Genomic DNA, 461,373 nt, shown 5'->3' with positions numbered 1-461,373 from the left:
CCCCGGCGACGCGGACGCCGTGAGCGACCCGAGCGCCGACGCCGTGGAACTGTTCCTGAGGTCGGAACCGGACGTCCGCCGCAAGGTCGCCGGGATCTGCGCCCTGCCCCGGTGGCTCGACGCGGACGTTTTCCGGGTCCTGGTCGTCGACCGCCCGGACGACGAACTGGACGCGCTGTACGAGTGGTTGACCGGGCTGCCGTTCGTCGGCGAACGCGGCGAGCGGGTGCAGTACCACGACGTCGTACGGGCACCGATGCTGCGCAGGGAGCGACGCAGGTCCCCGCGCGAGTGGGCCGGGCGGCACCGGCGGCTGGCGGAGGCGTTCGCCCGGTGGGGCAACGACGTCGGGGCCGGCCGGGAGCCCGAGGACCTGTGGGAGGACGAGGAGTGGCGCGGGCTGCGCCTGGAGGAGACGTACCACCTGCTCTGCGCCCGGCCGCCCACGGCTCTCGGTGAGGCACTGCGGTCGCTGGTCCTGACCTGCCGTGAGGACGCGGTCGCCGGCCGTCGCTGGGCGCGGATGCTGGCGGAGGCGGGCGACGCGACGGACAACGCGGCCCTGCGGGAGTGGGGCCGGGAGCTGGGCGAGGCGCTCGCGGACGACGAGACCGGGGTGGCGGGAGCGATGGCCCTGCTCCTGGCCCGGCCGGGACTGGACACCGGCGGCCGGGCGGCGGCGCACACACTGCGGGGCAGGGAGCTGCGCCACGGCGGGGAGTACGGGCGGGCACTGGAGGAGTACGCCCGGGCACTCGAACTCGATCCGGAGCTGGCCTGGGCCCACTACGGCCGCGGCTTCACCCACCGGCTGATGAACGACCTCCCGGCCGCGCTGGCCGCCTTCGACCGGGCGGACGAACTGGCCCCCGACACCGGGTGGATCATCTCCGAGCGCGCCGAGACCTATCGGCTCTCGGCCCGTTTCGAGGAGGCCGTCGCGGATTTCGACCGTGCCGTCGCCCTCGACCCGACCAATGACGAGGCCCTGACCGGGCGAGCTGTGTGCCGACAGGTTCTCGGGCGGTACGACGAGGCGCTCGCCGACTTCGACCGTGCGCTGAGCATCGACGGGGAGTACGTGTGGGCGCTGGTGCGGAGGGCTCGGCTGCGCCGGGACAGAGGGGAGCCGGACGAGGCGTTCGCCGACTTCGACCGCGCGGTCGCGCTCGCGCCCGACGAGGCATGGGTCGCGTCCGAGCGGGGTGACGCCTACCGGCACGTCGACCGGTACGAGGAGGCCGTCACCGAGCTCGGCCGGGCCGTCTCCCTCGAACCGGACTACGCCTCGGCCCTGGCCAGTCGCGGTCAGGCCCTCCACGAACTGGGCAGGTACGAGGAGGCGTTGGCCGACCTGGACAGGGCGGTCGAGTTGGAGCCCGACTACTCCTGGGCGCTGGTCATGCGGTCCCGCACGAAGGACGAACTGGGCGACCGGGCAGGCATGTTCGAGGACCTGCGGCGAGCCGTGGACACGGATCCCGACGTCGACTGGATCAGTCACGAACTGGGCGTGGAGTACCGCAACGCGGGCAGGCACGAGGAGGCGGTCACCGTCTTCCACCGCATACTCGAACGCAGCCCGGACGACCACGTCACACTGGCCGGTCTCGGCGGGACCTACCGCGTCATGAAGGACTACCCGGAGGCCCTCCGCCACCTGGACCGCGCCCTGGAGCTGAACCCGGACCACGGATGGGCCTGCGCCTCACGCGCCCGGGTCGGCCTGGCGACCGGCCGGACCGAGCGGGCGCTGGCCGACCTGGACCGGTGCGTCGAACTGGGGACGGAGGAGAACTGGGCACGCCGTGAGGCCGTGGAGCTGCTGATGCTGTGCGACCGCTGGGACGAGGTGAGGGCCCGCCTGGCCGACGCCGACCGGGCGCCGACGCCCGACGACGACCTGGACGACCTCCGCGTCGAGGCACACCGGCACGCGGGGCGGTGGACCGAGGCCCGGCAACTGGCCGAGCGGATGCGGGAGGCGGAGCCGGTTCCAGGCGTCTTCCAACTGGCCGTGACCGTCAGCAGATCCGAAGGACTGCCGGCCGCGGAAGCCCTCTGGCTGGAGCTGGCCCGGATGATCGAGGAGGGCGGCGGCCTGGACGAGCCGGAGCGCGCCCAGGGCCGCTGTTTCGTCGCCTGCGCCCTCGCGGACTGGCCCGCCGCCGACCGAGGACTGACCGACTTCCTGGCCATGACCCCCGGCTGGAACGATCTGGCGAACCTGGCCGCCATCCTCACCGACGTACTGGAGAGCCCCGGCTCGGACCGAGACCGCCTCACCGCCCTACTGGCAGAGGTCACAACGGCCCGCGACGAGATCCGAACCCGCCACGCCCAATGACGGACGACGGAGCCGCGCCCCGTCAGGGGCGCGGGGAACCGCGCGACCAGCCCCCACCGGCCCGCAGCCATCGAACAACGCCCCCCGCCACCCACCCCGTCCGCGGAGCGGAACTAGCCCTCGGCACCCGAGCCGGACGAACCCCCGGCCCGCTCCACCGGCAGGTGAATCACCACCAGCACGACCCCGCTCAACAAAAAGACCCGCATCGCCGCATCGAGCCCGTTCCAGTCCTCCGACTGCCACATCGCGAACCACTCGCCACCGATGGCGAGAAACCCGGCCCCGAAGAGCAGCATCAGCATCAGCAGCCCGAGCGTGGACGTCCGCCGCGCCCGGAGATGATCGTGGCGAAGCCACTGGAACGTGCCCAGGATCAGGACGAGCGCCGCGATCGTCTCCCAGACGATGATCGCTATGTACGCGGCGTCCTGGAGCCCCTTGGACTCGACGGCCCGCCACATCAGGTCGTCGTCCTTGAAGGTGGTGTCCATGGCCAGGACGTGCTGGACGAACTGCTGGTTGGTGCCGAAGTCGGTGATGTTCCCGAACGCCACGAGCGTGATGTAGAGCGCGACCGTGCCGGTGAGCAGGGTCGCGGTGAGCGGAAGCGCGCGTGCTGCGGCCATTCTTCAAGTCCCCTTTCGCGTAGGTGTGTTGGTCAACCGCGAGGGACCTGTGTGTATGCCGCGCGGCGGGTCACCGCAAGCGGTCGACGTACCGGTCCGTACCCGGCACCGTCGGAATGAAGGGCGCCACCAACTCGACGCGCCCCAGCCCTGTTTCGGCCACGGGATCGTCCAGCCCCGTGAAGTACGGATCCCAGCACTCCCGCGGATCCGCCTCCAGGAACCACAGCAGCGTCAGCCGCGTATCGACGCCCTCGACCTGTTTCACGTACGTCATGCGGTCGCCGGGGAGCGGGGTCGGGCGGAAGACCGTGACCATGGCGGCGGGGGAGCCGGCGAGGCGTTCGGGCAGGTGGCGGGAGCGCAGCCACTCCAGCAACTCGGCCCGCCGGTCGGGTGATTCGGCGTCGACGACCTCCACCACCAGGCCCGCGTACGGGTGGTCCAGCGCGTGGAAGTCGCGCGGTCCGGCGGCCCCGTCCCGGTACACCGTCGCCTCGTGGTCCTGGAACGCGGTGAAGACGTGTGTGCGGTCCTGGTAGACCCGGCCGTCCCGGTTCAGCCGTTTGTTGATGCCGACGGTCCACTTCATGTGGTCGTCGTAGCGGCCGTCGGTGACCCAGTACGTCGAGATGTAGCAGCCGGCGGTGACCGGCTGGGCGACCGCCGACTTCTCGGGGTAGCGCAGGAGTTGGAGGTCGCGGGTGGCCACCCAGCGACGGCCCGTGTACATCCAGGGCATCGCCATCGCGCCCGCGTAGTAGTGGTCGTCCTCGTACCAGCGGTTGTACGCGTACTCGTGCCCCGGATGCGGCTCCACCATCGTGATCAGGGCGTGGCCGGGGTGGACGCCGTACGGGCCGACGGCGGCCAGTTCCGCGTACACCTCGCTACGGGTGTCGTTCGGCGTGTCATCGAGCATGGCACTCCCCTTCCTTCCTCGTCCGGCCTTCCTTCCTCCTCCGGACGGACCTACTCTGACGGACCGTCAGATCAACCGCCAGAGCCGGGAGGCCTGCAATGTCACTGCTCCAGGGCAAGACCGTCGTCGTCTCGGGGGTCGGGGCCGGGCTCGGTCACCAGGTCGCGGCGGCCGTCGTGCGGGACGGCGGGAACGCCGTGCTCGGTGCCCGCACCGAGGCCAATCTCGCCAAGTCCGCCGCCGAACTCGACCCGGACGGCGCGCACACGGCGTACCGGGCCACCGACATCACCGACGAGGGCCAGTGCGAGGCGCTCGCCGCGCTCGCGAAGGAGCGGTTCGGGCGGGTCGACGCCGTCGTCCATGTGGCCGCCTGGGACAGCTACTTCGGCGGTCTGGAGGACGCCGACTTCGCCACCTGGCAGTCCGTCCTCGACGTGAACCTGCTCGGCACCCTGCGGATGACCCGCGCCTGTCTGCCCGCGCTGAAGGAGCGCGGCGGATCGGTGGTCGTCATCGGCACGCAGTCGTCCGTCGCCGCCCCGTCCCAGGTGCGGCAGGCCGCGTACGCGGCCTCGAAGGGCGCGCTGACCAGCGCGATGTACTCCATGGCCCGGGAGCTGGGCCCGCACCGGATCCGGGTGAACACCGTGCTGCCGGGCTGGATGTGGGGGCCGCCCGTGGAGGCGTACGTGCAGTTCACCGCGCATACCGAGGGCGTGCCGGAGGCTGAAGTACTGGAGCGGCTCACCTCGCGGATGGCGCTGCCGGAGCTGGCCACGGACTCGGACGTGGCGGACGCGGCGGCGTTCCTGGCGTCGGACCGGGCGCGCGCGATCACCGGGCAGTCGTTGCTGGTCAATGCGGGAGAACTGATGCGGTAGCCCCATCCGACCTCGTTCATGGACATGAACCGAGGTCAGTGAGCAGAACTATTTTACCTCCTCTTGGCGGTACGGGCTGTTGTCGGAGTCATGCCATCGAACCCACGATGAGCGGGCGTCACACGACCCTGGGAGGGGGCATATGAACGGTCTCGACTGGGCCGTGCTCATCGGCTACTTCGGTGTGATGGTCGCGATCGGTGTCTGGTCCCACAAACGGGTCGACAACGTCAGCGACTTCTTCACGGCCGGCGGCAAGATGCCGTGGTGGCTGTCGGGCATCTCCCACCACATGTCCGGCTACAGCGCGGTGATGTTCACCGGCTACGCCGCCATCGCCTACACGTACGGCGTCACGTCCTATGTCACCTGGTCCTTCCCCATCGCCATCGGCATCGCGATCGGCGCGAAGCTGTTCGCGCCCCGGCTCAACCGGGTGCGCTCACGGCTGCACGTGGCCTCGCCGCTGGAGTACCTGAAGAACCGCTACAACCTGCCCACCCAGCAGGCGCTCGCCTGGTCCGGTGTGCTGCTGAAGATCGTGGACGTGGGCGCCAAGTGGGCCGCCATCGCGACCCTGTTGTCCGTCTTCACCGGTGTCTCGCTCAACATGGGCATCCTGATCACCGGTGCCGTCACGGCCGTCTACTGCACGGTCGGCGGGCTCTGGGCCGACGCGCTCACCGAACTGGGCCAGTTCATCATCCAGTTCATCGCCGGTATCGCGATGCTCGTCGCCGTCATGGCCGAGCTCAACGGCTTCAGCACGCTGTGGAGCGTCTGGGACGAGCCCGCGCTCGACGGCCACACCAAGCCGCTGGCCGGCCCGTACATGATGGTCTTCCTGATCGCCTATCTCTTCATCAAGACCTTCGAGTACAACGGCGGTATGTGGAACCAGGCCCAGCGCTACATGGCCACGGACTCCGCGAAGTCCGCGACGCGGTCGGCCACCCTGTCCGCCGTCCTGTGGCTGGTCTGGCCGCTCGTGCTGTTCTTCCCCATGTGGGTCGCACCGCTGATCATCAAGACGGACGTGCCGGCCGACTCGTACGCGCTCATGGCCGAACAGCTGCTGCCGCACGGGCTGTTGGGGCTGGTCATCGTCGGGTTCTTCTCCCACACGATGGCGATGTGCTCGTCCGACGCCAACGCGATCGCGGCCGTCGTCACGCGCGACATCATGCCCGCCGTCTCGCACAAGGTGCGCGAGTGGGACACCCGGATGGGGCTGCTGGCCGCGCGCTGGGCCACGCTGCTCTTCCTCGGCCTCTCGATGGCCATCGCGACGCAGGTCAACTCCGGCTTCTTCGACGACATCATCACCGTCGTCATCAAGTGGGTCGCCGGTCTGATGGGCCCGATCGCGATCCCGCTGATGCTGGGCCTGCTGCCGTGGTTCCGCAAGAGCGGTCCGACGGCCGCGCTGATCAGCTGGGGGCTCGGCCTGTTCACCTTCTGGCTGGTCAACTACCCGATCAGCTGGAACGTCGACGGCGGCGTACCCCTGCAGTACCAGGTGTCGATCCCGCTCGCGGTCTCGCTCGTCCTCTACATCCTCATCGGATACGTGAAACCGGAGGACACCCCGGAACGCGACGCCCTCATCGCGAAGATCAACAACGACGACGACGGCTCGACGTCCGCGTCGGTCCCGGCTCCCGCGGGGGCGACCGGCAGGGAGTGAGTGCCGCACGACAGGGCCGAAGTGTGCATGAGACAAGGGGCGACCGCTCCGACAGGAGCGGTCGCCCTTCGCACTGACTGACCGTCAACTCCCCGGCGTCTCACCGATCCTGTCGACGACTCCGGTGGCGAGCAGCGCGCTCCGGTCGGAGCCGAGGTAGGTGAGGGACTCCTCGTCGAAGACCCAGACGTGGCGCTCGCCGCGCTCCTCGAAGCTCAGACCGATGCCGGACCGGCCGGCGTGGTCCTCGGCGTTCTCGACCACCGAGACGCCCGGGATCCGCGCAGCGGCGCGGTACAGCGCGGCGCCCGCCTCGGGGAGGAGCGTCGCCTGGTCGAGCATCCCGCCGATCCTCTCCAGCGCCTGGCCCGGCCGGTCCCCGCCGCCCGCGTCGGCGTAGATCTTCCTGAGCAGCGCGTCGGGATCGGTGGGCAGCGCCTCCACCTCGCGGAGCGTGATGACGTTCGGGTCGACGCCGAGCCTCATGTCCCTCGTGCCCCTGGTCATCCCCTGGAGCGGGTCGCGCGGGCCCTTCTTCACACCGTTCAGGAAGGTGATCCTGGCAAGTCCCTCGCGCTTGCCGTCGACAGCGGTCCAGCGCTTCTCGCGGAAGTGCCGGACGTCCTTGTCCGTGATCCTCACGGAGCCCTGGGTGCGTACGTAGACGTACTGGTCGTCGCGGGCTGCCACGGGCTCCCGCGCGGCGGCGACGGTGGCAATGCGGTTGAGGAGGTCGACGGCCTCCTGGTCGGTGGAGGGGGTTCCGGATCCTCCGAACCCGAGAACGACGGCGGCCACCACGACGGCCGTGGCGACGGGTACGGCGATCAGCGCGAACCGGCGACGGGCGGCGCGTTTCGGCCGCTCGTCGGCCGTCGCGACGTCCGGGGCGAGCTCCTGCCCGTCCGGGGCGAGCTTCAGCACGTCCGTGGTGAGTTCCAGCATCAGATGGTCCTTCATCAGGTCATGGCGGTCGCTCGGCAGGACCGGCTCACCCGGGCTCGGCAGCAGCCTCGCCAGTTCCTCGCGTTCTTCGGGCCTCATCGGTGCTTCTCCTGTCTCGACCGGGCCGCTTGGGGGCGGCCGATGGGGACCTGTCCGGTACGGGGAGGGCGTCCCGGATTCTCTTCCGGGTCTCCGCCCGGCTCCGGCCGGAGACCGTCGCCGACCGGCCCCGGCGGGTCCCCCTTCGGCTCCGGCAGGTCCGTCCTCGGCGCCGGTCCGCGGGCCAGCTCCGCCTCCGCCAGGCGCCGCAGCCGCTGCCGGGCCCGGGAGAGCCGCGACCGTACGGTGCTGGCCGGCACCCCGAGGGCCTCACCGGCGGCCGCGTAGGTCAGCCCCGACCAGACGCACAGCGCGAACACCTCGCGCTCGGATCTGCGCAGCTGTTTGAGCGCGGCCCGTGCGGCCGCGACCCGCTCGGCGTCCTCCATGCGCACGACGAGTTCGTCCGCGAAGTCCGGCACGCTCTCGCGGTCCGCCGTGAGCCCGTGGAGGCGGCCGAGCGCCGCGCTGTGCCGCCGGGCGGTCCGTCGAGTGTTGCGCAGCACGTTGGTGGCGATGCCGTAGAGCCAGGGCCGCAGCCCGTCGCCCCCGGGGGGATCGGGATCGGCCGGCGCGTCCTCCTCCGGGGGCCCCGCGTCGGGTCTGAGCCTCTCCCGCAGGCGCCACGCCTCCAGGAAGGTCAGCGAGACCACGTCCTCCGCGGTGGTCCGGTCCGCGGTCAGGCGGGCGGTGTGGCTGTAGACGGCCCGGGCGTGTGCGGTGAACAGTTCGGTGAACGCCTGCGGGTCACCGGCCCGTATGCGGGCGCGTAGGGAAAGTTCCACGACCAGGCCTGTCCGCCCGGCATTCGTCGTCTCTATGACGCCGGTCACATGGGTGTCGGTGGGCGGTGGTCAGCCCGCCGGGACCGGAGTTGCGCCCGCCAGTGCCGCGTAGCCGCGTGGGTAGCGGGCCAGCCAGCCCGGTGAGGAGCCCGCCGGGCCGTGCAGGGCCGGGCCCTGGGTCATCTCCATCGCGAAGTCGTCGGCGAGGACGAGCATGGTCGGGCGGCCCTCCAGCTCGGCCAGCCAGGACGGCGGCAGGGCCGTCTCGCCGTGGAGCGAGCCGAGCAGGGCGCCCGTGAGCGCGCCGGCGGCCGCCGAGTCGCCGCCGTGGTTCACCGACAGGCAGAGACCGTGGCGGGTGTCCTCGCCCACCAGGGCGCAGTAGACGGCGACCGAGAGCAGCCCCTCCGCCGAACCGCCCCCGGCCAGGTCCTCGACCCGGGCCGGAGTGGGCATGCCCTGCCGTACGGCCCCCAGGGCCTGTTGCAGCGCGTCCGAGACGGGCTGGTGTCCCGGGCGCGCGGCCAGCAGCTGCAAGGCCCGCTGGACGGCCGCGTCGAGGCTCTCACCGCGCGCCAGACCGTGCACGACGACGGCGTACGCCCCCGCCGACAGGTAGGCCGTCGGATGCCCGTGGGTCTGTGCCGCGCACTCCACCGCGAGCTGCATCACCAGCTGCGGCTCCCACCCGACGAGCAGGCCGAAGGGCGCGGAGCGTACCGCTGCCTCGGGGCCCCGCTCCTCGGGGTTCTTGGGGGCGTCCAGCGTCCCCATCATCTCGTCGCCCAGCCCCACCAGACAGGCGCGCGCGGGCTCACGCCGGGCGTACAGCCACTCCTCGCGGGCCAGCCAGCCGTCCTCCTTGCGCCGCTCGTCCGGACCCCAGTCGCGCTGTGTGGCGGCCCAGCGCAGATATGCCCGGTGCAGGTCCGTCGGCGGGTGCCAGGCTCCCGTGTCCCGGCGCACCTGGGCCCGTATCAGGCCGTCCATGGAGAACAGTGTCAGCTGGGTGAGGTGGGAGACCGCCCCGCGTCTGCCGTGGCCGAAGGCCAGATCGGTGAGCCCCTGAGCCCCGTGCGCCTCGCGGATCCCCTCCATCGAGCGATCCGCGACGGGCGAGCCCAGCGCGTCTCCGACGGCCGCGCCGAGGAGCGTGCCACGCACCCGGCTGCGGAAGTCCTGCTGTTCGGCACGGCCCCAGACGGCACCGGCTGTCGCACCCACCGAGGCCTCCTACAGATCCCGATCCGATCCCGTGCCGATTCCGTCGGTACGGCCGACAGTCCAGCACTGTAATCGAACGGGAACGGTCGGTTGAAGGTCGGAGCGGTTTGCGAACAGTGGGGGAGCTGATCACCTTTGGAGGTCTTGAAAGACGGGAAGTCCGGAAAAGGGCCGAGCCCCCTCGGCCAGGACGGCGGGCCGGACGAGAGGGCTCTTTCGTGGTGCTTGTGCAGTTGTTGATGCAGTTGTTCGGAACAGTTGTTGATCCACTACTTGTCGGTGCTCTTGCCGCGTTGGTGCTCGTGCCGCGCGAGGCATCCGGTGGTGGGGTCAGACGGTGCCCCGGCTCACCTCTGCCACGAAGGCGTTCCACGAGCCGGCCGCGAAGGCCAGCGTCGGGCCCTCGTGGACCTTGGAGTCGCGGACGGCCAGCGCCGTCAGGACGGGGGACTTGACCTCGACGCACGCGCCGTTGCCCTGGGAGTACGAGGACTTCGTCCACGTATCCGTGGCGCCTTGCTTGATTGCCATTTTCGCTCCGGTAGCCAGTTGCTGAGTTGCTGTCACCGCACTGCGGGTTCGTTCCGGAACCCACGGTTCGGATTGCGCCAAGGTTGTTGCTTCTTGGCGTGATCGACGCTACTCGCCAACATCGGCGTACGAAGCGACTATTCACTCGACCGGGTGGCATATACCAGTGGAGTCTTCCGCTGAGATACCGCGAGGGTGTATTGTCCGGCGCCCTCTCGCCGGGGGTGGTGGAAATCGACCCAACACCGCCTCGCGCGCCGCCCGGTGACGACCTGTCCCACCCGGTGACGCGCTGTCTCAGGACACCGCCTCGGTGGCGTAGTCCTTGGCGACGTCCGCGATGAACTCCCGGGACTGGTCGGCGTTCAGGGCCTGCGCCCGCAGGTGCTCGTACATGACGCTGTACTTCTGGACGTCGTTCGCCTTCTCCAGGTACAGGTCGCTGGTGACGCCCTCGATGTAGACCACGCTGGAGTCGGCCGCGTCCGGGAACTCCAGGATCGCGTACTGCCCGCTGACCCCGGGATGGGCGCCCATGGTGAACGGGATGACCTGGACCGTCACATGCGGCACGTGGGACATCTCGACGAGATGCTCCAACTGCTCGATCATCACCTGCTTGTTGCCCACGGTCCGGCGCAGCGCGGCCTCGTCGAGCACGGCCCACAGCCGCAGCGGGTTCTCCAGGTCGGAGATACGTTCCTGTCGCCGCAGCCGTACCTGTACGCGCTTCTCGATGTCGCCGGGAGCCGCCTCCGGGAGCGCGCCCTGGATCAGGGACTCGGCGTACGGACGGGTCTGCAGCAGGCCCGGGACGACCAGCGGGTCGTACACGCGCAGGCTCGCCGCGTCCGTCTCCAGACCGATGTAGACGCTGTACGGGATGTCGCCGAAGGAGTGCCACCAGCCCTGCTGGCGCGAGTCCTTGGCCATCTGCATCAGCGAATCGACGATCCGGACGTCCTCGACCTCGTACACCCCGCACAGATCGCGGACGTCGCGCTGGCTGATGCTGCGCCGCCCGTTCTCCAGGCGGCTGATCTTCGACTGCGAGACAAGCAGCCGCTCGGCCACTTCTTCTGCCGTCATGCCCTTGAGCTCGCGGAGCCGGCGCAGCTCCTGGCCCAACCGGCGTCGCCTCACAGTGGGATTGACATTGGACGCCACGGGACGTGCACCTCCGGCTGCGTACTGTCTGTACTTTGCGTATCTGCTGTTGAGCAGATTGCCACCAAGGTGCTTGCTACCGCTGGGAAACAGCGGATATGCCGTGCGTACACGCCACTTGTCGCCACCTCACGCCACCTTGCGTGGAAGAGTGGTGAGAAGTGTGATGAGACGCGCGGTCGTACGTGGAGATACGGGACGTTGCGATACATGCGACTTGGTGGCACAAGGGATGACATGAGGACGACATGCGGACGCGCGGGGCGGCGGGCCGTGTCGTCGTCCGGACGTACGGCCCACCGCCCCGCGCGTCCCAGCGGCTCCCGGACCGGGTCTTGGGGACGTCGGTGCGGCGCTGACGTGCGTGACACGCGAGGCGTGCCGCGTGCTGCACGGCGGGTACTGCGGTTGTCGGGTCCTGCTGGTCCTACGGGTACTGCTGTGTCGCGGTCGTGCCGGCGGGTGCCGTGGGACTGCGGCTCAGTGAGCCACGGCACGCGCCATCGAACCGCGGCGCGGTTGCATCGGGACGCCCCTGGCGGGCTCCGGTGCGGGCCTGGCTCCGGGGGCGGCCTGACGGCCGGCCGGTGCCGGGCTGCGGCGTGGCTGAGCTGCCACACCGTTCTGGACGTCCATCACGGCGTGCGCCACGAGACCGCCCATAGGGTCGTGCCTGATCAGATCCCGGAGGCGGGAGCGCGACGAACGCCCTTCGTTCCCCGGGTAGAGGTGCTTGCCCAGGCCGACGGCGTGCGCCAGCGCGGCCAGCGCGGCGGTCCGCGGGTCCGGCGGTACGCCGGTGCGGATCGCGCTGTCCAGCCGGGCCCTGATCTCCCGGCTGATCTCCGTGTCCGTCGCCTGATAGCGAGTCGTCGGAAGCACCCCGCACATCTGTCCCGCCACGGCATGCACCATGCCGCACCGCTCCAGATGCGAGAGATAGGTCTGGCGCAGCCCCAGTCGGGGTCCGCCGATCCAGTTCACAGCGCGTACTGGAGCACCCCGCCTGCGGAGTAGTTCCAGCGCACAGTCCAAGGTCGGATCTCCGGTCGGCCGTGGTGCCACCACGGCGATACGATCCCCGTCTGGGGCTATCCGTCCGGCCAGCGCCAGCTCCACTAGCTGCGCTCCGGCCAGACCTAGGTCGAGCGACTGCGGCTGTGCGGTGGTACCCGTGGTCGGGTCCAGCGCCAGCAGCAGAAGCTCCTCCGGAAGTGTTCTGCGGCTCCTGCCCATCCATGCCTCCCCGCGTGGATGAATGACAGGGTGACCCCTCTCACATTGGTCTGTCGAGAGTGCGTGACCGGAATGTAGTGGAACCGATAGGTATGTCGTTCTCGTCTACCACGGGGGTTAAGCCCGCACACAGGACACTGGTACATGGTTCGGACACGGGATGTCCGGGCGTGTGTGCACTGCTTGGCGGGTTCATGGTTCGGTTGGCCGCACGGAGTTGTGGCACATGGAGGAGGCACCGGTGGCGGGCGAGTCCCCCGACAGGTCGAAGCAGCACGAGTCGTCGGCAGAACCGACGTCGGGGAGCAAGGCTCCGGTTCCGGATCCGCGGCTGGCGGTCGCCAGAGAGGCCGTGACGGCGGCTGCCCGGGTGGACACGGCCACGGCGGTGTTCTCGACGAAGCGCTCCGCGGGTTCGGCGGGGTCGGAGGGGTCCGCCGCCGGGAGTTCTCAGGGGAGTGACGGTTCTGCGGACCGTGAGTCCGCCGGGAAGGGCCCCGCCAAGGGCGCCGAGGGCGGTGACGCGCGTCTGCGGGACGTGGTGGCCGCGTGGGTCGCCACAGCGGACGACGAGGCGCCTGAGGGCGCCTCTGGCGCCGATGGCTCCGGTGACGCCGAAGTTTCCGGTGACGCCGACGGGGCCGACGGTCCGGAATCGGACACATCCGGTTCGGACGGTTCGGTGGGTTCGGCCGGGGGCGACGCGGAGGTTCCGGGCGGCGCCGAGGGTGCCGCCGGTGGCGGTGACTCGGATGACGAGGGTGAGTCCGGGGCGGGGAGCGGGTCGGCTGAGGCCGAGCCCGACGACTCGGAGACGGACGAAGACGCCGAGCCTGAGGGTGCCGCTGCCGAGGAGGCCCCGGCTGCGGATGACGCTCCCGCCGATGCCGACTCCGCCGCCGAGACCGACGGTGACGACGTCGGGTCCAACGAGGCGAAGGACCAGCCGGAAGCCGGTGCCGACGCGAAGGCGGACGCGGCGCCCGAGGCGGTCGGGTCCGACGAGTCCGAGGGCGAAGGTTCCGCCGACGGTGACGTCGACGCGAAGGCCGACGCCGTGCCTGAGGCTGACGCTGCCTCCGGCGTGGACGAACCCGCTGACGAAGTCTCCGGTGAGACCAAGGCTGACGCCGTGCCGGAGGCTGACGCTGTCTCCGGTGCGGGCGAATCCGCCGACGAGGTCCCCGGTGGGGCGAAGGCTGATGCCGTGCCCGCGGCCGATGCTGTCGCCCGTGCGGGCGAACCCGCCGACGAAGCCCTCGGTGAGGGCGGCGCCGATGCTGACGCGAAGGCTGCCTCCGGCTCCGACACGGACCAGTCCGACGCGGTAGCCGTCGGTGACGGTGACGCCGGATCGGATGCGGGCTCCGACGACGACCCCAAGCCCCCCGTCGACCAGCCCACCGCCATCTTCAAGATGCCGAAGCGTGCCGTGGATCAGCCCACCACCATGCTCAAGTGGGGCGGCGCCAAGCCGGGTGCCGCCGAGGCCGACGAGAAGCCCGGGACCGAAGCGGATTCCGGAGCCGATTCCGGGACGGACAAGGGCACGGCGACCGACCCCGGCAAGGGTGCCGAGCCCGGTAAGAGTGCTGAGCCCGGCAAGGGTGCCGACCGTGCCGCCGAGGGCAAGCCCGCTCCGGCCTGGGCCGCCAAGTCCTCCGCGCCCTCCGCCGAGCCGGAGTCCGAGCGCACCAGCAAATTCGTGGCCCTCAAGCCGCTCGACGAGCCCGCGCCGCCGAAAGCGAGGCCCCTCGCGCCGCCGTCGGTTCCGCCGGCCGCCGAGACGGCCGCAATCCCGCAGGTCGGCCCCGAGCGGACGACCCAGCAACCCCTGCCGCCGAAGCCCCCGTTGGACCTGCTGGCGGAGCTGACGAACACGCCGGCGCCCCGGCAGACCCCGGTGCGGACGATCGTGCGGCGGGTCAAGATCTGGACGCCGCTGGTGCTGCTGCTGGCCGTGGTGTTTGCAGTCGTACAGGCCGTACGCCCGCTGCCCACGCCCACGCTCGCGCTGACGGCCGACGAGTCGTACGCCTTCGAGGGGAACAAGGTCTCCCTCCCGTGGCCCGGCGAGGGCCAGGGCTGGATGGACGTGAACGGCATCGGCACGGTCGACAAGTTCGGCGAGCAGAAGCCGGTCGCCATCGGCTCGGTCGCCAAGGCCATGACGGCGTACGTGATCCTCAAGGAGCACCCGCTGAAGCCCGGCGAGGACGGCGCGAAGATCCCCGTCGACGCGAAGGCGGAGACGGAGGGCGGCTACGACGCGCAGAACGAGTCGACGCTCAACACCGTCAAGGAGGGTGACGTCCTCACCGAGAAGGACGCCCTCGCGGCCATCATGATCCCCTCCGCGAACAACATCGCGCGGCTGCTGGCCCGTTGGGACACGGGCGGTTCCGAGGAGGAGTTCGTCGAGAAGATGAACGCCGCAGCCAAGGACCTCGGGATGACCAACACGACGTACACCGACCCCTCGGGGCTGAAGGAGACCACCGTCTCCACCGCCGAGGACCAGGTGAAGCTCGGCAACCAGCTGGTGCGGATCCAGGCGCTGGTGGACATCACCAAGCTGCCGACCTGGGTGGACCCGTCGGGCAAGAAGTGGGACAACTACAACCGCCTCGTGCCGTACAACAACGCCATCGGCATCAAGACCGGCTCCACCACCAAGGCCGGCGGCAACCTGCTGTTCGCCGCCACCCAGGAGGTCGGCGGTGAGAACGTCATCGTCGTCGGCGCGGTCCTCGGCCAGCACAAGCCGCCGATCATCGACACGGTGAACGCGGTCAGCAAGGAGGCGATGATCGCCGCCCAGGAGGCGCTGACCTCGCGGAAGATCCTGAAGAAGGGTGACGTCGTGGGGTACGTGGACGACGGGCTCGGCGGTCGCACGCCGGTCGTCGCCACGAAGGACGTCTCCGCGGTGGGCTGGGCCGGACAGACCGTCAAGCTGAAGCTGGGCGAGGACGGCACGGCCATCCCGCACGAGGCCAAGGCGGGAACCAAGGTCGGCTCCCTGAGCGTCGGTGACGGCACGAGCGGCAACGCGGTCGAGGTGCCGGTCGCGCTCCAGTCGGACCTCGTCGAACCGGGCTACGGGTCCAAGCTCACCAGGGTGAGCTGACGGGACGTACGCAACCGCGGCGGCTTGGGGGCGTAATGCCCCCAAGCCGTGCCGAAACGGTTGCACCCCGCCGACGGAGTACCGCCCCGGCGCTCTGGGCCGGGGCGCGTGCTAGCGTCGCGAGAAGGGCAAGGTCGCCCGCCGCGGGGCTCGGCCGAGCAGTGAAACAACGGGACACGGGAGTGCCTTCACGTGGCGACAGCGGAGCCGACGCACGCCGACGACGCCGAGCCGGGCCAAGAAGCCGGCCAGCGAATACGCCTGCGTACGCGGAACGCTGAACGCCCCGGATCGGACGACGTCTCTGACGCCTCTGACGCTTCTGAGGCCTCCCACTCCTCCGACTTCTCCGAGTCGGCCGAGGTTGTTCCGGAGACCTCCGGGTCCGCCGAACTCCCCGACGCCTCCGACTCCGAGGACGGCGAGGACGGCGAGCACCGCGCGGACCCCGACGGCGTTCACGAGACCACTCGTCTCCACCGCTTCCTTCGGCACCCCGCGACCCTCGCCACCGCACTCTCCGGCGTCCTCCACGTCATCTGGTTCTTCACGTTCGCGAACAGCGGGGGCGACCTCGCGGCGCAGGACGCGTGGGCCGAGTTCGTCGGGCGGAACCCGGGTTCGGCGTACAACCTGGCCTGGTACGGCGGGATGCACCCGGTGTCGTACAGCGTGGTGTCGCCGTATCTGATGGCCGTGCTCGGCGTGCGTACGACGCTGATGATCGCGGGGACGATCTCCGCCGGGCTGCTCACGCTGATCCTGATGCGCACCAGGGCCGTACGGAACCCGGTGTGGCCGTCGCTCGCCGGAGTGTTCGCGCTGCTGTGCAACGCGGCCTCGGGACGCGTGACCTTCGGCCTCGGCATGGTGTTCGCGCTCGGCGCGACCGCCGTCGTCTTCTGCTGGCCGTACCGCTGGCGCTACAAACGCTGGGCCAAGGCCCTGTGCGCGGCCCCCCTCGCCGCGCTCGCGACCGCCGCGTCACCCGTGGCCGGACTGTTCGTGGGCTTCGTCGCGGTGGCGCTCTTCCTGCAGAAGCGCCGCCCGGGCGCGTACGCGCTCGGCCTCGCGCCCGCCGCCGTCGTCGGCGTCTCCGCGTGGCTGTTCCCCTTCTCCGGTACGCAGCCGATGCTGTGGGCGTCGGTCCTGCTGCCGTTCTCGTACTCGGTGTTCGTCTTCCTCCTCGTCCCCAAGGAGTGGAAGACCGTCCGGATCACGGCGGCCGTGTACGGCCTCTCCGTCCTCCTCGTCTGGCTGATCAGCTCGCAGATCGGCTCCAACATCAGCCGCCTGCCCATGCTCCTGGCGGGGGTCGTGCTGATCGCCGCGCTGCCCTTCACGGTGCCGCGCTCGCGCAAGTGGTACGCGATCGTCGTCACCTTCGTGGGCATGAACGCCTGGATCGGCTTCAAGGCCGTCGACGACATAGTGCATACGACGCCGGCGGCGTCCTGGGCCCGCGAACTGGCCCCGCTCGTCAACCAGCTCCAGGTCGCCGGTGCCGAGAAGGGCCGCGTCGAGGTCGTACCGGCCCGCTCCCACCGGGAGGCGTCCGCCCTCGCCCCGTACGTCAACCTCGCCCGCGGCTGGAACCGTCAGGCGGACATGGAGCGCAACCCCCTCTTCTACGACGACACCCTCAACTCCGCGAACTACCACGAGTGGCTGCGGCGCTGGGCCGTCCACTTCGTCGTCGTCCCCAAGGGCGAGCCCGACGGCGACGGCGGTGAGCGCGAGCGGGAGCTCGTGCAGCGCGGGATGCCGTATCTGAAGCAGGTCTGGGGCGACGCCAACTGGCAGCTCTTCCAGGTCACCGACCCCACCCCGATGGCCGACCCGCCCGCCGTCGTCGACCGGGCCGAGCAGGGTGAGCTGACCATCGAGGTGAAGCGGGCGGGGCGGGTGCTCATCCGGATCCCGTACTCGCCGTGGCTCGGGCTCGTCGACGCGGAGGGAAAGAGCGTCAAGCCGCCCCAGGAGACCGAGGAGTCGAAGCGGCTGCGGGAGGACGACGACGAGATGCCGAAGGCGTACGAGAACGTCAACGGGTGTCTGATGGAGACGGAGAAGGATGTCAACGGGGACAAGTGGACGGAGCTGCTCGCTCCGCGGGCCGGCACGTATCGGTTGGCTGCGCCTTATCAGTTGCCCCGGGGGACGGGGTGTCCTGAGGAGATGAGGGAGGCCGTCCGCGGGAGCAGTGGGTAACGCTTCCGCGGGTTCGATGTCGGGTGCGGGTTCGTTGTGGCTGGTCGCGCAGTTCCCCGCGCCCCTAAAGGGGCGCCCTCGTCAGCCTGGGTGGATTGGGAAGGCGATGTCGCACACCTCGTCCTCCGGGCCCGAGTCGTCCCAGTCGGTGAAGTAGATCTCTCGGCAGGGGCCTGCGCAGGTGTGGCCTTGTTCGGTCAGCCAGGATTCCACTGCCTCGTAGGCGGCGTGGATCTGGGGGTTTGCCACCTGGGCCTTGGTTATGCGGGTGTAGGCGAGGCGGTGGGCGGGTTCCAGGCGGGCCGTTGTGTTCCAGGCTCGGGCGTGCCGGCCGGCCCAGGTGCGGGCGGCCTCCGGGTCGGCCACGGGGACGCAGGACTCTACGGGGCCGTCGCTCTCCTGGGAGACCTCGGAGTGGTAGACGACGAAGGGCGCGCCCGTCGTGCCGCCGCACTCCTTCGCCGCCGCCTCCAGCCGGCCCAGCGACGCCGGGATCCAGACGGGCAGCTCCTCCACGAGGGTGTGCCGCTTCTCGGTGATGACCCACTGCTCCGGTACGTCCACGGTGTGGACCTCGAATGTCGCGTACAACTCGGAACTCCTTCCGGAAAGCCGTCCACGGAGGTAGTGCGCGAGTGTCCGCTGCCCGGCGAGGCGCTCCTCGACGTCCGCCCAGTAGGCGGTCACGAGGTCCGCGGCCGCCTGCCCGTCGGTCTCCTGGCGCTCCACGACCTCGGCGATCCGGGCGAGCGGCATGTCGAGTCCGCGCAGCAGGAAGACCAGGCGGGCGCGTTCGACCTGGGCGGCGCGGTAGTAGCGGTAGCCGGTCGTGTCGTCGACGTGCGCGGGGCGCAGCAGGCCCAGCCGGTCGTACAGCCGCAGTGCCTTCGGCGAGAGCCGCGCACGGGCGGCGAACGCGCCGATCGTGAGCAGGCCCTCGGCCGGGGGCAACGCGTCGGTCGTGCTGGTCACGGGTTCCACGGGCCCATCCTCCGTCACCGGGCGACTGCCGCCCGGCGGGGAGGACGGTGCTCCTTGCCCCAGGGGCAAGGTCAACCGACGGGAGCAGCCGGGTCGGGCGACGGCAACCGGTGGGAGCCGCCGCGTCAGGCGACCAGTGCCTCCACGGCCGCCACGACCTCGGCCGACTCCGGCTCGGTCTGCGGCGAGAAGCGGGCGACCACCGTGCCGTCCCGGCCGATCAGGAACTTCTCGAAGTTCCAGCGGATGTCGCCGCTGTGCCCCTCGCCGTCCGCGAAACCGGTGAGCCGCTCGTAGAGCGCGTGCCGTGCTTCCCCGTTCACGTCGACCTTCTCGGTCATCGGGAAGGTCACGCCGTACGTCGCCGAGCAGAACTCCGCGATCTCCTCGGACGTGCCGGGCTCCTGGCCCATGAACTGGTTGCAGGGCACGCCGAGCACGGTGAAGCCCTGTGCCGCGTACCGCTCCTGCAGTCGCTCCAGGCCCCCGTACTGGGGGGTGAGCCCGCACTTGGAGGCCACGTTGACGATGAGTACGGCCTGGCCCTTGTACTGGCCGAGGTCCGCGGAACCGCCCTGCAGGGCATCGATGTCGACGTCGAGAACTGAGTCAGTAGTCATAAGCGGATGCTAACTCCGGTCCGACGGGGCACGGGCGGCGCCCCGGTCATCCTGGACCCCGACGAGAACCTCGCCCGCGGGGGTGCGGTAGTAGAGGACCGACCGCCCGGAGCGCCGCCGCTCGACGAGCCGGGCGTCGAGCAGGACCTTGAGATGGCGGCCGACCGAGCCGAGCCCCTGGCCGGTGACGGCCACCACCTGGCTCGTGCTCATGGGGGAGTCGAGCAGGACGAGGACGCCCGCCCGCGCTGCCCCGAGCAACCGGCTGAGGCTCTCGGGGGCGCCCGCGGCCGTCGGCCCGGTGTCCGCGAGCGCGCCCGAGCACGGGTACACCACCGCGTACCGGTCCGGCTCCTCCCACGACACCCAGCCCTGCCGCTGCGGTGTCACGGGTACGAAGATGAGCTCGGCGCCGGAGATCTCGCGGGGCGGGTACTCGTGGAGGTTGATCTGCAGCCGGTTCTCGCCGAGCCAGCGCATGCCCGGCCGCATCGCGTCGAGGGCCGCCGCCCAGCCGCCCTGGCTCAACTGGGCGGTGCGGGCGACGACATCGGCTTCGAGCACGCGACGGCGACGGGGCCAGTAGGGGCGTACGGCCTCGGTCCAGACGTGGGTGAGCAGGTCGGCGGCGCGGCCGGGGAGGTCGTCGCGGTCCTGGAGGATGCGGGGGAGCGGGCCGCGCAGGGCCACGGAGAGGTGGGCACGGGCGGCCTCGGGAGACGTTCCGCGCACTCGGGCGACCTCGGTGTCGAAGTCCTCCTCGCCGCGTGGGGTGGGCGTGAGGAAGTCGGCGATCCACTCAGGACCGAGCCCGGCCCGGACGAGGGCGGCGGTGACGGGATCGGCGGCCAGCTGTCGGTTGTGGTCCGGCAGGTGGGCCTCCAGCCAGGCCCGCTCGCCCGGGTGCGCGGCCGTCCCCGCCCGCAGCGCCTTCAGACAGGCGAAGGTCTCGGCGAGCGGCGAGAGCACGAACCGGCTGCCCGCGAGGGTGTCGGCGTTGACCTGCCACCAGCCCATGTCGGCGGCCTCCCCGGTGTCTGTCCGCTTGTCCGGTGCGCTGTCTGTTTCGCGCAGGCGCGAAACTCTACCGGCCGTTCCGGAGCCGGTCCGAGACTCCGGGCATGCCCATGACGTCGTACCGGTCCCTCTTCCGCACCCCGGAGTTCACCCCCCTCTTCCTGGCCTCCTCGGCACAGGTGGCCGCCCAGACGATGAGCGGCCTCGCGCTCGGCACGCTGGTCTACCGGGCCACGGACTCGCCCCTGCTGTCGGCCCTGAGCATGTTCGGTCCGTCACTGGCCCAGGTGCTGGGCGCGACCACGCTCCTGTCGGCGGCCGACCGGCTGCCGCCGCGAGCCACGCTGACGGGCACCGCGCTGGCGTTCGCGGCGGGTACGGCGGCACTCGCGGCCCCGCCGCCCCTGTGGGGGATCTTCGCCCTGATCCTCGTACTGGGCCTGGTGGCGTCCCTGGGCGGCGGGGTCCGCTGGGGCCTGCTGAACGAGATCCTGCGGGAGGACGGCTACATCCTCGGCCGCTCGGCCTTCAACATGACGAACGGGATCACCCAGGTCGCGGGGTTCGCGACCGGAGGCGTACTCATCGCGTTCCTGTCCCCGCGCGGCACGCTCCTCACGGCGGCTGCCCTGTACGCGACGGCCGCCGTGGTGTCCCGCCTCGCCCTGACCCCCCGCTCGCCGAGAGCCACGGGCCGCCCGTCGGTGCGCGAGACCCGGCGCACGAACGCGGCCCTGCTCGCCTCCCGCCCCCGCCGCCACCTGTTCCTGGCGCTGTGGATCCCCAACGGCCTGATCGTCGGCTGCGAGTCCCTCTATGTCTCGTACGCCCCCGACCACGCGGGCCTGCTCTTCGCCTGCGCGGCCCTGGGCATGCTGGCCGGCGACGTGGCGGTGGCCCGCTTCGTGTCGCCTCGCCTGCGCCCGCGACTGGGCGTACCGCTGCTTCTGCTGCTGGCGGCCCCGTACGTGCTGTTCGTCCTGCGCCCGGGGCCCTTCCTGGCGGCCGCCCTCGCCACCCTGGCCTCGGCCGGCTTCGCGGCGAGCCTTCTGCAGCAGGAGCGCCTCATGGCCGTGACCCCGCCCGAACTGTCCGGCCACGCACTGGGGTTGCACTCGTCCGGAATGCTGACGATGCAGGGGGTGGGAGCGGCCCTGGCGGGCGCGACGGCCCAACTGACGTCACCGGGCACGGCGATGACGGTGATCGCGCTGGCGTCGATCGCCGTGACGGTGAGCCTGGCACCGGGACTGCGCCCCGCACCCCGCGCGGCTAGCGCGCCACGAACTGCGTGAGGATCGCCTGCACTTCGTAGATGTCCACGCCCTTGGTGAAGGTCTTCTCGATCGGCGCCGGGGTGCCGGAGATCCAGATCTTCAGCTCGGCGTCGAGGTCGAAGTGGCCCGCGGTCTCGACGGAGAAGTGGGTGATGCTGCGGTAGGGGACGGAGTGGTACTCCGTCTTCTTGCCGGTGATGCCCTGCTTGTCGACCAGGATGAGACGGCGGTCGGTGAAGAGGATGGTGTCGCGTATCAGCAGGTACGCCGCGTACACCTGCTCGTCCTGCCCGAGCAGCCGCGCGTAGTCGTGCTGGGCCTTCGCCGGATCGATGGTGTGCGCGTTTCCGAACAGCGCCATGGTGTGCCCCCGTTGGATGTGTGGAACCGGATGTGCGGAACCGGTCACGTGCGGACCGGATCGTGATGTCACAAGATCCTCTCACTGTAGGGCAATCAGGGCATCGATTCACCTGAGGCGGGTGGTGGCCGGCGGCGGCTCGTCCCGGGTGCGGACCGGGTGCGGACGGGGCAGTCCGATCCGTGACGCTTCCATTACTCACACCACCCTTGACAGCGTGCGTACTGTTTCGCGACGTTTGAGCCCCGCCGAACAGTTCGAGGCGGGGGGAGGACGCGGAGAGCGCGTCATGGGGGAATGGGGGGCGCCCGTGCGGTCCATGAGCACCATCACGATCCACAGACCCGAGGAACTGAGCATCCCACTGCGCCGGGCCTGGCACCGCGCGATGGACGAGTCACCGGACTACGCGAACCCCTTCCTGGCACCGGAGTTCGCGGCGGGGATCGGCCGGCACCGCGGCGGGGCGCGGGTGGCGGTCCTGCACGAGCGCGAAGAAGCCGTCGGCTTCCTCCCGTACGAGCGCAACGCCTTAGGGGTCGGCCGGGCCATCGGGCTCGGTCTCTCCGACGCCCAGGCCCTCGTGCACCGGCCCGGCGTCACCTGGGACACCCGGGAACTGCTGCGGGCCTGCGGTCTCTCGGTCTTCGAGTTCGACCACCTCGTCGAGGAGCAGAAGCCCTTCGGGGCGTACGTCACGGGGACGTTCGCCTCACCGGCCATCGACCTGAAGGACGGCGACGACGCGGGCTACGCGGAGTGGCTGCGCGGCGCGTACCCGGGGCTGGCCAAGACGACGCTGAAGAAGGAACGCAGGCTGGCGCGCGACCTGGGCGAGATGCGGTTCGTCTTCGACGAGCGCGATCCGGGGGCGCTGCGCACGCTCATGCGATGGAAGTCCGCCCAGTACCGCAGGACGGGACGGATGGACCGGTTCGCGCGGCCGTGGATCGTGGAGCTCGTGGACCAGCTGTTCCAGGTCCGCGAGGAGCACTTCACCGGTGTGCTGTCCGTGGTGTACGCGGGGGACCGGCCGGTGGCCGCGCACTTCGGGCCGAGGTCGCGCACGGTGTTCGCGCCGTGGTTCACCGCGTACGACCCCGACCTCCACTACTACTCGCCCGGCCTGATCATGCACCTCCGCATGGCCGAGGCCGCCGGCCGGGACGGCGTGCGGCTCATGGACCTGGGGCGCGGCGACAAGGAGTGGAAGGACTGGCTCAAGACCCGCGAACTGCGCGTCGGCGAGGGCTTCGCGGTCCGCCCCCACCCGGTGGCCACGGCCCACCGGCTGTGGCGCAGGCCGGTGCGCGGGCTGCGGAACACGGTCCTGGCCCACCCGCGGCTGCGGGAACCGGCCGACCGGCTGCTGAAGACGGTCGGCACGCTGCGTACGACGGGCCGTATGGGATCCGGCACGGGCACGGGCTCCGGCACTGCCCCGCGACGGAACGCGGACCGGCGGGGCACCGCGAACCCGCAGGGCACTGCCGTCCAACAGCGGAACGCGAACGCGCAGGGCCCCGCGGCCCCGCGGCGGGAGAGGTGACGATGCCGTACGGATCGCGGCTCGCCGCGACGATGGCACGCCGGCTCGGACGGGAGTGCGTGTACACGCCCTCGGCACGCCTGGCCCTGTACCTGGCACTGCGGCGCTGGTGCCGGCCGGGCGCGCGGGTACTGATGTCACCGGTGAACGACGACGTGATCCTCTTCGTGGTCCTCGCGGCCGGACTGCGCCCGGTGCTGGCCCCCGTGTCGGTCTGGGACGGCAACATCGACCCGGCCGCGGTACCGGAGTCGACGTGGCGCAGTGTGGACGCCGTCCTCACCACGAACCTGTACGGCATGCCGGACCGGGTCGTCGAACTGCGCCTGCGCTGCGAGGAGTTGGGGATACCCCTGATCGAGGACGCCGCGCACGCGATCGGCACGCACCTGGACGGCCGGCCGATCGGGACGTTCGGAACGGCGGCGGCCTTCAGCCTCTCCAAGCACGTGGCGGCGATGGCGGGCGGCTTCCTGGCCGTGGAGGACGCGCGCACCCGCCGGGAACTGGAGCTGCTGCGCGACGACCTCCTGGTTCCGGGCCGCCTGGCCGGAGACCTGGCCACGGCCCTGCGCCCACTGGCGCGTTCGGCCGTCCGCACCCTGCACCTGGTGCGCCCGGCCTGGCGGACGATGCAACGCCTCGGCCTCCTCGAACGCGACGACTTCCGCATGGCCCTGCACGCGCCCCGGCTCGCCGTCAGTGCACTTCAGGCGCCGAGCCTGACCGCGTACGAGCCATGGATACGCGTCGACCTCCACGACTTCCGGACCCGCCACGGAACCCTGGTACGTGGACAGTTGAAGCTCCGGATGGCGCTGCTCGACGAGAACCTCACCCGCCGGCGAGCGGGCGTCAGCGTCCTCTCGGGCACGGCCTGGGCCTCACCGGCACTCCGCGACCGCGCGGCACGGGGTGGCCCGCTCCCGCTCTTCCGGGTCCCGCTCCTGGTCCACGACCGCGACTCCCTCGTGCAGCGCCTGGTGAGGCACGGAGTGGTCGCTGGCTACATCTACGATCCGCCGCTCGACGACTACGCGGGCGCGGAGTTCGTCGAACCGTCCCCCGACCCCTCGTCCGCCCGTTGGTTCGCCTCCCACGTCCTCCCGGCCGATCCCCTCCTGGCCCGTACCATCACGGCCGCCCTCACGAAAGAACGGACGAAAACCGCGCACCCACCGGCCCCGACCGCCGCCGTCCCGGACGCCACACCACCGGCGCCGCTCGGCCAGTGAACGGCCGGTGAACGGCTCTCAGTCGCCCGAGCGGCACCGGAATCAGTCGCCCGAGTGGCCCCAGAAATAGATCTCCTCGGGCTTTCCCCGGTCGTTGTGCAGCACCGCGCAACGGCCTACCCACCGCGACCGGGGGAAGGCGCCGAAGTCCTTGACGTGCGCACGGGTCGGCCGGTCCGTCCCCAGCAACTCGCGTGCCTCCTCGGCCGTCACGGGTTCCACGGTGTCGTAGTCCGGGGTGTCGTCAGGCCCCACCACCTGGAAGACGTCCAGGTTCGAGTGAGTGCCGGTCTCCCGGACCAGCTCGTCCGCCCACAGCTCCTCCAACGTCCGTGGACGCGGCTCCCGTTCGCGTTGACCCAGTAGTACTTCCCTGCCTCGAACACGTCCCGCCGCAGCTGTTGCAGCGCCGCGTCCAGATCCTCCTGGTAGGGCACGTAGTAGTCCCACGCCGAAGCCCCCATCGGAGCCCTCCCGTTCCGGTTCCGCACACTGGGTCTCAGGGACGCGAGGTCTCAGGGGCGCTCCGTGTCGTACGCCGTCTGGTTCCGCTCGATGTCGGGGTTGTTGTCGACGGCCCACTCGGCCAGGGCCACGGCGGGCTCGATCAACGTCCGGCCCATCGCGGTGAGTTCGTACTCGACGCGTGGCGGGACCTCCGCGAACGCCGTGCGGGACACGAGGCCGTCGCGCTCCAGATGCCGGACCGTGCGGGTCAGCATGCGCTGCGAGATGCCGGGGATGCGCTGCTGGAGCTCGGTGAAGCGCATGCGTTCGCCGTCGAGGGTGGCCACCACCAGCAGCGTCCACTTGTCGCCGATGCGGTCCAGGATGCCCCGGATCGCACGGCCGCCGTCGCCCCGGATGAGACAGCTCCTGCGGTACTTCGACATCGGCGTCCCCTGTTCGCAACGCACACCGGTGTGCCTTTTGTAAGGGTCTCGATAGTCACCGACCATGTGCCTACTTACAAGTGGTAACCATGACGGAGGACGCAGAACATGGAGATCGCCTACTGGATCGTCGCCGGACTCCTCGCCGCCTTCCACCTGTACGCGGGTGGCAAGAAGGTCGCGCAGAGCAAGGAGCGACTGGCGCCCATGATGGGCTGGGTGGACACGGTTCCGATGGGCGCGGTCCGGGGCATCGGAACCATCGAGATCCTCGGCGCCGCCGGCCTCGTACTGCCGCCGCTCACGGGGACGGCCCCCGCCCTCGCGATATTCGCCGCACTCGGCTTCCTCGTACTCCAGATCCTGGCGACCGCCCTGCATCTGTCCCGGGGAGAGGTGAAGGAGACCGGCCTCAACGTCGGCCTCATCGCCCTCGCGGGGGTGGCCGCGTGGCTGGCCACGACGTGGTGAGTCCGTGATCGGTGCGGGCTCAGTCCAGAGCGCCCGACATGAGGCGGTGGATCACCGCGGTCAGCAGGTCGGTGCCCGCGGTGATGTCCTGGTCCCGTTCGTGGACTCGCCCAGCGTGTATCCGCCGATGGTGTCCGGGTCCCCTGCACGCAACACCATCCGCATTCCCTGCCCGACACCAGATGCGAAATCACTTCAGTGGCAGGCCCTGGGCGAGGTCGTTTGCGGTTGTCCGGAACCCGGACCGTAATCTTTCCGTCTTCCCCCGTCGGGCGGCTGTTCTCCATCAGGGAGGGAGCGGCCACGACTGGAAGGCGGCGAGCGAAACCCACTTCGACCTTTGACCAAAATCTATTAAATCGGCTGAAACTTGAGATACATAACATCGCGGGACTTCTCGCGAATAAGACGCGGAATTACGTTCTCCGCGCGGCGCCGGTCACGGGCGGGACTCTGGGTCGTGGCGGCTGTCGTGGGCGTCGGATTCCTGGTCGCGCTGGAGATCGCCGCACGGCATTACGGCGCGCCGGGGCCGATCACCAATCAGGCGCGAGAGGCGATATTCGCCCCCAAATCCGGCTTTCTGCTGTACGCCGGTATGGCGTTGATGATGGTGGTACTCACCTGGCGGCAACGGTTCATCGCCGCCGGCGCCGCGATCGGTGTCGACATCGTCTTCTCGGCGGTCCGGTGGGCGGCGGACGCCAGGGTGACCGACGGCCACCCCTTCGGAAACGGCGCGTTGTGGGTGATCCTGGGCGGCGCGGTCGTCGCCGTCACCCGCCGTACCGGCCCGGAACGCGTCCTGCTGCTGAAGGGCGTCGGGATGGGCCTGCTGCTGGTGGCCGGCCGCAAGACCGGCGACACCTGGCTGCTCATCACCTCCAGGACCCGCCCAGGGGTGCTCGACCAGTACGTGGCGACCGCCGATCACGCACTGGGCGACCCGTCGTGGCTGGTGGGCCGGATGGTCGCGGCCACCGGCCCGATCGGCTCGAATCTCCTCAACATCGTCTACGGCCAGCTCGCGGTGGCCGCGGTCGTCGTCGCGCTGTACCAACTGCGCAACGTGGCGGTCGAGCGCCGCTTCCCGCGCCACCATCTGGTGCGTACGTTCCTGTTGATCGGCCTCCTCGGGCCCTCCGTCTACATGATCTTCCCGGTGGTCGGACCGGTCTTCGCCTACGGCACGGGCGTCGAGCACTGGTCGTCGGTCGGCCTGTGGCCGGAAGCGCCGCCCAGCGGGCAATGGGCGGTGGCCGACCTGTGGCCGCAGACGCTGCCGCCGATCAGCACCCCGCACCCCATGCCGTTCGACGAGATCACCCCACGCAACTGCATGCCCAGCCTGCACACGGCTTGGGCCACCGCGATCTTCATCCACTCCCGGAAGGGCCCGCGGTTCCTGCGATTCGCAGGAACGTTCTGGCTGGTGGCCACGCTCGGCGCCACGCTCGGCTTCGGCTACCACTACGGCGTGGACCTCATCGCAGGCGTGGTGTTCACCCTCACGATCGAGGCAGCCCTCCGCTCATCCGACCGCGGCTGGGACCGACCGGGACTCCAACTGGTCGCCTACGGCACCACCGTCTTCGCCGCACTCCTGACGTCCTACCGCTACCTGCCGCTGGAGATGGCCCGGCACCCGTGGCTGTACGGACCACTTCTCGTCCTGGCGATGACGTCGGTGATCTACGGCTACGCGAGGACCACCGCACAGTGGGAGCCGAGCACCACCCCGTCACGACAACCGGAACGGCAACCTGAACTGGTCTGAGCTGTGTCGCACTTGGTTGTGGGGTGCGGGCGGAGGCGGGCGATACCAGCCGATAGCGGCTGATGACGGCTCGGCGGGTCAGCCCTTCAGCGGGTCGGTCGCCCTGTCGCCCCGTCGCCGACCGGTCGCGCCGGGGATCCCTGCGACGAGGTGACGGGCGTAGGCGGCGTCGAGCCCGTCGGGGCGGAAGAGGATGCGGTACATCAGGGGGGAGACGACGCGGTCGATGACGGTCTCGACGTCGGGAACCGCTTCCTCACGATCATCCACCTGGGCCTGGGCCGCGCGGCCACGGAGCCCGTGACGGTGGGCGGCGTGACGATCCCCGCCGGCGTCGGCGTCATCTGCATGCTCTCCACCGCCAACCGCGACGAGAACCTGTTCACGACCGACAACGGCACCGCCCCAACAGCCCTCGACGTCACCCGCGACGCCCGCCGCCACGTCGCCTTCGGCTACGGAACCCACCAGTGCCTGGGCCAGACCCTGGCCCGAGTAGGACTCCAAACCATCCTCACGACCCTGCTCCACCGCCTGCCCACACTTCGGCTCGCGGTGCCCTCGGCCCAACTCACGTACAACGAGAACAACATCGTTTATGGGCTTCGGGCTCTTCCGGTGGCTTGGTAGGCCCCTGGGCGACGAATGCGGCTGGGCTGCGGTCGTGCCTGCCGACTCGTCAGCCATCGGCTGAGGCTCGACATGGTCGGCTGGGGGCTGAGGCCGTATGCGCGCAGGCTGGAGGTTCGTCGTGCGGGACACGCGGCGCGGAGCCACTGGCCACATGGGCCGGCTGTTCCAGAGGCGCTGGTTGTGAGTGACCGCGCTCGTTGATGTGAGAAGCGGATGTCAGAGGCCCAGGACCGTGATCGGTCCGGGGCCGCCTTTTGCCCGGTGCCCCGGGCAGGATCCGAACCTGAGACATCCGCGTGTGAGCTGATGTGCGCTGACCTGGAGCGGAGCGGCGGTCGGGCCTGGCTGTGATGGTTGCTGCCTCCGCCTGCTCCGTCCCACAGCTCAGCGCGGTCGCTCTGCCTGGTCGTACTCGGTTGCCTTGAGGCTGGGCCGAAACGTGATCTGCACGGTCGGAACTCCTTGCGCTTGAAGGTAGTGAGACTGGAGGATCACTACGGATCTTGACCAGGTTCTTTAAAGGGGGGGCATGTACGACAGATACCGCGCCGCGTTTGTGGCGTCAGGCGCCGTCGCGCTCGTGTTCACACTCGGTGCGCTCTCTGGCGCCGCCTACGCGGTCGGCCAGGGGCACGAAGCCCGGGCTGAAGAGACGTCGCTGAGTCGGGAGGGCTACTGGCCCTTGGAGGAGGCGCCCGGCGGAATCGCTCCCAATGTGGAGCCCGAGGGTCTGCCGCTGACGTTGAACGGCGATGCGTGGATCTACCACAACGAGGACATCTTCGGAGATCCCGCACTGGTTGACCAGGGCGATCTCAGGCTTGACGGCGACGGTGACTGGGTGGCGACATCCGCGGCACCGGTCGGCGGGGACGGGAGCTTCACTCTCGCTGCCCGCGCTCGCTTGATCGCAGCCGACGACAGGACACAGACCGCCCTGTCACTCCCGGGCTCCGACGCCGACCGCATCGCGATCCGGTACCAGGCGGCAAGCGGAAAATGGGAAGTCGTGGTGTCCACCAAGGACAAGGCGAATGCTCCGCAGGTGGTCATCACCGAGGAGCAGGCTCTGCCCGATGACCATCCTCAGGGCGTGGGCGACCACTTGGCCGTCGTATTCGACGCCCCTGCTCATGAGCTCCGTTTTTATGTGAACGGGCAGCTGGCCAACACGTCGACTGCCGTGGACACGACCTCGTGGACGGCCTCGGGCGGTCTTCAGGTGGGCCGCTCGGCGATCCACGGTGAGTACTTCCAGGGCACCGTGGACGAGGTGCGCGCCTACTCCGGCGCCGCGAACCCGACGATGATCAGCCAGATGGCCTCCCTGACGGGACTCCCTGACCTCTGAGTTCCAGATGGGCCGGCCGGATCCATAGGTCGTGAAGATCACCCGAAATGCCCGGGTTCTACACGGGGCTGGTGAGTCGAGTTTCCCCTGTCCAGAAGCGGCAGCCCGTGCGGCTGATGGTCGCCATTGGCTGCCGCCGACCGCTGTGGCTCGCTGATGCCAAAGGCCCCGGACCATGATCGGTCCGGGGCCTTTGACCGTTGTGCCCCCGGCAGGATTCGAACCTGCGACACCAGCTTTAGGAGTTCGATCGAGCGGCTCTCATACGGCCCTCGCGGTCCAACCGATATGGCGTGTGCGATCGCTCAAGGCTGCCTGCGTCCACGGTCGTTGATGTCAGCTGGTGATGTCAGGTTGATGGTGCGATGGAGCGTATTGAGGCCGAGCTGTTCACATCTGTTGGCAACGACGCCGTGGTTCGCATGCCCGGCAGACGGTTCCCCGGGGTCCTGATGCAGGGTGACTCCCTTCACATCCTCCGGAGCGACGTGGCCGAGGTGGTGGAGGCATGCGAGCGAGGCGACTTGGCTGAAGTTCGGGACTGCGCCGACCTTCTTCTGGCGAACCTGGATGCTCTGCTGGCACGGCACGAGGCTGCGTTGGGAGAGCACGAGATTCCGCGGCCGTACTGAGCTGTCGGGCCATCAGCTTGGGATGCTGTGATCATTTGCGGCCCCCTTCAGGCGGTGAGCTGGGCGAACGGCCGACGTCGTGACCTCTGGTTCCCAAGTAGCGAGAAACGTACGCTGTATCCATGGAGTTGGGGACTCTCGCGGTTGCAGCCATCGGAGCGGTCTTCGGCGTCGGGACGACTCTCGTCGCCGACCTCGTGCGGTCGCGCAGAGAACAAGACCGGTACTGGAATGAGACGAAACGCGTTGTGTATGCGCGCTTCTTGACATCTCTGGCACAGACGCATAGTCGCATGATAATGGCTGCATTCCGCGAGCAGTCAGATGATGTCCGGCGGCAAGGGGTTCACGATGCCTTCCACAGTGACCCTCAAAATAGTGACTCGAAAGCTGTGCTGCGGGAGTTGGCTATTGTTTCTCCCGATCACATATATCAAGCCGCTTTGCCAGTTTATCGAAATCTCCGCTCCATTCGGGAACTCCTCGCCGCGCAGCCTCTTCGGCCGGAATCTGAAGAATACGAAGCAGTAAGGCAACCGTTCTTCCAGGAGTTGGAAACTCTACAAAAGGTCATGCGAGATGACCTGCAACCGAGAACCTCCCACCGGTCTTAGACGCTCTACTGCGTCAGGAAGATTCTTCTTGCCCTGGGTCATTTCAGGGATCTTGGTGAGCTGAGTTTTTGCTGGTCAGGGGCGGTGGGCTCGTGCGCCTGGTGGTCGTCATTGGCCACTGTTGGGCGGCTTCGGACGGCCCAGGGACGGCCCAGCTCTGCCGTACTCGGCTGACGACTGGCCTCCTCGATGCGTCCCGTCTGAACCTCGGCCGATGACAGTTAGCCACGACGGCGGGTGCAAGGGGGCGCACGGTCCGCGTCCGGGATGCGGTACCAGTCCATAGAGGTCACGTCGCGCGTCCTGATGCTGGCAGCACGGAGGTTGGCATCAGTGCCGTAGAGGACCCGTTGGGTGCGGATCAACTGGCCGTTGATGAGTTCGCGGTGCTGCTCCATACGGGGACCTTACTGAAGACAACTACCTTCATGGACCTACTCGGCGATAAGTACCCTGATCCAACCCGACGGAGAGAAACACCCCATCTTGCCCGACGGCAACCCCTGGGGGGAAACCCGTATGGCCGAGGGTCCGTGACCTGGACGTTTACCGACCGCGCCGGTAGCTGACCTGTCACTGGTTGTCGCTGTCGGTCGCTGCTGCGCGGCCTCGCACGGCCCAGGGACGGCCTGAGCGAGCGCCCCCGTGAGCCGATGCGACACACGTCACGCCCGCCCCGAGCCGTCACTCAAGCGGCTGGGGAGCAACCGGGAGCTGTTCGCTGTAGAGCCAGGTGAAGGTTCGGTCCGGTTCGAGATGCGCGTCTCCCCAGTGGATGGCATGGATGCCGTTCTCCGGGTCGGCCGTGAAGAACAGACAGACGAGCCTGGTGGAGGCTCCGAGCGCCTCGAACGTCTCGTGCAGCTCCTCGTACTCCTCTGTCGTCAGGTCGTCATCGAGGGGAAAGAGGCCTTCTGGGAGCTTCGGCCCGTGCCCCAAGAGCATCCGGCGGCGTGTAGGGGAAGCGTCGGAAGCCAACCGTGCACGATCAAGAGGCTTCGGACGGTCGGCGTACTTGAAGGGGAAGAGCGCGTGGTCGTTGATGACGGCGTACTCATACCCACGTACGTCCCGCACAGCTTCCTCCAGCTCCCGCGCCGCATCCGCCAGGTTCTCGCGCACGGCCTCCGCCAGGGTGGCGCCGTAGGGGCTTCGCTTTTTCAGCCGGGCTGTGAGGTGCACGGCGTGAGCCCGCGTGTGGGCTCTGGCCAGTTGCACCGGAACCGCCGCTGCGAGCCTGCCGGCATGTTGCCCGAACCGCTCCCCCGCCCAATCCGAAGGCACAACCCGATCGTCACCAGACATCCAGCGTCCCCCTCCCCCGGTCACCCCGCCTCTCAACTGTTTGACACGTACACGAAGTGCCCACAAGGGAGCGATCCGGCCAGAGGGGCGAATGACACTCCACGAGAGGCCTACAGGACCAGTGGCATTCGCCTTGTAAGCCTGGCGGTTCGGATGGACTAGAGCACACAGGTCGCTCCAGGTACCGAGAGCCACTAGGTCAGCGGTACATCTCGACTGCCACGCGCCGTGGTTGACCGCACGATGTGGCACAGCTGTGGCACGGGTCGACAGCCGCACTTGGAGACCAGGGCCGAGCACCGTCCTCATCCTGATCAGACCTGGAGAGTGTGGGCGGGGTAGATGGGCGGTACCAACAGCCCATGGGCTGGGGAGAAGTCGTGACCGCTGTGATCGGCGTGCTCGTCGGCGTGCTGGCCACCGAAGGAGCTCACTACTGGCGGGGCCGCCTGGAGAATCCGGCGATCAGGCTAACGGTGAGATCTGGCGACGCTCGGGGCGAGTTCACGTTGAGCAACCTTGGTTACATGAGCGGATACCGTGTTGGGGTGTCTGTTGGGTGGGCAACGCCACGGGGGCACTTCCGGCCGTCGCACCACATCCGGCAGTGGAGCGAGATTCCTCCCGGTGCCGAGCTGCGTTTCTCTGTTCCAGCGGTCCAAATGGATGCACGTGAAGCCGTGATGGTCGTTGCCTGGCGTGAGGGCAGGGATCCAACAAGTCGCCGCCGCATGCAGCTGTGGCCGCTGACGTGAACTGGAACCGCAGCCGCGACCAGTAGGGTCGCTCCTGGGAAACCAGCGGCGGATCGTGAGCGAGCGGCTCTGCAGGGCCCTTCGGTCCGATGCGTCGCAACTGGTCAGCCCGCCGCAGCGGACCGATGCCCCGTGACCTGTCCACGAATAGTCCACAGCTGCGGAGGTCGTTGGTGATCTGGGCTAGTGGAACGTTCTCGTGATCACTGCAGCGTTCCGGGGAGGGATGAAGTGCAATGGTCGATATTATCGCTCTTGCATGCACTCTCATACTTGGGGCGATAGGGATCTATTACGCGAGAGAGGCAATCCTCCCGCTAAAGCGTCAAATTTCCTACCGAATACTGAGCCGCGTCCCGCTTATAAACCAAGGCTCCATTTCTTCTGGTCGGATTGTCGTCACTCATAATTGCGTCGTCCTGCAGAACCCGCACGTACTGGTTGTATCCCTGACGAACACGGGCCGACATGAAGTGGCTAGTGACTACTTTGATCAGGGGAAGCCGCTCACGTTCGAGCTGAGCACTCCCGTGATCGATCTAACATCGATGACGGGTCGGACGCTCAAAATTATCCGTCCCCAGGGAACCGTCATCCCCTTTGGGCCAGAGTTGATGAAAAGGCGACAGGTGGTGACCTTTACCGCACTCCCGGAAGGAGAGCCCCACCTCGCGGTTCATGATTACATCATTGACACGAAGGTAATTGATGGATCCACGAGGACAGTTCAGCGCCGCAGAGTCCTTATGGGCCTCATCGGGGCAGCATTTCTCATAGCTGCAACTGCAGTAACTATCGGCGTATTCTTTTTGCGGTGAGGTTGCTATCGCGATCCGGGCCGCGGCGTGCCTCCTACGGCCCTTTCCCAGCTTGACCGCCTCGTACTCAACGGCGTCGGCTACCCCTATCGCCGTCCAGGGCGCCTCGTGCTTGAGTGATGAATTTCGCCAAACTCTCGGAAGTTCTTTACTGGAAGCTCTGGCGTCGCGTTCAAGGAACTTCCTATTGCCTCACCCTTTTTGGAACCCGCAGTCAGCCGCGCGGTCGGTACGGTCCCATGATCGAGTCAAGTCGTCGACCGGACCAGTGTGCCCCTCGATGCGAACTACGGGCGGGGAGGTCGCTGAGGTCTTCCGGCCTGGTCACGGGGGTGGCAATGGTTCGTGCCGGTCGCCTGCGGTCGCCACGGTTGCTGTAGTTCTCTGCTGTACCGCAGATCAACTGCCGATGATCCGCACGATCGGCTCCTGAGACGCGACCTCGATCGCTCCCCAGTCGCCTTCGAGTTGGTAGACAGTCCCGAGTTGTCGCAGCGCATCGATCCCGCCCCAGTCCTGCTCACCGATGGCATCCACTGCCGGCCTGATGCTGCTCTGGCGGGTCCAGGTAAGTTCCTGAACCGCGGGAAACTCGATCACGGCCTTACGGAAGCAGGCAACCTCACCTTCGAGTGGGTCCCGGTATGACGGATGGGCCCACCCGATCATGAGGTCCAGCGTGATGTTCAGTCGGCCTGGTGTTGCCTGGATCTCCAGGACGAAGCTGTCCTCCAGGCTGGTGCCGTCGAAGCCAGGGAAGCTCGTGTAGTGAATCGGTTCTGCCATGAGTTCCTCCCGGACAGGAGCCCATCGGGGCGCCGTCCATAGGTCGAGGACGGTGCCCTCGGTTGGGCACAGGATTTGACCAGGTGGCCTCATCCTTATCAGGTCGATCAGTGGGAGTCGGCGACGTCGGTCAACCCGGTCTGTGCCTCGGTGGGTTGTCCGCTGGTATTCATGGTCGACCGCCGCTGTTGGTGTCAGCCGGTGATGTCAGACATCAGTGGCCTACTTGACCGATCCTGTGATTAGGAGTACGGCCCCAGCACGGGTGCGCCCGGACGAGAATCAGCAGGATGATCACTGTGACCAACTGAGTCGCCGAGTCGAGTACACCAGTGACGGACTCGGTGCCGATCACACAGCCGACGACAGTCATGATCGACAACCATCGGGCGTTGTCGGTGGGTCGTGGGACAGTGTGAGTAGCGCCATCGCTGCCATGCAGGAGCAGGGTGCTAGGGATCAGAGAGGGCACGTTGTGTTTCTCCTTGGTTCTCTTCAGGGGGCGCACCCGTCTCTCGCCAAAGTGCTCGGGTGCGTCCCTACTGCTGTCGGGTCAAGCCCAGGATGACGCACCACACTGACAAATGAGATGCCCAACTCCGTTCCATCTCACGGAAGTTGGACATGCAGTGCTGTTTCATGTGAAACGCGCACTTGGTGCATCGACCCCACCTTGATGGACGTTCCGCGATCACTCCAAATCCACGTGAGAAAAAACCCGGTTGCCGACCGCATTCTTTACTCTCTACTCACGCCCGGTCACTGCACTACGGATCAACGGAGCGCATCCCCGCCACCCAGCCTCCGCCCCTCAACCCACCACCCTCCCCCGCTTCCATCCCGTCCGCCGTCGACCCACACACCGTGGAGCGGGCGTGGTTCAGGGCGTCAAGGTGGAGCGCGCCACTGTACGAACGACCTTGACGCCCTGGGCCACGGCTGCTCGGCTCTGCCTGGGTTGGCGGTGGACGGGATGGAAGCTCCGCGCGCACGCCACACTCGGCTGGCACTCGCGAATGGCGCCCCCTCCATCCCGGAGTCGGAGCGCCCCCGCCGGAGGCATCTCTGTGACCGCGGCTGCGTTCGTGCGGTGATCGCCACTCATCAGACCGGCCTATCTACCCGTGGGCGCGTCGGCGCAGCGCCCGCAGCGCGGGCCGAAGGCAGGAGCGCGGGCGCAGCCAGAGCCGGGAAGCGCGCCCGGCGGAGCGGAGCGCAGCCGGGGCTTGATGAAGTAGGGAAAGTTCTATCCCGCTGGGATGAGGCGCTTGTTGTCCGGTCCCGGTAGATGCTTGACACTTCGATCCCAGCTGATGGTTGACGGTGGCCGTGATCGGCTTTGCTGTGCGCGTTGTTTCGGCGCGTGGCGGGAGCAGGGCTTGATCAAGTTCCGTAGGTGTCCGGATCGTTGGTGATGCCCAGGATGGGGAGTGCTCGTTGGGGTTCGTCGCGGATCGCCCGGGTGGTCTTGGCGATGTTGTCGGCTCCGAGGGTTTTCAGCACGCCGATGGCGAGGTTGCGGAGGGTCGCCATGGCCCGTGGTGCGGTTCCGGCGTGGACGGTGGAGGCGTCCTCGGCGAAGGTGACATCCCTGATGTGGTGCGAGGAGTTCTCCACTCCCCAGTGCCCGCGAATCGCGGTGGCCAGTTCGGAGGGGCGGGCTTGGTGGGCGTCGAGGCTGGTGACGGCGTAGACACTCTCACGGGTCTCGCGCTTGCCGGTCTGCTTGCGGCGGCGGTGGACGCGGATGGCCAGGCGGGCGTGGGGAAAGGCGATCCCGCCGAGTTCGTCCGCGACGGCGCAGGTCTTGATCGAGCGGGACTCGCGCCTGCCGTGCCCGGAGGCGGAGGCGGTGTGCTGGACGGCGATGTCCCGCCACGGCAGGGCCGCGAGCTGGCTGTGGGCGGTCGGCTGGTTGGTCTTGATCACGGCGATGTAGTGGGCCTTCTTGGCCTCGACCAGCCAGGAGATGTTCGTCTTGACCGAGTGCAGGGCGTCGAAGGTGACGACGGTGCCGGCCAGGTCCAGCGGTGCCAGGAGCGGTTGGAAGTGTGTGGTTTCGTTCGTCTTCGCGCCGACCTCCACCTGGGCGAGGGTCACGACGGTGCCGTGAGTGACCGCGGAGAGCAGATGCCGGCGCGTCGCGGTGAGACGGGCTGATCCCTTGAGTGCTTTGCCGTCGACAGCGATCACGCGCGGCCGCCCGGACGCGGACGGCGACGGCGCCTGGTCGGGCTCGGTGGCAGCGCGATGCCGGTCGGCCAGGTAGGCGCCCACCGCCCGGTCCAGGGCGTCACCGTCAACAGCCCCCAGCACACGGCCGATCGTGGCCGGCGACGGAGTGCGCCGCCATCTGAGCAGGTGGCGCCGGATCCCGATGACTGTCAGCAGTGCGTTCGAAGCACGCTGGCCCCACTCGGCGAGTTCGTCGATGCTCCTCGCTCCCGAGACGACCGCGCAGGCACACACCAGCAGGATCGATGTCAGCGAGTACCACCGGCCCCGCCGGGAGCGCGGGTCGGGCACCGAGTCGAAGTAGAGGCGCAGGTCAGCGACCCGACCGGCATCCAACGGACCCAGCTTCACCAACACGGCGGGAATGGGAGAAGATACAGCGGCAGGCACGGGCCACCTCATGATCATCGGGCTTAGACACCACAATGATCACGAAGCCCGTGCCTGCCCTGTTATGCACCCCAACCGGTCACAGCCCGACCAGCCGCACGCCCCCGGAACTTGCAACCGCCCTGTGGCGGGAGGCCGGGATTGGCTCTGGTGGAGTTGTCGGTTGTCGAGCAGAGATACCGGGCTGTGCTTGCGGTGCTGGCGGGTGCGACGGTGACGGAGATCGCCGCTCAGCTGGGTGTTTCGCGGCAGACGGTGAGCGGGTGGAGGTCGCGCTATGAGGCCTCGGGCCTTGGCGGGTTTGGCGGACCGGTCGCGTAGGCCGGCCTCGTGTCCGCATCAGGCTTCTGCGGAGGTGGAGTCGGCGGTGTGTGAGCTGCGGCGTGAGCATCCTCGGTGGGGTCCGCGGCGGATCGCTCATGTGCTGGAGCGTTCCGGGGCGGTGAGTCCGGTGCCGTCGAGGATGACGGTGTATCGGATCCTGGTGCGGCATGGGCTGGTGGAGCCGGGGGTGCGGCGCCGGAAGCGGTCGGATTACAAGCGCTGGCAGCGGGATGGGCCGATGCAGTTGTGGCAGATGGACATTGTCGGCGGGGTGATGCTGGTCGACCCGCTGACCGGGGAGTTGTCCGAGGCGAAGGTCGTGACCGGTGTGGATGATCACTCCCGGTGCTGCGTGATCGCGTCGGTGGTCGAGCGGGCGACCGGGCGGGCGGTGTGTGCGGCGTTCGCGCGGGCCTTGCGGGCGTTCGGGGTGCACCGACAACGGCAAGCAGTTCACCGACCGGTTCGGGCAGGGGGTGAGGTGTTGTTCGACCGGATCTGTCGGGAGAACGGGATCGCGCACCGGCTGACGCAGCCGGCGTCGCCGACCACGACGGGCAAGGTCGAGCGGTTCCATCAGACGCTGCGGCGCGAACTCCTCGACGACTGCGGTGCGTTCGAGAGCCTTGGGGCGGCTCAGACGGCGCTGGACGCGTGGGTGCGGGAGTACAACTGTGTGCGTCCGCACCAGGCGTTGGACATGCAGTCGCCGGCGGACCGGTTCACGCCTGTTCCCGAGCAGGAGCGGGGCGTGCTGGGGGTGCGGGTGCCTGGCGTGCTGGCGCTGGTGCCGCAGCAGCGGACGGCTCCTGCTGTGGTGTCGGGTCCGGCCGAAGCGGAGCTTGCTCCCGTCCGGCCTGAGGCGGTGCCGGTGGAGAGCGGTGGGCCGGTGGAGTTCGAGCGGGTGGTGCCTGCGAGCGGGAATCTGCAGGTCGCGGGTAAACAGTTCTGGCTCGGTCCGGCCCGTTCAGGGCTGACAGTGACGTTCTGGGCCGACACCTCGGTGATCCATCTGCTGGTCGCCGGGACGCGGATCAAGACCGTGCGTTCGCATCTGTCCGTCTCTGATCTTGCGGTGCTGGCGGCCCGGGGCGGACGTGCGGCCGGGTCGTCTCCGCTGCCGGCCGGTGATGCGGCCGCGTTCGAGGTGGAGCGGGTGGTGAACAACAGCGGGCTGGTAGGCCTGGGCGGGCATCAGGTGCTGGCGGCGGAGATCCTGGGCGGCCGCCAGGTGGGCATCCGGATCGATGACGAGACGCTGTCGTTCTTCGATCCGTCCTCCCGGGAGCTGCTGCGGGTGCGGCCCAGCCCGCTCAGCCCCGACGAAGTTCAGCGTCTGCGCGGTCTGAGGCCCGCGGGACCACCGCCAAGGCCGAGCGTGGAGCCGGTCCGCGTGCAGCGGCGGGTGAGTGCGACGGGCACGGTCATGATCTGCCGGCAGGTCGTCTCCCTCGGCCGGACGTATACCGGCCAGACCGCGACCGTGCATGTCGCGGAGTCGACGATCACCGTCGAGCTGGACGGGCAGGTCCGCGTCATCCAGCGCACCACCGACGTCCCGGTCCGCAACGTGAAAGCGAACAAACCCTACGAAGGTTCCGATGTTGTCTAGGCCCACCGTCAAGCATCAGCTGGGACCAGAACGTCGGGCATCAACTGGGACTAGACATGCTGACTTTGCGTCGCCATTCGCGCATCTGAGCGTCCCAGTAGATGACGACTTTGCCACCGTCCGGGTCTGCGGCGGCCAGTCCGAGAAGGTCAGCAGTAGCCAGAGCTTGCAACGCGTCGTTGGGCAGGTGGTCGGGCATGACGAAGCTGACGCCGCTCTCTGTATCTTGCACAGTGATCTTGTGAGAGCTGTGCCATCTGGCCTGATCCACGGCGCTGCCAACCGAGATGCGATGGCGGATGTAGCGCTCTCGGTAAGCCCTTGCCACCTCGAACATCCGCGCTCCAGCCTGAGTGGCCAGTGATTGCATGAATGGCAGCACAGTGGCAGTGACCGTGACGGTCGCTGCCGTCCCCAGCCATTCCGGCATGTGCTGGTCAAGAGTAGTTATGTCTCTGCGGAAGATCTCGTGCTGTGCCACCTGCTTCCAAGCAGGTCCTCTTTGCTTGAGGTGGCTCTGGAGTTCGTTCAGCATGGTCTCGCGCTTGTGACCATTGGGTTCACTAACCCGCGAAGCTTGGTTGAGCCACTCCGTCACATCGGATGGCTCGGGAGATCCGCTCACCAACCTCAGACAGATAGACAGCAGAACGCCTTGCTCTGCAACTTCTGAAACGGTCCGAGCGGGTTGCCGGTACCGACGCACAACTGGATCCTCAGGGTAGCTATCCGGCCACTGAAGGTCGTCCGGCAGTGTCGTTTCGTCATCACTCATGCCCCAATGCATCTCCCGAGTCTGCCGTTTCGACGGACATCGAGTACGCAACTTCGGAGACTGACAGCAGCAACTTGGGCAGAGTCCATACCGATCAAGCCTTGAGGGTCACCGAGCGCCATAACCTCTGCTGAGATTCGACGCTTGGTCTCCGATGTGCCACAGCGGCGCGCTGTACTGCTCCGGGCGGGAACTGATCAGCAGTTGGCGCAGGTCCTCGCGCTGGGAGCCGTTGAGGTTGAGGGCCTCGGTGAGGTGGCGGAATGTTGTGTGGGTGACTCCGCGGCGCCGGGCTTCGCCCTCGAACTGGTCGAGTTGGGCCAACACGGTCTGCGGGACCAGATCTGCGGGTGGCTGGTCCTTGAGCCATGCGGCCTTGTTGCGCTCGTAGTCGATTTCTGAGTATCCGCAGACTTCGCGGCTGTGGGCTTCGACCTCGTCGAGGGTCTCGGTCGTCATGATGGTGCGTGCCAGTTGGTTGCGGGTGACGGCGTCGTCCAGGTCGACCTTGTGGACGGTCGGGCCTCCATCCGTGAGCGCGACGGGTAGGCCGGCGTCCCGGACTTCGCAGGTGCCGCGTACGCCTCGGGCGGTGGCGGCGAGCATGCCGGTGGCCTCGGACGGATGCCACTCCAGGACAGCGCTGACCGGCTCGACGTCCTTCGCCGTGAAGGTGTGGACGAGGGGGCCGAGCATGCCGCGCAGGTCGTCGAGGGGTAGTTCCCCGTCGAGGCCGGGGCCTGCGACCAACAGCCGGATCGAAGCGTTCACCTGGCAGCACGCGGCAAGCGTGAGGGCGTCCGCGAGCGGGCTCTTGAGCGTCGGCTCATCGCCCCGCGCGAGGATGTCGCCCCCCACGTCGAGCAGATCGATCGACTCCGGTGACAAGTGGCTGATCAGCTCTTCGAGTTGGCGCGTGATGCCCTCGGCGCCGTGGTGAGGATAGATCAGGGCGAAGGTGTGCGGGAGCTCTGCTGCGAGACGGGGGAGTGTGGAGCCGGCTGGAGCGATTGGGCGGGCGTCCGCCGGCACTGTCCAGACTGCGGGGGTGAGCTGTTCGAGGCCGGTGAAGTTGTCCGGTCCTCGTGGGCCCGGTACCGGGTCGATGAGGAGGCGGTCCCACGCGTACGTGAGGATCACCGCCTGGTCCTCGTCGCCGTAGAGGGCAGCGTCAAGCATGGCGGCGGCGACTGCGTCGCCCCCTCCTCCTGCTGCGACGATCAACCGCTTCATGCGGCAAGCGTACGGGGGCGAGGGTTGACCACTCACTCTATAGTGGCTAGAGGCCATAGCCACTTGGACGAGGAGGGTGAATGCCTCAGATCGAGGAGGCTCAGCCGAAGTATCTCCAGATCGCGCACTTCATCCGCGATCAGATCCTTCGGGGAGACCTGCGGCCGGGGGACGAGGTGCCCTCGGAGCGGCAGTTGGCGGCGGACTGGAAGGTGTCCCGGCCCACGGCCGCACGGTCGTTGGAAGCGCTGAGCCATCAGGGGCTCGTCGAGAAGCGCCAGGGATCGGGCACGTACGTGCGCAGCCTGGAGGTCAACCGGCGGGCGCGTGAGCTGTACGGCCGGGCCCGGCAGACCGGGAAGATCTACACGCCCGGCGAGTACGCGGTGATCACGTCGGCCGGTTGGCTGGATGCGCCGGATCACGTTGCCGAAGCCTTGGGGCTGGTCAAGGATCGTCGGGCCGTGCACCGGCGACGAGTGACCAACAACCATGACGGGCCGATCACCCTGTCTACCTCGTGGTTCGCTCCTGACGTCGGCCAGCGTGCGCCGAAGCTCCTGGAGCCTGAGCGGATCCAGGAGGGGACGCTCATGTACGTCGAGAACATGACGGGGCGCCAGGGCAGCTATGCCGAGGACCGTATGTGCGCTCGGAGTGCCACCGACGAAGAGGCGTCGGACCTTCAACTGGAGGCCGGTTCAGCCGTTCTGATCGTTCACCACGTCGTCTTCGACCTTCAGGACCGGCCGTTGGAGTTCGCCGAAGCCACCTATCCCCCGCACCGCTGGGCCTTCGAACAGGGCTACCCGCTCACCTGACAACCCGGCAGTTGCGCCGAACCGCTTGCACCCTCCAAGTGGCTAATGCCACTATCCACAAAGTGGCTAAGGCCACTTGGACTGGGAGGGGGCACGGCGTGACGAGTCAGCGGCCGGACAAGGGCGCGCGGTTAGTTTGCCGGGGATGCCGCGGGCGCGGTTGGAAACGCGTCGGCTCCCGTACCGCTCTGGCGCTCTCCACGGCCAACGACCGCGTTCGTGCCACATCGAAACGGCGCTGCCTCGACTGCGATGGCAGCGGCAGGGAGCGAGCGCGGATGGATGACACCACCGATGGCCGCGACGGTTTCGGTACCGCACGACTCGGGGCGATGATCCTGCACCCGGCGCCGGAGTCCGTACCTCGGGCCCGGCACTGGTTCCGGAAGTTCATCGCCGCGTACAACCCGGCCTGCTCGATCGACGACTGCACGCTGATGGTCTCGGAGCTGGTCACCAACGCGATTCTCTACGGACGGGCGGATGAACCCTGGCTGGTGCGCGTCGAGTGGTACCGCGTGGAAACGTCACTTCGGATCGAGGTGCACAACCCGGGGTTCCCGGCGAACGTGCGACTGCGGTGCCCAGAGGCCAACGACGCACACGGACGCGGCCTGTTCCTGGTCGACGCCATCGCCGACTCGTGGCACTCGGGACCCAGCCGATTCGGCGGGACCGTGGTCTCCGCCGTGGTGGCCGATGCCTGGCCGTCGAACGAAGGATTCGGCCCCCTTCTACTGTGAGTGTGCAAGTTTCGGTGGTCTGGTTGATCCGTTGGCTTGGTCAATTTCGCCTGATCCTGCTGCATGACGCTCGCCATGGCACGGTCGCCCTGCTCACAGCAGCCGGAGTCGCGCCCGCGTTGATGTTGATATGGAGATCTTGGGCACTCCCAGATCGGCATCGCCGTGCATGTCAAAGGCCCCACCTCCGAAATTTCGGAGGTGGGGCCTTTGGCCGTTGTGCCCCCGGCAGGATTCGAACCTGCGACACCCGCCAGGAGTCTTCCCTGTGCAGGGCTGTGACCTGCGAAACTATGGACTACCGGGTCTGGCCTGGGGAAACACTCCTCCGTAGTTCTCACGTCTTCGCGGTGCTTCCCGTTCCCGTGTGTGCTGCATACGTGCCGGTGGATGCTGTCCGACGAGGGCACGGATTGTTCAGGGGGCGGCGAGTGGCCGGAGTGAGGTACAGGCGGCGTCTCGTCAGACCTTCTCGACTCGCACGGGGTGTCCCGCGAGGAGTTGATTCATGTCGTCGGTGTCGGAGGTGAAGACGGTTGCCTGAGCTCCCTGCACGGCTTCTCGCCCGGCCACAGCCGCCAGAATGGCGTCGATGGCGTACTTGTGCCCATGCAGGCCGGCTGCCTTCAGCATGTCGCGCGCCATGGCGATCACCTGGTCGTCCGTGTGCACGATGCGGATCCGGGACAGCATCCAGTTCCACAGTGCCTGCCTCGACGTTTCGCGAGGGTCCCACGCCTCCAAGGTCGTGAGTGCCGAGGTGACGATCGGGATGTCCAGCCGTGGAGCCGTCTTGATCAGCGCAGCCATCTCCCGATCGCCCTGAACCGCCTTGGAGAGAGCCTCGGAGTCGAACACGAAGACGCGCTGTCGCGGCCGGTGCAGTTTCGCTCGGGCGGTGCGGCTCACGCGGCCTCGTCCGAGTGTGATCGCTGCTCGTCATGCCAGCCGTCAATCGCGGCGATGCGGTCCAGCGCTGCTTGCTGCTCGTCGTCCATCACGGCGCCGTGCTCTTCTTCGAGACGTTCGGCCAACTCGCGCAGTCGATCCATGGCGTCCTGATGAGCGGCGGCGGCCGCGATGTAGCCAGATACCCCGCGCGCGTCGACACGCTCCTTGATCGATTCCACCAGCTCTTCCGGCACGGTGATGGTGATCTTCCTAGTTGCCATACTTCAAGTATGCCAGGTCTCGTCCGGTGCGGCTGGCCTCCTGGGGATCCTCGCCTGCCCGGGCCGCCCTCCCGACGGATACCGCGCAGGTCTGCGAGAGGCGCGTCTGGGGCTCGCATGGGGATGTGGACTCTTCGTGGACTCCAGACGTGAGGAAGACCCCCCGTTCGAATGGAACGAGGGGCCGGGATCTCTCTTACCTGCGGTGCAGGTGGTGCCCCCGGCAGGATTCGAACCTGCGACACCCGCTTGAGGAGTGGGATCGAATCCTTGCCGGGTGGTGCCCTGTGCTGCTTCGGGGTGCTGTTTGACCTGATCAGTCCCTCTGTGGCGGCGTACGCACGACCCCTCGTTGATGTGCTGTGTCGGACCATCCGCTCACGCATCGCGCACGCACGGAGCTCCGTGTGATGTGTCGGCAAGGTCGCAGTGCAGCGAGCGTCGGCTGATCGGCGCTGATCAGCCGACGAAGGCGGGGGCGTTGTCGCGTGCCCAGTCGGCGAAGGTGAGCGCGGGCCGGCCCAGCAGGGCTTCCACCCTGCTGGTGGTGGGGCCCGGCCGGTTGGCGTAGTCGGCGAGGGAGCCGAGCAGCCGGGCGGGGACCTCCTCGGGCAGCCCTTGGGCGAGCATGCCCTGCCGCACCTGCTCGGGCGAGAGTTCCTGGAAGGACAGCGTCCGGCCCGTGGCGGCGCCGATGAGCCGTACCTTCTCGATCTGGTCCAGTGACTGCGGCCCGGTCAGTGTGTGGATCGCCTCCGTGCGAAGGCCGCCCCGTAGAGCGCGTACGGCGACCGCCGCGATGTCGGCTTCGTGGACGGGAGAGGTGGCGGCCCGGCCGTACGCGCCGCGCACCACGTCACCGGCCCTGATCTGGGGTACCCAGGCCAGTGCGTTGGCGGCGAAGTCGGCCAGGCGAAGGATCGTCCAGTCCAGTCCCGCACTCATGACGAGTTCCTCGGCGTGCTTGAACTGGGCGGCGAAACGGGCCTCCCCCGCCGGGTGCTCCACGGTGGTGGCCGACAGCAACACCGCACGCCGTACGCCTTGCTTGGCGGCGAGCCTCAGCAGTTCGTCGAGGCCGGGCCCGGTGGCGCGCGGGCTGATCTGCAGTGCTTCGACTCCGTCCAGCGCGGGCTCGATCCACTCGGGGTGGAACAGGTCTCCGCGGACGGCTGCCACGCCGTAGGGGAGCCGGGCCTCGCCGGTTCCGCGCGTGACCGCGGTGACGGCCGTGTCCTCCTGCACCAGTTGGTTCAGCACCTGACGTCCTACGACGCCATTGGCTCCGGTGATCAGGATCATGATGGTTGCTCCTTCACTCGATGCGGGATGTGATGGGGTGAGGTTCGGTCACCACGTGACGGGGCCGAGGCAGTCGACGAAGATCCCCGCCGGGCCGTCCGCGTCGAGCGTCGCGAGTCCGACGATCGACCCGGTGCCATCGGCGACCGTCGGCCGGCCGGTGTGCTTGTCCGTGTCGATGGCGGCGAATGAGGGCCGACCTGGATGGTCAGCCCGTGAAGGACTCAGGGGCCGACCCCGGTGGTCAGCCGGTGAAGGACTCGGGGCCGAAGCGGCCCCACGCCAGGAAGAGGGCCAGGGCGAGGTAGAGCAGGTCGCCCGCGATCGTCACTCTCTCGCCACGGCGGAGGCGCATGGTCAGCGCGCAGGCGAACAGCAGCACCAGCCCGGTGGCGGTCAGCGGCACCAGAACCGGCGCGATGCCAAGCGCGGCGGGCAGTATCAAGCCCACCGCGGCCAAGAACTCGACGGCGCCGATGGCCTTGAGGGCACCGGGGCTGAAGTCCTCGACCCATCGGCTGGCGGAGCCGCCCACGGCGGCCAGCTTCTCCCTGGGCACGAACATCTTGGAGCTGCCGGTCAGGCAGATGACGGCCATCAGTCCGGCGACGATCCAGAGTGCGAGGTTCATCATCAGCTCCTTGATCGAGGATTCGCCTGCTTCCCCTGGGACGAGACAGCGCCCCCGCCTGTGACATCTCCGAACATCCGAGTCCAGTGAGACGTGGGTCACACGCGTACGTGTCACAGGGCATCGGGCTGCCTCGTCCCAGGGGGTGCAGCCACCGACGAGCACGGAGGAGAACGCGATGGACGCGCGACTGAACTACTTCGCCAGCCCCACCGCCACGAAGGCACTCAAGCACCTCATGGCGGCGGGCAGGACGCTCAAGGAGTCGCCGCTGCCGGCCGCGACACAGGAGCTCGTGGCCCTGCGCGTGAGCCAGATCAACGGCTGTGCCGTCTGCGTCGACATGCACACCAAGGAGGCCGCCGCGGCCGGCGAGACCTCCGTGCGGCTGAACCTGGTGACGGCGTGGCGGGAGGCCACGGTCTTCACCGAGGCCGAGCGTGCCGCGCTGGAGCTGGCCGAGCAGGGAACCCGTGTCGCGGACGCGGCCGACGGGGTCGGCGACGAGGTCTGGGCACGTGCCGCGAAGCACTACGACGAGGAGCAGCTCACCGCCCTGGTGGTCCTGGTCTCCTTCATGAACACGGCGAACCGGCTGAACATCATCACCCGGCAGCCGGCCGGCGACTACGAGGTCGGGCAGTTCCACTGAATGGCCCTGGACGACCGTGCCCGGGACACTGTCGCAGGCCCCGGGCACGGGGGCGTTGCACGGCCCCACCGACGAACGCAAGATCATGAGAACGTGACCGCGCCACGACAAACGGCCGAGTGGAACGACATCAAGGGGGATGCGGCGTGAACAAGGTTGAGGAGTTCGAGGAACTGCGGCCCCTGCTGTTCTCGATCGCCTACCGGATCCTGGGCAGCGTGAGCGAGGCCGAGGACGCGGTGCAGGAGACGTGGCTGCGCTTCGACGGCTCGACGACCCTTCCCACCTCGGTCAAGGCGTTTCTGTCCGCCACGGTGACGCGGCTCTCGATCGACGTGCTGCGCTCCGCGCGGATGCGGCGGGAGCAGTACGTCGGGCCGTGGCTCCCCGAGCCACTGCTGAGCGATCCGTATCAGGATCCGGCGCGCTCGGCCGAGCTGGCCGACTCGGTGTCGATGGCGGCGCTGCTGCTTCTGGAACGGCTCAGCCCGCTGGAGCGGTCGGTGTTCGTGCTGCGGGAGGTGTTCGGTTTCGGGTTCGACGACATCGCCTCGGCGGTGGGGCGTTCGGAGGCGGCGTGCCGACAGCTTCTGGTACGGGCACGGCGGCACATGGAGGCCGGGCGGCCGCGGTTCGAAGCGGACCGTCAGGAGCGGCAGGAGCTGGCGACGCGGTTCTTCGAAGCCCTCCACGAGGGCGATGTCGCCGGCCTGCGGGATCTGCTGGCCGCCGACGTGCAGTTGGTCGGGGACGGTGGCGGCAAGGCCCCGCAGCTGGCCAGGGCCATCGCCGGCGCCGACAACGTGGCCCGGCTGCTGGCCTCCGTTTTCCCGCTGCTGGCCAGGATCGACGTGACGTGCGAACCGCACGAGGTCAACGGCCAACCCGGCGCCGTCTTCCGCGACCGGGACGGCAAGGTCCTGAACACCCTGGCCCTCGACGTGCTCGACGGGCAGATCCAGACCATCCGTTCGGTGATCAACCCCGACAAGCTCGGCCACCTCGGACCGGTTGCCGACGCCTGGGCCATCGACGGCGAGGTGAAACAGACCCGCCGTCAGATGAAGTGACCCTGGGACCGGTGTTCGTGCTGGGCTACATGCTCCACCGACACCGAGCACGACAACCGCGAAATCCTGCTGCTGTCGCTGCTGGTCGCGGCGCTGGTCGTGGCGATCGCGCTGGTCCGTGAGCGGACCGGCTCCGGTTCCGGTTCCGGCGCACGGAAGGAGCAGCGGGACGACTCTGCCGTACGGCTGTAGCGCAGGCGGCACGGCTGGGGAAACGGAAGAGCTCAGGGCCGCCCCGTCGGCGCGGCAACGCCGGCCTATGCGGCCGGATGCTCGCCACTCCTCGATCACCATCACGGCTGACACCTACACGAGCCTGCTCCCCGAAGCGGACCTGGCGATCGCCGAGGCCGCGGCCCGGCTCGTACCGCGCGCCCGCGCCACCTCCGAGAACACCGCTCCCGAAGCGGAGCCCGAGCCCGACGGCTAGGAGCATCCCAGTCCGGAGTCCGTGCCGGATGATGCTGATCCGTTGGGCGGTATTCGGGAGATCAACTCTCCGTCCACTCACGCACCGCTCACGTGTGAGCGTTCATGCAATTGGTTCAGGCCGCGATTCCGTGAATCCCCAGGTCGGCGTACGACTGCGGGAACGTTTCTCGTGGGGATTGCCCTGGTATGGGGGCTGCTGCGGTCGAGGATGTGCTGTTTCCCGGGATCGATGTGCGTGTCACGGCGGTGCACGCCACAGAGGAGAGAGTCGCTGTGGAGGCGTCGTCGTGTGGGCAGCCGCCGGCCTGTCCGGACTGCGGCTGGCCGGGACGTCGCGTGCACTCCCGGTATGTGCGCCGTGTGGCCGAACGCCCCTTGGTGGGGCGGGCGTTGGTGATCCGGCTCAGTGTGCGCCGCTTCTTTTGCGAGCGGGCGTCTTGCCGTCGGCGGACGTTCGTCGAGCAGGTCCCGGATCTGAGTGAGCGGTATCGCCGTCACAGCGTTGGGCTGCGGCGATGGATGCAGGCCGTCGCTACGTTCCTGGGCGGTCGTCCCGGTGAACGCCTATGCCGGGTCCTGCAGTTACCCACGGGCCGTACCCATCTGCTGGGCCTGCTCACGGCCCCGGTAGTGCCCGAGCGTGCGCCGCGGGTGCTGGGTGTCGACGAGTTCGCCTTCCGCAAGGGCTGGCGCTACGGAACCGTCCTGGTCGACATCGAAGCGGCCCGCGTGGTCGATGTCCTGCCCGACCGGGACGCGGCCTCCTTCGCCACCTGGCTGCGCGAACATCCCGGCGCGGAGATCATCTGCCGGGACCGGGCCAGTGCCTATTCCAGTGCTGTCCGTGAAGCCGTTCCAGATGCCCAGGAGGTCGCCGATCGCTGGCATTTGCTCCACAACCTCTCCTCCGCGGTCGAGAAGACGTGCCATCAACACCGCTCCTGCCTGCGCAAACAGGCCGAAGCCGATCGCGATGCGGAGCCCCGGCGGATCATCAATCCCCTGCCACCGCCGATGCTGCCGCCCACGAAGATCGCTGTCCGCACTGTCGACCGGTACTCCGACATCCATCGCCTGCTTGGGCAGGGGCACTCCGTCTCCGAGATTGCACGGCGACTGCACCTGGACCGCAAGACCGTCCGCCGCTTCCGCGACACCGACCTCGACGAGCTGCTTGCGTCCGCACGGCACGGGCGCCCCAAAGGGGTGCTGGAGCCGTTCACCGCCTATCTGACCGAGCGCTTCACCGACGGTGTGACCAGCCCGACCGACCTGTTCCACGAGATACACGAGCGCGGCTACCAGGGCAGCGACCTGCCTGTGCGCCGCTACGTGGCCGGGCTCAGGACCGGCACTGTCGAACCTGCCCGCGGCGCTATCCCGAGCCCACGCAAGATCACCACCTGGATCATGCTGCCCCGTGGCACTGTGAAGCTCCGCGAGGAGGAACAGCTCCTCAATGTGCGGCTGACATGCCCCGACATCGCCCGGGCGTGCGACCTCGCCTGAACCTTCCACGACCTGCTCCAACAACGGCGCGGCCACCAGCTGTTGACGCGGATACGCGAAGCCGAGCGCGACGCGCCGGCGCCCATCTTGTCCTTCGCGCAGGGCCTGTGCCTCGACCTCGATGCCGTCACCGCCGGCCTCACCCTTCCATGGAGTTCGGGCATCGTCGAAGGCCATGTCAATCGCATCAAGACGATCAAGCGGGCCATGTACGGCCGAGCCTCATTCCGCCTCCTCCGCACCCGCATCCTGCCCCGATCATGAGCCCGGGATTCACGGAATCGCGGCCTGAACCAATTACGCGGCGTTCCACATCACGCAAACGGCCCCGGACGACGAGTCCGAGGCCGAATTGGGCGCCTCCCTGGGGAGGAAACCCCAGGTCAGCGGCGTAACGCGCTGTGCCCCCGGCAGGATTCGAACCTGCGACACCCGCTTTAGGAGTCTTCTTTGGGCGCGGCTGTGACCTGCGGAAACGTCGGCGTTGAGGTGCCTGAACTGGGAAAACGCCCCTCCGTAGTTCTCATGAGTTCACGGCGATTCCCGGCCTCATGTGTGCTGAATCCGTTCCGCGGGACGCGGGCTGGCGCACCCGTCCTCGAAGAGCGAATGCACGCGGATGGCGCCGCGGAGCCATCCGGCACTGCCGTGCCACAGGTGGTCAGGCCCTCATGTGGAGAACGGCCCATCGGGTGGTCCTCTCGGGGTGGAGGGATATCCCGCGTCGTGCGGAGAGGGCCGCGACGATATCGGTTCCACGACCGTTTTCCCTGTGTTCGGCAGGGTCGGGGCTGTCGTGCGACGGGCGCCGTCGAGGTGCCGGCCCCGAGTCGGTGACCTCGATGCGCACGGCGCGGCGGCCGCCGACCTCGGGCAGGGGCAACCGCAGCACTGCCGGCGGCAGTGCGTGGACGATCGCATTGGTGGTCAGCTCCGAGATCACCAGGAGGGCGTCGTCGGCTGTCGGGGCGGGCACACGCCATTGGGTGAGGACGGTGCGGGCCTGTCGGCGTACGACGGAGACGGCATCGGGGATGTGCGGCAGTGCGCAGACCAGCTCGGCCTGCGAGGGCTGGGCCATTTCTGCGTCAGACGTGTTCGTGGCGGGGATGCTCATCCTCGGCCACCTCCACTGGTACTTGCTTCTCATGTCGGAAGCGGAGGCTGGTTTCGTGCCGCTGGTGGCGGTCGGATCACTCGGCGGTGGCGAGGATTTGGGCCAGCGCCGTGACGGCCTGTTCGGCGTCGTGGCCTTCGGCACGGACGGTCACGGTGCTTCCGACGGTGGCGCCCAGGCCCATGACGGCGAGGACACCGGTCGGATTGACCGTCCGGTCGGCGTACTCCAGTTGTATGGCGCTGGTGAATGTCGCTGCGGCCCGGGCGAGTTGGCCCGCGGGGCGGGCGTGGAGGTTCGAGGGCAGGACGACGGTCATCTCGTGTTTGGGCGCGGCCGTGGTGCTCGTGGTGGGGTTAGAGCTTGTGGACATTGCGGGCCTCCTTGGCTGCGGTGCTGACGGTCTTCAGGTCGGCGCCGGATGCGGCGGTGACGACGGCTGCGACGGCTCCTTCGACGAAGGGCGCGTCGACGATCAGCACGTCGGGACGGGGATGGTCTTCCAGGACGGTGCGGGCGGTCAGCACGGCGCTGCCGAGGTCGGGCAGGACGACGACACCGGCTCCGCGGTCGACGCTGCGGATGGCGGCGAGGACGAGGTCGTAGCTGGTGCCGATCCGGCCGTCGTCGGTGCCTCCGGCGATGGCGAGGGGGACTGTGTCGGAGCCGATCTGCTCCACCAGCAGGCGAAGGCCCGAGGCGAGCTCGGCGCTGTGGGACACGAGTACGATGCCGACAGATGCGCTCATGAACAGTTACGGTAAATGTCGGAACACTGTTCAGCAATAGTGAACTGGAGAAAATTTCGATGGTGCAGGCGGTGCAGCGGGCGGTGCAGATCCTGCGGGAGCTTGCGTCCACTGGTCCCCGGCTCGGAGTGACCGAGCTGGCCGACCGTCTGGGCGTGGCCAAGCCGACCGTGCATGCGCTGCTGCGCACGCTGGAGGCCGAGGGGCTGGTCGTGCAGGACCGGGACAGTTCGAAGTACCAGCTCGGGCCTGATCTGGTGCAGCTGGGCAACGCCTACCTGGACACCCAGGAGCTGCGGACCCGCTCGCTGACCTGGGCGGACCAGCTCGCGAATCGGACGAACGAGGCGGTCTGGGTGGCCGTGCTCACCGGTGACCACGTCCTGGTGGTGCACCATGCGTTCCGGCCTGAGGGGGCTGTGCAGATCCTCGAGGTGGGCGCCAGCATCCCGTGGAGCACGTGTGCTCTGGGCAAGGCCGTCGTGGCCTTCGTTCCGGCTGACGAGCGCGAGCGGCTGCTCGCGCGTGAGCCGGCCGTACTCACCGGCGCCAGCGTCACCGACCCCGATGAGCTGGAGGGTCAGTTGAAGGAGGTCCTCAGGACGGGATATGCGATCGAGGATCAGGAGTCCGCCATCGGGGACGCAGGTATCGCCTCTCCCGTCTTCGACCGCTCCGGCGAGGTGGTCGGCGCTCTCGGCATCGTCGGCCCCGTCGAGCGGCTGCTGGACGAATCGGCACGTCAGGAGCTTGCGGTCGCCGTCCGGGAGACCGCCCGCAATCTCTCCCGCGACCTGGGCGCCCCCCGCGGGGCGGCCGCACGCAGCACGATGACCTGACCTGCCCCGCAAACCCGGTGGCGGTCGTCCGCTTCGCCCCCTCTGGTCCAGGCCCCTCGGCAGTTGCCGAGGGGCCTTCTTCGTGTCAACGGAACGCGAGGGTTGCCGAAGCTCTTGACAGGCCGGAAACGCGGCGTTAATTTCCGGAACAACGTTCATCCATAGTGAACGATCTGCAGTCGGAGACTTAAAGCTCCCCGGCTTCCCCTGAGCGGCCGCCAGGTTGCCCGACCCTGACCACCTGGCGGCCACCTCCCTTCACATCCCGCTCCACGCGGAGGAGGTGAGACGCCCAAGCCGCCGCTTGGCGCTGGGCGCCTTTCATGGAAGAAAACACTTACTCACAGAAGCTCGTGGCCGAAGTGCTGGGCACCGCGGTACTGGTGTTCATCGGCGTGGGTTCGGTCCCCGCGACGCTCATCGTCGGCGGCGATGCCCCGTTCACCATGGCGCAGCTGGGAATGATCTCGCTGGCCTTCGCCACCGCCGTCATCGCCATGGTCTACGCGATCGGCCACATATCCGGCTGCCAGATCAACCCGGCCATCACCCTGGCGCTGGCTGCGACGAAGAAGATGCCCTGGCGGGACGTCCCCGGCTACATCGCGGCCCAGGTGGCCGGGGCGGTGCTGGGAGCTCTTGCGATCGTCGGGGTGCTGGGGAAGAAGGCGGTCGACGTCGGCCTCGGCATCGCCGCCTACGGCACGGGAGTCGGCGCCGGCCAGGCGTTCTTCGCCGAAGCCGTAGGCACCTTCATCCTCGCCTTCATCGTCTTCGGTGCCATCGATCGCCGCGCGGCCGGCGGCTTCGCCGGTCTGGCCATCGGGCTCGGCGTGTTCGCGATCATCATCCCGGTGGCGCCGGCCACGGCGGCGTCGATCAACCCGGCCAGGACGCTGGGTCCGATGATCACCGGCGAGCTGTTCGACGGCACGGTCCACTGGAGCCAGCTGCCGGTCTACCTCGCCGCCGAAGTGCTCGGCGCGGTTGCCGCCGGCGTCCTCTACACCGCTCTCAACACCCGCCGCTCGGCTGCCGCCGCAGGTGCGGCCGAGAACCAGCTGGCCGAAACCGCCTCTGCCTGAGGGAGTCCTGTCATGAAGAAGTTCATCAACGCCCCTGAAACGGTGCTGGCCGAGGCGCTGTCCGGCATCGCCGCCGCCAACCCCGGCCTGAAGGTCGACGCGGGGAACAAGGTGATCGCCCGCGCCGCGGGGACCAAGCCGGGCAAGGTCGCCCTCATCTCCGGCGGCGGTTCCGGGCACGAGCCCCTGCACGGCGGCTTCGTGGGACACGGCATGCTCGACGCGGCCTGCCCCGGCGAGGTCTTCACCTCGCCCGTTCCAGGCCAGATGCTGGCCGCGGCCCAGGCCGTCGACGGCGGCGCGGGGGTGCTGTTCATCGTGAAGAACTACACCGGCGACGTCCTCAACTTCCAGATGGCCGCCGAACTGGCCGCTGAGGAAGGCATCACCGTGGAGACCGTCCTGGTCGACGACGATGTCGCTGTCCAGAACTCCACCTGGACCGCCGGGCGCCGGGGCACCGGAGCCACGGTCTTCGTCGAGAAGATCGCCGGAGCCCTCGCCGAGCAGGGCGGCAGCCTCACCGAGGTCGCCGACATCGGCAAGCGGGTCAACGCCGCGTCCCGGTCCTTCGCCGTGGCGCTGACCGCCTGCACCACCCCCGCCTCCGGCAAGCCCGGTTTCGACCTGCCCGAGGACGAGATGGAGGTCGGCGTCGGCATCCACGGCGAGCCCGGACGGAGCCGCGAGAAGCTTCGCCCCGCCAAGGAGATCGTGGCCACCGCGTTGGACGCCATCCTCGCCGACCAGCCCCTCGACGACGGTGACGAGACCATCGTCATGGTCAACGGCCTGGGCGGCACCCCTCTCATCGAGTTGTACCTGGTCTTCAACGAGATCGCCGCCGCACTCGCGGCCAAGGGCGTGGTCGTCGCCCGCAACCTGGTCGGCAACTACGTCACCAGCCTGGACATGGCGGGTGTTTCTCTCACCGTGTGCAAGGCCGATGCCGACATGCTGTCCCTGTGGGACGAGCCTGTGAACACCCCGGCCCTGCGCTGGGGCATCTGACCGAGCCGGGGGCGGGGCCACGCGCGACGCGAGGGCCGGGCCGGGTCCTTCCCGCTGTCCGCCAGCCCGGACCGCACCCCTCCCGTCTTCCCCCCGCCCCCGGCTCACCTCACCGTCAACCAGCCCCGTACCGACCATGAACGGAGACTCCGTGGACACCGACCTCGCCCGCACGTGGGTGCAGGCCATCGCAGCCGCCGTGGACAAGCACAAGGATCACCTCACCCAGCTCGACTCGGCCATCGGCGACGCCGACCACGGCACCAACATGCACCGCGGCTTCTCCGCCGCCGTAACGGCCCTGGCCGACTACGAGCCGGACACCGTCGGGGCCGTACTGGTCAAGACCGGCACCACCCTCATCTCCACCGTCGGCGGCGCCTCCGGACCGCTCTACGGCGGTGCCTTCCGCGCCATCGGCAAAGCCCTGGACACCCCCACCGCCGACACACAGCAGGTCGCCGCCGCGCTGGCCGCCGGCCTCGCGAGCATCCAGAAGCTCGGTGCGGCCGCACCCGGTGACAAGACCATGATCGACGCCTTCGCCCCCGCACTGGCCGCGTTCCAGCAACAGGCCGACGCAGGAGCTGACTTGGCCGCCGCGGCCGTGGCCGCCGCCGACGCCGCCGAAGAGGGCATGCGCGCCACCACCCCGCTGCAGGCCCGCAAGGGCCGCGCCTCCTACCTCGGCGCCCGCAGCATCGGCCATCAGGACCCGGGCGCCACCTCCACCGCCCTGGCCTTCCGCGCCCTCGCCGAGACGGTGGGGGACCGATGACCGACCGCCGCACCCACACCGGGCACGCCGCCGCACCCGGCATAGCCCTCGGCGTCGTACACCGCACCGACCGACTACCCACGAAAACGGCGCTGCCTCAGCGGGCCGGCGGCGACCCCACGCAGCAGATCACCGACGCCTTCGACGCCGTCGCCACCCGCCTGCTCGACCTGTCCACCTCGCTGCGCGAACAGGGCAAGGACGAACAGGCCGACATCATGGAGGTCAACAGCTACATCGCCCAGGACCAGGACCTGCGCGACCAGGCCGTCAAGCGGGCGAACGACGGCCGGCCGGTGCCCGTTGCCATTCGGCAGGCCATCGACACCTACGCCGGAGCCATCGCCGCCCTGGACGATCCCACCCTCGCCGAACGCGCCGCGGACGTACGGCAGGTCGGCCGCCGCGTCCTGGCCCACCTCCACGGCGACACGGGCCCGGCCCCGGACCAGCCCCTCGTCCTGGTCGCCCACGAGATCGGTGCAGCCGACCTGCTGGAACCGGGCCAGACGGTGACAGCGGCCATCTCCGTGACCGGCGGCCCGAATTCCCACGCGGCGATCGTCGCCCGCTCGATGGGCATCCCCTTCCTCCTGGGCGTCGACCCCCAGCTGCTCGAACTGCCGGACGGGCACGAGATCCTGCTCGACGCCGATCAGGCCAGCGCGGTCGCCCACCCCGACGACGAGGAACGCACCAGGGCCCTGCGAGCGATGGAGGCCGCACGAGCCCGCAGGCTCGCCCTCGCCGAAGAGCGTCACCTGCCCGCCGAGACACTCGACCGGCACCGCATCGTTCTGCGGGCCAACGTGGCCACCCCGGCCGAGGCCCGCGCGGCCCTGACCACGGGCGCCGAAGGTGTCGGCCTGCTCCGCACCGAGTTGCCCTTCCTCAACCATCCCGCCTGGCCCACCCGCGAACAGCACGCGGCCACTCTCCTCCCCGTCCTGCGCGCTCTCACCGGGCAGGTCGTCACGGCGCGCACGCTCGACTTCGCCGACGACAAACTGCCGCCGTTCCTCGCCGCAGGCCACGAGGGCCAACGGCTCGGGCGTGGCCTGCCCCTCATGCTGGCCCAACCGGACGCCTTCGCCGACCAGTTCCGCAGCCTGCTCAGCGCGGGAGCCGACACCGACCTGCGCATGATGATCCCGATGGTCGCGAGCGTCGACGAACTGCGCGCCTGCCGACGCCTTCTTGAGGCGGCAGCCGGCGAAGTCGGCGTACCGGTGCCACCCCTGGGCATCATGGTGGAACTCCCCGAGGCCGTCGCCGTGGCAGACGGCCTCGCCCGGGAAGCCTCCTTCTTCTCCATCGGCAGCAACGACCTGACCTGCCAGATCCTGGGCCTGGACCGGCGCGACCCCACCGCCACCCCGGCCATGGCGGCACACCCCGCGGTACTCGACGCCATTGCCCGTGTCGTCACCGCCGCTCACCGCCGCGATCGTCAGGTCTCCGTCTGCGGCGACGCCGCCGCACACCCCCTGGTGACCCCCCTCCTCATCGGCCTCGGATGCGACAGTCTCTCGGTCGGCCCCGCCGCCCTCGACGAGGTCCGCGCCCGCATCCGCCGGCTCCGTCATGACACGTGTGTCTCCCTGGCCGCCGTCGCCCTGACCCGTGAAACCCCCGAAGAGGTCTGGCGACTCGTCGAGCAGTGCGGCCGGCCCTCGCTGCCGTGAGAAGAAGGGTCCGGAAGCATGAAGAAGCTCATCAACTCGCCCGATCGCGTGCTCGACGACGCTCTCGTTGGTGTGGCCGCCGCGCACCCGTCGCTGACGGTCAACACCTTCGACCGCTACATCGCCCGCGCGGGCGGGCCGACCCCCGGGAAGGTCGGCCTGGTCTCAGGCGGCGGATCCGGGCACGAACCCCTGCACGGCGGCTTCGTCGGATTAGGGATGCTCGACGCGGCCTGTCCCGGTGAGGTGTTCACCTCTCCCGTGCCCGACCAGATCCTCGCCGCCACGCGGGCCGTGGACGTCGGGACGGGGGTCCTGCACATCGTGAAGAACTACACCGGCGACGTACTGAACTTCCAGCTGGCCGCCGAGCTGGCCGCCGACGACGGCGTGCGGGTGGAGGGCGTCGTGGTCAACGACGACGTCGCCGTGGAGAACAGCACGTGGACGGCGGGCCGACGGGGCACCGGGGCGACGGTGTTCGTGGAGAAGATCGCCGGTGCGGCCGCCGAACTCGGCGCGGACCTGGGCACGACCGCGGCTTTGGGCCGGGAGGTCAACGACCGGTCCCGTTCCTTCGGGGTGGCGCTCACGCCGTGCACGGTGCCCGCGTCGGGCAAACCCGGGTTCGAGCTGGGCGAGGACGAGGTCGAGCTGGGCGTGGGCATCCACGGCGAGCCAGGTCGCGCCCGCGGCAGGCTCACCTCCGCCAGGGAGCTCGTCGCTGTCGCATTGGACGCCATCCACACCGACATGCCGCTCTCGGGCGAAGTTCTCGTGATGGTCAACGGTCTGGGCGGTACCCCGCTGATCGAGCTGTACGTGGTGTATGCCGCGGTTGCCGAGTGGCTAGCCGGCCATGGCGTGGGGATCACCCGCAACCTGGTCGGCAACTACGTCACCAGCCTGGAGATGGCCGGTTGCACGATCACCGTGTGCCGGCTGACGCCACAGCTCACCCATCTGTGGGATGCCCCGGTCGTGACCCCCGCGCTGCGCTGGGGACGCTGAGCGGCCGAGGCCATCGATGCCGGATCGTGCGAGACCGTACAAGATCGTACGAGGGAGAGGGACGACGATGGACGCAAGCATGTTCCGGGCCTGGATCCACGAGGCCGCCCGATCGGTGACCGAGAACGCCGATCGTCTGACCCGCCTCGACTCCGCTGTCGGCGACGCCGATCACGGCATCAACATGCGCCGTGGCCTGCAGGCGGCGGCGGCGATGCTGGAAGAGACCAATCCGTCCACGCCCGGTGCGGTGCTCGCCATCGTCGGCCGGGCATTGATCAGCAAGACCGGCGGGGCCTCAGGACCGCTGTACGGCACCGGCTTCCGGCAGGCCGCGCGGACCCTGGGCCAGGAACCGGACGTCTCCACAGCACAACTCGGGGCCGCGTTGGCAGCCGCGCTCACCGGCATCCAACGGATCGGCGCGGCGCTGGAGGGAGACAAGACCATGATCGACGCCCTCAGCCCGGCCGTGACCGCCTACCAGGCCGTCATCGACACTGGCGGCGACCTGGCCAAGGCCACCCGCGCGGCGTCCGACGCCGCCGAGTGGGGCCTGAAGCAGACCGCCGGCATGCAGGCCCGCAAGGGCCGCGCGAGCTATCTCGGTGCCCGCACCATCGGCCACGAAGACCCCGGCGCGGCGTCGACCGTGCTCATCCTGTCCGCCCTCGCCCACGTCAGCTCTGCGGGCGAGCGGTGTGCGGGCGGTTATCAGTAATCCCTGCTCGTTCGGTTGGCCCACGGCGACGAGAGCGGCCTCGCAGCCGGCCCAGACACCGCTGACCTCGAAGTCGACGCCAGGCCCCACCCCGCCGGGCGCAGACTACGGACGGCCGAGACCCGGTACTGAGCGGATCGCCACCGCGGCCGCCGCCGAGGAAGTGGTCGAGGCCTCGAACAGCTCCGAGGCCGACGCGTAGTTCGCGTCCGCAGTCACCTGCCAGAGGACGCACGAGGCCATTGCCTCATTCATCGACATTCATCGACGTCACGACAAGCGCACTCGCGCGATGAGCGGAGCGTCCGCATGCGTGGACGCACCCCTGAATCGCGCACGTTCAAGGGCGGGGAGAAAGTGCGAGGGCAAGTGGTGCAAGGACAACGGGGCAGCAACCAGGGGCGGTTCGCCCCGGGCAACTGGAGCGTGCGGACCCAGCTGCTGGCCGTGGTGGTCATCCCGATCGTCACCGCGCTCGTACTGGGCGGTCTGCGGGTCGGATCCGCCGTGCAGAACGCACGGGACATCGACAATGCCCGCAGGCTCGTCCGTGTCGTCGACAAGGGCACGGAGCTGTTGCAGGAGATCGAGGACGAACGCGATCTCACCGCCCTCTACGCCGCCGCAGGCCCTAGGGGTAACACGAGCCGAATCGACACGCAGCGCTCGAAGACAGACGCGGCGCTGGCCCGGGTCCGTGGCGAAGCCGCTCATGTCCACCGCAAGACGAACTCCGCCCTGGCCACCCAGCTGGCGGTGCTGGACGCCTACGGCCGGAAGGTGGCGTCACTGCGCCACACGGTGGTCCATGCGACGATGCGATGGCCGGCCGTGGTCAGCGCGTACACGGCCTTGATCACCGAACTCACCGACGCCCTTGACCTTCTCGCGCCGGACATCGCCGGCCATGCCCTTGTCATGAGGGCCGGTGCACTTAAGACCTTCACCCAGGCCACGGAGAAAGCGTCTCAGCAACGCGCACTCCTCGGCGGCGTACTGGCCGAGGGACAGTTCGATGCGAACGAGGTCCAGAGCCTGACCCTCGCTGGCCGGCAGCAACAGGCATTGACCGACCAGTTCCTGTCCAGTGCGTCGGCCGACCAGCGTCAGTTCTACGAACGCACGGTCACCGGAAGGGACGTCGACAAGGCCGACACGCTCCAGAAGCAGGCACTCGCCCTGCGGAGCACCAGCCGCCCCGGCCTCGACGCCGACGTTTGGTTCGACACCATGACGAGCAAGCTGGACCTGATGCGACGGGTCGAGCAGCGGCTCATCGGATCGGTCGAGGACGAGAGCTCGCGGGAGCAGCGCCAGGCCGAGCGCTCACTGTTCATAAACTCACTCATCGAGCTGTTGATCCTCCTGCTCGTGATCGCTGTGACGCACGTCCTCGTGCAGTCGATCGTCGGCCCACTGCACACTCTGCGTGCCTCCGCCCTCGATATCGTGCACCACCGCCTGCCCGAGGTGGTCCGGTTGCTGCGGGAGTCCAGCGGCACGCAACTGAAGCCCATCGAGGTCGAGCCCACGGCCATCGACTCCACCGACGAGATCGGCGGTGTCGCCCGTGCATTCGACGACGTCCATCTCGACTCCGTACGGCTGGCACTCGAGCAGGCGCAACTGCGAGGCCGCATCAACACGATGTTCGTCAATCTCTCGCAGCGCAGCCAGAGCCTCATGGAACGACAACTGGAGCTGATCGACCGTCTGGAGAACGGCGAACAGGACCCAGACCTGCTCGCCAGCCTCTTCAAGGTCGACCACCTGGCCACCCGCATGCGCCGCAACGGAGAGAACCTCCTCGTCCTCGCGGGCGAGAAGGCGGGCCGCCGCTGGAGCGCCCCGGTCCGGCTCGTGGATGTCCTCCGAGCATCCATCAGTGAGATCGAGCAGTACCAGCGAGTGCAACTGCGCGGACTGGTCACCGCGGACGTCGACGGCCGGGCGGTGAACGACATCGTTCACCTCATCGCGGAGCTGCTGGAGAACGCGACCACGTTCTCATCGCCGGACACCGAGGTGATCGTCACGTGCCAGCTGCTGTCCGGCGGCGGCGCGAAGGTCGAAATCCAGGACAACGGCATCGGCATGTCCACCGAGAACCTTGCGGAGGCCAACGAGAGGCTCCTGAACCCCCCGGTCGTCGACGTCGCGGTGGCGCGGCGCATGGGTATGTTCGTCGTCGGCCGGCTCTCCGGTCGCCACGACATCCGCGTCCAGCTCCGCAGCTCATCGCCCCACGGCGTCACAGCAGTGGTCACGCTGCCCCAGAACCTGGTCCGGGAACACGAAGATCACATGGATCCTCCCGGACTGTCGGCCACGTACAACACGGGAGGATGCCTCACCGGCTGGCGCAACTACGACACGACCGAGCAAATCGACGAGAGCGCTCTGGCCAGACGTGCGCACCGGACACGCCGTCACGGCGCCCGCTCGAGCGGCACCATGCCCTGAACACGTCGGCCCCGATGCGGCGGCGGCTCGTAGCGCGGGGACTGGCATCCCGTCCGCTCACGCAAACGGCCTCGGACGGGGAGCCCGAGGCCGGTCAGAGCGCCACCCAGGGGGAGAAACCCCAGGTCAGAGCGCCAATGCGTTGTGCCCCCGGCAGGATTCGAACCTGCGACACCCGCTTTAGGAGAGCGGTGCTCTATCCCCTGAGCTACGAAGGCGGGGGCTTGTGGAAAACCTTGGAGAAAATCCAGGAAGTGAATCTTCGGCGAGGAGCGCAAGCCCGCTGGTCAGACATGGTGCGACGCTCTCCGCAGTGTCACCTGAGCAGACAACGCGACGTACCAACGTCCGACCAGGGACAGCGTAGCGGATGCGCGCCAGCGAGGGTTATCTGTATAGGGGCAGGTGAGCGGGACGGCAAGCCGGAGAGCCTCTGACCTGCCGCTTCTGCGGCTTGCAGCGAATGATTGGTGGACGTTGAGGGGACAAGGACCGAGGGCGGTTGAACCGTTCTGTTCCCTGCGTCAGCTTGTGGGAGCACTTGGCGCTGTCCCTCTGGGGCCTGGCATGACCAGCCGCCCCTTGTTTGGGGTGGTAGGGGTCCCTTGTGATGTCCGTTCGCACTGTGACGTGCCTGGGACAGTGCTCGATCGAAGGAGCGGGCTCCGTAGTGATCCGCGCCTCGGTGGCCGGGGCGCCACCCTCCCCGCCGACACGTTCCCCTTTGCCCTTCGCCCTGGCTGCCACCCGATCCCGGAGCCGCTTCGTCTGCCCCTGGCTACGACGCCGCGACCGGGAGGCGCTGGCCGGTTACCTGTACCGCAGCGAGCTGTGGCCGATCATCGAGCACCCACGCAGCTACGACACTGTCCATACCCGAAGGCAGCGGAGGCGGTCGCCTCTCCCCGCCGGGTTACACGGCCCTGTCGTTCACGCTGGTCGTTCAGGCTGCCGGGACTTGAACAAAGCGCCCCGTTACGTGCAGGTCGGCCTCTATGCGAGCGGCCGTGGCGCGCAGTTCCGGCAGGATGTTCTTGACGCACTCCGCAGCTGAGCGGCGGCTGCTGTGCATGTTGACGTTGATCGCCGCGACGAGGCAGCCGTTGCGGTCACGTACCGGAACGGCGATCGAGCGAAGGCCTGCTTCGAGTTCTTCGTCGACCAGGGCGTAGCCCTCCTCGCGCACCCGGTCGAGGATCACCGTCAGGTCGGTGGGCCGGGTGACTGTGCGGGGGGTCAGTGCTCCCATCCGCGCTTTGGACAGCCGAGCGGAACGCTCGGCTGCCGGGAGATCGGCCAGCAGGACCCGGCCCGTGGAGGTCGCGTAGGCGGGCACGCGTGCGCCCACGGCGATGTCGACGTCCATGATGCGGCCCGCGGCGACCGAGACCGCGCACTGCACGTCGCTGCCGGTGAGCACGGACAGGGACGTCGAGTCCTGCAGTTGTCGGGTGAGTTCGGCGAGGTGGGGGTGCGCGATACGGGTGAGCGTCGTCTTGGACAGCGGTGGGAAACCCAGGGCGAGAACCCGTGGAGTGAGCCGGAATGCCCGGCCCTGCCCCCTGACATGGCCGAGATGCTCCAGGGTTATCAGGGCGCGGCGAGCCGTCGCGCGAGGCAGGCCAGTGCGTTGGGCGACCTCGGAGAGTGTCAGTTCCGCGCGGCCCTCACCGAATGCGGTGACGACGGTCAGGCCTCGGGCCAGGGATGCGATGAACTCCCCGCCCAGTTCTTGTTTGGAGGCGCTCGTCCATGTGGCAAGGCCCGAGGGGGCGCTCGGTGGTTCGGGAGGCGGGGCGTCGGCCAGTTCCCGCTCCATGGCGGCCGCCGTGGTGCGGAGTCTGGGCAGAAGGCACTCGCGCAACGAATCCGCACTGTGCCTGCTGGTGTGGCTCACGACACTTGCTACACAGGCGGTCCGGCCGTTCGGGGCGCGAACTGGAACGGATGCCGCGACGAGACCCGGCTCGATCAGCTGGTCGTCCAGTGCCCAGCCCTGCGCCCGCGCCTCTTCCACTCTGTGTTCGAAATCCTTGGCGGCGACGCTGAGCGTTCGAGGGGGGATCGCCGGGAAGCCGAGGGCCTCGGGGTCGGTGATCTGACGTTCTCGCCACCGTGCCCAGTCCTGCGCGCTCCATTCGGTTGCCAGCAGCGGGCCGGGGGCGGTGCGTTCGGCGGGCAGCAGGTCGCCGATGCGGAAGCTCAGTGACAGAACGCGGCGGCGGATCGCCTGATGGATGAAGCGGATGCCGTCACCGTCCGGCACCGCGAGGGACACCGACTCGTCGAGTTCGTCGGCGAGGCCCTCGGCGTGCACGCTCAGCAGGTCGGGAAGGCGCAGAGCGGCCAGGTAGGCGTTGCCCAACTCCATCAGGCGGGGGGCAAGGACGGCGTTGCTGCCGTCCAGGCGCACGTACCCCATGCGCGCGAGTGTTCCGGTGACCCGGTCGATGGTGGAGCGGGCCAGCCCGGTGACCCGTCCCAGGTCGCTGAGGCCGACCGTCCCTCCGAGGTCGGTGAGCCCGTGCAGCACGGCGATACCGCGCATGAGGGGGGTCACTGCCTCCTCCGGCGGCGCGAGCGCCGAAACCGGGTCGGCGGACGGCACTGTGTGGGTCGATGTCATGGGCTCTCCGCGGCGGCTGTCTCGTCACTTGGGTGAATGATGCCTGGCGGGTGCGGGGTTCCGGCACGCCGTTGCGGCAACGGCGAGACCCGGAACGTTGCGGGAGCTGCGACCGCGCCGAGGGGACAGCGGTCACGAGGGCCCCGGCCGGGCCGCGGGGAGCCGCCGGGCGGGAGGAAGTTCCCAGCGGGCGGCTCCCTGACCCGGTGCCTTCCGTGTGCTCGGTGGTGAGCGTGGCCTCGGAGGTGATGGTGCGGGGCTCCGGCCTCCATGCCGGGCGGTGTGCTAGGACTCCGTGTGCTGCAGGACGAGGCCGTGACTGCTGTCGTCCGGCGGCGCCTCCGTATCGCCGTTGTGGTGTTTGGCCCGCTGGATCTGCTCGTAGACGTGTGCGCGCAGTTCGGCGAAGCGAGGGCTGGAGCGGGTGTGCAACTGGTCGCGCTCGTCGGGGAGGTCGATGGTGAGGTCCTCCTGCACGACGGTCGGGGACTTGGACAGGATGAGGGTGCGCTGGCCGAGGTAGACCGCCTCGTCGATGTCGTGGGTGACGAACAGGACGGTGACGCCGAGCTCGCGCCACAACTTCCGGATGAGGTCCTCCAGTTCGGCGCGGGTCTGCGCGTCGACCGCCGCGAAGGGCTCGTCCATGAGCAGCACCTTCGGCTCGTACGCGACGGCGCGGGCGATGGCGACGCGCTGCTGCATGCCTCCCGAGAGCTGCCAGGGGTATGCCTCGTGGGCGTCGGAGAGGCCGACCACCTCCAGGGCGTGGTCCACCAACTCCCGCTCGCGCGCCTTGCCGAGCTTCTTGCGGCGCAGCGGCAGGGCGACGTTGTCGCGCACGTTCATCCAGGCGAACAGCGAGCGGCCGTACTCCTGGAAGACGACCGCCATGCCGGGCGGCGGTCCGGCGACCGGACGGCCGTCGAGGCTTACCTCGCCGGTGGTGGGGGTGAGCAGCCCGGCCATGCATTTGAGCAGGGTGGTCTTGCCGCATCCCGACGGGCCCACCATGCAGACCAGTTCGCCGGCACCGATATGGAAAGTCAGGTTCCGCAGTGCTTCGACGTTGCGGTTTCGTCCGGTGTAGATCTTTTGCAGGTTGCGTACGTCAAGCATCGACGTCTCCTTGTCAGGGGTTGCGCTGGGCGCGGCGCAGGCCGTGGTACCAGGCCAGGAACCGGCTCTCCGCGAACCGGAAGAGCAGCGACATGGCGAATCCGAGCAGGCCGAGCAGCAGTACGCCGCTCCACATCTCGGGGATGGCGAAGGAGCGCTGGAACTGCACGATGGTGAAGCCCAGGCCGTTGCTGGCGGCGAACATCTCGCTGATGACCATGAGGATGATCCCTATCGACAGCGCCTGCCGCGCGCCCGTGACGATCTGCGGGCTGGCCGAGCGCAGCACCAGATGCCACAGCCGGGAAGGGCCGGTGATGCCGTAGGACCGGCAGGTGTCGCTCAGCACCTCGTCGACCGCGCGGACGCCCTCGACCGTGTTGAGCAGGATCGGCCACATGCAGCCGCTGACGATGACGAGCACCTTCATGGTGTCGCCGATGCCCGCGAACAGCATGATCACCGGGACGAGCACGGGCGGCGGAATGGCCCGGAAGAGTTCCAGGACCGGCTCCAGGACCTCCCGTACGACACGGCTCACACCGACCAGCAGGCCCAGCCCGACGCCGATGACGACGGCGAGGAGGTAACCCGCGGTGAGCCGGAGCAGGCTGGGCAGGACGTCGGACACCAGCCGCTCGCCCGTCCAGACCTCTCCGAACTTCTGCAGGATGGTGGACAGCGGCGGGAGGTAGAAATCGGTGCTGTCGGCGGTGGCGAACCACCACACGGCGAACAGGACCGCGGGCAGACCCGCGATCAGCAAGGCCCGGCGGGCCACGGCGAGGACCGTCGTGTGAGTCATCGGGCTATCCCTCCCTGCGCAGAGACTGGTGCCAGTGCAGCGCCCGCCGCTCGACCGCCCGCGCCACCAGGTTGACGGCGACGCCGAGCAGGCCGGTGACCAGCACCAGCGCGTAGACCCGCGGCACGGCACCGGAGGTCTGCGCGACGGCGATCTCGTGGCCCAGACCGGGCGAGCCGATGACGAGTTCCGCGGTGATCGCGAGGACCAGGGCCACGGTGGAGGCCAGCCGGACACCCGTCATGACGTACGGCAGTGCGGTGGGCCACAGGACGTACCGCACCCGCCCCCACCTGCCCAGTTGATAGCTGCGGGCGGTGTCGTCCGCAACCGGGTCGACGTCCTGCGTGCCGGCCAGCACCTGGACGAGCACCTGCCAGAACGAGGCATACACCACGAGGAGCAGCGTCGAGCGCAGTTCGGTGCCGTAGAGCAGTACCGCCACCGGGATCAGCGCCACGGACGGGATCGGCCGCAGGAACTCGATGGTGGAGGCGGTGACCGCCCGCAGCACGGGAACGGAGCCGATGACGATTCCGGCCGCCACCCCCGCCACGACGGCGATGGCGAGGCCCAGACTCCAGCCGGTGAGGGTGTCACCGAGTGCGGTCCAGAACGTGTCCTCGGCCAGCAGGTGCCACAGGGCCCTGGCCATCTCCGAAGCGGGCGGGAGGTAGTCGGCGGAGACCAGTCCGGTGTGCGGCAGCACTTCCAGGACCACTACCAGGCCGGCCAGTCCGGCCAGCCCGCGCAGCGGAGCGGTGGCGCCGCCCAGGCCGCGCGGGGCGCGGGCACCGCCGGGACCGGTGTCGGTCCCGGCGGGCGTCGTCTTCACAGAGGCGATTCCCGACGGTGTCATGAGAACAGCGCGTCCAGGTCCGGCTTCTTGTCGCCGAGGATGCCGTCCTCCTCGCCGAGCGCGGCCAGCTTCTCCAGGGAGGCCATGTCGACCGCTGCCGGCCAGCTGGGCAGCGTCAGCTTCTTGAGCACAGCACCGTCGATCTTGGTGTAGGTGGTGAGGATCTGGCGTGCCTCGTCAGGATGCTCGGAGGCGTACTTCAGCGACTCGGTCATCGCTTCGGTGAACTTCTTCACCAGGTCCGGGTTTTCCTTCGTCAGCTTCGTGGCGGCGAAGTAGGTCGCGGCGGTGAGCTTCGGGTCGGTCTCGGCGAACGGAGAGGCCACCACACGGGCGCCCTGGCCCTTGGCGATGGTCAGCGCGGGCTCGCCCATCCAGGCGGCGTCCACCTGCCCGCCGTCGAGTGCGGCGGGCATCTGGTCGAAGGGCATCTCCAGGAACTTGACCTTGGAGGGGTCGCCGCCGGCCTTGCGGACCGACTCACGGACCGTGGTGTCCCCGATGTTCTGCAGGGTGTTCACCGCCACCGTCTTGCCCGCGAGGTCCTTGGCCGACTTGATCGGGCTGTCCTTCTTGACGGCGACGCCGGTGACATCGGCTCCGATCTTGCCGTTGGTGGCCACCCCGTTGACCACGGACTTGATCGGCACACCCTTCGTCTGGGCGATCATCAGTGAAGTGACGTTGCTGAAGCCGAACTGGAACTGACCGCTCACGACGCCGGGGACGATCGCGGCGCCGCCCTGGGCGAGTTCCATCTTCAGATCGATTCCGCGCTCGGCGAAGAATCCCTTCTTCTGCCCCAGATACAGCGGTGCCACATCGACGATCGGGATGATCCCCACTGTGACCTGCGTGGTCTTGCTCCCACCCGAGGCCGGCGAATCGCCGCTCCCGGACGAGGAAGACCCACATCCGGCAGCGGCCGCGACCGTCACCACCGCCGCAACAAGCCCAAGAATGCGCCTTCGCATAGGGGCCCCTTCTGACGAGACATGTGCGTCACGCGCACAAATTTTCATATGCCGAACAAGCAGCCGGAGGTTACGACTCTGTCCGTGGCGGGGTCAATAGGTGGCGCGCGGCCAGTTCCCGAAGCCGCGATCCCGTCCCTCCTGCCCGACCGGGACCAGCGACCGTCCGCACCGGACGACCTGCCGGCGTGACGAATCGTCAAGGCACGGCCTGCACTCGGGCCGGTCTCGGCGACGATCCCGCCCGGCTCGGACGATCTCGACCGAGGGGCAGGAGCCCTGAAAATCTCTGCTCACAGCCGACTCCTCAAGCGACCGCTGCAGGCAGCCCGCCCGTACACGGATCAAGTCGGGTGACCGAACGGAATGCGGGGTCGGCCCCATTGACACTGGCCCATCGCCACCCGAGACTCATGGCCACCTCACAGTGAAACACGCTTCACCAGGCGAACAGCCGCCTGCTGTTCTGAGGCCCCGCATCTCCAAGGACGAAGGTGAACTCCTCCCCCACGTCCTGCGCCCCACACACCCCCCACTCGCCTCCACACAGCCCCGCACCCGCATCGAAGAGGAGTCAGCACCATGCTTCTGCGCACACGGCTGCACGAACGACAATCGCGCTCGGGGCGCGTTCCGCGGGCGCTGGCGGCGGCCGCCGCGGCTGTGGCTTTGTGCACGGCCGCCGGGGTCGCCGCCCCCGCACGAGCGCATACGAATGTGGCGATCACCAAGGACCTCGCCTACGCCCCCGCCCAGCCACCCGGCACCCAGGGCCATCTACTGGACCTGTACGTTCCCAGGTCGCAGCGGCCGATCCCGCTGGTGATCTTCTCCAGCGGCTCGGGCTGGCTGGCCGACAGTGGCCGCACGGGAGCCGACGAGGTCGCCCGGCAGCTCAACCCGCGCGGTTTCGCGGTCGCGGGCGTGGCAATCCGCTCCAGCTCACAGGCGCAGTTCCCAGCCCAGCTGCACGACATCAAGGGCGCCATCCGATGGCTGCGCGCGAACGCGAAGACCTACAACCTCGACCCGAACCGCTTCGCCATCATGGGTGATTCCTCCGGCGGCTGGACCACGGCGATGGCCGCCGTCACCGGGAACATCCCGGCACTCGAAGGCAACGTCGGCGTACGCGGCCCCTCCAGCGCGGTCCAGGCAGCCGTGCCGTTCTACCCGCCGACGGACTTCCTGCAGATGGACGCCCACATGCCGGACGACTGCAAGGTGTTCAACTCGGTGTTCGGGCTGACGGACTGCCACTCCGACCCGCGCTCACCCGAGTCGCTGATGCTCGGGTGCACCATCACGGACTGCCCCGGCAAGGTCGCCGCCGCGAACCCTCTCACCTACATCGGCGACCGGCGCACCCCGCCCTTCCTGATCTTCCACGGCGAACAGGACCCCTTCGTGCCGTACCACCAGGGCCGCTCGCTCTACGACAAGCTGGCCTCCGCGGGTGACGAGGCGCGCCTGATCTCCTTCCCGCGAGCCGGACACGGCCCATTGCAGGACATGCTCACCGACGACGAAACCCGTCAGGGTGCCTACGCGGAGTCCGCACACCACGGGCACGCCACGCCTCCCCATCCCGTGACCCCGACGTGGAAGACAGTCACCTCCTTCCTCGAACAGCGGCTCCGCCCCATCACCCACTGAACAACCGCCCGCTCCGGCCCCGGGTCCACCGCTGTTCGGCGGCCATTCGACGGACTTCCCCGGCCGCCGCGCAGCCTGGCTCGTCCGAGCGGTGCTCACGCCGCGGGCGAGGAGGCGGACTGAGGTTCCCCCGGGATGCGGAGGAAGTTGACAGCAGGTCAGATGGGACTCATGAGAGGACCTGTGACCATGGCTGCACCCCGGAAATACTCGCTTGAGTTGCGTGAGCGTGCGGTACGTATGTATCGCACCGCTGAGCCGAAGCCCCAGATCAAGAAGCTGGCCGTCGACCTCGGCGTGCACCCGGAGGCCCTGCGTGGCTGGATCCGCCAGGCCGAGGCGGACGCCGGCGAGCGCGACGACCGTCTCACCAGCGACGAACGCGCCGAACTCACGGCGACCTGGGCCGCGGTCGGCGGCTCGATCAGGTCCATGCACATCTGCCGCAGCAGCTCGGCGCGTACCTGTTCCTCGCGGCGTTCGTCGTGCCAGATCACGTCCACCAGCTGCGAGATGAGCTTGACCTGGTCGGTCAGGCTGCACTCGTGCCACCCGGTCAGATCCCGTAGTTCGCTGCGGTGCCGCTTCGCGGCGCGGGAGGTGAAGTCGTAGAACCCCAGCTCGGACGCGGCGACGCCCACCTGTTTGGCGACGTGCTCGACCGCGTCGGGCGGCAGTTCCAGGCGCATCTTGGGGAACCGGCCGCGCCAGGTCAAAACTTGAGCTGAACGGCGAAGCCCAGCCTCGTGGCCCCGGTCTTGTTCTGTAACCAGCCCGCCTCGTCGCCGGACAGGGTGAAGTGGTCCACCACCCCGTCCAGACCCAGATCCCGCCCCACTCGACAGCCCCTTCCGCACGCCCCCGTGATCAGCATGGGCTGGACGGTAGGGGCGCCGCTGTACAGCGCACGCGGATATCCGCGAAATAGTCCGGCCGGGCAGGCGGACCTGCTAGAAGTACCGGCTTCCGCCCACGTCGGGTCCAGGCGAGCGCATCAAGGAACGCTGCGCTAGTCGGTGCGGGTCAGCCGAGGGTCTTGTGGGGGCCGACGATGGCCTGGGCGTAGGCGCCTTCGAGGACCGCGCTGGCCTCTTCGGAGGTGGTGCCGTCGGCCGCGTTGAAGGTGGACTGCCAGGTAAGAAAGGAGCCGCCGGTGTCGGCGACGGTCTGGACCTGGAGGGTCGAGCGGTAGCCGCTGACTGGCAGCGGTGCGTCGACGATCTCGTAGGTCAGGGTCCGTCGGGCGTCGTCCAGGGCCACGAGGCGTTCCCGGTAGGTGTTGCCGTCCGTGCCGGTCAGGACGCGGATCGCGCCGGGCGTGAACTCGCTCTCGCCTTCGACGAGAGCACTGTCCTGGATGGCCGGGTGCCAGTCGGGCAGCCCGTTGAACCGTCGTACGACGGCCCATATGTCCTCTGCGGAGCTGGTGAAGGCCGAGCTCCAGTACGCCTGTGCCATGGCCGGTGGTCCTCTCGTTTCGGGGTGGCGGGCGACCGTGTGAGTGGCCGCCCGCCGTCTTCTCTGCTTGTCGTGCGGGAGTGGGGAGTTACCGTGTCACCAGTTCTGGCGGGCCGGGGAGATGATCAGGTCGTTGACGTTGACGTCGGCGGGCTGGTCGAGGGCGTAGACGACGGCGTCGGCCACGCTCTCGGGGGTGATCGCGACCTTGTTGAGTTCCTGGGCGGCCTGGCGTCCGATCGGGTCGGTGACCTTGTCGGCCCAGCCGGTGTCGATGACGCCGGGGCTGATCGTGGACGCCTTGATGCCTTCGCGGACGCTGAGCTCCCTGCGCATGGAATCGGTCATGGCCTGGACGAAGAACTTGGTGGAGCTGTAGACCCCGGCGCCGTCGCCGACCTGGTGACCGGCCACCGAGTCCATGTTCAGGATGTGACCGGACTTCTGGCGCAGCATCACCGGAAGAACGGCGTGGACGCCGTTGAGGTACCCGCGGATGTTCACGTCGATCATCCGGTTCCAGTCGTCTATCGCCCCGTCCTTCCAGAAGGAGAACAGCATCAGGCCCGCGTTGTTGACCAGGACGTCGATCCGCCCGAACCGCTCGACCGCAAAGTCGGCCAGCGCCTGGACGTCCTGCGCGTCGGCGACGTCGGTGAGCCTGGCGACGGCGGTGCCGCCGGCCTTCTCGATGTCGGCGACCAGCTGGTCGAGGGCTTCCTGGCCGCGGGCTGCGGCGACGATTTTGGCGCCGCGGGCGGCGAGTGCCTTGGCGCTGACGGCGCCGATGCCGGAGGAGGCGCCGGTGATGACGACGACCTTGCCTTCAAGGTGGTTCATGGGGATCTCCGTGTGAGGTGTCCGGCACGTCTTCCCTGGTAAGGACAGTGCGGCCGGTGGTGATGAAAGCGGCAGGGCGTCAGCGCTTGCGGCGCTTGACGACGTAGGCGTACTGGTCCGGCCAGTTCGGCTCGGCGCCCAGCGCGAGGGCGGCGTGCTGTGCCCAGTACGGGTTGCGTAGGAGTTCGCGGCCGAGGAAGACGGCGTCGGCCTGGCCGGAGGCGATGACGTCCTCGGCCTGCTGCGGCTCGGTGATGATGCCGACGGCGGCGGTAGGGATGCCGGCCTGGTCGCGGGCCTGGGCGGCGAAGGGGACCTGGTAGTTCGGACCGGCGACGATCTTCGCGTCGCGGACCATGCCGCCGGTGGACACGTCGAGCAGGTCCACGCCGTGGGCCTGGAGCTCCTTGGCGAGGCGGACGGTGTCCTCGGAGGTCCACCCCTCGCGCGTGTCCTCCGGGTTCTCGGTGAGCCAGTCGGTCGCGGAGGTGCGGAAGAAGACCGGCAGGTCGGCGGGCCACACGGCGCGGACGGCGTCGACGACTTCGAGGGCGAAGCGGATGCGGTTGGCGAAGCTGCCGCCGTAGGCGTCGGTGCGGTGGTTGGAGACCGGAGAGAGAAAGGAGTTGATCAGGTAGCCGTGGGCGCCGTGGACCTCGGCGACCTCGAAGCCGGCGGCCAGGGCGCGCTGGGCGGAGTCGGCGAAGTCGCGGACGAGCTGCTGGATCTCGGCGACGGTCAGCTCGTGGGGGACGGTCAGGCCGTCGTACGCGATCGGGCTCGGGGCGACGGGCTGCCAGCCGCCCTCGCTCTCGGGCAGGGCCCGGTCGGACAGCCAGGGCTTGTCGACGGACGCCTTGCGGCCGGCGTGCGCGAGCTGGATGGCCGGGACAGAGCCGTGGGCCTTGATGGCCTGGGTGATCCGCGCGAACGCCTCCTGCTGGTGGTCGTTCCACAGGCCCAGGTCCCACTGGCTGATCCGCCCGTCCGGGCGGACACCGGTGGCCTCGGCCATCACCAGGCCCGCGCCGCCGGCCGCGCGGGAGGCCAGGTGGGCGAGGTGGAAGTCTGTCGGCACACCGGTCTCCGGCCCGGTGGGGGCAGCGGAGTACATGCACATCGGGGACATCCAGACCCGGTTGGGTATCTGGAGGGATCGCAGCTTGAGGGGGGTGAACAGGGCACTCACGGCTGAGTCTTCTTTCATGGTGGTGTGCTGGTTGTCCCGGTCGGGCCGGGCCTCCGCCTTCGGTGGCTGACCTGGCCCTTCCTGGTGTCCGGAACGCGTTCAGGCGCCGGCGAGCGCGTCCAGGGCGTCCACGATCGGGGTGGGACCGCCGATGACCTCGACGGTCCGGCCGTCCAGCCGGGGGTCTTCGAGGAGGGCGAGCAGGACGGCGGCGACGTCGGCGCGGGGAATCGGGCCGGTGCCGATGCGGTCACCGAGGTCGACCCGTCCGATCCCCGGATTGTTGTTCAACAGGCCGGGGCGGACGATCGTCGCCCGGGGATTGCTCCGGGCGCGGATGGCGTCCTCGGCGGCGGCCTTGGCCCGCATGTAGATGCCGAACTCCTGCTCGAAGTCCGCCGGGTCGGCCCGCAGGTGGTCGCCCATGGCGGAGACGAGCAGGTAGCGGCCGACTCCGGCAGCCTCGGCGGCGTCCGCGAGGAGGACCGCCGCGTCGCGGTCGACGGTCTCCTTTCGGGCCGATCCGCTGCCCGCCCCGGCGCCGGCGGCGAAGACGACAGCGTTCGCCCCGGCCAGATGCTCGGTGAGCTCGCTCACCGTGGCCTTTTCCAGGTCGAGCACGATGGTCTCGGCGCCGGCCTCGGCAAGGTCATCGGCGTAGGCCGGGTTCCGTACGAGCCCTGCCACCGAGTGGCCGCGCTCGGTCAGGAGCTTCTCCAGGATGAGGGCGATCTTGCCGTGCCCTCCGGCGATCACGACCTTCATGATCAGGCCGGCAGGCGGGTGTCGAGGATGAAGTTGACCTCGATGAGCTGGCCCGGGAAGAACAGCGACGCGACGCCGATGGTGGAGCTGGTGGGGCGGTGATCACCGAAGTAGGCCAGGTTCGCCGCGGCCATCGCCATGTTGTACCGCGGCAGGTCCACGATGAACTGGGTCTCGGAGACGACCTGGTTGCGGGTGGCGCCGTAGTGGGCGAGCACCTTCTCGAAGTTGGCGTAGGACTGCTTCAGCTGGGCGTCGAAGTCGCCCGGGTAGAGGAAGTTGCCCTGCTCGTCGTGCGAGAGCTGCCCGGAGACGTAGATCGTGTCGCCGACCTTGATGGCCTGGGCGAACCCGAACTCCTTCTCGCCGGAGACGTCGTGGCTGTAGGAATCGATGGCGGTCATGGTGCTTCTCCTTGCTGATGGTGCTGTGGTTGAGGTGCGGGTGTGAGCTCAGGCGGCCGCGAGGCGGGTGACGGCGTCCGCGACGGGGGTGTCACCGGAGGTGAGCTCGACGATCACGCGGCTGAGGGCCGGCGCGTGCAGGGCGGCGTCGAGGAACGCGGCGACGTCGTCGCGGTGCACGTCGCCGTACTCGACGGCGGGACCGGCGGTGACCCGGCCGGTGCCGGGGGTGTCCAGAAGGGTTCCGGGACGGACGATCAGCCAGTCCAGATCGGAGCGCGTCAGATAGACGTCGGCGGTCTTCTTGACCTTGATGTAGTGCTCGAAGCCCTCACTACGTGTCCCGTCGCGCAGCGCGTCGGGGAACACCGAGACGAGGACGAACCGCGCCACCCCGGCCAGCGCGGCCGCGTCGGCGGCCTTTTGAAGGCCACGGCCGTCGATGAGGGTCGTCTTGTCCTGACCGGTGCCGTGTGCGCCGGCCGAGAAGACCACGGCGTCATGGCCGCGCATCTTGCCGGCCAGATCCTCGACCGAGTCGGCGATGAGATCACCGACCACCGGAGTCCCGCCGACCGCCCGCACCGTCTCGCCCTGAGCGGGCCCGCGGTGCATGCCGGTCACAAAGTCACCGCGTGCGGTGAGGAGTTGAGTAAGGCGGCGGCCGACTCCTCCGGCGGCGCCGATCTGGAACACCTTCATGAGCTCGTCCCGTCTTTCGCGTGTGGGGGTGGGCGGTGCCGGCCGCTGGTCAGGCGGCGAACACCTGCGAGTCGTCGGCGAACGCCTTGAACTCCAGCGCGTTGCCGGCCGGGTCGAGGAGGAACATCGTCCACTGCTCGCCCTTCTGGCCCGCGAAACGCACGTACGGCTCGATGACGAACTCGGTGCCCGCCGCCCGCAGCCGCTCGGCAAACTCCTGGAAGGCCTCGACCGTCAGAACCAGACCGAAGTGCGGCACGGGTACGTCGTGGCCGTCGACCGGATTGTGTATGCGCTGCGCGCGCTCCGGCGCGAGGTGCGTGACGAACTGATGGCCGTGCAGATTCCAGTCCACCCACGTGGCCGCACTGCGGCCCTGCTCCAGGCCCAGGACGTCGCCGTAGAAGCGGCGCGCGGCAGCCAGGTCGTCGACCGGCACGGCCAGGTGGAAGCGGGGGATCGGGGAGTCGAGAACGGTCATGGCACTGCCTTCCTGCCGGGGAGCGGAGCGGCCCGTGGGCGATCCTGCTCGACTTGTCCTAATGTTGACATCACGACAACGTCCGAATGTTAACATTAGGTCATTGGTGGAGGAGGTGCAATTCGGGCATGAGTGATCAGGGCAAGGTGGCCCCGGCTCGCCGCCGGGGTCTGGCCGACGAGGTCGCGGACCGCATCCGCGAGGCCATCTTCAACGGGGCCTACGCCCCGGGCGAGCAGTTGCGCGAGGTGGAGCTGTCCGGCGAGATGGATGTCAGCCGCGGCCCGGTGCGCGAGGCGCTGCGGCTGCTGGAGCGCGAGGGCCTGGTGCACTGTGCGTGGCACCGGGGCACGACGGTGACGACGCTGTCCACCGAGGACGTGGCTGAGCTCGACAGCCTGCGCGGCGCGTTGGAGGACCTCGCCGTACGGCAGGTGATCGCCCACGCCTCGGACGAGGACCTCGCGTCCATCGCGAAGACGGCCGACATGATGGAGCGGGCCGACGATGCGCACGAGATGGTGCGCCTGGACATCGCCTTCCACGACGCGGTGTTCGCCGCCGCAGGACACCAGCGCCTCGCCGACGCCTGGGACGGCATACGCTGCCAGGTCCACCTGTTCCTGCTGACCCGGATCAGCCGCAGCACCGCCGGCTACCTCGACTGCATCCCGCGCGAGCACCACGGACTCGTCACCGCACTGCGCGCCCGCGACACCAACACCGCCCTCAACCTCTTCGCAGCCCACCGCCGCCACGCCGTCGACGTGGTCGCCGGAACCACTGCCTGAGTGTTGGCAAACGCTCGTTTGACGACAGGTGTGGCGGGCGTCCAATGAACCCAGGTGTTCCGGGGGTCCGGGGCGGCTCGAATCCAATCAGATCCGATGGTGATTGATGACGGGGTTTGACGACAGATAGGGTCCATTCCTCCGCGCGGAAAGGGGCCCCGATGGCGAACCTGGTCTACAAGAGGGTCTCGACCGACCAGCAGTCGACCGACCAGCAGAACCTCGTCCTGGACGAGGCCGGGATCGAGAACCCGATTTCGTTCGAGGAGGAGGCCGGCACTTCCAGCCGCCTCCACCCGCTCCAGCGCCCGAAGTTCGGCGAGCTGCTGGCGTACGCGCGGCCGGGCGACACCGTGCACATCTCCGAGATGTTCCGCCTGGTGCGCGGCACCGGCCACATCCTCGACGTGCTCGACGTCCTGCACGCGGGCCGCCTCGCGCTGCGCATCCACGACGGCGCGTTCTCCGGCATGGACCTCACTGCCCGACACCCCCGCACCGGCGAGCTGCTGTCCACCGTGAAATTCATGGTGCAGACCCTCGCGGCCGCCGGCGAACTCCAACGCGACCTGCAGCGCGAGCTGACGTACGACGGGCTACGGGCCGCCGAGGCCAAGGGCAACAAGGGCGGACGCCGCCCCGCCCTCGCGGGCGAGACGATCGCCGACGTACGCACCGCCTACCTGGAGGGCCAGTCCATCGCCGCCCTCTCCCGCGAGCACGGCGTCAGCCGCGGCGCCATCCGCACCGCAGTCGCCGACCTCCTGCCCGAGCACACGCCCGCCGACCCGGGCGCCCCGGCTCCAGAAGTACCGGTCGCGCTGGACATGCCCGGCAAGGTCGCCGACTTCCTCCGCACCACCGAGCTGGAGCCCGCCGAGCGCGCCGCGCTCGACCACGGCCAGGCCGTACGACGCGGCACCGGCTACCTGCACGTCACCGCCGTACCGGCGATCCACCGCCAACTCCTCGACCGCTGCCAGCTCCTGAGCGGCGCTGGAGCGATCCCGGCGCAGCGCAAAGCCCGCCGCGAGTACGAAAACCGCGTCAGCACGCTCGGGCTCGAAGCGCCGTAGCGCCCCCTTTGGACTCCAAGATCATCCCGTGGCGGGTTTCTGGCGTATCTGGGAACCGCCGCGAATGCCGCCTTAGGTGCAGGGCTGAGCGTCCAGGAACCGGTGGAGGGATGCCGCCATGCTCGCCACGAATGCGTCGCGGGTCCGGTCGGAGACCAGTTCCAGGGACAGGTACGGGTTGAGGTCCTCCAGCTCTACGAGGAGTAGCTCGCCTTCCTGGGTGCGGCAGGCGTCCACGCGCTGGATGCCGTGGTCGAGGGTGTTCCAGTCGATGAAACGCCGGGCGAAGACCAGGTCGGCGTCGGTGGGCTCGTAGGGCTCAAGGACCCAGCGCCGCTCGGGATCGGGGGCGTGAAGGGCGTACTGGAAGGCGTCGTCGACGTAGTAGAAGGACACTTCGTAGCGGAAGTCGATGCGCGGCTGGACCAGGATGTCACCGTAGGCCAGGTCGCTCAGCTGCTCTCGGGGCAAGAAGGTCAGGCCGATGGAGTCCGCGCCCGCTTTCGGCTTGACCGCGTACTGGCCGGCCTCGGGCAGCAGGTGCAGGTCCTCGGGCCGGTCGATGGTGGGGATGACCGGGTATCCGGCGGCGGTCAGGTCCAGCAGGTACTGCTTGCCGGCCATGTCGCCCCGGCCGGACAGCGGGTTGTAGACCCGGATGCCACGGGCCACGGCCTGCTCCCGGAAGGCGTCGTACTCCTTCTGGTAGTGCAGCACGGGCCCGCTGTTGCGGACCACGGCCACATCGAAGGCGTCCATCAGCGCGGCGGCATCCAGCGGGTGGCACAGGGCGACGTCGAAGGCGTCACGCAGTCGGGAGGTCAGGAAGATGTCCTCGTCGCAGTAGCGCCGCCCCCGCGCCTGGTAGACGAGGTCGGTCACGAACAGAACTCTGCGGCGCTCGGGCATCGTGCATCTCCTTAGACGGTGCCCCAAACCTACCTATCCCGCGGAACGCAACCTGGGGCAGCCGCGTCGTCGTGGGCTGTCAGCGCGCTCACCCCCTGACGCCTCTCGATGTCATCTACCGCTCAAACTTCCCTACGTCACAGACTCGCGCCCGGTCAAGGTTCGGTTGCACACGCTCAAGATCCGATGTCACAGGACAATCGACAAGACTTTGAAACCGCCCTGCCCCCGGGGCCGACCCAAAACTACTGGCGGGTTACTTGTCACCTTGTTCGCCGCTCGTTAACGGCACCCCAACCTCGTAGCTGCTCGTCGGCGGCGGCGCGGCGCAGACTGCGAGAGGCGAACCACTCCACGCCGACTGACTCACCGCGATCGGTCACCAGGACACCGTGGGCGCGGTAGCGGTCGTCGCTGTCGGCTTCGGGTAGTCCGGCAGCTGCCAGAAGCGTCCGGATCTCCAGCCGCAACGGACCGCGAGCTGGAGGTTGGAGTCGATGCTGGGTGCTCGGCACGGGACCTGCTCCTTCGTCGGGAACGAGTGGTCATTCAACGAGAGTGATGTCGCCGTTGGGAATCCAGCCCTCGATGTATCCACGGAGAAAGGGGCCGAGCTCGCGTGGATATACATCAAAATCTTCGTCCTCGACATTCGGCAACGGATGCCAGAAGTAGTCGACATCCGTAACTGGGCGGGTGCAGGCATGAAGGCTGATGGACCTAATTCTGCTGCGCCGGACGACGAAGACGTGTGTCGATACGTTCGGGCCGCCCGGCTCCGGCAGCGGGTTGATTCTTCCGACTACCGGAGTGCGCGCAAGGAACCAGTGTGAGAAGAGCTGATCGAAAACGTGAATGACGGAAAATCTGGATGGCCGGGCAGGGATAATCGTTGCCTTGACCGGCCGCCAAGTGGAATCGCCGTGAACCCTGCATAGCAATACCCGATCCTGGCGGTCAATCACAGCCAGGACGGTGGACGACATTTTCCTTCGCGGAGCTCGCCTCATGCGTTGAGCGTCCATCAGGAATTATCCCCACGCCTCCGCTGAGTCGCAGGCGAATGAAAGCGAAATAAATCACCTGGTTCACTGAAGCGCCAAAGTTACTGCTGTCACCGGCGAGTGGTCCACATGTGCAAGATGTCTCCCATGGGTTCGTGAGTCCCATCAGAGTTCTCCTGGACGCCGGGGCCGACGTTGAAACGAAGCACGGGGCCTCGCTTCCTCAACTCAACCTTGTCGAGCGCCGCGTGCCGGTCTGGATGTCCGACGACGACGTGCTGGCAACTGTCCGCGATGTCTTGATTGCAGGTGCCCACTCGGCTGAGCTTGACCTCTTCCACAGAAGTGCCCTGACCAGGAATGAGCACGAGTTGCGCTGAGGGGCTGACCGGAAATCTGATCTCCTCCGCGTCTTTCAGCCCGAATCCACTGAAGGCGTCGCTCGCTGTGTGCGGGCGCCAGACTACGAGAGGCGCGTCGGAGGTGAGGAAGTTCGGTTTCCGGCTGGCCTCCAGTCGCCAGTGCCGAGCTCGGAATTCCGGGAGGCAGACCTGGACCGATTGCAACGGCAGAATCACCGCGTCGTTCTGGGTGGGATCGCCACCGGATTCCGCACGCAGGCCGTGGCAGAACGCCCAGGCACCCTCGGCCTCGGCCGGCCTCGGCGTGTAGCCGAGGTGCTTCTTCGTGAGGTACTCGGCTACGAGCTTCTTGTCGACTTCCCGGCCGTCCGCGTAGGCGGTGAGGTTGCCGGCGAAGAGCATCATGGTGCGCTTCCTCGGCGTTCTGGCCATTTGCACCGCCAGGTACAGGCAGAGAAGTTCCCTGTCGTCGCTGCCTGGGAGGGGAGGCATGTCCGTCTCGTCAATGCGGCGCAGGGCCGCCAGCCCTGTTCCCTCCAGCTCGCAGAGCTCTCGTTCAATGACTGTGGAGGGTGCGCCGTTCTCGTCCGTGATGGTGTAGAAGCCGGTCTCGGCTGCGATGTTCTTGACGTTGGCGAGGTGCGTCTTTGCGGGGAGTCGGCGCCTGACCCTGACCTGTTCACCGTGGCCGAACCGAGCCAAGTAGCTCTGAGGCACGTAGTGGTGGAGTTTCGGCGTAGACATGCCACCCAGAGTAGGAGGCTGGCTTCGAGCGATCAGGTGGGTTTCCCGGGAGGGAGCCTTGACCTGACTGTCAGTCTGGGCCCTCGTACGCGACCATCGTTCACCGCCCTCAGGCGAAGCGTTGAGTGTGCGAGGAAGCTTTCAAGCTGACGAGAACGTGGACTGCTTCATGTCGGTGCGCGTCACTTCCAGAAGGTCCACCGGCACGATCCGACAACGTGCCCTGACCTGACCCTATGAGGGCCGGGGCCCCAATCGGGCGGGCCCGGAGGACCATCGGCCCGGGATGCAGGCTTACGTCGGGATCGATGTGCACCGCCGGTCGCAGATCGCCGTCACGGATGAGGGCGGGAAGATCGCGGTGAACCGGAACGTGCCCAACGGCCGGGAGACGGTGCTGGGGGTGATCGGAGATCTGCCGGTGGGCACGCCGGTGGCGTTCGAGGCGGCGTTCGGCTGGGGCCGGCTGATCGAGCTGCTCCAGGATTACGGCTTCGAGGCACACATGGCGCACCCCTTGCAGTGCAAGGCGATCGCCTCGGCGCGGCTGAAGAACGACAAGGTCGACGCCGCGACCCTGGCCCATCTGCTGCGCGCGGACCTGCTGCCGGAGGCGTGGATCGCCCCGCTGCTGCTGCGTGAGCAGCGGGCCGTGCTGCGCCACCGCGCCCAACTCGTGCGGCTGCGCACGCTGCTGCGCAACCGGATCCACGCGGTCCTGGCCCACCACGGCTGCGACCGTGCGTCCAGCTGCTGGAGCGCACCGGGCCGGGCCTGGCTGGACGAGCTGCCGCTGCCGGAAACCTCCCGGCACGTGGTGGCCGACCTGCTGGAGATGATCGATGCACTCCAGCAGGTCATCGACCGGACCGACGCGGGCTTGGCCGCGACGGCCAGGACGGACCCGCGGGTGAAGGCGCTCACCGCGCTGCCCGGCGTCGGCCGGCTCACCGCCCAGATCATCGTGGCCGAGGTCGGCGACATCTCACGCTTCCCCTCCGCCCGCAAACTCGCCTCCTGGGCCGGCCTCACCCCCACCGTCCGCGGCTCGGACCGCACCGTGCTCTACGGGCACATCTCCAAACAGGGCGACCCCTGGCTCCGCTGGATCATGAACGAGGCGGCACAGACCGCCAAACGCTCCCCGCAGTTCGCGGCCCACTACGAGCAGATCGCGCACCGCCGCGGCAAGAAGATCGCCACCATCGCGATCGCCCGCAAACTCCTCACCCACGCCTACCACCTGCTGCGCGACGTCGAGGCGGCACGCCGGCCGAAGGAGCCCTGCACCTCAGCGTGACGACCACCTCCAAGGAGTGGGACACCAAGCCCCGGGCGAGCTCGCATCGCTGCATGAGCCGGCCACGCCGCGCTCGATGACCTGAATGAGCAGCCCGGCCCCCGAAGCAAGGTCATGATCCCGCCCGGTCGGCCGGGATCGAATGGGTGCGTGGAGGCTTCCCTCCGCAGGACCGCATGCCGGGGGACCACGGCCTGGGCATCCCCGCCCACCAGTCACAACAGCCCGGCGAACAGGGCCACAACCTCACCGGGACGGGAGCTCATGCGCCTTGACAACCCCGGCCCTCATGGGTGCGGCGATGGAGTTTTCTACAAGCCCCACGAAGGCGTGGTGCCGGTTCCTGGGCCCAGGTGGGGGTTGGGGGTGTCGTGCGTGTCCCCAGCCCTCCTCCTGGTGGCAGGGAGAGGTACCGGGAACAGCGTAGCGGACGAGCGTGGGGGCTGGGTGGGCAGTGGTCCGGGGTGGCCTGCGAACGGGCGCCGCACCCCGCTCAGCACCCGCACCCCGCTCAGCACCCGCACCCCGCTTACGACCCGCACGCCACTCACCACCCACACGGCAACCCCGCCTCGATCACCGTCGGCCCTCCGGTCGGGCTCGTCAGGCGTATGGTGCCGTCGAGGGCCGCGACCCGGCGGCGCATTCCGAGCAGGCTCGAGCCGGTTGTCTCGTCGGCGCCGCCGTGGCCCTCGTCGGACACGGTTACGGTCAATCCCGTTGCTGCGCACGTGAGTTGGACCGAGGCGCGATGCGAGCCGCTGTGTTTCGCGGCGTTGGTCAGGGCCTCGGCCACGGTGAAGTAGGCGGCCGCCTCGACGCCCGCCGGGGCCCGGGGGCCGGTCTCCAGGCCGCCCGTGTCGACGGTGACGTCCAGGCCGCTGCTCGCGGCGAGGGCCCGTACGGCACCCGCCAGTCCGCGGTCGGTGAGGATCGGCGGGTGGATTCCGCGGACGACGTGGCGGAGCTCCGTCAGGGCCTCTTCCGCCTGGTCCTGGGCGTCGTCCAGGAGTTTGCGGGCAGTGGCGGGGTCGTGTTCGTACGCGCGTTTCGCCAGGCCGAGGCGCATGGAGAGGGAGACCAGGCGGGCCTGGCTGCCGTCCTGCAAGTCCTGTTCCATGCGGCGCAGTTCGGCCTCGTGGGCGGCGACCACTCCCGCCCTCGTCGCGGTCAGTTCCTCGACCCGCTCGCTCAGACGTGCCCTGGGGGAGGGCTTCAGCAGGGCGGTGGACCACCTGGCCTCAAGGTCCGCCAGGCGGGTGATCAGGGGGAGGACGAGCGGGGCGCGGTTCAGGAGTCCGCAGCGGACTCCGTCCACCAGCAGCGCCGCCGGCCAGAGGGGAAGGACCAGGATCGGCAGCACGCTGCCGTAGCCGTACTGGGCGAACATCCAGCGCAGGTCCATGAGCGTGCCGGGGTCCTGGACCGCGGTGCGCAGGCGGGCGCGGAGCGGGCCGTCGTCCAGGGGGAGGTAGGCCTCCGGGATCCGTTCGCCCGTCCACTCGGCCACCTGGCGGCGCTTGGCCCCGGCGATCCGGCGTACCAGCGTCACCGTCTCGGGGAGCAGTCCCGCGCCCACCACCGCGAGGGTGGCCGTGGCCGTGATCAGCAGGACCGTGAGGAAGAGCATCGTGCCGAAGGTCAGGACCGCGGCCCTGGCCAGCTGGACCGTTGCCCCGGCCGCCTGCCGCGTCGTCTTCCTCATGCCGTTCAGGCTAGGAGCCGCGGGGTGCCCCGCGCGGGGGAGCGGGCCACCGTCCTGGTGGTGTAGCCCGCTACACCACGGTTCGGGAGCCCGCTCTCTCGTGACGGCGAGCCGCCACCGGGATCGTTGATCTCGGAAGTCGACGGCCCCCGGAGGGCGTTGACGGCCCCGGCGGAAGCCGGGCCACGGGCCAACCCTGGCCCCCTTTCAAACACCGACCCACCACCCGGGGCCCACCGTCCGAGGCCCATCGCTCGAAGCACCCCATGGCTCGAAGCACCCCTACCTGGCACTGCCCAATACCTCGCACCACCCAATACCTCGCACCGCCGCCGTACCCCCGCACGCCGCCCACACCCCTCGACGTACGCGACTCTTGGAGACCCCCGTGGCCACTTTCCTCTACCGACTCGGCCGGCTGGCCTTTCGAAGGCGCTGGTACGTCACCCTCCTGTGGGTGGCGGTCCTCGCCGCCGTCGGGTTCGGTGCCGCGAAGGCGCCCGCCGCCCCCGACGCGACGAACAGCATGCCGGGTATCGAGTCCCAGAAGGCCTTCGACCTGATGGAACAGCGCTTCCCCGGGACCGAGGCCGACGGCGCGACCGCCCGCATCGTGTTCGTCGCGCCGGACGGGCAGAAGATCACCGCCGCCGACCACCGGAAGGCCGTCGACGCGCTGGTCGAGCGCGCGGCCGACGGACCACAGGTCGCGAGTGCCGTGAACCCCTTCCAGGCCAAGGCCGTCAGCAAGGACGCGACGACCGCGTACGCCACCGTGACCTACAAGGCCGACGCCGACGACCTCACCGACGCCGCCAAGCACCGGCTGGAGAGCGCCATCGAGCAGGCCCGGGACACGGGCCTCACCGTCGAGGTCGGCGGGACCGCCCTGGAGACCCAGCCCTCGGCGGGCGGTTCGGCGGAGGCGATCGGTATCGCCATCGCCGCCTTCGTACTGCTGATCACCTTCGGGTCGCTCGCCGCCGCCGGGCTTCCGCTGCTCACCGCGATCCTCGGCGTCGGTGTCAGCATGGCGTCGATCATGGCGCTGGCCAGTGCGTTCGGTCTGTCGTCCACGACCGGCACCCTCGCCACCATGCTGGGCCTCGCCTGCGGCATCGACTACGCCGTGTTCATCGTCTCCCGCTACCGAGAGGAGCGCGCCAAGGGCCACTCCCCGAAGGAAGCGGCCGGGCTCGCCGCCGGTACCGCCGGATCCGCCGTCGTCTTCGCCGGGCTCACCGTCGTCATCGCGCTCGCCGGGCTCTCGGTGGTCGGCATCCCGATGCTCACCAAGATGGGCCTCGCCGCCGCCGGAGCGGTCGTCGTCGGGGTGCTCATCGCGCTGACCCTCGTCCCGGCCGTCCTCGGCTTCTGGCCCAACGCCGTTCTCTCGCGCAGGGCCCGCAGGAGCGGACGTATCAAGGAAGGCGGTGAGAACAACGGCGGCAGCCGCTGGGCCCGCTTCGTCCTGCGCCGCCCCGTCCCCGTCCTGATCGCCTCCGTCGTCGGACTCGGCGCCCTCGCGATACCCGTCATGGACCTCCAACTGGGCATGCCGGGAGCCGAGGCCAAGCCCACCTCCGCCACCGAACGCCGTGCCTACGACGACCTTGCCGATGGCTTCGGCCCCGGCTTCAACGGGCCCCTCACCGTCGTCGTGGACGCCAGGAACGCCGAGAACCCGAAGACCGCCGTCCGTACGATCGAGAAGAGGATCGGCGCCACCGACGGGATCGTGTCCGTCTCACCGGCCCGGTTCAACTCCGCCGGGGATACGGCCGTGTTCTCCGCGATCCCGTCCACGTCACCCACCAGCGAGCGGACCGTGGACCTGGTCAAGAGCATCAGGGCCGACCGCCCCGCGACCGAGGCCTCCACCGGCGCGGAGTTCGAGGTCACCGGCACCACCGCTTTGAACATCGACGTAGCCCAGAAGACCCAGGACGCGCTGATCCCGTACCTGATCCTGGTCGTGGGCCTGGCCATCCTGCTGCTGATGATCGTCTTCCGGTCCGTACTCGTCCCGGTCAAGGCGGCCCTCGGCTTCCTCCTCTCCGTGCTCGCGGCCCTCGGTTCCGTCGTCGCGGTCTTCCAGTGGGGCTGGGGCGCCGGACTCCTCGGGGTCGAGACGACCGGCCCGATCATGAGCATGATGCCGATCTTCCTGGTGGGCATCGTCTTCGGACTGGCCATGGACTACGAGGTGTTCCTGGTCGCCCGGATGCGGGAGGCGTACGTCCACGGGGACAGCCCGAGCCAGGCGATCCGGACCGGCTTCCGGTACAGCGCCCGGGTCGTGGTGGCCGCCGCGCTGATCATGATGGCGGTGTTCTCCGGGTTCATCGGGGCCGGTGAATCGATGATCAAGATGATCGGCTTCGGGCTCGCCATCGCCGTTCTCTTCGACGCCTTCGTGGTCCGCATGGCCCTCGTCCCGGCCGTCCTCGCCCTCCTCGGCAAGGCCGCCTGGTGGATGCCCCGTTGGCTGGACCGGATCCTGCCCCGCGTGGACGTGGAGGGCGAGGCCCTCAGCCACCGGGCCGCGGCTCCGCAGGCCACGAAGGACGAGGCCCCCAGCGAGGCTCGTACCGAAGGAGAGGAGACAAGGCCGGACCTCACAACCGTCTGACCGCCCCCCACCGAGGGCCGCCCGCCGACACAGGGGCGGTCCTCGGCCCGTACGCACCCGGTACTCAGCCCCGCACCGCACAGCCCCGCACCGCACCCGACAGGAACCCGCGATGACCACCAGCCGGCAGCGACTCGTACGCGGACTCGTACGCAACAGCCCCCGCGTCCGCGACATCTCGATCGCCCTGCTCCTGTTCGCCGTCTCCGTGCCCGGCGCGCTGTACGTCTCCACGGGCGCCGCATCCCCGCTCCCGTGGTGGGCCGTGCTGCTGCTCACGGGCAGCTCCTGCGGGGTCCTGCCGCTGCACCGCACGCATCCGTACGTCACCGTGGCCGTGACCACCGCCTGTGCCGTGACGGCGGCCGGTCTCGGCCAACTGCAGACCGTCCTGTCGCTGGGGCCGCTCATGACGGCGCTCTACTCGTTCGCCCTCCGGACCGACCGCGACGGCGTCCGCAGGTGCTGTGCCATCGGGATCGCGGCCCTGCTGATGACCACCGAACTGATCGCGGGCCCCGCCGACCGTCCGCTCGACCTCAAGGCGGTCGGCCCCGCGGCCTGGGTCCTGCTGCCGACCGCACTCGGCAGCTGGGTCCGGCTGCGACGGGCGTACGTGGACGCCGTGCGGGCCCGTGCCGAACACGCCGAGCGCACCCGTGACGAGGAGGCGCGGCGCCGGGTCGCGGAGGAGCGGATGCGCATCGCCCGCGAACTGCACGACGTCACGGCCCAGCATCTGGCGCTGGCCAACGCCCAGGCCGGCGCCATCACCCACCTCATGCGCACCGACCCCGACCGGGCCCATGGGATCCTCGCCGACTTCGCGGTCTCCACGTCCTCGGCGCTGCGTGAACTCAAGGCGACCGTCGGCCTGTTGAGACAGACGGACGACGACCCGGACGCGCCCGCGCTGCCCGCCGTCGGACTGGCGAGGCTGGCCGCGCTGACCGAGTCGTTCCGCCGCGCCGGACTCGCGGTCACCGTCACCAGCGAGGGCGCGCCGCAGCGGCTGTCACCGGGAGCGGATCACACGGCGTTCCGGATCGTGCAGGAAGCCCTCACCAACGTCACCAAGCACGCGGCCGCGCGCGAGGCACGGGTCCGGCGCGCCCACGCCGACGACCGGCTGACCATCACGGTCACCGACGACGGAGGCGGCCCGCCACCCTCCCGGAAGTCCGAGACCGGTGACACCGGGACCGGCAGCGGCTTCGGCCTCCTCGGCATGCGCGAACGGGCCCAGTCCGTAGGCGGCAGCCTCCTCGCCCGTCACCGCCCCGAGGGCGGCTTCGAAGTAGTGGCCGAACTGCCCCTGTTCCAGAAGGACCTCGGTCAGAGGGATCCCGGTCAGAAGGATCCCGGACAGGAAGGCAACGGCGGGTCAACGCCAGTCAGGAGCCCCTGACGCGGGCGGCAGAACACTCTCGATCTTCGTCCGGATCTCCCGCATGACCGCGACGACCCGGGCCTCGTGCTCCGCGTCGAGCCGGGCCACCGGCACCGAGCAGCTGATGGCGTCCGTGGCCGGTGAGTCGTACCGCAGGGCGAAGCCGAAGCCCGCGATGCCGGTCACCGTCTCCTCGCGGTCGATGGAGTGGCCGCGCTCGCGCACCTGCGCCAGGTCGGCGAGCAGGGTGGCGCGGTCGGTGTGGGTGTTCTCCGTGAGGGCGGCCAACGGCCCATCTGGGAGCGGGAGTTCGTCGTCGGGACGCTCGGCGAGGAGCGCCTTGCCGAGGGCGCCCGCGTGGGCCGGGATCCGGCGGCCGACCCGGCTGATGGTGCGCAGGTACTCGTGGGACTCACGGGTCGCGAGGTAGACGACGTTCGGGCCGTCCAGCCGGGCCAGGTGGATCGTCTCGCCGAGCGCGTCCGAGGCCGCGTCGAGATAGGGGCGGACCGTGCGGACGTGCGGGTCGCTGTCGAGGTAGCTCGTGCCGGTGTGCAGCGCGCTGATCCCGATTCCGTACAGGGAGCCGGTGGTGTCGGAGCGCACCCAGCCGCGGTCGACGAGGGTCTGCAGCAACTGGTACATGCTGCTGCGCGGCACGCCCAGCTCCTCGGCGAGCTCGTCCAGGCGGGCGGGCCGGTCGCCGCGCGCGGCGAGCAGTTCGAGCAGCGCGACGGTACGGGCCGCGGACTTCACCTCGCGGACGCCCGAGCCCCCTGTACGGACCCGGGCCCGCGCCAGGGGGCCTCCGCCCTGCACCTCTTCGCTCTCCGGCATGGGGCTCATCGTAAATCCGCGGTGTCGCACCCATTGACCCCGCGCGTTCACCGACTTAGCCTCCATCTTCATACGTAGACGGTATCTGCATATGGAGACAGAGTTCATGACAGGGATCAGCGCGGAGGCCGAGGGCACCGTCCAGCGGCTGCGTGACGGCATGGCGGGCGGGGTGCTGTCCTTCCCGCTCACGAGCTTCCACAGCGACGGCGGCCTCGACCTCGACTCGTACCGGACGTACCTGACCGGCCAGTTGGCGGCCTCTCCCGGCCCGGGCGCGGTCTTCCCCGCGTGCGGCACCGGTGAGTTCTTCTCGCTGGACGAGGACGAGTACCGCGAGGTCGTCCGGGCCACGGTGGAGGTCGCCGCCGGCCGCCTGCCGGTGGTGGCGGGCATCGGCTACGGCTGGGCGCAGGCCCGCCGGTTCGCCCGGATCGCCGAGGAGGCGGGCGCCGACGCCCTCCTCGTGCTCCCGCACTATCTGGTCGCCGCCCCGCAGGACGGACTCGTCGAGCAGTTGCGCCAGATCGCCGCCGGCACCTCGCTCCCGCTCATCGCGTACCAGCGCGGCCAGGTCGCCTTCACCGCCGAGGGCCTGCGCCGGATCGCCGAGATCCCGACCGTCATCGGCCTCAAGGACGGTCACAGCGACCTGGACCGGCTCCAGCGCCTCACCCTCGCCGCCCCGGACGGCTTCCTCTTCTTCAACGGCGCCTCCACCGCCGAGATCCAGGCCCGCGCGTACGCCACCGTCGGCGTCCCCGCCTACTCGTCGGCCGTGCACGCCTTCGCCCCCGAGATCGCGAACGCCTTCTTCACGGCCCTGCAAGCCGACGACCACACGACAACGACCAAGCTCCTGCGCGACTTCTACGTCCCCCTCGTGGAACTCCGAGACCGAGTCCCCGGCTACGCCGTCTCCCTGATCAAGGCAGCCGCCCGCCTGCGCAACCTCCCGGTGGGCCCGGTCCGCGCCCCCCTGACGGACCCGGCCCAGACCGACCTGGCAGCCCTGGAAAAGATCCTCGACACGGGCTTGGCCTTGGTCGGCGCACAACGCCAACGCTGACCGGCCCCTTTCTTTCAGGGGCGCGGGGAACTGCGCGCTCAGCCCACGAGGACTCGCACCGACGCACCGGCCTCAGCCACGCCTTTCAGGGGCGCGGGGAACTGCGCGACAAGCCCCACCCACCCGCACCCGGCACCAATCCGGCGGAGCCACCCGCACCCGGCCCCGAACCGGCGGAGCCACCCCGCCCAACAGTTCAAAGGGGAACTGCCATGCCTCTCCTCGTAGTAGGGATCAGCGTCCTGATCCTGCTGCTCCTGATGACCCGCCTGAAACTCAACGGCTTCGCCGCACTCCTCCTCGTGGCGATAGGCGTGGCCCTGGTCCGCGGAATACCCGTGGCCGACATCCCGGACGTCCTCTCCACCGGCATCGGCGACCAGATCGGCGACACGATGCTCACCATCGGCCTCGGCGCGATGGTCGGCCGGGTCATGGGCGACTCGGGCGCCGCCCAACGCATCGCGGGCAGGCTGCTGGACGCCTTCGGCCCCCGCTGGGTCCAGGTCGCCATGGTGGTCACGTCCATGCTCATCGGCGTGACCATGTTCTACGAGGTCGCCTTCATCATCATCGTGCCGATCGCGTTCACCCTGGTCAGGGTCACCGGGGCGAACCTGCTCTGGGTCGGCCTGCCGATGTCGATCGCGCTGTCCACGATGCACAGCTTCCTGCCGCCGCACCCGGGCCCCACCGCCGTGGCCGCGACTTTCCACGCGTCCGTCGGCCACACCCTCTTCTACGGCCTCTTCATCGCCGTACCCGCCGGTGCGTTCATCGCGCTCGCCTGGCCGCGGCTGCCGTTCATCAGGCGGATGAACCCCACCATCCCCAAGGGCCTGGTCAGCGAGCGGGAGTTCGCCGACGAGGAGATGCCCGGCATGGGCTGGTCGCTGTTCGTGGCCCTCTTCCCCGTGGTGCTGATCGCGGGCGCCGCCGTGACCGACATGGCCACGTCCGGCGAGAGCCCGTTCCTGAACTTCGTCGCGTTCATCGGCTCGGCGCCGATCGCGCTCATGCTGACCCTGCTGCTGGCGATCTGGGCGTTCGGACCGCGGATCGGCCGCAGCATGGAGGAGGTCAGCGCCTCCTGCACCTCGGCCGCCAAGGCGATGGCGATGATCCTGCTGGTCATCGGGGCGGGCGGCGCCTTCAAGAACGTCCTCGTCGAGGGCGGTATCTCCGACTACATCAAGGACGCCACCGACGGCTGGTCCATCTCGCCGATCATCCTGGCGTGGCTCATCGCGGTCATCCTCCGGGTGGCCCTCGGCTCGGCGACGGTCGCCGTCGTCACGGCCTCCGGCGTGGTCCTCCCGCTCCTCGCGGGCAGCGGCGTCCACCCCGAGATCATGGTGCTCGCCGTGTCGTGCGGGTCGATCGCCTTCTCCCACGTCAACGACCCGGGATTCTGGCTGTTCAAGGAGTACTTCAACCTCTCGGTCATCGAGGCGATCAAGGTCCGTACGACTTACACGACGGTGCTCGCGATCATCGGCCTGGGCGGCGTCCTGGCGCTGGAGTGGGCCCTGGACGTCCTCAGCCTGTGAAGTCCTCGACCACCGGCCCCGACCACCTTCACACACAAGGGACTTCGACCCGCATGAGCCAGCCGACCGTCACCCACTTCGCCGTCTATCCCGTCGCCGGCCGTGACTGCATGGAGCTGAACCTCTCCGGCGCCCACGGCCCCTACTTCACCCGCAACGTCGTCGTCCTCACCGACTCCGAGGGCCGTACGGGACTGGGGGAGGTGCCCGGCGGCGAGAAGATCACCCAGACCCTCCGCGACTCCGAGTCCCTGGTGGTCGGCGCGAAGGTGGGCGACTACAAGCGGGTCCTGCGCGAGATCGGCGCCCGCTTCGCCGACCGCGACTCGGGCGGGCGCGGCGCCCAGACCTTCGACCTGCGCACCACCGTCCACGCGGTCACGGCCGTCGAGTCGGCGCTCCTCGACCTCCTGGGGCAGCACCTCGACGTACCGGTCGCGGCCCTCCTGGGCGACGGCCAACAGCGGGACTCCGTACGCGTGTTGGGCTACCTCTTCTACGTCGGCGACCCCGACCGCACCGACCTGGAGTACGTCCGCGAGCCCGACTCGGACGTCGACTGGTACCGCGTCCGGCACGAGGAGGCCCTGACGCCGGAGGCGATCGTCCGCCAGGCCGAGGCGGCCTACGACCTCTACGGCTTCCGGGACTTCAAGCTCAAGGGCGGGGTCCTGGCGGGCACGGAGGAGGTCGACGCGGTACGCGCGCTCAAGGCCCGCTTCCCCGAGGCCCGCATCACCCTCGACCCGAACGGCGCGTGGTCACTGAGCGAGGCGATCGAGCTGTGTACGCCGCTGCTGGGCACCCTCGCCTACGCCGAGGACCCCTGCGGCGCGGAGGGCGGCTACTCGGGGCGCGAGATCCTGGCCGAGTTCCGCCGCGCCACCGGCCTGCCGACCGCGACGAACATGATCGCCACGGACTGGCGTCAGATGACCCACGCCCTCGCCCTCCAGTCGGTCTCCATCCCCCTGGCCGACCCGCACTTCTGGACCATGCAGGGGTCGGTGCGGGTGGCCCAGCTGTGCAACGCCATGGGGCTGACCTGGGGCTGTCACTCCAACAACCACTTCGACATCTCGCTCGCCATGGTCACCCACTGCGGGGCCGCGGCGCCCGGCGACTACAACGCCCTCGACACCCACTGGATCTGGCAGGAGGGCCTGGAACGTCTCACAGTCGCCCCGCCCCGCATCACCGACGGCGAGATCCGGGTCCCCGACGCTCCCGGCCTGGGCCTCGACCTGGACATGGACCGCCTCCTCGCCGCGCACGACCTCTACAAGGAGAAGGCCCTCGGTGCGCGGGACGACGCCACCGGTATGCAATACCTCATCCCCAACTGGCAGTTCGACCCAAAGCGACCTTGCCTGGTCCGGTAGGACCAAGGCGGCTCGTCGTATGTCTGCGGGCCCGCTGTGGCTGGTCGCGCAGTTCCCCGCGCCCCTAAAAACGTTGTGGCTGATCGCGCGACTTGGGGCGCCCCCAAAGACAGGGGCGCAGCCCCGTCTTTCAGGGGCGCGGGGAACTGCGCGACCAGCCCCCACTCACCCGCAGACTCACACCCGTACCGAAACCCCGGCCCCCACCTCCGCCTCCACCCAGTCGACCTCGCCCCCGTCCTCGTCCCCGCCCACCGACCCCCCACTCGCTATCGGAATGCCCGACAGCACCTCCGCGGGCAGATCGAACGCGTCCACCAGAGTCATGAGATGGGGAGCGAGCTCCCCGAGAACCGTGTCGACGGCCTTCGGAAGGGCCCGTACGTGATCCGGTGTCAGCCGCCCCTCGGCGAGCAGATCCCCCGTGTGCTCGCCGAGTTGCCGCAGCAGGAACAGCCGGCACAGGCTCCGCATCAGGAAGCCGGCCCGGGGGTCCTCCGCCCGGGCGGCCGCGGCGAGGAACGCGTCGGCGGCCTGGAGGCGGGCGTGCGCGGAGACCATCTCCAGGGCGGCGTCCGAGGTCGCGTTCCAGCGGCCGACCGGATCGCCCGAGGGGCCTTCGCGCAGGGCCGTGCGCGCCCGGTCCTGCCAGATGCGCTCGGCCTCGGCCAACAGGCCGCGCAGGAAGGGGAGTTCGGTGAGCTCCCGGCCCTCGGGATCGCCGGACTCGCCGACCAGTACGCCCTGGTGGCCGAAGACCATCTCGGAGGCGGCCTTCACCCAGATCACCAGGTTGTCGCCCTCGGCGGTGATGCCGCCCTCGATGTTGAGGGGGAGGTCGGCCAGGCCGTTGGCGGGGAACAGGCCCTGGGCGCCGCAGCGTTCGCGGCACTCGGTGGTGATCGCGCGGGCCTGCCAGGTGATCCAGCCCTTGGCCACGGCCACCTCGCGCTCCACCTCGGCCCGGTCCTCGTCCGCGTGCACGGCGAAACGGCTCACCAGCGAGCGGTGCAGGAACGTCATCGCGTACGCCGTCGCCAGCGCGTGCAGCAGCCGGCCGTGGTGGCTGCGGTGGGCGGCCAGCGGAATGCGCTCGCCCGCCTTCGGTCCGGCCAGGAAGCGGCTGTGGGCGTACCGCACCGCGATGGTCAGCGCGGCGCGCGACATGCCCAGCGTGCCGGCGCTCATGCACAGCTTGCCCATGGTGACGCGGTTGATGGAACGCAGCAGCCGCTTGCGCCTGTTGCCGAGGGTGCTGGCCAGCGTCCCGTCGGCGCCGAGCCGCCCGTGCTCGGCCTCCAGGAGCGCCTCGCGCGGCAGCCACACCCGGTCGAACGAGGTGAGGCAGTGGTCGACCGGGGTGCCGGTGCGCTGGGGGAGCGGCCGGACCCGTACTCCGGGGAGGTGGCCGTTCTCGTCGCTGAGCGGGGTCAGGAAGAGGAAGGTGCCCTGGTCCTCGCCGTCGACGACGAGGCGGGCGGCTACCACCGCCGTCTTGGGGCCCCCGGTCAGGCTGGTGTTGGGCATGAACTTCCGCGCGCCCGGCGTGGGGGTGGTGAGGTGGAAGCCGCCCGTCGTGCGGTCGAACACCGCGACCGTCTCCATCGACGCGACATCGTTCCCGTGCTCCAACTCCGTGCAGAGAAACGTTCCTGTACGCCGGAGCGAGGTGAACGCGGACAGGTCCCTGCCCCGGCCGCCGTCGTGGTCGAGGACGCTGCCGAGGAACAGGTTGTAGTGGATGCTCGCGAGTGTGGTCAGCCCGCCGTCCACCGGTCCCGTCCACTCGTGCAGCCCGGCGAGGCGGTACGGATCGGCCGCCAGCTCCACCGGATCACCGGCCGCGTCGTTGAGGAGCCGCAGCCGCTCGTACGAGAGGGCCGTCCGCTCCTCGGGCGGCAGCCCCGGGCGGTACGCGAACTCCTTGCCGGAGACGAGCCGACGCCAGGCCCCGTGCACGCGTTCGCGATCGGCGCCCTCGAAGAGCAGCTGGGCCAGTTCGTCGGCGACGGGGTGGGTCTTGGTGTGTGCGGGCACGGCCATCGAACTCCCCTGGGTGTGGGAACCGGTCAGGTACGAACCACTGCGCACCGAAGATACGTACCAACCGGTTTTGTTTTCAAGGGTGCTCAGGGAGGCGGAGGCGCTCACTGGGGGAGCCCGAGGGGGCGCTCGCGGCGCGGCCTGCACGTCGGTGCAGCTCATCGCGGGGACGCGACTTCCATGTGGGTGAATCCTTGAGAAACCGTTCGGCTGGTTTTATTCTGGGCCGCGAGGTCGCAGCTGCCCGGTACAGACCTCATGGTCTCTTTTCCCGATGTGCGGGATGGTACGGAGGTTGTTCGTGGCGCGGCAAGAGCGGGCCATTCGGACGCGGCGGGCGATTCTCGTCGCGGCGGCCGAGGTGTTCGACGAGGTCGGATACGAGGCGGCGACCATCTCGGACGTCCTCAAGAAATCGGGCATGACCAAGGGCGCCCTCTACTTCCACTTCACGTCCAAGGAGGAGCTCGCCCAGGCGGTCCTCGCGGCGCAGGTCGAGTCCCTGCCGCGCGTGCCCGAGCAGGAGCTGAAGCTCCAGCAGTCGCTGGACGAGGCACTGCTGCTCGCGTATCTGCTCAAGCGGGACACGGGTGATCCGATCGTCCAGGGCAGCGTCCGGCTGACCGTCGACCAGGGGTCGCCCAAGGACCACCTGAACCGCCGGGTGCCCATGCGGGCCTGGCAGGACCACACCCAGGCCCTCTTCCAGGAGGCCAAGGCCAAGGGCGAGGTCCTGCCGCACGCCGATGTGGACTCGCTCGCGAAGCTGTTCGTCGGGGCCTTCACCGGCGTACAGGTGCTGTCGCGGATCATGACCGGCCGCGCGGACCTGGCGGAGCGGGTGGCCGACCTCTACCGGCATCTGATGCCGTCGATCGCGGTGCCGGGCGTGCTCGTCCGGCTGGACTTCACACCGGAGCGGGCGGCGCGGATCCACCGCGAGGCCATGGAACTGCGCGAGGCGGAGGCGGCCGAGGCCGAGGGTGAGCTGGAGGACGGCCCGGAGGCGGACATCGCGGCCGGCCCGCAGGCCGGTGCCGGTGCCGGTGCTGAGGCGCCCGCGGGAGTCGCGACCGCCGCTCAGTGAAGCGCCCTCGCGTCGGGGGCGCGTCGACGACCGACCGAACGGAGTGCACGGATGGACATGCCTGCTTGCCCGTACGCGCTGGACGTGACGGGGCGCGATCTCGCCTCGGAGGCCGAGAAGCTGCGCTCACGAGGGCCGGTGGCAGAGGTGGAACTGCCGGGCGGAGTGGTCGCGTGGGCGGCCGTACGGCAGAAGTACGTCAAGCAACTCCTGCTGGATCCAAGGGTGTCGAAGGACGCCCGGCAGCACTGGCCCGCCTTCGTCGAGGGGCGGATAGGTCCCGAGTGGCCGCTGTACCCGTGGGTCGCCAACGAGAACATGCTGTTCGCCTACGGGGATCACCACTCCCGGCTGCGGCGGCTGGTCGCGGGCGCGTTCACCACGCGCCGGAGCGAGGCCCTGCGGCCGCGGATCGAGGAGATCACGGCCGGGCTGCTGGACGACCTGGCCGCGGTCCCGGACGGTGAACGGGTCGACCTGCGGGCCGACTTCGCCAGGCTGCTGCCGATGCGCGTCATCTGCGAACTGTTCGGGGTGGCGGAGGAGGCCCGCGAACCCCTGTGCGCCGCGCTGGAGTTGGTGTTCGGCACGGCCGTGTCCGCCGAGCGGATGGCCGCCGCGCAGATCGAGGTCTTCGGGATGCTCGCCCGGCTGGCCGCCGAGAAGCGCGCCGAACCCGGCGGCGATCTGACGTCCGCGCTGATCGAGGCCCGCGACCAGGACGAGGACGGCGGACTCACCGAGGAGGAACTCCTCGGCACCCTCTACCTCATGATCGCCGCAGGCCAGGAAACGACCTGCACGCTCATCACCAACGCCGTCGGGGCCCTGCTCGCCCACCCGGAACAACTCGCGCACGTCCGCGCCGGCCGGGCCACCTGGATGGACGTGGTGGACGAGACACTGCGCGTGCACAGCCCGGCGGCGTACTCCCCGATGCGGTTCGCGGTGGACGACATCGCGCTGGAGAACCCCGCACCGGCCGACGGTGAGTCCGGTGGCGAGTCCGACGGTGTGCTCATTCGCAAGGGCGACCCGATCCTGGTCTCCTTCGCCGCCGCGTCCGGGGACCCGGAGGCGTACGGGGACGACGTCGCCGTCTTCGACCTGCTGCGCCCGGGCCGCCGCGAGGACCTGGCCTTCGGGTTCGGGGTCCACCGGTGCCTGGGGGCGCCGCTCGCGCGGATCGAGGCGAGCGTGGCGCTGGCGGGGCTGTTCGACCGCTTCCCGGGGCTGTCCCTGGCGGCTCCGGTGGACGGCATCGAGCCGGTGGAGTCCTTCATCGTCAACGGCTACGGCTCGCTGCCCGTGCTCCGAGCCCAGGAGCGGTAGCGGGAGTAGTGGCCGTGGCGGCAGCAGGAGCCGTAGCAATAGCAAAAGCAATGGCACGGCAATAGAAACCGCACATGCGGTTTGTTATCGTGTAGGCGCCTCTCTGGCACGCCCCTCGCAGCAACGGAGCGCTCTGATGGCCCAGCAGGAACGCGCGGTACGTACGCGCAACGCGTTGATCGAGTCGGCGGCCGAGCTCTTCAGCAAGGACGGCTTCGACGTCGTGTCCCTGTCCACGATCAGCACGCGGGCCGGGGTCAGCAACGGCGCGCTGCACTTCCACTTCGCCAGCAAGGCGGCACTGGCCTCGGCCGTGTGGGAGGCGGCGGCGCAGCGGCTCCGGCGCATCACGCTGGAGGGCCGGGCGAGGAGCGAGGCCGCCGCGACCGCCGGAGGCAGTGGGGTCACCGGTTCCGGCGGGTCCTTGCAGGTGCTGGTCGACACCACGCACGCGCTGCTCCGGGGTCTGCGGCACGACGTGATCCTGCGGGCCGGGTTCGACCTGAGCGAGAGCCCGGTGCCGGTGGCGGCCGGGGCGGATCTGAGGCGGCGGTGGCAGACCTGGGTGGAGGGCGTACTGGCCGAGGCGGCCCGCGAGGGCGCGCTGGCCCGTGACGTGTCTCCGCAGGACGCGGCCCATGCCGTGGTCGCCGCCACCGTGGGCTTCGGGGCCCTGGGCAGCCGGAACGCGCAGTGGCTGTCGCAGTCCATGCTGACCCGCTTCTGGGCGCTGCTGCTGCCGCGGCTCGCCACGGAGGCGGCGCTCAAGGGGCTGGTGGCCTCTGGGCGGCGGGAGGGAACGGCGGGGGTCGACGGCGTACCCCCGCCGTTCCGCGTCACGGCCCGCTCGGGGGCGTGACGGCGCCCCTTTAGGGGCGCGGGGCGGCAACATTTGCGGCTCCGCCGCGGGGCGCGACCAGCCCCACGGGCCCGCAGCTGCCCACAACCCATCGCGCGAAGCGCCAGGGGCTGATGGGAGGCCGGTCGAACCGGTCTCCCACCAGCCCTCTTGGTTGTCGCGTGCCCCGCCGGCTAGGCGACCGGCACCCGGGCGAACCGCCCCGCCACCCGAAGGTCACCCTCGATCCGTCCGGCCGTCGCGGCCAACTCCGGCAGCACCTCACCCACACACTGCTCAACGGTCCGCCGAGAACTGTGCATCGCCACATTCACGGCCGCCACGACCCGCCCCGTACGATCCCGCACCGGAACCGCGATCGACCGCAGTCCCTCCTCCAACTCCCCGTCCACCAGGGCGTATCCGGCCTCCCGGACGCGATCGAGGGTGCCCGCGAGGGCATCCGGGTCCGTGACCGTGTGCGGGGTCAGCGCGTGCAGGCCGGTCAGGAGCGGGCCCCGCTGGGCCGCGGTGAGGCCGGCGAGCATGACCCGGCCCAGCGAGGTCGCGTAGGCGGGGAAGCGTGTGCCGACGGTGATGTTGACGCTCATGATGCGGCTGGTGGCGACGCGGGCCGTGTACTGGATCTCGTCGCCCGCGAGGACAGCGAGGGACGCCGAGTCGTGCAGCCGGTCGGCGAGTTCGGCGAGATGCGGGGCCGCGATCTGCGGAAGCGTCGTACGGGAGAGGGGCGGGAAGCCGAGGGCCAGGACGCGCGGCGTCAGCGTGAACGTCCGCCCGTGGGCGGTCACCTGGCCCAGGTGCTCCAGCGTGATCAGCGCACGCCGGGCCGTGGCCCGCGCGAGCCCGGTGGCCTGCGCGACCTCGGTGAGCGTCAGCTCGGCCCGGCCCTCGCCGAACGCCGTGATCACGGTCAGCCCGCGGGCCAGCGACTCGATGAACTCCCGGCCCAGTTCATTCTTCGAGGCTCCGGTCCAGGTGGCGAGTCCGGCGGGCGTGGCGCGCGCGGCGGGCTGCTGGGCGGGGGCGTCCCGCAGATCCCGTTCCATCGCGCGCACGCTCGCCCGCAGCCGGGGCAGCAGGGTGTCCCGCAGGGAGTCGGCGGTGTGCCTGCTGGTGTGGCTCACCACGCTCACCACACAGGCGATACGTCCACCGCGATCCCGTACGGGCACGGAGACCGCGACCAGGCCCGGTTCGATCAACTGGTCGTCGAGCGCCCAGCCGCGGGCCGCCGCCTCACGTGTCCGCTCCTCGAACTCGTCGTCCCCGGTGGGGTGTTCGCGGGGCGGCACGGCGGGAAAACCGTGGTCCTCGGGGTCGGCGGCCCGCCGTTCGCGCCAGCGCGTCCAGTCCTCGTCGGCCCACCCCGTGGCGAACAGCGGGCCCGGCGCGGTCCGTTCGGCCGGGAGCAGATCGCCGATGCGGAAGCTCAGCGACATCGCGCGGCGCCGGGTCGCCTGGTGGATGAAGCGGATGCCGTCCCGGTCGCCGACCGCCAGCGACACCGACTCGTCCAGTTCGTCGGCGAGCGCGTCGGCCCGCCCGTCCAGCAGCCGGGGGAGCCGCAGGGCGGCCAGGTAGGCGTTGCCCAGCTCCATCAGCCGCGGCGTGAGCACGGCGTCCCGGCCGTCGAGACGTACGTATCCCATGCGGGCCAGTGTTGCCGCGATGCGGTCCACCGTGGATCTGGCGAGGCCGGTGGCCTTCTCCAGGGCGCTGAGGCTCGACGTGCCGCCTGCCTCGGTGAGCCGTTGCAGCACGGTGATGCCCCGCATCAGTGGGGCGACTGCCTCGACGGGGGTGACTGCGTCGGGCTTGGCAGGGGTGAGGTGGGTCGGTGGCATGGGCTCCCCATTACGGTGTGCGGACCACGGTAATGAAATACGGGGGAGCGGTCGTGCCGAAGCTGCGGGCCGTCAGCGGCTGGTCGCGCAGTTCCCCGCGCCCCTGCAGGGGCGCGGCCGCCTGAAGGGGCGCCGCCTCTCCGCCCACAAGCCGCAGCTCACGATGCCGCTTGACGGTCGCGGGTCACGTACACCTGGTGTTTGCCCGTGGCGTCGGTGCCCGCGACGGTGATGCGGATGCCGGTTCTGAGGTCCTTGAAGTACTGGCCGGGGGAGAAGGCCGCGTCGGAGAGTTCGGCGTGGACGTTCGGGCTGCGGGTGCAGCCGCCGCTGTCCTTCGTGGAGTCGATCACCGTGATCGGGCCCCGGCCGGTGTCGACGTTCGCGTCGACCTTGTAGATGAGCACGCCCATCTTGCAGACCGCGTCGTCGTTGCCCGACCGGGTGCGCAGCTCGACCGCGTACCCCGTCTTCGAGTCGACCGGGACGAAGACCAGTTTGCCGCCGGTGCCGGGCTCGGCCAGCGGGGTCAGGACGTGCTCGGTGGTGCCGGCCGCGGACGCGCAGCCGACCTGGGCGTCGTCGAGCCAGCCGAGCTTCCACTTGTGCCAGCCCAGCAGGTCGTTGTCGGCCCCCCAGTCCTCGCTCATGATGTCCCAGTGCCCGACCGCGGCGCCCCCGTCCTGGGTGTAGAGGTCGGGCAGCCCGAAGACATGGCCGTTCTCGTGGGGGAGTACGCGGTAGCCGGTCTCGTCGTACGAGCCGGAGCCGTCGTCCTGGCGGGAGTAGACGAACGACGCGTTCGCGACGGGCACCCCGTCCGCGACCGGCGCCTCCGTGTTGCCCGCGAAGGTCACCGACAGGACCGTGTCCAGGGCGGAGGGGCCGGCGTTCGGGGTCATCAGGACGTTCAGCAGGTCGTACTCCCTGAAGTCCACCTTCGGATCGGCCGCGGCCACGAGGTCCTGGACCAGGTCGCGGTAACCGGGGTCGAAGGGGGCCCCGCGTTCTATCCCGTACTCCTCGAAGGACTTGGGCATCCGCAGCCAGCCGGGTATCGGGGCCTCGGGGCGGTAGTCGAGGCGGCCGTACGAACTGGTGCGGAACCAGTCGGTGGTCTGCGGGAAGAACTCGCCGAAGCGGTCGAGCGCGCTGCCCTCGCCGGTCGCGTCGGAGAAGTCGACCATCAGGTTCAGGGCGCGGACGGTCCCGGTGGAGCGCGAGTAGCCGGCCGGGGTGGGGATGCCCTCGGACATCTGCACGCCCATCGAGCCGCTGATCATGCAGGGACCGAGGGGGGAGGAGCGCGCCAGCGCGATGGGTCCCGCAGCCGTGGTGGAACCGGTCGTCAGATGTCCGGTCCCGGCCGAGGTGCTGACCGCCAGGGTGAGGACGGTGACCGAGGCGAAGGCTGCGGCGCGGCGGCGCGGGGATATCCGACGGCTGGTCGGCTGCATGCAGGGGCCTTTCGCTCCAGGCAGCCGGCCGGTGTGGCTGCACCCTGTTCGATCACCCTGTGCCGCCGGATGCGCGGGCGCGCGCTGGAGGAGCCCGATCGTGGGTTTCCTGCTCGGGGGACCTTTGAGGGGTGTGACGCGGGTCACATGAAATCTCTTCGGGGTTGGGAAATAACCGGGGATCGTTTCCCCGTTTAGCCATGTGTCCGAGCGAAACGGGGAAACGATCCCCGGATCGCACCCACCGGCTCAAGGAGTACGCCGTGGAGACCGCAGTCCGCGTACAGCACAAGGTGACCCGGCCGCGCGCCGACGCCCTGCGCAACCGGGAGCGGATCGTCACCGCCGCCCGCGAGATGTTCGTGGAGTTCGGCCCCGACGTGCCGCTCGACGAGGTCGCTCGCCGGGCCGGCGTCGGCAATGCCACGGTGTACCGCAACTTCCCGGACCGGGACGCACTGGTGCGGGAGGTCGTCTGCTCGGTGATGGACCGTACGTCGGAGGCGGCCGAACTCGCGCTCGCCGAGACGGGCGACGCGTTCGAGGCGCTCTCGCGCTTCGTGCACGCCTGTGCCGACGAGCGGCTCTCGGCCCTCTGCCCGATGATGTCCAGCACCTTCGACCAGCACCACCCGGACATGGAAGCGGCGCGTGAGCGGATCGAGGAACTGACCGAGCGGCTGATGGCGCGTGCCCGCGAGGCCGGACAGCTCCGACCCGACGTGGGCGTCGGCGACCTCATGATCGCCGTGGCCCAGCTCAGCAGGCCCCCGGCCGGCACCGCGGCCCTGTGCTTCGACCGGTTCGTCCACCGTCACCTGCAGCTGTTCCTGGACGGTCTGCGGGCTCCGGCCCGATCCGAACTGCCGGGCATGACCGCGACCATGGAGGACCTGCGCCAAGCCTGACCGATGACTTCCGCCCCTTGCGGCGGTCCCTACCAGCGATGACCCGACCAGCACGCGCGTAACCCCACTTACGCACCGAACTCACCGAACCTCCCGGCCGTCACCGACGACGTGCCGCGCCCTCTCACTGCCTTTTTCGATCCGAAGTCCCGAAGTGGGTACCTCCATGTCTGAAACAGCCCAGGCCACCGCCGCAAAGGCGCAGGCCCCCGATCCCAACCGCTGGAAAGCGCTGACCTTCATCGCGCTCGCCCAGCTCATGGTCGTGCTCGACGCGACCATCGTGAACATCGCGCTGCCCTCGGCCCAGCAGGACCTGGGCATCTCCGACGGCAACCGGCAGTGGGTCATCACGGCCTACGCCCTCGCCTTCGGCGGACTCCTCCTCTTCGGCGGCCGGATCGCCGACATCTGGGGCCGCAAGCGCACCTTCGTCACCGGCCTCATAGGCTTCGCCGGCGCCTCCGCCCTCGGCGGTGCCGCCACCAACGAGGCGATGCTTCTCGGCTCCCGTGCCCTTCAGGGTGCCTTCGGCGCGCTGCTCGCGCCCGCCGCTCTCTCGCTGCTCGCGGTGATGTTCACCGACTCCAAGGAGCGCGCCAAGGCGTTCGGCATCTACGGTGCGATCGCCGGTGGCGGTGGCGCCGTCGGCCTGATCCTCGGCGGCTTCCTCACCGAGTACCTGGACTGGCGCTGGACGTTCTTCGTGAACATCCCGTTCGCGGTCGTCGCCGCTGCCGGTGCGTACTTCGTCATCCGTGAGCCGGCCGGCCGCAACCGCTCGCCGCTCGACATCCCGGGTGTCGTCCTGTCGACCCTCGGTCTGGTCTCGCTCGTCTACGGCTTCACCCGCGCCGAGTCCGAGGGCTGGGGCGACTCCATGACGATCGGCCTGTTCGTCGCGTCGGCGGTGCTCCTCGCGGCGTTCGTCCTCGTCGAGTCCAAGGTCAAGGCCCCGCTGCTGCCCCTGCGTGTCATCACCGAGCGCAACCGTGGCGGTGTCTACCTCTCGCTCGGTCTCGCGATCATCGCGATGTTCGGCCTGTTCCTCTTCCTGACCTACTACCTGCAGATCGTGAAGGGCTACTCGCCGGTCAAGACCGGTTTCGCCTTCCTGCCGATGATCGCGGGCATGATCGCGGGCTCCACGCAGATCGGCGCCCGGCTGATGAACCGCCTCCCGGCGCGTCTGCTGATGGGCCCGGGCTTCCTGGTCGCCGCGGCCGGCATGCTGCTGCTGACCCAGATGGAGATCGGCTCCTCGTACGCGGCCCTGCTCCTGCCGGCGATGCTGCTGCTCGGCCTCGGTATGGGTACGGCGTTCATGCCGGCCATGTCCCTGGCCACGCTGGGCGTCGAGCCGCGTGACTCCGGTGTCGCCTCCGCGATGGTCAACACCTCGCAGCAGGTGGGCGGCGCGATCGGTACGGCTCTGCTGAACACGATCGCCGCGTCGGCCACCACGGCGTACGTCAAGGACCACATCGCCGGTGCCACCACCCAGCCCCAGCAGCAGCTCGTCCAGCTGCAGGCTCAGGTGCACGGCTACACCAACGCGATCTGGTTCGCCGTCGGCATCCTCGTCGTCGCCGCGGGAATCGCCTTCACCTTCATCAACGCCGGAAGCCCCGACTCCACGGCGGCCGCGGGTTCCGTCGAGGGCGCCGAGGACGACCTGAAGGTCCCGGTCATCGCCCACTAGGCGCTCCGCTGGGGGCGCGGTCATGAAACCGCGGGTCCGCTGTGGCTGGTCGCGCGGAGCCGCACATCGATGCAGCCGCGCGCCCCTGAGGGGCACGCCCCCAGCGAATCGCGTGGCGAGACCGGACCCGCATGGGGTCACCCACTGACCTCGTACGTGTGCAGGGGTGGGGACGCCTTCATACGTACGAACCGGGATCTGCCCCGGCTCCGAGAGCGGTGGAGCCGGGGCAGATCCATGCCCGGGGCCAGGACCTGTGCCGCGGGCGCGGGCCGCCCGTTGTGCCGGGGCGGCCGCGCGAGCGACCTTTTGTGATGGCCCGCGTGAGCGGCTTTCAAGGGGCGCGGGGAACTGCGCAGTCTTTAAGGGGCGCGGGGGGGAACTGCGCAGTCTTTAAGGGGCGCGGGGGGGAACTGCGCAGTCTTTAAGGGGCGCGGGGAACGGCGCGGCCAGCCACAACGAACCCGCACCCGAAAACGAACCCGGCGAACCCCTACCGAAGCCAGGGCAGGTCCGCACCTGCCCCCTCCGGCTGCAGCCCCTCCGCAATGAGCAGCATGGCCTCGCCGAGAGCCTTCTGCTGATCGACCGTGAGCCGGTCGAAGAACGCCTGCCGAACCGCCGCCACATGCCCGGGCGCACTCCGCATCAGAACCTCGTACCCCTCGTCCGTCAGCACGGCGAACTGCCCCCGCTTGTCCGAAGGGCAGTCCTCCCGCCGCACCCACCCGTTCTTCTCCAGCCGCGCGATGGCGTGCGAGAGCCGGGACCTGGTGATCTTCGCCTTCATCGCCAGCTCGGTCATCCGCAGCCGCCGACGCGGCGCCTCGGCGAGACCGACGAGCAGGCCGTAATAGATGTGAGGCATGCCCGCATCACGCTGCAGCTGGCGGTCGAGATGGTCGTCAAGAAGGGTGGTGGCATGAATGTACGCACGCCACGTGCGCTGTTCCTCGTCACTGAGCCAGCGCGGCTCGTCAGCGGATGCCGTGTTCATGCATCTACTGTACGAGACCCCTCCTTGAACGTTAAACAAATGGCGAGTATCCTCACTTTGTAGAGGTTGATACTTCAAGCAAGTGCCCTCGGCCGGGGCCGAACGGTATCGGTCGAGCCGGCCCAACGAGTCCCCGAGGGAGCCGCCGCCATGTCCGCCGCCACCGAGGAACGTGCCGTCGTGGAGCGCATGCCCGCCCTCTACCTCTCCCACGGCGCCCCGCCGCTGGCGGACGACCCGGTCTGGCCCGGCCAGCTCGCCGCCTGGTCCAAGGACCTGCCGCGCCCCAAGGCGATCCTCATGATCTCCGCCCACTGGGAGGAGGCCCCGCTCGCCCTCGGAGCCACCGAGACCATCCCCCTGGTCTACGACTTCTGGGGCTTCCCCGAGCACTACTACAAGGTGCGGTACGAGGCGCCCGGCGCACCCGAACTCGCCGAGTCCGTACGCAAGTTGCTGCGCGCCCCCGGCATGCCCGTCCAGGACGTCCCGGACCGCGGTCTCGACCACGGCGCGTACGTCCCGCTGGTGGAGATGTTCCCCGCGGCCGACATCCCGGTGCTCCAGGTCTCGATGCCCACGCTCGACCCCGTCCGCCTCATGGAGATCGGCCGCAAGCTGGCCCCCCTGCGCGACGAGGGCGTCCTCATCGTCGGCTCCGGCTTCTTCACCCACAACCTGGCGGCCCTGCGGCAGGGCGGGATCCCCGGCTGGTCGGCGGAGTTCGACGAGTGGGGCCACCGGGCCCTGGACTCGGGCGACGTCGACGGCCTCCTCGACTTCCTCCACAAGTCCCCGGCGGGACAGCTGGCCCACCCGCGCACCGAGCACTTCGCCCCGCTGTTCGTGACGATGGGCGCCGCGGACGCCGCCGGCGAGCTGGACGCCCAGCGCTCGGTGATCGACGGCTTCTGGCTGGGCCTGGCGAAGAGGTCGGTGCAGTTCGGCTGAGCCCGGCGGGCTCCGGGGCGATGACGGGCCCCCAGCCCCCAGGCCGCCGGCCCATGGTACGGAGCCCTCAGAGCTCCTTCTCGTACCAGGCCACATCCCAGTACCGCCCGAACTTCCGGCCCACCTCCCGGTACGTACCGACGTACCGGAACCCGAACCGCTCGTGCAGCCGCACGGACGCCTCGTTGGGCTGGGCGATCCCCGCGTAGGCCCGGTGCAGGTCCTCGTCCGCGAGAGCCCCGAACAGGGCCTTGTAGAGCAGCGTGCCGACGCCCCGGCCGCCGGCGTCCGGGGCGAGGTAGATCGTCACCTCCACGGACGTCTCGTACGCGGGCTTCGGCCGGAAAGCGCTGGATGTGGCGTAGCCCAGAATCTGCTGTGAGTCCCCGGCCGTGGCAACCATCAGCCGATGCGGGCCGTCTTCAGGGTGAGAGAGCAGCCAAGGGCGGCGCTCTACCGGAGTGAAGGTCGCTGTGTCGAACGTGATCGGCGTCTCACGCACGTAGTGGTTGTAGATGTCCGTGAGGGCGTCGAGGTCGCTCTCGACTCCCGGTCTGACCTGCACCTCTGTACGTTCCGACGACATCTGCCCTCCCTCGGTGGCCGGACAGGGTACTGCAAGATCAGAAAAATCGAGTAGCGCGTTGGGAATTCTGTCCGGATTCCAGTCGTTGTTTCCATCGGATGCAGGGCACCCGGGAAGGTGTCCGAGCCACCACCAGAACCACCAGGACCCGCAAGCCCACCATCGCAAGGGAGCACGCATGGCAACCCGTGCCGTCGCCCGTCGTAAGTCCGCCTCAGGCGGAAGCGACGCGGCACGCAGTGTTCGCGTCGTAGGCGGCGAGATCGCCGACCGCGACCTGGTCGGCATGTATCTCGACGAGATCGCGCGCACACCGCTGCTCGACGCCGCCAAGGAAGTGGACCTCTCCCAGACCATCGAGGCGGGCGTGTACGCCCAGCAGATCCTCGACGGCGAGGTCACCGACACAAAGGTGAAGGCCTCCCGCGAGGAGCTCGAAGCGCTGGTCGCCGACTCCGAGCGGGCCAAGGACATCTTCATCCGGTCGAACCTCCGTCTGGTCGTGGCGGTCGCCCGCCGCTACCCGCGCAGCGGCCTGCCGCTCCTGGACCTGATCCAGGAGGGGAACGCGGGCCTGGTCCGAGCCGTCGAGAAGTTCGACTACCGCAAGGGTTTCAAGTTCTCGACGTACGCGACCTGGTGGATCCGTCAGGCCATCACCCGTTCCATCGCCGACCAGTCCCGCACGATCCGCCTCCCCGTCCACCTGGTGGAGGAGCTGGGCCGGATCCGGCGTGTGCAGCGCGAGTTCAACCGCGAGCACGGCCGTGAGCCGGAGCCCTCGGAGATCGCCGCGGAGCTGGACACGAAGCCGGAGCGCGTGGTCGACGTGCTGGACTGGGCCCGTGACCCGGTCTCGCTGAACATGTCGGTGGACGACGACGGCGACACCCAGTTCGGTGACCTGCTGGAGGACACCTCGGCGGTTTCGCCCGAGCAGTCCGTGCTCACGCTGCTGCGCAGCGAGGAGCTGGACGACCTCATCGGCCGCCTCGACCAGCGCACGGCCTCGATCATCAAGATGCGGTACGGCATCGAGGACGGCCGGGAGCGCACGCTCACCGAGGTCGGCAAGGAGCACGGCCTCACGCGCGAGCGCATCCGCCAGATCGAGAAGCATGCGCTGCTGGAACTGAAGAAGCTGGCCCGCGACACGGGCTTCGACGCCGCCGCGTAGGCCGCCCCTGGCGGCCGGGTGCTCCGGCCGCCGGCGGTCCGCCCCGTGGTGGGTGGCCTCCGGCCGGGGGCGCGTATCGCGCGCCGGGCGGTTGTGACCCGTTTCGCGGGGGCGGGTGTGTACTGTCTGCCGGAAGCGGGCGGGACGCCTCCCGCGACGGCAGCGGGACCCGTCCCGGGCGGGCGGTCCCGGGCGGTGAAACTCACTGTCGTCGGGAGGATTGGCTTCGCTCCGCCGGGGCAGGCGGTCCTACCGGGCCATGTACGTCGGACCGGGGTCGACCGCGCCTTGCGGGGCGGGCGGGTCAGGTCTCGAACAGAGTCGTACGGAAGTCCGTTTACCGCCGCTTCAACACATCGGCCCCGGGGCACAAGACTCCAGGGCCCACAGAGCCGAGTCCCGACGCACACCCCCCCGGCGCCGGGACTCTCCCAGAGCCGAGCTCCGGCGCCTCCCCCCCCCTGGCGCCGGGGCTCGGCTCCATCTGTGAGGGCTGCGAGAGGGCCTGGGCATGGCTGCCCGGGCCACCCCGGACCTGAACCCCGGGGTGACCCGGGTGGCACATTGTGCCACGCGGGCAAACTCTGCCCTCACGGGCGGCGACAGACTCAGGGGCTCCGCCCCCGAACCCCCGCTCCTCAAACGCCGGAGGGGCTGAAAGACTGCGCAGTTCCCCGCGCCCCTAGGTTTTTAGGGGCGCGGGGAACTGCGCGGCCAGCCACAGCCAACCCGCACCCGAACACGCACCCACACTTCTCAGCCCGACGCAGTCGCCCGGCTCAGGCGGCCGCCCAACTGCCGTACATACTCCACGAGTTCAACCGGCTCATGCACAGTGAACTCGCAGTCCACCATCGCGAGCCGCACCGCCAGCCACTCCACGGCGTCCCCGGAGGAACTCCGCAGCCGACAGCTCCGGTCGTCGACCGGCTCGGGCACCCCGAGCCACCCCGGCAGCCGCGCCGCGATGAACTCCGCGGGGGCGGCGAACGTCACCGCGAACTCGTACGTCTCCTGCCGCCGCTGCATCGACTGCCGCAGATATTCGGCCGCGCTCCCCGTCGGCATCTCACGCGGCGTGAAACGGGCCCCGGTCGCGAACGGGTCGGCCACCCGGTCGACCCGGAACGTACGCCAGTCCTCGCGGTCGAGGTCGTACGCGACGAGATACCAGCGACGGCCGGTCGACACGAGCCGGTACGGCTCGGTCCGGCGCCGGCTCTCCGCCCCGTCCTTCGCCTGGTACGCGAACCGCAGCAACTCCCGCCCCGCGATCGTCGAGGCCATCACGGTCAGCGTCTCGGGCGCGATGCTCGCACCGTCGCCGCTGGTCAGGGGAGTGGTCGCGGCCTGGAGGGTGGAGACGCGATGCCTCAGACGGCTCGGCAGGACCTGTTCGAGCTTGGCCAGCGCCCGTACGGACGCCTCGTCCACGCCCTCGACGGCGTGCCCCGCACCGGCCCGCAGCCCGACCGCGATCGCCACCGCTTCCTCGTCGTCGAGGACCAGCGGCGGCATGGCCTTCCCGGCCACCAGCCGGTACCCGCCGTCCGCGCCCATCGTCGCCTGCACCGGATAGCCGAGCTCCCGCAGCCGGTCCACATCCCGCCGCACGGTCCGCCGCGAAACTCCCAGCCGCTCGGACAACTCCCCACCGGGCCACTCCCGCGGAGTCTGAAGAAGAGAGAGCAACTGAAGTAGCCGTGCAGGTGTGTCGGTACTCATGGGGGTCTCCCTCACATAGACGTGCCCGCAAGGGGCCGCGGGGAACGGCGCAGTCTTTTAGGGGCGCGAGGAACGGCGCGAGCAGCCACAACGCACCCGCACCCGCAAACGCGCCGCAGCCTTCTTCAACTCCTCCGAGGATGCCTCACCACTAGGACACGACCTGGCCTACATCCCCCCTACCTTCGAAACATGACCTCTTCCAGCAGCACTCTCCCGTCCCCCCGGCCGGAGGCCGACCGCCGGCGCTGGTTCGCGCTCGCCATCGTGATGACCGCGGCCTTCATGGACCTGGTCGACGTCACGATCGTCAACGTCGCGATCCCGTCGATCCAGCGGGACGAGGGCGCGTCCTTCAGCCACATCCAGTGGATAACGGCCGGCTACGCGCTGGCCTTCGCGGCCGGCCTGATCACCGGCGGCAGGCTCGGTGACATCCACGGCCGCAAGCGGCTGTTCCTCATCGGCATCGGCGGCTTCACGCTCGCGTCCGCGCTCTGCGGCTTCGCGGTGAACCCGGACATGCTCGTCGCCTCCCGCATCCTCCAGGGAGCCATGGCCGCGCTGATGGTGCCGCAGGTGCTGTCGATCGTGCACGCCACGTTCCCGGCGCACGAGCGCGGCAAGGTCTTCGGGATGTTCGGCGCGATCGTGGGACTCGGGGCGGTCTTGGGCCCGGTCCTGGGCGCGCTGCTCACGGAGTGGAACCTGTTCGGCCTGGAGTGGCGGCCGATCTTCCTCATCAACCTGCCGGTCGGCATCGCGGGCCTCATCCTCGGCCGGAAGTTCATCACCGAGTCCAAGGCCCCGCACGCCCTCAAGCTCGACCTCGTCGGCGTCGTGCTCGTCACCCTCGGTCTGCTGATGCTGCTCTACCCGCTGACCCGCGGCCGCGAGCTGGGCTGGCCGACGTGGGGGTACGTCGTGATGGCCGGCTCCCTCGTGGTCTTCGCGGCGCTGGTGGCGTACGAGAAGAGGAAGGCGGCGCGCGACGGCTCCCCGCTCGTCGAGCTCTCCCTCTTCAAGGTGAAGAGCTTCGCCGCGGGCATCGCCGTGCAGACGGTCTTCGGTGTCGGCCTCGGCATCTTCTTCCTGGTCTGGACGCTCTACATGCAGGTCGGCCTCGGATGGAGCGCGCTGCGCGCCGGTCTGACCGGCATCCCGTTCTCCATCGCGGTCTCGGTGGCGGCGGGCATGTCGGTGCAGAAGCTGGTGCCGCGGTTCGGGCGGAAGGTGCTCCAGGCGGGCGCGCTGACCATGGCGGCGGGCGTCCTGCTCTACATCTGGGAGGCCGAGCGGTACGGCATGTCCATCGCCTCCTGGCAGATGGCGCTTCCGCTGGTCGTCATGGGTGCCGGTATGGGCCTGATCGTGGCCCCGCTGACGGACGCGATCCTCTCCGAGGTGCCGCGTGAGCACTCCGGTTCGGCGTCCGGCCTGATCAACACGGTTCAGCAGATGGGCAACGCCCTCGGCCTCGGCCTGGTCTCCGTCGTCTTCTTCGGCTCGATGTCCGACCACCTGCCCGGACCCGAGGTGGGCCCCGCCTTCGTCGACGCCTTCCAGAACGCGCTGGTCTGGGTCGCCCTGGTGATGACGGCCATCTTCCTGCTGATGTTCGCCCTCCCGAAGCGGCCCGCCCAGCACGTGGAGGGAGCGGAGACCGCCGAGAGCCCGGGGATCACGCCGCTCGACAAGGCGCCCGAACTCGTCGGCTGACGACAGCGGCCGACGACAGCGGTCGACGACAGCGACCGACTGGATCCGGCATACGGCGAGGCCCGGCCCCTGGAATGCGTCCAGGGGGCCGGGCCTCGCCGTATGCCCGGCCGTGTCCGGCTCGATGTCCGTTCATGCCCACATCCATGCCCGAACCTGTTTACTTTGCGGAAATCTGGGCGTAGCCTCACGCTGAAACCACAGGTTCGGGCACTGAGCGGAGGCGAACGGACATGTACGCACCGGAGCGACAGCAGGAGATCCTCCGACTCGCACGTGACGGCGGCCGTGTGGATGTCGTGTCGCTGGCGGAGGAGTTCCAGGTCACGGCGGAGACGATCCGGCGGGACCTCAAGGCCCTCGACCGGGCGGGACTGCTGCGCCGGGTCCACGGCGGTGCCATCCCGGCCGGACGGCTCGACTTCGAGCCCGACCTCGCCGAGCGCGAGACCACCGCGGCCGACGAGAAGGACCGCATCGCCAAGGCCGCCCTGGCCGAGCTGCCGGACAAGGGCACGATGATCCTCGACGCGGGCACGACCGTCGCCCGCCTCGCCGGGGCCCTCCCACTGGAGGCGACGCTCACCGTCGTGACGCACAGCCTCCCCATCGCGGCCCGCCTCGCCGACCACCCCGGCATGCAGCTCCATCTCATCGGAGGCCGCGTCCGGCACCGTACGCGCGCGGCGGTCGACGCCTGGGCGCTGCGGGCGTACGGGGAGATCCGCGCGGACGTCGTCTTCCTCGCGGCGAACGGCTTCTCCGCCGAGCACGGACTGACCACCCCGGACCTCGCCGAGGCCGCCGTGAAGCGGGCAGCCCTCGCCGCCGCGCGCCGCGTGGTGCTGCTCGCCGACTCGGCCAAGCACGGCCAGGAACACTTCGCGCGCTTCGGCGACCTCAGTGAAGTGGACCTGTTGATCACCGACAGCGGGCTGAGCCCCGAAGACGCGACCGCCATCGAGCGCGGCGGCACGGAAGTAGTGCGCGCATGATCCTCACCGTCACCCCGAACCCGTCCCTGGACCGTACGTACGAGGTCCCCTCGTTCGATCGCGGCGAGGTCATACGGGCCACCGGCGAGCGTATGGACCCGGGCGGCAAGGGCGTCAACGTCTCGCGGGCCGTCGCCGCGGCCGGCCGGCGCACCGTCGCCGTGCTGCCGCTCGGGGGAGCGCCCGGCGCGCTCGTCGCCGACCTCCTCGACGCCCAGGGCATCGAGGTCGCACCGGTCCCGGTAGCCGGGGCGACCCGCTCGAACATCGCGCTCGCCGAGGCCGACGGCGTACTGACGAAGATCAACGCACCCGGGCCCGAACTCACCTCCGCCGAGGAGGAGTTGCTCCTGGAGACCGTGCGCGAGCAGTCCGGCGACGCCGACTGGATCGCCTGCTGCGGCAGCCTGCCGCGCGGCCTCGCCCCCTCCTGGTACGCCGAGATCGTCGCCCGCGCCCACCGGGCGGGCACCCGCATCGCCCTCGACACCTCAGGACCGGCGCTCCTCGCGGCCCTCCGCGAACGGCCCGACGTCGTCAAGCCCAACGCCGAGGAACTCGCCGGGGCCGTCGGCCGCCCCCTCGCCACGATCGGCGACGCGGTCAAGGCCGCCGAGGAACTGCGTGAGCTGGGCGCCCGTGCCGTGCTCGCCTCCCTCGGCGCCGACGGGCAGCTGCTCGTCAGCGAGGAGGGCGCGTGGTTCGCGGGCGCGCGCGTCGACGTCGTACGCAGCAATGTGGGCGCGGGCGACTCCTCGCTCGCCGGTTTCCTCATCGCCGGCGGCAGCGGTCCCGGCGCGCTCGCCTCCGCGGTGGCCCATGGCGCGGCCGCCGTCCAGCTTCCGGGCAGCGTGATGCCGAGCCCGGCGGACCTCGACCCGTCCGCGGTGACCGTCACTTCCGAGATCCCCGTGGACCGCGTACTGACGGAGCCGGTGTCATGACCGGCCGCCGACTCCCGCGCACCGGCCGCCGACTCCCGCACACGGGCTGTCCACTTCCGCGCACGGACTTCCGCGCAACCCACGAACCGGCCCTGATGCGGCGGGGACTCCCCTTACCCGCCGCAGCCGCCGCCACACGGAGGCGGGGCCTCCCCGGCCCCGGCAGCCTTCCCGGCCTCGGCCCCGTCTCAGCACACCCCGTAGTCCCCGTAACCGTCGCGGTTCTCGACCGCGGCACCCCCGTCCCCACCCTCGCCCACAACGTTCCCCGGGCGATACGCGTGCGAAGGAGCCCGCGATGAGCGAGATGATCACCGCGGACCTGGTCGATCTCGACCTGTCCGCCGATACGAAGGAAGCGGCGGCGCGCGCCCTCGCCGAGCGCATGGTGTCCCTGGGCCGGGTGACCGACCTGGACGGCTTCCTCGCCGACGTGGCCGCCCGCGAGGCCCAGATGCCGACCGGCCTCGACGGCGGCATCGGCATCCCGCACTGCCGCAGCGAGCACGTCACCGAGCCGACGCTGGCTTTCGGGCGCAGCGCGGCCGGGATCGACTTCGGCGCGCCGGACGGCCCCGCCGACCTGATCTTCCTGATCGCCGCCCCGGCCGGCGCGGACGACGCCCACCTCACGATCCTGTCGTCACTGGCCCGCCAGCTGATGAACGCCGAGTTCACCTCGGCGCTGCGCTCGGTGGGCGACGCGGCGGGGGCAGCCGCCCTGATCCGCGGCGACGAGCCCGCCGCTGCAGCCGCACCCGCCGCCGCGGCCGCAACTGCGGCTGCCGAGCCGGGTGCCGACGGCTCCGAGGGTTCCGGTGACTCCTCGGCCGACTCCGAGGCGGCGTCCGGGACTGCCCCGGCCGCTGCCCCCGAGGCTGCCCCGGCGCCCGCCGGTACGGATGACGAGGGTGCCGCCGAAGGCAAGGGCGGGCGACCGTTCCGTATCGTCGCTGTCACCTCCTGCCCCACCGGTATCGCGCACACCTACATGGCGGCCGAGTCGCTGGAGAACGCGGGCCGCGACGCCGGTGACGTCGAGGTCGTCGTCGAGACGCAGGGATCGGCCGGTTTCAGCCGGCTCGACCCGGCCGTCATCGCCGCGGCGGACGGCGTGATCTTCGCGCACGACATGCCCGTACGGGAGAAGGACCGGTTCGCCGGGAAGCCCACCGTGGACGTCGGCGTGAAGGCGGGCATCAACAAGCCCGCCGAGCTGATCGCCCAGGTGCGCGGCAAGGCGGAGCGCGGCGAGGTCACGGCGGCCGCCGGGCCCCGCGGCGGTACGCCGGTCGAGCGGGCCGGCGAGCCCGGTGAGGGCTACGGCACCAAGCTCCGCAAGTGGCTGATGTCCGGCGTGAGTTACATGGTCCCGTTCGTGGCCGCGGGCGGTCTGCTGATCGCGCTCGGGTTCGCGATCGGCGGCTACCAGATCAACGAGGCCAAGCCGGTCACCGAGGTCTTCAACTGGGGTCAGGTCGACAGCTGGGCCGCGCTGCTCTTCCAGATCGGCGGCGTCGCCTTCGGCTTCCTGATCCCCGTCCTCGCCGGTTACATCGCGTACGGCATGGCGGACCGGCCCGGTCTCGTGCCCGGCTTCGTCGGCGGCATGATCTCCGCCAACATCGCCGCGGGCTTCCTCGGCGGTCTGGCCGCGGGTCTGCTGGCCGGTGGTGTCGTCCTCGCCATCCAGCGGATCAAGATCCCGCCGGTGCTGCGCGGCATCATGCCGGTGGTCGTGATTCCACTGGTCTCCTCGATCGTCGTCGGCTTCCTGATGTTCATCGTCATCGGCAAGCCCATCGCCGAGGCGCAGAAGGCCATGACGGACTGGCTGTCCGGCCTCTCCGGCACCAACGCCGTCCTGCTCGGTGTGCTGCTCGGCCTGATGATGTGCTTCGACCTCGGCGGCCCGGTCAACAAGGTCGCGTACGCCTTCGCCACGGGCGGTATCGCCGTCCAGGACCCGACCGGGTCCGCGATGAAGATCATGGCGACGGTCATGGCGGCCGGCATGGTCCCGCCGCTGGGCATGGCCCTGGCCACCACGATCCGCAAGAAGCTGTTCACCACGGCTGAGCGGGAGAACGGCAAGGCCGCCTGGGTCCTCGGCGCGTCCTTCATCTCCGAGGGCGCGATCCCGTTCGCGGCGGCCGACCCACTGCGGGTCATCCCGGCCTCGATGGCGGGCGGCGCGGTCACCGGCGCCCTGACCATGGCCTTCGGCTCGACCCTGCGCGCCCCGCACGGCGGCATCTGGGTCACCTTCCTGATCGGCAAGCCGTTCCTCTACCTGCTCGCCATCGCGATCGGCACAGCAGTCACGGCAGGCCTGGTCATCGTCCTGAAGGGCATGCGCAAGACACCCCTGGACGGCAACGAGGACAAGACCCCCGAGGCCCCGACGCCCACCCAGAAGAAGGAACCGATAGCAGCCTGAACGCTCCGCCGAGGAGCGAGAACGACGGTGGGCCGGGACTTGTGAAGTCCCGGCCCACCTGTCGTGCCCCGTCACCGGGTCGCGGGGTGCCTTTTCAAGCAGGCGGGGCCCTTCCAGGGGTGCGGGGTGCTTCTTCAAGCGGGCAGGGCCGACAGCGGCTTTTTAGGGGCGCGGGGAACTGCGCGACCAGCCACAGCGAACCCGCAGACTACGAACCGGCCGGAATCCCTGCTAACCGCCGGAGGCCCGCCGCTCCATCGCCGACCGCGCATCCTCCTCGGACGGATACACCTCACACATGTGCCGCCCATCGGGCGTAGCCGTGTGCTCGACCTCCCACAGGGACAACTCCCGCCCGTCGTGGAGCAGAAACGCGTGCTCGTAGAGCGAGAAGCACATCCCCCGCTCACCGGCCCGGCACGGCCGCCCGAAGGCCTGGGTGATCTGGTGCGCGAACGCCATCCGCAGCAGATCGGCCATGTCCTCGCCCGGCCGGTCCGAGTTCTCCGCGCGCCGCAGCAGCCGCCGCCCGTGATCCGCGGAGTCGTCGGGAACGTACGCGTGCAGCGGCTCGGGGACGTGCGACACCCGCACCAGCACCGGCAGTTCGAAGTCCGGCGCGTCCGCCGGGAGCGGCAGCCGCCCCGTCGCGGTACGCAGCTCCTCCTCGTCCTCGTACACCTCGTGCTGCGTTTCGCGGCTCGGCGCGGTGTTGTGGACGAGCTCCCAGAGCGTGAGCGCGCTCCCATCGGCCAGCAGCCAGGTGTGCCGGTACGTCTCGCGGTGCAGCCCCGCGCTGTGGTGCGCGGAGTGCAGCGAACTGTCGTGGGCCAGCGCCCGGTCCAGCCGCCGTATCGTCTCGTCCGGCAGCTCGAAGGAGTTCAGGGCACGGCCGAGGAGCCGCGCGAGATGCTCCTCCGGAGACTCGGGCGACTCGGCTGGCTCGTACGCTGCCGTCTCGTACGGAACGCTCAAGGCTTCTCCCGGCGTTGCTGCATGTCACCTTGTGGGTGCATACCGTAGCCCCTCGGGCGGACATCATGTCCGGGAACCGAGAAAACGTACGCACGGAAAACGGCCGGGCCGTGCGGGATGTTCCCGCACGGCCCGTCGAATGCTCAAAACCCCTTGGTCAGAGGGCACTTCCCGCGGTCCAGGCACTCCATGCCATGTTCCAGCCGTTGAGACCGTTGTCCGGTGCGACCGTCTTGTCGGGGGAGTTCTTGACGGTCACGACGTCCCCTACGAGCGAGTTGTCGAAGAACCACTTGGCGACCGTGTCGCCGCCCGCGCCCCGTACGTCCGCCATCCCCACGCAGCCGTGGCTGGTGCCCTGCTTCCCGAAGGGCGGATTGCCCTTGTTGTACCAGTAGTTGCCGTGGATGAAGGTGCCCGAGGTCGTCAGCCGCATCGCGTTCGGCACGTCCGCGATGTCGTACTCGCCGCCGTAGCCGACCGTCGACCCGTTCATCCGCGTCTGCCGGAACTTCTCCGAGATCACCATCTGCCCGTTGTACGTGCTGTTGTCCGGGCTGCCCGCCGAGATCGGAATCGTCTTCACGGTCCTGCCGTCACGAACCACCGTCATGGTCTGCGTGTTGACGTCGACCGTGGACACCTGGGAGCGCCCGACCGTGAAGGTGACCGTCTTGTCCTGCACCCCGTAGACGCCGTTCGCGCCCTCGACGCCGTCCAGGTCGATCTTCATGGTGACCTTGGAGCCGGCCTTCCAGTACGCCTGGGGCCGGAAGTCCAGCCGCTGCGCGCCGAACCAGTGTCCGACCACCTTCTGCCCGCTGCTGGACGTGACGGTGATGTGCGACTGCACGTCCTTCCTGAACTTCCCGTCGCCGATCGCCTTGTCGAAGGTGAACGACACCGGCATCCCGACGCCGACCTTCGCGCCGCCGTCGGGCGTGTACGTCCCGATGAAGCTGTTGCTCGTGGACACCGTCGTGAAGATGGAGTTGGCCGCCGAGGGCTTCCCGTCGCCGTCCTTCGCGGTGGCCGATATCTGGTACTTGGTCCCGCGCTCCAACTGCTCCTTCGGCTTCCAGCTCTTCCCGTTCGCCGCGAGCGTCCCCGGTACGGCCGCCCCCGTGGCCGACTCCTTCATCGCCACCTCGGTCAGCCTGCCGTCGCTGACCTTCACCCCGGTCGAGTTGATCGACGCCGCCGTCGAACCGTCCTTGGCGGAGATGAGGATCTTCGCCGCCGAGGTCTTGGTGTCGCCGTTCTTGTCCTCGGACTTGTTGTCGGCATTGGCGTCGCCGCCGCACGCGGTGAGGGTCAGGGCGCCGACCATCAGGGCGGCACAGGCCACCAGCGCGCGCCTCGCTGTTGTGTCCGGCGTTGTCACGGTCTGCTCCAGTTCTCGCGGTTGTGGGTGATCCACTCCGTTCCGTGGAGAAAGATCGGATCCATGGAGAAGGAGGGGAACATCGCCCGCCCGGGTTCCCACAGCCCGCCATCAACACCATCACGTGACAGATTCGGGACAATCGCCTTATGCGGCGGGGGCGTCGGCGGGGGGCTTGTCGGCGATGCGCAGCGCCTCGACCAGATCGCGGTAGAGGGAGTCCGTGGCGAGCAGCTCGTCATGGGTGCCCCGGGCGCGAACGCCGCCCGCGTCCATCACCACGATCGTGTCCGCGTCGATCACCGTCGACAGCCGGTGCGCGATGGTCACCACCGCGTGCTCCCGCGCCCGCCGCCGGACACAGTGGTGGACCGCCGACTCCGTGAGCGCGTCGAGCTGTGCCGTCGCCTCGTCGAGCAGCAGTACGTCCGGCTCCCGCAGCAGCGCCCGCGCGAGAGCGATGCGCTGCCGCTCCCCGCCGGAGACGGCAGCGGTCGACAACTCCGTGTCCAGTCCCTCGTCCAGCGACTCCACCTTCTCCGTCAGCCGCACGTCAGCGAGCACCTGACGCAGCTCCTCCTTGCTTGCCTCCGGCCGGGAGATGAGCAGGTTGTCGCGGATGGTGCCGGGGACGACCGGGGTGTCCTGCTCCACATACGCCAGCCTGGAACGGATCGCCGCGTGGCTGTGCCGGTGGTACGGGACACCGTCCAGCAGCAGCGCGCCCTCCTGCGGCTCCAGGAAACGCAACAGCAGAGAGAAGACAGTGGTCTTGCCCGCCCCGGAGGGCCCGACGATCGCGGTGTGCCCGCGAGCCGGCACCACCAGGTCCACCCCGCGCACGGCAGGCTCCCGCCCGGGACCGTACGACGCCGTGACGTCCTTCAGCTCCAACACCGGGCTGCGCGTGTCGAACACAGGGCCGCGCGCGGAACCGTTCGTGTCCGGCACCGGGCCGTGCGCGTCCAGCATGGGACCGTTCGTGTCCGGCACGGGACCGCTCGTCCGGCGTCGGACCGACGGCTCCTCCCGCGTGTCCGTCGAGGGCGGCCCGTCCGTCTCCGCCTCCAACTCGTCCACGGCCCGGATGCGTTCCGCCGCGGCGATGCCGGACTGCAGTGCGGTGAGGTCCTGCGACAACTCCGTGATCGGCTCCATGAGCCCGAAGGCGTAGAGCAGGAAGGCGATCAGGCTGGACACCTCCAACTGCCCTTCCCCCACCCGCCAGGCGCCGACGCCGAGGATGAGGATCACCGCGAGCTGGATCCCGGTCCAGGCGATGGTCCACACGGTGGCCTCCAGCCGTACCGCGCGGATGCCGTACTCCGCCGAGGCCCGCGCGTCCGCCGCGATCCGCTCCGCCTGCCGGTCCTCGGCACCGCTCGCCTTGACCGTACGGATCGCCCGCAGCGTGCCCTCCAGGGTGCCGCCGACCCGGCCGACGTGCTCCTGCGCCCGCTCCTGCGCCTTCGCGATGCCGGGCATCAGCAGCGCGAACAGGACGATCACCACCAGCACGGCCGCCACCGTGGTGCCGAGCAGGACCAGGTCCAGAAAGCCCATCAGCACCAGCGTGCCGACCAGCATCACCACGCCGTTGATCAGCCCGACCACACTGGAGGAGGCCGCCTCGCGCAGCAGCACCGTGTCCGAGACCGCCCGCGAGACCAGCTCGCCCGGCGGCCGTGCGGTCACCGCGGGGATCGTCGCCCGGAAGTACCGGCGCACCATCGACTCCCGGGCCTCCAGCACCACCCGCTCACCGAGCGCGCCGAGCAGCACCCACTGCACGCGGTAGAGCACCGCGCCGATCACCAGCAGTACGAGCAGCGCGACCACCGGACCACGCAGCGAACTCCCGTCCGTGAGCGCGTCCAGCACCCACTTGGTCACCATCGGCGTGGCCAGACCCAACGCCGAAGCGGCCAGCGCCAGCAGCAGCCCGACCGCCAGGGTCCGCCGATGAGGCCGGGCGAACGAAGCAAGAACCCGCAGACTCTCCGGAGCAACCATGCTCACGAGTGGAACATCGATGTTCCAAAACTGTCAACTCTGTTTTATTGTGGAACGGCGCTACAGTGTGTGCCCATGGAGCCCATGGACACCGCTGTAAGCGACCGGAGCGGCGTGCGAGGCCGCACCAGGCGCGCCATCCTCGACGCCGCCGCCGTCGTACTGGCCAAGAACTCCGGGGCCTCCCTCGGCGACGTGGCCGCCGCGGCGGGTGTCGGCCGCACCACCGTCCACCGCTACTTCGCGGAGCGCTCCGACCTCCTGAAGGCCCTGGGCGCCGACGTCCTCGAAAAGGTCGCCGCCGCGACCGACCGCAGCCACCTGGAGGACGGCCCGGCACTCGCCGCCCTTGAACGGCTGTGCCAGGAACTCTTCGAACTCGGCGACGCGCTCACCCTCGTCTTCGACGAGTCACTGGTCGCCACCTGGAACTGGGAGGGCTGGGAGGAGGACACCGACGCCGACCGAGCTCTCTCCCACCTCATCGAACGAGGCCACGCCGAAGGCGCCTTCGACCCCGCCCTGGACGTCGACTGGATCGTCCAGACCCTGTGGTCCCTCCTGTACGTGGCCTGGCAACGCGGCCGCACCGGAGGAACCAAGCACGAGGCCCTGAGCTTGTGCCTACACACCCTCCGAAAGGCAGCCTCCCCGGCGCCCTAGTCGCCCTCGGCATACAACTCCCCGTACGCCGGCCACATCCCGCCCGGTCCCTCCACCGACCCGGCGGCACGTACCGCCCGGACGATGGCGCGCATGACGAGGTCCGCGCCGGCGGCGAGGATCTCGTTGAGGGCGAGCGGGTTCTCCTCCGCCAGCGGACGGGCCCCCGTGGCGAGCGCGAACACCGTGTCGCCGTCGTTGAGGAGATGCACCGGCCGGACGGCACGCGCGATGCCGTCGTGCGCCGTGCCCGCCAGCTTCTGGGCCTGTGCCTTCGACAGGTCGGCGTCGGTGGCGACCACCGCGAGGGTGGTGTTCAGCGGGGGCAGGCTGTTCTTCGCCGCGGCCTCGGCGAGCCGCGCCCTCGCAGCCTCGTGAACCTCCTCGGCCGGACGGCTCAAGAGCCCCTGGACCAACTCCCCGTACAACGCTCCGGTCTCCGGCTCCACCACCGATCCCGCCGCGTTGGCCACGACCAGCGCCGCCACCGTGACACCCGATTCGAGCACGGCACTCGCGGTGCCGACCCCTCCCTTCATCATTCCCACGGCCGCCCCTGTCCCGGCGCCCACGGACCCCTCCGGAACAGGTGCGCCCGGCTCGCTCGCCGCCGCGGCCTCCACCGCCTCGCGGCCGATCGCCGCGTCCGGCCTGGCCCGGAAGTCGCCACCCCGACCGAGGTCGAAGACACAGGCCGCCGGTACGACAGGCACCACGTGCAGCGGATCGGGCCCGACCCGCACCCCGCGCCCCCGCTCCTCCAGCCAGGCCATCACACCGGTCGCCGAGTCCAGCCCGAACGCGCTGCCACCGGTCAGTACGAGTGCCTCGACCTTCCGCACCACATTGCGCGGATCGAGCGCGTCGGTCTCCTTGGTGCCGGGCCCACCACCGCGTACGTCCACCGCGGCGACCGCGCCGCCTTCCGGGGCGAGGACAACCGTCGTACCGGTGAGCCAACCGTCACCGATCCTCGTGGCGTGCCCCACGCGCAGCCCGGCCACATCCGTCAGAGCGTCAACTGTCATACGCCCAGTGTCGACCCGCCCTACGCGGCAGGCGCGCCGGCCGCCTCCTCCTCCCGCTCCTCCCGCGCGGCCATCAGGGCAGTCAGCGTCACCCCCACCACCACCGCAAGAGCGGCCACCACACCCGCCGCGAGCACCGCCCAGTCACCCAGGAACGTGCACAGGGCCACCGCCAACGCCGTGACGGGCAGCACCAGTTGCTGCGCTGTGCCCACCTTGTAGTGGCGGGCGTGCAACACCCAGACGGTCAGGAGGAACAACGCCGTCGGAAGTGTCACCGCGGCCGACGCCGCCAGTGTGGAGATGTGCGCCTTGCCGACCGCCTGCTCCACCGCGACCTCCAGCCCGGCACCGATCGCCGCCGCCGACGCGAAGATCACATAGTGGCCGTACCCCCACAGGAACGCCTTCCTGCTGGAGCTGAGATGACCGTGGATCGGTACGACGAAGTAGATCCACCACGCGGCGAAGATGATCAGCAGCCCGCCCGAGGCGATCGGGAGGAGCTCGCCCAACGCGTCGTTCTCGTCCACCCCCACCTTCACCGCGATCGTGGCCGCGGCGATGGTCTCGCCGAGGACGATGATCGTGAAGAGCCCGTACCGCTCGGAGATGTGATGCGGATGCCAGACCGTGCTGAACTCCCTCTCCGCCAGCAGCGGGACGCACATCTCTGCGATCGCCATCACCAGGAACAGCCACGGCCGGCCGGACTCCGGCAGGAGCACCAGGCCCACCCAGCCGACCTGGCACACCAGGACCCCACCCGCGTACCGCAACGTCATCCGCCGCTCGGCGCCGTCCGCGTTCCGGGCCACGCGCAGCCACTGCACGGTCAGCGCCATCCGCATGATCACGTAGCCCAGCAGGACCAACAGGAAGTCGTGGTCCTCGAACGCCTGGGACACCCCGGCGGCGAGAACCAGCACACCGGCGATCTGGATCAGCGTGACGACCCGGTACAAGGCGTCGTCGTTGTCGTACGCCGACGCGAACCAGGTGAAGTTCATCCACGCCCACCAGATGGCGAAGAACACCATCGCGTAGTTCAGGACGCCCTCGGCCGCGTGCGCCTCCGCGACGGAGTGCACCAGCTGCACTCCCGCCTGGGCGATCGCCACGACGAAACACAGATCGAAGAACAGCTCCAGCGGCGACGCGACCCGGTGCGCCTCGTCCCGCCCGCGCGCGGTCATCCTGCGCAACGGCCGAGGTGAGGGGACGGTTCGGGAGCGGCGTGGACCGGATTCGGAAGAGGCATCGGGCGTCATGCGACCAAGCACAGCAGAAACCCCCCAAAAATCCAGAAGCACGCCGGACTCGCTCCGGCCTGCCGCGCAGCGTTCAGGAAGCGGGGTCGTACAGGAACGCACGCACCTCCTGCGAACAGCGGCACGCCACCGCGATCTTCGCCGCCCACTCGAGGGCTGCTTCGCGGGACGGCAGCTCAAGGATCGTGTAGCCGCCGTTCGGCACGCGCGTGTCGGGATAGGTGCCATCGGTGACGGTTCCGTCACCGGCCACCAGGACAGGCGCGACATCCTCGTCCAGTCCGCCGCCGAAGACGTAGACGCCCGCGTCCTTCGCCTCCTGGATCACCGCGTGCGATTCCTCGCTCACGGCGGCGAAGTCCTCTTCGGGAACCACCATCGCCTCGCTCGGAAACGAGATCAGGTACTTGGTCATCAGCAAGACTCCTTGTTCCGCCGGTCCGGCCCGCGCCCAGAACATTGCCCGAGCCCAGGCCCCGTACCCTGGACGCATGAGCACTACCCCCACCCCACCCGACGACGCCGAACCACGTGACCCCAAGGCCGCGCTGGTCTTCGACGACCCGCTGAGCCGGCCGTCCGCCGACGACACGGACCAAGGCTGGGGCGAGCGGCCCGCCGGCGACAGCGCGGCGGACCTGGCCCGCTTCCTGGACGAGAAGCCGCCCCACCACATCTGACCCCCCGCAAGCCGCAGCCGCGACGCGCCCCCGACCCACGGCTGCAAGCAAGGCACGGAAGGCTGCCGGCACAACCACCACCACTACGGCGGATACCGGCGCCAGTACCGCAATCGCGGTTACTGCTCGTTGTGCCCGGAGCCGCGCTGGGCCACCAGGGCGTCGCGGATCTCCTTCAGAACTTCCAGCTCGCTCACCTCGATCACCTCCTGCGTACCCTCCTTCGCCTTCTGGCGGGCCGCCTGCTTGGCGAGGTACTTGGACATCGGCAGCACCATCAGGAAGTACACGACGGCCGCGGTGATCAGGAAGGTCAGCGTCGCGCTGAGGACGCTGCCCCACATGATGGGGATACCGCTCGTCGCGGTCCCCGTCGCCTCGTCGAACCGGCAGGGGTCCTTCAGACACGAGCTGTACTGGTTGAGGTCCTTGGTGCCGAACGCGCCGACCAGCGGATTGATCACGCCCTTCACCACGGAGTTGACGATGTTGGTGAAGGCGGCGCCGATGACCACCGCGACAGCCAGATCGACGACGTTCCCGCGCATCAGGAAGGCCTTGAAGCCGTCCCAGACGCCCGGTTCCTTCTTCTTCTCGCTCACCAGGGAGCCCCTCTTCAGCCGCACAAACTGTGGAATCAACAGCTCCGCAACCTACGTCAGGGCCTGGCAGCGCTGTCCAATTCCGTAACTCCAACGAGGGACTTGACACCCTGACGGCAGCCATCCTGGCCATGGTCAGCACAGGGTCACCGCCAACCGTGAGGTCGCGCCGGCCCCGGCCAGCAAGTTGGCCGTCCGCCGAGGCACGGACAACACAACCAACGCCCCACCCTCCGAGACACTGTCGGGCGACTCGGGCACCTTCGTCACCCGCGCACCGCGCGCGACCACGCGAGCGTCACCGGGCCCCACCGCACCCTGCTCAGCCGCGACAACGTCGACCCGGTCCCCGGCCCTGAGCAACCGCACGGTCGCACCATCGGCAATCCGCACAGGCGCCGCAACCATCTCAACGGGCCGCTCCCGCACAGCATCGACCACCGGACGCCCCCGAGCCTCCGTACCTCTCTCCCCCTCCCTCTCCCTCGGCCCCGCCGCGACAAGCGCCACCGCGGTCACAGCGAGACCAACGGCCAAGGCCCGCCTCCGATGCCGAACGAGCCGCCGCACCTGATACCGCCCACCCCGCACCCGCACGGGAGCGAAATGCGGCACCTCACACGTGCTGGGCACATCCGTGCCCAACGGACGCGGAAAAGAGGAGAGCTGCGACACGAGTACCACCACCTGTGGTCGAAAGATCAGCTTGCGACCCCAGCCTGCGCCCTCCCGCAGAATCCCGCCGAGCCCAGTGGACAACCCCCCAGCTGTGGACAACCCCCTCACCCGAAGGAAACGTTCCGCACCCGCAGCCGAACACACGGAAACGGAGATGCACCCGCAGCCGACAACGCACGGGAGCGGGCCGTGCCGGTACGTCGAAAGCCCGCCGCACAGGGCTCCTCCAAAAAACGGAACCCTTAAAACCCACAGCCGTACACCCGGCACGCGGCGGGCTCGACGTACCGGCACGGCCCGCGCCCCAAAACAACGCGCCGCGTACCGAACGGCACCCGGCGCGCCACCTACGGCAACTCAACCCCCGGATCCATCCCACCCAACGCACTCACGCACAGACAATCCCGAGAAGCGTTCTCCGGCAGCCCCGCCACCGCATCGAACAAAACCCCTCGCAACCGATCCACATTCGCCGCGAACACCTTGAACACCTCCTCGTGCGAGACGCCCTCCCCACTCTCGGCACCCGCATCGAGATCAGTGACCAGCGTCAACGACGTATAACAAAGCTCCAGTTCACGAGCGAGCGCCGCCTCCGGATGCCCGGTCATCCCCACCACGGACCACCCCTGCGCCCGATACCAGAGCGACTCCGCACGGGTCGAGAACCGCGGCCCCTCGATAACCACCAGCGTCCCGCGGTCCACAGGCTCCCAGTCCCGCCCCCGCGCCGCCTCCAGAGCGACCCCCCGCCCGGTGGGGCAGTAGGGATCGGCAAGGGACACATGCACGACGTTCGGCACGTCACCCCCGGGCAACGGCAGCCCGTCGAAGTAGGACTGCGCCCGGGACTGCGTACGGTCCACGAACTGGTCCGGCACGAGCAGCGTCCCCGGCCCGTACTCGGGCCGCAGCCCGCCCACCGCACACGGACCGAGCACCTGACGCGCCCCGAGCGACCGCAGCGCCCACAGATTGGCCCGGTAGTTGATGCGGTGCGGCGGCAGATGATGGCCGCGCCCGTGACGGGGAAGGAAGGCGACCCGCCGCCCGGCGATCTCGCCGAGGAACAGAGAGTCGCTGGGCGCTCCGTACGGCGTGTCCACCTGTATCTCGGTCACGTCGTCGAGAAAGGAGTAGAAGCCCGACCCGCCGATGACGCCGATCTCGACGTTCTCCGTGTTCACCATGAACGGCACCCTAGCCGGGCCCGGAAACGCCGAAGACCCTGCCGTCGTACGACGACAGGGTTCGTAGGCGAAGAACCGTTGTGCGCGAGAGCGTTACGCGGCGTTGCTGCTGCCGGAGGACGAACTCGTGGACGACGACTTCGAGTCCGAGGACGACTTGGAGCCGGACGAGGACGAGGAGTCCGACGAGGTCGACGACTTCGAGTCGGACGATCCGCTGGACGACTTCGAGGCCGGCGCCGGGCTGCTGCTCGACGACGAACCGCGGCTGTCGTTGCGGTAGAAGCCGGAGCCCTTGAAGACGATGCCGACCGCGGAGAACACCTTCTTCAGGCGTCCGTCGCAGCTCGGGCACACGGTGAGGGCGTCATCGGTGAACTTCTGCACCGCCTCGAGGCCCTCGCCGCACTCGGTGCACTGGTACTGGTAGGTCGGCACTTGTCTTCCTCCTGGCACTCTCACTCAGTGAGTGCTAACGACGGTCCATAGTGACGTATTCCTCGGGATCAGTCCACTGCCACCGGCACTCGGTGACCCACGCCACGTGCGACGGTCCGGCTCACGACCCGGGGCGAGAGCCGTGAACGCAGGGTCACGAGGGTCGCCAGGGCCAGCAGAGTGCCGCCCATCGGGACGAGGAATCCGGCACCGTCCCACAGGCGGTCCTCCATCTGCCCGGCGACCGTGACGGCGGCCGCCTGCCCGAGCGCGACCGCTCCGGTGAGCCAGGTGAAGGCCTCGGTCCGGGCGCCGGCCGGCACGAGTCCGTCGACCAGGGTGTAGCCGGTGATCAGGGCGGGCGCGATGCAGACACCGACGAGGAGACCGATCCCCGCGAGGGCGACGACCGACTGGGCGGCCCACAGCCCGGAGGCGGCCAGGCCCAGGGCGGCGTACGCGACGACGAGGCGGCGGCGCGGGGCCACCTTCCAGGCGATCGCGCCGCAGACGACGCCGGAGAGCATGTTGCCCGCGGCGAAGGTCCCGTACAGGACACCGTTCAGCCCGGGCTCGCCGATGGATTCGCTGAACGCGGCGAGCGAGACCTGCATGCCGCCGAACACGGCGCCGATGCCGAGGAAGGCCACGATCAGCACACGCACTCCGGGGACCGACAACGCGGAAGCGTGCTTCACGCGCGCGTGCCCCTTGAAGCCCACGGCCGGCTGGGTGCCGCGCTGGGCGGCGAACAGCAGACCGCCGACCAGGGTGAGCGCGGCCTCCGTGAGCAGGCCGGCGGCCGGGTCGACGGCGGTGCACAGCGCGGTGGCGAGCAGCGGCCCGAACACGAAGGTGAGTTCGTCGGTGACGGACTCGAAGGCCGCGGCGGTGGTCATCAGGGGCGAGTCCTGGAGCTTGACGCCCCAGCGGGCCCGCACCATGGGCCCGATCTGCGGCACCGAGGCGCCTGTCGGCACGGCGGCGACGAAGAGGGCCCACAGAGGCGCGTCGGAGAGCGCCAGCGCAGTCAGGGCGAGCCCCGCCAGAGTGTGGAGGAGGACGCCGGGGAGCAGCACGGCCCGCTGGCCGTGACGGTCGGCGAGACGGCCGGTGAAGGGCGCGAACAGTGCCAGGGAGACACCGGTCACGGCTGCGACGGCACCGGCGGCCCCGTACGAGCCGGTGGTGTGCTGGACGAGCAGGACGATGGAGATGGTCAGCATCGCGAACGGCTGCCGCGCGGCGAAGCCGGGAAGCAGGAACGTCCACGCGCCGCGCGTACGCAGCAGCTGTCCGTATCCCGGGCGGGAGGAGACAGGAGTCCCGGGGGACTCCGAGGTGACCGTGGATGCCACGGCCCGTGCCTTTCTGCCGCCTGGTAGCGCGACCCCTTTACGGGGCTGGAGGCGCCGAGAGCTGTCCTCTTGCGCGGAACTGCGGTAGATGCCGGGCCGCCCGCCAGAGGGCGCCGCGGCCGCCATACGGTCGCGCCAGCTCTGCGTCAGGCAGAGTTGGTTAGATCAAGATGCGCCTTGATGATACAGGCCCACACGACTCTTACCCTGTGAAACCCAGCACTCTCCTGTTCGGAGCCTGCGAATGCTTGTGAGCCGCGAAGCCGAGAACCTGAGGAGCCGAGCCGCGAAGGCTCAATCCCCCGCCCCGTTCCCACCCGTCCCCAGCCACCCCGCCAGCTTGCCGCCCTGACCCACCGCGCGCAGCCGCTGCTCGGCGGCGTCCCGGACGGGATCCGTGGCCACGACGAGCAGCTCGTCACCGCGCCGAAGCACGGTCGTGGGAAGCGGAACGAACGATTCTCCACCGCGGACGACCAGCGTGACGGCGGCCCCCGCGGGCAGCCGCAGCTCGTTGATCTCGACGCCGTGCATCTTCGACCCCTCCGGGATCGCGACGGACAGCAGATGCCCGCGCAACCGCTCCAGGGGTGCCGACTCGATCCCCAGGTCGGCGGTCTCCGAGGGGGCCTTGGACACACCCAGCTTCCGGGCCACCCAGGGGAGCGTGGGCCCCTGGACGAGGGTGTAGACGACCACAAGGACGAACACGATGTTGAAGATGCGACGGCTTTCCTCGACGCCGCTCACCATCGGGATCGTCGCCAGGATGATGGGCACCGCACCGCGCAGCCCGGCCCAGGACATCAGGGCCTGCTCCTGCCAGCGCATGCGGAAGGGCGCCAGCGCCGCCACGACGCTCAGCGGCCGCGCCACCATGGTCAGCACCAGCCCGATGACGAGCGCGGGCCAGATGTCGTCGCCCATCTCGTGCGGCGTGACCAGCAGCCCGAGCAGCACGAACATGCCGATCTGGGCGATCCAGCCGAGCCCGTCGGCGAAGCCGCGCGTGGCGGGCCAGTGCGGCAGCTTCGCGTTGCCCAGCACCATCGACGCCAGGTACACCGCGAGGAAGCCGCTGCCGTGGGCCAGCGCCCCGGCCGCGTACGCCGTGACCGCGATCGCCATCACCGCGATCGGGTAGAGGCCGGAGGCGGGCAGCGCCACATGCCGCAGTCCGTACGCCCCCAGGAAGCCCACCGCGAGGCCGATGGCCGCTCCGATGGACAGCTCCAGAGCTATCTCGCCGAGCAGGTGGTACCAGTGCTCCACCGGGCCGGCCATGGAGAACGAGACGACGAGGATGACCACCGGGGCGTCGTTGAAGCCCGACTCGGCCTCCAGGATGCCCGTCACGCGCGAGGGGAGGGGCACTTTCCGCAGTACGGAGAAGACCGCCGCCGCGTCCGTCGAGGACACCACCGCGCCGATGATGAGCGCCTGCCGCCACTCCAGCCCGATCAGGTAGTGGGCCGCTGTCGCGGTGATGCCGACACTCACCGAGACACCGACCAGCGCCAGTGAGGAGGCAGCCGGCAGCCCGGGCTTGATCTCCTTCCACTTCGTACCGAGGCCGCCCTCGGCCAGGATCACGACCAGGGCCGCGTACCCGATGACCTGGGTCAGTTCGGCGTTGTCGAAGTGGATGTCGCCGATGCCGTCCTGGCCCATGGCGACGCCGATGCCCAGGTACACGAGCAGGCTGGGGAGCCCGCTGCGCGACGAGATCCGAACCGCTGCCACCGCGACGAGCAGAACGAGCGAGCATACGAGCAGGAGCTGGTTGAGGTGGTGGACAGTCAGCGGCTGTTCCCTTCTCGCCGTTCCGGGTGGATCACTTTGACCAGTTGGACCGCTTTGATCGGCTGGATCACCTTGTTCGGTGCAACCGTGGCCGGTTCAGCCGGCTCGATGGTTCAACTACTTCGTTACCTTACCTAACTCTTGACGCTTTCTTGACACTCGGCAAGGCAAGATCGAACTCCCGTCCGCCCGGGTTCCCGACTCCGCGTCAAGCCCGAGTTGGCCCTGCGCCTATGGTTGCTCCAGCGCTCAGTCAAATGGACAAGCCCGCCTGCCGCTCGCGTGAGGACAGCAAGGACAGCGATGCCCCCCAACACCACCGCATCTTCCGGTCAAAAGCCCGGCAAGTCCGGCAGGAAGAAGGGGCGCAGAGCCCGTCTGATCCTGATCGTCCTGGTTCTGGCCATCATCGGCGGCATCGCCTACGGGTCGTTCTGGAGCATCAGCACCGTCCGCGCCTCCTTCCCCCAGACCAAGGGTTCCATCACGCTCGACGGTCTGTCGGGCCCCGTGGATGTGAAGCGTGACGGTTACGGGATCCCGCAGATCTACGCCTCGACCGACGCGGACCTGTTCATGGCACAGGGCTACGTCCAGGCGCAGGACCGGTTCTACGAGATGGACGTACGCCGTCACATGACGGCCGGCAAGCTCTCCGAGATGTTCGGCGAGAGCCAGGTCGACGAGGACGAGTTCCTGCGCACGCTGGGCTGGGACCGGGTCGCGGAGAAGGAGTACGAGACCAAGCTCTCCGCGGAGACGAAGAAGTACCTGCAGGCATACGCCAAGGGGGTCAACGCGTACCTGAAGGGCAAGGACGGCGCGGACATCTCCCTGGAGTACGCGGCCCTCGGTTTCCGCAACGACTACAAGCCCAAGGAGTGGACCCCGGTCGACTCGGTGGCCTGGCTCAAGGCGATGGCCTGGGACCTGCGCGGCAACATGCAGGACGAGATCGACCGCTCCCTGATGACCAGCCGCCTGGGCCCGCAGCAGATCGCCGACCTGTACCCGCAGTACCCGTACGACCGGAACAAGCCGATCGTGCAGGAGGGCCAGTACGACAGCGTCACCGGGGAGTACCGGCAGGGCAGCGACACCAGTACCGGTACCGGCGGTACGCAGTCCTCGGCGGGCACCGGGCTCGCGAACAACACCGAGGCCCCCTCCGGGCTGCAGGGCCAGCTGTCGGGCCTCTACAAGGTGCTCGACGACGTCCCTGAGGCCGTCGGCGTGAACGGCAACGGCATCGGTTCGAACTCCTGGGTCGTCAAGGGCACCCACACCATCACCGGCAAGCCACTGCTCGCCAACGACCCGCACCTGTCGCCCTCGCTGCCGTCCGTCTGGTACCAGATGGGTCTGCACTGCAAGAGCGTCTCCGAGAAGTGCCAGTACGACGTCTCCGGGTACACCTTCGCGGGCATGCCGGGCGTGGTCATCGGCCACAACCAGAGCATCGCCTGGGGCATGACCAACTCCGGGGCCGACGTCACCGACCTGTACCTGGAGAAGCTCACCGGGAACGGCTACGAGTACGACGACAAGGTGAAGGCCTTCACCACCCGCGAGGAGAAGATCAACGTCGCGGGCGGCGACTCCAAGACCATCGTCGTCCGGGAGACCAACAACGGACCGCTGCTGTCCGACCGCAACGACGAGCTCGTGAAGGTCGGCAAGAAGGCCACCGTCGACAGCGCGGCACCCGACCGCGGCGACGGCTACGGCATCTCCCTGCGCTGGACCGCCCTGGACCCGGGCAACTCGATGGACGCAGTGTTCGCGATGAACAAGGCCACCGACTGGACGGAGTTCCGCAAGGCGGCCATGCTCTTCGACGTGCCCTCGCAGAACCTCACCTACGCGGACACCGACGACAACATCGGCTACCAGCTGCCCGGCAGGATCCCGATCCGCGGTGAGGGCGACGGCTCGCTCCCCTCGCCCGGCTGGGACTCCAAGTACCGCTGGACCGGGTACATCAAGCAGGCCGAGCTGCCCTACGAGTACAACCCGAAGCGCGGCTACATCGTGACCGCCAACCAGGCCGTCATCGACAAGGACAAGTACCCGTACACCCTCACCACGGACTGGGGCTACGGAACGCGCAGCCAGCGGATCGCCGACCTCATCGAGTCGAAGATCAAGGGTGGCGGCAAGATCTCGACCGATGACATGCGCCAGATGCAGCTCGACAACAGCAGCGAGATCGCCAAGCTCCTGGTGCCCAAGCTGCTCAAGATCGACGTGGCCGACAAGAACGTCCGTGAGGCGCAGAAGCTCCTGGAGGGCTGGAACTACACCCAGGACGCCGACTCGGCCGCGGCCGCGTACTTCAACGCGACCTGGCGCAACATCCTCAAGCTCGCCTTCGGCAACAAGCTGCCCAAGGAGCTGCGGGTCGACGACCAGTGCCTGAGCGTCGAGCCGGTGGACTCCACGGGTCCCGCCGACGAGGACAGGCGGGTGCGCGAGTGCGGTCAGCGCGAGGCCGACAGCGCGCAGCCGGACGGCGGCGACCGCTGGTTCGAGGTGGTCCGCAAGATCCTCGACGACGAGGACAACGACTGGTGGTCGGCGCCCGCGACGCGCACCGACCCGGCCGTCGACACCCGTGACGAGCTCTTCAAGCGGGCCCTCACGGACGCCCGATGGGAGCTGACCGCCAAGCTGGGCAAGGGCATCGACACCTGGAGCTGGGGCCGCCTGCACCGGCTCTACCTGAAGAACCAGACCCTGGGCCTCGAAGGTCCCGGATTCCTGAAGTACATGCTCAACCGCGGCCCGTACAACATGAGCGGCGGCGAGGCGGCGGTCAACGCCACCGGCTGGAACGCCGCGGGCGGCTACACCGTGGTCTGGGTGCCGTCGATGCGCATGGTGGTGAACCTGGAGGACTTCGACAAGTCGAAGTGGATCAACCTCACCGGTGCCTCCGGGCACGCCTACAGCGCCCACTACGTCGACCAGACGGGCAAGTGGATCGACGGCGAGCTGCTGCCCTGGGTGTCCACGGAGCGGGCGGTCGACGCGAAGACGTCGGACACGCTGGTCCTGAAGCCCTGAGCACCACGTGAGAACGGCCCTCCACGCGCGCGTGGAGGGCCGTTTCGCGCATCGGAGCCCCTGGGGGCGGCCGGCCGCTACGGAGAGGGCCGGCGGAAGCGGTGCACTCCCGACGGGGTCACCACCGCGTGCACCGGCCGGTCGTGCGGCTCCTCCGGGACGCGGTCGACCACTTCGGAGTCGTACAGCAGCACCACCAGGGCCGGATCCGCGCCCGCCCGGTCGAGCCGTGCCAGCACCCGGTCGTACGATCCGCCGCCGCGGCCGAGCCGCATCCCGCGCGCGTCCACGGCCAGGCCCGGCAGCAGCACGGCGTCGGCCGCGAGCACGGCGTCCGGGCCCAGACGCTCGCCCGCGGGCTCCAGGAGGGCCATCTTTCCCCGGTGTTGTACGGAGACGAGTGAGCCCTCTCCGGCGTACGCGCCCCAGTCCAGGTCGTTGTCCGCGAGCAGCGCCGGGAGCAGGACGCGCACCCCGCGCGCGTGGAGTGCGTCGAGGAGCGCACGCGTGCCCGGTTCGCTCCCCACGGACACGTAAGCTGCCACCGTGCGCGCGTGCGCCAGTTCGGGCAGCTCCAGGGCGCGGGCGGCGAGTGCGGCCCCGGTCTCCCGCACGTCATCGGCCGTATACCGGCTTCTCACCGTGAGGAACTCTCGCCGCAACACTCGCTTGCCAGACTCGGGTTCGGGTCCCAGGTGGCTCATAGGCTTGTTCCGTACCCTTCATAATGCGCTCATATGAGAGCGAATTAACCGGAGCCACAGATTCCATACAAAGGCACCGGATATGGTGTCGGGCATGACTCAGGCACACCCCAGGATCAGCAAGGCTGTCATCCCCGCAGCAGGCCTCGGCACCCGGTTCCTGCCGGCCACCAAAGCCACTCCCAAGGAGATGCTGCCGGTCGTCGACAAGCCGGCGATCCAGTACGTGGTCGAGGAGGCCGCGTCCGCGGGCCTCGATGACGTCCTCATGATCACGGGCCGCAACAAGCGCCCCCTCGAGGACCACTTCGACCGCAACTACGAGCTGGAATCGGCCCTTCAGAAGAAGGGCGACGCCGACCGGCTCGCCAAGGTGCAGGAGTCCAGCGACCTCGCCACCATGCACTACGTCCGCCAGGGCGACCCCAAGGGCCTCGGCCACGCCGTGCTCTGCGCCGCCCCGCACGTCGGCCACGAGCCCTTCGCGGTGCTCCTCGGCGACGACCTGATCGACCCGCGCGACCCGCTGCTCAAGCGCATGGTCGACGTCCAGGAGCAGTACGGCGGCAGCGTGATCGCCCTCATGGAGGTCGCCCCCGAGCAGATCCACCTCTACGGTTGCGCGGCCGTCGACGCCACCGACGACAGTGACGTCGTCAAGGTCCACGACCTGGTCGAGAAGCCGGCCGCCGCCGACGCCCCGAGCAACTACGCGATCATCGGCCGGTACGTCCTCGACCCGCACGTCTTCGACATACTGCGAAAGACCGAGCCGGGCCGCGGCGGCGAGATCCAGCTCACCGACGCCCTCCAGCAGCTCGCCGCCGACGAGAAGGTCGGCGGCCCGGTGCACGGCGTGATCTTCAAGGGCCGCCGCTATGACACCGGTGACCGGGGCGACTATCTGCGTGCCATTGTCCGACTCGCGTGCGAACGTGAAGACCTGGGCCCGGACTTCCGGACCTGGCTTCGCAGTTACGTCACCGAGGAGATGTAAGCAACTTGAGCAGCGCCGCGACCCGCGTCACCGGCCAGGACCACCTCTGGTCGGTGTCCGAGCACCTGGAGGACATCCTCGCGACCGTCCGCCCCCTCGAAGCCATCGAGCTGCAGCTCCTCGACGCCCAGGGCTGCGTCCTGGTCGAGGACGTCACGGTGCCGGTCTCCCTGCCGCCGTTCGACAACAGCTCGATGGACGGGTACGCGGTCCGGGTCGCCGATGTCGCGGGCGCGAGCGAGGAGTACCCGGCCGTGCTCACGGTCGTCGGTGACGTCGCGGCGGGCGAGTCCGAGCTGCTCCACGTGGGACCCGGCCAGGCCGCCCGCATCATGACGGGCGCCCCGCTGCCGCCCGGCGCCGAGGCCGTCGTCCCCGTGGAGTGGACCGACGGGGGCCTCGGCGAGGGGCCCGTCTCCGGGATGCGCGCCCGCAGCGCGTCCCCCGAGGGCGCCTCCGGCCAGGTCCACGTCCACCGCTCGGCACCGGCACGCGCGCACGTGCGCGCCAAGGGCAGCGACGTGAAGGCCGGCGAGCGTGCCCTCGCCGCGGGCACCGTGCTCGGCCCGCCGCAGATCGGCCTGCTCGCCGCGATCGGCCGGGGCACCGTCCGGGTGCGCCCGCGTCCGCGCGTGGTCGTCATGTCCACCGGCAGCGAACTGGTCCAGCCCGACGAGCAGTTGGGCCCCGGCCAGATCTACGACTCCAACAGCTTCGCGCTGTGCGCCGCGGCCCGTGACGCCGGCGCGATCGCCTACCGCGTGGGCGCGGTCGCCGACGACGCCGAGACACTCCGCGCCACCATCGAGGACCAGCTCATCCGCGCCGACCTCGTGGTCACCACGGGCGGCGTCAGCGTCGGCGCGTACGACGTCGTCAAGGAGGCCCTGTCCTCGGTCGGCGACGAGGACGAGGCAGGCAGCGGCATCGAGTTCCGCAAGCTCGCCATGCAGCCCGGCAAGCCCCAGGGCTTCGGCTCCATCGGCCCCGACCACACCCCGCTGCTCGCGCTCCCGGGCAACCCCGTGTCCTCGTACGTGTCCTTCGAGCTGTTCGTGCGCCCCGCGATCCGCACCCTGATGGGCGTCGACGACATCCACCGGTCCACGACCAGGGCGACCCTGCGTACGGACAAGGCGCTCACCTCGCCCGCCGGCCGCCGTCAATTCCTGCGCGGACGGTACGCGGACGGGGAGGTCACCCCCGTCGGAGGCGCCGGATCCCATCTGATCGCGGCCCTCGCGCACGCGAACGCGCTGATCGTCGTCCCCGAGTCCGACGAGTCCGTGGAGCCCGGCACCGAGGTCGACGTGGTCCTCCTCGGCTGAAGGCCCCGACTTGGGGGTACCGTGTCGCGCACAACAGGCCCGACCGGGAGCGCCCCAGCCATCATGAGTACGCAGGACCGACTGACCCACATCGACGAGGCGGGCGCCGCCCGCATGGTGGATGTGTCCGAGAAGGACGTGACCGCCCGCACGGCCCGCGCGAGCGGTCGCGTCCTCGTCTCGCCCCGCGTGATCGAGCTGCTGCGCGGCGAGGGAGTCCCCAAGGGCGACGCCCTCGCCACCGCGCGCATCGCGGGCATCATGGGCGCCAAGCGCACCCCCGATCTGATCCCGCTCTGTCACCCGTTGTCGGTCTCGGGTGTCAAGCTTGATCTGTCGGTCGCGGACGACGCCGTCGAGATCCTGGCCACCGTGAGGACCACCGACCGCACGGGCGTCGAGATGGAGGCCCTCACCGCGGTCAGCGTCGCGGCTCTCACCGTGATCGACATGGTCAAGGCGGTAGACAAGGGGGCGGTCATCACGGACGTGCGCGTGGAGGAGAAGACGGGCGGCAAGTCGGGCGACTGGAGCCGGGCATGACGGCGGGACCGACGGGACCGGTGGCTTCGGCCGAGCCGCCGATCGGAGGCGCGCCGACCGCTCCGTACAGCGCGCTCGTGGTGACGGCCTCGAACCGTGCGGCGGCCGGGGTCTACGAGGACAAGGGCGGCCCTCTGATCGCCGAGGGCCTGGCCTCGTACGGCTTCAAGGTGGACGGGCCGAAGGTCGTGCCCGACGGGGATCCGGTGGAGGCGGCGCTGCGCGACGGCGTCCGGGCCGGGTACGACGTCATCGTGACCACCGGCGGCACGGGCATCTCACCCACCGACCGCACCCCCGAGGCCACGCGGAAGGTGATCACGTACGAGGTGCCGGGCATTCCCGAGGCCATCAGGGCGTTCGGAAGAGAGAAGGTGCCCACGGCGGCGCTCTCCCGGGGGCTCGCCGGGGTCGCGGAGAGGACGCTGATCGTGAACCTTCCCGGTTCCACCGGCGGGGTGCGGGACGGCCTCGCCGTTCTCGAACGCCTCCTGATCCACGCCGTCGACCAGATCCGCGGCGGCGACCACCCCAGACCCAGCGGGGGTGCCAGCTGAACAGCCCATCCTGGCCGGTCGAGCTGGTGGACGGCGATGTGGTCCTCCGGCCCATAAAGCTGCGCGACCAGCGGGCCTGGCGCGACGTGAACCGCCGTAACCGGGACTGGCTGCGCCCCTGGGAGGCGACCATTCCGCCGCCCACGCCCAGCGGGCCGATCGCCCACCGGCCGACCTACCGCCAGATGGTCCGGCATCTGCGCGCCGAGGCGAACTCGGGGCGGATGCTGCCGTTCGTCATCGAGTACCAGGGGCGGCTCGTCGGGCAGTTGACGGTCGCCGGAATCACCTGGGGCTCGATGTGCTCGGGCCATATCGGCTACTGGGTGGACGAGGCGGTAGCCGGCCGCGGAGTGATGCCGACGGCCGTGGCGCTTGTCTCCGACCACTGCTTCCGAACCGTTGGTCTGCACCGCATCGAGGTCTGTATTCGGCCCGAGAACGGGCCGAGCCGACGGGTCGTGGAGAAACTCGGATTCCGTGACGAAGGCCTTCGTCCACGCTATCTCCACATCGACGGCGCCTGGCGTGACCACCTCGTCTTCGCGCTCACGGCCGAGGAGGTGCCCGAAGGTCTGCTGGCCCGCTGGCGCCGGACACGCTCGCGGAACACGTCCGAAAACTCACCGCGGGACACGCCCCGGAACACCGCGTAAATGAAATGAGTGTTCGAAAATGATCGGCGATCGACCATCCTCGGGCATTAATTTCGCGCTCCCGGCGGCCTGCTGATCGCATCGGTCACAAAAAAAGCTCGAAATATCAGCCAGATCGTGCGACACACCGGCTCAATTGGCAGATGGCCTCACGCAAACCCCTCTACCGTGTGAGGCGTGAGCAGCAGCGGCCTCATCTACGCAGTCATCGTCGGGGCCTGGGCCGCCTACTTGGTGCCTATGTGGCTCCGTAGGCAGGACGAGCTGAATGAGGCCCGTCCGACGGAACGCTTCAGCACCGCCATCCGGCTTCTGTCCGGCCGGGCGGGCATGGAGCGCCGGTACGCCAAGGACCTGCGGGCGCGCTCCGCCGAAGAGGGGGAGCACCACGGCGACCCGGACGGCGTCACCGATTCGGTGGACGTCCGGGCCTTCGCCATGCCTCCGACGCGTCGCGAGGCACGGGCCGACGTCGACGCCGTACGGGATGCACGGGACGTGCGTGACGGACGGGACGTGCGTGACGGACGGGACGTACGGGACGAAGCGCGGTCCGAGGGGCAGGCACAGGCGCAGCCCGCTTCGAAGCAGACGCCGAAGCAGGCGTCGAAACACGCATCGGAACAGGCGGCGCGGCAGGCGTCGAGACAGGTGTCCGCGACGGTGCCGAAGCCCGGCTCCCCGGCCGGCACCGCCCACCCCGCGCCGAAGTCCGGCCGTGCGGCGGACGGCCGGCCGGTGCCCCGGCAGGGTGCCAAGCCGTCGTCGAACGGAGCGTCCGCGTCCGCCGCGTCGTCCCCCGCGAGGCGGGCCGCGGCCGCCGAGGCGGCGGCGCGCGCCCGGCGCTCGAAGGTGCTCGCGCGCCGACGGCGTACGACGGTCATGCTCTTCATGGCCTTCACGCTCGGCGCGATCGTCGCGGCGGTCGGCGGACTCGCGTTCCTGTGGGCGCCCGGGGTGCCCGCGGTGATGCTGAGCGTCTACATCGCCTATCTGCGCTCCCAGGAGCGGCGGCGCTTCACCTACGTGATGGACCGCCGACGGGCCGAGGTGGCGGCGCAGCGGCTGCGGGAGCGGCAGCCCAGGCGGCGGCCGCCCACCGACCCGGGTGCCGCGGACGAGCCGGAGGACGGACCCGAGGCCGACACCGATCCCGGTCTGTCCGCGCTCGCCGCGGACCGCCGTGCCCTCGTCGAGCAGACCGACCACGCCGAGTGGGTCGACCAGCAGCGCGAGCGCCGGAGCGGCCCCTCCGGCGGCGACAGCTGGGACCCCGTCCCGGTGCCGCTGCCGACGTACGTGACCGCCCCGGTCGCCCCGCGCGCCACGTCCGACGTCGACCTGGGCGGACCCGACGCCTGGAGCTCGGCCCGGTCCAGCACGGTCGAACCGGCCGCCGACGGCTCGGTGGCCGAGGGGGAGGGTGAGTTGGGTGAGCCCGACGCGGACGACGCGTCGGACGGTGCCGCGGACGCCCGGCGCGCGGCCTCGGCCCGGCGCGCCCGCGAACGCGGTCGCACGCCCCTCTTCGACCAGTACGAGGACGGCGACCGGCCGCGCGCGGCCAACGAGTGACGATGTCTCAGAAGCCCCGCCACGGGCCCGCTCCTGACCAGCGGGTGAGGGCTCGGGAACGGATTTCCAAGCACCCTGACCGGGATGCTAGAGTTTCACTCGTTGCAAGGGCCTGTGGCGCAGTCTGGTAGCGCACCTCGTTCGCATCGAGGGGGTCTGGGGTTCAAATCCCCACAGGTCCACCGTGACTGACTTGCTCCGACTCTGAATCGCAGGGGTCTGGAGCCGGTTGGTCAAGGACAACCTTGGATCGCCGTTCCCGTGTGGGGGCGGCGATCTTGCGTTTCCGGGGCCGTGTTCCGGTGGCGGATCACGAACGCGTCACGAAGCGCGTCGAACGGCTCGCGTGGCACGTTCGTCGGTCTCCGGCTTTCGCCGACCGGAGCCGCGTAAGCGATGTTCCCCTCGACGTGGCCGGCGATCCAGCAACCCGAGCGGGGCGAGCGCCGAGCTCGTTGAATCCGCCCGGGGCGGTCACGGCCACCTGTGTGGCATCTCCTCGAAGCGCGGCGCTGGAGGCGCAGTTCCTCGGGCGGGTGATGGGCCGGGCGGCGTGATGTGGGTGTCATCGCCGGGCTGCCGGTCCGCTGGCATCATGCTGCACCGGTGTCACGGGGCCGGGCCGGGAGGCTCGTGGGGGCGTGGTGGCCGGCGGGTGGCCGGGAGTCGTCGGACGCGTGTTCGTCTGTGAATGTGCCAGCTCAGCGGCCCGGATCCGCTTCGTGGTGTCGGGCACCGGAAAAGCGGCGCGCGCAGTTCCGCTGTCAGCACCTTGCCAGCGCAACTCCCTGCATTCTTTTTCCCTGGAGATCGGGTGACCCCCTCGGCGAGAATTCAATCACCGGAACGGCGGGAGTCGGCCGGTGAAGCAAAGGGAATTTAAAATTCCAAGGGGGAATTTCTTTCATGGGTAAGAATCTGCCACGCGCTGTCATCGTCACGCTGACCCTCATTGCCACAAGCGCCCTCGGTGCGGTGAGCGCGTCGGCCGCGACCGCGACCGGGACCGCGAACGTGTCCGTGACGCTGGCCGGGGACGGGGACCCGATTTGGGACACGACACCCACAGGTATCGGCGACGACCCGATTTGGGACTGAATCAAGCCTGATTCCGGCCAACTGTGGCCGAAAGGGGCCCATCCTTCGGGGTGGGTCCCTTGTTGTCTCAAACGCCCCTCACATAGTCGTTGCGGAATCGTTTCGAGCTCCACATAATGGCCGAAAGCATATGGACGCATCACGGGGGCGAGGAGCGTACATGCTGGAACCGCTGGGACTTGGAACCCATGCGGCCGAGGTCTACCGGGCCATGCTCGAACGTCCGGATCTCAGTGTTGATGACCTGGTGACCTCACTGGGGCGGCAGCCGGAGCTGGTGCGCTCCGCGCTCGACGAGTGCGTACGGCTCTCCCTCATCAAGCCTTCGTGGGACACACCCGGCGAGTTGCGTGTCGTGAGTCCGGAGATCGGGCTCCAGACGCTTCTCGCCCGGCAGGAGAGCGAGTTCCTGGAGCGGCAGAAGCGGATAGCCGAAGCACGGATAGAAGTAGCCCGGTTCATTGACGAGTACGCGTCCACCCAGGAGCGACTTCGCAATACCGTCACCGAGCGGCTCATCGGAATCGACGACATTCGGGCCCGTATCGAGGAATTCACTCAGGAATGCAGTTCCGAGCTGCTCGCCCTCGCGACCGGCGGGCCGCAGACCGAGGCGAGCCGCCAGGCCAGCCAGCCGCTCTGCGAGGAGCTGGCAAAGCGCGGTGTGGTGATGCGCAGCATTTACCTGGACAGCGTTTACAACGACCCCGCGACGGTGGAACATCTGCGCTGGCTGCATTCCCACGGCGACCAGGTGCGTACCACCGCTTCCCTGCCGTCCCGGATGCTGTTGTTCGACCGGACCCACGCCGTTCTGCCGATCGACCCGGACGCCTCGGCCGCCGGGGCGCTCGTGCTGCGTGGGAAGGGTGTCATCGCCACCCTCTGCGAACTCTTCGACCGGGTGTGGGAGAGCGCCCTCCCGTTCAGCGGGGGGCGGCCCCAGCCGCGCGAGCGCGGTGACGAGGAGCTGTCCGGGCAGGAGCAGGCCGTGCTGCGGCTGCTCGGCGAAGGCCTTACGGACGAGGTCGTCGCCCGAAAGCTGGGCGTCTCGGTGCGCACCGGGCGCCGTATCACCGCCGAGCTCATGGGCCGGCTCGGGGCCCGCAGCCGGTTCCAGGCGGGTCTGCGGGCCGCACAGCTCGGCTGGCTGACCGGGCCGGAGCCCGTGCGGGCCGCGGGGGCGGGGGCGGGACCGCAGTAACCCGGGGCGCCGCGGGAGCGCTGCCGCTGAGCCGCGGGCGGGCGGGAGCGGCACCACAGTGCCGTGGGCCGCGGGGGCAGAAGCCGTATAGGGCGCGTATAGCGGCCGAACCCAGTCTCGACTCATCGAATGGATGGCGGAGTCAACGGACTCCGATACCGATCCCTCATTGGAGTCGAGATGCCCAACGCGAACGTGACGACCGTGCTTGACGCTGCTCGCAAGCAGGAGATCAAGGAGATCGTCTGCGACATTCTCGAGATCGACGAGGACGAGGTCACCGAGACCAGCCTCTTCAAGGAGGAGCACGACGCGGACTCGCTCCGCGCCATCGAGATCCTCGCCGCGCTGGAGCGCACCCAGAAGGTGACCATCGACCAGGCCGAGCTCAGCCGCATGGTCAACCTGGAGGGCGTCTACGTCGTGGTCGCCGAAGCCGCCCGCAACTGACCGCTGTCCCGACCGTCAGATGGGTGAGCTTCGATGAACGCTTCGATCCACACAGACGTGCCAGGTCACAGTGCACGTGAGGCCGCCGGACGCCGGGTGGTCATCACCGGCCTCGGCGTGGTCACCAGCATCGGCATCGGTGTCGAGGCCTTCACCGAGGGCCTGCGTGCGGGTGCGAGCGGAGTCAAGCCGATCACCGCGTTCGACACGACCGGCTTCGCCCACGCCAACGGCTGCGAGGTCACCGACTTCGTGCCGGAGCGCTGGATCACCCGGCAGCAGCCCGAGGAACTCGGCAGAGCGAGCCAGTTCTCGGTTGCCGCCGCCAGGATGGCGGTCGAGGACGCGGGCCTGAGCGCGGCGGACGTGCGAGCCCGCCGTTCCCTGGTGTCCGTCGGCACCACGGACGGCGAGTCCCGCGATCTCGATCAGCTCGTCGCGGCGGGCATCGAGAGCGGCCCCGAGGAGTACGAACCCGCCGTCGCCCGGCGTATCCCCGCCGGACGCCTTTCCGCGGGCATCGTCCGCGAACTGGAGCTGGAGGACGTCGAGTCCGTGACGATCCCGACCGCGTGCGCGGCGGGCAACTACGCGGTCGGCTACGGCTACGACGCGCTGCGCAGCGGTGACGTCGACATCGCTCTGTGCGGCGGTGCCGACGCCGCCTGCCGCAAGACGTTCACCGGCTTCTACCGGCTCGGCACCATCGCCCCGGAGGTGTGCCGGCCCTTCGACAAGGACCGCGAGGGCATTCTCACCGGCGAGGGCGCCGGCATCCTCCTCATGGAGAGTCTGGACTCGGCGCTCGCGCGCGGCGCCCGGATCTACGCCGAGGTGCTCGGCTACGGGCTCGCCTGCGACGCCCTGCATCCCGTTGCCCCGGACCGGGACAGCATCGCGAGGACGATACGGATCGCGCACCGCAACGCGGGTGTGACCCCGGACCAGGTCGACTTCGTCTCCGCGCACGGCACCGGTACCAAGGCCAACGACATCACCGAGGCGGGCGCCATCCGCCAGGTGTTCGGCGAGGACGCCATGCCGCGCACGGTCTCCATCAAGTCGATGATCGGCCACAGCATGGGGGCCGCCAGCGCGGTGTCCGCCGCGGCCTGCGCGCTCGCGATCACCGAGGGCTTCATCCCGCCGACGGTCAACCACCGGGAGACCGACCCGGAGTGCGGTGTCGACTGCGTGCCCAACGAGGCCGTCGAGGCGGAGCTGTCCGTCGTGCAGAACAACGCGCTCGCCTTCGGCGGCAACAACGCCGTACTGATCCTCGGGGCCTACCGGGACCGGAGCGCGGCATGAGCTGGCTCGTGACCGGGATGGGCGCCGTCGCCAGTATCGGCGGCAGCGTCGAGGAGATCTTCGGTTCGCTGATCGCGGGCCGCAGCGGGCTCGCGCCGCTGCGGGGCTACGACCGCGACAGTTTCCGCGCGCAGGTCGCGTACGAGATCGACGACCGTCCGGCGCAGGGCGTCGACGAACCGCTGCGGGCCACCCGCTGGCTGGAGCGGGCCGTCGCGGCGGCGGCCGGGGACGCCGGCCTCGGCGACGATCTGTCACGGGTGCCGGTGCTCGTCGGCACCACCCTGCGCGAACTGCGCTCGGTGGAGCTGTCCTGGCGGGACAAGGTGCCCTTCGACGCGGCCGACCTGCACTTCGGCACCATGCTGCGGCGCCGTTTCAACGCCGCCGACACCCACACCGTGGCCAACGCCTGCTCGGCCTCGCTCTACACATTGGCGCTCGGCACCGACCTGCTCGAACTGGGGGCGGCGGACACCGTCGTCGTCGCCGGGGTCGACACCATCACCGAGAGCACGTACGGCCTGCTCGACCGCTGCTACCCCGAAGCCCCCGACCGGGTGCGGCCCTTCGACCGGGCCCGGCGCGGGATGCTCCAGGGCGAGGGTGCCGTGGCGGTCGTACTGCGCCGGGAGAGCGACGGTCCGGGCGCCGGGACCCACGTCCACGCACGGGTGCGGGGCGTCGCCGTCAACTGCGACGCGTACCACCCCTCGGCGCCCGACGCGAAGAACATCGCCGCGGCCGTCGAGGAGGCGCACCGGCGGGCGGGTGTGCGGCCCGCCGACATCGACCTCGTCATGCTGCACGGCACCGGGACCCCCCTGAACGACGAGGCCGAGTCCACCGCGCTCGGCACGGTGTTCGCGGGCCTCGACCCCTCGCCGTACATGACGGCGATCAAGTCGATGACCGGGCACACCGCCGGTGCCTCGGGGCTGCACAGCCTGGTCGCGGCGGTCGACGTGATGCGGCGCGGGACCGTCCCGCCGACCGTGTACCTGGACGATCCGGTGGACGCCGTGGCCGGATTCCGGCTGGTGCGAGGGGCCGCCGAGCGGCCCATGGAGCCGCTGCGCATCGCGCAGATCGACTCGTTCGGCTTCGGCGGGCTCAACGCGGTCGCCGTCGTGGAGCGGGTCGACGAACCCCCGGCACGAGATGCCGTACGGGACGAAGGAGCGGGACTGTGAGCACCGCGCGCACCACGCAGGCCGTGATCACCGGGCTCGGTACGGCCGTACGAGGTCTCGACGGACCGGCGGGCCTGCTCGGGCCGTTGCCCGCGGGGCACCGGTCCGCGGCCGACCCCGTCTCCCGGCTCACAGGGCGGGGTCTGCGCTACAAGGACCGGGCCACCAAGCTCGCCATGGCCGCGGCCCGGGATGCCCTCAAGGCGGCTCGGCTGATCGACGACTCGGGCGAGCTGACGGTGCCGGGCGAGAGCACGGGCGTCGTCGCCAGCACCAACTACGGCAACTGCGACACCGTCTGCGAGACCGTGCAGACCATCGCCGAGTCCACGTACCTGGCGACCAGTCCGATGCTGCTGCCCGCCACCTCCAGCAACGTGGTCGCCTCCTGGCTGGCCATCACGCACGGACTGCGCGGGGCCAACCTGACGTTGTGCAACGGGCCCACGTCCGGGCTCGACGCCGTGAACTGGGCCCGGCTCCTCATCGCCGCCGGGCGGCTGGACCGGGCGCTCGTCGTCGGGGTCGAGCCGGACAACCCGGCCGTGCGCCACGTCACGGAGACCCCGGATCCGGACGCCTACGACGAGGACGGCGCCCCGGAGCTCTTCGACGGGGCGGTGGCGCTGGTCGTCGAATCGCCCGCCTCGGCCGAGGCGAGGGGCGTACGGGCGGTGGCCGGCATCGGTCCGTACGCCCGCAGGGGCGTCCACGCCGACGCGGTCGCCGAGGTACGGGCGCTGCGGCCGGGTCCGGTGGGTCTGTGGTGCGTGCCGGAACATCCGGCCGGGCTGCGCGCGCCGGCCCCTGGACTCGGCGCGGGAGCCGGGACGGCACCGGTTCACGATCTGTCCGCGTGGTACGGGCCCGCGTCGGGCGCGCTGGGAGTCATGCAGTGTGCCGCGGCGGCCGTCTGGCTGGCGGAGCGGGCGACCGGCCCTGCTCGCGGCGGCGTGCTCGACCGCGGCGCCGGCGCGGCGTGCGACGACGTCGTGCTCGTCAGCGCCGGCACGGGTGACGCCGGCGGTGACGACGCGGGCTCGGCCCTCATCCTCACCGCTCCGGGCGCCGCGGTGCCCCGGCTCGTGGACAGTGCGCGATGACAACGGGTGGCGTGTCCGAGGCCCGTAGCGGCTCCGGCGCGGGCGGCGGGCTCGGGGCCGGCGGGCGGCGGGCGGCTGTCGTGAGGTTGCGGCGGGAGGCCCGTGTGGGCCTGTTGCCGGTGAGGGTGATCGTGCTGCACGGGCTGGCCGGGAGTGCGTCCGTGTGGCATGCCTACGAGCAACACGCGCTGGAACGTGTCGAGTTGTGGGAGGGCACACTGCCCTGGAGTGCCGAGGGCGATCCCGACTGGAGTCTGCGCGACGATCCCTCGGACCACGTGGAGCGGGCGCTGGACGCGGTGCCAGGCGGCGTCGACGTGCTCGTCGCGCACTCCTTCACCGCGGGGCCCGCCCTGGAGGCGATCGCGCGCCGCGGGAGCCGGGCACCGCGCGCCGCCGTGGTCGTCGCCCCCTTCCACCGGCGCAGCCCCGCCGACTTCTCCTGGGACGACGCCACGTACTACCTGGGCGGCTTCCACCGCATCCTCGAAGAGGGCCTGCGGATCAGCGCGGGCGACCGGCTGTCGCCGCAGCTGCGCGCCGCGATGGCGCTGCGGGTGCGGGACCGGATCGGGCCGTACGGCTGGCAGCAGTTCTTCGGCGCGTATCTGCGCAGCCCCTTCCTCGATGTGGCCGCGCTGCGGCTCCCGGTGCTCGTCGTGGCCGGGGCGCAGGACTTCGCGGCGCCGCCGGAGGACGCCGTCGCGCTGGCCGCGGCGCTGCCCGGCGGCAGGCTCCGGCTCTTCGACGACTGCGGCCACTTCGCGATGGCGGAGCAGCCCCGGCGCTTCGCGGACGCGGTACACGCGCTGCTGAGCGAGGTCTTCCCCGAGCCGTCCGAGAGCCCCGCCCACGCCGGTTCCCCCGGGCACCGCGCACCTTCCGGCCGCCCCGCGGACCGCGCTCCCTCCGACGTTTCCCTTCTGCCCATCCCTACGCCTACGCACCGGAGTTGACGTGACCACGAACACCGCTGACATCGAGGCCGCGGTCCTCGCCCTCCAGGAGCCCAGTTCCCTGGAGATCAGGCCCCGCTACGAGGGCTCCAACATCTGCACCTGGATCGGCTTCAAGCACGTCAACTACCTCGTCGAGGAAGCCGTCCTGAACCATCTCAGGCAGGCCGGGATCGCCCCCGGCGCGGTCTACGAGGCCTACGGACTGTGCACGGACATCGTCGACATCGACACCCGCATCCTGCACGCCTTCCACATCGACGACGCCGCGGTCGCCGAGGTGAAGCCGCACCGCAGGGCCAAGGACGACGAACTGCTCTTCGCCGTCACCCTGCATGTGCGGCGCGACACGCCGCTCAAGGCCGTCACCTCGACCGTACGGGTCCAGCTGCGGCTCGACCCGCGTGGCGGCGGCGAGCAGCCCGTCCCGGCCGCGCTCGCGCCGTTCGCCGTCGACCGGCTCGCGGCGAAACCCGGCTGGACGCCGGAACCCGTCGAGGCGGACCTCGACGCCGACGACCTGGTCAAGGAGCTGACGGCCGGGCGCAACGCGTACGCCTGGAAGTTCCGTATCCCCTACTGGTACTGCCACTTCACCGAGCGCCAGCAGATGTCGGGCTATCTGCGGCTCATGGAGGAGGCCAAGGACCGGCTCGTCGCCGACCGCGGGGTCTCCATCAAGACGCTGCTCGACGAGCAGAACTGGATCCCGGTCGTGCCGCACTCGCGCATCACCGTGCTCGACGAGGCGCGCATGGAGGAGGACCTGTATGTCGTCCTCACCGTCGAGAACGTCTTCAAGGGCTTCACGTACGACTCCCGCATGGACACGTACGTCGTGCGCGAGGGACGGCTGGTACAGACCGCGACCGGCCGGATCACCCACGGCTACGCGGTGATCGAGAACCGCCGCGACTGGAGCCTGGTGCCCTTCGACGACCGGATGAACGCGGCCCTGGAGGGTCGGTCGGCATGAACCGCGAGGCCGAGGTCGTGGTCACCGGGATCGGCGCCGTCACCTGCCACGGTGCGGGCGCCGGCACGTTGTGGCGCGCCATGACGGCGGCCGGCGTCCGGCTGCCCGACCGGCCGGCGGACCCGCTGGCCCGGATGGAGCTGCCGCTGATCAACCTGGTGCCCGACCTTTGCCCCGGTGCCGTCCCGGCGGCCGGGCGGGCGAGCCGCTTCGCCTCGCTCGCCGCCGCCGAGGCGCTGTCCGACGCCGGCCTCGACGCCGCGTCGCTTTCCACGCTTCGTACGGCCGTTGTGCTCGGCAGCTGCATGGGCGAGCCGGGCGGCAACGAGCGTGGGCGGGGGACGGACGGCGGCTGGGCGCCGCCGTTCCGCCTCGCCACGGCGCTGGCCGCCGAACTCGGCCTGTTCGCCACGGTCCACGACCTGGGCAACGCCTGCGCGGCCGGGGGCTACGCCCTCGGCGTCGCGGCGGACCTGGTGCGCGCGGGCGAGGCGGACGTGGTGATCGCCGGCGGGTCCGACGCGTACTCGAGGGTCGCGCTCGGCTGCTTCAACCGGCTCGGCGCGGTCGACCCGGAGCGCTGCCGGCCCTTCGAACGCGACCGGGCCGGCACGGTCTTCGCCGAGGGCGCGGGCATCCTCGTCGTCGAGTCGGCGGCGCACGCCCGGGCGCGGGGCGCGCTGCCCGCGGTACGGCTCGACGCGGTGGCGTGGAGCTGTGACGCGGACCATCCCACGGCTCCCGGAGCCGACGGGGAGCAGATCGTACGGGCCATGCGCGAGGCCGTGGGCGGGGCGCCGGACACCGTGGGCTGCGTCGTGCCCCACGGCACGGGCACCCGGCTGAACGACGTCCTGGAGAGCCGTGCGCTGCACCGGGTCCTCGGACCGCGTGCCGCACGCGTGCCGCTCTTCAGCCTCAAGGCGCTCCTCGGCCACTCGGGCGGAGCGTCCGCCGCGCTCGGCGCGGTCGCGGCGGCACTGATCCTGCGGCACGGCGAGATCCCGCCGAACGTGCCGCTGAAGGAACAGGACCCCGAGTGCGCGGTCCTGCTGCCACAGGACGGCCCGGTGCCGCCGGCCGCGGGGGCCGGGCGGGTGCTGGTCAACGCCTACGGGTTCGGCGGGAACAACGCGTCGCTGGTCCTGGCGCGTACGGGAGGTGAGAGCCGGTGAGCGGGGTGTCTGCGGCCGAGCTCGCCGTGACCGGGGTCGGGGTCGTCTCCCCGTGGGGCGACAGCGCCGAGGCCGCCGTCGTGGCGGGCGGGAGCGCGATGCCCGGTGCGGGCGAGTGGTTCTCCCACCGGGAGCGGCTCGGGCGGCGGGGCTACAAGTACCTGCCGGCCGCCGCCCAGTACGCCCTGGCCGCGGCCCGGGGTGCGGTCGCCGACGGCGGACGGCCCGACGCGGTGCCGGCCGAGCGGCGCGGGCTGCTGCTCGCGACCGGAACCGGGCTCGCAGCGCTCTTCGAGGCCATGGACGCGACCGTGACCGAGGAGGGCGCGGCAGCGCTGTCTCCGGCGACCGCCCCCTACTTCGCGGTCAACGTGCTCGGCAACCGGCTGGCCGCCGAGTTCGGACTCAAGGGCTTCTCCCTGACGGTCGCCACCGCCGGTACGGCCGCCGTGGACGCGCTGTCCGCCGGTGCGCTCGCGCTCGCGGCGGGCCGCTGCGACTCGCTGGTCCTGGCGGCGACGGAGGAGCCGCTGCCGCCGGGCCGGGGCGGTGGCGGTCAGCAGGGCTCCGTGGTGTTCACCCTCGAACCCCCGGCCGCCGCCAGGTCGCGCGGCGCCCGGGTGCACGGCACCGTGCGGGCCCGGTCGTTGTTCCTGCCGCCGGGTGCCCTGCGCGACTTCGAGGGCCGGAGCCGGGCCGCCGGGCTTCTGGCGGGTGCGCTCACCGACCTGCTCGGCGAGCGCACGCGGGACGACTCCGTCGACGTACATCTGGATCTCGACGGGTCCACCGTGTCCGAGGCCGTCGCCCTGGCCGTAGCCGGTGCCACCACCGGCGCGGGCCGGACCGCGCTCGGCTCCCACCCCACCGCGCCCGCCGGCGCGCCCGGGACCGGGCTGCCCGCCGGGGCTGCCGGAGCAGGCTGCCTCGGGGGCGCGCTCGCCGTCGCCCACGCCGTCACCGCACCGCACGGGCCGGAGCGGCTCGTCGTCTGCGCCTCCGGTGCCGGCCATGTCGCCCTCGTCCGTGTCGTCCCCTCACCGTCGTCAACAGGAGCCGTCGCATGCTGAAGTCACTCGAAGGGAGCTGGTGCCTGGTCCTCGGGGCGTCCAGCGGGATCGGACGGGCCATCGCCCTCGGGCTCGCCAGGGAGGGCGTCCACGTCGCCGGTGTGCACTTCGACACGGCCGCCCGCGCCGAGGAGGTCGAGGCGATCGTCGACGAGATCCGTGCTCTCGGCGTCGAGGCACGCTTCTTCAACGCCAATGCCGCCGCGAAGGCGACCCGCGCCGAACTCGTCCCGAAACTGGCCGAGTTGACGGGGGCGACCGACGGCATACGGATTCTCGTCCACTCGCTGGCCTTCGGCACCCTCGTGCCGTTCCTGCCGCGCGAGGGCTGGGAGAAGCCGGTCTCCGTACGCCAGTTGGAGATGACGCTCGACGTCATGGCGCACAGCCTCGTGTACTGGACGCAGGACCTGCTCGCCGCGGGCCTGCTGCGCGACGGCTCGAAGGTGTACGCCATGACGAGCGCCGGCACGTCCCGGCATCTGCCGAGCTACGGGGCCGTGTCCGCCGCGAAGAGTGCGCTGGAGTCCCATGTACGGCAACTGGCCTGCGAGTTGGCGCCCCAAGGGGTCGCGGTGAACGCGCTGCGGGCCGGGACCACCCTCACCCCCGCCCTGCGGCGTATCCCCGAGCACGCCGGCTACGTCGAGCGCGCCGCGGAGAACAACCCGCACGGGCGGCTCACCCGGCCCGACGACGTGGCCGAGGCCGTCGCGCTGCTCTCCCGCACCTCCTCGTCCTGGCTGACCGGGAACACCATCGGCGTGGACGGGGCGGAACTGCACGCGGCCGCCGGCGCGTGGGAGGTGCCCGGTCCGGCGTGACGGAGGCTCATCGCCCCCGCCGCCGCCACCCGTTTCCCGTCCCTTCGTCTGAGGGACTGCGCCCCCCCAGACCCCCTATCGGCATACCGGCCTTTCGGCCTCGTCGTACGCCTCTCCGATCCACACCACCGACAAGGAGCAGCAACCATGAGCGTCAGTCCTGTCACCGGGGCGGACCCGGACACCCTGGTCGTCTCCGGCTGGTCGGCGGCCTCGCCGTACGGGCTGGGAGCCGAGACCTTCGCCGCGGGGGTGGGCCGGGACCGGTGCGTGGTGCGCGGCGCGGAGGACGCGGCGGACCTCGGGCCCTACGAAAGGGCCGGCCGCATACCGGACTTCGACGTGCGGGCGATCCTCGGCCGCAAGGGAACCCGGGCCATGGACCGGGCCACCGCCCTCGCCGTCACCACCGCCGGAATGCTCCTGGAGTCGGCCGGCTCCGGCCTGGCCGGGGACGACCCGGAGGCCGTCGGCATGGTGCTCGGCACCGGGCACGGCAGCGTGCAGAGCATCATGGACTTCACCCGGGACTCACTGCGTGGCGACAAGCCCTTCCACGTCGACCCGGCGCTGTTCCCGAACACGGTGATGAACCGTGCGGCCGGCCAGAGCGCCATCTGGCACACCCTGCGCGGGCCCAACACCACCGTCGCGGGCGGCGCCCCGACCGGCCTGCTCGCCCTCAACTACGCGGCCCGGCTGCTTCGGCAGGGGCACTGCGAGGCCGTACTCTGCGGCGCCGTCGAGGAGTTCTCGACCGAGCGCGCCTGGCTGGAGTACCGGGCGCGCACCGGCTCCCCGTCCCGTCAGCCGGCCGGACCGCTCGGTGAGGGCTGCGCGCTCTTCCTGCTCGAATCGCTCGGCCGGGCCGACGCCCACGGACGTACCCCGCTCGCCTCGCTGAGCGGCTCCCGGTTCATCGCCTTCACGGCCCCCGAACGGGCCCGGGACGCCGTCGCGCGGGCCGCCACCGAGGCGCTGAAGGAGGCCGACGTGCGGCCCGAGGACGTCGCCCTGCTCGTACCGTCGGACAGCGGCGGCCCGCTCGGTGCCCGCGAGGACGCGGCGCTCGCCGGCCTGTTCGGCGAGCACCGGCCGCCCCGGCTGCGGCTGCGCCGCCTCGTCGGCGACTGCGGCGCGGCCTCCGCGTCGTTCCAGCTCGCCGCCGCCCTCACCGCGGGCGACGGGCCGGTGCTCGTCACTTCCGTCGACCCCGACGGCCAGACCGGCGCGGTCGTGCTGCGTACCGGCAGGCCGTGATTGCCGCCGCGCGCCGCAGGACGTACCGGCCGCCCTGGAACTTTCTCCGCCACTCGTATGCCAACCACCATCCGAAGGACGTGTGTACCCCATGCCCGAGTCCGTCACCGTTCCCGTGCTCGACAAGGAGCAGCTGCGCGACCTCGTCGCCGACGTACTGGACCTCGACGTCGCCGAGGTCACCGACGACGCCCACTTCATGGACGACCTGGACGTCGACTCACTGATGGCCCTGGAGATCACCGTGCGCCTGGAGAAGGAGTACGGGGTGCGCCTCGCGGAGGCCGAGCTGGCCTCGATCACCTCGCTCCAGGGCACCTACCGACTGCTGGAGCGCAAGCTGGGGGAGGAGTCATGAGCGCCGCCACGCCGCTGGGGCCCCTGGAGCTGATCCGCACCGGCCCGGCGGGCGCGATCGCCGCCTTCGACGCCCCGGTGGACGACGCCGTCGTCGCCGGGCACTACCCCGGTTTCCCCGTGCTGCCCGGCGTGTTCCTCATCGAGGCGGCCGACCGCACGGTGCGCCAGTGGGCCAGGAACACCGCGGCGTCGCGGGGAGAGGACGACGGCGAGGTCGAGCTGGTCGCCATGGACCGCTGCCGTTTCCACCGGCCCGTCTTTCCCGGCGACCGGGTGCACACCGACGTCGGCGTCGTGGACAGTGCGGTCGGACTGCTGTTCAAGGCGGCCGTCGCCACCAACCGCGGGAAGGTGGCCGACATCCGGCTGCGCTACCGCGCGAAGCAGGAGAAGGAAGGGGAGAACTCGTGACCGTCTACGGCATCGGGCGGATCAAGAACACCATCCCGCATCGGGGAGAGATCCTCCTGGTGGACCGGGCCGCCGACGTGGTGCCCGGCGAGAGCCTCACCGCGTACAAGGCGGTCTCCGGCAACGAGCCCTGCTACGCGTCGCTCGGCCAGGACGCCGCCGCCTCCGACTACGCGTATCCGACCTCGCTCGTCATCGAGTCGTGGGCCCAGTCGGCGGTGCTGCTGTCCGTGTGGGAGAACCCCAACCCGGACGTCCTCGCCGGGAAGGTCGAACTGGCCGGCGCCATCAACGAGGTGAGCTTCTCGGGGCGTGCCTATCCCGGCGACGTGCTGGAGCACCGGGTGCGGCTGGTCAAGTCGGTGGACGAGACGGCGGTTCTCGCGGGCGAGACGTACGCGGGCGGCCGCGAGGTGCTGCGCGTCGGCGCGTTCGTGGTGGCGCTGCGCGATGTCAACGAGTTGCTTCCGGCGCCCGACCGCGCCCCGGTGAGTGTGTGAGGAGAGGGTCCGTGTCCGAGGAGAGCGCAACTGCCGTGCACTCGGCTTCGAACGACAAGGTCGCGCTGGTCACCGGCGGTTCGCGGGGTATCGGCCGCGCCGTCGTGGTGCGGCTGGCACGCGACGGCTACGACATCGGCTTCTGCTACCGCTCCGACGAGGAGGCGGCGGCCGTGGTGGAGAAGGAGGTACGTGCGCTGGGGCGGCGGGTGCTGTCCCGGCGGGTGGATGTGACGGACCGTACGCAGGTGAAGGAGTTCGTCGCCGCGGCCGACGAGGAGCTCGGCCCGGTCTCGGCGGCGGTCACCTCGGCCGGCATCACCAGGGACGGCCCGCTGGTGCTGATGCCGGACGAGGACTGGGACGCGGTCGTCCGCACCAACCTCGACGGCACCTACAACCTGTGCCGCGCGGTGGCCTTCCCGATGATCAAGCGGGGCGGCGGCGCCGTGGTCACGCTCTCCTCGGTGGCCGGGGTCGCGGGCAACGCGGGGCAGACCAACTACTCGGCGTCCAAGGCCGGGATCATCGGCTTCACCCGCTCCTTCGCCAAGGAGGGCGGGCGGCACGGGATCCGGGCCAACACGGTGGCGCCGGGATTCATCGACACGGACATGACCTCGGCGCTGCCGCCCAAGGTGGCCAGGGAGATGCTCGGGCGGATACCCCTGAAGAGGTTCGGCCGGCCCGAGGACGTGGCTTCGCTGGTCGCCTTCCTCCTCTCGCCCGAGGCCGCCTACATCACCGGGCAGGTCCTCCAGGTGGACGGCGGCATCGCGCTGTGAGCGCCGCCGTGCGCGGGGGGCGGCGGCGCGGGCGCGTGCCGCGCTTCTACTTCTCGTTGCGCAGTCCCTACTCGTGGCTCGCCTACCGGGATCTCATCGACCGGTATCCGCGGACGGCGGAGGCCGTGGAGTGGGTTCCCTTCTTCGAGCCGGACGAACTGAGCCGGAAGCTGCTCGCGGAAGCGGGGGGCGCCTTTCCGTACACGCCCATGTCGGCCGAGAAGCACCGGTACATCCTTCAGGACGTGCGGCGGCTCGCTGCCGGGCGGGGGCTGGAGTTCACCTGGCCGGTGGACCGGGAGCCGGTGTGGGAGGTGCCGCATCTCGGGTACCTCGCGGCGGCCCGGCACGGCAGGGGACCCGAGTTCGTCGCCCTTGCCGCACGGGCCCGCTGGGAGCTCGGTCTCGATATCTGCGACCGGACGGTGATCGCGGGGTTCGCCGGGGAACTCGGGCTGGGGCAGGAGGAGTTGGCGTGCGCCGCCGATGACTCCTCGTTGCGGGCGGAGGGGGTGCGGGTGCTGCTGGAGATCCAGCGGGACGGGGTCTTCGGGGTGCCGTTCTTCGTCGATCACTACGACAAGTACTGGGGCGTCGACCGGTTGCCGGACTTCGTCGCGGCGATCGAGGAGAGGACCGCCGCTGACCCTGCCGGGGTCCCGGGAGTCTCCGGGACCCCGCTTCCGCCGTCCGTGTCGTCCGTCGACGACGGGCACGCGGGCGGGTGCGGTTGAGCCGGCCTTCCGGCCGGCCGCCGTCCCCGGGCCGCCGTACGACGCTTCCCCCGGCGTTGTGCGGCGGCCCTTCGGGGTTCCGTCAGGGCGGGTCCCCTCGCATATAGGTGCCGCATAGCGGGCCTCGGTTGGCTGGTTGGTGTCCGCTGCTGGGTGAGCGCGGTTCCAAGCAATCGCAGAGGGTGGGTAGTTGGGTGTCCGGCTTCGAGAGCTTTGTCAGTGCCGTGCGGCGCAGGGTGGTCCTGGCGCCGCGGCGCAGCGCGGTCCGGTTCAGCTCGGATGCCGGTGAGGAGGATCTGGCGTACGGGGAACTGGACCGGCGGGCGCGGGCCGCCGCGCAGTGGCTCGGCGGGACCGTCGAGCCCGGGGAGAGGGTTCTCGTCTCCTGCGGGCCCGGGACCGGGTTTCTGCGGGCCTTCCTGGCCTGTCTGTACGCGGGTGCGGTTCCGGTGCCGGTTCCGGTGCCCGGTGGGTTCGGGCGGCAGGAGGCCCGGACGACCGCGATCGCCGTGGACACCGGGGCACGGCTGGTGCTGACGGACGAGGCGGGTGAGTCCGCCGTGGGCCGTTGGCTGGAGGACGGGCGGGGTGCGCTGCCCGGACTGAGGATGCATGCCGTCGAGGCGGCCGAGCGGGACGGTGACGGGGAGGCGTGGGCCGAGCATCCTGTCGCGGCCGACACACTCGGTTTCCTGCAGTACACCTCGGGGTCGACCAGCGACCCGAAGGGCGTGATGGTTCCGCACGGCGCGCTCGTGCACAACCTGGGGCTGATGCGGGACTGCCACGGCTGGCACGGCGGTATGACCTGGTGCAGCTGGCTGCCCGCGCACCACGACATGGGCCTGATCGCGATGATGCTCGCCCCGCTGTACCTGGGCGGCACCGCGGTGCTCATGTCGTCCACCGACTTCCTCAAGCGGCCCGTCTCCTGGCTGCGGCTGATCGAGCGGCATCGCGCCGACATCAGCTGCGCACCCAACTTCGCCTACGACCTGTGCGCCCGCAGGCTCACCGAGGAGCAGACCGCCGGCCTCGACCTGTCCAGCTGGCGGTACGCCTGCAACGGCGCCGAACCCGTCGACGCCGCGACCCTCGCCCGCTTCGCGGAGCGCTTCGCCCCGGCGGGGTTCTCGCCCCGCTCGCTACTGCCCGGGTACGGGCTCGCCGAGGCTACGCTCTACGTCGCCGGCACCCGGGCCGAGCGGGCGCCGACGGTGCTGCGCGCGGACATGGCCGCGCTGGCCCGCGGCGAGGTCATCGCGGCAACCACGCCCGAACGGGCCGACGGTGTGCAGGAGCTGGCCGGCAGCGGCATCGTGCGCGGGCTCGATCTGCGGATCGTCGATCCGGACAGCCGGGTCGAGCTGCCGGACGGGCACGTCGGCGAGATCTGGGTCCGGGGCGGCAGCGTCGCGCTCGGGTACTGGAACCGGCCCGAGGAGAGCGCGCGGACCTTCGACGCGGTGACGGCCGGCGGGGACCGGGGATTCCTGCGTACGGGGGATCTGGGCGCCCTGCGCTCCGGGGAGCTGTACGTGACCGGGCGCATCAAGGAAATGATCATCGTGCACGGACGGAATCTGTATCCGCACGACATCGAACGCGAACTGCGTGACCTGGATCCGGCCTTCGCCGATCTGCCCGCCGCCGTCTTCGGGGTCCGGCCCGGTGGCAGTCCCGCGGCGGAGCAGATCGTCGCCGTTCAGGAGGTGCGCGGTCGCGGGCTCCAGGAGGCCGCGCTGACCGCCCTGGCGCGTGGTGCCCGCGCCCGCCTCGCACAGCGGCTGGGCGTACGGGTCGGGGGCGTCGTCCTCGTCAGGGCCGGGCGGATCCGGCGCACGACGAGCGGCAAGATCCAGCGGACGCTGATGCGGCGGCTCTTCGAGGACGGTGAACTGGACGCACTGCACGAAGAGCTGGCGCCGGAAGTCGCCGCGGTGAGGGACCGGCCGGTACGTGAACTGAGCGTGCCGCCCGCCGCGGACGGCGCCCCCTGGGACCCGTACGCACTCGGCCGGGAGCTGGAGGAGCGGCTCGGGGATCCGCGGGACGGGCGGCGGGAGTTCTCCTTCGCCCGCGGTGCCGAACTGGACCGGGCGGAGGAGTTCCCCGCCGCCGTCTGCCGGGAACTGGACGCGCTCGGAGTGCCGCGCTGGTTCGCGCCCGCGCGCCACGGAGGAGAACTGCGCAGCAGCGAAGAGCTGTCGCAGCTCATCCGGACGCTCGGGCGACGGGACTTCACCGTCGCGCTCGGGCACGTCAAGACCTACCTGGGTGCCGTGTCGGTATGGGTGGCGGGGCGGCCGGAGCAGGCCGAGGCGCTCGCGAAGCGGGTCGCGGGCGGCGCCGTGATCTCGCTGGCGCTCACCGAGCGTTCCCACGGCAGCGACCTGCTCGCGGGGGAGCTGCGGGCCGAGCGCACCGACCGTGGCTGGCGGCTCGACGGCGAGAAGTGGCTGATCAACAACGCCACCCGGGCCGAGCTCGTCTGCGTGCTGGCCCGTACGAGGGCGACGGCCGGCAGCCGGGGCTTCAGCCTCTTGCTCGTCGACAAGGCCCGGCTGGCGCCGGGGAGTTGGCGGCCCCTCGACGGTGTGTCCACCCACGGAGTGCGCGGCGCGGACATCAGCGGTATCGCCTTCGACGGTGCCGAGGTCCCCGAGGACGCGCTGATCGGTGCCGAGGGCGCGGGCCTGGAGATCATCCTCAAGGGTTTCCAGATCACCCGCACGCTCTGCTCGGCGATGTCGCTCGGCATGACGGACCACGCGCTGCGCGTCGCCCTGGACTTCGCCCGTACCCACCGGCTGTACCAGCGTTCCCTCGCCGAACTGCCGCACGCGGCGAGAACCCTGGCCGAGTGCTACGCCGACCTGCTCGCCATGGAGGCGGTGTCCCTGGTCGCTACTCGGTCCGTACACACCCTCACCGCGGAGCAGAGCGCGGTGTCCGCCGTGGCCAAATACCTGGTGCCGACCCTCGGCGACGAGGTGATCGGCAGCCTGCGCGGGCTGCTCGGCGCGCGGGCGATGCTGACCCGGGACTTCGCCGACGGCGCCTTCCAGAAGGTGGAGCGTGACCACCGGATCGTCGGCATCTTCGACGGCAGCACGGCCGTCAACCTGAACTCGCTGATCAACCAGTTCCCCGTGCTCGCCCGCGGCTGGCGGGGGCGGCTGGCAGACCGGGACGCGGTGGCGTCGGCCGCCCGCCTCGACCGGCCCGTGCCCGAGCTCGACCACGACCGGCTCACTCTCTTCGCCCGGTCCGGCTCCAGCGTCGTACAGTCCCTGCCGGACGCCGTGGAACGGGCCCGTGCCGTGGCGCCGCCCCGGGTGGTGGCGCAGGCCGAGCGACTGCTCGCCCTCGCCGACGAACTGCACGAGGAGCTCGGCGCCCACCGGCACCGCGCCAGGGAGGTGCCGCGGGAGGCCTTCGCGGCAGCACGCAGATACGCCCTGGTGTACGCGGGTGCGGCGAGCCTGCACCTGTGGCTGGAGAACACCGGTACGGCGCGTGCCACGGGCCCGCTCTGGGCCGGCACCGTGTGGCTGGACGCCGTACTGGCCCGCCTGCTGCGCCGACTCAACGAGGTCCCGGACCTGGACGACCTCGACGGCCCGGCACTGGACGGACTGCTGCCCGCCCTGCACGCGCAGTACGAGGAGGGCCTGCTGTTCTCGCTGCTGCGCTGCCCGCTGGCCGAGGGGCCGGCCGACGGCGCGACGAGGGACGCGGCATGAGCGGTCCGCCCCCGCCCGGGATGCGCCGGCGCCGCGCGGATCCGCCTCGCCGGCACCGCACGGCCGCACACCCGGTCCCCGACATCCGCCCGACGAAGGACGCAGCATGACGGATCCGCTGACCTCCGAGGCCCCTGAACGGGCCGAGCCCGTACTGGACCGGATCGCCCGGCTCGAAGCGCTGCTCGGCGACCCGTACGAGCCGGGCAACCCGCTCGGGCTCGACGCCGTTCTCCGCGCCGACGAACGCGGTGAGCTGCTGCCCGAAGGGGAGCGGGCGCTGCGGGAGTTCGGGCTCGGCGCCGAGTTCGTGCCCGGGGCGTACGGCGGGCGGTTCGAGCGCGCCGACCGGTTCGCGCTGCTCATGCGCGGCCTGTTCCGCCGGGACTGCGCGCTCGGTATCGGCCACGGCGTCACCAGCTTCATCGCCGGGCTGCCCGTCTGGGCGGACGGCAGCGCGGCGCAGCGGCGCCGGGCCGCGGAGTTGCTGCTGGGCGGCGGCCGGATCGTCGCCGCGTACACCGAACTCGCCCACGGCAGCGACTTCGCCCGTATCTCCACGGCCGCGCGGCCCGCGCCCGACGGCGGCCGTCTCCTCGACGGCGGCAAGCAACTGGTCAACAACGTCGGCCGGGCCGAGGCCGCCGTCCTGTTCGCCCGCACCGATGAACACCCCGGCAGCCGCGGCCACTCGCACTTCCTGCTGGACCTCGACGAGCTGCCTCCGGACCGCGTGGACCGCACCGCCCGCCACCCCACCTCGGGCGTACGGGGCTGTCTGCTCGGCGGCATCGGCTTCGACGCCTGCCCGGTGCCGGCCGACGCCCTCCTCGGGGTGGAGGGCGGCGCCATGGAGACCGTCCTCAAGGTGTTCCAGGTCACTCGCAGTGTGCTGCCCGGCATGGTCGTCGGCGTCGGAGACACGCAGCTGCGCGTGGTCCTCGACTTCGCCGGGCGGCGGCAGCTGTACGGGCGGCCCATCAGTGAACTTCCGGAAGTGCGAGGGGTGTTGACGGACACCTTCGTGGACCTGCTGATCTGCGACGCGCTGTCCGCCGTCGGCGCCCGGTCGCTGCACCTGCTGCCGGAGGAGGCCAGCGTGCGCTCCGCGGCGGTGAAGTACCTGGTGCCGAAATTCCTCCAGGACAGCTCGTACCGGCTCGGGGTGGTGCTCGGCGCCCGCGGTTATCTGCGCGAAGGGCCGTACGCCGTCTTCCAGAAGGCGGCCCGGGACCTGCCGGTGGTCGCCCTCGCCCACGCGAGCGGTGCGGTCTGCCTCTCCACCATCGTCCCGCAGCTTCCGCGGCTCGCCGAGCGGGCCTGGCGGCCGGCGCTCGACGGGACCCCGCCCTCGGCCGCGCCCGAGGCGCTGTTCCGGCTCGACGACCCGCTGCCCGCCCTCGACTTCGGCCGCCTGGAACTGACCGCACGCGGCACCGACCGGCTCGCCTGCCACCTTCCGGCCGTGGCCCGCGAACTCACCGACGAGGCGGCCGGCCGCCCGGAGCTCGGTGAACTCGCCGAACTGGCCCGTCTGTTCACCGAGGAACTCGCCGAACTCGCCCGCCGCGCCGCCGCCCTTCCACCGCGCGACCGCACCCCGGTGGCGGGCCGCCGCGCCTTCCTGCTGGCCGAGCGGTACACCCTGCTGCTCGCGGCGGCCGCCTGCCTGGGCGTATGGCATGCCGCCGACGGCGACAGCCCGACCGCCGTCGCCGCCCGCCGTGACGGTTCCGGCGCGGAAACCGAAACCCATGCCGGTGCCGGTGCCGGTGCCGGTGCCGACGCGGATGCCGATGCCGGTGCCGGTGCCGACGATCGTGCCGCCTTCCTTGCCGACCCGCGCTGGGCCACTGCCGCACTGCACCGGCTCGCCGAGCGGCTCGGCCTGCGCCGGGGGCCGCTGCCCGAATCCGCCGCCCGGCAGCTGTTCGACGAGCTCGTCGAACGGCACGCCGGCGATCTCACGTTCGACCTGTTCCGCGGACGGCTCGCCCGCCGGTCCGTCCCCGACCGAGGAGTCCCGTCATGACCGAGACCACGACCACGACCACCGCGACCACAACCACCGCGACCACCGCCTCCGACATCACACCGCAGGCGATCCGCGGGTGGCTGGTCGACCGCGTCGGCTACTACCTGGAGCGGCCCGCGGCGGAGATCGACGAGGGCGCTCAGCTCGCCGAGCTGGGCCTCGACTCGGTCTACGCCCTGACCCTGTGCGGCGATGTGGAGGACCGCTTCGGCCTCGTCGTCGAGCCGACCCTGGCCTGGGACCACCCCACCATCGACGCGATCACCGCCCACCTCGCGGCCGAACTGGCCTCGTAGCGAGCGGATATAGAAGTCCGATGAGGTGCTGCTGCCAGCGTGGGAAGCCCTCTACGACGAGGACATCATCATGAACCAAGCACCCGACTCCGGCCGGCGCCCGCTGGTCGAACGCGTCACGTACTGGAGCGTCCACCATCGCAAGAAGGCGGGCTTCGGCTGGATCGGGCTTGTCGTCCTGATCATCGCCCTGGGGGCGGGGCTCGGCAGCACCAGCCGCAGCGAGCACTCGCCGGGCGAGACCGGCCGCGCACAGAGGATGCTCGAAGAGGCCCAGGTCTTCTCGCCGCCCCAGGAGAACGTCCTGATCGAGGCCGGGGCCAAGGCATCCGGGTACGCCGACAACCCGGCGATGCGTGAGGCGGCCGAGGACGTGGCCGAGGCGCTGCGGGGCCTCGGCAAGGACGAAACCGGCGCCCGATGGGCCTCCGACATCACCTCGCCCACCGACTCGGCCGAGGCCGGGCAGAAGCTCGTCTCCAAGGACGGCCGCTCGGCCGTGGTGCGCTTCTCGGTGACCGGCTACTCGCTGGTGCCGATGCAGAAGGCGATCCAGGAGCAGCAGCGCGCGCACCCCGGCGTCACCATCACACAGACCGGCAAGGTCAGCGTCAGCCAGGCGATCGGTGACATCAAGGACGAGGACTTCGCCCGCGCCGAGATCCTGTCCATCCCGCTCACCGTCATCATCCTCGCGGTGGTCTTCGGCTCGCTCGTCTCCGCCGGCATCCCGGTCCTGATCTCGCTGGTGTCGGTGGTGGCCGCCATGGGCGCGCTCACCTTCGCCGGCAAGTGGATCGCCATGGGCGACAGCACCCCGTCGGTGGTCCTGCTCATCGGCATGGCCGTCGGCGTGGACTACTCGCTGTTCTATCTGCGCCGCGCCAGGGAGGAACGTGCCGCCGGGCACGACAACGACACCGCCCTGCTGATCGCCGGGCGTACCTCCGGCAAGGCCGTCGTCGTCTCGGGGCTCACCGTGATCGTCGCGCTGGCCGGGCTGTTCTTCACCGGCATCGAGACCTTCACCGGCATGACCATCGGCACCATCGCCGTCGTCGCGATCGCCATGATCGGCTCGGTCACCGTGCTGCCGGCCGTGCTGTCCTGGCTCGGGGAGCGTGTCGACAAGTGGAGGCTGCCGTGGCTGGGCAAGCGCCGTACCGAGGTGCGCGATTCGCGTGTCTGGGGCGGCCTGGTGCGCCGGGTCGTCAAGCGGCCCCTGCTGTGGGGCGGCGTCGGTGCGCTCGTCCTCGCGCTCCTCGCGCTGCCCGCGCTCGGCATGAAGCTGTCCGACCCGGACCTCAAGCACCGGATGCCCACCGACGTGCCCGCGTTGCAGGCCCTCGACCGGCTGCAGCAGGCCTTCCCCTCCGACACGGACACCGAGCCCGCCGAGGTCATGGTGCGCGGCGGCGACCTGAACGGCCCGGCCGTCGAGGGAGCGCTCGCCGAGCTCGAGCGGCAGGTCGCGGACAGCAACGGCACGTTGCACGGGCCGATCGGCACCTCGCTGGTCAAGTCGCCCGTGGACAGCAGCCGCAGCGTCCTGGTCGTCCGGGTGCCGCTGGCCGGCGACGGGAAGAACGCCGCGTCCGTCGCCGCGCTCGAGGAGCTGCGCGAGAAGGCGCTGCCCGCCTCGTTCGGCAAGGTCGACGGCGTCGAGTACGCCGTGTCGGGTGACACGGCCAAGCAGGAGGACTTCAACTCCGCGCTGAGCGAGAGCACACCGTACGTCTTCGGCTTCGTGATCCTGCTGGCGTTCGTGCTGCTCACGGCGGCGTTCCGGTCGCTGGCCATCCCGCTGATCTCGATCGTGCTGAACCTGCTGTCGATCGGCTCCGCCTACGGCGTGCTCACCCTGGTCTTCCAGGACGGGCACCTGTCGTCGCTGCTCGACTTCCGGTCGTACGGCGCGGTCGTGAGCTGGCTGCCGCTGTTCATGTTCGTCACGCTCTTCGGCCTGAGCATGGACTACCACGTGTTCATCCTGAGCCGGGTGCGCGAGTACCGACCGGGGGCGCGGTCTGGACACCAAGGAGGCCGTCGTGGAGGGCATCAGCCGCAGCGCGGGCGTGGTCACCAGTGCCGCGGTCGTGATGGTCGCGGTGTTCTCGGTGTTCGGCACGCTCTCCGCGATCGACTACAAGATGGTCGGCGTGGGCCTTGCCACCGCGGTCCTCATCGACGCCACGATCGTCCGCGGCATCCTGCTGCCGGCCTCGCTCGCCCTGTTCGGCGACGCCAGTTGGAAGATGCCGAGCCGGCTGGCCTGGCTGCCCGGCATCAGCCTGGAGGGGGCCGACGAACCGGCGCCCGCCGCAGCGGCCGCCGAGAGCCCCGCGGAACCCGTGGTGACCGCGGAGCCGGTTGCCGGGCAGGGAGCGGACCCGCTGGTGGGCCCACGCGCCTGACCGGCCGGCGGGTCCGCGCGCCGGACCCGCCCCATCGACCCCTCTCCCCCCGACGGGCCGAGGCCGTCCACCCCCCTCGGACGGCTCCGGCCCGTCTTCTTTCCCGTCCGGGTTCTCGCGCACGTTCCTTTGCCCGCCTCTTTCGGGGTCCCGCCGACCTTTCTCGGCAGCGGATTTCCGTATAGGGGCGGCATAGCGGTTCCGCAGAGAATTACCGGGTCAAGTCTGCGTTCCTTCGCAGTGACCCTCCGGGAAGGGGCAGTCATGCCCGAGAAAACGTTCCCAGGCATTCTGTCGACAGTAGGAAACACCCCTCTAGTGGAATTGGAAAGACTGCTGCCGGAGTTCGGCTCCCGGGTCTTCGGGAAGGTCGAGCGGTTCAATCCGGGCGGCAGCATCAAGGACCGTTCCGCGCTGGGCATGCTGCTCGCGGCGATCCGCGACGGCGCGGTGGAACCGGGCCGGTCGGTGATCATCGAGTCCTCCTCCGGGAACCTCGCCGTCGGACTCGCCCAGATCTGCCGCTACTTCGGCCTGCGCTTCATCTGCGTGGTCGACGGCAAGACCACCGAGCAGAACCTCGCCATCCTGCGCGCGTTCCGCGCCGAGGTCGAGATCGTCACCGAACGGGACGGGCTGACCAGCGAGTACCTGCCGATGCGGTTGCGCCGGGTACGCGAACTGGTCGCGGGGACCCCGGACGCGTACTGGCCGAACCAGTACGCGAGCCTGCTCAACCCCAAGGCGCACGAGACCACGATGCGGGAGATCGAGGAGGCCCTCGACGGACGAGTCGACTTCCTGTTCTGCTCGGTCAGCACCTTCGGCACCCTGCGCGGCTGCCGCGACCACATCAGGTCCCGCGGCCTGGACACCACCGTCGTCGCGGTGGACGCACTGGGCAGCGCGATCTTCGGCCTCGAATCCACCCAGCGCCTCATCCCCGGGCACGGCGCGTCCGTGGTGCCCCCGCTGATGGACGACTCGGCCGCCGACGAGGTGGTCCACGTCTCCGATCTGGAGTGTGTCGTCGCCTGCCGTCGGCTCATCGACCGGGAAGCGGTCCTCGCGGGCGGCTCGTCCGGGGCGACCGTCGCCGCTCTGTGGAAATTCCGCCACCGCATTCCGGACGGCTCGAACTGTGTCCTGGTTTTCCCGGACGGCGGTGACCGCTATCTCGACACCATCTATTCCGATTCCTGGGTGCACCAGAATTTCGGCGACGTCTCTCATCTGTGGAAGGGCTGATTCACCCATGCATGTGTCCACCGGTCAGTTGTCACTCGGCCAGGAAGGACTCTGGCTCACTCATCAACTCGACCCGGACAGTTCCGCCTACAACGTGGTCCTCGCGGTGCGGCTGCGTGACCGGGTGCGCACCGATGTGCTCCAGGAGGCGCTCACCGCGCTCGTCCTGCGGCACGAACTGCTGCGGTCCCGTTTCCCGGGCACCGAGGAGGGCCCGATACGCGTCACCCGCCCCGCCGACACCGTACGGCTCGACGTGCGGGAGACACCGGACGCCGACGACGGAGCCCTCTTCGACCTCGCCAGGCGGGCCGGGGAGGAACCCTTCAGGCTCGAACAGGGCGCCTTCCGCGCGGTGCTGCTGCGCAGGGCCCCCGACGACGCCCTGCTCGTCACCGTCACCCACCACCTCGTCAGCGACGCCACCTCGCAGTGGCTGCTGGTGCGGGACCTGTTCGACGAGTACGGGGCACGTACCGGGCAGCAGCCGCCCCTGCCGCCGCCCGCCGAAGCGGGCTGGGACGAACAGGTGCGTGCGGAGCGGGAGTTCGTCGACTCGCCGCGCGGGGCCCGGGCCGCCGCGTACTGGCGGGAGGTCTGCGAGGGGCTCGGCCCCGCCACCCTGCCCACGGACCGGCCGCGTCCGCCGCAGCGCACCCTGAACGGTGCCACCGTCGAACTCGTCCTGGCGGACAGCACCGCGGCCCGGCTGAGCGAGGCGGCCGCCCGGCACGCGCTGACGCCGTTCGCCTGGCTGCTCGGAACCTTCCAGGCGGCCCTGTACCGCGCCGGTGCCCCGGACGGCTTCCTCGTCGGCTGCCCGGTCACCACCCGGTTCACGCCGCGCAGCAGGCAGGCCGTCGGCTACTACGTCAACGCCCTGCCCGTCGCGGCCAGGTTCGCCCCCGGCACCAGCTTCCTGGAGACCGCCGAGGCCGTGCAGCGCCAACTGCGCACCGGACTCGCGCACGCCCGCTATCCCGTCGAACTGCTCGACGGCGGCGGGGTCCCCCTCTTCCGTATCGCCTGCACTCTCGTCGCCGCCGACCGGCTGCCCGTCCCGGGCCTGTACGAGGGGCCGGTCCGCCTCGGCGGGCTGCGCGCCGAACTGTGCGACGTGCCCCAGCAGGAGGGCCAGCTCGACCTCACCGTCGAAGTGCTGCAGGACAGCCGGGAGTTCAAGGCGGTCCTGCGCTACAACACCGACCTGTTCGACGCGGCCACGATGCTGCGCTTCCGCGATGTCTGGCACCGGCTCGTCGACGTCTCCCTTGACGCGCCCGGCACGAAGGTCGCCGACGCCGCACTCGTCGTCCCGGACGACCTCGACTTCCTTCTCGCCCTCGGGAGCACGTCATGAACGCACCCCTTCGCCAGGAACTCCCCGGCGGGCCGGCCGTCTGGTGCGTCAACGGGCCGGCCGCCGTGGCGATGTGGCGCGAGATGCTGCCGCCCGGTGCGTACGACCGGGCCGCCCGGCGGCTGCGGCCCGGCGACACCGTCCTCGACATCGGCGGCAACATCGGCCTGCTGTCGGTGCTCTGCGCGCGGACGTGCCCCGGCGTACGCGTCGTCGCCGCCGAGCCGGCGCCCGAGCTGCACGCGTGCCTGCGCCGCAACCTCGCCGAGCACGCCGCCCCGGGCTGGCAGGCGGAGTGCGTCGCGGTGTCCGACCGGCCGGGGCGGCTCCGCTTCACGTACTACCCCGACGCGCCCGGCAACTCGGGTGTGTACGCCGACCGGCAGGCCGACGACGAGATCACCCTGGCCTTCCTGCGCAACAGCGGGATCGGCCCCGAGGACGCCGGGGAACTCGTCGACGGGCTGCACGACGGCGTCGAGCTCACCGTGCCGGCCGTCACCGCGTCCGAACTGATCCGCCGCCACGGACTCGACCGCGTCGACCTGCTGAAGGTCGACGTCGAACGTGCCGAGCTCGACGTGCTGCGCGGCATCGAGGACCACCACTGGGCCCGCGTCGGTGCCGTCGTCGCCGAGGTGCACGACGAGGACGGCCACCTGGACGCCGTACGACACCTCCTGCACAGCCACGGATTCGACGTCCGCGTACGGCAGGAACCGCTGCTCGAAGGCACCGTGCTCTACGACATCGAGGCCGAACGGGCCGTATAGGGCGCATATAGCGCGCCCTCGCACCATCTGAGTGTCAAGCACCAGGCTCCGGCCGCCCCCCCCGATCACTACGCAGAGAGGGAACCCCATGCTGATTCTCCGGCGCGCCGATGTCACGGACGTTCTGTCCGGCCGGGAGACGGAGATCATCGACCTCGTCGCCGACACCTACCGGCTGCACGACGAGGGGCTCACGTCCCTGCCGCACTCGACGTTCCTCCGCTTTCCCGAGGAGCGGCACGGCCGGGACCGGATCATCGGCCTGCCCGCCTACCGGGGCGGCGAGCGGCCCGTCGCCGGGATGAAGTGGATCGCCTCCTTCCCCGGCAACGTGGCGGCCGGGACCGAGCGGGCCAGCGCCGCCGTCGTCCTCAACTCCATGGACGACGGGCGCCCGGTGGCCTTCGTCGAGGGCGCGGTGATCTCCGCTCGGCGCACCGCCGCCAGTGCGGCGCTCGCCGCCCGGGAGCTCACCACCCACAACCCGCCGACGTCCGCCCTGCTCATCGGCTGCGGAGTGATCAACCTGGAGATCCTGCGCTTCCTGGCCGCGGCCCTGCCGGACCTGCGCGAGGCCGCCCTGTACGACACCGACCCGGCCCGCGCCGAGGCGTTCGCCGAGCGGTGCGCCGAGGTGGCGCCCGCGGTCAAGGCCCACGCCGTGACCGACCTGGCCGGGGCGCTCGGCGAGCACCGGCTGGTGTCCCTGGCCACCACCGCCGCGACCCCGCACCTGGACCTGTCGGCGTGCGGCCCGGACACCACGGTCCTGCACGTCTCCCTGCGGGACCTGACCGCCGAGTCGATCCTCGGCGCGGTGAACGTCGTCGACGACGCCGACCACGTCTGCCGCGAGCGCACCTCCCTCGACCTCGCCCAACAGGCCGTCGGCAACCGCGACTTCGTCGCCGCGTCGATCGGCGCCCTGCTGCGCGGCACGGCCCGCCTCCGCCGTGAGGCGCACCGGCCCGTCGTCTACTCGCCGTTCGGCCTGGGCGTGCTCGACCTGGCGCTCGCCGAGTTCGTGCGCGAGAAGGCCGAGCGTCTCGGACTCGGCGTACGCGTCGAGGACTTCCTGCCCGCCTGACCAGCAGTCGTCCGGCCGGCAGCTGTCCGACCGGCGGCCGCCGGCCGGTCACATCAGCCAACCACCGTACCGATCAAGGAGTTTCCATGACCGCAGTACAGACCGGCGCGCAGCCCGAGGGTCCCCTCCAGCGCGTGGTGTTCAACGACGAGGAGCAGTACTCGCTGTGGCCCGCCGGGCGCGACCTGCCCGCCGGCTGGCAGGCCGAGGGCACCGAGGGCACGCGCGAGGAGTGCCTGGCCCGGATCGCCGAGGTGTGGACCGACATGCGTCCGCTGAGCCTGCGTCGGCAGATGCACGAGTCCTCCGCGGCCTGAGCCGCCGCGTCCACCCACACCCAGGTCTGTGACAGGAGTAACCGTGAACGCCGAACTGCTTTCGGAACGCTTCGCCGAGCAGGCGTTCCGTACCCCGCACGCGGCCGCCGTCATCGACGGCACCCGGGCGGTGTCGTACGAGGAGCTGGATCGTGCGTCCCTGCGCATGGCCCGCCACCTGCGGGACCTGGGTGCGGGGCCCGACACGCTCGTCGGGGTGAGCCTGCCCCGCGGCGTCGACCTGGTCGTCGCGCTGCTGGGCGTCTGGCGGGCCGGCGCGGGATACGTCCCGCTCGACCCCGTTCAGCCGCCCGCGCGCCTCTCAGGCCTGGTCCGGGAGGCAGGGGCCCGCCTGGTGCTGGCCGGCCCGGCCCTGGAGGGCGCGGTGCGCGACGCCGGCGCCCGGCGTGTCGGGCCCGAGGAGGTCCACAGCTCCCCGGACGAGCCGGCCGAACTGCCCGTCGCGGATCCCGCCAACGTCGCGTACGCCGTGTTCACCTCCGGCTCGACCGGCAGGCCCAAGGCGGTCGCGGTCACCCACGCGGGCATCGCGCACCGCGTCGGCTGGACCGTCCGGCTGCACGGGCTCGGCGCCGGTGACCGCATCCTGCAGAAGACCACGATCGGGTTCGACGCGGCCGTCTGGGAGATCTTCGCGCCCCTGGTCAGCGGCGCCGCGGTGGTGCTCGCCCCGGCGGGTGCCGAGCGCGACCCGGCCGCGCTGCTGCGCGCGGTCGCCGACCACGACGTCACCGTGCTCCAGGTCGTGCCGTCGGTGCTGCGGCTGCTCGTGGAGGAGGGCGACTGGAGCGGCTGCGGCTCGCTCAGGCTGCTGTTCTCCGCGGGCGAGGCCCTGCACGCCGAACTCGTCACGCGGCTGCGCGAGCGGGCCGGCACCGGACTTGAGATCTGGAACACCTACGGTCCCACCGAGTGCTCCATCGACGCCACCGCCCAGCTTGTCGACTCCGCCCTCACCACCGGTCCCGTCCCCATCGGCCGCCCCCTGCCCGGCATGCGCGTTCTCGTCCTCGACCCGAACGGGCTGCCCGTGCCCGTCGGAGTCCCCGGTGAGCTGTACGCGGGCGGCGTCGGTGTCGCCCGCGGCTACGCGGGCCGCCCCGATCTGACCGCAGAGTCCTTCGTGCCCGACCCGTACGCCACCGAGCCGGGCGACCGCCTCTACCGCACCGGCGACCAGGTGCGCTGGCGCGCCGACCACACGCTGGAGTACCTGGGCCGGCTCGACCACCAGGTGAAGGTCAACGGCGTCCGCATCGAGCCCGCCGAGGTCGAGGCCGCGCTGGCCGCGCACCCGGCCGTCACCGGCGCGGTCGTCACGCCGTACGCGGCGGACGACGGCGGCAAGCGGCTGGCCGCGCATCTGATCGTGAGCGGCGACCTGGACACCGGCGAGCTGCGCGGCTTCCTGGCCGAGCGGCTGCCGGACAGTCATGTCCCCGCCTTCTTCCATGTGGTCGACGCGTTCCCGCTCCTGGCCAACGGCAAGGTCGACCGGACCATGCTGCCCGCCCCCGACGAGATCGTCGCCGCGGAGCAGCCCGCGTTCACCGCGCCGCGCGACGCGGCCGAGGAACTCGTCGCCGGGGTCTGGGCGGAGCTGCTCGGGCTCGACCGGGTCGGTGCGTTCGACGACTTCTTCGCCCTCGGCGGCACCTCGCTGCAGCTGACCCGCCTGGCGGCGCGGCTGCGCGCCGCGTCCGGCGAGAAGGTGTCGCTGCGAGGTCTGTTCGCGGCGACGACCGTGGCGGCGCAGGCCGAGCTGGTCGGCGCGACCGCCGGTGCGGCGGGAGCGGCGGCCTCCGACACCCGGGGCACCGGAGTGCCGGTGGCCGGCAACGACGCCGCGACGGAAGGGACTGCGGAAGGTACTGCGCAAAGGGCCGTCGACGGCCCCGTGGCCGGTGGCTCCGGCGGTCGTGCTCAGGCCGTCGACGACGGACCGGACATCCTTCCCGTTCCCCGCGACGCCGACCTCCCCCTCTCCTCGGGGCAGCGCCGTCTGTGGTTCCTGGACCGGATGCACCCCGGCAGCCCCGAGTGGGTCGCCCCCCTCTTCCTGCGGCTGCCGGCCGCGCTGGACGACGAGGCCGTACGGACCGCGCTGGCCGCGCTGGCCGCGCGGTACGAGCCGCTGCGCACCCGGTACGTCGACCGGGGCGGTGAGCCGCTGCAGGTCATCGACGATCCCGGCGCGGCCGGTGTCGAACTGCGCGTCGAGGACGCCACCCGGGACGGGGTGCCCGCGCTCTTCGGCGAGCAGTTCGCACGCGGCTTCGACCTCGCCGCCGGGCCGCTGTGGCGGGCGCTGCTCGTCCGGGTCCCCGGTGAGGACCATCTGCTGCTCCTGACGATGCACCACATCACCTGCGACGGCTGGTCGACGGTCCTGCTGGAGCGGGAGCTGCGCGAGCTGTGCGCGGCCCGGCTGGAGGAGCGCGAGCCGCGACTGCCCGACCTGTCCCTCCAGTACGCGGACTACGGCGCGTGGCAGCACGCCCGCCTCACCGACGACGTCATCGAGCGCGAGCTGGCCCACTGGCGCGCCGCCCTCGACGGCATCGTCCCCCTCGACCTGCCCGTCGACCGGCCCCGCCCGGCGGTCCGTGACCCGCGCGGAGCGGTGGTCCCCTTCCGGATCAGCCCCGAACTGGCCGCACAGCTCGTCGAGTTGGGCCGCGCACAGGGAGCCACCCCGTTCATGACGCTGCTGACCGCCTACGCGACCCTGGTCGCCCGCTACAGCGGCCAGTGGGACGTCCCGGTCGGCACCCCGGTGGCGGGCCGCACCCGGCCCGAGACCGAGAACATGGTCGGCTTCTTCCTCAACTCGCTGGTCGTCCGCTGCGGCCTGGGCGCCGACCTGAGCTTCACCGAGGCCCTGGGCCGGGTCCGGGACGCGGCCCGCGCCGCCTTCGTCCACCAGGAGCTGCCCTTCGAGCACCTCGTCGACGAGCTGCAGCCCGAGCGCGACCTGTCCCGCACGCCGCTCTACCAGGTCGCCTTCGACCTGCACAGCGAGGGCGTGACCAGTGTCGTCACCCAGGACGCGGACCTGGCCGCGTTCACCGAGGCCTGGCAGGTGGCCAAGACCGACCTGTCGCTGTTCATGCGGCAGACCCCCGACGGCTCCCTCGACGGTGTCGTCGAATACGCCACCTCGTTGTTCGACCGCTCCACGGCCGAGCAGCTGACCGGCCACTTCCTGACCCTCCTGGAGCAGGTCGCCACGCACCCCGACACCCCCCTGGGCGCGATCGCGCTGCTCGACGACGACGAACGCCGCCTGCTGCTCACCGGCTGGAACGACACGGCGTACGAGACGGACGAGAAGGCCGTCTTCGAGCTCTTCGAGGAGCAGGCCCGCAGCGCGCCCGGGCGCACCGCCCTGACCTTCGGCGCGCAGACCGTGACGTACGGCGAACTGGACGCCGCCGCGAACCGGCTGGCGCACCACCTGCGCACCCGGTGCGTGGGCGCCGAGTCGCGGGTCGCCGTCCTCCTCGACCGGGGGCCCGAGCTGGTCACCGCGCTGCTGGCGGTGTGGAAGGCGGGCGGCGCCTATGTGCCGGTCGATCCGTCCTACCCGGCCGAGCGCATCGCCGCGATGTGCCGGGCGGCCGACGCCCGCACGGTGGTGACCGCCTCCGTGTACGCGAACCGCTTCGCCTCGTCAGGTGCCCGGCTCCTGCTCGTCGACGCGGACGCCGACGAGATCGCCGCGCGCCCCGCCGCCGCGCCCGCCCGGACCCGTGACCTGGACCGGCTCGCGTACACCATCTTCACCTCGGGCTCGACCGGCACGCCGAAGGGCGTCGAGGTCACGCACCGCGGCCTGGCGGGCCATGTCGCCTGGGCGGCCCGCGAACTCGCCGGCCAGGACTACGGCGGAGCCGCCCTGTTCTCCTCGGTCGCCTTCGACCTGGTCGTGCCCAACCTGTGGACGCCGCTGGTCACCGGGCAGCGGCTGTTCCTGCTGCCGCAGGACACCGACATGTCCGAGCTGGGCAAGCGGCTCGCGGAGGCCGAGCCGTTCAGCTTCATCAAGCTGACGCCCAGTCATCTCGACATCCTGGCACTCCAGCTGACCCCGGCCCAGGCGGGTGCGCTGGCCCCGGTCATGGTGGTCGCGGGCGAGGCGTTCACCCGCTCGACCCTGGAGCGCTGGCGTGAACTCGCCCCGGACATGCGGCTCATCAACGAGTACGGACCGACCGAGGCCTCCGTGGGCACCTCCGTCTACCCCGTCCCGCAGGAGGGCGCCGTCGGCATCCCCGACGTCCTGCCGATCGGCCGGCCACTGCCCAACATGACGATGTACGTGCTCGACGCGGCCCTGGAGCCGGTCCCGGCCGGTGTCACCGGTGAGCTGTACGTCGGCGGGGCGGGCGTGGCCCGTGGCTACGCGGGCCGCCCCGAACTGACCGCCGAGCGCTTCGTGCCCGACCCGTACGGGAGCACGCCCGGCGCCCGCCTGTACCGCACCGGCGACCTCACCCGCCGCCTGGCCGACGGGAACATCGCCTTCCTCGGCCGGATCGACGACCAGGTCAAGATCCGCGGGCACCGCGTGGAACTCGGCGAGATCCGGACCGTACTCGCCGGCCACCCCGACGTCCGCGACGCCTGTGTGGTCACCGTCGACGGCGAGCTGGCCGCGTACTGCACGCCGGCGGACATCGCCGCCGACGTGCTGCGCGAGCACCTCGCCGCGTCCCTGCCCGACTACATGATCCCGGCCACCTTCACCGCCCTCGACGCCCTCCCGGTCAACGCCAACGGGAAGGTCGACCGGAAGGCCCTGCCCGCCCCCGGGCAGGCCGCCGACGGCGAGGAGCACACCGCGCCCAGCGGACCCGTCGAGGAGCGTGTCGCCGAGATCTGGAGCGAACTGCTCGGCGTCCAGGCGGGCAGGCACGACAACTTCTTCCACATCGGCGGCAACTCGATCCTCGCGATCCGTCTCATCTCGTGCATCCAGCGGGAGTTCGAGATCGACTTCGCCGTCCGCACGGTCTTCGAAGGACCGACGATCGCGCGCCTCGCGGCCACCGTCGAGGAGCGGGTCACGGCGCAGATAGCCGTGCTCTCGGACGCCGAGCTGCTGCGCGACGCGGACCTCGCGGACCCCACGCATGCCGCGGACTCCGCGCACACCACAGACCTCGCGAACAACCCTTCGCCGACCAAGGAGCACCAGGCATGAGCACCGGGGAAATGGAGAAGCGCACCGTCTCGGAGGCCGAAGCAGAAGCGCTCCGCGCCGAACTGCTGCGCCGCAGGCTCGCGGGCCGGAGCGCCGGCGCCGTCCGCCGAGCGGAGATCCCCCGCGCCGACCGCGAGGCCCCGCTGCCGCTGTCGTACGGCCAGCAGCAGATGTGGTTCCTCAGCCGCCTGGAGCCCGACAGCCCCGAGTACCTGGTTCCGCTCGTCCTCAGGCTGCGCGGCGCCCTGGACACCGAGGCACTCGGCCGGGCCTGGCAGGCCCTGCTGGAGCGGCACGAGATCCTGCGTACCCGCTACGCCCTGGACGGCGACGAGCCGGTGCAGATCGTCGACGCCCCGTGCTCCGCGCCTCTCGACGTGTCCGAGGCCACGGACGACGAGGCGGCCCGCCGCCTCGTCGAGGCGGACCTGGCCCGACCGTTCGACCTCGGCCGCGACCGGCCGGTGCGGGGCCGCCTGATCCGGCTCGCCGACGATGAGCACGTCCTCGCGGTCGTGTTCCACCACATCGCCTGCGACGCCTGGTCCACGGGTGTGTTCGGGCAGGAGCTCAGCGAGCTGTACGCGGGCACCACGCCGGCCCCCCTCACCGTGCAGTACGCGGACTACGCGGCCTGGCAGCGCGCCGAACTGACCGGCGAGGTCATCGACCGCCATCTCGGCTACTGGAAGGGGCAGCTGGCGGACCTCGTACCCCTCGAACTGCCCACCGACCGGCCGCGCCCGGCCGTCCGCGACGGCGCGGGTGCCACGGTCGCCTTCCGGATCCCGGACGCCCTCGCGGCACGGCTGCGCGGCCTCGCCGCCCGGCACGACAGCACACTGTTCACGCTGTTCCTCGCCGCCTACCAGAGCCTGCTGGCCCGCTACACCGGCCGCACCGACATCGCCGTCGGCACCGTCGTCTCCGGCCGCGGCCGCCCCGAACTCCAGCAGCTCATCGGCTACGGCATCAACAGCCTGGTGATGCGCGGCGACCTGACCGGCGACCCCGCCTTCACCGACCTCCTCGGCCGCACCCGCGCCACGGTCCTGGACGCCTACGACCACCAGGACGTCGCCTTCGCCCAGGTCGTGGAGGCCCTGAGCCCCGAGCGCGACCTGTCGCGCACCCCGCTCTTCCAGGTCGCGTTCACGATGCACGGCGACCGGGGCTCGGCGTTCGCGTTCCCCGGCGTCGAGGTGACACCGTTCCAGGGCACGGGCCGCGTCGCCAAGTTCGACCTCGACCTCCAGATCCGCGACGGCGCGGACGGCTCGCTCGCCGGACACCTGGAGTACGCCACCGCGCTGTTCGACCGCGCCACGGTGGAACGCTTCTCCGGCCACCTGCTGCGCCTGCTCGACGGGATCGCCACCGACCCCGGCGCGCCGGTCTCCTCGTACGAGATCCTCGGCGACGCCGAACGGGCCGTGCTGCTGGGTGCCTCCGAGGACCCGCGGCCGGTGACGCGTCGGGTGCATGAGGTGTTCGAGGAGCAGGTGGCGCGGACTCCGGACGCGGTTGCTCTCTCTTTCGAGGGTGCTGATCTGACGTATGCGCAGCTGAACGCGCGGGCGAACCGGATTGCGCACGCTTTGATCGCCAGGGGCGTCGGCCCGGAGGTGTTGGTCGGGCTGTGCCTGGAGCGCGGTGTCGAGCTGATACCGGCTCTCCTCGGGATCTTGAAGTCGGGTGCGGGGTATCTGCCGTTGGATCCGGCGAATCCTGCGGACCGGATCGCGTACATCGTGGAGGACGCGCAGGCGCCGGTGGTGGTGACCACGGCCGAGTACGCGCATCTTTTCGACGTGGAGCTGCTGCTCGTCGGCGAGGAGCAGGAGGAGCTGGAGCAGCCGGAGTCGAACCCGGCCGTTGCCGGCAGCCCGGAGAACCTGGTCTACACGATCTACACGTCGGGTTCGACGGGGAGGCCGAAGGGCGTCGCTCTCACGCACGCGAATGTTGTGCGGCTGCTGGAGCGGGGTCAGGAGCACTACGCGTTCGACGAGACGGATGTGTGGCCGCTGTTCCACAGCTATGCCTTCGATGTCTCGGTGTGGGAGATGTGGGGTGCGTTGCTGCACGGTGGCCGGCTGGTCGTCGTCCCGTATGGCGTGACGCGCTCGCCCGAGGAGTTCCTGGACCTGCTGGTGCGGGAGCGGGTGACGGTACTCAACCAGACACCGTCCGCCTTCCGTTCGCTGATCGGCACCGACGCCGATCTGTCGCTGCGCGCGGTGGTGTTCGCCGGCGAGAAGCTGGAGGTGTCCGAACTGCGCCCGTGGACCGACCGGTTGGGGCTCGACCGGATCGCTCTGGTCAACATGTACGGGATCACCGAGACGACGGTCCACACCACGTACCACCGTCTGACCGAACGCGATCTGGACCCGCAGGCGGGCAACCCGGTCGGCCACCCGCTGGCCGACCTGCGCGTGTATCTGCTCGACGGCAATGGTGACCTGACTCCGGTCGGTGTGCCGGGTGAGATCCATGTGGGTGGTCCGGGTGTGGCGCGTGGCTATCTGAACCGGCCGGAGCTGACGGCCGAGCGGTTCGTGCCGGACCCGTACGGTCCTGCGGGTTCGCGGCTGTACAAGAGCGGTGATCTGGCGCGTCGGCTGCCCGACGGCGGTCTGGAGTTCCTGGGCCGGATCGACGACCAGGTCAAGATCCGCGGGTTCCGTATCGAGCTCGGTGAGATAGAGACCGCGCTGGCCGCGCATCCGCAGGTCCGTGACGCCGTCGTCCTCGTCCGCGAGGACGCCCCCGGCGACAAGCGCCTCGTCGCGTATGTGACCCCGGCCTCCGACACGGCCCCCGTTCCCGGAGACCTGCGCTCCCACCTGGCCGGGCAGCTGCCCGAGTACATGGTCCCGGCCGCGTTCGTCGCGCTGGACGCCCTCCCGCTGACCACCAACGGCAAGCTCGACAAGCGCGCACTGCCCGCCCCCGGCCAGGAGGCGCTGGGTACGTCCGGACATGTCGCCCCGCGCACTGTCACCGAGCAGCGCATCGCCGAGGTGTGGGCCGACGTGCTCGGCCTGGAGCAGGTCGGCGTCGAGGACGGGTTCTTCGACCTCGGCGGCCACTCGATCCGCGCCGTCGCCCTGGTCGGCCGGCTCCGCGCGATCGGCTTCGACCTCGCCGTGCGCGACGTCTTCGAGTACCGCACGGTCGCCCGGATCGCCGAACTGGTCACCGGGCGCCCGGCACCGGCGGACGCCGACCGCACCGTGGAGCCGTTCTCCCTGCTGTCCGACGCGGACCGCGAGCGGCTGCCCGAAGGGCTCGCCGACGCCTACCCGCTGTCCCAGGTGCAGCTCGGCATGGTCGTCGAGATGCTGACGGACGACGGCAAACACCCGTACCACAACGTCACGTCGTTCCGGATCCGTGACGAGCGGCCCTTCTCCGCGGAGGCGCTCCGGCAGGCCGCCGCGGTCGTCACGGGCCGCCACGAGGTGCTGCGCACCTCCTTCGACCTCACCGGTTTCTCCGTGCCGATGCAACTCGTCCACGACACCGCCGAGATGCCGGTCGGCGCCCGAGATCTCTCCCCTCTCACGGAGGACGAACTGCAGGCGTCCTTGCGGGAGTTCACCGCACTGGAACGCTCCCGGCTGTTCGACCTGGCGACCCCGCCGCTGCTGCGCCTGTACGCGCACGTGGCGGGCGACGGCAGTTGGTGGATCACCAACACCGAGTGCCACGCGATCCTCGACGGCTGGAGCCATCACTCCCTGCTCATGGAGGTCCTTGAGGAGTACGGGCGCGTCCGGGACGGTGCGGAACCCTCCGAGCCGGCCCGGCCGGCCACCCGCTTCGCCGACTTCGTCGCCGCCGAGCTCGACGTGCTCGCCTCCGCCGACTCCCGCGCCCACTGGCAGTCCGTCGTCGACGACCACGCCCGGCTGACCGTGCCCGCCCCGTGGAGGGGTGACCCGGCGGACACCGGCGCCCCCTACCGCGTGCCCGTGCCCTTCCACGATCTGGAGGACCGGCTGCGCGCCCTGGCCACCAAGGCCGGAGCCTCGCTCAAGAGCGTGCTGCACGCGGCACATCTGAAGACACTCAGCATGCTCACCGAAGAGGACCGGTTCTTCACCGGACTGGTGTGCAACGCCCGGCCCGAGGTGCTCGGCGCCGACCGCGTCTACGGCATGCACCTGAACACGCTGCCGTTCGCGTACGACCGCACCGCCGCCACCTGGCGCGAGCTCGTCGGACAGGTCTTCGCCCGCGAGATCGGACTGTGGCCGCACCGCACCTACCCGATGCCGGTCATCCAGCGCGAACTCGCCGACGGCGAGCGGCTGATCGACATGCGCTTCAGCTACCACGACTTCGACCAGGTCGACCGCGAGCAGGTCGACTACCTGGTGAGCATCGACGACAGCCCCACCGAGTTCCCGCTCGGAGTCTCGGCCCGCGTCGGCCACCTGGTTCTCACCGCGTCCCCGCGCGCCCTGAGCCGCACCGGCACGGATCGTCTGGCGGCCATGCTGCGCCAGGTTCTGGAGGCGATGGCCGGGGATGCGGAGGGTGATGCGCAGGCGTCGTTCCTGCCGGTGGGGGAGCGGGAGCGGCAGTTGGTGGAGTGGAACGACACGGTGTTCGAGGCGGAGCGTGCCTCGGTGCTGCAGCGGTTCGAGGAGCAGGCCGCGCGCACGCCGCTGGCGATCGCCGTGGCCGGTGAGAGCAGCTCCCTCTCGTACGGTGAACTGGATGCGCGGGCCAATCAGTTGGCGCATCATCTGCGTGGTCTGGGTGTGGCCGCCGAGTCGCGTGTGCTGGTGCGGCTGGACCGTGGGCCGGATCTGCTGACGGCGTTGCTGGCGGTGTGGAAGGCGGGCGGCGCGTATGTGCCGGTCGACCCGTCCTACCCGGCCGAGCGGGTTGCGGCGATGCGTGAGGTCTCCGGCGCGGTGGTGACGTTGACGGAGGTCCCGGCGGAGGCGTTGATCCGTCTGCCGGTGTCGGCGCCTGCCCGGACCGACGACCTGGAGCGGCTGGCGTATGTCATCTTCACGTCGGGCTCGACCGGTGTGCCCAAGGGTGTGGAGGTGCACCACCGGGGTCTTGCCAACCATGTCGCCTGGGCTGCACGGGAGTTGGCCTCCCAGGGCGAGGGCGGTGCGCCGCTGTTCTCGTCGGTGGCGTTCGACCTGGTCGTGCCGAATCTGTGGGCGCCCCTCGTCACCGGCCAGACCGTGCACATGGTCGGGCAGGACGCGGACCTCGGTGATCTGGGTGCGCGCCTCATGGCACGAGCCCCGTACGCCTTCGTCAAGCTGACGCCGGGGCACCTCGACATTCTCGCCCAGCAGTTGACACCGGAGGAGGCGAGCGGGCTCGCTCCGGTGCTGGTGGTGGCGGGGGAGGCGTTCACCCGGACGACGCTGGAACGCTGGCGTGCACTGGCTCCGGACACCCGCCTGATCAACGAGTACGGCCCGACCGAGGCCTCCGTGGGCACAACGGTCCACCCGGTCCCGGCCGATGCGGACGCCGATGTGCTGCCGATCGGTCGCCCGCTGCCGAACATGACCACGTATGTGCTGGACGCGGCCCTGCAGCCGGTCCCGGTCGGGGTGGCCGGCGAGTTGTACGTCGGCGGCACGGGCGTCGCCCGCGGCTATGCGGGGCGGCCGGACCTGACGGCGGAGCGCTTCCTGCCCGACCCGTACGGGAACACCTCCGGCGCCCGCCTCTACCGCACCGGTGACCTGGTGCGTCAACTGCCGGACGGGACCATCGAGTTCCTCGGCCGGCTCGACGACCAGGTCAAGATCCGCGGCTACCGCGTCGAACTCGGAGAGATCCAGGCCGTGCTGGCCGACCACTCCGACGTCCGGGACGCCTTCGTCACCACCGTGGACGGCGAACTCGCCGCCTACTGCGCGCCCGTCGTCCCCTCCGACACCCTGCGCGCGCACCTCGCCGCCCGGCTGCCCGAGTACATGGTCCCGGCGACCCTGACCGCCCTCGACGAGCTGCCCCTGAACGCCAACGGCAAGGTGGACCGGCGGGCCCTGCCCGCGCCGGGCCCCGTCGTCGACGCGACGGACGACGGTCATGTCGCCCCGCGCACCGTCACCGAGGAGCGTATCGCCGAGGTGTGGGCCCAGGTGCTGGGCCTGGAGCGGGTCGGGGTCGAGGACGGGTTCTTCGAACTCGGCGGGCACTCCATCCGTGCCGTCGCGCTCGTGGGCGCCCTGCGCGCGGCCGGCTTCGACATCGGGGTGCGGGACGTCTTCGAGCACCGTACGGTCGCCGAACTCGGCGAGTTCCTCACCGGGCGGCCCGCGCGCACCGAGGTCGACGTGCCCGTGGAACGGTTCGCGCTGATCACACCCGGCGACCGGGACCTGCTGCCGGCCGACGCCGTGGACGCGTACCCGCTGACCCAGGTGCAGCTCGGCATGGTCCTGGAGATGCTCGCCGACGACACCGGACACGCCTACCACAACGTCTCGTCCTTCCGGATCAAGGAGACCGAGCCCTTCTCCGCGACCGCCCTGCGAACGGCCGCCGACGTCGTCGCCGCACGCCACGAGATGCTCCGCACCTCCTTCCACCTCGACGGCTGCACCCAGCCGCTCCAGGTGGTGCACCGCGAGGCGGTGATCCCGGTCGCCGTCCACGACCTGGCCGGCCTGGACGCGGACGAACGGCGGCGCACGGTCGAGGAGTTCGTCACCCGCGAGCGCGCCGACCTGTTCGACCTCGCACAGGCGCCGCTGCTGCGGATGACCGCGCATGTCGAGGACGACGGCTGGCGCCTCGGCCTCACCGTCTGCCATGCCATCACCGAGGGCTGGAGCCACCGCTCGCTCCTCATGGAACTGCTGGACGAGTACCGGCGCGTCCGCGACGGCGAGGGCCCCGCCCAGGTGCCCGTACCGCCCGTGCGCTACGCCGACTTCGTCGCCGCCGAGCTGGGCTCGCTGGAGTCGGAGGCGGACAGCGCCCACTGGCACGACGTCACCAGCGGGTACGCGCGGTTCTCCCTTCCGTCCGCCTGGGCCGGGGACCGCACGGCCGAGCGGGAGCGGTTCCGGGTCGCCGTGGAGCTGCGCCCGTACGAACAGGGGCTGCGCACCCTCGCCCAGCGGGCCCGGGTCTCCCTCAAGAGCGTGCTGCTCGCCGCTCATCTCAAGGCGCTGAGCCTGCTCACCGAGGAGAGCCGGTTCCACTCGGGGCTCGTGTTCAGCGCCCGCCCCGAGGCGCCGGGCGCCGACCGGGTCTACGGCATGTACCTCAACACCCTGCCCTTCGCCTTCGACAGCGACCGCGACCGCACCTGGGAGGAACTGGTCCGCGAGGTGTTCGCCCACGAGGCGGGCATGTGGGAGCACCGCCGCTACCCGATGCCGGCCATCCAGCGCGACGCCGGCACCGCGCGGCTGCTCAACGTCCGCTTCAGCTATCAGGACTTCGACCACGTCGACACCGAGCGCGTCGACGTCGCCGGCAGCTCCGGCGAGGGCGCCACGGAGTTCGACCTCGCGGTGTCGGCCGTCTCCGGCTACCTGCTGATGACCACGCACACGCACGCCCTCTCCCGTGCGGACGCCGACCGGCTCACCGCGCTGTACGCCGGAGTCCTGTCCGCCATGGCGCAGGACCCGACGGGCGACGCACGCGCGGTGCCGCTGCCGGCGGACGAGCGGGAGCGGCAGCTGGCCGAGTGGAACGACACGGCGTACGAGGCCGAGACCTCGTCCGTGCTCCGGCGCTTCGAGGAACAGGCGGCCCGGGTCCCGGGGGCCCCGGCGGTCACCCTCGGCGAGCACACGGTCTCCTACGCCGACCTGGACGCCCGCGCCAACCGTCTTGCCCACGCCCTGCGGGCCCGCGGTGTCGATGCCGAGGCACGGGTCGCGGTCCAGCTCGACCGGGGTCCCGAACTGATCGCCGCGCTGCTCGCGGTGTGGAAGGCGGGCGGTGCGTACGTGCCGGTCGACCCGGCCTACCCGGCCGAGCGTGTCGCCGCAGTCGTCAGGACGTCGGGCGCGCGGGTGGCGATCACGTCGGAGGCGTACCGGGACCGCTTCGGCGGCACGGACGTCCTTCTCGCGGAGGACGACGTCAGCGCACTGCCGGCGTCCGCGCCGGCCCGCACGGAGGACCTGGACCTGGACCGGCTGGCGTACGTCATCTTCACCTCCGGCTCGACCGGCACGCCCAAGGGCGTCGAGGTCCACCACCGGGGTCTGGCCAACCATGTGTCCTGGGCCGCGCGGGAGTTGGCGTCCCGGGGCACCGGCGGCGCCCCGATGTTCTCGTCGGTCGCCTTCGACCTGATCGTCCCCAACCTGTGGGCACCGCTCGTCACCGGCCAGCGGGTGTTCGCCGTGGCGCAGGACACCGAGCCGTCCGTGCTGGGCCGCGCGCTGCTGGCCGGCGCCCCGTACAGCTTCGTCAAGCTGACGCCCGGCCATCTCGACCTGCTCGCCGAACAGCTCACCACCGAGCAGGCCCAGGAGCTGGCCGCGGTGACAGTGGTCGCGGGCGAGGCCCTGCCCGGCGCGACCGCCGACCGGTCCCTGGACATCCTCGGCCCCGGCCGGCTGATCAACGAGTACGGTCCGACCGAGGCGTCCGTCGGTTCGACCGTGTACCCGGTGACCGGAGCCGTCGGGCGGGACGTCGTGCCGATCGGGCGTCCGTTGCCGAACATGCGCGTGTACGTGCTGGACGCGGCCCTGGAGCCGGTCCCGGTCGGCGTCCCCGGTGAGCTGTACGTCGGCGGCACGGGTGTGGCGCGTGGCTACGCGGGCCGTCCGGATCTGACGGCCGAGCGTTTCCTGCCCGATCCGTACGGGAGTGTGCCGGGTGCGCGGATGTACCGCACCGGTGACCTGGTGCGTCAACTGCCCGATGGGAACGTGGAGTTCCTCGGGCGGATCGACGACCAGGTCAAGATCCGCGGGTACCGGGTCGAACTCGGCGAGATCCAGGCCGTGCTGGCCGGACACCCCGACGTCCGGGACGCCTTCGTCGGCGTGCACGAGCCGGTGCCGGGGGACCGGCGGCTGGTCGCGTACTGGACGGCCGCACCCGATGCCGGCGTCCTGGCGCCGTCCCCGGAGGACCTGACCGCGCACTGCGCCATCCGGTTGCCCGAGTACATGGTGCCCGCGGCCTTCGTGGCCCTGGAGGCCATGCCGCTCAACGCCAACGGCAAGGTCGACCGGCGTGCCCTGCCGGTGCCGGACAGGGCCGACCTGCGCACCGGTTCGGACCATGTGCCGCCGCGCACCCCCACGGAGCGGGCGCTGGCCGCGATCTGGTCCGAGGTGCTGGGGGTCGAGCAGATCGGGGTCCACGACCGCTTCCTCGACCTCGGCGGCCACTCACTCCTGATGATCAAGGTCCTGGCGGCCGCCCGCGCGGCCGGCCTCGCGGTCTCGATCTACCGGATGTACCAGCACGACACACTGATCGACCTGGCAGCAGCGGTGGACACGGACGCGGGCGCCGCCGGCGGTGTGGCGGGGACGGGCGGTCCCGGGCCGACGGGCACGACCGTGTCGGCGGGCGGTGCCGCGTCGTCCGACGGTCCCGTGTCGGCGGGCGGTGCCGAGGAGGGCACCCCCGGCATCACGAGTGGCGCTCCGGGCGCCGAGCCCTCTGGCCCGACTACGACTGCCTGCGCGCCGGGTTCGGAGAGCGGTGCACCGGCTTCCGTGAGTGGTGCTCCGGTGGCCGGGAGCGGTGCGTCGGGTGCCGTGGTCGGCGCTGAGGGCGTGGGCGTTGGTGCCTCGTCCTCCGGAGTTGGTGTCCCGGGTGCTGAGGGCAGCGCACCAGCCTCCGCGAGTGGTGCCCTGGGCTCTGAGAGCGGTGCGCCGGGCACCGGGCGTGGTGGTCCGGGCTTCGGGAGTGGGGCGTCCGCTTCGGGCTCTGGTGCGGGTGCCCCCGCGACGGTCGAGGTTCCTGCCGAGTTGCTTGCCGCGTTGTTGAGGCAGGCGGCTGCCGGGGGAGACCCGGAGGGGGACGGCGGGGCATCGCGGGCCGAGGCCGCCGCTCTGCTCGGCGCGGTGGCACAGGGCGGGCCCACGCCCGCCCTGGTCGAGGGACTGGACGGCGTCATGGCCGATCACCACGTACCCGGCCTCGCCCTCGCCGTCATCCGCGACGGCGCGATCGCGGCCGTCGAGGGCCATGGTGTCCTGGCCGCGGACGGAACCGCGCCGGTGACCGGGCGGACACTGTTCCAGGTCGGTTCCCTCAGCAAGCACATCACCGCGTTCGCCGTGCTGCGGCTGGTCGACGAGGGACGGATCGACCTGGACGCCGGCATCGACACCTACCTCACCTCCTGGCAACTCGCCGACGACCCGGCCGCCCCCGGCCCCGTCACCGTACGCATGCTGCTCGGGCACCGGGCCGGGCTGGCCCGGCACCGCAGTGTCGGGTTCCGGCCGGGCGAGCCCCGGCCGACCCTCCTCGACCTGCTGGAAGGCCGGCCCCCGGCGACCACCGCGCGGGTGCGCCGAGAGCTGCCGCCGGGCGAGGTGTTCCGCAAGAGCAGCACGCACTACTGGGTGCTCCAGCAGCTGCTGGAGGACGCCACCGGCGAGGCGTTCGAGCCACTCGTGCGACGTCTGGTGCTGGACCCGCTCGGCCTCACCGACACCAGCTTCGACCAGGCCCACCCCCGTACCTCCGGACTGCCGGTCGCCCTCGGCCACGACGCCCACGGCACGCCTCTCGCGGGCGGCTGGCGCGAACGCGCCCATCTCGCCGCCGCGGGCCTGTGGACGACGGCCGCCGACACCGCCCGCTTCGTGGTCGCCGTCCGCGACGCCCTGCTCGGGGTGCCCGGCGCGCTCCTGCCACAGGCGTCGGCCCGCGAACTGCTGGCGGGCGAGAGCGGCACGTTCTACGGGCTCGGCACGATCGTCGACGACACCGGCGACGACCTGGAGTTCGGCCACGGAGGCGAGCCCGCGGGCTACTGGAACATGGCGATCAGCCGACTGCACGGCGGCACCGGGTTCGTGGCCCTGACCAACGCCGACTCGGGCAAGGCCGTCGTCAAGCACCTCACGGCCGAACTCGGACGCGACGACGCCGCGTTCGGCCGGGGGCGGCTGGCCGCCGACTGGCGCTCCGCCGAGACCACGGCCGGCACTCTCCCGGCGGTGCTCGCCCCGGTCGTCACCGACGAGGACCGCGCATGACACCCACCGCTCCCCAACCCCGCGGCCCCGAAGCGCGCCGCCGCGCAGCACACCGTGTACGGCCCACATCCCGGAGGAGGACCCCATGGCATCCGTACGGCATCTGATATCCATCGACGACCTCGACGACACGGACCTGACCGCGCTCGTCACCCGCGGTGCCGCCTTCTCGGCCGGCACCGCGGGCCGCCCCGCCGCGCTCGTCGGCGACATCGTCGGCATCTACTTCCGCAAGACCTCGACCCGCACCCGGACCGCCTTCTCCAGCGGCGCCCTGCGGCTGGGCGCGCAGACCGTGGCGTACGGGCCCGACGACCTCCAGCTCAACACCGGCGAGACCAGCGAGGACACCGGCCGTGTGATGTCCGGGATGCTCGACGTGCTGGTCGCCCGTACCGCCGGGGACACCGCCGAGATGCGGTCTTGGGCCGCCCAGGATCGCATGGCCGTCGTCAACGCGATGAGCGCCGACGAACACCCCACCCAGGCGCTCACCGACCTGACCACGCTCCAGCGGCAGTTCGGCCGCGTCGAGGGGCTGCGCGTGCTGTACGTCGGCGAGGGCAACAACACCGCGTCGGCCCTCGCGCTGGCGCTGAGCCGCTTCCCCGGCGTCGAGTTCGAACTGCGGACGCCACCCGGCTACGGCCTGGCCCCGTACTACCGCGAGCGGGCCGCCGAACAGGCCGCCCGCCACGGGGCGACGTTCCGCGAACGCCATGACATGGCCGACCTGCCCGCCGACCTGGACGCCGTCTACACCACCCGCTGGCAGACCACCGGCACCAGCAAGCCCGACGCCGACTGGCGGGAGATCTTTGCGCCCTTCCAGGTCACGGCGGCGCTGTGGGAATCCAGCCCCAAGGCGGTCTTCATGCACGACCTGCCCGCCCACCGCGGCGACGAGGTGACCGCCGAGGTGCTCGACGGACCGGCCAGCATCGCCTTCGCCCAGGCCGAGAACAAGATGCACAGCGCGATGGCGGTCCTGGAGTGGTGCAGGACATGACCCTCGTCGAGGGCGCCGCCGCGCCCGCGGACCGGCCCCTGCGCCGCAACCGGGAGTTCCTGCTCCTGTGGTCCGGGGCGAGCATGTCGTTCCTGGCCGCACGCGTGACAGCGGTCGCCTATCCGCTGATCGTGCTCTGGCACACCGGTTCCCCGCTGGCCATGTCCGTGGTGTCCACGGCGGCGCTGCTGCCGCTGCTGCTCGTGCAGTTGCCGGCCGGCGCCCTCGTGGACCGCTGGGACCGGCGCCGGCTGATGCTGGTGTGCGAGGCGGGCAGGGCCGTCGCAGTGGCGAGCGTGGCCCTCGCCCTCGCGACGGGCCGGATCGCGGTCGCCCACCTGGCGGCCGTGGCGTTCGTGGAGGCCGCCCTCGCGGTGTTCTACCGGCTCGCCGAGCGTGGTGCCGTACGCAATCTCGTGCACCCCGACCACCTGCCCGCCGCGCTCGCGCAGAACGAGGCGCGGGGCAGGGCGGCCGGTCTGCTGGGCCAGCCGGGCGGAGTGCTGCTCCAGTCGCTCGGCCGGTGGCTGCCGTTCGGCTTCGGAGTGTTCGGCTACCTCGTCTCGTTGCTCTCCCTGCTGGCGATCCGCAAGGACTTCCAGGAGGAGCGTGCCGGCACGCCGCAGCGGGCCCGGCTCTCCTCCGAAGTCGCCGACGGCATGCGGTGGTTGTGGCGCCAGCGGTTCCTGCGGGCGGCCCTCGGCTATGTCGCCGGCACGAACGTCCTGTTCCAGATGCTGGCGCTCGCCCTGATCCTGCGGGTCAAGGAGGCGGGGCTGCCGTCGGCGACCCTCGCGATCGTCGTCGGCATCGGCGGGGTCGGCGGGCTGTGCGGGGCGCTCGTGGGCGGCCGGATCCAGGCCCGGTTCCGGCAGCGCACGCTGCTCGTCGGCGGCGCCCTCGCCTGGACGCTGCTGATCGGCGCGATGGGCTTCACCAGCAGGCCCGTCCTGCTCGGCGCGCTGTACGCGGGCACCGGGTTCGTCGGCGCGGTGTTCAACGTGGCCGCCGCCGTCTACCAGGTGCGCACCACACCCGACGCGCTCCAGGGCCGGGTCGCCGCCACCGCCGGTCTCATCGGGTCCGGCACCAACGCGCTCGGCTCGTTCGCCGCGGGCCTGCTGCTCGCGGCCTGGGGCGCGGAACCGACCGTACGGGGGATCGCGGTCGCGATGGCCGTACTGACCCTGTTCGCCGTACTGGCACCGGACTTGAAGGGAGAACTGCGCGATGACCGGACCAACGCCGAAGCCGATGCCGGGCCCCGACCGCCCGACGCGAACCGGTGACCCGTCCGCCGACCGCACGACATCCGGTGGCGACCGGACGGCCCTGGGCGGTGGCTGCCCGGCGCCCGGCGGCGACCGGCCCGTGCCGAGCGGTGACCCCGCCGCACCGCCCGGCGACCGGACGACATCCGGTGGCGACCGGACGGCCCTGGGCGGTGGCTGCACGGCGCCCGGCGGCGACCGGCCCGTGCCGAGCGGTGACCGGCCGGTACCGGTCGCCGACCGGTCGGCGTCGGCCGACGCGCGTGGGGCGCGGCCCGGCGGTCCGGCAGTGGCGGTCGACCGGCCCGTGCCGAGTGGGCACCGGCCGGTGCGGACCGCCGGCGGGGCGACCTCGGCGGGCCCGCGGACCGTACGGCCCTCCGGGCAGCCGGCGAGCGCCGACCCCTGGCTCACCGCCTGGCGTCCCGCTTCGGCCCGCCCGCCCCGGCTCCGCCTTGTCTGCTTCCCCCACGCCGGCGGCAGCGCGCAGCTCTTCCGCGGCTGGGCCGCCCGCCTGCCCCCCGACATCGAACTGCTCGCGGTCCGCTACCCGGGCCGACAGGAGCGGCTGGCCGAACCCTGCCGCACCGACATGGCCACGCTCGCCGACGAGATCACCACCGCACTGCTGCCCCGGCTCGACGGACCGCTCGCGCTGTTCGGACACAGCATGGGCTCGTCCGTCGCCTACGAGACGGCGCTGCGGCTGGAGTCGCGGCACGGCGTCGTGCCCAGGCGGCTGCTGGTGTCGGCCCGGTCCGCGCCGCATCGCGCCCGCCGCACCGGACTGCACCTGCGCGGGGACGACGAACTCGTCGCGGGCGTACGCCAGCTGGGCTCCCTCGGCTCGGAGGCGTACGACATCCCCGAGCTGCGCGAACTGCTCCTGCCGACCCTGCGCGCCGACTACCGGCTCATCGAGGACTACCGGCCCGCGGCCCCGCCCGTCCGGCTCCGCGCGCCCATCACCGCCTACCTCGGACGCGACGACCCCGGCTGCGTACAGGCCGACGTGCTGGCCTGGTCCGAGCTCACCGCGTCCGGGGACTTCGCCCTGCGCACCTATCCGGGTGACCACTTCTACCTCGCCCCGCGCGAGGCGGAGCTGGTCGCCGACATCACCAAGGACCTCGACGTCATTCGACGAACTGGAGACATGACCCCATGAACGACCCCCTGACACAGACGGAGCTCTGGACCCCGCTGGACATCGAGTCGGAGGGGACCGGCGGCGCCGACGAACTCGTGGCCCGTATCGACGACATGGGCCCCGAGGAGGTCGGCAACCTGCTCACGCAGGAGAAGGGCCTCGTCTTCCGCGGCTTCGAGATCACCCCCGAGGAACTCGACCGCGTGCTCGACAGGCTGCTGCCCAACCGCCTCGCGTACGTGCACGGCAACTCGCCGCGCACCAAGGTCGGCAGCAACGTCTACACCTCCACCGAGTACCCGCAGGAATTCACCATCTCGATGCACAACGAGATGAGTTACGCGCACGCCTGGCCGGCCCGGCTGGCCTTCTACTGCCAGGTGCAGCCGGGCAGCGGCGGAGCCACCCCCGTGCTCGACGCGGCGCGCTGGCTCGACTCCCTGGACGCCGAGGTCCGCGAGGCCTTCGCGGGCGGGGTGCGGTACGTACAGAACCTGCACGACGGCTTCGGCCTCGGCAAGAGCTGGCAGGACACCTTCGAGACCACCGACCGGGCCGAGGTCGAGGCGTTCCTCGAACCGACCGGCGCCCGGTGGGAGTGGAAGGCCGACGGCGGCATCCGGGTCGCCTCCGTACGCCCCGCCACCACCAGGCACCCCGTCACGGGTGCAGAGGTGTGGTTCAACCAGTCCGACCAGTGGCACCCGGCCGGCCTCGGCGACGACACCGCCGCCGCCCTCGCGCAGATCCTGCCCGAGGAGGACCTGCCGCAGAACGTCACCTTCGCCGACGGCACCCCCATCCCCGCCGAGTACGTCGTCCAGATCCGCGACCGCGGCCTGGAGCACGCCGTCGACGTCGACTGGCGCTCCGGCGACCTGCTGCTCATCGACAACGTCCTGCTGGCCCACGGACGCCGCCCCTTCACCGGCGCCCGTCGGGTGCTGGTCGCCATGTCGGACTGACCCGGCCCGCGCACGTACGACCCACCGACGGAACGGACAGAGGCGATGACCGCCCGATACGAACACCTCAGGGACCACGAAGCGGTCCACATCTGGCGGGGCCGGGCCCCAGACGTACTCGCGCAGCGTGACACCGACCTGCTCTCGGACGAGGAGCGGCGGATGGTCCGCCGGCTGCCGGACCCCGCCGCGGCCCGTTACGCGGCCGCCCACACGGCGCTGCGCCGCGTGGTCGCCGGGTACCTCGACGTGCCGCCGCGCGACCTGGTCGTGGGCCGGCGTCCGTGCCCGCGCTGTGCCCATCCCCGGCACGGCAGGCCGCGCGTCGACTGGCCGCCCACCGACCTCGACTTCAACCTCTCCAGGTCCGCGGCGCACTGGCTGCTCGCCGTGGTCGTCGGCCACCAGGTCGGCGTCGACCTGGAGGACGACCGCAGCCTCGACGTCGACGGCGCGTCGAAGCTGGTGCTGAGCGCGTCGGAACTCGTCCATGTGCGTTCCGGGGCCGACGAGACCACCCGCGCGCACGCCTTCTTCCGCTGCTGGACACGGAAGGAGGCCGTGGTCAAGGCGAGCGGCGTCGGCATCATCACCGACCTGACGGCGGTCGACGTACAGCCGGCGCTGGACGGCCCGGTCGTCGTCACGCACGCCGAGCCCACGGGCCCCGACACCTGGCTGGTGCAGGACCTGCCCGTCGTCGACGGGGTGTTCGCCGCCCTGGCCCGGGAGGCCACGGCCACCGGCCCGGTCGTGGCGCAGAGCTACGAAGACCTGATGCGACTCAGCGAGGAGAACAGAGAGGTACTGGCGCCATGAACTCCATCGACTCCACGAACCCCATGACCGCGGTCGAGTACACCGCACCGCCTGGCACATCCGTGCACGACCACATCAGGACCCACCGGGAGAAGCTGCGCACCGTCCTCGGCGAACGCGGGGCGATCCTGCTGCGCGGCTTCGAGGTCGGCGGCGTCGACGGGTTCGACGGGGTGGTGCGCGCCCTGTCCGGGAGCGGACCGCTCAGCTATGCCGAGCGCTCCTCGCCGCGTTCCACGATCAAGGGGCAGGTGTACACCTCGACGGACTACCCGGCCGACGAGGAGATCTTTCTGCACAACGAGAACTCGTACCAGGCGGTCTGGCCCAACACGCTCTACTTCTACTGCATCGAGCCCGCCCACACCCGGGGCGCGACCCCGCTCGCCGACATCCGCGAGGTGTACCGGGCCATCGAGCCGGCGGTGCGCGAGGAGTTCGTGCGGCGCGGCGGCTGGCGTGTGGTGCGCAACTTCCACGCGGACTTCGGAGTGCCGTGGCAGGAGGCGTTCGGCACCGGCGACCGGGACACGATCGTGGGGTACTGCCGGGACAAGGGCATCGAAGCCGAGTGGCGCGCCGACGGCGGGCTGCGTACGACGGCCGTCCGGGCCGCGGTGCACCGGCACCCCCTGTCGGGCGAGGAGGTGTGGTTCAACCACGCCACGTTCTGGCACGTCACCTCGCTGGCCCCGGAGGTCCGGGAAGGGCTGCGGGAGATCTTCCCCGACGAGGACCTGCCCACCAACACCTACTTCGGCGACGGCGGGCGCATCCCGGACGAGACGGTCGCCCACCTGCGGGCCGCCTACCGCTCGGCGACGACCCGCTTCGACTGGCGCCGCGACGACGTCCTGATCGTCGACAACATGCTGGCCGCACACGGCCGCGAGCCGTTCACCGGCCCGCGGAAGATCGCGGTGGCGATGGCGGAGCCGTCCTCGACCACACCGAGTTGACCGCCGGGTCGACCACTGAGCCGACCGCCGAGCCGACGACGAGTTGACCTAGGAGCTGTTCCCATGGACGACACGGGTTCGCCCGGGCCGAGCACCACCGACGAGCTGCGCGCCGAACTGCTCCGGCGCCGGCTCGCCGGCCGTCCCCGACGTGACCGGCCCCCCGTGGTGACGCCCCGGGCGGATCGCCCAGGGCCGCTGCCGCTGTCCGCGGGGCAACGGCAGATGTGGTTCCACAACCGGCTGAGGCCGGACAGCGACGAGTACCTCGTCACCCTGGCACTGCGGCTCACCGGAACCCTCGACGTGCCGGCACTGCGGCATGCCTGGGACGGTGTACTGGCCCGACACGAGATCCTGCGCACCCGCTACCGGCTGCGGGACGGCTCACCGGAGCAGGTGATCGACCCGGCCACGGCGGGCACGCTCACCCTGGAGGACCTCACCGCGCTCCCCGCCCCGCACCGGGAGTCCACCGTGCTCGAGCGCATCGCGCACGAGGGCGCCCGTCCCATGGACCTGGAGCGGGAATGGCCGGTGCGCGGCACGCTGCTGCGCTGCGCCCCCGAGGAGCACGTACTCGTCCTGATCGTCCACCACATCGCGTGCGACGCCTGGTCCACCGCCGTCTTCGCCCAGGAGCTGGGCGCGTTGTACCGGCACGGCACCTCGGACGGCGATCCGCTGCCGCCCGCGACCCAGTACGCCGACTACGCGCTGTGGGAGCACGAACGGGCCCTGCGGGGCGAGTTCGACGGCCACCTCGCCCACTGGCGGCGCCTGCTCGACGGGCTCACGCCCCTCGATCTGCCCGCCGACCGCAGGCGCCCCGCCGTCCGCGGCGACGACGCGGGCACCGTCACCCGACGGCTTCCGGACCGGACGGCGGCGGCCGTCCGCGAGACGGCGGCACGGGCCGGGACCACACCGTTCGGCGTGCTGCTCACCGCGTTCCAGGCGCTACTCGCCCGGTACACCGGCCGCGACGACATCACCGTCGGCACGGTCTCCTCGCTGCGGGGCCGCCCCGAATGGGCGCGGATGATGGGCTATGGCGTCAACAGCCTTGTCGTCAGGACGCGTTGGGACGGCGACCCGACGTTCGCGAAGCTGCTGGAGAACGTCCGGCAGACCGTCCTGGACGCCTTCGACCACCAGGACGTGCCCTTCCCGCTGCTGGTCGCGGAGCTGGAACCCGACCGGGACCTGTCCCGCACCCCGCTGTTCCAGACCCTGTTCACCCTGCGCCCGCAGACCGTCACCGACTTCGGGCTGCCCGGTGTCGCCTCCGTGCCGGTCCGGCCGCCCCGCGCCCGCGCCCGTTTCGACCTCTCGCTGGTGGTCGACGAGGCCCCGGACGGGGCGTTCACCGCACGCCTGGAGTACGCCACCGAGTTGTTCGACCGGGCCACCGCCGAGCGCATGCTCGCGCAGTACGTCCGGCTGCTGGAGGCGGCCACCGCACACCCGGACGCCCCACTGTCCGCCCTGGACCTGCTCGACGAGGCGGACCGGGCCCGGCTCACCGCCCCGCCCGCCCGGCCGGACACGGACACCCGCCCGATCCACCGGGCCTTCGAGGAGCAGGCGGCCCGCACCCCGGACGCGACCGCCGTGTCCTACGGCCACGAGCGGCTGGCCTACGCGGAACTCAACGCCCGCGCCAACCGCGTCGCCAGGCTGCTGCGTGCGCGGGGAGCGGGGCCCGGCAGCCTGGTGGGAGTCCTGCTGGACCGCGGCACCGATCTGCTGCCGGCGCTGCTCGGCATCCTCAAGTCGGGCGCGGCCTACGTCCCGCTCGACCCCGCGGCGCCCGCCGCCCGGCTGGAGCTGGTCCTCGCCGACACCGGCGCGCCCCTGGTGCTGACCGACAGCGCGCACGGGGAACGGCTCACGGGCCGGTACGCCGGCCTGATCCTCGACCTGGACCGGGAGCGGTCCCGTCTCGAGTCGCTGTCCGCGGCCGACCTCGGGCCTGCCGCCCACCTCGACGACCGCGCCTACGTCATCTACACCTCCGGCTCCACCGGCCGCCCCAAGGGCGTCGAGGTCACCCACCGCAACGTGCGCCGCCTGCTGGCCACGGCCCGTGAACACCTCGCCTTCGACGAGCACGACGTGTGGACGCTGTTCCACAGTCACGCCTTCGACGTGTCGGTCTTCGAGATGTGGGGCGCTCTCCTGCACGGCGGCCGGCTGGTCGTCGTCCCGCTCGACACGGCACGCTCCCCCGACGACCTGATCGACCTGCTGGCCGCGGAGCGGGTCACCGTGCTCTCCCAGACGCCGTCGGCCTTCCGCGGTCCGGTGTCGGCCGCCGCGGACGGCGATCCACGGCTCGGCCGGCTCGCCCTGCGGGCCGTCGTGTGCGCCGGCGAGCAGCTCGGCATACCCGAACTCGGCCCCTGGTTCGACCGGATGGACCCCGACCGCACGTCCGTCCTCAACATGTACGGCATCACCGAGACCACCGTCCACGCCACCTGCCACCGGGTCACCCGCACCGACGTCGACAGCGGCGCCGGGAACCCCGTCGGGCACCCGCTCGCCGACCTCGCCGTCCGGCTGCTCGATCCGCACGGCGCCCCCGTGCCGGCCGGCGTCCCCGGTGAGATCCATGTGAGCGGTCCGGGGGTGGCCCGGGGCTACCTCGGCCGGCCCCGGCTGACGGCGGAGCGCTTCGTGCCCGATCCCTACGGGCCGCCCGGTTCGCGGATGTACCGCAGCGGCGACCTGGCGCGCCACCGCACCGACGGCGTCCTGGAGTTCCTCGGCCGGATCGACGACCAGGTGAAGATCCGCGGCTTCCGCGTCGAGCCCGGAGAGGTCGAGACCGTGCTCGCCGCCCATCCCGCCGTACGCGAGGCCGCCGTCGTCGTACAGGAGGACGGGCCGGGCGGCAAGCGGCTGGTCGGCTATGTCGTGCCCGCCGGACAGGGCGACATCGCGGTGTCCGAGCTGCGCCGGCATCTGCGCGCGGCGCTGCCCGAGTACATGGTGCCCTCGGCCCTGGTGCCGATGAGCGGCCTGCCCCTGACCCCCAACGGCAAGCTCGACAAGCGGGCCCTGCCCGCACCGGACGACGCACCGCACCGGCCGGACACGGACGAGGCCTCGCGCGCGCCGCGAACCGCCGCCGAGCGGGAGTTCGCCGCCGTATGGCGCGAGGTGCTGGGTCTGGAGAGGCTCGGCGTCGAGGACAGCTTCTTCGACCTGGGCGGCGACTCGATCCGCGCGGTGACCCTGGTGGGCGCGCTGCGGGCCGCCGGGTACGACGTGACGATCCGCGATGTCTTCGACCACCGCACGGTCGCCGGGATGTGCGCCGTGGCCGGAACCCGGGCCCCCGCGTCCGCCGGTGCGGCCGTCCTGCCGTTCGAGCTGGTCGGCGCCGAGGACCGGGAGCGGCTCCCGGACGCCCTGGTGGACGCGTATCCGATGACCCGGGCGCAGGTCGGCATGGTCGTCGACATGCTCGGCCACGACCGGCACAACACCTACCAGAACGTCGCCACCACCCGGATGCGGGACACCGGGCCCTTCTCCCTGCCCGCGCTGCACGCGGCCGCCCGGACGGTGACGGCACGCCACGACGTGCTGCGCACCTCCTTCGACCTGCACTCCTGTTCCGTTCCCATGCAACTCGTGCACTCCTCGGCCGACGTGCCGGTCGAGGTACGGGACCTGCGAGGCATCGACGCCGACGCGGTGCGCGCGAGCCTGCACCGGTTCCACGACGAGGACCGGGCCCGGCGATTCGATCTCGCGGTGCCGCCGCTGCTGCGGCTCACCGTCCACCGCACGGACGACGGCTGGTGGTTGTCGGCCTCCGAGTTCCACGGGATCCTGGAGGGCTGGAGCTACCACTCGCTGTTGCGTGAACTGCTCGACTGCTACCGGGACATCCGGGAGTCGGGCGCCCCCGGTCCGTACCGCGCGCCGGGCGTACGCTTCGCCGACTCCGTCGCCGGTGAACTGCGTGCCCTGGACTCGGCGCCGGCCCGCGCGTACTGGACGCGAACCGTCAGCGGCCATCCGGCCTTCGAACTCCCCCCGCACTGGGGCGAGCCGGACCGGCCCCGCGAGGACTTCTGGGTACGGGCACCCTTCGACGACCTGGAGGAGAAGCTGCGCGCGCTGGCCGCGGACGCGGGCGCCTCCCTCAAGAGCGTCCTCGTGGCCGCGCACGGCACGGTGCTGAGCCGGCTCGGCGGCGGACCCCGGTTCACCGGCGGCGTCGTGGTGCACACCCGGCCGGAGACGGTCGGCGCCGACCGGGTCCACGGCATGCACCTCAACACGGTCCCGTTCGTCTTCCGCCGGCCCGCCGGGACCTGGCGCGAGCTGGTCCGCGAGGCCTTCGAACAGGAGGCGGAGCTGTGGCCGTACCGCCAGTTCCCGATGCCCGAGATGCGGGAGGACGCCCAGGGACCCCGGCTGGTGAACGTCGTCCTCAACCACGTCGACTTCGCGCGCCTGGAGAGCGACGCCGTCGACATGGACTCCGTGATGGCGCCCGGCACCACGGAGTTCGACCTGGCCGTCACGACGGTCCGGCGGCACATCGGCCTGAAGACGAACACCACCGTGCTGACCCGTGAGCGCGCGGAGCGGATCGCGCGGCTGTACCGGCGAGTCCTGGAGGCGATGGCCGCGGACCCCGGGGGCGACGCGACGGAGACCTTCCTGGAGGCCGGGGAGGAGGAAGCGGTCCGCCGGACCGGCGGGACGAAGAGCGCGGCGGACGCGCCCTCCGTGCTCGCCCTGTTCGAGTCCCGCGTCGCGTCCTGTCCCGACGCCGCCGCGGTGGTGCGGGGCGTCGAGCGGGTGTCGTACGCCGAACTGGACGCCCGTGCCCGGCGGTTGGCGCACGCGCTGCGGGAGCGGGGCGTGCGCCCCGAGTCGAGGGTGGCGGTGCTGCTGGACCGGGGACCCGACCTGATCGCGGCCCTGCTGGCGGTGTGGAAGGCAGGCGGTGCGTACGTACCGATCGATCCGTCGTACCCCGCGGCGCGGGTGGCGTCGATCGTGGCGGGCTCCGGTGCGGCCGTGGCGGTGACCTCGTCGGCATACGCGGAACGGTTCACGGACACGGACACGGTGGTGACGGACGCGGCTTCTGCCGGCCGATCCGCCGGGCACCCCGCCGGCCGTACCGCCCAGGAGCCCGGACCCGTGCGACACGCGGGCGCCCCCGGCACCCTGGCGTACGTGATCTTCACTTCCGGGTCGACCGGGACTCCCAAGGGCGTGGAGGTGACCCACGGGTCGCTCGCCCACCATGTCGCCTGGGCGGCGCGGGAGTTGGCGTCGCTCGGCGAGGGCGGCGCCCCGCTGTTCTCGTCGGTCGCCTACGACCTGGTCGTCCCCAACCTGTGGGCCCCGCTGGTGAGCGGGCAGCCCGTGCACACGGTCCCGCAGGACACCGGCCCCGCACGGCTGGGGGACGAACTGGCGGCCGGGGCCCCGTACAGCTTCGTCAAGCTCACCCCCGGTCACCTCGGCCTGCTCGCCGAGCAGTTCACCCCCGCGCAGGCAGCCGGTCTGGCCGGGGTCCTGGTGGTCGCGGGTGAGCCCCTGCACGGTTCCGTCGTACGGCGCTGGCGCGAACTCGCCCCGGGCGCCCGCCTCGTCAACGAGTACGGCCCCACCGAGACATGTGTGGGAACGACCGTCCACGAGCTCGCGGACCTCGTGCCGGACGACGATGTCGTGCCGATCGGGAAGCCCCTTCCCGGCGCCACCGTGCACGTGCTCGACGAGAGCCTGCGGCAGGTGCTGCCCGGCGTCCCGGGCGAGCTGTACGCCGGTGGCACGGGCGTGGCCCGCGGTTACACGGGCCGCCCCGGGCTGACCGCCGAGCGGTTCCTGCCGGACCCCTTCGGACCGCCGGGGGCGCGGCTGTACCGCACCGGCGATCTCGTGCGTCAACTGCCCGACGGTACCCTGGAGTTCCTCGGCCGGACCGACGACCAGGTCAAGATCCGCGGCCACCGGGTCGAGCCGGGCGAGGTGCGTGCGGCACTGGCCGGGCACCCCGGGGTGCGGGACGCCTACGTCACCGCGCACGAGGGGGAGCTGGCCGCCTATGTGACGCCGGCGGTCCCCGAGGACCTGACCGCGCATCTGGCACGGCTGCTGCCGGAACACATGGTGCCCGCGACCTTCACCGCGCTGCCGACGCTGCCGCTGACGGCCAACGGCAAGGTCGACCGCACGGCCCTGCCCGCCCCGGCCCGCGCCGGCCGGGCGGACGACGACCACCACGTCGCCCCGCGCACCCCGACCGAGAAGCGTGTCGCACGCATCTGGCGGGATGCCCTCGGCGTCGAACGCGTCGGTGTCCGGGACGGGTTCGTCGGGCTCGGCGGACACTCGCTGAAGCTGATCACCGTGCTGGCCGAGGCCCGGCGCGCCGGCCTGCCCCTGACCCTGCGCATGCTCTACGAGTACGGCACGCTGGAGGAGCTCGCGGCCGCCCTGGACGCGCTGCCCCCGGTGCGGCGAGCGCCCGAGGCGTCGGCTCCCGCCCCGGTACGGGACACGGGCGCCCGGCCTGCCTTCGACGAGGACGACCTCCTCGCGGCCATGGACCGGCACCGGGTGCCGGGCGTGGCAGTGGCACTCCTGCACGACGGTGAGGCGGTCTCGGCGCGGGGGTACGGCGTCACGGCTGCCGACGGTGGACCGGTGACCTGCCGTACGCCGTTCCGGGTGGGCTCCCTCAGCAAACACGTGACGGCGCTGGCGGTCCTCGGCCTGGCCGCGCAGGGGGTGCTCGGGCTGGACTCGGACGTCAACAGGTATCTGACGTCCTGGCGCGTACCGGGCCGGTCGCCCGTGACCATCAGGGACCTCATGAGTCATCGGTCGGGGCTCGGCACGGTCCCGGTCACCCACTACCACCCCGCCGACCCGATCCCCACCCTGCCGCAGCTCCTCGACGGCCTGCCGCCCGCGGACCATCCGCCGGTCCGCGCGGAGTTCCCCGCCGGGCAGGTGTTCCGCAAGAGCGGCGTCAACTTCTCCGTGCTGGAACTCCTGCTCCAGGACGTGACGGGAGAGACCTTCCCCGACCTCGCCGAACGCCTCGTACTCGGCCCCCTGGGCATGACGGACAGCAGCTTCGACCAGTGGTATCCCCAGCGGTCCGCCACCCCCACCGCCACCGGCCACGACGTGCACGGCACCCCGCTGGCCGGCGGCTGGCGCGTCCGTGCGGAGGCAGCCTCGGGCGGACTGTGGTCCAGTGCCCTGGACCTGGCCAAGGTGGCGGCGGAGATCCGTCGGGCCCGGCTGGGCCGGCCCGGCGCCGTGCTCCTGACCAGGCCCCTGGCCCGACAACTCCTCACCGTCACGCACCCCGGCAGCTTCTACGGCCTGGGCACGGTGGTCGACGACACGGGGAGCGGCACGGAGTACGGCCACGGAGGCCGTACGGCGGGATTCCGGGCCGGCGCGTTCACTCGCCTCGACACCGGCACGGGCTTCGTCGTCCTCACCAACGCCGAGTCCGGCCAGGCCCTGGGCACCTTCGTGGCGGACGCCCTCAGACGGCGCGACGGGGACGGGGCCGCCACACGGCAGTGGCCGGGCGACGCAACGCGGCCCGTGGACGACGAGGCCTGATCCCATGGAGTTCCCGAGGGCCGGCCGGAACACGGTCGCCGCACGGCCGCCATCGGCGAATCACGGAACAAGAGCCGCATCAGGCACCCGGTCCCGGTGACCCGCCGTCCGCACGGCGGGTCACCGGAACTTCCTCACCACGTGACCCCCGGCACCCGGAAGCCGTGAACGGACCCTACGGTCCGGTTCGACGCGTTCACGAACGGGGACGGGCTTCCCCTTGATGGTCCGGGACGGTCCGGCGCGGATCCCGTCCGATGGTCCGGCGCGGATCCCGGGGCGACCGAGGCCGCTGGGTCCCGTCCGATGCCGTGCGGCGACCGGACGGACGACGCGCACCGGGAATTCGGCGCGCGGACCGGGAATCCGGTTGCCGGCTGGTGCGCGCGCTCTCGCCGACCGCCCCCGAGCTCACGGCGGCCGGGCCCGAGCTCACGACGGCCGGGCCCGGTGCAGAACGCTGTTCGGGCCTGTTCCGGCGTGAGTTAGGGGCGGCCGACTTCGTAGTGGAGTCCGGCCGATTCCGGTATAGAGCCCGGCCCGTTCCCGTGCGGCGCCCGGGCTGCTCCGGTCCAGTACCCGACTCGCTTCCGTGCGGTGCCCGGCCCGTTCCGGTGTAGCGCCCGGGCTGCTTCGGTGCGGCGCCTGGGGCCGCTTCCGTATGGCACCCGGCCTGCTCCGGTACGTCACCCGGGCCACTCCCGTGCGGCACTCGGCCCGCTCGGGTACGGCGCCCGACTCGCTTCCGTGCGGTGCCCGGCCCACTCCCGTGCCGCGCCCGGGCCGATTCCGTCGTCGTGGCCGGGGCCCGCTCGGCCGGCCCCGGCCCGGTGCAGCGCGACGGCCGGGCCGTCTCTCGGGGCGGCCCGGCCGTCGGTTGCCGCGCCGCCGGTGACGGGGGAGACACCGGTCGGCACGGAGGGGGGCGCCGGACAGACGGGGGGACGGATGTCCGGCGCCGGTTCAGATGGTCATTCGTGTACGCCCGCCAGCTCCACGGCCCTGCGGCGCAGCGACAGCCCGGCGGGTACGACCGCGGACACCACCGCGAGGACCGCACACGCGCCCACCACCGCGCCGAGCGTCGCCCACGGGATCGCGATCGGCGTCCACACCGACAGGATGCCGAGGGCGCCCCACATGCCCAGCAGGTTCAGCCCGGCGACCAGCAGGCCGAGTATTCCGCCCACCGCCACCACCATCAGCGCCTCGGCGCCGACCACGCGCAGCACCTGCCACCGGGTGGCCCCGGCCAGACGCAGCACGGCCAGGTCGCGGATCCGGTCGGACGTGGCCATGACCATGGTGTTGGCCAGCGAGATGCCGGTGTAGAGGAGGGCGATGCCGAGGACGAGCAGGAAGCCGATCCGGGTCGTGCGGTTGGTCTCGGGGTAAGTCGCCCGCACCCACTGCTCCTTGGTGAACACCTCACCGCCGGACGACCCCATCGCCTTGCGCAGCCCCGCTGCCACCGCGGACCGGTCGGCGCCGTCCGCGAGGGCCACGTCGACCCGGTCGACGGGCGCGCCGGCCGCGTTGGCCGGGGTGACGTACACACCGTTGTTGCCCGTGCCGATCGCCATCACCGCGGCGATCTTCAGGGACTTCCTTGTGCCGTCACCGAGCCACACATCCACGCGCTGCCCCACGGAGTGCTTCTCCCACTCCTCGTTGACGATGATCGAATCGTCGTCGAGGTCGCTCACCTTCCCCGCCGTCACGGGCATCCGCACCGTGTCGGCGAGCAGCGCCGGATCGGCCGCACGGGCGTCGGACCTGATGAGGGCGACGCCCTCCTCCAGCACGTACACGGCGCTCGTCGAGGTCGCGGAGACCTCGGCGCCCGGCACCTCGCGCATCCTCTCCACCGCGGCCGCGTCGAAGCCGGCGTCGCCCGCCGGGGAGAGCACGAAGGCGGCGGCCGTCTGGTCGCGCGTCTCGGTCGCCTTGGCCTCGTTCAGCGTCGCGGTGGCGCCGAGCAGCGAGCCCGCGAGCGCCACCGTGACCAGCACGGGCGCCGCGATGGCGGCCGTACGGCGGATACCGGCGGCCGCGTTCTCGCGCACCAGCATGCCGCTGGCGCCGGGCAGCTGGGCGGGCAGCCAGGCGATCAGCCGGGTCAGCGGGCCCACCAGGACCGGGGCGAGCAGCGCGACCGCGGTGATCAGCAGCATCGGGCGGCTCGTGTACGTCTTGCGGTGCAGCAGGTCGCCCGGGTCGCCGAACAGCGCCAGCGCCAGCGTCACCACGGCCGTGACCAGCAGCCCCGCACCGAACAGCCAGCGGCCCCACGTCATCGTCCGCGTGTCAACGGACGCCTCGCGCAGCGCCTCGGTGGGGCCGGTCTTCCCAGCCCGCCAGGACGCGGCCACGACCCCACACAGCGCGACGAACAGGCCCGTCCAGAACGCCATGTGGTAGGGCCAGGTGTGATCGCCGATGGTGAACCAGCTCGGCGCCAGTCCGCCCTCGACCACCCACTCGGCCAGCCACGGCGCCCCGTACGCCCCCAGCACGCAGCCGGCGGCGGAGGCGAGGACGCCGACGACGACGGCCTCGGCGAAGACCATGCGGCGGATCTGGCCCGGCGTCGCCCCGGCGGTGCGCAGCAGCCCGAACTCCCGTTTCCGCTGGGCGACGGCGAAGGCGAAGGTCGACGCCACGACGAACACCGACACGAACCCGGTGACGCCGCCCGCGGTGCCGAACATGGCGTTCATCGCGGTGATCGCCTCGCTGTCCCGGTCGGGATCGGCGTCCGCGAGCCGACGCCGGTCACCGGTGAGCACACTGACGCCGGAACCGGCGTCCACCGCCTTCCGTACGGCATCGGCGCTCGCCTCGACGACGAGCTGCACGCTGTGCGGCGCCAGCTCGGCGGCGCGGGCGTCGGTGTGGAAGACGGCGTCCTCGAAGCCGAGCGAGCCCACCGTGCCGACGACCCGGACGGTACCGAGGTCGGTCCGCACCCGCTCGCCGGGCACGGCCCAGTCCCCGCTGACGACGACCTCGTCGGCCGCCTTCGGGGCGCGCCCGTCGACCAGTTCGTACCGGGCGAAGGCCGCGGTCGACCAGGGGTGGCCCACCAGGTCGTCGGGGCCGCCCCGGGCCCGTACGGCGTAGGACCGGTCCTCGACGACCTTCCCGAGCCGCCGCAGCTTCTCGACGACCGGCGCCGGCACGGCGTTCGGCCGCGCGAGCTTCTGCTTCCGGTCGCCGATCGGCGTCGGCACCCGCAGGGTGTTCACGCCCTTGACCACGACCGGCGCCGCGGCGAACCGCTCCGGCCTGCGGTCGGGCGCGTCCAGCGAGGACGCCAGGGCCAGGCCCATCACGGCGATCAGCGCGACGCCCAGTGAGAGCGCGACGAAGCTGCCGACGAACGTGACCCAGCGCGTGCGCAGTGTGCGCAGAGCGGTGCTCAGCACGGCACGGCCTCCAGCTTGGTCATGCGTGCGGCGATGTCCTCGGCGGACGCCCCGACCAACGCGCCGTTGACCCGCCCGTCGACGAGGAACACGACACGGTCGGCGTACGAGGCGGCCACCGGGTCGTGCGTGACCATGATGATCGTCTGGCCCTCGCCGTCGACCATCCCGCGCAGCAGCGCCAGCACCTCACGGCTGGTCTGCGAGTCGAGCGCACCGGTCGGCTCGTCGCCGAAGAGCACCTCGGGACGGGTGATCAGGGCGCGGGCCAGCGCGACTCGCTGCTGCTGCCCGCCGGACATCTCCGACGGCCGGTGCCGGGCCCTGTCGGCAAGGCCGACCTGCCGCAGCACCTCACGGACCTGCGCCTTGGCGGGGCGGCGGCCGGCCAGGCGCAGCGGCAGCGCCACGTTCTGCTCGGCGGTCAGGGACGGCAGCAGGTTGAACGCCTGGAAGACGAAACCGATGCGCTCGCGGCGCAGCAGGGTCAGCCTCGTCTCGCTCAGCTTCGTCAGCTCGGTGTCGCCCACCGCCACCGAGCCCGACGTGGGCCGGTCGAGGCCCGCGGCGCACTGCAACAGGGTCGACTTGCCGGAACCGGACGGGCCCATGACGGCGGTGAAGGTGCCCCGAGGGAAGGCGAGCGAGACCTGGTCGAGCGCGGTCACGGCCCCCCCGCCCGACCCGTACCGCCTGCTGACGGAGCGCAACTGGATCGCGTCGTTACTCATCTGTCCCAACTCGTTCGGTGTCGGTCCTCCGCGCAACTGGCGGAAGGGATGCTTCGGGAAAAGCGCCGGCAGGGCCATTGTCGGGACGGCCCGGGCACCGGAGCAGGGTCTTCGGATGGCAGGAGACTGCGGTGGCAGGAGGTTGCGCCGACCGCTTCGAGGCCGGGTCATCCGGGGCCGGCGGGCCCCATGATGTAACCGATCACGACGAATGCGGGCGCCCACACCGCACTGCTGAGCACGGACCACAGCAGATAGCGCCGCAGTGGCATCCCGCTCGCCCCGCACAGCATCGGCACCAGCGTGCGCAGCACCGAGGTGAACCGGCCGACGAACACCGCGCCGGCGCCCCGCCGTTCGATCAGGCCGACGGCCTGTTCGGTGTAGCGGCCGCGCCGCGTACCGGCCGGCGCCCGGGCCGACAGCCGGCCCTGCCAGCGCCGCCCCACGGCGTACCCGGCGACATTGCCGAGAACCGATCCGGCGAGCGCGGCCAGCAGAGCCGTCTCGATCGCGATGTGCCCGTGCCAGGCGAACAGCCCGCCGAGCACCACCGCGGCCTGCCCCGGCATCAGCGCGCCGACGATCGGCAGCGCCGCCTCCAGGGCCGGCACCAGCAGCACCAGGGCGACAATCCCCACGCTGCCGTACGCCAGCACTCGCTCCGCCAGCCATGCCGTCATCGGGCCCCCGCCTTCGTCGTCTCCGTGATGACTCCACGAAACCGCGCGGGGGCACCGCGACGCAGTGCGGCAGGACCTAGACCTGGGGTAGAGCCAGGGCTACCCCCGCCACTCGGTTCAACTCGCCCTGGAGAGCGGCCGCGCCTGCTGGGCCACGGCGACCAGACGCGTCAACTCATGGAATCGGTAACGGGGTTCGCCCGCGGTGTCGATGCCGTCCAGCTCCAGCAGCGACCCCTCGACGAGCCGCTCGAGGAACTCCTCGGCCACCTCCTCGGACAGTCCGAGCAGCAGCGCGGCGTCCGACGCGGTCAGCGACTCACCGCCGTACGGAGCGAGCCGGCCGATCAGCTCCCGCTCCCGCGCGGGCCGCCCGCGCAACGCCGAGGCCAGGGTCCGGCCCACGTCGAGCCCGCCCACTCGCAGCTCCTCGAACCGGCACGTGGGGTCGGCCAGCCGCCGGGCCAGCCGGGCCGCGGGCCGGTGCGGGCGGGCGGCGAGCCGGGTGGCGACGGTCCGCAGAGCGAGCGGCAGCCCGGCGCAGGCCTCGACGACCGCGTGCACGGCCTCCGGCTCCGCGGTGATCCGCCCGCCGCCGGCGATCGCCGCCACCAGGGCGAGCGACTCGCCGGTCCCCATCGGCTCCAGCGAGACCGTACGCGAACCGGGCACGGTGGGCAGTCGGTTGCGACTCGTGATCAGCACGGCGGCGTCGGCGGTGGCCGGCAGGAGCGCGTCCAGCTGGAGGTCGCCCGCCGCGTCGTCGAGGACGATCAGCAGCCGACGCCCGGCGGTCCGGGTCCGGTACCGGCGGACCAGGTCGTCGAGCCGCGCCTGCCGCCCGCCGGGGGCCAGCACGTCGTCGGTCTCGCCGAGCGCCCGCAGCAACTGCGTGAGCACCGCCCCGGAATCCTTCACCGTACGGTCGTCGTGATGGAGCCGGGCGTGGAGCAGCCCGTCGGGAAAGTCCCCGGCCACGGCGTGCGCGACCTGCACGGCGAGCGTCGTCTTGCCGACCCCTGCCATCCCGGTGATGACCAGTCGGCGCGCCCGGAAGGCGGAGCGCCGGTGGGCGGGTGCGGGCGCCAACTGGGCGCACAGGTCGGCGAACTCCCGCTCCCGCCCGGTGAAGTCCGCGATGGCGGGCGGGATCATGACGGGCGGCGCGGCCGCTCCGGGAACGGCGGTGGGCCCGGCGGTGGCCCTGGCGGCGAGCCCGGTGGTGGGTCCGGGCGCGGGCCGGGTCAGCCCGCCGCTCAGCACCGCCTGGTACGTGTCCGTCAGATCGGCCCCGGGATCCACGCCGAGCTCCTCGGCGAGCACCTGCCGGCCCTCGTGATAGCTGTGCATCGCCTCGGCCTGCCGCCCGCACCGGTACAGGGCCGTCATCAACTGGGCGCGCAGCCGCTCCCGCACCGGGAACTCGCTGACCAGACCGGTGAGTTCGGACACCAGGCCCTCGTGCCGGCCGAGCGCGAGGTCGGCCTCGATACGGTGCTCCAGGGCGTTGACCCGCGCCTCCTCCAGCCGCGGCAGCTCCGCCTCGGCGAGAAACGGCGTCACATTGGCGAGCGCCGACCCCTGCCACAGGTCGAGGGCGTTGCGCAGGCTCTCGGCCGCCTCCGTGTACCGCTGCTCCTCCAGCGCGCGCTGCCCGAGCCGCTCCAGCCGCTCGAACTCCGCCACGTCGACCAGTGCCCCGTCGGCGATCAGCTGGTAACCGGGCTGCCGACGCACCAGACGCACACCGGGCCCGAGCAGTTTTCGCAGTCTCGATATGTACGTGTATATCTGCGCGCTCATCGTGACCGGCGGGTCCCACCCCCACAGCAGCTCACTCAGCCGCCCGTCACTCACCACCCGGCCGCGAGCGAGGAGCAGCACGGCTAGCACCGTGTGCACCTTGGATCCGGACAGCGCGATGTGGCGCCCTCCGTCTCTCGCCTCCACGGGACCTAGAAGCTGGAATTCCACGTGTGACTCCCCCATGTGTGCGGTTGGGGCCCGCAGGGTCGCGGCCCCGGCCGGATCGGAACGTCGCTCTCCCAGCCATTGTTTGCGCCACCCGTTGGCGGAATTGTGCCTTCGGCCTGGCAGCAGTCTGCGGTGGCAACACCTTGCCGCCGCGTGCCCGTGACCCCGCCGGGGTATGGCCTGCCCTACCGCGGGTCCACCACCTGGACCGATGGCACGACCCCGGCCCCCGCTTCTACCGTGATGCCCATGCACCCTCGGAATGTGTGGCAGGCCATGACCGGGCCCGGCTTCCTGCTGTCGTGGTGGCCGTGGCGTTCGATCGCCTATCTGTTCACCGGCGCGGTGGTCGGCCTCGCGGTACTCGTGTCGATCGTGACCGTGGCGGCGGTGGGCGGGATCCTCGCCGTCGTCCTGGTCGGGCTGCCCCTCCTGGTCGTCACGGCCCTCTCGGGCATTCCGGTCGCCAGGGTGGAGCGGCGCAGGTTGCGCCTGATCGACCTGGACCCGGCACCCGACCAGCACCGGACGCCCCCCGCACCGGGGTTGTGGCCCTGGCTCACGACGCGGCTGCGGGAGCAGACGACCTGGCGGGAGCTGGGGTACGCGCTGCTGTTCGGGGGACTGCTGTGGCCGGTCGACGCTCTCGTGGTCACGGTCGCCCTGCTGTTTCCGCTGTCCATGACGGCCACTCCGCTCCTGATGGCCACGGTCGGCGACGGCACCGAGGCCAAGGTGCTCAAGCAGTGGACGGTCACCAGCTGGCCGGCCGCGTTCGGCGTCGCGGCCCTCGGACTCGTCCTCCTGGGCCTGTGCGCCTACGTCCTGGGGGCCGCAGCGGGCGCACGGGCCGAACTGACCCGCCTCCTGATCGCCTCCCGCGAGGGTGAGCTCGGGGCGAAGGTCGTCGAACTGGCGCGTTCCCGCGTCCGGTTGGTGGACGCCTTCGAAGCGGAGCGGCGGCGCATCGAACGCGATCTGCACGACGGAGCCCAACAACGGCTGGTGGCCCTGTCGGTGACGCTCGGCCTGGCCCGTCTCGACGCTCCGCCGGGACCGCTCGCCGACCAGCTCACCAAGGCGCACGAGCAGGCGGGCAAGGCACTCGCGGAGCTGCGGGAGCTCATCCACGGCGTCCACCCCAAGGTCCTCACGGACTACGGCCTCCAGGAGGCGGTCGCCGACGCCGCCGACCGCTCGGTCGTCCCCGTCGACGTGGATCTGGAACTGCCCGGGCGCCCGCACGAGGCGGTGGAGGCCGCCGCGTACTTCGTGGTGTGCGAGGCCCTCGCCAACGTGGACAAGCACAGCGGGGCGAGCCGTGCGACGGTGAGCGGCGGACACGGCGACGGGCGGCTGTTCCTGGAGGTGCGCGACGACGGGCGGGGCGGCGCGAACACCGATGGCGGCAGCGGGTTGACCGGACTCGCGGACCGGGTGTCCGTACTGGATGGCAGACTGGCCCTGTCCAGTCCGCCGGGCGGACCGACCTTGTTGCGCGTGGAGATCCCTTGCGAGTTGACGGAACGGCCCGATCGCTCCGCGTAGTTCTGGCCGAGGACAGCGTGCTGCTGCGCGACGGGCTCATCGGCCTCCTCACCCGCTGCGGCCACGAGGTGGTGGCGGCCGTCGGCGACGCCGATGCGCTGCTCACCGCGGTCGCCGAGCACGAGCCGGACATCGTGGTGACGGATGTGCGGATGCCTCCGGACTTCCAGGACGAGGGCCTGCACGCCGCCGTGCGGCTGCGAGAGACGCGGCCCGGACTGCCCGTCCTGGTCCTCAGCCAGTACGTCCAGCGAAGCTACGCCTCGGAACTCCTCGACTCGGGCGACGGAACGGGTGTCGGGTATCTGCTCAAGGACCGGGTCGGGCAGGTGGAGGAGTTCGTGGACGCGCTGCACGACGTCGCGGAAGGCGGCACGGTCGTCGACCCCGAGGTGGTGCGCCAGCTGCTGCGCCGCCGCCGTGACCCGCTGGAGCGGCTCACCCCGCGCGAGCGAGAGGTCCTGGCGCTGATCGCGGAGGGCAAGTCGAACGGCGCGATCGCCCGTGAACTGGTGGTGTCCGAGGCGGCCGTCGGCAAGCACATCGGCAGCATCCTCACCAAGCTGGACCTCCCTCCGGCCGACGAGACCCACCGCCGGGTTCTGGCGGTGCTCGCCTTTCTGAGGGCATGACACTCCGTCAGCGGCCGTACGAGCGGCGGAGACAGCGGTAGGAGCGGCGACAGCGGCCGTACGAGCGTACGGCCGGCGATCGCCGTGGGAGCGGAACCCCTTGCGAGCGGAACCCCGTGCGAGCGAACCCCTGTGCGGCGAGTGCGGCCCCCGCAGCGGCTATAGAGACGGCATACATCCGCCGTAACTCCGTAGCGAACGCTGGCGCCGCTTCGACGAACCTCCGTCGGAGCGGCCCGCGCTCTCCACGGAGGACTCCTCATGCGCCGTCGTACCGCAGCCGTGTCCCTGTCCACCGCCACCCTCGCGCTGACTGCCGCCCTGCTGCCCGCCACCCCGGCGTCCGCCGCGCCCGCCGACAAGGCCGCGGTCCTCAGCAGCTGGACCCAGACCGGTGAGACCAGCAACAACGCGTTCCTCGCGGCCCGCGCCAACCAGAGCACCTGGAGCGCGTACGGCTTCGACTGGTCCACCGACCACTGCACGACCTCGCCGGACAACCCCTTCGGCTTCCCGTTCGCCAACGCCTGTGTCCGCCATGACTTCGGCTACCGCAACTACAAGGCGGCCGGCTCCTTCGACGCGAACAAGTCCCGCGTGGACGACGCCTTCTACGCCGATCTCAAGCGCGCCTGCACGGTGTACTCCGGTGTGAAGAAGGCGTCGTGCGACGCGACCGCCTGGACGTACTACCAGGCGGTCGACAAGCTCGGCTGACGTTTCAGAGCGCCTTCGCGAAGCACATGCTCGACTCGTGGAACCGGTAGTGGCCGAACTTCGCGCAGGGCTCGTAACCGCTGGACGTGTACAGACTGACGGCCTCCGGCTGCCTGTCGCCGGTCTCCAGGACCATGCGGATGCGGCCGGCCGCGCGGGCGTCGTCCTCCAGGGCCGCCAGGATGCGGCGGGCGAGCCCGTTGCCCCGGGCCTCCTCGATCACGAACATGCGCTTCAGCTCGGCGTCGCCGTCCGAGTAGCCCTCGTCGTTCTCGTCCTGGGTGCGCCAGGCGCCCGTGGCCACCGGGCGCTCCTGGGCGTCGTACGCCATCAGGTACAGGCCGACCGGCGGCTCGAACATCGACGGGTCGAGCGGGGTGACGTCACCCTCGTCCCCGTAGCGCACGGAGTACTCGGCCTGTACCTCGTCGTTGAGCTTGACGGCGTCGGGGTGGTCGAAGGAGACCCGGCGTATATTCATGCTGGTTATCGTACTTCTATGCGGCGAGTGGGAAGGGCGGCGTGCGGTGCGTCCGCCCTGCCACGCGAAGGGCTCGGCCGGGCGCTGTGCACATCCAGTGTGCCGGTATCGTGCCCGGGTGCTGACTGTGACCTCTGTGAATGTGAACGGGCTCCGGGCCGCCGCCAAGAAGGGCTTCGTGGAGTGGCTGGCGGAGACGTCCGCCGACGTGCTGTGCCTCCAGGAGGTACGGGCCGAGCCCCAGCAGCTCCCGGAGGGCGTACGGCAGCCCGAGGGGTGGCATGTCGTGCACGCGCCCGCGGCCGCCAAGGGGCGGGCCGGTGTCTCCCTCTACACGCGCCGCGAGCCCGACCGCGTCCAGGTCGGCTTCGGATCGGCCGAGTTCGACGGCAGCGGCCGGTACGTCGAGGCCGACCTGCCCGGCGTCACCGTCGCCAGCCTGTACCTGCCCTCCGGTGAGGTCGGCACCGAGCGGCAGGACGAGAAGATCCGGTTCATGGACGAGTTCCTCGCCCACCTGAAGAACCTGCGCGAGCGCGCCGCCGCCGACGGACGCGAGGTCGTCGTCTGCGGCGACTGGAACATCGCCCACCAGCAGGCCGACCTCAAGAACTGGCGCGGCAACCAGAAGAACTCCGGCTTCCTGCCGGAGGAGCGCGCCTGGCTCGACCGCGTCCTCGACGAGACGGACGGCGGGTACGTGGACGTCGTCCGCACCCTCCACCCGGACGTGGAGGGACCGTACTCGTGGTGGTCCTACCGGGGGCGGGCCTTCGACAACGACACCGGCTGGAGGATCGACTACCAGGTCGCCACACCCGGTCTCGCGGCCAAGGCCGTCAAGGGGTTCGTGGAACGGGCGGCCACGCACGACGAGCGGTGGTCCGACCATGCGCCGGTGACTGTTGTGTACGAGTAGTCCTCGCCAAGTAGTCCTTGCCTCCGTGTGACTCCGCGCGACGGCTTCGGGGCGGAGGCGCAGGCTCCGTACGTGGTGGTGCGCCGGGCGCCGGTTTTCGAGCGTGTGTGCGGACAGGTGTGCGCGGAAAGGCTCTTCCCCATAGGACGGTACTTACCGGTCGGTCGTAGGGGGACGGGTGCGGGGGCAGGAGTGGGGCGGCCACAACGAACTGAGCGGCGTCGTTCAAGGTCCCAGCGTCCAGGCCGGCGTCGTGCACGGCGACGTCCACATCCGCACCGGTGAGACGGCGGAGCAGCAGTTGCCGTGGCAGCTTCCGCCTGCCGTTCGCCTCACCGACCGCACCGCGGAGGTGGAGCGGCTCGAACGGCACCGGGCTCTCGCCGCACGGCGGGCCCACCCCGCCCTCGCCACCGTGAGCGGCCTCGGCGGAGTCGGCAAGACCGCGCTGGCCCTGGCCTGGCTGCACGGGTTGCGCCCGGACTTCCCCGGAGGCCAGCTGTACGCGGACCTCTGCGCGCAGGCACCGACCGGCCCCGTCGAACCGGCCCATGTGCTGGGCAGTTTCCTGCGCGGGCTGGGTGTGCCGCCGCAGCAGGTGCCGGAGGGAATCGCCGACCGGGCCGCGCTGTACCGCTCGCTCACCGCCGACCGCCGGATCGTGGTGCTGCTCGACGACGCGGCGACGGCGGCGCAGGTACGGCCGTTGCTGCCGGGCGGGTCCAACGTCACGCTGGTGACCAGCCGTCGGCGGATGTCCGGGCTGGCCCTCGAAGGCGGCTACCAGGTGCATCTGGAACCGCTCGCCCCCGAAGCGGCGGTCGAACTGCTCGCGGCCACCCTCGCCGACGACCGCGTGGCCACCCAGCCGGACGACGCCCGCGCCCTCGTCGGCCTCTGCGCCGGGCTGCCGCTGGCCGTGCGGGTCGCCGGGGCGCGGCTCGCGGCGCGGCCACAGCGCCGGATCACCACGATGGTCCGGGCCCTGACCGCGGAGCGCGGGCGGCTGGACGCGCTCGCCATCGACGGCGACCACGGTGTACGCGCCGCCCTCGACCTCTCCTACCAGGGGCTGCCCGCGGAAGCCGCCCGGCTCTACCGGCTGCTCGGCGTGCATCCGGGGACGGAGTTCGGGGGAGGGGTCGCGGGGGCGGTGCTGGGGGCGGCCGGAGACGGCAGCGGTGGAGACTCCGGTTCCGGAGACGCGAGGGCCGACCCCGGCGAACTGCTCGACGTCCTCCACGACGCCAACCTGCTCATCGACATCGGCGAGGACCGCTACCGCTTCCACGATCTCGTACGGCTGCACGCCATGGGGAAGGCCGCGGAGGACGAGTCCGCGGCGGAGCGGGCGGCGGTGTTCCGTCGTATCGCGGACCACTATCTGGCCACCGCGACGCGGGCCGAGCGGGCCATCGATCCTCGGCATCCCTTACGGGAACGTTCCTACGGGCCCGGCCCGGTGGTCACCGAGGACTTCGGCGACGGCACCAGGGCGGCGCTGGACTGGCTGGAGCGGGAGCTGCCCAACCTGATGGCGGTGATACGGCGGGCCAGAACGACGGAAGAGCGGGACGTCAGCTGGCAGCTCGCCGACGCCCTGGGACCCTTCTTCCTGCGGCGCAAGCACTACGACGCCTGGCACGCCTCGCATGCCGAAGGGCTCGCCGCGGCAAGGGAGTTGGGGGACGGGCCGGCCGAGTGCCGGATGCTCACCTCCGGCGGACAGGGCGAAATGGGCAGGGGAGACGCCGCCCGCGCCCTGGAGATGTTCGAGGAGGCGGCCCGGCTCTTCGCGGACGCCGGGGACGAGCTGGGATACGCGCGTACGTCGAACTACCGCGGGCTCGCCCATCAGCGGGCGGGCCAACTGGACGAGGCGGCCGAGCTGTTCGAGTGGGCCGCCGTGGAGCTTCCCCGCTGCGGGGACCTCCGGGCCGGCGGGCTCGCCCGGCTCAACGCGGCCGATGTCGAGTTCGCCCGAGGCCGGCTTGCCCGGGCGGCCGAGGGTGCCGTCGAGGCACGTACGACCTTGCTCGCGGTCGACGACTCCTACAACGCGGCGCGTGCCGCCACCCTGTTGGGCAGGATCTGCCTCGGTGACGGCCGGCCCGACGAGGCCGAGCGCTGGCTCTCCGGGGCGCTGGCCGTGCTGCGCGAGGTCGCGGCCCACTACGAGACGGCCCGTGCGCTGGATGCCCTGGGCGAGCTCGCCGAACTGCGCGGACAGCGCGAACTCGCCCAGGGGCACTACCGGGAGGCGCTCGATCTCTACGTCGGCGTGAACCGGCCGGGACCGGCCGAGGGCGTGCGGGAGCGGCTGCGGAGGCTCGACGAGGGCGGGGCCGCCTCCGGCCCAGGAGACCGCGGCTGAGGAGTTTCTGGGAGAGGCGCCCCCGGTTGGCATGCGCCGGTTCGGGCAGCCCCTCGCCAAGACGTTCCCGCGTGGGCTACCAGCCAGGCGTGCGCCAGCGAGGCCCAGACGGGCCAGGGGCGCAGGGCGGCATGGCACGCGGTGAGCGTCAGTGAGAGTGGCGCGCGGGTGGCGCCGGAGTCGTACGGCCCGAGCCGCAGCCGGCACAGACGGGTCCCGTGGTGCACCGCGACCACCGCGGCGCCCGGGTGGCCGGCGGCCATCGCGTCGGCCGCCGCGCCTCCCGTGCCTCTCGTGCTTCCTCCGCTCGGTGCGTCCGGTGCGTCCGGTGCGAGCAGGACGTCCGCCAGCGGCGGCCAGGGGCTCGGGGCGGGGAGCGCGACCCGCAGATGCCGGTCCACGAACGGACGGTCCTGACCCGGCAGCGCCAGCGTGACCTCCACCTCGTGGACCGAGGGCGCCCGCAGCCGCTCGTCGATGGAGGCGACACAGGAAGCGGCGAAGGCAGCCGCACAGGAAGCGATGAAGGGGTCGGCCAAGTCACTCATGAGCCTGTGCCCCCGGCTCGTCGCAGCGCACGACGAACGGCAGCCGTGCCCGCTCCGCGGTGAGTGCAGCGGCCGGTGGGCGCAGCCGGAGCCGGCGGTACAGCAGCGCGCGCATCCGGCGGGCGAACCGGCCCGGCTCCGAGCTGAGCCGGCCCGCGATCCGCGTGTACAGCTCCGAGCGGTACGCGGCGGAGCTCTGCCGCAGTTGCCTGCGCAGCGGACGGTCCGTACGGATCCGGGGTGCCAGGGAGCGCAGTTCGGCCATCGGCGAGCAGGGGTCCAGCTCCGTGTCCGGGGAGCCGGCCGTCAGGATCCGCGCACCGGTCATCGCGCCGTAGAGCGACACGGAACCGTGGTCGCTCACGATGTAGTCGGCGGCGACGACCGCCCCGCACCACTCCGCGTGCTGGCCGACCAGCCCGACGCCGGACCGGTTCAGCCGGGCGAAGGCGCTGCGGATGTGCCATTCGCTGTGTGCGTTCCAGACGTTGGAGTGCAGCATGACCACGATGCGGAACTCCTCCCGGGGAAGCTCGGCGGCCAGCCGCTCCAGCAGGTCCCACTGCTGTCCGAGGAGCGAGTCGGGTCCCCAGGTGGAGCAGACGAGCACCAGCTCCTGACGCGGCCCGGTGCGCAGGGCCTCCCGGTACAGGGCACGCGAGGGCAGGCTCGCTACCACGCGGTCGTAGCAGGGGTCCCCGACGACCTCCGCGACGGGCAGCGCCTCGGGGCACTCGCGGCCGAGGCGTGCCCGGTCGTCCTCGTGTGCCAGCACGATGGCTGAGGGGACGACCACGCCGTCCCTGACCAGCCACTGCCGGCCCAGTCCGTACACCTCGCGCTCCGCCACGGCCCGCCCGCGGTGGTCGCCGGGCGCGGAGACCCGTTTGTTGTACGAGGCGCCGTGCGGGAGCACGATCACCGGGACGTGCAGCTCGTGCAGACCGCCGTAGCTCGCGGCCAGCGCGAGGTCGAACCGGGTGTGCACGGCCTGGCTCCAGGGCACGACCAGCGCCCGGGTGTCCTCAAGGAACGTGTCCACGCCGTGGTTGAAGACATCCGCGGCCGTGGTGAAGACCACTTGGACCCTCGGGTCGCCCTCCAGCAGCCGGACCGCTTCCAGCAGTCGCCGCGCGGAGGTCACCGTGTGCACCACGGCGAGCACCCTCTTGCGTATCCGGAAGGTGGCCCAGCGCTCGACGTCCAGACGCAAGGGCACCGCCAGACGCCGGTCGGCATCCGGCATCGTCATACTCATACGTACTCCCCCGTCACGCCAACTCCCTTGTTGGCTCAGTGAGTTGAAGCGAGTTGGCTCAGTGAGTTGAAGAGGGGCCACCCGCTCGCGGCAGTGCGGCCCCACCGTCCTTGTCTGCCCCGGGGGCTGGACGCCGGGCTTGCAGAAACCTTGCAGTCTCCGTACGGGAGAGCTTGCGGATCACCTGAGGGGAGTGCGCGGACTTGGCATGCGCCCCTCACGCGCCTGTGCGCCCCGCTCCGCTCCCTCCGGCGGTTCCGGCAGTGCCCTGACAGTGAGTGGGAGGAAGCGGCTGAACCATCTGGGGGAGATGGTGGACCTCCTTGCGCTGGGGCCTCTCGAACTGTGGCACCAGGGACGTCAGTACACGCTCGGCTCGCTGAAGGAACGGTGCGTCCTCGGGATCCTGCTCTACTCCCGGGGAGATCCGGTCTCCGTGGACACGCTCGTCGAGCGGGTCTGGGACGACGACGATCTGCCCGCGGCTCCCGTGGAGGCGCTGCGCACGTATCTCTCGCGGCTGCGCACCAGGCTCCACCGTGCCGTCGGCGACGACGCGCTGGTCGAGCGGGCGGCGCCGCGCCGCTACCGGCTGCGCGTCGAGCACGAGGACGACGTGGACTTCGTACGCCTCGAACAACTGCGCGCGCAGGCACGTGCGGCGGCCGGGCGGGGCGACACGGAGTACGCCGTCGGTCTGCTGCACGCCGCTCAGGCGCTCTGGCGCGGGGAGCCGTTCGCGGAGTTCACCGGCGCCTGGGCCGCCTCCGCGCGGGCCCGGCTGACCGAGGACCACCGGCGGGTACGGGAGGAACGCATCCGCCTGGAACTGGAGTTGGGCCGGCACGCCGACCTCGTCGGCGAACTCCACGAACTGGTCTCCCTCGATCCCCTCGCCCAACAGGCCGTCGCCGCCCTGATGCTGGCCCTCTACCGCTCGGGCCGCGACGGCGAGGCACTGGCTCTTTACCGGGAGACCCATGGCCGACTGGCCGACGAACTGGGCATCGACCCGGGGGTGGACCTCCAGGACCTGCACCACCGCGTCCTCAGGCAGGACCCCGTCCTGCGGGAGCCGGCCCCGCGGGATCCGGCGCCCGTCGCCCTGGCGGTCCCTGCCGGCTCCGGTGAGGCGCCCGAGCAGGTCCCTGCCGAATCCGGCGAGGAATCCTCCGTACGAGATCCGGGCGTGGGCGACCCGCGACGGCCGACGGGCGCCGCGGACAAGGGGCCCGTGGGAAGCAGCCTGCCCCGTGACACCAGGGACTTCACCGGCCGGGGGAGCGAGCTGGAGGCCATGCTCGCCGCGACCGTCTCGTCCCCCGAGGGAAACGGGACAGCCCTGCCCCTCACGGTGGTGCACGGCATGCCCGGAGTCGGCAAGTCGGCGCTGATCATCCATGCCGCGTACCGGATGAGGTCCCGCTACCCCGCAGGACAGTTCTACGTCGACCTGCGCGGCTACAGCGACCAGCCGCCGTACGAACCGGCCGACGCCCTGGCCTTCCTGCTGCACACCGTCGGCGTGCCCGATCCGCTTCCCGAGACCCTCGACGAACGGACCGCGCGCTGGCGGGAGTGGACCGCCTACCACCGCGTCCTCGTGGTGCTCGACAACGCGCGCGACGCCGAGCAGGTGCGGCCGTTGCTGCCCGGCTCGCCGGAGTGTCACGCGATCGTGGCCAGTCGCAATCGGCTCGCCGGCCTCGACGGCGCCATGTCCGTCCCGCTGGACGTGCTGTCCGTGTCGGAGGCGGCCTCGCTCTTCGCTCGGATCGTGGGCGCGGCGAGGGTCTCCGACACCTCCGCACTGCGCCGCGTCGTGGAGTTGTGCAGCTGCCATCCGCTCACGGTCCAGTTGCTCGCGAGCCGGTTCCGGCACCGGGACACCTGGGACCTGGAGTACGTGGCCGACCGGCTGACGCGCGCCGGGGACAGACTGGACGAATTCGACCGACGGGTCGCCGCTGCCTTCCAGCTCTCCTACTCGGATCTCGACGCCTCCGCGCGGCTGCTCTTCCGCCATCTGGCGCTGCACCCGGGCCCCGACATCACTCTGGAGGCGGCGACCGCGCTGTGCGGGGGCCCCGACACCGAGGAGATCCGCCGCGCGGCGGACGACCTCCTCGACCGGCACCTGCTCAACGAGCCGGTGCGCGACCGCTATCAACTGCACGACCTGGCCCGCGCGTTCGGGGGGCGATTATGCCGCGCCGAGGACCCGCCGACGGCACGGGACGGAGCGCTCCGCCGCCTGATGTCCTACTACCTCACGGCAGCCGACCGCGCCGACCGGCTCGCGTATCCGCGCCGCCGCAGACGGCCCATCGGCCAGGAGCGTTTCTCTTCCTGCGCACCGGACTTCACCAGTGCCGAAATCGGGCCCGGGCCCGAAGCCGAGAGCGGCCCTGAGGCCGGCCCCGGGGCCGAGGCCGAAGCGGTCGACGCGGCATCGGCCTGGCTCACCTTGGAGCGTGCGAACCTGCTGGCCGTGGCCCGAACGGCCGCCGCCGACTTTCCGGACTTCGCCCCGCTCTTTCCCCATGTGCTGGCCTATGCGCTGAAGTTGTGGGGTGTCCGGGATCTCACGGCCGAGTTCCACGCCGCCGCCCTGGCCGCCCTCCGCGTTGGGGACGACCATCAGGCGCTGGCCCAGACGCTGGTGGAGCGAGCGGACGTACTGGCCCAGGAGAACCACGGCGAGGCACTCCACTGTGCGGCTGAGGCGCTGTCCCTCTTCGAGGAACTGGACGATGTGCACGGTCGCGCCGACGCTCTCTTCGAGATCGGCCGGGCCCATCTCGCGGCGGGGCGAGGCGAGATGTCCTTGCACGAACTGGACCGCGCTCTCGCGCTCTACCAACAGGTCGGTGACCGCTACGGCGTGGCCGAGAGCCTCAATGTGCAGGGAGCCGCCCTGATCTTCGGAGCCGAGTACGCCAGAGCGATGCACCGCTTCAGGGCCATGCTGGAGATCCACCGGGATCTGCGGAACGCGCACGGCCAGGTGAAGGCCCTGAACAACATGGGGGAGATCTACTTCGCCGAGGGGCTGTACGAAGAGGCCCGCAGCCACTATGAGCAGTCCCTGGCTTTGGCACGCCGCTTCGGCGGGCGCCAGGAGCTGGCCATTTTGGATACGAACCTCGGGACCGTCCATCGCGTCACCGGCAGGCCGGAACTGGCCCTGGTCTGCTTCCGACGCGCCCTCGCCAGTCACCGGGCCAGTGAGGACGCCGTCGGCGAAGTGAATGCCTTGAACAGTCTCGGCGCGGCCTGTGCGGAGTCCGGGCGGATGGACGAGGCACTGCGCCACTTCAGCACGGCGGAGCGGGTCTCCCGGCGGATCGACAACCAGTACGAGCGCCAGCGCGCCCTTGTGGGTATCGCCGACACGCAGCGCACGGTGGGCCAGTTGGGCGTCGCACTGGAGACGTACGGGAGTGCCCTGCGGATCGCGGAGAAGTTCGGCTTCCCTCTCGGCTCGGCGCACGCGCTGGCCGGACTGGCCCGAACGCACCTTCACGCGCGGGGAATCGACTCGGCCCGGCCGTACGCCGAGCGTGCGCTGGCGCTCTATCAGAGACTCGGTGCGGCCGTGGAAGCGGAGGAACTGCGCTGTCTCCTCGCCAGTTGGGGAGCCACCGGTTCCTGAAGCACGGAGGCTGCCGACGGAGCCTTGATCCCCCCGGCGAACTCCGGCGAACTCCCGCGAACCCCCGGCGGCCCCTCGCTGCGGTCGGCGACCGGGTTCCCCACCCACGAGGAGGGGAACCCGGTCGCCGCACGCTGATCCTCAGTCGTTCGTCACCTGCTTCACCACATGACCTGCTGGGGCTGTGCCAACTGGCCGGACCACATCACCTGCTGGGGCTGCAACTGCTTGCTGGACCACATCACTTGGTTGCCCGCGGCCTGCGTCGTGCTCTGGCGGCCGGTCGCCGTGGCGGGTTCGTCGGCGGCTGACGCCGGCGCCGTGGCCAGGGCAAGGAGCACGGCGGCGGTGCCAAGGACGGGCGATTTGTGAATCAAGTTCGGAGTTCTCCCTACTCGTTCCAGGTGGAGTTCCCGTCGGGGTGACCGGGCCCCTGAAACCTATGACCACACAGCTGTCGGTCGCACCTCTGTTCCCTCGCGTCACTCGAAAGGGTGAACTTCACGGTGTTTGTGGGAAGTTGCGTCGGTTCAAGGTGCTTCGTGCGTGGATCGGCGCGCCTTCGCTGCGCGAGGCGGAGCCTGCTCCTCGGGTCCAGTGGCGCCCGTCAGTCTCCCCAGCTTTCGGTCCAGGGCCATCGACACCTCCGCGTCCACCACGCTCTTCGCCAGCGGCCGCAATCGCTTGAGGTCGTCCGTCGTTCGGCCGCCCTGTGTCAGGACGAGCTCGGTGAACAGCTCGGCGAGGGCGTCGGCGTGGTCGCGGACGCGGCGGGCCGCGGCCAGGACGTCAGCGAGCGGGATGCCCTCGCGGACCAGTGCCGCCGATGTGTCCAGGAGGCGCCGGCTCACGTGGACGATCTCGCCGCCGTCCGTGCCGAGGTAGCCCAGGTCGAGCGCCGCCGACAGGTTCTCCGGCGTCGCCTCTTCGCCGAACACGTCCGCCAGTTCCTCCGGCGACAGGCGGACCGGTGTCTCCTCCGTGGGCGCGCCCAGGCCGAGGAGGTCGCCGACGTCGCGGCCGTGGTCGAAGGCCTCGGCGAGTTCGGCGATGCCGTTCAGGGTGTGGCCGCGTTCCAGGAGGGCGGCGATCGTGCGCAGCCGGGCGAGGTGGTCCTCGTCGTACCAGGCGATGCGGCCCTCGCGGCGCGGTGGCGGGATCAGCTTGCGCTCGCGGTAGAAGCGCAGCGTGCGCACGGTGATGCCGGCCTCCCTGGCCAGCTCCTCCATTCGGTACTCCCGCTTGTCCGCCACGCGGGAAGCCTATGTCGTACCGTCGGTAACTTTCCTTCCCCCGGACCCCTACCCATCGGTATGGAGCTGCTCTACGCTCCCATTGCGCCAGTATTCACTGGCGGAGTCGGCAGCGTCGTACGCGGCAATGGAGGCGTCGGGATGACCCAGCACGAGCATGTACGGGTGGCGGTGATCGGCTCCGGATTCGGTGGGCTCGGAGCCGCTGTGCGGTTGCGTCGTGAGGGCGTCACCGACTTCGTCGTCCTGGAGCGGGCCGACAGCGTGGGCGGGACCTGGCGGGACAACAGTTATCCGGGCTGCGCCTGTGACGTGCCGTCCCACCTCTACTCGTTCTCGTTCGCGCCCAATCCCGACTGGCCGCGCACCTTCTCCGGGCAGGAGCACATCCGCGCCTATCTGGAGCACGTCGCTGACGTCTTCCGGCTCCGGTCGCACCTTCGCTTCAACTCGGAAGTGAAGATGATGACCTGGGACGGAGCGAAGCTGCGCTGGGTCATCGAGACCAGCAGTGGGACGCTCACCGCCGACGTCGTCGTCTCCGCGACCGGGCCGCTCTCCGATCCCAAGGTCCCGGACGTTCCCGGCCTCGACACCTTCCCCGGCAAGGTCTTCCACTCGGCCCGCTGGGACCACGACTACGACCTGCGCGGCAAGCGGGTCGCGATGATCGGTACGGGGGCCTCGGCCATCCAGATCGTGCCGAGCATCCAGCCGGACGTCGCGAAGCTCACCCTCTTCCAGCGCACCCCGCCCTGGGTGATGCCCCGCGTCGACCGGGCCATCAGCGGGGCCGAGCGCTGGCTCCACCGGCAGCTGCCCTTCACCTCGCAGGCCCGGCGCGGACTCCTGTGGGGCCTGCGGGAGTTGCAGGTCCAGGCGTTCACCAAGCGCCCCGACGAGCTCGGAATCGTCGAGCAACTGGCCAAGCGGAACATGGCCCGGGCGATCAAGGACCCGCAGCTCAGGGCCAAGTTGACCCCGTCCTACCGCATCGGCTGCAAGCGCATCCTGCTCTCCAGCACGTACTACCCGGCCCTCGCGCAGCCCAATGTGGACGTGGTCGCGAGCGGACTCGGCGAGGTCCGCGGGTCGACCGTCGTGGCCGCCGACGGGACCGAGGCCGAGGTCGACGCGATCGTCTTCGGCACGGGCTTCCATGTCACCGACATGCCGATCGCCGACCGGGTCGTGGGCGCGGAGGGCAAGACGCTCGCCGAGGCGTGGCAGTCCGGCATGAAGTCGCTGCGGGGCGCGACGGCGGCCGGGTTCCCCAACTGGATGACGATCATCGGACCGAACACCGGCCTCGGGAACTCCAGCATGATCCTGATGATCGAGTCCCAGCTCAACTACATGGCCGACTACGTGAAGCAGTTGGAGGTGCTCGGCGGACCGGCCGCCCTCGACGCACGGCCCGGCGCGGTCGACGCCTGGAACCACCGCGTCCAGGAGCGTATGAAGCGCACGGTCTGGAACACCGGCGGCTGCACCAGCTGGTACCTCGACGACAACGGCGTCAACACCACCATCTGGCCCGGCACGACCACCGAGTTCCGTGGCGCGACTCGGCGCGTGGACCTGGGGGAGTACGACCTGTTGCGGCCGCCGCCCGCGCCGGAGACGGCACCGAAGCGCCGTACGAAGAAGAGGGTGGAGGCGGGCGCGTGAGCCGGCTGACGCATGTGGTGAACGGTCCCTACGCCCCGCCCGTCGCCGCCCGCGAGCTGACCGCCGTGTCCGCCGACGGGGCCCGGCTGCACGTCGAGGTGCACGGGCCCGACGGGGCACCCGCGGTGGTGCTCTCGCACGGGTGGTCGTGTTCGACCGCCTTCTGGGCGGCGCAGATCAGGGACCTGGCCGCCGACCACCGCGTGATCGCGTACGACCAGCGGGGGCACGGGCGCAGTCCGGCGAACCCCGTGTGCAGCGCGGACGCGCTCGCCGACGATCTGGAGGCCGTGCTCGCCGCCACGCTCGCGCCCGGGGAGAAGGCCGTTCTGGCCGGGCACCCCATGGGCGGGATGACGCTGATGGCCGCGGCCGGGCGGGACCGGTTCCGGGAGCACGCGGGCGCCGTGCTGCTGTGCAGTACGGGCAGTTCGCGGCTGGTCGCCGAGTCGCTGGTGGTGCCGATGCGGGCCGGGCGGTCGCGGATCTGGCTGACCAGGAAGGTTCTCGGGTCGCGGGCTCCGCTCGGGCCCGTCACACCGGTCGCCCGGCGGATCCTCAAGTACGCGACGATGGGGCCCGGTTCGGCGCCCGGCATGGTCGAGGCCTGCGCGCGCATCGTGCACGCGTGCCCGCGCAAGGTGCGGTACGCATGGTCGCACGTGCTCGACACGCTCGATCTCGACCATCGCGTACGGGAGTTGGGCGTGCCGGCCGCGGTCGTCGTCGGCACGGCCGACCGGATGACGCCCGTCGTGCACGCGCGCGCCCTCGTCGCCGCGCTGCCGCACTGTGTCGGTTCCACCGAACTGCCCGGGCTCGGGCACATGACCCCCGTCGAGGCGCCCGCGCTGGTCATCACCCGGATACGGGAACTCGTCTCCACATACGTACGGATCCAGCAGAAGGAGGGCGCATGAGCAGAGTCAGCCTGGAAGGGCAGGTCGCCGTCGTCACGGGGGCCGCGCGGGGCGTCGGGGAACTCCTCGCCCGCAAGCTCTCCGCCCGCGGTGCCACGGTCGCGCTCGTCGGTCTGGAGCCGGACGCGCTGAAGCAGGTCGCCGAGCGGCTGCACGGCGAGAGCGGGCACTGGTACGCCGACGTCACCGACCACGAGGCGATGGCGCGGGTCGCGGCGGAGGTGAAGGAGCGGTTCGGGAAGGTCGACATCGTCGTCGCCAACGCCGGGGTCGCCAACGGAGGGCCGTTCGTCGACTCCGACCCGCAGACGTGGCGGCGGGTCATCGAGGTGAACCTCATCGGGTCGGCGATGACCGCGCGGGCGTTCCTGCCCGTGCTGATGGAGAGCCGCGGCTATCTGCTGCAGATCGCCTCGCTCGCCGCGATCACGCCCGCGCCGATGATGACCGCGTACTGCGCGTCCAAGTCGGGCGTCGAGGCGTACGCGCACAGCCTGCGGGCCGAGGTCGGGTACAAGGGCGTACGCGTGGGGGTCGGGTATCTGTCGTGGACCGACACCGACATGGTGCGCGGGGCCGATCAGGACGACGTCATGCGGGAGTTGAGGCAGCGGCTGCCGTGGCCCGCCGGCAAGACGTATCCGCTCGGGCCGGCCGTCGACCGGATCGTGGCCGGGATCGAGCGGCGGTCCAGTCATGTGTACGGGCAGTGGTGGCTGCGGGGGATGCAGGGTGTACGCGGGTATCTGCCGGGGCTCATCGGGTCGGTGGGGCAGCGGGAGATGCGGCGGTTCGCTCCGCGGGTGGGGCGGGTGCCGAAGGGGCTTGTCGGGGCCGGGGGAGAGGCCGATGAGCAGGCACGGAGCACGCTGCGTAACTGACCGTTACTGATCGAAATGCGCGCTTTGTCGGTCCGTGTGAATCTGGTCGAGGCCCCATCCCCCACCCACTACGGGAGTGAATCTCATGGGCATGAAGGACCAGTTCCAGGACAAGGCCGCGGAGCTCGAGGAGCAGGCGCGTCGACGTGCCGAGGCCGGCCGCGACGAGGCGAGCGAGCGCGGGCGGCAGCCGCAGGAGCCGCGTGACCCGCGTGAGCGGGCGTCGCGTGAGCGGGCTCCGCGGGAGCGTCAGGAGCCGGGGCGGCAGACGCCGGATGAGGCGCAGCGGGCGTCGCGTGATGCGCAGGAGCGGTTCGATCAGGACTACGACATGTGATCGAGCTTGCTGAGCGTGGGGTGCCCTTCTTCGGGAGGGCGCCCCGCGCTTTTGTGTGTGCTGGGTTGTTCGTCGGGTGCGGGTGCGGGTGCGTTGGGGCTGGTCGCACAGTTCCCCGCGCCCCTGAAAGACTTGGGTGGGCCCCGGTGGAGAAGGACCCCCGTGCCCCTGAAAAGACTTGGCTGAGCTCCGGTGAAGAAGGAACCCCCGCATCGGCAAAAAACTTGGCTCAGCCCCGGTCAATAAGGAACCCCCCGCTGACGAGTCCATCCCCTATGAAGGTGTCCTCGGCGGCAGCTTCGGGCGCGTTCTCGTCGGCGTGTTCTCGTAGGTCGGTGGGGTTGCTGCCGGGTGGAGGGACAGGAGGTCCAGGGCCAGTTGGACTGCGTCGTCCAGTTGGGCGTGGCGGCCTTCTGCCCAGTCGAGGGGGGTGCGGAGGATTTCGAGGTCGGGGGTGACGCCCTGGTTCTCGATGGACCAGCCGTACGCGTCGAACCAGGCGGCGTTCATGGGGACCGTGATGACGGTGCCGTCGCCGAGGCGGTGGCGGCCGGTCATGCCGACGACGCCGCCCCAGGTGCGCTGGCCCACCACCGGGCCCAGTTTCAGCAACTTGAACGCCGCCGTGATCATGTCGCCGTCCGACGAGGTCATTTCGTCGGCCAGGGCCACCACCGGGCCCCGCGGGGCGTTGGACGCGTACGACACCGGCTGGGCGTTGCGGGTCAGGTCCCAGCCCAGGATCGTGCGGGTGAGTTTCTCCACGACCAGCTCGCTGATGTGGCCGCCGGCGTTGCCGCGTACGTCGACGATGAGGGCGGGCCGCGACACCTCCATGCGCAGGTCGCGGTTGAACTGGGCCCAGCCCGAGCCGCCCATGTCCGGGATGTGCAGATAGCCGCAGCGGCCGCCGCTCAACTCCCGTACCACCTCACGGCGTTTGGCCACCCAGTCCTGGTAGCGCAGGGGGCGTTCGTCGACCAGGGGGACCACCGCGACCCGGCGTGAGCGGCCCTCGCCCTCCGCCGGGGTGAACGTCAGCTCGACCGTCGTGCCGCCCGCGCCCGCGAGGAGGGGGAAGGGGCCCGGGACGGGGTTCACCGGGCGGCCGTCCACGTGGGTGAGGACCGCGCCCTCGCGGATGCCCGTACCGGCCAGCGGTGAACGGGCCTTGGAGTCGGAGGAGTCGCCGGGCAGGATGCGCTGGACGAGCCAACCCTCGTCGCGCCGTACGAGGTTGGCGCCGAGGAGGCCCTGCGCCCGCTGGTAGTGGGGCGGGCCCTCGTTGCGGCGGGCGGCGGTGACGTACGCGTGCGAGGTGCCCAGTTCGCCGAGCACCTCGCGGAGCAGGTCGGCGAACTCGTCGGGGGAGGCGACCCGTTCGACGAGCGGGCGGTACTGCTCCAGGATCCCGTCCCAGTCGATGCCGCACATGTCGGGGGCCCAGAAGTAGGCGCGGATGAGACGGCCCGCCTCGGCGTACGCCTGGCGCCACTCCGCGGCCGGGTCCACCTCGTGGAGGATACGGCGGAGGTCGATCCAGACGGTCGTGTCGCCGTCGCCGGACTCCGTGGAGGGGACCGCGCGCAGGTCGCCCTCGTCGACCACGACCAGCCGGCTGCCGTCGCCGCTCAGCGCGAACCAGTCGAGGTGCTCGACGAGTTCGGACTTCTTCGCCTTGGTGATGTTGAAGTACTCCAGGGTCGGACGGCCGCTCGTGTCGTCCGGGTTCGCGAACGTCTCGCCCAGCGCGCCCGAGATCGGCCAGCGCAGCCAGACCAGACCGCCGCCCGCGACCGGGTACAGCGCCGAGTACTTGGACGCCGTGACCGGGAAGGGCGTCACCCGGCTCTCCAGGCCCTCGATCTCCACGGTCACCGTGGCGCCGTCGCCGGTGTCGTCCTCGACCGGGTCCAGACCGCCGGCCGCCGGGCGCCCCTCGGGGTTCAGCGCGAAGGGGGACGGGGTCGCCGAGGACAGGGGGACGAGGTACGGGCGGCAGCCCAGCGGGAAGGAGAGGTCGCCGGTGTGGACGTCGTACACCGGGTCGAAGCCGCGCCAGGAGAGGAAGGCGAGGAAGCGGCCGTCGCGGGTGAAGACCGGGTTCTCGTCCTCGAAGCGGCCGTTGGTGACGTCGACGATCGTGCGCGCGCCCGGCCCCTCGATCCTGGCCATCTTGATCTGGCGCAGGGTGCGGCCGATGCCCGGGTGCGACCAGGTCAGCCAGGCCCCGTCCGGGGAGAAGGCCAGATCGCGCACGGGCCCGTTGATGGACCGGATGAGCTCGGTGACCTCGCCCGACCCCGACCCCGACTTTGATTCCGACCCCGACCCCGTTCGGGACGTGCTCCCGGACCCTGACTCCTCCGTCGCGTCGAGCAGCAGCAGCCGCCCGTCGTTCGACGCGATCGCCAGCCGCTCGCCCTTCGGGTCCGAGACGAGTTCCAGGACGCGGCCCAGTTCGCCGGAGGCCAGCCGGCGCGGCTCGCGTTCGCCGCTGGCGCGCGGCAGATAGGCGATCTCGACGGCGTCCTCGCCCTCCGCGTCCGTCACGTAGGCGACCTGCCCGCCCGAGCCGAGCATCTCGGGGAGCCGGACGCGGACGCCCGGGGTGTCCGCGATCGTGCGCGCCGGGCCGTCGCGGTGCGTGAGCCAGTACAGGCTGCCGCGTACGACGACGGCGCAGGCCCGGCCCGTCTCGTCCACGGAGATCCCGTCGACGTGCTGCGCGGCCGGCACCTGGTACGTACGGCGTCCGGCGCGCGGGCCGCCGAGGCGTACGTCGAGGCGGCGCGGGAGCGATTCGGGGGACAGGTCGTCGACGATCCACAGGTCGCCCGCGCACTGGTAGACGACCCGGGTGCCGTCGCTGGAGGCGTGCCGGGCGTAGAAGGTGTCGTGGTCGGTGTGGCGGCGCAGGTCGGAGCCGTCGTGCAGACAGGAGTAGAGGTTGCCGATGCCCTCGTGGTCGGAGAGGAAGGCGATGCGGCCGCCGACGAACATCGGCGAGTCCAGGTGTCCGTCGAGGTCGGCGAGGATGCGCCGCCCGTGCAGCCAGAGCCGGCCGGTGGCGCCGCCGCGGTAGCGCTTCCAGGCGGCGGGCTCGTGCGGGGGCGTGCCGGTGAGCAGCAGGGTCAGGCGCTCGCCCGCGAAGTCCTCGACCGCGATGTGCGAGACCGGGCCCCACGGGAGCTTGCCGCCGGGGCAGCCGTCGACCGGCACGCTGTAGGCCCAGGTGAAGTATGAGAAGGGCTCGCCGTGCGAGGCGACGGCGAGGATGTCGCCGTCGGGCGACCAGCCGCAGACCTGGGTGTCGGCGTTCCCCCAGTAGGTGAGCCGCCGGGCCGGACCGCCGTCCACCGGCGCCAGATGGATCTCCGGCACGAGGTTGCGCCAGGTCGTGTACGCGAGGTGCCGGCCGTCGGGCGAGAAGCGCGGGTGGCTCACCTTCGTACGGTCGACGGTCAGCCGCCAGGCGCGGCCGGGGGTGTCGAGGGGGGCCACCCAGAGGTCGTCCTCGGCCGCGAAGCACAGGCGGTCGCCGCTGAGGTGCGGGAAGCGCAGGTAGGCGGCGGAGCCCCGGCCGTCCCCGGTCGCCCCGTGGTCCACGGCCCCTCCTGCTGGGGGCCCGTCTCCGGTCGCGTTCTCCAACTCGTCGCTCACTCACCCATGCTTTTCCGGTGGGCGGGGCCCGGCAACTCGTGGTCCGGCGGAACGGGCGTGCCGCGGCCGGGTGGGGCGCCGGTGAGAGGTCGGTGAGGAGCCGGTGAGAAGCCGTGACGCAGCACACGTACGAAACGGTTTCGTTTCGCTTGGGGATGGGGTACCTTCATAGGAGTACGAGACAGTTTCGTTCGAGCGGGAATGGTGAGTGGCATGGCTGAGACAGCAACGACGCGTCGCAGCCGGATCACGCCCGAGCGCGAGGCCGAGCTGTACGAGGCCGTGCTCGACCTGCTCCGTGAGGTCGGTTACGACTCCCTGACCATGGACGCCGTCGCCACCCGCACCCGGTCCAGCAAGGCCACGCTCTACCGCCAGTGGGGCGGCAAGGCCGAACTGGTCGCGAGGGCGATCCGGCATCACAAGCCGGTCGATCTCGCGGCGGTCGACACCGGAACCCTGCGAGGCGACTTCCGGGCGCTCACACACCGCCAGGACGACTGCCAGATGGAACAGGACTCCGCGCTGATGCGAGTCCTCGGCACCGCGGCTCACACGAACCCCGAGCTGCTGGCCGCCCTCCGCGAATGGCTGATCGAGCCGGAGCTGGCGGAGATGCGTCGGGTGGTGCAGCGTGCCGTCGACCGCGGCGAGGTCCGTCCGGACAACCCGGCGATCGACTACGTGCTGCACATGATCATCGGCGCCTTCGTGGCGCGGACGCTGATCGACGAGGCGCCACCGACCCAGGCCTTCGTCGCCTCGTACATCGACGCTGTGGTGATCCCCGCCCTCAGCGCCTGATCCGTCCCTCGATTCCCCGAGCCTCCTGCCCCGAGGCTCAATCCCCTTACGCACGACCCCAGTTGCACCTGACGCGACCGCTCACGTCGTCGGGCCGATGACTCACGCCCTGCCATCACCGACCTGACCGGGAGTACGCCCTCGTGGCCACGTTCCTCTACAACCTCGGCCGACTCGCCTTCCGGCGACGGCATTTCGTCGCACTGATATGGGTGGCGCTGCTGACGCTCGCGGGCGTCGGAGCGGCGAGCGCACCCGCCGCCGGAACCACCTCCTTCTCGATCCCCGGCACCGAGGCGCAGAAGGCCTTCGACCTGCTGGAACAGCGGTTCCCCGGCGCCAGCGCCGACGGAGCCACCGGACGCATCGTCTTCAAGGCGCCCGACGGCCAGAAGATGACGGACGCCGACAACAAGGCGACCGTCGCGAAGACCGTCAAGGAGCTGGGCGGCGGCACCGAAGTCGTCTCCGTCACGGACCCGTTCACGACGAACGCGGTGAGCAAGGACGGAACGGTCGCCTACACCTCGGTGAAGTACAAGGTCCCCGGCATGGAGCTGGCGGACTCGACCAGGGAGTCCCTGGAAGCCGCTGGTGACGACGCCCGGTCGGCCGGGCTGACCGTCGACGTCGGAGGCGACGCGCTGGAGGCCGGCGCCGAACCGGGAGCGGTCGGCGAGATCGTCGGCATCGCCATCGCCGCGGTCGTCCTCGTCATCACCCTCGGCTCGCTGGTCGCGGCCGGACTGCCGCTGCTGACGGCGATCATCGGCGTGGGCATCGGCGTCTCCACCATCACCGCCCTCGCCAAGGCGCTCGACCTCGGCGACACCACCTCCACGCTCGCCCTGATGATCGGCCTCGCGGTCGGCATCGACTACGCGCTCTTCATCGTCTCCCGCTACCGGAACGAACTGGCTGAGGGCCGCGACCGCGAGGAGGCGGTGGGCCGCGCCACCGGCACCGCCGGCTCGGCGGTGGTCTTCGCGGGTCTCACGGTCGTGATCGCCCTCGCGGGCCTCGCCGTCGTCAACGTCCCGATGCTCACCAAGATGGGCCTCGCGGCGGCGGGCACGGTCGTCATCGCCGTCCTCATCGCGCTGACCATGATCCCGGCGATGCTCGGATACGCGGGCAGGAAGATCCGGCCCGCCGGCGAGAAGAGGCGCAAGGCGTCCGACGCCGCCACGTCCGAGAAGCAGGCCAAGCCCAACATGGGCACCCGCTGGGCGAGCTTCGTCATCCGCCGTCCGGTCGCCGTGCTGGTGCTCGGCGTGGTCGGTCTGGGCGCGATCGCCCTGCCCGCCACCCAGCTGGAACTGGGCCTGCCCGACGACGGCTCGCAGCCGACGTCCACGACCCAGCGCCGCGCGTACGACACGCTGTCGGAGGGCTTCGGCCCCGGCTTCAACGGCCCGCTGATGATCGTGGTCGACGCCAAGGACAGCGACGACCCGACGGCCGCCTTCGGTGACGTGGCCGACGGGATCAAGGGCCTCAAGGACGTCGTGACGGTCACCCCGCCGGCGCCCAACAAGGCCGGCGACACCGCGACGATCACCGTGATCCCGAACTCCAAGCCGTCCTCGACACAGACCGAGGACCTGGTGCATGCCATCCGTGACAAGGGTTCCGACTTCAAGGCCGACACGGACGCGGAGGTGCTGGTCACCGGCACCACCGCGATGAACATCGACTTCTCGCAGAAGCTGAACGACGCGCTGGTCCCGTACCTGGCGCTGGTGGTCGGTCTCGCCTTCCTGCTCCTGATCGTGGTCTTCCGCTCCATCCTGGTCCCGCTGAAGGCGGCCCTCGGCTTCCTGCTCAGCGTGCTCGCCGCGCTCGGCGCAGTGGTCGCGGTCTTCCAGTGGGGCTGGTTCTCCGGCCTGATCGGTGTCGAGGAGACCGGCCCGATCATGTCGATGATGCCGATCTTCATGGTGGGCGTGGTCTTCGGTCTCGCGATGGACTACGAGGTGTTCCTCGTGACCCGCATGCGGGAGGCGTTCGTCCACGGCGAGACGCCGAGCCAGGCCGTGGTGACCGGCTTCCGGCACAGCGCCCGGGTCGTGGTCGCCGCCGCGATCATCATGATGGCCGTCTTCGGAGGCTTCATCAGCTCCAGCGAGTCCATGATCAAGATGATCGGCTTCGGCCTCGCGATCGCCGTCTTCTTCGACGCCTTCGTCGTCCGTATGGCGATCGTCCCGGCGGTCCTCGCACTGCTCGGCAAGAAGGCCTGGTGGCTGCCGAAGTGGCTGGACCGCGCCCTGCCGAACGTCGACGTCGAGGGCGAGGGCCTGCGGGCCCTCGACGACCGGACGAAGGACTCGGGCTCCGGCTCCGACGAGGACCGGGAGCTGGTGCGCGTCTGAGAACCGGGAGGCGGTACGCGCCTCAGGAACCGGGATCCGGTACGCGACCGATGTGCGGCTGACATGTGTGGCTGACGCGCAGGTGACGTGCCGGCTCCCGTGAAGGACCAGCCGGTGAGGGCTCCGTGGGGACGGGCGGCCCTCACCGGCTTCATGTGTGCCGCGGGTGTGCGCGGTACGCCGGGCCGGGGCGGTTGTCAGTGGTGCGGTCTAGCGTTGGGGGCATGACGACTCTCTCCGAACGACCCCGTACGGCTCTGATGGTGATCGACGTCCAGAAGGGCGTCGTGGCCGGCGCCCACCAGCGCGACACGGTGGTCGCGAACATCGCCGCCCTCGTCGACACGGCACGCGCCCAGGGCGCCCCGGTCGTCTGGGTCCAGCACTCCGACGAGGGCCTGGAGAAGGGCAGCGAGGACTGGGAGTTCGTCGCCGAGCTGCCCCGCCGGGAATCGGAACCACTGGTGCACAAGACGTACGGCGACTCCTTCGAGGGCACCGACCTGGAGGACGTACTGGCCGGAGCCGGCGTCGGACACCTGGTGGTCACCGGCGCCCAGACGGACGCCTGCATCCGCTCCACGATCCACGGCGCGTTCGTACGGGGCTACGACGTGACACTCGTCGGCGACGCCCACACGACGGAGGACCTGAGCCAGTGGGGTGCCCCGCCGCCCGAGCAGGTCATCGCGCACACGAACCTGTACTGGCAGGAGCAGTCGGCACCGGAGCGCAAGGCCGGGGTGGTGGAGACGAAGGATGTGACGTTCAGCGACTGAGGCAGGGCCTGTCCGACAATCCCTAAGGGCGGCGGCCCCGCGTGCTGACGAGCGGCAAGGAGTTGACCACGAACGCCGGGTCCGCCAACAGGGCCTGGAAGCGGTCCAGTTCGCCGTCCGTGAGCCCCTCCGCCCGCAGCCGGTCGGCCATCTGCTGCGCGTTGACCCGGTGCAGGCCGATGCGTGTACCGCCACCCGCCCACGACTCCGCGTACGCCGTCGCCGTGACGTCCGCGAGACCGGCACCCAGCATCGCGCCGGGTACCCGGCGGCCCCACACGGGGTCGAGGCCCGCCTTCTCCAACTGGACCCGCAGGGCGGTGTGGACGCGTTCGAAGAGGGTGGCCGCCTCCTCGTCGGGGGCGGCCGGCACGGGGGTCCAGCTGATGTCGAACTCCTCCAGCACCAGCCACCCGCCGGGTCGCAGCGCCCCCGCGAGCCGCGCCAGAACGTCCAGCCGCTCCGGCAGGTGCTGCAGCACCAGCCGGGCGTGCACCAGGTCGTAGCCGTCGGCGGGCAGCGGGTCCTGGACGACGTCGTGCCGCAGGAGGCGTACGTGCGACGGCCGGGGGCGGGACTCCGCCCACCGCAGGTCGAGGTCCGTGATGGTGACCTCGCCGTCCGGGCCGACCTGTTCGCCGAGCCAGTCGCCCAGCGAGCCGCCCCCTCCGCCGACCTCCAGGCACCGCCGGCCCCGGGCGATCCCGGTCAGCTCCACCTGGCGACGGGAGAACGGGTCGTAGGAGGACTCCAGCGCGTGGAAGCGGCCCTGGGCCTGGTCGGCGCTGTTGTCGAACGCACAGCGGGACATGGGGGAGGCCTCTCCTTCACGCACGGCGCTTCCTCGCACACGGCGGTTCCATCGTCGCCGTCGCGGCGCCCGACGGCACGGCGGCAGAGCGGGACGGGTGACGTGAACGCGGGGCTTTCAGGTGTGCGCCCCGGCCGGGGAGTGCGCCGCCGTGGAACTCGTTCGCGTGTCCCGTACACCCACCGCTAGCGTGCCGTGCATGACGACGAGCGCAGCTGAAGAGTCCGGAGCACACCCCCGTTTCGCCGAAGCCCTGAGCGAGCTGGGTCTCGACGATCTGCACCCGCGGATCCGCCGCTTCCCGGACGGCGCCCGTACCGCCGTCGAGGCCGCCGAGGCGATCGGGTGCGAGCTGAGCCAGATCTGCAAGTCGCTGATCTTCGCGGCGGACGGCGTGCCGGTGCTGGTGCTGATGGACGGCGCGTCCCGGGTCGACCTCGAACTCGTCCGCCGGGAGCTGGGCGCCGAGAAGGTCACCCGGGCCAGGGCGGAGCTGGTCAGGGAGACCACGGGGTACGCGATCGGTGGCGTGCCGCCCTTCGGACACCGGACCAGGACCCGTGTCCTGGCGGACCGCTCGCTGCTGGACCACGACACGGTGTGGGCCGCCGCCGGCACCCCGCACACCGTGTTCCCCATGGACCCGAAGACCCTGATCGCCCACGCGGGCGGCACCCTGGTGGACGTCCGCGAGCAGACCGCGTGACCCCGCTGGTCACCGCCGCCGTCCTGCTCGCCGCGGTCACACACGCGAGCTGGAACGCCATCGCCCACCAGATCACCGACAAGCTGGTCGGGTTCACGCTGATCGCGGGCGGCGGGATGCTGATCGGGCTGGCGATGGTGCCGTTCGTGCCGTTCCCGGCGGCGGGGGCGTGGCCGTATCTGATCGCCTCGGCGGTCATCCACGTCGTGTACTACGTGCTGCTGATGAAGTCCTTCCGGCTCGGCGACTTCGGCCAGGCGTACCCGATCGCGCGAGGCACCGCCCCGCTGGTCGTGACCGCGCTGGCCGCCGTCTTCGCCCACGAGGTCCCCGACGGGTGGGCGTCGGCGGGCATCGCGGTGTCCTGCGCCGGGCTGACCGGCGTCGCGCTGTGGGGCCTGCGGGGACGCCGGCCCAACTGGGCCGCGATCGGCGCCGCGCTGGCGACGGGCCTGTCGATCGCCGCGTACACGGTCGTCGACGGCCTCGGCGTACGCGCCTCCGGCTCCTCCCTCTCCTACATCGCCTGGCTGATGGCCGTGGAGGGCGTGGCGGTCCCGGCATACGCCCTGTACCGCTGGCGCGGCGACCTGCTCACCGTCCTACGCCCCTTCGCAGCCGTCGGCCTCCTGGGCGCCGCCCTCTCGGTCGCCGCCTACGGCCTGGTCCTCTGGGCCCAGACGAAGGCGGAACTGGCGCCGATCGCGGCGCTCAGGGAGTCGTCCATCATCGTCGGCGCGGCCATAGGAGCGGTCTTCTTCAAGGAACGGTTCGGCGCACCACGCATCGCCGCGGCGGGCCTCCTGGTGGTGGGCATCGGCCTGATGCTCCACGCCGCGTGAACCTGCGGCCCGGGCCCCGGTGGGGGTGGGTGTCTGGCGTCGTGGGTTGGCCGCGGGCCGGCGGGGGTTGACCGCGCAGTTCCCCGCGCCCCTAAAGGCGGGGCTACGCCCCGAGTCTTTCAGGGGCGCGGGGAACTGCGCGCCAAGCCCAACCCGGCCGACAGCGAATCCACAACATGAGCCCCCGCTCACCCAGGGGCGCGGGGAACTGCGCGACCAGCCCAATGCGGCCCGCAGACAACACCGGACCGCCAGTGGCACCCCCTACAGCGAGGCCCTGAGGCCTCGTACCAGCGCCTGCGCCCGCGCATCCGCCGTCACCGTCTTGCTGAAGCCGTTCGTGACGTAGCCGAAGGCGATGCCCGACTCGGGGTCGGCGAAGCCGAGGGAGCCGCCGCGGCCCGGGTGGCCGAAGGAACCGGCGTCCAGGAAGGGCGAGGCCGAGCCATGGAGCATGTAGCCGAGGCCGAAGCGGGTGTTGATCACCAGGATCCGGTCCAGCCCCGCGGACTCCTCGGCCCGGGCCGCCGCCAGCGTCCGGGGAGTGAACAGCCGCGGCCCGCCGCCCACTTCACCCACCAGGGACGCGTAGAAGCGGGCCAGCCCCTCCGCCGTAGCGATCCCGTTCGTCGCGGGAAGCGCCGCCGCCCGGTACGCCGGGTCGTTCTGGTCGGGAAACGGAGTGATCGCGGCGAAGGCCCGACGCGTCAGGGAGGCCGGATCGTCGTACGCCTCGGCAACCGACCGCTTCGGACGCGACCGCAGCCCCCCGGCGTTCCCCGGCGCCTCGACCCGGCCGGCCCGACCCACCCGGCCCGCCTCCGCGGCGGGCAGCCCGACCCACAGATCCGCGCCCACCGGCCCGGCGATCTCCTCGGCGATCCAGTCCCCGACACCGCGGCCGGTGACGCGCCGCACCAGTTCGCCGAGCAGCCAGCCGTACGTCAGCGCGTGGTAGCCGTGATCGGTGCCCGGCTCCCACACGAGGGCCTGGCGTGCGACCGCCTCGGCACCGCGGAGGGGGTCCAGCGCCTCCTCGGGGGTCAGCGGCCGGTCCAGGACGGGCAGTCCGGCCCGGTGCGACAGCACGTGCCGTACGAGCACCCGCTCCTTGCCCACCGCCTTGAACTCGGGCCAGTACTCGCCCACGGGAGCGTCCAGGTCCAGCAGCCCGCGCTGGTGCAGCAGAAGGAGCGCGGCCGCGGCGACGCCCTTGGTGGCCGAGCGCACGATCTGGGCGGTGCCGCGCTCCCAGGGCGCCGAGTCCGCCGTACCGTCGACGTCCTTCGTGCCGGCCCACAGGTCCACGACCAGGCGCCCGTCCCGGTACACGGCGACGGCCGCACCCCGGTCCCCGAGCACCTCGAAGTTCCGTACGAACGCTTCCCTGACCGGCTCGAAGCCCTCGGCCACAGTGCCGTTCACGTCCACGTCCGTGCTCCGTTCCGTTCGCTCCACAGCCAGTGGATGCAACACCCACACACTGCCCGCGATTCCGGTGCCGCGTCAGCCCAACAGAATCGTGACCTCGATGTTGCCGCGTGTCGCGTTCGAGTACGGGCAGACCTGGTGGGCGGCGTCCACGAGCTTGGACGCGACGTCCTGGTCGAGGACGGGCAGCGAGACGCTCAGGGCGACCGCGAGGCCGTACCCGCGTTGCTTGTTGGGGCCGATCCCGACCTTCGCCGCGACCGTGGAACCGGACAGGTCGAAGCCCTCGCGGCGGCCGACCAGGACCAGCGCGTTGTGGAAGCAGGAGCTGAAGCCGGCCGCGAACAACTGCTCCGGGTTGGTGCCGTCACCGTCGCCGCCAAGCGCCGGAGGCATCGCGACCTTCAGCTCCAGCTGGCCGTCCTGGCTGGTCACATACCCTTCGCGGCCCCCGTGTGCGGTGGCCTCGGCCACGTACATGATCTTCGTGGGACGGCTGTCGAGGTCAACAGCGGCGTCGGTCATGGATCGCCTCACCCCCAGGCACGCGAGAACGCGGAATCAGAGTGCAGAAACAGAGTGCACAAACACATCGCACACAATGTATCCATCGATTCCGGCCACTTATTACTTGGGGGTAGAAACCGCCGGTAACATCGAGGTCAGCCGCCGGAGGTCCGCGCGCAGCCGCGCCACCTCGTCCGCCGTCAGCCGCGTCCCGGCCAGCAGCGCCGACGGCACGCACTCCGCGCGCTCCCGCAGCTCCTCGCCCCGCCCGGTGACCGCGACCAGCACCGACCGCTCGTCCAGCGCGGAACGCTCCCGGCGGACAAGACCGGCCGACTCCAGGCGTTTGAGCAGCGGCGACATGGTCCCGTAGTCGAGCCGCAGGGTCCCGGCAAGCTCCTTGACGGTGAGCTTCCCGCGCTCCCAGAGGACGAGCATGACCAGGTACTGCGGATAGGTGAGCCCGAGCGCTTCGAGCAGCGGACGGTACGCGCCGGTCACGGCACGCTGAGCCGCGTACAGCGCGAAGCACAACTGGTCGTCGAGCAGCAGCGAACCGGCCGGCGCGCACTCGTCGGGCGAACCCGCGGCTGGACTCTCGTCGGGCGAATCCGCCGTCGGACCCTCTTCGTTCGTCACGCGCCCATTGTCACGCGCCCATGGTCACGGAGCGCGGGTCGAAGCCGAACGGCAACTCCAGGCGGTGCTCCCGCATCAGTCCGTCGTCCGACAGCAACTCGCCGGTCCTGCCGTCCGCCGCGATCACGCCGTCGCTGAGGATCAGGGCACGCGGGCACAGTTCGAGGGCGTACGGCAGATCGTGCGTGACCATGAGCACGGTCACGTCCAACGACCGCAGGATGTCGGCGAGTTCGCGCCGCGAGGCGGGGTCGAGGTTGGACGACGGCTCGTCGAGGACCAGGATCTCCGGCTCCATCGCGAGGACGGTCGCGACCGCCACCCGGCGCCGCTGCCCGAAGGAGAGGTGGTGCGGCGGGCGGTCGGCGAAGGCCTCCATCCCGACCCGCTCCAGCGCCGTGCGCACCCGCGCCTCCAGCTCGGGACCCTTGAGCCCGGCGGCCGCGGGCCCGAAAGCCACGTCCTCACGCACGCTCGGCATGAACAGCTGGTCGTCCGGGTCCTGGAAGACGATGCCGACCTTCCGCCGGATCTCCGCCATGTGCTTCCGGCCTACGGGCAGCCCGGCGACCGTCACGGTCCCGGCGCCGCCGGTCAGGATGCCGTTGAGGTGCAGTACGAGGGTCGTCTTGCCGGCGCCGTTCGGCCCGAGCAGCGCCACGCGCTCACCGCGGCCGACGGTGAAGTCGACGCCGAACAGAGCCTGATGCCCGTCGGGGTACGCGAAGGCGAGCCCGGAGACTTCCAGGGAGGGGGCAGTAGCAGCGGTCACAGAGTCCATCCCAACAGACACACGACGAGGGCGGCGGACGGCAGGGCGAGCGCGTACGACCACTGCGCCCGGGACGCGGTCACCTCGTCGATGACCGGCATCGAACCGGCGTACCCCCGGCTGACCATGGCGAGATGCACCCGCTCCCCGCGTTCGTACGAGCGGATGAAGAGCGCGCCCGCGGACTTGGCGAGGACGCCCCAGGACCGGACACCGCGGGCCTCGAAGCCGCGCGACTCCCGCGCGATCTTCATGCGCCGCATCTCGTCCGCGATGACGTCCCCGTAACGGATCATGAAGGACGCGATCTGTACGAGGAGCGGCGGGAGCTTCAACCGCTGGAGCCCCAGCAGCAGTTCGCGCAGTTCGGTCGTCGAGGCGAGCAGCACGGACGCGGCGACGCCGAGCGTGCCCTTGGCCAGTACGTTCCAGGCGCCCCACAGACCGTTCACGCTCAACGAGAGGCCGAGTACCTCCACACGCTCGCCCTGCGCCACGAACGGCATCAGCACCGCGAACGCCACGAACGGCACCTCGATCAGCAGCCGCTTCAGCAGAAAGCCGGCCGGGACGCGGGCCGCGTACGCCACTGCTCCCAGCAGCAGCGCGTACAGCCCGAACGCCCACATCGCCTCGCGCGGGGTCGACACGACGACCAGCACGAAGGCGAAGACGGCGGCCAGTTTGGTGTGCGGCGGCAGGGCGTGCACGGGCGAGTGCCCGTGCCGGTAGAGCCGGTGCGCGTGTCCTGCGCCCATGTCAGACGGATTCCCCTACCTGCGAGGGCGAGGTCTCGGCCGTACGGCGCTTGCGTACGGCCCAGAAGACGCCCGTGCCCGCGACGACGGTGACGCCCACGCCGATCACGCCCGCGAGGCCGCCGGAGATCCGGGAGTCGGTGAGGCCCTCGATGCCGTAGTCGGCGAGCGGGGAGTCGGCGGCGGCGTGGTCCTCGGCCTTGGCGTCGATGCCCTTGTCGGCGGCGACCTTCTCCAGGCCGTCGGGGTTCGCGGAGGCGTAGAAGCTGACGAAGCCCGCGAGGGCGAGGGAGGCGGCGAGACCCGCCAGCCACACCGTGCGATGGGACCGGGCGGCGACCGGGACGGGCTCGGCGGCGGGCGTGTCCACCAGCTCCCCGCCGACGCGCAGCTTCAGCGGCGCGGTCAGACCGCGGGCCCCGTACACGAGGTCCGGTCGTACGGCGATGACGGCGCCGACCGTGAGCGCGGTGATCGCGGCCTCACCGATGCCGATCAGGACGTGGACGCCGACCATGGCGGTGAGGACCTGCCCGATCGGGACGTCCGTGGTGCCGCCGATCGCGTAGACGAGAGTGAAGGCCGCGGCGGCGGCCGGCACGGAGAGCACGGCGGCCACGAACGCCGAGACGGTAATGGATCGACGCTTCTTGGGCAGGAGTTTTACAAGACCGCGGAAGACGGTGTACGCCACCACCGTCGTGACCACCGCCATGACCGTGATGTTCACGCCGAGCGCGGTGAGTCCGCCGTCCGCGAAGAGGATGCCCTGCATGAGGAGCACGACCGAGACACAGAGGACCCCGGTGAAGGGGCCCACGAGTATCGCGGCCAGCGCGCCTCCGAGCAGATGTCCGCTGGTCCCGGCCGCGACCGGGAAGTTGAGCATCTGCACGGCGAAGATGAAGGCGGCGACGAGACCCGCGAGCGGGGCCGTGCGTTCGTCCAGCTCACGGCGGGCGCCGCGCAGGCTCACCGCGACCGCTGCGGCGGCCACGACTCCGGCGCCAACGGAGACGGGGGCGTTGATGAAACCGTCGGGGACGTGCATGAGGGCTCCGCTTCCGGGGGCAGGCCGGTTGTCTGTAACCGTTCGATGATAGTGGCTTAATGCGAATAGCTTGCAAGAGCGAGGTGACCTCGAATAATCCGGAAGCGTATTTCGGAAAATATGCGACATTGGAGAGGAAGCAGCTCAAACAAGGAGCAGCTCACAGAGGGAGCGATCGATGTCCGCCGTCGAGCAGTACGCGCGCGCCCACATCGTGACGGACGCGGCGCAGGATCCGCCGGCCGTCCCGGTGGCCCTTCGATACGACCCGGAGGCCGACCCCCGACGGGTGCACATCATGCTGCCCGGCCACCATGAGTGGGTTTTCGCCCGCGACCTGCTCGAACAGGGGCTACGGGCTCCGGCCGCCGCCGGTGACGTACGCATCTGGCCGTGCGGGCGGGTCCAGGCCGTCATGGAGTTCCACTCGCCGACGGGCGTGGACGTCGTGCAGTTCGACACGAGGACCCTGATCCGCTTCCTGCGTCGTACTTACACGGCCACTCCGGTCAGCAGCTGACCGGACGCTCCGCCGGGGCGATCCGCTGGGGGCGCGGTTTCGTCTGCTGGTCCGTTGTGGTCCCCCAGCCTTCGGCCGGGAGGTGCCCCCAGGTCGCGCAGTTCCCCGCGCCCCTAAGGGGCGCGGGGTTCAGCTGCCTGCCTTCAGCAGTGCCGCCACGATCGGGCCGGCCGTTTCGCCGCCGTGGCCGCCCTGCTGGACCACGCCCGCGGCCGCGAGGTCGCCCTTCCAGGCGGTGAACCAGCCGTTGGGCTTCTTCTGGCCGTCGACCTCCGCGGAGCCGGTCTTGGCGCCGAAGTCCGGGCCGAGACCGGCCATGGCGTCCGCCGCCGTGCCGGCCGCCGCCGTGTACTGGAGGAGCTCCTTGAGCTGGGCCTGCGTGTCGGCCGACAGCGAGCGGGGCGCCTTCGCGAGGGTGCGCTTGTCGACCGTCGGGGCCACCAGGTAGGGCTGGTGGAAGGTGCCCGTCTTGGCGGTGGCGACGACCGACGCCATGTTCAGCGGGTTCATCCGGACCCCGCCCTGGCCGATCAGCGAGGCCGCCATCTGGGCCTGCGACTGGACCGGCACCGAGCCGTCGAAGGTCGGCACCCCGATGGCCCAGTTGTCCATGCCGAGCCCGAACACCTGCTGGGCCTGCTTGGTCAGGTCGTCGTCACTCAGCTTCTTGGCCTGACTGATGAAGGCCGTGTTGCAGGAGCGCGCGAAGCTCGCCTTGAACGTGCCGCCCTTGATCTCGAACTTGTCGTCGTTCTGGAACTTCCAGCCGCCGTACGTCGAGTACTTGGGGCAGGGGTGTTCCTTGTTCGTCGACGCGAGGCCCTTGTCGATGAGCAGCGACGCCGTGATGATCTTCATCGTCGAGCCGGGGGCCAGGGAGCCCTGGAAGGCGGTGTTGAAGCCGTGCCCGGCGTTCGCGACGGCCAGGATCTCGCCGGTGGACGGCCGGATGACGACGGCCGAGGACTTGGCCTTCTTGGCCACCTGCTGCTCGGCGGTCGCCTGGAGGCCCGGGCTGAGCGTCGTACGGACCGTGCCCGGGGTGCCCTTGCTCAGCTCCACCAGCGTCTTGTCGGGGGTCTCGTCCGAAGAGGTCTTGGCGGAGCCCTCGGCGTCCTTCGACTCGGCCTCGGCGCGGATCACCCGCAGCTCGATGCCCGCCTTGCCGCCCGCCGTCTTGCCGAACTTCTCCCGGAGGCCGTCGAGAACGGTGCCGAGCGAGGGGTACTTGGCGGTGGTCAGCTCGCCGCCGTCCCGGTCGAGCGCCTTCACCGGTGGCGTCCCGGCCTCCCCGGTGACCAGCTTGTCGCCGTCCTTCAGGTCCGGGTGCACGACCGCGGAGTGCCAGTCGACCAGCGGCTTGCCGTCCTTGGCGCGACGGACGACGGTGAGCTCGGACTCGTACGCGAGGGGCTTGGTCAGGCCGCCCTTGTACGCGACCGTGCCCTTGACGGAGAACGGGACGGCGTCCCCGGAGCGCTTCTTGGCGGTGAGCGTCACATCCTTGATGTACGCCTCCTTGCCGTAACCGGTGAGGAGGGTGCGGGCGGCCGCAGTGTCGTTCGTGGCGGCCGCGGCGGTCGTGACGTCGCCGCTCTGCCAGGCCGTGAGGAACGCCGTGGCCGTCGACTTCACCTCGGTCGCCGACAGCGGGCCCTTCTTCACGGGCTTCGCGTCGGAGGCCGAGCTCGAGTCGTCGGCCGCCGCCCCGCCCCCGTACAGGGCGTAGACACCGAACCCCGCGCCGCCCACGACAACGGCGATCATCCCGCCGATGACGGCGGGTTTCGTCCTGTTGCGCTCAGACGCGCGCCTTCTGTTCCCCACGGCTTCCGTTCCTTCGCTGCTTCCCCGGATACCTCACGGTCCCCTACAAGAACGAGAGTCACCACCCTAGAGTCCCGCCCTGTGAGGGTGAGTTCGGACACCTGTGGAACGGCGCCCTCTCTTGGCTCAGCCCCCGCTTTCAGCCTCCCGCCCGCAGGACCTGGGCGACGATCGGGCCTGCCGCGTCGCCGCCGTGGCCGCCCTGCTGCACCATGGCCGCGGCGGCGATGTCATTCCGGAAGCCGGTGAACCAGCTGTTGGACGTCCCCTGCCCGTCGACCTCGGCGGAGCCGGTCTTGGCGCCGATGTCGCCGCCGAGCCCGGACATCGCCTGCGTGGCGGTGCCGCCGGCGCTGGTCGCGGTGAGCCGCATCATCTGCTTCAGCTGGGCGGCGGTGTCGCTCGACAGGCCGCGCGCGGTGGCCAGTCGGCGGTCGTCGAGCTTCGGCGACACGACGAAGGGCTGCCGGAATGTGCCCGTGATCGCGGTCGCCGTGACCGACGCCATGTTCAGCGGGTTCATCTGGACGTCGCCCTGGCCGATGGCGTTGGCCGCGCGCTTCGGGCCGCCGGACGCGGGGACGCTGCCGTCGAAGGAGACGATCCCGGTCTTCCAGTTGTCCTTGCCCAGGCCGAACCGCTCCTGGGCCTCCGTCGTGAGCGACTCGTCCGTGAGGGGCTTCTCGTCGGTGCCGTCGATGAGCTTCACGAAGGCCGTGTTGCACGAGCGCATGAAACTGTTGGCGAGCGTGGCGCCCTCGTTGGGCTGCATGCCCTTGAGGTTGGGGAACTTCGTGCTCATCCAGACGGCGTCGGGCGGACAGGGTGCCGGGCTGTTCATCGAGGTCACGCCGTTGTCGATGAGCATCGCCGCGGTGATGATCTTCATCGTGGAGCCGGGTGCGACCCTGCCCTCGAACGCCGCGTTGAACCCGTCCTCGCGGTGGTTCGCGATCGCCAGCACCTCCCCGGTGCTCGGCTTCACGGCGACCACCGACGACTCCGCGAACTGCTTGACCGCCTTCTCCGCCGCCGCCTGCGCGCCCGCGCTGAAGGTGGTGCGCAGCTTGCCCGCCTCGCCCTTGGCGAGGGTCACCAGCGAGGTGTCTCCCGCGCTCTCGCTCTCGTGCCGGATCGCGAGCTCGACGCCGGGCGTGCCGCCGGCCTTGTCGCCGTACCTGTCGCGCAGCGTGTCCAGGACGGGACCGAGGGACGGGTACTTCTCCTTGGTCAGGACAACATCGTTGCGGTCCACGGCCTCGATGGGCGGGCTCGCGGCCTCGCCTGTGACCAGGGTGTCGCCGGTCTTCAGCTCCGGGTGCACGACGGACGGCCGCCAGTCGACCAGCGCCTTGCCCGTGGTCTTCCCGCGCACGACGGTCAGTTCGCTCTCGTACGCGAGCGGCTTGCTCTTCCCTTTGTACGAGACCGTCGCCGCCACGGAGAAGGGCACGGTCGTGCCTGTCGGCGTACCGGGCGTGATCTTCACCTTGGTGATGTGCGCCTGGCCGCCGTAGGCGACCAGCAGGGGCCCGGCCGCCTGCGCGTTGTTCGTCTCCGCCGCGGCCGCGGCCGCCTCGCCCTTTTGCCAGGCCGCGAAGAACTTCTTGCTGGTCTCCTCGACCTCGTCCCCCGACGGCGGCCCGGTCTTCTTCTCCGCCGTGGTCCCGGCCGAGCCGCTGTCGCCGCTGACCGCACTGACTATGTTGTACGCGCCGTACCCGGCGCCCCCCACCATCACAGCGAACACCCCGCCCACAATGGCGGCCTTGGCCCCGTTGCGCATCGCGCGTTCCCCTCCCCGTCCCCGTTCCCCGTGAACCTTTCTGAACACGTTCAGAAAGGTGTCCATGCTGGCACTGTATGCGGGAGGGGTGACGGCTGGGGCGGCAGTGCCCAGAAGTTGACCGAACAGAGACGACGACTCGGGTGCGGATCACATATGTGACCGTCCGTGACTGTCTGTGCCTGTCCGCGCGCCCCCTCGGGAACGGTCGACGCCGACGGAAATCAATCACAAAAAGACGGAGATCGTCACCGCGTTCTCAATATCGGATCAGCGTTCTTTTTGCTGTTCGCCGATTCCTTCGGTGTGTTTGAGTGTCGTCGCTTCGCACCGAAAATGAGGGGGATGAGTGGGGTATTCGCGCGGGATTACAGAAGTCCAAGTCAGCAAGGGCGCCCTGTGGGTGGCTTCGGACACCTATCCGTTGCGCAACATCGCCAGGACGTCGATGCGGGAAATTGTGCCCAACTACGGCAAGGCCAAGGCCGAGTTCGTGAAGAGGCTGGTGCTCCAGCTGATCCTGGTGTTCGCGGGACTCGGGCTGATGTCGGCGTCGGTCCTCTTCGGCTTCCTGCTGCTGATCGTCGGTGCCGGACTGATCGCTCGCGACTATCAGCGGCTCCAGAAGGTACTGAACGCTCCGGCGCTGTACGTACTGCAGATCACGACGTCGGGATCCCCGCAGACCGCACTGACAAGTGACGACAAGGGACTGATGGACAAGATTTTCCACCAGCTCATGGAAGCGATGGATAACCCGGAAATCCAGTTCCGCTACGAAATGCCGACCTACAACATCAACGGCGACAGCATCTACCAGTTCGGCGACCACAACACGGGGCAGGTGATCGCGTGACCGGCGACAGCGTCATGCAGTTCGGCAACTTCAACATCGGAATGGTCAAGAGCCAGGGCCCGGTGGACCAGCGAGCGGCCCACGAACAGATGATCAACTCGGTACTGGCCATCCGGTCGCACGTCTCCGAGTCGGACCGAACGCTGATCGACGACACCCTGGGCATCCTCGACACCGACGGCCCGGTGGACCGCCAACGCTTCCGCCAGGCCCTCGGCACCATCGGCGGAATCGCGGCGCTGCTGGGGGCGACGGGGGCGCCGGTGATCGAGTCGATCGGCAAGGTGATGGAGGCGTTCGGCCTGAGGTGACGCCCAGCACGGGGTGAGGGCCCGGTGCTGGGCGTCAGAGACTGGGCGTGACGGCCCGGTGCTCGACGACGTGCTCCTGACCCCCGACGAGGGGCGAGAGGGGTTGGGAGCACGGCCGGCGGAAGCCCGCGGGCGCGATGAACCTCGGCCCCTGGCCGACCAGCGCGGTGCGGCCAACGGGCTTCCTCGGACGAATGGTTGAGCTACTCGAACCGTGTCAGCTCGGCAATCGCCAGCACGGCCCTTCTGGATGCCCCAGCCAGACGATCTGGTTCAGGTCCGTGACGGTCATCCCGAACGATGTCTGATCGGGCGAGCCTGCCTCCTGCCATGTCGTCAGTGCGTCTTCGACCTGGTCCCACAGGTTCAGTGGCCCGTTCTCGTTCGGTGGTCGGTTCGGTCACCAGGTCCTCCTTTGCGGATGGGTGGTTGGGCGCGTCGGGTGCCCGCCCCGGATTCTCCAGATGGCCGAGGAAGCAGACGACCGAGCGGGCGAGGCGCTGGGCGTGGGCCACCTGGGCGGGCAGTGTGGGGCCCGCTTCGAGGTCCAGGCGGGTGCGGGCCTCGGCGACCCCGGCATAGGCGCTACGCCTGACTGTCTCGTCCATGGGCAACCCGAGGCCGGCCTTCTCCACTTCAGGGATCAGCAGCATCAGGTGACCTCGGTAGAGCAGGGTCAGATTGCTCAGTTCGTCGGTGTGGGCAGATCGGCGTTCTCATCGAGCACCAGCGCTGTGGTGGCGTACATCGTCGCGGTGTCGACCGGAAGCGAGGCGTTCACCGTCATGAGCGCTCACCCCGGGAGCGGGCGTTGGCCGCTGCCACACCCGCGCTCAGTGCCTCGGTGAGGGACACGGGCCGGAGCCATTCCCGGCGGGCGTCCCATTCGCGCCCGCCGTCGACCGGCCGCAACTGCACGTACGGACCGACGAAGCCCATGACTCTGCCGATCGTCTGCCGCTGGATGTCCTCGACGGTGTCGCCGAGAGCGGGTGCGTACTGCATCCCTGTCACCGGCTCTCCCTCACATACACGCACAGTTGGCGGGCGCACTCCTCGGGCGGCGGCACGTAGGCGCGTACCAGGACGTCCAGGTCGGCCTCAGCCGCGAGGACAGTTCGCGGCGGTCGCCACACGTGTGGAGTTCGGAGCTGTCGCGTCCGTGGAGGCGGATGGGCCGACTCCCCGATTGACGATTGGTGTGCCGGCGCATGAGCCTCCGGTGGGGCCGACTCGGCACCGGCCCGCTCACGATTGGTGGCGATACCGGAACCGAACAGGAGCGCTCTCAACCATTCGAGTACCTCTGATACAAGGCGCATTGTCGATCTCCTCCCCGTTCCCATCTGCTGGTCTCTGTTCGTGAGACAGATGGTGGGGGCGGGCAAGGGCCACAAGTACCCCAGCGAGGGGTAGTCGACCTTCGTCAGATGGCCGCGCACCACTCCGCGAAGTTTGTGAGGCTCTCCGATTCGGCGCGCTTCAACCGGCGTAGCGTGGCGGTGTCCTCGCGGACCCACGGGTGCTCGCGGGTGTGCTGCGGGGCGATCCGGCGTGCGGCCTTCAGAGAATCGAAGGCGTGGTCCACGTGCCCTGACCACAGCTGGGCGCGGGCCAGTTCGATGTAGAACCCGGAGCGCCGCTCGGCCGGCAGATCGGCCGGCGGCTTCCACTCGTGGGCGAGTGTGAGGGCGCGACCGACGTGATCGTCTCCGAGGCTGACCGCGACGGACACCTCGTGGATACGGACGGAGTCGGGGCCGAACGCGGTGCCGTAGTAGACATCCTCGGCTGTCTGCTCTGCGAGGGCGCGAGCCTCTGCGAGGTGGGTTTGCGCGGCCGTGGCATCACGGGCCCGGCCGGCGATGACTGCGGCCCGCATGTGGAGGGCGCCCCTCGCCGCTGTCTCAGATGCCGTGTTGGGCGCGGGTGCGGTGTCGATGGCCTGTTCCAGGGCCCGAAGCCCCGTGGCGTGTGCGCGAGCCGCGAAGAACGTCTCCGTCCGTACGTAGGCCACGGCGGCGGTGAGCAGCGGATCCCCGGTCTTGAGGACGGCCCACCGCATGAGTTCGACCAGGCGTGCGGAAAGGTCGCGGGCGCCGAACTTGTAGGCGACAGCATCTGCCGAGCGGTAGGCGTTGACCAGGAGGTCGGCCAGTCCACGCCGCTCGTGGGCAGAGGCGGCGTGATAGGCGCGTGCGAGTTCGGAGAGCAGGTCGGGGAGCTCACGGGCAATGCGTGTGTACTGGGCGGCGAGGCGCCATTGGACAGCTTCGCCGACCGCTGCGCGCAGTTCGCAGAGGGGGCGGACCAGGCCGTCTTCCGGGATGTCGTAGGCGGCCAGTGCGGCGGAGAGCGCGGGCAGCGCGTCATGTACGGCGGTATGCGCGGGGCCTCGGTCGGTGTGGAGACGGGCCGGGTCGACGCCGAGGGCGGCCGCGATGGCTTCGAGGGTTGCGTCGGTGACTCCGCGTTCACCGCGCTCGATCTTGCGGATGGTGCCGAGGGCGATGTGGGCCGTGTCGGCGAGCTGCTGCTGCGTCATCTTCGGGCGGACGACGCTGCGGTAGTAGGCGATACGCCTGCCTACCCCGCCGTGAGCGGGCGGTGCGGACATACAGGCTCCAGTTCGGTGCGTCTGCTCCGGACGGTACCCGTACGGATACGCAGCGCACACGCGAATTCGCCCAGCAAGTCCTGGGCGAATTCGAGGACCTTTTGTGTGGCCGTCAGTCCGCGATGATCGACGTGAGCTGGGTGAGGCTGTCGATGCGCCAGTCCGCCGCCGCCATCACCTCCGGGTCGTCCGCCCACAGGTGCCCCCAGGGCCCACGGCGGATGTGCGCCACTCGTAGCCCGACCGCCTTCGCGGGGAAGATGTCGTTGGCCGGGTGGTCGCCGACGTACACCGTCTGTTCCGGCGTCGCCCCAGCAACCTCCAGAACGCGCTCGAAGAACTCCGGCTGAGGCTTGGCCACGCCCCACTCACCCGACGTCACAACCAGGTCCGCGGGCAGATCGAGGGCGCGCAGCAGTTCGCCCGCGCGCGAGGTCTGGTTGCCGGCGACGACGACACGGATCCCGAGCTTGCGAAGCCCGGACAGCGCCGGACGGACGTCGTCGTAGAGATCCGTTTCGTCGAGCACCTCGCCACGGCCTGCGGCCTCGCGTGCCCGGTACTCGGCGGGGAGATCGATCCCAGGTCTGGCGAGACGCACGGCATCGGCATTGTCCCGGCCCTGGGCGACGACGGCACCGACGAGGGCGGAGAGAGTGTGGCGAGGAATGTCCAGCCAGTCGGCCCAGGAATTCCAGTAGCGGTCGTCGCGGACGATGGTCTCGCCGACGTCGAGGACGATGGTCGCAATCACCCTGGGAACCCTACGGCTTCCCGGCAAGTAGTCCGCTGACGGTTCCCGCCCCCAGAGACGAACGGGCAGACGCACGCGGAATTCCTCCCCAGCAACCAGTTGCCGTGCTCGGAGCACTGAATCTCACAGTGGCGCGTCGACAAGGCGCCTGGCTTTCCCCGTAGTTGAGCCTGACGGATGCTGGCGAATAGTGAGCTCGGTCGAGCGGATACCTGGCGCGCCGGTAAGTTGCGAGACGCCCGGTGCCGTCTCTCCCGGAACGCCTGCCCAAGTCGGGCAGGTCCCAACACGGTTGGGGACGTCGAGAGACAGGGGGCCGGGCGAGATGGAGCGATCGACGAGGCGGGGAAGGTGTCGCAGGCGCTGCCAGCGACCGGACTGGGAGCAGCTGGCGGCACTGTTCCTCACAGCGATCACTGCCATCGCGGGATGCGTCGAACACTTTCTGTGACGCATGAGGGGTGAGCCGGACGGCTGGTCGGGCAGATGAGTGAGCCCGGCCGACGCTTACTCGGCCGGACCCACCCCACCTCGCGCACGAGCCTGGCTTTGGGCTACATCCCCGAAGCCAGGCTTTTGTGCGTACACGAGGAGGTCGGAGCGCCATAGGTCTGCTTTCCTGGCGTGCTACTAGGTGAGATAACCCCAAGTCAACGGCGTCCATCAAGCCCTTGCGGGCGGGCAGTTGGTCAACTTGCGGCTTTTGTCGTTAGTGCATCGTCTGGCTAACCCTGGCGTTTGCATGGCGAAGGAAGGCGAAAGTCCAGGTAGCAAGCTTGTGGGGGTAGCGAAACCTGGCGTATGAGCGTCTGTCGACGTTGAACTCAGTGAAACGTCGCGAGCTTTCTGCTAACGGGCAATGGTGCAGGTGTTGAAGGAAACAGCAGGTCGGGAATCGAAGGTGACTGGCGACAGCCGCTGAGGACCGCCGACACCCGCGTTGGCGTAGCGGGCCGCCGCGCCAACGTGGTGTGTCCGCCCGGCTAAACCCACGTATCCAGCCACATCCGCGACCGCCAACTGTCGATAGGAATCGCCTCGCCCGTGTAGATCGGCCAGAAGTAGATGAAGTTCCAGGCGATCAGCAGTACCAGGACTCCCGCCGTGGCCGCGCCGATGACGCGGCGGCGTTCTGTGGAGCCGGGAGGGCCGAGGATGGCGCCGATCATCATGGCGACGGCCAGGCAGAGGAAGGGGAGGAAGACGACGGCGTAGAAGAAGAAGATCGTGCGTTCCTGGTAGAGGAACCAGGGGAGGTAGCCGGCCACTACGCCGCAGGCGATCGCGCCCGCGCGCCAGTCGCGGCGGAAGAGCCAGCGCCACAGGACGTAGAGGACGGCGAAGGCGGCCGCCCACCAGAGCATGGGCGTGCCGAGGGCGAGGACCTCGCGGGCGCACTTCTCGCCCGCGTCCGTCGGGCAGCCGTCCTTGCCGGGCAGCGGCGACTCGTAGAAGTACGAGACCGGGCGCCCGGTGACGATCCAGCTCCACGGGTTCGACTGGTAGGTGTGCGGGGAGTGCAGGCCGACGTGGAAGTCGTACACCTGGGTCTCGTAGTGCCACAGGCTGCGCCACCAGTCGGGGAACAGCCAGGACCAGTTGCTGGTGCGGCCGTCGGCCGTGGCCCAGTCGCGGTAGTAGCCGCCCTTGCCGTTGGTGGCGGAGAGGAACCAGCCCGTCCACGACACGATGTACGTGGCGATCGCTACCGGGACCGTGCAAAGGAACGCCCAGCCCACGTCGTGCTTGAGGACCGCCAGGTGAGGGCGGCGGGCGCCCGCGACCCGGCGGGAGCCGACGTCCCACAGGACCGTCAGCAGGCCGAACGCGACGAGGAAGTACAGGCCGTTCCACTTCGTGCCGATGGCGAGGCCGAGCAGAAGTCCCGCCGCCAGGCGCCAGGGGCGGCGGCCCAGGAGTGTTTCCTCGGCGATGCGCGCGTCCGGGCGTACGAGGCCGTCGGCGTCCGGTGGGAGCGCGGCGGCGAGGCGTTCTCGGACCTTGTCGCGGTCGATGAGCAGAGCGCCGAAGGCCGCCAGGACGAAGAACATCAGCACCTGGTCGAGCAGCGCGGTGCGGCTCATCACGAAGTGCAGGCCGTCGACCGCCATCAGGGCGCCCGCCAGGCAGCCCAGGAACGTCGAGCGGAAGATCCTGCGGCCGATCCGGCACAGCATCAGCACCGACAGCGTGCCGAGCAGCGCCGTCATGAACCGCCAGCCGAACGGTGTGAACCCGAACATCCACTCGCCGAGCCCGATGACGTACTTGCCGACGGGCGGGTGGACGACGTAGGCGGCGTCCGTCGGGATCCTGACGTCGCCGCCGTTCTGCAGGATCAGCTCGTTGGCGTTCTTCGCCCAGTTGACCTCGTACCCGCGGTGGATGAGCGCCCAGGCGTCCTTGGCGTAGTACGTCTCGTCGAATATCACCGCCTTCGGGCCGCCGAGGTTCCAGAACCGCATCACGCCCGCGATCAGCGTGACGAGCAGCGGCCCTCCCCACGCCGACCAGCGGACGAGGCGTTCGGCTGCCTCCCGGCGGAGCCCGATCGCCGCCCACAGTCGCGGGCTGGGCTCGGTGTACGCGGGCACCAGGCGTTCGCGGACATCGCTTCTGGGCGGGGCCGTGTAGCCGAACCGGCGCAGCCGCTGTTGCCACGACGGCCGCTGGTCTTCGACGCCCTGTCCCTGCCGGGTGTCCGTGGAGGACGCGGTACTGGTCACCGCGCCATCGTAGGGAACAGGTCTGTGTGAGTCCCGTGGGCCGCCCCTGCGAGGATGGAACCGTGACAGGAACCCTTGTACTCGCAGGCACGCCCATCGGGGACATCGCGGACGCACCGCCCCGGCTGACGGCCGAGTTGGCGGGGGCCGACGTCATCGCCGCCGAGGACACCCGGCGGCTGCGTCGGCTGACGCAGGCGCTGAACGTACAGCCGTCCGGGCGGGTCGTCTCGTACTTCGAGGGGAACGAGACCGCGCGTACGCCCGAGCTGGTCGAGGCACTGGTGGGCGGGGCGCGCGTGCTGCTCGTCACGGACGCCGGGATGCCGTCCGTGTCCGACCCGGGATACCGGCTCGTCGCCGCCGCGGTGGAGAAGGACATCAAGGTCACGGCCGTCCCCGGACCCTCCGCGGTACTCACCGCGCTCGCGCTGTCCGGGCTGCCCGTCGACCGCTTCTGCTTCGAGGGATTCCTGCCGAGGAAGGCCGGCGAGCGGCTGTCGCGGCTGCGGGAGAACGAGGTCGAGCGGCGCACGCTCGTCTACTTCGAGGCGCCGCACCGCCTCGACGACACACTCGCCGCGATGGCCGAGGTGTTCGGCGAGGACCGGCGGGCCGCCGTCTGCCGCGAACTGACCAAGACGTACGAGGAGGTCAGGCGCGGGCCGCTGGGCGAACTCGCCGCCTGGGCCGCCGAAGGGGTGCGCGGCGAGATCACCGTCGTCGTGGAGGGCGCCCCGGAGACCGTCGAGTCGCTCGACGCCGAGGAACTGGTGCGCAGGGTGCGGGTGCGCGAGGAGGCGGGGGAGCGGCGCAAGGAGGCGATCGCCGCCGTGGCAGCCGACGCGGGGCTGCCCAAGCGCGAGGTCTTCGACGCGGTCGTCGCGTCGAAGAACGCGGCGCACCCGAATCCCTGAGCGGGCGGCTGCGCCCGAATCCCTGAGCGAGCCGCCGTGCCCGAACTCCTGTTTGGGCGGCCGCGCCCGACCCCATGAGCGGGCAAAGGACGATCGCGAAAAGCAAAGCTCAGACCGTGTTCCGAGGGCGCTCCGACAAGGAAAGGCCAAGACGGCTCCAACACTCGACAGGTCTGGTGCGCATCGGCCTGCGGAGGCGTCCACTGGTTGAAGGACGCACCCGTCCTAGTCCAGCGGACAAGAGGAGCTGGCATGAGTGAGATCGCAGGTCAGACCGGGCAGATCACTGGAGATCCTGGCCACCGCACCACGGCGACCGACATAGTCCATGAGTCGTACTCCTTCGCCTGCATGCGCTGCGGGCACGGCTGGGAGCAGTCGTACGAGATCGAGCACCACCTCGACGCCGAGGGCACCGAATTCGTCATGTACGTGGCCGACGGCCGGGTCGTGCCGTCGCCGCTGAGCCGGCCCAGCTGTCAGAACTGCGACGGCCATGTCGTCCGCATCATGCGCGCGGGGCAGGTCTCCTCGGCGCAGAACTCGCTGCGCCCGCCGACGCCCGTAAGGCCGCGGAAGGCCCCGGACGCCGAGACACCGGAGACGGCGGAGAACGCGGAGCCGTCAGCGGCCGAGGAGCGTCACCACTGGCACCTCTCCGATCTGCTGCACCCGTTCCACCACCGCAGGGCGAGCTGATCCTCCGGTTCGCCGCCCGATGCCGGGCCCCACGTTCAGCGGCCTCCCCCCGCCTCGCGGACCGTGGGGCCCGGCATCCTCCTTCCCGAGACCTCCCGGGGCCCCCTTCGCAGGACCGGGCTTCGTAGGATCGGTGCATGCCTTCCAACGCCGAAGCCCCGCCCCCGCCGACCCCGCTCCGGGTGCCGGTCGCCGACTCGCACACCCACCTCGACATGCAGTCCGGCACGGTCGAGGAGGGCCTCGCCAAGGCCGCGTCGGTCGGTGTGACCACGGTCGTCCAGGTGGGCTGCGACGTGAAGGGCTCGCGTTGGGCCGCGCAGACCGCCCTCGACCACGAGGCCGTCCACGCGACCGTCGCGCTGCACCCGAACGAGGCCCCCCGGATCGTGCACGGCGACCCTGGGGGAGGCAGGTCCCGGCAGGGCGCCCGGCAGCCCGGTGGCGACGGCGCGCTGGACGAGGCGCTCGCCGAGATCGACCGGCTCGCGGCCCTTGTGCAGGTCAAGGGCGTCGGCGAGACCGGCCTCGACTACTTCCGCACAGGCCCCGAGGGCAAGGCCGCCCAGGAGAGGTCCTTCCGGGCCCACATCGAGATCGCCAAGCGGCACGGCAAGGCGCTGGTCATCCACGACCGCGACGCCCACGCCGACGTGCTGCGGGTCCTGAAGGAGGAGGGCGCCCCCGAGCGGACCGTCTTCCACTGCTACTCCGGTGACGCCACCATGGCGGAGATCTGTGCCCGCGCCGGCTACTACATGTCGTTCGCCGGGAACATGACCTTCAAGAACGCCCAGCCGCTGCGCGACGCCCTCGCCGTGGCCCCGCTCGAACTGGTCCTCGTCGAGACCGACGCGCCCTTCCTGACCCCCGCGCCGTACCGCGGACGGCCCAACGCCCCGTATCTCATTCCGGTCACGGTCCGCGCCATGGCCGCCGTACGGGGTCTGGACGAGGACGCGCTGGCGACGGCGATCTCGGCGAACACGGCCCGCGCGTTCGATTTCTGAGCCGTAACGACAGGGCCCGCTCCGGGGGTCCGGCCGGGGGACACCTCGCGACACAGCGTAGTCACGATGCTTTGGAGAGTGACGAACCCTCCGCTAGGTTCCTCTGGCCCGATCCGGATCGGATCCCTGGAGCGTGTCGTAGTGAGCAATTCGCAGTACGAGACGTATGGCCCGGCGTACGAGATCCCTGAGCCGTACGGTCACGGTCACGGACAGCCGGACACGTACCGGCCCGCCTACGAGGACGTGGGCGGGGGCGGGGATGTGAGCGGGGGCGGCGGCCAGTACGCCCCCGAGGGCTGGCGCGGGCCGGAGGCTCCGACGCTTCCCCGGCAGATTCCGCCCACGCTGGAGATGCCGAGCCCCGGCGGCCGTGCCGAGGCCCGGCGGGCCGCGCGGCGGCGGAGGAGCGCCGAGCGGCCCGACATGCGCCGGCTGCTGCCGCAGGCGCTCGTCGTGGCGTTCCTCGCCGGCGGCACCACCGCGTTCGTCGCCGACGACAAGGCGATCGAACTGAACGTCGACGGGAAGCCGCGCACGCTGCACACCTTCGCGGACGACGTGACCGAACTCCTCGCCGACGAGGGCGTCGAGATCGGCGCGCACGACATCGTGGCGCCCGGCCCCGGAGCCGCGCTGACCAGCGGGGACGAGGTGGCCGTACGGTACGGGCGGCCCGTGCGCCTCACCCTTGACGGACAGCGCAGCAGGGTGTGGACCACGGCCCACACCGTGGAGGGCGCGTTGCGGGAGTTCGGGGTGCGTTCGGAGGGCGCGTACGTGTCCGTTCCGCGCTCCCGGCGGATCGGGCGGGAGGGGCTCGCGCTCGACGTCCGTACCGAGCGGACCGTGACGGTCATGGCGGACGGGCGGGCGCGGACGGTCCGGACGAACGCGGCGACCGTCCGCGAGGTCGTGGCGGACGCCGGGATCACCCTGCACGGGGAGGACACCACGTCCGTGTCGCCCGGGAGCTTTCCGCGGGACGGGCAGACGGTGACCGTCATGCGGATCATCGGCACGCAGGAGGTCCGCGAGGAGCCGATCCCCTTCGAGGTGCGGCGGACGGAGGATCCCGGGCTGTTCCGGGGGACGGAGGTCGTCGAGCGGGCGGGGCGGGCGGGGTTGCGGCGGGTCACGTACGCCTTTCGTACGGTCAATGGGGTGAAGGAGCGGCCTCGGCGTCTTGGGGCCGAGGTGGTCGAGCTGCCTCAGGCGCAGGTGGTGAAGGTGGGGACGAGGCCGCTTCCCACGTCCGTGCAGGGGGCGGACGGGCTGAACTGGCAGGGGTTGGCCCACTGCGAGTCGGGCGGGCGGCCTGGGGCGGTGGACTCCTCCGGCACGTACGGGGGTCTCTACCAGTTCGACACCCGGACCTGGCACAGCCTCGGTGGCTCCGGGCGCCCCCAGGACGCCCCTGCCGCGGAACAGACGTTCCGCGCGAAGAAGCTGTATGTGCGGCGGGGGGCGAGTCCTTGGCCGCATTGTGGGGGTCGGCTGCAGGGGTGAGGGCTTTTCCTCGCCCCCGCCGCCCCTACCCATTCCCGTCCATCTGGGGCTCCGCCCCAGACCCCGTGGGGTGTGTTGTCGGGTGCGGGTTCGTTGTGGCTGGTCGCGCAGTTCCCCGCTCCCCTGAAGACCTGGGGGCGCGGGGAACTGCGCAGTCTTTTGGGGGTTCGGGGGCGGAGCCCCTGAGTTAGTGACGATGGGGGTCCCCCCGCTCGAGCGAAGCCGAGAGTGGGGGAGGGTAGGGGCGGCGGGGGCGAAAAACGGGCCCGCCCCATCCCACCCGTACCCTTGGGGCGTGAGCAGCCCCACCTCCGACGCCCTCCTGGGTCCCGCCGACATCCGCGAGCTCGCGGAAGCCCTCGGCGTACGACCCACCAAGCAGCGCGGCCAGAACTTCGTCATCGACGCCAACACCGTGCGCCGCATCGTGAGGACCGCAGGAGTCCGCCCCGAGGACGTGGTCGTCGAGGTCGGCCCGGGCCTCGGCTCCCTGACTCTCGCCCTGCTGGAGGCGGCCGACCGCGTAGTCGCCGTAGAGATCGACGACGTCCTCGCGAGCGCGCTCCCCGCGACGATCACCGCCCGCATGCCGACCCGCGCGAACCGCTTCGCGCTGGTCCACTCCGACGCGATGCAGGTGACCGAACTCCCCGGCCCCGCCCCCACCGCCCTCGTCGCGAACCTCCCCTACAACGTCGCCGTCCCGGTACTCCTGCACATGCTCGACACCTTCCCCACCATCGAGCGCACGCTCGTGATGGTGCAGGCGGAGGTCGCCGACCGGCTCGCCGCCCCGCCCGGCTCGAAGGTCTACGGCGTGCCGTCCGTGAAGGCGAACTGGTACGCCGACGTCAGGCGGGCCGGCTCCATCGGCCGCAACGTCTTCTGGCCCGCCCCCAACGTCGACAGCGGGCTCGTCTCGCTGGTGCGGCGCGAGGAGCCGGTGAAGACGACCGCCTCCAGGCGCGAGGTCTTCGCCGTCGTGGACGCGGCCTTCGCCCAGCGGCGCAAGACCCTGCGGGCCGCGCTCTCCGGCTGGGCCGGTTCCGCCCCCGCCGCAGAGGCCGCCCTCGTCGCGGCCGGCGTCTCGCCCCAGGCGCGCGGTGAGTCCCTGACGGTCGAAGAGTTCGCACGGATCGCGGAGAGCAAGCAGTGAGCGGGACGGGAGTGACGGGCGCGACGAGCGTGACGGTAAGGGTCCCCGCCAAGGTCAATGTGCAGCTCGCGGTGGGCGGCGCCCGCCCGGACGGGTTCCATGACCTGGCCAACGTCTTCCTCGCGGTCGGCCTCTACGACGAGGTCACCGTGACCCCGGCGGACACCCTCCGCGTGACCTGCGAAGGGCCCGACGCCTCCCAAGTGCCTCTGGACCGTACGAACCTGGCGGCCCGCGCGGTGGAGAAGCTCGCCGCGAGGACGGGGCGCGAGGCCCGCGTGCACATCCACATCGCCAAGGACATTCCCGTGGCCGGGGGCATGGCGGGCGGGTCCGCCGACGGCGCGGGCGCGCTGCTCGCGTGCGACGCCCTCTGGGGTACGGGGGTCTCTCGCGACGAACTCCTCGACATCTGCGCCGAGTTGGGCAGCGACGTGCCGTTCAGCCTGGTCGGCGGTGCGGCGCTCGGGACCGGGCGCGGGGAGAAGCTGCGGGTTCTGGAGGTCGGGGGGACCTTCCACTGGGTGTTCGCCGTCGCCGACGGCGGGTTGTCGACGCCGGCCGTGTACGGGGAGTTCGACCGCCTCAACGCAGGGGTGGAGGTGCCTGAGCCGGTTGCCTCCGGCGGGCTTCTGGGGGCGTTGGCCAAGGGTGACGCCGTCGCGCTTGCGGGCGCCCTCTCCAATGACCTTCAGGCCGCCGCGTTGTCCCTTCGGCCCTCGCTGGCCCTGACGCTGGCCGCCGGCCGCTCCGCGGGGGCGTTGGCGGGGCTGGTGTCCGGGTCCGGGCCGACGACCGCGTTTCTCGTGCGTGACGCCGACGCGGCGGTGAAGGTTGCGGCTGCGCTTGTTGGTTCGGGGACCTGTCGCGCTGCGCGCGTTGCTGCGGGGCCCGTGCCGGGTGCTGTTGTGCTCTGAGGTTGTGCGTCGGCTGCGGGCGCGTGGGGGCTTGTCGCGCAGTTCCCCGCGCCCCTTACGTGAGTCCCCCTCGGGTGGCTTGAAAGGAGCCCCGCAGAGTCTCGTACACAAAGGGAGTCACCGGTTCCAGGCCTGCCTGTGTGGGGCGTGTGGAGGTAGTCGGCAGGTTCCGTCTGGCCCGGTCGCTTGCATGTAAATGCAGGTCAAGTGTTATGCAGGTCACCGTAGTTCAATTCACATCTATCTCCCGGCTGGACCCCTTTCGTCCTGGTCCGCCGCTCATCTCGGGCTGGCATTATCGGCCGCCTCCGGTGTCTTGTTACCGGCGGTACTTCCGTGCGTACGGTCAGGCCGTGCGGCGGGCGAGAGGGGTTTCCCCATGGGTCACATGGACCACTTCAGCGCCGGATGGGTCACTCCCGTCCTGTCCTGTGCGATGGCCTGCGTCGGCGCGGCACTCGGACTGCGGTGCACGGTGAGGGCACTTGAGGCGGACGGTTCCTCCAAACGGAACTGGCTGCTGCTGGCCTCGGTCGCCATCGGCTCCGGGATCTGGACCATGCACTTCGTCGCGATGCTCGGCTTCGGCGTAGACGGCACGCCGATCCGCTTCGACGTCCCGCTGACCGTGCTCAGCCTGGTCGTCGCCGTACTCGTCGTAGGCGCGGGCGTGTTCACCGCCGGCTACGGCCGTTCCCGCGTACGCGCCGTGCTGCTCGGCGGGCTCGGCACCGGCCTCGGCGTCGCGGCCATGCACTACATCGGCATGGCGGCGCTCAACCTGCACGGCACGGTCCGGTACGACCCGGCCCTGGTCATCGCCTCCGTCGCGATCGCCGTCGTCGCCGCGACCGCCGCGCTCACGCTCAGCCTCGTCGTCCGCGGCCCCGTCGTCGCCACCGCGGCCGCCCTCGTGATGGGCCTCGCGGTCAGCAGCATGCACTACACCGCGATGTACGCCGTGAGCATCTCCCTCGCGCCGAGCAGCGCGGCCCTGGCGGGTGTCACCGCCACGGAGTTCATCTTCCCCCTCGCCGTCATCCTGGGCTCCTTCCTCTTCCTGGCCGCCGCGTACGTCGCGCTCTCCCCGACCGGCAAGCGCGCCGAGTCCGCCGTGGCCGCCGAACTCCTGCGCCAGGTCGAGCTCTCCACCGCCTGAGCCGGTCACCGGGGGAGGGCGACCGCAACGTGCCCTCCCGGCCGGCCGCCGCTCGTCCCACCCCTCCCTGAACGAGGTGCCCCCATGCGTGTCCGACGCACGCCCGACCGGTTGCGACCCCGATCGGTCAGAGCCAAGATCGTCTCCCTGCTCATGCTCCCCATCGTGTCGCTGATGGCCCTGTGGGGCTTCGCCGCGGTGACCACAGCCTCCAGCATCGGCGCCACCGAGCGGGCCAAGGAGGTCAACGCCGAACTCCTCGTCCCCGTCGACGGGTTCGTCACCGCCGTACAGGCCGAGCGGACCGCCGCCCTGCGGTACGCCGCCACCCCCGGCAAGGGCGACCCCGCCGAACTGCGCGCCGCCGGCCGGACCTCCGACGCGGCCGCCAAGAAGCTCCTGGACGGCGCCAACGCCAGCAGCGCCGACGCCGGACTGCTCGACTCCGCGCTGCCCGGACGCATCGACCGCCTGGAGACCGACGCGAGCGACCTCCCCGCGCTGCGCGCCGAGGCCTCCGGCGACGGCGCGAAGACCACCGACCTCCACACGGCGTACTCCACGATGATCGAGCACGCCTTCGCCGTCTCCGGCGCGCTCACCGGTGAGGAGCGCACGAGCTCCGCCTCCGAGGCCCGGGTCGTCCTCGAACTCGCCCGTGCCCGCGAGGCACTGGCCCAGGAACAGGCGATCCTCGCCGCCGGCCGGGCCGCCGGAACGCTCACCAAGGACCAGTACGCGCTGTTCGTCGGCGCCGTCGCCACCCAGCGCCAACTGCTGGAGCCCGCCGTCGCCGATCTCCGGCCCGGACACCGGTCCGCGTACAACACCGTTCTGCAGAGCGGGAGTTACGAGAGTCTGCAGGCCATCGAGAACCGGGTGCGCAGCGCCGGGCCCGGCGCCTCGGCCGTGTCGGCGGGCTTCCTCACGCAGTGGGACGGCTCCGCGAAGACCGTCCTGGGCGGGCTGGCCGAGGCCGAGAAGAGCGCTGGAACGGCCGCCGTCTCGCAGGTCAACGCCTTCGGCTGGGACACGCTCGGCGCCTCCGGCATCGCCGTCGTCCTGGGCCTCGTCGGCGTGCTGCTCTCGCTGCTCGTCTCCGTGCTCGTCGGGCGCGGGCTCATCGTCGAACTCCTCGACCTGCGCAACTCCGCCCTCGAAGTGGCCGGCCGCCGGCTGCCGCAGGCCATGCGGAGGCTGCACGCCGGGCAGGGCGTCGACATCGACGCCGAGGCACCCATGCGGCGCCTCGCCGGCGGCGAGCTCGCCCAGGTCGGCACCGCCCTCACCGCCGTCCAGCGGGCCGCCCTCAAGGCCGCCTCGGAACGCGCCGAACTCCTCAGTGGGATCTCCGGCGTGTACGTGAGCATCGCGCGCCGCAGCCAGGTCCTGCTGCACCGGCAGCTCGATCTGCTCGACGGGATGGAACAGCGGCAGCGTGATCAGACCGAGCTTCAGGACCTGTACCGGATCGACTACCTCGCCACCCGGATGCGGCGGCACTCCGAGAGCCTGCTCATCCTGTCCGGCATCGCGCCCGGCCGTGGGTGGCGTGATCCGATCCCGCTGTCGGAGGTGCTCCGCGCCGCCGTCGCGGAGATCGAGAACGCCTCCCGCGTACGGATCTGGGCCACGCCCCGTGTCTCCGTCGCGGGCGGGTCGGTCGCCGACGTCATCCATCTGCTCGCCGAGCTCGTCGAGAACGCCTCCTCCTTCTCACCGCCCAGCACGCAGGTGCAGCTGCGTGCCGCGCGGGTGCGGGGCGGACTGCTCATCGAGGTCGAGGACAGCGGCTTCGGTATGAAGGAGGACGCGATGGCCGAGGCCAACCGGAAGATCCGGTCCGAGAAGGTCGATCTGCTGGACGCCAAGCAGATCGGGCTGATCGTGGTGAACCGGCTGGCCGAGCGGCAGGGGGTGAGTGTCGAGCTGCGGTCCTCCGGGAGCGGGGGTGTCACGGCTGCCGTGCTCATTCCGGAGAACCTGGTGAGGGATGACATGCCTGTGCATGATCGGGCTCTGGCCGAGTCGGGGGCGGGGGGTCGCTCTTTGGCTCCGGCTTCGGCGCTGATACCGCCCCAGCGGAGGCAGTAAGCGTTCCGGTACCAGGTCGTCTGTGTTGTCTGCGGGCGCGATGTGGCTTGTCGCGCAGTTCCCCGCGGCCCTAGTAGTGCCTGGTCAGGTTGGCTGGAGTGACGCGTGTCCTTGGGGCTTGGTGTGGCGTTGAGGGTGTATGACTCCGGACGAGATTGCTGTGGTGCGTGGTGAGTTGGAGGCGTTCGCGGCGGAGGTGTTCGAGCCGTTTGCGCGTAAGGATCAGCGCCGGTGGGGGCAGGTGTATCTGCGAGGGCTGTTGACCGATGGGCGGCGTAAGTCGGTCGAGCCGATGGCCGCCCGGCTCGGGGAGGACGGCAATCGTCAGGCGCTGGCCAACTTCATCACCACCAGTCCCTGGGACCCCGCCCGCATCCGGGCCCAGCTCGCCTGGCGGATGGAGGAGGCGATCGGGCCCGACGCTTTCGTCTTCGACGACACCGGGTTCCTCAAGGACGGGACGGCCTCGGCGTGTGTGGCGCGGCAGTACACCGGCACCGCGGGCAAGGTCACCAATTGCCAGGTCGGTGTCTCGCTGCACCTCGCGTCCGACCATGCCTCGGCGGCGGTCAACTGGCGGCTGTTCCTGCCCCGGACCTGGGATCCCGCCTCGCCGAAGTCCGATGCGGACAAGATCGCCCGACGTACGGCTTGCGGCATCCCCGACGATGTCGGGCACGTGGAGAAGTGGCAGCTGGCCCTGGACATGCTGGATGAGACCCGTTCCTGGGGGATCGGGGTGCCGCTGGCCATCGCGGACGCCGGATACGGCGACGCCGCCGCGTTCCGGCACGGACTGCAGGAACGCGGCCTGAACTACGTGGTGGGGATCTCCACCACGCTCTCGGCCCAGAGCGCCGACGCCGCCCCGGTGGCCGAGCCGTACTCGGGGACCGGACGTCCGCCGGTGGCGAAGTATCCCGGCAAGCCGCGGTCCGTGAAGGAACTGGTCATCGCGGCGGGCCGGAAAGCGGCCAGGCCGGTGCAATGGCGGGAGGGCTCCCGGCCCGGCAGCGGCCTCTCGGGCCGCAAACGGATGTATTCCCGCTTCGTGGCCCTGCGCATCCGGCCCGCCGGACGCGAGGTCCGCCAGCACGTCGACGGTCCGGAACTGCCGGAGTGCTGGCTGCTGGCCGAATGGCCCGCCGGTGAGAGCGAGCCGGTGCAGTACTGGCTGTCCGACCTGCCCTCCGGCATGCCGTTGACCACCTTGGTCCGCCTCGCCAAGCTTCGCTGGCGCATCGAGCACGACTACCGGGAGATGAAACAGGCCCTGGGACTGGCCCACTTCGAGGGCCGGACCTGGAACGGATGGCACCACCACGTCACCCTCGTCTCCGTCGCACACGCCTTCTGCACCCTGCAGCGACTGGCCCGGATCCCAAAAGACCCAGCGCCGGCCTGAGCCTCTACCAGGTCGTCCGCGAGCTGCAGACACTCCTCGCCCTCTGGACCGGCGCATGCCCCACCTGCCACCGCGACATACCCACACCCATATCAACCTGACCAGGCACTACTAGGGGGCTGGGGGCTGCGGGAGCCGCCCAGTGGACGGGCGGAAGGATCAACCGTTCGGGCGACTACCCTGGAAGGTCGATCGATCCCCCTTGTCAGGAGTGCGATGGCCGTCAATCTGGTCAATGTCGAGGCAGTCAGCAAGGTGTACGGAACCCGTGCGCTGCTCGACGGAGTCTCCCTCGGCGTGTCCGAGGGCGACCGGATCGGGGTGGTCGGCCGCAACGGTGACGGCAAGACCACGCTGATCCGGATGCTCGCCAAGCTGGAGGAGGCCGACACCGGCCGGGTCACGCACTCCGGCGGGCTGCACCTCGGTGTGCTCACCCAGCACGACTCCCTCGACCCCGAGGCCACCGTCCGTCACGAGGTCATCCGGGACATGGCCGACCACGAGTGGGCGGGCAACGCCAAGATCAGGGACGTACTCACCGGGCTGTTCGGCGGGCTCGACCTGCCGGGCTTCCCGCAGGGGCTCGACACCGTGATCGGACCGCTCTCCGGCGGTGAGCGGCGGCGGATCGCGCTGGCCAAGCTGCTCATCGAGGAGCAGGACCTGATCATCCTCGACGAGCCCACCAACCACCTGGACGTGGAAGGGATCTCCTGGCTCGCCCAGCATCTGAGCCGGCGCCGGTCCGCGCTCGTCTGCGTCACCCACGACCGGTGGTTCCTCGACCAGGTCTGCACCAGCATGTGGGACGTGCAGAAGGGCGATGTGTACGAGTACGAGGGCGGCTACACCGACTACGTATTCGCCCGGGCCGAGCGGGAGCGCATCGCCGCCACCGAGGAGGTCAAGCGGCAGAACCTCGTCCGCAAGGAGCTGGCCTGGCTGCGGCGCGGGGCGCCCGCCCGTACGTCCAAGCCGCGCTTCCGTGTCGAGGCCGCCAACGAGCTGATCGCCGATGTGCCGCCGCCGCGGGACAGCAGCGAGCTGATGAAGTTCGCCTCGACCCGGCTCGGCAAGACCGTCTTCGACCTGAAGGACGTCACCGTCCAGGCCGGGCCCAAGGTGCTTCTCAAGCATCTGACCTGGCAGCTCGGACCGGGGGACCGGATCGGTCTCGTCGGTGTGAACGGCGCGGGCAAGACCTCGCTGCTGCGGGCCATGAGGGACGCCGCGCTGTCCGAGGGCGAGACACAGCCCGCCGCCGGACGGGTCGCGGTCGGCAGGACCGTCAAGCTCGCCTACCTGTCCCAGGAGGTCGCCGAGCTCGACCCGGCCCTGCGGGTGCTGCAGGCCGTCCAGGCCGTGCGCGACCGCGTGGACCTCGGCAAGGGCCGCGAGATGACCGCGGGCCAGCTCTGCGAGACCTTCGGCTTCAACAAGGAGAAGCAGTGGACGCCGGTCGGGGACCTGAGCGGCGGTGAGCGCCGACGGCTCCAGTTGCTGCGGCTGCTGATGGACGAGCCGAACGTCCTCTTCCTCGACGAGCCGACGAACGACCTCGACATCGAGACCCTCACGCAGCTGGAGGACGTCCTCGACGGCTGGCCCGGCTCGATGATCGTGATCTCCCACGACCGGTTCTTCATCGAGCGCACGACGGACCGGGTGTTCGCGCTCCTCGGTGACGCGACCCTGCGGATGCTGCCGCGCGGGATCGACGAGTACCTGGAGCGGCGCCACAAGATGGAGGAGGCCGCGGCGGCCGCGGTCCCCGCGCCCGTCCAGTCGGCCGAGAAGCCCGGTGTCTCCGCCGCCGACGCACGCGCCGCGAAGAAGGAACTCCAGAAGATCGAGCGGCAGCTGGACAAGATCTCCGACAAGGAGAGCCGACTGCACACCCAAATCGCCGACAATGCCACGGACTTCGAGAAGGTGGCGAAAATGGACGCCGACCTGCGCGAACTGGCCACTGAGCGCGAGGAGTTGGAAATGCGTTGGCTGGAGCTCGCAGACGACGCGTGAAGGCTGCGTGAAGGAGCATAACGAGGGCATCACGGGCCGGTCCTCCCTTGGGAACAGGGGAGGAACCGGCCCCTTGTTCGAGCGCGTCATGGTGATAGAAAGAGCCGTCCGAGAACACTCTTGGGCAGTCTGACAACCACTGTGAGTGCATCGCCTAATGCGGTGCGTACTGCAGGGCATGGCTAAAAATCAGTGAAGAGGGGGAACGCGCTGATGACTCAGCCGCCCAACCAGCCGCCGCAGGGCGGATTCGGAGCGCCGCAGGGCCAGCCGCCACAGGGGCAGCCGCCGCAAGGAGGCTTCGGTCCGCCGCAGGATCCGCATGGAGCCACGCCGCCGCCCGCCCAGCCGCCGGGGACTCCGCCGCCGCCTCCGCAGGGCGCGCCGGGGACCTCGCCGCAGCCCGGATACGGATACCCGCAGCAGCCCGGTCCCTACGCCCAGCCGGGTCCGTACGGCCAGCAGCCGGGGCCCTACACCCAGCCCGGTCCGTACGGGCAGCCGCAGCAGCCGGGACCGTACGGCCAGCCCGGATACGGCTATCCGCAGCAGCCGCAGTTCCCGGGTGCGCCCGGGACACCGCCGGGCGGTGGCTCGCGCAACCCCTTCAAGGGGAAGCCCGCGGTGATCATCGGGGCGGCGCTGGCCGCGGCGCTCGTCATCGGCGGCACCGTGTGGGCCGTCTCCGGCAGCGGCGACGACTCCAAGAAGGAGCCCGTCGCCGACAAGAGCCAGGACGGCAAGGCCTCGGAATCCGGCGCCCCGGTCAACCCCGGTGACGGCGACGGCGACGGCAACGCGGGCACCGAGGACCTCAACGAGGGCCGCCAGGCGGGCGAGTCGAAGGTGCTCTGGTACAAGGAGGCGCCCGACGCCCCCGGTTCGGGCGCCGACGCCCCCGGCATGTGGGTCACCGACAAGGTCGCCGTGAAGGCCGCGTACAAGCAGGTGTTCGCCTACAACGTCGACGACGGCAAGGTCGCCTGGCCCGCGGTCTCCTTCCCGGAGAAGATCTGCGCGGTGTCCCCGCAGAAGACGTCCGCGGACAAGGTCTTCGTGGCGTACAAGGAAGGCACCAAGGACACCGCCGAGTGCAACCAGGTCGTCGAACTCGACCTCGCCACCGGCAAGAAGGGCTGGACGAAGGAGATCCCGGAAGGCGACCTCTTCGACAGCGCCCTCAGTCTCAGCCTGAACATCGTCGGCGACACGCTGATGGTCGGCCGCTCCATGTCCGGCGTCGGCTACGACGTGACCAGCGGCGACAAGCTCTACGACAAGAAGAAGTACGGCGCCTCCTGCTTCCCGTCGGCGTTCACCGGCGGGGCCAAGCTGCTCGCCGTCTCGTCCTGCGGGGCCGGCGGCGACGACGAGCACGACGAGGTGCAGGAACTCGACCCGGCCACCGGCAAGGCCAAGTGGACCAAGAAGTTCCCCAAGGGCTGGCGTGTGGAGCGGACGTACTCCGTCGACCCCGTCGTCATCTACCTCACCAACGCCGACAAGAAGCAGTGGAACGTCACCGCGCTGAAGAACGACGGCTCGGTCCGCTCGGAGGTCGACGTCGACGAGTCGTTCGCGCCCGAGTGCGGCTGGGCGATCCTCTCGCGCGACCTCCAGGGCTGTGGTGGCGTGGCGTCCGACGCGAACACCCTCTACCTGCCGACCGAGGCGAAGAGCGGCGCCAACGAGGTCGTCGCCATCAGCCTGGAGACCGGCAAGGAGAAGTGGCGGGTCAAGTCCCCGGCGGACGAGGCGATGATGCCGATGAAGCTGGACGGCACGAACCTGATCGCCTACGTGCAGCCCTCGTACGACGCGGGCGGGCGGGTCGTCTCCATCCCGACCGGCGGCAGCTCGCACACGCCTCGGAAGCTTCTGCAGAACCCGCAGGGCACCGCGGACATCGAGGACGGCTTCTTCTCGAAGGCCGTCGACTACGTGGACGGGCGCTTCTACCTCTCCACCACTCGCCTGACGGGCAACGACGAGTCCAAGGAGAAGCTGATGCTGGCCTTCGGCAAGTGACCGGGCCGGCTCTCCCGCACGCCCCTCGCGCTCGTCCCGTCCGGCCCGTCCACGGCCACCAGACCTTCGTCCCCTTCGTATCCGAGGTACACACGTCATGAGTCAGCCGCCGCCCCCGCCGCCCAACCAGCCGCCCCAGGGAGGCGGTTTCGGCGCCCCGCAGGACCCGCCTCCGGGTGGCTTCGGTGCGCCCACCCCGCCGCCGGCCACTCCGCCCGCCGGGCCCCCGCAGCAGCCGCAGCCGGGCTACGGCTACCCGCAGACGCCGGGCCAGGCACCCCAGACCCCGCCCCCGGCCGGGCCCCCGTCGGCCCCGCCGCAGCAGCCGTACGGTTACCCGCAGGCGCCCGGCGCGCCCCAGGGTGCCCCGCAGACGCCGCCGGCCCAGCCGGGCTACGGCTACCCGGGTCAGCAGCAGCCCGGTTACGGCTACCCGGGCCAGCAGCCCCAGTACGGCTACCAGCAGCCGGGCACCATGCCGATGCAGCCGCAGGCTCCGTCGGGAGGGCGGAAGGTCAACCCGCAGGTGGCGATCATCGTCTCGGCCGTCGTGGCGATCGCGCTCATCGTCGGCGGCGGTGTCTGGTACGCGAACTCGTCCGGCAAGAGTGACGACAAGGACACCTCCGCGGGCCCCGGCGGCACCGAGGGCAAGGACGACAACAACGGCGGCGACGACGTCGGCGGCGGCGGAGGCGGCACGGAGAAGGTGCCCTCCAGCACCAGCGCCAAGCTCCTCTTCCAGCTGCCCGCGGCGGAGGTCCCCAAGAAGGACGTCTGGAGCGTCGCCGGCTCCTGGCTGACGGACAAGGTGTACGCCAAGTCGGGCGTCAGCGAGGTCATCGGCTACGACCCGGACACCGGCAAGGAGTCCTGGACGCTGCCGCTGACGGGTCTGACCTGCGCCGGTTCCCCCGAGGTCACCAAGGACGGCGTCGCCGTGGTGGTCGCCGAGGACGCCAAGCGCACCAAGGCGAACCCGTACCCGGAGTGCACCGAGGTCACCGCGTTCGACCTGAACACCGGCAAGGCGCTCTGGACGAAGTCCGTGGCCCCCAACGGCGGTGAGAAGGCCGCGTTCAAGGAAGTCAGCATCACCGGCACCACGGTCGCGGCCGGCTCCGGCCTCAACGGCGGCGCCGCCTTCGACATCAGCAACGGCAAGATCCTCTGGCAGCCGAAGGTCGGCACCTGCGAGGACGTCGGCTACGCGGGCGGCGAGCAGCTCGTCGCGGTCCGCAAGTGCGGCGACTACGGCAACGAGAAGTACGAGGTCCAGCTGCTCGACCCGAAGTCGGGCACCGTCAAGTGGAGCTACAAGCTCCCCGCGGGCATCGACAACGCCAAGGTCATCTCCACCAAGCCGGTCGTCTTCGGGGTGGACTCCGGCGAGATCACCGCGTCCGGCGCGACGGACGTCTTCTCGCTGGACGACAGCGGCAAGCTGCGCACCAAGATCACGCTGGAGGACGGCAAGTACGAGCACGACTGCGGTGTGAACAAGGTCCACAACTGCCGTTCCATCGCGGTCGGCAACGACCGGCTGTACGTGCCGACCAAGCAGCACGAGGGCGCCGAGCAGTACTCCCGGGTCAACGAGATCGTGTCCTTCTCGCTGGCCACCGGCAAGCCCACGAGCGACCGGGCCGACGCGGGCGACGGCTACGAGATCCTGCCGATCCGGATGGACGGCGGCAACGTCCTCGCGTTCAAGAACGGCCCGTACGACAAGGGTTCCCAGGTCGTCTCCCTCGACGGCAAGACCTTCAAGGAGACCAAGCTCCTGGAGACCCCGGCCGAGGCGCAGATCCGCAGCGCGATCAGCAGCATCGTCCCGAGCAGCTCGGAGATGCGGTACACCGGCGGCCGGCTCTTCATGGCGCAGGAGCTGATCAGCGCGCCGTACTCCGCGGACGACAAGGAGTACGCGGCGATCGGCTTCGGCGCCAAGTAGGCATGTAGGCGTCCGGCGGCTGCCCGAGGTCTTCGAGTGATCTCGGGCAGGCCGTACGCCGATCAGGCGTTCGCCTGTCGATCACGACTCCGTCCCTGCTCAGGGGTGGGGTCGTTCTCGTACGGCCCATCGCTCGCGAATGCGAGGAATTTCGGAAATCCGGGGCACTTCTCTCCAGTAGGGGAAGCGCAACGTCGAACAAGCGTGTAGCTTCCGGGGGATGGAGAGCCGGGGGGCTCCTATCCATGGGGTACCAGTGGGGATCCTGGGGGGACTGGGGGGTTGGGCTCGATGGGAGTGCGGCTCATGGTGGTCGACGACCACCGACTGCTCGCCGAGGCGTTGGCCTCGGCCTTGAAGCTGCGCGGACACCGTGTGCTGGCCGCGGCCGCGCCTGCCGCGGGAGCGGCGGAGCTGGTGATCACAAGGGCGCCGGAGGTGTGCCTGATCGGCACGGCGACGCCCGCCGAACCGGGGATATTCGACCCGGTGGTGAGGATCAAGCGGGAGCGGCCGCAGGTCGCGGTGCTGGTCCTCGGACCGGTGCCCAACCCGCGCGGAATCGCCGCGGCGTTCGCCGCCGGGGCGTCCGGATACGTACGGCACGACGAGCGGATAGAGGGTGTCGAGCGGGCCATCATGAAGGCCAGGGCGGGGGAGGCGGCCGTGGCGCCGCAGCTTCTGCAGGGCGCCTTCAGCGAACTGCTCAACCCGGCCGCGCAGCCTGACGACGAGGGCCAGCGGCTTCTCCAGATGCTGACGCCGAGAGAGGTCGAGGTGCTGGTGAGGGTGGCCGACGGCGAGGACACGCGGCTCATCGCGGCCGGCATGGGCATAGCGCCGAGCACGGCACGGACCCATGTACAGCGCGTACTGATGAAGCTGGGCGTCGGCTCCCGGCTGGAGGCGGCCGCGCTCGCCGCCCGTACGGGGCTGCTGGACCGCGCGGGGCCGATTCAGCACCCGGCGTCGGACGCGGGGTCCGAGGTCTAGCCCCGGGCCGGTACACGAGTACGGGGCCGGAGTCGCGTGGTGCGGCTCCGGCCCGTACCTGCGCCAGCCGTGCCCGGCGGTTACTCGGCGGGTCGCTCGGTGTCCAGGTCCGGTGGGGGCGGTGCCGTCGGGCGCAGCCACAGCCAGGCCAGGAAGAACAGGCCGAGCGCCAGCATGCCGAGGCCCGTCCAGAGGTTGATGTTGACGTCCTGGGCCTTGGCGATGTCGGCGTCGGACTCGGTGATGCCGGCGATCGTGACGATGATCCCGTAGACGACGAACAGGCCGCCGATGATGCGGCGGATGTCGAACAGGCGGGCCGCGGTGGCGGACTTGCCCTGCAGTTCGGTGACTTCGCGCTGGAGATCGCGGTCGGAATACCCAGAGTGCTCGGGCATGGGTGATCAGGCCTCCGGTCGTCAGAAGGAGAAGGGGATGTAGCAGGCGGCGGCCAGGATGATCGCGCCCCAGCCGAGCAGGGCCGGCTTGCGGTACCAGGCGTCGTCGCCCTTGGCCGGCGGCTCCTCCATGCCGGGCGAGCTGGTCCCGTACACCAGCCCCTGGAGTTCCTCCGCCGGCTTCGGCGCGGTGAAGAGCGAGACGGCGAACATGACCACCGCGCCGGCCACGAACCCGGCGATCGCGGAGACGAAGTTGGCGCCCTGGTCGGAGGGGATGCCGATGATGTCCTGCTTGTAGAGGACGAAGTAGTTGATCATCGCGGCCGTGGTGCCCGCGAGCAGGCCCCAGAAGCCGGACTTCATGGACGCGCGCTTCCAGAACATGCCGATGATGAAGACGACGAACATCGGCACGTTGAAGAAGGAGAACAGCGTCTGGAGGTAGCTCATGATGTTCGAGAAGGAGGAGGCGAGGAACGCCGTGCCGATCGACGCCATGACGCCGATCGCCGTGATGAGACGCCCGAAGCGCACGTAGTACGTGTCCTCCTCGTCGCGCTTCACGTACTTCTGCCAGATGTCCGTCGTGAAGACGGTGTTGAAGGACGAGATGTTGGCCGCCATGCCCGCCATGAAGGCCGCCAGCAGACCGGTCACCGCGATGCCGAGGACGCCGTTGGGCAGCAGGTCCTCCATCAGGTACGGGATCGCGTCGTTGTACTGGAGGTCCGACCCGGAGGTCCCGATCTTCGGCACGAGCACGGCCGCGACGAGCCCCGGGATCATCACCAGGAAGACGATGAAGATCTTCGGGAACGCGGCGATGAGCGGGGTGCGCTGGGCGGCGGAGAGGTTCTTGGCGGAGAGCGCGCGCTGCACCTCGGCGAAGTTGGTCGTCCAGTAGCCGAAGGACAGCACGAAGCCGAGGCCGAGCACGATGGTGAGCCAGTTGGCGCCGAGCGGGTTGTCGCTGCCGATGCCGGTGCCGCCCCACGCGGTGGTGAAGTCGGCGCCGTGGGACGCGGTCAGGGAGTCGGTCAGACCGTCCCAGCCGCCGACCTTCTTCAGCCCGAGCACCGAGAGCGGGATCAGCGCGGCGAGGATCACGAAGAACTGCAGCACCTCGTTGTAGATCGCGGACGACAGACCGCCGAGGGTGATGTAGCCGAGCACGAAGAAGCCCGCGACGACGATCGACACCCACTGCGGCCAGCCGAGCAGCGCCTCGACGACGATGGCGAGCGCGTAGAGGTTCACCCCGGCGATGAGGATCGCGGCGAACGCGAACAGGATCGAACTGAGCAGATGCGCCCCCCTGTCGAAGCGCAGCAGCAGGAACTCGGGGACGGACCTGACCTTCGAGCCGTAGTAGAAGGGCATCATCACCAGGCCCAGGAAGACCATGGCGGGGATGGCGCCGATCCAGTACCAGTGCACGGTGTAGACGCCGTACTGGGCGCTGTTGGCGGCCATGCCGAGGATCTCGGTCGCGCCCAGGTTGGCGGCGATGAACGCCAGACCGGTCACCCAGGCGGGCAGCGAACGCCCGGACAGGAAGAAGTCGAGGCTGGTCTTCACCGAGCGGCGGGCCGCGAAGCCGATGCCGAGCACGACGACGAAGTAGATCGCCAGGATCGTGTAGTCGAGCCAGTTGGTGGGGAGCCGCAGCTCGGCAGCCAGGTGCACGGGCGACGTGGGGGCCGGATATGTGGGAGCTGGATATGTGGGGGTCTGCATTCAGCACTCACTTCACTTTGGTGTTCTTTGTTTGGTTGTGGTGGTGACGGCCGTGGGGATTTGTGGTTTGATGTGTTTGCTTCTGTTGAATGCTTTGATCGGGTACGGATGGGGAGTCCGGCGTGAAGAAGACCTCGACCCGGCTGGCCGACGGTCGTGAGCTCATCTACTACGACTCGCGCGACGACACGGTGCGCGACGCGGTGGACCGGCGCCCGCTCGACCGGACGGTCACCACATCGGAGGTACGCCGCGATCCGCTGCTCGGCGACGCGGTGGCCATCGCCTCCCACCGGCAGGGCCGTACGTACCATCCGCCGGCCGACGAATGCCCGCTGTGCCCCTCCGAGGGCGACCGGCTGAGCGAGATCCCGGACTCCTCGTACGACGTCGCGGTCTTCGAGAACCGCTTCCCGTCGCTGGCCGGGGACTCCGGTCGCTGCGAGGTGGTCTGCTTCACCTCGGACCACGACGCGTCCTTCGCCGATCTGACCGAGGAGCAGGCGGGACTGGTCCTGGACGCGTGGACCGACCGCACGGCCGAGCTGTCGCATCTCCCCTCCGTGGAGCAGGTGTTCTGTTTCGAGAACCGCGGCGCCGAGATCGGCGTGACGCTCGGACATCCGCACGGGCAGATTTACGCGTACCCGTTCACGACGCCTCGAACGGCCCTGATGCTGCGGTCACTTGCGGCACACAAGGAGGGGACGGGCGGCGAGAACCTCTTCGACGCCGTGCTGGAGAAGGAACTGGCCGGCGAGCGGATCGTGCTGGAGACCGAGCACTGGGTGGCCTTCGTGCCGTACGCCGCGCACTGGCCGTACGAGGTGCACCTCTACCCGCGCCGCCGCGTGCCGGACCTGCTGGGTCTCGACGAGGGGGCACGCACAGAGTTCCCCAAGGTCTATCTGGAACTGTTGAGGCGCTTCGACCGGATCTTCGATGGGCGGGACGGAGGGAAAGAAGGTGTGGGTGAACCGCGGACGCCGTACATCTCGGCCTGGCACCAGGCGCCGTTCGGCACGCTGGAGGAGTTCGACGGTGTGGTGCGGGACGACTTCGCGCTCCACCTCGAGCTTTTCACCATCCGCCGCACTTCCGGCAAGCTGAAGTTCCTCGCGGGTTCCGAGTCCGGCATGAGTGTGTTCATCAACGACGTGCCGCCGGAGGCCGCGGCCCAGCGACTGCGAGAGGTAGCGAGTTCATGAGTGGGAAGTACCTGGTCACCGGCGGCGCGGGCTATGTGGGCAGCGTGGTCGCCCGGCATCTGCTGGAGGCGGGCCACGAGGTGACCGTCCTCGACAACCTCTCCACCGGCTTCCGCGAGGGCGTCCCGGCGGGCGCCGAGTTCATCGAGGGCGACATCCGCGACGCCGCCAAGTGGCTGGACTCCTCTTTCGACGCCGTGCTCCACTTCGCCGCGTTCTCGCAGGTCGGCGAGTCGGTCGTGAAGCCCGAGAAGTACTGGGACAACAACGTCGGCGGCACGATGGCCCTGCTGGCGGCCATGCGCTCGGCGGGCGTCCGCAAGCTGGTCTTCTCCTCCACGGCGGCGACGTACGGCGAGCCGGAGACCACCCCGATCGTCGAGTCCGCCCCGACGTCCCCGACCAACCCGTACGGCGCCTCCAAGCTCGCCGTCGACCACATGATCACCGGCGAGGCGGCCGCGCACGGACTGGCGGCGGTGTCGCTGCGCTACTTCAACGTGGCGGGCGCGTACGGCGCGAGCGGCGAGCGGCACGACCCCGAGTCGCACCTCATCCCACTGGTCCTCCAGGTTGCCCAGGGCCGCCGCGAGGCGATCTCCGTCTACGGCGACGACTATCCGACCCCGGACGGCACCTGCATCCGCGACTACATCCACGTCGCGGACCTGGCGGAGGCCCACCTGCTGGCCGTGGCCGCGGCGCAGCCGGGCGAGCACCTGATCTGCAACCTCGGCAACGGCAACGGGTTCTCGGTCCGCGAGGTCATCGAGACCGTCCGTCAGGTGACCGGACACCCGATCCCCGAGGTCGCGGCCCCGCGCCGCGCCGGGGACCCGGCCGTCCTCGTCGCCTCCGCGGCCGCGGCCCGCGAGCGTCTCGGCTGGAACCCGTCCCGCGCGGATCTCGCGGGGATCGTCGCGGACGCGTGGGAGTTCGCGCAGAACATCGCGCAGCAGAGCATCGCGAAGTCGAAGGAGAGCTAGTGGGGGCACAGCAGGTACGAGAAGGCTTCGAAGCGCTCTTCGGGGCGGCCCCCGACGGCGTCTGGGCGGCACCCGGCCGGGTCAACCTCATCGGTGAGTACACGGACTTCAACGAGGGCTTCGTGATGCCGCTCGCGCTGCCGCACACGGCGGTGGCGGCGGTCTCGCGCCGCGACGACGGCGTACTGCGCATCCACTCGGCCGACATCGAGGGCCCGGTCGTCGAACTGCACGTCGACGAACTGGCGCCGCTGACGAACACGAGCTGGGCCGCCTACCCGGCGGGGGTCGTCTGGGTGCTGCGCGAGGCCGGCCACGCCGTCACCGGCGCGGACATCCACCTCGCCTCCACGGTCCCGACGGGCGCCGGCCTGTCGTCCTCGGCCGCGCTGGAGGTGGTCACCGCCCTGGCGCTGAACGACCTGTTCGACCTGGGGCTGTCCGGGCCCGAGCTGGCCCGGGTCTCCCAGCGCGCGGAGAACGACTTCGTGGGCGTGCCCTGCGGAATCATGGACCAGACGGCGTCCGCCTGTTCCACGGAGGGCCACGCCCTCCACCTCGACTGCCGTGACCTGTCCATCCGCCAGGTCCCCTTCGACCTGCCGGCCCACGGGCTTCGGCTCCTCGTGGTCGACACCCGTGTGAAGCACGCGCTGGGCGACGGGGAGTACGCGGAGCGGCGGGAGGGCTGCGAGGAGGGGGCGCGGCTGCTCGGGGTCCCGTTCCTGCGGGATGTCCGGTACGAGGACCTGGAGGCGTCCCTCGCCCGTCTGTCGGACGAGCGGGTCCGTCGCTACGTACGCCATGTCGTGTCGGACGACCACCGGGTCGATGAGGTCATCGCCCTGCTGGACGCGGGGGATGTGCGTGGCATCGGCCCGATCCTCACGGCCGGTCATGCCTCGCTGCGCGACGATCTGCGGATCTCCTGCCCGGAGCTGGATCTGGTGGTCGCCACGGCGAACGAGGCGGGGGCGCTTGGCGCTCGCATGACGGGGGGTGGCTTCGGCGGCTCGGCGATCGTGTTGGTGGAGTCCGCCGACGCCGACACGATCACCAAGGCGGTGGAGGAGGCGTTCGCGGCGGCGGGCTTCACGGCGCCCAGGGTGTTCCCCGCGGTGCCGTCGGAGGGCGCCCGCCGCCTGTCCTGACCACGGCCTTTTCTCGCCCCCGCCGCCCCTACCCATTCCCGTCCATCTGGGGCTCCGCCCCAGACCCCGTGGGGTGTGTTGTCGGGTGCGGGTGCGTTGTGGCTGGTCGCGCAGTTCCCCGCGCCCCTGAAGACCTAAGGGGCGCGGGGAACTGCGCAGTCTTTTGGGGGTTCGGGGGCGGAGCCCCTGAGTTAGTGACGATGGGGGTCCCCCCGCTCGAGCGAAGCCGAGAGTGGGGGAGGGTAGGGGCGGCGGGGGCGAAAAATGCCTTGGGTCAGGGGAGGTGCTTCGTCAGGGTGTACTCCGTGATCCCCGGGGGATAGTCCGGGATCTCGCACACCACCTCGTAGCCCCGTTTGCGGTAGAAGACCGGGGCCTGGAAGTCCCACGTCTCCAGGCGGGAGTTGCGGCAACCACGGGACGTACGGGCCAGATGTTCCGCATGGGACAGCAGATGCGAGCCGAGGCCGCCGCCCCGGTGACGCTCGTCGACCCAGAGATACGTCACGTGCAGCCACCCCGCCCACGTGTGCCCGACCAGACCCCCCGCGACCCCACCGGCCGGATCCAACGCCCAGACCTGGAGCGGAACTTCCCGTTCACCAGGGGTTCCGCGCAGAGAACGCAGCACGGGAGACGCAGAGATGTTCGCGTCCCGTAGCCGTGAACGCAGGAATTGACTACGCTCTTTGTCGACTTCTGTCTCAATACGAAACATACGGCTCACCATAAACGCGCTGGCCAATCAGTTCTGCAAATCACCTTCCGCTCCTGCTGCCCGGCCGTACTCTGATGAGCAGCACCGGTGGGGGCCGGTGCTGATCAGGGGGCGAGACAGTCGGGTACGACGCCCGGAGTGGGGGTAGCAGTCCAGCACGGCGGCGGCCGTGCGGCTGCGGCACCCCGTTTTCCGAGCGTAGGAGTTCGGGATCTCCGGGCGCCGTATCTGCGCCGGCCGTCCCCCGAGCAGTGGGGGTTTCAGTGGTTCGCATCCGTGTCCTGGTCGTCGACGACCACCGTATCTTCGCCGAGTCGCTCGCCGCCGCCCTGGCCGCCGAGCCCGATGTCGACGTGTCCGCGGCCGGCAGCGGCCCGGCCGCGCTGCGCTGCATGGAGCGTGCGGCCGCCGAAGGCCGCAGATTCGACGTGCTCCTCGTCGACGCCGACCTGGGCGGCAACGTGCCGGGCGCCCGCCCGGCCGTACCCGTCCACGACAACAACGAAGAGGGCCTGGTCGACGGCATCTCGCTGGTCGCGGGCGTCCGTTCGGGCCAGCCCAGCGTCCGTACGGTCGTGCTCGCCGAGAAGGACGACCCGCGTCGCGCGGCGCTCGCCCTGCAGGCCGGTGCCTCGGGCTGGGTCGCCAAGGACTGCTCGCTGTCGCGGCTGCTCACCGTCATACGGGGCGTGCTGCGGGACGAGACGCATCTGCCGCCCGCGCTGCTCACCGGCGTCCTGCGTGAGCTGACCGCCGCGCGGAAACACCGTACGGAGAGCGAGCGGCTGGTGGAGTCGCTGACTCCGCGGGAGCGGGAAGTGCTGCGGTGCATGGTCGCGGGGCTGGGGCGCAAGGCCGTCGCCGAGCGGCTGTTCCTCTCGCCGCACACGGTCCGTACGCACATGCAGAACGTGCTGGGGAAGCTCGGCGTGCACTCCACCCTCGCCGCCGTTGCGCTCGCGCGCCGGGCCGGGGTCGGGCCTGTCGACCTAGCCGGGGATGTTGTCGAACGGGGCGGTCAACTGGCGTAGCAGCCCCGCGAGTTCGCCGCGCTGGGCCCTGCTGAGTTCCGCCAGGATCGCGCGCTCCTGGTCGAGGAGTCCGGCCAGCGCCTGGTCCGCGCGGTCGCGGCCGTCCTCGGTGAGACGTACGAGTACGCCGCGGCGGTCGCTGGGGTCGGGGAGACGCTCGACCAGGCCCTTTTTCGCCAGCCGGTCGATGCGGTTCGTCATCGTGCCCGAGGTGACGAGCGTCTGGGTGAGCAGCTGGCCGGGGGAGAGCTGGTACGGGGTTCCTGCGCGCCTCAGCGCCGTCAGGACGTCGAACTCCCAGGGCTCCAGGGCGTGCTCGGCGAACGCGATCCGGCGTGCGCGGTCCAGGTGCCTGGCGAGCCTGCTCACGCGGCTGAGTACCTCGAGCGGTTCCACGTCGAGGTCAGGGCGCTCCCGGCGCCACGCAGCGACCAGCCGATCGACCTCGTCCTCCATGGCGATCAGTGTAGTGGTTGTGTCGACATGAAGTCTCTTGACGTGAAGTCTCTTGACGTCGAGAGAGTTGCGGTGTGAGGCTGGGGTTTCTTCGGGACGTCGGATGCGGCGTCGGTCGTGACTTCGAGGAGGCCCTCATGCCTACCACCCCCACTTGGGACCCGGGCCAGTATCTGCGCCATGCGGAGCATCGGGCCCGGCCTTTCGCCGAGCTTCTCGACCGGGTGCCGGCGCTGCCCGGCGAGCCGGCCCGCGTCGCCGATCTGGGCTGCGGGCCCGGCAACGTGACCGTGCAGCTGGCCGAGCGGTGGCCTGGCGCGTGCATCACGGGGTACGACAACTCCGCGGAGATGCTGGCCAGGACGGGCGAGCACGCGGGGCCCACGGCGGGGGGCGGGCGGCTGGACTTCGCCCACGCGGATCTCACGGACTGGGCGCCGACGGAGACGTACGACCTGATCGTCTCGAACGCGGCGCTGCAGTGGGTGCCGGGGCATCTGGACGCCTTGCCCGGCTGGGTCGACGCGGTGGCCCCCGGTGGGACCTTTGCCTTCCAGGTCCCGAACAACATTGATGCGCCTCTGCATGTGCTGATGCGTGAGCTCGCCGGGTCGGCTCGGTGGAAGGGGCGCCTCGACGGCGTCCTTCGCGAGACGGACTCCGTTCATCCGCCGCTCCTGTATCTGGACCGGCTGGCCCGTCTGGGATGCGCGGTGGACGTCTGGGAGACGACCTACATGCAGCTCCTGGAGGGCGAGGATCCGGTGCTCGACTGGTCCAAGGGCACGGGCTTGCGGCCCGCTCTCACCGCCCTCGCGGACGACCAGGAGGCGCGGGTCGCCTTCGTCGAGGAGTACCGCGACCTGCTCCGCAAGGCCTACCCGGCTGCTCCGTACGGGACGGTGCTTCCGTTTCGGCGGCTGTTTGTGGTGGCTCGGAAGGGCTAGGTGTTTTGGGGTGGGCCTCGTGCGCCTGCCGGCCGTGGGTGGGGCGGGGCCGTGCCGGTATGTCCAGCCCGCCGCGGCGGGGCGTACTGCCCCGTGTAGTGGGGTGGGCGCTGTTGCGGGAGCCGTATGCGGCGGGCTGTGACATACCGGCACGGCCCCGCCCGGTTGTACGGCGGCTGCGGGTGGCGGGGATTGAGGCGTAGGCGGCCCGCCTCGCCGCATGAGGGGCGGCGGTGAGCTGCCGGGCCACCGCCGCTTCTACTCCGAGGATCCGGTGGGCAATCGGCTGGAGTTCCTGGAGCCGACCCTCAGGGCGTGCGGCCCAGGTGGGTGATGAGGATGCGGATCACGCTGTCGTCGATCAGGTAGAGGACGCGGTAATTGTCGACGCGAAGGCGCCGGATGTTGGGGCCGTAAGCGGTGGAGTTGGAGGGGCGCGGGACTTTGGCGAGCTCGTCGACGGTTTCGTAGACGGCGGCGAGCCCCGTGGGGTCGTCCTTGAGGAACCGCACGGCCGCGTTCGTGGCGCTCGGCTCCCAGATGATGCGATAGGTCACGGACGCAGCCCCAGAATGCGCCCGACTTCCTCGTGAGGGATGCCCTCTTCGAGGCTGCCCTCGGCCTTGCGCCGCTGGTAGTCGGCGACCGCGAGGGCGTCTTCGAGATCCTCTATCACCTGGGGAGAGACCAGTAGCGCGGCCACGTGACCGTGGTCAGTGAGGGCGATGGTCTCGCGGCCGTGAGCGGCCCGGCGGACCAGATCGCCGAGCTGGGAACGAGCCGCGCTGATCGCAATCTCAGTCATGGACACATAGGTACCACAAGGTTGACCTTGCGGTCGCTTGATTCAACTCTTTCGGGCGGAAGATGCGTGGACCCGCGCATTCCCGGCGTAGAGCCTGCTACGACTTCCGGCGCCCTATCAGGCGGGGCTTGGCTTCCAGGCCGTCCAGGCCGTGCCAGGCCAGGTTCACGAGATGGGCGGCCACCTCGGCCTTCTTCGGGCGGCGGACGTCGAGCCACCACTGGCCGGTGAGGGCGACCATGCCGACCAGGGCCTGGGCGTAGAGAGGGGCGAGCTTCGGGTCGAAGCCGCGGCGTTTGAACTCGCGGCCCAGGATGTCCTCCACCTGTGTCGCGATGTCCGAGATCAGGGATGCGAAGGAGCCCGTGGACTGGGGGATGGGGGAGTCGCGGACCAGGATGCGGAAGCCGTCCGTGTACTCCTCGATGTAGTCGAGGAGGGCGAACGCTGCCTGCTCGCACAGTTCGCGTGGGTGGCCTGCTGTCAGTGAGCTTGTTACGCCGTCCAGTAGGCGGCGCATCTCGCGGTCCACCACCACCGCGTACAGGCCTTCCTTGCCGCCGAAGTGCTCGTAGACCACCGGTTTGGAGACGCCGGCCTTTGCCGCGATCTCCTCCACCGATGTCGCTTCGAAGCCCTTCTGGGCGAAGAGGGTGCGGCCGATCTCCAGCAACTGGGCCCGCCGCTCCGCACCGGTCATCCGGGTGCGGCGGGCGCGCCGCGGCTTTTCATTGCTGGGTGTGCTGGAGTCGGCCACGCCGTCAATCATGCCGGTTCGGCGGCCTCCGCCTTGCGTCGGGAGCCTTTCCCGTCCGGGTTGCGGCGGGAATCGATACGCGAGCGTGACGGCCAGCGCACGTCGTACGCCCAGCCGAGCAGTTCGAACCAGCGGATGAGGCGGGCCGAGGAATCCACCTGGCCGCGCTCGACGCCGTGCCGGGCGGAGGTGGGATCGGCGTGGTGGAGGTTGTGCCACGACTCGCCGCAGGAGAGGATCGCCAGCCACCACACGTTGCCCGAGCGGTCACGCGACTTGAAGGGGCGCTTGCCCACCGCGTGGCAGATCGAGTTGATCGACCAGGTGACGTGGTGCAGCAGCGCCACCCGGACGAGCGAGCCCCAGAAGAAGCCCGTGAACGCGCCCCACCAGGACATCGTCACCAGGCCGCCGATCAGCGCCGGGAGCATGAGGGAGAGCCCGGCCCAGAGGAGGAACTGGCGCGAGATCGTGCGGATCGCCTTGTCCTTGATCAGGTCCGGCGCGTACTTGTCCTGCGGCGTCTGCTCCTCGTCGAACATCCAGGCGATGTGGGCCCACCACAGGCCCTTCATCAGCGCCGGGACCGTCTCGCCGAAGCGCCACGGCGAGTGGGGGTCGCCCTCGGCGTCGGAGAACTTGTGGTGTTTGCGGTGGTCGGCCACCCAGCGGACCAGCGGCCCCTCGACCGCCATCGAGCCGGCGATCGCGAGGGCGATGCGCAGCGGGCGCTTCGCCTTGAAGGCGCCGTGGGTGAAGTACCGGTGGAAGCCGATCGTGATGCCGTGGCAGCCGAGGTAGTAGAAGAACACCAGCAGGCCGAGGTCGAGCCAGCTCACGCCCCAGCCCCAGGCCAGCGGCACTGCCGCGAGGACCGCGAGGAAGGGGACGGTGATGAAGAGGAGAAGGGTGATCTGCTCGATCGAGCGCTTCTGCTCGCCGCCCAGCGTGGCGGAGCGGAGTGCGGTGTCGTCGTTGTTCGCCTCGGGGGCGTCATCGATCACATCGGAACTCGTGGTCATGGGAGCGTCCCCTGTGGGGTCGAGGGTTGTGAGAGTGGCCGGTAATCGCGCCTGCCGGGTTACCGGAAACCGCGCCTACGGTTCCGTAACCTACGGCGTCGTAAGTATGGCAGTGCCTCGCCCGGCGGCAAGAGCCCGAGAGACTGCGCGTCCGTATGGACACCTATCCTTAAGGTCGGTCGGACAGCGCGGTCCGCTCTGTTTCATTCCCGGATGCCCCGTCGCCGATGCGCGCCCGCCGCCCAGGTGACGGGTTCCCCTCCAGACGAGCTTCAACACTGCAAGGAGCCGCACCTGTGAGCAGTGCCGACGACCAGACCACGACAACCAGCAGTGAGCTGCGCGCCGACATCCGCCGCCTGGGCGATCTGCTGGGCGAGACCCTCGTACGTCAGGAGGGGCCCGAGCTTCTGGAACTGGTCGAGAAGGTCCGCCGCCTCACCCGCGAGGACGGTGAAGCCGCAGCCGAGCTGCTGCGCGGCACGGAACTGGAGACCGCGGCCAAGCTGGTCCGCGCCTTCTCGACCTACTTCCACCTGGCCAACGTCACCGAGCAGGTGCACCGAGGCCGCGAGCTGCGCGCCAGGCGGGCCGCCGAGGGCGGACTGCTCGCCCGCACGGCGGACCGGCTCAAGGACGCCGACCCCGAGCACCTGCGCGCGACCGTGCAGCACCTGAACGTTCGCCCGGTCTTCACGGCGCACCCCACCGAGGCGGCCAGGCGCTCCGTCCTCAACAAGCTGCGCCGGATCGCCGCCCTGCTGGAGACGCCCGTCATCGAGGCGGACCGGCGTCGCTACGACACCCGTCTGGCCGAGAACATCGACCTCGTCTGGCAGACGGACGAGCTGCGCGTGGTGCGTCCCGAGCCCGCCGACGAGGCCCGCAACGCCATCTACTACCTGGACGAGCTGCACGCCGGCGCCGTCGGGGACGTGCTGGAGGACCTGACCGCGGAGCTGGAGCGCGTCGGGGTCACGCTGCCCGATGAGACCCGGCCCCTCACCTTCGGTACCTGGATCGGCGGCGACCGCGACGGCAACCCGAACGTGACCCCGCAGGTCACCTGGGACGTCCTGATCCTCCAGCACGAGCACGGCATCAACGACGCGCTGGAGCTGATCGACGAGCTGCGCGGCTTCCTGTCGAACTCCATCCGCTACACCGGGGCCACCGAAGAGCTCCTGGATTCCCTGCGGGCCGACTTGGAGCTGCTTCCGGAGATCAGCCCCCGCTACAAGCGCCTCAACGCCGAGGAGCCCTACCGGCTCAAGGCCACCTGCATCCGGCAGAAGCTGGAGAACACCAAGCAGCGCCTCGCCAAGGGCACCCCGCACGAGGACGGCCGGGACTACCTCGGCACAGCCGAGCTGCTCCAGGACCTGACCCTCGTCCAGAGTTCGCTGCGCGAGCACCGGGGCGCGCTGTTCGCCGACGGCCGCATGAACCGTACGATCCGCACGCTCGCCGCCTTCGGCCTCCAGCTCGCCACCATGGACGTACGGGAACACGCGGACGCCCACCACCAGGCGCTCGGGCAGCTCTTCGACCGGCTCGGCGAGGAGTCGTGGCGGTACGAGGACATGCCGCGCGAGTACCGGCACAAGCTGCTCGCCAAGGAGCTGCGGTCCCGGCGGCCGCTCGGGCCCACCCCGGCACCGCTGGACGCGGCCGGCGAGAAGACCCTCGGTGTCTTCGAGACCGTGAAGCGGGCCCTCGGGGTGTTCGGACCCGAGGTGATCGAGTCGTACATCATCTCGATGTGCCAGGGCGCGGACGACGTGTTCGCCGCGGCGGTGCTGGCCCGCGAGGCCGGGCTGATCGATCTGCACGCCGGCTGGGCGAAGATCGGCATCGTGCCGCTGCTGGAGACGACGGACGAGCTCAAGGCCGCGGACACGATCCTGGAGGACATGCTGTCCGACCCGTCCTACCGGCGGCTCGTGGCGCTGCGGGGTGACGTGCAGGAGGTCATGCTCGGGTACTCCGACTCGTCGAAGTTCGGCGGCATCACGACCTCGCAGTGGGAGATCCACCGGGCGCAGCGGCGACTGCGTGACGTGGCCCATCGGTACGGTGTGCGGCTGCGCCTCTTCCACGGCCGTGGCGGCACGGTGGGGCGTGGCGGCGGTCCGTCCCACGACGCGATCCTCGCGCAGCCCTGGGGCACGCTGGAGGGCGAGATCAAGGTGACCGAGCAGGGCGAGGTCATCTCCGACAAGTACCTCGTGCCGTCGCTGGCGCGGGAGAACCTGGAACTCACGGTCGCGGCCACGCTGCAGGCCTCGGCCCTGCACACCGCGCCGCGCCAGTCCGACGAGGCACTGGCCCGCTGGGACGCGGCCATGGACGTGGTCAGCGACGCCGCCCACGCGGCCTACCGCAGGCTGGTCGAGGACCCGGACCTTCCGACGTACTTCCTCGCCTCCACGCCGGTGGACCAGCTCGCCGACCTGCACCTGGGCTCGCGGCCCTCCCGCCGCCCCGGCTCGGGCGTCTCGCTCGACGGTCTGCGCGCCATCCCGTGGGTGTTCGGCTGGACCCAGTCCCGGCAGATCGTGCCCGGCTGGTTCGGTGTCGGCTCCGGTCTGAAGGCGCTGCGCGAGGCCGGTCTGGACAGCGTGCTGGAGGAGATGCACGAGCAGTGGCACTTCTTCCGCAACTTCCTCTCCAACGTCGAGATGACGCTGGCGAAGACGGATCTGCGGATCGCCGGGCACTACGTCGACACGCTCGTCCCGGACGAGCTGAAGCACGTCTTCGAGAGCATCCGGGCCGAGCACGAGCTGACCGTGCGCGAGGTGCTGCGCATCACCGGTGAGCCGGGGCTTCTGGATGCCCACCCGGTGCTGAAGCAGACCTTCACCATCCGGGATGCCTACCTTGACCCGATCTCCTACCTTCAGGTCGCTCTGCTGAAGCGGCAGCGTGATGCGGCTGCCGCCGGTGAGGAGCCGGATCCGCTGCTGTCCCGGGCTCTGCTTCTGACGGTCAACGGGGTTGCGGCCGGGCTGCGCAACACCGGCTGACCGCCGGGAAGAGCTCCGTTGGGAGCCGCCTTGTGTTGTCTGCGGGCGCGTGGGGGCTGGTCGCGCAGTTCCCCGCGCCCCTTTGGGGCGCCTCTTGGGGCGCGGGACTGTTTTCCAGGCCTCAGAGGGTTATGAAGGCCGCCGTGAGCAGTGTCAGGCCCGCGCCGCCGAAGGCCCAGGCGAGGCGGGGCAGGCGCAGGCCGCCCGCTACCACCATCGAGGCGAGCAGCAGCGCGCCGCCGAGCGGGGCCCAGGCGTAGAGGAGGCCGCCGGTGCCCGTGCGTACGACCTCGTCGCTGCCGGGCTTCACGGCGACCGTGTAGGTGCGGCCCTTGTCGACCGCGACCTCGCTGTCGAGGACGACCCGGTCGCGGGCGGTGGACCCGTCCGACAGCGGCCGGTACGGACCCGTGCAGCGGTCGTCGGCACATCGCGCGACCGTCATCGTGCCGCGCTCACGGCCCTTGGTGAGCATCACGTGCTGGGCGGTGCCCCAGGAGGCCCAGACGCCCGCGATCAGGATCAGCGCCGCGACCGTACCCATCGCCGCGAGCTGCCCGAACCGGAGCGCCACGACCGCGTTCTGACGGGAGGCGAGGGCAGGCATGGCGGCGATCCTTGGCCATGGCCCTGCGCTTGGTCAACTCCGGTGGGGCTCCGTGGGGGGACAAGTCCCGCGTTGTACGGACCTTTTGTCGCGGACCTCTCGTACGGTCTCGGCGACCTGGCCGGAAAGCTCTCAGGAGTTGTACGTCGACTGGGCCCGCTCCAGGCCCTCGATCACGAGAGCCTCCACCGCGTCCGACGCACGGTCCACGAAGTAGTCCAGCTCCTTGCGCTCCGCCGCGGAGAAGTCCTTCAGGACGAAGTCGGCCACCTGCATGCGGCCCGGCGGGCGGCCGATGCCGAAACGGACGCGGTGGTAGTCCGGGCCCATCGACTTGGTCATCGACTTCAGGCCGTTGTGGCCGTTGTCGCCGCCGCCGAGCTTCAGCCGCAGCACGCCGTAGTCGATGTCGAGTTCGTCGTGGACGGCGACGATGTTCGCCGTCGGCACCTTGTAGAAGTCGCGCAGCGCCGTGACCGGGCCGCCCGACAGGTTCATGTACGACATCGGCTTGGCCAGGATCACCCGGCGGTTCGCCGGTCCCGGCGGGCCGATACGGCCCTCGATCACCTGGGCCTGCGCCTTGCCGGCCCGCTTGAACTTCCCGCCGATCCGCTCGGCGAGGAGGTCGGCCACCATGAAGCCCACGTTGTGGCGGTTCCTGGCGTACTCGGGGCCGGGGTTGCCGAGCCCCACGATGAGCCAGGGGGCGCCTGGTTCCGTGGTCACGTCCGTGTCTCCCATGGGTCCTCGGTCGGCGGGCTGTCCGGATCAGGGACACGCACCGGCCGCCGCCCCCTCGGGAGCGGCGGCCGGTGCACGGTGATCCGGTGCGGGATCAGGCCTCGGCGGCCTCGTCGGCCGCGGCTTCCTCGGTGGGCTCCTCCGCCTGGGCGGCCAGGACCTGGAGCACGACGGCGTCCTCGTCGATGACCAGCGTGGTGCCCTCGGGGAGCGGGATGTCCTTGGCGGAGATGGAGGCACCGGCCTCCAGGCCCGCGATGGACACGGTGACCGACTCGGGGATGTGCGTGGCCTCGGCCTCGACCGTCAGCGTGCTCAGCACGTGCTCGAGCAGGAAGGCGCCCGGGGCCAGCTCGCCCTCGGTGTGGACGTAGACCTCGACGGTGACCTTCTCGCCGCGCTTCACGGTGAGCAGGTCGACGTGCTCCAGGAAGCCCTTGATGGCGTCGCGCTGGACGGCCTTCGGGATCGCCAGCTCGGTCTTGCCCTCGATGTCCAGGGTGAGCAGGACGTTCGGGGTACGCAGGGCGAGCTGGAGCTCGTGGCCCGGGAGCGTGATGTGGACGGGGTCGGCGCCGTGGCCGTAGACGACCGCGGGAACCTTGTTCTCACGGCGGATGCGGCGGGCGGCACCCTTGCCGAACTCGGTGCGGGTCTCGGCGGCGAGCTTGACGTCGGCCATGGTCACTCCTCGTAGAACAGTTGGGGAAGGTGGTCACCCGGCCAAAACATCGGCCTGCTACGAAGAGCGCGTCGATAACGGACCGCCGCACCAAAGAGTGCGGCCTCCCTCGCCGAGCAACTGTGACAGCTTACGGGGCGGGGAGGCCGTACAAGAAATCGATCTACGCGGCCCGCGGGACCGGTGGACCTGCTTCCTGTCTACTCGTCGAACAGGCTGGTCACCGAGCCGTCCTCGAAGACCTCGCGCACCGCGTTGGCGATCGTCGGCGCGATCGACAGCACGGTGATCTTGTCGAGTTCCAGCTCGCCCGGGGTGGGCAGGGTGTCCGTGAAGATGAACTCGCTGACCTTGGAGTTCATCAGCCGGTCGGCGGCCGGACCGGAGAGCACACCGTGCGTGGCCGTCACGATGACGTCCTCCGCGCCGTGCGCGAACAGCGCGTCCGCGGCGGCGCAGATCGTGCCACCGGTGTCGATCATGTCGTCGACCAGGACACAGACCCGGCCCTCGACGTCACCGACGACCTCGTGGACCGTGACCTGGTTCGCGACGTCCTTGTCGCGGCGCTTGTGCACGATCGCGAGGGGCGCGCCCAGGCGGTCGCACCAGCGGTCGGCCACGCGCACGCGGCCGGCGTCCGGCGAGACGACCGTGAGCTTGGAGCGGTCCACCTTGTGGCCCACGTAGTCCGCGAGCAGCGGCAGCGAGAACAGATGATCCACGGGACCGTCGAAGAATCCCTGGATCTGGTCGGTGTGCAGATCGACCGTCAGGAGACGGTCGGCGCCGGCCGTCTTCATCATGTCGGCGATCAGACGGGCCGAGATGGGTTCACGTCCGCGGTGCTTCTTGTCCTGCCGGGCGTAACCGTAGAACGGCATGATCACGGTGATGCTCCGGGCGGAGGCCCGCTTCAGAGCATCGATCATGATGAGCTGCTCCATGATCCATTTGTTGATCGGAGCGGTGTGGCTCTGGATGAGGAAGCAGTCGGCGCCGCGGGCCGACTCCTCGTAGCGGACGTAGATCTCGCCGTTGGCGAAGTCGAAGGCCTTCGTCGGGACGACCCCGACACCCAGCTGGTGGGCGACCTCCTCGGCAAGCTCGGGGTGGGCGCGGCCGGAGAAGAACATCATCTTCTTCTCGCCGGTCGTCTTGATCCCGGTCACAGCACTGTCTCCTCAGAGGTGTCTCAGCTGGATGTTGAGATGTGTTCTCAGATGCGGTCCCAGCTGGGTGTGCGGGTGTGCATCTATCACGGTACGCCGAGTCCGACCCACCGCTTTCCGGTCAGCTTTCGTCGGCCGACTCCCGGGCAGCCGCCTCCGCCGCCTTCGCGGCCGCGCTTCCGGGGCGCTTGCGGGCCACCCAGCCCTCGATATTCCGCTGCTGGCCCCGGGCGACGGCCAGTGAACCGGCCGGCACGTCCTTCGTGATGACGGAGCCCGCGGCGGTGTAGGAACCGTCCCCGACCGTGACAGGCGCCACAAACATGTTGTCCGAACCCGTCTTGCAGTGCGACCCGACCGTGGTGTGGTGCTTGGCCTCGCCGTCGTAGTTCACGAAGACGCTCGCGGCGCCGATGTTCGTGTACTCGCCGATCGTCGCGTCGCCCACGTACGAGAGGTGCGGCACCTTCGTTCCCTCGCCGATCGTGGAGTTCTTCGTCTCCACGTACGTACCCACCTTGGACTTCAGCCCGAGGCGGGTGCCGGGGCGGAGATACGCGTACGGACCCACGCTCGCCTGGGGGCCGACCTCGGCGCCGTTGGAGACCGTGTTGTCGATCCGGGCGCCCGCGCCCACCCTGGTGTCCTTCAGGCGGGAGTTGGGGCCGACCTCGGCGCCCTCGGCGAGGTGTGTGGCGCCCTGGAGCTGGGTGCCGGGGTGCACGGTCGCGTCCTGCTCGAAGGTGACGGTGACGTCGATCCAGGTGGTGGCCGGGTCGACGACGGTGACGCCGGCGAGCATCGCCCGCTCCAGCAGCCGGTCGTTGAGGATGCGGCGGGCCTCGGAGAGCTGGACGCGGTTGTTGATGCCGGCGATCTCGCGGTGGTCGCCCGCCACGGAGGCGCCGACGCGGTGCCCGGCCTCGCGGAGGATGCCGAGGACGTCGGTGAGGTACTCCTCGCCCTGGCTGTTGTCGGTGCGGACCTTGCCGAGCGCGTCCGCGAGGAGCTGTCCGTCGAAGGCGAAGACACCGGAGTTGATCTCGCGGATCGCGCGCTGGGACTCCGAGGCGTCCTTGTGCTCGACGATCGCGGTGACCGCGCCGGAGACGCCGTCGCGCACGATGCGGCCGTAGCCGGTGGCGTCCGGGACCTCGGCGGTGAGCACGGTGACCGCGTTGCCGTCGGTGGTGTGGTTGGAGGCGAGGTCGCGCAGGGTTCCGCCGCTGAGGAGGGGCGTGTCCCCGCAGACGACCACGACGGTTCCGTCGATGCCGCCGCCCAGCTCCTCCAGGGCCATCCGCACGGCGTGACCCGTGCCGTTCTGCTCGGCCTGCACGGCGGTCCGTACACCCGGAGCGGTGTCGGTGAGGTGCGCGGTGACCTTCTCGCGGGCGTGGCCCACGACGACCACCAGATGCTCGGGCTCCAACTCGCGTGCGGCGGCGAGTACATGGCCGACGAGAGAACGGCCACAGATGTCGTGCAGGACCTTGGGCGTGGCCGACTTCATACGGGTGCCCTCACCCGCTGCAAGAACGACGACGGCTGCCGGGCGGTTGGCGCTCACGGGGATGCCCTTCGGCTTCGGATGGCTGGGGTGCCTTTGGGGAGTGGACATCCGCAGGATACCGGGGCGTTGTGAGGGAGAAATGGGAGCGGGCCCTGACAGTGCGGTCGGGGCCCGGTTCGTGTAGCGCTCCCCCGCCAGGACTCGAACCCGGACAGATGGCACCAAAAGCCACAGTGCTGCCAATTACACCACGGGGGATGGAACTCGACGGGACCGGAGATCCGGTCGGGCTGCCGAGTCGACATCCAACACTATGCCGTACCGGGTGCCTTCGGTGCGACGGTACTTCGACTGCGCCGGGTGGTGCGGGGCGGGCGTGGGGTGACTCGGGGGGCGGCTTGGGCCGGTTCTGGGTTTTCGGCGGATTGCGGCGGGTTTCGTGTCTGTTCGATTACGGCGAGTGGTGTAGGCCAGTACGCGAAACTCACCGGAAAAGCGGCGGGGGGCGACCGTAGGCTGGAGGCATGACCACGACGGGGGAAGACCACACCGCGACCCTGACCGGGCCGTGGTGGTGGGCGAGGTGGCGCAGCGCGGTGCTCGACGGGACCCTCGCGCTGGTGTCCGCCGTGGAGTGTGCGATCGAGGGGTATCCCTTCGCGGACGCGGCGGGCGTGCCGGTGCCCGCCGGGATGGTGTTCGGGGCCCTCGCCGGGTCCGTGCTGCTGTTCCGGAGGCGGTGGCCCATCGCCGTGGTGCTGGTGTCGATCGCCATCACACCGGCCCAGATGGGGTTCCTGATGGGGCTCGTCGGGCTCTACACGCTCGCCGCGTCCGAGATGCCCCGGCGGATCATCGGGGCGCTGGCCGGTATGTCGATGGTGGGCATGCTCATCGTCACGTACGTGCGCGCGCACCAGGGGATGGTGCGGGGCGACCTTCAGATGGTGGGCGACTGGTTCGTACCGTTCGTGTCCATCACCACCTCGCTCGGGATGACCGCGCCGCCGATCCTGCTCGGGTTGTACGTGGGGGCCAGGCGGCGGCTGATGGAGAGTCTGCGGGAGCGGGCCGACTCCCTGGAGCGGGAGTTGATGTTGCTGGCCGAGCGGGCCGAGGAGCGGGCGGAGTGGGCGCGCAACGAGGAGCGGACCCGGATCGCCCGCGAGATGCACGACGTCGTCGCGCACCGGGTGAGTCTGATGGTCGTGCACGCGGCGGCTCTGCAGGCCGTGGCGCGCAAGGACCCCGAGAAGGCCGTCAAGAACGCCTCGCTCGTGGGGGACATGGGACGGCAGGCGCTGACCGAACTGCGGGAGATGCTGGGGGTTCTGCGTACGGGCGAGGGGGGTTACGGGGGCTCCTCCGTACGGATGCAGACCGTGCCGCTCGCGGCGGTGGGGGTCGCGGCCGCCGCCGCGGCGTCCCGGGCCGTGGACGAGGAGACGGGGGACGGACCCTGCCTCGATGATCTCCAGGAGCTGGTGGGGCAGTCCGCCGCCGCGGGGATGGTCGTCGACCTGTTCGTGGAGGGGGATGCCCGGGGTTATGCGGCCCTGGTGGAGCAGACCGCCTATCGCGTGGTGCAGGAGGCGCTGACCAACGTCCACAAGCATGCGGCGGGGGCGAAGACCCGGGTGCGGGTCGCGCACCGCGGGGCCGAGATCGCCATGCAGGTGGAGAACGGACCCCCGCCCGAGCCCGGTGCCGCGTCCGACGCGCGGCTGCCCAGCGGGGGGAACGGTCTGGTGGGGATGAAGGAGCGGGTCCTGGGGCTCGGGGGCGTGTTCGTGTCCGGCCCCACCGACGCGGGCGGCTTCCGGGTCTCGGCGGTGATTCCGGCGGAGGCGTGAGCGTCGAGGTGGCGTGAGCGTCGAGGTGGCGTGAACGCCGGGGTGGCGTGAACCGGTCCGGGGTGAACCGGGTCGGGACTGAGCGGGCCGGGCCGGGGGTGAACTGGTCCGGGATGAGCCGGTCTGTGGTGAATCCGTCCGGGGTGAGCCGGGCCAGGGCGAACCGCCCGGAGTGAATCCGTCCCCGGTGAACCGGCCCGGGGCGAAACCGGTCTGGAGTGAGACCGGTCTGGAGCGAATCCGTCCGGGGTGAACTGGCCCGGAGTCCGGTAGGGACGGGCCGGGGCGAGCTGGGCGGCGGCGGGGCGGGACGGAGTGAGTCCGGCCCGGGACGGAGTTCGTCGAGGCCGCCCGGCCCGGAGAGCCCGCGCCCGTTCAGCCGGCCGTCAGGCGTACCGGTTCCAGGCCCGAGACAAGTGTGGTCAGGGCCTGGTCGATCGTCGCGCCCAGGTACCAGTCGCCCGTGTGATCGAGGGTGTAGGTGCGGCCCTCCGCGTCGATGGCGAGCAGGGCTCTGGTGTCGGACTCCTCGCCCAGCGGGGCCACTTCGCTGTCCAGGGCTCTGCCCAGGTCCACGAGCGTACGGGCCATGTGGAGGCCGTGCAGGGGGTCCAGGTGCAGAGGCGTCGGGGCGATCTGGCGGCCCGGGGCCGTGGTCGGGATGTGCAGACCGCCGAACTCCGCCCAGGCCTCGACCGCCGCCGGGAACACGGAGTGGCGGTGACCGGCCGGCGACTCGTGGCCGCGCAGGGCGTCGGCCCAGATCTCGGCCTGCTTTATGTCCCAGCGTCCCGGCTGCCACCCCGCGGAGCGCAGCGCGGCGTCGACCACGGCGGAGAACCGGGTCGAGGTCGGTGTGGGGGAGGGAGAGGTGCGGTCGGTGTGCATCGGACCTTCGCGTTCGTCTGAGCTGCCGCGGCAGTGGTTCGGCGGCTTCTGCAAGGGGCGCGGGTGACGCCCTGTGTGGGGGAAGAGGGGTTTCTCAGTCCCGTGGTGCCGTCGGGTCGACGATGCGTACGCCGAAGTGGGCGCTGAGCGCGGTGCAGGAGCGGCAGGGCGGCGCGAAACTGCCGTGCAGCGGGTCGCCGTCCTCGCGGATGCGGCGGGCGGTGAGTTTGGCCTGCTTGAGGGACTTGCGGGCCTCTCCGTTGGTCATGGGTTTGCGGGCGGCCCGTTTGGAACGGTCCGCGTCCACCGCCGTGATGTGGCGGGAGATGAGGATCACTTCGGCGCAGCGACCGGTGAAGCGGTCGCGCTGTCCGCTCGTCAGTGTGTCCAGGAAGTCCCGGACGAGCGGGTGGAGCGGCGGCGGCTGGTCGCCCCGGCCCGCGGTGCCGGTGAGCGTCGCGCCCCGTACGGACAGGGCGGCGGCGATGGTCGGAAGTATGCCGTCACGGCGGTGGAGGAGTGTGGGCGTGACGGGAGCGTCGGTGTTGCTCCAGCCCACTCTGGGGTCACCAGACCTGCCTGTCTGCGTTGAGTTCATCGTCCTGTTTCCTCCCCTTACCGCATCCCCCGGTGCTCGGACAGACTGCCAAACTCCGTGGCTGGTGCGGAAGCTGGGGCGCCGCGACACGCGTGGTCTTCGCCGCACCGTCACGGCGCGATGACGGCAGGTCACGGAACCGGAGCCCCGCTGGCCGGTACGGAACCGGAGGCCCGGTGACCGGTGTCGTTCAACCGCATAGGCTGTCGATATCCGCGATCCTTCAGAACGCCGCAGGGGGCAACCGCCATGACGACAGGTCGGCTCGGGCAACAAGCCGCGCCGCCGAACGCGGCCTACGCCGGGCAGGTCGTGCACTTCCCGGACCCGGTCCGGGCGGCGCGTCACCCGAGAGGTGTACGTGTCGACGACCGCGGCTATCCCGACTTCTCGTTCTATGCACGTGCCGCTGCGGAGATCGCCGAGCCGCCCGAGGGGTTCGGGGTCGACGAACTTCGGCTGACGGACTACGTGTCCGCGAACGCGGCCATGGCCGCGGACGGTCATGACCTGTGGGACACCATCCCGCCCGTCGCCACTCCGCACGGCTGGACCTGGCACCACGTGCCGGGGACCCGGCGGCTGGAGCTGGTGCCGGTCGAGGTGAAGGCGCTTCTGCGCCACCACGGCGGACTTGCCACCGCGGCCGTCGACCAGAACAAGCGCGGGACCCGGCCCCTGCAGGAGACGCGGCCCGCGCACTTCGGGCTGCCCAAGGCCGCCGTCGCGGTGACCGAGCAGGAGGTGCTGGGCGTCGAGGAGGACCTCGGGTACCGGCTGCCCGGCGCGTACCGGTCGTTCCTGAAGGCCGCCGGCGGGTGCGCCCCGATGGGTGCCGCGCTCGACGCCGAGCTGGGACTGCTGGTCGACCAGCCGTTCTTCACCGTGCGCGACGAGGCCGCCGTCAACGACCTCGTGTACGTCAACAAATGTCTGCGGGACCACCTCACCAAGGACTATCTGGGCGTCGGCTTCGTCCAGGGCGGTCTGCTCGCCGTGAAGGTCAAGGGCGACAGCGTCGGGTCCGTGTGGTTCTGCGCGTACGACGACGCCCGTGACCAGGACCTGTGGGCGCCCCCGGAGCGTGTGCAGCGGCTGCTGCTGCCCTGTGGGGACGACTTCGACCAGTTCCTGGCCCGGCTCGCGGGCAATCCGCCGGAGCTGGAGACCGTGGCGAATCTGATGGTGGACGGTGGATTCGCGCGGGCTGTGTCGGTGTCCGCGGTGTCTTCGGTGGGGGAGTGAGCGTCCGATGGTGACCTTCGCGCAGGCGCAGGAGCGCGCCGAAGAGTGGATCAACGGGGATGTGCCCGGCTACCAGCACCGCGAGGTGCGGGTGCGGGAGTTCGAACTCGGATTCGTGGTGTGGGCCGAGGACCGGGCCGAAGGACCGCGGTCCGACGGCGGTGCCCAGCGGCTTGTCATCGCCCGCGACAGCGGCGAGGCCACACTGTGGCCCTCGCTGCCGGTGGGCGAGGTGATCCGCCGGTACGAGGAGGAGTACGGGTTGCCGGACGCGGCACCCGATCCGGCGCCCGCGCCTCCCGCGCGCGTCGACCTCAACCAGACGTCGTTCCTGCTGACGCCGCCGGAGTGGCTCCAGGAGGCGGCGGACCGGATGGGGATTCCGGACCGGCGGGACCGGACGTCCGGTGGCTCGTCGGGCGGGTCGTCGGGCGGCGGTTCGCCCCGTCCGTCCGACAGGACTCCGGACAGGGCGTCGGACGGGGCCGGGTCTCGTCCCGCCGCCGCTGCCGCCGCGAGTGACGCGGTGCCGACCGGCGGTTCTGCCGGTCCCGCCCATGGAGGGGCCGGGGGCGGAGGGGCGATTCCCGAGACGTTGCCCGGGCCCGGCGGCCCAGGGGTATCTTCCGCTCCCGGTGGCGGTACATCGTGGCCCGCCGCCGGCGGGGGGCCCTCGGGCGGTTCCGGGGTGCCCGCCGACGCGACGCCGTGGGCCGGGACCGACACCAACGCCGAGACGGGGGACGACCGTTCGGTGCCGCTCCCCGAGACCGTGTACGCGCCGCAGATAAGGGACGTCGGGGACGGGGGCGCCGGTGGCAGGCCGTCGGAGCCCGACGCGACACCCGAGGCCAAGACCAGCCTGATCTCGGGCGGCAGCCAGCTCCCGAGCACGACCGTCGCCCCCGCGCTGGGCGACCCGAACCCGCCCTCCTTCCCGCAGGGCCCGGGGGCTCAGTCCGGTCCTGGTGGACCTGGCGGTCCTGGCGGTCCTGGTGCGCAGGACACTCCGCCGCCGGGGGCGCCGTCTTCGTACGGCTATCCGCAGGGGCCTGGCGCCGGTACGCCGCCTCCGGGTGGGCCCGCCGGTGCGCCTGGTACGCCGCCGCCCGGGGCGCCGTCCTCGTACGGCTATCCGCAGGGGCCCGGCGCCGGCACACCGCCGCCTGGTGCGCCCGGGACGCCGCCTCCGGGTGCTCCCGGTGCGCAGAGTGCTCCCTCGTACGGGTTTCCGCAGGGTGCTCCTCAGCCGCCCGCCGGGCCCAATCCGCCGCAGCCGCCTCCCGGTTCGGGTGCGGGCGGGCGGCCGTTGCCCCCGAACGCCGGTGACATCGCCGACGCCGCCACCAGCAAGGCGCAGGCTCCGCCGCGCGGTGCCCGTGGTGCGGGTGCGGCCGGTACGCCGCCGCCTCCGGGTGCGCCCGGAACGCCCGGCGCGCGGCCGGGCGGTGCGGCTCCCGCGTCCGGTCCCGGTGCGCCGGGGACGCCGGCCGGTGGATACGTACCGACGCAGATGGTCTCGCAGCTCGGCCCCGACGGGCCGGGCGGGCCCGGGACCCCGCAGCCCCCGGGTGCCCCTGGCGCTCCGGGTACCCCGGGCGGTACGCCTCCGGGCGGTGTCCACCACGCGGCGACCATGCTCGCCGACCCGAACCAGCCCGGCGCGCCCAAGCCTCCCGGTGCGCCCGGTACTCCGGGTGCCCCGCAGCCTCCCGGCGCGCCCAACAACCCCGGCGGTACGCCCGCCGGTGGCGTCCACCATGCCGCGACGATGCTCGCCGGTCCGGCGGTGGGCGGCCCTGGCGCGCCCCAGCCTCCGGGTGCTCCGGGTGCTCCGGGAGGGCCAGGGGCTCCGGTAGGTCCTGGCGGGCCAGGTGTCCCCGGTGCCCCCGGCACACCCGGTGCCGTCCACCACGCCGAGACCATGCTGTCCGGTCCCCCGAGCGGCGGCCCGGGTACGGCCCCGCCGCCTCAGGCGCCCCCCGGGATGCCGCCGGGTGCCCCCGGCATGCCTCCGCCCGGTCAGCAGCCCTTCCCCGGCCAGCCCATGCCGGGCCGGCCGATGCCCGGTCAGCAGCCCCCGGCCTACGGCTACCCCCAGCAGGGGCAGCCGACCGTCGGCCCCGGCTACCAGGCGGTCCTGCGCTACCGCGCCCAGGACGGGAGCGAGCAGCAGCTCATCCGGCGTTCCGCGCCGGGCACCCCGCACCCGGAGTGGCAGATCCTGCACGAGCTGCGCGCGATGAACGTGCCGCCGCAGCAGGTGCTGGAGCTCCACACGGAGCTGGAGTCCTGCGAACTGCCGGGTGCGTACTGCGCCCGGATGATCCGGGAGAGCTGGCCACAGGCGAGGATCACCAGCATCGCCTCGTACGGCACGGACCACGCGAGCCGTCAGCAGGGCATGGCTCAACTGCTCGCGCACCAGGGCGAGTTGCACCAGGTCGCGGACGGTCCGGCCAGGCCCGGGCCCGTACGGTCGCCGCTGCCGCCGGTGCAGCCCGCGCCGCCGATCCCGCCGGAGGCGATCGGGCAGGAGCTGGCGGCGGCGTTCGGACCGGGGCTGTTCCGGTTCGACCAGGCGGCCGTGTCCCGGCAGGGTGTGCCGCCGATCGTGGCGCACACGCTGGTCGTGGCTGGACTGCCTCTCGACATGAACCCGTTCTTCTGGGCGCAGGCCCAGCCGGGCCGCCCGGTGCCGACGCTCGCCGAACTGGCGCAGGAGCGTGGCGTCCAGCCGTCCGCGGACGCGGGCTCGTACCTCGTCATGGGCAGCGACTTCGGCAAGGCGATCTGTGTCCAGTACGGGACGGCGCACATCGTGGCCGTGCCCGTGGAGGCGGGTCCCGGCGGCGCTTCCGTACCGCCGCAGTTCGTGAACACAGGGCTGCCCGAGTTCGCGCGCAGCCTCGCGCTGCTGGGCCGTATGTGGCGTCTTCGCTTCGGGCTCAACCAGGAGCAGGCAGGCCGCTGGACCGTCGACTTCCAGGCGCAGTTGGCCGCGCTCGACCCGGCGGCGCTCGGTTCGCCGGAGAGCTGGTGGTCGGTGCTGCTGGAACAGATGTGGGACGGCTTGCTGTGACGCGACGTCGACGTTACTGACGTCGAGTGCTGAGTACGAGAGGGCCGGGCCCGGTCGGTTGACCGGGCCCGGCCCTTTTGTGTCACATTCCTGCCCAACTCAAGTCCGGAGTGTCGCGTTATGAACGCTTACGCCTGATCCGTCAAGATGTGCGGCAAATCATGTCGTACGCCGGAGAGGGGATTCGAGGATGAGCAACGCATCGGTGTCGCCTCATGGCTTCGAGGCCGTACGGGGGCGCGGTTACCGCCCCGACCAGGTCGAGGCGTACGCCGCGGCGCTCTCCCGGGGGCGCGACGCCGCCTGGGAACGGGCCGCCCGGCTGACCGTCCTGGCCAGGGAGATGGAGGCCGAGGCGGATCGGCTGCACGAGGTCGTGGCGGGGCTGGCTCCCCAGACGTACGAGACGCTCGGTGACCGTGCCAGGCGGCTCTTCGAACTGGGCGAGGAGGAGGCCATGGCCGTGAGCGAGGGTGCGCGGCGGCAGGCCCGGCTGGTCGTGGAGGAGGCCGAGGCGGCGGCCGGGCGACTGCGCGCGGCCGCGGGTGCGGAGGCCGACGCGGTGCGCGGTGAGGCCGAGGAGCGGGTCCGGCACCGGCTGCTCGCCGCGCAGGCCGAGGCCGACGAGATGCGCATCGCGGCGCGGCGTGACGTGAAGGAGAACCGCGGTGAGGCGCTCGCCGCGCTCCGCGAGACGCGGCGGCGCAGCGAGGCGCTTCTCGCAGAGCAGGAGAAGGAGCACGCCGAGCGCTGGGAGAGGGTCGCGCGCGAGGCGGCCGAACGGGAGGCGGCGCTCGACGCGCGCCACGACGAGCGGGCCTCGCGCGCGGTGGAGGAACTGGCCGAGGCCGAACGGGCCCTCGCCGAGGCCCACGAGTCCACCCGGCACCTCCAGGAGGACGCCGAGACCCGCGCCGCCGAACTCCTCGCCGAGGCACGCCTCCACGAGGACCGCATCTCGCGTGAGACGGAACGCGTCCTGCGCGAACACGGGGACGAGTGGGACGACGTGAGCGCCCACATGACCCACGTCCGCAACAGCCTCACGGCCCTGACGGGACGGGCGACGGCGGAGTAGCGGATTCTGTTCGGCTGCGGCCCGGTGGGGGCGGGCCGCGCAGTTCCCCGCGCCCCTAAAAGCACCGGCGGGGGCCAGCCGTACAGCTTCCCGCGCCCAAAAGACGGGGGCGGGCCCCAGGTCTTTCAGGGGCGCGGGGAACTGCGCGAACAATCCCCACCGGCCCGCAGCCAACACACACACCGCAGCCCCCACCCCCCCTCAGTCCCGCCGGACGGCCCCCGCAAGAATCCACCCCTCCACAGCCTCGTACTGCTTCCGCTGCTCCTCAGCCGCCCCCCGCCCGGAGGCCACCGTGCCGAGCCAGCCGAACAGGAACCCCAGCGGAATGGAGACGATCCCGGTCGTGGTGAACGGGAACCAGGTGAAGTCATGGCCGGGGAAGGCCGATATCGGCGACCCGGACACCAGATTCGTACCGGTCATCAGAACGAGCGTGCTCACAGAGCCGCCGATGAGCGTGCACATCAGCCCGGCACGGGTGTACCGCCGCCAGAACAGGCTGTAGACGAGCGCCGGCGCTATCGCGGACGCGCCGAGGCAGAACGACAGCGTCACCAGCGGCTGCAGGCTGTGGTGCTGGACCAGCGTGGCCAGCAGAATCGCGGGGATGCCGACCGCCGCCGCGCTCGCCCGCGCCAGCGTCATCTCCCGGCGCGGCGACAACTGCTTCCTGCCGTGCGCGAAGACGTCATGGGCAAGGGAGTTGGCGCAGGCGAGGATCATCCCGGCGACGGAGGCGAGCACCGTCAGGAAGATCGCTGCCGTGACGGTGGTGAACAGCAGTGTTTCGGCCGTCGAGACGTCCGCCCCGAACGCGGCCCGCGCGCCCAGCAGATACGCCGTGTTGCCCTGCGGGTCCTCCGCCGCGATCGCCTCCCGCCCGATCAGCGCCGTCGCCCCGAACCCGACGACCGTGATGATCAGCACGAACAGAGCCACGGCCGGCACCGCCCAGGACATCGAACGGCGCACCTGACGCGCGCTGCCCGCCGTGTACATACGCATGGTGATGTGCGGCAGACAGGCCCCGCCAAGGACCACAGTCAGCTCCGAACTGATCATGTCCAGGCGGGGGTTGGGCCCGCCCGCGAACTGCAGCCCAGAGCTCAGGAACGCGGACCCGGCCCCGCTGCTCCTCGCCGCCTGGCCGAACAGGCCGCCGAGGTTCCAGTCGAACTTGTTCAGGATCAGTACGGCGATGACGGCGCCCGAGCCGAGCAGCATCACGATCTTCAGGATCTGGATCAGGGCGGTGCCCTTCATGCCGCCGATCGCCGCATAGCTGATCATCAGCGCGCCGAGCCCGATGATGCAGCCCGTCTTCAGCCCTTCGCTGGAGAAGCCGAGGATGAACGCCAGCAGATCGCCGGTTCCGGCGAGTTGGACCAGCATCAGCGGCAGCAGCGCGGCCAGCGTCGCCGCGCACGCCGTGATGCGTACCGCCCGGCCCGGCATCCGCCGTGCCAGCGCGTCGCCCATGGTGAACCGGCCCGCGTTCCGCAGGGGTTCGGCCAGCAGGAACATCAGCAGCATGAGGGAGAGAGCCGTGCTGAGGGCGAGTACGACACCGTCGTACCCGAAGAACGCGATCACGCCGCCCGTGCCGAGCACGGTGGCCGCGGAGATGTAGTCGCCCGCGATGGCCAGGCCGTTGCGCATGGGGGAGAGGGAGCCGTACCCCGTGTAGAACTCGTCGAGGTCGTCCCGGTCCGGGCCCGTCATCACGCACAGCAGCAGCGTGATGGTCGCCACGACCGTGAACGCCACGAGCGACATCGCCTGGGCGGAACTGCTGAAGCCGGTCACCTGCCCGCCTCCGCCCGCTTGGTGTCAAGCTCCGCCTGCTTCCGTAGTCGCTCGGCGATCGGGTCCACGCCCCGGCGGGCCGTGTACTCGTACAGCGCGATCGCCACGCAGGTGACGGGCACCTGGAAGAGCCCCAGCATCAGACCGAGGGGCAGCCCGTCGGCCACCTCCCTCGTCATGAACGACGGCGCCCACGCGGACAGGACGAGGAACAGCGTGAAGTAGCCGAGCGCGGTCAGCGTCGCCACGCGCCGCTGCCAGCGGTACGCGGTGCGCAGCACCCGCAGGTCGCTGTGGTGCCCGAGAGCGGTGTGGCGATGCCGGTTCGGCTGCCGCGCGGGTTCGGGCTCCGGCTGTTGCGGAGCCCACGGATACGTCGGTTGCGTCGGGTACGTCGAGTAGGACGGTGACGAGTTGTGGGACGGATGGTGCGGTGGAACGGGGTACGACGGGGACGAGTCGTAAGACATCCCGGTTCTCCTTGCGTGGCTCGGGCCCGGTGCGGACCGCAGGGAGCGGGGGGTGAGCGAGGACGCACGCTACTCGCAGGTAGCAGGCCTGCGCGAGGGTTTCGCCAAACTGTCTGGTCGGTATGCGCTTACTTCGCTGACCTGGGGTGTTACCCCCGTTAACCCACACACCTGTGTCCCCGCCGGCCACTTGTGTCAAGAGCACCAAGGACATCCGGGTGGCGAAGAGTCTCGTCAGCGCCATCGATGACGCTCTGGCCGGAAAGTACACTGGCGCGTCCAACTGTCCGGGTCCGGGGAACTGCTGATGAGAGACGACATCCGTTTTCTGGAGGAACTCGTCGCCGCCGTCCCCGAGTTCGGCGAGCTCTACGAGATCCACGTCGAGAACAACGGCGAGCCGCTGCCGCACGTCTTCTTCGGTCTCGACGTGACACCGGCCGTCGTCGACTCCTACCTCGGCAAGGACCCCGAGGCGACCGACTGGCGCGCCACGCTGGAGTTCCTGGAGCGGCAGCTGGGACGCGGGATCCCCGACGTCACCGAAGTGATCGTGACGTCCTTCCTGTACCAACTGCCCTACAAGAACGAACCGGGACACGGAGTCGTCGAACACCTCGGCCCGCTGCTGTCCGCGAAGTACCGCGAGCTGCGGCCCTCGGGTTGACTCGTACGACCTGTGACGACTGTGTTCCCGGGGGCCCCGCGTGAATTCCTCGAGTTCCGCGGGGCCTCCGGGCCTACTCAAGGACTGGAAAAGCAATGAGTGACCTGCGCAACGTCGTGATGCCCCGGCAGGTGCGCGCGGCCCAACGACTGCTGTTCGGGCTGGCGGTCGCGGGGCTGGTCGTCATGCTCGCGTTGTCGGACGGGCTGACGTCCTACGGGATGGGCAACATGATCGCCCCGTGGCTACTGGTCTGGGTGTGCGCGCTGCTCGCCCTGAAGTACGACGGCAGCGCGCGCGGCGGGGTTCGGATCACGACCATCGTGGTGATGGTGTTCGTGGTCGTGCCGTCGTTCAGCAAGGCACTGGGCGCGGCGGGGCCCGCGGAGTTCGTGGACGCCGCGCTCCGGATCGTGCTCGGGCTGCCCGTGATCGTCCTGCTGTTCCTGCCGGAGACTACGGCCTGGTTCGACCGAGAGAAGTGACGAAGGCCGTCCAGGCGGGGGCGGAGAAGGTGACGGCGGGGCCGGCCGGGTTCTTGCTGTCGCGGACGGGGATGCGGGCGGGGAGGGCGGAGTCGTTGACTTCCAGGCAGGAGCCGCCGCTGCCGCCGCTGTAGCTGGACTTGCGCCAAGCCGCGTATGCAGTGGGGTCGGTGACCTCCAGGCATTGGCCGCTCTCGCCGCCGCTGTGGCTGGACTTGCGCCATGCGGGCAGCGCGGAGGCGTCAGGGATGTTGTGCTCGCTGCGCGTCATGCTCGTAATCCTCCGCGACGGACCTGATGAGATCCAGGGATTTACGGTGCGACAACGCGTCGCCCAGCGCCCGATCGTAGATCACCTGGCACTCGCGTACCACGGACGGAAGTTCCAAGAGCCTCCCGTTGTTCACGCCCTCCGCGTAGGCAACGGGTGGCAGATCCTCGAACCACATGAGGGAGAGGAAGCCTTCCAGCAGTGTGTGAGCCCCGGCCGAGAACGGGAGCACATGTACTCGGATGCGGCGGCGCTGGCCCAACATCGAGATGTGACGAAGCTGTTCGCACATCACAGCCGGACCGCCTACGTGGCGACGGAGCACCGCCTCGTCGAGGAGTGCGCACACCTCGGGTGAACGGAAGTCGTCGAGGATGCGCGCGCGTTGGAGGCGTGTGCTGAGGAGCTTGTCACGCTCCTCGTCGCTCTTCGGCGGATAGCTGGAAGTGAGCACCTCGTGTGCGTACGGCTCGGTCTGGAGGATGCCCGGCACCAGCGTGGGGGCGAACTCGCTGATTGCCAGAGCCTTTCCCTCGAATTCCAGCGCCTCCTTGAAGTGTTCCGCCACCTTCCTGCCATCCAGCGTCGGCAGAAACCGTACGAAGAACCCACCCGTGCCCAGCACCTGATCCAGCCGCCGCGCATCATCCACGTCCGGCCGTCGCCGCCCCGCCTCGATGTGGGCGATGTGCGTGCGTGACATCACCGCCCGCTGGCTCAGCTCCTCCTGCGTGAGGTCCGCCGCCTCCCGGAGTCGCCGCAATTCCTCGCCGTACTTCACCCGAGACTGCGGATTGTCCTCGATCGCCATGTGTGCAACTCCCGTACGTGCAGGTTTGCTTGTCACGCTCCGCTGTCTTTCGAGCGTACCCACCGTGACGCCACTCTGTGTCCAGATCAACACAGACAGTGAAAGGTGGCAGTGCATGGACGCGACGGACTGCAAGGTTCCTGGTCCGTACATCACCCTGCGGATCTCCCGGGACAGCGGGCGGACCTGGAGCCCGAAGGTGACGTACGAACCCGGTCGCGAGGCGCCGCCGATCGAGTCGCCGGGGCGCTTCCCACCGTGCCAGTGCCCCAAATGCGGGCCCCTCACTTGAGTTGGACCAGCGACACCGACGGCGGCACCTCGTCGCCGTCGAGGGTTGCCGTGAACTGCAGCCGGTGGTCGGTCCGGCGCTGTACCCCGCTGCCTGCCGTGATCGTGAAGTCCACGGTCATACGGCCCTGGGGCGGGACCTCGACCCGGGTCGGACCCTCCGCCCGTGTCGACCAACCCCCGGCGGGACTCGCCTTCACGGTCACCGTCCGTGAGGTGGAGGTGAAGTTGTAGACGTCCAGGGACATCCGGGTGCGGCGGGAGAGGCGGTAGCCCAGTGGGGGTTGGGCGTCGCCGTTGTCCTTGTTGGGGGCGGAGTTCCGGGCCGCGTAGCGCTGGCTGAGGACGATGTGTTCGGCGGGGGAGAGGGAGGCTCGGCGGCGCGGGGCCGGGTGGGCCTCCGGGCGGCCAACGGTCGCGGTGACCACGTACACGGGGTCTCGGGAGACGGTCACTTCGGCGGAGGCCGTCGCCATCTGCCTGCCCATGATGTCGTGCACGGTCGCCCCCGGCACCGGGATCCGTACCGGCTTCGACGACCAGAGCACCCGGACCGACTCGCCCCGCCCGGAGTCGAATTCGAAGCCGACGGCCCCTGTCGGCACCCCGCTCACCGGACCGACGAAGTGCGCCTCGCCCAGCAACGACGTCAGCGCCGCGCACGCGCTGTACGCGGGCAGCGGCTGGAACTCCCGACTCAGCAGCCCGAAGTACACGCCGTCGTCGTGGAGCGGTGGCCCCGCGAACCAGAACTGCCGGGTGTTCCCAGCAGCCAGCCCCTCCACCATCGAGCGGACCAAGTAGCGTGCCTGGACGGCTTGTTGGGCGGGTGTGAGATCGACGCCCGGCCGTACCGCGAAGAACGCGCCGCACTCCGTCATCCACCGCGGTACGTCACCCGAATCGAGCCGCTCTGCTAGTTCGCGCTGCTCGTCCGCCGCCCCGGGGACGGCCGGTTCGTCCTGCTCGGCCGGGTCCGGGTAGCCGTGGAACGCCCACACGTCCGCGTACCGCACGACGTCGTTCGCCAGCAGCAGGTCCTGGAAGTGGCCCGCCTGCGCGATGCCCGGCAGGACGACGAGAGGCCGGTCGGGGGCGTCCGCGATGCCCAGTGCAGCCGCCTTCACGAAGGCCGCGTGGGCGTCGCCGGTGCTGCTGGTGACGTCCACGTCGGGCTCGTTCGAGAGCTGGATGGCGGCGGGACGGCCGGCGGCCAGCCGGCGGGCGTAGCGGTACGCGTGCCGCAGGTCCGCGGGGAGAGGGAGCGAGGCGGCCGTCATGGCCCACTCGGGAGCGGGTGACACGACCTCCAGGGGTGAGAGGCCGTGGTGGCGCATCGTCCGCGTGACCCGGTCGTGGTGTTCCGTGTCGTACGCGCTCGGGCTCGGCTCGGCCGCGGGCCATGCTTGGCCGTCCCTTATCCAGCCCGCGCCCATGTCCCGCATCGCGGCGGCGAAGGCGTCCAGGCGGGAGGGGGGTACGAGGGAGGTGGCCCAGACGTTGACGCCGAAGCGGTTGGCGGGGCCGGTGACGGCGGGACGCGGGGGAAGACAGGCGAAGTGGCCCGTCGTCCCGTCGGCCTCGACCCGGTAGTTGCCTGGGGGGAGTTCAGGCAGGGCGACGATCACGGTCGTCTCTCCGGTCGCGACTGTCGCGTACCCCTCGGAGGCCCGTTTTCCGAAGTAGTCGGTGACGCTGTAGCGCACGCGGTGTGGTTGGGCGGCGCTTCCGTCGAGTCGTAGGCGCAGGTGCGCGGGCTCTCCGTGCCGGTACGTGCCCCGTTCCCCCACGGACACCTCCCGGAGCCTCGTCCCCTCCCGCCGCCTCAGTGTGAAGCGGTCCAGCGAGAGTGCGTACGCCGTCCCGGCCTCCCGGACCGTCGGCTCGGTCACCCGGAACGTCAACGTGTTGTCGCCGCCCCGGAGTTCGAGCTCGCCGAGGTCGAGGACGGAGAGGTCGCCCCAGGCGGGTTTCGACTCGTACCAGTACGGCTGGGAGCGGGCGGTTTCCGTGAACGGGCCGTTGTTCAGGGAGAGCTGGAGGTACGAGGCCGTCGTCTCGGTGTGCGGTACCTCGACCGGGGCGGTGGCGACGGCGGTCAGCGCGTACACGCCGGGTTGCGGGGCGCGTACGACGTATGTCGCGTACCAGCCTGCCCGCGGGGGCTTCTTGGCGGTGGCCAGGGCCAGGTATCTGCCTCCGGACGCGCGGCGGTCCCGTACGACCGGGATATTCGTCCGTGTCGCCGCCTCGCTCTGGACCGTGAGCACCGGGGCGGCACTCGAAGTGCCTTGTGCCCGTGCCGGATTCAGACCCATCGCTGACACCGCGGTCGTCAGGAGGCCCGCCTTCATCGCCGTACGCCTGTTGAAGCCCATCGCTCAAGGACACACGGGCGGGGCTGTGGTCCGCCTCCTGCGGGAGGCGGACCGTACCCGGACAAAGGCCTGAGGGGCAGGCCCCAGGGGATGCCGGCTAACGCTTCTTGTACCTCGCGGTGACCTCGACCTCGACGAGCCAGCCCGGGACGGGCAGCGAGGCGACCTCCAGTGACACCCGGGCCGGGCGGGCGTCGTTGGCGAGCAGCGGAGCCTTGGCGGGCGAGGTGCCCATGGGTACCGGCACGACCTCGTGCGACTTCAGGTCGATGTTGGCGAAGTACTGCCGGTACGCGCGGTTCCAGCCCGCGTAGTCGGCGATCTCCGTGCCCGGCGGATTGGAAAGATAGGCCTTCATCGTGATGACGTCGGCCGGAGTCAGGCCCGCGGCCTCCAGGTTGGTCTTGATGTTGCGCAGAACGACGAGGGCCTGGGCCTCGGTGATCGTGACACCCGTGGCCCCCTCGGTGAGAGCGGGGTCGGTGAAGCGCTCGGGCGTGCCCTCCGGCGCGCTGGGGTTGAGCGCGGTCGGTCCGAGGCCGCTGCTCTGGTAGACGGCCACTTCTCCGCCCAGCGCCACGCCGTTCGCGATGGACGGGTTGGTCTGCCCCTCGGGCAGCATCACGCGTACCGTCTTCGGGCCGGGCGACCACCAGCCCCGGGCGTCGGCCAGCGTGACGGAGCCGGTCAGGAACGCGCCCGTCAGGGCCGTGGCGGTAAGGATCTGTGTACGCCGCTTCATGTGCTTCATGTGCCTCATGCGGCCATCACCCTCTCGTGGATGTCGGTCACGACCTTGCGGGCCGAGGTGAACGCACCGTGCTGCCAGGCGATGACATGGCTGAGCCAGTCGCCGGCGAAGTAGACATGTCCCGCGGACTTGTTGAGCAGCTTGTACTCGGGGCCGGTCTGTGAGGGCCAGCCCACCCAGCCGGCCTCGATGTGGGGTGTGCGGTGCCAGGCCACGCTGAAGGAGCGGTCGAGTTCGGTGCGGTACTTCTCGCCGTGGATCTTGACGCCACGGCTCACCGCCCGCTGCACGCGCTCGGCGTGCGGCAGGTCGCTGTAGGCGACGGCGTTGGCGCCGAAGTTGTAGTAGCCGATGAGCGTGCCGCGGCGGCCCTGGTAGCCGTACGAGGGGTACCAGATGGTGGCCAGGTCCGTGTCGGTCGGCGTGATGCCGCCGTAGATGTGCTCGTCCGTCTCCCACCAGCGGCTGCGGTACTCGAGCCCCACCTTGCCGACGGGGGTGGCGACGGGGTACTTCAGCGCGGCTGTGATGTCCGCGCCCAGGTTGTGCTTGATGCGGGTCATGACCATGGGCGGGACCGCGGCCACGACGAAGTCGGCGCGGCTGCTGCGGGTCCGGCCCGTCGCGTCCTTGTAGACGACCTCGGCACCGTCGGGGAGGTCCTTGACCTCCATCGCCTTGGCGCCGTAGATGATCCGGTCCTCGCCGATCGCCTTCGCCAGCGCGTACGGGATCGCGTCCATCCCGCCGATCGGCTGGAACATCAGCATGGCCTGGTCGTAGCCGAACTCGAAGGAGAAGCGCTGCCCGACGCCACTCCCGATGACGTCTGACAACGATGGCACCGGGCCGAGTACCGTGCCCTCCTCGAAGGCCGCACCCGGCTCGACCGAGTAGCCGCGCCGGTCGGAGCCCGTGTAGGCGAAGCCGTCGGCTTTGCCCTTGATGGCACCGAAGTTCTGCAGGAACGCGATCAGCCGCTCCTTGTCGGCGGCGGTGAGATCCTTGTCCAGGGCGCCCTGGTCGGTGGCCTTGGCGAGCAGCTCGGAGACGTATCCGTAGGCGTCGGCCTTCGCGGTGCGCCAGCGGACCGGCTTGCCCGCGAGGGCGGCGCTGTTCTCGTGGTAGATGTACGCGTTGGCGTTCTGGTTGGTGAACACCTCCAGCGGAACGCCGAGTTCGCGGCAGTACTCGAGCGTGACGTGGGACTGCGGCAGCCGGGCCGGGCCCGCGTTCATGTACTGGCCCTTGGAGAAGGATGCCGTCTGGGTGCGCCCGTCCAGGTCGGTCAGCGTGGTGCCGCCGCGGACCGTCCAGTTGCGACCGCCGGGGCGGTCCTTCGCCTCCAGGATCCGGCAGTCGTAGCCCGCCTTGCCCAGCTCGTACGCCGTTGCCAGGCCGGCTATGCCGCCGCCGAGTATCAGGACCTTCCTGCCGTTCTTGCCGCTCTGTCCGGTGAGCGTGAAGTCGCTCTTCCGGGGCGGCCGGTACTCCTCCGCCCGCGCGTCCGGGACCGGTGCCAGTCCCAGCGCGCCCATCGCCGAGTAGAGCATTCCGGCGCCACCCGCGACTCCGACGGATCTCAGGAAGTTGCGGCGGGATGCCTCTTGGGTCATCAATGTCTCCTCACCCGCGGCCCACTGCCCGCGACATGCGTGGGCCGGGCGCATCGTCCGAACCAACCCGGCCACATGGGGGGTGAGTTGCTGGTGAGCCGGAAGAGCTCTACGAGCGTCCTTCAGGACTGTTACAGGGCCATGCCAATGACGTCTCCATGGCATGAGCATGGAGGGAGACCGAGCCCGTTGGCCGGACCTCTCGGTCGTCTCGGTCGTCTCGGCTCTCTCGGTTCCGTGGTCCCGGTCCGGATTCAGTCCCCGGGGTTCTTGAGTACTGGGAAGCGCCTCGGCGCCACCAGCAGCAGGACCAGGAAGGCGAGTCCGGCCGCGCAGGCCGCGCCGAAATAGACGGAGTGGACGGCCTCCGCGACCGCTCGGCGCACGTGTTCGCCGGAGGCGCCCGAGTCGAGCGCCTTGGTCACGGAGTCCAGGTCGCCCGCGCCGCCGAGCCGGGCGGCCAGTACCCCGTTGGCGACCGCGCCGAAGAGGGCGGCGCCGATCGTCTGGCCGGTCTGGCGGCAGAAGAGTACGGAGGCTGTCGCCGTACCGCGTTCGTTCCACTCGACGGTCGACTGGACGCCGACGAGCAGCGGGAGTTGGAAGAGTCCGAGCGCGCCGCCCAGCAGGAGCATCAGGAGCGTGGGCTGCCAGGCCTCGCCGGGGTACGGGAGGAAGGGGAAGGCGAAGAGGATCAGCGTGGCCGTGCCGATGCCGAGCATCGCCGTGTTGCGGAAGCCGATGCGACGGTAGACGTGCTGGCTGAGAGCCGCCGAGACCGGCCAGCTCAACGTCCATACGGAGAGCACGAATCCGGCGGTGATCGGGGCGAGGCCGAGCACCGACTGCGCGTACGTCGGAAGGAAGACCGTCGGGGCGACCATCAGGAGGCCCAGCGCGCCGAGTGCCAGGTTCACGGCGGCGATGGTGCGGCGGCGCCAGACCCAGCCGGGGATGATCGGTTCGGCGGCCCGGCGTTCGATGAGGACCAGAGCGGCGATCAGGGCAAGTCCCGTACCGAACAAGGCCATTGAGGGCGGCGAGAGCCACGGCCAGGCCACTCCTCCCTGGACCAGGGCCGTCAGGAGTACGCCGCCGCAGGCGAAGACCGTGAGCGCGCCGGCCCAGTCGATGCGGGGGCGCTCGGTGGTCTTCCGTTCGCGCTGGGGCTCGTGGAGGTGGCGGATCAGCAGCCAGAGCGCGACCGCGCCGAGCGGCAGGTTGATGAGGAAGATCCAGCGCCAGTCGGCGTAGGCGGCGAGCACCCCGCCGAGCGCCGGGCCCGCGACCGCCGAGGTGGCCCAGACCGTGGACAGCCTGGCCTGGATCCTGGGGCGCTGTTCGAGCGGGTAGAGGTCGGCGGCGAGGGTCTGGACCGTGCCCTGGAGGGCGCCGCCGCCGAGGCCCTGGACGATCCGGAACGCGATCAGCGCGGCCATGTTCCAGGCCAGCGCGCAGAGCAGGGAGCCGAGGAGGAAGAGGACCGAGCCGGCGATCAGCACCGGCTTGCGGCCGAAGGTGTCGGAGAGCTTGCCGTAGACGGGCAGGGTGACCGTCACGGCCAGCAGATAGCCGGAGAACAGCCACGAGAAGACGGAGAAGCCGCCCAGGTCGCCGACGATCTGCGGGACGGCCGTCGACACGATCGTGGAGTCGAGCGCGGCCAGACCCATGCAGAGCATGAGGGAGGCGACGACGGCTCGGCGGGGGCGGGCCCCGGCCCGCGCGGCGGCGGGCTCGTCCTCCTTGGCGGCGGTTGTCCCGGTGTCTTCCCCCTGGCCCACTGGATTCCTTCCCCCTGCATCTATCTGCCGGAAGGCCACTCTCCCACTTGGCCCTCCCGTCGCCCAGCCACCGCCCCTCAACGACGCGCGGCGCGCGGCACCTGCTGATTGTGGCGGGAGGGTGGACGCTGATCCGGCTCAGGGGTGGAGGCGTCCCTGAGAGGGGGTCCACCGGCAGGTGGAGATCCCCTAGGGGGCTCTCCGTACTACGGCCCGGGGAGGGTTCGTACTGCCGGAGGAGGAGACGGGCCGAACCGCTCCTTAACCTGGCTTTATGCCGCTGGGGGGCGGTGTACCGCACCTGCCGGGGTGGGGTTTACCCCAGCAGAAGACTGCGCTGGGCACCAGCGCGGTGGACCACCCGCCGCCACCAGACTTGTCGCAGTACCGCACGGCGTGAACGAACACCGCACGGCCCGACCGAACCACATACACGACAACCGCAGATCCCGTCGTCCTCAAGGGCGTCCGACTTAGGAGACATACCGTGACATCGGCTGTAACCATTCCCAGGCACGGCAGCACTGGAGGACGTACGGCCGTCGCGGCACGGGCGCGGCAGGTCGTGAAGGCGTACGGGTCCGGTGAGACCCGCGTCGTCGCCCTCGACCAGGTCGACGTGGACATCGCGCGGGGCCAGTTCACCGCGATCATGGGCCCCTCGGGCTCCGGCAAGTCCACGCTGATGCACTGCCTCGCCGGACTCGACACCGTCTCCTCCGGGCAGATCTACCTGGACGAGACCGAGATCACCGGCCTCAAGGACAAGAAGCTCACGCAGCTTCGCCGGGACCGTATCGGCTTCATCTTCCAGGCGTTCAACCTGCTGCCGACGCTGAGCGCGCTGGAGAACATCACGCTGCCGATGGACATCGCCGGCCGCAAGCCGGACAAGGGCTGGCTGGCCCAGGTCGTGGAGACCGTCGGGCTCAAGGACCGGCTCAAGCACCGGCCCAACCAGCTTTCCGGCGGTCAGCAGCAGCGCGTCGCCGTGGCCCGGGCGCTGGCCGCCCGGCCCGAGATCATCTTCGGTGACGAGCCGACCGGAAACCTCGACTCCCGCGCCGGCGCCGAGGTGCTGGGCTTCCTGCGCCGCTCGGTCGACGAGCTCGGCCAGACCATCGTGATGGTCACGCACGACCCGGTGGCGGCCTCGTACGCGGACCGTGTGCTGTATCTCGCCGACGGCCGGATCGTCGACGAGATGTACCGGCCCACCGCGGACGCCGTCCTGGACCGTATGAAGGACTTCGACGCCCGGGGGCGCACGTCATGACCGTCTTCAAGACCTCGATGCGCAACTTCTTCGCGCACAAGGGACGGATGGCCCTGTCGGCCGTCGCGGTCCTCCTGTCGGTGGCCTTCGTCTGCGGCACGCTCGTCTTCACCGACACGATGAACACGACCTTCGACAAGCTCTTCGCGACCACCGCGTCCGACGTCACGGTCTCCCCCAAGGCGGCCAAGGCCGACGACACCCCGCAGAACGGCAGGCCCGAGTCGCTGCCCGCGTCGACGGTCACCCAGGCGCAGAAGGCGCAGGGCGTCAAGTCGGCCGAGGGCGCGGTCAGTTCGATGAACGTGACCGTCGTCAACAGCAAGAACAAGAACATGGGGTCCAGCACCGGCGCCCCGACGATCGCGGGCAACTGGACGAAGAACGACCTGCGTTCGATGGAGATCACCTCAGGACACGCCCCGCGCGGGCCCACCGAGGTCATGGTCGACGCCGACACCGCGGACAAGCACAACCTCAAGATGGGTGACGAGCTGCGCACCATCGCCGTCACCGGTGACTTCAAGGCGAAGATCGTCGGCATAGCCACCTTCAAGGTGACCAACCCCGGTGCCGCCGTCGTCTACTTCGACACCGCCACCGCCCAGCGCGAACTGCTCGGCGCCACCGGCCGGTTCACGCAGATCTACGTCTCGGCGGCGCAGGGCGTCACCGACACGCAGCTGAAGCAGAACGTCTCCACGACGCTCGCCGGTGCCGAGAAGGCCACCGGGGCGTACAAGATCCAGACGCAGAAGGAGTTCTCGGACGAGAACCGCGAGGGCGTCGGCGAGTTCATGAACGTCATCAAGTACGCCATGCTCGGCTTCGCCGGAATCGCCTTCCTGGTCGGCATCTTCCTGATCATCAACACCTTCTCGATGCTGGTCGCCCAGCGCACCCGTGAGATCGGCCTGATGCGGGCGATCGGTTCGTCCCGCAAGCAGGTCAACCGTTCCGTGCTGGTCGAGGCGCTGCTGCTCGGTGTCATCGGCTCGATCCTGGGTGTCGCCGCGGGTGTCGGTATCGCGATCGGCCTGATGAAGCTCATGTCGATGGCGGGCATGAACCTCTCCACCGCCGACCTGACGGTGAAGACCACGACCCCGGTCATCGGCCTGGTCCTCGGCGTCGTCGTCACGGTGCTCGCCGCCTATCTGCCCGCCCGCCGCGCGGGCAAGGTCTCCCCGATGGCCGCGCTGCGCGACGCCGGTACGCCGGCGGACGGCAAGGCCGGCTGGATCCGGGGGATCATCGGCCTCCTCCTCACGGGAGCCGGCGGCGCCGCGCTCTTCACGGCGGCCGGCGCGGACAAGGCGAGCGACGGCTCGATGATGCTCGGCGCCGGTGTGGTGCTCTCGCTGATCGGGTTCGTCATCATCGGCCCGCTGCTCGCCGGCGTCGTGGTCCGGGCCATCAGCGCGGTGCTGCTGCGCGGCTTCGGACCCGTGGGACGGCTGGCGGAGCGGAACGCGCTGCGCAACCCGCGCCGCACCGGCGCCACCGGCGCGGCCCTGATGATCGGCCTCGCGCTGGTCGCCTGCCTCTCCGTGGTCGGCTCCTCGATGGTGGCCTCCGCGACGGAGGAGCTCGACAAGTCGGTGGGCACGGACTTCATCGTCCAGGGCAACCAGCGGATCGTGCCGCAGGCCCAGAAGGCCATCGAGTCGACGCCGGGCCTGGCGCACGTCACCAGCTACAAGGAGGTCGAGGCCAAGCTGACCTCGCCCGACGGCAAGACCGAGGACAGCAGCGTGACGGCCGCGGACCCGACGTACGCGAGCGACCTGCGCCGCGAGACGACCGCCGGTGAGCTGTCGGCGGCCTACGGCAAGGACGCGATGGCGCTCGGCTCCGAATACGCCAAGAAGCACGGCGTGAAGGTCGGCGACACGATGACCGTCGCCTTCAAGGGCGGCCGGACGGCCGAGCTGAAGGTCGCGGCGATCACGAACGACGACGTGGCCATCGATAAGGGCGCGCGGTACATGAGCATCGCCACGATGGAGAAGTACGTCCCGGCCGACAAGATCCCGCCGAACGACATCATGTTCGCCACGGCCAAGGAGGGCCAGGAGAAGACGGCGTACACGGCGCTGAAGAAGGCCCTGGACCCGTACCCGCAGTACCAGGTCCGTGACCAGACCGACTACAAGCAGGAGCTCAAGGACCAGATCGGCCAGCTGCTGAACATGGTCTACGGCCTGCTGGCCCTCGCGATCATCGTGGCGGTCCTGGGTGTCGTGAACACCCTGGCGCTGTCGGTGGTGGAGCGGACCCGCGAGATCGGCCTGATGCGTGCCATCGGGCTCTCCCGCCGCCAGCTCCGCCGCATGATCCGTCTGGAGTCGGTCGTCATCGCCCTCTTCGGAGCGCTGCTCGGCCTCGGCCTGGGCATGGGCTGGGGCGCCACCGCCCAGAAGCTCCTCGCCCTGGAGGGTCTGAAGGTCCTCGAGATCCCGTGGCCCACGATCATCGGCGTCTTCATCGGCTCGGCCTTCGTGGGACTGTTCGCCGCTCTGGTGCCCGCGTTCCGGGCGGGTCGCATGAACGTACTGAACGCGATCGCGACGGAATAGCTCCGCAGGCTGAGCGGCCCACCACGGACGGGGGTCTTGGTGGGCGGGGGAGCCCGGTGCCGGGGAGTCCACGGACTTCCCGGCACCGGGCCTTTCCGGGGTCGTGCGCTGCTTGCGTGATGTGTCGGGTGCGGGTGGGTGGGGGCTGGTCGCGCCCCGCGGCGGAGCCGCAAATGTCACCGCCCCGCGCCCCTGTTTTTCAGCCTGTCCGGCGTTTGAGGACGAGGCCGTTCAGGCCGATGCGGGGGTCTGGGGGCGGCAGCCCCCAGGGATGGGACGGGTAGGGGCGGCGGGGGCGAAGAGGCTCCGGTATCCACAGGGGCGGGCGTGGGGGAGCCCGGCGTCGTACCCTGGACACCCCCGGCCCGTCAGACGTGTCGGGCGGTTCGCGTTGCCCACCACGTCACCCACACCCGTGTCACCCACACCCTCGGATCCTCGGATGGAAACCTCTTCATGAGCCTGCACGGTCTGCTCGACGCCGTCGTCAAGGACGCCGCACTCACCGAAGCGGTGAAGGCCGCCGGCGACGGCAACCGTATGCACGTCGACCTGGTGGGCCCGCCCGCGGCCCGCCCGTTCGCCGTGGCGGCGCTGGCCCGAGAGGCGGGCCGTACGGTGCTGGCCGTGACGGCCACGGGCCGGGAGGCCGAGGACCTGGCGGCGGCACTGCGCACGCTGCTGCCGGCCGACGGGATCGTCGAGTACCCGTCCTGGGAGACGCTGCCGCACGAGCGGCTCTCCCCGCGAAGCGACACCGTCGGGCGCAGGCTCGCGGTCCTGCGCAGGCTCGCGCACCCGCGCCCCGACGACCCGGAGACCGGCCCGGTCTCCGTCGTGGTCGCACCCGTTCGGTCGGTCCTCCAGCCGCAGGTCAAGGGCCTGGGCGACCTGGAGCCGGTGGCCCTGCGGACCGGCCAGAGTGCCGACCTCGGTGACGTCGTGGCGGCCCTGGCGGCAGCGGCGTACGCACGGGTCGAGCTGGTCGAGAAGCGCGGCGAGTTCGCCGTACGCGGCGGGATCCTGGACGTCTTCCCGCCCACCGAGGAGCACCCGCTGCGCGTGGAGTTCTGGGGCGACGACGTCGAGGAGATCCGCTACTTCAAGGTCGCCGACCAGCGGTCCCTGGAGGTCGCCGCGCACGGACTGTGGGCGCCGCCCTGCCGCGAGCTGCTGCTCACGGACGACGTACGGGAGAGGGCCGCCCGGCTGGCCGAGGCCCACCCCGAGCTGGGCGAACTGCTCGGCAAGATCGCCGAGGGCATCGCGGTCGAGGGCATGGAATCGCTCGCGCCCGTCCTCGTCGACGACATGGAACTGCTCATCGACGTCCTGCCGAAGGGGTCCATGGCCGTCGTCTGCGACCCGGAGCGGGTGCGTACGCGCGCCTCGGACCTGGTGGCGACCTCGCAGGAGTTCCTCCAGGCGTCCTGGGCGGCGACCGCGGGCGGCGGGGAGGCCCCGATCGACGTCGACGCGGCGTCCCTGTGGGCCATCGCGGACGTACGGGACCGGGCCCGCGAGCTGGACATGATGTGGTGGTCGGTGTCGCCGTTCGCGGCCGACGAGGAGCTGACGGAGACATTTGCCGCTGACGCGGCGGGGGACACGCTGAAGCTCGGGATGCACGCGCCCGAGACGTACCGCGGCGACACCGCGAAGGCCCTCGCCGACACCAAGGGCTGGCTCGCGGACGGCTGGCGCACGGTGTTCGTCACCGAGGCCCACGGCCCGGCGGCCCGTACGGCAGAGGTGCTCGGCGGCGAGGGCATCGCGGCCCGCCTGGAGTCGGACCTCGCCGGGCTCGTCCCCTCCATCGTCCAGGTGGCCTGCGGTTCCATCGACTACGGATTCGTCGACCCGGCGCTGAAGCTCGCCGTGCTCACGGAGACCGACATCTCCGGCCAGAAGGCCGCCGGCAAGGACGGCGCCCGGATGCCGGCCCGCCGCCGCAAGACGATCGACCCGCTCACTCTCGAAACCGGCGACTACATCGTCCACGAGCAGCACGGCGTCGGCCGCTACATCGAGATGGTCCAGCGGACGGTCCAGGGCGCGACCCGTGAGTACCTCGTCGTGGAGTACGCGCCCGCCAAGCGCTGCCAGCCCGGCGACCGCCTCTACATCCCCACCGACCAGCTGGAACAGATCACCAAGTACGTGGGCGGCGAGGCCCCGACCCTCCACCGCCTCGGCGGCGCCGACTGGACGAAGACCAAGGCGCGCGCGAAGAAGGCGGTCAAGGAGATCGCCGCGGACCTCATCAAGCTGTACTCCGCCCGGATGGCGGCCCCCGGGCACGCCTTCGGCGGCGACACTCCGTGGCAGCGCGAGCTGGAGGACGCGTTCCCGTACGTCGAGACGCCCGACCAGCTCACCACCATCGCCGAGGTCAAGGAGGACATGGAGAAGACGGTCCCGATGGACCGCCTGGTCTGTGGCGACGTGGGCTACGGCAAGACGGAGATCGCGGTCCGCGCGGCCTTCAAGGCGGTCCAGGACGGCAAGCAGGTCGCCGTCCTCGTGCCCACCACCCTGCTGGTGCAGCAGCACTTCGGCACGTTCGGCGAGCGCTACTCGCAGTTCCCGGTGAACGTACGGGCGTTGAGCCGCTTCCAGACGGACACCGAGGCGAAGGCGACGCTGGAGGGACTGCGCGAGGGCTCGGTCGACGTCGTCATCGGCACGCACCGGCTCTTCTCGGCGGAGACCAAGTTCAAGGACCTGGGGCTCGTCATCGTCGACGAGGAGCAGCGGTTCGGCGTGGAGCACAAGGAGCAGCTGAAGAAGCTGCGCGCGAACGTGGACGTACTGACGATGTCCGCGACCCCCATCCCGCGCACCCTGGAGATGGCGGTGACGGGCATCAGGGAGATGTCGACGATCACGACACCCCCGGAGGAGCGCCACCCGGTCCTGACCTTCGTCGGCCCGTACGAGGAGAAGCAGATCGGCGCGGCCGTCCGTCGCGAACTGCTCCGCGAGGGCCAGGTCTTCTACATCCACAACCGGGTCGAGTCCATCGACCGGGCGGCGGCGCGACTGCGCGAGATCATCCCGGAGGCGCGCATCGCGACCGCCCACGGCCAGATGTCCGAGCAGTCCCTGGAGCAGGTCGTCGTCGACTTCTGGGAGAAGAAGTTCGACGTCCTCGTCTCCACGACGATCGTCGAATCGGGCATCGACATCTCGAACGCGAACACGCTGATCGTGGAGCGCGGCGACAACTTCGGCCTCTCGCAACTGCACCAGCTGCGCGGCCGGGTGGGCCGTGGGCGCGAGCGGGGGTACGCGTACTTCCTCTACCCGCCGGAGAAGCCCCTCACGGAGACGGCCCACGAGCGCCTCGCGACCATCGCCCAGCACACGGAGATGGGCGCGGGCATGTACGTGGCGATGAAGGACCTGGAGATCCGCGGAGCCGGAAACCTGCTGGGCGGCGAGCAGTCGGGTCACATCGCGGGCGTCGGTTTCGACCTGTACGTACGCATGGTCGGCGAGGCCGTCGCGGACTACCGCGCCTCTCTGGAGGGCGGCGTCGTGGAGGAGCCGGCGCTGGAGGTCAAGATCGAGCTCCCGGTCGACGCGCACGTCCCGCACGACTACGCCCCGGGCGAGCGGCTGCGCCTGCAGGCGTACCGGTCGATCGCCTCCGTGAACTCCGAGGAGGACGTCAAGGCGGTGCGCGAGGAACTCGTCGACCGCTACGGCAAGTTGCCCGAGCCGGTGGAGAACCTGCTGCTGGTGGCCGGTCTGCGGATGCTCGCTCGCGCGTGCGGTGTCGGCGAGATCGTCCTCCAGGGCAACAACATCCGCTTCGCACCGGCGGAGTTGAGGGAGTCGCAGGAGCTGCGCCTCAAGCGGCTCTATCCCGGGACCGTGATCAAGCCTGCCGCACACCAGCTGCTGGTGCCCCGCCCGAAGACGGCGAAGGTGGGCGGCAAGCCGCTGGTCGGGCGGGAGTTGCTGGGGTGGACCGGGGAGTTCCTGGCTTCGATTCTGGGGTCGTGACTGGATCCGTTGGTGGATTGACGGGGACGGCTGCTCGCATGGCCCGGAAGGTGATGCCGGCCCGCGTGGTCTGGAAGGTGATGACTGCTCGCGTGGGCCCGGAAGGTGATGCCGGCCCGCGTGGGCCCGGAAGGTGATGCCGGCCCGCGTGGTCTGGAAGGTGACGGCTGCTCATGTGGCCCGGAAGAGCATTCCGCTGAGTGTGCGGAAGACGTCTTCCGGGTCCTGGTCGCCCACCGGTCCGTCCAGGTTGTGGCTGAGCAGCAGCGTGGCGAAGCCGTGGGCCAGGGACCAGGCGGCCACACCGGCGAGGCGGGCGTCGGTGCCGCGGCCCTCGGACGGGACGGCCGAGACGGCGTCGCGCAGGCGCTCGCCCGCGAGCGTACGGGCCGTCGTCAGCTCCAGATCGTTCCCGCGCAGCAGCTCCGGCGTGAACATCACCTGGAAGTGGGCCGGGTGCTCGCGGGCGAAGCGGACGTAGCGCACGCCCGCGTCCTTCAGATCCGCGGCCTCCGTGAGCGTGGCGGCCAGCAGCCCGTAGCCCTCCGCCGCGATCGCCGTCAGCAGACCCGTGCGGTCCTTGAAGTGGTGGGCCGGCGCCGCGTGCGAGACACCCGCGCGGCGGGCCAGGTCCCGCAGGCTCAGCGCGGAGGGGCCCTCGGCGGAGATGACGTCGAGCGCGGCCACCACGATCGCGCGGCGCAGGTCCCCGTGGTGGTACGCGCGGCGTCCGCCGGACTTGGTGACTGAGGGTTCGGACGGCTCGGACGGTTCCGATAGTCCGGACGGCTCGGACGGCTCGGACGGCTCGGACGGCTCGGACGGTCCGGAGGGCCTCGCGGAGGGCCCGGTGGACGGCGTGCGGGTGCTCTTCGTCATGGTCAGCAGCGTACGCCCAATCTAGGCATTGACAAGTTTGGTGTGGTCGGGCAATCTAGGCAGTGTCAAGTTGCCGGACGGTCGGGAACGGGCGAAGGGGGTACGTCATGGCTGTGAACGCGGGCGAGGCGGTGCTGGGCGGCGGTGGGGTCGAGCTCGGCAGGGTGCGGCAGATGTGGCATCTGATCGAGCCTCTGCATGCCGTGCTCTACTACGCGCCGGAGGTCTTCGAGGAGGCGGCCGCGCTCGGCTTCGACGTCGGGGACCGCTGGCCGAGCTACTTCCCGTTGCGCGCCGCCCCGTTGGGCGCCGTCGGGAGCGGGCGCGTCGCCTCCGCCTTCTACGGCTTCAGCCCTCGCATGGTCGCCGAGCACATGGATCAGGCGTGGCGGACCGCTGATCCTCGGAAGGTGCTGGAGGCGAGGGAGCGGGGCATCGACCGGGCGTACCGAGCGATATTCGGCGACCGCGTCGACAGTCCCGAGCTTGCGGAAGCCGCCGCGCTCGCCCGCCGCGCGGCCGAGTCGGTCAACACCGCCGGTCGCCCCTTGGCCGCCGCCAACGCCGAGTTGCCCTGGCCGGAGGCCCCGCATCAGGAGTTGTGGCACGCGGCGACGATCCTGCGTGAGCACCGCGGTGACGGACACCTGGCCGCGCTGCTCGTCGCCGGTCTCGACCCCGTCGAGTCGCTCGTGTCGTTCGCGGCGATAGGCGCCGCGTCCGTGGAGCGGTTCGAGAGCCGGGGTTGGAGTGCGAGGGAGTGGTCTGCGGCGCGCGAACGGCTCGTCGCGCGGGGGCTGTTGGCCGCCGACGGCACCGCGACGGACACCGGCCGTGCCCTCCGGCAGGAGGTGGAGCGGCACACCGACGAGCTGGCCGCCGCACCCTGGCGGACGCTGGGTCCGGACGACACCGGTCGACTCGCCGATCTGCTGGGGGAGTTCTGGGTCGCGGTCCTCGGGTCGGGGCTGCTCCCGTCGGAGACGACGTTGGGGATCGGGAAGGTGTGAGGGGACGGGAAGGTGTGCGGGCGTCGGTGGTGGGGGTTGGCGCTCCGGCCGAGTGCGGGGGACGCCCAACTACCGGTCACCACCGGTGTCACGCCAGTCGTGCACCACTTGCCCGTTGAAGTCCGACGAAGTCCGTTCCCTGCCTGTTATTGCGCCACCCTTTCCGCCAGTACGGTGAGGCCCAGGGAAACCGCCCGCTCAGGGCGGACTGGGGCAAGCAAGGGGAGGGAGCGCCGTGACGCTCTGGACCAGGGTCGCCGGAGCCGCGGTACTGCTGCTCGCCGCGACCGGCTGCACCGTGGAGGCACCGGGTTCCGCCGGCCCCGAGGACTCGGCGGCGGGCGCGGGCACGGACGCCGGTGGAGCCGCCCTCACCGCCGTCGACGGACTGACCGTCAAGGGGCGGGCACCCATGACGGGATACGACCGGGACAAGTTCGGCAGCCCCTGGGCCGACACCGACTCGAACGGCTGCGACACCCGCGACGACGTACTCAAACGGGACCTGAAGGAGGTGAAGTTCAGCGACGGCGACTGCCAGGTGAGCTCCGGGACACTCGACCCCGACCCGTACACCGACAAGGACGTCACCTTCGTGCGAGGGGGCCGCAGTGAGGTCGACATAGACCATCTCGTCGCGCTGTCGGACGCCTGGCAGAAGGGCGCCCAGAAGTGGGACGCGAGCAAGCGGATAGCGCTCGCCAACGACCCGCTGAACCTCCTCGCCGTCGACGCCGGCCGCAACCGCAGCAAGGGCGACGGGGACACCGCGACCTGGCTCCCGCCCCACAAGGCGTACCGCTGCACGTATGTGGCCCGGCAGGTGGCCGTGAAGAAGAAGTACGAGCTGTGGGTCACCGCCGCCGAAAGGGACGCCATGAAGCGGGTGCTGTCCGGCTGCCCGGGGCAGAAACTCCCCTCCGGGGGGACATCGACACAGGCGCCGAAGCGGTTCCACGCGGGCTGAGGGTACTGAACGGGCTGAGGGTGCTGAACGGGCTGAGCGAAGTGGGCGGGCCGAGTGGGGTGGCGCGCGTGGTCGGGCCGGATCCGCGGAGATAAATCCGTTCCGCACCGTCCGGGTCGACGCCTACCGTGTCCCGCATGGAGCTGAAGGTATCGAGCCTCGCCGAGCGGCCCGAGATGTACGACCAGGTGACGGGGATGGCAGACACCTGGCCCGAGTTCCTGCGCAACGACCCTGTCGGCAACGCGCACTACGGCCGCATCGCCACCGAGCTGCCGGAGTACGTGCTGTTCGCCGAGGACGAGCGCGGAGACGTGGTCGCGCACGCCTACAGCGTGCCGTTCGCCCTCGCGGACCAGGACCGCGGCGAGTTGCCGGCGCGGGGCTGGGACGAGGTGCTGGTGTGGGCGTTCTCCGACCGGCGCCACGACGTCACACCCGACACGGTGAGCGCGATCTCCATCGTCGTCGCCCCGCACGCCCAGGGCACCGGCCTGTCGGGCCGCATGCTCTCCGCGATGCGTGACAACGCCCGGGCTCAGGGCTTCGACGAGGTCGTCGCCCCGGTGCGCCCGAGCGCGAAGCATCTGGAACCGCGTACGGAGATGGCGGAGTACGCCTTCCGGACGCGCGGCGACGGGCTGCCGCACGACCCGTGGCTGCGGGTCCACGTCAGGGCGGGCGCGCGTATCGAGGCGGTGGCGCCGGCGTCGATGACCGTGGCGGCGTCGCTCGACGAGTGGCGGGCGTGGACGGGGCTGCCCTTCGACGAGGAGGGCCGGATCGAGGTGCCCGGCGCGCTGGTGCCGGTGCACTGCGAGCCGCGACGCGGGTACGCGGTGTACGTCGAGCCCAACGTGTGGGTGCGGCACGTGCTTTGAGGCGCGGCAGGGGCCTTGCGGGGCCGACGAGACGCGTGCCTGCGCGCGGATGGGCATGCCTTTGGGGCGCACCCCTGAAGGCGCGCCCCATCGGCTTCCCTCCGCCCCGTCGGCCCGGGCGGTGTTCCGTCAGCCGCCCATCTCGTCCAGGTCCATGACCTTGCCCGCGGGCTTCTCGGCCGGGACCGGGGTGTCGAAGTCGCCGAAGGTGACCGTGCCCGGGTCCTCGGCGGACTTGCTGACGACCTTCAGCAGGTAGGGCTTGCCCTCGGTGGCGACGTAGAGCGTGTAGGTGTCCTTGCCGTCCTTCTCGTGCAGGACGATCGCCGGGGTGCCGTCGACCGTGGTCGTCCCGCCGCGGGTGGCGTCGGAGTTGACGTCCTGGAAGTCCGCGAGCACGGTGTCTAGGTCACAGAAGCTCGCGATGTCCTTGGCGTCCGAACCGGTCGCGGACATCTTGGTCCACTTCCCGGCCAGCATGGCCACCACCCCGTCGGTCTCCTCCCTGGACGCGCCGTCGCTCTGGGCGCGCAGGAACTTCTCGTCGTACTTCATGTAGAGGGTGTCGCCGGTCTTGACGAGGTTGGCCTTGCCCTGGCCGTTCGCGCTCATCGTGCCCGCGCACTCGCCCTTTCTGTCGAGGGCCATGTCCAGGCCGACGCGGCTGCCGTCGTCGTCCTTGATGTCGCCCTTCATGCGCAGCGACGAGGCGTTCGAGGTGGCCTTCACGGCCTGGTCGGCGATCTCGCCGCCGGTCTGCCCGGCGAACGGGCCCTTCGGCTTGCTGTCCGCCGTGTCCTCCCCGGGCAGACAGCCGGTGAGCGAGACGGCGGTCGCGGCGGCGAGGCAGAGAGCGGCAAGTGCGGTGCGACGCATGACAGTTCCTTGAAGTGTCGAGGTGAAGAGAAGAAAAGAGAAGAAAAGAGAGAGGAGGAGAAGAGGAGAGGGCGCGAAAGCGCGAAGAGCGGTGGAGAGAAGGCGCCTGGTGTCAGCCGGTCTTCTTCCAGTCCTTGCAGCCCGTGGTCTTGAAGTACGCGTCGCCGGCGGCGACGGTCACGACGGCCGTGCCGGACACGTTGTTGTTCGCGACGATCGACTCCATGGAGTGCGAGGCGTCCTTGGTGCGCTCCCAGTAGCAGAGGTCGTCGGTGTTGCCGGTGGACCTGTAGGTGCCGGGAGCGATGTCGACGCCGACTCTGTGCATCCCGCCGTTGCCCTTGACCGACGCGGCCGGTGTGCCGGTCGCCTTCGCGTCGACGGCCTCCCAGTCCTTGCAGCCGCTCGACTTGAAGAGCTTGTCGCCCGCCGGGATCGTCACGTAGCTGGTGCCGCTGACGTTGTCGTTGGCGAGGATCGAGCCCATCTCGCCCGAGGCATTCTTGGCGCGCTCCCAGTAGCAGAGGCTGTCCGTGTTGCCTGTGGTCCGGTAGGTGCCGGGTTTGACGTCGGTGCCGACCTCGAAGTCGCCGTCGCCCTGGAACGCCGCCTTCTTCTCGGCCTTGTCCGCCTTGGCGTCCTTCTTGGTGTCCGCGTCCGCCTTGGTGTCGGACCTCGTGCCGGACTCGGGCTCCGCGGAGGCCGCGGAGTCCTTGCCGTTGCCGCCGGAACCGCTGTCCCCGTCGTCGCCCGCGTTCGCCGACACCGCGCCGATGACGACGACACTCACGACAACCCCCAGCGCGATCTTGCCCTTGGCGCCCATGACGGTCCCCTCCCCAGAGGTGACGGCCGCCGCTTTCGGCAGCCGTTCATCCGATGGGTCAATCACAGCAGAGCCTGTGAACCGAGTCAACGCGATCCACGTAGAAGTGTGAGTACACGGCCGTGAATGGGTCGTTGTCGCGTGCGTCGGTATGCTCGACGCCACACACCAGGACGAGGGGAGCCGGGCGGCGTGCAGGAGAACGGGACAGAGGTCACCGCGGCGGGAATCGCCAGGCTCGCCGGAGTCGGCAGGGCCGCCGTCAGCAACTGGCGGCGCCGCCACGCCGACTTCCCCAAACCCGTCGGCGGCACCGAGACCAGCCCCTCCTTCGCGCTCACCGAGGTCGAGACCTGGCTGCGCACCCAGGGCAAGCTCGCCGAGGTGCCCCTGCGGGAGCGCGTATGGCAGCAGCTCGCCGGTCATCCGGAGGGCCCGGTCACCGCCCTCGTCCACGTCGGCTGCGCGCTCCTGCTCGTCAACGACCGCCCGACGGTCTGGCTGGAGCTGAGCGCCGGCTCCGACGCGCGCCTCGCCGAACTGCTGCCCTCGCCTCTCGACCAGGTCCTCACCCCGCGCTTCGGCCTGGTCCGCAAACGGGCCGTGGACACGCCGACCGCCGCCCAACTGCTCCCGTCCGCCCCCCTGTTGCGCGGCGCCGCCGACCTCGCGGCCGAGCTGGGCACCCGAAAGGCGTACGAGTTCCTGCTCCGAAGGCATCTCGACGCCAATCCGCGCCAGTACACGCTCACACCGACCGGCCTCGCCGCACTGATGGCCGACCTCGCGGGCCCCGCCCGGACCGTCCTCGACCCGGCGTGCGGCACCGGCGCCCTGCTGCGCGCGGTGGCCGCCGCGCAGGGCGCGTTGGGCATCGAGGACCAGTACCTGTACGGCCAGGACAGCGCCCCCGAACTGGCCGCCCTCACCGCACTGCGCCTCGCCCTCCACGCCGAGGCCACCGTGACGACCGTGCGCACCGCCACCGCCGACAGCCTCCGCGACGACGCGTACGGCACCCTCAGTGCCGACGCGGTCCTCTGCCATCCGCCGTTCAACGAGCGCAACTGGGGCCACGACGAGCTCGCCTACGACCCCCGCTGGGAGTACGGCTTCCCGGCCCGCACCGAGTCCGAACTGGCCTGGGTCCAGCACGCGTTGGCCCGCCTCAGGGAAGGCGGCATCGCCGTCCTCCTGATGCCCCCGGCCGCCGCCTCCCGCCGCTCCGGCCGCCGTATCCGCGCCGACCTGCTGCGCCGCGGCGCCCTCCGCGCGGTGATCGCCCTGCCGCCGGGCGCGGCACCCCCGTACAACCTCCCGCTGCACCTGTGGGTGCTGCGCAGGCCCGCACTCACGGCGCACCCCGCACAGCCCGAGGTGCTGCTCGCCGACACCGGCGCGTTCACGGCCGACAGCCGCGGCGGCCTCGACTGGCAGTCCGTGCGTGCGGCGGTCCTCGACGCCTGGCGCCCCTTCGACCGCACCGGCACCGCGCCCGAACAGCCGGGACTCAGCCGTTCGCTGCCGGTCATCGAACTCCTCGACGACGACGTGGACCTGGCCCCGGCCCGCCATCTGCCGCCCCCCGCGGCGGGCGGCGGAGCCGAGCAACTCGCCGACGTACGCGAGCGCCTCGGTGAGACCCTCCGCCGCACCGGCGACCTCACCCCGCCCGCCGCCGACCCGCGCCCCCCGACCCGCTGGCCGCTCACCGCGATCGGCGAACTCGCGCGCGGGGGCGCACTCCAGCTTCGTACGGGCGGAAACGGCGGCCACGCGCGCGTGCCCGTCCTCACCGACCACGACGTCCTCGCCGGAACAGCGCCCTCCGGAACGCTGCCCGAGAGCGACGAGGAACCCGTCCTCACCGAGCCCGGAGACGTCGTCGTTCCCGTACTCGGCGGCGGCGCCATCGCGCGCGTGGTCGACGAGGCGACGGCGGGCGCCGCCCTCGGCCGCAACCTCGCGCTGCTGCGGCCCGACCCGGCCGCCATCGACCCGTGGTTCCTCGCCGGCTTCCTGCGCGGCACCGCCAACAACCGGCAGGCCAGCAGCTACGCGTCCACCGCGACCCGCCTCGACGTCCGCCGCCTCCAGGTGCCCCGGCTGCCACTGGACCAGCAGCGCACGTACGGCGAACGGTTCCGGGCGCTCGCCGAGTTCGAGGAGGCACTACGGCTGGCCGGCCGCCTCGGCGAGCAACTGGTCCGCGGCATGTACGACGGCCTGACGGACGGCACTGTCGAGCCCGGCTGAGACGGTTGGGGCGGTCGGAGTGATCAGCACGACAACGGTTCGGTACAACCCGGGAACAGTTGTCCTTGTCGGCCTATACGCTCGGACTTCCAACTCGTAGGTTCGTCCTCCGTCCGTCGTCCGTCCGACCTTCGTCCGTCCTCATCAGGCCTCCAGGAGCAACCATGCAAGGCCACGGCCAGGCGCAGCCGGTGAAGCCGCCACCCTCGACCGGGTTGCTGGTCTTCCTGCGCGTGTTCTTCGTGGTGATCTCGGTGTGCAGCTTCGGCCTGCTCGGCTGGACGATGATGCTGCGCCTGGCACTCGTGACCCGGAAGTCGCTCGACTGGGGCCTGTTCGTGGCCACCCTCGCGGCCGAGGTCCTCGGACTCGTCCTGCTCGGCACCGAGCCCGGCGACGAGGTCCACACCGTCGGCGGCTGGCTGGGTCTCACCCTGCTCTTCGGCTCGCTCGTGGTCGTGATCGCGTACTACCTCTCGGCGGACATCAAGCACTTCCACCAGCTCAGCTACGCGACAGCGGGATACGCGCAGCACCAGCAGCCCCCGTCGCCCGTGTACGGCTACCCGCAGCAGCAGTCGCCGTACAACGCCGCGACGGGCCCGCACACCCCGGTGCCCCCGATGGCGCCGATACCGCAGCCCGCAACGCCCCAGCCCGGCACGCCGACCCCGACCCCGCCGCCCCAGCCGCAGCGCCCCGCGCCGGCCAGGATCGACCAGGTGCGCGCCGAGCTCGACGAGCTGAGTGACTATCTCCGCAAGCACGAGGACGGCAGGTGACCGTGGCGCCGGGACGTGTGATCACCGGCCGCTACGAACTGTCCACGCTCATCGGTCAGGGCGGCATGGGCCAGGTGTGGACGGCGTACGACCAGCGCCTCGACCGGCGCGTCGCCGTCAAGCTGCTGCGCCCCGACAAGGTCGCGGGCGCCGAGGCCGACGAACTGCGCCGCCGCTTCGTGCGAGAGTGCCGCGTCACCGCCCAGGTCGACCACCCCGGCCTGGTCACCGTCCACGACGCGGGCAGCGAGGGCGAGGAGCTGTTCCTCGTCATGCAGTACGTCGACGGCGCCGACCTCTCCGACCACCTCGCCGAACACGACCCGTACCCCTGGCAGTGGGCCGTCTCGGTCGCCGCGCAGCTCTGTGCCGTGCTGTCCGCGGTGCACGCCGTGCCGATCGTCCACCGCGACCTCAAGCCGCGGAACGTGATGGTCAAGCAGGACGGCACGGTCACCGTCCTCGACCTCGGCGTCGCGTCGGTCATGGACACGGACACCACCCGCCTCACGCACACCGGTTCACCCATCGGCTCGCCCGCCTACATGGCACCCGAGCAGGCGATGGGCGGCGCCGTCGGCCCGTACACGGATCTTTACGCGCTCGGGGTGCTGATGCACGAACTCCTCAGCGGAGACGTGCCGTTCTCGGGCTCCACCGCCCTCGGCGTGCTCCACCGTCACCTCTACGAACCTCCCCTCCCGGTCCGCCGTCTGCGCCCCGAGGTCCCGGAAGCGCTCGAAGCCCTCGTGCTGCGGCTGCTGTCCAAGGACCCGCAGCACCGCCCCGACTCCGCACAGGAGACGTACGAGCAACTGCTGCCGCTGCTCCCCGCGCGCGGGGTCCCGTCCGGCGGCCCGCTCGACCCGACCCGCCCCTTCCTGCGCCCGCACGCCCCCTGGCCGGACCGCGCCAGGACCCCCGCGGCCCAGCCGCAGGCGACCCCGGCCGCCGAGAAGCCCGACGTCGCGGGAGCCGTCGACGAGGTCAAGCGCCTCCTCGGCGAGGGCCGCATCACGCAGGCCGTCGACATCCTCGGCGGCATCCTCCCGGCCGCCGCCGCCCAGCACGGCGAGCACTCACCCGTCGTCCGCACCCTGCGCAAGCAGTACGCGGCCACGCTGATGGACGACGGCCAGTACCGCCGCGCCCTGCCCGAACTGCGCCACCTCGCCGACGAACGCGCCGCCGAGGCGGGCCAGGCCGACCCGCAGTCCCTGCGCTTCCGCTACGAGGCCGCCCAGTGCCTGGAACAGCTCGGCGAACCGGCCGCCGCCCTCGCCGAGTACCGCGCGCTGCTCCCGTACTACGAGAACCAGTACGTCGCCCAGGACGCCGAGCTCTCCTTCGAAGTCCGCCGCCGCATCGGTCACCTGCTGCTCGCCCTCGGCGACCGCGCCGCCGCCCACGACACCCTGGCCCGCCTCCAGTACGACGTCGAACGGCTGCGGGGCCCCGGCCATCCGCTGGTCGCGGAGATCAGCCGCACCCTGCAATGGCTGGGCCAGGTCCGCGGCTGACCGCCTGCCCGCGACCACCGGCCGGGGCCGCTGTGCGGCGTGAGGGTGGAGACGGCCAGGGGACGGTGCCCGAAGTCCTGGCGAATCGTTGGGTCGAATGGGTGGCCGAGAGCCGGTCCCCTGCCTACCATCGATCACCGCAAGACTTTGTGCGCCCGCCCGTCGCCCGACCACCGCCCCTGGTGGAGGCGCTGCGCGCCGCACCTGTTTTTTGCGCTCCTACAGGAGGTCTCCTTGCACCGCCGCCGTCGCACCGCGTTCCTCCTCTCCGCCGCGCTCGTCACCGCGGCCCCCCTCCTCACCGCGTGCGGCAACGACGCGCATCCCGGTGCCGCGGCCGTCGTCGGCGGCGACCGCATCACCGTCTCCCAGCTGGAGAACCGGGTGAACGAGGTACGGTCCGCGCAGCGGGCGGCCACCACGGGTGAAGCGCAGTACGAACAGGCCATCGCCAAGTCCGGCGGCCTCACCCGCGACACCCTGCACGTCATGGTCCTCGACCGCGTCCTGCACCGGGCCGCACAGGACGCGGGTGTGACCGTCACCCGCAAGGAGGTCCAGAGCTTCCGCGGCGAACTGGAGAAGCAGGCGGGCGACTCGAAGGCGCTGGAAGTGGCCTGGCTCCAGCAGTACGGCGTCGCGCCCGAGCGGCTCGACGACAACCTCCGCGTCCAGATCGAGGCCCAGAAGCTCGCCTCCGCACTCGGCACGGACACCAGCCAGCCCGCCTTCTGGAAGGCACTGTCCGAGGCGTCCAAGAAGCTGGGCGTCGACCTGAACCCGCGCTACGGCGACTGGGACGTGGAGAAGAGCAGCCGCGTCGACGCCAAGCTGCCCTGGCTGCGCGAGGTAACCCCGTCGGGAAGCAAGGAAACGGCGTAGCCGGTCCGTTCCTGATCCTTCTTCGCTCACGGCACGTGACCTTGATGTCAGTGGCGTGGGTTACGTTCGGTGTGTGAACGCATCCAGCCCGGGGCGCATCGTCCTGCTCACCACCAGCCACCGAGTCGCGCCCGGACTCCTGTCCTGGCCCGCCTGGCAGGCGCTGCAAGGCGCCGACCGCGTCCTGTGCGCGGACGGCACGCACCCCCAGCTGCCGTATCTGCGCGAGGCGGGCATCCAGGTCGACGAGTCCGCGCCGACCGCCGAGGACCTGGTCGACGCCTGCGCCGGCGGGCACACGGTCGTCGTCGTGGCCACCGGCGAGGGCGAGCCGCGCCTGACCGACGGCCTGGCCCGGCTGGCCGGCTCCGGGCGTGTCCGGATGCCCGACCTCGAACTGCTCCCCGCGTCGTACGACCTCCCGGGCGCCCGCCTCCTCGACCTCGTCCAGGTCATGGACCGCATCCGCGTCGAGTGCCCCTGGTCCTCCCAGCAGACCCACAAGGGCCTGGCGAAATACGGCATCGAGGAGGCGTACGAACTCGTCGAGGCCATCGAGGAGGGCGACCGCGACGAACTGCGCGAGGAGCTCGGCGACGTTCTGCTCCAGGTCGTCTTCCACGCCCGGATCGCCGAGGAAGGCGGCCCAGAGGACGATGACGAGCCCTTCTCCATCGACGACGTGGCGGGCGGCATCGTCACCAAGCTCATCCACCGCCACCCGCACGTCTTCGGCGACGAGACCGCCTCGACCCCCGAGGAGGTCAAGGAGCACTGGCTGCGCACCAAGGCCGTCGAGAAGCAGCGGACATCCGTGACCGAGGGCGTCCCGCTCGGTCAGCCGGGCCTCGCACTCGCCGCCAAGCTGGCATCCCGCGCACGCACGGCGGGACTGGAAGTGCCCTTGCCTGAGGGCGAGGGCGTCGGCTACGAACTACTGGCACTGGCGGTACGCGCCGAGACGGAGGGCGTGGACCCTGAGGCGGCGCTCAGAGCCGCCGCGCGGGCCTACCGGGACGCGATACGAGTGCGCGAAGGCCGACCGACCGATGGCCTGCCGGCAGAGAGCTGAGCGTTCCGCCGGAAGACCGTTCGATACCTGCGGGCCGTCGGTGGCTGATCGCGCCCACGCGGCGGAGCCGCATATCGACATCGCCCCGCGCCCCTTGGGGGCGCTCAGGGCGGGCTCAGTCCGGTGAGCGCGCCGACGGGTTGTGCCAGTGCGGACGGGGCCGGTGGAGGAGCCATTGGCCCGGGCCGAGCGGGCGGGCCTGGCCCTGGTCGGTGGGTGGCAGGTCGTCGCAGAAGACGCGCTCGGGGTCGGCGCCGAGAGCGGGGAGAGCCTCGGCGGTCTCGTCGACCAGCCCGGGCGGACCGGCCAGATAGATGTCGTGGCGGGCCCAGTTGGCCCGGTTGCCCAGAGCCGTCAGCAGCCGGCCGGTGGCCTGGGCCTTCGGCCGGCCGGGCGCGGGCGTTATGACCGTGACGTCGAGATGCGGCAGCCGCGTGCATAACTCCCCGAGCGCGGCCCGGTCGTAGAGGTACGTGGTGTCCCGGGCGACAACAAAGAGCCGGGCCTCGTCGTACGAGCCCGGCTCCCACGCCAGTTGCTCCAGCAGCGCCTTGACCGGAGCCCACCCGGTGCCCGCGGCGATGAAGGTGACGGGCCGCTGCACCGGCGTACGGAGGGTCAACCGGCCACCGGGCGCGCCGAGCTTCAGGACGTCGCCCGGTCGGGTGCGGCGGACGAGCTCGGTGGACAGGACACCGTCCTCGACGAGGCTGACATGTAAGTCGACGGTGTCGTCGGGACGCGGCGCGTTGGCCAAGGAGTAGGGGCGCCAGACGCCCGGGATCCGAGGGCTGTTGACGCTCACGTACTGGCCGGGCAGATGAAGGAGGGAGCGATTGGGGCGCAGTTTCAGCACGGCGAGGTCGTCCCCGTGGCTGGTGCGGCCGAGCACCTCGGCGTCCCACCAGGGCGGCTCGCCCCGGCTCTCCGCCTCCCACGCGCCGTCCATCATGGCGTCCGCGATCACGGCGTACGCCTCGTCCCAGGCCTTCTCCACCTCCGTGTTCCACGCCGCCCCGGAGACGGTGGCGAACGCGGCGATCAGGCTCGTGCCCACCGCCGCGTAGTGCTCCGGCTGCGCCAGATACTTCCGGTGGTCCCGCCCCAGTTCCCAGAGATACTCGTGCATCCCAGGCTCCCCCAGCCGCCCCACGACAAGCGTCAACGCGGCGAACAGACGGTCCCGCTGACGTTCCATGTCCTCCGGGAAATCCAGCGGGAACAGGGCGCGGACATCGGGGTGGTGCCAGAAGAGGTGCGAGTAGAAGTACTTGGCCGCGAATTCGGCTCGTCTTTCGACGACCGCGAAACTGGTCCGGACGAGATCGGGGTCCACGGGCGCGAATGTATGGAGTTTCCGGCTCACGGGGTCAAGGAGCAAGTGATTCAGGGATGTTCCGGGACGAACAACGCAAGCTGCGGAGTGAAGCCCGGATCGGAGAGCAGTCGAGGCGGGCCACGACGGCACCGGGCCGACCCTCGCCACCCACCGAGGCGGCTTTCACCACCCCTCCCGATACGGTCGAGGAGTGACGGAAACACCTGCTCGGACTCCCGCAGGGGAACCTGCCCCGGAACTCTTCACCTGGGAGTTCGCGACCGACCCCTACCCGGCGTACGCCTGGCTCAGGGAGCACGCCCCCGTGCACCGGACGAAACTCCCGAGCGGAGTCGAGGCCTGGCTGGTGACCCGTTACGCGGATGCCAAGCAGGCCCTCGCCGACGGCCGGCTCAGCAAGAACCCCGCCCATCACGACGAGCCCGCGCACGCGAAGGGGAAGACCGGCATCCCCGGCGAGCGCAAGGCCGAGCTGATGACGCACCTCCTCAATATCGACCCGCCGGACCACACCAGGCTCCGACGGCTCGTCAGCAAGGCGTTCACGCCTCGGCGGGTGGCCGAATTCGCGCCCCGGGTGCAGGAGTTGACCGACCGGCTCATCGACGGGTTCGTGGAGAAGGGAGAGGCCGACCTCATCCACGAGTTCGCCTTTCCGCTCCCCATCTACGCCATCTGCGATCTCCTGGGCGTCCCGCGCGAGGACCAGGACGACTTCCGCGACTGGGCCGGGATGATGATCCGGCACGGGGGAGGGCCGCGCGGGGGCGTGGCGCGGTCCGTGAAGAAGATGCGCGGCTATCTCGCCGAGCTCATCCACCGCAAGCGCGAGGAACTGACGGAGGTGCCCGCCCCGGGCGAGGACCTCCTCTCCGGTCTCATCCGGGCCTCCGACCACGGCGAGCACCTCACCGAGAACGAGGCCGCCGCGATGGCCTTCATCCTCCTGTTCGCCGGGTTCGAGACGACCGTGAACCTGATCGGCAACGGCACATACGCGCTGCTCACCCACCCCGAGCAGCGGCAGCAGCTCCAGGACTCGCTCGCGGCCGGCCGTACGGACCTTCTCGCGACCGGTGTCGAGGAACTGCTCCGCTACGACGGACCCGTGGAACTGGCCACCTGGCGGTTCGCCACCGAGCCGCTGAGCATCGGCGGGCAGGACATCGCCGCCGGCGACCCCGTACTCGTCGTGCTGGCCGCCGCCGACCGTGACCCCGCCCGGTTCGACGAGCCCGACACCCTGGACCTCTCCCGACGTGACAACCAGCACCTCGGTTACGGCCACGGCATCCACTACTGCCTCGGCGCACCCCTCGCCCGGCTGGAGGGCCAGACCGCGCTGGCCACGCTGCTCACCCGCCTCCCCGACCTGCAACTCGCGGGCGATTCCGCCGATTTGCGATGGCGTGGAGGGCTCATCATGCGCGGATTGCGCACGCTTCCGGTGGAGTTCGCCCCTTCCGGGAAGGTGCGTACGGACTAGCGGGTGGCTAGCAGACGGAGTCGACGGAACATGAGACTCCGTCAAGTTTGTGATCTTCACGTTATCTGCGCTGCATCGACTTGTGACAAGAGTTCGACTGCCTATACGTTCACCCATCAATGCGGCCGGTCCCACCCGCCGCAGCAGTCACAAGCGCAGTCGTCGGCTGTGCGCTGTGCGCAGTCCTTGCTGTCACGCGAAAGGCAACCGCATGCTCTCCGGGAACGGTCGTCACCGTCGCCCCCGTCAGGCTCCGGCTCTCCTCGTCGCGGCGGGCGTGACCGGGTCGGCCATCGCGATCCCTCTGCTCGGTGCGACCGGCGCGAGCGCCGCAAGCGGTACCACCTGGGACGCGGTCGCGGAGTGCGAGAGCGGCGGCTCGTGGAGCGCGAACTCCGGCAACGGGTACTACGGCGGCCTCCAGATGACCCAGGAGACCTGGGAGGACAACGGCGGCCTCGACTACGCGCCGAGCGCCGACCAGGCCAGCCGTTCGCAGCAGATATCCGTCGCCGAGAAGATCCTCGCGAAGCAGGGCACGAGCGCCTGGGCGACCTGCGGTCTCGTCGCGGGTCTGACGCAGAACTCCGGCTCGGCCGACGTCGACACGGGGGTCGCGGACGACTCCCCGACTCCGTTGTCCGGCTTGGGCATGGGGGACGACAGCAGCGGGACGAAGTCCGACACGTCTGGTTCATCCAGTTCGTCCGACTTGTCCAGCGGTAGCGGCGACAGCGCCGACTCACAGGATTCCGACAGCTCCTCCACGGATGCCGCCGCAAAGAGTGACGACCCGGACAAGTCGTCCCAGAACGGGGAGGCTTCGGCCGAGGGTTCCGGAACGGAAGACACCGGCTCCGGTCGTCACCGGGGTGGCAGTGCCGACGAAGGTGCCACCGACTCCCGCGCGGACGACTCCGCCGGCCGGCACGCCTCGCGCGGCGACAGCGAGTCGCGCGTCGCCGCCGAGGGTTCGTACGCCGTGCGTTCCGGAGACAGTCTCTGGGGGATCGCCGACTCCCTTGGTGTCGAGGGCGGATGGCGGGCGCTCTACGCCGAGAACAAGGAAGCCATCGGTGACGACCCGGACTTCATCATCCCCGGTCAGAGCCTCGATGTGGACGGCCTGCGGATGGCGGACAAGTAGCGGTCCGCGCGAGGTGCCATGTGGTCATCAAGGCGTCGAATCGGGCGAAAAACAGCGGTAGTTCGCGCTGAATGTCCGATTTGGTGAAAGTGAGACATGGATCTCAAGAGCCTGATCGTCTTTGAAATTCGGCGGATCGCGTGTCTACGGTCGTGACCGCTCGCCACTGGTGAGCCCCGACGGTCGCAACGCCGAATCCTGCCAGCGGCCGTACGGGAACAGTCGTCGCGTCAAGCGCCGTAGGCAGGAGCGGGGGACCCAAGGTAAGTGCCGGACCCGGTCGTTGAGGCCAGGTACGGCTTGGGGTTAAGCCGCGTGACAGCAGTGTCGCGCGGCCGGGCAACTCACTCGGCCCGAACCCGACAGCTCACCTCGCAGGCGTCGGTGAGGGGATCACTTCATGCTGCTTTCCGGCAAGGGCAAGCACCGCCGCCCGTCCAAGGCCACCCGTATCGCCACGCTCGCCGGTGTCACCACCGCGGCCGTCGCCGTCCCGCTGATGGGCGCCACGGGGGCCTCCGCCGCCACCGCCTCCGAGTGGGACGCCGTCGCCCAGTGCGAGTCCGGCGGCAACTGGTCGATCAACACCGGCAACGGCTACTACGGCGGCCTGCAGTTCTCGGCCTCCACCTGGGCCGCGTACGGCGGCACGGCGTACGCCTCCACGGCCAACCAGGCCTCCAAGTCCCAGCAGATAGCCGTCGCCGAGAAGGTCCTCGCGGGCCAGGGCAAGGGTGCCTGGCCGAGCTGTGGCGTGGGCCTGTCCGGCGCCTCGACCGGTGGCGCCCCGGCTCCCTCGAACTCGGGCAACTCCGGCCAGAGCACCTCGCAGTCTCAGCAGCAGCAGAGCACCAAGTCCTCCGAGGAGCGCGCCTCGCGTTCCCAGGAGCGCTCGACCGCGAAGAAGACCGTCGAGACCCCGACCGGCAAGAAGGTCAAGAAGGGCGACGGCGAGTACAAGGTCGTCAAGGGTGACACCCTCAGCGAGATCGCCGAGAAGAAGAACGTCAAGGGCGGCTGGCAGAAGCTGTACAAGCTGAACGACGACATCGTCGACGACGCCGACTTCATCTTCCCGGGCCAGCAGCTGCACCTCAGCTGACACCCGTCGGCCGCGACCCCCACTTCGATTGTCCGGACGGCACGTCACGTCCCGGCCGAGGCCCTGGCCGCTCAGCCTCGGCGGGATCTCCGGATCAGCCGGATCTCCGGCCCACAATCGAATCGCGGCTGAACCACAGCGCCCTCACATCCGTGTCCCCCATAGTGGAGGCCTCGTGAGGGCCACCCCCGTCCCCCACGGGCTCCCCGCTCCGGTGCGTGTTCCCCCGTACGCACCGGGGCGGGGCTTTTTCGTTCCCACGCTCCCCTTGTTCTTCCCTCTCTGCTTCCCTCGCGCTTCCCTCTCGCTTTGTTCCGTTCGGAAACAATTTACTCTCGGTTCTGTCCAGGAGGCGGTCGAGGGCTGGCCGAACCCCGGCAGCCGGTTAGGCTCATGCCGCGGGGCCACCACAGGTCCGCACCCAACCGGGCCTTCGGCCCGGAACAGCTTGCGTCACATCCCAGAAGGAGATGCTCGTGCCGTCCATCGACGTCGTCGTAGCCCGGGAAATCCTGGACTCCCGAGGCAACCCCACGGTCGAGGTCGAGGTCGGCCTCGACGACGGCAGCACGGGTCGTGCCGCCGTTCCGTCCGGCGCCTCCACAGGTGCCTTCGAGGCTGTTGAGCTCCGTGACGGAGACCCCAACCGCTACCTCGGCAAGGGTGTCGAGAAGGCCGTCCTCGCCGTCATCGAGCAGCTCGGCCCGGAGCTCGTCGGCTACGACGCCACCGAGCAGCGCCTCATCGACCAGGCCATGATCGACCTGGACGCCACCGACAACAAGGGCTCGCTCGGCGCCAACGCCATCCTCGGCGTCTCGCTCGCCGTCGCCCACGCCGCGTCCGAGGCGTCCGACCTCCCCCTCTTCCGCTACCTGGGCGGACCGAACGCGCACCTGCTGCCGGTCCCGATGATGAACATCCTCAACGGTGGGTCGCACGCCGACTCCAACGTCGACATCCAGGAGTTCATGATCGCCCCGATCGGCGCGGAGTCCTTCTCCGAGGCCGTGCGCTGGGGCGCCGAGGTCTACCACACCCTCAAGAAGGTCCTGAAGAGCCGCGGTCTGTCCACCGGCCTCGGCGACGAGGGCGGCTTCGCCCCGAACCTCGGCTCCAACCGCGAGGCCCTGGACCTGATCCTCGACGCGATCAAGGAGGCCGGTTACATCCCCGGCCAGCAGGTCGCTCTCGCGCTCGACGTCGCCGCCTCCGAGTTCTACAAGGACGGCAAGTACCTCTTCGAGGGCAAGGAGCGCTCCGCCGCCGAGATGACGGAGTACTACGAGGAGCTCGTCGCGGCCTACCCGCTCGTCTCCATCGAGGACCCGCTGTACGAGGACGACTGGGCCGGCTGGAACGTCATCACCGAGAAGCTGGGCGACAAGGTCCAGATCGTCGGCGACGACCTCTTCGTCACCAACCCGGAGCGCCTCGCCCGCGGTATCGAGGAGGGCTCCGCCAACGCCCTGCTCGTCAAGGTCAACCAGATCGGCTCGCTGACCGAGACCCTGGACGCCGTCGAGATGGCCCAGCGCAACGGCTTCAAGTGCATGATGTCCCACCGCTCCGGCGAGACCGAGGACGTCACGATCGCCGACCTCGCCGTCGCGGTGAACTGCGGCCAGATCAAGACCGGCGCCCCGGCCCGCTCGGACCGCGTCGCCAAGTACAACCAGCTGCTGCGCATCGAGGAGATCCTCGACGACGCGGCGGTGTACGCGGGCCGTTCGGCCTTCCCGCGCTTCAAGGGCTGAGCGCAGCCCTTCGGCCGGGGTGACAGCCCCGTCGTACGTACGTCCCCGTACTCGGTCCCGTACCGTGTGCGGGGACGTACGCACGTGACGGGCCCGACGGGCTCGGTGTACTCGACGGGTTTGTACCGGGGAGGCGGGACAGATGGCCGTGAAGGACCGCGACCGGTTCTCCACCTCGACCAGGCTGCGGCTGCTCGGTGAGCAGACCGCAGCCCGTGTCTACCGCTCGCAGACCAAGCGGCAGGCCCGCCGCTCACGGCTCACCGGCCGGGCGGCACTCCTCGCCCTCGTCCTGTGCACGCTCGTGGTGGCTCTCGCCTATCCCATAAGGCAGTACGTCTCCCAGCGCGCGGAGGTCGCCGACCTCCAGCGCGAGCGGGAACAGGCCCGCGAGCGCGTCGAGCAGCTGCGCGACCTCAAGGCACGGTGGCAGGACGACGCGTACGCCGAGCAGCGCATCCGGGAGCGGCTCCACTACGTGATGCCGGGCGAGACCGGCTACATCGTGATCGACCCCGACGCGGCGAAGAAGACGCGTACGGATCAGACGGCGGCCGACCGGGCCTGGTATGCCAACGTCTGGGACGGCGTCGACAAGGCAGACGCCGCCGACAGGTGACCCGACAGGTGATCCAGCCGGTGATTCGCCGGTGATCCACTCAGAGAACTGACTAGAGAGACTTACCCACAGGCATGGAAACGCCCCCGCCGCCCACCCCGCGCACCGAGCCCACCGACGCGGACGTCGAGGCCTTCAAGCAGCAGCTCGGGCGGCCGCCGCGCGGGCTGCGCGCGATCGCGCACCGCTGTCCGTGCGGGCAGCCGGACGTCGTCGAGACGGCTCCCCGTCTCCCGGACGGGACCCCCTTCCCGACGACCTACTACCTGACGTGTCCGCGGGCGGCTTCCGCCATCGGGACGCTGGAGGCGAACGGGGTCATGAAGGAGATGACCGACCGGCTCGCCACGGATCCCCAGTTGGCGGCCGCGTACCGGGCGGCGCACGAGGACTACATCGCTCGGCGCGACTCCATCGAGGTGCTTGAGGGCTTCCCGAGCGCGGGCGGTATGCCGGACCGGGTGAAGTGCCTCCACGTCCTGGTCGCGCACTCCCTGGCCGCCGGGCCGGGCGTGAACCCCCTGGGCGACGAGGCGCTCGCGCTGCTGCCGGAGTGGTGGCGCAAGGGGGCGTGCGTGGTGCCCACGGAGGGCTGAATCGGGCCTCGCTGCCATTGGCTGGGGGCTGTGGGTTCGTAGTGAGGTGCGGGTTCGTTGTGGCTGGTCGCGCAGTTCCCCGCGCCCCTGAAGACCTAGGGGCGCGGGGAACTGCGCAGTCTTTTGGGGGTTCGGGGGCGGAGCCCCTGAGTCAGGGATGGGAACGGGTAGGGGCGGCGGGGGCGAGAGAATGCTCGGGCGCCCCCGGAGCCACGATCGCAACAGGAGACCACCACTCATGACTCGCGTCGCCGCCATCGACTGCGGTACCAACTCGATCCGCCTGCTCGTCGCGGACGCGGACCCGGCGACGGGGGAACTCGTCGACCTGGACCGACGGATGACGATCGTCCGCCTGGGCCAGGGCGTCGACCGGACGGGCCGACTGGCGCCGGAAGCGCTGGAGCGGACCTTCGCGGCCTGCCGCGAGTACGCGGCGATCGTCAAGGAACACGGCGCGGAGCGACTCCGCTTCGTGGCGACCTCCGCCTCCCGCGACGCAGAGAACCGCGACGAGTTCGTACGAGGAGTCCTCGACATCCTGGGCGTCGAGCCCGAGGTCATCTCCGGCGACCAGGAGGCGGAGTTCTCGTTCACGGGCGCCACCAAGGAGCTGACGGGGCGGGACGACCTCGCCAAGCCCTACCTCGTGGTGGACATCGGCGGCGGCTCCACGGAGTTCGTCGTGGGCGAGGACCACGTCCGCGCCGCCCGCTCGGTCGACATCGGCTGCGTACGGATGACGGAACGGCACCTCGTGCACGACGGCGTTGTCAGCGACCCGCCCGCGCGGGAGCAGATCGAGGCGATCCGCGCCGACATCGAGGCGGCCCTCGACCTCGCCGAGCCGTCGGTGCCGCTGCGCGCGGCTCGTACGCTCGTCGGGCTCGCCGGATCCGTGACCACCATCTCGGCGATCGCCCAGGACCTTCCGGAGTACGACTCCGAGGCCATCCACCACTCCCGGGTCTCCTATGACCGCGTCCGCGAGATCACCGAGCGGCTGCTGTCCGCCACCCATGCCGAGCGTGCCGCGATCCCCTCGATGCACCCGGGCCGGGTGGACGTCATCGGTGCCGGCGCCCTCGTGCTGCTCTCGGTCATGGAGCGGATCGGGGCGGACGAGGTGGTCGTGAGCGAGCACGACATCCTCGACGGGATCGCGTGGTCCGTGGCTTAGAGCCGGCCTGGACCGCCCCTCGACTGAGCAGGTCGGGAGACGTATGAGCGCCTCAGAAGGCCTCTGAACGGTCTTGGAAACGGCCTCGGGAACGTCCCGTCGGAAAACTTCGTGAAGTTCTTCACAAGAGAATCGGCCCTGTTGGGCGAGGTTTTCGTCCCTTCGGGTCGCCCGGGGCCCCTGGGAGGCTCCGGAGCATGATCAACAGGGTGTTCCGCGAGTGCTGCGATCGTATGAAAAAGGGGGCTGGTTCAGAGGGGTCGAACAGCCGGAGCGGCAGCTCACGCGGCATTGACAACGGCCCGCACCAGGCGCTGGTTCCCCTGTCGGACCATGACCTCGCTCACGTGGGCCGCGCAGTGTAGCAGAGGGTGTGAAGAAGCTTGTGAAGGGGCGCACGAGCGACCCCCCTGGGGCAGGTGGATACTCGATGGCATGAGCACCACGGAGCGTCCCAGGATCCTCGTAGTAGGCGGTGGGTACGTAGGCCTGTACGCAGCTCGGCGCATTCTCAAGAAGATGCGCTACGGCGAGGCGACCGTCACGGTCGTCGACCCCCGGTCGTACATGACCTACCAGCCCTTCCTCCCCGAAGCCGCCGCCGGCAGCATTTCGCCTCGGCACGTCGTCGTCCCGCTGCGACGCGTGCTGCCCAAGGCGGAAGTTCTGACCGGCCGGGTCACGACCATCGACCAGGACCGCAAGGTCGCCACGATCGCCCCCCTCGTGGGTGAGGCGTACGAGCTGCCTTTCGACTACCTCGTCATCGCGATGGGCGCGGTCTCGCGCACCTTCCCGATCCCCGGCCTCGCCGAGCAGGGCATCGGTATGAAGGGCATCGAGGAGGCCATCGGCCTGCGCAACCACGTGCTCGAGCAGCTGGACAAGGCCGACTCCACGACGGACGGGGATGTGCGGCGCAAGGCGCTCACCTTCGTCTTCGTCGGCGGTGGCTTCGCGGGCGCGGAGACCATCGGCGAGGTCGAGGACATGGCCCGGGACGCGGCCAAGTACTACAACAACGTGTCGCGCGAGGACATGCGGTTCATCCTCGTCGACGCCGCGGACAAGATCCTTCCCGAGGTCGGCCCGAAGCTCGGCCAGTACGGCAAGGAGCACCTCGAAGGACGTGGGGTCGAGGTCTACCTCTCCACCTCCATGGACTCCTGCGTCGACGGTCACGTGGTGCTGAAGAACGGCCTGGAGGTCGACTCCAGCACCATCGTGTGGACGGCCGGCGTCAAGCCCAACCCGGTGCTCTCCCGGTTCGGCCTGCCGCTCGGTCCCCGTGGTCACGTGGACACGCAGACCACGCTCCAGGTGCAGGGCACGGACTACGTCTGGGCCGCCGGCGACAACGCCCAGGTGCCTGACCTCGTCGGCCGCAAGGCCGGCAACGAGAACGCCTGGTGCCCGCCGAACGCGCAGCACGCGCTGCGGCAGGCCCGTGTCCTCGGTGACAACGTGATCTCCGGTATGCGGGGCTTCCCGCAGAAGGACTACAGCCACGCCAACAAGGGTGCGGTCGCCGGGGCTCGGCCTGCACAAGGGCGTCGCGATGATCGTCATGGGCAGGATGAAGATCAAGCTCAAGGGTCGTCTTGCCTGGTACATGCACCGGGGTTACCACGGGCTGGCCATGCCGACGTGGAACCGTAAGATCCGTGTCTTCGCCGACTGGACTCTTGCGATGTTCCTGAAGCGTGAGGTTGTGTCGCTCGGGGCCATGGAGACTCCTCGTGAGGAGTTCTACGAGGCTGCGAAGCCGGCGCCGGCGGTTGCCGCGAAGGCTGAGCCGTCGCTCGCCAAGACCGAGGAGAAGGCCAAGGCCTCCTGACCTCCGGTCACCTGCTCCACCCCGAAGGGGGCCTCCCGCCATCCGTGGTGCGGGCGGCCCCCTTCGGCGTTTTCTTGCGATTTCGGGTGCGGGTTCGTTGTGGCTGGTCGCGCAGTTCCCCGCGCCCCTAAAAACCTGGGAGCGCGGGGGTTCGGGGGCGGAGCCCCTTAGTAAGTGGCGGTCAGGGCCGTGGTTTGCGTGTTCGCTGCATGTATTTTGCTCAGAAGTAACGCTTTGGTGGGACTGCGCATCGGCCCCGTTGGTGTTTACGTGGTGTTGGAGTCTGTGGGATCCGTCGTCACGGAGGTGTGCGTCATGCAGGACGCGGCGCTGCGGCTGAAGGCGCTGATGGAGCAGTTGCTGGGAGCCCCGCTCCCGGTGCGCATTCGCGCCTGGGACGGCTCGGAGGCGGGCCCGCCCGAGAGCCCCGTACTCGTCGTACGGAACCGCCGGGCCCTGCGCCGGCTGCTCTGGAAGCCTGGCGAACTGGGCATGGCCCGTGCCTGGGTCGCCGGGGACCTGACCGTGGACGGCGATCTGTACGCCGTCCTGGACGTCATGGCCGAGCTGGTGTGGGAGCGCGGCGAGGACGCCCGGACCCTGCGCGAGGCCCTGCGGGACCCCGAGGTGCGGGCCGCCGTGTGGGGGCTCGTACGGATGGCGGGGCCGCCACTGCCCCCCGCCCCGCCCCGCGAGGAGGTGCGCAGACGCTCCCACCTGCACACCAAGCGCAGCGACAGACGGGCGATCAGCCACCACTACGACGTGGGGAACGACTTCTACGAGATCGTCCTCGGGCCGTCCATGGTCTACTCGTGCGCCTACTGGGACTCCCCGGACGGCACACTCGAGGACGCCCAGCGCGACAAGCTCGGGCTCGTCGCCCGCAAGCTCGATCTGAAGCCGGGCATGCGGCTGCTCGACGTCGGCTGCGGCTGGGGTTCGATGGCCATCCACGCGGCCCGCGAGTACGGCGTGAGCGTCGTCGGCGTCACCCTGTCCCAGGAGCAGGCCGCCTACGCCCGTAAGCGCGTCGCGGAGGAGGGTCTGACCGACCGGATCGAGATCCGCGTCCAGGACTACCGCGACGTCACCGACGGTCCGTACGACGCGATCTCCTCCATCGGCATGGCCGAACACGTCGGGAGCGACCGCTATCTGGAGTACGCGCGGGACCTGTTCGCCCTGCTCAAACCGGGCGGACGGCTCCTCAACCACCAGATCGGGCGCCGGCCCCGGCGCGACGAATCGGCGTACGAGATCGACGAGTTCATCGACGCGTACGTCTTCCCGGACGGCGAACTCGCTCCGATCGGCGGGACCGTGAGCCGGCTGGAGACGGCCGGGTTCGAGGTCCGCGACGTCGAGTCGCTCCGCGAGCACTACGCGCTCACGCTGCGCCGCTGGGTCGCCAACCTGGAGGCGGACTGGCCGAACGCCGTCCGGCTCACCAGCCCCGGCCGGGCCCGGGTCTGGCGGCTCTATATGGCCGCCTCCGCCCTCGCCTTCGAGCGGAACCGGATCGGGGTGAACCAGGTGCTGGCGGTTCGGACGCCCGAGTCGGGGGCGTCGGGGATGCCTCTTCGGGCTCGTAACTGGAATTAGGGGTACGAGCTGGGGGTTCTGGCCGCCTTTTGTGTTTGGCGGCGGTACGGAGTCGGGGCCCGTTCCTTTCGGAACGGGCCCCAACTTATTGCTGCTTTGCGTTGAGCGTTACTCCGACTTGATCGCCGACAGCATGTTCAGGCGCGCCGCACGACGGGCCGGCCACAGGGCGGCAAGGATGCCGACCGTTGCCGCCAGGAGCAGGAAGACGGCCATCCGGCCCCAGGGCAGGACCAGTTCGTACGTCGGCATCTTGCCGGCCAGGAGTTCACCGGCCGCCCAGCCGAAGAACACGCCCAGGCCCACGCCGAGCACGCCGCCGAAGAGCGAGATGACCAGGGACTCCAGACGGACCATCCGCTTGATGCCCTTGCGGTCGAGGCCGATCGCGCGGAGCATGCCGATCTCCTGCGAGCGCTCGAAGACCGACATCGCGAGGGTGTTGATGACGCCGAGGACGGCGACGATGACCGCCATCGCCAGCAGGCCGTACAGCATGTTCAGAATCAGCGTGAACATCTGCGCGATCTCGTTCGAGACGTCCTTCTTGTCCTGGACCTTGATGGCCGGGTTGTCGCCGAGCGCCTTCTCCAGGCTGTCCTTGGTCGCGTCGGACGGGCCGCCCGACGTCTTCACCATGACCTGCATGTCGGCCGGGTCCGCCTGGTTCGCCTGGTGCGGGGCGAGCGTCGCGGTGTCGATCAGGATGCCCCGGATGAGTTCGTTGCCTTCGTAGATCCCGGCGACCGTCAGCCGCTGCCTCTTGTCGTCCTCGAACGAGGCCGTGAACGTCGAACCGGCCTTCCAGCCGCGGTCCTTGGCCGTCTCGTCGTCCACGACGACCTGCGTGCCGCCGACCTTGAAGGAGCCGTTGTCGACCTTCAGGTCGGTCAGCTCGCCGATCGTGGCGCCCTTCACGCCCGTCAGGTACTCGGTCTGGTCGTCGATGCGGGCCGGCGCGTTGCGCATGGGGCTCGTGGCGGTGACGCCCTTCACCTTGTCGAGCTTCTTCTCGACGTCCGGCGACAGGGAGTTCATGTTCGCCATCGACACCACGTAGTCCGCCTTCAGCGCGGCGGTGGCCATCTTGTCGATCGACGTCTGCAGGCTGCCCGCCATCACCGTCATGCCCGTGATGAGCGTGAGACCGATCATCAGCGCGGAGGCGGTGGCGGCCGTGCGGCGCGGGTTGCGTACGGAGTTCTGGCGGGCCAGCTTGCCCGAGACGCCGAAGATGCGCAGGACCGGGGCCGCGGCGGCGATCAGCGGGCGGGACAGGAGGGGCGTGAGGATGAAGACGCCGATGATCAGCAGGACCGCGCCCATGCCCATCGGGGCCTGGCCGTCCGAGCCCTCCATCGTCGTCGCGAAGAGGACCACCGCGATGCCCGCCGCGGAGAACAGGGCGCCGAGGGTGTTGCGCAGGACGAGCGACTTGGTCGTCGCCGCCGCGTGCACGCTGCTCATCGCCGCGACCGGGGGGATCTTCGCGGCGCGGCGGCCCGGGAGCCAGGCGGCGAGCATCGTGATCAGGATGCCGACGGCGAACGACGTGACGACCGTGCCCGGGGAGATGACCAGCGGGCCCGCCGGGACGGTCGCGTCCAGCATGCCCATCAGGCTGCGCAGGCCCGCGCCGATGCCGATGCCGGCGATCAGGCCCGTGACGGCCGCGACCGTGCCGACCACGAACGCTTCGAGGAGTACGGAGCGGGTGACCTGCTTGCGCGAGGCGCCGACCGCGCGCAGGAGCGCGAGTTCCTTGGTGCGCTGGGCCACCAGCATGGTGAAGGTGTTGGCGATGATGAACGTGCCGACGAACAGGGCGATGCCGGCGAAGACCAGGAGGCCCGTCTTGAGGCCGCTCATCGACGACTCGATCATGGCTGCCTGGTCGTCGGCGAGCTGCTGGCCCGTCGTGGTGTCGACGGTGTCCTTCGGGAGGACCTTGTCGAGGCTCGTCCGGAGGGCGGTCTGGCTGGTGCCCGGGGCCGCCTTCACGTCGATCTCGTCGTACGTGCCCGTCTTGTGGAACAGCTGCTGTGCGGTGGCCGTGTCGAAGACGGCGAGGCTGCCGCCGGCGGCGACGTTGCCGTCGTCCGTGGTGAAGACGGCGGTGATGGTGGGGGTGAGGACCGGGCCGTCGATCGAGATCCGGATGGTGTCGCCGACCTTGTAGCCGGCGCGCTTGGCCGTTTCGGCGTCGATCGCGACCTCGTTCTTGCCGGTCGGGGCCTTGCCGCTGTCGAGCGGGTAGCGGGGGTCCTTGTCGCCCCAGTAGTTGCCGCCCTGCGACTGGAAGCCGCCGCCGATCAGCTTGCCGTCCTTGTCGGCGATGGCGGTGAAGCCGGTGACCACGCCTATGGCCGACTCGGCGCCGGGGGCCTTGGCGGCCTTGTCCAGCAGCGCCTGGGTGAGCTCCGGGTCCTTGCCGAGCTTGTCGCCTTCGTCCCGCGCGGATTCGGGCTGGACGGCGACGTCGACCTGGTCGAATCCCTTCGCCGAGCTCTTCTGGAACGCGTCGGAGATGGTGTTGGTGAAGACCAGGGTGCCGGAGACGAACGCCACGCCCAGCATCACGGCGAGCACGGTCATCAGCAGCCTGGCCTTGTGCGCTAGCACGTTGCGCAGGGCGGTTCGGAACATGTCTTCTCAGTCCAGGTGTACGAGGTGTACGGCGAGTGGTGTACGGCGTTGCGGTGCGGAGCGCGGGATGCGCCCAGGCCGTCGTGGGGGCGGGGCCGGGGCGGGGGATATCCGTCCTCGGTCTGGCGCGGAATCGGTGGCTTTCAGAGGGGGAGCGAGTTGACACGCCAGCCGCTGCGGGCGGACACCCCGACCCGTCCCCTCCCGAGCGTCGGCTGCTGCGGCCCGGTGGCGCAGCCCCTTCACCCCCGAGGGTGGCTGGGGGCGCCCCTTTGGGGTGGGCCGCGAGTCGTGCCCTTCAGGGGCGCGGGGAACTGCGCGATCAGCCACTGACGGCCTGCGGACGGAACGCAAGAAGTGGACGCAACCCAAGAAAGGGAGAGCGCGCCTAGCTGGTGCGACCCTTCGCGTCGAACTGCTTCATGCGGTCCAGGACCGCGTCCGCCGTGGGGGTGTGCACCTCGTCGACCACGCGGCCGTCGGCCAGGAAGATGACGCGGTCGGCGTAGGCGGCGGCCACCGGGTCGTGGGTGACCATGACGACGGTCTGGCCCAGTTCGCGTACGGAGTTGCGGAGGAAGCCGAGGACTTCGGCGCCCGAGCGGGAGTCGAGGTTTCCGGTCGGCTCGTCGCCGAAGATGATGTCCGGGCGGGAGGCCAGCGCGCGGGCCACGGCGACGCGCTGCTGCTGGCCGCCGGAGAGCTCGGAGGGGCGGTGGGTGAGGCGGTCGGCCAGGCCCACCATCCGGATCACGTTGTTGAGCCACTCCTTGTCCGGCTTGCGGCCCGCGATGTCCATCGGAAGAGTGATGTTCTCCAGGGCCGTGAGAGTCGGAAGGAGGTTGAACGCCTGGAAGATGAAGCCGATCTTGTCCCGGCGCAGCTTGGTCAGCTGCTTGTCCTTGAGGGAGCCGAGTTCGGTGTCGCCGATGCGGACCGAGCCGGAGGAGAAGCTGTCCAGGCCGGCCACGCAGTGCATCAGCGTGGACTTGCCGGAGCCGGAGGGGCCCATGATCGCGGTGAACTCGGCCTGCCGGAAGTCGACGGAGACCCGGTCCAGGGCGACCACCTGGGTCTCCCCCTGTCCGTAGACCTTGGACAGTTCCGAGGCGCGGGCGGCCACCGTGGTGGCACGGTCGGCGAGGGGCGTGGTGGTCACGGGAGGGTGCTCCTTGTCGGTACGACGACGAGTGAGGACGACAGTTCCATCGTCGGCGTCGATCGGCGCCGTGTAGTCACCCGCTGTTCTGGTTCCGAAGGCAGCCTTGGGTCGGACCCGGCGAGCCCGTGTCATACCTGGGGATGACGTCCGTCCCTGAGAGGGAATCGGCGACGGTTCGTCAGGTTCCGCTCGTTCGGGCGGTGAAATCACGTCATTCCCCATACGCCGTCAAGCTTCGGCCGAACGGCATTTGGCATGTGCTGATGGCGCGTACCGTGGGCTGATGCACCCTCAGACGCCAATAAAATAAGACAACATCGGGCTGCCCTTCCGCTGTTCGGGGGATCTGTCCCGATAGGCTCGGAACACTCGACGCGGAGCCCATGGCCTGCCCGGATGGTGGAATGCAGACACGGCGAGCTTAAACCTCGCTGCCCCTCGCGGGCGTACCGGTTCAAGTCCGGTTCCGGGCACCTCCGACACTTCCGCTTTTTCCGGCGTATCCCAATGAAGGGTGCATCCTTCATTGAAGACTTCACCTCCCAACCGTTGACAGCGGGTTCTGCCCGTCGGAGACTCACCGTAGTGATTTGGTGAAGTTTGGTTCACTGGGCGAACGGATTGAGGGTCGCTCACTTCAGTTTCGTGGCGCGAAGGGGCGAGTCGATGCGTACCACCGTCGGGATCATCGGGGCCGGACCGGCCGGGCTGCTGCTGGCGCGGCTGCTGCACAACGAGGGGATCGACTCCGTCGTGCTGGAGAGCCGGGACCGGGCCTATGTGGAGCATCGGCAGCGGGCCGGGATCCTGGAGCAGGGGACCGTGGACGTGCTGCGGGCCGCGGGCGCCGGTGAGCGGATGGACCGTGAGGGGCTGCGGCACGACGGCATCGAGCTGCGGTTCGACCGGCGGCGGCACCGGGTCGACTTTCCCGCCCTGACCGGTGGGCGGTCCGTGATGGTCTACGCCCAGACCGAGGTGTGCAAGGACCTCATCGCGCTTCAGCTCAAGGAGGGCGGGCCGCTCCTCTTCGAGGCGGAGGCCCTCTCCGTGGAGGGCGCGGGCGGCGATGCTCCACGGGTGCGTTTTCGCCATGAGGGGCGTGAGGAGGTACTGGAGTGCTCGTACGTGGTCGGGTGCGACGGGTTCTGGGGGGTTGCCCGCAAGGCGATTCCCGCCGAGCTCACCCGGGTCTTCGAGCGGACTTACCCGTTCGGGTGGCTCGGGATCCTCGCCGATGTGCCGCCCTCGCACGACGAGCTCGTCTATGCCCGGCACGACCGTGGTTTCGCCCTGCTGTCCATGCGATCCCCCGTCGTCTCGCGGCTCTACCTCCAGGTGCCCGAGGGCACGGACGCCGAGGAGTGGGCCGACGAGGAGATCTGGGACGAGTTGGAGCGGCGGTTCGAGACCGGGGACGGGTGGCGGCTGGAGCGGGGGCCCATCACCCAGAAGTCCGTCACACCCATGCGCAGCCATGTGCACGAGCCGATGCGGTACGGGCGGCTCTTCCTGGCAGGTGACGCCGCCCACATCGTGCCGCCGACCGGCGCCAAGGGGCTGAACCTCGCGGTCGGTGACGTGGTCACCTTCGCGCGGGCTCTGGCGTACGAGCAGGAGACCGGGTCGGCCGAGCGGCTCGACGCGTACTCCGAGACCTGTCTGCGGCGGGTGTGGCAGGCCGAGCGGTTCTCGTACGAGATGACGACGCTGCTGCACCGGCCGGCCGACGCGACGCCCTTCGAGGACCGGATCCAGCTCGCCCGGCTGGCGCGGATCGCCGGTGCGCGGGCCGCCGAGCAGGACCTCGCCGAGGGATACACGGGCTTCCCGCTGGAGTGAGACACCCCGGAAGAGGGAACCGGAACAGTGCGTACCGGCGTTGTAACGGTGCGGGGAATGCCGGGTCTCGGCCTGGTGTTCCCGGTCACAAGAGGGGAAAGATCCTCCCCAGGCACTAGAGGCTTTCTTTTGCCTACCCATTACTCTTGAGCCAAGGCCACGCAGGGTGGCCATGGAGGAGTGAAATGAGGAGCAGCAACCCGGTCTTCTCGCGACGGGGGTTCAGCCGCGACAACGGCTACGCGGGCTTCAACACCGCGCCGCAGGCCGGGGGCCCCGCTGTCGGAACGCAGGGGAACCCGTACGCGGGCACCCCGCACGCCCCGCAGGGCGGCAACCCGTACGCGCAGAATCCTTACGCCCCGCAGGACCTCCAGCACGGCGCACCGCCGCAGGCCCCGCCCGCCGCCGGCCGCATGACGATGGACGACGTCGTCTCGCGTACGGCGATCACGCTCGGCACGGTCACCGTCGGTGCCGTGCTCGCGTGGACACTGCTGCCGGTCTCGTCGAGCAGCTTCGGCCTGGCCATCGGCGCCGCGCTCATCGCGATGGTCTTCGCGCTGGTCCAGGCCTTCAAGCGCAAGGCCTCGCCCCCGCTGATCCTGGCGTACGCCGCCTTCGAGGGTGTTTTCCTCGGCGTGATCAGCGAGATGTTCAACAGCCGGTGGAGCGGTGCGCCCTTCCAGGCCGTGCTCGGCACCATGGCGGTGTCCGGCGCCACCCTGCTGATCTACAAGGCGGGCTGGATCCGAGTCACCGCCCGGTACGCGCGCATCGGCATGGCCATCGCCATCGCCTTCGTGCTCGTCATGGCGGTCAACCTGCTGCTGGTCGTCTTCGGTGTCGCCGATGACGGCGGGCTGCGGAGCATGGGCCCGCTGGGCGCGATCGTCGGCATTCTCGCGATCGTCCTCGGTGCGTTCTTCCTGACGCTCGACTTCAAGCAGATCGAGGACGGCATCGCCTACGGCGCCCCGCGCGACGAGTCCTGGCTGGCCGCCTTCGGCCTCACCATGAGCCTCGTCTGGATCTACCTGGAGATGCTGCGCCTGGTCGCGATCTTCAGCGGCAACGATTAGCAGGACCGCAGTCGGAAGGGCCCGCGAACCACGGTTCGCGGGCCCTTCCATTTTTGTCGGGTGCAGGAGCAGAGCGAAACCGCTCAGCGCAGTTTGCGCGCGGCCCTCCTCAGGTCGTACTCGTGAATGATGGCTTTGGCGTGGCCGTACGCGAGGTCGTGCTCGGCGCGGAGCCAGCTGACCTTCTCCTCGAAGCGGAAGAGGGCGGGGCCTTCGTCGACGGTGCGCAGCCAGTCGGAAATCTCACGACCGGTGCAATGGGGGATGCGGGCGAGCAGATTGCGATGGGTCTCCTCGGAGAAGACTTGGGACATCGGCGCCTCCGGACGCATGGGATGTAAGCCGGTCCTTCAAGTCACCGTGCCTGAGCGTTGGCCTGTTGGCAACAGTCCAGATGAGGCGCGTAGGGTCGGCGCGTGCTTGATACGACGCCTTTGACGCGGGCCGTGGAACATTTCGCCGACCGGTTGCGGGCCGCTCCGCAGAGTCGGTTGCAACGGGGGGCTGCCGCGGAAGCGCTGGGGCTGGCCAGGGAGTTGGCACTGCGTGCCCAGCGGTTGGAGGACCCCTTGCGGGAGCCTCTGGAGATGCCGGACGCGGGGATGTTCGCCGCGGCGGATCAGATCACTCTGGCTGGGAATGACTTGGCGGTTGTGCTGACCACGGTGGACGAGGTCGTGGAGGCTGTGCGGGTTGTTGAGGAGGCACAGAAGAGGGCGGGGGTTTGAGTGTTCGTTGCGACTGCGGGTGTGCGATGTGGCTGAGCGCGCAGTTCCCCGCGCCCCTGACGGGGCGCGCCTCCTGTCAGGCTTGTTCTAAAGCGAGGCTATGACCCGGTCCGCCAGGACGTAGACGTTCTCGTTCGCGCATTCGAAGGTCAGGGCGTAGGCGCCTGAGACTCCGGAGCCGCCCAGGAGGACCGGGGGGTGGCCGGTGCGGAGGGAGTCGGCGAGGCGTTCGGCGGTTTCGCGGTGGCCCGGGGTCATGCAGAGGGTGGTGCCGTCGGCGAAGACGTAGACGTCGAGCGTGCCGAGGGGGCCGGGGCGGATGTCGGTGAGTTCCGTGCGGGACTCGGCCAACTCCTCCAGGCAGGACACCGTGCGTTCGTGGTCGTTCACGACCGGTGACTGGACCGGTACGAAGTCAGGGTGCGAGGGGTGACGGCGGCGGGCCGCGGCCAGTTCGGGGGAGTCCCCGGCGAACTCGTCGGCGTCGGCGGCAGGCTCGGTCACCGGCTCCAGGTGTTCGAGGCCCGCGAAGTCCGACTGGCGCGGCAGGAACAGATCACTGTCCGGCAGGCCGAGCAGAGTGGGCGAGTCCGAGGCGTCACGCGCCTCCTGGGCGGCCCAGAACGCCCGGGCCTCGGCGAGCTCCCGCTCCCGCTCCTCGGCGAGCGCCTCGGCCACGGCGGCACGTATCTCGTCCGTGTCCGTGGTCGAGCGCGCGGACGGCACCAGACCGCGGACGGCCGTGGCGCGGCTCTCGGCGAGCTGGGTGTGCAGGGCCGCTACCTGTCGGCGCAGCGCCAGCAGGGTGCGCAGAACGGCGACGCCCACGGCCGTGGTGGTGGCTGTGGCGAGCAGCAGAGCAAGAGACGTGGTGCTCACTGACGTACTCCCGGTTCAAAGTCGACCCCCGACTTCCTACATCAGCTTGAAGGGCGGACTAACCAGCTGTCAGTGCGTAACGTCACGAAAGGGACAGGACTTTAGGCCTGATGTTTGGTTGCGTAACGGCTCTGACCTGCGTAAATCCCTCTCCAGAGGGAGATAGGTCACATCCTGGGGGAGATTGGATCACAAATCGGCCCGTAGTCCCGGTGGTTGCGGGGTTCCGGGCCGATTCGGTCACGCTGAGTTCAACTGCGGTTACAGCAACGGCGCTTCGGTTCGGGCGCCTGTGGCTGTGGTGGATCCGGTTACTAGCTCAGACGCTCGATGACCATCGCCATGCCCTGGCCGCCGCCGACGCACATCGTCTCCAGACCGAACTGCTTGTCGTGGAACTGGAGGGAGTTGATCAGAGTGCCGGTGATGCGGGCGCCGGTCATGCCGAAGGGGTGGCCGACCGCGATCGCGCCGCCGTTCACGTTCAGCTTCTCCAGCGGGATGTTCAGGTCGCGGTAGGAGGGGATCACCTGGGCGGCGAACGCCTCGTTGATCTCGAAGAGGTCGATGTCGTCGACGGTCAGACCGGCGCGGCTCAGGGCCTGCTTCGACGCCTCGACCGGGCCGAGGCCCATGATCTCGGGGGAGAGGCCGGTGACGCCGGTCGAGACGACCCGGGCGAGGGGGGTGAGGCCGAGCTCGCGGGCCTTCGTGTCGGACATGATCACCACGGCGGCGGCGCCGTCGTTCAGCGGGCAGCAGTTGCCCGCCGTGACGAGTCCGTCCGGGCGGAAGACCGGCTTGAGGCCCTGGACGCCTTCGAGGGTGACGCCGGCGCGGGGGCCGTCGTCCTTGGAGACGACCGTGCCGTCCGGGGTCGTGACCGGGGTGATCTCGCGCTCCCAGAAGCCGTTCTTGATGGCTTCCTCGGCGAGGTTCTGCGAGCGGACGCCGAACTCGTCCATGTCCTGGCGGGTGACGCCCTTGATGCGGGCGAGGTTCTCCGCGGTCTGGCCCATCGCGATGTACGGGTCGGGGACGAGGCCGTCCTCGCGCGGGTCGTGCCAGCTCGCGCCCTCGCTGGCGGCGACCTCGGCGGTGCGGGCCTCGGCGTCCGCGAAGAGGGGGTTGTGCGTGTCCGGGAGGCTGTCGGAGTTGCCCTTCGTGAAGCGGGACACCATCTCCACGCCCGCCGAGATGAAGACGTCGCCCTCGCCTGCCTTGATGGCGTGCAGGGCCATGCGGGTCGTCTGGAGCGACGAGGAACAGTAACGGGTGATCGTGCAGCCGGGGAGGTGGTCCATCCCCATCTGTACGGCGACGATGCGGCCGAGGTTGCTGCCCTGCTCGCCGCCGGGGAGGCCGCAGCCGAGCATCAGGTCTTCGATGTCCTTGGGGTCCAGCTCGGGGACCTTGGCGAGGGCGGCCTGGATGATCGTGGCGGTGAGGTCGTCCGGGCGCAGGTCCTTGAGGGAGCCCTTGAAAGCGCGGCCGATGGGGGAGCGGGCGGTCGAGACGATCACGGCTTCGGGCATCTACGGCTCCAGTAAGAAGGGGCGGCGCGGAGCGCCTCGTTGAGGGGCGGTGGTCGGGCGGCGGGTGGGAGTACGAGGGTGTAGGCGGACCTGGTTGGGAAGTTACCCGTACGTATGGGCGAGGTCACGGGTGTGGCCATGTGACTCGGGCCGCATTTGTCTAAGCGCTTGCTTTCCTCGCCCCCGCCGCCCCTACCCATTCCCGTCCCCTGGGGGCTCCGCCCCCAGACCCCCGTATCGCGCTCCGCGCTCGTCCTCAAACGCCGGACGGGCTGGTAGTCAGCCCCTCCGGCGTTTGAGGAGCGGGGGTTCGGGGGCGGAGCCCCTGAGTAAGTGACGGGAATGGGTAGGGGCGGCGGGGGCGAGAAAAGCCCCGGTCAGGCCGACGGTTCCCGCGTCGTCGTCGGGGACGGGTCCGTGGCCGGGACGCGGTGGCGCCGGCGGCGCTTGAGGAGGGCCCACGGGGCACGCGGACCCGTGGGCATGGCCGCAGTGACCTCCGTACCCGCCTCGGACGCGGCCTCGGCCGCAGCCCGGGCCACCGGCAGGAACCCCTCCCGGCGGGAGACGTCCGGACGCTCCTCCTCCGCCGGCCACAGGCCCAGCGTCGCGCACACCGTGGGAAGTACCGCCATCGCCGCCGTGGCATAGCCCTCGGCGGACGGGTGGTAGTTGTCGGGCCCGAAGAGCTCCCGCGGATTCGCCGCGAACTCCGGCCCCAGCAGGTCGCCCAGCGACACCGTCCGCCCGCCCTGCTCCACCGTCCCGATGGTCTGGGCGGCCGCGAGCTGCCGCGAGGCCCGCCGCGCCAGCCACCGCAGCGGCTGCTGGACCGGCTCGATGGTGCCCAGGTCGGGGCAGGTGCCCACGACCACCTCGGCACCGGCGGTACGCAGACGCCGTACCGCCGCCGAGAGGTGACGGACCGAGCGCGTCGCCAGCATCCGATGCGTCACGTCATTCGCGCCGACCATGATCACGCATACGTCGGGGACTCCCTCCGGCTCCCCGAGAACCACCGCGACCTGGCGGTCCAGGTCGTCGGACTGGGCGCCGGGCAGTGCCACGTTCCGCAGCCGCACCGGCCGCTCCGCCACCGCCGCCAGCCCGGAGGCGAGCAGCGCCCCCGGTGTCTGACGGGCCCGGTGCACCCCCTGCCCCGCCGCCGTGGAGTCACCCAGCATCGTCAGGCGCAGCGGTTCCTCGGAGCCGGCGTACACATACCCGTACAGCCCGTCCGCGCTCGGCGGATGGGGGCTGTGGCCGTTCCCCACCTGGCGCTTCGCCAGCTGGACCTCGGCCAGCACCACTCCGACCGTCGCCGCGCCCAGCAGACCGATCCCGCCGCCGCCGTACGCGGCGCCCGCGGCGATCCGGCGTGCCACCCTCGCTCTCGACAAGCTCGTCATGCGTAGCCGCCACCTCCTCTTTGCCGTACACCCACTGCTTGCCCCGTACAGACCGTCGGCCAATCTCAACGCGACGTGAACGCCCGACACGGGGCTTAGGCTGACGACACCACCTCAATCACTTCTTTTTCAGCTCCGGAGACAACGGTGCAATTCCACGACTCGATGATCAGTCTCGTCGGCAACACCCCGCTGGTGAGGCTCAACAGCGTGACCGCCGGCATCCAGGCGACCGTCCTCGCGAAGGTCGAGTACTTCAACCCCGGCGGTTCCGTGAAGGACCGCATCGCCCTGCGCATGATCGAGGCCGCCGAGAAGAGCGGCGCGCTGCAGCCGGGCGGCACGATCGTCGAGCCGACCAGTGGAAACACGGGTGTGGGCCTTGCCATCGTGGCTCAGCAGAAGGGCTACAAGTGCATCTTCGTGTGCCCCGACAAGGTGAGCACCGACAAGATCAACGTCCTGCGGGCGTACGGCGCCGACGTCGTCGTATGCCCCACCGCCGTTGATCCGGAGCACCCCGACTCGTACTACAACGTCTCGGACCGGCTCGTGCGGGAGACCCCCGGCGCCTGGAAGCCCGACCAGTACTCCAACCCCAACAATCCCCTCTCGCACTATCACTCCACCGGCCCCGAGCTGTGGGAGCAGACGGAGGGGCGGATCACCCACTTCGTGGCGGGCGTGGGCACCGGCGGCACCATCTCCGGGACCGGGCGGTACCTCAAGGACGCCAGTGACGGGAAGGTCCAGGTCGTCGGCGCCGACCCCGAGGGGTCCGTGTACTCCGGCGGCTCCGGGCGCCCGTACCTCGTGGAGGGCGTCGGCGAGGACTTCTGGCCGACCGCGTACGACCGGACCGTCGCCGACGAGATCGTCGCCGTGTCCGACAAGGACTCCTTCCAGATGACCCGGCGACTGGCCAAGGAGGAGGGGCTGCTGGTCGGCGGCTCGTGCGGCATGGCCGTCGTCGCCGCGCTGGAGGTCGCCCAGCGGCTCGGGCCCGACGACGTCGTGGTCGTGCTGCTGCCCGACAGCGGGCGCGGCTATCTCAGCAAGATCTTCAACGACGAGTGGATGGCCGACTACGGGTTCCTGGAGGACGAGGGGCCCAGCGCCCGCGTCGCCGACGTCCTGAGCGACAAGGTGCACGGGGCCATCCCGTCCCTCGTCCACATGCACCCGGACGAGACCGTCGGCGAGGCCATCGAGGTGCTGCGCGAGTACGGCGTCTCGCAGATGCCGATCGTCAAGCCCGGCGCCGGTCACCCGGACGTCATGGCGGCGGAGGTCGTCGGGTCCGTCGTCGAACGCGAGCTGCTCGACGCGCTGTTCACCCAGCGGGCCTCGCTCTCCGACCCGCTGGAGAAGCACATGTCGGCGCCGCTGCCCCAGGTCGGCTCCGGCGAGCCCGTGGGCGACCTGATGACCGTGCTCGGCGGTGCCGACGCGGCGATCGTCCTGGTCGAGGGCAAGCCCACCGGTGTCGTCAGCCGGCAGGACCTGTTGTCCTTCCTGGCCAAGGGTGGACACCAGTAGGAACGTCCGGTGAACTGCGCACCCCGGAGGGGAACTTCCGGTGTGAGCGATCACGGCGGAACTTCGTGGAAGTGGTACGAGCGCGTCACGTCCGCGCAGCACACGCTTAACACGCGTCCGGCACATTGGTGGATGTCGGCAAGGGCGGGAGCGGCTCCCCGCCCCGGCCGGCACCAAAACGGCGCCAAGGACCTCCGGAGCGGCTCCCGGACCTCCATGGACGCCACGGACGCGTAAGCCCGGCCCTGACCCGGCCCGCGTCCCTCGCGGGGACCGCCGTCGTCCCGCCCCCCGGTAACGGGGGTGCGGCGGTCCCCGCGCAAGCTCGAGAAGGGCCCGGTACCTACTGGTACCGGGCCCCTCTTTGCGCCTAATACTCCAGTTGCGGTTCTCCATATGCCCTGGTCAGGTGGCTCTTTGGGAGTGTAATTGGCTGACGCCTCGTCAGGGCGGCGGTGGTTCGTGACTCACCCGATCGGGGTGCGCGCGGTGCTGATAGTGGCAGTGGCGGGCGACGGCCTGGTGGCGGCGTCGCCATCGGGACCAGTGGAGACGGCGCCGAGGTGAGTGGTGCCGGGCTGCGGAGGAATGGGCAAGGTCCAACAGCCTTCGGATTTCTGCCACGGTGAGGGGAACGAGGCTGCTCGAACCGTTTCTCCGGCCCCCTTTTCGAGGGCATGGGCGGTCATCGCCGCCAGGAAGGCGTGCGCGAGCATGGCCAGGGTGATGTGGCGGTACCAGCCGACGTAGCGGCGGACTTCGTACTGATCCAGGCCGCATTCGTTCTTCGCGGCCTGGAAGCACTCCTCGATGGCCCACCGGGCGCCGGCGACCCAGACGAGTTCGGCTACCGTGACGTCTGCCTGGGCGAAGGCGAGGTAGTAGGCGATCTCCTCGGGACGCGCCAGGCTGCGGCGGGCCAGAACCCAGCGGTAGTGGGTGGGATCGCAACCGTCGATGGTGGGCAGCTTGGCCGCGGCCCAGTCGTAGACCCGCGGCCCCTTCGCCCCGTCCCCGCAGGAGATCCGCTCCCACGCCTCGGCCGGGGCGCCGGCCAGGACATGGTCGATGCGCCAACTGCCCGCAGGCGTCTTGACCTGCTGGGACTTGGGCACCGCCAGGACGTATCCGACGCGGGCCTCCTCCAGGATCTGCCGGAAGTGCCACTCCTGTCCGTAGGCCGCATCGGCGGTCACCCAGGCGATCGGCAGGGCAGAGTCCAGCGCCCGCCGGACCATGGCGCGTGCGAGTTCCGGCTTGGTCGCGAAGGACCTGCCCTCCGGGATTCGGGCGGCGCGGCACCGGTCCGGATCTCCGGTCCAGGACTTGGGCAGGTAGAGCTCGCGGTCCACCAGGGCCCTGCCCTTGGCGGAGGCGTAGGCGGCGAACACCCCGATCTGGCAGTTTTCCGTGCGGCCTGCGGTGCCGGAATATTGGCGTTGTACTCCGGCGGAGATGGTGCCCTTCTTGAGGAAGCCGGTGTCGTCGACGATCAGCACACCGTCCGGCTGCCCGAGCCGCTCAGCAACGTAATTCTGCAGGTCATCACGGATCTCGTCGGGTTCCCACTGGCACCACGACAGCAGCCGCTGCAACCCGTAGGGAGTGGCGTTGCCTGCGTGCTCGGCCAACTGCCAGCTGTTCTTCCGACCTACCGGTCCCAACAGGCCGCGGACGTAGTCCCGCATCCGCCGCCGCGGCTCGACGCGGCCGAACCGCTCTCCCACCCGGAGCAGCAGGGACTCCAACTCGGCATCCCACAGGCCTACTTCGACATCGATCTCCGGCTCCATAACCGGTTCAACGCACCCCGATCGGGTGAGTCACGAACCACCGCCGCCCTGACGAGGCGTCAGCCAATTACACACCAAAAGAGCCACCTGACCAGGGCATATGGAGAACCGCAACTGGAGTACTAATACTCCAACCGTAGATCGTGATCTCGATGGTGAGAGGCGCCGAGGAGACAGGTGGCCAGTGTCGATCATCTGGACGAGATCGACCACGCCAGCGGGGGTGTCCGTTCCTTCTCCGCCTACCCGAGTCCACCGAGACGGAGGGCGGCCTCAATCTCGCTGAGCTTCGCGGAGGATAGGGCGCCCGCCCGCTCGATCAGGTCGTCCCGGGACACGGTGGTCAGCCACGTGCAAGGGGTAAAGCCTGGACGCGGGAACGCGAACCGCAGAACGCCTTCAAAGGGCAGTCCTTCCATGGCGCCTACTGCCACTTCGACGCCCAGACCGCTGATGTCGACGCCCGCCGGAGCGACGACCTGCATCACCCGGATCCCGGACGCGTCGTCTCCCGACAGCAGTACGACCGGCCGCCGCTCGTCGAACTCGACCCACCAGACTTCGCCACGTTGCACATGTCCTCCTGACACAGGACGGCAGGCGGACGCTGCGCGACCCTGAAGCGCTGTGGAGACGGGTGCGGCCACCGTTGATCATCGGTGTGTGAAGACTGAAGATCATGCGGTGGCCGCAGGTCACAGCGTAGACCCTGCCCGCTGGCAGGAGGCGTTCGAGGGCCTGATGAGCCGGATCGCAGGACGGTTCGCGCGCGTCGAACCCCGGCGCCGGGCACGGCAGTTGATGCTCGGACTGCTGTCGGACCTGCCGCGCAAGAACTGCTGGGTGCGCCACGAGGCGCCATGTGACCGAGTGGAGGTGCAAGACCTCTACCGCCGGGCCGTCGCAGCGGCCGGGTAGAAGCTGAGGGCAGTCCGAGCCGGGGAACGCCGGTGAAGATGGAAAGCAGCCCTGACAACGCCGGGACGGCGCGGTACTGCCAGACGTGTCGGGTTCGGCAAGCAAGGCCAGAAGGCGTACGAAGAGGAACCCGTGTAAAGCCCCGTAAGTCTTGCACCGGGCTCAAATCTGGCGGATATGGGCCCGGGGTGCAGTGCGTGATCGCTCGCTTCGACAGGGGTGGTCAACTCCGAAGCCGGTCTCCAACTGCCGGTGGGGAGGCCACGCTGAAGGTCTGCGGCGTAGGCGTGGTGATGCTGCCGGGGTAGTAGCGGGACGCCGACCTGGCCGATCGGCACATGGTGAACGTGGGAACCGCCTGCGGTCGCCCTGTTCCTCCGGACTGCCGGTCCGGCGGCGGAGGGCAGGCCCGTTGCCGGCTGAGGGCCGCAGGTGGGGCGGAGGCCCCGTAGTAGTCCGAGCGGAGGAAAGCTCCGTGCATGGCGAAGGGGGCCAGCAAGTCGGCAGGGAGGATGCTGCAATGCCGGGAGGCCGCTGGTGAATACCGACGCGCTGGAGTTCGCGCTGCTCAAGGCCGAGCGCCGGGTACTGGAGATGCAGACCAAGCTGCACTGTTGGGCGACCGACGATCGTGATCGCCGGTTCGATGACCTGTTCAATCTCGTTGCCGATCCCGCGTTTCTACTGATCGCGTGGGATCGGGTGAGGAGAAACAGGGGCGCCCGCTCGGCCGGAGTGGACGGGCAGACCGCTCGCTCCGTAGAGGACGGGCAAGGCGTCGAGGCATTCCTCGACGAGGTGCGGTCCGACCTGAAAGACCGTAGTTTCCGCCCGCTTCCCGTGCGGGAACGGATGATTCCCAAGCCGGGGACGGCCAAGCGCCGTCGGCTGGGGATCCCCACCGTGCGGGACCGGGTGGTCCAGGCGTCCCTGAAGCTGGTGTTGGAGCCGATCTTTGAGGCGGATTTCCTCCCGTGTTCCTACGGGTTCCGCCCCAAACGCCGGGCTCATGACGCGCTCGCCGAGGCACACCACTTCGCCAAGAGCTCTTATGAGTGGATGGTGGAGGGGGATATTGAGGCGTGTTTCGACTCGATCGACCACACGGCTCTGATGAGCCGGGTGCGCCGCCGAGTCGGGGACCGACGCGTTCTTGACCTGGTGAAGGCATTCCTGAAGGCGGGCATCCTCAGCGAGGGCGGCCAGTCCAAGGACACCGATACCGGCACTCCGCAAGGCGGGATCCTCTCGCCGCTGCTGGCCAACATCGCCCTGTCGGTCCTCGATGAGTTCATCGCGGCCTGTCCGGGCGGGCCGAACTTCACGCAGGGCCAGCGGGCCCGGCGACGTCGCCAGAACCTCGCCAACTACCGGCTCTTCCGGTATGCAGACGATTTTCTGATCGCCGTGACCGGGACCCGTGAGCAGGCTGAGGACATACGCACCCAGGCGGCGGAAGCACTCGTCCCGATGGGACTGCGTCTGTCGGTGGAGAAGACGGCCATCACCCATATCGACGAGGGGCTGGACTTCCTCGGGTGGCGCCTCCAGCGTCACCGCAAACGCGGGACCCAGAAGCACTACGTCTACCTCTACCCCTCCAAGAAGGCCCTCCAGGCCGTCAAGGAGAAGGTCAAGACGCTGTGCCGACAGGACACGAACCTGCCGCTGGCAGTCGTGCTGCACCAGCTCAACCCGGTGCTGCGGGGCTGGACGGCGTACTTCCGGCACGGGGTGTCGTCCGCGACCTTCCAGTACCTGTCGGCCTTCACCTGGCGCCAGGTCTTCGGATGGCTGCGGCGCAAACACCGCCGGTCCAACTGGAAGAACCTGCGCCATCGTTACTGTGCAGGCCAATGGTGGCCAGCCGACGACGAGGTCGTCTTGTTCAGGTGCGCGAAAGTGCGCACAAACCGTTACCTGTATCGCGGGAACAAGATCCCCTCGCCCTGGCCCAGCGGGACCACGATGACAGCGGCCGCCTGAGAGGGCTTGTGGAGAGCCGGATGCCTGGAGATCGGGCACGTCCGGTTCGGGAGGCGGGCCGGGGAAACCCACCGACGGCAACGTCGGCAGGGCGCCCCGGTCCGACCTCACACCATCGCCGAGTGGGCCGGGGAGTCCACCCCGGACGGCATGCAGCACCTGCTGGGGCGGGCCGAGTGGGACGCCGACCAGGTACGCGACGACCTGCGCGACTACGTGGTGGAGCACCTGCACGACGACCAGGCAGTACTGGTGGTCGACGAGACCGGGGACGTGAAGAAGGGCACCGGCACGGTCGGCGTCCAGCGCCAGTACACCGGCACCGCGGGCAGGATCGAAAATGCCCAGGTCGCCGTCTACCTGGTCTACGCCGGCCGCCGCGGGCACGCGGCAGTGGACCGGGAACTGTACGTCCCGCGCTCCTGGACCTCCGACCCCGACCGCTGCCGGGATGCCGGACTCGACCAGGACACCGCCTTCGCGACCAAGCCGGAACTGGCCATCCTCATGATCACCCGGTTCCTGGACGCCGGCCACCACACCTCGTGGGTCGCGGGCGACGAGGTCTACGGCGGCAACCCACGACTGCGGGCCGCACTGGAGGAGCGCGGCACCGGCTACGTGCTGGCCGGTGCCTGCTCCCACGAAGTCACCACCCAGGCCGGGAAGTTCCGCGCGGACGCCCTGGCCCGGAAGCTGCCCAAGCAGGCCTGGCAGAAGCTGTCCGCCGGAGCGGGGGCGAAGGGGCACCGCTTCTACGACTGGGCCGCCATCGAACTGCCCGACCCCGCCCCCGGCAGCCGCCAGCTGCTGATCCGCCGCAACCGCACCACCGGCGAACTCGCCTACTACCGCTGCTACTCACCGCGGCCCGTGCCCCTGAGCACCCTGGTGCGGGTCGCTGGATCAAGGTGGCGAGTGGAAGAGACGTTCCAGTCCGGAAAGGGCCTGGCCGGACTGGACGAGCACCAGGTCCGCCGCTACGCGTCCTGGTCCCGCTGGGTCATCCTGGCCATGCTCGCGCACGCCTTCCTCGCCGCCGTCCGCGCCGACGAACACGCCCGCCACCCCGCACCCGACACGCTCATACCGCTCACCTGCAACGAAATCCAGCGCCTGTTCATCACTCTCGTTATCCGCCCCGTCCACGACACGGCCCACCGGCTCGGCTGGTCCCACTGGCGACGCCGCCACAAGGCCCGTTCCCAGGCCAGCCGCTACCGGCGACAAGCCACTCAGGCATGAAGATCACGATCTACGGCTGGAGTACTAAACCGGCGCCGCTCTCGCGGACCTGGCTGCTCGCCGTCGTGGTTCCTCAATTGATGGTTGCAGCCGTCCTCGCTTCAAAGACGGCTCACTCCTCCCACTCGCTGTCCTGGGAGGACTTGCGGCGCCTGCCGAAGAAGTTCGGCGAGTTGCGTGCGGCCTGGACCACGTTGACCCCCGCGATGCCTGCCCAGGCGACCAGGAGGCCGGGCAGGTCCGCGACCCCGCCGCCGATCGCGGACAGGGGGATCGCGAGGACCAGCGAGACGATGCCGAAGCCGAAGCGCTCGCCGAAGGAGTCCGAGGATCCCTGCGGGGAGCGCGAGCCCCGGGCCACCACCATCTGCTGTTCCGCGAGCTGACGACGCACCCGGCGGTCGACCGCGCCGTCCAGGCGCTGCTCGACCTTTTCCAGGAACGAGTCGATCAGCGCGGACTCGTACTCTTCGCCCAGTTCCTTGCGTGCGTGCAAGGTGGCGTCGAGTTCCTTCTTGAGTTCGGCGTCGCGGGCTTCCATACCGGTCATAGTCCAACGGTAGAGAGGCGGAGCCCGGTTGACACGGGGGTTAGCCCCCCTGTCGTCGTCGGGTTGTTCCCCACCAGGTGGGGCCGCCGTCGGCGGGTTCCGCCGCGGCGGGCCCTACTTCGTCAGACCCTTCTCCTTCGCGTACGCGTTCGCCACGTCCTCCGGGTCCTTCTTGTCCTTGTCGACCTGGCGGTTCAGCTCGGTCAGATCCGCGGTGGTGAGGACGTTGCCCAGCTCGGCGAGGGCCTTGCGGACCGTCGAGTCGGCCTTGCGGTCGGCTATGAGGGGGACGATGTGCTGGCCCGGGATGAGGTTCTTGGGGTCGGTGAGGACGACCCACTTGTTGGCCACGATGTCGGTGTCGGTGGTGAAGAGGTTCGCCACGTCCACATCGCCCTTCTTCAGGGCGCCCTTCACCAGCGGCCCGGAGGAGTCGAGGGACTTGAACTCCTTGAACTCCACCCCGTACACGTCCTTCAGGCCCACCGCGCCGACCTCGCGCTTCTTCACCTCGGGCGCGGCGCCGATGACGAGCTCGCCGTTCTCCTTCCTCAGGTCGGCGAGGGAGGACAGGCCGTACTTGTCGGCCGTCTCCCGGGTGACGACGAACGCGTCGGAGTCCTCGGCCATGCCGTACGGCAGGACCTGGAGCCCGGCGGGCAGCGCCATCGCGAGGGCGTTCTGCATCTCGCCCTCCTCCGTCGCCTCTGCCTTGGGGGAGAGGTAGTGCAGGAGGGCTCCCTGGTACTCGGGGAGCAGGTCGATGTCGCCGCCCTTGAGCGCGGGTATGAGGATCTCGCGGGTGCCGAGGTTGGGCCGGACCTTCGTCTTCACACCGGCGGCTTCCAGCACGGCCGCGTAGAGGAAGCCGAGCACCTGGTTCTCGGTGAAGTTGGCGGTGCCGATGGTGACACCGTCCTTGCTGGACCCGCCCCCGCCACCGGCACTGCCCCCGCCGTCGAGCGAGGTGATCCCGCTGCTGCACGCGGCGAGAGCGGGAACGGACGCGGCGGCGAACAGCCCGCCGAGGAGGGTACGTCGATTCATGGGTGGGAACTCCTAAGCGTGGGTTGCCCCGTCAGGGGCGCGGGGAACTGCGCGACCAGCCACGGACGGCCCGCAGATTCAGAACTGCAGCCAGCGGCAGCGCTCACGCGGGGCGATGACGGAACAGCACCCGCTGCAGCCCGCTCAGCCCCAGGTCGAGCACAACGGCGACCAGAGCCACCAGCACCGCCCCACCCAGCACCTGCACAAGGTCCCGCTGCGCAAGCCCGTCGAACACGTACCGGCCCAGCCCGCCGAAAGACACGTACGCCGCGATCGTGGCCGTGGCCACCACCTGGATCAGCGCCAGCCGCAGGCCCGTCATGATCAGCGGGAGCGCCAGGGGCAGTTCGACCTGGAAGAGGACCTGGTGCCAGCGCATGCCCTGGCCGCGCGCCGCGTCCTTCACGTCCGGGTCGACGGCGGTCATGCCCGCGTACGTGTTGGTCACGATCGACGGGACGGCGAGGGCGACCAGCGCCACGTACACCGGCCACATCGACAGGCCGCTCGCCAGGAAGACGAGGACGACCAGGCCGACGGTGGGCAGGGCGCGGCCGAAGGACGCGAGGTTGATCGCGAGGAACGCGCCGCGGCCGGTGTGGCCGATCAGCAGGCCCACGGGGAGGGCGATCGCGGCGGCCACGAGGGTGGCGAGGAGGGAGTACTGGAGGTGCTCGGCGAGGCGGTGGCCGATGCCGTCGGGGCCGGTCCACTGCTCGCCGCTGACCAGCCAGTCGCCGAGGTCCTTGAAGAGTTCGTACATGTCAGGCTCGCCGCCTCGTCCACGGGGTGAGTACGTACTGGACGGCGACCAGCAGAGCGTCCGCGACCAGGGCCAGCAGGAGCGTCAGGACGACGCCGGCGATGACAGGGGTCGGGAAGTTGCGCTGGAATCCGTCCGTGAAGAGCTGGCCGAGGCCGCCGTCGCCGATGTACGTGGCCACGGAGACCAGTGAGATCGACATGACCGTGGCGATACGGACGCCCGCCATGATCACGGGGAGTGCGAGGGGGAGCTCGACCGTGAGGAGGGCGCGCAGGGGGCGCGTGCCCATGGCCTTCGCGGCCTCCTTCGTCTTCGCGGGGACCGAGTCGAGGCCTTCGACCGTGTTCCGCAGGAGGACGACGAGGGTGTAGATCGTCAGGCCGACGACCGTGGTGGTGCGGGTCAGGCCTGAGACCGGGAGCAGGAGTACGAAGACCGCGATCGACGGGATCGTGAAGAGGACGTTCGAGAGGCCGAGCAGCACGCCGCGCAGGGGGCGGATCCGGTGGGCGACCACGGCCAGCGGGAGGGAGATCAGCAGGCCGAAGAAGACTGCGGACAGGGCCGCCTGGAGGTGCGAGACGGTCAGGGTGGTGAGGTCGTCGGTGTGGTCGCCTATCCACGACCAGTCGATGGTCACGAGGCCACCCGGGCTTCCGCGTGGGCCTGGCCCGCGTGCTGGTGGATCTCGTCGCGCGAGGTCACACCGGTGAGGGCGCCGTCGGCGTCGACGCGGGCCACGAGTCCGGTCGGGGAGGCGATGGACTCGTTGAGCGCGGCGAGCAGGGAGTCGGTGTCGCGCAGTGGCCGTACGGGGAGTTCGGTGTCCCCGGTGCGCCAGTGCAGGGGCCTGCGGCCCGCGTCGAGGGCCAGCTCCCAGGTGCCGCCCTCGGGGGCCGGCGCCTGGGGTATGTCCTTGAGCGGCGTCAGGGACAGGAGCTTCAGGCCGCGCTCGGCGCCCAGGAAGTCCGCGACGAAGTCGTCCGCCGGGCGGGCCAGCAGCTCGGAGGGGGTCGCGCACTGGACGAGGTGGCCGCCGGTACGGAAGATCGCGATCTGGTCGCCGAGCCGTACCGCCTCGTCGATGTCGTGCGTGACGAAGACGATCGTCTTGCTCAACTCCTTCTGGAGCCGCAGCAGTTCGTCCTGGAGCTGGGTGCGCACGACCGGGTCGACCGCGCCGAAGGGCTCGTCCATCAGGAGCACCGGCGGGTCGGCGGCGAGCGCGCGGGCCACACCGACGCGCTGCTGCTGGCCGCCGGAGAGCTGGTGCGGGTAGCGCTTCCCGGACTCGGCGGTCAGGCCGACCGTCTCCAGGAGCTCGGCGGCCCGGGCCCGTGCCTTGCGGCGGCCGTGGCCGAGGAGCAGCGGCACGGTCGCGATGTTGTCGAGGACCGTGCGGTGCGGGAAGAGGCCCGACTGCTGGATGACGTAACCGATGGAACGGCGCAGGTCGGCGGCGTCCTGGTCCAGTACGTCGCGGCCGCCGACCCGGATGGTTCCGGAGGTCGGGTCGACCATTCGGTTGATCATTCGCAGGGTGGTCGTCTTGCCGCAACCGGAAGATCCCACGAGGACGGTCACGCCGCCTTCTGGCATCTCCAGGGAGAGGTCGTGGACCGCTGTGGTGCCGTTCGGGAAGCGCTTGTGGACCGCGTCGAACTGGATCATGAGGTGTCCCTTGCCCGGCTGCATATCGTCATGCAGAGTTCTCTGTATCTGAATAGGTTGTCAACGGTTCGGTGTTAATCGCCGGTTACTTATGACCGTCAGGCAAGATCCAACGTCCGGATTGAGGGGAGTTCGCGCTCTATGTCGTCTCAGGATGTGGACGCACCGGTCGCGGTGACCACCGGCCTCGTGGTGCTGGACGGTTGCAGCACCGGCGTCGCCGACGTCGTACGGCTCGCCGACGGGACCGCACGGCCTGTTGCGGGCACCGAGGCGATGAAACGCGTCGAGGAATCCTGGGACGCCGCCCGGCGGATCGCCGCGACCGGGCGGGTGTACGGCCGCTCCACCGGGGTCGGCGCCAACCGGAACGAGGACGTGCCGACCGAGGCGGCGGCCGAGCACGGACTGCGTCTGCTGCGCAGCCACGCCGGCGCCATCGGCGAGGAACTGCCCGCCCGGCAGGTCAGGGCGATGCTCGCCGTCCGAGCGAACCAGCTCCTCGCCGGCGGCGCGGGCCTGCGGCCCACCGTCGTCACGGCACTGTGCGAGGCGCTGGAGGCCGGGGCGTACCCCGTTGTGAACGAGTTCGGCTCGGTGGGGACCGGGGACATCGCGGCGCTCGCGCAGCTCGGGCTGGCGCTGGCCGGGGAGCACCCCTGGCGGGGCGCGGACGCGTCGACCGGTGTGCGCGCGGTCGTGGGCGCCGGTGCCTCGGGGAGCGTCGGCGGCGGTGTGCTCGGCGGCGCGATCGCCGGGGCGGCCACGGGCGCGGTCGCCGGTACGCCGGAGTCCGTGGGCGCGCCCGAGCCCCAGCCGCTCGACAACAACGACGCCCTCGCGCTGATCAGCAGCAACGCCCTCACCCTCGGACAGGCGGCCCTCGCGTTGCACGAACTGCGCGGGCTCATCGGGGCCACACAGGTCGTCGCCGCGCTGTCACTGGTCGCGGTGGACGGCTCGTACGAGGCGTACGCGGCACCCGTGCACGCCGCGCGTCCGCACCGCGGTTCGAGTGAAGTGGCCCGCCGCATGCGGCAGTTGATCGGTGCCGCCGACCACCCGACGCCGCCGCTCGGCCGGATCCAGGACCCGTACGGATTCCGGTGTCTGCCGCAGATCCACGGGCCCGCGCACGACGCGGCCGACGCCCTGGAGGAGGTCCTCGCCGTCGAGATCAACGCGGCCGCCGAGAACCCGCTGATCTGCGCCGAGGACATGGCCGCCTACCACCACGGCGGCTTCTACCAGGCCCAACTGGCCCTCGCCCTGGACCACTTCAGGCTCTCCCTCACCCAGGTGGCCCGGCTGTCGACCTCACGCCTGTCGACCCTCAACGAACCCTCCTACACCCGGCTGCGCCCCTTCCTCGCCGACCACGAGCCCGCCTCCTCCGGCGTGATGATCCTGGAGTACGCCGCCGGGGCCGCCCTCGGTGATCTGCGGGCCTTCTCCGCGCCCGCCTCGCTCGGCCACGCTGTACTCTCCCGGGGCGTCGAGGAGCAGGCCAGCTTCGCCTCGCTCGCCGCACGTCAGACGCTGCGCGCGTGCGATGCGTACCGGCTCGTCGTGGGCTGTGAACTCGTCGCCGCCGTACGGGCGTTGCGTCAGCGCGAGCTGCGGCCCGATCCGGCGCTGCCGGTGGCGCGGGCGCTGGAACTCGCCGAGTCGGTGCTCGACGCCGACCCGACCGACCGTCCGCTCACGGACGACGTGACGGCGGCGGCCGCACTGCTCGACCGGTTCACGGACATCTGGAGGGGGAGCACGGCATGAGCGTGGACGGGAACATGAGCGTGAATATGGGCATGGACAGTGACATGGACACGAGCATGGGCACGGACATGGAGATGGGCCTGGGCGGTGAGGCGGGCGCGGACGAGGGGAGCGCGGGCGTGAAGGACAGTCCTGCCGGGCGACTGCAGACGCTCTTCGAGGGCCACCGGCTCACCCCCACGCAGCGGCGTATCGCGCACAGCATGGTTCGGCGGGCCGCCGACGTGCCGTTCCTGTCGAGCGTGGAGCTCGCGGAGCTGGCCGGGGTCAGCCAGCCGTCCGTCACCCGTTTCGCCGTGGCCCTCGGCTTCGACGGCTATCCGGCGCTGCGCAAGCACCTGCGCGAGGTCGCGCCCGCCGAACCCGCGGCGGACACGGGCTCGTACAACGAGTACCAGCAGGCCGTCGAGGCAGAGATCGAGAACCTGCGCCATCTCGCCTCCGTGCTCGCGGACCCGCGTCCCGTGGAGCGGGCGGGACGGCTGCTCGCCGCCTCACGGCCGCTGCCGGTCCTCGGACTGCGGGCGGCCGCGTCCCAGGCCTACGGCTTCGCGTACTTCGCTGCCAAGGTCCATCCGGACGTACGGCTGCTGCACGAGGGCGGCACGATGGTCCACGACCGGATCGACTCGGCCGTACGGGCCGGGGCCACGACCCTGCTGTGCTTCGCGCTGCCCCGGCATCCGCGGGAGGTCGTGGACACGCTGGCGTACGCGAAGGAGGCCGGGCTGACGGTCGTCACGGTGGCGGACTCAGCGTTCGCGCCGGTCGCCAAGGTGTCCGACCTGCTGCTGCCGGCCGCCGTCGGTACCGGGCTCGCCTTCGACACGGCGTGCGCGCCGATGCTGCTCGGGCGGGTGCTCCTTGAAGCGATGTGCGACGGGCTGCCCGAGGCGCAGGCACGCCTGGAGGAGTTCGACGCGCGGGCCGCCGCACGGGGCCTGTTCGTCGAGTAGCGGTCCCGCGTGGCTTTTTTTGGGGCGCTCTCAGACGTGTCTCACTTTTGCTCGCTAGCCTGCGTGCCCAAAAGAGGCGTCGTCGAGTCGGTGAGGAGCGGATCGTGACGCGCGGAGGGCAGGGACTGGCACGGGTGGCCGTCGTCGTACGGGCCGGGGCGGCACCGTTGTGGTGGGTCGGAGTGATCTCGGCGGGTGTGGGCGTACTCGTGCCCGGGATCACCGGCCGGCGGATCGGGGTGATGGCGGGAGCCGCGCTCTTCCTGATCACCGCGGCCGTGGTGGCCCTGGTACGGCACAAGCGGTACGTGGCGCTGGTGGGCGGAGCCGCCCGGGCCGGGAAGCACGACGTGCTCCAGGACCGGGCCGTGACGGTACGGAACTGGCGGCGCGGGCACCGGTGGTGGCTGCTGCTCGCCCTCGCGGGAGCACTGGGCTCGGCGTTCGCCGTCCCCGCGGCCGGCGGGATGCTGCTCGCCGGAGCCGGGGCGGGCCTTCGCCTCAAGGCGGCCCGGATCGGACGGCTCGAACGGGCGGCCGAGTCGCTCGTCTGGGTCCGCGTCGACTGGCTCGGGCGCGGGGCCGGCTTTCCGGCGGGCAAGCAGGTCAAGGGCTATCGCGCCACGGGGATCGCCGCGGGCGACGCCGCGCCCGGTGGGGCGCGGCGTCGGGGTGGCGTGCTCGTCTAGGTGGCTGGGCGGCGTGCTCTTCCAGGGGTTCGGGCTCGGGCGGAGTCAGACCTCCAGGTCCGCCTCGATCTTCTTCAGCTGGTGCCGGGCCATCGCGAGGTTGGAGCGCTTGGCGTCGAGGACCAGGTACAGGAAGAGCCCGTTGCCGCCGCGGCCCTTGATCAGCCGCAGCAGGTGGTACTGGTCGGACAGCGTGATCAGGATGTCCTCGATCTCGCCCTTGAGGCCCAGGTGCTCCATGGTGCGGATCTTGGCGCGTACGACGTCGGTGTTGCCGGCTGCCGCGACCGTGAGGTCGAAGCTCTTGCTGCCGCCGATCGTGCCGAGCGCCATGCCGCTGGTGTAGTCGACGAGAGCGGCTCCGGTCGCGCCCTCGATGGAGGCCAGGGTCTCTTTCAGTGCGGTTTCGGTGTTGGCCATGGTCGTGCTTGTCCTTTCGGTTCGGTGAGTTCGGACCGGTGAGTTCGGTCCGGTGGATCCGTGCTCAACGGCTGTTGCCGGTGCTCAACGGCTCTTGCCTGTCGGCTCGGTGGTGGTGGTGCGCGCGACGCGCGCGGTTCGGGTGCGGGGCGCGGTTGGCTTCGCGGGGGCCCGCGCGGCCGGGGCCGGCCGGCTCTCGACCGCCGCCTCGACGAGCTCCCCGATCCGGGTTCCGGAGCGGCGCCCTTCGAGGTGCAGCCGGCCGACGTTCGCCCGGTCGCCGGCCAGCAGCGTCAGCACGGCGGACGGTCCCGCCGCGTAGGTCGCCAGATAGCCGTGCTCGCCGTGCAGCAACAGTTCGCGGAAATCGCCGCGTCCGGTCGCGTCCGCCATGCGCAGGGCGACTCCCAGCGCGGCGGCGGTGAGCGCGGCGAGCCCCTCCGGCTCCACGCCCGGGGTGTCCTGGGCCAGCACGAGGCCGTCGACGCTGGCCGCGAGGGCACCCGTCAGCTGGGGCACTCGGGCCCGCAACCGGTGTAGTTCGTCGAGGACTTCGGCCTCGGCCGCCATCAGTTGTCTCCTCTCGGCACGCTGTCGGAGCGCGCGGATCACAAGGCCTCCAAGGCGTCTCTGAGCCGGCGCAGCAGGGCGACGTCGGGATCGGCCGACGCCTGCGCCGCCTCCGCGGCCTGCGCGACCACCGTGGAGACGGGGGACAAGGGGGTTACGGATGCTTCTTCCGGTGTCCGGGATCCATCCGGTCCGGACGAGCCCGGTCCGGACGAGCCCGGTCCGGACGAGCCCGGTCCGGACGAGCCCGGCCCGGATTCGGCCGGCCCGGATTCGGTTGGTCCGGACGGACCGGTCCCGGCCGTGACGGACCCGGTCGGGACCGGTCCGGACGTGATCGTCGGCGATCGCGTCGTCACGATTCCGGCGGCCGCGAGCCGCCGGAGGTCGACCAGGGTGTGGAATCCCGGACGGCCGAGCACCAGCGAGATGTCCGACGCCGTGCGCTCACCGTCCACCTGGTCGAGGACCGTGCGCTGACGCGGAGGCAGGGCCGAGTCGACGGCACGGCCGGTCCGTACGAGCGGCTCGGTGTCCGTGCCCGGCTCCGGCCAGATGCGGTGAAGGAGATCGCGACGCCGCAGCGTCTCCCGCTCCACCGCGTCCACGGAGACCGGCCGCACGGGCCCGATCCAGTGCGCGACCCCGTAACGGAAGCGCGCCGGACCGCTGCTCGGGCCGAGCGTGAAGAACGCCGCGTCGTACAGCGCGCCCAGGTGGCACAGCTCGAGGGCGCCCGCCGTCAGTCGCCCGCTGTCCACCAGGAACCGTCCGACCCGCCGGTCGGCCCCCGCCTCCGAGACCGCCTCCCACCAGCCGTCCGAGCCCAGCGCGCCGCGGGTGGTGAGCAGCACGTCGAGCCCGGGTGTCGCCGGGCTCTCGGCGTGCACCACCTGGCCCTCGACCAGATACAGCACGCCGCGTTCCCGCGTCAGGACGCCGGTGGCGCGCTCCTCTGCGAGACGGCTGAGCATCGGGCTGAGCGTGGGCGGGATGCCGGACCGTGGTTCCGCGCGGTTCGGGGAGCCGCGGTCCGGGGTGGTGTCTTCCGGGGTGGTGCGGTCCGTCCCGACGCGGTCCGCCGTGTCGTCGTCGGCTCTGTCGTCGTCGGCCGTGTCGCGGCCGGGCAGGGGGCGTGCCTCCACCGTGGTCACCCCACCACCAGCCGTTCCGCCATCTCGCCCAGGCGTATACGGGCCAGCGCGAGATTGCCGTCCGAACGACCCAGCCACAGATGCAGGAACACACTGCTGTCGAACGTCGTACGGACGAAGCGCAGGACGTGGTAGCTGTCCTTGTTGCAGATGATGAGATCTTCGACCGGCGGCTGTCCGCCGGACCAGTCGGCTCCTTCCTCGGGGGCGAAGGCCTTATGCTCCGCGGCCAGACGGGCGAGTTCCGCCGCCTCGGCCGCGGTGGCCTCGTGGTCCCCGTTGGGCGAGTCCCCGACCGTGCCAAGAGCCAGTCCGCTGGTCCAGTCGACCACCGAGGCTCCCCGGGCTCCGGGCAGTCTCATGGCCTCCAGCAGGCACTCGTCGATTCCGGGCACGGTGCTTCCCTCCCGCCCGTCGCTGTTCGGCTGAGTGACGCCGAAACTACGCAACGTGTGCGCGAGGGGTGATGGTTCTGGCATTTTCCTGTGGAACATGCCAGCCGCTGGCTAGAGTGTGTGGATTTTCCCTTTCAGTCCTCGCTCCTTACACGCAGCACCACCTTGTTCAGCGCCCACAAACCCACCCCGACGGCCAGCAGCACTCCGGCGCGGATGTAGACGTCCGCGGGACGGTCGGCCAGCGGGCTGGCGAGGATCAGGGCGGTGAGGGCGCCGAGCACCGGAAGCACGGTCGGTGTACGGAAGTGCTGGTGATCCACGGGGTCGCGGCGCAGGACGAGAACCGCGATGTTGACCACGGCGAACACGCACAGGAGCAGGAACGACGTCGTGTCGCCCAGGCCCTCGATCTCGCCCGTGGAGACCAGCCCGATCGCGAGCAGCGTCACGAAGGCGATGCCGACCACGGGTGTGCGACGCGTGGGCAGGACGCGGGCCATGCCGCGCGGCAGGATGCGTTCGTTGGCCATGCCGTAGCACAGGCGCGAGGCCATCATGATGTTGATCAGCGCGGAGTTGGTGACGGCGAACAGGGCGATGAGCGCGAAGAGTTTGTGCGGGAAGTCGACACCGCCCGCCTTCACGACCTCCAGCAGCGGGCCGCTCGAACCCTCCAGCGCCTTGTAGTCGACCAGGAGCGACGAGACCAGCGCCACGAGGACGTAGATCGTGCCCGTGACCGCCACACCGACGAAGATCGCACGCGGGAAGGTGCGGACGGGATCCTTCGTCTCCTCGGCCATGTTCACCGAGTCCTCGAACCCGACGAACGCGAAGAAACCCAGCGCCGTCGCGCCCAACACCCCGGTCATCAGGGCGTATCCGGTGCCGCTCGCCTCGAACCCGCCCAGCCGGGACGGCTCCCCGTCGCCGTTCAGCACGGCCCACGCGCCGATCGCGAGGATGATCACCAGGCCCGTCAGCTCGACCAGCGTCAGCACCACGTTCGTCTTCACGGACTCCGACACACCCCGCAGGTTCAGGGCGGCCAGCAGCAGGATGAAGCAGATCGCGACGAGCGTCGGCGGCAGCGCGTCGCCCGTCAGCTCCGACAGATAGTCGCCGCTGAAGGCACGGGCCGCCGCGCTCGCCGACGACAGGCCCGAGCACATCACCATGAACGCGACGATGAAGGTCAGGAAGGGGACCTTGAACGCCTTCTGTGTGTAGAGCGCGGCCCCGGCCGCCTTCGGATACTTGCCGACCAGCTCGACGTACGACGCGGCCGTCAGGATCGCCACGACGAAGCCGATGGCGAACGGCAGCCACAGCGCCCCGCCGACCTTCCCCGCGACCTTGCCGGTGGTGGCGTAGATGCCGGTCCCGAGGATGTCGCCGATCACGAAGAGGATCAGCAGCTTGGGACCGAGGACCCGCTTGAGTCCCGGCTCCTCGGCAGGCGCCGGTGTGCCCGCGGTGGTTTCTGAGGTGGACAAGAGAACCTCCCCCGATCGGTGACCCGTGCGGGGACTTGTTCCCTGTGCCACGCGTGGGATGCCGGTCGGGCACCGTCTCAGAGGTTCATCAGAGCTTCGCCCCGGTGTGGGCGCCTCAGAACAGGTCCGTCAGCGACCCCGCGTGCGCTCCTCCCGACTCCGCCACGATCTCGTCGAGGGTCTGCGGCGTCCGGACCACGGCGAACCGGACCCCGCCCGCCCCGTCAGGACCGAAGCCGTAGATCCCGGGCCGCGCGAGGGAGTTGTACGCGTAGTGGTGCGCGAAGTAGTACGCCCCGGTGTCCAACGCGGCCGCGTAGTCGCCCTGTTCGAGCAACGGCATCGACCGCCCCTCCGCCAGCAGGTCGCCCGCGAAGCACGCGGGACCCGCCACGTCCTGCACCACCTCGGGCCCCGCCTTGGGCCGCCCCTTCGTGTCGTAGGCCGCCACCCGCAGCGGCCAGGACTTCGGCGCGTACACCGTGCGGGCCGCCACCTGCACCCCCGCGTGCGTCACCGCGATCGCCCGCCCGCCGGCCGACTTCGCGTACTCGACCCGCGCCAGCACCACCCCGTGCTTGGCGAGCAGCGACCGCCCGAACTCCGTGACCAGCCCGTACCGCCCGTCGAACAGCCCCGGCACGGTCTCCGCGAGCAGCCGCGCGTACTCCTCGTACGTCGGCGTGTGGGCGTCCGACCCGAAGTTCACCGGCAGTCCGCCGCCGATGTCGAGCGTGTCGATCTGCCGCCGCCCGGCCCGCTCGTTGACCTCCTCCGCGAGCCCGTACGTCTCCGCGACCGCGCGAGCCATCAGCTCCAGCGGCATCCCCTGCGAACCGGAGTGCGCGTGCAGCCGGGTCAGCCACGGCCGGTCCAGATACGCCCGCACGACCCACTCGCGCGCCCCCTCGTCCCGCAGCGCCACCCCGAACTTCGAGGTCGCCGTCGCCGTCGAGAGCGCCCCGATGGAACCCCCGCCGACCTGCGGATTCACCCGGATCCCGATGGGGGTGGGGGTACCTCCCGCGCCCTTAAGGCTGTGGGGGAGGGTCGAGGCCGAGCGTACGAGCCCGTCGAGGCGGGCCAGCTCCTGCGGGTTGTCCGCGTTGACCGCGATGCCCAGGGCGAGTGCCTCCCGCAGCTCCGCCGGGGTCTTGGCGGGCGAGTCGAGCACCGTACGGGCCGGCGGGACCCCGGCCGCGCGGGCGAGGGCCAGCTCGCCCGGGCTCGCGACCTCCGCGCCGATGCCCTCCCGGTGCAGCAGCCGCAGCACCGGGACGAGCGGGGTCGCCTTCACCGCGAACGCGTGCAGCACGGGCGTCCCGGGTGCCGTCACCGCGTCGAAGGCCGCCCGCAGGGCCGCCGCGGAGGCCCGGATGCCGGTGATGTCGAGGAGCCCGATGATGGGGGTGGCGGGACCGACCAGCCCCTGTTCCGAGGCCGCGCGAACGGCCTCGTCCCGCCGCGCGCCCCCGTTCGCGGCCGGGCCCTGCTCCCCGTCCGAACCGCCTCCCGGCTCCCTGTCCGAAGCCCCGCCCGGTCCGTACGGAACCCCGCCGAGCCCCTCCGGAGTCTCGCCCGGACCCTTCTGGGTTCCGTCCGGTTCTTCGCCCGTCGAGTCCGCGTCTCCTGTGCCTGTGTATGCCGCCATACATCCAGCCAAACATCCGTGCCGCGCCCGTGCTGGCCCACGAAGGTATTGACTAGTTCTATTCAGGCGATCAGGATGTGAATATCGACTGAATGACCGGCACCACCCGGAGCACTCACCAGCCGCCAGGAGGCAGACCATGTCAGGACCCCGCCCCGTCCGAGCACCGCGCGGTACGGAACTGAGCGCCCTGGGATGGCAGCAGGAAGCCGCGCTGCGGATGCTGCAGAACAACCTCGACCCCGAGGTCGCCGAGCACCCCGACAAGCTCGTCGTCTACGGCGGCACCGGCAAGGCGGCCCGCGACTGGCGCTCCTTCGACGCCATGGTCCGTACGCTGCGCACCCTCAAGCAGGACGAGACGATGCTCGTCCAGTCCGGCCGGCCCGTCGGCGTCATGCAGACCCACGAGTGGGCCCCCCGCGTCCTCATCGCCAACTCCAACCTGGTGGGCGACTGGGCGAACTGGGAGGAGTTCCGCCGCCTGGAGGCCCTCGGCCTCACCATGTACGGGCAGATGACGGCCGGCTCCTGGATCTACATCGGCACCCAGGGCATCCTCCAGGGCACCTACGAGACGTTCTCCGCCGTCGCCGCGAAGAAGTTCGGCGGCACCCTCGCCGGCACGATCACCCTCACCGCCGGCCTCGGCGGCATGGGCGGCGCCCAGCCGCTCGCCGTCACCATGAACGACGGCGTCGCGATCTGTATCGACGTCGACCCGCGCGCCATCGAGCGCCGCATCGAGCACCGGTACCTCGACGTGAAGGCCGACTCCCTGGAGCACGCCCTCCAGCTCGCCGTCGAGGCCCGCGACGCCCGCCGCCCGCTCTCCATCGGGCTCCTCGGCAACGCCGCCGAACTGCTGCCGCGCATGCTCGCCGAGGGCGCCCCCATCGACATCGTGACCGACCAGACCTCGGCCCACGACCCGCTGGCCTACCTTCCCGTGGGTGTCGACTTCGACGACATGGCCTCGTACGCCGCGAAGGACCCGGCCGGGTTCACCACCCGTGCCCGCGAGTCCATGGCCCGGCACGTGGAGGCCATGGTCGGTTTCATGGACGCCGGTGCCGAGGTCTTCGACTACGGCAACTCCATCCGCGGCGAGGCCCAACTCGCCGGTTACGAGCGGGCGTTCGCCTTCCCCGGCTTCGTCCCCGCCTACATCCGCCCCCTCTTCTCCGAGGGCAAGGGCCCCTTCCGCTGGGCCGCCCTGTCCGGCGAGGCCTCCGACATCCACAAGACGGACAAGGCGATCCTCGACCTCTTCCCGGAGAACGAGTCCCTGCACCGGTGGATCAAGCTGGCCGGTGAGCGCGTCCACTTCCAGGGCCTCCCGGCCCGTATCTGCTGGCTCGGCTACGGCGAGCGCGACAAGGCCGGCGAGCGGTTCAACGACATGGTGGCCAGCGGCGAGCTGCAGGCCCCCCTCGCCATCGGGCGAGACCACCTCGACTGCGGGTCCGTCGCCTCCCCCTACCGGGAGACCGAGGCCATGCTCGACGGCTCCGACGCGATCGCCGACTGGCCGCTGCTGAACGCCATGGTGAACGTGGCGTCCGGGGCGTCCTGGGTTTCCATCCACCACGGTGGCGGCGTGGGGATGGGGCGGTCCATCCATGCGGGCCAGGTGTCGGTGGCGGACGGTACGAAGCTGGCCGGGGAGAAGATCCGGCGCGTGCTGACGAACGACCCCGGGATGGGTGTCATTCGGCATGTGGATGCCGGGTACGACATCGCCGAGACCGTGGCCGATGAGCGGGGCGTGCGGGTTCCCATGCGGGAAGGCGAGTCCGCGTGAGCCAGAGCGGCAACTCCTCGGTGGGGGCTGGTCCCTCGTCGCCGGGTGCGGGTGCGGCTGTGCCCACCCTCCCCCACTCTCAACTTCGTTCGAGCGGGGGGACCCCCATCGCCCTGCGGAACGATTGCCCACAGCCTGGCGGACGGGCTGCCTCCTTCCACGAAATGTGGCGGGAGTTGCAGCCCATCGGGCGCCACCCCGGCTCCGGTGGCTACCGGCGGTTCGCCTGGACCGGGGCCGACCGTGACTGCCGGGACTGGTTCGAGGAGCAGGCCCGGACGCGGGGACTGACCTACGAGCTGGACCGGAACGGGAACCAGTGGGCCTGGCTCGGCGATCCCGCTGCCGGGGACGCCGTCGTCACCGGGTCGCATCTCGACTCGGTGCCCGATGGCGGCGCCTTCGACGGCCCCCTCGGTGTCGTGTCGTCCTTCGCCGCGCTGGACGAACTGCGGAGCAGGAACGCGGAGTTCGCCAAGCCGCTCGCCATCGTGAACTTCGGTGACGAGGAGGGGGCCCGGTTCGGGCTGGCCTGTGTGGGGTCCCGGCTCGCGGCCGGAGAACTCACCGTCGAGGCGGCGCGGCAGCTCCGGGACGGTGACGGGGTCAGCCTTCCGCAGGCCATGGAGGCCGCCGGCCACGACCCCGACGCCATCGGGGCCGACCCCGAGCGCCTGGCCCGGATCGGCGCGTTCGTCGAGCTGCACGTGGAGCAGGGCCGTGCCCTCGACCTCTCCGGCGACCGGGTCGGCATCGCGAGCGCCATCTGGCCGCACGGACGGTGGCGGTTCGACTTCCGGGGCGAGGCCAACCACGCGGGGACCACCCGGCTCGTGGACCGCCGCGACCCGATGCTGTCGTACGCGGAGACCGTGCTCGCCGCCCGGCGGGAGGCGGCGCTCGCGGGTGCCGTGGCGACCTTCGGCAAGATCGCGGTCGAGCCGAACGGCGTCAACGCCATCCCGTCCCTCGTGCGTGGCTGGCTCGACTCCCGCGCCGCCGACCAGGCGACCCTCGACACGGTCGTGAGCGGCATCGAGAAGGCGGCCCGCGAGTACGCCGACGAGCACGGCGTCCAACTGGACGTCGTCCGGGAGTCGTTCACCCCCGTCGTCGAGTTCGAGCACGCCCTGCGGGACGAGATCGCGCGCATCCTGGGCAGGGAGAAGGAAGCGGATCTCAAGGTCCCCGTCCTCGGCACGGGCGCGGGACACGACGCCGGGATCCTCTCCGGATCCATCCCCACCGCCATGCTGTTCGTACGCAACCCCACCGGCGTCTCGCACTCGCCGGCCGAGTACGCCGCCGAGGACGACTGCGTGGCCGGGGTGACCGCACTCGCCGACGTACTGGAAGGGCTGGCCTGCACGTGAGCGCGCGAGGCACGACCTACTGGCTGGAGCACGCCTGGCTCGACACCTTCGTCGAGCCGGGCGTGGCCCTGGACGTGGACTCGGAGGGGCGGATCGCCGCCGTCCGCACGGGCGTCGACGCCCCGCCCCCGGGCGCCGAGATCCTGCGCGGCCTGACCCTTCCCGGTCTCGCCAACGCCCACAGCCACGCCTTCCACCGCGCCCTGCGCGGCACCGTCCAGGTCGGCTCCGGCACCTTCTGGACCTGGCGCGAGATCATGTACTCCTTCGCGGACCGGCTGACCCCGGAGACGTACAAGGCGCTCGCCCGCGCGGTGTACGCCGAGATGGCCCTCGCCGGGGTCACGGCCGTCGGCGAGTTCCACTACGTCCACCACGCGCCGGGCGGCACCCCGTACGCCGACCCGAACGCCATGGGCGAAGCCCTCATCGAGGCCGCCGCCGAGGCGGGCATCCGCATCACCCTCCTCGACACCGCCTACCTCGCCGCCGGCCTCCTGAACAAGCGCACCGGGCAGCCCCCCAACCGGCACCAGCTCCGCTTCTCCGACGGGACCGCGGAAGCCTGGGCCGAACGCTGTTCAGTTCTCAAGGACCGGGATCACGCACGGATCGGGGCCGCCATCCACTCCGTACGGGCCGTGCCCGCGGGGCAGTTGGCGACCGTGGCGCGGTGGGCCGAGGAGCGGCAGGCTCCGCTCCATGTGCACCTGTCCGAGCAGACGGCGGAGAACGACGCCTGCCTGGAGACGCACGGCTGTACGCCCACCCGGCTGCTCGCCGACCACGGGGTGCTCGGCCCGCGCACGACGGGCGTCCACAACACCCACCTCACCGACGAGGACATCGCGCTGCTCGGCGGCTCCACGACCGGCACCTGCATGTGCCCGACCACCGAGCGCGACCTCGCCGACGGCATCGGCCCGGCCGTCGCGCTCCAGAGGGCGGGCTCGCCGCTCTCCCTCGGCTCCGACAGCCACGCCGTCATCGACCTGCTCGAAGAGGCGCGCGCCATGGAGCTGAACGAGCGCCTGCGCACCCGCACCCGCGGCCACTGGACCGCGGCGGCGCTCCTGCGCGCCGCCTCCGCGGACGGTCACGCGGCCCTGGGCTGGGACGACGCGGGCACGCTCGAACCCGGCGCGCTCGCCGACTTCACGACGATCGCGCTCGACTCGGTCAGAACAGCGGGGCCGGTGCCACGGCTCGGCGCCGAGACGGCCGTATTCGCGGCGACCGCGGCGGACGTGCGCCATACGGTCGTGGGCGGCCGGCATGTCGTACGCGACGGAGTCCATGCGCTCGTGCCGAACGTGCCGCGGGCCATGGCCGAAGCCGTCGAAGCACTGCGCGCCTGATCCTCGCGCCCAGCCCGAGCCCCGACAAGGACGCCATGAGTACTGCGAACGGCACGACGACCGTCATCACCAACATCGCCAGTCTGGTCACCAACGATCCCTCCCTCGGTGAGGGTTCCCCCCTCGGTCTGATCCAGGACGCGGCCGTCGTCATCGACGGCGACCGCATCGCGTGGACCGGTGATTCAAGAGAAGCACCCGCCACTGACAATCGGGTCGACGCCGGTGGCCGCGCGGTGATCCCGGGCTTCGTCGACTCCCACTCGCACCTCGTCTTCGCGGGCGACCGCACCCAGGAGTTCAACGCCCGGATGTCCGGCCGGGCCTACAGCGCCGGCGGCATCCGTACGACCGTCGCCGCCACCCGGGCGGCGAGCGACGAGGAACTGGAGCGCAACCTCACCCACTACCTCGCCGAGGCCCTGCGCCAGGGCACGACCACGTTCGAGACGAAGTCCGGCTACGGACTGACGGTCGAGGACGAGGCCCGGGCCCTGCGCATCGCGTCCGCGCACACCGACGAGGTCACCTACCTCGGCGCCCACATCGTCTCCCCGGACTTCGCCGACGACCCCACGGGACCCGCGGAGTATGTCGCGCTCGTCACCGGCGAGATGCTCGACGCCTGTGCCCCGTACGCCCGTTGGATCGACGTCTTCTGCGAGAAGGGCGCCTTCGACGGCGACCAGGCCCGCGCGATCCTCACGGCCGGCAAGGCGAAGGGCCTGCACCCGCGCGTCCACGCCAACCAGCTCTCGTACGGCCCCGGCGTCCAGCTCGCGGTCGAACTGGACGCGGCGAGCGCGGACCACTGCACCCACCTCACGGACGCGGACGTCGACGCCCTCGCGAGCGGGGACACCGTGGCGACCCTGCTCCCCGGCGCCGAGTTCTCCACCCGTGCCGAATGGCCGGACGCCCGCCGCCTCCTCGACGCGGGCGCCACCGTGGCCCTATCCACCGACTGCAACCCGGGCTCGTCCTTCACGTCGTCCGTGCCCTTCTGCATCGCCCTGGCAGTACGGGACATGCGCATGACCCCGGACGAGGCGCTGTGGTCGGCCACCGCGGGCGGGGCCCGGGCCCTCCGCCGTACCGACGTCGGCCGCCTCACCCCGGGTGCGTACGCCGACCTCGCGTTCCTCGACGCCCCGAGCCATGTCCACCTTGCCTACCGCCCGGGCGTACCGCTGGTCGACCAGGTGTGGCGGCGGGGCGTCCGCGTGGCCTGAGGCGAGCCCGGGCGGGCCGGTCACTCAGCCCGCCTTGGCCACTCGGCCTGCCTTGCCCTGTGCCGCCCCGTACATCAGCCTCCGCAGCACCGCCTCCGCCGGGCCCCGGCGCCCCGCGCGCTCCAGGGTGTACGCCCCCGCCACCGTGAGCAGCCACACGCCGACCGCGAAGAGCGCCATGGTCCAGCTGGACAGGTGCTCGCCGAGGCCGAGTCCCCAGGCGGCAAGCACCGGCGCGAAGAGCAGCGAGTGCGCGAGGTAGCAGGACAGGGACCGCTTGCCGACCGCCGACACCGCCGCGACGACCGTGGCACCCGCACCCGCACCCGCACCCGCACCCGTACCAACACCCGCACCCGTACCAACACCCGCACCCATGCCTGCGCCCGCGCGCCCACTCGCACCCGAATCCGTAATCGCACCCGCCCGGCGGCTGGTCCACCAGTGCACGAAGAGCGCGACGGCCGCCACGTAACCGAGCCCTGCGGCGTTGCCCGTGACGTCCCGGAGCAGCGTGAGCGCTCCCTCCTCGCTCTGCGCGTCGGCCGGCACGTCCAGGGCGCCGATGTGGGCGAGCGCGGCGGGCAGCGCGCCGAGCCAGCCGACCGTGATGCTGATGACGGCCGTGCGGCGCAGCAGGGTCCGATGGCGGCCGGGCTCCTCCAGGACGCGGCGGCGGGCCGCCCAGAAGCCGAGCAGGAAGACGACGTACCCGCCGCCGACCAGTGCCAGCGCGGAGGCCAGGAACGTGACGAACAGACCGGTCTCCAGCCTGGTCTGAGCCGCCGTGAGCCAGTTCCCCTCCTGCGCGGCGTACGCCAGGAAGCCGGGCTCCGCGCCCGCGTCCCCGAGCGTGCCCAACTCGCCCCGGATCAGGGCCGACACGACGGGCTGGGCCGCGAAGACCACGATCAGCACGGCGCCCGCGCAGATCCACCGCTTCAGCGCGCGCTCGCTCCGCCGCAGGAAGACCAGGCCTAGGACGAGACTCAGCACTCCGTAGTAGCCGACGATGTCGCCCGCCATCAGCAGGGCGGAGTGCAGGAGCCCGATGACGATCAGCCACAGACTGCGCCTGCGCAGGATCCTGGCGGCTCCCCGCTCGGAGTTGCCGGCGGCGGTCTGCCGGAGGAAGAGCTGCATCATCCCGTAGCCGAAGAGGAACGCGAAGAGCGGATAGACCCGCAGGTCCAGCACGATGATCATGGTGAACTGCACGGCGTGGTCGAGCCATGAGCCGTCCGCGGGCTGCCAGCCCGAGGGTCCGCGTCGGGCCGCCCAGAGGTGGAAGGCGGTGTTGGACAGAACGATGAGCAACAGCATGATCCCGCGTGCGAGGTCGGGTGCGAGCGCCCGCTCCTCGGCCCGCACGCCCCCGCGCCGCACCGGCGTCTCTTCGCTCGTGGTCGTCATGCCCCCAAGCTAGGAAGGGCCTGACCTGGGCGACATCGGCCGGCGGTCCAGCGCCGACCGACCAAGGATGGCGGCGGTCCGGCGGCGAACAACCAAGGGATGACACCTAGCCGGGGGACCGCGACCAAAGTCGCAGCCGAAGGCCCCCTCGGTCAGAAGCCCGGTCATGGGCCAGGCCGGGAACCCCGGCCAGGAGCCCGCCCAGAGGCTCAGGCAGGCCCCGCCCCCGCCCGCCACAAGTGCTCCGTCCGTCCCGTGTCCGGGGCCAGGTCCAGGCCGTCGTCGCCGTACGGCGTCAGCGCGTGGTCCGGGGCGACGGCCGGGCGGATCGCGCCGTCGGCGGACACCGCGAACCGCAGGTTCACGGCGTTGCGGCCGCCGAGCGAGTCGCACTCCCAGATGCCCACGCCGTCGTCGGTCGCGCCGCGGCTGTCCAGACAGAAGTCGGGATCCGCGTACGACTGCAGGGCACCCCGGTCGGTGTCGACGCGCCAGCGCTGGGTGCCGGCCGAGGAGCAGGGGGCCGTGATGACGTCCGTGCCCTTCTCCATGTCGCCGTCCCGGATGTCCAGACAGCGGCCGGTGGAGCGGTTCACGACCTGGGCGTAACTGCTGTTCGGCGGCGGCGGGGCGGACGGCGGGCCGGACGTCGGGTGGGACGCGCTCGGGGACGCCGACTTCGACGGGCGTGAACTCCTCGTCGGGGACGGGGAGTCGGTGCTGCCCGTGGGGGAGGCGGAGGGCGCCGTCGGGACCGTGGCCGTCACCGTGACCGCCGGCGGGGGCACCGGAGCCCCCGCGCTTCCCGCCGTGTCGGGCCCTGAGCCGCCCGAGGAGGGGAGGAAGAGCAGCAGTGGGGCCAGGGCGACCCCGAGCGCCGCGGAGGCCAGGACGAGGCGACGGGAGGGCGGCCAGGCGGCCAGGGAGCCCCAAGTGGCCGACTCCGCCTGCGCGGTGGCGCGCGAGCGGGCGGCCGCGCCCGTGGCGTACGCCGTGCCGCCCCACGGCAACAGCCCCTCGGCCAGGCCCGTGTGCGGGTCGTCCCGCAGCGCGGACAACTCCTCGTACGCGGTGGCGCAGTGCGCGCACTCGGCCATGTGGGCGCGCAGATCCGTGCTGTGGCGGGGGCTGTCGGGGCGTACCGACTCCTCGATCAGTCGGCGGAAGTCCTGGCAGCGCGGATCGCCGGAGGCGGCGAGGTGGCTCTTCAGAAAGGACGCGCGAAGTGCCTGGAGTGCGGGTTCCGTTCCGTACGTCACGTCCTCGCGGGTGAGCCCGAGCAGGCCCGCCGTGTTCTCCTCGGGCTCCCGCTCCACGATCCCGTACCAGGCGAGGCCCTGGACCCGGGAGGGGAGCGACCGGAACGCGTCGAGCAGCGGCGGTGTCGGGCCCTCGGGACCGGCCGTGCGCAGTCGCGCGAGAAGTCCGGGGTCGAGCCGGCCGGCCCGTTCGTCCCCGGCCCAGGTGACGGCCACCCGCCCAGCCAACAGCAGGAGTTGGTGCCGCCAGGGGCCGCCGGGGTCGGTGCCGCGCGCGGTCTCCTGGGCCGCCAGGGCGAACGCGCGGTCCGTCAGCTGCCGCGCCGCGGAGTCGGCGGTGGTGCACAGACGGGCGTACGCGAGGACCGCCGGCCGGTGGCGCACGCGCAGTTCTCGCAGAGCCGCGTACGAGGTCCTGGTGTCCGCGCGCAGCAGCTCGGTGAGCCGCGCGTCGGCCGCACCCGCGTGCACGCCGTCCCCGCCCTCGCCCCCGTTCCCGGCATCATCGCCGGTCCCCTGCCCCTCGCCCCGAACCATCCACGTGCCTCCCTGCACCCCCGTGCCACCCCCGCCGGACAACTGACATACCAGCCAGTTTGGCGGGTGACCATAGTGATGGAAGGTGAACAGTGAAGAAAGGGGTTCCCGTGGGTAACCCGGGGGATCCGGGGGCGTGGACCCGCGTGCGACAGGGCCAAGGATCCGGGCGATCAAAAGGCGCGGCCCGCGTGATCCGCCGACAACGCACTCGGGGCCGGGTCGGATGATCCGACCCGGCCCCGAGCGCACACCTACGCGCCCTGTGTGCCGGTACGACCACACACACTGTGCGGTGGTGGCGACGACGGTGACGGCGACCGTCACTCCTCGACGGTCAGTCCCCTGCGCAGCCGCACCAGCGTCCGCGACAGCAGCCGCGAGACGTGCATCTGCGAGATGCCGAGTTCGTCACCGATCTCGGACTGGGTCATGTTGGCGACGAACCGCAGGGACAGGATCTGCCGGTCGCGCGGCGGGAGTTCGGCGATCAGCGGCTTCAACGACTCGACGTACTCGATGCCTTCGAGCCCGTGGTCCTCGTAGCCGATCCGGTCCGCCAGCGCGCCCTCGGAGTCGTCCTCCTTGGGCTGGGCGTCGAGCGAGCTGGCCGTGTAGGCGTTCGACGCGGCCATGCCCTCGACGACCTCGTCGTTCGACAGCCCCAGACGTTCCGCCAGCTCTCCCACCGTCGGAGCGCGGTCCAGTTGCTGCGCGAGTTCGTCGCCCGCCTTGGCCAGGTCGAGGCGCAGTTCCTGCAGTCGGCGCGGTACCCGCACGGACCATGAGGTGTCGCGGAAGAAGCGCTTGATCTCGCCGACGATGGTCGGCATCGCGAAGGTCGGGAACTCGACGCCACGGCTGAGCTCGAACCGGTCGATCGCCTTGATCAGGCCGATCGTGCCGACCTGGATGATGTCTTCCATCGGCTCACTGCGGGAGCGGAACCGGGAGGCGGCGAACTTCACCAGGGCGAGATTGAGTTCGACCAGGGTGTTGCGTACGTACGAATACTCGTGGGTGCCTTCTTCCAGCGACTCCAGCCGCTCGAAGAGGGTCTTGGACAGGGCCCGTGCGTCCACTGGCCCGACCTCGTCGAAAGGCGGGATCTCCGGAAGTCCGGCGAGGCCGACGTTCTCGTCGGCTGACTCGTCTTCCAGTCGTTCCAGAGGGGGTGTCGACGTCGCCCTATGGGTCTGCGATGCGTCGAGCCGGGGTGACATGGTGTCCTCCATCGTTCTCGGCATATGGCTGCCGATGCCAATACGTGCACTGCGGTGTGCGGCGCCTCCAAAGCCGGCCGTGTCGAAAACTGTCTCTACTAGCCCTACCCGCTTTCGCGACTCTCTCGCAAGTGTGTTTCATGGTGAAATGTCCGTTTCTTGGCGGTTGTTCGGGTGTTGAAGAGTGCAGGGAAGGCGTAGGGTTCGAGGGCGTATCAACAGCCACGACGGTCGGAAGAGAGACACGGCATGGACCGCGGGACGGTCGGCAGCGCACAGTCGGGCCGGCTTCTGGTCGAGGTGCGGGAAGAGGGCGCCAGCGCCGTCGTGACCCCGGCCGGTGAGTTGGATCACCATACGGCGGATCTACTGCGCGAACCGATCGAGGAATGCCTCGATCGCGGGTTCGCGCGCCTCGTCGTGGACTGCTCACGGCTGGAGTTCTGCGACTCCACGGGGCTGAACGTGCTGCTCGGCGCCCGGCTGAAGGCCGAGGCCGCGGGCGGCGGGGTCCATCTGGCGGGCATGCTGCCGGTGGTGTCCCGGGTCTTCGAGATCACCGGGGCGGAAGCCGTCTTCACCCTCCACGACACACTCGCAGAGGCTCTGGACGAGCCCGGGTCCGACGGGTCCGGGGTCGGTGAACCCGGGCCCGGCCCGGGCGACCAGTCGCCCTGAGGCGCTCCCGTGAGGCAAAGTTATGCCTCGGTTGTGTCCGTGTGATCAGCGCGTTACCAGAGTCACAGCATCCATGCCGAATAAGTGGGTGTTCTGACGGTTCGGTCGGGCAGGAGACATCCTGAATATGTCAACAGACCGAACGGCAAGCGCGCGGCAGTCCCGGACGACTCCTGGATCCCGAGTGTCCCTGAGCTTTCCGAATGTCCTGAATGTACTGAGTGCTGAGTCTTGAATCGTGAACTGGTGAATCGGTGAGGTGAAGCGCTGATGAGCACCACCCGGCCTTACCCGCCGGGCGACCGCGGCCCGGAACCGGGCGACGGCGGCGCTTCCGGGACGCCTCCGGGCGGCACGCCCGTCGTGCGTCGTGCCCGTCGGCTGAACTTCGACGGCGCGAGCGGGGTCGTCCCGCTCGCCCGCGACTTCGCCCGTCAGGCGTTGTACGAGTGGGGCTGGCTGCCCGCGGCCACCGCCGACCAACGGGCCGCGGCCGAGGACGTCCTGCTGGTCGTCTCCGAGCTGGTCACGAATGCCTGTCTGCATGCCGAGGGCCCGGACGAGCTTTTGATCGCCTGCGAGAACAAGGTGTTCCGCGTCGAGGTCTCCGACCGGGGGGCGGGTCAGCCCGCGCCGCGCACGCCGCACCGGGCCGGGCGGCCCGGGGGCCACGGGATGTTCATCGTGCAGCGGCTGTGTCTGGACTGGGGTGTGATCCGTTCGGCCGGGGTCGCGGGCAAGACGGTCTGGGCGGAGCTCGGGGCGCCGGCTTAGCGCTCGGCTGGGTTCGGCTGTTCGGCGTGGCCTGCGGGTTCTTCGCCTGCGGGTGCGTTGCCCTGCGGGGGTGCGTCGCCTGCGGGTGCGTTGTGGTCCCCCAGCCTTCGGCCGGGAGGTGCCCCCAGGTCGCGCAGTTCCCCGCGCTCCTACGGGGCGCCTGTGTCCAGGTCCCTCTTTTGGTTACCCGCGGTTCGGGGTTTCCTCTTCCCTCACTTGATGCGCGTCGGATCCCCACGGATCCGGCGCGCACTTTGTCTTCCCTCGGCAAGGCGCCGGGCGTACCTTGACGGCCGATCTGATGTGCCGTCAGGAACGCCATCAGGAAAGCCTTCAGGAATGAGGGGACTGTGTCATACCGGATGTACCCGAAACGAACCGCCGCGCTCGCGTCCGCCGCGGCCCTGGCCGGCTCGGCGGTGCTGATGGCCGCCCCCGCTGCCCGGGCCGACGTGGTGGACGTCAACTACCAGTGCAAGACACCCATCGGTGACAAGTCCGCCGTCTCGCCCATCGACATCAAGGGCGTCAAGAGCGGCAGCGGCTACCAGATCACCATGACCTTCGAGAAGGGCGTCTCGTCCAGCCCCGTCGACCTGGGCAAGGGCGCGATGAACCCGAGCGCGGTCATCAAGCTGGGTGGCGCCGAGACCGGCACGCTGGCGGTCAAGGGGCCCGCCAACCCGGCGACCGTGCCCGCCAACACGCCGATCAAGATCACCGACCTCACGGGTACGTACACCCCGAAGAAGACCGGCAAGGTCACCTTCACGCCGGGTGTGCTGACCATCAAGGCCCTCGGTACGACGACCACGTGCACGCCCTCCAACAGCCCGAAGGTCTCGCTGACCCTGGACGTCACGGCGGCCGGCGGCGGGACGACGGGCTCCTCGCAGGACGCCCCCGCGGGCGGCGAGGAACTCCCGCAGACCGGTCCCGAGGACTCCGCGATCGCCCTCGGCACGCTCGGCGGCACGGTGCTGCTGGCGGGCGCGGCCGGAGTGCTGTGGCTGACCCGCAGGAACCAGGCCCACCGCTGACGCGCACGCCTCGTACAACCTGCACGCCCGGCACAACCCGCACGTCCCGTACGACTGTCCGGAGCCGCCGATGCCGTTCGTACCGCCCGCCGCCCGTGTTCTCTGTCTTGCCGCCGTCGCACTTCTGGCCGTCGCCCCCACCGTCGCGGCCGACGGCGGCTGGTCCGTCGTGCCGGCGGCCGGCGGGCGGGAGGCACGGCCGTACTTCTACGCGGAGGGCGCGCCCGGCACGGTCCTGCAGGACACGGTGTCGGTGCTCAACCCGGGCGGGAAGCCGCTCACCGTACGGCTCCGGGGTGCGGACGCCGACAACACGAGGAGCGGCGGATTCTCCGTGCGGACCAGGGCGACGGACACCGGTGCCTGGATCACCTTCGCCGAGCGGACGGTGCGGATCCCGGCACGTACCCGCGCCGACGTGCCGTTCACCGTGAGCGTCCCGGCGGGCGCCACGCCCGGCGACCACCCCGGCGCGATCGTCGCGAGCGCCGCCGGCCGGACCGCGGCCGTACGCGTCCATCTGCGGGTCGAGGGCCCCACCCTCTCCGCGCTCACCGTCGAGCACGTACGGGTCGACGGCGGGCGCATCTCGTACGAACTGGTCAACCGCGGCACCACCGTGCTGACCCCGAAACTCGCCGTACGCGCCGAGGGGCTCTTCGGCGAGGTGCTCGACCGGGCCCCGCGCACCCTGCCCGTCGAACTGCTCCCCGGCCGCCGCGTCGCGCTCACCGAACCCTGGCCCGACCGGCCCGCGCTCGACTCCGTCGACGTCGAGGTGGCGGTCACGGCGGCGGGCGGGGCGCACGACGAGGCGGGCGCGTCGGCGCGGTTCGTGCCATGGGGAGCGGTGGCGGGCGCGGCGGCCGGGCTCGCGGTGTGTGCGGCCGGCGGCCACTGGTTCGTACGGCGTCGTAGGCGGCCGCGGGAGACACCGGACGCCGGACAGCCGCGTACGGAAGCCGAGTTGACGGGAGCGGTGACGTGAGCGCGAGAAGAGGGGTGCGGATTCCGGCGGTTGTCGTGGTGCTCGCGCTTGTTCTGTTCCCCATGGCGGGGGCGACCGCCTCGGCGGCGGAGAAGCCGGCGGTCAAGCTGTCCAGGTCCCAGGCGGGGACGGGCGGTTCGATCACCGTGAGCGGTACGGGGTGGCGGCCGAACGCGCTGCTGATGATGCTGATCTGCGGGCAGTCCTCGACCGACCGGGGTGTGATCGGCGGGACCAACTCCTGTGCCAACGCGGACGGCCGGGCCGTCACGACCGACGCGAAAGGCGCCTTCAGCAAGAAGCTGCCGGTCGCCGAGCCGCCCAAGCCGTGCCCCTGCGTGGTGCACGTGGCGACGGTCACCGGGGAGAAGGCGGAGGCGGACGCCCCGTTCCTGGTCGCCGGACACGACGTCGAGCCGCTGCCCAAGCAGGACAGTGGCGGACGGCTCTCGGTGCTCACCGACACCCGGCTCGACGGGTCGAGCGGCCTGCTCGCCTGGTTCGGCGCGCCGCCGTCCCGCAAGCTCGTCTTCACCGTCGGCAACGTCGGCACCACCGCCGTCAAGAACCCGGTGTTCCAAGTCGGCACCTCCCACGGCGTGTTCGCCCCGCAGTGGGAGGAACAGCAGTGGCGCGGCACCATCGGGCCCGGCGAGAAGGAACGGATCACCCTGCCGGTCGAGCTGACCGCCGGCGCGCACGGCGACTACACGGTCTCGCTCAAGTTCGGCGGCAAGGTGCTCGCCGAACAGCCGTGGGGCGTGGGCCGGCCCTGGGGCGTGACGCTCTTCTGGATCCTCGTCTGCGTCGTCGTACCGGCCGCGCTCTTCCGGATCGGGATGGCCGTGGTCGACCGGATCCGGCCGCGCGGGTCCGCCGGACGTGCCGGTCGCTTCGGCGGCGGCAGGGGAGGGCGGCCGGGACGTCCCGGGCGTGGCGCGCACGGTGTGCGGCGCGGCGGGCTCCGGCTGCCCGAAGTCACCCTGCGCATGCCGAAGTTGAGCCTCACGCCGGCCTCCTCGGACGAGTCCGAGGCCGACACCACGACACGTACGCCGGCCCGTACGAACCCGTCCCTGCCCTGGTTCACCCCGGACACCGATCCGGGGGCGGCCGAGGCCGATCAGCTCTCCGCACCGCACGAGAACAGTCCGACGACCCCCACCAGGAAGGGAAACACGTGAGCACGCAACGGAGAGTCCGGCCGGGGCCCGCACGGCCCAGAGGCAGCCGGAGAGCGGGCGCGGCCGGGGTCGCGATGATGCTCGGCGGTGCGGGAGTCCTGCTGGGCGTGGCCGCGGCGCCGGCCCAGGCCGCCGAGGTGTCCTACGCGACCGACTGCGTACCGCCTCCGGCCGCCGGGCTGCCGACGGTCAAGGGCACCACCAAGGTGGAGGTCACCGCGCCGGCCACCGCGAAGGTCGGTGACGAGGTCGAGGTGGTCTGGAAGTTCACGCAGGCCGCGTCGAAGAACCCCGACCTCATCGACCTGCCCGCCAACTCGGTCCAGCCGTCCGGCACCCTCAAGGCGGCCGGGGCGCAGGCCGCGTCCATCGCGATGCAGGGGCCGCGCGAGAACCCGGCGATCCCCAAGGGCGGGGCGATGGTCCTGTCCGACATGAAGGGCAAACTGAAACTGACCACGGCGGGCGAGGTGACGCTGACGCCGGACGCGTACGCCATCAACGCCTTCTCGACGGACACGAAGTGCACGCCGACGGAGGCGGTGAAGCCCGCGGCGACGATCAAGGTGACGGCAGGGGAGGGGACTCCGCCTACCGGGACACCCGATCCCACCAGCCCGCCGCCGACGAGCGGCGAGCCGACCCCGACCGAGAGCGAGACCGGGGGCAGTGACACGGGCGGTACGACCGGTGGAGGCGGTGAGACCGACTTCACCGGCAAGGAGGTCAAGATCCCCTACGCGTGCAAGACGCCGATCGGCGACAAGAACGCGACCTCTCCCGTGCAGATCAACGCCAAGAAGGACGGCGGGAGTTACGACCTCACCGTCAAGTTCAAGGGGTCCGTGATGGACAGCCCCGCCGACATCCCGGCCGACTCGGTCAAGCCGTCGATGGAGGTCGCGCTCGGCGGTGCCGACAAGGGCACGGTCCACGTCGAGGGGCCGACGAACCCCGAGGCGATCAAGTCCGGGGATCCCATGGTGATCTCGGACATGACCGGCACGTACAAGCCCGGCGCCGACGGGGAGTCGACGCTCTCGCCCGGTGTGCTGACGGTGAAGGCGCTCGGGACGACCACGACGTGTACGCCGGAGAAGTCCGAGGTGTCGCTGACGCTGGACACGTCTGCCCAGCCGGGGGGTGCCGCCGGTGGGAGTGGCTCCGCCGGTGGGGCCGGGACGTCGGGGTCCGGTGACTCCGGTGGAGGGCTGGCCGACACGGGGGCCGATGACAGTGGGGGGTTGCGGGCGCTCGGGTTTGTTGCCGGGACCGCGATTCTGCTCGGTGGGGCCGTGTTCACGTTCATGCCGCGGCGTGCTTCGCGGAGGGCGCCGTAGGGGTTGAGCGTCGCGGGGAACTGCGGGACCGCCGTGGCCGGTCGCGCAGTTCCCCCCGCCCCTAAAAGATTGCGCAGTTCCCCGCTCCCCTCATGAGGGGAGCGGGGAACTGCGCAATCAGCCACAACGGGCCCGCGGTTGACCTGCCGGACCTCGGCGGAGCGTCTAGCGGACGTCGCCCATCAGGGACTTGACCTTGTTGCGGTACATGTAGACCGCGACGCCGGCGATGACGGCGAGGGTGGCCTCCAGGGCGACCACGCCCATGCCGTTGAGGTCGACGCCCGCGATGGAGAGCAGGCCCGTCGTGGCGTCGCCGGCGGTGACGGCGAGGAACCAGACGCCCATCATCTGGGAGGCGTACTTCGCGGGAGCCATCTTCGTGGTGACGGAGAGGCCGACCGGGGAAACGGTCAGCTCGCCGACGGTCTGCACGAAGTAGATGGCGACCAGCCACATCGCGGCGGCCTTGTGACCGCCCTCGGCGATCGACAGGGGAGCCAGGAAGAGGAAGAACGACGCGCCGACCAGGACCAGACCCGAGGAGAACTTCACGATCGTGCTCGGCTCCCTGCCGGCGCGGTTCAGCGCCAGCCAGGCCCAGGCGAAGACCGGGGCGAGGGCCATGATCAGCACCGGGTTGACCGACTGGTACCAGGAGACCGGGAACTCCCAGCCGAACACGGTGTTCTCGGCCGACAACTCGGCGAAGATCGACAGCGTGGAGCCGCCCTGGTCGTAGATCATCCAGAAGACGGCCGCGGCGATGAAGAACCAGATGTACGCGGACATCTTCGACTGCTCGACACGGTCCAGGGACTTGTCCCGCTTGATACGGGCGATGACCCAGACCGGGATGACCAGGCCGAGGACCGTCAGCGGAACCAGGATCCAGTTCAGCGTGTAGTGGCCGGAGAAGCCGACGGCGGCGTAGAAGACGGCGGCGACGGCCAGCCACAGCAGACCCTTGCGCAGCGTCGAGGCCTTCTCCGCGGCGGACAGCGGCGTCGGGACGACGTCGGAGCGCGTGTCGAGGTGGCGGCGACCGATCAGGAACTGGGCCAGACCCAGCGCCATGCCGAGCGCGGCGAGCGCGAAGCCCAGGTGCCAGTTGACGTTCTCGCCGATGGTGCCGATGACCAGCGGCGCGGCGAAGGCGCCGAGGTTGATGCCGATGTAGAAGACGGTGAAGCCGCCGTCGCGGCGCGGGTCGTCCGGGCCGTCGTAGAGGTGGCCGACCATCGTCGAGATGTTGGCCTTCAGCAGACCCGAGCCGATCGCGACGAGGCCGAGACCGGCGTAGAACGTGCCGGACGAGGGCAGCGCCAGCGTCAGGTGGCCGAGCATGATGACCAGGCCGGCGACGGCGACGGTCTTGCGGGGGCCGAGCACACGGTCCGCGAACCAGCCGCCGGGGAGGGCGAGCAGGTACACGAGCGACAGGTACACCGAGTAGATCGCGGTGGCCGCGGTCGCGCTCAGGTGCAGGCCGCCGGGTGCGACCAGGTACAGCGGGAGGAGTGCCCTCATGCCGTAGTAGGAGAATCGCTCCCACATCTCGGTCATGAAGAGAGTGGCCAGTCCGCGGGGGTGGCCGAAGAAGGTCTTCTCGGAACCGGGGGTGCCCGGAGAGACCGAGTCCTTCGTCAGGCTGGACGCCATGGTCGTTCCTTGCTGGTCGGGACGCGCTGCAGAGCGTCGCGCGCCCGGTGGGGGAGGCGGCCGGCACCGGCGGGGAGGGCCGTCCCGCCCCACGCCCACGGGGAGTCCGCTTCGGATCGTCGGAGCGGTGGACGGCGACCACCGGGATCCACGCCCCGCACGCGTCCTCGCGCTCGGGGCCCGGCCACAGGTCATTCCTTTCAAGGCTGGTAGACACCAGCCCGCACACAAAAGAGACCTTCGGCGTCAAGCTCCCGCCAAAGGTCCCTGCGTGGTGCTACAGGCGTCTGGTCACCATAAGGCCCCACGGCATGGCATTGCCGCATATGACATGACTTGAGAGATGGATCACAGGTATGGATGGAACTATGCGCCTGAATCGAAGGCCGTTCATAGATTTACATCCCTAACCCACAGGGTTTCATCTCCCGCGCGGTGCGGGCGAATCACGGGTGTCGATCACCCTGTCTGCACTGGTCCGCGGCGGACTACCATCAGTTCATGACCCGAGTACTGCTCGCCGAGGACGACGCGTCCATCTCGGAACCCCTGGCCCGCGCCCTGCGCCGGGAGGGGTACGAGGTTGAGGTACGCGAGGACGGCCCCACCGCGCTCGACGCCGGCATCCAGGGCGGCATCGATCTGTGTGTGCTCGACCTCGGGCTGCCCGGCATGGACGGCCTGGAGGTGGCCCGGCGGCTGCGCGCCGAGGGGCACACCGTGCCGATCCTCATCCTGACCGCGCGCGCCGACGAGGTGGACACGGTCGTCGGCCTGGACGCCGGCGCCGACGACTACGTCACCAAGCCGTTCCGCCTCGCCGAGCTGCTGGCCCGCGTCCGGGCCCTGCTGCGGCGCGGCGCGGCCGAGCCCCAGCAGCCTCCGGCCACGCACGGGGTGCGCATCGACGTCGAGTCGCACCGGGCCTGGATGGGCGAGGAGGAGCTCCAGCTCACCGCCAAGGAGTTCGACCTGCTGCGGGTTCTCGTCCGGGATGCCGGGCGGGTCGTCACGCGTGACCAGCTCATGCGTGAGGTGTGGGACACGACGTGGTGGTCTTCCACGAAGACCCTCGACATGCATATCTCGTGGTTGCGGAAGAAGCTCGGTGACGACGCGGCGAATCCGCGGTACATCGCGACGGTACGTGGAGTGGGTTTCCGCTTCGAGAAGAGCTAGCTCCTTGCTGTTGGGCCGCGCCTCATCGCCGCTCTGGCGTCGGTGAGTACGCGGCCGCGGGTCGTGTGTGGCTGGTCGCGCAGTTCCTCGCGCCCCTGTAGGGCGCCCCTAGCCCCTGATCGATCAGTTGCCCGGAGGGCCCCGTGCGTCGCCGTCTCATCAACTCCACTCTGGCCGTCGTGCTGGTCGTGATCGCCGTGTTCGGGGTCTCGCTCGTCATCGTGGAGACCCGCACGATCAGCAACAGCGCCCAGGAGCGGGTGGACTCCGAGGCGGTGCGGCTGGTGAGCATCGTCGACAGTCGCATCCTCGGCGACGAGCTGATCAGCGCCGGCGTCCTCAAGGACCAGGTCACGGGCGACCGGTACGCACGCATCGAGATCCCGGGCCGCGCCGACATCCACATCGGCGACAAGCCCACCGGTGACGTGATCAAGTCGACCCGCAAGGGCGACCAGCGCGAGACGGTCACGGTCCAGGAGCCCCGTTCCGCGGTCACCCGTGAGGTCGGCCGTACGCTCCTGATCATCGCGGCGGTCGCCCTGCTCGCGGTGATCGCCGCCGTGCTCCTCGCGGTGCGCCAGGCCAACCGGCTCGCCTCCCCGCTGACCGACCTCGCGGAGACCGCCGAGCGGCTCGGCTCAGGGGATCCGCGGCCGCGCCACAAGCGCTACGGCGTCCCGGAGCTGGACCGCGTCGCGGACGTCCTGGACGGCTCGGCCGAGCGCATCGCCCGCATGCTGACGGCCGAGCGCCGCCTCGCGGCCGACGCCTCGCACCAGCTGCGTACGCCGCTGACCGCGCTGTCCATGCGGCTGGAGGAGATCACCCTCACCGACGACCCGGACATCGTGAAGGAGGAGGCGACCATCGCGCTGGGCCAGGTCGAGCGGCTCACGGACGTGGTCGAACGGCTCCTGACGAACTCCCGGGACCCGCGCACCGGCTCCGCCGTCACCTTCGACCTCGACGAGGTCATCAAGCAGCAGCTCGCGGAGTGGCGCCCGGCCTACCGCAACGCGGGCCGCGCGATCGTCAGCTCGGGCAAGCACCAGCTGCAGGCCGTCGGGACGCCCGGGGCCGTGGCCCAGGTCCTCGCGGCGCTGATCGAGAACTCCCTGATGCACGGTGGCGGCACGGTCGCGCTGCGTACGCGCGTCACCGGCAACCAGGCTGTGATCGAAGTCACCGACGAGGGGCCCGGTGTCCCGGCCGATCTGGGCGCCCGGATCTTCGAGCGGGCCATCAGCGGCCGGAACTCCACGGGGATCGGGCTCGCCGTGGCCCGTGACCTCGCGGAGGCCGATGGGGGGCGCCTGGAGATGCTCCAGGCGCAGCCTCCGGTGTTCGGGCTGTTCCTGTCGCGTACGCCGCTCAGACGGCCGCAGGACGGCGAGGAGCAGACGGTGCGCTAGCGCCGTGGGGAAGGTGCGGGTGCGTTGTGGCTGGTCGCGCAGTTCCCCGGGCCCCTGAAACGGGGCGCGGGGGCGCCCCCCGAAAACCTCTAGCGCACGCGCTGGACCTGGCGGAACTGGCGCGTCGGGCGGTCCTCGTCCTCCAGGTGGGCCTGGCGCTCCTGGTCGAGGTAGGGCTCCGGGTTCTCCAGGAACGATTCCGCGCTGGCCACGGCCTCACGCGCGGGAGCGGCCCGGAAGACCCAGGTGCGGTAGGACCAGAAGCGGAAGAGCGTCGCGATGCCGATGCCGACGAACTTGAAGACGTTGCTGGCGAGGGGGCTGTCCAGCCCGAGCCCGTACGTGGCGGCGTAGAGGAAGCCGTTCTCGATGACGAGGCCGACCGCGCTGAACAGCACGAACAGCGTCAGCTCCTTGGTGCGGCCGCTCTTGTCGCGATCGCGGTACGTGAAGTACCGGAAACCGATGTAGTTCGAGACGATCGCGACGACCGTGGCGATCACACTGGCCCGCACGACCTGAAGATCAGTGGTACTGCGCACCAGGTTGAAGGCGATCAGGTTGACCAGCAGACCGGCCCCGCCGACCGCGCCGAACTTGGCGACTTCCCTGGTCAGCCGGTCGATCCGCATGCGGACAGCACTGGGCGGCCTGGCATGAGCCCTGCGTTTACCACCTTTGCCCATGGTGTCGCCCAGCCCCCGTCTCGTCGGATACGTCAATTTCGTCAACCTTCGTCGACTCCGCCATGCTAACCAGCGGTTCCCTTCGGTGCCCGGCTTGGACTCGAATATGTGGCCGGGATGTGATGAACATGCGGAACTTCCGATGATCATGCGGGCGACAGGGGTGCCCCGTTATGGCCGATACCCTGGGGGCGTGACGTTCCCGGTAGTCGGCATGGTCGGCGGGGGGCAGCTCGCTCGTATGACACACGAGGCGGGCATCCCGCTCGGCATCAGATTCAAGCTCCTCAGTGACACCCCCCAGGATTCCGCGGCGCAGGTCGTCGGTGATGTCGTCATCGGCGACTACCGCGACCTCGACACGCTGCGGGCCTTCGCGCGGGGCTGCGACGTGATCACTTTCGATCACGAACACGTACCCACCGAGCATCTGCGTGCCCTGGAGGCGGACGGCATTCCCGTGCGCCCCGGGCCCGACGCGCTCGTGCACGCCCAGGACAAGGGCGTGATGCGCGCGAAGCTCGACGAGATCGGCGTGCCGTGCCCGCGGCACCGGATCGTGAGCGACCCGGCCGACGTGGCCGCGTTCGCGGCGGAGGGGCTCCCCGAGGGAGCCGAGGGCGACGGCTTCCCGGTCGTCCTCAAGACCGTCCGCGGCGGCTACGACGGCAAGGGCGTGTGGGTCGTACGGTCCGCGGCGGACGCCGAGGACCCCTTCCGCGCCGGCGTCCCGGTCCTCGCCGAGGAGAAGGTCGACTTCGCTCGGGAGCTGGCGGCCAACGTCGTACGGTCGCCGCACGGCCAGGCCGTCGCCTACCCCGTCGTCGAGTCCCAGCAGGTCGACGGCGTCTGCGACACGGTTATCGCGCCCGCGCCCGGCATCTCCGACGAGCTCGCGCTGCGGGCCGAGGAACTGGCTCTGCGCATCGCGAAGGAACTCGGCGTCGTCGGCCACCTCGCCGTGGAGCTCTTCGAGACCCGTGACGGCCGCATCCTCGTGAACGAGCTGGCCATGCGCCCGCACAACTCCGGCCACTGGACCCAGGACGGCGCGATCACCTCCCAGTTCGCCAACCACGTCCGCGCGGTCCTGGACCTGCCTCTCGGCGATCCGCGCCCGCGCGCGAAGTGGACGGTCATGGTGAACGTCCTGGGTGGCGACTACCCCGACATGTACTCCGCGTACCTGCACTGCATGGCCCGCGACCCCCAGCTCAAGATCCACATGTACGGCAAGGACGTGAAACCCGGCCGCAAGGTGGGCCACGTCAACACCTACGGCGCCGACCTGGACGACGTCCTCGACCGCGCCCGTCACGCAGCCGCCTACCTGAGAGGCACGATCACCGAATGAGCACGTCCGCAGATGTGTCCTCCGAATCGCCCGTAGTCGGCATCGTCATGGGCTCGGACTCCGACTGGCCCGTCATGGAGGCGGCCGCGCAGGCCCTCGACGAGTTCGAGATCGCGTACGAGGTCGACGTGGTCTCCGCGCACCGGATGCCGCGCGAGATGATCGCGTACGGCGAGGAGGCGGCCGGGCGCGGCCTCAAGGTGATCATCGCGGGCGCGGGCGGCGCGGCCCATCTGCCGGGCATGCTCGCCTCGGTGAGCCCGCTGCCGGTGATCGGTGTCCCGGTCCCGCTGAAGTACCTCGACGGCATGGACTCGCTGCTCTCGATCGTCCAGATGCCCGCGGGTGTCCCGGTCGCCACGGTCTCGGTCGGCGGCGCGCGCAACGCGGGTCTGCTGGCCGCCCGCATCCTCGCCACCCAGGACGCCGAACTCCTCGGCCGGATGCGCGAGTTCCAGCAGGAGCTCAACGACCAGGCCACGGAGAAGGGCAAACGCCTGCGGTCCAAGGTCGAGAGCGCGGGCAGCGGCGGCTTCGGCTTCGGGAACTGAGTGCTCCTCCTCGTGAGAGGGGGATTCCTGGCTCACGCCGCTCGGTCGCTCAGCGAACGATCGAGTCTTACGCGATCAGCACCAGCCGGGTTCAGACCAGCCCGGACCAGCATCACGTGGGCGGAGTTCTTGTCCCTGGGGGATACGGCTCCGCACGCGGTGCAGGTGTAGGTACGTTCCGAAAGAGGAAGTGCGTGCTTGGTTCTCGCTCCGCACTGTGGGCAGTCCATCGTGGTGTGCGCCGGATTCACAAGCCGGACGTCCCGCCCGTGCTTACGGCCCATGTCGAGCAAGGCTCGCTTGGTCGTGCCGATCGCCGCGTCGGCGGCCTTGCGCGCCATGGTGGTGCGACTGAGGTACTTCGGGCGGAAGTCCTCCACCGCTATCGCGTCGTGGTCGTGGTCGTGGTCGTGAACGACCTTGCGTGCCCACTCACGGCCGGTGTCCTGTCGTTGCCGGGCAACCTTCCTGTGGGCCTTGGCCCGCAGTCGCTTCGCTTCCCGATAGCCCTTCGACGCGGCCTGTCCGTTCTTCGGTCTGCGACGGGCCGTCATCCGGTCGTACCGGGTCAACTTCTTCCTGGCCTTCCGGCCGTGCTCTGCGTGCGGGAGGTCGTGTGCGCCGCTGGTGGTGGTCGCGGTTACCTTCACTCCCCAGTCGATCCCGATCACCGCGCCCGTGGTGGGCAGGGGCACCACCTCTGCCGGGACAACGAACGAGCAGTACCAGTGGCCCAGAGCGTCCTGGTACACGCGCACCGAGGACGGCTCAGCCGGAAGGTCTCGCGACCACACCACCGTCAGCACGATCGCGCCCGCCAGATGCAGACGACCTGCCTTCATCCGGAAGCCGCGTCTGGTGTGGCTCAGTGTTGGCAGTGCCTCGCGCTTCTTCTTGTACTTCGGCATTCCGGTGCGGCGGTGTACGGGCAGCCGCTGCCCGATGTCCTTCAGGGCCTTGCTGCGGGACTTGCCGAAGTCGCGAATGATCTGCTGCTGCGGAACCGAACAGCCCTCACGCAGCCATGTATTGCCTGCCCTCGCTTCGGTGAGCATGCGGTCGAGGCGGGCCGGGCCACACGTCTCGCCATCCTGGTGGGCTTTCGTGGAACGGGCGACGCACTCGTTCCAGACCCACCGGCATCGGGCCCACTCCGCCTCCAGCGCGGCGCCGGCGGCCGACGATACGCGGAGCCGGTAGGTGTACCGAGCATGTCCGCCCAGTGCAGCCCCACTCGGCTCTCCCATGTCTTCGCCCCCCCCTGACGGCCCTCCACGTGGAATGCAGCGGCATTCTCACCTCTCGGACGAGACCGTACGTGCGACGGTCGCACGCCAGTGCTTCTCTTTCGCGTTCACCACTCCACATGGTGAAAATGGGAACAGTCCTGCGCATCATCCCGGTTTTGTCAGGACGGTCGACCGGGCGCTTCGCGTTTGTGAACCGGATGAGGCGACGCTCCGTGTTGTGACGCCAGGTTGGTGTTCCTCCCGTCCGGCGCGAATGCCGGGACCCTAGTAAGAAACAGGTGATGCCCATGAGCTCGATCGAGGAAGCCAACGAGCTCCTGCGGGATTTCCCCGTCGTCGACGGCCACAACGACCTCCCCTGGGCGCTGCGCGAGCAGGTCCGCTACGACATCGGCGCCCGCGACATCGCCGCCGACCAGAGCGCCCATCTGCACACGGACCTGGCCCGGCTGCGCGCGGGCGGCGTCGGCGCGCAGTTCTGGTCGGTGTACGTACGCTCCGACCTGCCCGGCGCGGTCACGGCGACGCTCGAACAGATCGACTGCGTACGGCAGTTGATCGCGCGCTACCCCGCCGACCTGCGCGCCGCGCTGACGGCCGCCGACATGGAGACGGCCCGTGGCGAGGGCCGTATCGCCTCGCTGATGGGCGCCGAGGGCGGCCACTCGATCGACAACTCCCTCGCCACGCTGCGCGGGTTGTACGAGCTGGGGGTCCGTTACATGACCCTCACCCACAACGACAACATCGCGTGGGCGGACTCGGCGACGGACGAGCCGTCCGTCGGCGGCCTGTCGGCGTTCGGCCGCGAGGTCGTACGGGAGATGAACCGCCTGGGCATGCTCGTGGACCTCTCCCACGTGGCCGCCACGACGATGCGGGACGCGCTGGACACGTCCGTCGCGCCGGTGATCTTCTCCCACTCCTCCTCGCGCGCGATCTGCGACCACCCGCGCAACATCCCGGACGACGTGCTGGAGCGGCTGCCCGCCAACGGCGGTGTGGCGATGGTGACGTTCGTGCCGAAGTTCGTCCTCCAGGCCGCCGTCGACTGGACGGCCGCCGCCGACGAGAACATGCGCGAGCAGGGCTTCCACCACCTCGACACGACCGCCGAGGCGATGAAGGTCCACCGCCTCTTCGAGGAGTCCAACCCCCGCCCCGTCGCGACCGTCCCGACGGTCGCCGACCACCTCGACCACATGCGCGAGGTCGCGGGCGTCGACCACATCGGCATCGGCGGCGACTACGACGGCACGGCGTTCACGCCCGACGGCCTCGGCGACGTCTCCGGCTACCCGAACCTCATCGCGGAACTCCTGGACCGCGGCTGGTCGTCCACCGACCTCGCCAAGCTGACCTGGCAGAACGCGGTACGGGTCCTGGGCGCCGCGGAGGACGTGGCCCGCGACGAGCGCTCCCGCAGGGGCCCGTCGAACGCGACCCTGGAGCAACTGGACGGCTAGGCACGGCCAAGTACGGCCAGGCACACGGCGGTCACGCGGGTGCGGGGTGCCCCAGCAGCATGGTCGGGGCGCCCTTCACCCGGGTCAGGAACACGGTCGCCGAGTTGGGCCCCTGCGGCTTCACCTTGCGCCGCAACTCCTCCGGCTCGACGGCCGATCCGCGCTTCTTGACGGTGAGGACCCCGACCCCGCGCTCCCGCAGCAGAGCCTTCAACTTCTTCACGCTGAAGGGGAGTTGATCGGTGATCTCGTAGACGGTGGCGTACGGAGTGGGGTCGAGGGAGTCCGCGGTGACGTAGGCGATGGTCTCGTCGACCAACCCGCCGCCGTCCAGCTCCTCGGCGACCTCCGCGACCAGATGCGCCCGGATGACGGCCCCGTCGGGCTCGTACAAGTACCGCCCCAGGGGCCGTACTCGGGGGTCGGGCAGCCCCCGGCCGACGAGGGTCCGTGGCCCGGGCAGCAGGGTCGCGCGTACGGACCCGGCCTCTCCCGTGCCGAACCACAGCACGGCCTCCTTCACGTCCCCGGAGTCCGAGATCCACTCGGCCCCGGCCTCCGCGGGGACGGTCTCGTGGGGAATGCCAGGTGCGATCTTCAGCGCGGCGAGAGGCGCTTCGAGGGCGGTTCGGACGGCCCACGACAGCGGCGGCGAATAGGCCTCGGGATCGAAGACGCGCCCGCGCCCGCCCCGCCGGGCCGGATCCACGAACACGGCGTCGTACGCGGCCGTCGCGACCTCCGTGACATCCGCCTCGCGCACCTCGATCAGCTCGCCGAGCCCGAGCGCGTCGGCGTTCGCCCGCGCCACGGCCGCCGTCAGCGGATCCCGGTCGACGGCGAGGACCCGGATCCCGGCCCGGGCGAGCGCGATCGCGTCACCACCGATCCCGCAGCACAGGTCCGCCACGGACCGCACCCCGAGCTCCTGGAAACGCCGGGCCCGGTACGCGGCGACACTCGCCCGGGTCGACTGTTCCACCCCGTTCGGCGTGAAGTACATCCGCCCCGCGTCCGCCGCACCGAACTTCACCACGGCCCGCTGCCGCAACCGCGCCTGCCCGAGCGCCGCCGACACGAGCCCGACGGGATACTCCCGCCGCAGCCGGGTCGCGACGGCCAGCTCCTGAGCGGGTTCGGTGTCCCGCACCTCGTCGAGAAGGGCACGCCCCTGGTCGGTGAGCAGGGAGGCGAAGGAGGTAAGCGGATCCAGGTCGTTCACCGCCCCATTGTGGGCCAGTCGGTGGACGGGACTCGGTCGCCGGATGTGTCGAGGGCTTGTGAGGGGGGTGACCTGTGAGGATCCGGGTTCATGCGACTTGTACGACAAAATGACGGCAGCAATGTAAATGGCGGCTCAGGGGGCGCCCCCTCAGGGGCGCGGGGAACTGCGCGACAAGCCCCCACCGTCCCGCAGGTCGCAATCCGGCCGTCCCACGCAGCACGCACCGCTCTCGTGCTGCTGACGGTCACCGCACTGGCAGCCGGCTGCGCAGAAGCAACATCCACCACCGTCAAGCCGGCCGCAGGCCAACAACTCCTGAAGGCCCCACCGGCCCGAGCCATGGACGCCTACGCCACCAAACTCCGCCAAGAGAGCAGCGCACGCGCCACCGCGGCAAAGCGGTGGGGGCTGGCCAAGCCCCCTCTCCCCGCACCCCCCGCCCCCGAGAAGAAGCCCCGCATCAGCACCCGCAACGGCTTCGAGGTGGACGACCACGAGGGCCTGCCGCCCGTTTTCACCACGATCCCCACCAAGGACAAGGTCGTCTTCCTCACCATCGACGACGGCGCCGAGAAGGACCCGGCGTTCCTGCGGATGATGAGCGAACTGAAGATCCCGTACACGGCCTTCCTGAGCGACTACCTGGTCAAAGAGGACTACGGCTACTTCAAGAAGATGCAGGACAAGGGCGTGGTCCTGAACAACCACACCCTCAACCACCGCTATATGCCGAACCTCTCCTACGAACGGCAGAAGCAGGAGATCTGCGGCATGCAGGACGTGATCGAGAAGCGCTACGGCAAGCGCCCGACCCTCTTCCGCCCGCCCTTCGGCAGTTACAACGAGGACACCCTGCGCGCGGCCGGGGCCTGCGGCATCAAGGCGGCCCCGCTGTGGAACGAGGAGGTCTTCGTCGACCGCTGGGACTACCGGGAACTGGACCGGGACCTCCATCCCGGTGACATCGTTCTCAGCCATTTCCGCGGCAAGGAGCACTGGAAGGGCACGATGCCCGACATGGTCCGCCGCTTCCTGAAGCTGGTCACGGACAAGGGGTACGCGGTGGCACGCATCGAGGACTACCTGTGACGAAGCGGCCGGCCGCCGCCGCGGCACTGCTCGCGGGCCTGGTCTGCCTGGCCGGCTGCGCCCAGTCCGTGGACCCCATCGAGCGGCTGGGCAAGAAAGCCGCGCAGAAGGTACGCACGTACGGGCCCACCGAGGACCCGTACCGCCGCTGGGGCCTGACCGCCCCGCTCGCCCCGGTGCCGAAACCGCCCGACCGGCGGCCCTCCGCCCGCACCGCGGGACCGGGCCTGCCGCCCGTCGTCGACCGCGTCCCCACCCGCGACCGGGTCGTCTTCCTGACCTTCGACGACGGCGCCGAGAAGGACCCGGAGTTCGTCGACATGGTCCGTGAACTGCGGCTGCCGGTCACGATGTTCCTCACGGACAGTGTGGTCGGGCCGGGGTACGCCCACTTCGGCCGGCTCCGCGCGGTCGGCGCGAGCGTGCAGAACCACACGCTCGACCACCCGTACCTGCCGGGCCTCCCGTACGCAGGCCAGCGCGCCGAGATCTGCGGCCAGCAGGAGAAGCTCAAGCAGCGCTTCGGCATCCGCCCGCGGCTCTTCCGCCCGCCCTACGGCGACTACAACTCCGACACCGTGCGCGCCGCCGCCGACTGCGGACTGGCCGCGATCGTCCTCTGGCGCGACGCCGACCGCCTTCGCCCGGGCGACATCCTCCACTGCCCGGAGGGCCGGAACGGGGCGAGTCTCACTCGGACAACGACCGAGACCCTGAACCGCGTCCAGGACCAGGGGTTCACGGTCGCCCGCCTGGAGGACTACCTCTAGCGATTTCTCGCCCCCGCCGCCCCTACCCATTCCCGTCCCCTGGGGCTCCGCTCCAGACCCCGTGGGGGTGCGTTGTCGGGTGCGGGTGCGGGTTCGTTGTGGCTTGTCGCGCAGTTCCCCGCGCCCCTGGAAGGCGGGGCTGCGCCCCTGCATTTCAGCCCGTCCGGCGTTTGAGGACGAGGCCGTTCAGGCCGATCAGCGGGGGTCTGGGGGCGGCAGCCCCCAGGGGCGTTCACCCCTGGTTCCGGGCGCCTGACATCCCCTGACCGCCGGAGGCAATTGGCACTCCGCTTGACCGAGTGCTAATCGCAGTCATAGTCTCAGGTCTGGCACTCACCGCAGGAGAGTGCCAATAGCGACGGGCAGGTCCGGCACCCGCGACGACGGATCCACCTGGTCGCCACCTCAGACAGTTAACCCCGTGAGATCTCCGAAGGGGGAGGTCGGATCGTGACGACCACCAGCTCCAAGGTTGCCATCAAGCCGCTTGAGGACCGCATTGTGGTCCAGCCGCTCGACGCCGAGCAGACCACGGCCTCTGGCCTGGTCATCCCGGACACCGCCAAGGAGAAGCCCCAGGAGGGCGTCGTCCTGGCCGTTGGCCCGGGCCGCTTCGAGAACGGCGAGCGTCTTCCGCTCGACGTCAAGACCGGCGATGTCGTGCTGTACAGCAAGTACGGCGGCACCGAGGTGAAGTACAACGGCGAGGAGTACCTCGTCCTCTCGGCTCGCGACGTGCTCGCGATCGTCGAGAAGTAATTCACCCGGCATTACCAGCATTGCAGTGAACTGCGCCCCTGGCCCCCGCGACCTTATGAAGCCGGGCGTCGGGGGCGCAGTTCGTTTCACCCACGTTTTCCGAGAGGGCTGAACCGCTCCCATGGCGAAGATCCTGAAGTTCGACGAGGACGCCCGTCGCGCCCTCGAGCGCGGCGTCAACAAGCTTGCCGACACGGTCAAGGTGACGATCGGCCCCAAGGGCCGCAACGTCGTCATCGACAAGAAGTTCGGCGCACCCACCATCACCAACGACGGTGTCACGATCGCCCGCGAGGTCGAGCTCGACGACCCGTACGAGAACCTCGGCGCCCAGCTGGTGAAGGAGGTGGCGACCAAGACCAACGACATCGCGGGTGACGGTACGACCACCGCCACCGTGCTGGCCCAGGCGCTCGTCCGCGAGGGCCTGAAGAACGTCGCCGCCGGCGCGTCCCCCGCCCTCCTGAAGAAGGGCATCGACGCGGCCGTCGCCGCGGTCTCCGAGGAGCTCCTCGCGACCGCGCGCCCGATCGACGAGAAGTCCGACATCGCCGCCGTCGCCGGTCTGTCCGCCCAGGACAGCCAGGTCGGCGAGCTCATCGCCGAGGCGATGGACAAGGTCGGCAAGGACGGTGTCATCACCGTCGAGGAGTCCAACACCTTCGGTCTGGAGCTGGACTTCACCGAGGGCATGGCCTTCGACAAGGGCTACCTGTCGCCGTACTTCGTGACGGACCAGGAGCGCATGGAAGCCGTCCTGGACGACCCGTACATCCTGATCCACCAGGGCAAGATCTCCTCCATCCAGGACATGCTGCCGCTGCTGGAGAAGGTCATCCAGACCAACTCCTCCAAGCCGCTGCTGATCATCGCCGAGGACGTCGAGGGCGAAGCCCTGTCGACCCTGGTCGTGAACAAGATCCGCGGCACGTTCAACGCCGTCGCCGTGAAGGCCCCCGGCTTCGGTGACCGCCGCAAGGCGATGCTCGGTGACATGGCCGCGCTCACCGGCGCCGAGGTCATCGCCGAGGAGGTCGGCCTCAAGCTCGACCAGGTCGGCCTCGACGTGCTGGGCACCGCCCGCCGCGTCACCATCTCGAAGGACGACACGGTCATCGTCGACGGCGGTGGCGACACCGGCGCCGTGGCCGGCCGTGTCAACCAGATCAAGGCCGAGATCGAGAACACCGACTCCGACTGGGACCGCGAGAAGCTCCAGGAGCGCCTCGCGAAGCTGGCCGGCGGCGTGTGCGTCATCAAGGTCGGCGCCGCTACCGAGGTGGAGCTCAAGGAGAAGAAGCACCGTCTGGAGGACGCCATCTCCGCGACCCGCGCCGCGGTCGAGGAGGGCATCGTCTCCGGTGGTGGCTCCGCGCTCGTCCACGCCGTGAAGGTCCTGGAGGGCAACCTCGGCAAGACCGGCGACGAGGCCACCGGTGTCGCCGTCGTCCGCAAGGCCGCCGTCGAGCCGCTGCGCTGGATCGCCGAGAACGCCGGCCTGGAGGGTTACGTCATCACCTCCAAGGTCGCCGAGCTCGACAAGGGCCAGGGCTTCAACGCCGCGACCGGCGAGTACGGCGACCTGGTCAAGCAGGGCGTCATCGACCCGGTCAAGGTCACCCGCTCCGCCCTGGAGAACGCCGCCTCCATCGCCTCCCTGCTCCTCACGACCGAGACCCTGGTCGTCGAGAAGCCGGCCGAGGAAGAGGGCGACGCGGGCCACGGCCACGGTCACGGCCACTCCCACTAGGCGCAAGCCGCTTGAGGGCAGCCCGAGGGGGCGTACGTCCCTTTGAGCGCCCGGCGAAGGCCCGGTACCCCGTCGCGGGGGACCGGGCCTTCGTGCTGCCGGGCTTTCGTGCTGTCGCCGGCGCGGCCCGGCGCGGTCAGACCTCCAGCTGGTCCAGCACCCCGAGCTGGTCCATCAGCCCCAGCCGGTCGTACTGCCACCACCCCTCGACGATCTTGCCGTCCTCGCGGCACCGGTGAATGGTCATGCCGGTCATGGTGACCTGCTTGCCGCTGGCCGGTATCCCCATGAAGTCACCCTTGTGGGTGCCGTTCCAGGTCCAGCGCGTACAGACCCGGTCGCCGTCGGAGATCTGGTCCTCGATGGTGAACACGAAGTCGAACCCGGCCCGCCACATCTCCACCTCGCGGCGCATGGCGTCCATCCCGATCACGTCCTGCTCGTTGGCCGGATCATGGTCGTGGTAGTTCTCCGCGACGGTCTCGTCCCACATCGGCAGCTTGCCCGTACCCGCGAGCAGCCCGAAGAGATTGCGGACACTGGCCTTGTAGAGCCACTCGTCCCGCACCACGTCGAGATCCGTGAAGGTCGGCATCTCGTCACAGATCGCCACCATCTCCCGGAAGATCCGGTCGGTCTCCGGAAGGTTCGAGTTCCGCATCGCCTCCTCGAACGACGGAAACTCCACGATCTCGATGAAGTGCCCGGCGTCGTGCCGGTCCTTCCCGATCACGTTGTGCGTCGCGGTCCGCTTGCCCTTGGTCTGCTCGACCCAGGTGTCCATGAGCCGGTTCATCTCGTCGATCCGGCTGGTCTTGCAGTCGATCAGCTGTACGAAAGTCATGGCGCCGCCTCCCGGCACTTCGAGTCCGGTTGAATACCCCCATTTTAGTGAAAATCCCCTCCGGCCGTTTTTCGGCCGTAGGGGATTCCACCTGTGTCTGCGTCTTTGTCCGTGCCGGCGCTTTCTACGCCGTCTGCGCAGCCCGTGCCGCCGCCTAAGTGCCGGTCCGCGTCACCGCGCAGCACCAGGCTCACTTCGGCCCGTACTTCCGCCCTGTCTTCGAACTGATCCCGCTGAGCAGCGCCCGCGGTGTCACCTTCGCGACACCCATCAGGGCCTTGTAGCGCGGGTCCGGAATGGACAGCGACTTGCCCCGTGCCAGGTCGGCCAGCGCGGCCGTGACCACCTTGTCGGCGTCCAGCCACATCCAGTTCGGGATGTTGTCCGTGCCCATCCCGGCCCGCTCGTGGAACTCGGTCCGCACGAACCCGGGGCACAGCGCCATCAGCCGGACGCCGCTGCCGGACAGGTCCTTCGCCACGCCCTGCGTGAACTGCACGACCCACGCCTTCGACGCCCCGTACGTACCGCGCGGCACGAACGCGGCCGTGGACGCCACGTTGACGACACCGCCGCGCCCGCGCGCCCGCATGGACCCGGCCGCCGCCGAGGTCAGCCGGAGCACCGCCTCGCAGTGCACCTTGAGCATCCTCAGCTCGTCCGCCATCGGTACGTCCAGATAGAGGCCCTTGTTGCCGAAGCCCGCGTTGTTGATCAGCAGGTCGACCGCGTTCTTGCGGTCCGAGAGGCGGGCGGCCACCGCCTCGATGCCCTCGTCCGTCGCCAGATCCGCCGTCAGCACCTCCGCCTCGATGCCGTGCCGGTCGTGCAGTTCGGTCGCCTGCTCACCGAGCCGCTTCTTGTCACGCGCCACCAGCACGAGGTTGTGCCCGTCGGAGGCGAGCCGCCGCGCGAAGGCGGCACCGATGCCCGCGGTCGATCCCGTAATCAGAGCCGTTGTCATGGCCCAAGATTAGTGACCTGTCTCATGCTGTCCGTGCGCCGAATGACCCGAAAGTGCACCCGTCGGCTGTCCCTTCCCCACAACCTCCACAACGACGAACTGCCCTGTCGTCTCCCGGCCTTCGCGCTGCGGCGGACGGCAGTGTGATTTGCGCGGAGTGTCCGGGTCGGCCGCGTGTCGGTGCCGGGCTTCTTCAACTCGCCCGGCGGGACGGCGGTCTCAGCTCACTTCACGTCCCCGCCGTACTTCTCCACGTACTCCCGCGCATGCTTCAGTGCCTCCGGATGCAGTGCGTCCCCCGCCTCCAACACCTGTGGCAGCAGGCCCCGTTCGGTCGTGCTGGCGCGGAACTGGAGGGCGACGGTCACCTCGTGGTCGGGCCGGTGGACGATCTCGATCGGGTCGCCCGCCCGCAGCTCACCCGGCTCGATCACCCGCAGATACGCACCGGGCGCGCCCTTCGCGGTGAACCGCCTGACCCACCCCTTCTCGCCCAGATGGCCCTGGAAGGTGAGACAGGGAATCCGCCCGGAGGTGACCTCCAGGACGACCTCGGAGCCGACCCGCCAGCGTTCCCCGATCCGTGCGCCGGACACGTCGACGCCCTCCGTCGTGAGGTTCTCCCCGAACATTCCGCTGGCCAGGGGCCGCCCCAGCTCGCGCTCCCAGTCGTCGAGGTCCTCGCGCGCGACGGCGTACACCGCCTGGTGGTCGCCGCCGTGGTGCCGCAGCTCGCACACCGCGTCCCCGGCGAGTCCGCTTGCGCCGACCCCCTTGGGCCCGGGCGCGGACACCCGCACCGGCCCGTCCACCGGCCGCTTGTCGATCCCGGTCACGCCGTCCGCCTGGTCCGTGTAGTCGACGGCCTTGGGGCGGCCAAGGTTCAGAGACAGAAGCTTCATGACTGCACGCTAGACGGTACGAGCCAAAGCCTCGACGCAATATTCGTCGCCGTATCCAAGATTCGCTTATGCTCGGAGGGTGATCGAGGCCCGTCATCTCCGTGTGCTGCGCGCCGTCGCCGCCACCGGCTCCTTCTCGGCGGCGGGGCGCGAACTGGGCTGCACCCAGCCCGCCGTCAGCCAGCAGATGAAGGCCCTCGAAGCCTCCGTCGGCACGCCCCTGCTGATCCGCACGGGCCGCGAGATGCGACTGACCCAGGCAGGCGAGGCTCTCGTACGGCATGCCGCGGGCATCATCGCCGGGCTGACGGCCGCCGAGGAGGAGGTCGCCGCGATCGCGGGACTGCGGGCCGGCCGGGTCCGGCTCGTCTCCTTCCCCAGTGGCAGCTCCACGCTCGTACCGGCAGCGCTCGCCGCCCTTCGCGCCGCGCACCCCGGCACCCGCGTCTCCCTGGAGGAGGCCGAGCCGCCGCGCTCGGTCGAGATGCTGCGCGAGGGCGACTGCGACGTCACGCTCGCGTTCCGGTACGAGGGCGCGGCGGGCGCCGAGGAGTGGGACGACCTGGTGGTACGGCCCCTGCTCAAGGACCGGCTCGTGGGCCTGGTCCCCGAGCGGCACCGGCTGGCCCGCGCGCGGACGGTCGCCATCGGCGAACTGGCCGACGAGCCGTGGATCGCCGGCTGCCCCCGCTGCCGCGGCCAGCTCGTCGAGGTCTGCGAGCGCGCGGGCTTCACGCCCCGTATCGACTTCGCGACCGACGACTACCCGGCCGTGGTCGGCCTGGTCGGAGCGGGTCTGGGGGTCGCGGTCCTGCCGGAGCTCGCCATCGAGTCGGTACGCCCCAGGGGTGCGCGCACGGTGATGGTCGAACCCGCGCTGCGGCGGGAGATCGTCGCGCTCACGTTGCCGGACCTCGCTCAGGTGCCCGCGGTGGCGGCCACGTTGGATCACCTGGCCCGGGCCGCGGCGCGCTGACCCGTCAGAAGAGCGGCTGACCTGGTGGAAGGCCGGCCTGTCGGAGGGCTGATCCGTCGGAAAGCAGGGGCACGCGCGCGTGCCCGTTCGAAGAAACGTTCCTTCAGTGATGTGACGGAGTGTCTCCGCCGGACGTCGACGCCGACGCCGAGACCAGGCGGTTGCGCGCCCGCCCCATGAGTTCCTCGCGCTCGTCCTCGGTGAGGCCGCCCCACACGCCGTACGGCTCGCGCACCGCCAGGGCGTGCGCCGCGCACTCCGCGCGTACCGGGCACCTCATGCAGACCTCTTTGGCCGAGTTCTCACGAGCGCTCCGTGCCGCACCGCGCTCGCCCTCCGGGTGGAAGAAGAGCGAGCTGTCGACCCCGCGGCAAGCCGCGAGGAGCTGCCAGTCCCACAGATCCGCGTTCGGTCCGGGAAGGCGGGAGAAATCTGCCATTTCGTTGTCCCCTTGTAGCCGTTCTGGGCGGTTACGTGCCCATGACCGTACATCTATGATCTAAGGAGATGAAAATATGACTCATTGCGAATCTAGCCTCAGACACCAGTAAATGGGAAGAAAAGCGGCTAAATGGGGCATAGGTTGTGATGAAACCTTGAGGGTCCGCCGTGGGTGTCTCCACCGTGTCCGTGCCCTCACGTAGAGTGCCGAACGTGGCTCACCGCCCCGTAACTCTTTCGGGTGACCGTCGTTGAGAGTGCGGAGGCGGTTGAAAGAACAAGCGCTCGGGCAAGCGTCCGAGAGCGTCAACCGCACAGGTGACGATTCGTACCAGCCTGGAGGCTCAAGGTGACGCGCATCAGCTGCGGAGGACGGCCATGACATCCGTCCTCGTCTGCGACGACTCCCCGCTTGCCCGAGAGGCGCTCCGCCGTGCGGTGGCGACCGTGCCCGGCGTAGAGCGCGTGACCACGGCGGCCAACGGCGAGGAAGTCCTCCGCCGCTGGGGTGCCGACCGTTCGGACCTGATTCTGATGGACGTACGCATGCCCGGTCTGGGCGGCGTGGAGACGGTCCGGCGGCTGCTGTCCGCCGACCCCGGTGCGCGCATCATCATGCTCACCGTCGCCGAGGACCTGGACGGTGTCGCGCTCGCGGTCGCCGCCGGTGCCCGTGGCTATCTCCACAAGGACGCCTCCCGCGCGGAGCTGCGTGCGACCGTCACCCAGGCTCTCGCCGACCCGACCTGGCGGCTCGCGCCGCGCAGACTGCGGTCGGCCGAGATGGGTGCCGCGCCGACGCTCACCGCGCGTGAGATCCAGGTCCTGGAGGGCATGAGCCACGGCCGGTCGAACGCGGAGATCGGCCGTGAGCTGTTCCTCTCCGAGGACACCGTCAAGACCCACGCGCGACGGCTCTTCAAGAAGCTCGGCGCCTCGGACCGCGCGCACGCGGTGGCGCTCGGGTTCCGATGGGGCCTGGTCCGCTAGGTGAACCGCCGCGGGGGTACGGGTGTCCCCGCCCGCCGCACGGCGGGTGGGGCCGGACCCGACGGGGGATCGAAACCGGCCGTTCCGGCGGGCGATCCCCGTTTCCCGGCGGATGCCGCATCCTTGAGGTGTGGAGTTCCTCGGGAACGAGTCGGTCGAGCGGGAGGGGAGGGCGCAGGAGATGAGTTCCGGCGCACCTGCTCATAACGCTTCGGTGCACAACTACGGACGCGGTGCCACGGACAGGACGACGCCAAGGCACCATGGACCGATGCGTGACGACGAGGCGGCCACTGCCCAAGGGGCAATCGGTGCGCTCGTCCATCGCGCGGTCGACGGAGACGAGCAGGCCACGCACGACCTGCTCGCCCATGTCCACCCCCTCGCGCTGCGCTACTGCCGTACACGGCTGTCCCGACTGCCGGGTGACGCGCGGCACTTCGTGGAGGACCTGGCGCAGGAGGTCTGTGTCGCGGTGCTCCTCGCACTGCCGCGGTACAAGGACACCGGGCGCCCCTTCGAGGCCTTCGTCTTCGCCATCGCCGCGCACAAGGTCGCCGATCTGCAGCGCGCCGCGATGCGCCATCCCGGCTCGACGGCCGTGCCGTCGGACGAGATGCCCGAGCGGCCGGACGACTCGCTCGGCCCCGAGGAGCGTGCCCTCCTCAGCAGCGACGCCGAGTGGGCCAAGAAGCTCATGGCCAACCTCCCCGAGAACCAGCGCGAGCTTCTCCTGCTGAGGATCGCGGTGGGTCTCACGGCCGAGGAGACGGGCCAGATGCTGGGGATGTCACCGGGCGCGGTCCGGGTGGCCCAGCACAGGGCGCTGAGCCGTTTGCGGGCGCTGGCGGAGCAGTAGGCGAGCCTCTAGGGGTGTCCCCTGGGCGGGGTGCCTGTTCGAGGCGCGGCCGTCTGAGGTGTGGCCATCCGGGGCGCGGCCGTTCGAGGAGCGGTCGGACGAAAACCGGGCCGAGTGCGGTCCGACGGCTTGAGGCGCGGTCCTTCGGCCGATGGGTCAAGCGGACGTGCGGCCCTTCTGCCGACGGGTCGGCGGGCGTGCGGTCCCACGACCGGTGCGCCGAGGCCCGTGGATCGCCGCGTGAGCCTCCCGGTCCCGGCAGGGTGGGCTTTCTCATGAGTACGGCAAATTTTTTCCGCCGTCCCGGGCGAGGCGCGGGGCGGCGACGCGGGGCACGGCCCGCCCAAGGCCTGTGCCCCCGGCGGGCGGACGCCGGATGAACGCGGCGGTCGTCCTCCACGTACGAAGCTACGAAGCCCAGGGGCACCCGTAACCGTGGAATGAGAGAGCCGTGCTTCCCGTTAGCATGGACATCCGCACCGATCAAGGCCATTTGGGGAAGGTGTCATGACTGCAAACGTCGACGGAGTGCCCGAGAAATTCGCGACACTCGGGCTGACCTACGACGACGTGCTGCTGCTGCCGGGCGCATCCGAGGTGCTGCCCAACGCGGTCGACACCTCGTCCCGGATCTCCCGCAACGTGCGCGTGAACATCCCGCTGCTGTCCGCGGCGATGGACAAGGTGACCGAGTCGCGCATGGCGATCGCCATGGCACGGCAGGGCGGTGTCGGCGTACTGCACCGGAACCTGTCCATCGAGGACCAGGTCAACCAGGTCGACCTCGTGAAGCGCTCCGAGTCCGGCATGGTCACCGACCCGATCACCGTGCACCCGGACGCGACGCTCGCCGAGGCCGACGCGCTGTGTGCCAAGTTCCGCATCAGCGGCGTGCCGGTCACCGACGGCAACAAGAAGCTGCTCGGCATCGTCACCAACCGTGACATGGCCTTCGAGACCGACCGCTCCCGTCAGGTGCGCGAGGTCATGACCCCGATGCCCCTGGTCACCGGCAAGGTCGGCATCTCCGGTAACGACGCCATGCAGCTGCTCCGCCGCCACAAGATCGAGAAGCTTCCGCTGGTCGACGACGCGGGCATCCTCAAGGGCCTCATCACGGTCAAGGACTTCGTGAAGGCCGAGAAGTACCCGAGCGCGGCGAAGGACGCCGAGGGCCGTCTCCTCGTGGGTGCCGCCGTCGGCGCGAGCCCCGAGGCGCTGGACCGGGCGCAGGCGCTCGCCGAGGCCGGTGCGGACTTCCTGATCGTCGACACCTCCCACGGGCACAACAGCAACGCCCTCAACTGGATGGCGAAGATCAAGTCGAGCGTCGGCGTCGACGTGATCGGCGGAAACGTCGCCACCCGTGACGGCGCCCAGGCGCTCGTCGACGCCGGTGTCGACGGCGTCAAGGTGGGCGTGGGCCCCGGCTCGATCTGTACCACCCGCGTGGTCGCCGGCATCGGCGTCCCGCAGGTCACCGCCATCTACGAAGCCGCCCTCGCCGCCCGTGCCGCGGGCGTCCCGGTGATCGGCGACGGCGGACTGCAGTACTCCGGAGACATCGGCAAGGCACTGGCCGCCGGCGCCGACACGGTGATGCTCGGCAGCCTCCTCGCCGGCTGTGAGGAATCGCCCGGCGAGCTGCTCTTCATCAACGGCAAGCAGTTCAAGTCGTACCGCGGCATGGGCTCGCTCGGCGCCATGCAGTCCCGCGGCCAGGGCAGGTCGTACTCGAAGGACCGCTACTTCCAGGCCGAGGTCGCCTCCGACGACAAGCTCGTGCCCGAGGGCATCGAGGGCCAGGTGCCCTACCGCGGCCCGCTGGCCAACGTGCTGCACCAGCTCGTCGGAGGGCTGCGCCAGACCATGGGTTACGTCGGCGCCGCCTCCATCGACGAGATGGAGACCAAGGGCCGCTTCGTACGGATCACGTCGGCGGGTCTCAAGGAGAGCCACCCGCACGACATCCAGATGACGGTCGAGGCACCGAACTACAGCCGCAACCAGTAGTCGCCACCCAGCCGACACCTACGACAGGGGCGGTCCCGGATGCTCCGGGACCGCCCCTGTCGTAGGTGTCGGGGATACTGGGAGGCGCAGAAGCGAAGAGGGAAAGGCCACACACGTGACTGAGATCGAGATCGGGCGCGGCAAGCGCGGCCGCCGGGCGTACGCCTTCGACGACATCGCCGTCGTCCCGAGCCGCCGTACGCGAGACCCGAAGGAGGTCTCGATCGCCTGGCAGATCGACGCCTACCGCTTCGAGCTGCCGTTCCTGGCCGCCCCCATGGACTCGGTCGTCTCGCCGGCCACCGCCATCCGTATCGGCGAGCTCGGCGGCCTGGGCGTCCTGAACCTCGAAGGCCTCTGGACGAGGTACGAGGACCCGCAGCCGCTCCTCGACGAGATCGCGGAGCTGGACGTGGACACCGCGACCCGCCGTCTCCAGGAGATCTACGCGGCTCCCATCAAGGAGGAGCTGATCGGGCAGCGCATCAAGGAGGTGCGCGACTCGGGCGTGGTCACCGCGGCAGCGCTCTCCCCGCAGCGCACGGCCCAGTTCTCCAAGGCCGTCGTGGACGCGGGCGTCGACATCTTCGTCATCCGCGGTACGACGGTGTCGGCCGAGCACGTGTCCGGTGCCTCCGAGCCGCTGAACCTGAAGCAGTTCATCTACGAGCTGGACGTCCCGGTCATCGTCGGCGGCTGCGCCACGTACACGGCGGCCCTGCACCTGATGCGTACGGGCGCGGCCGGTGTCCTCGTCGGCTTCGGCGGCGGCGCCGCGCACACCACGCGCAACGTCCTGGGCATCCAGGTCCCGATGGCCACCGCGGTCGCCGACGTGGCCGCGGCCCGCCGCGACTACATGGACGAGTCCGGCGGCCGGTACGTGCACGTGATCGCGGACGGCGGTGTCGGCTGGTCCGGCGACCTCCCCAAGGCGATCGCCTGCGGCGCCGACTCCGTGATGATGGGCTCCCCGCTCGCGCGCGCCACCGACGCGCCCGGCCGGGGCCACCACTGGGGCATGGAGGCCGTCAACGACGAGCTGCCGCGCGGCAAGAAGGTCGACCTCGGCACGGTCGGCACCATCGAGGAGGTCCTCGCCGGGCCCTCGCACACGCCCGACGGTTCGATGAACTTCTTCGGCGCGCTGCGGCGGGCCATGGCCACGACCGGGTACAGCGAGCTCAAGGAGTTCCAGCGGGTCGAGGTCACGGTGGCGGATTCGCAGCACAAGCGGTAGCCGCACGGCACTTCGAGGGGCCCGGGCCGGGGTGGTCCGGGCCCTTTCGTGTGCCCAACTGGGCCTGGTGGGGCGCGTCTTGTGATGGGGGGCGCGTGGTTGCGTTCGGGGCGAATGCGCGTCTGAAGGCCGTTTCGGGGCGGTAACGTCCCTGTTCGGCGCCCCAGTTGTGTGGGGTGCCCCCTTCCAAGGACATGGTTCCGGACCCCGGCCGTCGGGGCCCGGCCCGAGTTCCGACGTGCTGCCCACCGGGCCTCTGGGTGGCGTCGTGGAAGGGGGCGCCCATGGGCCGCCATCGCAAGCCCACCCGCTGGGACCGGATCCGTCTGTGGACGGTGAAGTGCCGGAGGAGGTGGAACTTGCGAATTTTCGGATGGTGAGCGGCCGCCCCCATCACAACTAGGGGCGGACACTCCGTGATCCATCTTGGAGCCTGCCGCAGTGCCTGCTGCGGTGGGCTCCACCTTTTGTGAGCGGCCACCCCCAAACACAGTAGGGGCGGACACTCCGTGATCCATCCTGGAGCCTGCCGCAGTGTCCCCTGTGGTGGGCTCCACCTTTTGTACGGTACCGGCGTGGAGCGCTCTGTGCCACCAGCCCCAGAGGCTCGGGACCGCCCCGCGCGCCCCCGGTCACAACCTGTGCGCCGCCCCCGTGGGCGTAGCCCCCCGCGTGTCCAGCAGCAGCTGCGCCTTCACCGACAGCCCTTGCAGGTCGTACGTGCGGTGTTGCTGGAGGAGGATCGTCAGGTCCGCGTCGGCTGCGGCCTCGTAGAGGGAGTCCACGCGGGGGACCGGGCGGTCGAGGATGCTCCAGGACGGGACGAGCGGGTCGTGGTAGCTGACGGCGGCGCCGAGTTCCATCAGGCGGGTCGCGATCTCCTTGGCGGGGGAGCCCTGTTGGTCGGCGTGGTCGGCCTTGTAGGTGACGCCGAGGAGGAGCACGCGTGCGCCGCGGGCGGACTTGCCGTGCTCGTTGAGGAGCGTGGCCGCGCGCTGGATGACGTACTGCGGCATGTGGTTGTTGACCTGCTGGGCCAGTTCGACCATGCGCAGGGAGCGGGTTCGCAGGCCCGCGAGGTCCCGGGGGACGGCGTGGCCGCCTACGCCGGGGCCGGGGCGGAAGGCCTGGAAGCCGAACGGCTTGGTCTCGGCGCAGCGGATGACGTCCCACAGGTCGACGCCCAGGTCGTGGCAGAGGACCGCCATCTCGTTGACGAGGGCGATGTTGACGTGCCGGTAGTTGGTCTCCAGGAGCTGCACGGTCTCCGCTTCCCGTGGTCCACGCGCGCGTACGACCTTGTCGGTGAGGCGCCCGTAGAAGGCGGCGGCCGACTCGGTGCAGGCGGGGGTGAGGCCGCCGATGACCTTCGGGGTGTTGGCGGGGGTGTGGTCGCGGTTGCCCGGGTCGACGCGGCTGGGTGAGTACGCGAGATGGAAGTCGCGGCCCGCGCGGAGGCCGGAGCCCTCTTCGAGGAGCGGACGGAGGAATTCCTCCGTCGTGCCGGGGTAGACGGGGGACTCAAGGATCACCGTGGTGTGCGGGCGCAGGTGTGCGGCCAGGGTGCGGGCGGCGTCGGCCAGTTGACCCAGGTCGAGCGCGCCGTCCGCGCCGCGCGGGGTCGGCGCGCAGATGACCGCGGTACGGACCCGGCCGAGTTCGGCCGGGTTGGTGGCCGGCCGGAAGCCCGTCGAGAGCATCCGGCGCTGGTCGGCCGCGGCCAGCGGCGCGGGGTCGCCGCACTGGTAGCCGAGTGTGGAGATGCCGGCGCTGACGGCGGCCTGGGCCAGGGGCAGGCCGAGCTGGCCGAGGCCGATGACGGCGAGATCTGCGGGCATGGCGGTGGGCCGTCCTTCCCAGTAACCGAAGGGGGACAAGGGCGCAAGCCCTGTGGACAGAACGGGCGAGTGCAATGTCAGACTAGGAGTAAATATGACCGATTTGCGGGATTGCTCGGCTGTGTTTCTCCGGAAGCCACCGAGAGATATCCACAGGCGGACGGCTGGTGGTGGCCGAAGGCGGGCAACGGGTTGAGAATTTGGGCATGGGGGATGTGAGCCGGGCCTCGCCGGACGGGTGAGCCCGGCGCGACAGAACAGCGGGAGGCAACTGTGCGGACAGCGACACTGGGACCGGCGGAGCGCGCCGAGTCACTCGCGGGAATGGCCGAGCACGAGCTGGATGTGCTGGTCGTGGGAGCAGGCGTGGTCGGTGCGGGCACGGCACTGGACGCCGTGACCCGCGGTCTGTCCACCGGTCTGGTCGAGGCGCGTGACTGGGCGTCGGGCACGTCGAGCCGGTCGAGCAAGCTGATCCACGGAGGTCTGCGCTATCTGGAGATGCTCGACTTCCCGCTCGTACGGGAGGCGCTGAAGGAGCGCGGGCTGTTGCTGGAGCGGCTCGCGCCGCACCTCGTGAAGCCCGTCCCGTTCCTTTACCCCTTGCAGCACAAGGGCTGGGAGAGGCTGTACGCCGGTTCGGGCGTCGCGCTCTACGACGCGATGTCGATGGCGCGCGGGCACGGGCGCGGACTGCCGATGCACCGTCACCTGTCACGCCGTCACGCGCTGCGTGTCGCCCCCGCCTTGAAGAAGGACGCCCTGGTCGGGGCACTGCAGTACTACGACGCGCAGATGGACGACGCCCGTTATGTGGCGACCCTGGTGCGCACGGCGGCGGCGTACGGAGCGAAGGTCGCCAACCGCGCACGCGTGACCGGCTTCCTGCGCGAGGGCGAGCGTGTCGTCGGCGCCAAGGTGCAGGACGTCGAAGGGGGCGGGGAGTACGAGATCCGCGCCAAGCAGGTCGTCAACGCCACCGGGGTGTGGACGGACGACACGCAGGCGATGGTGGGCGAGAGGGGCCAGTTCCACGTCCGGGCGTCCAAGGGCATCCATCTGGTCGTACCGAAGGACCGGATCACCTCGACGACCGGACTGATCCTGCGTACGGAGAAGTCCGTGCTGTTCGTGATCCCCTGGGGCCGGCACTGGATCATCGGGACGACGGACACCGGCTGGGACCTCGACAAGGCCCACCCGGCGGCGTCCAGCGCGGACATCGACTACCTGCTGGAGCACGTGAACTCGGTACTCGCCGTGCCACTGACACGTGATGACGTGGAGGGGGTGTACGCGGGGCTGAGGCCGCTGCTCGCCGGCGAGTCGGACGCCACGAGCAAGCTGTCGCGCGAGCACACCGTGGCGCATCCGGTGCCGGGGCTCGTGGTCGTGGCGGGCGGAAAGTACACGACGTACCGGGTGATGGCCAAGGACGCGGTGGACGAGGCGGTGCACGGGCTCGACCAGCGGGTCGCGGAGTGCGTCACCGAGGACATCCCGCTGATCGGCGCCGAGGGGTACCGGGCGCTGTGGAACGCGCGAGCACGGATCGCCGCGCGGACCGGGCTCCATGTGGTGCGCGTGGAGCACCTGTTGAACCGGTACGGATCACTCGCGGAGGAACTGCTCGACCTCATCGCCGCGGACGCCTCGCTGGGCGAGCCGCTGCCCGCCGCCGAGGACTATCTGCGCGCCGAGATCGTCTACGCCGCCTCGCACGAGGGCGCACGGCACCTCGACGACGTGCTGACCCGGCGGACACGCATCTCGATCGAGACCTTCGACCGGGGGACGCGCAGCGCGCGGGAGGCCGCGGAGCTCATGGCGCCGGTGCTGGGCTGGGACAAGGACCAGATCGAGCGCGAGGTCGAGCACTACGAGAAGCGGGTGGAGGCGGAACGGGAGTCGCAGCGGCAGCCGGACGACCTGACGGCCGACGCGGCCCGGCTGGGGGCGCCGGACATCGTGCCGTTGTAGGGACGGCGGTGGACGGGCACGAGTTGCGCTGAGGCCTGGCGATGGTCGAAGGCGCGAGCTGTGCCGGGGCCTGGCGGTGGTGGGGTCCCGGCTGCGGTGGAGGCGCGGCTGTGGGGGCCGTTGTGGGGCTTCCGAAGCGAGGGCCGGATCTCTCGGCGGCCGGCAGGGCTGCGGCCGGGCCTTGCCTTGAGTGGCGAGTCGGGTGAGGGCGGTGTCCGCGGGCTGGGGGTGAGTGGGAGTTGTCGAGGCGGTCGAGGTCAGGACGAGGCGGGTCGGGGACACAGGAAGAGTCAGTAGCGTCCTCGGAGGTGGCATGAGGTCCTTCCTCGTCGCCGCTCATCGTGAGGGACGGGCTCGGCCGGGTGACCGGCGGGGCAGGTGAGGGGCGGCGCGGGGAAGGAATGCTTCCGCGAGGGGGCACCCGGGGCGTCGGACGGTGCTCGGGTGGGTGACAATGGAGGCTCTGTCAGGGCGGGTTGCATGAGGGGACGCATGTCGGAGGCGGAGCGCGCGGGAGCATCCCGGCAGGACGAGAGCGATCGTCTTCTCGCCGGGCGATACCGGCTGGGAGGAGTCCTCGGACGCGGCGGCATGGGCACCGTGTGGCGGGCCAAGGACGAGACGCTGGGCCGGACGGTCGCGGTCAAGGAACTGCGGTTGCCGGCGCGGATCGACGAGGACGAGAAGCGGCGGCTGATCACGCGGACCTTCCGTGAGGCCAAGGCCATCGCGCGGATCCGGAACAACGGCGCGGTGACGGTCTACGACGTGGTCGACGAGGACAACCGGCCGTGGATCGTGATGGAGCTCGTCGAGGGAAAGTCGCTCGCCGAGGTCATCCGTGAGGACGGGCTGCTCACGCCGAAGCGCGCGGCCGAGGTGGGCTTGGCCATCCTCGACGTGCTGCGTTCGGCGCACCGCGAGGGCATCCTGCACCGGGACGTGAAGCCGTCGAACGTGCTCATCGCCGAGGACGGCCGGGTCGTGCTCACCGACTTCGGTATCGCGCAGGTGGAGGGCGACCCGTCCATCACCTCGACCGGCATGCTCGTCGGCGCGCCCTCGTACATCTCGCCGGAGCGCGCGCGGGGGCACAAGCCCGGGCCCGCGGCAGACCTCTGGTCGCTCGGTGGGCTGCTGTACGCGTCGGTGGAAGGCGTGCCGCCGTACGACAAGGGGTCCGCCATCGCGACGCTCACCGCGGTGATGACGGAGCCGATGGAGCAGCCGAAGAACGCCGGGCCGCTGGAGAAGGTCATCTACGGGCTGCTCGTCAAGGACCCCGAGCAGCGGCTCGACGACGCCGGGGCCCGGACGATGCTCACCGAGGTCATCCACGCGCCCGAGCCCAAGGACGAGCCGGAGCCGGCGGACGCGACGAAGGTCGTGCCGTTGCCCGAGCTTCCGGTGGACGCCCCTGCCAAGAAGAAGAGTTCGGGCGGCAAGGCCGCGGGCGGGAGCAAGAAGGGCGAGGAGCCGGTGGAGCGGTTCCGCGGCGCTCTGCGTTCCGTGCGGAAGGGCAAGGGTGCTGCTGCGGCCGCGGCGGCGGGCGCTGCCGCGGTGGTCGGCGCCGGGAAGGCCGGCGCCGGGAAGGCCGCGGACACCGAGGCTCCGGCGACGCCGGAGGGGGCGGACGACAAGGCCGCCAAGGCCTCGACCTCAGCCTCCGCCCCGGCCTCGGCTGCTCCTGAGGCCTCCCCCTCTGCCTCCGCCCCCGCTTCGCCCTCCGCTGCTCCCGCTGCTGCCGACGCTGCCGCTGCTTCTGGCTCCGCCTCCGAGGCTGCTCCTCGCTCCGCCTCCGCGGATTCGGCTCGTTCGGCCGAGGGGCGGGCTTCTGCTGCCTCCGAGGTGAACTTCAGTTCGGTGGGCGGGAGTTCGGGTGGTGCCGGGGACACGCATCCGCGGACCGTCGCGCCGAAGGCGTCGCTCACCGATGTGGTACCCCGACGGACCTTGGTGATCGTCGCCGTGGTCGTCGTGCTGGCCGTGCTGGGCACGATCCTCGCCGTCACGCTCAGTGGCGGCGACGACTCCGGGACCAACGAGAACAAGGGCGGCGACGACAAGTCGGCGTCCAGCGGGGCGAGCGCGGGCAGCGACACCAAGCAGGACGAGAACAGCGGTACCGAAAAGGACAGCGGAGAGAAGACCGACTCCGCCGGCGGGGGCGCGAACACCGGCAGTTCGCCGAGTGCGAGCGCTTCGAGCGGGACGGGCGGTTCGAACGACGACTCCGGCAGCGGTTCGGGCGACGGCGCCGCCGAGACGTACAAGAGCGGGCAGGGGTTCTCGATCGGGCTGCCCAAGGGGTGGAAGTACGAGTCCACGAGTGCGGCCGGGTCCCGGTTCGCCGGTCCTGACGGGCAGAAGCTGCTGGTCGGGTGGACCACGACGCCCAAGAGCGACCCGGTGGCGGACTGGAAGAACCAAGAGCAGTTCATGCAGCGGCCGCAGTACAAGCGCATCCGAATAGAGAAGGTGGACTACCGAGGCTGGAACACGGCCGACTGGGAGTTCACCTACGTGGACGGCGGGACGCAGTATCGGTCGATAGACCGAGGATTCGTCGTCAACGGCAGCCTCGGATATGGGCTCATGTACACCGCGAAGGGCTCGAAGTGGGACACCGAGCTTCGTAAAAACACGTGGCAGACGCTTACGAAGTCGTTCGAACCGAAGTCCTGAGGGGCACGAGATTCCTGAGATCTCGTATCTCCTCACTGTGGGTTGCCTACGGCACGTATCGTGAGTGGTTGCGGACCGTACGCAGCCCCATCTGCAGCCACAACGGGACGCATGGCGAACGGAATTGACCAACCGGGCGGCCGGGGGAGGCATCGTGGACGACTATGCGGGACGGGTACTCGCCGACCGTTACCGTCTGCCGCTGCCGCCGTCGGACGAGTACGAATTCGCCGAGACCCGGGCCTTCGACACGTACAGCGGGCAGGAAGTCCTGGTCCGGCAGGTGCCGTTGCCCGAGATCGTCGAGGCGGAGGTGCTCGACGCGGACGGGCTGCCCGACGGGTTCGTGGCCCGGGACGCCGGAGTGCGGCGGCCGTCCGCGCGGACCACGCGGCGGCCCACCGAACCGGCGGTGCGGCGGGCGATCGAGGCCGCGCAGGCCGCGGCCCAGATCCCCGACCATCCGCGGCTCGACCAGGTCTTCGACGTGTTCGCCGAGGGCGGGTCGTTGTGGATAGTGAGTGAGATGGTGGCCGCGCGGCCACTGGCAGCGCTGCTCGCGGAGCGGCCGCTGAGTCCGTACCGGGCCCGCCGAGGTGGCCTCCGACGTGCTGACGGCGCTGCGGGTGCTGCACGGCCATGGATGGGTGCACCGGAACATCACCGCGCGCACGGTGCTCGTCTGCGACGACGGGCGCGTGATGCTCACGGGGCTTGCCGCGGGGGCCGCGGAGGAAGCGCTGTGCGGGTACGACCCGGTGCCTGCCGCCGACGGTGAGGGCGAGGCGAGCGGCTCCGGAACGGCGGGCGGTCCGCCAGGCGAGACGGGTCCCGCTGGCTCCTCCGTGCCTCACGGCCGGCTCGGTCAGCAGGGGCAGTCCCAGCAGGGCGGTTCCGGTGGCGTGCCCGGTGCGCGGGTCGCCGGTGGCGGTCGTGCCGCCGTCGAGGCCGTGCCCGGAGGCGCCGGAAGCCTGTCGCCCGTCACGCGGGCACAGGCGTCGGCCGCGGGGCAGCGGGCGCTGGACGCCGGCGGTGATGTACGGGCCGCGCGCGCCGGGGCCATCGCCGCCTACCGCGCGGGCGCGCGGGCCGCGGCCCGGGTGCAGGAGGAACAGCGGGGCGGCCAGAACGCGGCGTTGCCCGCGCCGCGGACCCGGCCCACCGAGGGCGAGGCCGAGGGCGGACAGACCTCCGGGCTCGGCCTGGAACACACCGGGCTGGAGCACACCCCGCCGCCGGGGCAGATCGCCGACCCGTACGGGGTGGGGCGGACCAGTTCCTGGCACGGCGCGGCGCCGCGCCATGGTGCCCCCGCGCTGGGCGGGAACGGACAGAACCAGCCTCCCGCGCTGCCCGGCGCCGGAAGCAGCGGCAACGGGGGCAACGGGGGCAACGGAAGCGGCGTACCGGGCCACGGTGACAGCGCCGGATTCCCCGGGAACGGCAACGGCGTGTCCCACACCGGGGCCGGCAACGGCATCGCCGGCCACTTCGCCAACACCTCTGAACCCGCCTACGGCACAGACCTCGCCCACACCACAGACCCTGCCTACAGCGCGGACCCTGCGTACGCCGCAGGGCCTTCCCACACCACCGGCACCGCCACCGAGGCCCCCACCCAGTGGAGCCGGCCGACCGCCGACCCCGCTCCCGCCGCCCATCGGGGCCCCGCCACCGCGCTCGCGGCCGAGCGGGCCCGGCAGGCGCGGATGGCTGTCGTCGGACCCGTCACCGAACGCTGGGCGCCTGAGCAGGCCGGGCCCGTGCACGAGAACTGGCAGCTGGCGGCGCCGATCGGGCCCGCGACGGACCTGTGGGCGTTGGGGGCGCTGCTCTTCCGGGCCGTTCAGGGGCATGCGCCCTACCCCGAGGAGAACACCGCCGAGCTCGTGCAGCTGGTGTGCGCCGAGCCGCCCGCGTTCGCCGAGGAGTGCGGGCCGCTGAGGCCGGTCGTGGAGTCGCTGCTCCGTCAGGACCCCACCGAGCGGCTGGACTTCGAGGAGCTGCGCGGCTGGCTGCGTTCACTGGTGCGGTCGGCGCCCGAGCCGGAGGCGGGGACGTACGTCGTGGCCACGCCGCCCGTGGATCCCAAGCGGCTGCCCGTCGTGCGCCGCCGGGGCGAGCTCGTCCGAAGGCGCCGCGCCGGGCTGCCCGACACCAGCCCGCACGGCCGCCACAAGCGGTCCAAGCGGGAGGCCAAGCCCCGGCGGCTCGGCCGCACGCTGCTCCTGCTGATACTGCTGGCCATGGCGGCGGCCGTCGCGTATGCCGTGGCCTTCATGCCCAAGTCCGACAACGCCGGTGAGCGGACCGGTTCCGCGGGGGACGTCGTCAGTCCGGCCCCGGGACACTCGGCCGACACGGACACCGGCACGGACGGGAACGCGGGCACGGATCCGCAGGACGAGAAGTCGCCGAGCAAGGAGACCAGCCCGACGCAGTCGTCCAGTTCCAGCACGCAGACCACCGGACCCGAGGTCGCGCAGGGCTTCACCCTGCGCAAGGACTCCGAGGGCTTCCGCGTCGCGGTCGCCAACGGCTGGGACCGGACGGGGAAGAACGGCCGCGGCCAGATCGTCTACTCCCAGGGCGACTTCGAGCTGCTGGTCGTGCCCGGCCGTGACACGACCAGCCAGTACGGCACCGATCCGATGACGTACCAGCGTGAGGACGAGCGCGAGCTGCAGCCGTTCCGCGACTCGACGTGGGCCACGTCCAGCGGGATGCGGCGCATCGAGGTCGGCGGACGGACCATGGCCGAGGGGCAGTTCACCTGGCAGGACTCCCAGGGGCGCGAGGTCTTCGTACGCAATCTCGCGATCATCGTCGACGGGCGGTACCACGTGGTGCAGGTGCTCGGTCCCGAGGCCGAGCGGGACGAGGTGACGCGGCTCTACGAGCAGGCCGCGGCGACCTACCAGGCCACTGGCTGACGTCCGGCAGACCGCTCGCCGACGGTCCGACAGACCGTTCATTGACGGTCCGACAGGCCACTGGCCGGCGCCCGATTGCCTGGCGGCAACCGCCCGTTCACGCCCGGGCAAACCGTCACAGTGCTGTCTCCGTAGGGCCCCGCCGGTTCCCTGGGGGAGGGCCGGTCCTTAGTCTGGCCCTGTCAAGAGCATTGCGGGGAAACGTGAATCAGATGCAGGGCCTGCTGTTGTCCGGGCGCTACCGGCTCGTCGACTCCATCGGCAGTGGCGGCATGGGCCGGGTGTGGCGTGCGCACGACGAGGTGCTGCACCGGGCCGTCGCCATCAAGGAGTTGACGGCCGCGCTCTATGTGGCGGACAGCGACCAGCCCGTGCTCCTCGCCCGGACCCGGGCCGAGGCGCGCGCGGCCGCGCGGATCAACCACTCGGCCGTCGTCACCGTGCACGACGTGTTGGAGCACGACGGCCGCCCGTGGATCGTGATGGAGCTGGTCGAGGGCCACTCGCTCGCCGACGCGGTGAAGGAGTCCGGGCGCGTCGAGCCCCGGGAGGCCGCGCGGGTCGGGCTCTGGGTGCTGCGCGCGCTGCGGGCCGCGCACGCCGCGGGCGTACTGCACCGCGACGTCAAGCCGGGCAACGTACTGATCTCCAACGACCGGCGTGTCCTGCTCACCGACTTCGGGATCGCGCAGGTCGAGGGCGACACGACGATCACGCGCACCGGGGAGATCGTCGGCTCGGTCGACTATCTGGCGCCGGAGCGCGTACGCGGCCACGATCCGGGTCCCTCCTCCGATCTGTGGGCGCTCGGCGCGACGCTCTACACGGCGGTCGAGGGGAGGTCTCCGTTCCGGCGGACGACCCCGCTGACCACCATGCAGGCCGTGGTCGGCGAGGAACCCGAGGAGCTGACGCACGCCGGCCCGCTCGCGCCCGTCATTGCCGCGCTGCTGCGCAAGGACCCCGCCGAGCGGCCCGGCCCGGAGGAGGCCGAGCAGATGCTCGCCGAGGCCGCGGAGGGGCGCGCACCGAGTTCGGCGCAGGCTTATGTGCCGACGGAACATGTGGCCTCGCACGAGTCCGGTGAGACCCCTCGGTCTCCCGAGTCACCTGTGCCCCAGGGGACGTACGGGCCGGCCCATGCCGCCTACGGGCCTCAGGGCGTCCAAGGAGCGCATGGCACGTACGGCGGCCCTCAGGGTGCTCACGGGAACCAGGGAGGCCCTGGCACTCCCGGCGGTTCCGGCGGCCATGACCCCTATGGCAGCCACGGCAGTCACGGTGTGCACGACACCTATGGCAGCCATGGTCGGCCCGCGCCCGACCCGGCCGTCGCCACGCTGAACCAGCCGGCGGTCGCCGGGACGCAGCGCCGCAGGGTCAGCACGCTGGTCCTCGTCGTCATTCTGGCCGCGCTCGTGGGCGGCGGAGGCGTCGCGGCGATGCTGTACGCGGACGGGTGGGGCAACGACACCAACTCGTCGTCCTCACCCGACCGGTCCTCACCCGACCCGTCCTCCTCCACCCCGTCGTCCTCGGCGGGAGAGACGGACGACGGGAAGGGGAACCAGACCCCGGACACCGGCACCGGTGCCGGCGGTGTGCCGGACGGCTGGGAGCGCGTCGACGACCCCCAGGGTTTCAGCCTTGTCCTGCGCCAAGGGCTGGAAGCGCCAGACCGAGAACACCCAGGTCGACTACACGCCTGACAACGGCGAGCACTTCGTCCGCATCGCCGTCGACGACTCCCCGGACTTCGACTCCCCGTACACGCATCTGCTCGACCTGGAGGAGCAGTTGGGGCGGCTGCAGGACTACCGGCGGGTCGGTCTGGAGGAGAACACCTTCCGCGACCGCCCGGGCGCGCTCTGGGACTTCACCTGGACCGCGCTGCCAAAGGACACGGAGTTCCCCGGCCCGCGCAGGGCCAGCGAGCAGGCGTATCTCAGCCGTGACGGCGTCGAGTACGTGATCTACATGTCCGCGCCGGCGGCGGACTGGGCCACCGCGAAGGAACAGTTCGACACGATCCTGCGCAGCTGGCGGCCCCCGGGCGCCCAGTGACCCCGTACGCCCCGTAAGTACGGCCGGTCCGGCACGTGACGGCGTACGTCGCTTGTCGGCCACCCGTGACGCAGCGTCGCGGAAGGCCTCCGTCCGGTGCGGCATGATGGGGCGCATGGTGACCGAGGGGGACAACGTCCGTGTCATCGCGGGCCGTTACCGGCTGGAGGCCAGACTCGGCCGGGGCGGTATGGGCGTCGTTTGGCGGGCCACGGACCTGTTGCTCGGCAGGCAGGTAGCGGTCAAGGAACTCGTCCTCGACACCTCGCTCTCGGCGGAGGAGTCCCGGCTGCAGCGCGAGCGGACCCTGCGTGAGGCGCGGGCCATCGCCCAGTTGCGGGACCCGCACATCATCGTCGTGCACGATGTCGTGGAGCAGGACGAACGCCCCTGCATCGTCATGGAGTTGATCGAGGGCGGCTCGCTCGCCGAGCGGATCTCCCGGAGCGGGCCCGTGGACGCGGCGGAGGCGGCCCGGATGGGGATCGACCTGCTGGGCGCGCTGCGCAAGGCGCACGGCGCGGGCGTGCTGCACCGGGACCTGAAGCCCGCCAACGTACTCCTCACCGCGGAGGGCCGCGTCGTCCTCACCGACTTCGGGATCGCCCAGGTCGCGGGGTCGACGACGCTCACCGAGAGCGGGTCGTTCGTGGGCTCGCCCGAATACACCGCGCCCGAGCGGATGTCCGGCGTCAGGACCGGGCCCGAGTCCGACCTGTGGTCGCTCGGCGCGTTGCTCTGTACGGCCCTGAGCGGCGAATCGCCGTTCCACCGCGACTCGTTGGGCGGGGTCCTGCACGCGGTCGTGATCGACGAGATACGCCCGCCCGAGGCCGCCGCGCCCCTGCTTCCCGTCGTACGGGGCCTCCTTGAGCGCGATCCCGAGCGCAGGCTCGACGCGGTGGAGGCGGAGCGGCTGCTGCGGGCGTTCCTCGACACCGGCCGGATGCCGCCGGTGTCGCCCGGTTACAGACCGACCCAGCGGGACGCGACGAGACCGCAGATGCAGCCACTCCACGCGCCGTCGCCTCCGTCGGACTCGCCCGTGACATCGCCGATGAGGTCCGTCGCTTCCCCGCGCTCCGCCACGCGGAACGTGCTGATCGCGGTCGCGCTCGTCGCCGCGATGGCCGTGGCGGGCGTGTCGGCGGCCGCGCTGCTGATGAACGGCGACGGGGGCGACGGGCCCTTGTCGCCGACGAGTTCCGTGCCCTCGTCACGGGCGACGGTCACTGCGACGACCACCGCGACAACCACTTCGACGACCGGCCCGACGGCGAGCGCGCCCCCGAGCCCGGCCACCACGAGCCCCGCGCCCCCGAGCCCCGCGCCCCCGAGCCCCGCGCCCACCGTCACGGTGACCCGCCCAGGATCCGGTGGAGTCGCCCCCTCGGGCACGTGAGTCGCGCGGCCGCGTAAAAGGAACATAAGCGACTCCGTGCGTCACGGGTCTGTGACTGGAAAGCGCCCAGGGTGGCTCCCGAAGCGCTTGCCGCGATAGGGATGGACCCATGAGCAACAACGGGGGAGCCCCTTACGGACCCGACGAACCAACGAGTTTCGGCCTGCAACCGCCGCGGCCGCCGGTCGCCGTGCCGCACCCCGGAAACCCGTACGCCGCGCCCACCCAGGTCGTGCCCGACCAGCAGGCGCCGCAGGAGCCGGGCACCGGTCGGCTGATCGCGGGCCGTTACCGGCTGCTCGGGAAACTCGGGCACGGCGGTATGGGCACCGTGTGGCGGGCGAAGGACGAGACGGTGGACCGGGAGGTCGCCGTCAAGGAGCCGCGCGTACCGGATCACCTTCCCGAACGCGAACGGGCCAACGTCTTCGAGCGGATGCGCCGCGAGGCGCGCGCCGCCGCCCGGCTCGACCACCCGGCCGTCGTGAACGTCCACGATGTCGCGGTCGTGGACGGCCAGCCGTGGATCGTCATGGAGCTCGTACGGGGGCGTTCGCTCGGTGACGCGCTGCAGGAGGGCACGATCGGAGCGCGCGAGGCGGCGAGAATCGGCCTGGAGGTGCTCGGTGCGCTGGAGTCCGCGCACGCGGCGGGCATCCTGCACCGCGACGTCAAGCCCGACAACGTCATGCTCGGCACGGGCGACCGGGTCGTCCTCACCGATTTCGGCATCGCCCAGATCGAGGGCGAGACGAACCTGACCGACACCGGCGGCTTCGTCGGCTCGCCCGAATTCATCGCGCCGGAGCGGGTGCTGGGGCAGCGCCCGGGGCCGGCCTCGGACCTCTGGTCCCTCGGCGTGGTCCTGTACGCGGCCACGGAGGGCGTGTCGCCGTTCCGCCGCACCAACACGCCCGCGACGCTCCAGTCCGTCCTCAACGCCACGCCGGCCGCGCCCAACGCGGCCACGGGACCGCTGGCCGACGCCATCAACGGCCTCCTCGACAAGGACCCGGCCCGCCGCCCGGACGCCGCACGGGTGCGCGCGCTCCTGGAGCAGGCCGCGCGTCCGCCCGAGCCCGCGCCCACGCAGGTCGTACGGATGGCGGAGCCCGGCGGCAGGTCGATCAGGGTCGGCCGCAAGGGGTGGATCGGCATCGGTGCCGTCGTCGTCGCGGCCGCGCTGGCGGCGTACCTGGTGGTCGCGGACCCGTTCGCGGGGCCGCTGCCCGACAACTGGAACAAGAAGGACCTGAAGGCGCTGGGCGCGACGATGGCGGTACCGGCCGGCTACGAGAAGACCGTGCCCAAGCCCGACGCGGCGAAGGGCGAACACTGGGTCCAGTTCACCGACCGGAGCGGCAGCCTCTGGATCAGCCTCACGCTGGCCAAGAAGGCCGAGGACACCAGCAGCGGCGAGATCGCCGGGTCGGCGGCGGCCGAGATGTACGACGACGACGCGAGCTACAGGCAGAGCGGCAGCTACGGCATGGACATGGACTCCGAGCCCGCTCCCAAAAGCAACCCCGAGCAGACGAAGTACAAGGACCGGAAAGCGGCCCTCAACACCATCACCTACCGCACGACGGACACCGAGTCTCCGCGTCCGCGCGAGATGCAGGTCCTCTACTACAAGACCAAGTCCGGCGACATGTACAAGCTCATGATCGGCTACCCGGGCGAGGGCGACTTCACCGAGCGCGGGCGCGAGGTCGCGAAGACGGCGATCGAGAACCTGGACATCGACACGCTCTGAGCCCGCCGCGCCGGGGAGGCGCTCAAGCTCCCACGGCGAGTTGGTGACCGCATACGGCGAGTTGGTGACCGCATACGGCCCGGTGTTGTGCGGGAACGCCCGTGGTAGCGTCGGTATACAAACTGTATGCGATGTCTGGGGGTTGCCGTGGCGTCCGGTCGGGAGAAGGCCTACGTGTATCTCAAGGACACGGTGCTGACGGACCCCGAGATGCAGGGGGCCTTCGTGTCGGAGCAGGAGCTCGCCGACCGTATCGGCGTCTCCCGCACCCCCATCCGGGAGGCGCTGCTGCTGCTCGCCGCGGAGGACCTGGTCGAGCTCGTGCCCAAGCGCGGTGCCCGGGTGGCGCCTCTGACGGGCCGGGAGGTGCGCGAGCTGATGGAGCTGCGCGGCCTCGTCGAGCGGTACGCGGCAGAGCGGCTCGTCGCGGCCGGGCGGGTGCCCCTGGAGGAGCTGCGCTCCCTGCTGGAACAGCAGCGCGCGCTCACCGGTGCCGAGGAGACCCGGGAGTTCATCGCCGTGGACCACCGGTTCCACGCGTCCCTGGTCTCGGCCGTCGGCAACACCCTTCTGGACCGGCACTACGACGGTCTGCGCAGCCGCCAGGTCCGCGCCGGGGTGGTCGCCGTCTTCAACCAGCAGGGACGCCAGAAGGCGGTGCTCGACGAGCACGAGGCCATCGTGGACGCCCTCGCCGCCGGTGACGCACCGGCCGCGTGCGCGGCCATCGACCACCACCTGCAGTCGACCCTCAAGGTGCTCCTCGACGGCTGAGACGCCGCTGGCGGAGGGCGCCCCGCTGCCGGGGGGCGCTCCCGTGCCCGCCCGGATCAGGGGTACGTGATCACGAGCATCGTCACGCCGTCCGGTGAGGTCCAGGGCCCGTGCGGCATGCCCGGGGGACGGCAGGCGTACATGCCCGCGGTGAAGGTGCGCCCCAGCGTCAGGTCGTACATCGCTCCCTCGACGAGATAGACCTCCTCCCACACGTCGTGCCGGGCCACGCCCGCGGCCGAGGTGTCGGTGCCAGGCGCCCAGCGGACGAGCGCGGTGCGCCGGCCGCTGTCGGGGTCCTCGGCCAGGACGCACTCCTCGACGCCGGGTCCGGCGCCGGCCGGGGCGCGCCAGGGCCCGTCGGGGCGGTGGAACTCCAGCTCCGGCCCGCTCATCGCCACACCTCGGGCCGCCGGTTCGCCAGTACGGACGTCTTCTCGCGGACCGCGCCGACCTCCTCGACGTCCAGATCCGTCACCAGCAGCTCCGGATCGGCGCCGAGAGAGGCCCGTACGGTCCCGTCGGGGCCGACCACCAGGCTGTGCCCGATGCCGGTCGGCGCGGGGCCCGGAGGTGTGCCGGGGTCGGCCTGGCCGACGGCGGCGACCCAGACGGTGGCGTCCAGTGCGCGGGCCCGCACCAGCAGCTCCCACTGGTCGAGCTTGCCGGGGCCGGCCCCCCAGGAGGCCGCCAGCAGGGTGCCCACCGCCCCGGCGTCGGCGTGTGCCCGGAACAGCTCGGGGAAGCGAACGTCGTAGCAGGTGGCCAGGCCGAGCCGGACGCCGTCCACGTCGATCACGGCGGGGCGGGAGCCCGGGGCGACGGTCTCGGACTCGTGGAAGCCGAAGGCGTCGTACAGGTGGATCTTGTCGTACGACTCCTCGACGCCGGGGCCGGTGGCCAGCAGGGTGTTGGCCACCCGTCCCTCGCCGGCCGGGGTGAACATGCCGGCCACGACGACCGTGCCGGTCGCGCGGGCGATCTCGCGTACGCCGTCGGCCCACGGCCCGTCGAGGGGCTGGGCGAGCGGGGCCAGTGGCGTGCCGAAGCAGGCCATCGACGCCTCCGGGAAGACGACGGCACGGGCTCCGGCGTCCGCGGCGCGACGCGTCCACTCCTCGACGAGGCGCAGGTTCTTCTCGGGGTCGGGGCCGGTGGTGAGCTGGCCGATGGCGATCCGCACTGCGGGGCCTCCTTGTCCGGGGCGAGTCTGGGCAGGGTCGTGCGGCCGTTGTCAGCGGGGCAGTGGGACCTCCGCCGCGGCCCGGGTCTTCGGCACGGCGAACTCCGCGTCCTCGTCGACGGCGGCCTCGGGGTTGCGGCCCAGCAGGACGCCCACCACGGAGACCGCGCAGGCGAGGGCGATGTAGAGGGCCAGCGGCACCCAGCTGTCGTAGGCGCTCAGCAGGGTGGTGAACAGCAGTGGTGCGATGGCGCCGCCGATGATCCCGGCCAGGGTGTAGGCCAGCGAGGAGCCGGTGTAGCGCAGCCGGGGCGAGAACTGCTCGGCGATGAAGGCGGCCTGCGGTCCGTAGAGACAGCAGTGGATCACCAGGGCGACGAGGACACCGGCGGCGAGCGGCAGCCAGGAACCGCCGGCGGCCATCGGGAAGAACACGAACGGCCATACCGCGGCGGCCACCGCGGCGACGCCGTACAGCAGGCGCCGGTTGACGCGGTCGGAGAGCGCGCCGGCCAGCGGCATCAGGAAGACCTGGACCGAGGAGCCGATGAGGACGGCCGCGAGGGCGGAGCCGCGCGACATGTCGAGTTCCTGGGTGGCGTAGGTCAGCACGAAGACGGTGAACATGGCGTACAGCACGTCGGGGCCGACCCGGCACAGGATCGCGGCGGTCAGGGCGCGGGGCTGGGTGGTGAAGACCTCGCGGATGGGGGCCTCGGGCCGGGACTGCTCGGCCTCCATCGCCTTGAAGACCGGGGTCTCCTCCAGCTTGGCCCGGATCCACAGCCCGAAGCCGACCAGTACGCCGGACAGCAGGAACGCCACACGCCAGCCCCACGACTCGAACTGCGCCTCGGTGAGCAGGGCGCCGAGGGCGGCGAGCACACCGTTGGCGAGCAGGTTGCCCGCGGGCGGGCCCACCTGTGCGGCGGAGGCGTAGAAGCCCCGGCGGCGCGGGTCGCCGAACTCACTGGACAGCAGTACGGCGCCGCCCCACTCGCCCCCTACGCCGACGCCCTGGGCGAAGCGCAGCACGACCAGCGCGATCGGCGCGGCCACACCGATCGTTCCGTAGGCGGGCAGAAGACCGATCAGGAAGGTGGCCACGCCGATCAGGACAAGTGTGGCGATCAGCACCTTCTTGCGGCCGATCACATCGCCCAGGCGGCCGAAGACGAATCCGCCGAGGGGGCGGGAGACGTAGCCGACCGCGTAGGTGGAGAACGCCAGGAGCGTGCCGGTGAGCGGGTCCTCCGACGGGAAGAACAGATCACCGAAGACCAGGGCGGCCGCGGCGGAGTAGACGGCGAAGTCGTACCACTCCAGGGCGGTGCCGGTGAGGCTCGCGACGAAGGCGCGGCGGACGCCGGAGCGCTTCTCCGCGGCCCCGGCGTCGCTCTTCGGGGTGTCGTGCATGGTGCCCATCCTTGCTCGGGGACATCGACCTTCCGGCATACTTCTTGTATACAGGTCGTATGCGCAACCCCTGCGCCGGAAGTTAACCGCGGAGAAATCAGGATCCGCAGACCGTTCCAAGATCCCTGGGAGTGCCCTCATGGCCGTGCTGACCTTCGAACTGCCCGACGGATCGACGCGCGAGGTCGATGTCGTCCAGGTCCTCAACGCCGGGTACGCCGGTCGCAGCCAGGACGACGTCGCCGCGCACGTCGCGGAGCTCGCCGAGCTGGGCGTGCCGGGCCCGTCCGTGACGCCGGCGCTCTACCCCGTCTCCCCGTATCTCGCCCAGCAGACCGAGCGGGTCGCGGTCCAGCACGGCCGCACCTCCGGCGAGGCGGAGTGGGCGCTGGTCGTCGCGGAGGGCGGGGAGCTGTTGCTGACCGCGGCCTGCGACCACACCGACCGCGACCTGGAGGTGCACGGGGTGGCGTGGAGCAAGAACGCGGGCCCCGACGTCCTCGCCCGCCGGGCCTGGCGTCTGGCCGACGTGGAGTCCCGCATCGACGAGATCACCCTGCGCGCCTGGGTCAGCCACGACGGCACCGAGACCGAGATCCAGGCCGGGACGCTCGCCGAACTCCTCACCCCGGGCTACTGGGTCGACGTCCTGCGGTCCCGCGGCGAGCTGACGCCCGGCACCGTCCTGATCTCCGGCACCATCCCCATGGCCCCCGGCGTCGACCAGTTCGCCGACGGCTGGCGCGTCGAACTGGCCGACCCGGCCGGCGGCGACACCATCGGCCTCGCCTACGACGTCCGGCCCATGCCGCAGCCCATCGGCTGACACGTCAACCACGGGAGGGCGGGCCGGTGAACCCGGCCCGCCCTCCTTATGGGTGCTGCCCTTTGGGGCTGCCTATGGGCGCAGCCCCGACAGACTTCGCCTCAACAGCCCTCGCCTCAGCCGAGCTTCGCCGTCTGGGCCTTGATGAGGTCGGCCGGTACGTCGTAGTCGGAGACCTCGGCGTCGTCGGCGAACGCGGCCATGCTGATCGAGTAGTACGTGGCGACCGTGCTCCCGTGCCGCGCGACCTCCGCGTGCACGACCGGGTCGCCCTCGGAGTCCGCGGTCACCGCGAACGCCAGCGACTCGTCGCCGTTCCCGGAGGCCTTCTCCGCCTCGACCTTCTTGAACTTCTGGGGCTCCTCCTTGGCCGTGGCCGTGAAGCCGCCGCCGCAGCCCTCGATCGCGGCGGAGAGCGAGGACATGGTCTCCTTCGCGCCGTCGCCCTCGTACGAGGACAGCGAGACGAGGGTGACGGTCGAACCGAGAGCGTCGGTGATGGAGTTCATCGCGTCCTCCATCTCCTCCTCGGTCATGTCCTCCAGGTCCTTGGTGGGGGACGCGCTCGCCTTGGCCGTCGGGTCCTCCTGGGCCATGCGGTTGACGTACGAGGCAGAGTCGCCCGGCGCGAAGCCGGTGAGGACGTACGCGAGGGGCGCGCACTTCTCGTCGTCGACCTTGATCTCCTCCTTGGAGGAGGCGAACTGGTCGGACTGGTCGGCCGGGCCGACCTTGAAGCCCTTGACGTCGGCCGTCGCGATGACGAGCTTCTCCAGCTCACCCTTGGCGAGGGTCTTCGCTGCCGCGGCCGGCTCCTTGCCCGCGGCCTTGTCGTCCTTGCCCGATCCGGAGTCGGAACCGCTGTCGGAACAGCCGGTCACCAGGGCGAGCGAGAGGACGGACACAACGGCTGCGGCGCCGGGACGCGGCAGCGCGAGTCTCTTCATTATTCGAATGTTCCTTCGGTGGAATTGCGGTGAAGCTGGGAGTCTGCGGGCGGGTCAAGAAAACGTCAAGCCGGTTCCGGAACGGCATACTGCTCAGCGCCGACGGACAACAGGGACGACAGCCGCCGACCCTCCCCGCGGCTTCCTGTGGAGAGAGGTGACGGGCGTGGGCCTGGATCTCGACGTGCGTGCGCACGCGCGCCAGCGGTGGGCGGCGCGCGGTGCCCTGGCGGCCGCCGGCCTCGCCGTACTGCTGCCGATCGGATTCGCCAGGGCCGCGAGCGTGTTGCTCGTCGTGCTCGGGGTGCTCGGTACGACGATCACGGTCGCCGCGCTCTGGTGGGTGCTGACCCTCCGGGGACCGGCCAGGGGCGCGGCCGGGGTGCTGGCCCTCGCGACACCCGCCACGGTCATCGGGCTCTTCGCCGCCGCGAACCTGCTCTGGGTCGTCGTGGTGTCCCTGGCGCTGTGGGGCTTCGCCGTCTGGGCCGGGAAGTTCGCGCTCAGCCTGACCAAGTCGCACGCCGTGCGTGTGTCCGAGCACCGGACCCCCGCCCCCGCCAGGCCCTTCCTCATCATGAATCCGCGGTCCGGCGGCGGAAAGGTCGAGCAGTTCGGGCTGAAGGAGAAGGCCGAGCGGCTCGGAGCGCGCGTCCACCTCCTCGACCCCGAGCACAAGGAGGACGTCACCGAGCTCGCCCGGCGGGCCGTCGCGGACGGGGCCGATCTGCTCGGCGTCGCGGGCGGGGACGGCACTCAGGCGCTCGTCGCCGCGATCGCCGCCGAGCACGACATCCCGTTCCTCGTCGTCTCCGCCGGGACCCGGAACCACTTCGCCATGGACCTCGGACTCGACCGGAACGACCCCGCCGCCTGCCTCGACGCTCTCACCGGCTCGGGGGTCGAGGTCCGCGTCGACCTCGGCTTCGCCGACGGGCATCCCTTCGTCAACAACGCCTCGTTCGGGGCGTACGCGGTGGTCGTGCAGAGCCCCGAGTACCGGGACGACAAGGTGCGTACGACGCTGGAACTGCTGCCGGAGCTGCTCACGCACCAGCGGGGGCCGCGGCTGAGCGCCCGGATCGAGGAGACGGGCGGGACGGCTGTAATCGACGCGCCCCAGGCCCTCCTCGTGAGCAACAACCCCTACCGCATGGACGATCCGGCGGGGCTCGGCTACCGCGGGCGGCTGGAGTCCGGTCTGCTCGGGGTCCTCGGCATCAAGGTGGAGAACGCGGCCGAGGCCGCCGGGCTGCTGCTGGGCGTGCACTCCACCGGGCTCACGGTGCTCACGGCCCGCGAGGTGGTCGTCGACGCCGACCGCCCCGAGATCGAGGTCGGCGTGGACGGCGAGGCCTTCGTCCTGCCCACCCCGGTACGGTGCCGCATCGAGCCCGGCGCGCTGCGCGTGCGCGTCCCCTGGAACCGGCCGGGCGTACCGGAGACCAAGCCGCCGATGGACTGGCGCCGGCTGCGCAAACTCGCCGCGGCGGTGGGCCGTACGGCACTCCCCAAGCACCGGGCCCTGCCCAGGAACGAGCCTCTCCCCGAGAACCGGACCCCGCCCATCGCATGACCCACCGTAGGACATCGACAAGCTCAGGCTCCGCACGGTACTGATGGGGCATGAGCGATGACGGGGGGCGGTTGATCGGCGGCCGTTACCGGCTGGCCGAGCGCATCGGCTCCGGCGGCATGGGCACCGTATGGCGGGCCGTCGACGAACTCGTGGAGCGGGACGTCGCGGTCAAGGAGCCGCGCCTGCCCGGCGATCCGCAGGACGCGGCCCACCAGCGCGCGTACAACCGGCTCCAGAGGGAGGCGCGGGCGGCCGCGCGCGTGGAACACCCGGCGGCCGTCGCCATCCATGACGTGGTCGTGGAGGACGGACTGCCCTGGATCGTCATGGAGTTGATCCGCGGCGAGTCCCTCCACGAGGTACTGCAGCGCGGCGCGCTCCCGCCCGCCGAGTCCGCCCGGATCGGGCTCGCCGTTGTCGGCGCGCTGAAGGCCGCGCACGCCAAGGGCATCGTGCACCGGGACGTGAAACCCGCCAACGTGCTGCTCGGACAGCACGGCCGCGTCGTGCTCACCGACTTCGGCATCGCCCACATCCAGGGCGAGGAGTCCATCACCATGAGCGGGGAGTTCGTCGGCTCCCTCGAATTCATCGCACCCGAGCGGATGTCCGGCCGCGGCGCGGGCCCGGCCGCGGACCTGTGGTCCCTCGGCGTCTGCCTGTACGCGGCCGTCGAGGGCTGGTCCCCATTCCGGCGTACGACGCTGGAGTCCACCCTCGCCGCGATCCTGTCCGCCGAGCCGCCGGAACCCGAGCACGCGGGGCCACTCGGCGCCCTGATCGTGCGGCTCCTGGCGAAGGACCCGGACGAGAGACCGGACGCGGACGAGGTCGTCGTCGCGCTGGAGGCGGTGGCGGAACGGTGGCCGGTCCCGGCATCGGCGCCGCGGGGAGATCTGACGTTTCCTCAGGACGCCTCGGCATTACGGGAGTTCGCGGACGATTCGGGGACGGTGCAGCTCGTCAAGCCTCCCGCCTCGGATGAGGCACCGGAGAAGCCGAGGTCGTCGGAGTCGCCCGAGCCGCGTGAGCCGTCCGAGCAGCCGGAAGCGTCCCAGGCGTCCGAGCCGCCCAAGGCGTCGGCTGCATCGGCGGAATCGTTCCGGCCGAAGTCGCCCGCCCGCTCGGACACGGCCACTTCCTCGGAGGCGGACACCCCCTCCGATCCCCCCGCCCCGTCGGAGGACACCCGGGCCGAGCCCATCCCCGTACGCCCCGGGCGCAAGCGCTCCACGGGGCGCCTGGTGGCCGGAGTCCTCGCCGGTGCCCTCCTCGTCGCGGGTGGTGTCTGGGCCGGGACCTCGCTCACCGACGGCAGCGCGACCGCCGTGGGGGGCGAGCCGTCGGTGACCCCGAACTCGCCCACGACCAGGGACAGTTGGGTCGCCCACGAGGAGCAGGATCTGAACGCCGTCCTCTCCCTCCCCAGGCAGTACGTGCGCTTCCACGAACAGGGCGGCCCCGACGACCAGCCGCGCATGGCCATCTACGACAACGACGAGGTCGTCCAGGTCCGCCTCACCCAGTGGGACGAGGCGCCGCGCTCGCCGATGGGCCAGGCGAAGGACTCGGCCGAGGCGTGGGCCGGATACGGGGAGTCGCAGACGCAGTACACGAAGACGTCCTTCCACGGGAACGAGGCCGTGCTCGTCGACACGACCTACGAGACCGAGGGCAGGCTGGTCCGCGTCATGGAGCTGATGATCCTCACCGACGACAGCCGGCTGTACGAGCTGCGCGTCGACATGCCGAAGGGGACGGCGGACGAGAAAAGGGGCACCGAAGTGTTCAAGGGGGCGCGCGACCGACTGGAGATCGGCGGGTCGAGGAAGTGGTCCCCGCGCTCCGATTTTTCGGTCGGGCCCTGATCGTCGCCGGACAACCCCCTGATCAGGCCATTCATTGCCAGTGATCGCTGGCGCTGTGTGTGCACTCGGTGAATCCCTATTACCGCCGGGTACCCAAAGCGGCGGGCCCGGGCATACGCTGCGGGCCATGACCGACTCGCAGGCCCCGGTACAGGCCCCGGAAAAGACCGGCACCAACCCCCTCGCGCCCGCCCCCGAGGGCGCCCGCACGGCTGCTGACGTGGTCACGCCGGAGCTGATCGCGCAGCTCACGCGTGGCGTGGTCGGTTCGGGCCGCACCGCCAACCACACGCCGTTCACGGGCGAGAAGCTGGCCGACCTGCCCGAGTCCACCCCCGAGGACGTGGAGCGGGCCTACGAGAAGGCCCGCGCCGCGCAGGCCGTCTGGGCCCAGACCCCGGTCAGGCAGCGCGCCGCCGTCCTCCTCCGCTTCCACGACCTGGTGCTCGCCCGCCAGGCCGAGGTGCTGGACCTCATCCAGCTGGAGACCGGCAAGGCCCGGCTGCACGCCCACGAGGAGGTGCAGGCCGTCGCCGTGGCGGCCCGCCACTACGGCCGCAAGGCCGTCTCGTACCTCAAGCCCAAGCGTCACGCGGGCGCCGTGCCGACCCTCACCAAGGTCACCGAGCTGCGCCACCCCCGGGGCGTCGTCGGCCAGATCGCCCCCTGGAACTACCCGCTGGAACTCTCCGTCGGCGACGCGATCCCCGCCTTCGTCGCGGGCAACGCCGTCGTGATGAAGCCCGACACCGAGACCTGCCTCACCGCCCTGTGGGCCCGTGACCTGCTGATCGAGGCGGGTCTGCCGGCCGACGTCTTCCAGGTCGTCCTGGGCGAGGGACCGGTCGTCGGCCCGGAGGTCGTCAAGCGCGCCGACTACGTCTCGTTCACCGGCTCCACCCGCACGGGCCGCGAGGTCGCCCAGAGCGCGGCGGCCCGTCTGGTCGGCGTCTCCCTCGAACTCGGCGGCAAGAACGCCATGCTGGTCCTGGAGGACGCCGACATCGACAAGGCGGCGGCCGGCGCGGTCCGCGCCTGCTTCTCGTCCGCCGGCCAACTCTGCATCTCCATCGAGCGGTTGTACGTCCACGAGTCGATCGCGGACGCCTTCGTGGAGCGCTTCGCCACCCGCACCAGGGCGATGCGGCTCGGCAAGTCCCTCGCGTACGGCGCCGAGATGGGCTCGCTCGTCGGCGAGCGCCAACTGGAGACGGTGACCCGGCACGTCGAGGAGGCGGTCTCCAAGGGCGCCAAGCTCGTCGCGGGCGGTGTCGCCCGCCCGGACATCGGCCCGTACTTCTTCGAGCCCACCATCCTGGACGGCGTCGAGGCGCCGATGGCGGTCTGCAACGAGGAGACCTTCGGCCCGGTCGTCTCCATCTACCGCTTCAAGGACGAGGACGAGGCGGTCGAACTCGCCAACTCCACGCCCTACGGCCTCAACTCGTCGGTGTGGACGAATGACGGCCGCCGCGGCGCCAAGGTCGCGGCCCGCCTGCGCACCGGCACGGTCAACGTCAACGAGGGCTACGCGCCCGCCTACGGCAGCGTCCAGTCCCCGATGGGCGGCATGAAGGACTCCGGTCTCGGCCGCCGCCACGGCTCCGAGGGCATCCTCAAGTACACCGAGGCCCAGACGATCGCCCAGCAGCGCCTGCTGCCCATGGCCCCGTCCCTGGGCATGGACGACGAGGGCTACGCCCAGTTCATGAGCCGCAGCCTGAGGCTGATGAAGGCATTCCGGTTCCGCTAGGCGCCCCGTAAGGGGCGCGGGGAACTGCGCGAGCAACCACAGAGCACCCGCACGGCACACTCAAAGGGGAGAAGGCACGTGCCTCAGGACGCTTACGACTACGACGTCATCGTCGTAGGTTCCGGATTCGGCGGCTCGGTAACCGCCCTTCGCCTCACGGAGAAGGGCTACCGCGTAGGCGTCCTGGAAGCGGGCCGCCGCTTCACCCCGGGCACGCTCCCCAAGAACTCCTGGGACCTGAAGAACTACCTCTGGGCGCCGAAACTCGGCATGTACGGCATCCAGCGCATCCACCTCCTCGGCAACGTCATGGTGCTCGCGGGCGCAGGCGTCGGCGGCGGCTCGCTCAACTACGCCAACACCCTCTACGTACCGCCGAAGCCGTTCTTCGAGGACCCGCAGTGGAAGGACATCACCGACTGGCAGGAGGAGTTGAAGCCGTACTACGACCAGGCCCGGCGGATGCTCGGCGTACGGCTCAACCCGACCATGACCCCGTCGGACGTCCACCTCAAGGCGGCCGCCCAGCGGATGGGCGTGGGCGACACCTTCCACATGGCACCGGTCGGTGTCTTCTTCGGTGACGGCGAGGACGCCGACGGAACCGCGAAGGCGAGCCCCGGACAGCAGGTCGACGACCCGTACTTCGGCGGGGCGGGCCCGGCCCGCAAGGCATGCGCCGAGTGCGGCGAGTGCATGACGGGCTGCCGGCACGGCGCGAAGAACACCCTCAACGAGAACTACCTCTACCTCGCCGAGAAGGCGGGCGCGGTCGTCCACCCGATGACGACCGTCGTGTCGGTCACGGACGACTCGCAGGGCGGCTACGCCGTCGCGACGCTCCCCACGGACGAGAAACGCAAGGGCGAAGGCAGGACCTTCAAGGCCCGCCGGGTCGTCCTCGCCGCCGGTACGTACGGCACACAGACCCTGCTGCACCGCATGAAGTCGGGCGGCCAACTCCCTTACCTGTCCGGCAGGCTGGGCGAGCTGACCCGTACCAACTCCGAGGCCCTGGTCGGCGCGCAGACCGACAACCGCCGTTACCGGAAGGCCACCGGTGAGGCGAAGGTCGACTTCACGCGCGGAGTCGCGATCACCTCGTCGGTCCACCCGGACGAGAACACGCACATCGAACCCGTCCGCTACGGCCGGGGCTCGAACTCGATGGGCAGTCTGTCGATCCTCCAAGTCCCCTATGCGGAGGGCTCGTCGAGGGTTCTGGGCTGGCTGGTCAACGCGGCGAAGCACCCCACCCTCGTGGCCCGCTCGCTCTCCAACCGCCGCTGGTCGGAGCGGACCATCATCGGCCTGGTCATGCAGTCCCTCGACAACTCCCTGACGACGTACCTGAAGCCGAAGGGCGCGGGCAAGGGCCTGCTGACGGCCCGACAGGGCCACGGCGCCCCCAACCCCAAGCAGATCAAGGCCGCTTCGGAGTCCGCCTCCGCGATCGCCGCGGAGATCAACGGCTTCGCCGGCTCGAACGTCGGCGAGCTGATGGGCACCCCGCTGACCGCCCACTTCCTGGGCGGCTGCCCGATCGGCGCGTCGGCGGACGAGGGCGTCATCGACCCGTACCACCGGCTGTACGGACACCCCGGCATCTCGGTGGTCGACGGCGCCGCGGTCTCGGCGAACCTGGGCGTCAACCCCTCGCTCACGATCACCGCGCAGGCGGAGCGCGCGATGTCGTACTGGCCCAACAAGGGCGAGGAGGACCCGCGACCGGCGCAGGGCGCCGCGTACGAGCGCCTGAAGCCGGTCGAGCCCCTCGCCCCCGCCGTCCCCGCGGACGCCTTCGGCGCACTGCGCCTGCCGTTCCTGGGAATGCCGACGGTGCCCCCGAAGAAGTAACTCCGGCCGTACTTCCGTACGCCTTCCGTGCTTCTTGCAACAGGTGGCGGGAAACGACGAAGGACCTGCGCCCCCCTCCGAGCGCAGGTCCTTCGTTTCTTGCGTGAAGCGTTGGTCGCGTGAAGCGAGTTACGCCCTACGCGTCCTAGACGTCGGCAGCAGCCTTGCGGCGGCGGACGACGAACACCGCACCGGCACCGGCGACGACGGCCGCGCCGCCGACGAGACCGATGGTCGGCAGGGCCGAGCTGGAGCCGGTCTCGGCGAGGTTGCCGGTCGGCAGCTCGGAGACGTTGCCCTGCGGCTTCTTCACCGGGTCCTTGCCGTTGTCGCTCGGGTCGGCGGTGCCCGGGTCGGGGTTGGTCGAGCCGGCCTTCAGCACCTCGAAGTCGTACTGCGCCCAGCCCTCGGCGATGCAGTCCTGGCCCTTGATGTTGTCCAGGTAGGCGCCGGAGCCGAAGGAGTACGAGTCACCGGCCGGAGCGCCCTTGTCGACGCTGAAGCGCAGGGCGACCTTCTCGCTCGCCTTCGCCTTCAGGGACTCGACGTAGAAGAAGTAGTCACCGGCCCAGCTCTCGTCGCCGATCCGCTCCCACTTGCCGGACTCGGTGTTCTTGAACTCCAGCGTGACGTACGGGCTCAGGAACTTCGCCTCGTCGAGCTCGTAGTTCTCGATCTCGGCGTAGAAGGCGACACCCTTGAGGTCGGCCTTCGACTCGTTGGTGACGACCAGGTTGAAGTTGTGGAAGCCGTCGCCCGCGACGATCTTGCCGGGCAGACCCTTGATGTCCGCGGAGACCTTGGCGTCGCCGTAGTTCTCGTCGAGGTCCTCGCAGTACGGGACGTCCGGGTCGGTCGGGTCCTCGCTCGGCTCGGGCGTCGTGGTCGGCGACCCGGTGGGCGTCGTGCTGGTGCTCGGGGTCGGCGTGCCCGAGGGGATCTCGGTGCTCGGCGGAGTCGTCGTGGGCGTCGGGCTGGGCGTCGTCGTCTCGGTGGCGGACGGCGTCGCGCTCGGCGTCGTCGTGGCGGACTCGGTCCCGGTGGGCGTGGGGTCCGTCGCGAAGGCGGCAGGAGCCGACAGCAGCGCGAGCGGAGCTATGACGGCCGTCGTGGCCGCAGCGGCCATGACACGGCGAAGCTTCATGAAGACCTCGGAGAGTCCGGCGTACCGCAGCATTGCGGCACGAGAGGTTGGGAGGCCTCCGCGTGCGGGGTACGCGGGTACGGCCGTTGGTTCCGCAAGTGAGACCTGTGACTCCTGTAAAGGGTTGTCCCCGAACTCACAGAATTTTTATGTGGGCTGGGTCACAGCCGGCTCGGACTTGTAAACTCCCGTGCCCACGCCATAGAACTGTCCATCGTTTGTCCGTCGAGTAATCCGTCGAGTAGTTCGAAGAACACGTCGATCCGCGGGTCGATCATGGGGGAGAGGCGCGAGCGCCGTGGCCGAGAAGCCGTCGGAGAAGTCACCCGAGGAGCCCGGGAAATCCGCAGAATCCGGGAGATCCGGGCAGTCCGGTGAGTCCGTACCGGAGGACGTGTGGGCGCAGTTCGTCCAGGACAGCGAGCGGGACATCCGCACGTCCGAGGCGCCCAAGGAGCCCTCCGCGCGAGCCCGCATGGTGACCGAAAGGCTGCGGCAGCAGGAGGCGCGCGGCGAGCTGCCTCCGGGGTGGCGTACCGGGCCCGCCTGGCAGGAGATGAACGGGCGGGCGGCCCGGCGCCGCAAGGTGTGGACGGTCATCGGCGTCGTGCTCGCGATCGTGGTGGCCGTGGTGGCCATGAAGCCGTCCCTGGTGCCGGGTGACCCGTTCGGCACCGGCACGGACACGGACGGGGGCACGCAGTCGGCGAACCCGCTGCCCGACGAGACCGCGGCCCCGTCGAACGCCCCCTCCGCCGCGCCCGGAACGCCCACGCTGGACGAGCCGTTCGCCGGTTCCCCGGCCGTGCGGTACGCCGACGGCGCCGCCGGAATCGTCCTGCCGGAGGCCAAGCCGGTCGGCGCGTTCGGCAAGGACCAGGTGGCCAAGGCCCTGGCACAGACCAAGTCCCTGCTCGTCGACGCGAACCTCGACCGCAAGACCCTGCTCGGCGGCACCCCCGAGACCACGCTCGACAAGATCCTCGACCCCAAGCAGCCGGGCATGATCGACGACGCGAAGTCCTGGCTCCGCAAGCCCGGCAAGGAGAGCGACCCGCTCTCGCTCTTCAGCCGCTTCGACCCGGACGAGGTGCGGCTCGTCGGCGACGTGGTCAAGACCCGTGGCCGTACGACCTTCAAGGCGGGCAAGGACGGTGCCGTCGCCATCCACGCCGACTACACCTTCGTCTACCCGCTGGCCCTGGCCGACCCGGACTCCACCGAGGTCTCCCGCACCATCGTCCGCCGCATCCTCGACCTGGAGCTCCTCAACCCGGCGAAGTACGAGGTCACGCCGGGCAGGCTCTCGGTCAGCCGCCACGACCAGGATCTCGCCAACTCCGCCTGCGACGTCTACGACGGCTTCCTGCACCCGCAGTTCGACTCGGTCGAACCCACGGGCGCGCCGCCGAGCGGGCCCACGACCGACCCGTACGACCGCAGCCGGGAGCTCGACAAGTCCGGGACGGAGTCGTGTGGGACGGTGTCCCGGACATGAGTACGGACATGAGCAGGACATGAGCAGAAGGATCACGCGGACCCTCGTGGCCGCATCGGTCGTCGTCGGCCTCGGATGCGCCTCGGCGTGCTCGGACGGCGGCGACAAGGACAAGAAGGCGGCACGGACGTCGGCCACCGGGCAGTCGGCCGACAAGTCGAAGGAGAAGGCGAACGGCGAGGACGGGAACGGGGCCGGGGACAAGGCGAAGGGGTCGGGCAAGGACTCCTCGGCCGCCCCGGACACGGACGAACCCCTGACCCGGGCGCAGTTGAAGAAGGCCGCGCTCACGACGGCTGACGTCAAGGGATACAAGGTCGAGGGGGCCGGATCCGCCGACCTCCAAGGGGCGTCCTCCCCGGCGGGCCCGGCCAGGTGCCAGCCGGTCGCCGACATGTTCCTGTTCACCACCGACCCGGTCTCACGGACCTCGCTCAGCCGCGGCGTCACCGCCAAGGACGAGACGAACGCCTCGGTGACCACGCTCGCGCTCCTCTCGTACGGGTCCGGCGAGGCCGACGACGTGCTCGCCGGGCTGCGCAGGGCGACCGGCGAGTGCACGGCGTACCGGTACGTCGGCTACAAGTACTCCGGGGTCAAGGCGCTGGCCGATCCGAAGCTGGGCGACGAGTCCGTCGCGTTCCGGCTGGTCGCCTCCATCGAGGGGGCGGAGGTCCCGGCCGCCTACACGGTCGTCCGCGACGGTTCGACGCTGGTGGCCTTCAGCTCGATGAACATGCTGGACGCCGACGAGGTCGAGGTCCCGGCCGAACTCGTCGAGGCGCAGCTCGCCAAGCTGAAGAAGACGACGGCCTGACGGGACGGGACGGAACCGCACGGCCCGGCACGGTCCGGGACACGGGACCGGCCGCACGTCGTACGGACAGGCGAAGGGCCCCGCGGGCGAACCGCGGGGCCCTTCGTGGTCAGCACCGACGTCAGGGCAGCGCCGGTGCCTGCGGGACGGCGCCGGGGGGTGCGCCGCTTACTGGCTTCTCCGCCGGGTCGGCGCCCCGGCGCACGGGGGAGTGCGCGTGGTGTCGACCAATGGCGGTAAGACGATCCAATGCTGCTGTCTGCTCTGGGACTTGGGGTGGTTCCAAACATCGTGCTCGATGGGCCGCGGCCTCCGCAACCGTTTCGACCGCCCTTGCACAGATTCCGCCGGTCGGTTCCGGGCGTCCCCGGAACCGACCTCTCTTGGGTGACCGGGCTGCTGTCCCCTGCCGTCCGGTCACTTCTCTGGAACGAGGTCCCACGGCGCACGTCCGTACGCCTCATCGTTCCAGCGGAGCCACGCGTGGTTCTTCGGGCCCGCCCCTGGCTGACACGGACACCGGGACCAACGAAGCCCGCCGCGGGGCGGTCACGCGCCGTACGGGTGAGAGGACATGCGTACGTGCGTGCACCGGACGTCCGTCGTACGCGGGTGTCGTACGCGGATCCCGGACGTCCTCAGCATCCTCGGAGGTGGTCTTCAGACGCGGCCGCGGCAGAGCTCCAGGAGTGTCATCGCGAGGGAGGTGCCCGGCTTGCCGAGCGCGTCCCTGTAGTGGCCGAGGACGTCCATCTCGCGGGACAGGTTCACGCGGCGGCCTCCGGAGGCGATGCGGGCCTCCTGGATGACCGCCGAGATCGCCATGCGTTCCTGGACGAGGCCGATGATCCGGTCGTCGAGGGCGTCGATGCGTTCGCGGGCGCCGGTGATGACGTCGGCGGCCGCTTCGGTACGGGCGCCGGTCCTGTCCGCGGTGGTGTTCTCGGTGGTGCCGGTGGCCGTGTCGGCGGCTGTGCTCATCTCGGGGGCTCCTCTTCGAGTGGGGTGCCCCGGAGCGGCAAGGTCCGGAAACCGCGAGGCGCCCCGGGCCTTGTCGGCCCGGGGCGCCTGGGAAGTCGCTTGTCAGTTGCTCAAGCAGCACGACCATGGCAGCCGGTGGGCCGGTTGCCATAGGTAAAGACGAAGGTCTCGTGCGTGAGCATGGGAGCAGTATGCCCGGGCGGGCGGTGCCGTCCAACTCGGTTCGAATCCTGAGACACCTTTTTCGGCCCCGCCGCCCCTACCCATTCCCGTCACTTACCGGGGGCTGCCGCCCCCAGACCCCCGCATCGGCCTGAACGGCCTCGTCCTCAAACGCCGGACGGGCTGGGTGGGTGGGGGTTGGCGGGGGTGGGCAGGGGATCGGCCTGGAAGTAGGGCGCAGCCCGCCTTCCAGGGGCGCGGGGAGCTGCGCGGCCAGCCACAGCGGGCCCGCACCCGAAATCGCACCCACGGGGTCTGGGGCGGAGTCCCGGTGGCGACACGGGGCCGGGGGACGGAGCCCCCGGGGACGGGACGGGGGCTCCGGGCGCCCGGTTAGACTCGGGAGTACATCCCTGCTGAACCGCCGGAAGGCAAACCGTGCCAGAAGCGTCCCCCGTCGCCCCCGACACCGTCCTGGTCGTCGACTTCGGTGCGCAGTACGCCCAGCTCATCGCCCGCCGAGTCCGCGAGGCCCGGGTCTACAGCGAGATCGTGCCGAGCACCATGCCGGTCGCGGAGATGCTCGCCAAGAACCCGGCGGCGATCATCCTCTCCGGCGGCCCCTCGTCGGTGTACGCGGAAGGCGCCCCCCGCCTGGACCGCGCCCTCTTCGAGGCCGGCGTCCCGGTCTTCGGCATGTGCTACGGCTTCCAGCTGATGGCGACCACCCTCGGCGGCACGGTCGACAACACCGGCGCCCGCGAGTACGGCCGTACGCCGCTGCACGTCTCCAAGTCGGGCTCGACCCTCTTCGAGGGCACCCCGGACGAGCAGTCGGTGTGGATGTCCCACGGCGACGCGTGCAGCGCGGCCCCCGAGGGCTTCTCGGTGACGGCCTCCACGGACGTCGTCCCGGTCGCGGCCTTCGAGAACGACGAGAAGCGGCTGTACGGGGTCCAGTACCACCCCGAGGTCATGCACTCCACGCACGGCCAGCAGGTGCTCGAACACTTCCTGTACCGGGGCGCGGGCCTCACCCCGAACTGGACCACCGGCAATGTGATCGAGGAGCAGGTCGCCGCGATCCGCGAGCAGGTCGGCGACAAGCGTGCCATCTGCGGCCTGTCCGGCGGCGTGGACTCCGCCGTAGCGGCCGCTCTCGTCCAGAAGGCCATCGGCTCCCAGCTGACCTGCGTGTACGTCGACCATGGTCTGATGCGCAAGGGCGAGACCGAGCAGGTCGAGAAGGACTTCGTGGCCGCGACCGGCGTACAGCTGAAGGTCGTGGACGCGGAGGAGCGGTTCCTCAGCGCGCTCGCCGGGGTCTCCGACCCCGAGGAGAAGCGGAAGATCATCGGCCGCGAGTTCATCCGGGTCTTCGAGCAGGCGCAGGCCGAGATCATCGCGGACGCGGGTCCCGAGGTCGCCTTCCTGGTGCAGGGCACGCTCTACCCGGACGTCGTCGAGTCCGGCGGCGGCACCGGCACCGCCAACATCAAGTCCCACCACAACGTGGGCGGGCTGCCGGAAGACCTCGAGTTCAAGCTGATCGAGCCGCTGCGCAAGCTGTTCAAGGACGAGGTCCGGATGGTCGGCCAGGAGCTCGGCCTGCCGGACGAGATCGTCCAGCGCCAGCCGTTCCCGGGCCCCGGCCTCGGTATCCGGATCGTCGGCGAGGTCACCAAGGAGCGGCTCGACCTGCTCCGCGAGGCCGACGCCATCGCCCGCGAGGAGCTGACGGCGGCCGGCCTCGACCGCGACATCTGGCAGTGCCCGGTCGTGCTGCTCGCGGACGTCCGCAGCGTCGGCGTCCAGGGCGACGGCCGGACGTACGGCCACCCGATCGTGCTGCGGCCCGTCTCGTCCGAGGACGCCATGACCGCCGACTGGTCGCGCCTGCCGTACGACGTCCTCGCGAAGATCTCGACGCGCATCACGAACGAGGTCGCCGACGTCAACCGGGTCGTCCTCGACGTCACGTCGAAGCCGCCGGGCACCATCGAGTGGGAGTAGCCCCAGGGCTGCTGAAGGTCACGTCCGCTTGAGAGTCCGCACCGGCTCTCCGGGTTTCCAGATCTCGACGACCAGGTACTTGTCGTCCTCGACGTAGGTCCGTACGACCTCCGTCAGCTCGGTGCGGAAGAGGTGGAACGGCTCCGGCGGTTCCACCTCTTCGGCGTACCGGGCGCGCTCCGCCGGGTCCTCGACCTCGACGGCCCGGCCCGCGATCCGTACGTCGCCGCCCGCCATCTCCGTGCCGGGGCCCGGATTGGCCTGCAGGGCGAAGCGCGGGTCGCGGCGCAGGTCCAGTGCCTTGAGCGAGTCCGGCATCATGCCGAGCCACAACTCCCCGTTCAGGAACCGGACTTCGAGTCCCGAGGTGCGTGGCGACCCGTCCTTGCGGAGGGTCGCCACGATGTGGTGCGTGAAGGCCGCGAACCGGTCCTCGACGGTCTTGGCGAGGTCCGGTTCCGCGGCGGTGAACGCTGCCCAGTTCGATGTCCTGCGGGTCGATGTCGTCCGAGTCATACGACGAGTCTTACGCCGATACCCGACATCTTCTGTCGCCTTTGCGGCGTAGGAATTCCCGGGCGGGCGGATCGCTCAGATCAGCCCCGCCGACCGCAGCCGCCGGGCCAGCCGGTCCTTCCGTAACACCTCCAGGCGCAGGAAGACCGCGAACACCGCGGCCATGGTGGCGCTCGCGGCGAGCGAGGCCCTCCAGCCCGCGGGGATCAGCAGCAGCGCCATCAGGGCCGCGCTGGCGGTCATGAAGACGGCCTTGCGGCGCCAGTCCAGGTCGTCGGAGAGCGCGTCGAACTCGATACGGGCCTTGAGCAGCCCGACCGCGGGTGCCACGTCGGGCAGCGGTTTGAGCGTGCCGGGGCGCATGCCCGGAGCGCGGCCCGCGGCGAGGCGGCCGAGGGCGGCCGTGCTGCGTTCGCGGGCCTCGGGGCGGGGGTCGCGCGTCAGGCGGACCTGGAGTGTTTGTCCGAGTCTGTTCGTCTCCTCGTAGCGGAATCCGTACTGCACGGCGATGTAGGTGAGCGCGGCGAGGCGGCGGGGGGACCCGCCGAGGTCGTCCAGGACGACCACGTCGCGCGTGGCGATCTGTCTGAGCATGCCTGTGACAAGGCGCTCGTTTCTCTTCATGGGCGGGTGGGGGGTGCGGTCGCGGGACGCGGTCCGCGCAGCGTAGGGGGGTGACTGCGCACGGGGGTCCTCCAGGGGGCGTCGGTGCAGGTGCCCGACCGAATAGATTGGCTCCAGACAGGCAGACCATCGACCCCGTGCAACGGTTGTGCACTCTCTTCACGAACATCTCTGTTCTCCTGCGCTGACCGCCGGTAACTTCCCGCCCGTAAACACGTACGGAGTCCGTACCTCAGGGCTGGAGGACATATGCACGGGCCCACACCGCCCCTGCCGCTTCCCACCGACCGGCTGCGGTTCGCCATGCCGCCGATGCACGAGTCGCTGGACGACGAACGGAGGCACCGCAAGGAACGCCTCGCGGGCGCGCTGCGGCTCTTCGGCCGGCTCGGGTTCGAGGACGGGGTCTCCGGTCACATCACCGCGCGCGATCCGGAGTACAGCGACTGTTTCTGGGTCAACCCGTTCGGAATGCCGTTCAAGCACGTCACGGTCAGTGACCTGGTCATGGCCAACGAGGACGGGCAGGTGATCGAGGGCCGCTATCACGTGAACCAGGCGGCGTTCACCGTGCACGCCCAGGTGCACGCCGCCCGGCCGGACGTCGTCGCGGTCGCCCACTGCCACTCGGTGCACGGCCGCGCGCTGTCCGCGCTCGGCGACCTGCTCGACCCGATCACCCAGGAGAGCTGCGCCTTCTACGAGGACCACGCGCTGTACGACGCGTACTCGGGGGTCGCCGTGGACGCCGAGGAGGGGCGGCGGATCGCCTCCGGGCTCGGCACCCGCAAGGCGCTCGTGCTGCGCAACCACGGGCTGCTGACCGTCGGCGACTCGGTGGACGCGGCGGCCTGGTGGTTCCTGTCGATGGAGCGCTCGTGCCAGGTGCAGCTGACGGCGTGCGCGGCGGGCCGTCCCGTACTGATCGACCACAAGCAGGCGGTCGCGACACGGGAGCAGCTCGGCGGGGACCTGGTGGCGTGGATCAACTATCAGCCGCTGTGGCAGGACATCAGCCGCAGCGAACCCGACCTCCTCAGCTAGCCGATCTCCTCAGCTAGCCCGATCTCCCCAGTCGGAAGGCCCGAGTCGGAATTCCCGAGTCACCCGTGTCAGAAGTCCCGCAGCACCGCCGCCTTCGTCGTCGCGAACTCCTCGTCCGTGAGCACCCCGTCGCGGTGCAGCTCGCCCAACTCCCTGAGGCGGCGCAGGAGTACGTCGTGGTGGCCCTGGCGGGGCAGCTGAGGTACGGAGTCCTCGGGTGCGGTCGGGAGGCGGGGCGGGTCGCCCTGGGCGTACTCGCCGGACCGCGTGGACGGGTGCGGGAGCCGGGCCATGACCGCGGTGGCGACCAGCGCCGTGAGCAGATCGCGGCGGGCACTGCCCCACAGGTCGAGGGCGAACGGGTCCTTCTCCGGCGGCAGTTTGGAGAACACCGAGTCGCGGGTCACGAAGCGCAGGAACCCGTCCTCGTAACCGGAGTTGGGCAGCCACTCCACCTGGACGAGGTCCGGCAGCTCGATGATGCGCGGGCCCGTCGCGCGCTTCACCCGGTCCGAGGTGTCGCTCCAGTCGATACGGACCTGGGTGCCGTCGAAGGACACCGTGCCGTCGCTGGAACGGACCGAGACGGGGACGGGAGGGCCCGGCACGAGGTAGGTTCTGGCCGGTTCCTTGGGGATCTCCTCGAGGAGCAGGGCGCGCCGGATCTCCTCGGCGACGTACTCGGCGACGCCCGAGCGGTCGATGTCCACCGTCAGCCGGTACGGGTCCGCGGGCTCGGGCAGACGGCCACCGGTCGCCTGGAGCAGAGGGTCGGCGCCCTCGCGGAGTCTCAGGCGCAGGCGGCCCCGCTTGCGTTCGGGTTCGTAGGCGACGCCCGCGACCGCTTCGAGGGGCACGGCGATCTCTCCGTACGTCTGCCGGAACAGCGGCACGGAGCGGTGCAGTCCAGGAGTGATCCGGACCGTGCTGCCGTCGAAGGCCCAGGTCCCGTCGCGCTGGATGATCTCGGCCATACGGGAATTCTCGCAGCCGGGTCAACACGGGGGTGGGCGCTTCACCCGCGCTGACCAGACCTGGCGGACGCGTGGGGTGTGGGGTACGGCACAATGCGCTGTCGTCGCGAGGCACTTGTGCGGCTGCGCAGATGTGCGGGGGTTGACTGTGCGACCGATGGCCCTGGGGCCGGTGGTCGTGCCGCTGTCCGTGGTGCGGCGGTGGCGTGCGAACGTGACATATCGGTAGGGCGTGCGGTCGGTTCGGTGGGGCGTGCGGTAAATGAGGGTTCGACCCAATGGTCTGGAAGGCGGCAACGGGCGTGGCGGTGCAGGAGACTGGACAGGGCGCGGGGCGTGACGCCGGGCGCGGCGCCGGTCGGAGCGGGCACGAGGGGGGCTGCACCTGCGGGAACTGTCCGCACGGGGCGCGCGAGGGGCATCGGCGTGCCGTTGCCGAATTCCTTTCCAAGCGGGACGAATTGGCGTCCGGGCGGGGGCTGCCCGCGGCCGTGGCGTACTCGGCCGGGGCGTCGAGGCAGTGGGTGTCGGACGAGCTGACCCAGTCCGCGGACGTCGTCGCGGAGCGCGGGCGGGCCGAGGGCGAGGTCTGGCTCGGCCTGGTGTGGCGGCGAACCGTCATCGCCGTGTGGGGAGTTGTCCTCGTTCTGCTCCTGGTGCAGACGCTCACCGCGATCGGGGCGGGCTGGACGGCCGCGCGGACCGCGGGGCTGGTGGCCGCGGTGGTCGTGAGCGCGCTGCTGACCGGGGCCTCGTGGTTCCACCGGGCGCGGGGCGGGGTACTGGCGCCCGTCATCGGCGAGGACAACCGGCTGTCCACCTCCCGAGCCGTGGCGGTCGGCTGGGTGCTGTTCGTCGTCCACGCCGTGCTCGTGCTGGCGGGACGGCTGGCCGGCGCGTCCTCCCCCGACGAGCGGGACACCCTGATCGCGGGGCTCGACCTCGCGCGGGGAGCCGGCATCGTGACCGTGCTCGCCGTCGTGTGCGCGATCGCCGTGCTCGTGCGGCGGGTCGTGGGGCTGCGCGTCCTCGGACAGCGGCTGCAGAAGGTACGGGCCGACCGGCCCCGGGCCGCGGATCTGCTCACCGACGACTCCGGCCGCGGCAGCTTCGCCGACATCCAGTACGTGGTCGTGGGCGCCGTCGCGCTGGTCTTCGCGGCGGTGCGGCTGGCCCGGAGGCCCGAGCAGCTGCCCGATCTGCCGTGGGGGCTGGCCGTGATGGTGCTGGTGTCGGCCGCCACGTACGTCGCCGGGAAGTACGCGGAGGGAGGGCGGCCGGTGATTCTGTCGGTCGTGCGGGCCCGTGAGGCGGGGGACCTGGACGCGCCGATCCGGACCGGCGACGACATCGAGATCCGGGGCGCCGGATTCGTGCCGCCCGGCGCGCAGGGCGCGGACCGGCTGTCGCGGATGGTCGTACGGATCGGGGCCGTGCATGTGCATGTGCCGCTGGTTCCAGTGCCCGGCGGGTTCAGCAACCCGTCCGACGCGGTGCTCACCGTGCCGGTGCCGGCGGATGTGGAGCCCGGGCGGGTGGACGTACAGGTCGTCACCGCGGCGGGGCTGGAGACGAACCGGGTGGGCATCGATGTGACGGAGTGAGCGAATGACCGCGGCTCGGTGACGGGGTGTGACCGCGGCGCGCGGCGCGTCCGGCCCGCGGCTCCCGCCACCCGCATGGACGCCGCATGGGTATCTCTCCGGAGGGTGGCGTGCGGATGCGGGTCCTCCGTTCCCGTACGGGCTCAAAAGGGGATGTTCAGGGGGACCTGGTGAAAATTTGTGCGTCCGCTCTTGAGCGGGAGCTCGCCGTCGTACGTATCGTCTGTTGAGGGGTGAACCGTTCGGCGGGCGAGAGGCGGCGGAGAGCGATGGCTCACGGCATGCGAATGGACACGCACTCCGGGTACATGGACGACGGCGGCGGTGACTGGCGGGATGCCGCGACGCGATACGCCCTGCTTCCGCTGCGGGTCTTCCTCGGTGTCACCTTCATCTACGCGGGAATCGACAAGCTGACCGACAGCGCCTTCATGCACGACGCGGGGGCCGGATCGGTCGGCGACCTGATGCGGACGGTGCGCGACTCGTCGGCCATTCCCGCGCTCGTCGATCTCGCCCTCAAGAATCCCGTCGGCTTCGGCTATGCCATCGCCTTCGGTGAGCTCGCGGTGGGTATCGGCACGCTGATCGGTCTCTTCGCTCGTCTCGCCGCGTTCGGCGGCGCCCTGATCTCCCTCAGCCTCTGGCTGACGGTGAGCTGGGCGTCGGACCCGTACTACTACGGCAACGACCTTCCCTACCTGATGGCCTGGCTGCCGATCGTACTGGCTGGGGCGTCGGTGTTCTCGGTGGACGCGATGATTCGGTCCCGGCGTCGGCGCCGGACGAGCAGCGCCTACTAGGCGTTCGACCGGCTCCTCCGCCGGAAGCGTGTGACTGACCTGCGGGTCGGTGGGGGCTTGTCGCGCCCCGCGGCGGAGCCGTAAATGTCAGAGCCCCGCGCCCCTGAGGGGCGCACCTCTACTGGGCCGGGGTGTGTGTGGCCTCCTTGGATTCCTTGGGCTCTCGCGTGAGCCGTGCGCGCCGGCGGCGGATTCCGTGGGCCAGGGTGCCTGCCGCGGCTGCCAGGCAGAGGCCGGCTGTGACGAGGGGGATCACCACGAACCACGGGGTGTCCCAGGCCTCGCCCGCGTCCCCGGCGTAGACGACGCCCGTGAGGGTGAGGAAGAAGCCCGCGATGAGCCGGCCGGGCTGGAACTCATGACGTGACACGGGTGACCTCCGCCTGTCCGATGCCGACTTCGAGGGTGAGGTCGAGCGTGCCGCCTGCCTCGGTCCTGTCCGTGCTCTCTCCCTTGGGGGAGAGCGTCACCTGCTTGTGCTTGCCCGGGGCCACGTCCACGTCCTTCTGGTCGTCGCCCGGCAACTGGATGTCGCCGACGCCCACTTCGATGACCAGCTTCACCGTCACGTCCTTGGGCAGGATCACCTTGAGCTGTCCCATCCCCACCTCGGCGTTGGTCGTCACGGTCTGGCCCTCGGCGAGGTCGATCCGGCTGAGGTCGAGCGTGCCGACGCCGGTGCCGAGGTCGTAGTGCTCCTGTACGGCGGCGGCCGTGGCCGGTGTCCAGTCCGTACGGACCCAGTGGGTGGTGATGTCCTTCGGCAGCGCCGCCGAGCACGCCAGCAGGCCCGCCGTGACGATGGCGAGGAAGATCGACCCCGCTCCGGTGCGCCCCCGGAACGCGCTGACCGCGATGCCCAGGCCGAGCACGCCGAGCGCGCAGGCCAGGCCGGTCTCCAGGCTGGCGCCCAGTGCGCGGTCCTCCCAGGTCAGGCGGGTGGCGAGCAGGCCCGCGAGGAGGGCGAGCAGGAACACCGAGCCGCCGATCGAGCGGGGGCCGCGCGGCTTGGGCGCCCGGGTCCGTATGTCCCGGCCGTGGCCGCCGCCCTGCGCGATGGTGATCGCCGCCGCGATGTCGCGCTCGCGCACGTCCTTGGGGCCCCACAGATAGCCCGTGCCGCCCACATACGTGCCGTCCTTGACGATGGGCTCGCGCCACCAGGAGGGGAACGAGGCGGGGACGGGCGGGGCCTGAGCCTCCGGCGGCGCGTCGGCGACGGCCTGCGCGGCGAGCGGGTCGGGGTCCTCCGTCGCGCGCTGCCGCGACCAGTACCCGGCACCGGCGAGGAGCAGCGAGAGCGTCGTCGCGAACGTCAGCACGCCGCTGTTGGTCAGCATGGAGAGGAAGACGCCGCAGCCGACCAGGGCGAACAGCACGCCCGCCAGCGCCTGGCCGTCCACCCGGCCGGTGAGGAGCTTGCGCACCTCGTTCTCGTCCTCGTCGTCGTTCGGGACGAAGAGCCAGGCGAAGCCGTAGAAGATGAGGCCCAGGCCGCCGGTCGCCGAGAGCACGGCGAGCACGATCCGGAAGATCACCGGGTCCATGTCGCAGTGCCGCCCGAGCCCCGCGCACACGCCGCCCAGCATTTTGTGCCGTGGGTCGCGCCGGAACTTCCGCGGGACCTCGGGCTCACCGGGCTCCCCGGGCGGGACCGGGCTCCCCGGCGTGCGCGGCTCCCCGGGTGCGCGCGGCTCCTCACCCGCGGTCGCCCGGACGCCCGCCGCGGGCACGGTGTCCTGCGGCTCCGCCCCCGGGATTCCGCTCCCGGCCGGGCCGGAGCCGGGTCCCGGACCCGGCGCGGCGTGCTGGTGATCTGTCATGTGTCCATGGTGACGGCCGCGACGGCCTGACGGGAGTCGGTACGACCCTGGCCGAACCCTGAAATCGACCCTGGGCCTGACCCTCACGCGGTAATCACCGAGGGGACTCCGTGCCGATTCGGGCGAGACCCCCGGGCCGAGTCTGAGGAGACCCCCGGGCCGATTCGAAGATCAGGGGAGTCTAGGGGGTCGACCCTGATGCCCGGCGCCGCCCGGCATGTGAACATCGATGGCATGCCGGAAGCCGCAACCCTGACCGTCGAGGACCCGCGGCCGCCGCGCAAGCTCTACCGCAGCAGTGACGGACGCTGGCTCGGAGGGGTGGCGCGGGGGCTCGCGGGCCATCTCGGGCTGCCCGTGATCTGGGTGCGGCTGGTCTTCGTCGGACTGATGATGGCGGACGGCCTCGGCGCGTTGCTGTACGCGGCGTTCTGGTTCTTCGTCCCGCTCGGCGTCGGCGGTGTGGACGCCGAGCGACCCCCCGCGCTCGCCACCGAGACCGCGCCCGACGGCCGCCGCAGACTCGTCGCCCGCAAGCCCGACAAGGGCCAGATCGTCGCGCTGCTCGCCATGGTCGTGGTGGCCCTGATCTTCGTCGGCAATGTGGACCTGAGCGGCGGAGCCAAGGCCTATCTCTGGCCCACCGTCCTCGTGGGCGCGGGCGTCGCCCTGGTCTGGCGCCAGGCGGACAACGCGCGGCGGGCCCGCTGGATGGAGGTCGGTCGCCGCAAGCGCACGATCACCCTGCTCCGCTCCGCGGCCGGCGTCCTGCTCGTCGCCACGGGCGTCTCCGCGATCTTCGTCCTGCAGGGCTCCGCCGCCCACCTCGGTTCGGTCCTCCAGGCCGCGCTCGCGGTCCTCGTCGGCATAGCGCTGCTCGCCGGCCCGTATCTCGTCCGCATGACCCAGGACCTCTCCGAGGAGCGCCTGATGCGCATCCGCGCCCAGGAGCGCGCGGAGGTCGCCGCCCACGTCCACGACTCGGTGCTGCACACCCTGACCCTGATACAGCGGAACGCGGAGAACGCGAACGAGGTCCGACGCCTCGCCCGCGCCCAGGAGCGCGACCTGCGCAACTGGCTCTACAAGCCCGAGGGCACCGGCAAGGACGAGGACGACGAGCCCGGCACGCTCGCGGAGGCCGTGAAGCGCAACGCCGCCGAGGTGGAGGACAAGCACGGCGTCCCCATCGAGGTCGTGGTCGTCGGCGACTGCCCGCTCGACGACCGCATCGGCGCCCAGATGCAGGCCGCGAGGGAAGCCATGGTGAACGCGGCCAAGTACGGTGGCGAGGGCGGCGCGGTGCAGGTCTTCGCCGAGGTCGAGGGGAGGACCGTCTTCGTGTCGGTCCGCGACCGCGGTCCGGGCTTCGACCTGGATTCGATACCCAACGACCGCATGGGCGTCAGAGAATCGATCATCGGCCGCATGGAGCGCAACGGCGGTACGGCGCGGCTGCGCGCGGTGCCGGACGGCGGCACGGAGGTCGAGCTGGAGATGGAGAGGGCGGAGACATGAGCGACGCGAACGAACCGACCGGAGCGGTCGAGCCGGACGCCGGCACGACCGGCGCGGGCACGGCCGGCGGCCCTGCCGCGGCGACCGGCGCCGGTTCGGCCGGAGCCGACGCGCCGTCCGGGGCCGCCACGGCCAACGACCCTGCGGGCGCCCCCGATCCGGCGGCCGCCGCGCCCGGGCGACGCGTGCGCGTGGTCCTCGTCGACGACCACCGCATGTTCCGTACGGGGGTCCAGGCGGAGATCGGGCAGACCGAGCGGACCGGCGTCGAGGTGGTCGGCGAGGCCGCCGACGTCGACCAGGCCGTCACGGTCATCACCGCGACCCGCCCCGAGGTCGTCCTCCTCGACGTGCACCTCCCGGGCGGCGGCGGGGTCGAAGTCCTGCGCCGCTGCTCGCCGTTGATGGCCGACGCCGAGCAGCCGGTGCGGTTCCTCGCGCTGTCCGTGTCGGACGCCGCGGAGGACGTCATCGGTGTGATCCGGGGCGGCGCCCGTGGCTATGTCACGAAGACGATCACCGGCACGGACCTCGTCGACTCCATCTTCCGCGTCCAGGACGGCGACGCGGTCTTCTCGCCCCGCCTGGCCGGCTTCGTCCTCGACGCCTTCGCCTCCACCGACGCCCCGCCCGTCGACGAGGACATGGACCGCCTCACCCAGCGCGAGCGCGAGGTCCTGCGCCTCATCGCCCGCGGTTACGCGTACAAGGAGATCGCCAAGCAGCTGTTCATCTCCGTCAAGACGGTCGAGTCCCATGTGTCGGCGGTCCTCCGGAAGCTGCAACTGTCGAACCGGCACGAGCTGACTCGGTGGGCGACGGCCCGACGGTTGGTCTGACGACATCTGGCGTCATCTGACGGCAGGGGTTCACGGCCGTGTTCGAGGGGTTCCCTGAGGCTGCGTTCACGGCCACGGCCTTGAAGAACGTGTAGTGGAACGTGCCGTCCGGGTCCGCCGTGCGGTGCAGGTCCGCCAGGCCGTGGTCCCAGTCCGTCGGGGTCATGAGCCCCGCGGCCAGGGCGTCCTCCCGTACGGACTCGATCATCGCGATGAAGGTGTTGCGGGTGAAGCCCTCGACCAGGGCCGGGCGGGAGCTGTCGGCGTAGACCGGCCGGGGGCGGACGTCGACGTGCTCGTACCCGGCGGCGGTGAGAAGCGGGTGCAGCTGGCGGCCCAGCAGCGCGTTTCCGCCCGCCGCGTGCTGGAGTTGGATCTGGCAGTCGATGGCGGCGTGGGCGTACGCGCTGTCGGGGTGGAAGAACGTCGAGCCGTGGTCGCCCTCGATGACGGTGAGGGTGCCGCCGGGGCGCAGGACGCGGCGCAGCGCCGTGAGAGCCCGTCGCGGGTCGGGCAGGTGCTCAAGCACGAAACAGACGAAGACATGGTCGAACTCGGCGTCCTTGAAGGGGAGTTCGAAGAGGTCGGCCCGGTGCCAGGTGACCAGGGCGTCCGGGGCCTGGGCCGTGACGCGGGCACGGGCCTGGGCCAGCGAGGCGGCCGAGATGTCCACCGCCGCGAAGCGGGCCTCCGGGCTCGCCGCGACCAGGTGCACCGTCTGGGCGCCCACCCCGCAGCCCACCTCCAGGACCTTGCTGCCTGCGGGGTAGGACGTGCCGAAGTGGAGGAGGGACGCGAGGGTGTCGGCCTGGTCGCCGAGACGGCGGGACTCGTGGGGGGAGTAGCCGTGGATGTAGTCGGTGGGGTTGGCATTGGTGTCGGCGGTTGTGGTCATGAGGGCGAGCCTCGTCCGAGAATGGTCCTGTGGACAGATCCAAAGAGGGTGCCGTTGAAGGGGCCATAGGCCGGGCTTCGGAGTTGGGCTCGGGTTCGGGTTCGGTCAGCCCCGGTTCCGGTTCGGGTCCCGCTTCCGGTTCGGTCGTCTCCGGCTCCGATTTTCTCCAACTCGATGTGCGCGAGGCGCCGTTCGGTGGGCGGGCCGAGTGGCTGGCGGGGCAGTTGCGGGGGGCCGTCGCCGACGGGCGGTTGCCGGTCGGCAGCAGGCTTCCGGCGACTCGGGTGCTCGCCGCGGAGTTGCGCGTCTCGCGCGGGGTGGTGACCGAGGCGTACCGGCGCCTCTCGGAGGAAGGGCAGGTGGAGGGACGGGGGAGGGGCGGGACGGTGGTCGTTGCGGGGCCGGGGACAACGGGGCTGGGGGTAGCGGGGGCCGTGGGTTCGGGCGCCGAGGGGCGTGCGGTCGGATCGGGGCAACTCGCATACTCCGCGCCTCCGTACGCCGCGATCCCGTCCACTCCATCCCCGTACGGCCCGCCTCCGTCCCCGCCCACTCCCTCCTCCCCGTTCGGCAGCCCGCCCGGTGATGACGTCTTCGATCTGATCCGTACGGCGGCCGCGCGGATCGATCTGTCGCCCGGGGTGCCGGATCTCGCGGCGTTTCCGCGGGCGGCCTGGCTGCGGGCCGAGCGAGGGGTGTTCGGGGAGCTGGCGGCGGGCGGGTTCGGGTACGGGGATCCGCGCGGCACCGAGGAGTTGCGGCGGGCCGTCGCCCGGTGGCTGGGGCGGTACCGGGGGATCAGGGTCGAGGCCGGTGACGTACTGATCGTCGCCGGGACCGCGCAGGCGCTCGCGCTGATCGGGCGGGTGCTGCGGGATGACGGCATCGAGGAGATCGCCGTGGAGGACCCGGGGTCGCTAGGGGTCCGGCAGCATCTGCGGAACCAGGGCATGCGTACCCCGCCGGTGGCGGTCGACGGCGAGGGCGTCCTCGTATCCGAACTGCGGGACCACCGGGCCGTGTTGCTGACCCCGGCTCACCAGTTTCCGACGGGGGTCGTGCTCGGGGGCGCGCGGCGCCGGGAGCTGATGCGGTGGGCCGGGGACGGCGGGCTGGTGGTGGAGGACGACTACGACGCCGAGCACCGTTACGACCGGGCGCCCGTGCCCGCGCTGCGGTCGATGCTGCCGGAGGGGGTCTGTTATGCCGGGAGCGTGTCCAAGCTGCTCGCGCCCGCGCTGCGGATGGGGTGGGTCGTGGCGCCCGCGCGGTACCGGGAGGCGCTGGTCGCCGCGAAGCGGTACGCCGACCTCGGCAACGCGGTTCTGCCCCAGCTCGTGCTGGCCCGGCTGATGGAGTCGGGGGAGCTGGAGCGGCACCTGCGGCTGGTACGGCGGCGCCATCGGCGTCGGCGGGACGCGATGATCGGGGCGATACGGGCGCATCTTCCGGGGGCGGTGGTGCAGGGGGCCGCCGCCGGGCTGCATCTGCTGATCACGTTCGGCGGGGACGGCAGCGCGGGAAACGACGACAGCGCCGGAACCGGGGACAGTGCCGGAACCGGGCACTTCAGGGATACCGACCTCGCCGCCGAGGCGCTGGCCCGCGGGGTCAAGGTGCACCCGCTCTCCTGGCACCGTCAGCGGCCGGGCGGCCCGCCCGGTCTGCTGCTCGGCTACGCGGCGTCCTCGGTGTCGGCGATCGAGGAGGGGGTCGCCGTACTGGGTGAGGCCGTCGTCCGCTGCTCGGCGGGTGCCGGCACCCGGGGCCCCAACACCCGCACGGCCCACCGATAGTGCCGTACGGCCTTCACCACGCCGATCAGGCCGGTCAGCCACAGAATGAATCCGATCCCCATCACGAGCACCACGTCGCTGTAGGCGTCCCGTCCGGGCCTCGCCTCCGCCACACCCGCGAACGACGTCCACAGCCCGAACGCGCAGACGACGAGCGAGGAGAGCAGCCAGAAGAGGCTCAGGCCGGAGGAGCGCAGGCGGGCGTCGGTGGGCGGATGGCTGTCCAACCGCAGCCAGGCGTCGAGAAGTTGGCTGATATGCCGGTCCCGCCGGACGGCGAGGACGACGGCCACGACGGAGGGTGCCAGCGAGGCCAGACCTAGAATCGCGAAGAGCGGCCCGAGGATGAACCCTGTGGGATCGCGCTGCTCCAGTTGCTGCAACGGCAGTACCAGCAGCGCCCATCCGATGATCGCCGCGACGGCCAGCAGCCACAGCAGCAGCACCCGGTGCACCCCGAGACTGCGTCTGCGCAGCTCCTCCAACGCCCGCCCGCGGTCCGCCAGCAGCGCCGACCTGTCCGGCCAGCCGCTGATGTACGCGGGCGGCGGCGGAGGCGGCAGCGTGGGGCCGGGCATCGAATCCTTCGGGAGGGCGACGGCGAACCAGACGGAACGGGACGGAAGAGGGCGAGGCGGATGGGACCGGAGCGGATCGCGACCGTGCGGTGCGGCATGTCGAACAGTGCCACGCCGACGCTACCCCGCCGCAGTACCCATGCGATGCCCATCCAAGCCGGACCGACGCCCGAACGGCTTGAACTCCCCCGCTCTCTTCACTTAATCCCTGCCCGTAACCCCTGCCGGTTCGCCTGCCTGTTCGCCGGCCCGCTCACGCCACGCGCGTGGCCCCCGCGAACGGCATCTCGTCGATCGGCGCCACCCGCACCGGCGCCGACGGATTGGGCGCGTGGACCATCTGCCCGTTGCCCACGTACAGCCCCACATGGCTGATGCCCGAGTAGAAGAACACCAGGTCGCCGGGGCGCAGTTCGGACCGCGACACCCGCCGGCCCGCGTTGATCTGCGCGTACGTCGTGCGGGGCAGCGAGATCCCCGCGGCGCGGTACGCGGCCTGCATCAGCCCCGAGCAGTCGAAGGCGTCGGGTCCGGTGGCGCCCCAGACGTACGGGCTGCCGAGTTTCCCGTACGCATACGAAATGGCGGTCGCCGCCCGGGAGTTGGGGGCAGTGGTCGACGATCCCGCGCCGGCGCCCAGATCGCGCGGGCCCGCGGCGGAGCGTGAGGCACGCGCGGTGTCCGCGTCGTCGGCGCCGATACGGGCCCGGTCCGCGTCCGACAGCCGCGACAGCAGATCCCGTGCCTCTCCCAGTTTCCCGGTGACGGTCGTCTTGTGCCGCTTCAGCTCCGCCTGCCGCTCCTTGAGCGAGGTGAGTTCCACGTGGGCGGCCCCGCGCAACTGCTCGATCTCGCGCAGCTGTCGGCGTACGCGCGACACGTTCGAGGCCTGCCTGCTGCCGGCCCGTTCGGCGAACGCGGCCCCGTCCAGGTACTGGTCGGGATCGGAGGAGAGCATGATCCCGAGCGCGGGGTCGACGCCGCCGTCCCGGTACTGCGCGGCGGCCAGTGAACCGAGCGCGTCCCGCTCGGAGTTGAGCCGTTCCGTCCTGCGCGCTGCCTCGTCCTGGAGGGTGTCGAGGCGGCCCCGCGTCTTCGTCGACTTCTCCTTCGCGCCGTTGTACTTCTCGGTGGCGACCTCCGCCTCCTGGTACAACTTGTCGACCTTCGCCCTGACCTGAGCGGGTGTCAGCTCGGGGGCGGCGGTTCCCGTCCCCTCGAACCCGGTCGCGCTCGCCGCGCCCGCCAGTGCGATGGTGAAGGCTGTGCGGGCCGTACTGCCGCCGACTGAGCGCTGTCTCGGCTTGCGGTGCGCTGCCACGTGCGATCCACGTCCTTCCGTACGGCCGCCGAGGCGTTGGTGCGGCCGCGGCGGCGGCCCTCAGGGGCCGGTTGCACGTCCGGCGGCGGCCCGCACAGGGGGAGCGGGCCGCCGCCGGACCTTTCTCGGCGGTGGTGTCCGGATGCCGCCCCTGACCCGGGCGGTGGTGGGGAGCCGGTCACCTGGTGAAGGACGCTAAACCTGGGACCGCGGCGGGGGTAACGGCATGTACGGAAGTGGTGGGACTCGGACATGAGCTGACCGGGTACGACCGCGATCCGGGCCCGGGCCCGCCGACTTGACGTGGTGTGGTGACCGATGCGCGGATTGTGGGGAAACGGGCGGCGACCCGGTGCTATGGGCTCCGCCGGGGGCGGTGCGCGGTGGTGCTGAGGCGTTTGGTTAGTGTCCGGGCTCATGGACGTACTCATTCATGTCTTCGTCGCCCTGCACATCATCGGCATCGCGTCCCTCCTCGGCGGCTTTCTCACGCAGATGAAGGCCATGAGTGACGGCGCGGCCCGCTTCAGCCCCGCCATGCTCCACGGCGCGCTGACCATGCTGGTCACCGGCGCGATCCTGGTCGGCCTCAACCAGGCCGACGACCAGACCGTCAACAACATCAAGATCGGCGTGAAGCTCGCCCTGCTGGTCGTGATCCTCGGCCTCGTGTACGTGAAACGGGACGAGGAGAAGGTGGAGAACAGCCTGTTCGGCCTGGTGGGCGGGCTCACCACGGCGAACATCTTCATCGCGGTGCTCTGGACCTGACTCGCGGTGCTCTGGACCCGAGCGGAAACAGGCTCCTGTTTCCGCTCAGGTCGGCGAAAAGCACCTCACGCCGGGCGCACCACGCTGTGGATCGGCATGTAGTAGATCGACTCCTCGCGGACGTACGCCCCCGGCTTGGGCGCGTGGATCATCATGCCGTCGCCGATGTAGATGCCGACGTGGCTGATGTCGTCGTAGAAGAAGACCAGGTCACCGGGCTGGGCGCTGTTCACGGAGACCGTCGTGCCGGCGTTGACCTGGTCCCAGGTGGTGCGCGGGAGGGTGACGCCGGCGGCCTTCCAGGCGGCCTGGGTGAGGCCGGAGCAGTCGTACGAGCCGGGGCCGCTCGCGCCCCAGACGTACGGTTTGCCGACCTGGGCGCGGGCGAAGGCGAGCGCCTTGTCGGCCTTGGCGGTGGCGGAGCCGGACCCGGAGGTCCCCGAGGCGCTCCCGGAGCCCGTGGAGGTCCCGGTGCCCTGTGCCGCCTCCTGGCGCCGCCGCTCGGCGTCGGCCGCCTGCTGCCGGGCCAGCTCGTCCGCCTTGCGCTGGGCCTCTTCCTGCTTCTGCCGCTCGATCGCGGCGAGCCGCGCCTTCTCCTCGGTGGTCAGCTTCGAGAGGAGGTCGCGCGCCGTGGCGAGCTTCCGCTGGACGTCCGCCTTGGACGTCTTCAGCGACCTCTGCGTCCTGGTGAGCGTCTCCAGGCTCTCGGACGCCTCCTGCCGCTTCTCCGTCGTGGCGGTCTGCTGCGTCACGTAGTCGTCGACGGACTGCTTCTGGCGGCTGGTGAGCCGGTCCATCAGCTGGGTCTGGTCGAAGTAGTCCTGCGGGTTGTCCGCGAGGAGGAGGGAGGCGGTGTCGGGGGCGGCGGCCCCGGTGCGGTACTGCGCGGCGGCGAACGTACCGAGCTCCTCGCGCGCGTCGTTGAGTTTCTCCGTGCGCTGCGCCACGTCGTCGAGCAGGGTGTCGACGCGCTTCTTCTGCTTGGTGGTCTTCTCCTTGGCCGCGTTGTACTTCTCGCTGGCCGTCTCCGCCTGGCGGTAGAGGTCGTCGACCTTCTTCTCGATTTCCTCGAGGCTCGGCCTGGGCTCCTCGGAGGGGGACGCGTTCGCCGTCTGGGAGAGGAGGGCCACCGAGGTCAGGGCCGCGGTGGCGAGGGCCGGAGTCCGTATGCCCATGGGGCTGGGGGGCCGGGACCTGCGGTGTGGCGCCACGAGGGCGTCTCCTTCCGTCGTCCGCCTACCGAGTTAGCTGTCGGGTTCGGGCGGGTGCTCCGGAAGGTTTGCCCTACGGCCCGTTTCCCCGAAGGGAGTTGGACCGATTCACCCCAAGGTCGGTGGGTCCTCGGTTCCGTCGGCCACGAGGGCCTGCCGGACTCGGCGGAGGTCGCTCGGCCCGGCGTGTTCGCCGGTGCGGGTCGTGCGGCCCACATAAAAGTTAGCTAATTCCTGTGGCCCCTGTGAAGTTTGATGCGCGATATGCCCGATACATTTTCGTGACCTTAGCTTTGAGTCCCGCCCTCCCGGGCCAATTCGGAGGGGTGTGGGCCGAGTTGTCCACTCGATGAAGTCCGGCCCGCTGGAGTGCCCCTTTGGGCAGTGCCCTTTAGGGGCGCGGGGAACTGCGCGACAAGCCACAACGAACCCGCACCCGCGATCCGGCCCCCAGGGACTTCCAGCAAAGTCGCAGGCCGACCGCCTGATCGCGGACCGCTACAAGCCCCCACCGGAGGGTGACAGGACCCGAGGCGAGCAGCCACGGAAGCCCGCACCCGCGCGGAGCGAGCCCGCGGAGTTTCAAGGGTGGCGGCACGCTGTCAGTGGGGGCGCCTAGACTCGGAGAGCGATGAGCAGCCTCTTTGATGACAGCTTCCTGGCGGACCTCAAGCCCTCGCGGGCCCACGAGGAGGAGCCCCCGCCGCCGCCCGAGGACGAGGCGTCGGAGTCGGAGCCCGTTCCGGACGATTTGTTCGGCGGCCGCTTCGACGTGCCGCCGAGCCGGGACGGCTACTACCGCGACGGCGCGCCCAGGCCGCACGTGGACCCGGCCGCGCTCCTGGACGGGCTGAACGAGAACCAGCGCGCGGCGGTGGTCCACCACGGCTCGCCGCTGCTCATCGTGGCCGGCGCGGGTTCCGGCAAGACCCGTGTGCTCACGCACCGGATCGCCCACCTGCTGGGCGAGCGCAAGGTGCACCCGGGCCAGATCCTCGCGATCACCTTCACGAACAAGGCCGCGGGCGAGATGAAGGAGCGCGTCGAGCAGCTCGTCGGCCCCCGGGCCAACGCGATGTGGGTGATGACCTTCCACAGCGCGTGCGTCCGGATCCTGCGGCGCGAGTCGAAGCAGCTCGGCTTCACCTCTTCCTTCTCGATCTACGACGCCGCCGACAGCAAGCGCCTCATGGCCCTGGTCTGCCGTGACCTGGACCTCGACCCCAAGCGCTTCCCGCCCAAGTCGTTCAGCGCCAAGATCTCGAACCTGAAGAACGAGCTGATCGACGAGGAGGACTTCGCCGCCCAGGCCGCCGACGGCTTCGAGAAGACGCTCGCCCAGGCCTACGCGATGTACCAGTCACGCCTGCGCGAGGCGAACGCGCTGGACTTCGACGACCTGATCATGACGACGGTCAACCTCCTGCGCGCTTTCCCGGACGTTGCCGAGCACTACCGCCGCCGCTTCCGGCACGTCCTGGTCGACGAGTACCAGGACACGAACCACGCGCAGTACGCACTCGTGCGCGAACTCGTCGGCACCTCCGAGCACCCGGTCGACGTACCGCCGAGCGAGCACGACCTCCCGCCGGCCGAGCTGTGCGTGGTGGGTGACGCCGACCAGTCGATCTACGCCTTCCGCGGCGCGACCATCCGCAACATCCTCCAGTTCGAGGAGGACTACCCGAACGCGACGACGATCTTGCTGGAGCAGAACTACCGCTCGACGCAGACGATCCTCACCGCCGCCAACGCGGTCATCGAGCGCAACGAGTCGCGCCGCCCCAAGAACCTGTGGACCAACGCGGGCGCGGGCGCCCAGATCACCGGCTATGTCGCCGACACCGAGCACGACGAGGCCCAGTTCGTCGCCGACGAGATCGACCGCCTCACGGACGCGGGCGACGCGAAGGCGGGCGACGTCGCGGTCTTCTACCGTACGAACGCGCAGTCCCGTGTCTTCGAAGAGGTCTTCATCCGCGTCGGCCTGCCCTACAAGGTCGTCGGCGGCGTCCGCTTCTACGAGCGCAAGGAGGTCCGCGACGTCCTCGCGTACCTGCGGGTGCTCGCGAACCCCGAGGACTCCGTACCGC

Annotated in this window: 374 protein-coding genes, 4 tRNA genes, 8 pseudogenes and 2 riboswitches (2 of these 388 running past the window's edge); of the genes and pseudogenes, 221 read left to right on the top strand and 165 right to left on the bottom strand. The window is 70.5% G+C overall.

Features of this window, described 5'->3' with window-relative positions:
* On the top strand, positions 1-2,347 hold the 3' portion of the coding sequence (locus QF035_RS23155; RefSeq protein ID WP_307522432.1) for a tetratricopeptide repeat protein. The gene continues 992 nt to the left of window position 1, outside the view; 2,347 of the gene's 3,339 nt are visible here — the last part of the coding sequence; the start codon falls outside the window, past its left edge; it ends in the stop codon at positions 2,345-2,347.
* 113 nt (positions 2,348-2,460) lie between these two features.
* Here QF035_RS23155 and QF035_RS23150 read toward each other — a convergent pair whose 3' ends face one another.
* Together QF035_RS23150 and QF035_RS23145 are read right to left on the bottom strand one after the other, a co-directional pair.
* A complete protein-coding gene (locus QF035_RS23150; RefSeq protein ID WP_055615881.1) occupies positions 2,461-2,976 on the bottom strand; it encodes a DUF2165 domain-containing protein in 516 nt (171 codons plus the stop codon).
* Between the two features lie 70 nt (positions 2,977-3,046).
* The gene (locus QF035_RS23145) at positions 3,047-3,898 is read right to left on the bottom strand and encodes a hypothetical protein (RefSeq protein WP_307522431.1); all 852 of its coding nucleotides are present in this window, start codon (positions 3,896-3,898) and stop codon (positions 3,047-3,049) included.
* Between the two features lie 98 nt (positions 3,899-3,996).
* On the opposite strand from QF035_RS23145, the gene QF035_RS23140 reads away from it, so the two are divergent.
* Positions 3,997-4,782 carry an SDR family oxidoreductase gene (locus QF035_RS23140; RefSeq protein WP_307522430.1) on the top strand — a complete coding sequence of 262 codons (786 nt, stop codon included), beginning with the start codon at positions 3,997-3,999 and terminating at the stop codon, positions 4,780-4,782.
* 142 nt (positions 4,783-4,924) lie between these two features.
* Positions 4,925-6,469, top strand: a complete 1,545-nt coding sequence (locus QF035_RS23135; RefSeq protein WP_307522428.1) for a sodium:solute symporter family protein — start codon at positions 4,925-4,927, stop codon at positions 6,467-6,469.
* 84 nt (positions 6,470-6,553) lie between these two features.
* Here QF035_RS23135 and QF035_RS23130 read toward each other — a convergent pair whose 3' ends face one another.
* From QF035_RS23130 to QF035_RS23105, 6 genes are all read right to left on the bottom strand, one after another.
* Positions 6,554-7,513 carry a CU044_5270 family protein gene (locus QF035_RS23130; RefSeq protein WP_307522427.1) on the bottom strand — a complete coding sequence of 320 codons (960 nt, stop codon included), beginning with the start codon at positions 7,511-7,513 and terminating at the stop codon, positions 6,554-6,556.
* Positions 7,510-8,298: an RNA polymerase sigma factor gene (locus QF035_RS23125; protein ID WP_307531355.1), complete on the bottom strand. Its 789-nt coding sequence runs from the start codon at positions 8,296-8,298 to the stop codon at positions 7,510-7,512. Before QF035_RS23125 ends, QF035_RS23130 begins: the two co-directional genes overlap by 4 nt.
* Before the next feature lie 69 nt (positions 8,299-8,367).
* Entirely contained in the window at positions 8,368-9,522 is a 1,155-nt protein-coding gene (locus QF035_RS23120; protein WP_307522426.1) for an ADP-ribosylglycohydrolase family protein, read from the bottom strand.
* Between the two features lie 330 nt (positions 9,523-9,852).
* Positions 9,853-10,053, bottom strand: a complete 201-nt coding sequence (locus QF035_RS23115; protein ID WP_055615876.1) for a DUF397 domain-containing protein — start codon at positions 10,051-10,053, stop codon at positions 9,853-9,855.
* 297 nt (positions 10,054-10,350) lie between these two features.
* Positions 10,351-11,220, bottom strand: coding sequence for a helix-turn-helix domain-containing protein (locus tag QF035_RS23110; protein ID WP_055615875.1), 870 nt, complete (start codon positions 11,218-11,220; stop codon positions 10,351-10,353).
* A gap of 480 nt (positions 11,221-11,700) precedes the next feature.
* Positions 11,701-12,456, bottom strand: coding sequence for a GOLPH3/VPS74 family protein (locus tag QF035_RS23105; protein WP_055615874.1), 756 nt, complete (start codon positions 12,454-12,456; stop codon positions 11,701-11,703).
* Between the two features lie 226 nt (positions 12,457-12,682).
* On the opposite strand from QF035_RS23105, the gene QF035_RS23100 reads away from it, so the two are divergent.
* Both QF035_RS23100 and QF035_RS23095 read left to right on the top strand, forming a co-directional pair.
* A complete protein-coding gene (locus QF035_RS23100) occupies positions 12,683-15,586 on the top strand; it encodes a D-alanyl-D-alanine carboxypeptidase (RefSeq protein WP_307522424.1) in 2,904 nt (967 codons plus the stop codon).
* Between the two features lie 192 nt (positions 15,587-15,778).
* Complete coding sequence (locus QF035_RS23095) at positions 15,779-17,797, top strand: MFS transporter (RefSeq protein ID WP_307522423.1); 2,019 nt, start codon at positions 15,779-15,781, stop codon at positions 17,795-17,797.
* 81 nt (positions 17,798-17,878) lie between these two features.
* Here the strand turns inward: QF035_RS23095 and QF035_RS23090 are convergent, their stop codons facing one another.
* The 3 genes from QF035_RS23090 to QF035_RS23080 all read right to left on the bottom strand — a co-directional run bounded on the left by QF035_RS23090 (position 17,879) and on the right by QF035_RS23080 (position 20,415).
* A complete protein-coding gene (locus QF035_RS23090; protein WP_307522422.1) occupies positions 17,879-18,778 on the bottom strand; it encodes a MerR family transcriptional regulator in 900 nt (299 codons plus the stop codon).
* Between the two features lie 125 nt (positions 18,779-18,903).
* On the bottom strand, positions 18,904-19,398 hold the full coding sequence (locus QF035_RS23085) for a glutathione peroxidase (RefSeq protein ID WP_307522421.1): 495 nt from the start codon (positions 19,396-19,398) through the stop codon (positions 18,904-18,906).
* A gap of 9 nt (positions 19,399-19,407) precedes the next feature.
* The gene (locus QF035_RS23080; RefSeq protein ID WP_307522420.1) at positions 19,408-20,415 is read right to left on the bottom strand and encodes a winged helix-turn-helix domain-containing protein; all 1,008 of its coding nucleotides are present in this window, start codon (positions 20,413-20,415) and stop codon (positions 19,408-19,410) included.
* Positions 20,416-20,525: 110 nt separating this feature from the next.
* On the opposite strand from QF035_RS23080, the gene QF035_RS23075 reads away from it, so the two are divergent.
* Positions 20,526-21,710, top strand: coding sequence for an MFS transporter (locus tag QF035_RS23075; protein ID WP_307531353.1), 1,185 nt, complete (start codon positions 20,526-20,528; stop codon positions 21,708-21,710).
* Here the strand turns inward: QF035_RS23075 and QF035_RS23070 are convergent.
* On the bottom strand, positions 21,688-22,053 hold the full coding sequence (locus tag QF035_RS23070) for a PH domain-containing protein (RefSeq protein ID WP_055615870.1): 366 nt from the start codon (positions 22,051-22,053) through the stop codon (positions 21,688-21,690). The genes QF035_RS23075 and QF035_RS23070 overlap by 23 nt on opposite strands.
* A gap of 319 nt (positions 22,054-22,372) precedes the next feature.
* Between QF035_RS23070 and QF035_RS23065 the strand changes: the two genes are divergently transcribed.
* Together QF035_RS23065 and QF035_RS23060 are read left to right on the top strand one after the other, a co-directional pair.
* Complete coding sequence (locus QF035_RS23065; protein WP_373466704.1) at positions 22,373-23,602, top strand: GNAT family N-acetyltransferase; 1,230 nt, start codon at positions 22,373-22,375, stop codon at positions 23,600-23,602.
* Between the two features lie 2 nt (positions 23,603-23,604).
* Positions 23,605-24,837, top strand: a complete 1,233-nt coding sequence (locus QF035_RS23060) for a DegT/DnrJ/EryC1/StrS family aminotransferase (protein WP_307522418.1) — start codon at positions 23,605-23,607, stop codon at positions 24,835-24,837.
* Between the two features lie 42 nt (positions 24,838-24,879).
* On the opposite strand, the gene QF035_RS23055 is transcribed toward QF035_RS23060, so the two are convergent.
* On the bottom strand, positions 24,880-25,164 hold the full coding sequence (locus QF035_RS23055; protein WP_307522416.1) for a hypothetical protein: 285 nt from the start codon (positions 25,162-25,164) through the stop codon (positions 24,880-24,882).
* Between the two features lie 188 nt (positions 25,165-25,352).
* Complete coding sequence (locus QF035_RS23050; protein WP_307522415.1) at positions 25,353-25,730, bottom strand: winged helix-turn-helix transcriptional regulator; 378 nt, start codon at positions 25,728-25,730, stop codon at positions 25,353-25,355.
* A 108-nt stretch (positions 25,731-25,838) separates the two neighbouring features.
* Here QF035_RS23050 and QF035_RS23045 point away from each other — a divergent pair, with 108 nt between their 5' ends.
* Positions 25,839-26,201, top strand: a complete 363-nt coding sequence (locus QF035_RS23045; protein ID WP_307522414.1) for a DoxX family protein — start codon at positions 25,839-25,841, stop codon at positions 26,199-26,201.
* Positions 26,202-26,661: 460 nt separating this feature from the next.
* Positions 26,662-27,978, top strand: a complete 1,317-nt coding sequence (locus tag QF035_RS23040; protein ID WP_307522413.1) for a phosphatase PAP2 family protein — start codon at positions 26,662-26,664, stop codon at positions 27,976-27,978.
* A 78-nt stretch (positions 27,979-28,056) separates the two neighbouring features.
* Here QF035_RS23040 and QF035_RS23035 read toward each other — a convergent pair whose 3' ends face one another.
* Positions 28,057-28,248 carry a hypothetical protein gene (locus QF035_RS23035; RefSeq protein ID WP_373466703.1) on the bottom strand — a complete coding sequence of 64 codons (192 nt, stop codon included), beginning with the start codon at positions 28,246-28,248 and terminating at the stop codon, positions 28,057-28,059.
* A gap of 30 nt (positions 28,249-28,278) precedes the next feature.
* Between QF035_RS23035 and QF035_RS23030 the strand changes: the two genes are divergently transcribed.
* From QF035_RS23030 to QF035_RS23020, 3 genes are all read left to right on the top strand, one after another.
* Positions 28,279-28,608, top strand: a complete 330-nt coding sequence (locus QF035_RS23030; RefSeq protein ID WP_307522412.1) for a cytochrome P450 — start codon at positions 28,279-28,281, stop codon at positions 28,606-28,608.
* A gap of 532 nt (positions 28,609-29,140) precedes the next feature.
* Positions 29,141-29,962: a LamG domain-containing protein gene (locus QF035_RS23025; RefSeq protein WP_307522411.1), complete on the top strand. Its 822-nt coding sequence runs from the start codon at positions 29,141-29,143 to the stop codon at positions 29,960-29,962.
* Between the two features lie 365 nt (positions 29,963-30,327).
* Positions 30,328-30,594: a DUF6959 family protein gene (locus QF035_RS23020; protein ID WP_307522410.1), complete on the top strand. Its 267-nt coding sequence runs from the start codon at positions 30,328-30,330 to the stop codon at positions 30,592-30,594.
* An 835-nt stretch (positions 30,595-31,429) separates the two neighbouring features.
* On the opposite strand, the gene QF035_RS23015 is transcribed toward QF035_RS23020, so the two are convergent.
* Entirely contained in the window at positions 31,430-31,606 is a 177-nt protein-coding gene (locus tag QF035_RS23015) for a hypothetical protein (protein ID WP_307522409.1), read from the bottom strand.
* A 286-nt stretch (positions 31,607-31,892) separates the two neighbouring features.
* On the bottom strand, positions 31,893-32,330 hold the full coding sequence (locus QF035_RS23010) for a hypothetical protein (RefSeq protein ID WP_307522407.1): 438 nt from the start codon (positions 32,328-32,330) through the stop codon (positions 31,893-31,895).
* Positions 32,331-32,893: 563 nt separating this feature from the next.
* On the opposite strand from QF035_RS23010, the gene QF035_RS23005 reads away from it, so the two are divergent.
* Together QF035_RS23005 and QF035_RS23000 are read left to right on the top strand one after the other, a co-directional pair.
* Complete coding sequence (locus QF035_RS23005; RefSeq protein ID WP_307522406.1) at positions 32,894-33,268, top strand: hypothetical protein; 375 nt, start codon at positions 32,894-32,896, stop codon at positions 33,266-33,268.
* Positions 33,269-33,504: 236 nt separating this feature from the next.
* Positions 33,505-34,086 (top strand): hypothetical protein, encoded by a 582-nt coding sequence (locus QF035_RS23000; protein WP_307522404.1) that lies wholly within the window; start codon positions 33,505-33,507, stop codon positions 34,084-34,086.
* Between the two features lie 399 nt (positions 34,087-34,485).
* Here the strand turns inward: QF035_RS23000 and QF035_RS22995 are convergent, their stop codons facing one another.
* Both QF035_RS22995 and QF035_RS22990 read right to left on the bottom strand, forming a co-directional pair.
* On the bottom strand, positions 34,486-34,872 hold the full coding sequence (locus QF035_RS22995; protein ID WP_307522403.1) for a hypothetical protein: 387 nt from the start codon (positions 34,870-34,872) through the stop codon (positions 34,486-34,488).
* A gap of 1,383 nt (positions 34,873-36,255) precedes the next feature.
* Positions 36,256-37,464: an ISAs1 family transposase gene (locus QF035_RS22990; RefSeq protein ID WP_307519909.1), complete on the bottom strand. Its 1,209-nt coding sequence runs from the start codon at positions 37,462-37,464 to the stop codon at positions 36,256-36,258.
* 183 nt (positions 37,465-37,647) lie between these two features.
* On the opposite strand from QF035_RS22990, the gene QF035_RS22985 reads away from it, so the two are divergent.
* Positions 37,648-37,818, top strand: coding sequence for a helix-turn-helix domain-containing protein (locus tag QF035_RS22985; RefSeq protein WP_307531348.1), 171 nt, complete (start codon positions 37,648-37,650; stop codon positions 37,816-37,818).
* Positions 37,775-39,433 (top strand): IS481 family transposase, encoded by a 1,659-nt coding sequence (locus QF035_RS22980; protein WP_307522402.1) that lies wholly within the window; start codon positions 37,775-37,777, stop codon positions 39,431-39,433. Before QF035_RS22985 ends, QF035_RS22980 begins: the two co-directional genes overlap by 44 nt.
* Before the next feature lie 40 nt (positions 39,434-39,473).
* On the opposite strand, the gene QF035_RS22975 is transcribed toward QF035_RS22980, so the two are convergent.
* Positions 39,474-40,208 carry a hypothetical protein gene (locus tag QF035_RS22975; RefSeq protein ID WP_307522401.1) on the bottom strand — a complete coding sequence of 245 codons (735 nt, stop codon included), beginning with the start codon at positions 40,206-40,208 and terminating at the stop codon, positions 39,474-39,476.
* Between the two features lie 108 nt (positions 40,209-40,316).
* Positions 40,317-41,441, bottom strand: coding sequence for a DUF1152 domain-containing protein (locus QF035_RS22970; protein ID WP_307522400.1), 1,125 nt, complete (start codon positions 41,439-41,441; stop codon positions 40,317-40,319).
* An 80-nt stretch (positions 41,442-41,521) separates the two neighbouring features.
* On the opposite strand from QF035_RS22970, the gene QF035_RS22965 reads away from it, so the two are divergent.
* Together QF035_RS22965 and QF035_RS22960 are read left to right on the top strand one after the other, a co-directional pair.
* Entirely contained in the window at positions 41,522-42,262 is a 741-nt protein-coding gene (locus QF035_RS22965) for a GntR family transcriptional regulator (protein WP_307522399.1), read from the top strand.
* 278 nt (positions 42,263-42,540) lie between these two features.
* Entirely contained in the window at positions 42,541-43,005 is a 465-nt protein-coding gene (locus tag QF035_RS22960) for an ATP-binding protein (RefSeq protein ID WP_307522398.1), read from the top strand.
* Between the two features lie 462 nt (positions 43,006-43,467).
* On the opposite strand, the gene QF035_RS22955 is transcribed toward QF035_RS22960, so the two are convergent.
* From QF035_RS22955 to QF035_RS22940, 4 genes are all read right to left on the bottom strand, one after another.
* A complete protein-coding gene (locus QF035_RS22955) occupies positions 43,468-43,914 on the bottom strand; it encodes a hypothetical protein (RefSeq protein WP_307522397.1) in 447 nt (148 codons plus the stop codon).
* Complete coding sequence (locus QF035_RS22950) at positions 43,911-44,177, bottom strand: hypothetical protein (protein ID WP_307522396.1); 267 nt, start codon at positions 44,175-44,177, stop codon at positions 43,911-43,913. The genes QF035_RS22955 and QF035_RS22950 overlap by 4 nt, the downstream gene beginning before the upstream one ends.
* Positions 44,178-44,636: 459 nt before the next feature.
* Complete coding sequence (locus tag QF035_RS22945) at positions 44,637-45,479, bottom strand: NAD(P)H-binding protein (protein ID WP_307522395.1); 843 nt, start codon at positions 45,477-45,479, stop codon at positions 44,637-44,639.
* Positions 45,480-45,723: 244 nt separating this feature from the next.
* Complete coding sequence (locus QF035_RS22940; protein ID WP_307522393.1) at positions 45,724-46,110, bottom strand: DoxX family protein; 387 nt, start codon at positions 46,108-46,110, stop codon at positions 45,724-45,726.
* A gap of 178 nt (positions 46,111-46,288) precedes the next feature.
* Between QF035_RS22940 and QF035_RS22935 the strand changes: the two genes are divergently transcribed.
* From QF035_RS22935 to QF035_RS22910, 5 genes are all read left to right on the top strand, one after another.
* On the top strand, positions 46,289-46,762 hold the full coding sequence (locus tag QF035_RS22935) for a carboxymuconolactone decarboxylase family protein (RefSeq protein WP_307522392.1): 474 nt from the start codon (positions 46,289-46,291) through the stop codon (positions 46,760-46,762).
* A 146-nt stretch (positions 46,763-46,908) separates the two neighbouring features.
* A complete protein-coding gene (locus tag QF035_RS22930) occupies positions 46,909-47,832 on the top strand; it encodes an RNA polymerase sigma-70 factor (protein WP_307522390.1) in 924 nt (307 codons plus the stop codon).
* Positions 47,833-48,091: 259 nt separating this feature from the next.
* The gene (locus QF035_RS55830; protein ID WP_373466702.1) at positions 48,092-48,262 is read left to right on the top strand and encodes a hypothetical protein; all 171 of its coding nucleotides are present in this window, start codon (positions 48,092-48,094) and stop codon (positions 48,260-48,262) included.
* Between the two features lie 188 nt (positions 48,263-48,450).
* Positions 48,451-49,773: an ISL3 family transposase gene (locus tag QF035_RS22915; protein WP_307522388.1), complete on the top strand. Its 1,323-nt coding sequence runs from the start codon at positions 48,451-48,453 to the stop codon at positions 49,771-49,773.
* Between the two features lie 12 nt (positions 49,774-49,785).
* Positions 49,786-50,037 carry a transposase gene (locus QF035_RS22910; protein ID WP_444968452.1) on the top strand — a complete coding sequence of 84 codons (252 nt, stop codon included), beginning with the start codon at positions 49,786-49,788 and terminating at the stop codon, positions 50,035-50,037.
* 397 nt (positions 50,038-50,434) lie between these two features.
* Here the strand turns inward: QF035_RS22910 and QF035_RS22905 are convergent, their stop codons facing one another.
* From QF035_RS22905 to dhaM, 3 genes are all read right to left on the bottom strand, one after another.
* On the bottom strand, positions 50,435-50,890 hold the full coding sequence (locus QF035_RS22905; RefSeq protein ID WP_307522386.1) for an ATP-binding protein: 456 nt from the start codon (positions 50,888-50,890) through the stop codon (positions 50,435-50,437).
* A 76-nt stretch (positions 50,891-50,966) separates the two neighbouring features.
* The gene (locus QF035_RS22900; RefSeq protein ID WP_307522385.1) at positions 50,967-51,263 is read right to left on the bottom strand and encodes an HPr family phosphocarrier protein; all 297 of its coding nucleotides are present in this window, start codon (positions 51,261-51,263) and stop codon (positions 50,967-50,969) included.
* Positions 51,247-51,639 carry a dihydroxyacetone kinase phosphoryl donor subunit DhaM gene (gene dhaM, locus QF035_RS22895; RefSeq protein WP_307522384.1) on the bottom strand — a complete coding sequence of 131 codons (393 nt, stop codon included), beginning with the start codon at positions 51,637-51,639 and terminating at the stop codon, positions 51,247-51,249. The genes QF035_RS22900 and dhaM overlap by 17 nt, the downstream gene beginning before the upstream one ends.
* 59 nt (positions 51,640-51,698) lie before the next feature.
* Here dhaM and QF035_RS22890 point away from each other — a divergent pair, with 59 nt between their 5' ends.
* From QF035_RS22890 to dhaL (QF035_RS22860), 7 genes are all read left to right on the top strand, one after another.
* On the top strand, positions 51,699-52,478 hold the full coding sequence (locus tag QF035_RS22890; RefSeq protein WP_307522383.1) for an IclR family transcriptional regulator: 780 nt from the start codon (positions 51,699-51,701) through the stop codon (positions 52,476-52,478).
* Between the two features lie 323 nt (positions 52,479-52,801).
* Entirely contained in the window at positions 52,802-53,563 is a 762-nt protein-coding gene (locus QF035_RS22885) for an MIP/aquaporin family protein (protein ID WP_307522382.1), read from the top strand.
* Positions 53,564-53,575: 12 nt separating this feature from the next.
* On the top strand, positions 53,576-54,574 hold the full coding sequence (gene dhaK, locus QF035_RS22880; protein WP_307522381.1) for a dihydroxyacetone kinase subunit DhaK: 999 nt from the start codon (positions 53,576-53,578) through the stop codon (positions 54,572-54,574).
* 136 nt (positions 54,575-54,710) lie between these two features.
* Positions 54,711-55,352 carry a dihydroxyacetone kinase subunit DhaL gene (gene dhaL / locus QF035_RS22875; protein ID WP_307522379.1) on the top strand — a complete coding sequence of 214 codons (642 nt, stop codon included), beginning with the start codon at positions 54,711-54,713 and terminating at the stop codon, positions 55,350-55,352.
* A complete protein-coding gene (locus tag QF035_RS22870) occupies positions 55,349-57,037 on the top strand; it encodes a phosphoenolpyruvate--protein phosphotransferase (RefSeq protein WP_307522378.1) in 1,689 nt (562 codons plus the stop codon). Before dhaL (QF035_RS22875) ends, QF035_RS22870 begins: the two co-directional genes overlap by 4 nt.
* Positions 57,038-57,055: 18 nt before the next feature.
* Positions 57,056-58,048 carry a dihydroxyacetone kinase subunit DhaK gene (dhaK, locus tag QF035_RS22865; RefSeq protein ID WP_307522377.1) on the top strand — a complete coding sequence of 331 codons (993 nt, stop codon included), beginning with the start codon at positions 57,056-57,058 and terminating at the stop codon, positions 58,046-58,048.
* Positions 58,049-58,115: 67 nt separating this feature from the next.
* Positions 58,116-58,769: a dihydroxyacetone kinase subunit DhaL gene (gene dhaL, locus QF035_RS22860; RefSeq protein WP_307522376.1), complete on the top strand. Its 654-nt coding sequence runs from the start codon at positions 58,116-58,118 to the stop codon at positions 58,767-58,769.
* Positions 58,770-58,874: 105 nt separating this feature from the next.
* On the opposite strand, the gene QF035_RS22855 is transcribed toward dhaL (QF035_RS22860), so the two are convergent.
* Positions 58,875-59,024, bottom strand: coding sequence for a hypothetical protein (locus tag QF035_RS22855; protein ID WP_307522375.1), 150 nt, complete (start codon positions 59,022-59,024; stop codon positions 58,875-58,877).
* Positions 59,025-59,138: 114 nt separating this feature from the next.
* Here QF035_RS22855 and QF035_RS22850 point away from each other — a divergent pair, with 114 nt between their 5' ends.
* Positions 59,139-61,232 (top strand): sensor histidine kinase, encoded by a 2,094-nt coding sequence (locus QF035_RS22850; protein WP_307522374.1) that lies wholly within the window; start codon positions 59,139-59,141, stop codon positions 61,230-61,232.
* Between the two features lie 145 nt (positions 61,233-61,377).
* Here the strand turns inward: QF035_RS22850 and QF035_RS22845 are convergent.
* The 6 genes from QF035_RS22845 to QF035_RS22820 form a co-directional block, all read right to left on the bottom strand.
* A tRNA-Arg gene (locus tag QF035_RS22845) sits at positions 61,378-61,450 on the bottom strand.
* Positions 61,451-62,175: 725 nt separating this feature from the next.
* Complete coding sequence (locus tag QF035_RS22840) at positions 62,176-63,858, bottom strand: IclR family transcriptional regulator domain-containing protein (protein WP_307522372.1); 1,683 nt, start codon at positions 63,856-63,858, stop codon at positions 62,176-62,178.
* Positions 63,859-64,143: 285 nt separating this feature from the next.
* Positions 64,144-64,977, bottom strand: coding sequence for an ABC transporter ATP-binding protein (locus QF035_RS22835; RefSeq protein ID WP_307522371.1), 834 nt, complete (start codon positions 64,975-64,977; stop codon positions 64,144-64,146).
* Positions 64,978-64,990: 13 nt separating this feature from the next.
* A complete protein-coding gene (locus QF035_RS22830; RefSeq protein WP_307522368.1) occupies positions 64,991-65,782 on the bottom strand; it encodes an ABC transporter permease in 792 nt (263 codons plus the stop codon).
* A 4-nt stretch (positions 65,783-65,786) separates the two neighbouring features.
* Positions 65,787-66,557 (bottom strand): ABC transporter permease, encoded by a 771-nt coding sequence (locus QF035_RS22825; RefSeq protein WP_307531346.1) that lies wholly within the window; start codon positions 66,555-66,557, stop codon positions 65,787-65,789.
* A gap of 80 nt (positions 66,558-66,637) precedes the next feature.
* A complete protein-coding gene (locus QF035_RS22820) occupies positions 66,638-67,615 on the bottom strand; it encodes an ABC transporter substrate-binding protein (RefSeq protein ID WP_307522367.1) in 978 nt (325 codons plus the stop codon).
* Positions 67,616-68,197: 582 nt separating this feature from the next.
* Between QF035_RS22820 and QF035_RS22815 the strand changes: the two genes are divergently transcribed.
* Both QF035_RS22815 and QF035_RS55825 read left to right on the top strand, forming a co-directional pair.
* Complete coding sequence (locus QF035_RS22815; protein WP_307522366.1) at positions 68,198-69,271, top strand: alpha/beta hydrolase; 1,074 nt, start codon at positions 68,198-68,200, stop codon at positions 69,269-69,271.
* A 135-nt stretch (positions 69,272-69,406) separates the two neighbouring features.
* A pseudogene (locus QF035_RS55825) lies at positions 69,407-69,589 on the top strand (transposase); the annotation flags it as partial.
* 209 nt (positions 69,590-69,798) lie between these two features.
* Here the strand turns inward: QF035_RS55825 and QF035_RS55820 are convergent.
* From QF035_RS55820 to QF035_RS22770, 9 genes and pseudogenes are all read right to left on the bottom strand, one after another.
* Positions 69,799-69,960, bottom strand: a pseudogene (locus QF035_RS55820) (DUF4158 domain-containing protein); the annotation flags it as partial.
* Between the two features lie 23 nt (positions 69,961-69,983).
* The gene (locus tag QF035_RS22805) at positions 69,984-70,145 is read right to left on the bottom strand and encodes a hypothetical protein (protein WP_307522363.1); all 162 of its coding nucleotides are present in this window, start codon (positions 70,143-70,145) and stop codon (positions 69,984-69,986) included.
* 149 nt (positions 70,146-70,294) lie between these two features.
* The gene (locus QF035_RS22800) at positions 70,295-70,729 is read right to left on the bottom strand and encodes an SRPBCC family protein (RefSeq protein WP_307522362.1); all 435 of its coding nucleotides are present in this window, start codon (positions 70,727-70,729) and stop codon (positions 70,295-70,297) included.
* 96 nt (positions 70,730-70,825) lie between these two features.
* Positions 70,826-71,569 carry an SDR family oxidoreductase gene (locus QF035_RS22795; RefSeq protein WP_307522361.1) on the bottom strand — a complete coding sequence of 248 codons (744 nt, stop codon included), beginning with the start codon at positions 71,567-71,569 and terminating at the stop codon, positions 70,826-70,828.
* 79 nt (positions 71,570-71,648) lie between these two features.
* Positions 71,649-72,758 (bottom strand): NADH:flavin oxidoreductase/NADH oxidase, encoded by a 1,110-nt coding sequence (locus QF035_RS22790; RefSeq protein WP_307522360.1) that lies wholly within the window; start codon positions 72,756-72,758, stop codon positions 71,649-71,651.
* Positions 72,759-72,857: 99 nt separating this feature from the next.
* Positions 72,858-73,523 carry an NAD(P)H-binding protein gene (locus QF035_RS22785; RefSeq protein WP_307522359.1) on the bottom strand — a complete coding sequence of 222 codons (666 nt, stop codon included), beginning with the start codon at positions 73,521-73,523 and terminating at the stop codon, positions 72,858-72,860.
* Positions 73,524-73,525: 2 nt separating this feature from the next.
* Positions 73,526-73,927 (bottom strand): RidA family protein, encoded by a 402-nt coding sequence (locus tag QF035_RS22780; protein ID WP_307522357.1) that lies wholly within the window; start codon positions 73,925-73,927, stop codon positions 73,526-73,528.
* 48 nt (positions 73,928-73,975) lie between these two features.
* Positions 73,976-74,629 (bottom strand): NAD(P)H-binding protein, encoded by a 654-nt coding sequence (locus QF035_RS22775; protein WP_307522355.1) that lies wholly within the window; start codon positions 74,627-74,629, stop codon positions 73,976-73,978.
* A gap of 49 nt (positions 74,630-74,678) precedes the next feature.
* On the bottom strand, positions 74,679-75,110 hold the full coding sequence (locus tag QF035_RS22770) for a VOC family protein (RefSeq protein ID WP_307522354.1): 432 nt from the start codon (positions 75,108-75,110) through the stop codon (positions 74,679-74,681).
* A 128-nt stretch (positions 75,111-75,238) separates the two neighbouring features.
* Between QF035_RS22770 and QF035_RS22765 the strand changes: the two genes are divergently transcribed.
* Positions 75,239-75,901, top strand: coding sequence for a GntR family transcriptional regulator (locus tag QF035_RS22765; protein WP_307522352.1), 663 nt, complete (start codon positions 75,239-75,241; stop codon positions 75,899-75,901).
* A gap of 161 nt (positions 75,902-76,062) precedes the next feature.
* Positions 76,063-76,977, top strand: a complete 915-nt coding sequence (locus QF035_RS22760) for a recombinase family protein (protein WP_307522351.1) — start codon at positions 76,063-76,065, stop codon at positions 76,975-76,977.
* A 72-nt stretch (positions 76,978-77,049) separates the two neighbouring features.
* Here the strand turns inward: QF035_RS22760 and QF035_RS22755 are convergent, their stop codons facing one another.
* From QF035_RS22755 to QF035_RS22745, 3 genes are all read right to left on the bottom strand, one after another.
* The gene (locus QF035_RS22755; RefSeq protein ID WP_307522349.1) at positions 77,050-77,886 is read right to left on the bottom strand and encodes a hypothetical protein; all 837 of its coding nucleotides are present in this window, start codon (positions 77,884-77,886) and stop codon (positions 77,050-77,052) included.
* 545 nt (positions 77,887-78,431) lie between these two features.
* The gene (locus QF035_RS22750; protein ID WP_307522347.1) at positions 78,432-78,851 is read right to left on the bottom strand and encodes a hypothetical protein; all 420 of its coding nucleotides are present in this window, start codon (positions 78,849-78,851) and stop codon (positions 78,432-78,434) included.
* 149 nt (positions 78,852-79,000) lie between these two features.
* Entirely contained in the window at positions 79,001-79,996 is a 996-nt protein-coding gene (locus QF035_RS22745; protein WP_307522346.1) for a DUF4238 domain-containing protein, read from the bottom strand.
* 286 nt (positions 79,997-80,282) lie between these two features.
* Here QF035_RS22745 and QF035_RS22740 point away from each other — a divergent pair, with 286 nt between their 5' ends.
* Entirely contained in the window at positions 80,283-81,296 is a 1,014-nt protein-coding gene (locus QF035_RS22740) for an IS110 family transposase (RefSeq protein ID WP_307522344.1), read from the top strand.
* Between the two features lie 547 nt (positions 81,297-81,843).
* Here QF035_RS22740 and QF035_RS22735 read toward each other — a convergent pair.
* Positions 81,844-83,001 (bottom strand): sensor histidine kinase, encoded by a 1,158-nt coding sequence (locus QF035_RS22735; RefSeq protein ID WP_307522342.1) that lies wholly within the window; start codon positions 82,999-83,001, stop codon positions 81,844-81,846.
* A gap of 388 nt (positions 83,002-83,389) precedes the next feature.
* On the opposite strand from QF035_RS22735, the gene QF035_RS22730 reads away from it, so the two are divergent.
* A complete protein-coding gene (locus QF035_RS22730) occupies positions 83,390-85,633 on the top strand; it encodes an MMPL family transporter (RefSeq protein WP_307522341.1) in 2,244 nt (747 codons plus the stop codon).
* A gap of 112 nt (positions 85,634-85,745) precedes the next feature.
* Positions 85,746-87,041 (top strand): sensor histidine kinase, encoded by a 1,296-nt coding sequence (locus QF035_RS22725; RefSeq protein ID WP_307522340.1) that lies wholly within the window; start codon positions 85,746-85,748, stop codon positions 87,039-87,041.
* Here the strand turns inward: QF035_RS22725 and QF035_RS22720 are convergent.
* On the bottom strand, positions 87,018-87,860 hold the full coding sequence (locus QF035_RS22720) for an IclR family transcriptional regulator (RefSeq protein WP_373466701.1): 843 nt from the start codon (positions 87,858-87,860) through the stop codon (positions 87,018-87,020). The genes QF035_RS22725 and QF035_RS22720 overlap by 24 nt on opposite strands.
* A 106-nt stretch (positions 87,861-87,966) precedes the next feature.
* Here QF035_RS22720 and QF035_RS22715 point away from each other — a divergent pair, with 106 nt between their 5' ends.
* The 3 genes from QF035_RS22715 (at position 87,967) to QF035_RS22705 (ending at position 91,861) form a co-directional block, all read left to right on the top strand.
* The gene (locus tag QF035_RS22715; RefSeq protein WP_307522338.1) at positions 87,967-88,929 is read left to right on the top strand and encodes a 5-dehydro-4-deoxyglucarate dehydratase; all 963 of its coding nucleotides are present in this window, start codon (positions 87,967-87,969) and stop codon (positions 88,927-88,929) included.
* Positions 88,930-89,141: 212 nt separating this feature from the next.
* Positions 89,142-90,479 (top strand): gluconate:H+ symporter, encoded by a 1,338-nt coding sequence (locus tag QF035_RS22710; RefSeq protein WP_307522336.1) that lies wholly within the window; start codon positions 89,142-89,144, stop codon positions 90,477-90,479.
* Positions 90,480-90,532: 53 nt separating this feature from the next.
* On the top strand, positions 90,533-91,861 hold the full coding sequence (locus tag QF035_RS22705; RefSeq protein WP_307522334.1) for an enolase C-terminal domain-like protein: 1,329 nt from the start codon (positions 90,533-90,535) through the stop codon (positions 91,859-91,861).
* Positions 91,862-92,038: 177 nt separating this feature from the next.
* On the opposite strand, the gene QF035_RS22700 is transcribed toward QF035_RS22705, so the two are convergent.
* Positions 92,039-93,904, bottom strand: coding sequence for an acyl-CoA dehydrogenase family protein (locus QF035_RS22700; RefSeq protein WP_307522333.1), 1,866 nt, complete (start codon positions 93,902-93,904; stop codon positions 92,039-92,041).
* A 301-nt stretch (positions 93,905-94,205) separates the two neighbouring features.
* On the opposite strand from QF035_RS22700, the gene QF035_RS22695 reads away from it, so the two are divergent.
* The 3 genes from QF035_RS22695 (at position 94,206) to QF035_RS22685 (ending at position 97,182) form a co-directional block, all read left to right on the top strand.
* Positions 94,206-94,991 (top strand): ScbR family autoregulator-binding transcription factor, encoded by a 786-nt coding sequence (locus QF035_RS22695; protein WP_307522332.1) that lies wholly within the window; start codon positions 94,206-94,208, stop codon positions 94,989-94,991.
* Positions 94,992-95,042: 51 nt separating this feature from the next.
* Complete coding sequence (locus QF035_RS22690; protein ID WP_307522331.1) at positions 95,043-96,323, top strand: cytochrome P450 family protein; 1,281 nt, start codon at positions 95,043-95,045, stop codon at positions 96,321-96,323.
* 136 nt (positions 96,324-96,459) lie between these two features.
* A complete protein-coding gene (locus tag QF035_RS22685; protein ID WP_307522330.1) occupies positions 96,460-97,182 on the top strand; it encodes a ScbR family autoregulator-binding transcription factor in 723 nt (240 codons plus the stop codon).
* A 173-nt stretch (positions 97,183-97,355) separates the two neighbouring features.
* Here the strand turns inward: QF035_RS22685 and QF035_RS22680 are convergent, their stop codons facing one another.
* Together QF035_RS22680 and QF035_RS22675 are read right to left on the bottom strand one after the other, a co-directional pair.
* Positions 97,356-99,029 carry an IclR family transcriptional regulator domain-containing protein gene (locus tag QF035_RS22680; protein ID WP_307522329.1) on the bottom strand — a complete coding sequence of 558 codons (1,674 nt, stop codon included), beginning with the start codon at positions 99,027-99,029 and terminating at the stop codon, positions 97,356-97,358.
* A 158-nt stretch (positions 99,030-99,187) separates the two neighbouring features.
* Positions 99,188-100,486 carry a M6 family metalloprotease domain-containing protein gene (locus QF035_RS22675; RefSeq protein WP_307522328.1) on the bottom strand — a complete coding sequence of 433 codons (1,299 nt, stop codon included), beginning with the start codon at positions 100,484-100,486 and terminating at the stop codon, positions 99,188-99,190.
* A gap of 263 nt (positions 100,487-100,749) precedes the next feature.
* Between QF035_RS22675 and QF035_RS22670 the strand changes: the two genes are divergently transcribed.
* Together QF035_RS22670 and QF035_RS22665 are read left to right on the top strand one after the other, a co-directional pair.
* Entirely contained in the window at positions 100,750-101,394 is a 645-nt protein-coding gene (locus QF035_RS22670) for a TetR/AcrR family transcriptional regulator (protein WP_307522326.1), read from the top strand.
* 166 nt (positions 101,395-101,560) lie between these two features.
* A complete protein-coding gene (locus QF035_RS22665; RefSeq protein ID WP_307522325.1) occupies positions 101,561-103,096 on the top strand; it encodes an MFS transporter in 1,536 nt (511 codons plus the stop codon).
* Between the two features lie 493 nt (positions 103,097-103,589).
* Here the strand turns inward: QF035_RS22665 and QF035_RS22660 are convergent, their stop codons facing one another.
* Positions 103,590-104,093, bottom strand: coding sequence for a MarR family winged helix-turn-helix transcriptional regulator (locus QF035_RS22660; protein WP_307522323.1), 504 nt, complete (start codon positions 104,091-104,093; stop codon positions 103,590-103,592).
* A 150-nt stretch (positions 104,094-104,243) separates the two neighbouring features.
* Here QF035_RS22660 and QF035_RS22655 point away from each other — a divergent pair, with 150 nt between their 5' ends.
* Complete coding sequence (locus QF035_RS22655; protein ID WP_307522322.1) at positions 104,244-105,044, top strand: dioxygenase family protein; 801 nt, start codon at positions 104,244-104,246, stop codon at positions 105,042-105,044.
* A 67-nt stretch (positions 105,045-105,111) separates the two neighbouring features.
* On the opposite strand, the gene QF035_RS22650 is transcribed toward QF035_RS22655, so the two are convergent.
* Positions 105,112-105,630: a GNAT family N-acetyltransferase gene (locus tag QF035_RS22650; protein WP_307522321.1), complete on the bottom strand. Its 519-nt coding sequence runs from the start codon at positions 105,628-105,630 to the stop codon at positions 105,112-105,114.
* A 178-nt stretch (positions 105,631-105,808) separates the two neighbouring features.
* On the opposite strand from QF035_RS22650, the gene QF035_RS22645 reads away from it, so the two are divergent.
* Positions 105,809-106,807: a sigma-70 family RNA polymerase sigma factor gene (locus tag QF035_RS22645; RefSeq protein WP_307522320.1), complete on the top strand. Its 999-nt coding sequence runs from the start codon at positions 105,809-105,811 to the stop codon at positions 106,805-106,807.
* A 756-nt stretch (positions 106,808-107,563) separates the two neighbouring features.
* On the opposite strand, the gene QF035_RS22640 is transcribed toward QF035_RS22645, so the two are convergent.
* Positions 107,564-108,532 carry a helix-turn-helix transcriptional regulator gene (locus QF035_RS22640; protein ID WP_307522319.1) on the bottom strand — a complete coding sequence of 323 codons (969 nt, stop codon included), beginning with the start codon at positions 108,530-108,532 and terminating at the stop codon, positions 107,564-107,566.
* Between the two features lie 192 nt (positions 108,533-108,724).
* Between QF035_RS22640 and QF035_RS22635 the strand changes: the two genes are divergently transcribed.
* From QF035_RS22635 to QF035_RS22620, 4 genes are all read left to right on the top strand, one after another.
* The gene (locus QF035_RS22635; RefSeq protein ID WP_307522317.1) at positions 108,725-110,251 is read left to right on the top strand and encodes an MFS transporter; all 1,527 of its coding nucleotides are present in this window, start codon (positions 108,725-108,727) and stop codon (positions 110,249-110,251) included.
* Positions 110,252-110,484: 233 nt separating this feature from the next.
* Positions 110,485-111,246 (top strand): DeoR/GlpR family DNA-binding transcription regulator, encoded by a 762-nt coding sequence (locus QF035_RS22630; protein WP_269653683.1) that lies wholly within the window; start codon positions 110,485-110,487, stop codon positions 111,244-111,246.
* Positions 111,243-112,190 carry a 1-phosphofructokinase gene (gene pfkB, locus QF035_RS22625; protein WP_307522316.1) on the top strand — a complete coding sequence of 316 codons (948 nt, stop codon included), beginning with the start codon at positions 111,243-111,245 and terminating at the stop codon, positions 112,188-112,190. Before QF035_RS22630 ends, pfkB begins: the two co-directional genes overlap by 4 nt.
* A 298-nt stretch (positions 112,191-112,488) precedes the next feature.
* Positions 112,489-114,630: a PTS fructose transporter subunit IIABC gene (locus QF035_RS22620; RefSeq protein ID WP_307522314.1), complete on the top strand. Its 2,142-nt coding sequence runs from the start codon at positions 112,489-112,491 to the stop codon at positions 114,628-114,630.
* A 231-nt stretch (positions 114,631-114,861) separates the two neighbouring features.
* Here the strand turns inward: QF035_RS22620 and QF035_RS22615 are convergent, their stop codons facing one another.
* The 3 genes from QF035_RS22615 to QF035_RS22605 form a co-directional block, all read right to left on the bottom strand.
* Positions 114,862-115,605 (bottom strand): DUF6227 family protein, encoded by a 744-nt coding sequence (locus QF035_RS22615; RefSeq protein WP_307522313.1) that lies wholly within the window; start codon positions 115,603-115,605, stop codon positions 114,862-114,864.
* 157 nt (positions 115,606-115,762) lie between these two features.
* Positions 115,763-116,989 (bottom strand): L,D-transpeptidase, encoded by a 1,227-nt coding sequence (locus QF035_RS22610; RefSeq protein WP_307522312.1) that lies wholly within the window; start codon positions 116,987-116,989, stop codon positions 115,763-115,765.
* A 147-nt stretch (positions 116,990-117,136) separates the two neighbouring features.
* Positions 117,137-119,002 (bottom strand): ABC transporter ATP-binding protein, encoded by a 1,866-nt coding sequence (locus QF035_RS22605; RefSeq protein ID WP_307531343.1) that lies wholly within the window; start codon positions 119,000-119,002, stop codon positions 117,137-117,139.
* Between the two features lie 84 nt (positions 119,003-119,086).
* Here QF035_RS22605 and QF035_RS22600 point away from each other — a divergent pair, with 84 nt between their 5' ends.
* Positions 119,087-119,665 (top strand): TetR/AcrR family transcriptional regulator, encoded by a 579-nt coding sequence (locus QF035_RS22600; RefSeq protein WP_307522310.1) that lies wholly within the window; start codon positions 119,087-119,089, stop codon positions 119,663-119,665.
* On the opposite strand, the gene QF035_RS22595 is transcribed toward QF035_RS22600, so the two are convergent.
* The 3 genes from QF035_RS22595 to QF035_RS22585 all read right to left on the bottom strand — a co-directional run bounded on the left by QF035_RS22595 (position 119,662) and on the right by QF035_RS22585 (position 122,379).
* Positions 119,662-120,693 (bottom strand): P1 family peptidase, encoded by a 1,032-nt coding sequence (locus tag QF035_RS22595; RefSeq protein ID WP_307522308.1) that lies wholly within the window; start codon positions 120,691-120,693, stop codon positions 119,662-119,664. The two genes, QF035_RS22600 and QF035_RS22595, sit on opposite strands and share 4 nt — an antisense overlap.
* Before the next feature lie 20 nt (positions 120,694-120,713).
* Positions 120,714-121,964, bottom strand: a complete 1,251-nt coding sequence (locus tag QF035_RS22590) for a low temperature requirement protein A (RefSeq protein WP_373466700.1) — start codon at positions 121,962-121,964, stop codon at positions 120,714-120,716.
* A 73-nt stretch (positions 121,965-122,037) separates the two neighbouring features.
* Positions 122,038-122,379 carry a YciI family protein gene (locus QF035_RS22585; RefSeq protein ID WP_307522307.1) on the bottom strand — a complete coding sequence of 114 codons (342 nt, stop codon included), beginning with the start codon at positions 122,377-122,379 and terminating at the stop codon, positions 122,038-122,040.
* Between the two features lie 76 nt (positions 122,380-122,455).
* Between QF035_RS22585 and QF035_RS22580 the strand changes: the two genes are divergently transcribed.
* Entirely contained in the window at positions 122,456-122,644 is a 189-nt protein-coding gene (locus QF035_RS22580) for a hypothetical protein (protein WP_307522305.1), read from the top strand.
* A 119-nt stretch (positions 122,645-122,763) separates the two neighbouring features.
* Here the strand turns inward: QF035_RS22580 and QF035_RS22575 are convergent, their stop codons facing one another.
* From QF035_RS22575 to QF035_RS22550, 6 genes are all read right to left on the bottom strand, one after another.
* Positions 122,764-123,192, bottom strand: a complete 429-nt coding sequence (locus QF035_RS22575) for a large conductance mechanosensitive channel protein MscL (protein WP_055610980.1) — start codon at positions 123,190-123,192, stop codon at positions 122,764-122,766.
* A gap of 189 nt (positions 123,193-123,381) precedes the next feature.
* Positions 123,382-123,933, bottom strand: coding sequence for a hypothetical protein (locus QF035_RS22570; RefSeq protein ID WP_307531338.1), 552 nt, complete (start codon positions 123,931-123,933; stop codon positions 123,382-123,384).
* Between the two features lie 338 nt (positions 123,934-124,271).
* Positions 124,272-125,114 carry an S-methyl-5'-thioadenosine phosphorylase gene (locus tag QF035_RS22565; RefSeq protein WP_307522304.1) on the bottom strand — a complete coding sequence of 281 codons (843 nt, stop codon included), beginning with the start codon at positions 125,112-125,114 and terminating at the stop codon, positions 124,272-124,274.
* Between the two features lie 93 nt (positions 125,115-125,207).
* Positions 125,208-125,552, bottom strand: coding sequence for an FmdB family zinc ribbon protein (locus QF035_RS22560; protein WP_307522302.1), 345 nt, complete (start codon positions 125,550-125,552; stop codon positions 125,208-125,210).
* Positions 125,553-125,620: 68 nt separating this feature from the next.
* Positions 125,621-126,910 (bottom strand): MFS transporter, encoded by a 1,290-nt coding sequence (locus tag QF035_RS22555; protein ID WP_307522301.1) that lies wholly within the window; start codon positions 126,908-126,910, stop codon positions 125,621-125,623.
* Between the two features lie 294 nt (positions 126,911-127,204).
* Positions 127,205-128,713 carry a potassium/proton antiporter gene (locus tag QF035_RS22550; RefSeq protein ID WP_307531336.1) on the bottom strand — a complete coding sequence of 503 codons (1,509 nt, stop codon included), beginning with the start codon at positions 128,711-128,713 and terminating at the stop codon, positions 127,205-127,207.
* Positions 128,714-129,016: 303 nt separating this feature from the next.
* Between QF035_RS22550 and QF035_RS22545 the strand changes: the two genes are divergently transcribed.
* Positions 129,017-131,779, top strand: coding sequence for a penicillin acylase family protein (locus tag QF035_RS22545; protein ID WP_307522300.1), 2,763 nt, complete (start codon positions 129,017-129,019; stop codon positions 131,777-131,779).
* Between the two features lie 77 nt (positions 131,780-131,856).
* Here the strand turns inward: QF035_RS22545 and QF035_RS22540 are convergent, their stop codons facing one another.
* Positions 131,857-132,483, bottom strand: coding sequence for a 5-formyltetrahydrofolate cyclo-ligase (locus QF035_RS22540; protein WP_307522298.1), 627 nt, complete (start codon positions 132,481-132,483; stop codon positions 131,857-131,859).
* Positions 132,484-132,577: 94 nt separating this feature from the next.
* Between QF035_RS22540 and galU the strand changes: the two genes are divergently transcribed.
* The 42 genes from galU to QF035_RS22330 all read left to right on the top strand — a co-directional run bounded on the left by galU (position 132,578) and on the right by QF035_RS22330 (position 197,049).
* Positions 132,578-133,480 (top strand): UTP--glucose-1-phosphate uridylyltransferase GalU, encoded by a 903-nt coding sequence (gene galU, locus QF035_RS22535; RefSeq protein ID WP_055615853.1) that lies wholly within the window; start codon positions 132,578-132,580, stop codon positions 133,478-133,480.
* A 5-nt stretch (positions 133,481-133,485) separates the two neighbouring features.
* The gene (glp, locus tag QF035_RS22530) at positions 133,486-134,808 is read left to right on the top strand and encodes a molybdotransferase-like divisome protein Glp (protein WP_307522297.1); all 1,323 of its coding nucleotides are present in this window, start codon (positions 133,486-133,488) and stop codon (positions 134,806-134,808) included.
* Positions 134,809-134,871: 63 nt separating this feature from the next.
* Positions 134,872-135,351 (top strand): cyclic pyranopterin monophosphate synthase MoaC, encoded by a 480-nt coding sequence (gene moaC / locus QF035_RS22525; RefSeq protein WP_250077564.1) that lies wholly within the window; start codon positions 134,872-134,874, stop codon positions 135,349-135,351.
* The gene (locus tag QF035_RS22520; protein WP_307522296.1) at positions 135,348-135,908 is read left to right on the top strand and encodes a MogA/MoaB family molybdenum cofactor biosynthesis protein; all 561 of its coding nucleotides are present in this window, start codon (positions 135,348-135,350) and stop codon (positions 135,906-135,908) included. Before moaC ends, QF035_RS22520 begins: the two co-directional genes overlap by 4 nt.
* Positions 135,909-135,934: 26 nt before the next feature.
* Positions 135,935-136,564 (top strand): GNAT family N-acetyltransferase, encoded by a 630-nt coding sequence (locus QF035_RS22515; protein ID WP_055615847.1) that lies wholly within the window; start codon positions 135,935-135,937, stop codon positions 136,562-136,564.
* Between the two features lie 177 nt (positions 136,565-136,741).
* The gene (locus QF035_RS22510; RefSeq protein WP_307522294.1) at positions 136,742-138,139 is read left to right on the top strand and encodes a gephyrin-like molybdotransferase receptor GlpR; all 1,398 of its coding nucleotides are present in this window, start codon (positions 136,742-136,744) and stop codon (positions 138,137-138,139) included.
* A 108-nt stretch (positions 138,140-138,247) separates the two neighbouring features.
* Positions 138,248-138,321: transfer RNA gene (locus QF035_RS22505), tRNA-Ala, on the top strand.
* 724 nt (positions 138,322-139,045) lie between these two features.
* On the top strand, positions 139,046-139,237 hold the full coding sequence (locus QF035_RS22500; protein ID WP_307522293.1) for a hypothetical protein: 192 nt from the start codon (positions 139,046-139,048) through the stop codon (positions 139,235-139,237).
* 160 nt (positions 139,238-139,397) lie between these two features.
* On the top strand, positions 139,398-140,441 hold the full coding sequence (locus QF035_RS22495) for a helix-turn-helix transcriptional regulator (protein WP_307522292.1): 1,044 nt from the start codon (positions 139,398-139,400) through the stop codon (positions 140,439-140,441).
* A gap of 180 nt (positions 140,442-140,621) precedes the next feature.
* Complete coding sequence (locus tag QF035_RS22490) at positions 140,622-140,891, top strand: acyl carrier protein (protein WP_307522290.1); 270 nt, start codon at positions 140,622-140,624, stop codon at positions 140,889-140,891.
* A 33-nt stretch (positions 140,892-140,924) separates the two neighbouring features.
* Positions 140,925-142,202: a beta-ketoacyl-[acyl-carrier-protein] synthase family protein gene (locus QF035_RS22485; RefSeq protein ID WP_307522289.1), complete on the top strand. Its 1,278-nt coding sequence runs from the start codon at positions 140,925-140,927 to the stop codon at positions 142,200-142,202.
* On the top strand, positions 142,199-143,395 hold the full coding sequence (locus QF035_RS22480; RefSeq protein ID WP_307522287.1) for a beta-ketoacyl synthase N-terminal-like domain-containing protein: 1,197 nt from the start codon (positions 142,199-142,201) through the stop codon (positions 143,393-143,395). Before QF035_RS22485 ends, QF035_RS22480 begins: the two co-directional genes overlap by 4 nt.
* The gene (locus QF035_RS22475; RefSeq protein WP_307522286.1) at positions 143,392-144,498 is read left to right on the top strand and encodes a beta-ketoacyl synthase N-terminal-like domain-containing protein; all 1,107 of its coding nucleotides are present in this window, start codon (positions 143,392-143,394) and stop codon (positions 144,496-144,498) included. Before QF035_RS22480 ends, QF035_RS22475 begins: the two co-directional genes overlap by 4 nt.
* 11 nt (positions 144,499-144,509) lie before the next feature.
* Positions 144,510-145,454 (top strand): alpha/beta fold hydrolase, encoded by a 945-nt coding sequence (locus QF035_RS22470; RefSeq protein WP_307522285.1) that lies wholly within the window; start codon positions 144,510-144,512, stop codon positions 145,452-145,454.
* A gap of 1 nt (position 145,455) precedes the next feature.
* On the top strand, positions 145,456-146,430 hold the full coding sequence (locus QF035_RS22465) for an acyl-CoA thioesterase (protein ID WP_307522284.1): 975 nt from the start codon (positions 145,456-145,458) through the stop codon (positions 146,428-146,430).
* On the top strand, positions 146,427-147,605 hold the full coding sequence (locus QF035_RS22460; RefSeq protein ID WP_307522283.1) for a beta-ketoacyl-[acyl-carrier-protein] synthase family protein: 1,179 nt from the start codon (positions 146,427-146,429) through the stop codon (positions 147,603-147,605). The genes QF035_RS22465 and QF035_RS22460 overlap by 4 nt, the downstream gene beginning before the upstream one ends.
* Positions 147,602-148,675: a beta-ketoacyl synthase N-terminal-like domain-containing protein gene (locus tag QF035_RS22455; protein ID WP_307522282.1), complete on the top strand. Its 1,074-nt coding sequence runs from the start codon at positions 147,602-147,604 to the stop codon at positions 148,673-148,675. The genes QF035_RS22460 and QF035_RS22455 overlap by 4 nt, the downstream gene beginning before the upstream one ends.
* Complete coding sequence (locus QF035_RS22450) at positions 148,669-149,499, top strand: SDR family oxidoreductase (protein WP_307522281.1); 831 nt, start codon at positions 148,669-148,671, stop codon at positions 149,497-149,499. Before QF035_RS22455 ends, QF035_RS22450 begins: the two co-directional genes overlap by 7 nt.
* A 147-nt stretch (positions 149,500-149,646) precedes the next feature.
* Positions 149,647-150,759, top strand: coding sequence for a beta-ketoacyl synthase N-terminal-like domain-containing protein (locus QF035_RS22445; protein WP_307522280.1), 1,113 nt, complete (start codon positions 149,647-149,649; stop codon positions 150,757-150,759).
* 91 nt (positions 150,760-150,850) lie between these two features.
* On the top strand, positions 150,851-151,117 hold the full coding sequence (locus tag QF035_RS22440) for an acyl carrier protein (RefSeq protein WP_307522278.1): 267 nt from the start codon (positions 150,851-150,853) through the stop codon (positions 151,115-151,117).
* Positions 151,114-151,530 (top strand): 3-hydroxyacyl-ACP dehydratase FabZ family protein, encoded by a 417-nt coding sequence (locus tag QF035_RS22435; protein WP_307522276.1) that lies wholly within the window; start codon positions 151,114-151,116, stop codon positions 151,528-151,530. The genes QF035_RS22440 and QF035_RS22435 overlap by 4 nt, the downstream gene beginning before the upstream one ends.
* Positions 151,527-152,030: a 3-hydroxyacyl-ACP dehydratase FabZ family protein gene (locus QF035_RS22430; RefSeq protein WP_307522275.1), complete on the top strand. Its 504-nt coding sequence runs from the start codon at positions 151,527-151,529 to the stop codon at positions 152,028-152,030. Before QF035_RS22435 ends, QF035_RS22430 begins: the two co-directional genes overlap by 4 nt.
* 11 nt (positions 152,031-152,041) lie before the next feature.
* Positions 152,042-152,815, top strand: a complete 774-nt coding sequence (gene fabG / locus QF035_RS22425) for a 3-oxoacyl-[acyl-carrier-protein] reductase (RefSeq protein ID WP_307522274.1) — start codon at positions 152,042-152,044, stop codon at positions 152,813-152,815.
* Positions 152,812-153,549 carry a 2-hydroxychromene-2-carboxylate isomerase gene (locus QF035_RS22420; RefSeq protein WP_307522273.1) on the top strand — a complete coding sequence of 246 codons (738 nt, stop codon included), beginning with the start codon at positions 152,812-152,814 and terminating at the stop codon, positions 153,547-153,549. Before fabG ends, QF035_RS22420 begins: the two co-directional genes overlap by 4 nt.
* Before the next feature lie 194 nt (positions 153,550-153,743).
* Entirely contained in the window at positions 153,744-157,295 is a 3,552-nt protein-coding gene (locus QF035_RS22415; RefSeq protein ID WP_307522272.1) for an AMP-binding protein, read from the top strand.
* 106 nt (positions 157,296-157,401) lie between these two features.
* Positions 157,402-159,327 (top strand): acyl-CoA dehydrogenase, encoded by a 1,926-nt coding sequence (locus QF035_RS22410; protein WP_307522271.1) that lies wholly within the window; start codon positions 157,402-157,404, stop codon positions 159,325-159,327.
* Entirely contained in the window at positions 159,324-159,626 is a 303-nt protein-coding gene (locus QF035_RS22405; protein WP_307522270.1) for an acyl carrier protein, read from the top strand. The genes QF035_RS22410 and QF035_RS22405 overlap by 4 nt, the downstream gene beginning before the upstream one ends.
* Positions 159,627-159,651: 25 nt before the next feature.
* Entirely contained in the window at positions 159,652-162,225 is a 2,574-nt protein-coding gene (locus QF035_RS22400) for an MMPL family transporter (RefSeq protein ID WP_307522269.1), read from the top strand.
* Positions 162,226-162,304: 79 nt separating this feature from the next.
* Entirely contained in the window at positions 162,305-163,288 is a 984-nt protein-coding gene (sbnA, locus tag QF035_RS22395; protein WP_307522268.1) for a 2,3-diaminopropionate biosynthesis protein SbnA, read from the top strand.
* A 7-nt stretch (positions 163,289-163,295) separates the two neighbouring features.
* Positions 163,296-164,648: a condensation domain-containing protein gene (locus QF035_RS22390; RefSeq protein WP_307522267.1), complete on the top strand. Its 1,353-nt coding sequence runs from the start codon at positions 163,296-163,298 to the stop codon at positions 164,646-164,648.
* Positions 164,645-165,421 (top strand): FkbM family methyltransferase, encoded by a 777-nt coding sequence (locus QF035_RS22385; protein WP_307522266.1) that lies wholly within the window; start codon positions 164,645-164,647, stop codon positions 165,419-165,421. Before QF035_RS22390 ends, QF035_RS22385 begins: the two co-directional genes overlap by 4 nt.
* 88 nt (positions 165,422-165,509) lie before the next feature.
* Positions 165,510-166,508, top strand: a complete 999-nt coding sequence (sbnB, locus tag QF035_RS22380) for a 2,3-diaminopropionate biosynthesis protein SbnB (RefSeq protein ID WP_307522265.1) — start codon at positions 165,510-165,512, stop codon at positions 166,506-166,508.
* Between the two features lie 86 nt (positions 166,509-166,594).
* On the top strand, positions 166,595-166,825 hold the full coding sequence (locus QF035_RS22375) for an MbtH family protein (protein WP_307522263.1): 231 nt from the start codon (positions 166,595-166,597) through the stop codon (positions 166,823-166,825).
* A 43-nt stretch (positions 166,826-166,868) separates the two neighbouring features.
* Positions 166,869-172,052 carry a non-ribosomal peptide synthetase gene (locus QF035_RS22370; RefSeq protein WP_307522262.1) on the top strand — a complete coding sequence of 1,728 codons (5,184 nt, stop codon included), beginning with the start codon at positions 166,869-166,871 and terminating at the stop codon, positions 172,050-172,052.
* Positions 172,049-183,247, top strand: coding sequence for a non-ribosomal peptide synthetase (locus QF035_RS22365; RefSeq protein WP_307522260.1), 11,199 nt, complete (start codon positions 172,049-172,051; stop codon positions 183,245-183,247). Before QF035_RS22370 ends, QF035_RS22365 begins: the two co-directional genes overlap by 4 nt.
* Before the next feature lie 85 nt (positions 183,248-183,332).
* Entirely contained in the window at positions 183,333-184,256 is a 924-nt protein-coding gene (locus QF035_RS22360; RefSeq protein ID WP_307522259.1) for an ornithine carbamoyltransferase, read from the top strand.
* Positions 184,253-185,545 (top strand): MFS transporter, encoded by a 1,293-nt coding sequence (locus QF035_RS22355; RefSeq protein WP_307522258.1) that lies wholly within the window; start codon positions 184,253-184,255, stop codon positions 185,543-185,545. Before QF035_RS22360 ends, QF035_RS22355 begins: the two co-directional genes overlap by 4 nt.
* Positions 185,487-186,695, top strand: a complete 1,209-nt coding sequence (locus tag QF035_RS22350) for a thioesterase domain-containing protein (RefSeq protein ID WP_307522257.1) — start codon at positions 185,487-185,489, stop codon at positions 186,693-186,695. Before QF035_RS22355 ends, QF035_RS22350 begins: the two co-directional genes overlap by 59 nt.
* Positions 186,692-187,642: a TauD/TfdA family dioxygenase gene (locus QF035_RS22345; protein WP_307522256.1), complete on the top strand. Its 951-nt coding sequence runs from the start codon at positions 186,692-186,694 to the stop codon at positions 187,640-187,642. Before QF035_RS22350 ends, QF035_RS22345 begins: the two co-directional genes overlap by 4 nt.
* A gap of 45 nt (positions 187,643-187,687) precedes the next feature.
* Positions 187,688-188,461, top strand: coding sequence for a 4'-phosphopantetheinyl transferase family protein (locus QF035_RS22340; RefSeq protein ID WP_307522255.1), 774 nt, complete (start codon positions 187,688-187,690; stop codon positions 188,459-188,461).
* Positions 188,462-188,484: 23 nt separating this feature from the next.
* Positions 188,485-189,420, top strand: coding sequence for a TauD/TfdA family dioxygenase (locus QF035_RS22335; protein WP_307531334.1), 936 nt, complete (start codon positions 188,485-188,487; stop codon positions 189,418-189,420).
* Positions 189,421-189,483: 63 nt separating this feature from the next.
* Positions 189,484-197,049, top strand: coding sequence for a non-ribosomal peptide synthetase (locus QF035_RS22330; protein ID WP_307522254.1), 7,566 nt, complete (start codon positions 189,484-189,486; stop codon positions 197,047-197,049).
* Between the two features lie 971 nt (positions 197,050-198,020).
* On the opposite strand, the gene QF035_RS22325 is transcribed toward QF035_RS22330, so the two are convergent.
* The 4 genes from QF035_RS22325 to QF035_RS22310 form a co-directional block, all read right to left on the bottom strand.
* On the bottom strand, positions 198,021-200,477 hold the full coding sequence (locus QF035_RS22325) for an ABC transporter permease (RefSeq protein WP_307522252.1): 2,457 nt from the start codon (positions 200,475-200,477) through the stop codon (positions 198,021-198,023).
* Positions 200,471-201,208, bottom strand: coding sequence for an ABC transporter ATP-binding protein (locus QF035_RS22320; RefSeq protein ID WP_307522251.1), 738 nt, complete (start codon positions 201,206-201,208; stop codon positions 200,471-200,473). The genes QF035_RS22325 and QF035_RS22320 overlap by 7 nt, the downstream gene beginning before the upstream one ends.
* Positions 201,209-201,375: 167 nt before the next feature.
* Positions 201,376-201,891, bottom strand: coding sequence for a DedA family protein (locus QF035_RS22315; protein WP_307522249.1), 516 nt, complete (start codon positions 201,889-201,891; stop codon positions 201,376-201,378).
* Between the two features lie 117 nt (positions 201,892-202,008).
* Complete coding sequence (locus QF035_RS22310; RefSeq protein WP_307522248.1) at positions 202,009-203,865, bottom strand: AfsR/SARP family transcriptional regulator; 1,857 nt, start codon at positions 203,863-203,865, stop codon at positions 202,009-202,011.
* Positions 203,866-204,141: 276 nt separating this feature from the next.
* Here QF035_RS22310 and QF035_RS22305 point away from each other — a divergent pair, with 276 nt between their 5' ends.
* From QF035_RS22305 to QF035_RS22295, 3 genes are all read left to right on the top strand, one after another.
* Positions 204,142-205,413, top strand: coding sequence for a sensor histidine kinase (locus tag QF035_RS22305; RefSeq protein WP_373466974.1), 1,272 nt, complete (start codon positions 204,142-204,144; stop codon positions 205,411-205,413).
* Complete coding sequence (locus QF035_RS22300) at positions 205,377-206,045, top strand: response regulator transcription factor (protein WP_307522246.1); 669 nt, start codon at positions 205,377-205,379, stop codon at positions 206,043-206,045. Before QF035_RS22305 ends, QF035_RS22300 begins: the two co-directional genes overlap by 37 nt.
* Positions 206,046-206,306: 261 nt before the next feature.
* On the top strand, positions 206,307-206,762 hold the full coding sequence (locus QF035_RS22295; protein ID WP_307522244.1) for a phospholipase: 456 nt from the start codon (positions 206,307-206,309) through the stop codon (positions 206,760-206,762).
* 4 nt (positions 206,763-206,766) lie between these two features.
* Here QF035_RS22295 and QF035_RS22290 read toward each other — a convergent pair whose 3' ends face one another.
* Positions 206,767-207,243, bottom strand: a complete 477-nt coding sequence (locus tag QF035_RS22290; protein WP_307522243.1) for a GNAT family N-acetyltransferase — start codon at positions 207,241-207,243, stop codon at positions 206,767-206,769.
* A 118-nt stretch (positions 207,244-207,361) separates the two neighbouring features.
* On the opposite strand from QF035_RS22290, the gene QF035_RS22285 reads away from it, so the two are divergent.
* Both QF035_RS22285 and QF035_RS22280 read left to right on the top strand, forming a co-directional pair.
* Positions 207,362-208,162, top strand: coding sequence for an exodeoxyribonuclease III (locus tag QF035_RS22285; RefSeq protein WP_307522241.1), 801 nt, complete (start codon positions 207,362-207,364; stop codon positions 208,160-208,162).
* 178 nt (positions 208,163-208,340) lie between these two features.
* Positions 208,341-210,536: an ATP-binding protein gene (locus tag QF035_RS22280; protein WP_307522240.1), complete on the top strand. Its 2,196-nt coding sequence runs from the start codon at positions 208,341-208,343 to the stop codon at positions 210,534-210,536.
* On the opposite strand, the gene QF035_RS22275 is transcribed toward QF035_RS22280, so the two are convergent.
* On the bottom strand, positions 210,434-211,084 hold the full coding sequence (locus tag QF035_RS22275; protein ID WP_307522239.1) for a hypothetical protein: 651 nt from the start codon (positions 211,082-211,084) through the stop codon (positions 210,434-210,436). The two genes, QF035_RS22280 and QF035_RS22275, sit on opposite strands and share 103 nt — an antisense overlap.
* The gene (locus tag QF035_RS22270) at positions 211,077-212,342 is read right to left on the bottom strand and encodes a hypothetical protein (RefSeq protein WP_307522238.1); all 1,266 of its coding nucleotides are present in this window, start codon (positions 212,340-212,342) and stop codon (positions 211,077-211,079) included. The genes QF035_RS22275 and QF035_RS22270 overlap by 8 nt, the downstream gene beginning before the upstream one ends.
* 310 nt (positions 212,343-212,652) lie before the next feature.
* Here QF035_RS22270 and QF035_RS22265 point away from each other — a divergent pair, with 310 nt between their 5' ends.
* Positions 212,653-215,997 (top strand): AfsR/SARP family transcriptional regulator, encoded by a 3,345-nt coding sequence (locus QF035_RS22265; RefSeq protein WP_307522236.1) that lies wholly within the window; start codon positions 212,653-212,655, stop codon positions 215,995-215,997.
* A gap of 161 nt (positions 215,998-216,158) precedes the next feature.
* Here QF035_RS22265 and QF035_RS22260 read toward each other — a convergent pair whose 3' ends face one another.
* Together QF035_RS22260 and QF035_RS22255 are read right to left on the bottom strand one after the other, a co-directional pair.
* A complete protein-coding gene (locus QF035_RS22260) occupies positions 216,159-216,374 on the bottom strand; it encodes a hypothetical protein (protein WP_307522234.1) in 216 nt (71 codons plus the stop codon).
* A gap of 153 nt (positions 216,375-216,527) precedes the next feature.
* Complete coding sequence (locus QF035_RS22255; RefSeq protein WP_307531332.1) at positions 216,528-217,226, bottom strand: MerR family transcriptional regulator; 699 nt, start codon at positions 217,224-217,226, stop codon at positions 216,528-216,530.
* Positions 217,227-217,391: 165 nt separating this feature from the next.
* Here QF035_RS22255 and QF035_RS22250 point away from each other — a divergent pair, with 165 nt between their 5' ends.
* The 4 genes from QF035_RS22250 to QF035_RS22235 all read left to right on the top strand — a co-directional run bounded on the left by QF035_RS22250 (position 217,392) and on the right by QF035_RS22235 (position 221,059).
* Entirely contained in the window at positions 217,392-218,921 is a 1,530-nt protein-coding gene (locus QF035_RS22250; protein ID WP_307522233.1) for a flavin-containing monooxygenase, read from the top strand.
* Positions 218,918-219,841 (top strand): alpha/beta fold hydrolase, encoded by a 924-nt coding sequence (locus QF035_RS22245; RefSeq protein ID WP_307522232.1) that lies wholly within the window; start codon positions 218,918-218,920, stop codon positions 219,839-219,841. The genes QF035_RS22250 and QF035_RS22245 overlap by 4 nt, the downstream gene beginning before the upstream one ends.
* A complete protein-coding gene (locus QF035_RS22240; RefSeq protein ID WP_307522230.1) occupies positions 219,838-220,722 on the top strand; it encodes an SDR family oxidoreductase in 885 nt (294 codons plus the stop codon). Before QF035_RS22245 ends, QF035_RS22240 begins: the two co-directional genes overlap by 4 nt.
* An 85-nt stretch (positions 220,723-220,807) precedes the next feature.
* Positions 220,808-221,059, top strand: coding sequence for a hypothetical protein (locus QF035_RS22235; protein ID WP_307522229.1), 252 nt, complete (start codon positions 220,808-220,810; stop codon positions 221,057-221,059).
* 273 nt (positions 221,060-221,332) lie between these two features.
* On the opposite strand, the gene QF035_RS22230 is transcribed toward QF035_RS22235, so the two are convergent.
* Complete coding sequence (locus QF035_RS22230) at positions 221,333-224,668, bottom strand: S41 family peptidase (protein ID WP_307531330.1); 3,336 nt, start codon at positions 224,666-224,668, stop codon at positions 221,333-221,335.
* Between the two features lie 267 nt (positions 224,669-224,935).
* Here QF035_RS22230 and QF035_RS22225 point away from each other — a divergent pair, with 267 nt between their 5' ends.
* The 3 genes from QF035_RS22225 to QF035_RS22215 all read left to right on the top strand — a co-directional run bounded on the left by QF035_RS22225 (position 224,936) and on the right by QF035_RS22215 (position 228,680).
* Positions 224,936-225,526 (top strand): TetR/AcrR family transcriptional regulator, encoded by a 591-nt coding sequence (locus tag QF035_RS22225; protein ID WP_307522227.1) that lies wholly within the window; start codon positions 224,936-224,938, stop codon positions 225,524-225,526.
* Between the two features lie 143 nt (positions 225,527-225,669).
* The gene (locus QF035_RS22220; RefSeq protein ID WP_307522225.1) at positions 225,670-227,901 is read left to right on the top strand and encodes an MMPL family transporter; all 2,232 of its coding nucleotides are present in this window, start codon (positions 225,670-225,672) and stop codon (positions 227,899-227,901) included.
* A gap of 224 nt (positions 227,902-228,125) precedes the next feature.
* On the top strand, positions 228,126-228,680 hold the full coding sequence (locus tag QF035_RS22215) for a cysteine hydrolase family protein (protein WP_307522223.1): 555 nt from the start codon (positions 228,126-228,128) through the stop codon (positions 228,678-228,680).
* 22 nt (positions 228,681-228,702) lie between these two features.
* Here QF035_RS22215 and QF035_RS22210 read toward each other — a convergent pair whose 3' ends face one another.
* Positions 228,703-229,491, bottom strand: coding sequence for a class I SAM-dependent methyltransferase (locus QF035_RS22210; RefSeq protein WP_307522222.1), 789 nt, complete (start codon positions 229,489-229,491; stop codon positions 228,703-228,705).
* A gap of 199 nt (positions 229,492-229,690) precedes the next feature.
* Here QF035_RS22210 and QF035_RS22205 point away from each other — a divergent pair, with 199 nt between their 5' ends.
* Positions 229,691-230,197, top strand: a complete 507-nt coding sequence (locus QF035_RS22205; protein ID WP_307522221.1) for a YbaK/EbsC family protein — start codon at positions 229,691-229,693, stop codon at positions 230,195-230,197.
* Entirely contained in the window at positions 230,194-231,039 is an 846-nt protein-coding gene (locus QF035_RS22200; protein ID WP_269650482.1) for a DMT family transporter, read from the top strand. Before QF035_RS22205 ends, QF035_RS22200 begins: the two co-directional genes overlap by 4 nt.
* A 264-nt stretch (positions 231,040-231,303) precedes the next feature.
* Here QF035_RS22200 and QF035_RS22195 read toward each other — a convergent pair whose 3' ends face one another.
* The 6 genes from QF035_RS22195 to QF035_RS22170 form a co-directional block, all read right to left on the bottom strand.
* The gene (locus tag QF035_RS22195) at positions 231,304-232,470 is read right to left on the bottom strand and encodes a serine hydrolase domain-containing protein (protein WP_307522219.1); all 1,167 of its coding nucleotides are present in this window, start codon (positions 232,468-232,470) and stop codon (positions 231,304-231,306) included.
* Between the two features lie 75 nt (positions 232,471-232,545).
* Positions 232,546-232,995 (bottom strand): organic hydroperoxide resistance protein, encoded by a 450-nt coding sequence (locus tag QF035_RS22190; RefSeq protein WP_269650483.1) that lies wholly within the window; start codon positions 232,993-232,995, stop codon positions 232,546-232,548.
* 102 nt (positions 232,996-233,097) lie between these two features.
* A complete protein-coding gene (locus tag QF035_RS22185) occupies positions 233,098-233,529 on the bottom strand; it encodes a MarR family winged helix-turn-helix transcriptional regulator (protein WP_307531329.1) in 432 nt (143 codons plus the stop codon).
* A gap of 97 nt (positions 233,530-233,626) precedes the next feature.
* Complete coding sequence (locus QF035_RS22180) at positions 233,627-234,397, bottom strand: energy-coupling factor ABC transporter ATP-binding protein (protein WP_307522218.1); 771 nt, start codon at positions 234,395-234,397, stop codon at positions 233,627-233,629.
* A complete protein-coding gene (gene cbiQ, locus QF035_RS22175; protein WP_307522217.1) occupies positions 234,385-235,146 on the bottom strand; it encodes a cobalt ECF transporter T component CbiQ in 762 nt (253 codons plus the stop codon). The genes QF035_RS22180 and cbiQ overlap by 13 nt, the downstream gene beginning before the upstream one ends.
* A gap of 1 nt (position 235,147) precedes the next feature.
* Positions 235,148-236,197 carry an energy-coupling factor ABC transporter permease gene (locus QF035_RS22170; RefSeq protein WP_307522215.1) on the bottom strand — a complete coding sequence of 350 codons (1,050 nt, stop codon included), beginning with the start codon at positions 236,195-236,197 and terminating at the stop codon, positions 235,148-235,150.
* Positions 236,198-236,375: 178 nt separating this feature from the next.
* Here QF035_RS22170 and QF035_RS22165 point away from each other — a divergent pair, with 178 nt between their 5' ends.
* A complete protein-coding gene (locus tag QF035_RS22165) occupies positions 236,376-236,717 on the top strand; it encodes an SsgA family sporulation/cell division regulator (RefSeq protein WP_307522214.1) in 342 nt (113 codons plus the stop codon).
* Between the two features lie 129 nt (positions 236,718-236,846).
* On the opposite strand, the gene QF035_RS22160 is transcribed toward QF035_RS22165, so the two are convergent.
* A complete protein-coding gene (locus tag QF035_RS22160; RefSeq protein ID WP_307522213.1) occupies positions 236,847-238,544 on the bottom strand; it encodes a penicillin-binding transpeptidase domain-containing protein in 1,698 nt (565 codons plus the stop codon).
* A gap of 139 nt (positions 238,545-238,683) precedes the next feature.
* Positions 238,684-240,330 carry a penicillin-binding transpeptidase domain-containing protein gene (locus tag QF035_RS22155; protein ID WP_307522211.1) on the bottom strand — a complete coding sequence of 549 codons (1,647 nt, stop codon included), beginning with the start codon at positions 240,328-240,330 and terminating at the stop codon, positions 238,684-238,686.
* 349 nt (positions 240,331-240,679) lie between these two features.
* On the opposite strand from QF035_RS22155, the gene QF035_RS22150 reads away from it, so the two are divergent.
* Both QF035_RS22150 and QF035_RS22145 read left to right on the top strand, forming a co-directional pair.
* Complete coding sequence (locus tag QF035_RS22150) at positions 240,680-241,186, top strand: DUF6232 family protein (RefSeq protein ID WP_307522210.1); 507 nt, start codon at positions 240,680-240,682, stop codon at positions 241,184-241,186.
* Positions 241,183-241,497 (top strand): hypothetical protein, encoded by a 315-nt coding sequence (locus QF035_RS22145; protein ID WP_307522208.1) that lies wholly within the window; start codon positions 241,183-241,185, stop codon positions 241,495-241,497. Before QF035_RS22150 ends, QF035_RS22145 begins: the two co-directional genes overlap by 4 nt.
* 203 nt (positions 241,498-241,700) lie before the next feature.
* Here the strand turns inward: QF035_RS22145 and QF035_RS22140 are convergent, their stop codons facing one another.
* The 5 genes from QF035_RS22140 to QF035_RS22120 form a co-directional block, all read right to left on the bottom strand.
* On the bottom strand, positions 241,701-242,150 hold the full coding sequence (locus QF035_RS22140; RefSeq protein ID WP_307522206.1) for a DUF6415 family natural product biosynthesis protein: 450 nt from the start codon (positions 242,148-242,150) through the stop codon (positions 241,701-241,703).
* A gap of 130 nt (positions 242,151-242,280) precedes the next feature.
* A complete protein-coding gene (locus QF035_RS22135) occupies positions 242,281-242,502 on the bottom strand; it encodes a hypothetical protein (RefSeq protein WP_307531327.1) in 222 nt (73 codons plus the stop codon).
* A gap of 421 nt (positions 242,503-242,923) precedes the next feature.
* Positions 242,924-244,114, bottom strand: coding sequence for a helix-turn-helix domain-containing protein (locus QF035_RS22130; RefSeq protein ID WP_307522204.1), 1,191 nt, complete (start codon positions 244,112-244,114; stop codon positions 242,924-242,926).
* Between the two features lie 112 nt (positions 244,115-244,226).
* Positions 244,227-244,868 carry an HAD family hydrolase gene (locus QF035_RS22125; RefSeq protein WP_307522202.1) on the bottom strand — a complete coding sequence of 214 codons (642 nt, stop codon included), beginning with the start codon at positions 244,866-244,868 and terminating at the stop codon, positions 244,227-244,229.
* 983 nt (positions 244,869-245,851) lie between these two features.
* On the bottom strand, positions 245,852-247,594 hold the full coding sequence (locus tag QF035_RS22120; RefSeq protein ID WP_307522200.1) for a dolichyl-phosphate-mannose--protein mannosyltransferase: 1,743 nt from the start codon (positions 247,592-247,594) through the stop codon (positions 245,852-245,854).
* A gap of 62 nt (positions 247,595-247,656) precedes the next feature.
* Between QF035_RS22120 and rsmI the strand changes: the two genes are divergently transcribed.
* The 13 genes from rsmI (at position 247,657) to QF035_RS22055 (ending at position 265,460) form a co-directional block, all read left to right on the top strand.
* Entirely contained in the window at positions 247,657-248,511 is an 855-nt protein-coding gene (gene rsmI / locus QF035_RS22115; RefSeq protein WP_307522198.1) for a 16S rRNA (cytidine(1402)-2'-O)-methyltransferase, read from the top strand.
* 252 nt (positions 248,512-248,763) lie between these two features.
* A complete protein-coding gene (locus QF035_RS22110; RefSeq protein ID WP_307522196.1) occupies positions 248,764-249,210 on the top strand; it encodes a hypothetical protein in 447 nt (148 codons plus the stop codon).
* Between the two features lie 137 nt (positions 249,211-249,347).
* The gene (locus tag QF035_RS22105; protein WP_307522195.1) at positions 249,348-250,220 is read left to right on the top strand and encodes a TatD family hydrolase; all 873 of its coding nucleotides are present in this window, start codon (positions 249,348-249,350) and stop codon (positions 250,218-250,220) included.
* Positions 250,221-250,361: 141 nt separating this feature from the next.
* Positions 250,362-251,729: a resuscitation-promoting factor gene (locus QF035_RS22100; protein WP_307522193.1), complete on the top strand. Its 1,368-nt coding sequence runs from the start codon at positions 250,362-250,364 to the stop codon at positions 251,727-251,729.
* 295 nt (positions 251,730-252,024) lie between these two features.
* Positions 252,025-252,885, top strand: a complete 861-nt coding sequence (gene rsmA / locus QF035_RS22095) for a 16S rRNA (adenine(1518)-N(6)/adenine(1519)-N(6))-dimethyltransferase RsmA (protein WP_307522192.1) — start codon at positions 252,025-252,027, stop codon at positions 252,883-252,885.
* Positions 252,882-253,802, top strand: coding sequence for a 4-(cytidine 5'-diphospho)-2-C-methyl-D-erythritol kinase (locus tag QF035_RS22090; RefSeq protein WP_373466699.1), 921 nt, complete (start codon positions 252,882-252,884; stop codon positions 253,800-253,802). The genes rsmA and QF035_RS22090 overlap by 4 nt, the downstream gene beginning before the upstream one ends.
* 379 nt (positions 253,803-254,181) lie before the next feature.
* Complete coding sequence (locus QF035_RS22085; protein WP_307522190.1) at positions 254,182-254,961, top strand: MHYT domain-containing protein; 780 nt, start codon at positions 254,182-254,184, stop codon at positions 254,959-254,961.
* Positions 254,962-255,045: 84 nt separating this feature from the next.
* Positions 255,046-257,055: a sensor histidine kinase gene (locus QF035_RS22080; protein ID WP_307522189.1), complete on the top strand. Its 2,010-nt coding sequence runs from the start codon at positions 255,046-255,048 to the stop codon at positions 257,053-257,055.
* Positions 257,056-257,194: 139 nt separating this feature from the next.
* Positions 257,195-258,460 (top strand): IS701 family transposase, encoded by a 1,266-nt coding sequence (locus tag QF035_RS22075; protein ID WP_307517773.1) that lies wholly within the window; start codon positions 257,195-257,197, stop codon positions 258,458-258,460.
* Positions 258,461-258,676: 216 nt separating this feature from the next.
* A complete protein-coding gene (locus QF035_RS22070) occupies positions 258,677-260,485 on the top strand; it encodes an ABC-F family ATP-binding cassette domain-containing protein (RefSeq protein WP_307522188.1) in 1,809 nt (602 codons plus the stop codon).
* A 213-nt stretch (positions 260,486-260,698) separates the two neighbouring features.
* The gene (locus QF035_RS22065) at positions 260,699-262,513 is read left to right on the top strand and encodes an outer membrane protein assembly factor BamB family protein (protein ID WP_307522186.1); all 1,815 of its coding nucleotides are present in this window, start codon (positions 260,699-260,701) and stop codon (positions 262,511-262,513) included.
* Between the two features lie 97 nt (positions 262,514-262,610).
* Entirely contained in the window at positions 262,611-264,467 is a 1,857-nt protein-coding gene (locus QF035_RS22060) for an outer membrane protein assembly factor BamB family protein (protein ID WP_307522185.1), read from the top strand.
* Between the two features lie 291 nt (positions 264,468-264,758).
* Positions 264,759-265,460, top strand: a complete 702-nt coding sequence (locus QF035_RS22055; protein ID WP_307522184.1) for a helix-turn-helix transcriptional regulator — start codon at positions 264,759-264,761, stop codon at positions 265,458-265,460.
* A gap of 80 nt (positions 265,461-265,540) precedes the next feature.
* Here the strand turns inward: QF035_RS22055 and QF035_RS22050 are convergent, their stop codons facing one another.
* Positions 265,541-265,858, bottom strand: a complete 318-nt coding sequence (locus tag QF035_RS22050; RefSeq protein ID WP_307522182.1) for a hypothetical protein — start codon at positions 265,856-265,858, stop codon at positions 265,541-265,543.
* 21 nt (positions 265,859-265,879) lie between these two features.
* Positions 265,880-267,598, bottom strand: coding sequence for a sodium:solute symporter family protein (locus QF035_RS22045; RefSeq protein WP_307522181.1), 1,719 nt, complete (start codon positions 267,596-267,598; stop codon positions 265,880-265,882).
* A 122-nt stretch (positions 267,599-267,720) separates the two neighbouring features.
* On the opposite strand from QF035_RS22045, the gene galT reads away from it, so the two are divergent.
* Genes galT through galK form a run of 3 tightly spaced genes read left to right on the top strand, consistent with a single transcriptional unit; the run spans position 267,721 to position 270,943 of the window.
* Positions 267,721-268,806: a galactose-1-phosphate uridylyltransferase gene (gene galT / locus QF035_RS22040; protein WP_307522179.1), complete on the top strand. Its 1,086-nt coding sequence runs from the start codon at positions 267,721-267,723 to the stop codon at positions 268,804-268,806.
* Positions 268,803-269,792 (top strand): UDP-glucose 4-epimerase GalE, encoded by a 990-nt coding sequence (gene galE, locus QF035_RS22035; RefSeq protein ID WP_307522178.1) that lies wholly within the window; start codon positions 268,803-268,805, stop codon positions 269,790-269,792. The genes galT and galE overlap by 4 nt, the downstream gene beginning before the upstream one ends.
* Positions 269,792-270,943 carry a galactokinase gene (galK, locus tag QF035_RS22030; RefSeq protein ID WP_307522177.1) on the top strand — a complete coding sequence of 384 codons (1,152 nt, stop codon included), beginning with the start codon at positions 269,792-269,794 and terminating at the stop codon, positions 270,941-270,943. The genes galE and galK overlap by 1 nt, the downstream gene beginning before the upstream one ends.
* Before the next feature lie 274 nt (positions 270,944-271,217).
* On the opposite strand, the gene QF035_RS22025 is transcribed toward galK, so the two are convergent.
* Positions 271,218-271,673, bottom strand: a complete 456-nt coding sequence (locus QF035_RS22025) for a GNAT family N-acetyltransferase (RefSeq protein ID WP_307531323.1) — start codon at positions 271,671-271,673, stop codon at positions 271,218-271,220.
* Positions 271,674-271,924: 251 nt separating this feature from the next.
* Between QF035_RS22025 and QF035_RS22020 the strand changes: the two genes are divergently transcribed.
* Positions 271,925-272,692, top strand: a complete 768-nt coding sequence (locus QF035_RS22020; protein WP_307522175.1) for a LuxR C-terminal-related transcriptional regulator — start codon at positions 271,925-271,927, stop codon at positions 272,690-272,692.
* Here QF035_RS22020 and QF035_RS22015 read toward each other — a convergent pair.
* Entirely contained in the window at positions 272,651-273,148 is a 498-nt protein-coding gene (locus QF035_RS22015; protein WP_055617964.1) for a MarR family winged helix-turn-helix transcriptional regulator, read from the bottom strand. The genes QF035_RS22020 and QF035_RS22015 overlap by 42 nt on opposite strands.
* A gap of 137 nt (positions 273,149-273,285) precedes the next feature.
* Here QF035_RS22015 and QF035_RS22010 point away from each other — a divergent pair, with 137 nt between their 5' ends.
* The gene (locus QF035_RS22010) at positions 273,286-274,095 is read left to right on the top strand and encodes a trans-aconitate 2-methyltransferase (protein WP_307522174.1); all 810 of its coding nucleotides are present in this window, start codon (positions 273,286-273,288) and stop codon (positions 274,093-274,095) included.
* Positions 274,096-274,330: 235 nt separating this feature from the next.
* A pseudogene (locus QF035_RS55810) lies at positions 274,331-274,429 on the top strand (glyoxalase); the annotation flags it as partial.
* Here the strand turns inward: QF035_RS55810 and QF035_RS22000 are convergent.
* The 4 genes from QF035_RS22000 to QF035_RS21985 all read right to left on the bottom strand — a co-directional run bounded on the left by QF035_RS22000 (position 274,404) and on the right by QF035_RS21985 (position 276,679).
* Positions 274,404-274,652: a type II toxin-antitoxin system RelE family toxin gene (locus tag QF035_RS22000; RefSeq protein WP_307522173.1), complete on the bottom strand. Its 249-nt coding sequence runs from the start codon at positions 274,650-274,652 to the stop codon at positions 274,404-274,406. The pseudogene QF035_RS55810 and the gene QF035_RS22000 sit on opposite strands and share 26 nt — an antisense overlap.
* On the bottom strand, positions 274,649-274,900 hold the full coding sequence (locus tag QF035_RS21995) for a type II toxin-antitoxin system Phd/YefM family antitoxin (RefSeq protein ID WP_307522171.1): 252 nt from the start codon (positions 274,898-274,900) through the stop codon (positions 274,649-274,651). The genes QF035_RS22000 and QF035_RS21995 overlap by 4 nt, the downstream gene beginning before the upstream one ends.
* Before the next feature lie 97 nt (positions 274,901-274,997).
* Positions 274,998-275,669 carry a TetR/AcrR family transcriptional regulator gene (locus QF035_RS21990; RefSeq protein ID WP_055617961.1) on the bottom strand — a complete coding sequence of 224 codons (672 nt, stop codon included), beginning with the start codon at positions 275,667-275,669 and terminating at the stop codon, positions 274,998-275,000.
* Positions 275,666-276,679 (bottom strand): acyl-CoA desaturase, encoded by a 1,014-nt coding sequence (locus QF035_RS21985; protein WP_307522170.1) that lies wholly within the window; start codon positions 276,677-276,679, stop codon positions 275,666-275,668. Before QF035_RS21985 ends, QF035_RS21990 begins: the two co-directional genes overlap by 4 nt.
* A gap of 296 nt (positions 276,680-276,975) precedes the next feature.
* On the opposite strand from QF035_RS21985, the gene ppc reads away from it, so the two are divergent.
* Positions 276,976-279,708 carry a phosphoenolpyruvate carboxylase gene (gene ppc, locus QF035_RS21980; protein ID WP_307522169.1) on the top strand — a complete coding sequence of 911 codons (2,733 nt, stop codon included), beginning with the start codon at positions 276,976-276,978 and terminating at the stop codon, positions 279,706-279,708.
* A gap of 121 nt (positions 279,709-279,829) precedes the next feature.
* On the opposite strand, the gene QF035_RS21975 is transcribed toward ppc, so the two are convergent.
* From QF035_RS21975 to QF035_RS21950, 6 genes are all read right to left on the bottom strand, one after another.
* Positions 279,830-280,315: a hypothetical protein gene (locus tag QF035_RS21975; protein ID WP_307522167.1), complete on the bottom strand. Its 486-nt coding sequence runs from the start codon at positions 280,313-280,315 to the stop codon at positions 279,830-279,832.
* A gap of 132 nt (positions 280,316-280,447) precedes the next feature.
* Complete coding sequence (pth, locus tag QF035_RS21970) at positions 280,448-281,059, bottom strand: aminoacyl-tRNA hydrolase (RefSeq protein ID WP_189837104.1); 612 nt, start codon at positions 281,057-281,059, stop codon at positions 280,448-280,450.
* Positions 281,060-281,153: 94 nt separating this feature from the next.
* Positions 281,154-281,741, bottom strand: a complete 588-nt coding sequence (locus QF035_RS21965; protein WP_307522165.1) for a 50S ribosomal protein L25/general stress protein Ctc — start codon at positions 281,739-281,741, stop codon at positions 281,154-281,156.
* Between the two features lie 200 nt (positions 281,742-281,941).
* A complete protein-coding gene (locus QF035_RS21960; protein ID WP_307522163.1) occupies positions 281,942-282,913 on the bottom strand; it encodes a ribose-phosphate diphosphokinase in 972 nt (323 codons plus the stop codon).
* Between the two features lie 121 nt (positions 282,914-283,034).
* The gene (gene glmU, locus QF035_RS21955) at positions 283,035-284,483 is read right to left on the bottom strand and encodes a bifunctional UDP-N-acetylglucosamine diphosphorylase/glucosamine-1-phosphate N-acetyltransferase GlmU (protein ID WP_307522162.1); all 1,449 of its coding nucleotides are present in this window, start codon (positions 284,481-284,483) and stop codon (positions 283,035-283,037) included.
* A 129-nt stretch (positions 284,484-284,612) separates the two neighbouring features.
* Positions 284,613-284,684 (bottom strand) — tRNA-Gln (locus QF035_RS21950).
* A 266-nt stretch (positions 284,685-284,950) separates the two neighbouring features.
* On the opposite strand from QF035_RS21950, the gene QF035_RS21945 reads away from it, so the two are divergent.
* Positions 284,951-286,279, top strand: coding sequence for a sensor histidine kinase (locus QF035_RS21945; RefSeq protein ID WP_307522160.1), 1,329 nt, complete (start codon positions 284,951-284,953; stop codon positions 286,277-286,279).
* A gap of 375 nt (positions 286,280-286,654) precedes the next feature.
* Here QF035_RS21945 and QF035_RS21940 read toward each other — a convergent pair whose 3' ends face one another.
* Together QF035_RS21940 and QF035_RS21935 are read right to left on the bottom strand one after the other, a co-directional pair.
* Positions 286,655-287,167, bottom strand: coding sequence for an SUKH-3 domain-containing protein (locus QF035_RS21940; protein WP_307522158.1), 513 nt, complete (start codon positions 287,165-287,167; stop codon positions 286,655-286,657).
* 94 nt (positions 287,168-287,261) lie between these two features.
* Positions 287,262-287,765 carry a YwqJ-related putative deaminase gene (locus QF035_RS21935; RefSeq protein WP_307522156.1) on the bottom strand — a complete coding sequence of 168 codons (504 nt, stop codon included), beginning with the start codon at positions 287,763-287,765 and terminating at the stop codon, positions 287,262-287,264.
* A gap of 249 nt (positions 287,766-288,014) precedes the next feature.
* Between QF035_RS21935 and QF035_RS21930 the strand changes: the two genes are divergently transcribed.
* From QF035_RS21930 to QF035_RS21920, 3 genes are all read left to right on the top strand, one after another.
* Positions 288,015-289,010 (top strand): SMI1/KNR4 family protein, encoded by a 996-nt coding sequence (locus tag QF035_RS21930; RefSeq protein ID WP_307522155.1) that lies wholly within the window; start codon positions 288,015-288,017, stop codon positions 289,008-289,010.
* A 7-nt stretch (positions 289,011-289,017) separates the two neighbouring features.
* On the top strand, positions 289,018-292,092 hold the full coding sequence (locus QF035_RS21925) for an SUKH-4 family immunity protein (protein WP_307522154.1): 3,075 nt from the start codon (positions 289,018-289,020) through the stop codon (positions 292,090-292,092).
* Between the two features lie 190 nt (positions 292,093-292,282).
* Complete coding sequence (locus QF035_RS21920) at positions 292,283-293,170, top strand: cellulose-binding protein (RefSeq protein ID WP_307522153.1); 888 nt, start codon at positions 292,283-292,285, stop codon at positions 293,168-293,170.
* A 201-nt stretch (positions 293,171-293,371) separates the two neighbouring features.
* On the opposite strand, the gene QF035_RS21915 is transcribed toward QF035_RS21920, so the two are convergent.
* Together QF035_RS21915 and QF035_RS21910 are read right to left on the bottom strand one after the other, a co-directional pair.
* Positions 293,372-294,949: a sodium/solute symporter gene (locus QF035_RS21915; RefSeq protein WP_307531321.1), complete on the bottom strand. Its 1,578-nt coding sequence runs from the start codon at positions 294,947-294,949 to the stop codon at positions 293,372-293,374.
* Between the two features lie 26 nt (positions 294,950-294,975).
* Positions 294,976-295,449 (bottom strand): DUF485 domain-containing protein, encoded by a 474-nt coding sequence (locus tag QF035_RS21910; RefSeq protein WP_307522152.1) that lies wholly within the window; start codon positions 295,447-295,449, stop codon positions 294,976-294,978.
* 307 nt (positions 295,450-295,756) lie between these two features.
* Between QF035_RS21910 and QF035_RS21905 the strand changes: the two genes are divergently transcribed.
* Together QF035_RS21905 and QF035_RS21900 are read left to right on the top strand one after the other, a co-directional pair.
* Positions 295,757-296,116, top strand: coding sequence for a DUF7674 family protein (locus tag QF035_RS21905; RefSeq protein WP_307522150.1), 360 nt, complete (start codon positions 295,757-295,759; stop codon positions 296,114-296,116).
* A 95-nt stretch (positions 296,117-296,211) separates the two neighbouring features.
* Positions 296,212-296,601, top strand: coding sequence for a hypothetical protein (locus QF035_RS21900; RefSeq protein ID WP_307522148.1), 390 nt, complete (start codon positions 296,212-296,214; stop codon positions 296,599-296,601).
* Here the strand turns inward: QF035_RS21900 and QF035_RS21895 are convergent.
* The 6 genes from QF035_RS21895 to QF035_RS21870 all read right to left on the bottom strand — a co-directional run bounded on the left by QF035_RS21895 (position 296,573) and on the right by QF035_RS21870 (position 304,503).
* Positions 296,573-296,872 carry a DUF397 domain-containing protein gene (locus QF035_RS21895; protein ID WP_307522147.1) on the bottom strand — a complete coding sequence of 100 codons (300 nt, stop codon included), beginning with the start codon at positions 296,870-296,872 and terminating at the stop codon, positions 296,573-296,575. The genes QF035_RS21900 and QF035_RS21895 overlap by 29 nt on opposite strands.
* Positions 296,844-297,683: a helix-turn-helix domain-containing protein gene (locus tag QF035_RS21890; RefSeq protein WP_307522145.1), complete on the bottom strand. Its 840-nt coding sequence runs from the start codon at positions 297,681-297,683 to the stop codon at positions 296,844-296,846. The genes QF035_RS21895 and QF035_RS21890 overlap by 29 nt, the downstream gene beginning before the upstream one ends.
* A 284-nt stretch (positions 297,684-297,967) precedes the next feature.
* Entirely contained in the window at positions 297,968-300,352 is a 2,385-nt protein-coding gene (locus QF035_RS21885) for a hypothetical protein (RefSeq protein WP_307522144.1), read from the bottom strand.
* Between the two features lie 97 nt (positions 300,353-300,449).
* Positions 300,450-301,112 carry a Rid family hydrolase gene (locus tag QF035_RS21880; protein ID WP_307522142.1) on the bottom strand — a complete coding sequence of 221 codons (663 nt, stop codon included), beginning with the start codon at positions 301,110-301,112 and terminating at the stop codon, positions 300,450-300,452.
* Positions 301,109-302,719 (bottom strand): flavin monoamine oxidase family protein, encoded by a 1,611-nt coding sequence (locus QF035_RS21875; RefSeq protein WP_307522141.1) that lies wholly within the window; start codon positions 302,717-302,719, stop codon positions 301,109-301,111. The genes QF035_RS21880 and QF035_RS21875 overlap by 4 nt, the downstream gene beginning before the upstream one ends.
* 254 nt (positions 302,720-302,973) lie before the next feature.
* On the bottom strand, positions 302,974-304,503 hold the full coding sequence (locus tag QF035_RS21870; RefSeq protein ID WP_307522140.1) for an MFS transporter: 1,530 nt from the start codon (positions 304,501-304,503) through the stop codon (positions 302,974-302,976).
* A gap of 487 nt (positions 304,504-304,990) precedes the next feature.
* Between QF035_RS21870 and QF035_RS21865 the strand changes: the two genes are divergently transcribed.
* The 3 genes from QF035_RS21865 (at position 304,991) to mfd (ending at position 312,369) form a co-directional block, all read left to right on the top strand.
* Positions 304,991-305,779, top strand: a complete 789-nt coding sequence (locus QF035_RS21865; protein WP_055613522.1) for an ABC transporter ATP-binding protein — start codon at positions 304,991-304,993, stop codon at positions 305,777-305,779.
* A complete protein-coding gene (locus QF035_RS21860) occupies positions 305,776-308,358 on the top strand; it encodes an ABC transporter permease (RefSeq protein WP_307522137.1) in 2,583 nt (860 codons plus the stop codon). The genes QF035_RS21865 and QF035_RS21860 overlap by 4 nt, the downstream gene beginning before the upstream one ends.
* Before the next feature lie 456 nt (positions 308,359-308,814).
* Positions 308,815-312,369, top strand: a complete 3,555-nt coding sequence (gene mfd / locus QF035_RS21855) for a transcription-repair coupling factor (protein WP_307522136.1) — start codon at positions 308,815-308,817, stop codon at positions 312,367-312,369.
* A gap of 171 nt (positions 312,370-312,540) precedes the next feature.
* On the opposite strand, the gene QF035_RS21850 is transcribed toward mfd, so the two are convergent.
* Positions 312,541-313,248 carry a TetR/AcrR family transcriptional regulator gene (locus tag QF035_RS21850; RefSeq protein ID WP_307522135.1) on the bottom strand — a complete coding sequence of 236 codons (708 nt, stop codon included), beginning with the start codon at positions 313,246-313,248 and terminating at the stop codon, positions 312,541-312,543.
* 107 nt (positions 313,249-313,355) lie between these two features.
* Between QF035_RS21850 and QF035_RS21845 the strand changes: the two genes are divergently transcribed.
* The 3 genes from QF035_RS21845 (at position 313,356) to QF035_RS21835 (ending at position 316,106) form a co-directional block, all read left to right on the top strand.
* Positions 313,356-314,258 (top strand): SCO6745 family protein, encoded by a 903-nt coding sequence (locus QF035_RS21845; protein ID WP_307522134.1) that lies wholly within the window; start codon positions 313,356-313,358, stop codon positions 314,256-314,258.
* A 235-nt stretch (positions 314,259-314,493) separates the two neighbouring features.
* Positions 314,494-315,225 (top strand): HNH endonuclease family protein, encoded by a 732-nt coding sequence (locus QF035_RS21840; protein ID WP_373466698.1) that lies wholly within the window; start codon positions 314,494-314,496, stop codon positions 315,223-315,225.
* Between the two features lie 137 nt (positions 315,226-315,362).
* Positions 315,363-316,106 (top strand): N-acetyltransferase, encoded by a 744-nt coding sequence (locus QF035_RS21835; RefSeq protein ID WP_307522132.1) that lies wholly within the window; start codon positions 315,363-315,365, stop codon positions 316,104-316,106.
* 129 nt (positions 316,107-316,235) lie between these two features.
* Here the strand turns inward: QF035_RS21835 and QF035_RS21830 are convergent, their stop codons facing one another.
* Both QF035_RS21830 and QF035_RS21825 read right to left on the bottom strand, forming a co-directional pair.
* Entirely contained in the window at positions 316,236-316,982 is a 747-nt protein-coding gene (locus QF035_RS21830; protein WP_307522131.1) for a hypothetical protein, read from the bottom strand.
* Positions 316,983-317,094: 112 nt separating this feature from the next.
* Entirely contained in the window at positions 317,095-317,808 is a 714-nt protein-coding gene (locus QF035_RS21825) for a hypothetical protein (protein ID WP_307531317.1), read from the bottom strand.
* A 192-nt stretch (positions 317,809-318,000) separates the two neighbouring features.
* On the opposite strand from QF035_RS21825, the gene QF035_RS21820 reads away from it, so the two are divergent.
* The 5 genes from QF035_RS21820 (at position 318,001) to QF035_RS21800 (ending at position 324,320) form a co-directional block, all read left to right on the top strand.
* Positions 318,001-320,064 (top strand): N-6 DNA methylase, encoded by a 2,064-nt coding sequence (locus tag QF035_RS21820; RefSeq protein ID WP_307522130.1) that lies wholly within the window; start codon positions 318,001-318,003, stop codon positions 320,062-320,064.
* 164 nt (positions 320,065-320,228) lie between these two features.
* Positions 320,229-320,846 (top strand): hypothetical protein, encoded by a 618-nt coding sequence (locus tag QF035_RS21815; protein ID WP_307522129.1) that lies wholly within the window; start codon positions 320,229-320,231, stop codon positions 320,844-320,846.
* Between the two features lie 38 nt (positions 320,847-320,884).
* A complete protein-coding gene (locus tag QF035_RS21810) occupies positions 320,885-322,366 on the top strand; it encodes a serine/threonine-protein kinase (RefSeq protein ID WP_307531315.1) in 1,482 nt (493 codons plus the stop codon).
* A 234-nt stretch (positions 322,367-322,600) separates the two neighbouring features.
* Positions 322,601-323,248 (top strand): SurA N-terminal domain-containing protein, encoded by a 648-nt coding sequence (locus QF035_RS21805; protein ID WP_307522127.1) that lies wholly within the window; start codon positions 322,601-322,603, stop codon positions 323,246-323,248.
* Between the two features lie 55 nt (positions 323,249-323,303).
* A complete protein-coding gene (locus tag QF035_RS21800) occupies positions 323,304-324,320 on the top strand; it encodes a nucleoside triphosphate pyrophosphohydrolase (RefSeq protein WP_373466697.1) in 1,017 nt (338 codons plus the stop codon).
* Positions 324,321-324,435: 115 nt separating this feature from the next.
* On the opposite strand, the gene QF035_RS21795 is transcribed toward QF035_RS21800, so the two are convergent.
* Positions 324,436-325,656, bottom strand: a complete 1,221-nt coding sequence (locus QF035_RS21795; protein ID WP_307522124.1) for a globin domain-containing protein — start codon at positions 325,654-325,656, stop codon at positions 324,436-324,438.
* A gap of 193 nt (positions 325,657-325,849) precedes the next feature.
* Here QF035_RS21795 and QF035_RS21790 point away from each other — a divergent pair, with 193 nt between their 5' ends.
* From QF035_RS21790 to QF035_RS21750, 9 genes and pseudogenes are all read left to right on the top strand, one after another.
* On the top strand, positions 325,850-327,145 hold the full coding sequence (locus QF035_RS21790) for a cytochrome P450 family protein (protein ID WP_307522123.1): 1,296 nt from the start codon (positions 325,850-325,852) through the stop codon (positions 327,143-327,145).
* Between the two features lie 211 nt (positions 327,146-327,356).
* Complete coding sequence (locus QF035_RS21785; protein WP_307522122.1) at positions 327,357-328,292, top strand: transglycosylase family protein; 936 nt, start codon at positions 327,357-327,359, stop codon at positions 328,290-328,292.
* A gap of 225 nt (positions 328,293-328,517) precedes the next feature.
* Positions 328,518-328,688, top strand: a riboswitch (cyclic di-AMP (ydaO/yuaA leader).
* 4 nt (positions 328,689-328,692) lie between these two features.
* A complete protein-coding gene (locus QF035_RS21780; protein WP_307522121.1) occupies positions 328,693-329,394 on the top strand; it encodes a LysM peptidoglycan-binding domain-containing protein in 702 nt (233 codons plus the stop codon).
* Between the two features lie 476 nt (positions 329,395-329,870).
* The gene (gene eno / locus QF035_RS21775; protein ID WP_186001238.1) at positions 329,871-331,151 is read left to right on the top strand and encodes a phosphopyruvate hydratase; all 1,281 of its coding nucleotides are present in this window, start codon (positions 329,871-329,873) and stop codon (positions 331,149-331,151) included.
* 142 nt (positions 331,152-331,293) lie between these two features.
* Entirely contained in the window at positions 331,294-331,770 is a 477-nt protein-coding gene (locus tag QF035_RS21770; protein ID WP_307522120.1) for an FtsB family cell division protein, read from the top strand.
* Between the two features lie 74 nt (positions 331,771-331,844).
* Entirely contained in the window at positions 331,845-332,366 is a 522-nt protein-coding gene (locus QF035_RS21765; protein WP_307522119.1) for a DUF501 domain-containing protein, read from the top strand.
* A gap of 238 nt (positions 332,367-332,604) precedes the next feature.
* On the top strand, positions 332,605-333,546 hold the full coding sequence (locus tag QF035_RS21760) for a Ppx/GppA phosphatase family protein (protein ID WP_307522117.1): 942 nt from the start codon (positions 332,605-332,607) through the stop codon (positions 333,544-333,546).
* 435 nt (positions 333,547-333,981) lie between these two features.
* A pseudogene (locus tag QF035_RS21755) lies at positions 333,982-335,383 on the top strand (NAD(P)/FAD-dependent oxidoreductase).
* A gap of 315 nt (positions 335,384-335,698) precedes the next feature.
* Positions 335,699-336,988, top strand: coding sequence for an SAM-dependent methyltransferase (locus tag QF035_RS21750; RefSeq protein WP_307522116.1), 1,290 nt, complete (start codon positions 335,699-335,701; stop codon positions 336,986-336,988).
* Positions 336,989-337,096: 108 nt separating this feature from the next.
* Here the strand turns inward: QF035_RS21750 and QF035_RS21745 are convergent, their stop codons facing one another.
* Both QF035_RS21745 and QF035_RS21740 read right to left on the bottom strand, forming a co-directional pair.
* A complete protein-coding gene (locus QF035_RS21745) occupies positions 337,097-339,634 on the bottom strand; it encodes an ABC transporter permease (RefSeq protein WP_307522115.1) in 2,538 nt (845 codons plus the stop codon).
* 388 nt (positions 339,635-340,022) lie between these two features.
* A complete protein-coding gene (locus tag QF035_RS21740) occupies positions 340,023-340,793 on the bottom strand; it encodes an ABC transporter ATP-binding protein (RefSeq protein ID WP_307522114.1) in 771 nt (256 codons plus the stop codon).
* Between the two features lie 393 nt (positions 340,794-341,186).
* Between QF035_RS21740 and QF035_RS21735 the strand changes: the two genes are divergently transcribed.
* From QF035_RS21735 to QF035_RS21725, 3 genes are all read left to right on the top strand, one after another.
* Positions 341,187-341,269: transfer RNA gene (locus QF035_RS21735), tRNA-Leu, on the top strand.
* 193 nt (positions 341,270-341,462) lie between these two features.
* A complete protein-coding gene (locus QF035_RS21730) occupies positions 341,463-342,638 on the top strand; it encodes a 4-hydroxybenzoate 3-monooxygenase (protein WP_307522112.1) in 1,176 nt (391 codons plus the stop codon).
* 185 nt (positions 342,639-342,823) lie between these two features.
* Positions 342,824-343,720 (top strand): Bax inhibitor-1/YccA family protein, encoded by an 897-nt coding sequence (locus QF035_RS21725; protein WP_307522110.1) that lies wholly within the window; start codon positions 342,824-342,826, stop codon positions 343,718-343,720.
* A gap of 83 nt (positions 343,721-343,803) precedes the next feature.
* Here the strand turns inward: QF035_RS21725 and QF035_RS21720 are convergent, their stop codons facing one another.
* Entirely contained in the window at positions 343,804-344,034 is a 231-nt protein-coding gene (locus tag QF035_RS21720; protein ID WP_200396381.1) for a DUF4287 domain-containing protein, read from the bottom strand.
* A 132-nt stretch (positions 344,035-344,166) separates the two neighbouring features.
* On the opposite strand from QF035_RS21720, the gene QF035_RS21715 reads away from it, so the two are divergent.
* Entirely contained in the window at positions 344,167-344,448 is a 282-nt protein-coding gene (locus QF035_RS21715) for a hypothetical protein (protein WP_307531313.1), read from the top strand.
* An 87-nt stretch (positions 344,449-344,535) separates the two neighbouring features.
* On the opposite strand, the gene QF035_RS21710 is transcribed toward QF035_RS21715, so the two are convergent.
* The 3 genes from QF035_RS21710 to QF035_RS21700 all read right to left on the bottom strand — a co-directional run bounded on the left by QF035_RS21710 (position 344,536) and on the right by QF035_RS21700 (position 348,271).
* The gene (locus QF035_RS21710) at positions 344,536-345,327 is read right to left on the bottom strand and encodes a hypothetical protein (protein ID WP_307522109.1); all 792 of its coding nucleotides are present in this window, start codon (positions 345,325-345,327) and stop codon (positions 344,536-344,538) included.
* Positions 345,328-345,641: 314 nt separating this feature from the next.
* Positions 345,642-346,862 carry an acetyl-CoA C-acetyltransferase gene (locus QF035_RS21705; RefSeq protein WP_307522107.1) on the bottom strand — a complete coding sequence of 407 codons (1,221 nt, stop codon included), beginning with the start codon at positions 346,860-346,862 and terminating at the stop codon, positions 345,642-345,644.
* Positions 346,863-347,239: 377 nt separating this feature from the next.
* Positions 347,240-348,271, bottom strand: a complete 1,032-nt coding sequence (locus QF035_RS21700; RefSeq protein WP_307522106.1) for an SGNH/GDSL hydrolase family protein — start codon at positions 348,269-348,271, stop codon at positions 347,240-347,242.
* Positions 348,272-348,418: 147 nt separating this feature from the next.
* Between QF035_RS21700 and QF035_RS21695 the strand changes: the two genes are divergently transcribed.
* On the top strand, positions 348,419-349,810 hold the full coding sequence (locus tag QF035_RS21695; protein WP_269653276.1) for a cystathionine beta-synthase: 1,392 nt from the start codon (positions 348,419-348,421) through the stop codon (positions 349,808-349,810).
* A 641-nt stretch (positions 349,811-350,451) separates the two neighbouring features.
* Here the strand turns inward: QF035_RS21695 and QF035_RS21690 are convergent.
* Positions 350,452-351,603 (bottom strand): annotated as a pseudogene (locus tag QF035_RS21690) (IS701 family transposase); the annotation flags it as partial.
* Positions 351,604-351,845: 242 nt separating this feature from the next.
* On the bottom strand, positions 351,846-352,178 hold the full coding sequence (locus QF035_RS21685) for a type II toxin-antitoxin system PemK/MazF family toxin (RefSeq protein WP_307522104.1): 333 nt from the start codon (positions 352,176-352,178) through the stop codon (positions 351,846-351,848).
* Between the two features lie 166 nt (positions 352,179-352,344).
* Here QF035_RS21685 and QF035_RS21680 point away from each other — a divergent pair.
* From QF035_RS21680 to QF035_RS21670, 3 genes and pseudogenes are all read left to right on the top strand, one after another.
* A pseudogene (locus QF035_RS21680) lies at positions 352,345-352,503 on the top strand (IS701 family transposase); the annotation flags it as partial.
* A gap of 555 nt (positions 352,504-353,058) precedes the next feature.
* A complete protein-coding gene (gene ltrA, locus QF035_RS21675) occupies positions 353,059-354,507 on the top strand; it encodes a group II intron reverse transcriptase/maturase (RefSeq protein WP_307522103.1) in 1,449 nt (482 codons plus the stop codon).
* A gap of 6 nt (positions 354,508-354,513) precedes the next feature.
* Positions 354,514-355,752, top strand: a complete 1,239-nt coding sequence (locus QF035_RS21670; RefSeq protein ID WP_373466696.1) for an IS701 family transposase — start codon at positions 354,514-354,516, stop codon at positions 355,750-355,752.
* A 112-nt stretch (positions 355,753-355,864) separates the two neighbouring features.
* On the opposite strand, the gene QF035_RS21665 is transcribed toward QF035_RS21670, so the two are convergent.
* The 5 genes from QF035_RS21665 to QF035_RS21645 all read right to left on the bottom strand — a co-directional run bounded on the left by QF035_RS21665 (position 355,865) and on the right by QF035_RS21645 (position 359,789).
* A complete protein-coding gene (locus QF035_RS21665) occupies positions 355,865-356,293 on the bottom strand; it encodes a hypothetical protein (protein WP_307531311.1) in 429 nt (142 codons plus the stop codon).
* A 123-nt stretch (positions 356,294-356,416) separates the two neighbouring features.
* Positions 356,417-357,349, bottom strand: coding sequence for an ABC transporter substrate-binding protein (locus QF035_RS21660; RefSeq protein WP_307522102.1), 933 nt, complete (start codon positions 357,347-357,349; stop codon positions 356,417-356,419).
* A 103-nt stretch (positions 357,350-357,452) separates the two neighbouring features.
* On the bottom strand, positions 357,453-358,115 hold the full coding sequence (locus QF035_RS21655; RefSeq protein WP_143639063.1) for an ABC transporter permease: 663 nt from the start codon (positions 358,113-358,115) through the stop codon (positions 357,453-357,455).
* A gap of 1 nt (position 358,116) precedes the next feature.
* Entirely contained in the window at positions 358,117-358,758 is a 642-nt protein-coding gene (locus QF035_RS21650; RefSeq protein WP_055617530.1) for an ABC transporter permease, read from the bottom strand.
* A complete protein-coding gene (locus tag QF035_RS21645) occupies positions 358,755-359,789 on the bottom strand; it encodes an ABC transporter ATP-binding protein (protein ID WP_307522101.1) in 1,035 nt (344 codons plus the stop codon). Before QF035_RS21645 ends, QF035_RS21650 begins: the two co-directional genes overlap by 4 nt.
* A 141-nt stretch (positions 359,790-359,930) precedes the next feature.
* Between QF035_RS21645 and QF035_RS21640 the strand changes: the two genes are divergently transcribed.
* From QF035_RS21640 to QF035_RS21630, 3 genes are all read left to right on the top strand, one after another.
* Positions 359,931-361,565: an aromatic amino acid ammonia-lyase gene (locus QF035_RS21640; protein WP_307522099.1), complete on the top strand. Its 1,635-nt coding sequence runs from the start codon at positions 359,931-359,933 to the stop codon at positions 361,563-361,565.
* Positions 361,566-361,639: 74 nt separating this feature from the next.
* Positions 361,640-362,521 (top strand): MurR/RpiR family transcriptional regulator, encoded by an 882-nt coding sequence (locus tag QF035_RS21635; protein ID WP_307531309.1) that lies wholly within the window; start codon positions 361,640-361,642, stop codon positions 362,519-362,521.
* Between the two features lie 104 nt (positions 362,522-362,625).
* Positions 362,626-363,210, top strand: coding sequence for a hypothetical protein (locus tag QF035_RS21630; protein ID WP_307522097.1), 585 nt, complete (start codon positions 362,626-362,628; stop codon positions 363,208-363,210).
* A 45-nt stretch (positions 363,211-363,255) separates the two neighbouring features.
* Here the strand turns inward: QF035_RS21630 and QF035_RS21625 are convergent, their stop codons facing one another.
* The 6 genes from QF035_RS21625 to QF035_RS21600 form a co-directional block, all read right to left on the bottom strand.
* On the bottom strand, positions 363,256-363,630 hold the full coding sequence (locus QF035_RS21625; protein WP_307522096.1) for a hypothetical protein: 375 nt from the start codon (positions 363,628-363,630) through the stop codon (positions 363,256-363,258).
* 84 nt (positions 363,631-363,714) lie between these two features.
* On the bottom strand, positions 363,715-364,200 hold the full coding sequence (locus QF035_RS21620) for a roadblock/LC7 domain-containing protein (RefSeq protein WP_307522095.1): 486 nt from the start codon (positions 364,198-364,200) through the stop codon (positions 363,715-363,717).
* Between the two features lie 38 nt (positions 364,201-364,238).
* Positions 364,239-365,174 carry a hypothetical protein gene (locus QF035_RS21615; protein WP_373466973.1) on the bottom strand — a complete coding sequence of 312 codons (936 nt, stop codon included), beginning with the start codon at positions 365,172-365,174 and terminating at the stop codon, positions 364,239-364,241.
* Positions 365,175-365,350: 176 nt separating this feature from the next.
* Positions 365,351-365,749, bottom strand: a complete 399-nt coding sequence (locus tag QF035_RS21610) for a hypothetical protein (protein ID WP_055617535.1) — start codon at positions 365,747-365,749, stop codon at positions 365,351-365,353.
* Between the two features lie 134 nt (positions 365,750-365,883).
* Entirely contained in the window at positions 365,884-367,248 is a 1,365-nt protein-coding gene (locus QF035_RS21605) for an APC family permease (RefSeq protein WP_307522094.1), read from the bottom strand.
* Positions 367,249-367,363: 115 nt separating this feature from the next.
* On the bottom strand, positions 367,364-368,899 hold the full coding sequence (locus QF035_RS21600; protein WP_307522093.1) for a diaminopimelate decarboxylase: 1,536 nt from the start codon (positions 368,897-368,899) through the stop codon (positions 367,364-367,366).
* Between the two features lie 139 nt (positions 368,900-369,038).
* Between QF035_RS21600 and hutU the strand changes: the two genes are divergently transcribed.
* The 4 genes from hutU to hutI all read left to right on the top strand — a co-directional run bounded on the left by hutU (position 369,039) and on the right by hutI (position 374,666).
* A complete protein-coding gene (gene hutU / locus QF035_RS21595) occupies positions 369,039-370,703 on the top strand; it encodes a urocanate hydratase (protein ID WP_200396368.1) in 1,665 nt (554 codons plus the stop codon).
* Between the two features lie 164 nt (positions 370,704-370,867).
* Positions 370,868-372,076, top strand: a complete 1,209-nt coding sequence (locus QF035_RS21590) for an allantoate amidohydrolase (protein ID WP_307522091.1) — start codon at positions 370,868-370,870, stop codon at positions 372,074-372,076.
* Entirely contained in the window at positions 372,073-373,434 is a 1,362-nt protein-coding gene (locus tag QF035_RS21585; RefSeq protein ID WP_307522090.1) for a formimidoylglutamate deiminase, read from the top strand. The genes QF035_RS21590 and QF035_RS21585 overlap by 4 nt, the downstream gene beginning before the upstream one ends.
* A gap of 35 nt (positions 373,435-373,469) precedes the next feature.
* On the top strand, positions 373,470-374,666 hold the full coding sequence (hutI, locus tag QF035_RS21580; RefSeq protein ID WP_307522088.1) for an imidazolonepropionase: 1,197 nt from the start codon (positions 373,470-373,472) through the stop codon (positions 374,664-374,666).
* 24 nt (positions 374,667-374,690) lie between these two features.
* Here hutI and QF035_RS21575 read toward each other — a convergent pair whose 3' ends face one another.
* The 3 genes from QF035_RS21575 to QF035_RS21565 form a co-directional block, all read right to left on the bottom strand.
* Entirely contained in the window at positions 374,691-376,079 is a 1,389-nt protein-coding gene (locus tag QF035_RS21575) for a DUF418 domain-containing protein (RefSeq protein ID WP_307522087.1), read from the bottom strand.
* Between the two features lie 209 nt (positions 376,080-376,288).
* Positions 376,289-377,875 carry an RICIN domain-containing protein gene (locus QF035_RS21570; RefSeq protein ID WP_307522085.1) on the bottom strand — a complete coding sequence of 529 codons (1,587 nt, stop codon included), beginning with the start codon at positions 377,873-377,875 and terminating at the stop codon, positions 376,289-376,291.
* A 323-nt stretch (positions 377,876-378,198) separates the two neighbouring features.
* Positions 378,199-379,098: an RNA polymerase sigma factor SigF gene (locus QF035_RS21565; protein ID WP_307522084.1), complete on the bottom strand. Its 900-nt coding sequence runs from the start codon at positions 379,096-379,098 to the stop codon at positions 378,199-378,201.
* A 249-nt stretch (positions 379,099-379,347) separates the two neighbouring features.
* Here QF035_RS21565 and QF035_RS21560 point away from each other — a divergent pair, with 249 nt between their 5' ends.
* The 6 genes from QF035_RS21560 (at position 379,348) to QF035_RS21535 (ending at position 385,102) form a co-directional block, all read left to right on the top strand.
* Positions 379,348-379,776, top strand: a complete 429-nt coding sequence (locus tag QF035_RS21560) for an STAS domain-containing protein (protein ID WP_307522082.1) — start codon at positions 379,348-379,350, stop codon at positions 379,774-379,776.
* 270 nt (positions 379,777-380,046) lie between these two features.
* Positions 380,047-380,550, top strand: coding sequence for an ATP-binding protein (locus QF035_RS21555; RefSeq protein WP_307522080.1), 504 nt, complete (start codon positions 380,047-380,049; stop codon positions 380,548-380,550).
* A 362-nt stretch (positions 380,551-380,912) separates the two neighbouring features.
* Complete coding sequence (locus QF035_RS21550; RefSeq protein ID WP_373466972.1) at positions 380,913-381,590, top strand: LPXTG cell wall anchor domain-containing protein; 678 nt, start codon at positions 380,913-380,915, stop codon at positions 381,588-381,590.
* Positions 381,591-381,660: 70 nt separating this feature from the next.
* Positions 381,661-382,578: a COG1470 family protein gene (locus tag QF035_RS21545; protein WP_307522077.1), complete on the top strand. Its 918-nt coding sequence runs from the start codon at positions 381,661-381,663 to the stop codon at positions 382,576-382,578.
* Between the two features lie 62 nt (positions 382,579-382,640).
* The gene (locus QF035_RS21540) at positions 382,641-383,762 is read left to right on the top strand and encodes a neocarzinostatin apoprotein domain-containing protein (RefSeq protein ID WP_307531307.1); all 1,122 of its coding nucleotides are present in this window, start codon (positions 382,641-382,643) and stop codon (positions 383,760-383,762) included.
* A 77-nt stretch (positions 383,763-383,839) separates the two neighbouring features.
* Positions 383,840-385,102, top strand: a complete 1,263-nt coding sequence (locus QF035_RS21535; RefSeq protein WP_307531304.1) for a hypothetical protein — start codon at positions 383,840-383,842, stop codon at positions 385,100-385,102.
* Between the two features lie 165 nt (positions 385,103-385,267).
* On the opposite strand, the gene QF035_RS21530 is transcribed toward QF035_RS21535, so the two are convergent.
* Positions 385,268-386,764: an oligopeptide:H+ symporter gene (locus QF035_RS21530; protein WP_307522076.1), complete on the bottom strand. Its 1,497-nt coding sequence runs from the start codon at positions 386,762-386,764 to the stop codon at positions 385,268-385,270.
* Positions 386,765-387,265: 501 nt separating this feature from the next.
* Here QF035_RS21530 and QF035_RS21525 point away from each other — a divergent pair.
* Positions 387,266-387,943 carry a response regulator transcription factor gene (locus tag QF035_RS21525; protein WP_055614806.1) on the top strand — a complete coding sequence of 226 codons (678 nt, stop codon included), beginning with the start codon at positions 387,266-387,268 and terminating at the stop codon, positions 387,941-387,943.
* A 143-nt stretch (positions 387,944-388,086) separates the two neighbouring features.
* Complete coding sequence (locus QF035_RS21520; protein ID WP_307522075.1) at positions 388,087-389,358, top strand: ATP-binding protein; 1,272 nt, start codon at positions 388,087-388,089, stop codon at positions 389,356-389,358.
* 89 nt (positions 389,359-389,447) lie between these two features.
* Here QF035_RS21520 and QF035_RS21515 read toward each other — a convergent pair whose 3' ends face one another.
* Positions 389,448-390,044: a GtrA family protein gene (locus QF035_RS21515; protein ID WP_373466971.1), complete on the bottom strand. Its 597-nt coding sequence runs from the start codon at positions 390,042-390,044 to the stop codon at positions 389,448-389,450.
* 142 nt (positions 390,045-390,186) lie between these two features.
* On the opposite strand from QF035_RS21515, the gene QF035_RS21510 reads away from it, so the two are divergent.
* On the top strand, positions 390,187-391,398 hold the full coding sequence (locus QF035_RS21510) for a 5-(carboxyamino)imidazole ribonucleotide synthase (RefSeq protein ID WP_373466695.1): 1,212 nt from the start codon (positions 390,187-390,189) through the stop codon (positions 391,396-391,398).
* The gene (gene purE / locus QF035_RS21505) at positions 391,395-391,949 is read left to right on the top strand and encodes a 5-(carboxyamino)imidazole ribonucleotide mutase (RefSeq protein ID WP_307522073.1); all 555 of its coding nucleotides are present in this window, start codon (positions 391,395-391,397) and stop codon (positions 391,947-391,949) included. Before QF035_RS21510 ends, purE begins: the two co-directional genes overlap by 4 nt.
* A gap of 32 nt (positions 391,950-391,981) precedes the next feature.
* Here the strand turns inward: purE and QF035_RS21500 are convergent, their stop codons facing one another.
* The gene (locus QF035_RS21500; RefSeq protein ID WP_307522072.1) at positions 391,982-393,196 is read right to left on the bottom strand and encodes an RNA-guided endonuclease InsQ/TnpB family protein; all 1,215 of its coding nucleotides are present in this window, start codon (positions 393,194-393,196) and stop codon (positions 391,982-391,984) included.
* 290 nt (positions 393,197-393,486) lie between these two features.
* Between QF035_RS21500 and QF035_RS21495 the strand changes: the two genes are divergently transcribed.
* Positions 393,487-394,665, top strand: coding sequence for a dipeptidase (locus tag QF035_RS21495; protein ID WP_307522071.1), 1,179 nt, complete (start codon positions 393,487-393,489; stop codon positions 394,663-394,665).
* Between the two features lie 31 nt (positions 394,666-394,696).
* On the opposite strand, the gene QF035_RS21490 is transcribed toward QF035_RS21495, so the two are convergent.
* Positions 394,697-395,887 carry a THUMP-like domain-containing protein gene (locus QF035_RS21490; RefSeq protein ID WP_307522070.1) on the bottom strand — a complete coding sequence of 397 codons (1,191 nt, stop codon included), beginning with the start codon at positions 395,885-395,887 and terminating at the stop codon, positions 394,697-394,699.
* Between the two features lie 234 nt (positions 395,888-396,121).
* Between QF035_RS21490 and QF035_RS21485 the strand changes: the two genes are divergently transcribed.
* The 4 genes from QF035_RS21485 to groL all read left to right on the top strand — a co-directional run bounded on the left by QF035_RS21485 (position 396,122) and on the right by groL (position 400,258).
* Complete coding sequence (locus tag QF035_RS21485; protein ID WP_307522069.1) at positions 396,122-396,979, top strand: polysaccharide deacetylase family protein; 858 nt, start codon at positions 396,122-396,124, stop codon at positions 396,977-396,979.
* On the top strand, positions 396,976-397,749 hold the full coding sequence (locus QF035_RS21480; RefSeq protein WP_307522068.1) for a polysaccharide deacetylase family protein: 774 nt from the start codon (positions 396,976-396,978) through the stop codon (positions 397,747-397,749). Before QF035_RS21485 ends, QF035_RS21480 begins: the two co-directional genes overlap by 4 nt.
* A gap of 450 nt (positions 397,750-398,199) precedes the next feature.
* On the top strand, positions 398,200-398,508 hold the full coding sequence (gene groES, locus QF035_RS21475) for a co-chaperone GroES (protein ID WP_015035628.1): 309 nt from the start codon (positions 398,200-398,202) through the stop codon (positions 398,506-398,508).
* 121 nt (positions 398,509-398,629) lie between these two features.
* The gene (gene groL / locus QF035_RS21470; protein ID WP_307522067.1) at positions 398,630-400,258 is read left to right on the top strand and encodes a chaperonin GroEL; all 1,629 of its coding nucleotides are present in this window, start codon (positions 398,630-398,632) and stop codon (positions 400,256-400,258) included.
* Between the two features lie 136 nt (positions 400,259-400,394).
* Here groL and QF035_RS21465 read toward each other — a convergent pair whose 3' ends face one another.
* The 3 genes from QF035_RS21465 to QF035_RS21455 form a co-directional block, all read right to left on the bottom strand.
* Positions 400,395-401,102 carry an ester cyclase gene (locus tag QF035_RS21465; protein ID WP_307522066.1) on the bottom strand — a complete coding sequence of 236 codons (708 nt, stop codon included), beginning with the start codon at positions 401,100-401,102 and terminating at the stop codon, positions 400,395-400,397.
* Positions 401,103-401,292: 190 nt separating this feature from the next.
* Positions 401,293-402,066, bottom strand: coding sequence for an SDR family NAD(P)-dependent oxidoreductase (locus QF035_RS21460; protein ID WP_307522065.1), 774 nt, complete (start codon positions 402,064-402,066; stop codon positions 401,293-401,295).
* Between the two features lie 224 nt (positions 402,067-402,290).
* Positions 402,291-402,968, bottom strand: coding sequence for an MOSC domain-containing protein (locus QF035_RS21455; protein WP_307522064.1), 678 nt, complete (start codon positions 402,966-402,968; stop codon positions 402,291-402,293).
* A gap of 79 nt (positions 402,969-403,047) precedes the next feature.
* On the opposite strand from QF035_RS21455, the gene QF035_RS21450 reads away from it, so the two are divergent.
* Positions 403,048-403,944 (top strand): LysR family transcriptional regulator, encoded by an 897-nt coding sequence (locus QF035_RS21450; RefSeq protein ID WP_307522063.1) that lies wholly within the window; start codon positions 403,048-403,050, stop codon positions 403,942-403,944.
* A 103-nt stretch (positions 403,945-404,047) separates the two neighbouring features.
* Here QF035_RS21450 and QF035_RS21445 read toward each other — a convergent pair whose 3' ends face one another.
* Positions 404,048-404,383 (bottom strand): WhiB family transcriptional regulator, encoded by a 336-nt coding sequence (locus tag QF035_RS21445; protein WP_307522061.1) that lies wholly within the window; start codon positions 404,381-404,383, stop codon positions 404,048-404,050.
* Positions 404,384-404,763: 380 nt separating this feature from the next.
* On the opposite strand from QF035_RS21445, the gene QF035_RS21440 reads away from it, so the two are divergent.
* The 4 genes from QF035_RS21440 (at position 404,764) to QF035_RS21425 (ending at position 409,487) form a co-directional block, all read left to right on the top strand.
* Positions 404,764-405,375: a response regulator transcription factor gene (locus QF035_RS21440; protein WP_003948568.1), complete on the top strand. Its 612-nt coding sequence runs from the start codon at positions 404,764-404,766 to the stop codon at positions 405,373-405,375.
* A gap of 271 nt (positions 405,376-405,646) precedes the next feature.
* Positions 405,647-406,234 (top strand): sigma-70 family RNA polymerase sigma factor, encoded by a 588-nt coding sequence (locus QF035_RS21435; RefSeq protein ID WP_266497194.1) that lies wholly within the window; start codon positions 405,647-405,649, stop codon positions 406,232-406,234.
* A 507-nt stretch (positions 406,235-406,741) separates the two neighbouring features.
* A complete protein-coding gene (guaB, locus tag QF035_RS21430) occupies positions 406,742-408,247 on the top strand; it encodes an IMP dehydrogenase (protein WP_307522060.1) in 1,506 nt (501 codons plus the stop codon).
* A 115-nt stretch (positions 408,248-408,362) separates the two neighbouring features.
* A complete protein-coding gene (locus tag QF035_RS21425) occupies positions 408,363-409,487 on the top strand; it encodes a GuaB3 family IMP dehydrogenase-related protein (protein ID WP_307522058.1) in 1,125 nt (374 codons plus the stop codon).
* Positions 409,488-410,119: 632 nt separating this feature from the next.
* Here the strand turns inward: QF035_RS21425 and QF035_RS21420 are convergent.
* Complete coding sequence (locus QF035_RS21420) at positions 410,120-411,325, bottom strand: nucleotide sugar dehydrogenase (RefSeq protein ID WP_307522057.1); 1,206 nt, start codon at positions 411,323-411,325, stop codon at positions 410,120-410,122.
* 273 nt (positions 411,326-411,598) lie between these two features.
* On the opposite strand from QF035_RS21420, the gene QF035_RS21415 reads away from it, so the two are divergent.
* The 8 genes and pseudogenes from QF035_RS21415 (at position 411,599) to QF035_RS21385 (ending at position 424,919) form a co-directional block, all read left to right on the top strand.
* The gene (locus tag QF035_RS21415) at positions 411,599-413,305 is read left to right on the top strand and encodes a glycerol-3-phosphate dehydrogenase/oxidase (RefSeq protein WP_307522056.1); all 1,707 of its coding nucleotides are present in this window, start codon (positions 411,599-411,601) and stop codon (positions 413,303-413,305) included.
* 492 nt (positions 413,306-413,797) lie between these two features.
* Complete coding sequence (locus tag QF035_RS21410) at positions 413,798-415,990, top strand: serine/threonine-protein kinase (RefSeq protein WP_307522055.1); 2,193 nt, start codon at positions 413,798-413,800, stop codon at positions 415,988-415,990.
* A gap of 154 nt (positions 415,991-416,144) precedes the next feature.
* Positions 416,145-418,923: pseudogene (locus tag QF035_RS21405) on the top strand (protein kinase).
* Between the two features lie 212 nt (positions 418,924-419,135).
* Positions 419,136-420,632 carry a protein kinase domain-containing protein gene (locus tag QF035_RS21400; RefSeq protein WP_373466970.1) on the top strand — a complete coding sequence of 499 codons (1,497 nt, stop codon included), beginning with the start codon at positions 419,136-419,138 and terminating at the stop codon, positions 420,630-420,632.
* Positions 420,571-420,987: a hypothetical protein gene (locus tag QF035_RS55805; RefSeq protein WP_373466694.1), complete on the top strand. Its 417-nt coding sequence runs from the start codon at positions 420,571-420,573 to the stop codon at positions 420,985-420,987. Before QF035_RS21400 ends, QF035_RS55805 begins: the two co-directional genes overlap by 62 nt.
* Before the next feature lie 115 nt (positions 420,988-421,102).
* Positions 421,103-422,383, top strand: a pseudogene (locus tag QF035_RS21395) (serine/threonine-protein kinase); the annotation flags it as partial.
* 115 nt (positions 422,384-422,498) lie between these two features.
* Positions 422,499-424,145 (top strand): serine/threonine-protein kinase, encoded by a 1,647-nt coding sequence (locus QF035_RS21390; RefSeq protein ID WP_307522054.1) that lies wholly within the window; start codon positions 422,499-422,501, stop codon positions 424,143-424,145.
* A 147-nt stretch (positions 424,146-424,292) separates the two neighbouring features.
* Positions 424,293-424,919 (top strand): GntR family transcriptional regulator, encoded by a 627-nt coding sequence (locus tag QF035_RS21385; RefSeq protein WP_307531302.1) that lies wholly within the window; start codon positions 424,293-424,295, stop codon positions 424,917-424,919.
* 56 nt (positions 424,920-424,975) lie between these two features.
* On the opposite strand, the gene QF035_RS21380 is transcribed toward QF035_RS21385, so the two are convergent.
* The 3 genes from QF035_RS21380 to QF035_RS21370 are packed head-to-tail and all read right to left on the bottom strand — an operon-like array spanning position 424,976 to position 427,518.
* A complete protein-coding gene (locus QF035_RS21380; RefSeq protein WP_307522053.1) occupies positions 424,976-425,314 on the bottom strand; it encodes a cupin domain-containing protein in 339 nt (112 codons plus the stop codon).
* Complete coding sequence (locus QF035_RS21375) at positions 425,311-426,102, bottom strand: carbon-nitrogen hydrolase family protein (RefSeq protein WP_307522051.1); 792 nt, start codon at positions 426,100-426,102, stop codon at positions 425,311-425,313. Before QF035_RS21375 ends, QF035_RS21380 begins: the two co-directional genes overlap by 4 nt.
* Before the next feature lie 51 nt (positions 426,103-426,153).
* Entirely contained in the window at positions 426,154-427,518 is a 1,365-nt protein-coding gene (locus tag QF035_RS21370) for an MFS transporter (protein ID WP_307522050.1), read from the bottom strand.
* A 139-nt stretch (positions 427,519-427,657) separates the two neighbouring features.
* Here QF035_RS21370 and QF035_RS21365 point away from each other — a divergent pair, with 139 nt between their 5' ends.
* Positions 427,658-428,344 carry a DUF2848 domain-containing protein gene (locus tag QF035_RS21365; RefSeq protein ID WP_307522049.1) on the top strand — a complete coding sequence of 229 codons (687 nt, stop codon included), beginning with the start codon at positions 427,658-427,660 and terminating at the stop codon, positions 428,342-428,344.
* Between the two features lie 116 nt (positions 428,345-428,460).
* On the opposite strand, the gene QF035_RS21360 is transcribed toward QF035_RS21365, so the two are convergent.
* Positions 428,461-429,291, bottom strand: coding sequence for a hypothetical protein (locus QF035_RS21360; RefSeq protein ID WP_307522048.1), 831 nt, complete (start codon positions 429,289-429,291; stop codon positions 428,461-428,463).
* 166 nt (positions 429,292-429,457) lie between these two features.
* On the opposite strand from QF035_RS21360, the gene QF035_RS21355 reads away from it, so the two are divergent.
* From QF035_RS21355 to QF035_RS21340, 4 genes are all read left to right on the top strand, one after another.
* A complete protein-coding gene (locus tag QF035_RS21355) occupies positions 429,458-430,867 on the top strand; it encodes a diacylglycerol/lipid kinase family protein (protein WP_307522046.1) in 1,410 nt (469 codons plus the stop codon).
* Between the two features lie 50 nt (positions 430,868-430,917).
* Positions 430,918-432,738: a serine/threonine-protein kinase gene (locus tag QF035_RS21350; RefSeq protein WP_307522044.1), complete on the top strand. Its 1,821-nt coding sequence runs from the start codon at positions 430,918-430,920 to the stop codon at positions 432,736-432,738.
* Between the two features lie 127 nt (positions 432,739-432,865).
* Complete coding sequence (locus QF035_RS21345) at positions 432,866-434,491, top strand: succinic semialdehyde dehydrogenase (protein ID WP_307522042.1); 1,626 nt, start codon at positions 432,866-432,868, stop codon at positions 434,489-434,491.
* Between the two features lie 78 nt (positions 434,492-434,569).
* Positions 434,570-436,348, top strand: a complete 1,779-nt coding sequence (locus QF035_RS21340) for a GMC oxidoreductase (RefSeq protein WP_307522041.1) — start codon at positions 434,570-434,572, stop codon at positions 436,346-436,348.
* 145 nt (positions 436,349-436,493) lie between these two features.
* Here the strand turns inward: QF035_RS21340 and QF035_RS21335 are convergent, their stop codons facing one another.
* Positions 436,494-437,525 carry an LAETG motif-containing sortase-dependent surface protein gene (locus QF035_RS21335; protein WP_307522040.1) on the bottom strand — a complete coding sequence of 344 codons (1,032 nt, stop codon included), beginning with the start codon at positions 437,523-437,525 and terminating at the stop codon, positions 436,494-436,496.
* Positions 437,526-437,790: 265 nt separating this feature from the next.
* On the opposite strand from QF035_RS21335, the gene QF035_RS21330 reads away from it, so the two are divergent.
* Complete coding sequence (locus tag QF035_RS21330) at positions 437,791-438,990, top strand: hypothetical protein (RefSeq protein ID WP_373466693.1); 1,200 nt, start codon at positions 437,791-437,793, stop codon at positions 438,988-438,990.
* A gap of 19 nt (positions 438,991-439,009) precedes the next feature.
* Positions 439,010-439,807 (top strand): hypothetical protein, encoded by a 798-nt coding sequence (locus tag QF035_RS21325; RefSeq protein WP_307522038.1) that lies wholly within the window; start codon positions 439,010-439,012, stop codon positions 439,805-439,807.
* A 660-nt stretch (positions 439,808-440,467) separates the two neighbouring features.
* On the opposite strand, the gene QF035_RS21320 is transcribed toward QF035_RS21325, so the two are convergent.
* Positions 440,468-440,788, bottom strand: a complete 321-nt coding sequence (locus QF035_RS21320; protein ID WP_307522037.1) for a chorismate mutase — start codon at positions 440,786-440,788, stop codon at positions 440,468-440,470.
* A 600-nt stretch (positions 440,789-441,388) separates the two neighbouring features.
* Between QF035_RS21320 and guaA the strand changes: the two genes are divergently transcribed.
* Positions 441,389-442,963, top strand: coding sequence for a glutamine-hydrolyzing GMP synthase (gene guaA, locus QF035_RS21315; protein WP_307522035.1), 1,575 nt, complete (start codon positions 441,389-441,391; stop codon positions 442,961-442,963).
* Between the two features lie 18 nt (positions 442,964-442,981).
* On the opposite strand, the gene QF035_RS21310 is transcribed toward guaA, so the two are convergent.
* Together QF035_RS21310 and QF035_RS21305 are read right to left on the bottom strand one after the other, a co-directional pair.
* Positions 442,982-443,479, bottom strand: a complete 498-nt coding sequence (locus tag QF035_RS21310) for a pyridoxamine 5'-phosphate oxidase family protein (RefSeq protein ID WP_055617230.1) — start codon at positions 443,477-443,479, stop codon at positions 442,982-442,984.
* A gap of 75 nt (positions 443,480-443,554) precedes the next feature.
* A complete protein-coding gene (locus QF035_RS21305) occupies positions 443,555-444,073 on the bottom strand; it encodes a hypothetical protein (protein WP_055617229.1) in 519 nt (172 codons plus the stop codon).
* A 279-nt stretch (positions 444,074-444,352) separates the two neighbouring features.
* On the opposite strand from QF035_RS21305, the gene QF035_RS21300 reads away from it, so the two are divergent.
* Positions 444,353-445,147 carry a class II aldolase/adducin family protein gene (locus QF035_RS21300; protein ID WP_307522032.1) on the top strand — a complete coding sequence of 265 codons (795 nt, stop codon included), beginning with the start codon at positions 444,353-444,355 and terminating at the stop codon, positions 445,145-445,147.
* 68 nt (positions 445,148-445,215) lie between these two features.
* Here the strand turns inward: QF035_RS21300 and QF035_RS21295 are convergent, their stop codons facing one another.
* Complete coding sequence (locus QF035_RS21295; RefSeq protein ID WP_307522031.1) at positions 445,216-446,121, bottom strand: DUF4429 domain-containing protein; 906 nt, start codon at positions 446,119-446,121, stop codon at positions 445,216-445,218.
* A gap of 302 nt (positions 446,122-446,423) precedes the next feature.
* Here QF035_RS21295 and QF035_RS21290 point away from each other — a divergent pair, with 302 nt between their 5' ends.
* Both QF035_RS21290 and QF035_RS21285 read left to right on the top strand, forming a co-directional pair.
* On the top strand, positions 446,424-447,725 hold the full coding sequence (locus tag QF035_RS21290; RefSeq protein WP_307531298.1) for a hypothetical protein: 1,302 nt from the start codon (positions 446,424-446,426) through the stop codon (positions 447,723-447,725).
* A 281-nt stretch (positions 447,726-448,006) separates the two neighbouring features.
* Positions 448,007-448,528 (top strand): DoxX family protein, encoded by a 522-nt coding sequence (locus QF035_RS21285; RefSeq protein ID WP_079053515.1) that lies wholly within the window; start codon positions 448,007-448,009, stop codon positions 448,526-448,528.
* Between the two features lie 118 nt (positions 448,529-448,646).
* On the opposite strand, the gene QF035_RS21280 is transcribed toward QF035_RS21285, so the two are convergent.
* Positions 448,647-448,898 carry a hypothetical protein gene (locus QF035_RS21280; RefSeq protein ID WP_307522029.1) on the bottom strand — a complete coding sequence of 84 codons (252 nt, stop codon included), beginning with the start codon at positions 448,896-448,898 and terminating at the stop codon, positions 448,647-448,649.
* Positions 448,885-450,351 carry a PspC domain-containing protein gene (locus tag QF035_RS21275; RefSeq protein WP_307522027.1) on the bottom strand — a complete coding sequence of 489 codons (1,467 nt, stop codon included), beginning with the start codon at positions 450,349-450,351 and terminating at the stop codon, positions 448,885-448,887. Before QF035_RS21275 ends, QF035_RS21280 begins: the two co-directional genes overlap by 14 nt.
* Positions 450,352-450,585: 234 nt before the next feature.
* On the opposite strand from QF035_RS21275, the gene QF035_RS21270 reads away from it, so the two are divergent.
* Together QF035_RS21270 and QF035_RS21265 are read left to right on the top strand one after the other, a co-directional pair.
* Positions 450,586-451,869, top strand: a complete 1,284-nt coding sequence (locus QF035_RS21270) for an ATP-binding protein (protein ID WP_190229541.1) — start codon at positions 450,586-450,588, stop codon at positions 451,867-451,869.
* Positions 451,866-452,708, top strand: a complete 843-nt coding sequence (locus QF035_RS21265; protein WP_307522026.1) for a LuxR C-terminal-related transcriptional regulator — start codon at positions 451,866-451,868, stop codon at positions 452,706-452,708. The genes QF035_RS21270 and QF035_RS21265 overlap by 4 nt, the downstream gene beginning before the upstream one ends.
* On the opposite strand, the gene QF035_RS21260 is transcribed toward QF035_RS21265, so the two are convergent.
* The gene (locus tag QF035_RS21260; RefSeq protein WP_307522025.1) at positions 452,608-453,603 is read right to left on the bottom strand and encodes a methyltransferase domain-containing protein; all 996 of its coding nucleotides are present in this window, start codon (positions 453,601-453,603) and stop codon (positions 452,608-452,610) included. The genes QF035_RS21265 and QF035_RS21260 overlap by 101 nt on opposite strands.
* An 83-nt stretch (positions 453,604-453,686) precedes the next feature.
* On the opposite strand from QF035_RS21260, the gene QF035_RS21255 reads away from it, so the two are divergent.
* Positions 453,687-455,399, top strand: coding sequence for an aminotransferase-like domain-containing protein (locus QF035_RS21255; protein WP_373466969.1), 1,713 nt, complete (start codon positions 453,687-453,689; stop codon positions 455,397-455,399).
* Between the two features lie 831 nt (positions 455,400-456,230).
* On the opposite strand, the gene QF035_RS21250 is transcribed toward QF035_RS21255, so the two are convergent.
* On the bottom strand, positions 456,231-457,298 hold the full coding sequence (locus QF035_RS21250; RefSeq protein ID WP_307522024.1) for a C40 family peptidase: 1,068 nt from the start codon (positions 457,296-457,298) through the stop codon (positions 456,231-456,233).
* 417 nt (positions 457,299-457,715) lie between these two features.
* Between QF035_RS21250 and QF035_RS21245 the strand changes: the two genes are divergently transcribed.
* A complete protein-coding gene (locus QF035_RS21245; protein ID WP_307522023.1) occupies positions 457,716-458,069 on the top strand; it encodes a hypothetical protein in 354 nt (117 codons plus the stop codon).
* A 65-nt stretch (positions 458,070-458,134) separates the two neighbouring features.
* Here QF035_RS21245 and QF035_RS21240 read toward each other — a convergent pair whose 3' ends face one another.
* The gene (locus QF035_RS21240; protein ID WP_307522022.1) at positions 458,135-459,280 is read right to left on the bottom strand and encodes a C40 family peptidase; all 1,146 of its coding nucleotides are present in this window, start codon (positions 459,278-459,280) and stop codon (positions 458,135-458,137) included.
* A 7-nt stretch (positions 459,281-459,287) separates the two neighbouring features.
* Positions 459,288-459,458, bottom strand: a riboswitch (cyclic di-AMP (ydaO/yuaA leader).
* 453 nt (positions 459,459-459,911) lie between these two features.
* On the opposite strand from QF035_RS21240, the gene pcrA reads away from it, so the two are divergent.
* Positions 459,912-461,373, top strand: partial view of a DNA helicase PcrA gene (gene pcrA, locus QF035_RS21235; protein ID WP_307522021.1) — the 5' portion only. Its footprint extends 1,031 nt past the window's final position; only the first 1,462 of its 2,493 coding nucleotides appear in the window; the start codon lies at positions 459,912-459,914; the stop codon falls past the right edge of the window.

Origin of the sequence: Streptomyces umbrinus (assembly GCF_030817415.1) — a bacterium.
In the GTDB taxonomy this organism is placed as follows: Bacteria; Actinomycetota; Actinomycetes; order Streptomycetales; family Streptomycetaceae; genus Streptomyces; species Streptomyces umbrinus_A.
The sequence above is the reverse complement of the archived record's forward strand: the minus strand, read 5'-3'. Positions and strand labels throughout refer to the sequence as shown.

What these genes read in the sequence shown, in the direction of transcription:
- QF035_RS22785 (WP_307522359.1), bottom strand. Translation starts at nt 73,523, where the DNA reads ATGAAGGTCGTGATCGCCGGAGGGCACGGCAAGATCGCCCTCATCCTG.
- QF035_RS21540 (WP_307531307.1), top strand. Translation starts at nt 382,641, where the DNA reads ATGGCGGGGGCGACCGCCTCGGCGGCGGAGAAGCCGGCGGTCAAGCTG.
- QF035_RS22840 (WP_307522372.1), bottom strand. Translation starts at nt 63,858, where the DNA reads ATGACATCGACCCACACAGTGCCGTCCGCCGACCCGGTTTCGGCGCTC.
- sbnA (WP_307522268.1), top strand. Translation starts at nt 162,305, where the DNA reads ATGCCCGAGAAAACGTTCCCAGGCATTCTGTCGACAGTAGGAAACACC.
- purE (WP_307522073.1), top strand. Translation starts at nt 391,395, where the DNA reads ATGAGCACGTCCGCAGATGTGTCCTCCGAATCGCCCGTAGTCGGCATC.
- QF035_RS21935 (WP_307522156.1), bottom strand. Translation starts at nt 287,765, where the DNA reads ATGAACTCAACGCAGACAGGCAGGTCTGGTGACCCCAGAGTGGGCTGG.
- QF035_RS22830 (WP_307522368.1), bottom strand. Translation starts at nt 65,782, where the DNA reads ATGACTCACACGACGGTCCTCGCCGTGGCCCGCCGGGCCTTGCTGATC.
- QF035_RS22685 (WP_307522330.1), top strand. Translation starts at nt 96,460, where the DNA reads ATGGCCCAGCAGGAACGCGCGGTACGTACGCGCAACGCGTTGATCGAG.
- QF035_RS21705 (WP_307522107.1), bottom strand. Translation starts at nt 346,862, where the DNA reads ATGCCCGAAGCCGTGATCGTCTCGACCGCCCGCTCCCCCATCGGCCGC.
- QF035_RS21325 (WP_307522038.1), top strand. Translation starts at nt 439,010, where the DNA reads ATGAGCAGAAGGATCACGCGGACCCTCGTGGCCGCATCGGTCGTCGTC.
- QF035_RS22775 (WP_307522355.1), bottom strand. Translation starts at nt 74,629, where the DNA reads ATGAAGGTGTTCCAGATCGGCGCCGCCGGAGGAGTCGGCCGCCGCCTT.
- QF035_RS23015 (WP_307522409.1), bottom strand. Translation starts at nt 31,606, where the DNA reads ATGGAGCAGCACCGCGAACTCATCAACGGCCAGTTGATCCGCACCCAA.
- QF035_RS23145 (WP_307522431.1), bottom strand. Translation starts at nt 3,898, where the DNA reads ATGCTCGATGACACGCCGAACGACACCCGTAGCGAGGTGTACGCGGAA.
- QF035_RS22605 (WP_307531343.1), bottom strand. Translation starts at nt 119,002, where the DNA reads ATGGTTGCTCCGGAGAGTCTGCGGGTTCTTGCTTCGTTCGCCCGGCCT.
- QF035_RS21555 (WP_307522080.1), top strand. Translation starts at nt 380,047, where the DNA reads ATGAGCACCACCCGGCCTTACCCGCCGGGCGACCGCGGCCCGGAACCG.
- mfd (WP_307522136.1), top strand. Translation starts at nt 308,815, where the DNA reads ATGAGCCTGCACGGTCTGCTCGACGCCGTCGTCAAGGACGCCGCACTC.
- QF035_RS21780 (WP_307522121.1), top strand. Translation starts at nt 328,693, where the DNA reads ATGCTGCTTTCCGGCAAGGGCAAGCACCGCCGCCCGTCCAAGGCCACC.
- QF035_RS22765 (WP_307522352.1), top strand. Translation starts at nt 75,239, where the DNA reads ATGAGTGATCAGGGCAAGGTGGCCCCGGCTCGCCGCCGGGGTCTGGCC.
- QF035_RS22130 (WP_307522204.1), bottom strand. Translation starts at nt 244,114, where the DNA reads ATGTCCGCACCGCCCGCTCACGGCGGGGTAGGCAGGCGTATCGCCTAC.
- QF035_RS22480 (WP_307522287.1), top strand. Translation starts at nt 142,199, where the DNA reads ATGAGCTGGCTCGTGACCGGGATGGGCGCCGTCGCCAGTATCGGCGGC.
- QF035_RS22575 (WP_055610980.1), bottom strand. Translation starts at nt 123,192, where the DNA reads ATGCGCGGGAACGTCGTCGATCTGGCTGTCGCGGTGGTCATCGGCGCC.
- QF035_RS22190 (WP_269650483.1), bottom strand. Translation starts at nt 232,995, where the DNA reads ATGACCGACGCCGCTGTTGACCTCGACAGCCGTCCCACGAAGATCATG.
- QF035_RS21320 (WP_307522037.1), bottom strand. Translation starts at nt 440,788, where the DNA reads ATGAGCACAGCCGCCGACACGGCCACCGGCACCACCGAGAACACCACC.
- QF035_RS21655 (WP_143639063.1), bottom strand. Translation starts at nt 358,115, where the DNA reads ATGTACGAACTCTTCAAGGACCTCGGCGACTGGCTGGTCAGCGGCGAG.
- QF035_RS22025 (WP_307531323.1), bottom strand. Translation starts at nt 271,673, where the DNA reads ATGGTGAGCCGTATGTTTCGTATTGAGACAGAAGTCGACAAAGAGCGT.
- QF035_RS22935 (WP_307522392.1), top strand. Translation starts at nt 46,289, where the DNA reads ATGGACGCGCGACTGAACTACTTCGCCAGCCCCACCGCCACGAAGGCA.
- QF035_RS21590 (WP_307522091.1), top strand. Translation starts at nt 370,868, where the DNA reads ATGTGGCGGGAGTTGCAGCCCATCGGGCGCCACCCCGGCTCCGGTGGC.
- QF035_RS22450 (WP_307522281.1), top strand. Translation starts at nt 148,669, where the DNA reads ATGCTGAAGTCACTCGAAGGGAGCTGGTGCCTGGTCCTCGGGGCGTCC.
- QF035_RS22290 (WP_307522243.1), bottom strand. Translation starts at nt 207,243, where the DNA reads ATGAATATACGCCGGGTCTCCTTCGACCACCCCGACGCCGTCAAGCTC.
- pfkB (WP_307522316.1), top strand. Translation starts at nt 111,243, where the DNA reads ATGATCCTCACCGTCACCCCGAACCCGTCCCTGGACCGTACGTACGAG.
- QF035_RS23065 (WP_373466704.1), top strand. Translation starts at nt 22,373, where the DNA reads ATGAGCACCATCACGATCCACAGACCCGAGGAACTGAGCATCCCACTG.
- guaB (WP_307522060.1), top strand. Translation starts at nt 406,742, where the DNA reads ATGACTGCAAACGTCGACGGAGTGCCCGAGAAATTCGCGACACTCGGG.
- QF035_RS22405 (WP_307522270.1), top strand. Translation starts at nt 159,324, where the DNA reads ATGACCGAGACCACGACCACGACCACCGCGACCACAACCACCGCGACC.
- pth (WP_189837104.1), bottom strand. Translation starts at nt 281,059, where the DNA reads ATGGGAGACACGGACGTGACCACGGAACCAGGCGCCCCCTGGCTCATC.
- QF035_RS22590 (WP_373466700.1), bottom strand. Translation starts at nt 121,964, where the DNA reads ATGACGCCCGATGCCTCTTCCGAATCCGGTCCACGCCGCTCCCGAACC.
- dhaL (WP_307522376.1), top strand. Translation starts at nt 58,116, where the DNA reads ATGGACGCAAGCATGTTCCGGGCCTGGATCCACGAGGCCGCCCGATCG.
- QF035_RS21895 (WP_307522147.1), bottom strand. Translation starts at nt 296,872, where the DNA reads ATGACGCGCAGCGAGCACAACATCCCTGACGCCTCCGCGCTGCCCGCA.
- QF035_RS22170 (WP_307522215.1), bottom strand. Translation starts at nt 236,197, where the DNA reads ATGCACGTCCCCGACGGTTTCATCAACGCCCCCGTCTCCGTTGGCGCC.
- QF035_RS22390 (WP_307522267.1), top strand. Translation starts at nt 163,296, where the DNA reads ATGCATGTGTCCACCGGTCAGTTGTCACTCGGCCAGGAAGGACTCTGG.
- QF035_RS21625 (WP_307522096.1), bottom strand. Translation starts at nt 363,630, where the DNA reads ATGGCCAACACCGAAACCGCACTGAAAGAGACCCTGGCCTCCATCGAG.
- QF035_RS21815 (WP_307522129.1), top strand. Translation starts at nt 320,229, where the DNA reads ATGCAAGGCCACGGCCAGGCGCAGCCGGTGAAGCCGCCACCCTCGACC.
- QF035_RS21905 (WP_307522150.1), top strand. Translation starts at nt 295,757, where the DNA reads ATGAGAGACGACATCCGTTTTCTGGAGGAACTCGTCGCCGCCGTCCCC.
- hutU (WP_200396368.1), top strand. Translation starts at nt 369,039, where the DNA reads ATGTCAGGACCCCGCCCCGTCCGAGCACCGCGCGGTACGGAACTGAGC.
- galU (WP_055615853.1), top strand. Translation starts at nt 132,578, where the DNA reads ATGACTCAGGCACACCCCAGGATCAGCAAGGCTGTCATCCCCGCAGCA.
- QF035_RS22105 (WP_307522195.1), top strand. Translation starts at nt 249,348, where the DNA reads ATGCCTTCCAACGCCGAAGCCCCGCCCCCGCCGACCCCGCTCCGGGTG.
- QF035_RS22250 (WP_307522233.1), top strand. Translation starts at nt 217,392, where the DNA reads ATGACCCAGCACGAGCATGTACGGGTGGCGGTGATCGGCTCCGGATTC.
- QF035_RS22315 (WP_307522249.1), bottom strand. Translation starts at nt 201,891, where the DNA reads ATGACGGCATGGCTGGCGGAGCGAGTGCTGGCGTACGGCAGCGTGGGG.
- QF035_RS21400 (WP_373466970.1), top strand. Translation starts at nt 419,136, where the DNA reads ATGCAGGGCCTGCTGTTGTCCGGGCGCTACCGGCTCGTCGACTCCATC.
- QF035_RS21920 (WP_307522153.1), top strand. Translation starts at nt 292,283, where the DNA reads ATGAGCAACGCATCGGTGTCGCCTCATGGCTTCGAGGCCGTACGGGGG.
- QF035_RS21285 (WP_079053515.1), top strand. Translation starts at nt 448,007, where the DNA reads ATGCGAATGGACACGCACTCCGGGTACATGGACGACGGCGGCGGTGAC.
- QF035_RS21360 (WP_307522048.1), bottom strand. Translation starts at nt 429,291, where the DNA reads ATGAAGAGACTCGCGCTGCCGCGTCCCGGCGCCGCAGCCGTTGTGTCC.
- QF035_RS22780 (WP_307522357.1), bottom strand. Translation starts at nt 73,927, where the DNA reads ATGACCGCCATCGATTCCTACAGCCACGACGTCTCCGGCGAGAAGGAG.
- QF035_RS22215 (WP_307522223.1), top strand. Translation starts at nt 228,126, where the DNA reads ATGACGACTCTCTCCGAACGACCCCGTACGGCTCTGATGGTGATCGAC.
- QF035_RS21445 (WP_307522061.1), bottom strand. Translation starts at nt 404,383, where the DNA reads ATGGCAGATTTCTCCCGCCTTCCCGGACCGAACGCGGATCTGTGGGAC.
- QF035_RS21760 (WP_307522117.1), top strand. Translation starts at nt 332,605, where the DNA reads ATGACTCGCGTCGCCGCCATCGACTGCGGTACCAACTCGATCCGCCTG.
- QF035_RS21925 (WP_307522154.1), top strand. Translation starts at nt 289,018, where the DNA reads ATGGTGACCTTCGCGCAGGCGCAGGAGCGCGCCGAAGAGTGGATCAAC.
- QF035_RS23100 (WP_307522424.1), top strand. Translation starts at nt 12,683, where the DNA reads ATGGAGGAGGCACCGGTGGCGGGCGAGTCCCCCGACAGGTCGAAGCAG.
- QF035_RS21785 (WP_307522122.1), top strand. Translation starts at nt 327,357, where the DNA reads ATGCTCTCCGGGAACGGTCGTCACCGTCGCCCCCGTCAGGCTCCGGCT.
- QF035_RS22945 (WP_307522395.1), bottom strand. Translation starts at nt 45,479, where the DNA reads ATGATCCTGATCACCGGAGCCAATGGCGTCGTAGGACGTCAGGTGCTG.
- QF035_RS23135 (WP_307522428.1), top strand. Translation starts at nt 4,925, where the DNA reads ATGAACGGTCTCGACTGGGCCGTGCTCATCGGCTACTTCGGTGTGATG.
- QF035_RS22680 (WP_307522329.1), bottom strand. Translation starts at nt 99,029, where the DNA reads ATGCCACCGACCCACCTCACCCCTGCCAAGCCCGACGCAGTCACCCCC.
- QF035_RS22580 (WP_307522305.1), top strand. Translation starts at nt 122,456, where the DNA reads ATGAGCACTACCCCCACCCCACCCGACGACGCCGAACCACGTGACCCC.
- QF035_RS22890 (WP_307522383.1), top strand. Translation starts at nt 51,699, where the DNA reads ATGGTGCAGGCGGTGCAGCGGGCGGTGCAGATCCTGCGGGAGCTTGCG.
- QF035_RS21835 (WP_307522132.1), top strand. Translation starts at nt 315,363, where the DNA reads ATGGAGCTGAAGGTATCGAGCCTCGCCGAGCGGCCCGAGATGTACGAC.
- QF035_RS21345 (WP_307522042.1), top strand. Translation starts at nt 432,866, where the DNA reads ATGACCGACTCGCAGGCCCCGGTACAGGCCCCGGAAAAGACCGGCACC.
- QF035_RS22330 (WP_307522254.1), top strand. Translation starts at nt 189,484, where the DNA reads ATGGACGACACGGGTTCGCCCGGGCCGAGCACCACCGACGAGCTGCGC.
- QF035_RS21845 (WP_307522134.1), top strand. Translation starts at nt 313,356, where the DNA reads ATGGCTGTGAACGCGGGCGAGGCGGTGCTGGGCGGCGGTGGGGTCGAG.
- QF035_RS22375 (WP_307522263.1), top strand. Translation starts at nt 166,595, where the DNA reads ATGACCGCAGTACAGACCGGCGCGCAGCCCGAGGGTCCCCTCCAGCGC.
- galE (WP_307522178.1), top strand. Translation starts at nt 268,803, where the DNA reads ATGAGTGGGAAGTACCTGGTCACCGGCGGCGCGGGCTATGTGGGCAGC.
- QF035_RS21525 (WP_055614806.1), top strand. Translation starts at nt 387,266, where the DNA reads ATGACCCGAGTACTGCTCGCCGAGGACGACGCGTCCATCTCGGAACCC.
- QF035_RS22870 (WP_307522378.1), top strand. Translation starts at nt 55,349, where the DNA reads ATGACCGACCGCCGCACCCACACCGGGCACGCCGCCGCACCCGGCATA.
- QF035_RS21310 (WP_055617230.1), bottom strand. Translation starts at nt 443,479, where the DNA reads ATGACTCGGACGACATCGACCCGCAGGACATCGAACTGGGCAGCGTTC.
- QF035_RS22410 (WP_307522271.1), top strand. Translation starts at nt 157,402, where the DNA reads ATGACGGATCCGCTGACCTCCGAGGCCCCTGAACGGGCCGAGCCCGTA.
- QF035_RS22745 (WP_307522346.1), bottom strand. Translation starts at nt 79,996, where the DNA reads ATGTCTACGCCGAAACTCCACCACTACGTGCCTCAGAGCTACTTGGCT.
- QF035_RS22010 (WP_307522174.1), top strand. Translation starts at nt 273,286, where the DNA reads ATGCCTACCACCCCCACTTGGGACCCGGGCCAGTATCTGCGCCATGCG.
- QF035_RS22585 (WP_307522307.1), bottom strand. Translation starts at nt 122,379, where the DNA reads ATGACCAAGTACCTGATCTCGTTTCCGAGCGAGGCGATGGTGGTTCCC.
- QF035_RS21535 (WP_307531304.1), top strand. Translation starts at nt 383,840, where the DNA reads ATGCTCGGCGGTGCGGGAGTCCTGCTGGGCGTGGCCGCGGCGCCGGCC.
- QF035_RS21410 (WP_307522055.1), top strand. Translation starts at nt 413,798, where the DNA reads ATGTCGGAGGCGGAGCGCGCGGGAGCATCCCGGCAGGACGAGAGCGAT.
- QF035_RS22770 (WP_307522354.1), bottom strand. Translation starts at nt 75,110, where the DNA reads ATGACCGTTCTCGACTCCCCGATCCCCCGCTTCCACCTGGCCGTGCCG.
- QF035_RS22305 (WP_373466974.1), top strand. Translation starts at nt 204,142, where the DNA reads ATGACCGGGCCCGGCTTCCTGCTGTCGTGGTGGCCGTGGCGTTCGATC.
- QF035_RS22165 (WP_307522214.1), top strand. Translation starts at nt 236,376, where the DNA reads ATGTCCGCCGTCGAGCAGTACGCGCGCGCCCACATCGTGACGGACGCG.
- dhaK (WP_307522377.1), top strand. Translation starts at nt 57,056, where the DNA reads ATGAAGAAGCTCATCAACTCGCCCGATCGCGTGCTCGACGACGCTCTC.
- QF035_RS21825 (WP_307531317.1), bottom strand. Translation starts at nt 317,808, where the DNA reads ATGGGCGCCAAGGGCAAGATCGCGCTGGGGGTTGTCGTGAGTGTCGTC.
- QF035_RS22075 (WP_307517773.1), top strand. Translation starts at nt 257,195, where the DNA reads ATGACTCCGGACGAGATTGCTGTGGTGCGTGGTGAGTTGGAGGCGTTC.
- QF035_RS21390 (WP_307522054.1), top strand. Translation starts at nt 422,499, where the DNA reads ATGAGCAACAACGGGGGAGCCCCTTACGGACCCGACGAACCAACGAGT.
- QF035_RS21350 (WP_307522044.1), top strand. Translation starts at nt 430,918, where the DNA reads ATGAGCGATGACGGGGGGCGGTTGATCGGCGGCCGTTACCGGCTGGCC.
- QF035_RS22755 (WP_307522349.1), bottom strand. Translation starts at nt 77,886, where the DNA reads ATGCCCGAGCGCCGCAGAGTTCTGTTCGTGACCGACCTCGTCTACCAG.
- QF035_RS21645 (WP_307522101.1), bottom strand. Translation starts at nt 359,789, where the DNA reads ATGATCCAGTTCGACGCGGTCCACAAGCGCTTCCCGAACGGCACCACA.
- QF035_RS22235 (WP_307522229.1), top strand. Translation starts at nt 220,808, where the DNA reads ATGGGCATGAAGGACCAGTTCCAGGACAAGGCCGCGGAGCTCGAGGAG.
- QF035_RS22055 (WP_307522184.1), top strand. Translation starts at nt 264,759, where the DNA reads ATGGGAGTGCGGCTCATGGTGGTCGACGACCACCGACTGCTCGCCGAG.
- QF035_RS22855 (WP_307522375.1), bottom strand. Translation starts at nt 59,024, where the DNA reads ATGAATGAGGCAATGGCCTCGTGCGTCCTCTGGCAGGTGACTGCGGAC.
- QF035_RS22495 (WP_307522292.1), top strand. Translation starts at nt 139,398, where the DNA reads ATGCTGGAACCGCTGGGACTTGGAACCCATGCGGCCGAGGTCTACCGG.
- QF035_RS23105 (WP_055615874.1), bottom strand. Translation starts at nt 12,456, where the DNA reads ATGGGCAGGAGCCGCAGAACACTTCCGGAGGAGCTTCTGCTGCTGGCG.
- QF035_RS22740 (WP_307522344.1), top strand. Translation starts at nt 80,283, where the DNA reads ATGCAGGCTTACGTCGGGATCGATGTGCACCGCCGGTCGCAGATCGCC.
- QF035_RS22620 (WP_307522314.1), top strand. Translation starts at nt 112,489, where the DNA reads ATGAGCGAGATGATCACCGCGGACCTGGTCGATCTCGACCTGTCCGCC.
- QF035_RS22545 (WP_307522300.1), top strand. Translation starts at nt 129,017, where the DNA reads ATGCCCCCCAACACCACCGCATCTTCCGGTCAAAAGCCCGGCAAGTCC.
- QF035_RS22820 (WP_307522367.1), bottom strand. Translation starts at nt 67,615, where the DNA reads ATGCGAAGGCGCATTCTTGGGCTTGTTGCGGCGGTGGTGACGGTCGCG.
- QF035_RS22240 (WP_307522230.1), top strand. Translation starts at nt 219,838, where the DNA reads ATGAGCAGAGTCAGCCTGGAAGGGCAGGTCGCCGTCGTCACGGGGGCC.
- QF035_RS22565 (WP_307522304.1), bottom strand. Translation starts at nt 125,114, where the DNA reads ATGGTGAACACGGAGAACGTCGAGATCGGCGTCATCGGCGGGTCGGGC.
- sbnB (WP_307522265.1), top strand. Translation starts at nt 165,510, where the DNA reads ATGCTGATTCTCCGGCGCGCCGATGTCACGGACGTTCTGTCCGGCCGG.
- QF035_RS21270 (WP_190229541.1), top strand. Translation starts at nt 450,586, where the DNA reads ATGCCGGAAGCCGCAACCCTGACCGTCGAGGACCCGCGGCCGCCGCGC.
- QF035_RS22675 (WP_307522328.1), bottom strand. Translation starts at nt 100,486, where the DNA reads ATGCAGCCGACCAGCCGTCGGATATCCCCGCGCCGCCGCGCCGCAGCC.
- QF035_RS23050 (WP_307522415.1), bottom strand. Translation starts at nt 25,730, where the DNA reads ATGTCGAAGTACCGCAGGAGCTGTCTCATCCGGGGCGACGGCGGCCGT.
- QF035_RS22665 (WP_307522325.1), top strand. Translation starts at nt 101,561, where the DNA reads ATGTCTGAAACAGCCCAGGCCACCGCCGCAAAGGCGCAGGCCCCCGAT.
- QF035_RS22085 (WP_307522190.1), top strand. Translation starts at nt 254,182, where the DNA reads ATGGGTCACATGGACCACTTCAGCGCCGGATGGGTCACTCCCGTCCTG.
- QF035_RS21700 (WP_307522106.1), bottom strand. Translation starts at nt 348,271, where the DNA reads ATGACGAGCTTGTCGAGAGCGAGGGTGGCACGCCGGATCGCCGCGGGC.
- QF035_RS22700 (WP_307522333.1), bottom strand. Translation starts at nt 93,904, where the DNA reads ATGGCCGTGCCCGCACACACCAAGACCCACCCCGTCGCCGACGAACTG.
- QF035_RS21890 (WP_307522145.1), bottom strand. Translation starts at nt 297,683, where the DNA reads ATGGCGATCGAGGACAATCCGCAGTCTCGGGTGAAGTACGGCGAGGAA.
- QF035_RS21995 (WP_307522171.1), bottom strand. Translation starts at nt 274,900, where the DNA reads ATGACTGAGATTGCGATCAGCGCGGCTCGTTCCCAGCTCGGCGATCTG.
- QF035_RS22520 (WP_307522296.1), top strand. Translation starts at nt 135,348, where the DNA reads ATGACGGCGGGACCGACGGGACCGGTGGCTTCGGCCGAGCCGCCGATC.
- QF035_RS22900 (WP_307522385.1), bottom strand. Translation starts at nt 51,263, where the DNA reads ATGTCCACAAGCTCTAACCCCACCACGAGCACCACGGCCGCGCCCAAA.
- QF035_RS21940 (WP_307522158.1), bottom strand. Translation starts at nt 287,167, where the DNA reads ATGCACACCGACCGCACCTCTCCCTCCCCCACACCGACCTCGACCCGG.
- QF035_RS21990 (WP_055617961.1), bottom strand. Translation starts at nt 275,669, where the DNA reads ATGATTGACGGCGTGGCCGACTCCAGCACACCCAGCAATGAAAAGCCG.
- QF035_RS22725 (WP_307522340.1), top strand. Translation starts at nt 85,746, where the DNA reads ATGACCACCAGCCGGCAGCGACTCGTACGCGGACTCGTACGCAACAGC.
- QF035_RS21635 (WP_307531309.1), top strand. Translation starts at nt 361,640, where the DNA reads ATGGGCCTGGGCGGTGAGGCGGGCGCGGACGAGGGGAGCGCGGGCGTG.
- QF035_RS22690 (WP_307522331.1), top strand. Translation starts at nt 95,043, where the DNA reads ATGGACATGCCTGCTTGCCCGTACGCGCTGGACGTGACGGGGCGCGAT.
- QF035_RS21510 (WP_373466695.1), top strand. Translation starts at nt 390,187, where the DNA reads ATGATCATGCGGGCGACAGGGGTGCCCCGTTATGGCCGATACCCTGGG.
- QF035_RS22355 (WP_307522258.1), top strand. Translation starts at nt 184,253, where the DNA reads ATGACCCTCGTCGAGGGCGCCGCCGCGCCCGCGGACCGGCCCCTGCGC.
- QF035_RS21745 (WP_307522115.1), bottom strand. Translation starts at nt 339,634, where the DNA reads ATGTTCCGAACCGCCCTGCGCAACGTGCTAGCGCACAAGGCCAGGCTG.
- QF035_RS22965 (WP_307522399.1), top strand. Translation starts at nt 41,522, where the DNA reads ATGCCTCAGATCGAGGAGGCTCAGCCGAAGTATCTCCAGATCGCGCAC.
- QF035_RS21465 (WP_307522066.1), bottom strand. Translation starts at nt 401,102, where the DNA reads ATGACTTTCGTACAGCTGATCGACTGCAAGACCAGCCGGATCGACGAG.
- QF035_RS23085 (WP_307522421.1), bottom strand. Translation starts at nt 19,398, where the DNA reads ATGACTACTGACTCAGTTCTCGACGTCGACATCGATGCCCTGCAGGGC.
- QF035_RS23075 (WP_307531353.1), top strand. Translation starts at nt 20,526, where the DNA reads ATGACGTCGTACCGGTCCCTCTTCCGCACCCCGGAGTTCACCCCCCTC.
- QF035_RS22715 (WP_307522338.1), top strand. Translation starts at nt 87,967, where the DNA reads ATGACAGGGATCAGCGCGGAGGCCGAGGGCACCGTCCAGCGGCTGCGT.
- QF035_RS22940 (WP_307522393.1), bottom strand. Translation starts at nt 46,110, where the DNA reads ATGAACCTCGCACTCTGGATCGTCGCCGGACTGATGGCCGTCATCTGC.
- QF035_RS21945 (WP_307522160.1), top strand. Translation starts at nt 284,951, where the DNA reads ATGACCACGACGGGGGAAGACCACACCGCGACCCTGACCGGGCCGTGG.
- QF035_RS22960 (WP_307522398.1), top strand. Translation starts at nt 42,541, where the DNA reads ATGGATGACACCACCGATGGCCGCGACGGTTTCGGTACCGCACGACTC.
- dhaL (WP_307522379.1), top strand. Translation starts at nt 54,711, where the DNA reads ATGAACGGAGACTCCGTGGACACCGACCTCGCCCGCACGTGGGTGCAG.
- QF035_RS21965 (WP_307522165.1), bottom strand. Translation starts at nt 281,741, where the DNA reads ATGGCCGACGTCAAGCTCGCCGCCGAGACCCGCACCGAGTTCGGCAAG.
- QF035_RS21875 (WP_307522141.1), bottom strand. Translation starts at nt 302,719, where the DNA reads ATGACCCAAGAGGCATCCCGCCGCAACTTCCTGAGATCCGTCGGAGTC.
- QF035_RS21495 (WP_307522071.1), top strand. Translation starts at nt 393,487, where the DNA reads ATGAGCTCGATCGAGGAAGCCAACGAGCTCCTGCGGGATTTCCCCGTC.
- QF035_RS21440 (WP_003948568.1), top strand. Translation starts at nt 404,764, where the DNA reads ATGACATCCGTCCTCGTCTGCGACGACTCCCCGCTTGCCCGAGAGGCG.
- QF035_RS22970 (WP_307522400.1), bottom strand. Translation starts at nt 41,441, where the DNA reads ATGAAGCGGTTGATCGTCGCAGCAGGAGGAGGGGGCGACGCAGTCGCC.
- QF035_RS21665 (WP_307531311.1), bottom strand. Translation starts at nt 356,293, where the DNA reads ATGGAAGCCCGCGACGCCGAACTCAAGAAGGAACTCGACGCCACCTTG.
- QF035_RS21260 (WP_307522025.1), bottom strand. Translation starts at nt 453,603, where the DNA reads ATGACCACAACCGCCGACACCAATGCCAACCCCACCGACTACATCCAC.
- QF035_RS21885 (WP_307522144.1), bottom strand. Translation starts at nt 300,352, where the DNA reads ATGGGCTTCAACAGGCGTACGGCGATGAAGGCGGGCCTCCTGACGACC.
- QF035_RS22905 (WP_307522386.1), bottom strand. Translation starts at nt 50,890, where the DNA reads ATGAGCATCCCCGCCACGAACACGTCTGACGCAGAAATGGCCCAGCCC.
- QF035_RS23025 (WP_307522411.1), top strand. Translation starts at nt 29,141, where the DNA reads ATGTACGACAGATACCGCGCCGCGTTTGTGGCGTCAGGCGCCGTCGCG.
- QF035_RS23150 (WP_055615881.1), bottom strand. Translation starts at nt 2,976, where the DNA reads ATGGCCGCAGCACGCGCGCTTCCGCTCACCGCGACCCTGCTCACCGGC.
- QF035_RS21830 (WP_307522131.1), bottom strand. Translation starts at nt 316,982, where the DNA reads ATGCGTCGCACCGCACTTGCCGCTCTCTGCCTCGCCGCCGCGACCGCC.
- QF035_RS21560 (WP_307522082.1), top strand. Translation starts at nt 379,348, where the DNA reads ATGGACCGCGGGACGGTCGGCAGCGCACAGTCGGGCCGGCTTCTGGTC.
- QF035_RS21975 (WP_307522167.1), bottom strand. Translation starts at nt 280,315, where the DNA reads ATGCCTGCCCTCGCCTCCCGTCAGAACGCGGTCGTGGCGCTCCGGTTC.
- QF035_RS21335 (WP_307522040.1), bottom strand. Translation starts at nt 437,525, where the DNA reads ATGCTGCGGTACGCCGGACTCTCCGAGGTCTTCATGAAGCTTCGCCGT.
- QF035_RS22595 (WP_307522308.1), bottom strand. Translation starts at nt 120,693, where the DNA reads ATGACAGTTGACGCTCTGACGGATGTGGCCGGGCTGCGCGTGGGGCAC.
- QF035_RS21460 (WP_307522065.1), bottom strand. Translation starts at nt 402,066, where the DNA reads ATGACAACGGCTCTGATTACGGGATCGACCGCGGGCATCGGTGCCGCC.
- QF035_RS22540 (WP_307522298.1), bottom strand. Translation starts at nt 132,483, where the DNA reads ATGAGCCACCTGGGACCCGAACCCGAGTCTGGCAAGCGAGTGTTGCGG.
- QF035_RS21515 (WP_373466971.1), bottom strand. Translation starts at nt 390,044, where the DNA reads ATGGGCAAAGGTGGTAAACGCAGGGCTCATGCCAGGCCGCCCAGTGCT.
- QF035_RS21420 (WP_307522057.1), bottom strand. Translation starts at nt 411,325, where the DNA reads ATGCCCGCAGATCTCGCCGTCATCGGCCTCGGCCAGCTCGGCCTGCCC.
- QF035_RS22795 (WP_307522361.1), bottom strand. Translation starts at nt 71,569, where the DNA reads ATGAACCACCTTGAAGGCAAGGTCGTCGTCATCACCGGCGCCTCCTCC.
- moaC (WP_250077564.1), top strand. Translation starts at nt 134,872, where the DNA reads ATGAGTACGCAGGACCGACTGACCCACATCGACGAGGCGGGCGCCGCC.
- QF035_RS21305 (WP_055617229.1), bottom strand. Translation starts at nt 444,073, where the DNA reads ATGCTCAGACAGATCGCCACGCGCGACGTGGTCGTCCTGGACGACCTC.
- QF035_RS21455 (WP_307522064.1), bottom strand. Translation starts at nt 402,968, where the DNA reads ATGAAGCTTCTGTCTCTGAACCTTGGCCGCCCCAAGGCCGTCGACTAC.
- QF035_RS21880 (WP_307522142.1), bottom strand. Translation starts at nt 301,112, where the DNA reads ATGAGGCACATGAAGCACATGAAGCGGCGTACACAGATCCTTACCGCC.
- QF035_RS21500 (WP_307522072.1), bottom strand. Translation starts at nt 393,196, where the DNA reads ATGGGAGAGCCGAGTGGGGCTGCACTGGGCGGACATGCTCGGTACACC.
- QF035_RS21615 (WP_373466973.1), bottom strand. Translation starts at nt 365,174, where the DNA reads ATGCTCAGCCGTCTCGCAGAGGAGCGCGCCACCGGCGTCCTGACGCGG.
- QF035_RS23140 (WP_307522430.1), top strand. Translation starts at nt 3,997, where the DNA reads ATGTCACTGCTCCAGGGCAAGACCGTCGTCGTCTCGGGGGTCGGGGCC.
- QF035_RS22110 (WP_307522196.1), top strand. Translation starts at nt 248,764, where the DNA reads ATGAGTGAGATCGCAGGTCAGACCGGGCAGATCACTGGAGATCCTGGC.
- QF035_RS21265 (WP_307522026.1), top strand. Translation starts at nt 451,866, where the DNA reads ATGAGCGACGCGAACGAACCGACCGGAGCGGTCGAGCCGGACGCCGGC.
- QF035_RS21770 (WP_307522120.1), top strand. Translation starts at nt 331,294, where the DNA reads ATGGCCGTGAAGGACCGCGACCGGTTCTCCACCTCGACCAGGCTGCGG.
- QF035_RS21860 (WP_307522137.1), top strand. Translation starts at nt 305,776, where the DNA reads ATGACCGTCTTCAAGACCTCGATGCGCAACTTCTTCGCGCACAAGGGA.
- QF035_RS22655 (WP_307522322.1), top strand. Translation starts at nt 104,244, where the DNA reads ATGTCCGCCGCCACCGAGGAACGTGCCGTCGTGGAGCGCATGCCCGCC.
- QF035_RS22600 (WP_307522310.1), top strand. Translation starts at nt 119,087, where the DNA reads ATGGACACCGCTGTAAGCGACCGGAGCGGCGTGCGAGGCCGCACCAGG.
- QF035_RS21575 (WP_307522087.1), bottom strand. Translation starts at nt 376,079, where the DNA reads ATGACGACCACGAGCGAAGAGACGCCGGTGCGGCGCGGGGGCGTGCGG.
- QF035_RS21720 (WP_200396381.1), bottom strand. Translation starts at nt 344,034, where the DNA reads ATGTCCCAAGTCTTCTCCGAGGAGACCCATCGCAATCTGCTCGCCCGC.
- QF035_RS22365 (WP_307522260.1), top strand. Translation starts at nt 172,049, where the DNA reads ATGAGCACCGGGGAAATGGAGAAGCGCACCGTCTCGGAGGCCGAAGCA.
- QF035_RS22180 (WP_307522218.1), bottom strand. Translation starts at nt 234,397, where the DNA reads ATGGACTCTGTGACCGCTGCTACTGCCCCCTCCCTGGAAGTCTCCGGG.
- QF035_RS22045 (WP_307522181.1), bottom strand. Translation starts at nt 267,598, where the DNA reads ATGCAGACCCCCACATATCCAGCTCCCACATATCCGGCCCCCACGTCG.
- QF035_RS21380 (WP_307522053.1), bottom strand. Translation starts at nt 425,314, where the DNA reads ATGAGCGGGCCGGAGCTGGAGTTCCACCGCCCCGACGGGCCCTGGCGC.
- QF035_RS21930 (WP_307522155.1), top strand. Translation starts at nt 288,015, where the DNA reads ATGACGACAGGTCGGCTCGGGCAACAAGCCGCGCCGCCGAACGCGGCC.
- QF035_RS22885 (WP_307522382.1), top strand. Translation starts at nt 52,802, where the DNA reads ATGGAAGAAAACACTTACTCACAGAAGCTCGTGGCCGAAGTGCTGGGC.
- QF035_RS21370 (WP_307522050.1), bottom strand. Translation starts at nt 427,518, where the DNA reads ATGCACGACACCCCGAAGAGCGACGCCGGGGCCGCGGAGAAGCGCTCC.
- QF035_RS21300 (WP_307522032.1), top strand. Translation starts at nt 444,353, where the DNA reads ATGCACGGGCCCACACCGCCCCTGCCGCTTCCCACCGACCGGCTGCGG.
- QF035_RS22980 (WP_307522402.1), top strand. Translation starts at nt 37,775, where the DNA reads ATGAGGCCTCGGGCCTTGGCGGGTTTGGCGGACCGGTCGCGTAGGCCG.
- QF035_RS22255 (WP_307531332.1), bottom strand. Translation starts at nt 217,226, where the DNA reads ATGGAGGAGCTGGCCAGGGAGGCCGGCATCACCGTGCGCACGCTGCGC.
- QF035_RS23000 (WP_307522404.1), top strand. Translation starts at nt 33,505, where the DNA reads ATGGTCGATATTATCGCTCTTGCATGCACTCTCATACTTGGGGCGATA.
- QF035_RS22720 (WP_373466701.1), bottom strand. Translation starts at nt 87,860, where the DNA reads ATGCCGGAGAGCGAAGAGGTGCAGGGCGGAGGCCCCCTGGCGCGGGCC.
- QF035_RS21275 (WP_307522027.1), bottom strand. Translation starts at nt 450,351, where the DNA reads ATGACAGATCACCAGCACGCCGCGCCGGGTCCGGGACCCGGCTCCGGC.
- QF035_RS21900 (WP_307522148.1), top strand. Translation starts at nt 296,212, where the DNA reads ATGAGTGACCTGCGCAACGTCGTGATGCCCCGGCAGGTGCGCGCGGCC.
- QF035_RS21915 (WP_307531321.1), bottom strand. Translation starts at nt 294,949, where the DNA reads ATGTCGCTCGTGGCGTTCACGGTCGTGGCGACCATCACGCTGCTGCTG.
- QF035_RS22385 (WP_307522266.1), top strand. Translation starts at nt 164,645, where the DNA reads ATGAACGCACCCCTTCGCCAGGAACTCCCCGGCGGGCCGGCCGTCTGG.
- QF035_RS22270 (WP_307522238.1), bottom strand. Translation starts at nt 212,342, where the DNA reads ATGAGTATGACGATGCCGGATGCCGACCGGCGTCTGGCGGTGCCCTTG.
- QF035_RS22805 (WP_307522363.1), bottom strand. Translation starts at nt 70,145, where the DNA reads ATGCTGATCACGGGGGCGTGCGGAAGGGGCTGTCGAGTGGGGCGGGAT.
- QF035_RS21620 (WP_307522095.1), bottom strand. Translation starts at nt 364,200, where the DNA reads ATGGCGGCCGAGGCCGAAGTCCTCGACGAACTACACCGGTTGCGGGCC.
- QF035_RS21245 (WP_307522023.1), top strand. Translation starts at nt 457,716, where the DNA reads ATGGACGTACTCATTCATGTCTTCGTCGCCCTGCACATCATCGGCATC.
- QF035_RS22650 (WP_307522321.1), bottom strand. Translation starts at nt 105,630, where the DNA reads ATGTCGTCGGAACGTACAGAGGTGCAGGTCAGACCGGGAGTCGAGAGC.
- QF035_RS22340 (WP_307522255.1), top strand. Translation starts at nt 187,688, where the DNA reads ATGACCGCCCGATACGAACACCTCAGGGACCACGAAGCGGTCCACATC.
- QF035_RS22735 (WP_307522342.1), bottom strand. Translation starts at nt 83,001, where the DNA reads ATGAGGAAGACGACGCGGCAGGCGGCCGGGGCAACGGTCCAGCTGGCC.
- QF035_RS22350 (WP_307522257.1), top strand. Translation starts at nt 185,487, where the DNA reads ATGACCGGACCAACGCCGAAGCCGATGCCGGGCCCCGACCGCCCGACG.
- QF035_RS55830 (WP_373466702.1), top strand. Translation starts at nt 48,092, where the DNA reads ATGCGGCCGGATGCTCGCCACTCCTCGATCACCATCACGGCTGACACC.
- QF035_RS22485 (WP_307522289.1), top strand. Translation starts at nt 140,925, where the DNA reads ATGAACGCTTCGATCCACACAGACGTGCCAGGTCACAGTGCACGTGAG.
- QF035_RS21295 (WP_307522031.1), bottom strand. Translation starts at nt 446,121, where the DNA reads ATGGCCGAGATCATCCAGCGCGACGGGACCTGGGCCTTCGACGGCAGC.
- QF035_RS23060 (WP_307522418.1), top strand. Translation starts at nt 23,605, where the DNA reads ATGCCGTACGGATCGCGGCTCGCCGCGACGATGGCACGCCGGCTCGGA.
- QF035_RS22445 (WP_307522280.1), top strand. Translation starts at nt 149,647, where the DNA reads ATGAGCGTCAGTCCTGTCACCGGGGCGGACCCGGACACCCTGGTCGTC.
- QF035_RS22710 (WP_307522336.1), top strand. Translation starts at nt 89,142, where the DNA reads ATGCCTCTCCTCGTAGTAGGGATCAGCGTCCTGATCCTGCTGCTCCTG.
- QF035_RS22275 (WP_307522239.1), bottom strand. Translation starts at nt 211,084, where the DNA reads ATGAGTGACTTGGCCGACCCCTTCATCGCTTCCTGTGCGGCTGCCTTC.
- QF035_RS22140 (WP_307522206.1), bottom strand. Translation starts at nt 242,150, where the DNA reads ATGCTGCTGATCCCTGAAGTGGAGAAGGCCGGCCTCGGGTTGCCCATG.
- QF035_RS22645 (WP_307522320.1), top strand. Translation starts at nt 105,809, where the DNA reads ATGGCAACCCGTGCCGTCGCCCGTCGTAAGTCCGCCTCAGGCGGAAGC.
- QF035_RS22835 (WP_307522371.1), bottom strand. Translation starts at nt 64,977, where the DNA reads ATGCTTGACGTACGCAACCTGCAAAAGATCTACACCGGACGAAACCGC.
- QF035_RS21365 (WP_307522049.1), top strand. Translation starts at nt 427,658, where the DNA reads ATGGCCGTGCTGACCTTCGAACTGCCCGACGGATCGACGCGCGAGGTC.
- QF035_RS22050 (WP_307522182.1), bottom strand. Translation starts at nt 265,858, where the DNA reads ATGCCCGAGCACTCTGGGTATTCCGACCGCGATCTCCAGCGCGAAGTC.
- QF035_RS22070 (WP_307522188.1), top strand. Translation starts at nt 258,677, where the DNA reads ATGGCCGTCAATCTGGTCAATGTCGAGGCAGTCAGCAAGGTGTACGGA.
- QF035_RS22995 (WP_307522403.1), bottom strand. Translation starts at nt 34,872, where the DNA reads ATGGCAGAACCGATTCACTACACGAGCTTCCCTGGCTTCGACGGCACC.
- QF035_RS23130 (WP_307522427.1), bottom strand. Translation starts at nt 7,513, where the DNA reads ATGAGGCCCGAAGAACGCGAGGAACTGGCGAGGCTGCTGCCGAGCCCG.
- QF035_RS22155 (WP_307522211.1), bottom strand. Translation starts at nt 240,330, where the DNA reads ATGCGCAACGGGGCCAAGGCCGCCATTGTGGGCGGGGTGTTCGCTGTG.
- QF035_RS22800 (WP_307522362.1), bottom strand. Translation starts at nt 70,729, where the DNA reads ATGGCACAGGCGTACTGGAGCTCGGCCTTCACCAGCTCCGCAGAGGAC.
- QF035_RS21725 (WP_307522110.1), top strand. Translation starts at nt 342,824, where the DNA reads ATGAGGAGCAGCAACCCGGTCTTCTCGCGACGGGGGTTCAGCCGCGAC.
- QF035_RS21850 (WP_307522135.1), bottom strand. Translation starts at nt 313,248, where the DNA reads ATGACGAAGAGCACCCGCACGCCGTCCACCGGGCCCTCCGCGAGGCCC.
- hutI (WP_307522088.1), top strand. Translation starts at nt 373,470, where the DNA reads ATGAGTACTGCGAACGGCACGACGACCGTCATCACCAACATCGCCAGT.
- QF035_RS22630 (WP_269653683.1), top strand. Translation starts at nt 110,485, where the DNA reads ATGTACGCACCGGAGCGACAGCAGGAGATCCTCCGACTCGCACGTGAC.
- QF035_RS22060 (WP_307522185.1), top strand. Translation starts at nt 262,611, where the DNA reads ATGAGTCAGCCGCCGCCCCCGCCGCCCAACCAGCCGCCCCAGGGAGGC.
- QF035_RS22360 (WP_307522259.1), top strand. Translation starts at nt 183,333, where the DNA reads ATGGCATCCGTACGGCATCTGATATCCATCGACGACCTCGACGACACG.
- QF035_RS21750 (WP_307522116.1), top strand. Translation starts at nt 335,699, where the DNA reads ATGCAGGACGCGGCGCTGCGGCTGAAGGCGCTGATGGAGCAGTTGCTG.
- QF035_RS22015 (WP_055617964.1), bottom strand. Translation starts at nt 273,148, where the DNA reads ATGGAGGACGAGGTCGATCGGCTGGTCGCTGCGTGGCGCCGGGAGCGC.
- QF035_RS22435 (WP_307522276.1), top strand. Translation starts at nt 151,114, where the DNA reads ATGAGCGCCGCCACGCCGCTGGGGCCCCTGGAGCTGATCCGCACCGGC.
- QF035_RS21985 (WP_307522170.1), bottom strand. Translation starts at nt 276,679, where the DNA reads ATGACCACGAGTTCCGATGTGATCGATGACGCCCCCGAGGCGAACAAC.
- QF035_RS22135 (WP_307531327.1), bottom strand. Translation starts at nt 242,502, where the DNA reads ATGCAGTACGCACCCGCTCTCGGCGACACCGTCGAGGACATCCAGCGG.
- QF035_RS22490 (WP_307522290.1), top strand. Translation starts at nt 140,622, where the DNA reads ATGCCCAACGCGAACGTGACGACCGTGCTTGACGCTGCTCGCAAGCAG.
- QF035_RS23080 (WP_307522420.1), bottom strand. Translation starts at nt 20,415, where the DNA reads ATGGGCTGGTGGCAGGTCAACGCCGACACCCTCGCGGGCAGCCGGTTC.
- dhaK (WP_307522381.1), top strand. Translation starts at nt 53,576, where the DNA reads ATGAAGAAGTTCATCAACGCCCCTGAAACGGTGCTGGCCGAGGCGCTG.
- QF035_RS22440 (WP_307522278.1), top strand. Translation starts at nt 150,851, where the DNA reads ATGCCCGAGTCCGTCACCGTTCCCGTGCTCGACAAGGAGCAGCTGCGC.
- QF035_RS22640 (WP_307522319.1), bottom strand. Translation starts at nt 108,532, where the DNA reads ATGAGTACCGACACACCTGCACGGCTACTTCAGTTGCTCTCTCTTCTT.
- QF035_RS22635 (WP_307522317.1), top strand. Translation starts at nt 108,725, where the DNA reads ATGACCTCTTCCAGCAGCACTCTCCCGTCCCCCCGGCCGGAGGCCGAC.
- QF035_RS23020 (WP_307522410.1), top strand. Translation starts at nt 30,328, where the DNA reads ATGGAGCGTATTGAGGCCGAGCTGTTCACATCTGTTGGCAACGACGCC.
- QF035_RS21660 (WP_307522102.1), bottom strand. Translation starts at nt 357,349, where the DNA reads ATGAATCGACGTACCCTCCTCGGCGGGCTGTTCGCCGCCGCGTCCGTT.
- QF035_RS21640 (WP_307522099.1), top strand. Translation starts at nt 359,931, where the DNA reads ATGTCGTCTCAGGATGTGGACGCACCGGTCGCGGTGACCACCGGCCTC.
- QF035_RS22975 (WP_307522401.1), bottom strand. Translation starts at nt 40,208, where the DNA reads ATGAGTGATGACGAAACGACACTGCCGGACGACCTTCAGTGGCCGGAT.
- QF035_RS22500 (WP_307522293.1), top strand. Translation starts at nt 139,046, where the DNA reads ATGGGTAAGAATCTGCCACGCGCTGTCATCGTCACGCTGACCCTCATT.
- QF035_RS22205 (WP_307522221.1), top strand. Translation starts at nt 229,691, where the DNA reads ATGACGACGAGCGCAGCTGAAGAGTCCGGAGCACACCCCCGTTTCGCC.
- QF035_RS22660 (WP_307522323.1), bottom strand. Translation starts at nt 104,093, where the DNA reads ATGAACACGGCATCCGCTGACGAGCCGCGCTGGCTCAGTGACGAGGAA.
- QF035_RS22760 (WP_307522351.1), top strand. Translation starts at nt 76,063, where the DNA reads ATGGCGAACCTGGTCTACAAGAGGGTCTCGACCGACCAGCAGTCGACC.
- QF035_RS22705 (WP_307522334.1), top strand. Translation starts at nt 90,533, where the DNA reads ATGAGCCAGCCGACCGTCACCCACTTCGCCGTCTATCCCGTCGCCGGC.
- QF035_RS22295 (WP_307522244.1), top strand. Translation starts at nt 206,307, where the DNA reads ATGCGCCGTCGTACCGCAGCCGTGTCCCTGTCCACCGCCACCCTCGCG.
- cbiQ (WP_307522217.1), bottom strand. Translation starts at nt 235,146, where the DNA reads ATGGGCGCAGGACACGCGCACCGGCTCTACCGGCACGGGCACTCGCCC.
- dhaM (WP_307522384.1), bottom strand. Translation starts at nt 51,639, where the DNA reads ATGAGCGCATCTGTCGGCATCGTACTCGTGTCCCACAGCGCCGAGCTC.
- QF035_RS22915 (WP_307522388.1), top strand. Translation starts at nt 48,451, where the DNA reads ATGGGGGCTGCTGCGGTCGAGGATGTGCTGTTTCCCGGGATCGATGTG.
- QF035_RS23070 (WP_055615870.1), bottom strand. Translation starts at nt 22,053, where the DNA reads ATGGCGCTGTTCGGAAACGCGCACACCATCGATCCGGCGAAGGCCCAG.
- QF035_RS22335 (WP_307531334.1), top strand. Translation starts at nt 188,485, where the DNA reads ATGACCGCGGTCGAGTACACCGCACCGCCTGGCACATCCGTGCACGAC.
- QF035_RS22080 (WP_307522189.1), top strand. Translation starts at nt 255,046, where the DNA reads ATGCGTGTCCGACGCACGCCCGACCGGTTGCGACCCCGATCGGTCAGA.
- QF035_RS22345 (WP_307522256.1), top strand. Translation starts at nt 186,692, where the DNA reads ATGAACGACCCCCTGACACAGACGGAGCTCTGGACCCCGCTGGACATC.
- QF035_RS21550 (WP_373466972.1), top strand. Translation starts at nt 380,913, where the DNA reads ATGTACCCGAAACGAACCGCCGCGCTCGCGTCCGCCGCGGCCCTGGCC.
- QF035_RS21570 (WP_307522085.1), bottom strand. Translation starts at nt 377,875, where the DNA reads ATGGTTCGGGGCGAGGGGCAGGGGACCGGCGATGATGCCGGGAACGGG.
- QF035_RS23045 (WP_307522414.1), top strand. Translation starts at nt 25,839, where the DNA reads ATGGAGATCGCCTACTGGATCGTCGCCGGACTCCTCGCCGCCTTCCAC.
- QF035_RS22265 (WP_307522236.1), top strand. Translation starts at nt 212,653, where the DNA reads ATGGTGGACCTCCTTGCGCTGGGGCCTCTCGAACTGTGGCACCAGGGA.
- QF035_RS21530 (WP_307522076.1), bottom strand. Translation starts at nt 386,764, where the DNA reads ATGGCGTCCAGCCTGACGAAGGACTCGGTCTCTCCGGGCACCCCCGGT.
- QF035_RS21730 (WP_307522112.1), top strand. Translation starts at nt 341,463, where the DNA reads ATGCGTACCACCGTCGGGATCATCGGGGCCGGACCGGCCGGGCTGCTG.
- QF035_RS21600 (WP_307522093.1), bottom strand. Translation starts at nt 368,899, where the DNA reads ATGGCGGCATACACAGGCACAGGAGACGCGGACTCGACGGGCGAAGAA.
- QF035_RS21545 (WP_307522077.1), top strand. Translation starts at nt 381,661, where the DNA reads ATGCCGTTCGTACCGCCCGCCGCCCGTGTTCTCTGTCTTGCCGCCGTC.
- QF035_RS22065 (WP_307522186.1), top strand. Translation starts at nt 260,699, where the DNA reads ATGACTCAGCCGCCCAACCAGCCGCCGCAGGGCGGATTCGGAGCGCCG.
- QF035_RS21910 (WP_307522152.1), bottom strand. Translation starts at nt 295,449, where the DNA reads ATGTCTTACGACTCGTCCCCGTCGTACCCCGTTCCACCGCACCATCCG.
- QF035_RS22460 (WP_307522283.1), top strand. Translation starts at nt 146,427, where the DNA reads ATGAACCGCGAGGCCGAGGTCGTGGTCACCGGGATCGGCGCCGTCACC.
- QF035_RS21435 (WP_266497194.1), top strand. Translation starts at nt 405,647, where the DNA reads ATGCGTGACGACGAGGCGGCCACTGCCCAAGGGGCAATCGGTGCGCTC.
- QF035_RS22320 (WP_307522251.1), bottom strand. Translation starts at nt 201,208, where the DNA reads ATGAGTAACGACGCGATCCAGTTGCGCTCCGTCAGCAGGCGGTACGGG.
- QF035_RS21765 (WP_307522119.1), top strand. Translation starts at nt 331,845, where the DNA reads ATGGAAACGCCCCCGCCGCCCACCCCGCGCACCGAGCCCACCGACGCG.
- QF035_RS22815 (WP_307522366.1), top strand. Translation starts at nt 68,198, where the DNA reads ATGCTTCTGCGCACACGGCTGCACGAACGACAATCGCGCTCGGGGCGC.
- QF035_RS22950 (WP_307522396.1), bottom strand. Translation starts at nt 44,177, where the DNA reads ATGGCAACTAGGAAGATCACCATCACCGTGCCGGAAGAGCTGGTGGAA.
- QF035_RS23115 (WP_055615876.1), bottom strand. Translation starts at nt 10,053, where the DNA reads ATGGCAATCAAGCAAGGCGCCACGGATACGTGGACGAAGTCCTCGTAC.
- QF035_RS21565 (WP_307522084.1), bottom strand. Translation starts at nt 379,098, where the DNA reads ATGTCACCCCGGCTCGACGCATCGCAGACCCATAGGGCGACGTCGACA.
- groL (WP_307522067.1), top strand. Translation starts at nt 398,630, where the DNA reads ATGGCGAAGATCCTGAAGTTCGACGAGGACGCCCGTCGCGCCCTCGAG.
- QF035_RS22210 (WP_307522222.1), bottom strand. Translation starts at nt 229,491, where the DNA reads ATGTCCCGCTGTGCGTTCGACAACAGCGCCGACCAGGCCCAGGGCCGC.
- QF035_RS22225 (WP_307522227.1), top strand. Translation starts at nt 224,936, where the DNA reads ATGGCTGAGACAGCAACGACGCGTCGCAGCCGGATCACGCCCGAGCGC.